Raw genomic sequence first — 461,373 nt, 5'->3', positions numbered from 1 at the left:
GGCCATGATTCTGCAGAAGATGAAGCAGACGGCAGAAGACTTCCTCGGCGAAAAGGTCACCGAAGCCGTTATTACCGTACCGGCATACTTCAACGACGCCCAGCGTCAGGCAACCAAGGACGCGGGAAAAATTGCCGGCCTTGAAGTCAAGCGCATCATCAACGAGCCGACCGCCGCAGCGCTGGCTTACGGCCTCGACAAGAAAAAGGAGAATGAGAAAGTGGCCGTCTTCGACCTTGGCGGCGGTACGTTTGACATCTCGATTCTCGAACTCGGCGATGGCGTGTTCGAGGTGAAATCGACCGATGGTGACACCCACCTCGGCGGTGACGACTTCGACCAGGTGATCATCGACTATCTGGCCGACGAGTTCAAGAAGCAGGAAGGCATTGATCTCCGCAAGGACGCTATCGCTCTCCAGCGCCTGAAAGAGGCTGCCGAAAAGGCCAAGATCGAGCTGTCGTCTCGCACCGATACCGAGATCAACCTTCCGTTCATCACCGCAACCCAGGAAGGCCCGAAACACCTGGTCATCAACCTGACCCGCGCCAAGTTTGAGGCTATGAGCGCAACGCTGTTCGACAAGGTGCTTGAACCTTGCCGCCGCGCACTCAAAAACTCGAAACTCGACATGAAGGAGATCGACGAGGTCGTGCTGGTCGGTGGTTCAAGCCGTATCCCGAAGGTGCAGGCTCTCGTGAAGGAGTTCTTCGGCAAGGAGCCCAACAAGAGCGTGAACCCTGACGAGGTGGTCGCCATCGGCGCAGCTATCCAGGGCGGCGTGCTTCAGGGCGACGTCACCGACGTGCTCCTGCTCGACGTCACCCCGCTGTCGCTCGGTATCGAAACCCTCGGCGGCGTCATGACCAAGCTGATCGAGGCTAACAGCACCATTCCGACCCGCAAGCAGGAGACCTTCTCCACGGCTGCAGACAACCAGACTTCGGTTGAGGTGCACGTGCTGCAGGGTGAGCGCCCGATGGCCAGCGACAATAAAACGCTCGGCAGGTTCCACCTCGGCGATATTCCGCCGGCACCGCGCGGTATCCCGCAGATCGAGGTGACCTTCGACATCGACGCCAACGGCATCCTGAACGTGTCGGCCAAAGACAAAGCCACCGGCAAGGAGCAGAGCATCAAGATCGAGGCCAGCGGCAAGCTCACGGAGGCTGAAATCGAAAAGATGAAAGAGGACGCAAAGGCACACGCCGACGAGGACCAGAAGCGCAAGGAAGAGATCGATCTCAAGAACTCTGCTGACTCGCTCATTTTCAGCACCGAAAAACAGCTCAGCGAGCTTGGCGACAAACTTCCGGCTGACAAAAAAGCCGAGATCGAAAGTGCGCTCGAAAAGCTGAAGGAAGCCCACAAGGCTGGCAGTGCCGATGCCATCAAGCCTGCCATGGACGAGCTGAGCAAGGTCTGGAGCGAAGCAGCCTCGAACCTCTACCAGCAGCCTGGCGCAGAAGCAGGCGCTGCTCCGCAGCCTGAAACCAACGGCCAGCAGGAAAGCAAAGGCGGCGACGGTGCCGTCAACGCCGAATACGAAGTCATCGACGGCGACGACGACAAGAAGTAAGACCTGTTAAGCCAACCACCAAAAAGCCCTGAGTCAATACGAATCGGGGCTTTTTGTGTTTTCTGCGGATTAAAGAAGGCTTCTGACGCTTTTGCACTGCACCGCCTGCGAAACCTGTTCCCACTGCTCTCTCCAACAAATAAAATCACAAGAAAACAGTCATGTGCAAGCTAGAAAAAACCAATCACCAGCAACTCCTGGCTTAACAAAGTGAGAGAAGCGCAAAGCAACGAATCTCTTTTTTATTTGCAGACCTTTTGCTAACTTAACTTTGTTTAAGGTTTGCACAATCACTGTGCCAGTGTCCGCCAATCAAACCGAGCAGAACCATGGAGCCTCAGCTCAGCCGTCCAGAAACCGCATCCAACCAGGTTCGCAAATCAGTATCAGGCCCTTGGTCTGGAAATGCGGCTCACAAAGCAGAAAAGTATTTCATTACCTCGGCCAAACGTGATCGGAATGACAGGCTCCAGATTGAGCTTGTTCCGACATCCGGTCGCAGGAAACTCTCTCCGACCCCGGAGATGATTCGCAGACTCATCGACGGCGAAATCGAGATTTTTGTACTCACCACGCAGCCTGACATCGCCATCGACATGAACAAGCAGGTCATCGATATGGAAAACCGCTATGTGATTGATTTCGACAAGCGCGGAATCAAGTGGACGATGCGGGATATTCCTGTGTTCTACCGTGAGGGTAAGGGATTGTGCGTCGAGCTCGATCGCAGAATTTATACTCTGGATGAGTTTTTCAAGTAACCGGTTTCAGCCCAGCTTGTCTAAATAGATTTCATCGAAAGCCATGCCTCAAAGCGTGGCTTTCTCTGTTTTCGTATAAAAGTGAAATCGCCATCCAAACTTCTGAGTCAGTACGTTTGGATGGCGATTTCTGCACGGCTTGATTACTCAGCACCTATCGTGTGCACTAATTTGCGTCCATCTTCTTTTTGGCGAGCCGGGCTTCCGGAGTTTTGGAATAAAGATTTACCACATCCCTGTAACGAGCCTTGGCATTGGCCTTATCCCCGATCTGCTCGAACGCAAGCCCCTGCTTGTACAGCGCAGCGGGCCGTTTAGCGCTTTTGGTGTATTTGGCGATCACAACCTGGTATTCAAGAATGGCCTTTTCATACCACTGCTCTTCATAATAGCTTTCAGCGAGGTAGAACTGCGCATCGGAAACTTTCGGAGAATTGGGGTTCTTTGACATGAACTCCTTGAAACGCTCACGTGCGCTGTTATAATCCTTTTTCTCCATCAGGAGAAGACCTTCACTGAGCAAATTCTCGCTCATAGAAGCTTCAGATGCGGAAGGTTTGGATACAGGCACTCCGGGCTGAACAGGCGCTTTAACTACAGGTGGTAGTGGAGTATTCGATTGCCCCTCTGGTGAAGCAAGCCCGATATATTTCTCTATCCTTGCAATTCTGTTTTCAAGCTCATTGGTCTTACTGACCTGCAGAGAGTCTTCCATATCAAGCCGCTTCATCGCGCTCTGATAGTTGTACTGCAACTCGTTGATCGAGCCGCGAAGCCGCGCAATGTCCTCTCGATATTGGGTCATTTCCGAGTAAGAGCCCGCCGATTGCTGTTTGATCGTCTGGGACTCCTGCTTCAATTGGGAAACCTGTCCCTGCACATAGCTCAGATCATTCTGTGACGCACATGCCGAGAGGAGCACAAACGGCAAAAACAAAAAAGATCGTTTTTTCATCATAGATCCAACATTGGTTCATCTATAAAAGTAAATACCGGGGCACCGGGCAATGCCCGGTCTCCGGTAAGAAGATTCGATGAGACGGTTATTTCGTAATGAAATGATCCCGTCTATTTTTAGCCCAAGCCTCTTCATTGTGGCCGGGATCAAAAGGCATTTCCTCGCCAAAACTTACCGCTGTAAGACGGCCTGCGCTGACACCGGCAGTAATCAGATACTCTTTAGCAGCAGTGGCACGGCGTTCGCCGAGCGCCAGGTTGTATTCATCGGTACCACGTTCGTCGCAATGTCCCTGGATGGTTGCATTGACCAGAGGATTTTTCTCCATCCATGCGGCATTCTGCTTCAATTGCTCTTGAGCTTCGTCACTCAGGGCTGAACTGTCGAAATCAAAGAAAATATCCCCAATAACTGCACCGGCAACAGCGTTGTCACCCGAAAGATTCTCAACGGTTACACCCGATGTGGCACCGTCAGCCCCAGCTCCATACCCGGCACCTGAAGCGTCTCCAGAGGTCGATACCGCACTTTTCGAAGAACAACCCGCCAGAATAATCATGGCAGCACCGATAAAACCAGGTAATGTGTGTCTCATACTGTTCCTCTCAATTTGTTGAGCGTTTATCAGCAAAAAAACCGGAGAGCCCGCAGACTCTCCGGATAATCAACATCAAATCATTATTTCTCTACGAAATGCACTCTTCTGTTCTGTGACCAGGCCGCCTCGTCATGGCCGATTGCGAACGGTTTTTCCTCTCCATAGCTGATCGTGGAAAGACGATCCCCGCTCACGCCGAGACTCATCAGTGACTCTTTGGCCGACTCCGCCCTGCGCTCACCGAGAGCCATGTTGTATTCCGCGGTTCCGCGCTCGTCGCAATGCCCCTCGCACACGAGGCTCTTGCTCTTGTTCTGAGCCATCCACTCGGCATTGTCCCTCAGCTGTGCCTGGCTTTCAGGAGTGATAATGGAACGATCAAAATCGAAGAAAATATCTCCAAGCATGACGGATTTCACAGGTGCTGGTGCCGGAGCTGGTGCCGAAGCGACAGGCGGAGGAGGAGCGGCTTGCTTGTTATACGGATAGTGACAACAGCAAGCGCCGAGAAACAGCACTGCCGGAACGTACAGGGCTCTGGTGATCGCTTTAACAGGGGTCATATAGTCCTCCACTGATTAAAAGATTGACGAGAAGAAAAACCGGTTAATTCCTGATCGACCATGACGGCTGCTGCTGCTCACCCTTCATATTGAGCAAGGGCCGCTGGTTGGTCCCGTCGACATTCATAACATATAATTTTCTCGAGCCGGCCCGGGTTGATGAAAAAACAATCATGCTTCCATCGGGTGACCATGAGGGGTACTCATTATTCCTTGCGCCGCTGGTCAATTGAAGCAGATTTGAACCATCGACATTGATCATAAATATATTGATTTCACCGTTCTTTTGCAGGGACGAGTACAAGATTTTATCGCCAGATGGCGACCAGGACGGCTGGGTATTGTAGGTGCCGCTGTAGGTAAGCCGCCTGACGCTTCCACTTGAAAGATCCTGAATGAAAATCTGCGGAGGGCCTTCCCGGGTCGAGACAAACGCCATTTTGGAACCATCAGGTGAAAAACTCGGAGAGACCTCGATACTGTGCCCCCTGGTCAATCGGCGAGCGACAGTCCCGTCAGCCCTGATAAGATAAAGGTCTTGTGAACCTTCGTAAGACAGGGTTGTAGCACACTCGTTGGTGCCGGGACGCCAGGCCGGACTGATACAAACGCCCTGCTTTTTAACCGAAACCGTCGAGCCGGTGGAAAGATTTTTGATGTAGAGATCGGGACGGCCGCTTGAAAAATCAGTCCAGGCAAGAAACCTCCCATCTGGCGATACTGAGGGCGTAAGTGAAATCGACTTCGTATTGGTAAGCTGACGGATGTTCGTCCCGTCGAAATCGCACATATAAATCTCTTTCTGGCCGGTGCTATTTGATACAAAAACCATTTTGGTGCCAAAGACCGACCGTTTACCGGTAAGCATCTCGACCAGATCGGCGCAGAAACGCAAACCGATATCGCGAAGCGCCTTGTCCTGGCCACTATATTTCCGATTGAGCAGCAGCTTGCCGGTAACATCCCACACCTGCATCTGCATGGCCGGATCGCCGCTCTGCTTCGTCACGCTGCCGCCGACAAACACATCGGCGCCAATCGACCTGACAGCGCCGAGATTCAAAGCACCATTCTGCGCATTCCGGATATTCAGTGGCGCCGGCATAAGGTTGAACAAACCGGTAAAATCAAGCCCACCCTGGATGGTGCTGTCCAGACTTCTGGCCCATTCGGATTCCTTGCCGCCGTTGGACTTGAGATGGTCGAGAATGATCGAAATTCTGCCACTCCCCTCCTTGCGGATGGCGATATACTCGTTTACCTCCTCCGCCCTGATGGTAAAAGGGACCATAAAAAGGCAAAAAAGGGCAATAAGAGTACGAACTGAAGAAATCCTGGCGGTTTTCATAACAAGCTAACTGGATTGAACATTGTTGAAGCCGAACACACCGCAACCGGCAAAGAAAAAATATACACAAAACAACAATACGCGCTTTTCAGTCTATGCAACAAGATAATCACAATCGTGAATAAGCAAACTGCTTACTGGTTGATACCTTGTGGAGTAAAGACAAACCCTACCCAAAGACCTTTAGTACCGTACTCCTTCGGAAGAGGTGGAAATGGAGCAGATTTTTCAAGCGCACGCCGGACAGAGCTGTTCAGATATTCACTCGTCGATTTCCGATCGTACCGAGTCTGGCTGACCGAACCATCCGGCATGATATAGATGAAAACATAGACCTCCATGCCCGAAGTGCTCCTAACCATCTGGTTTGAAAAAGACCAGTTATCCTGAATAATTCCGGCAATTTCAGCCTTGTAAGGATCAAACGCGCCTCCACCACCGCTGCCATACCTGCCGCCTCCTGCTCCCGAACCGGAGCCGGACGAAGCCGTCCCGCCACCTTCAGAAGCCACCTGCTTCTGGAGCTTTGCCAAAGTGCTGCTGAGATTGGACGGACCGCTGGAAGCTGCGCCCTGCTGCTTGGCTTCACTTTTTTTCAGTTTGTCAAGCGTGGCCTGAAGATTTTTGCGCTCATCGGAAACTTCCGGCTTTTTCGGAGACTGCTCGGGAGGCTTGGCAACCAGAGTCTTTTCAGGAATTTTCTTGACCGTCGCTGGCTTGGCAACCTTGGGTTCCGGTTTGGGTTGCGAAGGCTCAGGAACCTTTTTCACGGCAGGCGGCTCCGCTTCGGACGCTTTTGCTTCCGGAGCTTCTGCGGGTGAAGCCGGGATGCTTTTCGGTCCGCCGGCAGGGCCAGGACGTCCGGGCATTGAAACCAGAGACACGTTAACCACTTTCAGCGGCGGATGCATCCGGACATAGAGAAGCTGGAAAAATACAACGACGGCAATAAGCGCCAGGTGCGCAGCTGCTGCAACGCCAAGCCAGACGTAAAACCGCCGTTCTTCCAGTCTCAGTTCATCCCTTGATTGCATACTTTCTGCGCCGAATCAGCGTTCTTGATGATTCGAGTCCCCGGGCTCTGTCACCATACCGATCTTTTCCACTCCAGCTTCCCTGATCGATGCCATGACTGACATAACAAAACCGTAAGGAAGCGTGCGGTCAGCCTTGAGATAGACCTCATCAGCCTTCATGGATTCCAGAATCTTCGGCAGACGATCGGCCAGCTCCGAAGCATCGAGCTGGTAGTCGTTGATCATCACCTTGCGGGAAGCATTGACGCTCACCACAAGCCCTTTGGGATCGATATCCATACGCTCATGCGTCGTCTGCGGCACATCGACCTTCATGCCGCTGGTCATCATGGGCGCAGTCACCATGAAAATGATAAGCAGCACCAGCATGACGTCAACAAACGGCGTCACGTTGATTTCGCTCATGAGCCTTGTTTTCTGTCCGGTCATCATCGTCAGGGCCCTCCGCTTACTGCTGATTGAGGTACGATTCGACGAAATCGGGCACGAAATCCTCCAGGTCTCTCTCGATCTGACCGATTTCGCTGGTAAGATAGTTGTAGCCGATCACCGCCGGAATAGCCGCGACAAGACCTGTAGCCGTAGCCACCAAGGCTTCGGAAATACCCGGCGCAACCGCCGCCAGTGAAGCGGACTTCATGAGGCCGATATTTTGAAAGGAGCTCATGATGCCCCACACGGTACCGAACAGACCGATAAAGGGTGCCGTATTGCCAACCGTGGCAAGAAACGGCACCAGACGGCTCAGACGTTTGCTTTCGGTATTGACCTCCCGCTTCACAGCTCGCCTGATATGCTCTTTCAACCGAGCATCATCTCCCCGGTTACGCATCGAGCTGTATTCGATGTATCCGGCACGAAACACTCTGGGCAGCGAACCGCTCCGGAAACTCTCACTGGTGGCAAAGAGACGATCGGTATTTTGCAGCTCAAAAAAAGAGTCGAGAAAATCCTGCGACTCCTTCTTCGACTTCCTGACCATGCCAAACTTCCAGGCGATAATTGCCCACGAGAGGATGGAAAACAGCACCAGGATCAACAGGACCATCAGCACCACAGGCCCGGAGCCTGCAATCATTGAAACGATTCCGCCACTGACTTGTTCAGGCATGGTTGACTCTCTCGGCTAAGTTCATGATAAATTTCAGAAAGATGCCAGGTTACGCACGGCCAGATAGGCAACCACGGAACCCGATATGGCACACAATGTATTGACCAGATCGTTGTTAACAAAATGGTATCCTTTTAGCAATTCATTCGTTACACGACTGCCATCGGAAGCGATGCTGTGCGTGCGTTCCGTCACTTTTTTGCGGATAGGATCGTAGTACTGCGCCTGCACCGTCGCCCCGAAAAAGCTGTCCACCAGACTGGCCATCAGACCTGCAACGCCGATCACCAGCAGCGACTGTATAATGCCTACCTGATTGATCCACGAAACGTTCATCAACGCAGCGCTCGAACAGATCAAAAGCGAGCCGACAAACGAAGCCGAGGTGCCTGGAATAGACACACCGCCGGAGGTTCCCACCGGCACCTCCTTGAAGGTGGTAATCAGCCGTGCTTTCGGATTGGGCCACATCGTGCCGATTTCGGTCGCCCAGGTATCGGCCTGAACAGCTGCCAGCGTGCCGAGGTAAGCAAAAAAGATATAGGGATCACCTGACAGCGAGTAGATTGCCATCATGAGCCAGGCAATGCCACCATTTGCGTAAACCTGGCCGGCATCACGCTGTGAGCCTTTCTCGAAAACCAGATCGAACCGCGCCTTGCGTTTCCGGCCGAGCTTGGAGAGAATCGAGGAGAGCAGGTAAAACGTCAGAAGCGGCACCGTCCAGACCAGACCACCGATACCGAAAATGGTTGTGCCAAGCAGAAAGGTAGCCGTTGCACCGCTGTTGTTGAGGAACTTGACCACAACCGAAAACAGCGCCAAGAGAAGGGCGAACACACCACCGAGCAGAAATCCTTCCACCGTAGCAATGTGGCTCACCTCGATCACATACAGCACATAGGCAATCGAAACCGGAATGAACAGGTTATCAAGACCGTAGGAAAAGAGAGCCTCGACTGCCGTCGCGAGCAGGGCAAGCAGCAGCGCAAGGCATAGCAGCATCCATACCGGCTGACCGACAAGACCGCCGGTGAAGAAGGGCTGGAACACCAGTAGCGAAATAGATAAGATAAGCAAGCTGGAAACAAACATGGCAGCCGACCCCTGAAGGGTTTTGCGGTTATTGCCAAACCCGTCGAGATGCGCTCCACCGGAGGCCGTACCTACCAGTGCAGCCAAGGCGTCACTGACACCAAGCACCAGCATCGAAGTTTGGAGAATCCAGACATGCTCATTCCACAGCACAAGTGCTTGCAAAAAAAAGATCATCGGAAAGAGCACCGGGCCATAACTCGGCACCGGCTTGCCGTCCTCATTCATGAGCGGCTCGGCATGCAACGAACTCAACAATCCGGATTTGAGGCTCAAGAGACCAACACCAGCAAGCAAGAGTGAAGCAATCAGGGGATAAAAGTTAGAACTGAAATAGGCGGGAATAAAAAACATAACAACCCCCATGCTCAGATGGGTCACCTTTCTGACCACAAGCGAGTTGACCGAAAACTTCCGGGTCAGCAGTTCACCGAGCAGAAGGAAAGAGCCAACCAACGTCAGCAGCAGAAAAAAAGAGGGCAGATCCTGTCCGGAAGGAGGTTGGATACTCACCATAGTACTGGCTTTCTGAAAAAATAAGGGCATAAGACTAATCCTTTAGAGAACTTCAACGAATGAACAGAGCGATCATCCGTTCCTCTGATTAACTTGTTCCACAAACTTATTGTTTGAGCGCAACAGGATGAATTTTCCGCGATTCCGACCCCATTGCCCAGCACTTTTTACCTTTCCAAGGCGACTGCGAGGAAAGGCACTCTGTCAAGATAATATTTTCAAATTTTTACACCACCCTGATCCAAGTTAAATTATAGTTGTTTTTTATGAATTCCGTCAATATCCGGCTTGATTTAATAGCACGGAAACTGTAAATTATCTCCAATTTTCTTTATAAACTGGCGCGACAACAGAATCACAGCAATGCCGTTTACAAACCCCGCTCATTTCATGACCCGATACACTGCGCATTCGGGTGCATTCCGATCCGAAGCCACGGCTTCCGCTCCCGCACGTCCAATCCTCCTCCTTCTTCTTTCCGGCATTATCCAGATCGTATCGGTACTACTCGTACAGGTACTCATTCATGTAGCCTGACTGCCAGGCCCTTGCCAAGTCCATTGTATTCTTTTTCTCGACAATAGATTCAGACTCCAGGGCTTCAGCGCAAAGAGGCCCGGACGTTCTTGTTTTCAATTGCTTAACCATTGCCATAACTCATGAGATCTGACACCATAAAAAAAGGGTTCGAAAAAGCTCCGCATCGCAGCCTGCTCAAAGCTACCGGCGCTATTTCGACAAGAGACGATTATTCAAAGCCTTTTATCGGCATCTGCAACTCCTTCAACGAGCTGATTCCCGGCCACGCGCATTTGCAGGAGCTGGGCCGCATCGCCAAGGAGGCTGTGCGCGAGGCGGGCGGAGTGCCGTTCGAGTTCAACACCATCGGCGTCTGCGACGGCATTGCGATGGGCCACGTCGGTATGCGCTACTCGCTGGCCAGCCGCGAGTTGATTGCAGACTCGGTTGAGACCGTGGTCGAAGCGCACCGCCTGGACGGACTGGTCTGCATTCCAAACTGCGACAAGATCACCCCCGGCATGATGATGGGCGCGCTCCGCACGAACGTGCCGGTCATCTTCGTTTCCGGCGGTCCGATGAGTGCCGGCCACACGCCCTCCGGCAAAACGGTCGATCTGATCTCGGTGTTCGAGGCGGTCGGCCAGTGCAGCACCGGAGAAATCACGGAGGACGAACTCCAGACCATCGAAGAGTGTGGCTGCCCCGGTTGCGGCTCCTGCTCCGGCATGTTCACCGCCAACTCGATGAACTGCCTCTGCGAGGCGCTCGGCTTCGCCTTGCCCGGCAACGGCACAATCCTTGCCGCCGATCCTCGCCGTAACGAGCTGGTCAAAGCCGCCGCCGGGCGCATCGTCGATCTGGTCAACAAAGATGTGCGCCCGCGCTCCATTCTGTCGCGCCAGTCGATGCTCAACGCCTTCGCGCTCGACCTGGCGATGGGCGGCAGCACCAACACGATTCTGCACACGCTGGCCATCGCAAGCGAAGCCGAACTCGAGTTCGACTTCTCGGAGCTGAACGATCTGTCGGCCAAAACGCCCTACATCTGCAAGGTGAGCCCGGCAACGACTGAGGTGCACATCGAGGATGTGGATCGCGCGGGAGGCATTTCGGCGATTCTGAAAGAGCTGTCGAAGGTCGAGGGCCTGCTCGATCTGTCCGCACCGACCGTCACCGGCAAGACGCTCGGCGAAAACATTGCTGACGCCGAGGTGCTCGACCGCTCGGTCATCCGCTCGGTTGAGGAGCCCTACTCGGCCACCGGCGGCCTCGCAGTGCTCTACGGGAACCTTGCGCCGAACGGTTCGGTTGTCAAGACCGGAGCTGTGAGCCCTTCGATGATGAAGCACACCGGCCCGGCCAAAGTCTACGACTGCCAGGACGACGCCATCGCAGGCATCATGAATGGTGACGTCAAATCGGGCGACGTGGTGGTGATCCGCTACGAAGGCCCGCGCGGCGGCCCCGGCATGCCTGAAATGCTCTCGCCGACAAGCGCCATCATGGGCCGTGGCCTTGGCGACTCGGTCGCGCTGATTACAGATGGACGTTTCTCCGGTGGATCGCGCGGAGCTTGCGTAGGCCACGTATCGCCCGAAGCTGCTGACCGCGGCCCGATCGCGGCGGTACAGACCGGCGACATGATCACCATCGACATTCCGGGGCGCACCATGAGCGTCGCTCTGGATGACGAAACCATCCGGCAGCGCATCGAGGCTCTTCCGGAATTCGAACCGAAAATCAAGAAAGGGTATCTGGCACGGTACGCGCGAATGGTCACATCGGCCAACACTGGCGCCGTCCTGACAACAAACTTTTAAAGCTGCGGGCAAACAGCGGCCGGAAATTGCTTCCGGCTGCATTGCCTGACGATCAACCTGTTCGCACCATGCATACAAATGGAGAGAAACTGAACGGATCCGAAATATTTTTCGAGTCCCTGCGGCGTGAAAACGTCGACTACATCTTTGGCTACCCCGGCGGGGCATTGCTGAAGGTCTACGAAACCCTGCACGATGTCGAGGACATCAAACACATCCTCGTTCGCCACGAGCAGGGCGCGACCCACATGGCCGAGGGCTATGCCCGCGCCACCGGCAGACCCGGCGTCGTGCTGGTCACCTCCGGCCCCGGCGCGACCAATACGGTCACCGGCATCGCCAACGCCTACATGGACTCCTCGCCGATGGTGGTTTTCACTGGCCAGGTGCCAAGCTCGCTGATCGGCAACGATGCATTCCAGGAGGCTGACATCGTCGGCATCACCCGTCCGATCACCAAGCACAACTTTCTGGTCAAGGATGTGAAGGAGCTGGCCTCGACCATCCGCAAGGCCTTTTTCCTGGCCACTCACGGACGTCCCGGCCCTGTGCTGGTCGATATGCCGAAGGATGTGCTTAACGCGATCTGCACCTTCGAGTGGCCGGAGAGCGTTGAAATCCGCGGCTTCAAGCCGACCATCAAGTGCCACACCAACCAGGTGCAGAAGGCAGCCAAAATGATTGCCAAGGCCAAGCGCCCGCTCTTCTACGTCGGCGGCGGCATCATCACAGCTGAAGCATCAGAAGAGCTGCGCAAGCTGGCCATCGAGCAGCAAATTCCGGTCACCATGACCCTGAACGGCCTCGGCGCGTTCCCCGGAGACCATCCGCTCTCGATGGGTATGCTGGGCATGCACGGCACCTACTGGGCTAACCAGGCGGTCAATTCGTGCGACCTGTTGATCGCTGTCGGTGCGCGTTTTGACGACCGCGTCACCGGCAAAATTGACACCTTTGCCACGCAGGCCCACATCATCCACAACGACATCGACCCGACCAACGTCGATAAAAACATCAAGGTCGATCTGCCGGTCGTGGGTGACTCGAAGGATTTCCTCGCCTCGCTGCTTGAAGCGATGCCCAAAGGAAAAGAGGATCGTAGCGAATGGCTCGACCAGATCGAGGGCTGGCGCAAGCAGTGCCCGATGGATTACACCATCGAGCCCGATTCGCTCAAGACCGAGTTCGTCATCGACGAGGTTTCCAAAAAGACCAACGGCCACGCCGTGATCATCACCGACGTCGGCCAGCACCAGATGTGGACGGCGCAGTACTACAAGTTCACTGAACCGCGCTCGATCATCACCAGTGGCGGACTCGGCACGATGGGCTACGGCCTGCCGGCCTGCATCGGCGCAGCATTCGGCGTCACCGACCGCCCGGTGATTCTCTTCACCGGTGACGGCGGCCTGATGATGAACATTCAGGAGCTGGTCACGGCGGTGCACAACAAGCTGCCGGTCAAGCTCTTCCTGATCAACAACAGCTATCTCGGCATGGTGCGCCAGTGGCAGGAGCTGTTCCACCAGGAGAAGTACACCTTCACCGATCTGGAGGAGAGCAACCCCGACTTCGTCAAAGTCGCCGAAGCATTCGGCTGCAAGGCTCTGCGCGCCGATAATCCGGAGTCGGCAAAGAAGGCCATCGATGAAGCGCTCGCCTACAACGATGGGCCGATTCTGGTCGAGTTCAAGGTTATCCGCAAGGATATGGTGTTCCCGATGGTGCCCGCCGGCGCGTCGATCTCCGACATGCTGCTGGCCAGGCTGAATCCAAAAACAATGGTTTAAGCACTTCTATGAAACACATTATTTCCGTTCTGGTCGAGAACAAATTCGGCACCCTGAACCGGGTGGCCGCCATGTTCAGCGCCCGCGGCTTCAACCTTGAAAGCATCTCCATCGGCGAGACCGAAGACACCGAAATCTCGCGTATGACCATCGTCACCCGGGGAGATGACCGGATCGTCAGCCAGGTGCTCAAACAGCTCAACCGGCTGGTCGATACCATCAAGGTGACCGACCTGACCCATCAGCCCCATGTGGAGCGCGAACTGCTCTTGATGAGCCTGAAACTCAACACGAGCTCGCGCACCGAGATTTTCGAGCTGATCAACGTTTTTAAGGGAAAAGTCGTGGATATAAAGCAAAAATCCATTACTATTGAGGTCATTGGTTCGCCGGACAAGATCAACACGGCGATCGACCTTTTCAGGCCGTTCGGCATCCGGGAACTCGCCCGGTCAGGCGCGGTTGCCATACACCGCGGAGAACACTGATTTTTTATATGTCTAACCAGTCAATACGAACATTACGCAAATGTCAATGAACGTCTATTACGAGCAGGATGCCGATCTCGCGGTACTGCAGAACAAGAATATCGCCGTCCTCGGCTTTGGCAGCCAGGGCCACGCCCATGCACTGAACCTGAAGGACAGCGGCATGAACGTCTGCGTCGGTCTGCGCACCGACAGCGCCTCCTGCGACAAAGCTCGCGAGGCCGGTCTGAAGGTTGATACAGTCGCCGAAGCGGTCAAGTGGGCCGATATCGTCATGATTCTCCTGCCGGATCAGACCCAGAAAAGCGTCTATGACAACGAAATCGCACCGAACCTGAAATCGGGCGCAACGCTCGCTTTCGGCCACGGCTTCAATATTCACTACAATCAGATCGTGCCTCCGGCCGATGTGAACGTGATCATGATCGCTCCGAAGAGCCCCGGTCACCTCGTTCGCCGCACCTACACCGAAGGCAACGGCGTGCCGTGCCTCATCGCAGTGCACCAGGATGCTACCGGCGACGCAAAAGCGATTGCGCTTGCATGGGCGCGTGGTATCGGCGGCACCAAAGCCGGCGTCATCGAGACCAACTTCAAGGACGAAACCGAAACCGACCTGTTCGGTGAGCAGGCCGTGCTTTGCGGTGGCTCTGCCGAGCTGATCAAGGCTGGTTTCGAGACCCTGACCGAAGCCGGATACCCTGCCGAACTCGCTTACTTCGAGTGCATGCACGAGCTGAAACTCATCGTTGACCTTTACTACGAAGGCGGCCTTTCCCGCATGAACTACTCGGTCAGCGACACCGCCGAATACGGCGGCATGACCCGCGGCCCGCGCGTCGTCGCATCCGCCGCGAAAGCCGAAATGAAGAAAATCCTCGAAGAGATCCAGGACGGCCGCTTCGCCAAAGAGTTCATCGACGAGTGCAACGGTGGCTACAAGAAACTCAACGAGCTGCGTGACAGCAACCGCAACCATCCGATCGAGAAGGTCGGCGAGAAGCTGCGCGGCATGATGAGCTGGCTCAAAAAGAAGTAAGAGAGGAGAGCCATGTATAAAATTGTATCAATACCCGGCGACGGCATCGGACCCGAAGTGGTGGCTGGCGCTCTTGCCGTTCTCGACGCAGTTGCGAAAAAGCACGGCTTTGAAGTCGAAATCGAGGAGCACCTCTTCGGCGGTGCATCCTACGACGTGCACGGCTCCATGCTGACCGACGAGACGCTCGAAGCGTGCAAGAACTGCGACGCCGTGCTGCTCGGTGCGGTCGGCGGCTACAAATGGGAGAACCTCCCGCACGACAAAAAACCCGAAGCGGCCCTGCTGAAACTCCGCAAAGAGCTCGGCCTGTTCGCAAACCTTCGCCCGGCAAAGGTGTATGACGCTCTCGTGTCGTCATCGACGCTGAAAAGCGAAGTGGTGCAGGGCACCGATTTTATGGTCTTCCGTGAACTGACCGGCGGTATCTACTTCGGCCAGCCGAGAGGCTACGACGAAGCTCGCGGCTGGAACACGATGGTGTACGAACGCCACGAGGTCGAGCGCATCGCACGTCTGGCCTTCGAGTACGCACAGAAGCGCGACAACGCCAAGGTGACCTCGATTGATAAGGCCAACGTGCTCGAAGTTTCGCAGTTCTGGCGCAACATCGTGCACGAAGTGCATCAGGATTTCCCGGAAATCGAGCTGGTGGATATGTACGTTGACAACGCCGCCATGCAGGTGGTGCGCAATCCGAAGCAATTCGAGGTCATCGTGACCGGCAACATCTTCGGCGACATCCTGAGCGACATCTCCGGCATGATCACCGGTAGCCTCGGCATGTTGCCGTCGGCCAGCGTCGGCTCGGAACATGCGCTCTACGAACCGATCCACGGCAGCGCTCCGGACATCGCCGGTCAGAACAAGGCCAACCCGATCGCCACCATCGCATCGGTGGCCATGATGTTCGAGAACAGCTTCAACAGACCGGAAGTGGCGGCTGATATTTACGCAGCCATCGAGGGTGCGCTTGCGGCTGGAATGCGCACGGGCGATATCGCCGCGCCGGGTCAGGCTATCTCTTCGACCACCGAGATGACCGAAGCCATCGTCGCCCGAATTTGACCGTAAAGGCGTCGAAAAAGTAACAGAGCAAGTCCGAACAGCAATGACTGACGGACTGAAAAGCCGGGGCTCTGTAGGCCACCGGCTTTTCAATTTCAATCAGGAAAGGCAATACCGATAACGGAATCTTTCAGATCATGGCACAAACGATAACCCAGAAAATTTTCGCCAAAGCGGCGAACCGCAAGTTCGTCGATCCCGGCCAGAGCGTATGGCTCAATGTCGATGTCCTGTTGACGCACGACGTCTGCGGACCACCGACTTTCGATATTTTCAAGCAGGAGTTCGGCCCGGACGCCAAAGTGTGGGACCCGGAAAAGGTGGTGGTGCTTCCCGATCACTATATCTTTACGGCCAACGAACACGCGCACCGCAACATCGACCTGCTGCGCAAGTTTGCTGCCGAGCAGCATCTGCCAAACTACTATGACGTCGGCACCGACCGCTACCGCGGCGTCTGCCACGTGGCACTGGCCGAAGAGGGCTTCAACCTCCCCGGCACCGTCTTGTTCGGCACCGACTCGCACACCTGCACCTCGGGTGCGTTCGGTATGTTCGGCTCCGGCATCGGCAACACCGACGCAGCTTTCATCCTCGGTACCGGCAAGCTCTGGGAAAAGGTGCCCGATTCGATGAAGTTCACCTTCGAGGGCCAGATGCCCGAGTACCTGACGGCAAAAGACCTGATCCTGCAGATCCTCGGCGACATCGGCACGGACGGCGCAACCTACCGCGCCATGGAGTTCGACGGCGAGGCGGTCTATTCGCTGCCCATCGACGAGCGCATGACGCTTTGCAATATGGCCATCGAGGCTGGCGGCATGAACGGCATCATCGCAGCCGATGCGGTCACTGAAGCGTTCGTGAAGGCGCGCACCAGCAAGCCGTACGAAATCTTCCAGAGCGATCCCGACGCGCAGTACCACAGCATGTACCGTTACAACGTCGAGAAGCTCGAACCGGTCGTCGCCCAGCCGCACAGCCCGGACAATCGCGCTACCGTGCGCAGCGTGGCCGGCACGCCGATCACCAAATCGTACATCGGCTCCTGCACCGGCGGGAAGATCACCGACTTCAGGCTCGCGGCAAAGATTCTCAAGGGCAAAAAAGTCGCCGTAACGACCAACATCGTTCCGGCGACCGTGCTCGTGGCCTCGCAGCTTGAAAACGAGATGTACGACGGCCAAACGCTGCGCCATATTTTCGAGGAGGCTGGCTGCAACATCGCCCTGCCTTCGTGCGCGGCGTGCCTCGGCGGCCCCTCCGACACAGTCGGACGTTCGGTCGATAACGACGTCGTGGTTTCGACCACCAACCGGAACTTCCCTGGTCGCATGGGCAGCAAGATGGCTGGCGTCTATCTGGCCTCCCCGCTGACGGCGGCAGCCTCGGCTGTAACCGGCAAACTTACCGATCCGAGGGACTTCCTCTGATCCAACGAAACTGACAAAGAGAACATCATGGATACCATCATACAGGGTAAAGCCTACGTCCTCGGCAAGAATATCGATACCGACCAGATCATTCCGGCCGAGCATCTGGTCTACAGCCTCTCCGATCCGGAAGAGGTGAAGCTGTACGGCAAATACGCACTCTCCGGCGTCCCGCTTGAGCAGGCAGGCCTGCCGGAAGGCAAGATTCCGTTCGTCGAAGAGGGTCAATTCACGTCGCCCTACTCGTTCATCATCGGCGGCCCGAACTTCGGTTGCGGCTCCTCGAGGGAGCACGCACCGTTCGCGCTGAAAGTCGCCGGGGCAAAAGCGATTATTGCTGAATCCTACGCGAGGATTTTCTACCGCAACTGTGTGGACGGCGGTTTCGTTATTCCCTACGAGACCACCCAGCAGCTCAATAAAACCGTCATGACCGGTGACGAGCTGTCTCTGGATATGGAAAAGAACACGCTGACCAACCTCACGCAGAACATCACCTACGAGCTGAGGCCGCTGGGTGACGTCGTGAACATCGTGCAGGCGGGCGGCATTTTTGAATACGCAAGGAAAAACGACCTCATGGCATCAAGCTCTGAGGCATGAGAACACGATGACAATCGAACTGTACGACACCACCCTGCGTGACGGCACGCAGGGTGAACACATCAATCTTTCGGTTCAGGACAAGCTCCTGATCGCCGAGCGGCTCGACGAGTTCGGCGTGGACTACATCGAGGGCGGCTGGCCAAGCAGCAATCCAAAAGATGAGGAGTTCTTCCTGAAAGCCAGAAAGCTCAACCTGCGCCATGCCCGCATGGCTGCTTTTGGCTCGACGGCACGCGCGCTGGACAACATCGAAGGCGACCCGAACCTGCTCGGACTGATCGGCTCCGAAACGCCGGTCATCACCATTTTCGGTAAAACCTGGAAGGCACACTCCTCCAAGGGGCTCGGACTTTCGGATGACGAAAATGCGGAACTGATCTACCGTTCGGTGCAGTTTCTCGTCGCAGAGGGGCGCGAAGTCTTCTTCGACGCCGAACACTTTTTCGATGGCTGGAAAGACAACGCAGCTTTTGCCGAACGAATGATCAACGCGGCAGTCGAGGCCGGTGCAAGCCGCATCGTGCTCTGCGATACCAATGGCGGCTCGATGCCGCACGAGGTGACGGAGATCGTCAAGCGGGTGCGTGAAATCGTTTCGGTGCCGGTAGGTATTCACGCGCACAACGACAGCGACATGGCCGTAGCCAACTCCATCGAAGCGGTCAGGGCTGGAGCCACGCAGGTGCAGGGCACCATGAACGGCATCGGCGAGCGTTGCGGCAACGCCAATCTGGTGAGCATCATCCCGAACCTCATGCTCAAGCTCGACAGTGAGTTCAGCAATGTGCGGGATCTGAAGCAACTCACCTCGATGTCGAAGTTTGTGTATGAAATCCTGAACCTCCCGCCTGACTCCAAGGCGCCGTTCGTCGGCAAATCAGCCTTTGCGCACAAAGGCGGCATCCACGTCAGCGCGGTGATGAAGGAGAGTTCGCTCTACGAGCATATCGATCCGGCACTGGTCGGCAACCGCCAGCGCGTGCTGGTCTCCGAACTTGCCGGGCAGAGCAACATCCGCTACAAGGCGCAGGAACTCGGCATTCCGCTGCCTGATGACAACTCCCTGTTCAGAAACCTGGTCAATCAAATCAAGAAGCTTGAACACCAGGGCTACCAGTTCGACGGAGCCGAAGCCTCGTTTGAACTGATCCTGCGCCGCGAGCTTGGCCAGTTCAGCCCCTATTTCGAGGTGCTGGAATCGAAGGTACACATCGAAAACGGCCTTGATGTACGGGCCGTCGATCAGGCTGTGCTGAAGGTTGCCGTCGGCGATGAAGTCGAGATGACCGTCTCGGACGGCGATGGCCCGGTCAACGCACTCGACAAGGCGCTGCGCAAAGCGCTTCGAGGTTTCTACCCCGAAATCCGTACGATCAAGCTGATCGACTACAAGGTTCGCGTACTCGAAGAGAAGCAGGGAACAAGCGCCAAGGTGAGGGTACTCATCGAAACCAGCGATGGCCAGACCACCTGGGGCACGGTCGGCGTCTCGACCAACATCATCGAGGCCAGTCTTCAGGCGCTTAAAGACAGCCTGAACTACTACCTCTTCACAAACCATTCGAAGGCAACCACAGCCGTTCCAGCCGAAGAAGCCGTCCGGAACAGCTGATCCGAAGAACTTCCGCTGTCAGCATCCCCCTCGCTGACAGCGAGCCTTCCCATTTGCATTTCTCGCCGATAACGCCTTATCTTGCAAGTAATTTCACACTCCTGACCCCTACAGGACACTCATGCGAATTCACGACATCGACCCGGACAACCGGCCCAGAGAACGTTTTCTCCGCTCCGGCAAGGAAGCCCTGAGCCCGGCAGAGTTGCTGGCACTTATCCTGCGCTCGGGCACACCGAACCTCAATATTATCGATACCTGCAACCAGCTCATTGCAGAGCACAGCCTCGAAGGCCTCGCTGATCTTTCGCTTCATGAACTGCAAAAAATACCGGGCATAGGCCAAGCCAAAGCCATGCAGATCGCAGCCGTCTTTGAACTGCACCGCCGCATCCGTTTTGCAAAAAACATAAACCGGAAAATACAGGGTGCGCAAGATGTGTTTGAGTACATGCAGGGGCGCATTCCCGACGAATCGAAAGAGCACCTGTTCGTCCTGTTCCTCAACACGAAAAACAGGATTCTCAGTCACGAATCCGTTACCGTAGGCACGCTGACCTCCTCGCTCATCCATCCAAGAGAGATCTTCAAAGCAGCGATTCGCCAGAGTGCGCACTCTATCATTTTGGTGCACAACCACCCATCTGGCGATGTGCAGCCAAGCAACGCCGACAAACAGGTCACCTCGATTCTGAAAAAATCAGGCGACCTGCTCCAGATAGCGCTGCTGGACCATGTCATCGTGGGAAACGACGACTGGTTCAGCTTCAGGGATCACTCACTGCTCTGAACAATTACTCTTCTTAATGACAACATGCTGGCAATTCTGAGGAGAGGGAACCTGGCTGTGAACCGGATACCTCAGATGAGAGTCATTTCCTGAAAAGCAGTCTGGGAAACTGTCTGAAACGATCTCGGTTAGACACCAGTTTTAATTCGATTGAACCTCGTTTACAGCGGGGTTCAGCGGAGTGACGGTCATGTCCGGAGATGAAAGTTCACGGACACTCTTAGCCTGAAGACCTTTCTGCGTTTTGTCAAGTTCATACTCGACTTCAGAGTCCTGATTCAAAACTTTAAAACTCTGATCGGAAATGATGGCTGAAAAGTGGACAAAAATATCTTCTCCCCCATCCGGATTCAGGATAAAACCGTACCCTTTTTTGCCATCAAACCACTTAACTTTACTTTTAGCCATGATGACACCTTAAGGTTAATATTAACAGTGAATTTACTCACTAATATAGAATATTTCGTCAATTAGCGCAATACCCGCACAAACTCCCGTCTATTTTACTCCAAAAGTATATAAACCCCTATCATCTGCTCGTAATTATGAAACATATCATTCTCATCACAGGTGCAGGCAAAGGAATCGGCAGAGCGATCGCCCTTGAATTCGCCAAAGCCGCGAAGTATAATCCGGATTTTGAACCAGTGCTGGTACTCTCTTCACGAACCCGAAACGACCTGGATGCTCTTGCGCGTGAATGCCCAGCCGAAGGTGCCGAGACCGACATTATAACAGCAGACCTGTCGAAAATCGATGAGGTGCGTCAATTGGCCGATCATATCATCAATCGTTACGGCACCATCGACTGCCTGGTCAACAATGCGGGAGTCGGGCGCTTCAAACCGCTCGAAGAGTTGACCGAAGAGGATTTCGACGCCACGATGAACACCAACCTGAAAGGAACCTTTTTCCTCACCCAGATGCTTTTCGCATCCATGCAAAAGAGACGCTCCGGCCACATTTTCTTCATCACCTCGGTGGCTGCTGAAAAAGCTTTTGAAACATCGTCCATCTACAGTATGTCCAAATTTGGCCAGAGAGGACTGGTGGAAGCCCTGCGCCTGCATGCAAGAAAGTGCAACGTCAGGATCACCGACGTCATGCCTGGAGCCGTCGTAACCCCGATGTGGGGAGAAGTAAGCGATGAGATGCAAGCGGTGATGATGAGGCCTGAAGACATTGCCACTCCAATCGTGCAAGCCTACTTCCAGCCAGCGAGAACAACCGTCGAGGAGATCGTGCTACGCCCCACCGCTGGAGATCTGTAGAAGAAACAAGTGAACGAGATAGACGCACTGGATAAGCCAGACGGGGCATCCTGCATTAGTCAATTGACCATTGTCAATTATCAATTATTCCTCTTATCTTCAGGTTCTTCAACGCAATCACCACTGAACACACCATCACCATGAGTCTCAAGGAACGAATCGACCGGGAAATGAAAGAGGCGCTCAAAAGCGGCGATAAAACCCGCCTCAATACCATTCGCTCAATCCGCGCCGCGCTGCTGGAAAAAGAGGTCTCGATCAGGGTTGGCGGCAAAGGTGAGCTCAGCGAAGAGCAGGAGCTTGAAGTCGTGATGGGGCTTGCCAAACGGCGGCGTGACGCCATCGAGCAGTTCACGGCGGGCAACCGTCCCGATCTGGCCGAAAACGAAGCTGCTGAACTGGCGGTGCTTGAGGAATACCTTCCGAAACAGCTTTCCGACGAAGAGGTAGAAGCCGCGATTCGCGACATCGTGACCCAGACAGGCGCCGCGTCGATGAAAGATATGGGCAAGGTCATGGGCCTGGCCATGAAAGCGCTCAAGGGCAAAGCCGACGGCGGCAAAGTCCAGAACCTCGTCAAAGCCATCCTCTCAGCCTAACCACCATTTGCCGAAAAACCATGCTCGATATTTCTTATATCCGTCAGAATCCGGAAGAAGTAAAAGAGATGCTGCGACGCCGTCAGCAGAGCGACGACGCGCCAAAGGTTGACCGCCTGCTTGAACGCGATGCAGAGCGCAAGGCGATGGTTCAGCGAACCGACGACCTGAAGGCGCTGCGCAACCGCGTCTCCAAAGAGATCGCCAACATCAAGCGCACCGGTCAGGGATCGGGCGAAGAGCTGATCAGTCAGATGAAGGAGGTTTCTGATCAGATTGCCGATCTTGATCTTGGCCTCTCAACGCTTGAAGGCGAGATTGAGGAGTTGCTGCTCACCCTGCCCAACAAGCTGCACGAAAGCGTCCCTGAAGGACGTTCCGCTGATGAAAATATCCTCTACAAAGGCCCGGTTTCGTTCGAGCACAATCTGGATTTTCCGGTCAAGGATCACTTGGAACTTGGCAAAAGCCTCGGCCTGCTCGACTTCGAACGCGGCGCAAAAATCACCGGCGCGGGCTTTCCGGTCTATACCGGTAAAGGCGCAAGGCTTGAACGTGCGCTCATCAACTTCATGCTCGACACTCACTCCGCGAACCACGGCTACACCGAGGTGTTTCCGCCATTCATGGTGAACAAGGAGTCGCTCAGGGGCACCGGCCAGTGGCCCAAGTTCGCCGACCAGGTCTACCACATGCCCGAGGACGGCCTGTACGCCATCCCGACCGCCGAAGTGCCGGTAACGAACCTGCATCGCGGCGAGATGCTCGAAGACGACAAGCTGCCTATCGCCTATGCCGCCTACTCGGCCTGCTTCCGCCGCGAGGCTGGCAGCTACGGGAAGGACACTCGCGGCTTCCTGCGGGTGCACCAATTCAACAAGGTGGAGATGGTACGCTTCACCCGCCCTGAAAAATCGTACGAAGCACTGGAAGAGATTCTCAGCCATGCCGAAGCAATTCTCTGCGCGCTGAAGATCCCCTACCGTGTCATCACGCTCTGCAGCGGCGACATCAGCGCCAACGCAGCCAAGTGCTACGACATCGAGGTTTGGTCGCCCGCCGAGAACAAATATCTCGAAGCATCGAGCGTTTCGAACTTCGAGGACTACCAAGCACGCCGCTCGAACATTCGCTTCAAACCGGGAGGCAAAGGCAAACCGGAGTTCGTGCACACCCTCAACGGCTCCGGACTGGCGACCTCACGCCTGATGGTCTCACTGCTCGAACACTACCAGACCGCCGACGGCAAAATTATGGTGCCGGAGGTTCTGCGACCGTACACTGGATTCGACGTGATTGAGTAAAAAGTGGACGACGTGGAAAGGATAGACAAGAAAGCGAGGCGCGGGAACACCGCGCCTCTTTCATTATCAACTATCAACTGTCAATTGTCAACTATCAACTGCCTCTTGAATTCACAGGCCATACGGCTTACCGTGTCGGTGTCGATCAGGAAAGCATCGTGGCCGTAGGGCTCGTCGAGGAAAAGCAGACGTGAACCCGGAATCAGACGAGCGAGCTCTTCCTGCTCCTGTTTGGGGTAGAGGATGTCCGAATCGATGGAAAGAATCTCCACCGGCATTGTGAATGCTCCGAGCGCCGCTTCGTAGGACTCTCTGCCACGCCCGAGATCGTGCATATCCATAGCTCTGGTGAGAGTGATGTAGGTGTTGGCGTCGAAACGTCCGACCAGCTTGTCGCCCTGATGGCGCATGTAGCTTTCGGCCTCGAACAGGCCATCTTCGCGCTGCTCACGACCGAATCGCTCCTCATAGTTCTCGAAGCAGCGGTAGGTGCACATTGCCATCATCCGCGCGGCGGCGAGCCCTTTGCGCGGCTGCTGGGCCGGATCGTACCAGCCGCCCTGCCACTCCGCATCGGCGGCAATCGCCTGCCGCTGCGCCTCGCTCTGCGCGATGCACCACGCCGAATGGCGGCCGGAAATGCCCATCGGCATCAGCGCCCCGGCCATCTCCGGATACATCGCGCCCCATTCGAGCACCTGCATCCCGCCAAGCGACGCGCCGATCACGAGCTTGATCTTCTCGATACCAAACGACTGCAACAGCAGGCGCTGCGCGGCGACCATGTCTCGAATGGTGATGCGCGGGAAATCTGGCCCGTACCGCTTGCCGCTCTTCGGATTGAGCGACAGCGGCCCGGTCGAGCCGTAGCAGCTCCCGATCACGTTGCTGCAGATGATGAAATCCTTCGTCTCGTCGAAAGCCTTGCCCTCGCCGAACATGCCGCGCCACCAGCTATCTGCATCGGCGTTGCCGGTCAGGGCGTGGCAGACGAGAATGACGTTGCTTTTCTGTGCGTTCAACGTGCCCCAGGTTCGATAGGCAATCTTCAATTCCGGCAGCTCTCCACCCAGTTCGAGCGGGAAAGGATCGTATGATTTGAAGGAGCTGGTACTGTCGGAAATGATCGGTATATACTCCATCTGGGTCATGCTAAATTCTCGAATGCCTGGCTGAAATCAGCCTTGATGTCATCGATATGCTCGATGCCGACCGACACGCGAACCATGTCCTCAGTCACGCCCGCCGACTTCTGCTCTTCGGCGCTGAGCTGCTGATGCGTCGTCGAAGCGGGATGAATCACCAGCGTCTTGGCGTCGCCAACGTTGGCCAGGTGGCTGGCCAGCTTCACGCTGTCGATGAATTTCACCGCTTTTTCGTAGCCACCCTTCACACCGAAGGTAAGCACGCAACCGAAACCGTGCGTGAGGTATTTTTTGGCCAGCTCGTGGGTCGGATGGCTTTCGAGACCCGGATAGTTCACCCAAGCGACCGCGTCGTGCGACTGGAGCCAGCGGGCCAATGCGAGCGTGTTGTCGAGGTGACGCTCAACGCGGAGCGAGAGGGTTTCGAGGCCCTGCAACAGCATGAAGGAGTTGAACGGGCTGATCGCCGGGCCGAAGTCCCGCAGCCCCTCGACCCGCGCCCGCGCGATGAAGGCCAGATCGCCGACCGCTTCGTAAAACTTCAGACCGTGGTACCCTTCCGAAGGCTCCGTGAAGAGCGGAAACTTGCCATTGCCCCAGTCGAACGTGCCCGCATCGACGATGATACCACCCATCGAGGTACCGTGCCCGCCGATCCATTTCGTAGCCGACTCGACGACGATGGACGCGCCGTGATCGATCGGGCGACAGAGATAACCCGCGCAGCCGAAGGTATTATCGACAATAAGCGGAATCCCGTTCTCGCGCGCGATTGCGGCCACCGCGTCAAAATCGGGCACGTTGAACGCCGGGTTGCCGATCGACTCCATGTACAGCGCCTTGGTGTTCTCGTCGATAGCACGCCTGAACGCCTCCGGATCGTTGACGTCCACGAACTTCACCTCGATACCGAGACGCTTGAACGCCACCTTGAACTGGTTGTAGGTGCCGCCGTACAGAGAGCTTGACGAAACGATGTTGTCACCCGCCTGACAGATGGTGGCGATGGTGATGAACTGCGCCGAGTGGCCGCTCGCCACGCCGAGGGCCGCCTTGCCCCCTTCGAGCGCTGCCATGCGCTTTTCGAGCACATCGGTGGTCGGGTTCATCAGGCGCGTGTAGATGTTGCCCGGCTTGCGAAGCGCGAACAGATCGGCCCCGTGCTCGGCATTCTCGAACACATACGACGTGGTCTGGTAAATCGGCACCGCTCGCGATCCGGTCACCGGATCGGGCTCCTGACCGGCGTGGACCTGCAAAGTCTCGAACCGGTAGCTGTTGTCCTTGGTCATGGCTAAAAATCGATGGTTTGAAGCTCTCGCGCAGCAGGGGTAAGTGAGGGATCGGTTATACCGAGGGGAAGCGATGAAGAGAAGTATGAACTCAACGGGGATGCATACATCATCTTTCCCGGAATTCCTCCGGGATGGATTTGGCACCTCTCATAGGTGATATGAAGGTTGCCAAGGCTTCGCAGGGCCAGTCCCTCCGCCTTTCTGGATGATAGCTCGAAATCTGAAAAAGAACGTTCAAGTTTCAGGAATCTACGACAGGGGATGCTATTTTACAAGCAGTTGCCACCCGCTTTCAGGAAAAACACCGCCCAGCATTCTCCGCCTATGACCGCACGTGAAATCGCCCTCCGCGTCCTCATCGACCTCGACGGAATGAAGAAATCCGAAGAGCTGCTCAACCGGATGCTCGAACGCTCCAGCCTTGAGCGAAACGACCGTGCGCTTGCGCGAGAGCTGGTTGCAGGCACCCTGAAATACCGGCTGCAATGCGACTTCGTGATCGAACGATTTTACCGGCACGATTATGCGAAGGCCGCCGAAGTGCTCAAGCACATCCTGCGGCTTGGCGTGTACCAGCTCCTGCACCTCGACCGCGTGCCCCGCTCGGCAGCGGTGAACGAATCGGTCAAACTCGCCCGCAAATTCAAGGGCGAACATCTGGCAAAGCTGGTCAACGGCCTGTTGCGCAACCTCTCGAAGGCGACAATCGATCTGGAAGGCTGGACGGCCGACTTGCCCGAAGCCAAACGACTGTCGATCCTGTACTCCTACCCGGAGTGGCTGACCAGCCGATGGATCGCCAACTACGGAGCTGAAACCGCTGCAAAGATGCTCGCCTACGGGAACCAGCCGCCCGCAACCGCCTACCGGATCAACCTGCTGAAGTCCGATCCCGAGACGCTGCTCGCCACACCTGAGCTTTCGGATGCGAAGCGGGTTTCAGACGACGAAGGGCTCGGCAGCTTCTTTTTCTCGAAGTCATTCGACCGCATGGAGCCGCTGCTGCGAGATGGCGTCGTCAGCGTACAAAACCCGACGCAGGGACTCGCTTGCCTGCTCGCTGCACCGCAACCGGGCAGCACGGTGGTCGATTTATGCGCCGCGCCGGGCGGCAAATCGACCTTCATGGCCGAACTGATGCAGAATCGCGGGCGCATCATCGCCCTCGACCGCACGCCCGCCAAAGTCGAACGCCTCGCATCGAATGCGCAGGCACTCGGCATCACCATCATCGAGCCGCGAGAGGGCGACGCGCTGACGTTCGAGCTGGAAGGGGCTGTGGATACCGTCCTGCTCGACGCGCCCTGCACCGGCACCGGCGTGCTGGGCCGCCGCGCTGAGCTGCGCTGGCGCACCACGCCCGAAAAGCTCTGGGAGCTGGTCGAGCTGCAAGCCGCGATGCTTGACCACGCAGCTTCGCTGCTCCCGGCCGGCGGCGTGCTCGTCTACGCCACCTGCTCGGTCGAACCCGAGGAGAACGAACAGCAGGCCGAGGCCTTCCTGAAACGCCACCCCGAGTTCGTAGCTGAACAATCGCGACTGACGTTGCCCGGCGCACACGAAGGGTTCGACGGAGGTTTTGCCGTACGTTTCCGGAAAACGGAGAGCTGAAAATGCCCGCACTTCAAGAACCGTGGCGCGGAACGCTCGATACCTTTCTGAACTACCTCACCATCGAGCGCAACTTTTCAGGCAACACCAGAGAGTCTTACCTGAACGACCTCGGACGCTACCTCGCCCATTTGCAGGGGCAACAGGTGAAGCCCGAAGAAGCCACGCCCGACCACATCCGGCAGTTCATCGAAGAATTGCACGACATTGGCCTCGAAGCAAGCTCGGTTGCACGAAACATCTCGGCCATCCGCTCATACCACAAGTTCCTGCTCGCCGAGCGAATCGCGCAAGCCAATCCTGCCGAAAATATCCACCAGCCAAAACTCGCGCGCACCCTGCCCTCGGTGTTGACCGTCGAGGAGATGATGGCACTGCTCGAAGCCCCGCTCAGGCGACACCCGCCCGGCAGCTTCATGCTGCGCGACAAAGCGATGCTCGAACTGCTCTACGCCACCGGCATCCGGGTCAGCGAACTGATCGGTCTGGGCAAATTGAATTTGTATCTGGATGAGGGATTCATCAGGGTCTTCGGCAAAGGCTCCAAAGAGCGGCTTGTGCCTGTGGGAAGAAACGCCACGAAATGGCTCAAGCGCTATCTTGAAGAGCTTCGACCCGGCATGGTCAGCGCAACGTCGAAGGATGTGCTCTTTCTGAACTCACGCGGCGGCAAACTCTCGCGCATGTCCGCGTGGAACATCGTGCGCCAGCACGCCATCATCGCCGGCATCGAAAAGCCGATCAGCCCGCACACCTTCCGCCACTCCTTCGCAACCCACCTGCTCGAAGGCGGGGCTGACCTGCGCGCCGTTCAGGAGATGCTCGGCCACAGCTCCATCATCGCCACCCAGATCTACACCCACATCGACCGCTCGTTCGTCAAGGAAGTACACAGAACATTCCACCCGAGAGGGTAAAATCAGTTGACAATAATGAGCGGCGGTCATGCAGCCTGTTAGGAGTAACTCCCCATCCATCGAAATGATGGGCGTACTGCCCTTAAAGTTTTTTCTTCGCCAACTATCAACTGTCAACTATCAACTGCACCCTACCCTTTCATAATCCCCACCGGCACCAGCTTGGCAACCTTACGGGCGATGCCAGCCGACACGACCGTGCTGACAACATCGTCGATATCCTTGTAGGCCCGCGGCGCTTCTTCAGCGAGGCCCGCCAGTGACCCGGCCTGCACGGAAACGCCCATCGCTTCAAGCTCCCGCCTGAGCTGACCGCCTTGCACCAGATGCTTGGCCTTCTTCCTCGACATCCGCCGCCCGGCGCCGTGGCACGACGAGCCGAAGCTTTCACGCATCGAAGCAGGCGCGCCTTCCAGCACGAAAGACGCCGTTCCCATGCTGCCGGGAATAATCACCGGCTGGCCTGGAAAGGCGCGGGTCGCCCCCTTGCGGTGCACGAGAAGCTGGCGGCTTTGGCCATCGATTTCGTGGGTTTCGACCTTGGCGATGTTGTGCGCCACGTCATAGACCACGCGCAATGGCGAACTGCCGATGACCGCTTTCCACGCCTGACGGATCTCCCATGTGATGAGCTGACGATTCGACCACGCGAAGTTTGCTCCAGCAGACATGGCGCTGAAGTACTCCTGACCCTCGGCGGAGCGGAACGGCACGCAACACAGTTCGCGGTCGGGCACGGTGATACCGTACATTGGCATCGCGCGATTCATGACGCGGATGAAATCGGTGGCAATCTGGTGGCCCAGTCCACGTGAGCCGGTGTGGAGCTGAATGACCACCTGCCCCTCGAAAAGCCCCATGCGCCCAGCAGCATCGCAGTCGTAAATCGTGTCGATCCGGTCGATCTCGACAAAGTGGTTACCCGCCCCCATCGTGCCGAGCTGATCCCGTCCCCGCTGCTTTGCGTGCTCGGAAACCTTCGACGCATCAGCCGCATCGAGCACGCCACCCGACTCGATGTGGCCGAGGTCTTCCGGCTCTCCGTACCCAAACTCAACCATGCGAGGCGCTCCATCGCGAAGCACCTGATCGAGCTGTTTCGATGAAAAGGTGATCTGGTTGCCATGCCCAACGCCGGAAGGAACCTGCCGGTAAATCTCCCTTGCAAGCTCTCCGATGCTGTCGCGGAGCTCCTCGAAGCGTTCACTGGAAGCCAGGAGGCGAACGCCGCAGTTGATGTCGTAACCGATACCGCCCGGCGAAATGACCCCCTCGTCAAGATCGAACGCCGCCACTCCCCCGATCGGAAAGCCATACCCTTCGTGAATGTCCGGCATAGCCAGCGCGTAGCCGACGATGCCCGGCAGGGTCGCCACATTTACAAGCTGTTCGAGAGAGCGGTCGGCAAGAATCTGGTCGAGCATCGCCTCGGAAGCGTAAAAGCGCGCCGGAACCCGCATATCGCTCCGGTACGAACGTGGAATTTCCCACAGCCGCTCTTCAATTTCCCTGATCGACGATCGTTTCATCACCGGCTCCACTGAGGCTTTCTTGACGTGACAACGAGTAAGTAACCTGAACCAACAGCCAAGGGTAAGCGTTCCTGTGAAAAGCCGCCATCCGGCAGGCCGTGCAACCGGAAATGCAACAACACACCATTGCCATGATGAACCTGCCCATAATCCGCGCCATGCTGGCCGCATTCATCGCAATACTGACGCTGATGCCCACCACGCTCAACGCCGCTCAGAAAGGAGGAGCCATGACCTTTGAACTTACCTCACCGGCATTCCGACATGGAGAACCAATCCCGGAACAATACACCTGCGAAGGCCGGAACATCTCACCACCACTCGCCTGGAAAAACCTGCCCAAAGGCACCAAAAGCCTCGTGCTCATTGTAGACGATCCGGACGCACCCGACCCGGCAGCCCCAAAATTCACCTGGGTGCATTGGGTACTCTACAACATTCCTCCGGAGACAACGGAACTTGCGGAAGGAGCTGGAAATCGGCCTGCCGAGGCCGGAATGCTGGAAGGATTCAGCAGTTGGAACCGTGGAGGCTACGGAGGCCCTTGCCCGCCCATCGGCACCCATCGCTACTTTTTCAAACTTTACGCGCTCGACACCGTGCTCGACGACATGCTCTCACCACTCAAAGCCGACATCGAAGCCGCGATGCAAGGCCATATCCTCAGTGAAGCGGTAATGATGGGAACCTACAAGAAGAAAGGTAACTGACAGTGGCCGTTGTGGACTTGGAGGATAAAGGATAATTGGTAATTGTCGATGTGTTTCGAGAAAAACCCTCTCTCACCCCATTATCAACTATCAATTGTCAATTGTCAATTGTCAACTATCCATTCTTCTTCTGATGCCCCTCGAACTCGATACGGAGTGCTGAAAGTGTGAGATTTACATCGAAGAGAAACAGCACGAGTGAGACGATCAGGCAGATCATGCTGATGATGAACACGATCGAAACCAGCAACGGCAGATCGAAATGCAACAGGCTGGTGAGAAAAAGCAGGATGATGAGCGTGGCCGCACCGAGGCAACTTGCCACAGCCAGCATGATGGCGCTCCGCACGTAAAGGGCACGCCTCCAGAGCACATCGATTTCGCGGTCGATGCGGCTTTTGTCCACGCCGAACAGCCGGTCCCCCTGCTCCAACAGTTCTCGCGAGCGGTCGATGATTCTCGCCAGGCGGTTCGACATGGTGAGCAAGAGCAGACCGAGCCCGGAGATCAGAATCACCGGGCCTATGGCGGTTTGCAGAACGGGAACCAGTTCGTGAATGGTCTTGATGGTCATTGGTATTGAATATGTTATTCAGACTCCGCCCGGCTTAGCACGTTCGAGAGCAGATCGAGCCGGTCGCCGGGCTGCGGAATGAGCGCGTCAACGGCAAGTTCGTCGTGCAGAAACCCCTGGAACGACTGCTTGGCTCCATCTTCGCCATGCACGATCATCACCTTCGGCGACCCGGCCCTTGTCTTCAGCCAGCGCAGGAGGTCGGCGCGATCGCCATGCGCCGACAGGCCGCCGACCGTGTGCAGTTGCACCTGCACGCGATACATTCTCCCGTGCAGCGACACCTCCTTGTTTCCAGCCACGATCTCCCTGCCAAGCGTGCCTTCGGCCTGAAAGCCGGTGATGATGAGGTGGCACTCGGAGCGTTCGATATTGCGTTTCAGATGATGCAGGATGCGGCCGCCGTTGCACATGCCACTGCCTGCGATGATGATGGCCCCCTGATGGAGTTCGTTGATCTTCATCGATTCCTCCACCGTGCGGGTCATATGAAGGTTATCGACAGGCGGCATCCTTCGCATCTGACTGCGGAAAAGCCGCGCCTCCGCATCCCACAACTCTTCGTAATGCCAGTAAATGCGGCTCGCCTCGATCGCCATCGGGCTGTCGAGGAACACCTGCCATTTGTCAAGCCCCCACTCTTTGTAATGCTCGCCGAACAGGTAGAGCAACTCCTGGCTGCGGCCGATTGAAAAGGCTGGGATCAAGATGTTGCCGCAGTCGCGACATGCCGTTTCGATGATCTCGCCGAGCTCGGTCACAGTCTTGTCGAAATCGCGGTGCAGCCGGTCGCCGTAGGTGCTTTCGACGATCACCGTATCGGCCTGACCGATAGCTTCCGGATCGTTGAGAATCGGCGAATCGTACTGGCCGAGGTCGCCGCTGAACACCACGGTGCGAGTGTTTTCGCCCTCCGTGATCTCAAGCTTGACGAACGCCGAAGCGAGAATGTGGCCCGCATCATAGAGCGTCACGGCAATGCCCGGCAGAATTTCGCGCCGCTCGCCGTAGCCCACGCCGGTCATGTTTCTGACGCATTGCAGCGCCTCATCGACCGTGTAGAGCGGCTCGGCATGCTGATGGCCGTGCTTTCGCATGAACCGGGCGTCGTGCTCTGAAAGCATCGCCGAATCCCTGAGCAGAACTCTGCACAGATCGATCGTGCCGTGATGGGTGTAGATCGGCCCCTTGAAGCCCCGTTTGACCAGTTGCGGCAGGCGTCCTGAGTGGTCGATATGGCCGTGACTGAGCACCACGGCATCGATGTCGGAAGGCTCAAACGGAAAAGGCTCACGGTTCAGCACCTCAACGTCGTGGCTCCCCTGCACCAGTCCGCAATCGAGCAGCACCGTGTAGCCGCCAGCCCGCAAAATGTGACAGGAACCCGTCACCCTTTTCGTCGCCCCGTAGAATTCAATTTCCATGATCGCCCCCGTGTTTTGATGAACCGGTTTTCCGGCAGACCGGATGAGCCAAGAGCCTTTTTAAAATGTACGAAGCCCCGGTGTGGAAAAGCAAAAAGCCCGACGCGATGTCACCATAACGTCAGGCTTTCAACTCTTGAACCGGGCAAATGGCAAATATCAATCAGTCGCCCATGCGCTTCTTTTTTCTGCCGGAAGAAAAGCCTGTAAAGAATGGTTTACCATCCTTTTTCTGACGTCCTCCCGAAGACTTGCCGAAGCTCTTTTTGCGGTCGCCACCAAAACTGCGGTCGCCGCCGCGATCTTTTCCAAAGCTGCGGTTACCACCGCGATCGCCACCAAATCCACGATCTTGACGGTCGCCATAACCACCCTGATGCTCATCCATTTTCGAGACCCTGAGCTGGCGTCCGCAAACCCTGACTTTCTTGAGCTCCTGGAACACGTCGTTCGGCATTCCCGCTGGAAGCTCGACCGTGCTGTACTGCTCGTTGATGGTGATGCGTCCGACCGCTTCGGGATCGAGACCGATCTCGTTGATGATCGCCCCGGCGATATTTCCCGGCTTGACATCGTGCATCCTGCCCACTTCGATGCGGTAGGTCTCCATCTTTTCGTCGGAGTAGAGCCCGCCCTTGCGCTGCTTTTTCGGCTCGCGCTCGTGGCGGTCGTCGTCACGGAACGAATCGCGGCGTGGCTCCCGGTCGTTGCGCTGCTCACGCTCGTCGCGGCGCTCCCGGCGTTCGCGCTCGGGCTTCGGAGAAAGCAGGAATGGCTCGTCGCCCTGCATCAGCTTGGCCAGTGCAGCGGCAGCTTCGAGCTCGGAAACGTCATGCTCCTGGCAATACTGCCCGATCATGCTGACGTAGAACTCAAGGTCTTCGGCAGCGATGGTATCGGTAATGCGCTGCTTGAACTTGGCGATACGCTTGTCGTTGACCGTCTCGGTCGAGGGCAGTTCCATCTTGTCGATGCGCTTGCGGGTGGCTCGCTCGATGGCGAAGAGCATCCCGCGCTCTCTCGGTGAAACGAACAGGATCGCCTCGCCGCTGCGCCCGGCACGGCCGGTTCTGCCGATGCGGTGCACGTAAGATTCGGTGTCGGTCGGAATGTCGTAGTTGATGACGTGGCTGATGCGATCGACGTCGAGGCCGCGCGCGGCGACGTCGGTGGCAATAACGATGTTCAGCGTGCCATCCTTGAGCTGCTCGATGGTGCGCTCGCGAGCCGACTGCACCATGTCGCCGTTCAGGGCGGCAGCCAGATAGCCACGCGCCTGAAGCTTTTCGGCAAGGTTCACCGTCTCGGTCTTGGTGCGCACGAAGATGATGATGCCGTCGAACGGCTCCACTTCGAGAATGCGCGTCAATGCGTCGAGCTTGTGGTGGCCACCGACCATCCAGTAGCGCTGACGAATCGTCTCGACCGTCGTGGTCTTGGCCTGAATGGTGATTTCAGCCGGAGCCTTCAGATACTTGCGGGCGATGCGCAGAATCGGCTGCGGCATGGTTGCCGAGAAAAGCGCCACCTGGCGGCTTTCCGGGGTCTGGTCGAGAATCCACTCGACATCGTCGATAAAGCCCATACGAAGCATCTCATCGGCCTCGTCGAGCACCAGGCATTTCAAACCGTCGAGGTTCAGCGTGCCCTTGCGCATGTGATCCATCACGCGGCCCGGAGTACCGACCACGACGTGCACGCCGCGCTTGAGCATCCGGATCTGCACACCGTAATCCTGCCCGCCGTAGATCGGCAACACGTGAAAGTCCGGCATGAACTCGGCGTAGGTGTGGAACGCTTCGGCCACCTGAATGGCCAGTTCGCGGGTCGGGGCGAGCACAAGCACCTGCGGATCGCTCAACGAAAGATCGATATTGGAAAGCGTCGGCAACGCAAACGCCGCCGTCTTTCCGGTGCCGGTCTGCGCCTGGCCCAGCACGTCGCGGCCTTCGAGAAGCAACGGAATCGTGTTGGCCTGAATGGGAGTCGGAGTTTCATAACCAACCGCTTCAAGTGCCTGAAGCAGAGGTTCAGCCAGTTGGAGGCTGCGGAAGTTCAAAGATTGCTCTTGCTGTTCTTGCTCGTTCATAGTCTCTTTCCATGTCATTAATGAAAGCACCGCCACGTCGTAAGCAACTTGCTTGCCACGTCGTTACCGTGCCCGTAAAAAGCCCTTTTCGCGGGGCGTACGTGGCCGTAATGCTGGAAAGAAGAGAAATGAAGAGGGGTCTCACATCAGTCCTGTGGCAGGAGGGTTCCCGCCATCGATCCATCGCAATCAGCAGGAAAATGGCTAACTCAGCCGGATTTCCTGGCTCTTTCTTGGCATCATCACCACATCACAAAAACACCTGACCGATCAGGTTTGCACACAAAGCAAAGAAAACGCAAACAGATCGAATCATCGTTAATCGGGCATCATGATACGATTTTATTCTGCCAAAGAAGAATTTCTTTTTTAAAGAGAGCAAACGTCGAACTCAAAACGCCCCACCCGTCAGCGTGAACCGGCACAATTCACGGTACTCGGCGCCGCCGGGTTTGAGGATTGATTCGTAGAGACAGAGCGAATCGAGCGTGCCCGTCCACACCACCTGTTCACGCAGTTTGCGGACGCCCATCGTGCCGTAATCGCGCAAATTGAACCGGGCGATGGTCAGATGCAAAAGGAACGACTTGCGGGACTCTCCCGGCGCTCCTGACGCCGCGAGAAGCCTTCCGGAAAACTCCGGCATCCCGGTGGGCGCTTTTCCGGTAGCCCAGACAAGCCTCGGGCGACGCGAATCGGGGCCAAACGAAACGCGCTCGAACGTGACCTCGAAAGGCGCTTGCCGCGTGGCCTCGTCCTGCAAGGCGCGGCAAACCGCATCGACATCGACGCACGGCCACGGCGGCACCATCGTGAGGTGCAGATTTTCCGGTTTGACCCAGCGCACCTTCAGTTCACGATGCGACTGCCGGAACTCCATCGCCGCTTCAGCCAGGTCACGACTCGTAGGCAACCCCACGAAAACCCTTCTGCCGTCCATCAGATATCCATCAGCACCATTGCCATCCACGAACCATCGGCACGCTCTTCGACCTTCGCGCCATGATAGGTCACCGCCTTGATCTCGTCCCGCGCACCGCTGATGGATTTGCCGACAAAGGAGCCTTCGACAAACGTGGCGCTGATCGACCGGATGACAAGCGCGTCGTACGCTTCGCGATGAATCTGGGAGAGCGTGAGCGCTTCGTTGAGCAGATCGACCAGCACGGCCGTGCGATCGGGCGCATCGATCCTGAACGGGCGCTCGACTTGCTCCGTCCCCCACTCCGGCCCGATCCACTCCGTCATGGCGCGCAACGCCTCGCCGAGCAGCTCGGCAAAGCTCCCGGCGGTCACCTCGAAGCACAGATCGGCGGTATGTTCAAGCTGGCAAAACGGCATGTTCCTGTATTTCGGTATTGATGTTTGCTGCTCTCATCAATGTAAAAAACACCGAACCGGAATTGCAGCATCAGCTTGCCATCCCGCGCCTTGCACTTTTTTTATTACCTTGAGCATAGCATCTATCCATCAAAAAAATCATGGCTTCACTCGCCCTCGCCGCATACCGGTTTCTCTCTCCGCTTCAACCGCATCTGCTCCGGCTGCTGGCGTCGCGCAAGCCGAGGCTAAAGACCTTTGCCGAGGCGCGCGCAAACCTGTTTGAAGAGCTTCAAACGCGACTGAACGTGTTGCCGGAACCCAAATGCCGCCTCTGGGTTCACGCCTCGTCAGTCGGCGAGTTCGAACAGGCCCGCCCGATCATCGCAGAACTCCGGCAGCAGTTGCCGGATCTGGACGTCGTGGTCTCCTTTTTCTCCGACTCGGGTTATGAGACCCGCAAGCACTACCCCGACGCGGCGGCGGTCTTCTACCTGCCGCTCGACACACCGCAGAACGCGCGGAGGCTGGCCGACATGATCGGCGCGGATATTTTCATGCTGATGCGCTACGACTTCTGGCCGAATCACCTCGAAGCCATCAAGAAAAGCGGCGCGAGAATGATCCTTGCCGCTGCCGCGCTCCCGCCGGGTTCTCCCTATCTGAAGCCCGCCCTCAGTGGCTTTTACCGGGAGATTTTTGCGCTGTTTGACTCTATTTACACCATCGATGGCAACGACCGCGAAACCTTCCAGAACCGGTTTGGCTGCCGGACGGTCTTTACTGCGGGCGATCCTCGATTCGATCAGGTCTTCGAGCGACAGAAAAAAAGCGACGAGCGCGCGGCGCGCCTCACCCCTCTGTTCCGCGACAGACCGGTGCTGGTCGGCGGAAGCACCTGGGAGCCGGACGAAGCGATTCTCGTGCCAGCATGGCTTTTGCTTCGCACGAAACTCAGTCTCGTGCTGGTGCCGCACAAGGTTGATCGGGAGAACATCCAGCGGCTGATGCAGTTCCTCCGGCAGCAAAATATCGACGCCGTGACCATTTCGGAGATGGGCGAAACCTTCGACCCGGCAAAGCAGGTGCTCGTCGTCGATCAGGTCGGCTACCTCGCCGAGTTGTACGCCATCGCATCGATCGCTTACGTAGGCGGCGGCTTCGGCGTGAACGTGCACAACACTATCGAACCGGCCGTGCACGGCATTCCGGTGCTCTTCGGGCCGCGCTACGGCAACTCCCCTGAGGCCGCAGGGCTCATTGACGCCGGAGCGGCCAAGGTTGTCTGCGATGAATCCGAACTCCGGCAAGCGCTTACCACATTCGTCGAAGATGCTACGCAACTGAAAAAGACCGGAGAAAAGGCCGCAGGGTATGTCAATGCCCGACTCGGAGCTACCGTTATTATCACCCGCGACATCGCACAGCATTGCCGGACGAAATCGTGATTTCCGTATATTCAGGCAAATGCCCTGAACCTCAATCCAACTTCTTCCGGCGCGATCTTGAAACGACGCCTGCCGGATCAAGTGCAAACTCTGAACGACTATGTTAAGCAGAATCCAAAGCCTTTATCTTCTGATCGCTGCGCTGCTCGCCTTTTTCAGCATGGCCTTTCCGTTCTGGGTCTTTACGACCAATACCGTCGTGCTGTTCGGCGACTTCACCAGCGTGGATGGCGCGGGAATGATCGTCTCCGCCGGAAGCATTGCGGGCGGCATTCTTTCGCCCCTCACCGGCATCGTGGCACTGGTCACCATTTTTCTGTTCAACAAACGAAAGCTCCAGCAGACGCTCATCGTGCTCTGTTTCGTGCTGTTCGTAGCCGACCTGCTTGCCGGGCTTGTAGGTGGGCACTTCCTGAAACAGTACCTCGAAACGCAATCGACGTCGGTCAGCTTCGCGCCCGGCAGCGGCCTGTTTATGCTGCTTCCCGAACCGATCTTCTTCTGGCTCGCCTCGCTCGGCGTAAAGAAGGATGAGAAAATCGCCACCGCGTACAAGAGGCTCTGAAAATGCGCATCGTTTTTTCAATTGGCGACATCCACGGCATCGGCCCTGAAATCATCCTGAAAAGCGTGCTCGCACTGCCTTCGGGAAAGGACACCTGCGTCGTCGCCGGATCGTTCAAAGCGCTTGAATTTTATCGCGACCGGCTCGACCTGCCGGTGGAATTGCGGCAAATCGGCGGGGCAGATGCTATTGCGACCATCGCGCCTGAACCGGGCGTACTGCACGTGCTGAGCGTTGCCGAGCCGGATACCGTCGAGCCCGGTACACTCTCGAAAACCGCCGGGGAGATTGCGATGCGCTCGCTTGAAACCGCCGCCACGCTCTGTCGTGACGGAGTCTGCGACGCGCTGGTCACCGCGCCGCTGCACAAGGAGGCGATTGCGCTCGCCGGTTATCGCAACACCGGCCACACCGATTTCCTCGCTGATTTCTTCGGCGTCTCGTCGCAAATCATGCTCTTCGTCGATCCGGTCTCCGGCCTCAAGGTCGCGCTGGCCACGATCCACGAAGCGCTCGCGAAAGTGCCGGAGCTGGTGCGGTCGATGGATCTGGACGGCTTTTTCACCACGCTCGCCGGATCGATGCAGCGCGACTTCCGGCTCGAATCGCCGAAGATCGCCGTGCTCGGTCTGAACCCGCACGCCTCGGACGGCGGCGTCATGGGCAACGAAGAGACGACCATCATCCAGCCGGCAATCGAGCGGCTGGCGAGGTCGATGCAGATCGAAGGCCCCTTTCCGGCGGACGGATTTTTCGGCGCGAAACGCTACCTTGATTACGACCTCATCGTCGCCATGTACCATGACCAGGGCTTGCTGCCCTTCAAGGTGCTCGCCTTTGACACGGGCATCAACGTCACGCTCGGCCTGCCCATCGTCCGCACTTCGCCTGACCACGGCACCGGCTTCGACAAAGCGGGCAAGGGCACCGCGTCGGAACGCAGTTTTCTCGAAGCCACACGGCTTGCCGCAACCATCGCAAGGAACAGAACGCAAACTACAGAGTAACCCATGATCGCCTTCATCAACACCGACCTCGACCTCGGAAAGAGGCCCATTTTCAGGAACCTGAATCTCACCATCCAGCCCGGCGAGCTGGTCTATATCGTCGGCCGGAGCGGCAGCGGCAAAACCACGCTGCTCAAATCGCTCTATATGGAAGTCAAGCCGTCAAAAGGCGAAGTCATCGTCAACGGCCTAAGCTCAAGAGGAGTCCGGCGGCGCAAGATCGCCATGCTCCGGCGCAAACTCGGCATCGTATTCCAGGACTTCAGGCTGCTCGAAGACCGCAACGTGTACGACAACCTTGCCTTTGTGCTCAAGGTCACCGGCACCAAACACTCGCTTATCAAGGAGAAGGTGCTGACCGCCCTGAAAGAGGTCGGCCTTGAAAACTCCGCAAAAGAGATGGTGGAAAACCTCTCCGGCGGCGAACAGCAGCGGGTAGCCATCGCACGTGCGCTGGTCGGCAACCCGATCGCTATCATTGCCGATGAACCCACCGGGAACCTCGATCCCGAGACCTCGCTCGAAATCCTCGAATACCTGAAGAAGATCAACGACAGCGGCATCAGCGTCATCATCGGCACTCACGATTACGAGCTTGTGCGCCACCACCCTTCGCGCACGCTCATGATCAGCGACATGAACCTCGTCGAATGTACCATCGAACCTGCGCCCACCGGCACCTGCTGGCGCCCCGTCCCCAAAGCGACAGCGAAGGCGTCGTGAGAATGAGATTCCGCTGAACCGGAAATGCAAAAGGCAGGCCCCCCGGCCTGCCCTGCTGTGCTCTCAAAAAAGTTTTCGTCCTCCTTGGATTGAGGCCGGTTCCGCCGCCTACTTGTTCGGGCCTAACTGAATCTTCCAGTCCCCCTTCTCCTTGATCAGGTCGATCGAACCCTGTTCTGTCGAGCCATCTTTATAGGTCACCGTGTACTCCACCTTTGCGAGATCGCCCGTGATGTTCTCCTTGGTGTCAATGGATTTGATGCCGCCTTTCTGTTCGATTTTCCGGGTTTGAGACGACATGACCGTGGAAAGTTTCGAGCCGAAGGTTTGCTGAACCTGGGCAGAAAACAGCTTTGTCGCCTCTTCAATCTTGCCCGCCTCGACATCATGATAGAAATTCTTGACCACCTTTGACGGCCCCGGTTTGAACAAACCGCATGATGCCAGTAACGCCATCATCATAACCAGCACCGTTGCACGAAGAGATGTCAGCTTCATCTCGCCTCCCTGTTTTATTGTTGTTGTAGAGTTTCAAGCCAGCGGCTGTTCAGCAACCTCGAAATCAGGACATATCGCCCCTGATAGAACGGAATGGTCACCCGTTGCAACACGCCGTCGGTAAGGTCGATCCCGGCCATTTTGTATGCCTGCCAGACCAGTTCCGAGCAATAGAGGCGTCGAGCATTGGAGGCATCGAGGTCGTAGTCGTAACATACCTGTTTTTTCCAAAAGGCGAGCGCCTGGCTGGCAGCACGCTGCGCAACTGCGCGATGCTTGCCGGACAAGCGGCATACGGCAAAACCGGAAGCATTGGCGGGCGACAGGAAAAGAGAAAGAGGTTCCATTCGCACGGAATCGTCATCACCACGCCCTTCATCGGGAAGAATATGGATCACATAGGTCTGCCCGTCCTGTTTGCAGATAATCCCGACATGGGAGAACCGGGATGCTTGGTCAACCGAAACGACAAAATCGCTCACCAATCCCACGCCACGGCGAAAAATCATGTCACCGTTTTCAACCGCTTGCTCATCGATGTGCAAGGCAAGGGCGTTCGGCGCTGGCTCCTCTTTCGCCGACCCGTTCATCACCGCCATGACGATCAGGATCATCACCACCGGCACCAACGCCTGCAAGCTTCTCTTGAACCAAGTCATGAAAACGCTCCACTTGGCGTTCTGAAGCGGACGCAATGCCCTGCCGCTCTCATCAGTTTTTCACTCATTACCGGCAATATCCTCATCCCACAAATCGGGGCGTTCGGCTATGAAGGTGTCCATCAGGGCACGGCACCCTTCGTCGTCAAGAAGCGTGACTTCGACGCCATGCTCGCGGAGGAATTCGGCGTTGCCCTTGAAGTTCCTGTCCTCCCCGACAACGACCCGCCCGATGCCGAATTGCACGATTGCACCCGCGCACATCATGCAGGGCGAAAGCGTTGTGTAGAGCGTCACGGTGTCGTACCGGGCGCGGCGGCCCGCTTTCCGAATGCAGTCCATCTCGCCGTGCGCAATCGGGTCGGCGTTCTGCACGCGCTGGTTATGGCCGGCGGCGATGAGCTTGCCATTTTCAACCATCACCGCCCCGACCGGCACGCCGCCCTCTTCATAGCTTTTCCTCGCCTGTTCGAGGGCCAGCGCCATAAACTCCCGATCTCTGTCCATCTTACTTGACCTCTTGGGCCTCTTGGGCCTCTTGGGCGATGAAGAAGTACCAGCCGAGAACCGGAGATTTCCGGAAAATCGAGGTCATGTTCTTGCCGTTGAGTGAATAGTCGAAAACCCCCTGCTCCTTGCCCATCACCTTCTTGAAATCATCGCCGAGGCTTTCGTCATTACCGACTTCGGAAACCGTTTTGAACAGCCGCGCCTGATAGCGGTGCAACGTGACTTTGGTGTTGGCATCGAGCGCATAGAAGTAGGTGTTGTCCGGCAGAGTCATGCGGGATTCGACAAGCTCGGCAAGCTTGACCGCATCGACCGAAACGCCAATCGCCGCGACGAGCTTGCCTTCAGCAGAGAACACCGGCGTAGCAACGATGATCGAGCGCTGGCCGATCGATTTGCTGATTACCAGCTCACCGAGTACCTCCTTGCCGGCCTTGAGTGTCGGGAAATAGGCGCGGTCACTGAGATTCTGATCGGTCAGTCCACCTTTTGCGGTGGAGAAGTAACGACCGTCGGGCATCATGTACCACACCGCAGCATCGGTCGGCAGATCCTGGCTGAAACGTGCAAGCAGCGGCCAAACCATGTCCCACCTGCCCGACATCGCCTCGATGCTCTCGGCAACGACCTTTTCGGTTCGCAGAATGCCTCCCAGATGCTCTTCGAGCAGTCCCATGTAAGCACCAAGAGCAACCTCCGGCTCAAGCTTGACCGGAACCGGCTCGGTTTTCGCCTCGGCGCGAACCGTCAGCAAACACAGCGCCAGCACGGCAGACATCAGGATTGAAATAAATCTGGACATGCGAAACCCCCTTTCTGGTTGTGTGTTGAACACCATGAACATCAAAACATCGAAAAAGCAGAAACCGGCAACTCCGCCACACAAGCCGAGCTGCTGCTCAGTGGTTTCTTCAAAGTTCAGAATATCCGGGGTAAGAATCAAGCTCGTGCTTTTCAAGCCACTCGATAGCAATGGGCCGCAACGCCTCTTTACGAAACGCCGACCACGCCTCTTCGACGCCGTATTCATGCACCGTATGCCTGATGCGCATCGACGCGCCCCGCCCCTGCATGCTCCGCAGCAGACCACGCCGCAGCGGGTCGTCGTCAACCGTCTCGCAAAACTGCTGCATGATCGAATAGTCATCGACTTCGAACTGATCCGGCAACTCGCGGTAATCGCTTGAACGCAGCACCTCTTGCGCCATCGCATTCTCAGGGGAGCCATTCGCCGCCGCGTCCAGGTCGTCAACCGACAGCATCACGACCCGACCTGTCCGAACATTCAAAAAACCCCTGACCTCATCGTCGATTGCATGTATTCCCTCGATGACATCTTTTAGCCGAATGATCGGAGTCATGTTCGTTCCCATTGTAGAATAATTGGTGTCTTTAAGCGATGCTACCAAGCTGACGAATCGAGGGCTTCATCGAGAGGTTTCCGTCTCCACTTCTGCACGAACGGTCTAAAGACAGAGGGCCAGCACGGCAGAAATCAAGATTGAAATAAAATCTGGACATGCCCCCCTTTCTAGTTGTGTGTTGAACACCATGAACATCAAGACTTCAAAAATGCAGGAACCGGCAACTCCGCCACAAAAGCCGAGCTGCGGTTCAGTAGTTTATTCAAAGTTCAGAATATCCGGGGTGAGAATCAAGGGAGTGGAAACAAATAGTACCCTGCAAGCTCAAAACGATTCGGCTCGGCTGCGCAGCTCACCTTACATCAATTTGGATATTTTTATCAAATTGATTACAGTATCTCCAAGAACAAACCCCTGGTTCATGGAGAAAAGAAAACCTCATTATCAACTTGAGAAGGTTCAAGGAATAGTCGCTGACAGAAATTCACGGCCATTTACGATGACGGCGTTGAGAGGTGGTTTGGCATTGGGATTGACGGAGCCCGTTATGCGAGAAGTTGTGCTTGCGCTCCGGAGAGTCGACTTTTACAAGTCGATGACAACTCATCGAGACCATCAGCTTTGGCAGGATGTATATCACGGAATGACACCCGATGGAGTTCCGGTTTATATCAAAATAACCGGCTTTGACGATGACCGCCCGCCGGTGATCCAGTTCAAGGCCAAATGAAATTGAAACAAAGGTGATTATGAATACGAAGAAATGTCCCTCATGCGGTCACAGCGGTATGATCGACAAGGTTTTGGAGGAAACGCTCACGTATGGCGGTAAATCGATGACGCTGCATGATATGCACGGCCAGTTCTGCCCGGAGTGTGGCGAAGGGATTTGGGATGAAGAGAGTTACCGGCGCTACACAGAGGCTCAGGAGGGGCTGGTACGAGCAATCAAAGGCGACCCGGCAGCAGACATCCGGCGAATCCGCAGAAAACTGAAACTGACACAGGCGCAACTCGCCATATCGTTCGGCGTCGGCAAGGTCGCGTTTTCACGTTACGAGCGTGGAGAAACCAAACCTCCCGCACCACTGCTCAAGTTGCTGAAACTCATCGACCGGCATCCGGATTTGCTAGCGGAGATTGAGAAGATGTGATGGGCGGAAAATTCTTTGACGGGGAAATCCAGACAGGTCGGAATGGCATATTGAGCTGAAGCCGAAACGGAGCGGATATCGCTCCCGAATCTCTCTACGAAAAACTCCTGCAGAAAGAACAAAACCAGGAATCTGTCGTTCAGCGATAGATTGTGAGTTTTCTTGGGAACACCATGCTCCAGCTTGGCACATTGAGCCGAAGGCTCAACGGTAGAATTTTCAGCAACGGAACCATCACCCATAGTAATTGGGCGTTATTTATAACGTTGGATATACAATTTTCTCATTCATACCTTTAAAATCATCATCCCAACGAAGCCTTATCATATGCTTACCTTTTGTATCCATACTAACAGCCGCCATAATTTCTACTGACTGGTAAGTATCAAGCCTTTCCAATGGAAACTTCCTAATAATATCAGACTCCATAAAACAATCATTACCTTCCGGAAAGTCTATCAAGACATTTTTCGCTGTAGCCTTACCCTTATTCCATATTTTTAAGCGATAGTTATTACTACCAATTTTAATAATAGTAGCGCCCAGGTCAGCTTTTCTCTCAGCAGCCGAATCAGCATCCTCTTTTTCAAGAAGACGCTGATTAAGCTTCTCCTGACTTTCTAAAAGAGATTTTTGTTTCTTATTAAACATTATACTTTGCCAAGTAGCATAACCAGACAAAAGCAATGCTAATCCAGCAATTACATCGCCAACATCTGCAGAGAACGCCATTATTTAATCCTTATATATTTACTACCACTAAATGCTTTTTTTAAAGACCTACTGAATTCATCAACAATATCCTCAGTAAGTTCTTTCTTTATCTCAGACAAATGCTCATCAATATTCTCGCCATTTTCCCTGATTAGTTCATCCTTTGTAAATATTCTATTACATGAAGCACACATCATCATCTCAATACTTTCCTCCACACCTTCTCGATAAGAAAAATCCGTACAGCCACACGTAGGACATAGCAAGCTGACCTCTCTATTATATTTATCCATGTTCATTTTCATAATATTTATAAGTTAAAACATTTCTCGCATTATACGTTTCACACATATTTCATTAAACATCAGTAGGACTGATGAAATCATGCAATAAACTGATCTCACTCAAACTATTATAACCAATTTAAGCACAACGCAGGGATGCCCTTGTACTCGAAACGTATATCCAACAATCAAATCCCCCCAAAAAAGCGCCGGGCTGGCACCCGGCGCTTTCAGAGTCAATCAATCCAATCTCACGAACAACCAGTCGTCATTCCGCAATCCTCGCACACCTTGCATGTGCCGTTCTGCTTTACTCGTACCGATCCACAATTTTCGCACTGCTCGCCGGTGTAGCCTTGCACTTTGGCCTGGGCGGCCTGGCTTCTCAAAACGCTGTTGTCATCTGCGTGAGCTTTGGCTGTGTGAACAGCAAGTTCCGCCTCTGAGTCTTTGGCTTTGTGCGCCTTGCCGTTTCCATTACCATTGCCATTCGTCGTCACCTCCGGCACCTCATCGACCGCCTTCACGTGCACAAAATCCTTGCGTCCGAGGTAGTCGTAGCCGATGGAGCGGAAAACGTAGTCGAGAATCGAGGTCGAGTTCTTGATGGCGTTGTGTCCCTGCACCGCGCCCGCAGGCTCGAAGCGGGTAAAGGTGAAGCTGTCCACCAGCTCTTCGAGCGGCATTCCGTACTGGAGCGCCTTGGAGGCGAGCACGGCGAAGCAGTTGAGCAAGCCCTTGAACGACGCGCCCTCCTTGTACATGTCGATGAACACCTCGCCCAGCGAGCCATCTTCGTACTCGCCGGTTCTGAGGAACACCTTGTGGCCACCGACGTACGCCTCGCGGATGTACCCCTTGCGGCGCTTCGGCAGCATCCGGCGCTCGGAGCGGTGATAAACCCGCTCGACGATGCGCTCCTGCACCTCCTTCGGGCCTTTGGTCTCGTCCAGCTCCTCCTCGGTGCCGAGCATGACCACCTCGTCGAGGTCGGCAATGGAGGAGATGTTGAGCGGCTGCGAAAGCTTGGAGCCGTCGCGGTAGATGGTGATCGCCTTGACCATCGACTGCCATGCGGCTTCGTACACGTCGCCGATTTCAGCGGTGGTAGCGCTGGCGGGCATGTTGACCGTCTTGGAGATCGCGCCGGAGATGAAGGGCTGCACGGCACTCATCATGTGCACGTGCGCCATGTGGTTGATGTAGCGCTCGCCCTTTCGTCCGCAGGTGCTGGCGCAGTCGAACACCGGCAGGTGCTCCGCTTTCAGGTGCGGCGCGCCCTCGATCATCATGGTGCCGCAGACGTAATCGTTGGCCGCCTCGATGTCCTCATCGCTCGCGCCGAGTTCGCTCAGCATGTCGAAGCCGGGGTCGTTGAGCTGCTCTTCGGTGAAGCCGAGGGAGTGGCAGAACTCGTCGCCGATAATCCATTTGTTGAAGGCGAAACGGATGTCGAAGACGCTTTCGAGCTGCTTCTCGACCGCCTCGATCTTTTCGTCGGTAAAGCCGCGGCTCTTGAGCCACTGCTGGTTGATGCCGGGGCAGCCGCGCAGGGTGCCGTGGCCTTTGCAGTACTTCTCGATCTCCTCGATCTGCGTATCCGAGTAGCCGAGGCGGGCAAGCGCCTTGTGCACCGACTGGTTGACGATCTTGAAGTAGCCGCCGCCCGCAAGCTTCTTGAACTTGACGATGGCGAACTCCGGCTCGATGCCCGTGGTATCGCAATCCATGACGAGGCCAATGGTGCCGGTCGGTGCGATGACGCTTACCTGCGCGTTGCGGAAACCGTACTTCTTACCACGTTTGAGCGCTTCGTCCCACACCTTTCCAGCCGCCGTAAACAGCTCTTTCGGGCAGTATTCGGAGTCGATGCCGCGCGGTTTGACCACCAGCCCTTCGTACTCCTCCTCAGCACTGTTGTGCGCTGCGCGGCGGTGGTTGCGGATGACGCGCAACATTTCGTTGCTGTTCTCGCGGTAGCGGGCGAACGCGCCGTGGTCCTTCGCCAAATCGGCGGAGGTGACGTAAGCCTGGCCGGTCATGAGCGCTGCGATGCCGCCAGCGATGGCCAGCGCGCGTGGCGAGTCGTACGGAATGCCGAGCACCATCAGGATGCGGCCGAGGTTCGCGAAGCCGAGGCCGAGCGTGCGGAACTCGTAGCTCAGGCGGGCGATGTCTTCGGACGGGAAGTGGGCCATCAGCACTGAAATTTCAAGCACCACCGTCCAGAGCGCTGAAGCGTGCTGGAGCTCGGTGATCTTGATCTTGCCCGACTCCTCGTCGAGGAAGTGCGCAAGGTTGAGGCTGGCGAGGTTGCAGGCGGTGTCGTCGAGGAACATGTACTCCGAGCAGGGGTTGCTCGCGTTGATGCGGCCGCTCACCGGGCAGGTGTGCCACTCGTTGATGGTCGAGTCGAACTGCAAGCCGGGGTCGGCGCACTTCCAGGCGCTCATCACGATCTTTTCCCACAGGTCTTTGGCGCGCACGGCACGGGCATCCTTGCCGGTGGTGCGCTCGCGAAGCACCCACATTTCGTCGTTCTGCACTGCCTTCATGAACTCGTTGGTCACGCGGACGCTGTTGTTGGAGTTCTGGCCGCCGACGGTCTGGTAGGCCTCGGACTCGTAATGCGTGTCGTACTCTTCGAAATCGAGGGTCGTGTAACCCTGCTCGACCAGCGCCAGCACGCGCAGAATGTAGCTCATCGGCACGCCACGATGCAGGGCGTTCTTGATGAGCGTGTTGAGCATCTCGTTCTCCTGACGGTCGGTGCCGCCCTTGAGCGCCTCGTCCACGATCGCTTTCAGGAAGCGCGAACAGATTTTGGAACCGGCCACCATCGAGGCCACCTTGTCCTCCTCCTTGGCCTTCCACTCGATGAACTTTTCAACATCCGGATGATCGATGTCGATGATAACCATCTTGGCCGCCCGCCGCGTGGTGCCGCCCGATTTGATAGCGCCTGCCGCCGAATCGAAAATTTTCAGGAAGCTCATCAAACCCGACGAACTGCCGCCGCCGCTGAGCTTTTCGCCCGAGCCGCGAAGGTTGGAGTAGTTGGTGCCCGAGCCACTGCCGAACTTGAAGACGCGAGCCTCGCGCACGGCCAGGTCGAAAATGCCACCCTCGTTGACCAGATCGTCCTTGACCGACTGGATGAAACAGGCGTGCGCCTGCGGGCGGCTGTAGGCATCTTCCGACTCGCGGGTTTCGCCCGTCTCCGGATCGACGTAGAAGTGCCCCTGCGCCGGGCCGTTGATGCCGTAAGCGAACTGGAGGCCGGTGTTGAACCACTGCGGCGAGTTCGGCGCAGCCATCTGCGCCAGCAGCATGTAGACTACCTCGTCGTAAAATGCCTGTGCATCCTCGTCGGAGTCAAAATAGTTGTGCTTCTTGCCCCAATCCTGCCAGCAGCCGACCAGACGATGCGCCACCTGCTTGATGGAGTTCTCACTGCCGGTCACCGGACGGCCATCCTCGCCGATCATGAGGTTTCCCTCGCCATCACGCTGAGGAACGCCGGTTTTCCGGAAATACTTCTGCGCAAGAATGTCGGCGGCAACCTGCGACCACGAAACCGGCACTTCGACATCGTTCATCTCGAAGACCTTCGAACCGTCCGGGTTGCGAAGCACCGAAGTTCTCAGGGTGTAGTCGAAACGATCATAGACATTTTCACCTGGGGAGGTGAACAGGCGGGCGATTTTCATGAAAGGTCTCCAGAATCGATAATGGGTTGATGTTAGGTAAATCCTTCAGATTCCGTGATTTACCCTTATCCGGCACAGGCTCGGGGCGTAGAAGTGCCAGACAACAAGCAGATAGTTTGCAATATAATCACCTTGCCGAACAGAGGAAACAGACCAGGCAATCGAGTGCAAAAAGATCACGGAAAAAAAGGACACGATCATTGACAGGTTCGCCAGGCTCTCTTCCCGAAGCCGATCGGCGCCTTTCATCCCGGCAGGTTTCCTGACTCCGACGGCCGCGTCGCTCGCACAACGCTTGTCAGTGCATCATCCTTCCCAAGCTCTCCCCGTGGCAATCAGAGGTCGGCGCAGTGGACAAGCACAAACCGCAAGAGTCGACCGGGCAGAGCGCCCATATCGCCTTACGGCATACCATCTTACAGTTGCGGGTACAGTGTGCGATTCTCACGCACTTCCCTTTTACCCGGATGAAAAACATCCGGCACCGGAACGTCAAAAGAACTCTTCAATGGTAACGATTTTTTGGAATGCTGGCAACGCCTGGACACGATTTTCCGGCTCCTGGACGCACAGGTTAACGGGGGTAAACCCGTGCAATGCCCAGAGCAAAACGGTTTGCGGGCGACGGGGAAATGGAATTTTTTTTCGGATGAAACAAAGCCGCTTACCGGCACTCCGGATGCTCTATTTCATCTTCCACAGTGACGGATCGACCGTCACCAGCCAGTCGAGCGTGCGGCGAATGCCCTCGTCCTGTGGCACGAGACTTTGCCAGCCAAGCATTTTGCGGGATTTCGACACATCGGCCAGCGCGCGCGAGGCGAGCACATCGACTGCCTGCCGGGTCAGCAGCGGGCGCGTTTCGCTTCCGAATATCCGGTAGGCCGTTTCCATCATCCAGGCAAGATTCCGCACCAGGCCGAACGGCAGATACAACGACGGCGACGGCGAGCCAATCGCCTTGGCGACACGCTGGCACACCTCCTCGAAGGTAATCGGTTCGCCGTCGCAGGCCATGAACGCCTCCCCATCGGCCTCGGGACGAGTGGCGGCAAGCAGGATCAGCTCGACAAGGTTATCGATATAAACCAGACTGATCGGCGAATTCCGAGACCAGTAGAACATCTGCCGTTTGCGTATGCTGTCGGCCAGCAAAGGGAAAAGGGTGCGATCTCCGGGCCCGTAAACCCAGACAGGGTAGAGAATGCTCGCTGAAAGTCCACGCTTCATCGCCGCCCAAACCTCGTTGCTTCCACCGATTTTTGTATCGGGATAGGATTGCCTTCGCGGCATGCAGGGCGTCTCTTCATCGATACGGCCGAGCAGGTGGTGGTCGAAGCACTCGAACGAGCTGATGTGCACCAGCCGCCCAACCCCGTGCCGTAGCGACGACTCGCACACGTTGCGCGTGCCGCCGACGTTGATGTCGATGAAATCCTGCATCGGCCCCCAGTCGGAAGTCAGCGCCGCTGCGTGCAGCACAAGATCACAACCTTGCACGGCAGTATCGACCGCGTCGGCATCGCGCACATCGCCCGTCACCACCTCGACGCCGGAAGTGCGCAACGGCTCGATGCAGGAGTTTCCCTTCCGCACCAGCGCCTTGACGCGATACCCGTCCTTCAGGCAACGCTTTACCAGATGCGAACCGATAAACCCCGACGCGCCTGTGATAAGGACTGTTTTGCTCATAAAGCTATAATCCTGCTTGAAACATTTCCGCTCACGCTATTCCCCTGCGACAGCCATCTCCTGCTCCGCATTGACCCGCTCGGTCCAGGCCAGCACGGCGTGCAACAACGCGGCGCTTTTGATTACCTGACTGTAGGCCTCCTCTTCGGTCATATCCCGCTTCTGACGTCTCATCCTGTTGCCGAGTTTCCGGGACGATTCGGCGACAACAGCGATTTCACGCGCCAGATCCTCTTCGCTGTTGATAACCGGCGGCTTCATTTTGCGCTGGATGTAACCGATGTTATTACGCACACTGCGTTCAATGATACCGTCGTTGATCGTGTGGTGCGCTTTGTTGAACGCGTCGTAGGGAACATTGTGCAGCGGCATGGAGAGGTCAGCGATGTAGTGGGCGGAGTAGGCCAGCGGATAGCGGGCGTATTTGCCGGTTCGGGCCAGCGCGAAGTACTCTCTGACCGAACCGATGATTGCACCATAGAGATGCCCCTCTTTGTCATCCGGTTGGTTGTAACGAGCAGCCTGCGCCATGACCATCTCCGCCGTAACTTTTTTATTGGCCTTGTTGCTAAAGTAGTGGTTCGGAACCTCAATCGCCCGGAACGGCTCTTTCGATTTGGCCACGTCAGCTGCAACGGCATTGTACCAGATATCGAGCCCGGCGGCTTCGGCTATGGTCAGGTGGGTTTTGTCATGCCAGGCAAGGGCTTCGGAATGGAAGGGCTGGCAACAAAGCAATACCGTGACGGCTGCGATGCGAATGGCGAGCGAACGCATGATGACTCCTTCTGAAATGTTGTGCAATGAAAGAAGGTACACAGAGGAATGTGGAGTCGGCAACGATGGAGGAGGGATTCGCGGAAATATTGCCGGGCCGCGCATCTGAGGACCAGCGGCGGCCCGGCGGAAGGTCAGGCGGACATTTCGAGCATCTTCTTGATCGGCTTGAGCGCCGCTTCGCGAAGATTCTCGTCGACCGTGATTTCAGGTGAGCGGTTGACCATGCAGAGGTAGAGCTTTTCGAGCGTGTTCTGCTTCATCTGCGTGCAGACGCTGCGCGGATTGGCCGGATCTTTTGGCGCCGGAATGAAGGTCTTGCCAGGCGAGCGCTTCTCCATTTCGTAGAGGATGCCCGGCTCGGTAGCTACGATAAAGCTCTGCGATGGGCTCTTGACCGTGTAGTCGAGTAACGCGGCCGTCGAGCCGACGAAAGAGGCATGGCGAAGCACCTCGTCGCGGCACTCGGGATGGGCGATCAGCTCGGCGTCCGGATATTTGGCCATCGCCTGGATCATGTAGACCTCGGAGTAGGCGTCGTGCACGTAGCAGTAGCCCTGCCAGAGAATCATGTCGCGATCGAGCTTTTTGCTGAGCCAGGTGCCGAGGTTGCGGTCGGGGCCAAAGATGATCTTCTGCTCCGGCGGAATCTGCTCGACGATGTGCGCGGCGTTCGAGGAGGTGCAGGTGATGTCCGAGAGCGCTTTGATCGCCGCAGTGGAGTTGATATAGGTGATCGCGATGGCGTCGGGATGCTGCTCCCGGAACGCGCGGAACTCCGCTTCGGGGCAACTGTCGGCGAGCGGGCAGCCCGCGTGGTCGTCGGGCATGAGCACCAGCTTGCCGGGATTGAGAATCTTGGCCGTCTCGGCCATGAAATAGACGCCCGCGAACACGATAACATCAGCGGAGTTATCCTCTGCCGCCCGCGCCAGAGCGAGGCTGTCACCGACGATATCCGCCGCCTGCTGAACTTCCGGGACGGTATAGTAGTGGGCCAGAATGACGGCGTTCAACTCTTTCTTGAGCGCCACGATCCGTTCAAGCAGCTCTTCGGTCGAAAGCTTCGAGGCCTCCTCTGGTCTATCGTTTGCTGTGGTCATATCGATTTCATGAAAAGCGATGAATAAAAAAACTCCTCGCCGAACGAAGAGGAGCAAGATCACGCAGAACAGAAACGGTGGTCAATCCGACTGCTGCGTGATTCAGTGGAGATAGTCTTCAAGGTCGTCATCCTCCCGGATAAGCAAGAGAATGGCCGAGTTGGGTACGATCAGGTAGCGTTCGTCCTCGTACTCGATCTCGTAGGCACTGTTCTGCACGAAAATGGCCAGGTCGCCGATCCGCGCCTGAAGCGGGATGTACTGCGGCCCCTCGATGCGCTCTTTCCAGGGCTCATCGGCATCACTGGGCGGGCCGACCGGGTAGCCGGGGCCAGACTTGATGACGTAACCGCTCTGGATTTTTGCCTTCTCCTGAACGCCCGGTGGAAGATAGATGCCGGACTTGGTGCGCTCATCGACCGACTTGGGCTTGACGAGCACGCGGTCGCCGACAACGATGAATTTATCCGTAACGTTCTTGTGGCCTTCAAATACCATGCCTGAAAAAAATAGCTTGTCAGAATTTCCCTGAAACGGTAATCGAACCTGAAAATCGTCATTTCAGTTCAAAAAGCAAAAAAGAGCCCGCGTGAAACCGGTTCACCAACTTGTATGCAAACTCTGATCTCTTGACAAAATTCATCACAGAATAGCCGTCACATCTGTTATATTTATGATTTGTTTTATTAATACATCCTGTTTTGGATCACGGTCACCGCTCATGCCCAGGCCGTTGTGACAACGCAAGACGATCGATATGCGGCACTCGCCTGCCCCGGCAGGCCGCACTACTCAACTGCGCAATGTGTAACCAAGGAAGACAACGGACGTGACCAGTTTTCTCCGTTTTATCGCCAAGCATACCGCCTACTTATACTTTCTGGTCTATTGCAGCCTCTCCATCGCGATCATGCAGCTTGAGCGCAAGGAGACGCTCGATGCGATCCGTGAGCGAGGTCTGGCCATCAACGCAGCCGTGGCGGAACAGATGTCCGGCCTCCGGCACATCTTCTCGCTGAAGCAGGACAACGAACGGCTGTTCCTGCAAAACGCCCGCCTCTTCTCGAAACTGGTGCATCAGGAGCTCGCCCTGCGCGACCTGCAGGAAAAGCTCTCCCTGCTCGAAAACCGGCCTGAAGGAATGAGCCGGTTCACCATCGCGCGCGTGGTTGACCGACAGTTCAGCCTGACCGAGAACATGCTCATCATCGACGCCGGCAGGAACCAGGGGGTAGCCAAAAACATGACCGTCCTGACCCCCGACGGACTGGTCGGGCGAATCATCGAGGTCTCAGATAATTACGCAAAGGTGTTGCCGGTCATCAACCGGAACTTCAAGGTCAGCGTGGTGACCGACAGCACCCGCACCAACGGCCTGCTCTCGTGGAGCAACGGCAACGAACGCATCGCCCACATCGAGCATGTGCCCGTCAGCGGCACCCTGCTGGTGGGCGAAGGGGTAAGCACCTCCGACTACAGCACCTTTGCCTGTCGGGCCGTTCCGGTCGGCCGGATCGAACGAATCTCCAAGGACAAGCTGTTCTACAATGTGGATATTCGTCTGGGCGTCGATTTCTCCTCACTGAACCAGGTGATGGTCTGCCCGGATAAACCGTCGGAGGAGAAACTCAGACTGATGCGATCGCACGACAGCCCTGAAAAACAGGAATGAACGCGACAAGCCGCCCATCCACGCAAACGGTAACCAACAAGAACGCGCCGAATTGAAAAAGATTTTTTTCTATACAGCTTTCATGATCGTGCTGGCCTTCGTGCAGCATTTCCTCGTTTCAAAACTGGTGCTGTGGCACACCGCGCCTGACGTGATGCCGCTGTTCATCGCCTTCACCGCGATGTCGATCGGCCAGCGAACCGGCACTTCGTACGGTTTTGCAGCGGGCATCATCAGCGGCTTTCTGTCGGGCAGCATCGGCATGGAGGCGCTGATCGGCACCATCGAGGGCTTCGTGGCAGGCTTCTTTCACGTGCCTGAAGAGAGCCACGCGACCTCGACCAGAAAACGGCGGAAGTTCTACATGGCCTCGGCAGCTGCGCTCCTCACGGGCAATGCGCTGCGGGCGATCATGAGCGATCCGCTGTCGCTGCCGATCTACATCAGGCTGCCCGAAGCGCTCATCCTCGGCACCCTCATGAGCATGATCATCTGCGTGCTGGCCTACCATCTTGCGTTGAAGAAAATGCTCAGGGACTGAGAATCATGGACAAGATTCAACGCGGACTCAACCTCACAACCATCCTCATCGCATCGGTCTTTGGGCTTCTCTTCGGACGGCTGGCCTGGCTCCAGATCGTCGAACACGACGCCATCGGATCGAGGTCGAGCAGCGTTCGCCGCATCTGGGTGCAGGCTCCGCGGGGCCACTTCATCGACAGAAAGGGGGTCACGGTGCTGGAAAATCGCGCGCTCTACACGCTCAAGATCATCCCTTCGGAACTGCGGGAATCGACCATCCCCTACCTGGCCTACCTGCTCGAAATGCCGGAAGAGGAGTTACGCGAAAAAATTGACGATGCCAGAGCCTACAGCCGTTTTGCCGCCTCGACGGTCTATCGCGACCTGAACGAGTTTGCTGTAGCTCGCATCAGCGAAAACCTCTGGCAACTGCCGGGAGTAATCATTGAAATCGAAGACAAGAGAAAGTACAGCGACCAGTTCAGGGGCACGCACCTGTTCGGCTACCTGCGCAATGTGAACCGCGCGCAGCTCGACACGCTGGCCGAAAAAGGGTACACGCCTAACGACAAAATCGGTTTTTCGGGCATCGAGCGGAGTTACGAAGAGGAGCTCAGGGGTGACAAAGGCGCCCGGTTCGAACTGGTCACCCCGCTCGGCATGCTGGTAGGCAAGTATAACGACGGCAAAAACGACATTCAGCCGGTCAAGGGCAACGACCTCTACCTGACCATCGATGCCGGACTTCAGCAACTTGCCGAGAACCTGCTGCGAGATACCGGCCACTCGGGCGCAGTGGTGGCAATCGATCCCTCCGACGGCGGCATTCTGGCCATGTGCAGCGAGCCGGACTTCGACCTCGACATCCTCAACGGCACCACGCGACGCAAAGAGTGGGCCGACATCGTTCTGTCGCCGGACAAACCGCTGTTCAACCGCGCGATTCAGGCCGCCTATCCCCCCGGCTCAACCTACAAAATGGTGCTCGGCATCGCAGGACTGGAAACAGGCCTGATCAAACCCGAGGATACGATTATCTGTACCGGCACCTGGACTTTCGGAAGGCGTGCGTTCCACTGTCACGGCAGCCATGCGCACGGCAAGGTCAACCTTGAAAAAGCGATCACCGAGTCGTGCAACATCTATTTCTACAACATGATGCTCAAGGTCGGACTCGACACCTGGAACGAATACGGACGGATGTTCGGCTTCGGCCAACGTGAGGGGATCGACCTGCCGGGAGAGCGGCGCGGACTGCTGCCATCGACCGAGTATTACAACAAACGTTACGGCAAAAACCGCTGGACGAGGGGCTACCTGATCAGCCTCTCCATTGGTCAGGGTGAACTCGGGGTAACTCCGTTGCAGCTCGCCAACTATGCAGCCACCCTGGGCAACGAGGGGCACTGGCACGAGCCGCACCTCGTGAAGGGATACCGCGACACCCGCACGGGCATTTTCGTGCCGATCGATCACGAATCGAGAACCTTGCCGATCTCGAAACAGACCTTTGACATCATCAAAAAAGGAATGCAGGGGGTGGTGGAGAGCGATCAGGGTACAGGCACTCTGGCGCGGGTTCCCGGCGTGACCGTGGCCGGCAAAACCGGCACCGCGCAGAACCCGCACGGCAAGGATCACGCCTGGTTCATCTGCTTCGCGCCAGTCGATAACCCGAAAATCGCCATCGCGGTGCTGGTCGAGAACGCCGGTTACGGGGGCAGCATCTCCGCGCCAATCGCCCGCGCCATGATCGACTACTACATCAACGGCCCCAAAAAGCCGGAACAGGAAACCAGTGCCGAGAAGACGACCGAAGTCGCCGCCGATACGACAAAAGCTTCGCCGGTGATGGAGCCGCCGGTGATGGAACCGCCGGTCACAACCGCAACACGTGCCCCGCAGGACAGCACCAACGCAGAAGGACAAACAGAATTGGGAGATTGATGTTACTGAAAAGCGAACCATCGGCCATCGCGGCGTTTCTCGAAGATACCAGCAACCTGAAAAGCGGCTGGACGCCCGGCGTCTGCTTCCCCGAAACGCTGGAGGAGATTGCGGCGCTGCTACGCGAGGCTCACGCCGACGGTCGGCGCTACACCATCGCGGGCAACGGCACCGGTACCACCGGCGCGCGGATTCCGTTCGGCGATTACGTCATCGCCATGCAGAAGCTCGACCGCATCGACGAGGTCGAGGTGTTGGGCGACGACAAGGCGATGCTGCACGTGCAGGGCGGTGCGCTGTTGCAGGATGTTCAGGCGAAAGCAGCAGCGGCAGGCTGGTTCTATCCACCCGACCCAACTGAAAAAACCTGCTTCATCGGCAGCACAATCTCGAACAACTCCACCGGCTCGCGTTCGCTCAAGTATGGCCCGACGCGCAATTACGTGCAGGCGCTGAAAATCGCGCTGCCGCAAGGCGACATTCTTAAGATCGAACGCGGCGAGCACTTTGCCGATACCGAGGACCGCTTCACGATTGACCTCCCAATCGCCGGTCGCGTCACCTTCCGGCTACCGGATTATACGATGCCGAAGACCTCGAAGCACAACGCGGGCTACTGGTCGAAACCGGGTATGGATCTGATCGACCTCTTCATCGGCTCGGAAGGCACGCTCGGCGTCATTCTCGAAGCCACCCTGCTGCTCCGCCCAGCGCCGGAATCGGTCATCGCCTGCCTGGCGTGGTTCCAGAGCGAGGAGGAGCTGCTCGACTTCGTCGGCAAGGCGCGTACTGGAAGCGGCGGCGTGAGTCCGCGGGCGCTCGAACTCTTCGACCGGCGCGCGCAGGAGTTCCTCCGGCAGAGCTATCCAGAGATTGCGCAGGAGACGGCAGGAGCGATCTATTTCGAAGAGGAGACGACTGCCGACGCCGAGGATACGTGCCTCGAAGCGTGGCTCGATCTGATGGAAGCATGCGGCTCGCCGGTTGAAAAGAGCTGGGCGGCACTTGACAGCGAAGGATTACAGAAGCTCCGCGAGTTTCGGCATCAGCTGCCGGTGCTGGTCAACGAATGGCTCAGCCGCCAGTCGGAGAGCAAGGTGAGCACCGACATGGCGCTGCCCGACGAGCGCTTCGCCGAGCTCTTCCGCCTCTACCGCGACGCCTGCGACCGCGAAGGGTTCACCTACATCATCTTCGGCCACATCGGCAACGCCCACCTGCACCTGAACATTCTGCCGCGCAACCACGAGGAGTTCGTTCGAGCCAAAACGCTCTATCGGCAGCTCGTCTCGGACGTGCTCGCGATGGGCGGCACCCTCTCGGCGGAGCACGGAATCGGCAAGCTCAAAAGCGAATATCTGGTGCAGATGTACGGCCGCGAAGGGATCATGGAAATGGTGCGTGTAAAAAAAGCGTTCGACCCTTATCTTACGCTCAACGTCGGCAACATGATTCCGAAAGAGTATTTTGAGTGAGGCGGTGGTGCGTAATTGCGTTCTGTAATTACAAATTCCCTGTAGGGGCAGACCTGCGTGTCTGCCCTGTCGTGAACCACAAGGGTTTGATGAAGAACGACATAAAGCTATTGGCGACAAGAGAACTGTCCCGACAACTTTTGGGGTTTGCAAAATTTACGGAAGGGCAGACACGCAGGTCTGCCCCTACGAATATTCAGGATGACAGAACCCGAAAAAGAACGGCTGATGATCCGTTGTTCGACGCGCCTTTGAAACAACCTGAAACCTGAGAAAGAGAACCGTTGGCAAAAAAGCAAGGCAAGCCGGAGTACGTCACGGCGATCAGCAACCGCAAGGCACGTTTCGAGTACGAAATTCTCGACACGATCGTGGCGGGCATCGAACTGCTCGGCAGCGAGGTCAAATCGGTGCGCCTCGGCAAAGCGAGCCTGAACGAGAGTTACGCGATGATCCATCGCGGCGAAGTGTGGCTTGAAAACATGCAGATCACACCGTATGAACACAACACGCTCGATACGCTCGACCCGAAGCGCAGCCGCCGCCTGCTGCTGCACAAGTCGGAAATCCTTCGCCTGCAATCGAAAATCAGCGAAAAGGGCCTGACCCTCATTCCGCTCAAGGCCTTCTTCAACCCGAAAGGCATCCTGAAAATCGAACTCGGCCTCGCCCGAGGCAAAAAGCTCTACGACAAGCGCGAAACCGTCAAGAATCGCGACGCCGAACGGCAGTTGCAGCAGCTCAAGAAACAGTATTAATCTCTATCCTCCGACAATCAGACAAGCCATGCATTTCCCACCCGTCAAGGAACAGCTCGATAGTATCGTCAACAACACCGTCGAGGTCCTCAGCACCGACGAACTTGAAAAGAAGCTCACCAAAAGCCTCAAGACCGGCAAACCGCTGAAGATCAAACTCGGCGCCGATCCGTCGCGCCCTGACCTGCACCTCGGCCACTCGGTGGTGCTCCGCAAGCTGCGCGAGTTCCAGGATTTGGGACACGAGGCGATTCTCATCATCGGCGACTTCACAGCGATGATCGGCGACCCGTCGGGCAAAAGCAAGACCCGCCCGCAGCTCACCGCTGAGGAGGCGAGGGAGAACGGCAAGAGCTACTTCGAGCAGGCCTCGAAAATCCTTGATCCCGAAAAGACCACCATCTGCTACAACGCAGACTGGCTGGGCAAAATGAGCTTTGCGGATGTCATCCGCCTGTCGAGCCACTACACGGTTGCACGAATGCTGGAGCGCGACGATTTCGAGAAACGCTACAAGGCGCAGGCGCCAATCTCGATCCACGAGTTTCTCTACCCGCTCGCACAGGGCATGGACTCGGTGCACCTGCAAAACGATGTGGAGCTGGGCGGTACCGACCAGAAGTTCAATCTGCTGGTAGGCCGCGACCTGCAGCGCGAGTACGGCATCGACCCGCAGGTGTGCATAACCATGCCGCTGCTCGTCGGCACCGACGGCGTCGAAAAGATGTCCAAATCGCTCGGCAACGCCATCTGCTTCAACGACACGCCGGAAGATATGTACGGCCGGACGCTCTCGATTCCTGACCCCCTGATCGAAACCTACTGGAACCTGCTCCTGCCGCACCATAGCGGCAACGATACGCCAGTTGCCGAACGAGTAGCCGCCGATCCGCGAGAGACCAAGCGCGAACTGGCACGCGAGGTGGTGGCGCAGTACTACTCGACGGATGAAGCCGCCAAAGCACAGGAGCATTTCGACCGAGTAATCGTCAACAAACAGGCCCCCTCCGACCTGCCGACTATCGAGTTCGAGGAGACCTCGATGCCTATCGTCGAGATGCTCATGCAACTCAAGGCGTTCCCGTCTAAAAACGAGGCGCGGCGCATGATTCAGCAGGGCGCAGTGCAGGCTGATGAACAAAAAATCACCGACATTAACGCCGTGATCGAACTCGGTGAAAACCCCGTGATCATCAAAGCCGGCAAGCGGAAATTTTTTAAGGTTAAACGTGCATAAAAAACGTTTTGAATGAGGTAGCTTTTTCCTATAATTGCTCAAACGGACAACATTTTTCAGCAACCTCTATCCGGAGAAACCACCTTGTCATTCGTCCCGACAAAAGTCTTTTTCACCAAGGGTGTCGGAAGGCACAAAGAGTATCTCTCTTCGTTCGAGCTCGCCCTGCGTGACGCCAAGATCGAAAAGTGCAACCTGGTGACGGTTTCCAGTATTTTTCCTCCCAAATGTGAGCGCATCAGCGTCGAAGAAGGTCTGAAACACCTCAAACCGGGACAAATCACCTTTGCGGTCATGGCGCGCAACTCGACCAACGAGAACAACCGCCTCATCTCCGCGTCGGTCGGCGTAGCGCTTCCAGCTGACGAAACGCAGTACGGCTATCTCTCCGAGCACCACCCGTATGGCGAAACTGCCGAGCATTCCGGCGAATACGCTGAGGACCTGGCGGCCACCATGCTGGCCACTACGCTCGGCATTGAGTTCGACCCCAACAAAGACTGGGACGAGCGCGAGGGCATCTACAAAATGAGCGGTAAAATCGTCAACTCATTCAACATCACCGAGTCTGCCGAGGGCGAAACCGGCCTCTGGACGACCGTCATCTCCTGCGCGGTGCTGCTGCCGTAAGGCCTATAATCTGACGAAATATTCGTATCGATACCGGGAATCTGTCGTGTGACTGATTCCCGGTTCTCGTTTCAGGCGGAGCGCAACAAGCATCTGCGCTCCTGCCGGAAGTTGATTCCGGACTGCGTATATTACGTTTTGCCGGCACCGTCCCAGGCTCGCGGCAAGCAGTTGGTAGCGCTACCCGCAACTCATCAATCACGCCATACATGACACAGGAAGTGAAAACCGATGTGCTGGTCATCGGCAGCGGCATCGGAGGGCTCTATTTCGCCATCCACATGGCCGATCACGCCAAGGTGACCATCATCACCAAAAAAGAGAGCTCGACCTCGAATACCAACTGGGCGCAGGGCGGCATCGCCGCGACGATCGACACCAACGACAGCCCGGAACTGCACATCGAAGACACGCTCGACGCGGGCGCGGGCCTGTGCAACGAAGAGATGGTGGGCCTCATGGTGCACGAAGGGCCATCGCATATCCGGCGGCTGATCGAACTCGGCGTGGAGTTCACCACCAACCCCAACCATTCGCTTGACCTCGGCAAGGAGGGCGGCCATTCGCGCAACCGGATCGTGCACGCCAAGGATCTGACTGGCCGTGAGGTCGAAACAGCGCTGCTGGCGCGGGTCAACGCGCATCCGAACATCACGCTGCTCGAACACCACTACGCGCTCGAACTCATCACGGAGCACCACCTCAAAATAAAGACTAACGACATCACCTGCTATGGAGCTTACGTGCTCGACACGCTCAACCACAAGCCAAAGAAAATTCTGTCGAAAGTGACGATGGTCGCGTCGGGCGGGCTCGGCCACGTCTATCTGCATACGACAAATCCGGATATCGCCACCGGCGACGGCATCGCGATGGCCTATCGCGCCGGAGCGGAGATCGCCAACATGGAGTTCATCCAGTTCCACCCGACCTCGCTGTTCCACCCGAAAGCCAAGTCATTCCTGATCTCCGAAGCGGTGCGTGGCTTCGGCGGCATTTTGCGGAATCGGGATGGCAAGGCGTTCATGAAGCGCTACGACAAGCGTGAAAATCTCGCGCCGAGGGACATCGTAGCACGAGCGATCGACTCGGAGATGAAAAAGAGCGGCGACGAGTGCGTCTTTCTCGACGTGACGCATATCGATGCAGACAAGGTGATCGAACACTTCCCGCACATTTACGACACCTGCCTTGAGTTCGGCATTGACATGACAAAGGAGATGATTCCGGTGGTTCCGGCGGCGCACTACTCGTGCGGCGGCATCAGGACGGATAGCCGCGGTCGCAGCACCATCAACAATCTGTATGCCTGCGGTGAAACGAGCTGCACCGGCGTGCATGGCGCGAACCGCCTTGCGAGCAACTCCCTGCTCGAAGCGCTGGTCTTCGCCTGGCGCTCCAGCGAGGACATTCGCCAGCACCTGAACACCATTCATGTCGAGCATGAGTTTCCGGACTGGGACGACTCGGGCACGACCAATCCGGAAGAGTGGATTCTGGTGGCGCACAACAAGCGCGAAACCCAGGCGATCATGAACGACTACGTCGGCATCGTCCGAAGCGATTTACGCCTCGATCGCGCGCGCCGGCGCATCGATTTCCTCAAGGAGGAGACCGAAGCCTACTACAAGAAAACGAGGATCACGCCGCAGATCATCGAGCTGCGCAACATCATCAAGGTGGCAAGCCTCGTCATCGAAAGCGCAATCAAGCGCCGCGAATCACGCGGACTGCACTACACCACCGACTTTCCGCAGAGGGACGACAAGCATTATCTGGTGGATACGGTGCTGCGGTCGTTTTGAGCCCCAATCTTTGAGTCAGGGGACTTGAGATCGACTGAAGATCAAAGTCCCCTCACTTCATTTCCTGCCAGTCGCGGGCATAGCGGAAATCGATGCCCGGCGTGCGGCTGGAGAGTTTGGCAATAACGGGCATCATGCGCTTGTACTGGTTGCGCACCACCATCTGCCGTACCCGGTCGTAAAAGGCAGGGGCAATGCCTTCAGCCAAAATGGCGTCGCGCTCCATGCGCTCTTCAAGCATCATGTACAGAAGCTGGTCAACCTCCTCGTAGCTGAAGCCGAGATCGGCCTCGTCGCTCTGGCCCTCCCAGAGGTCGGCAGAGGGCTGTTTGTCGATCAGCTCCGAGGGGACACCAAGATGCCGGGCCAGGCCCCAGAGCTGGGTTTTGTAAAGGTCGCCGATGGGGTTGACCGCCGAAGCCATGTCGCCGAACATGGTGCCGTAGCCCAGCATCAGCTCGGTTTTGTTGCTCGTGCCGAGCACCAGGCAGCCGTCCCGCGCCGACACGTCGTACAGGCAAAGCATCCGGGAGCGCGCCATGACGTTGCCGCGCCGCAGGCGGCTGGCGTCCGGACGCGTCTCGAAAAAGGCATCGACCACCCCGGTCACAGGCATGGTCTCGGCGCGAATGCCGAGCCGGTCCACCATGAGCTGAGCGTGTTCCAGGCTTTCTCGGCTGCTGGTTTTGTAGGGCATCAGCAGTGCCAGCACGTTATCGGCACCGAGCGACCGCGCAGCCAGCTCGCACACCACCGCCGAATCGATGCCACCGGAAAGGCCGAGCACCACCGACCGGAACCCGAACTTCCTGATTTCGTTGCGAATGAAAGGGATCAGAATCGATTCGACCAGGCCGTAATCGAGATGGAGGTCTTGAGGTTCCATAAAGGGAGCGTCATATAGAGGTCAAAAAACGGATCAGCCCGCCGATGAGCATAAACGAAATAAAGGTCGCCGTGGCCATGAGGACGCCGGACTTTTTCGACAGTGCTTCGATCTTCGCGCTTTCGAGATCGAGCAGCGCGTGCATGCCGAATCGGGCAATCAGCACGGCGTAAAGCAGCGCGGCAGCCATGACCAGCCAGCGCCAAACGCCGAGAATGTAGAACGGTTCGGCAAGCCAGACCGGCGTGAGGGAAAAGCAGAGAACGGTCATTACGTCGACGTGCAACGCATCAGAACGGTCAGGCCCGGCAAGCGATCCAATCGCTCCGGAGAGGAGGTAGAGCACGGAGACATCGATCACAAATCCGGCGATGGCAAGCAGCATGGCCATCCGGGGAACACCGATGAACGGCAGCTTGCAGAGCTGGGCAATCGTAATCAGCGGTGTCGCGTAATCGCGCATCGCATTGACCTCGCCGAGCTGCTCCTTCGCGTCTTTCCAGAAGGCCTCCGGCTGAACCAGCACGGAGATGATCGTCGTAAACAGCCAGTTCAATCCCATAAACTTCTCCCTGTTATCTGAGCCATTTCTGGGGATCCTGCTTTACCTTGCCCTTCCAGATTTCGAAGTGCACCGTCGACCCTCCCTCCGGCATCGCTGCCGAGCTGCCAAGCAACTGGCGCGACTGGATGACTTCACCTGCCGTCACTGAAACCTTGGTAAGGTTCGCGTAAACAGTAAGATACGATTTCGGATGCCGAACGATCACCACATTGCCGAACGTCGGCAGAAAGGCCACCTGCACCACCTTACCGCCGGAAACCGACCTGACCGGCGTACCGGCAGGAACCGAAATATCGATGCCATTGCTCACGGTCACGATGTTCAGCTCCTTGTCGCGACTGGAACCGAATTTGCGCACCACGACGCCATTTTTAACCGGCCACGGCAGTGATGAACCGGCATCGAAGTTGGCCGACACCCTTTTTAACTCTTCCTCGGTAAAATCTACCGGGCCGCGCGCTGGCTGGGTCACCTTTTTTCCAGACTTCTGAGCCGCTGCCCGGCGCCGCTCTTCGGCAAGACGCTGTCGTCGTAGCGCCGCTTCCCGCTCCTTGCGGATCAGCTCCTGCTGAGCCATGATCAGCGCTTCGATCTTCTGCTGCATCTGCCGCTGCTTCTTACGCACCCCGGCGATGCGGTTGGCATAGGTCCGCTTGTCTTTCTTGAGGCTGGTAAGCACCGCCTCTTTCTCTTTTTTCTTCGAAGCATAGCCCTGAAGCTCCACCTGCTGCGACTTCATAGCCTTCTCTTTTTCCTGATAGCTCTGCTGAAGCCGGGCGCGGCTGGCCTCCATCTGCTGCGCGCTCGATTGAAGCTCACCCACCTTCGACCTGACCGCCTGCGACAGAAAACCGACATAACGACTCCGAACCACAACATCGTTGACCGAGTGCGAAGAAAAGATCAGCTCGGCATTCCGGTTTCCGCCACGCTTGTAGGCAGCAATGGCGATGCGCTGAAAATCGCTGGAGACGTGATGGTAATTCTTCCGGTTCTCGGCAAGCTCCTGCTGCAAAGCATCAATCTCCTGGTCAAGACCAGTCAGCAGGTTCTGGTTTTCCTTGATGAGACGTTCATAGACCAGAATCTGCTTGCGAATATTCTTGAGATCGGCCACCGAACGGGCTTCGTTCTTTTTGGTGCTTTTGAGCTTTGACTGATACTCGCCAAGCTGCTTCTTCAGGTCTGACAAGGTGCGCTCAACCTGTTTACGCTCCTTGAGGATCTTGTTCATTTCAGCGCTGGCCGCACGAGCAGAAAGCGGGAACAGGGACAGAGCGCTGACCAGAAAAAGTGTGGTGTATAACAGATTGAATAACACCGCCAGAAAACGGCGGCAGGAAAACATTCGCATAAGTATCCAGATAATTGGCACTCGAAAAAAAACGTCGCCTCAGACGACGGCCGTAGTGATTGAGCATCGAAGTCGATTGAATGGCTTTAAAAATAAAATTTGTTTTTCTGAGGCTGAAATAATTAAATAACCCTTTTTGCACCTTTTCAGGATGTAACCTTCGTACTGAATGAATAAACTCGTCATCCGCGGCGGAAAGAAGTTGAGCGGCACCGTGGCCGCATCCGGCTCAAAAAACTCCGCCCTGCCCGTCATCGCGGCAACTCTGTTGACCCCGGACGGCACCTTCGGCATCAACCGGATTCCCGACCTCAAGGATGTCCGAACCTTCATTCAGCTTCTCGAATACCTCGGGGCAGCGGTTTCGTTTGAAAACAACCGCCTGGAGGTCAGTTCCAGCGATCTGAAAAGTATCGAAGCACCTTACGAGCTGGTCAAAAAGATGCGTGCATCGATCTATGTGCTCGGCCCGCTGCTCGCCCGCTTCGGCCACACCCGCGTTTCTCTGCCCGGCGGCTGCGCCTTCGGCCCGCGTCCGGTCGATCTGCACATCATGGCGATGGAAAAACTCGGCGCCACCGTAACGATTGAGCAAGGCTTCATAGACGCCAAAGTCAACGGCTCACGCCTGCGCGGCGCCGAGATCGACTTCCCCATCTCCTCGGTGGGCGCAACAGGCAACGCCCTGATGGCAGCCGTCACCGCCGAAGGTAAGACTGTGCTGCAAAATGCAGCGCTTGAACCGGAAATCGAATGTCTCTGCCGATTCCTGCAGAAGATGGGAGCCAACATCAGCGGCATTGGCACCACGACCCTCGTCATCGAAGGGGTCGACCAGCTCAAAGCGGTCGAATTCGACAACATCTTCGACCGGATCGAAGCCGGGACTCTCTTGGGCGCAGCGGCGATCACCGGCGGCAGTGTCACAGTCACCGGCACCGTGCCGGAGCATCTCGGCTCGGTGCTCGATGCTTTCCGACAGGCGGGCTGCATAGTGACAGTCAAGGACGACGCCATTACGCTCACCGCGCCCGAAGAGCTGCAACCAGTCGACATTACGGCCCGCCCGTACCCGGAGTTCCCGACCGACATGCAGGCCCAGTGGATGGCCCTCATGACCCAGGCGCATGGCGACAGCACCATCATCGACCGCATCTATCTCGAACGCTTCAACCACCTGCCAGAACTGAACCGCCTGGGAGCCCACATCGAAATCCGGGACAACTGGGCGCTGGTGCACGGCCCGCAGGAGCTGACCGGCACCAAGGTCATGTCCACTGACCTGCGAGCCTCGGCCTGCCTGGTGCTGGCAGGCCTGGTAGCCAAAGAAACCACCGAAGTACTCAGGGTCTATCACCTCGACCGCGGCTACGAATCGATCGAGAAAAAACTCTCGGCACTCGGCGCGGACATCAAAAGAGAACAGTACCAGGAATTTTCCTGAAAAAGGTCAAATAGCATTTGTAATTTTAATCACATGCCTTATATTAACACCACTCTGAAGCACAAAACGGTCTTTCGAGGGCCCTTAGCTCAGTTGGTCAGAGCAAGCGACTCATAATCGCTGGGTCGTAGGTTCAAGTCCTACAGGGCCCACCAACTGAAGTGAGCCAGAGAAAAAAAATATGGCGTGTTCGTCTAGTGGCCCAGGACATCGCCCTCTCAAGGCGAAGATCACGGGTTCGAATCCCGTACACGCTACCAAGTATAAATCCCGGTACAAACCGGGATTTATACACTATGCACCCGTAGCTCAACTGGATAGAGTATCTGACTACGAATCAGACGGTTAGAGGTTCGAATCCTCTCGGGTGTACCATTCAAACAGAATGACTTACGGGTTTCGACTTGTAAGTCTTTTTTGTTTCAGGCCTGTTCTGCTTTTGTCGAAAGACTTTTCCATCTTTCGACGAACAACGCTAGAGGCCTACTTTTTTCATTTTTTAATGAAAAATTCCGATGAATTCCAGAATTTTTCGTTACATTGTGAACCTCCATTGAGGAGTGGCCAAATTGGTAAGGCTCCTGACTCTGGATCAGGCAATTGCAGGTTCGAGTCCTGCCTCCTCAGCACCGCTAAAGCCTTGTAGCAGATAATGTTACAAGGCTTTTTTCTTTTTGTACAACTATCCTTTGGTTTTAAAACCAAAGCTGACCCCAGCATACCATCAAGCCCAGTTGGAAACGTAAACATTCTTGCTTCCATAAAAGCCCGATTCATGCTAAAATGATCATAAGAATAAGAGTCATATGACGCCTTTTCCACTCCCTCCCCCTGGTGATTGAGAAAAAACCTTGTTCCAATGGCGTTTTTTTGCTAATCCGTCATCGTTTCACTATTTGCACACCATTCTGTACATTTAAAGCAGTAGTTACGATCTTGTATATAAAGATGAAAGACGTAAAAAGCTAGAAACTCACGCGTTACAGACAACACCAACCAAACTCAACCAGGTGTAAAATGAAAAAATACGCAGTTGCCATAATAACTGCTGCAGTTCTGTCGGCTCCAGCTATAACAGCTACAGCAGCGCCCTTGTATGTCAGCATTTCAGGTGGTCTGTGCCTTATGGATAACAGTAATGCGGAAATAACGGGAACGTCAACATCAATAAAGGATGCTGTTGAATACAAACGTGGGTATGCTCTTGAAGCTGCGCTTGGTGAAGATAAAGGTATGTACCGCGGTGAACTTGCCGTTGAATACCAATCCAATGACGTCGATCAGATCCTGGGTTCAGATATGGATGCTATTGAGAGCGCAACGGAAGATATCCTCAATCAATGGGGCATAAGCGACAATATTGACGACCTTAAAATCAAAGCTTCAGCGCTTACAGTAATGTATAATCTGTACGCGGATTATAACATGAGTAGCCTGATCACTCCCTATGTAATGGGGGGGGTTGGAGCGGCTTTTATGGGCATGGACGTCTCTTTCAGAGATAATGGGGTCAGGTATGAACAATCGTACGACAAAACCGCATTTGCCTGGCAACTCGGCGCCGGCTTAGGTATCAAGGTGATGAATAATGTAACTATTGACTTGGGTTACCGTTATTTTAGAGCCGGTGACATTGACTTCGGGAGTGATGCAAAGCTCTCATTTGGAGGCAGCAAAATCTTGCTTGGAGTTCGCTACAACCTCTAAAGTCAAGCCATCAATTTCTTTCTTGCATCACCTATCACTATCTGTCGTTGCATCCAGCCAAGCGAGATACTCAGGCAATCCACCGGTAATCGGCAATCGGACAATCTCCGGCACTTCGTAGGGGTGGTAGTCGCGGATGTAGCTTTCGAGGCCCGGGTAACGTTTGCCGGTGGTTTTGATGAAAAGCGACACTTCGTCGTCATTCTGAATCTCGCCCTCCCAGAAAAAGAAGCTTCGAATGTCAGATAACTGGACGCAAGCCGCGAGCCGGTTTTCGAGAATGCCTTGTGCCAGCTTTTCGGCCTCATCACGATCCGGAGCGGTGGTGATGACCATGCAGTAGGCGCTCTCGTTCTGTTCCATGCTCAACTCATTTTTGATTTTCTGTTCCGCGAAATTAACCGGCCTTGACACATGCCTGAAGAAAGACATCCCGACAAGTCGGGATGCCCCTACGGATAATCGACTGGCTGCCTCATTAATCAAGTTATCCATTCATAATTCAATCAGCTCTTTGGTGAAGCGCTGCAACGGCTCCGCGCCGTTAGGGCCGAGGGCGACCATGTCTTCGATACGGACGCCGAAGCGGCCGGGGAGGTAGATGCCGGGTTCGATGGTGAAAACCGCACCTTCGCGAAGCGTACCGGTTGAGGCGGTGCCGACTCGTGGAGCTTCGTGCACTTCGACGCCGACGCCGTGACCGAGACCGTGGCCAAACGCTTCGCCGTATCCTGCTGCGGCGATGAAGTTGCGCACCTCGGCGTCGAGGTCGCGGGCAGCCATGCCCACCTTCGCCGCGTCGATGCCGAGCTGCTGCGCCTGCTGCACGATGCGATAGACCTTTCGCTGCTCGTCCGAGACCTTGCCGAAGGCGACCGTGCGGGTCTGGTCGGAAGCGTAGCCTTCGACGATGCACCCCATGTCGATGACGATGAGCGTACCCGGATCGAAGGTGGCGGGGCTCGGCTTGGCGTGCGGCATCGCGCCGCGCGGGCCTCCGGCTACGATGGGGTCGAACGAGTCCCCTTCCGCGCCGAGCTTGCGGTGGCGATAGGTGATTTCAGCGGCAATGTCGATTTCGGTGACGCCGGGGCCGATCATGCCGATCACCGCTTCGAGCACCGTTTCGCTCAGCGCTACAGCGCGACGCATCCGGTCGAGCTCGGCGATGTGCTTGATTTCGCGGAACTCGTCGAAGAATGACGAGACAGGCGTAAACTCGCGATTGCCGAGTTTCTCCGAAAGCTGGCGCATCTCCTGCCAGGTAACGTGGTCGGCCTGCAACGCCATGCGGCTGCCGAGTTGCCATTTGCCTGAAGCAAGCTCCGTGGCAAGCGCATCCTTCAGAATCACCGTCGCAATGCCGGAGGTCTCATGCTTCACCTGCTCCTGGTAGCGGAAGTCAGTAAACAGCACGGTCTTGCCACCCGCAAGCAGCAATTTGGCATTTGAGCCGCTGAAGCCGGTCAGCCAGCGGATGGTCGGCAGGTCGGTCACAAGGAGGGCGTCGAGCCCTTCGGCGGACATTTTTCGGTAAATTTCGGTACGCAGGCCGCTACGGCATTGATGCAGGGAATCAGGCTCCATGAAATGAAAAAACTTCGGTGAACAGATCACGCTCAAAACCTCCTGAGTTGAGCAAGGCTCATCAGGGTAACGCTATTGGTAAAAGCGCAGATAGTTAGTATAATTGAAATTAATCTTTTTCTTCAGGGCGCCGCAGTAATGCGCTAACGGTTTGTTGGCGACGTCCTTCATTTCGACCCCGTTTTTCGACATGCGTCAACAGGAGCTGATTCAGAAACTGCTGGCAGGCGCCGACCTTTCCGCACAGGAGATGGAAGCCTGCATCGATTCGATTATGGAAAACCGGTTCACCGATGCCGGTACCGGAGCCATTCTTGCGTTGCTGCAGAAAAAGGGAGTCACCCCGACGGAAGCGATCGGGGCATATGAGAACCTCATGACGAGGGTCACGCCGATCACCCTGCCGGCTCATGCGGTCGATACCTGCGGCACCGGCGGCGACCACCGGGGCACCTTCAACATTTCGACTGCCGCGGCCTTCATCGCTGCGGGCGCGGGCGTGCCGATTGCCAAGCACGGCAACCGCTCGATCACCAGCAAGTGCGGCAGCGCGGACGTGCTCGAAGCCCTTGGCTATCGCGTCGATCTGCCCGCTTCGGCCACTGAAGAGCAGTTCCGCGAAACCGGCTTCGCCTTTCTGTTCGCCCCGCTGTACCACCCATCGATGAAAGCAGTCGCCTCCATTCGCCGCGAGCTCGGCATCCGGACGCTCTTCAACCTGCTCGGCCCGCTCATCAATCCGGCAAAAGTCAAACGCCAGTTTATCGGCGTATTCGATCCGTCGGTGATGGAGCTGTACGCCGACGTGCTGATCCACGCAGGTTGCCAGCACGCCATGATCGTACACGGCAAAACCGAGCACGGCGACGGGCTCGACGAAGCGAGCGTCTCCGGCCCGACCACCATCATCGAGCTGTTCGAGGGACGCCTCTGCCACCACACGGTCAATCCGGAAGATTTCGGCTTGAACCGCTGGAGCATCGACGAACTGGCTGGCGGAGATGCCGAAACCAATGCGCAGATCATCAGGCAGATTCTCGACGGTTCGGCCACGCAGGCACAGATCGATGCAGCCCTGTTTGCATCGGCCATCACCTGCTACGTTTCGGGCATGGGTTCCTGCATCGATGAAGGCATGAGCATGTCCAAAGAGAGCCTCGAAAGCCTCGCGGCGATGGAAAACATGAACAGGATCATCGAGGTCAACAATCGGCTGGCAGAGGAATGCAATACGCATGAAGGCTGAGTCGCGCTTCGCTGAAAAGTGACGGGCACTTCTGTTTATCGTCTTGAGCAGACTGATCGACGCCAAGAAAACAGATAAAGAGAAGTGCCCTTATCGTTTACAACAAACATGTATTATATTTGCTCTGTTTCCAGCCGCAGCAACAATCAGTAAATCATGAACGGAAGCGACACGGTCAATCCTGAACTGAACCTGAACATCGATGAAAAGCTTCATCAGTCGGGCGTAAGCCAGTCCAGGCAGAAACTCATCCGTCAGGCCCTCGAGAACGTCAACAAGCCGGGGTTCCACATCGATCCTTCCGCGATCGTGCCGCTCATGAAGCCGGTCACCTGGTTTCCTCCGATGTGGGCGTTTGCCTGCGGCGTGGTCTCCACCGGCGAAAGCGTTTCGGATAACATCTCGATTCTGGTGAGAGGCGTGATTCTTGCCGGCCCGCTGATGTGCGCCATGTCGCAGACCATGAACGACTACTTCGACCGCGAGGTCGATGCCATCAACGAACCCGAACGCCCGATTCCGGCTGGGAAGATTTCCAAGCAGGCAAGCTGGCTCATCACCTTCGGCCTCATCATGACCGGCTTTCTGGTCGCCCTGTCGATCCACCCGTACGTGGTGGCTATAGCCTTCGTGGGCGTTCTGATGTCGCACGCCTACTCAGGGCCACCGATCCGAGCAAAGCGCAACGGCTGGTACGGCAACCTGATCGTGGGTCTGGCCTACGAAGGCGTGGCCTGGCTGACCGGCAGCTTTTCGATCACGCAGGGCATTCCTTCGACAGAGTCCATCGCCCTTGCCATCATTTTCTCTCTCGGCGCGCACGGCATCATGACCCTGAACGACTTCAAGTCCGTGGTAGGCGACAAGATCCGCAAGGTGAAGTCGATCCCGGTGCAGCTCGGCGAAAAGAACGCAGCTATCCTCGCATCAGTGGTGATGGATGTGGCCCAGCTCGCAGCCATCGCGATCCTCGTCGCCAAAGGCTCGACCGTCACCACGGCCATCGCCATTGCGCTGCTGCTCGCCCAGCTTCCGATGCAGAAAATTCTGATCGACAACCCTGCCGAAAAAGCGGTCTGGTACAACGCCTTCGGCACACTGCTTTACGTGCTCTCGATGATGGTCTGTGCTGTAGGGATAAGGCCTTAGTGCCACGCAGGTTTGAAGAATCAGACAGATCGGTCGGATTAGTCTAATCGGAGTGATCTGCCTAATTCTCCCTACACAATAGAGAAAAATCTTTCTATTTTCCCCTACTTTTTCCTATATTCCGTTTCATTTTTTAACGCCAATCGATCCAACCATGTCCAAAGTTTGCGTGCTGACCGGAAAGAAGCCGAAATACGGCAATAACGTTTCTCATGCCAATAACCACACCCGCACCCGTTTCGAGCCGAATCTGCATACCAAGAGAATCTGGATCGAGGAAGAAAAGCGCTGGGTCAAAGTTCGCGTGTCCGCCAAGGCCATGAAAATCATGTCCAAAACCGGCACCGCCGAGCTCGCGAAGCTCCTGAAATAAGCATCGCCCGCGGCGAAAAATCACGAATTGAAAAGGCTCATCCGCAGGTGAGCCTTTTTTTATCTATGGAAAAAACCATCACCATCTACACCGACGGCGCGTGCAGCGGCAATCCCGGCAAGGGTGGCTGGGGTGCGCTACTCATGTACGGCAATACCCGGAAAGAGATTTCGGGCTACGATCCAGCCACGACCAATAACCGCATGGAGATGATGGCGGCGATCAGGGCACTCGAAGCGTTGAAGGAGCCGTGCCGCGTCGAGCTGTACAGTGACTCGGCCTATCTGGTCAACGCGATGAATCAAGGCTGGCTCAAGCGCTGGTTGAAAAACGGCTGGAAAACCGCCTCGAAGAAGCCGGTTGAAAACATCGACCTCTGGCAGGAAATCGTGAAGTTGACTACATTACACCGCGTCACCTTTCACAAGGTCAAGGGGCACAGCGACAATCAGTACAACAACCGCTGCGACGAGCTGGCCCGACTTGCCATCAAGGAACAATCCTAACCGCGCTCTTCTATGAACGGCAACGAGTCCAAGCCGAACCAACCTCTTTTGCAGGCCCCGAAAAAGAAAGGCCCGAAAGTCATCGCAACCTTCTTTGTGCTCGGCCTGATTGTCGTGTCGGTCGGTTATCTCTGGATCAACTGGAAAAAACCGCGCCTGACGCCTGAAAAGCTCAGCCCCGAACTGACCACGCTCATCCAGAACATGCCTGGCACGTCGGACGCCATGTTTTACGTGGGACTCAAAGACATTCGCGACAGCCGGTTCTGGCAGGAGGCCGTGCCGGACTCTCTCAAGGAAACCCCCTTCCTGAGCATGGGCAAACGGGTAGACAGCCTCCTGGCCATCAGCAACATCAACCTCACCCGCGACCTCGACACGTTGCTCATCAGCTTCCAGCGCTCGGGAATCAAAGAGCAGAAATATATCGGCATGGCCAGCGGCGAATTCGCACGCAAATTCCCGGCAACAGCACTCCGGGCGGCGAGCCTTGAAACAACCGAAGTCGCCGGTCGCAACGCCTACGAGCTTGACAGCACGCTCTGGGTTGTGCCAATGGGACCGAACAGGCTGGCCATCGCCAGCAGCAGCGAGATGCTTGAAAAGTTCTTACGCCCGTCAGGCCATTTGCTCGACCGCGATGCGCCCACGGCAGCGCTGATCCAGAAAACGCCCTATAAATCGCACTTCTGGTTTACACTCCCCTCGCCGCAGTGGACAGCAGGCGCGTTGCAGAGCATCACCTCGAAAAACAGCGACGTCAAATCGGTGGGCAACCTGAACAGGTTACAGCAGATTTCGATGTCGGTGAGGTTTGACGACGGGCTTCTGGGACAATCCGAGTGGGTCTACAACGATCGGCAGGGGGCGTTCTTCGCTTCGACATTCCTGTGGGCTACCATCAAACTTTCAACGCTTGGCCCGAGAACCTCGGAAGCGGCCAAAGCTCTGCTCCACCACATGAAAGTGCAGCAGAACCTCGAATCGGTCATCATCACAGCCGACCTTCCGCTGGAGGCCTTCAAAAAAACCTCTCACAAGGAGTGACGACGCTAATGCTTGCCGCTCGATGAATCGTCCGGCATAACCGGTTCGAAACGCAGAAATCCATCCTTCCAGACCACATCAACGCCAGGCCCGGCATGAACACGCCGGCCTGGCTGCGACTCAAGCAGACCGGCAATCCGGCTCAGTACCCGGCTCTCAACAGGCAGTCCCCGCATCTGCAACACGCGCTTGATCAACGCCTTCCGTTCAAACCGCGAAAGCTCCAACAGCGAGCCGACATGCAGCTTGCCACCTGCCGGATCGAGGCCAGGACGCTCTTCGATCAACCGGTCGATATGCCGCTCCATGAACTCTTCGAGCTCGCCAGCATGCTCCGCCACCCGTTGCAGGGACGCCGTAAGCTTGAGGCTGAATCGCTCTTCGATAACCGGAATCACCCGGTTACGGATGTAGTTGCGATCGTGCTCCAGCCCCGCATTGGTGCGATCAGTTCGCCAGGCGATGCTCTTCTCATCGAGGTAGCTCACGATCTCCTGACGGCTGAACGGAATCAGCGGGCGAATAAGTCTGCCCTGCCGCATCCTGATCCCTCGGAGCCCTGAAGCAGCCGTGCCGCGAAACAGATTGAACAGCATGGTTTCGGCATTGTCGCCGCTGTGATGACCTGTGGCGATAAGCTCGTATCCTTTCTCCCGGCACAACTCCTCGAAGAAATCGTAACGCAGCAGGCGGGCTGTCTCCTCGATTGATTTTTTCCACGTCGTAGCAACGGCTTTCGTGTCGAATCGCCGCACGTGAAAATCCAGACCCAGTCCAGCGCACTCATACCGGACGAACGCCTCATCGCCATCGCTCTCTTCGCCGCGCAGACCGAAATTGCAGTGCGCAACGCCAAGCCGCAGGTGCAGCACCGGAGCGGCTGCAACCAGCAGGTGCAGCAGCGCCATCGAATCCGGGCCACCCGAAACGGCTACGAGCACCGCTTCGCCGTCACCGGCAATCCCCTGCCGCCGGATGTTTTCAAGAAATTGTTTTTCTGTGCGATTCATTAAATCGTTCTATCAATGCGAGCTTACAGAATTCGTTTCGCTCGTTCAAGATAGCACCTCCCGCCTCCCGTTTGCAATAACACTCTTCTCGCACCAACGATGGCAGAGGGTTGCAGTTCAGGCATTTTTGTCTATCATTAAACTTTGATCAAAGAACAGCTCTATCGCTCATGCGCATTTCCCCATACGGAGCCGGCAGCGTTACTACCACCGCCATTTTCTGCTCTCTTTTCTTCGTCACAGGCTTTTTTCTTCCTCAACCCGGCGGCGCAGCCCTTTCTCTGGCTGTTCTGTTGTTCCTCTTCTTCACGCTCTTTTTCTATCGGGATCCCGAGCGCGAAATTCCCACGGAACCCGGCGCCGTCATCGCTCCCGCCGATGGAAAAATCGTCCTGAAGCAGTCCATTGATCATCCGGTAACCGGGGATGGCTCCACGCTCGTAAGCATCTTCATGTCCCCCTTCAACGTCCATGTGAACCGAATCCCCATCAGCGGACGAGTGCTCAATCTGAATTATGTGCCGGGGAAATACCTGATGGCTTTCGACCATCGCAGCATGACCGATAACGAGCGCATGGAAATCACGCTTGAGACTGCCGCCGGCACGATCTGGTTCTGCCAGGTCTCGGGATTTGTGGCCCGCAGAATCGTCTGCGACCTGAAGCCAGGTCAGGAGGTAACCACAGGCAACCTTTTCGGCATGATCAAGCTCGGCTCACGAGTCGATATCGTTCTGCCGCCATCGGTTAAGGTCAGTGCATCGGTCGGCATGAAAACGGTCGGTGGCACAACAATCCTTGGTTGGATCTACTGATTTTCATCGAAAAATTTTTGGTTTGAACGGCTTCTTTGTTAAGTTTTGCTTGCGGTAAGCCGCAGACTTACGATTTGTACACTTTCCGGAGAAATACCTATGTTCGGTTTAGGCGGTCAGGAACTCGTTCTCATCCTCCTCATCATCCTTCTGCTGTTCGGTGCCCAGAAATTGCCGGAACTTGCAAAGGGACTCGGCAAAGGCATGAAAGAGTTCAAAAAGGCACAGAGTGAAATTGAAGAAGAGTTCAACAAAGCGGCAGAGGATGAGCCTGCCAGCAAGGAAAAAAAGGAGAAAAAGGCCTGAGCTTTGCCTTGAAAAAATCCATCCTTTGTTGAAACAGCCTGAGGCGTTGCATTTGTAACGCCTCTCTCTTTTCCCTGATCCGGGCCTCAAACTGATTTTTTTGATCTCGATAGAGCACGGGAAGCAATGGCCGAAGCACCCGTGATTGAAACATCCGGGAGCAACAGCTCCTGATCCGGCCACATCGATCAACCATAGCCGACAGCAAGATGAGCCCCTACCATCTTTTTGTCCTTCTTTTTCTGTTGCTCACCGCCTGCGTGACCGACACCGGAGATAAGAGCTTTTCGGAAACCCTTTCCCGGCAAGATGGACGCACAACACCCGTACTGAACGAAATACTGTTCGACCCGCTGCAAAGCTCCACAGACGACCTGCCCGACCAGCCGGACTTCGTTGAAATTTACAACCCCGGCACAACGCCCGTCGACCTGACCGGCTGGAGCATCACCGACCGTCCGAGCGCAACCACCGGTAAGTACTACCGCTACTACTTCGCCCCGGCAGGAGGCAACAACATCCTCGAACCTGGCCAGTACGCAGTCATCGCACCCGAGAAAAACGGCCAGATCACCGGTTCCCGACTGACGACGTTTTACACCTACCTGCCGAACGATTCCCGAATCTTTCTGGTGAAAGATTACAAAACCTTCTCTTTCAACAACGATGGTGATTGCGTCAGTCTGCTTGACCAGAACGGCACAGTCATCGACTCGGCAAACTATACGGCCAACTGGCACAATCCGGCCAACAAATCCACCAAGCGAATCTCCATCGAAAAGTTCAACCCGCTGATGCTCTCCGACACGCCACTGAGCTGGAGCTCCTCGACCGATGCTCAGTTCGGCGGCACGCCCGGAAAAACCAATTCGATCTACGCTCCCCCGACCAGAAGTGAAGATATCTTCAACCTTTCACCCGGCACCTTCTCACCGAACGGCGACGGCAGCGACGACTACCTCTCGATTGCGATCAGCCTCCCGGCAGACTCGTACCAGCTTTCCGTTTCGGTGTATGACATGAGCGGCAAACTGCTGCGCAGGCTGGCGGCGGGCACACCTGCCGGGCCGGTAACACAACTCTGGTGGGACGGATGCGATGACTCCGGCCAGCCCATGCCAGCCGGAAGCTACCGCGTGACGATGAACGCCGCGGGCTATTCGGGTTCCCGGTACAACGACGCGCGCACGGTAGGACTGGCAAGGTAAGCGGGAAATGCGTTTTTCAAACACGGCCGTTTAGCGTTATCTTTGAAGCTGTCAGCTCGCCGAACCCATAACTCCGTCTCATGCTCAAAAGCCTCTACGTCAGGGATTTCGCGCTTATCGACGAACTTTCGGTCAGCTTCGCACCGGGCCTGACCATCATCACCGGCGAGACCGGCGCAGGCAAGTCGATTCTGATGGGGGCTCTGAACATGGTGCTCGGCGAGCGGGCGAGCGCGGAGGTGGTGCGAGCAGGGGCGCGAAAGGCGGTGATCGAGGCGGTCTTCGGCGGCGAGCACTACGAGATGATCGGTGAGATGCTCGACGAGGAGGAGATCGAACGCACGCCGGAGCTGATCCTTCGGCGCGACATCTCAGCGACAGGCCAGTCGCGCTGCTTCATCAACGACACCCCCTGCACGGTTTCGCTGCTCAAGCGCGCCGGGCAGCAGCTCGTCGATCTGCACGGCCAGCACGACCACCAGCTTCTCCTCCACGCCGAAACCCACGCCGGAATGCTCGACGGCTTCGGCCTGCTTCACGCCGAGACCGCGCAGTATCGCGCCACGCTCGACGAGTACCGCACGCTGCGCCGCGAGCTGCAAAGCCTCAACGAACGCGCCGATGCGCTCCGCGAAAAGCGCGACTTCATCGACTACCAGTACAAGGAGCTTGACGTGGCGGCTCTCGTCGAAGGCGAGGAGCAGTCGATTGACGAGGAGATCAACCTGCTCGAAAACGCCGAAACCCTCTTCAGTCTCAGCACCGAGCTTGGCCAGAATCTCTACGAATCGGACAGCTCGGCTTACACGTCACTCTCGTCGGCAGTGCATCTGCTTGAAAAGCTTGCGGGGATTGACAAGAGTTTCGAGCCGTGGCTCGACGAACTGCGCGGCGCGAAGGCCACAGTCGAAGAACTGAACCGCTTCGCCGGAAGCTACGCGGGCGGCATCGAGTTCAACAGCGACCGGCTCGAAGAGCTGCGCCAGCGGCAGATGCTGTTGCAGCGGCTCGCCAAAAAGCACTGCAAGAGCATCGACGAGCTGATCGCCCTGCGCGACCGCCTCGCCGAGGAACTGTCGCTGGAGGAGAACCTGGCGGGCGAGCTTGCGGCCACCGAAGCCGAAATTGCCAACTCGCGCACGGCGCTTTCGGCTTCGGCGGAGACGCTCTCGGAGCATCGCCGCGAAGCCGCCGGACGGCTGGAAGAGGAGATCGTGGCAGGCCTCTCGACGCTCGGCATTCCGCACAGCACCTTCGAAGTACGCTTCACCCGCGAAGCCGCTCCAGACGGCGACATCGAGATCGACGGAACGCGCTACCGGGCATTCGACAACGGCTGCGACCGCGTCGAGTTCATGATTTCAACCAACCTCGGCGAATCTCCGAAGCCGCTCGCGAAGGTGGCCTCCGGCGGCGAAATCTCCCGCGTCATGCTCGCCATGAAAAGCGCTCTGGCCCGCTCGGCAGAACTTCCGATTCTGGTGTTCGACGAAATCGACACCGGCATCAGCGGCAAGGTAGCCCAGTCGGTCGGCTTCAGCCTCAAGCGCCTCTCGCGGATGCACCAGATCATGGCCATCACCCACCTCCCCCAGATCGCCGCAATGGGTGATTTGCACCTCGCCGTTGTCAAACGCATCGAAGCTGACCGCACCCTCACTGGCGTCGCCCCACTCTCGGACGACGAACACGTCCGAGAAGTAGCCCGCCTCTTCAGCGGCGCGGATATCACCGAAACCTCCCTCCAGCTCGCCAAAGAGCTGGTCGAAGCAGGAAGGTCGGCTTATTAATTCAGCCATTAAAATTCTCAAAAAATTGCCCCGGACTTTAGTCCGGGGTATGCAGATAAGACAAAACAAATAAAGGCTTTAGCCTAATTTCTTACAACGACGGCGATTGCGATGTATTGTGGCCGGAGTAATAACCCTGCTCGCGGCATTGGATTTCAGCTTCCTCTCTTGATGTCGGGATTTTATGCTTGAGACACTCTCGTAATCTTCGTACATATAAACCGTAAGCCTCGCCGTTGGGCTTATGCAGTACACCCCACGAAACGGCCTTCCAAATGAGCAGAACAGATTCGATGTTACACGAGCGACGGAATTACTGACAGGCGCTTTGATTCTACGGTTGTTTTTATGCCGATCCGTATAAGAAGCAAAAATAAAACGCAATCCGGCACTTAAGTGGTTAATAATTATGCTATTGTCGGCATTTAGGATGGTTTTTCGATTGCGTCTTATATGGGTTATAATTCAAAAATCCGAGGTTTAGGCGGATCAGTATAAACAATGTTATGCATAAAAACATGAGCAAGCTTTTCATCCTTTTTTTAGCCCTTCTGTGGTCACTACCGGCAGTTGCTGAAGACAAAGTTCTCGCTGGGCTATTTTCGCAGCAAAGATTAAATGGAACGATTGTGATTTCGTCGCTACATAACGGAAATATCTTCATCCACAACGATCTTCGCGCAAATCAAAGATTTTCGACCGCATCAACATTCAAAATTATGAATACACTGATTGCGCTTGAAGAAAAGGCAATTTCTGAAAAAGACGAAGTGCTGAAATGGGACGGACACATATATGACTTTCCTGATTGGAATCATGATCAGACGTTAGAAAGCGCATTCAAAGTTTCATGTGTATGGTGTTTTCAGGAACTTGCGCGCCGAGTCGGCGCAGAAAAATATCGAAGTTATTTACGCAAGACTGCTTACGGGGAATTACGTGAACCTTTCGACGAAACAACATTCTGGCTTGACGGCTCTCTTCAAATTAGCGCAATTGAGCAGGTAAATTTCCTCAAAAAAGTATATCTGCGGACACTCCCATTTAGCACTCACTCTTACGAAACGCTGCGACAAGTCATGCTTGTGGAGCAAACTCCGTCGTATACGATGTGGGCCAAAACAGGCTGGGCAACGAGAGTAAATCCACAAGTGGGCTGGTATGTGGGCTATATCGAAACACCAAAGGATGTTTGGTTCTTTGCCACTAACATTGAGGTTCGAGACAAACAGGATTTGCCTTTACGCCAGCAGTTGACACGAGATGCACTTCAAGCAAAGGGAGTCATCGAATAATGCATAACAACGCCATCAACTCTGAACGGCAATTCTGATTCCTGAAATGTTTTCTTGATTTCGGCGAGCAGTTTTCAGTCGAGCGATGATTTTGCCTTGATGGCAAGCAAAACAGGAAAACGCTCACGCCACCAATCCGAAAAAGCCACCAGCGACAGCAGCGCCATCGTCACCACGATGGAGAGGTTGAAGGCGAAAAACATCCCCCACCGACGCGAAGTGCGTGTTATACCACACAAACACCGGAAAGCACCGGTCGAACCCCCTCAGTTACTCCTCGACCGAGTGCACCATCTGGATACCCACCAGCACCCATGTCGCAACACGGATGCGCTTCTTCACGATTCAGGAGCAGATGCGGAGTTGGCTGGATTGTTCAGATTGGCAGTAAATTCATCAGGATCGTGCCCCCGGCCAACCGCCGTATCAACATACCACCGGTCAAGCTCTTCGCCCTGAAGCGGCTTTGAAGAAAGCTTTTTGTAAATCGATTTCAGATCGGCCATAATTCGCGCTCCTGTTTAAACAAGTCCGGCGGCGGGATTCCTGAATCCGCTCTGTCAAGTAATTTACGGTTTTTTATAAATGGAACTCATTGGCTACATTCATAACAACACAAAGGCTTAACTGACCGCGTTCGCGACTCGTCGCCCACACAACGCCAACAGCCTTAAATCACTTTAGAATCAAGCAGTTTTTATGTCCAATCGCCTTATTTCAGGTTCAACCGTAGCCCTTGTCACCCCGTTCAAAGAGGATGGATCGGTCGATTATGAAGCGCTGCGAAGGCTAGTGCGATTTCATCGCGAGGCCGGAACCGACATCATTCTTCCCTGCGGCACGACCGGCGAGTCGCCTACGCTCACGAATGAAGAGGAGGCCGAGATCATCCGCACGGTGCGCGATGAGGCCGGTGATTCCATGATGGTCGCTGCCGGAGCGGGCACCAACGACACCCGGCACGCGGTCGAGCTGTCGCGCAACGCTGAAAAGGCTGGTGCGCAGGCCATTCTCTCCGTTGCGCCCTACTACAACAAGCCTTCGCAGGAGGGGTACTACCAGCACTTCCGCCACGTGGCCGAGTCGGTTTCGGTTCCGATTATCATCTACAACGTGCCGGGCCGCACGGCCAGCAACGTCAGCGCAGAGACAATTTTACGGCTGGCGCACGACTTCGACAACGTGCTCGCCGTCAAGGAGGCGTCGGCCAACTTCGAACAGATCATGACGCTTATCGACGAGCGCCCGGAGCGTTTTTCGGTAATGACCGGCGAGGACGGTCTGATGCTGCCATTCATGGCGCTCGGTGGTGATGGCGTCATTTCGGTGGCGGCCAACCAGGTGCCAAAGGTGGTCAAGGGCTTGATCGACGCCATGAAGGCGGGCAACCTCGAAGAAGCCCGTGCGATCAACCGCAAATACCGCAAGCTTTTCAGGCTGAACTTCATCGACAGCAACCCCGTGCCGGTCAAGTACGCGCTCTCGCTGATGGGTATGGTCGAGGAGGCCTATCGCCTGCCGCTGGTTCCGATGTCGGACGCAGACAAGGCGACGATGAAAGCAGAATTGGAGCAGCTCGGGCTGATTTAAAAGAGATCAGTCTGATCAGACTGATCTTCAAACAAAAAAAGCCGCCTCTTTGGGCGGCTTTTTTTATGCACTGCGCGAGGCTTTTCAGCCGAGTGAAGCAAGTTCGCTGACGAAGCTGTCGAGTTCTTCCTTCGTGCGTTTTTCGGTGACGGCGATGAGCAGGCCATCTTCGCCCCAAGCGGAGAGATCGACGCCGGCAAAAACCTTTTTGTCGAGCATCTTTTCGATAATCGTCGCCGCCGGAACCGGCGTCTCAACCACAAATTCGCGGAAGAACGGCGCGCTGAACTTCAGCGAAAAGCCGGGTAGTTCCGTGATACGGTCGGCCAGGTAGTGCGCCTTCTGCATCGAGCGGTTGGCTACATCCTGAATTCCCTCCTTGCCGAGCAGCGACAGGTGTACTACCGCCTGCAACGCGCAGAGCGCCTGGTTAGAGCAGATGTTCGAGGTGGCCTTTTCGCGGCGGATGTGCTGCTCGCGGGTCTGGAGCGTCAGGATGAAACCGTCATTGCCATCCTTGTCTTTGGTCATACCGACCAGTCGGCCCGGAATCTTGCGCACGTGCGCCTGTTTGACCGTCAGAATGCCAAGGTACGGCCCGCCAAAGCTCTGGGCGTTGCCGACCGACTGACCCTCGCCGACGGCGATGTCCGCGCCGTAATTGCCCGGCGCTTCGAGCACGCCGAGGGAGACCGGATCGGCGGAGACGATGAAGAGCGCGCCGTGCTTCTTGGCGATCTCGCCAATCGCTTCGACCTCTTCGAGGCAGCCGTAGAAGTTCGGCTGCTGCACGATCACGGCGGCGGTTTCAGAAGAAACCAGCGTTTCAAGCGCCGCGACGCTGCCAATACCGTCTTCGATGCTGTTCTGCACGATGGGTCGGTCTCCGGCGGCTTCGAGGTAGGTTTCGAGCACCTGGCTGGTGTAGGGATGCAGCTTGCCAGCCACCACGATGCCGTTGCGCCCGGTGACGTTCAGGGCGATCAGAGCCGCTTCGGCCAGCGCGCTCGCGCCGTCGTACATCGAAGCGTTGGCCACGTCCATGCCGTACAGGCGGCACATCACGCTCTGGTATTCGTAAATCGCCTGCAACGTGCCCTGCGATACCTCGGCCTGGTACGGCGTGTAAGCCGTGTAGAATTCGCTCCTTGAAGCGATGGTCTTGACAGCGGCAGGAATGAAGTGGTCATAAGCGCCCGCACCGAGGAAACTCACGTGGTCGCAAGTGGCGGCGTTGCTCGACGCCATCTTTTCGAGCAGACTTTTCACCTCCGGCTCGCCCATTGCGGGCAGCAGATCGAGCGCCTTTTTGAGACGAACCTCTTCGGGAATATCAGCGATCAGCGCCTCGAAATTCTCGACGCCGATTTCGCGAAGCATCTCGGCCCGCTCAGCATCGGTATTGACAATGAAAGGCATGGTTGCGTATTGAAATTCTGGATAATCCTTATTCGCCGATCAGGGCGCTGTAATCCGCCGGTGAGAGCAGCGACTCGACCTCGGCAGCGTTGTCGAGCTTCATCTTGACAATCCAGCCCTCGTTGTAGGGATCGGAGTTGACAATCGCCGCATCGTCGAGTGCACCATTGACCTCGACGATCTCACCCGCCACCGGAGCGAAAAGATCGGCCACAGTCTTGACCGCCTCAACAGTGCCAAACGCGCCGTGCGCCGCGACCTTGGTGCCGACCGGCTTGGTTTCGACGAACACGATGTCGCCAAGTTCAGACTGCGCGAAATCGGTGATGCCAACCACGGCGGTCACGCCATCATCGAGAAGCTGGAGCCATTCGTGGTCTTTGGTATAGCGAAGATTATCAGGGATGTTCATGGCAGAACGCAATTTAAGTTGCTATGCAATTGAAGAGTTACAAATGAACTTGAAGGTAACATTTTTTCAGAATCGCGGAAAGATCGGTCGGATTGGACGTATGATCCGACTGGTCTTCAACCTAACCTTTGACGCATCGCTTCGTACAGCATCACCCCGGCAGCCACGCTGACATTGAGCGATTCGACGCAGCCGGCCATCGGAATGCGCACGATCTGGTCGCAGCGTTTGCGGGTTTCGGAGCCGAGCCCTTTGCCCTCTGCCCCCATCACGAGCACTGTGGGACGCTTCCAGTCGATGTCCGTGTGATTATGTTCAGCCTCCATGTCAGCGGCCACGATGCTGAATCCGCGCTCGTGCAACAGGTCAAGCGTCTTGACCAGGCTCTTGACCTTGCAGACCCGCATGTGCGAAAGCGCGCCCGCCGATGCCTTGTGCACCGTGGCGCTGATCGGTGCGCCCTTGCCTTCGATCATGATGACCGAGTCAGCAGCCACAGCCTCGGCAGTGCGGATGATAGCCCCGACGTTATGTGGATCTTCAAGCCCCTGCAAAATCACCAGCAGCGGCGAGCTGTTGCGCGGTGCGGCAAGCACCTCGTCGAGCGTGTAGAATGTCACGCTGGTCAGCAGCGCGCAGACGCCCTGGTTCTTGGCCGTACCGGAAATGAGCGTGAGCTTCTCCATGCGCGCCTTACCACAGGGAATCTTAAGGCGACGAGCCGTGATGACGATCTCCTTGAGCTTGGGATGGCTGGTGTTGAACTGGAGGTAAATTTTCTCGACGCTCTCAGGTTTCGACTGCAACAGCTCGATGACGGCGTTACGGCCATAAACAACCTGTTCGCGAGGTTCGGGAGCCGGGATTTCGGCGTGGTCTGTTCTGTCCAAAAATCAAAAAAGTTTGGTTTGCCGGGCATGCGCCCCGACTGCTCGTTAGATGCAAAAAAAGCGTATCAACAAGCAAATGCTATAAGAGTATTCACGATTGAACTATATTAGTTTTTTTTCCTATCTTCGAAAGCACACTCGAAGCATTTTCTCACCTGCGAACGTAACTTTTCCCGTTCCTTCGTAGTTGTACCCGTCGAGGATCGCACAGTCCCAACAATCATAATCCAGTTCTGATCGTATGACCCGGACATTCAAGACAATGGAGGGTAATGAGGCTCTTGCTCATGTCGCCTACCGTACCAATGAAGTCATCTCGATATACCCGATCACTCCGGCCTCACCGATGGGAGAGTACTCCGATGCATGGGCCGCAGTCGATGTAAAAAACATTTGGGGCACTGTACCGCTCGTCGATGAGATGCAGAGCGAAGCCGGTGCCGCCGCAGCCGTTCACGGCTCACTGCAGACCGGTGCGCTGACGACCACCTTCACCGCTGCTCAGGGTCTTCTGTTGATGATCCCGAACATGTACAAGATCGCCGGTGAGCTTTCGCCCTGTGTGATTCACGTCTCGGCCCGTTCGCTGGCCGCGCAGGCGCTGTCGATCTTCTGCGACCACGGTGACGTGATGTCGGTCAGAGGCACCGGCTTCGCGCTGCTTGCTTCCTGCTCGGTACAGGAGGTAATGGACATGGCGCTGATTTCACAGGCCGCCACGCTTGAATCGCGCGTGCCGTTCATGCACTTCTTCGACGGCTTCCGCACGTCACACGAAATTTCCAAGATCGAGGTGCTCTCGGACGAAGAGATTCGCTCGATGATCAACGATGACCTGGTGATTGCGCACCGGATGCGCCGCATGTCGCCTGACGAGCCGATCATCCGCGGCACCTCGCAGAACCCGGACGTCTACTTCCAGGCTCGCGAAAGCGTCAACAAATATTACAATGCCTGCCCGTCGATCACCCAGAAGGCGATGGATCAGTTCGCCGAGATGACCGGCCGCAGCTACAAGCTCTACCAATATTACGGCCCCGAAGATGCCGACCGCGTCATCATCATGATGGGCTCGGGCGCCGAAACCGCGCTTGAGACCGTCGAGTATCTGAACAACCAGGGCGAAAAGGTCGGCCTGATGAAGGTGCGCCTGTTCAGACCGTTCGATGTGGCGACTTTCATCGCATCGCTGCCGTCGAGCGTCAAGTCGATCTCGGTGCTCGACCGCGTCAAGGAGCCGGGCAGCGCTGGCGAACCGCTCTACCTCGACGTCATCAACGCCTATGCCGAGTCGTTCCAGAATGGCGAGATTGCCGCCATGCCGAAGATTCTCGGTGGTCGCTACGGCCTCTCCTCGAAGGAGTTCACTCCGGCGATGGTCAAAGGCATTTTCGATAACATGAACGCCGACGCTCCGGTCAACCACTTCACCGTCGGCATCGACGACGATGTGACCGAAACCAGCATCAGCTACGACGAGACCTTCTCGATCGAGCCTGATTCGGTCTTCCGCGCGCTTTTCTACGGCCTCGGCTCTGACGGCACGGTCGGCGCCAACAAGAACTCGATCAAGATCATCGGCGAAAACACCGATAACTACGCACAGGGCTTCTTCGTCTACGACTCCAAGAAAGCCGGTTCGATCACCACCTCGCACCTGAGGTTCGGACCGGAGCAGATCCGCTCGACCTACCTCATCACCGAGGCACAGTTCGTCGGCTGCCACCACTGGGTCTTCCTCGAAATGATCGACTTGGCGAAGAACCTCAAGAAAGGCGGAACGCTGCTCATCAACTCGCACTACTCGGCTGACGAAGTGTGGGAAAAACTGCCGCGTCCGGTGCAGCAGCATTTGATTGACAAGCAGGCGAAGCTCTACACCATCGACGCTTACAAGGTCGCGCACGAGAGCGGCATGGGCCAGCGCATCAACACCATCATGCAGGCCTGCTTCTTCGCCATCTCCGGCGTGCTGCCGCGTGAAGAGGCAATTGAAAAGATCAAGGATGCGATCCGCGAGACCTACGGCAAGAAGGGCGACGAAGTCGTTCAGCAGAACATCAAGGCCGTGGACAACACGCTCGCCAACCTGCACGAAGTGAAGATCGGCGCAACGGCTGACAGCCAGAAAGAGATGCGTCCCCCGATCGTAGGCGACGCTCCGGAGTTCGTCTGCAACGTGCTCGCCAAAATCATCGCTGGCGAAGGCGACTCGATTCCGGTCAGTGAATTGCCTGCCGACGGCACCTACCCGGTCGGCACCGCGAAGTTTGAGAAACGCAACCTTGCTCAGGAGATTCCGGTCTGGGAACCGGAGCTCTGCATCGAGTGCGGCAAGTGCTCGATGGTCTGCCCGCACGCAGCCATCCGTATCAAGGTTTACGAACCGGAGCACCTCGAAAACGCACCGGCGACCTTCAAGAGCCTCGAAGCCAAAGCAAAGAACTGGGAGGGTATGCGCTATACGGTTCAGGTTGCGCCGGAGGATTGCACCGGCTGCCAGCTCTGCGTCAACGTCTGCCCCGCAAGAGACAAGCAGGTTGAAGGCCGCAAAGCGCTCAACATGCACGACCAGGCTCCGCTGCGCGAAACCGAATCTGCCTGCTGGAGCTTCTTCATCGATCTCCCGGAATTCGACCGCAACAAGATCAACCAGCGCCTCATCAAGGAGCAGCAGCTTCAGCAGCCACTCTTCGAGTTCTCGGGCGCATGCTCGGGCTGCGGCGAAACCCCGTACGTCAAGCTGATGACCCAGCTCTTCGGCGACCGCCTCGTCATTGGCAACGCCACCGGCTGCTCGTCGATCTACGGCGGCAACCTGCCGACCACGCCTTATGCAGCCAACCCGCAGGGCCTTGGACCAACGTGGTCGAACTCGCTCTTCGAGGACACGGCAGAGTTCGCGCTTGGGTTCCGCATCTCGATCAGCAAGCAGCAGGAGTATGCCTTGGAGCTGGTCAAAAAAATGGCCTCCGAAATCGGCGAAACGCTTGCCACCGGAATCCTCGAAGCCACGCAGAACAGCGAGCCGGAGATTTTCGAGCAGCGTGAGCGCGTGGCCGTGCTGAAGGATAAGCTCCAGCAGATGAAATCCGACGACGCCAAGAACCTGCTTGCCGTGGCTGACATGCTGGTCAAGAAGAGCGTGTGGGCTGTCGGCGGCGACGGCTGGGCCTACGATATCGGTTACGGCGGTCTCGACCACGTCACCGCATCGGGCAAAAACGTCAACATGCTGGTGCTAGACACCGAGGTTTACTCAAACACCGGCGGTCAGGCTTCCAAAGCCACACCGAAAGCCGCGGTCGCCAAGTTCGCCGCTGCGGGCCGCGTCGCCACCAAGAAAGACCTTGGCCTGATCTCGATGAGCTACGGCAATGCCTATGTGGCCAGTGTTGCACTTGGCGCACGTGACGAGCAGACCCTGAAGGCGTTCCTTGAAGCTGAAGCCTTCAACGGCCCTTCGGTGATTATCGCTTACTCGCACTGCATCGCTCACGGCTTTGACCTGTCTATGGGTCTGGAGCACCAGAAAGCGGCGGTCGATTCCGGCCACTGGCTGCTGTACCGCTACAATCCGGACAGACTGAAGGAGGGCTTGAACCCGCTGCAGCTCGACTCCAAGAAGCCGAAGATGCCGGTCGAGCAGTTCCTGAACATGGAGAACCGCTTCAGAATGCTGAAAAAGACCCATCCGGATCTTGCCAAACAGTACTTCGCGGCGATCCAGCAGGAGGTCGATCATCGCTGGGCCCACTACGAACACCTCGCCACCCGTTCGATTGAAGGTGAGGCATAAGCTGAACCGAACACCGGTTCCGAACAAAGAAAAAAGCGGTCAATGACCGCTTTTTTCTTTTCCTGCTTTTCGAGAAGCTGCTTTTGCTTTCTCAAACATCTCCTTCGCTTTCGGCTCATCGCCAAGCTTCCGGTACGCCTCACCAAGATGGAGATAAACTTCGGGCTCCTCAATACCCGTCTCAATCGCCTTTTCAAGCAGAATCCGGGCCCGATCATACTCGCCAAGCTTGTAGTTCACCCAGCCGAGCGTATCGAGATAAACCCCGTTGTCCGGCTCGAGAAGCACGGCATTGGTAGCCAGTAACAGCGCGTCCCGAAGCTTGATTCCCTCTTCGGCAAGCAGGTATGCGAGGTTGTTCATCGCAAGGGAGTTGTGGGCATCGAGTCTCAGCACTGTGGTGTAAGCCTGCCTCGAACGATTTTTCATGCCAAGTCCGTCATAGGCCAACGCAAGGCTGATGTGTGCTCGAATCAACAACGGTAGATCATCATCCGTCATCTTCATGCGGACGGCCTGTTGAAGCACCGTTGCAGCCTTTTTTGGTTCTCCCGCTTGCAGCAAAAGAGAGCCTTCGAGCAGCTTCCAGCGCAAGCCTTCTCCAGGGAGCGCCGCATTGGCTTTCCGGAGAAGAGCATAGGCCTGTGTCTTTTCATTCATCGAAATATGCGCGGAAATCAGAGCCTCCCAGGCCTCGGCATTGGAGGAATTGAGCTCAACCGCCTTGCTGAAACAGAGCTGCCCGGCGCGTTGCCGATCATGGATCATTTCGAACAATCCCTTCAGCACAAACAGTTTGCTCTCCCGAGGACGGACTGCAATGAGCTCGTCAAGAAACTCGCGGGTAGGGGCTTCATACTGCTCCTGCTTTCCGGAACGGACAATGAAAAGACGGGCAAGGTCGTCGATCTTTTCTGAAGAGGCTGCCTTGGAATCGAGAAAAGCGCGAAGCTCACGGCGGAAATCAGCAGAGCGTCCGGCACTGATGTAAAAGTCGAACAACGCACTCCATCCGGGAACATAGCCGGGATCGGTCTGGATAACCTCTTTCAGCGTGGCAACAGCACGCGCCGCCTGGTTATTTTTTGCATACAGCTCCGCAAGTATCAGCCTGAGTTTCAGGTTGCTGCCATCGATTTCCAGCATCTTGTTGCAGGTTTCGATAGCCTCCGGAAAACGCTTAAGCCTGATCTGAAGCTGTAAAATCTGCGACAGCGCATTGTCGTTATACGGATCGAGGCTTACCGCTTTTTCAAACACCCTGATCGCCGGCTCTGGCTGATTGGCCGACATGAGTTCGAGCCCCTGCAGGTAAAGAAGCTCCGGTTTGTCCGGCTGGAGATCGAACGCCTGCCCGTACAGCTCGGCCGAGCGATTGTAATCATGCATATCCTGCGCAAGATCGGCAAGATAGAGATGATAGTGCGGGTTAGACGGCGCCAGCTTCACGGCAGCTTCGCCGTAAACCCTGGCTGAATCGAGAACGGCCAAGTGACGGTAGGATTGGGAGATCGAAAATCGAACGGCCGGTTCATCGGGCAGAACAGCCATGACCTTTCTCAGCCCCTCGATAGCGCCCCAGTAGTCCCCCTTCATGTTGAGCAGCAGAGCCTGCACATAATCCGGCATGACCTTCTGTGACAAGGGTGCACGATCGATCGCCGCCTGTGCAGCATTCATGCCTGCAGGAGCGGAGAGCAGCGACAAGGCAGTCAAGGCCGACATGAAGAGCCGACGACCAGCACGAGGCTTACTGTTGTTCGCTTCAGGCGTCATGAATTGTGGTCGAAGAGCGGCCCATGATCCTGCATGCCAGGGTAGGAAAAGCGCTGCATGGCAAGCCTGGTCGCCACCCGACCGCGCGGAGTTCGGGCAAGATAGCCGACCTGAATAAGGTAGGGCTCATAGACCTCCTCGATGGTATCCTGCTCCTCGCCGACCGAAACGGCCAGCGACGCCACGCCGACCGGGCCGCCGTTGAATTTGCGCACGATCGCTTCGAGAATTTTCTTGTCCATGTCGTCGAGACCACCTTCATCGATTTCAAGCGATTCAAGTGTCCGCCGGGCGACGGCAAGCGAGATCGAAGCTTCATTGGCCACCTGTGCGAAATCGCGCGCGCGCCGCAGAAGGCGGTTGGCGATACGCGGGGTGCCGCGTGAGCGGCGGGCGATCTCCATGGCCGCGTCCTCATCGACACCGATATTCAGGATGCCCGCCGCACGGACGATGATGCTTTGCAGCAACTCCGGACTGTAGTAATCAAGGCGACTGTTGATGCCGAAACGGGCCCGGAGCGGCGAGGTCAAGAGACCGGATCTCGTAGTCGCGCCGACCAGCGTGAAGGGTTCGAGCTTGAGCTGCACTGCGCGGGAAGCCGGACCGCTGTCGAGCAGAATGTCGATCCGGTAATCCTCCATCGCCGAGTAGAGATACTCCTCGACCGCAGGAGCCAAACGGTGGATTTCGTCGATAAAAAGGATGTCTCCCTTTTTGAGACTGGTGAGCAGCCCGGCCAGATTACCCGCCTTGTCGATCAGCGGGCCGGAGGTGATCTTGATGCCCCCACCCATCTCGGCGGCGATGATGTGTGCAAGCGTGGTTTTGCCAAGTCCTGGCGGCCCGGAAAGCAGCACATGGTCGAGCGCATCGCCGCGTTTTCGCGCCGCAGTGATGAACACCTTCAGATTGTCGGTCAGCTTTTTCTGACCGGCAAAATCGCTCATGCTCTGCGGCCTTATCTGCTCCTCGAACCGGACTTCCGTCGCGTCGGGGGCGGTATTCAGGGCTTCAATCCTCACTCAGACTCATCATTTTGGTTCACAGTTTGATCCGCGGATCGACCACGGCATACAGCACGTCGGCCAGCAGATTGCCCAGCACGATCATGGTGCCGGAGACGAAGGTGTTGGCGATAATCAGCGGATAATCACGGGCGAAAATCGCCTCGACCGTAACGCGGCCCATGCCTGGAAAAGCGAAGATCACTTCGATAAAGAGTGCGCCACTGAAGATGAACGGTAGCGAGCTACCCATCAGCGTAACCACAGGAAGAAGGGCGTTGCGCAGGGCGTGTTTGATAATCACCACCCGCTCGCTCAGCCCCTTGGCCCGCGCCGTGCGGATATAGTCCTGCCGGATCACCTCCAGCATGCTGCCCCGCACGTAGCGCGCGATGCCCGCCGCGCCGTTGATGCTGAGCACCGTAACCGGCAAAACAAGATGCCAGATCCGGTCCATGATGAAGCCGAACGCGCCATAACTCTCCGCCCCCACCTCGTTCAAGCCGGAGACCGGAAAAAGCGGCCATTTCAGGGCGAACAGAATAATCATCATCAGGGCGAGCCAGAACTCCGGCATCGAGTAGAAAAAGAGCGCCGTAACCGTCAGGAAGCGATCGGAAAAGCTGTTCTGTTTGACCGCCGAGATGACGCCGATAATGATACCGAACACGAAGTTGGCGATGAGTGTCAACACGGCGATGGTCATCGTGACCGGCAGCGCCTGCGAAATCACCTCGAACACAGGCTGCTGCGCGCGGCTGAAGCTGCGACCGAAGTCCCCCTGCAGCACGTTGCCAAGCCACTTGATGTACTGCACCGGCAGCGGATCGTTCAGCCCGTACTGCTGGCGAATCTGCTCGGCCACGTTGGGGCTGATGCCCGGCTGGATGAAAAACGCCGCGGGATCGCCGGGCGCAAGCCGGATGATAAAAAAGGTCAGGGTCAGCACCCCGAACACGAGCGGCACGGCAATCAACAGCCGTTTCAGGATATACTTCAGCATACCGTTACGGCGCAATCGATGACGACGGCCTCAAAGTCCAGTCGTCGATATTGTAGAAACTGCCTGAGATGTTGAGCTTCTCGCCCTGAATCCGCTTGTTGAAGCCCTGCGTCTCACGCATCCAGTAGAGGAAGGTTATGGGCTGATCCTCGTGCAGAATGCGCTGGTACTCGACCCAGTAGGGGCGGGCGTCCTCGGTGCGCATCTTCTCCTTGGCCAGCTCGCAGAGCTTGTCGATCCTCGGATTGATGTAGCCGGGGAAATTGAAACGGCTCTTCTCAAGATCGGAACCCCAGACATCGAGCGGATCGATTTCAAGACCGATCGACCAGCCAGCCATCCAGGCATCAAGTTTGCGCTCCTGAAGGTTCTGGAAAAAGACGTTCGACTCTTGAATTTCAATTTTGCAGTCGATGCCGATCTCCTTCAGGTTCTGCTGGATGATCGTCGCCGCGTAGTTGCGGCGAGCGTTTCCGGCGTTAGTGTAGAGCACGAAGCTGAACCTGCGACCATCCTTCTGCAGAATGCCGTCGGGCCCCGGAACCCAGCCGGCACCGGCAAGCAGTCTGGAGGCCTGAGTCGGATCGTAGGGCCACGGCTTGATCGAATCGTCGAAGGCCCACTTGAGCGAGGGCGAAATATCGGTTTTGGCCAACACACCATACTCGCCAAGGTAGCCATCAATGATTGACTGGCGATCGATGGCCATGGTCAGAGCACGCCTGACCTTCGGATCACCGAAAAGCGGATGCGGGCGAACTTTGCCGGTCTTGTTGTAATAATCACCATCCATGTTCATCCATCCGACGTAATCATAGACCCGGAGCCCGACCGTTTTGACCTCCACATCGGGATTGGCTTTCTGCACCGCGTCGAAATCCTCGGGTTTGACGCTTTCGACCACATCGACATCCCCCGTCTGAAGCTGGGCGAGCCTGACAGTGTAGTCGGGCACGATGCGCCAGACGATGCGCTTGATATTGCCCGGCTTGGGCAGATTGCACGAAGGACTCGACGAAAGCGCCAGCGACTGCTGCTTGTTCCACTCCGCAAGGCGATACGGCCCCGCACCCACAGGCTGCTGGTTGAGCTTCGACTCGCGGAACTCTTCGGGCTTTACATCTTTCCAGAGATGTTCCGGCACCGGCGTGAGCGAGGTGTGGAACAGGGCAAGATGCTCCGGCACCGGCTTGTAAAAATGAAACACCAGCGTGGTGTCGTTCGGCGTTTCGATGGCTTTGTCGAAATCGACCGTCCCCTTATCCGCGCCGACAAGCTCGGCCAGGAACTGCTGGCGCGGGCTGGCAATGATCGGGTTACCGTACAACTTGTAGGTAAACTTGAAATCGCGCGACGTGATCGGCTGGCCGTCGGCCCATTTCGCGTCATCCCTGAGAATGTAGGTGATCGAGCGGTGGTCGGGCGACATGGACCAGGTTCTGGCCAGCGCAGCTTTCGGCGATTTGTCATCCGGACCGGACGATGGGCGTAACCGCTTTTCAAGAGCAAGGTAATTGAGCAGGCCGGTTTTGGTATCGAACTCGCCCTGCAGCAACCCCGGATAGATCAGGCCGCTAATCTCACTCGAGGTCAACGAAGCACCGATCACCGGATTGAGGTAATCGGCGTCACCGAGCATGCCGATGACCAGCGTGGTATCCCTGGCCGCCGCCGAGAGAGCTGCATTTTTGCCACCTGACTTCGAGCAGGCCGACAACAACGTCACCGCAGCAAGCAGAACGACAGGAAAAAGTGAATGAAACGCCTTATTCAATTTCATCGTCATAATATTCGGGAATGATAAAAGGGCCACTGGCCGAATCGCTACGGTTTTTGTTCATAACATTACTGATTCTCTCGGTCAGTGCCTCGGCAGCCACGTACCCTGCATAGCGTTTCAACAGGAAGTTCAGAGCCACCACTTCGATGATGACCGTGATGTTCTTGCCGGGGAAAATAGGAAGCTGTACCAACGGCACATCGACACCGAGAAGATTGACGCTTTTCTGGTCGAGCCCGAGGCGTTCATACTCAGCCTCCTGACTCCACTCAAGCAGCTCGACCACCACCTGCACCACTTTTTTATCACGAATTGCCCTGATACCGAAATTCTGCCGCACATCGACCACGCCCAACCCGCGAATCTCCATAAAATGGTCGATGATGTTGTTGCGTGTGGCTACCAGCGTATTGGTCTGCCCCCGGCGCTTCACCACAACCACGTCATCGGCCACCAGGCCATGACCTCGTTCGATAAGATCGAGTGCAACCTCGGATTTGCCCAAACCACTTTTTCCTGCCAACAGAACACCCACTCCATACACATCGACCATAGAACCGTGATACTGCTGATATTGGGAGAACTGCTCATCGAGAAAATCGGTGATGGTATAAATGGTTCTGGTCGATGAACATCTGGTGACGTACACCGGAATTCCGGCATCAGCAGCCATGTCGATCAGCTCCGGATCGAGCTTGTTGTTGCTGGTCAGAATAATGCACGGCATTTTGAATTTGACAAATTTTTCAAATGCCGCCCGACGCTCTTCAGAAGAGAGGTGATTCAAATACCGGGTCTCGGTATTGCCCAGAATCTGTACCCTTTTGTAGGTAAAAAGCTTGGTAAATCCAGCAATGGCAAGACCGGGACGATGCAGATCGCGCTCATAGATTCGCCGATTCTGCTCATCGACATCGTTGAGACGGCGAAACCTGATTTCGAATCGCTTCTCAATATGCTCAAAAAAATAGGCGACCGTAATCGATCGCTTTTTCAGTCCCTTCTGGTCGAAATTCATGCCCGGGAAATCATGGTGTTTGCAAAGCCCGATACTGCAACAGGGTCAGCGTGCTGACCCTGTTGCGATTGCCGATTTCAGAAAGTGCTTTGCTTGTCTTTCAGTTTTTTAAGCTGTCGTGAAAGGATATCGATACAGCTGTCAATCGCCTGTTCGTAAGTCGGGGCAGACTCGCGAGCGACAAAATCGTGCTGCGGCACATGCACAGTGATTTCGGCCATTTTATTCTGATCATGCTCGTGCTTCTGATGATCGAGAATCACATGACAATTGAGTGGTCCGGGATAATATTTAGAAAGTGCTGAAACCGCATCACGGGCATATTCTTCTATAGTGCCATGATTGTTCGAGTGCCGAAGGGTGACCTTGACGGTAACCGCATCACTGGTAACGGATTTAGTCATACTTACCTCCATTAAAGAATTATAAACTTGCAAAGAACGAAACCGGCATCAATTCTGCCTTGTCAACAACTTTCGGCGAACGACAGAGATCAAGCCCCTGGATGGGCTTTATCGTAAATCTCCTTCAGCCTGCTGAACGTCACATGCGTGTACAACTCCGTGGTCGTCAGGCTACTGTGACCGAGCATTTCGCTGACGCTTTTCAGATCTGCGCCGCCGTTGAGCATATGTGTGGCAAAACTGTGTCGGAGAATATGGGGATTCTTCTTTTCCGACTCGGAAACCGGGGTGAGATACCTCTTTGTCATTCTCTGGACAAGCATAGGATAGAGCTGTCTTCCTCTTGATGTGACGAAAACCCTGGACGATTCACCTGTCCTCTCTAAAGGTATTCTAAAGAAGTTTCGTCTGACTTCAAAATACTTTCTGAGCGCCTCCACGGCGGGTTCGCCAAGCGGCACGATACGCTGCTTGCGCCCTTTTCCGGTCACTTTGAGAAAGCCGTGCACCAAGTCGACATCGGCCCGTTCAAGCGCGATCAGCTCCGACAAGCGAAGGCCGCATCCGTAGAGCACCTCAAGCACGGCACGATCCCGAAAAGTCTCAAACTGCCGGACTTCAGCCTTTTTTCCATCACCCTGTAAAGCCGCATTATCCTCCTGCGATTCGAAACGCCTGAAAAGCTGGCGGGCCTCCTCTTCGCTTACAAAGCGAGGCACTTTTTTGTCCAGACGTGGCGTAACGACCAGTGAGAGCGGCGACGAACTGATCCTTCCGGTTTCGAGGAGAAAACGGTAGAAGCTTTTGACCGAGGCGAGCTTTCGGGCAATCGAGCGAGGCTGTATCCCCTTGTCGAGCAAGTGACCCATAAAGAGCCTGACATCAGCAACCTCCACCCGTTCAGGTTCAACAGCTTCAAGCCTGTCAAGGCCGGCCTGTTCTTTCAGGAAGGAAAAATACTGGAGAAGATCGCATCGGTAAGCGGTGACCGTTTTGGGTGAAACGTTTCTGGCCGCCTGCAGATGAGAAAGAAAAGGTTCAAGCCACCGGCACCTTGCCACTTCGTGATCTTCCGGCTGCCTTGAACGGTTTATGGTCATGAAAAGGTTACGTTCATGAGAGATCGATGCTGACGAGCATTTCTCTCTCTTTGATGTAATAGAGCCGCTGGTCCCTGACAAGAAAGTTGTTGAACAGCGGCGCCGCTCCGGCCTGGCCCATCGTATCCTCGAAAAGGAGACGATCGCCCGCATTAAGAGCAAGAACCGAGTTCCATGCGTTTTCCGTTCCCCCCCCACTGACCAGCCGATGCATCACCGTTACGGTTGAGCCACCGAGCCTGATGGTTTCAAGATGCCCGAATTCGTCCATGCCTGCTGAAGGCAGCACAACCCCCTGCCGCTCCTCCTCGCCGACGGCTTCGTTGCGCAAAGCATTGAAGCGCTCAGGATCAGTGCCAATGTGCTCGACCTCCCGGCCTGTAAGAGGATCGATCAGGAAGTAATCCCGCTCGGGGAAACCAGCGAAAACGCGGGATTTATAGGCAAGAACGGACTCACCAAGATTGGCCGCAAAAGCTACGTCCGGACGGCCCCAGGCCAGAGTACCTTCGGCAAGATCGACCGCCCAGATACCCTGATGCTCCGGGCTTCCCGGCTGAAAACCATGGCAAAAGAGCAGATTGCTGTGGGTGGTTTCAAGACCGATCATCCATCCGTCACCAACAGGTTCGGCAAAATCGGCACCACCGGTGAGCACGAAATCATCGCACAGCATCCGGCCGGTTTCCGAATCAAGGCAGAACAGCGAAGCACGGCGTTGTTCAGGAAAACGCTTCAAGCCAAAAAGGAGCCCGCTGTCAGCAAACATCAGCTGCCAGATCATAGCGCCGCTACCACCATGCCACGACCATCCCCCTTCCGGAAGGGATTGGCCAGACGATACAATCGAACCATTAGCCATCATGCCTTTACCCGCTCAAGCTTGTAGATGGTCACGGCAACCGTCTGATCGCCCTCGACATCATACATGCGCTTTTCTGAAATCCTGAACCCGTTTTCCTGCACCAGTTCGAGAAACTGGTCGGCAAGTCTTCTTCTCGGATCGGCAATCCAGGCCGAGCCGCCTTCGGCCAGCAGAGCATCGATGGCAGTAACGATGGGCAACAGATTGACACGCTCATACAGCACGTCAGCCGCGATAATCGAGTCAAACTTTTCATCACCCTTGACCAGCCTCCAGTCAAGGCGGCAGGTGTCGAGATCAACCCGGTTGCGCAGTGCGTTGTACGCCACGAACTTTAAAGCCTCAGTGGAGTAATCGGTGGTTAGCACTCGCGCGCCGCTTCTGGCCGCCGCAATGCTGGCGATGCCAACCCCTGCGCCAAGCTCGATAACCGACTTTCCGGCAAGCTCGCCGGTTTCCATAATCTGGCGCGAAAGGGTCACGGCGGCAGGCCAGATTTCAGCCCAATAGGGCATCTGCTCGTCCTTTACAAACTCTTCGGGAGAGATGCGATCGAGCAGGGCGTAGCTGTCGAGAACACTCAGAAAGCTGAAATCGCTCTCTGCAAAACGGTAGGACACTTCTTGCAGGTCATACTCGGCAGCGAGCTGCTGGCGAATGCGAGCCAACTCATCGTCAACAAGTCCACCGGATTGCACCCGATATCTGTCAAATGGCATGAAAGACACGTTAAGATTGTGGTTACCCCTGAAGCTTCATGGAGCCGGAAATAACGGGAAAAACCATACAGCGAATCAGAAGCGCTCTAAATATCGCAACAAATATTTCGGCTGTTTTCTATTTTGGGGCGTGAAAAGACAACCGATAACCATCCACACCAACAAGAACCATGAACAAAGAGATCATCGAAGTTTTCGACAACACCTTCCCCAACAGGGACTACACCATTGAGATCGTCAATCCTGAATTCACCTCGGTCTGCCCCAAAACCGGCCTGCCCGACTTCGGCACCATCACCATCACCTACGTGCCCGACAAAAGCTGCATCGAGCTGAAGTCGCTCAAGTACTACTTCCTTGAGTTCCGCAACGCCGGCATCTTTTACGAAAACATCACCAACACGATTCTCGACCATCTGGTCGAAGCATGCCAGCCAAAAAGCATGACGGTCAAAACCGACTGGAACGCCAGAGGCGGGATCACCGAAACCGTCACGGTCAGCTATACCGCCGAGAAGTAAACCCCCACAATACAGAACGCCCCGGATTTCCGGGGCGCTGCTGTTCTGAATAAGGGTTCGGACGACTGTCCGGCAGAAGAATCAGAATTTCTCCTGAAGCCAGGTGCCGATTTCAATAACCTCGTCGTCAGAAATGTTGGCTCCGGGGAAGCCCTGCATACGTTTGACGATGAGCTTGACCTGACCGGTCTTCTTGTACTTGGTACGGAACAGATCGGCAACCGAACCGAGCGTGTGGCACTTGTTGCACTTTGCATCAGTCAGCTTTTCAGCTGCTGCGAAATCGAAATCAGCCGGGACCGGAGGAAGATCGCTGGTAGCGGCCGGCTTGTTGAGGAAGTCATTAAGCTGCTCAACCGAACGGATGTACTTGCCATCAACAGTGGTGGTACGACCTTTTTCCCAGTAAAACCTGAGGCTGAAGAACATCACCATGACAATGACGAAGATGCTTAGCGGGAAGCTCAGGAACCACTTGTCACTGATAGCTCCGGACATTTTGCCAAGACCCATGATAATCAGAGAGGCACAGAAGATAAGCAGGAACCATCCCATGAACGACCGCAGAGGAGTGAGAATGGCCGAATGATTCGGCGCCGGAGAGTAGCCGGTCAGGAATGATACCAAGAAAAACAATGTCCCCATTAACACAGCCCCGCCGATTGCCAAAGCAATAAGCTTACCGTTTGATTTGTTGTCCATAACAAGTAATGGATTAGGTGTTAGCCGCTTGCATAAATTTATTGAGAAAGATAAACATAATTGTCAAAGGGGGCAAACATTTGCATCTAAAAAGCGTTAATCATTGCAGCTACACAAACCCGGGCAAAAGAGCGAATTTTGCGGCGAATATCGAAGAGCTTAAGTTCCGGGAGTAAATGCCTCCTTTCCTGAACTACTGACATTGAGATTGCCACCATGATCACCACCACGATGAGCGTTGTCGATTTCGACAAAGCCGCAATCGATTTCCAATTCCTGCTCGACTGCTTTATCGAAGTTCTTCAGGAGCTTGGCCAGACAAAACTCGCCACGCACCTTCGCGGCGAACACAGTGGCGCCATCACGGAATGCGAGCATCCCGAACGGGCTGTTCAGGCCTTGTCCGTGGTTTTCCAGCTGCTCAACATGGCCGAGGAGAACTCGGCTGCCCAGTATCGACGTCAACTCGAATCAAACGAAGGGGTTGAATCGCTCAGCGGATTGTGGGGCGAGGCACTCCGACATCTGCAAAAGCTTGGCATCACGGAGGCGGAAATCGCTGCCGAGCTGCCGAACATCGAGGTCGAACCAACGCTGACGGCCCACCCTACCGAGGCCAAACGGCGCACGGTGCTCGAACAGCACCGCGAACTCTATCTGCTGCTTGTCAAACGCGAAAACCGCATGTGGACGCCCGCCGAACGGGAAAAAATCCGCACCGACATCAAGGTGGTGCTCGAACGGCTTTGGCGCACCGGTGAAATCCTGTTCGAAAAACCGGACGTCGGCACCGAACGCCAGAACGTGCTGCACTATCTGCACACAATCTTTCCCGACGTGCTCCCCATGATCGACCAGCGTCTTGAAAAGGCGTGGAGTGTGGCCGGATTTGATCCGAAAATCACGGCCGACCCGCGCAACCTGCCGCGTCTCTCCTTCGGAAGCTGGGTCGGCGGCGACCGCGACGGACACCCGCTGGTAACGGCTGACACCACCCGGGAGACCCTTCAGGAGATGCGCCGTCACGCCATCCGGCTTGTCCGACACCATCTCGAACAGCTCGCATCAAAACTCAGCATCTCGGGGCGCTTCCAGTCACCAACCGGAGCGATGGAGGAGCGGATGGAGATCATGCGCCACAAGCTCGGCGAAGAGGGACAGCGTGCGCTCGACAGGAACCGTCACGAACCGTGGCGGCAGTTCCTCAATCTCATGATCGCCAGCCTTCCAGATGAGAGCTTGCAGGAGCATTTTGATGAACCGGCCCACTACCAGTATAAACGCCACACCGAGCTGCTTTCAGACATCGAACTCTTCATGTCGTCGCTCTCGGCAATCGGTGGGGCAAACATCTCGCTTGGCGATGTCGCCCCGGTGTTTCGTATCGCCCAGACCTTCGGCTTCCATCTCGGCAGGCTCGACATCCGGCAGAACAGCCGCTTCCACGATCTGGCTCTTTCACAACTCATGACCGCCGCCGGACTTGACGGGGCTGGCTTCCCCGAATGGAGCGAGGAAAAGCGAATGGAATTTCTCGAACGCGAACTGCTTTCACCACGCCCCTTCACCCACCCCGACATGCAGGTCGGGCCCGAAGCCGAAACGGTGCTCGCCTGCTACCGGGTGCTGTTCGAACACGCCCGGCAGTACGGCTACGACGGCATCGGCTCGCTGATCGTCAGCATGACGAGAAATGTGTCGGATCTGCTGGTGGTCTATCTCTTCGCCCGCGAAGTCGGCCTGATGGAGCCGCACGGTGATGGCGATGCCTGCCCGATTCCGGTGGTGCCGCTCTTCGAAACTATCGACGATCTGGAACGCAGTCACGACATCCTCGACCGTTTTCTTGCTCATCCGGTTACGCGACGCAGCATCGCTCTGCAACAGGAGCTGCATGGACGCAGCAAACCGGTGCAGCAGGCGATGGTCGGCTACAGCGACAGCAACAAGGATGGCGGCATCATCACCAGCCTCTGGGGCCTCTACCGCGCCGAAGAGCGGTTGATCGAGGCCGGTCGCAAGCACGGTATCGACGTGCTCTTCTTCCACGGCCGGGGCGGCAGCATCAGCCGTGGAGCCGGGCCGACCCACCGCTTCATCCGTGCCCAACCCCACGGCTCGCTCGACGCAGGATTGCGGGTCACCGAGCAGGGCGAAACCATCGCGCAGAAGTATGCCAACCGCATCAGCGCGGCCTACAATCTCGAACTGTTCCTTGCCGGCATCACCGAAGCCCGGCTCGAACACCGCAAGGATGGCTACCGACCTCATCCACTCGAAAAGGCGATGGATCTGCTCGCACGAAGCAGCAACCAGGCCTACCGGCAGCTCATCGAAGCTGACGGACTACTCGACTTCTTCCGCCAGGCCACGCCGATCGACATCATCGAATCGAGCCGCATCGGCTCCCGCCCGGCGCGCCGAACCGGCAAGCAGAGCCTCGACGATCTGCGCGCCATTCCGTGGGTCTTCAGCTGGAACCAGGCGCGATTCGGCATCTCCGGATGGTACGGCGCTGGTACGGCCCTCGAAGAGCTGCGCACCACCGATCCCGACAGTTTTGACATCATGCGCCAAACCGACTTCTCGTGGGCACCGTTCCATTATATCATCAACAATGTTGCCACCAGCGTTCTGTCGGCTGATCCCTGGGTCATGGAGAAGTACGCCTCGCTGGTTGAAGATCGCACGATCCGCGAAAACCTGCTCGGCATGATTCAGGCCGAATACCTGCGAACCATGCGCCTTCTCGAACTGATCTATGGAGGCTCGCTCAAAGAGAAGTATTTCAACGTCTATCGCTTCATCGAAAACCGGAAGGAGGGACTCGGCAAGCTTCACAGCCTCCAGATCGACCTGCTCAAGCGCTGGCGCAACCACAAAGCCACCGGCAATCAGGAACAGGCAGAATCGCTACTCCCCGAACTGCTGCTGACCGTCAACGCCATTTCAGGAGGATTGAGAACAACGGGGTGAAATGAGAACTCAGTGCCAATCCTGCTCAACCGCACTCACAAAAAAAAGCCGCATTTGACATCTCTGTCGAATGCGGCTTTTTTCAAACAGAACAATGGTTAAAAATCGCTCCGTCGAAAGGAATGCTGCTCTTGACAGCAGCTTGTGACTTTCGCTTCAGGAACAGCTGTTTTTCTCAGAGAGCGATCCTTTGACAATTTTAAAGCTTGGCAAATGCTTCATCAAAATCCTTTGCAGCGGCATCGGTAAACACAAAGTTCTTACGAATATAGGCGAGGGTATTTTTCTCCGTCTCGGTTACTCCCTGGCCGTCGGCGGCTGATTTGAAGAGATCAGCAACTTCGTCTTTCGATAACTTCTCTTCACCTTTACCAGTCGTATGTTTTTTGGCAAGGTCAAGCAGTTCTTTTTCGTACTTCTCGCCATCGATGGTTACATAAGCCATAATCGACCTCCTGTTAATTTTATGCGTTATGTAAAAATACGTTATGAATTTAACCAAGTACGTTTGCAAGCATACCTTCCAGGGCATCCCCACCTTGAGATTTGACAAATGAAAGGACGATGGGAACAAATTTAGCGATCATGTCAGCATCCAGATTCAGCTTGCTGAACCCTCCAGCCAAGGAAACAAGATTTCCAAGCTGACCTCCACTGCCGCCAAAAGAAGAAGCAAGTCCCCCTAACACGCTGGACAAACCACCGGAATCAGGAGCAGATGAAATGAGTCTATCGATGCCTGGAATCGCCTCTGTAATCTGACTGAATTCTCCTGCGCCTAATTTCTCCTGAGCCAGTTTGAAGAGCAATCCTGCGCCGCCACTGGCTTGCTGCTCCGAAACATTGAGCTGGCTTGTCAACATGTTCAACAACTCCATACTTGCTCCCGTTTTTTAACGACGCAACACAAAACAGTTCAACAGTGCGTTTTGCATCTGAAATTATAGCCGCAGCCAATAGAGTAATTCTTACTTAGAATCTTAAACAAAGAAATAACAACTTCATAATCATTTACGACTAAGCAGCCCAAGTTAACGTACATTTAAAGCAATAAAGCGCCACCATGAAACGCCGCTCACAAACGGCACCGTCCTGATTGCCTGAAAAAGCATTAAGCATCATCAAAACAGCATGAACACAACAAAATCACGCACTGACGACATGGAATTTGCCGTAGTTTTTCACATATTTGGAAAAACATGCCGGTCATAGCCCCCCTATCTTTGCTTGACCGTTGCAGACAGTGATCCAACCCCTACTCCTCGTCTCTATGCTCACCAAGCTCTGTGCGGCTGCACTCGTTGGCATTGATGCCCTGAAAGTTGAAATCGAAACAAATGTATCAGGAGGATTGCCGGCCTTCACGGTGGTCGGCTTGCCAGACAGCGCAATCAAGGAGAGCCGGGAACGCATCCTGACGGCGATCCGCAATTCTGGCTTCGATCTGCCATCGAAGAAGATCACGGTGAACCTTGCGCCAGCCGATGTCAAAAAGGAGGGGACCTCCTTCGATCTCGGTATCGCGGTCGGCCTGCTGGGTTCACTCGGCGAGATCAAGGGACAGCTTGAAGATACCATCGTGCTCGGTGAGCTGGCGCTGGACGGTTCGGTGCGGCGCATCAACGGCACCCTGCCAATGGCCGTTATGGCCGCGCGGGAGAACATCCGTTGGATGATCGTGCCCAAAATGAACGCAGCAGAAGCAGCCGTAGCCATTTCAGCGGCGGGCGCGAAGACGCAGGTGTTTGGCGTCGAATCGCTGGTCGAGACCGCCGGACTGCTCAACGGCACCATCACCCCTGAACCGGTGAAGGTGGATGTAGCCAACCTGTTCGACTGCGAGCCGGAGTACCCGGTCGATTTCGCCGAAATCAAGGGACAGCAGGCAGCTAAAAAGGCGATTGAAATCTCAGCGGCTGGCGGCCACAATCTGCTGATGATCGGCCCTCCCGGCAGCGGCAAGACGCTTTTGGCCAAGGCGCTGCCAAGCATTCTGCCGCCGCTCGGCTTCGAGGAGTCGCTCGAAACCACCAAAATCTATTCGGTCTCAAACCTGCTCGAACGCAATAGCCCGCTGATGATCAACCGCCCGTTCCGCAGCCCGCACCACACCACGAGCAACGTGGCGCTGATCGGCGGCGGTGCAATGGCCAAGCCGGGCGAGGTGAGCCTGGCCCACAACGGCGTGCTGTTTCTCGACGAGCTACCGGAGTTCACCCGGAACGCGCTCGAAGTGCTGCGCCAGCCGCTCGAAGACCGCGAGGTGACCGTGTCGCGCGCGGCGCTCTCGACGCGCTACCCGGCGGGCTTCATGCTGGTGGCGGCGATGAATCCCAGCCCCGCCGGGCCGTTGAAAGATCGCGACGGGCTGCCGACCGCCACGCCGGAGCAGATCCGGCGCTACCTCTCTAAAATTTCCGGCCCGCTGCTAGACCGCATCGACATCCACATCGACGTGCCCAAGGTCGAGAACATCGAGCTGTTTTCGAACGGATCTGCCGAAAGCTCCAGCGTGATCCGCAAGCGCATCATCGCCGCGCGCGCCATCCAGCAGAAGCGTTTCGCCGACCTGCCTACGCCTCGCATCTTCACCAATGCGCAGATGAACGCCAAACTGATCCGCACCTTCTGCAAGCTTGACAAGCAAAGTGCCGACAAGCTGATGGAGGCGATGAACCGCCTGAACCTCTCGGCCAGAGCGCACGACCGCATCCTGAAAGTAAGCCGAACCATCGCCGACCTGGAGGGATCGGAACAGATCGAAATGAAGCATCTGGTGCAGGGTATCCAGTACCGCAGTCTCGACCGTGAGTTCTGGAGTTTTTGAGGGAGTGGGGAATCAGACAGATCGATCCGATCCGTCCGATCTGTCTGATTGAAAAGCGAAGTCGTTCGCCATTCCGAAGGGCAGCTGCGAGGGCTGCCCCTACTAATTATCAACGATCCATGGTCAATTCATCTCAACCCCAAACGGCTGGATTGCAAGCACTTGAGGCTCTTCAGTGCGGAGCAGGAAGCGAACGGTTGCCGTACCGGGAAGCTGTGAGACAGGAAGCAACCTCGCAAGCGATTGGGTGGCCAGATGATCGGACATGTCCGCAACAGCCTGCACGGCATCTCCATCAAAAAAACGTTCGATCCAGGTTTTGCGGGCAGGCAGATAGAGCATTTCCGGCTTTGTCCCCTTTTTCAGCTTGGCAAGCCGGCTCGCTTCCTGCACGGCATCATTGAGCCCGCCGATCTCGTCAACCAGACCAACCTCGACCGCCCGCTTGCCACTCCAGACGCGGCCACCAGCCACGGCTTCGACCTGCTCGGCAGTCAGATGCCGGCTTTTGGCAACCTTGCCGGTGAAGTCCTCATAAATGTGCCCGGTGGTTTCGACAAATTTCCTGAAAGCGGCATCATCGAAAGGTTTGAAAGGCGTGTAAGCATCGGCAAACCGCCCGCGGGTCAGCACCTCACGGTGGATGCCGGTTTTTTCGAGCAGGCCACTGAAATCCGGCTTGAGGGCGAACACGCCAATGGAGCCGGTCACGGTCAACGGCTGGGCGTAGATTTTGTTGGCGGCAAGAGCGACCATGTACCCTCCCGAAGCCGCGCTGCCCGACATCGAAGCGACCAGCGGCTTTTTCTGTGCGGCCTCCTCAAGCAGTTCGAGCATCGACGATGCGGCCAATGCCTCACCGCCCGGGCTGTCGATCCTGAGCACGATTGCCTTGACCTTTGAATCATCAAGTGCGGCATCAACCGCCCGGCGAACCGAAGCGACATCGATCTCTTCGTCATCCCCCATGCCCGCAATACTGTCGCCGACAATCAGGCCGTTGATGGTAATGACGGCGATGCGATTGCCGGTGCCATGAGGCTCCAGGTCGCCGGTGGAGGAAAGGTAGCTCCCGGCGTTGACCACCAGCTCATCGAAGGGCTTGCCGAAGCGTTTCCGGTACTCCTTTTCAAGCTGCCGGATGGAGAGCACGCGATCGATCAGCTTCCGCTCAAGCGCCTGCTCGGGGGTCAGGACGGCCAGCGAGTCGATCACCTCGCGGAACGCATCCCTGCCGATATGCCGACGCCGGGCGACCTGGTCGAGATAGTTGGCCCACGAATCGTCGAGCAAGGAGTTCAGCTCTTGGAGGCTCTCCGGACTCGGTGAGTTCCTGGTATAGGGCTCAATGGCGCTTTTATACTTTTTCCACTGCGCAGCCTGAAAGCCAATGCCAAGTTTTTTGAGCGGTTCGGCAAAGAAGAAGAGTTCAGCCTTGAAACCGTCAAGCTGCATCCACGAATTTTTCTGCACGATAATCGAATCGCAGGCGACGGCAAGCAGATAGTCCTTGTCCGCCGGCGTGCGCAGCAGTGCGGTCACTTTTTTCCCCGACTTCCGGAGAGCATCGATCGAACTGCTCAGCTCCTGGATTTTCGCCGTGGAGGTGCTGAGCCCGTCGATGTCGAGCAAAACGGACTCGACTCGCTTATCGCTCTGCGCCCGGTCGAGAATGGTCATCAATGCTTCGAGCGAAAGCGGCTCGGCTCTCTGGCCAAATGAAAAAAGCCCCGAATCCGGCGAACGTTCTTCGATCTGCCCCTTCACGGGAACCCTGAGCACGAATCGTTCGGGCAGCTTGTCGCTCCAGGAGCTTGCCAGCCAGACACCGCCAATGAGAAGCACAAAAAGCACGACCACCGTCAGGCATCCTGTGAGCAAACAGCCCCGTTTTTTTTGGTTTTGCGTCAGTCATAATTTCATGGATGAATCACTGATAAAGCAGACAGCTCACCCGGTGCGATGAGTCATCGTTCAATGGCAACAGCTCAGGCTCGCGCCGCCGGCATTCGTCCATCGCCACGGGACAACGCGGATGAAAGCTGCATCCCTCGGGAATCGAAAGCGGGCCGGGCAGGTCACCCTTCAGCACGATGCGTTCGTGCTTCCGGTCGAGCTCGGGCATCGGAATGGCCGAGAGCAGCGCTTGCGTGTACGGGTGCTTCGGATTCGCATACAGCGTTCCGGCATCGGCAATTTCGACGATCCGGCCCAGGTACATCACCGCCACGCGATCGGAAATGTACTCGACCACGGAAAGATCGTGCGCGATGAAAAGGTAGGTCAGCCCCAAATCACGCTGCAAATCCTTGAGGAGATTGATGATCTGCGACTGGATCGACACATCGAGTGCCGAAACCGGCTCGTCGCAGATGATAAACGAAGGGTTGACCGCAAGAGCCCTGGCGATGCCGACGCGCTGCCGCTGGCCACCGGAGAATTCGTGGGGGTAGCGGCTGGCGTATTCGCTATTGAGCCCCACCCGGTCGAGCAACTCGTCGATCTTCTGCGAGGTGGCTTTCGTGCCTTTGGTGATGCCATGTACTTTGAGCACCTCGCCAAGCATCTGCCCCACCGTCAGGCGCGGATTGAGCGAACCGAACGGATCCTGAAAAATCATCTGCATCTCCTTGCGGAGCGGCCTGAACTCTTTGTTGCCGAGTTCGGCGATTTCGCGCCCGCAGAAGACGATCCGGCTCCCTTTCGAGGGCTGTACCAGGCGCACGATTGCCCGGCCGAGGGTGGTTTTGCCGCAGCCCGACTCGCCCACCAGCCCGAGGGTTTCACCCTTCAACACCTCGAACGACACGCCGTTGACCGCTTTGGCCACCTGCTTGCTGCCGGACAATCCGGAGCTTCTGACCGGAAAATGAACTTTCAGTCCGCTAACCGACAGAATCTGTTCACGCTGCATGGGGTTCGGCTCAATCTGTTTGTCATATTTTTTGCTATAATAAGCAGTAATAATAGACAATAAAGTACCAGCTTGCCAAAAATAGCGGCATACGTAACGAGACTCCAACACTCCGGGCAACGACGTTGAACACACGAGACGATCATAAAGGCACCCTCTACGTGGTCGCCACGCCACTCGGGAATCTCGACGACATGACGTACCGGGCGGTCAACACACTCCGCGATGCGGGCGCCATCGCCTGCGAAGACACCCGCCGCACCTCGATTCTGCTCAAACATTTCGGCATCCCACACAAAAAGCTGCTCAGCTACCACAGCTTCAACGAAGAGCGGGCGGTGCAGCAGATGACGGCTCTGCTCGACGAGGGAACCGACGTTGCGCTCGTAACCGACGCGGGCACGCCCGGCATCAGCGATCCCGGCTACACCATGGCGAGCGCTGCGCATGCCGCGGGATTCACCATCGTGCCGATTCCGGGCGCAAGCGCACTGACGGCGGCCCTTTCGGTCTGTCCACTGCCGATCAGCAGCTTCTACTTCGCCGGATTCCTGCCGCACAAGAAGGGCCGCAAAACCCGCCTCGAATTTCTCGCCGCGCTGCAAAGCACGGTGGTGCTCTACGAATCACCGCACCGGATCGGAAGGCTGTTCGAAGAGGTGAACACCTACCTGCCCGGCGCAACGCTTTTCGTCGCCCGCGAAATCACCAAAATTCACGAGGAGTTCGTCACCGGAACGGCAGACGAGCTGATTGAGCACTTCTCCGGCACGAAAGTCCGGGGCGAATTTGTCGTGGTCGTCCATCCCGCAGGCAAATCAAAAAAACAGAAAGAGTACGATGCAAATCATCACTGATCCGGCTGAAATGCAGAAAATCGCCGAAAAGCTTCGGCTCCAGCACCAGTACATCGGCGTCGTCATGACGATGGGCGCGTTGCATGAGGGACACCTGAGCCTGGTGAAGCTCGCAAAGGAGAAAGCCGGAACGGTCATCATGAGCATCTTCGTCAACCCGACGCAGTTCGGCCCCGACGAGGATTTCCACCGCTACCCGCGCCCGTTCGAAAAGGATGTCGCTTTGGCACGCTCGGCAGGCATCGACTACCTCTTCGCGCCTACGACGGAGGCGATGTACCCCGAAGGCTACTCGACCAGCATCGATCCCGGCCCCGTCGCTACACGGTTCGAGGGCGCTTCCCGGCCCGGCCACTTCGGCGGCATGGCCACGGTAGTGGTCAAACTGCTCGGCATCACCCGACCGCACCTGGCCGTCTTCGGCGAGAAGGACGCCCAGCAGCTCGCCATCATCCGGCGCGTGGTGACCGATCTGAACATCGGCACCACGATTCTCGGGGCTCCGATCGCCCGCGAAAGCGACGGCCTGGCCACCAGCTCGCGAAATATCTACCTCAGTTCCGATGAGCGCCAGCAGGCAACGGCGCTTTACCGCGCCATCCTGTACGCCGGAGAGCAGATCGAACAGGGCAGAGCCGACTTGGAAGCGATCGCTGCGGAAGCCGAAGAGCTCGTGCTCTCCGAAAAGGATACCCAGCCCGACTACCTCTGCTTCGTCGATGACGCCACCTTCGAGCGAGCCACGAAAGCCGTTCCGGGCAAAGCCTACCGGCTCATCATGGCTGTGCGCATCGGTTCGACCAGGCTGATCGACAACTGGCGGTTTGACTATCAGTAATGCACAAAAGCGGGAGCAGCATGAAAGCGCTGCCGATACTGGAAGGCAACAAATTTATAGTATATTATTTGACTTTGTAATTTTTTGAATTGGCTTCGACCGCGACCGGCATCAAGAGCCCTGATTTCCCCAGCGAAATGGCATCGTCCCGAAGGTCCACCGAAGAGGTTCATCACTACTAACCACAACAGATTTACATGTTTATCAAAAAAGAGATCGATCTTGGACAGGGTAAGGTAATCACGATCGAAACCGGTAAAATGGCCAAACAGGCCGACGGCTCGGCAGTCGTCAGGCTCAACGACACCATGGTGCTCGCCACGGTGGTTTCAAGCAAAACACCTCCCCCGCCGAGTCAGGACTTCTTCCCGCTTCAGGTCGAGTACCGCGAGAAATATTCCGCAGCCGGCAAGTTCCCCGGCGGCTTCTTCAAACGCGAAGGCCGTCCTTCCGAAAAAGAGATTCTCTCCGCCCGCCTGATCGACCGCGCCCTGCGCCCGCTCTTCCCTGACGGCTACTATCAGGAGACCCAGATCATCATTTCGGTCATTTCGTCCGACACGATCAACGACGCTGACGTGCTGGGCGGCATCGCCGCTTCGGCAGCCATCATGGTGTCGGACATTCCGTTCGCAAACCCGATGTCGGAAGTTCGCGTCGGTCGCATCAACGGCCAGTTCATCGTCAATCCCGACACCGAAGAGCTGCAGCGCAGCGACCTCGACATCTGCATCGGCGGTACCGAGGACACCATCTGCATGCTCGAAGGCGAGATGAAGGAGATTTCCGAAGCCGAGATGCTCGACGCCATCAAATTCGGTCACGAAGCAATCAAAAAACTTTGCGCCTTCCAGAAGGAGCTTGCTGCCGAGGTCGCCAAACCGAAGCGTGCGTTTGCACCCACCGTCGCTCCTGCCGAGCTGGTCGCCTTCATCGAGGCCAACTGCGCAGCCGAGCTGAAAGCGCTGGCCTACACGCCGCTGGCAAAAGAGGAGCGCTCCGACAGGACCAAGGCGATCTACAAGGAGACCATCGCCAAAACGCTCGAACACTTCAGCTCCATCACCGCCGAAGAGATTGCCGCCAATCCCGAAAAGGCACTCTGCCAGAGCGAGCACATGATCGACGAGTGCATCCACGACGTCGAAAAGAAGGTGATGCGCCACATGATTCTCGACGACAGCAAGCGCCTCGACGGCCGTACGCTCGAACAGGTTCGCCCGATCAGCATCGAGCTGGGCCTGATTCCGAGGGCTCACGGTTCGGCGCTCTTCACCCGCGGCGAAACGCAGGCGCTGGTCACGCTCACCCTCGGCACCAAGAAGGACGCCCAGTCGGTCGATACGCTCACCGACGACAAAGACAAGCGCTTTATGCTGCACTACAACTTCCCGCCCTTCTCGGTCGGTGAAACCGGCAGGGTCGGCGGCACCGGACGGCGTGAAATCGGCCACGGCAACCTCGCCGAACGCGCCATCAAGATGGTGATGCCCGCCGAGCAGGAGTTCCCGTACACCGTACGCCTCGTCTCGGACATTCTCGAATCGAACGGATCGTCGTCGATGGCTTCGGTCTGCGGCGGCACGCTGGCCGCGATGGACGGCGGCATTCCGCTCAAGAAGCCGGTCTCCGGCATCGCGATGGGCCTCATCAAGGAGGGCGACCGCTACGCCGTACTCTCCGACATTCTCGGCAACGAGGATCACCTCGGCGACATGGACTTCAAGGTCTCCGGCACCCGTGACGGCATCACCGCCTGCCAGATGGACATCAAAATCGACGGCCTGGATTACCACATCCTCGAAACCGCCCTCGAACAGGCTCGCAAAGGCCGTCTGCACATTCTCGACGTCATGACCGAAGCCATTCCCGAATCGCGCGAAGATATCGGTAAATATGCGCCACGCCTTACCAGCATCCAGATTCCGGTGGACGCCATCGGCATGGTGATCGGCAAGGGCGGCGAAACCATCCGCAGCATCACCGAAGAGACCGGCGCAGAGATCAACATCGACGACGACGGCACGGTGACCATCGCCTGCTCCAGCCCCGAAGGCACCAAAGCGGCGGTCGAAACCATCAAGACGCTCGTCTCGAAACCGGAGGTCGGCACGATCTACATGGGCAAGGTTCGCGACATCCGCGACGAGCTTGGCGCCTTCGTCGAGTTCCTGCCGAAGACCGACGGCCTGGTGCACATCTCCGAAATCGCGCGCGAGCGCATCGCCAAGGTAAGCGACGTGCTCAAACCCGGCGAACGGGTCAAGGTCAAGCTGATCGACATCCGCAAGGATCCGCGCACCGGCAAGACCAAGTTCGCCCTTTCGATCAAGGCGCTGCTCGACACCGACCAGCCAGCCGAAACGAATGGCGAAGCAAAGCCGGCACGAGACTGAACGCAGCGAAACTGAAACAAAGGCAGTGCGGGGAAATAGCCCTGCACTGCCTTTTTTCATTACCGGCTCGGGATTATCTTCCCTGCAACATTTTCGAACAGATCAGAGACTCATGAAATACGACTTTTCAGCACTTGAGAAAAAGTGGCAAGCCCGCTGGGCAGATGAGCAGACCTTTGCCTCCTCCGCCGACCAGGATAAGCCAAAATATTACGTGCTCGACATGTTCCCCTACCCGAGCGGTTCGGGCCTGCACGTCGGCCACCTCGAAGGCTACACGGCCACCGACATCATGGCGCGTTACAAGCGCTGCCAAGGCCACAACGTGCTGCACCCGATGGGTTGGGACGCCTTCGGCCTGCCCGCCGAGCAGTTCGCCATCAAGACCGGAACCCATCCGCGCCTGACCACCGAAAAGAACGTCGCCAGCTTCCGCGAGACCCTCAAGAGCATGGGCTTCTCCTACGACTGGAGCCGCGAAGTCAACACCACCGATCCGAACTACTTCAAGTGGACGCAGTGGATTTTCCTGAAGCTCTACGAGAAAGGGCTGGCCTACATCTCGGAGGTGGACGTCAACTGGTGCGAGGAGCTGAAGGTGGTGCTGGCAAACGAGGAGGTTGACGAGAAGATTGCCGACGGCTATACCGTCGTGCGCCGCCCGCTGCGCCAGTGGGTGCTGAAGATCACCGCCTACGCCGAGCGGCTGCTGGAGGACTTGGATGAAGTGGATTGGCCGGAGAACGTCAAGCAGATGCAGCGCAACTGGATCGGACGCTCCGAGGGCGTCGAGATCGACTTCGAGCTGCGCTGCCACCGCACCAATCTGCGGGTCTATACCACCCGCCCCGACACGCTCTTCGGCGCGACCTACCTCGTCATTTCGCCGGAGCATCCGATGGCCGAAAAGCTCGCCATCGCCCAGCAGCTCGTCGAGGTCAAAAAATATATCGAACAGGCCAAGCTCAAAACCGAGCTGGAACGCACCGGCTTGCAGAAAGAGAAAACCGGCGTCTTCACCGGTTCCTACGCGATCAACCCGGCTAACGGCGAGGCGCTTCCGGTCTGGATTTCGGATTTCGTGCTCACCAGCTACGGCACCGGCGCGATCATGTCCGTCCCGGCGCACGACAGCCGCGACTGGGAGTTCGCGAAAAAATTCGGGCTGCCGATCCGCGAAGTCATCAAAAGCCCGCATGACGTACAGGAAGAGGTGTTCGACGGCAAGGAGAGCGTTTGCGTGAACTCCGCGAACGACGAAATATCCATCGACGGCCTCGACTTCAAAACCGCCTTCGACCGCATGGCAACCTGGCTGGAGTCGAAAGGCAAGGGCAAGCGCAAGGTCAACTACAAGCTGCGCGACTGGGTCTTCAGCCGCCAACGCTACTGGGGCGAGCCGATCCCGATCAAGCATTACGAGGACGGCACGATGCGCCCCGAAACCAACCTGCCTCTCACGCTACCGGAGGTCGAGGCCTACCACCCGACATCGACCGGCGAGTCGCCCTTGGCCAATATCGAGAGCTGGCTCTACGGCGAGGACGAGCACGGCAAGTTCCGCCGCGAAACCAACACCATGCCGCAGTGGGCCGGAAGCTGCTGGTACTACCTGCGCTTCATCGATCCGCAGAACGGCAACGCGCTGGTCGATCCGTCGCGCGAGCAGTACTGGATGAACGTCGATCTCTACATCGGCGGCGCGGAGCACGCGGTGCTGCACCTGCTCTACTCACGCTTCTGGCACAAGGTGCTCTACGACCTCGGCGTGGTCAGCACCAAGGAGCCGTTCCAGCGCCTCTTCAACCAGGGCATGATTCTCGGCGAAGACAACGAAAAGATGTCAAAGTCACGCGGCAACGTCATCCCCGCCGACCACGTGCTGAGCACCTACGGCGCGGACGCCGTGCGGCTCTACGAAATGTTCCTCGGCCCGCTCGAACAGGTCAAGCCCTGGAACACCCACGGCATCGAGGGCATCAGCCGCTTCCTGAACAAGGTGTGGCGACTGGTCTGGGACGAAAACACCGAGACGCAGAAAACCACCGATGACAAACCGTCGGAAGCCGTCCTCAAACGGATGCACAAGGCGATCAAAAAGGTGACCGAAGATACCGAGCAGCTCAAATTCAACACCGCCATTTCGGAGATGATGGTGCTCGTCAATGAGCTGACCAAAACGGGATGTTACAGCCGCGAGACGACTGAAACCCTGCTCGTGCTGCTCTCACCTTTCGCACCACACATCACCGAAGAGCTTTGGCAGACGCTCGGCCACACGGAGTCGATCAGCGGAGCCGTATGGCCGGTCTTCGACGCGAAGCTTGCGACGGACGACGTGCTCACCATCGCCGTGCAGGTCAACGGCAAGCTCCGCGGTACGTTTGAAGCTCCCGCGGGCTACGCGAAGGAGGATATGATCGAGTCGGCCAAAAAGGTCGAGAGCGTCGCAAAGTTCCTCGAAGGGCAGCAGATCATCAAGGAGATCGCCGTGCCCGGCAAGCTGGTGAACTTCGCCGTAAAACCGCAACAATGACAACGACGTGATGAGATGAGGTTCTTGGTATGATCTGTTTTTTTTCTGTAACTTTTTAGTCACGATATACAAGGGGTTCGGCAGGCCCCTTACCAAACTCCGGCCGAACCGTCGGCGCTCTCTCAAGGAGCAGCAGACATTTTTTTCAATACAAAACCGTATTACCAATGGCTACTGAGCAAACGAAAGGCCAGTCCTCTGAATCGATCAGTTCGGTTCTCTCCGAGCGGAGGAAGTTTCCACCGCCGGAAGCGTTCTCTTCCCAGTCGCACATTTCAAGCATGGAGCAGTACGAAAAACTCTATGCCGATGCAGCCGCAGATCCCGACAAGTACTGGGGCGATCTGGCGGAACAGTTCCACTGGTTCAAGAAATGGGACTCGGTGCTTCAATGGAATGCTCCGTATGCCAAATGGTTCAATGGCGGCACGACCAACATCGCCTACAACTGCCTTGACGTACACGTCAACAGCTGGCGCAAGAACAAGGCGGCCATCATGTGGGAAGGCGAAGAGGGCAACGAGCGCATCCTCACCTATGGCGAACTGCACCGCCAGGTCAGCAAATTCGCCAACGTCCTGAAAATCGCCGGTATCAAACCGGGTGACAAAGTTGCCATCTACATGGGCATGGTGCCCGAACTGGTCATCGCCGTGCTCGCCTGTGCTCGTGTCGGTGCAGTGCACAACGTGATCTTCGCCGGCTTCTCGGCACACTCCATCACCGAGCGCGTCAACGACTCCCACGCCAAGCTGGTCATCTGCTCCGACGGCACCCGCCGCCGTGGTGGCACCATCAACCTCAAGAATATCGTCGACGAAGCGATCGTCAACACTCCTTCGGTCAAAAACGTCATCGTCCTCAAAGTGACCGGCGAAGAGATCCACATGCACGACGGCATGGATCACTGGTGGCACGACCTGATGGGCCTGGCCATGGACGAATGCGAACCGGCACAGGTCGATTCCGAGCACCCGCTCTTTTTGCTCTACACCAGCGGCTCAACCGGCAAACCGAAAGGCATCCTGCACACCACCGCCGGCTATATGGTGCACGCTGCCAGCTCGTTCAAATATGTGTTCGACATCAAGGACGAAGACATTTACTTCTGCACCGCCGACATCGGCTGGATCACCGGCCACACCTACATGATCTACGGCCCGCTGCTCAACGGCGCGACCGTCTTCATGTACGAAGGTGCGCCGAACTACCCGCAGTGGGATCGCTTCTGGGACATCATCAACCGCCACAAGATCACGATTCTCTACACCGCTCCAACGGCCATCCGTGCCTTCATCCGCGCCGGTAACGAGTGGGTCACCAAGCACGACCTCAGCTCGCTCAGGCTGCTCGGCACGGTCGGCGAACCGATCAACCCCGAGGCCTGGATGTGGTATCACAAGTATGTCGGTCAGGAGAAGTGCCCCATCGTGGACACCTGGTGGCAGACCGAAACCGGCGGCATCATGGTCTCCCCGATGCCGGGCGCAACCCCGACCAAGCCGGGCACGGCCACCCGCCCGCTGCCGGGCATCATGGTCGATGTCGTGCGCAAGGACGGCACGCCGTGCAACGCCAACGAAGGCGGCTACCTGGTCGTCAAACACCCGTGGCCCTCGATGCTCCGCACCATTTACGGCGATAACGAGCGCTACGAAAAGACCTACTGGTCGGAGTTCCCCGGCATCTACTTCACCGGCGACGGTGCGCGCAAGGACGATGACGGCTACGTCTGGATCATGGGTCGCGTCGATGACGTGGTCAACGTCTCCGGCCACCGCCTCGGCACCAGCGAGGTCGAGAGCGCTCTCGTCTCCCACGAAGCGGTCGCGGAAGCCGCCGTGGTCAGCCGTCCGGACGACATCAAGGGCAACGCGCTGGTCGCATTCGTGACGCTGAAGGATGGCTACGAAGGCGATGCCAAACTGCGCGACTCGCTCGGCAAGCATGTTGCCAAGGAGATCGGCGCCATCGCCAAGCCGGACGAAATCCGCTGGGCCAAAGGTCTGCCGAAAACCCGCAGCGGCAAAATCATGCGCCGCCTGCTTCGCGAGCTCGCCACCTCCAACGAGATCAAAGGCGACGTCACCACCCTCGAAGACCTTGGCGTCATCGAGAACCTCCGCGAACAGGAAGACGAAGGCTGAGCAATCAGCGACATCAAACAAAAAAGCCCCGGCAATCCGGGGCTTTTTTGTTTCCAAAAAGACAATCGTCCTTTACTCTTTATCCTCTTTCGCGTTCTGCTTTTCCGGAACACAGGGGTGGGACGGCTGGTCGCCGTGGCACTGCTTGATGGTTTCGGGCGAGCATTTTTCGGGGGTGCCTTTCAGCATTTCTGGCTTCTGGCAGCAGCAGGATTTTTCTTCACTCATGATTTAACTCCGGTTGGATTGATGATGCTTTCACTCATTTTCATTCGTGACGCCGAGCAACGCTGACGCAATCCCGTTCCATTCGGCAAGCACATCCCGATCCACGCGGTAATGCACCGAATAACCGCGCCGTTCAGGAAGCACGACTTCCGCATCGCGCAAGACCCGGAGATGCTGCGAAACCGCCGCCGGGGTGATGTCAAGCGCCTTGGCCAGAGCATTGACGCACAGCGACCGCTCCTTCAGCAGCTCGACGATCCGAACCCTTGAACCAACGGAAAGCACCTTGAACATCCGGGCTATCTCTTCAGCGTTACTCATCAAATCAATCTAATTAAGTGAACGCGCAAATACTAAAACATTTTCAAACAAGCTCAGGCCTCGCTCATCAAGCGCTCGATCGTGGACAAAATTTCGTCCACATCATCCGGAGTGACACCGGAAAACCAGAGCTTCTGCGGATAAATCATCACATTCGGCCCCTCGCCACAAACCCCCAGGCAGCCCGACGTCGAGACCCGCACTTTCCCTTTCCACCCTTTCGCATCAACAGCTTCTTTCAATTTCGCTTTCAAAAGCTGACTGTCACCATCCGCACAGGATTTCCGCTCGCCCTTGCGGTCGTTGGTGCAGATAAAGACATGAGCGAGGTATGGTGATTCGTTTTGAATGAGCATGATAGTTTTTCTGAATTCTATAGTTTTAATCCTTTTCACCGGAACCGGAACTCCTCTTCAACCAATATCCCGGTTTGCGTTTAGTGTGCGCCAACGCAATAACGTAGATGTAATCCGGCTCGATAGAATAAATAATTGAGTAGGGGAATTTTGGCAGGAGATAGCGTCTGAAGGGCGCTCTCAACAGTCGGTACAGAACAGGGTTCGCGACAACAAGAGAAACGGCCGTTTCAACCGCGCCCCGGAAACGACGCCCCAATCCCCTCTGGCGCTCTTCGTAATACCGGACAGCGTCCAGAAATTCAGCGCGGGCATCCGGATCGAAAATGACTGAAGTCATTCGACGATCCTGTCAGCTTCAGCAAAGACCTCCTGTGCATCGATGCCAGAGCGGCGTCCCGCTTTATATTCCCCATACCGGCGCTGCGCTTCGGTGACCCATGCGGCATCGAACTCCGTAAGAACATCCTCTCCCAGAGAACTCAGCAAACGATCAGCCAAAAAGGCCCGCTCCTGATGAGAAAGGCCAAGCACCTCGCTTTCAATTTTTTTCAATAACTCTGACATTTTTCCCTCCATACGTTGAATCGGCTACTGATTGAGAACGGCAGAGCCGCAAGCAAAAGTTTCTCGCCACTCAATCAAGGCAGCGCTTCAACTTGGCAATCACCATCCTCGCAAGATTTCCGCTCAACTGTAGAACGACTGTGGAGAAGTTGAGTGGCCTGCCGGAACAACTTATTAACAATAAATATTGAAACTCCTCTCCCGCCGCTGATAGTTAGCGCTCAATGTGGTGACGAAGAATGGACATTAATGTTTGATACTTGTCACCAGAAGCTCGAAAGGAAAGAAGTTCCGGACGATTGGAACAAAGGTATCCGTAGAACTTCAATACATCATTCTCTGTGCGTTCATTGTCAGGGCGCTTTAACCATTCCTGGACGATCTGAGGTTCTACTTCGGCACGTTTCATATCCTCTCCCGATTTCTAACATTGATTATAATAATCCACATAAAACGCAGATTTTTGATTTTCACTCCATATAAGAGGCACTCAGCAACATCCGCCCCATGCACCAAGCACTCCGATCACACCGCCACACATCCAGCAAAAATTCCCTACTTTTCAAGGTAATCTTTCCACCGAAAATAAAATCCCCCTAACCATGCGACCAGCACACATCATCCGGATTCTTCCGCTCTGCACCGTCCTGCTTTTCGCAGGATGCGGCGGCAACTCGTCTCAGCAATCTGACTCCAACGGCGGCAATGCGGCAGTTCAGCAGCAGGCCTCGAAAATCATCGAACCCTGCCAGCTCATCACGCAGGAAGAGGCGGCGAAACTGCTCGGCGAAACGGTCAAGCCTGCGGAGAAAAGCGAGCAGAAAGCAGTCGGTATGAAGCTCTGCCTTTACGACCCCGCCAGCGGCGAACCGATACCGTTCCTGCAGGTCTCGCTGACGCAGGACGCCTTCTTCCCACCCGGCGGCGTTGGCACGGCTTCGATCTACAACAGCCTGAAGGATAACTTTAAGGATATGAGAACCGATGTCGAAGGCGTGGGCGACGATGCGTTCATCACAACCGGCGGCATCTACATTATGGCTGATGGCTACTACATCCAGATCGGAGCCGGAAACACCAGCAATGCTGCCATCCGCGCACGGCTCGTCGAGGCAGGAAAAATGGCTGTCGCGAAGCTGAAAACGCTGGAGTAACGTCACAAAAAAAAAGCCCCCCTTAGCAGACGGCATTCAGGGGGGCATATGGTAACGAGATTTCGTGTAATCGGGCAAGCCGCTCTTTCACAACACTATCTCAAGGCTATTCCACATTTCCAACAGTAATGCGGATTCAACGAGCGTCCCAAATACTTGTTGCAAGCCGGGCATCGCCAGTTCCTGAACGAAAAAACAAGCGCACCGATAACCACAACGAAAAAGACAGGCACAACCATTGCAATTGGATACGTCCCAAGCACCATGCCTGTGCTTTCATTTGCCGTAACGTAGGGAATCATCAAAATGATGAGCAGGCCTGACACCACCATTTGCTTTCGGCGTATGCTTGCAAATTGCCTCTTGAACTCCTGCTTTTGCCTTTCAGTGTACTCCATGATGTACCTCCATTGCCCAAGGTTCCTGAGAATCTGATGGGAGTGACAGAAACGCCCCTCCCGTTCGTCCTTTTAGTTCCATTATACAACCCTGACGACTTATAAGCCAACTGGAAAAGGCTTTACGGATTGAGCTGGAGAATAGTAAAGTTCAGAAAAGAGGCAAAGCTCACCCAGGCGAGATAAGGCACAAGCAAAAGCGCAGGCGGTTTCGAGACCTTGGAGAAAGCGAGGATAGTCAGGACGATAAAAATCCAAAGCAACGCAATGACAATCAACCCTGCAAGCGGCGACTGCATTCCGAAAAACGACGCCGACCAACCGAGGTTCAGGATGATCTGAACCGCGAACAGCGCGACACCGATTTTGACCTCTTTTTTCTCCCATCCCGCGCCCAGCACCTTTGCAAGCGCCGTACCCATCATGATGAAAAGAATTGTCCAGACAGGTGGAAAAAGCCAGTCCGGAGGATTCCATTCCGGTTTGTTGAGCGTCGTGTAGTACCAGGAACCCGGCTCCGGAGTGAAGCTGCTGCCTGCAAAACCGACGGCAAGGCAAAGGCCGATGCAAAGCGCGAGGGTGAGTATCTGTTTGTTCATAATGAGTGGTTGTTTGACGAATCTGGAATATCACACTAAGAAGCTCCATTTTCGTTAGTTAATTCCCTGCAGGTTGAGAGCGCGGGGAAATACGCTACCGGTTGATTGCTATTACATGGGCGGTCACAAGAGCCGCCCCTACAATTCGCTGGCAAATGATATATTGGGCCAACCATTTTCATTCATCTAACACCATGCAGCATATGAACCTCGAACTCCAGACGGCCATCAAGGCAGCCAAAGCGGCAGGCGCGATTACCCTTTCGCGATTCGGCGAGCTTTCGCAGCGGGAAATCGTCGCCAAGGAGCACAAGGATTTCGTGACTGAAGTCGACAAGCAGTGTGAGGCGGTGATTTCTGCCACGATCACCGAAGCATTCCCCGACGACGGGCTGCTCTGCGAGGAGGGAACCAGCGGCAAGGGCGCATCCGGGCGAACCTGGATTGTCGATCCGCTGGACGGCACGCTGAACTTCATCCACTCGTTCCCGGTCTTCGGCATCAGCATCGCCATGACCGATGCGAATGGCGAACTGGCGGTGGGCGTGGTCTATCAGCCAGTGCTCGACGAGCTGTTCACCGCCGTCCGGGGCGAGGGCGCATTCCTGAACGGTGACCGCATCGGCATTTCGACGCGCGAGGACAAGCAGGGCTTCCTGTTCGCCACCGGCCTGCCGTTCAGGGATTACGATCACTACATGGACGGCTACATCGCCATGCTGCGGGATGTCATTGCCGATTCGGCAGGCATCCGACGCGCCGGTTCGGCCTCCATCGACCTGGCCTACACCGCCGCTGGACGCTTCGACGGCTTCTTCGAGTACCGGCTCTTTCCGTGGGACTTCTCGGCGGGCGTGCTGCTGGTGCGCGAGGCGGGCGGCATCGTAACCGGCATCGACGGATCTGATGACGTGTTCGCCCATACGAGCATCCTTGCCGGAAGCCTGCTCACCCACTCACTCCTGCTCGAAAAAGCCCGGAAACATTTCGGCACCGGAAGCGCTGGCAGCTCCTCAATTTGAACAGTTTACGCCACTTTCGTATCTTTTAAATTTTCCATCGCAAGCTTTTCGCTATCCATGCTCATCAATCAGCGTACCATCCAGGGCGACGTTTCGCTCACGGGAACCGGGCTCCACACCGGCCGGGAGTGCACCATCACCTTCAAACCCGCACCGGTCAACACCGGCTATATTTTCGTCAGGAACGACATTGATGATTGCCCGGAAATTCCGGCGCTGATCGATCACGTCGTCGATGTGCTCCGTGGCACCACCATCGGCATCGGCGATGTCAAGGTACACACCACCGAGCACGTGCTTGCCGCCCTGTACGGTTTGCAGATCGACAACTGCCGCATCGAACTCAGCGGGCCTGAACCGCCGGTGCTCGACGGCAGCGCCCATCCCTTCGCAGAAGCGATTCTTTCCGCAGGCATCGCCGAGCAGGATGAACCGAAAAACTATCTCGTGATCGACGAGACCATCGAGTTCCACAATCCGGAAAAGAGCGTGGACATCGTGGCCCTGCCGCTTGACGGCTTCCGCATGACGGTAATGGTCGATTACAAAAATCCGGCGCTCGGCTCGCAGCACTCCGGCCTGTTTGATCTCGACAAGGAGTTTCTGCGCGAGTTCTCCCCATGCCGCACCTTCTGCTTCCTCTCGGAGGTAGAAGCGATGGCCAACCAGGGCATCATCAAGGGTGCGGATATTGACAACGCCGTCGTGATCGTTGACAAGCAGCTCGATGAAACCGAGGTGCAGACGCTTGCCGACAAGGTTGGCGTGGACGCTTCGCACCTGGTGCTCGGCCAGAACGGCATCCTGAACAACCGCGAACTGCGCTTCACCAACGAACCGGCCCGCCACAAACTGCTCGACCTGCTCGGCGACTTGGCACTGCTCGGGATGCCGGTCAAGGCGCAGATCCTCGCCGCCCGTCCCGGCCACGCCTCGAACGTCGAATTCGTCAAGCAGCTCAAGAAGTACGCCGACCGCAACAAGCTTGCCCGCCAGTACCAGCACGAGAAAAAAGCTGGCGTCATTTTCGACATCAACGCCATCCAGAACATCCTGCCGCATCGCTACCCGTTCCTTCTGATCGACAAGATCGTCGAGTTCAAGCTCGACGAAAAGATCGTTTCGATCAAGAACGTCACGATGAACGAGCCGTTCTTCCAGGGCCACTTCCCCGGCAACCCGGTGATGCCCGGCGTGCTCATCATCGAGGCGATGGCGCAGACCGGTGGTATCATGATGCTCAACGGCAAGGAGAACATCAAGGAATCGGTGGTCTTCTTCATGGGCATCGACAAGGCGCGGTTCCGCAAACCGGTACTTCCCGGCGACACGCTGGTTATCGAAGCGGTCATGACCAACATGCGCCGCACGGTCTGCCAGTTCGACGCCAAAGCCTACGTACGTGGCGAGCTCGTCTGCGAAGCCTCGCTGATGGCGACGGTCATGGACAAGAAAAACTGAGAATCAGCCTAAAGCAAAACATGAAAAGGCAGCCTCGACAGAAACAACGTCGAGGCGGCCTTTTCCGCTTTTCCGGGAGACATAAACAGTAGAGTCTGACCAAAACTCACGACATCCGTGTCGGAAAACACTGGCTGGCGCTGAAATACGTCATTCGAGTAAAGTTTTCCACATCAATCCACACCCTGCCAACAGCTCTTCCAACAGGTTACCCACAACTTATCAACACTGTTGACAAAACCGAAACTAGCGGGGTAAATCCGGATAAAATATTATTAATAAATAGCTTAAGCAGGAATAACAATAAGCGTACCCATCATCTTGCGCACACTTATCCATATTTATAGCGTTAATCCGTGGATAACCTTTACAGGCAAGGGAATCGGGGGATTTGGCAGGCAGAAAATTTCGGCAGATGGGCTCAGCTTTTGAAGTCGAGCCCCTTCTGAATACGGTAGAAACGGACGCAATACTCGATAAATGAGTACAACAGCGTCGCGGCCGAAAGGTACATGAAGAACTCCTTGAGCGGCCATTTCTGGAAGATGGGAAGCGGCCAGACCATCGTGATAAACATCATCGACACAAATCCGACGGCCCACTTTCCAGGCCAGAGCGAAGTGGTGAGCACGTTGTGCCGGTGACGAATCCAGGCCGCGCCGAAAAAAATCACCAGATCACGAAACACCACGAACGCCACAAACCAGATCGGAAGCTCACCTTTCCAAAGGTAATAGAGGGCGACGCTGGCCAGGCAGAGCTTGTCGGCAAGCGGATCGAGAATCTTGCCCATGTCGGACACTTCGTTGGTCCAGCGGGCCGTCTGGCCATCGAGCCAGTCGGTGAGCAGCGCGATGAACATGATAATCACCGCGGTTGACGTCTGGCCCGCATCCAGATAGTAGATGAACCAGGGAATCAGCAGAATCCTCAGGAAGCTCAAAGAATTGGGAAGATTGAAGATATGTCCCTGCACAATTTTTCCTGTTTGGTTCCGTAACTGGCCCGAAGGCCATCCTGAGCTTCACTGAACGAAATTGGTTGCCGAATCCACACCGCGGGGGGTGAGATGCGACACTGCGCTTTTTACCGATGATACGCTATCACGCCAACAGTTCAGGATGTGCGTCCACGAAGGCTGCCCATCCCTTGCTTCGGCTTTTTCCGCTCCCGGTCATGCCGCAGTGACCAGTCAGGGAAGCACCTCTTGAAAGATCGCAATATGCGATGCCAAGCGCGTCGGTGACATCAAGCGGCTTCGGCGCTTCTTCGAGCCCCAGCAACCGAGGCAACATCGACGCAACCTGCTCTTTGCGCGCGGCGCCGGTGCCGGTCACCGCAAGCTTGATCTCCCTCGGCGCATATTCACGCACGGGCAATCCGAGCTTTATCACCGTGGCGAGCACCGCGCCCCGCACCTGACCGAGAATCAGCGCGCTCCGGACGTTGCGCCCGACAAACGCGGTTTCAAGCGCAACCGCTTCGGGCTTCATGTTTGCGATCACCTCTTCGAGTCCTGAACAGAGCTGGCCGATCCGTTCGTGCAGCGTTCCGGAAGCGGCGGGACGAATAAGCCCGCAACCGAGCACCGAGAGACGCCCCTCCGCTTCGGCGATCACGCCATAGCCGGTCTTGCGACTGCCCGGATCAACGCCCAGCACAATCATTTAGGCACCTCTAAAAAGTGTCGTGAGCGATTCGAGTGCAAGGCGGCTGGAGCGCAGAAACCGGAGCGTACAGATAGTACGTGAGGATTTCGAGCACCACATAACGCAGCAATCGGATCGCGCAACAAGTTTTTAGAGGTGTCCATTTACTCTTCTTCAAGCGCGCTCATGACGCTTTCGCTGATGTCCATGTTGCTGTACACAGCCTGGGCGTCGTCGCTGTTTTCGAGCGCATCGATCAGCTTGAGCGCCTTGCGGGCATCCTCGACATCGAGCTCGACGTAGTTGTCCGGAATCATGTCCATCTTGGCATTCTCGAACGGAATCTCCGCCTCTTCGAGCGCCTTCTTGACCGGCTCCAGATCCTTCACGTCGGTCAGCACCGTGTAGTACTGTTCGTCGTCGCTCTCCAGCTCTTCGAGGCCTGCGTCAAGCAGCAGTTCCATCAGGTCGTCCTCGGAGATAGCCGACTTTGGCACCTCGATGGAACCCTTGCGATTGAACATCCAGCCGACGCTGCCGTTCTCGCCGAGCGATCCGCCGCTGCGACTCATCAGGTGGCGGATGTCGGCCACGGTGCGGTTGCGGTTGTCGGTCGCAGTCTCGATGATGATCGCGATACCGCCGGGGCCGTAGCCTTCGTAGGTAATCTCTTCATAGGTCGCGCCTTCCAGTTCACCGGTACCCTTCTTGATGGCGCGCTGGATGTTGTCCATCGGCATCGAGTTGGCACGTGCCGTATCGATGGCGAGCCTCAGACGCGGGTTGCCCGACGGATCGCCGCCGCCCATTTTGGCTGCGATGGTGATCTCCTTGACGAGCTTGGTGAACAGATTTCCTCTCTTCTGATCGGTGGCGGCCTTTTTGCGCTTGATGGTCGCCCATTTACTGTGTCCTGACATAGATTACGAGCCGATGATTGATAGTATTCCGGAAATGACGCGGTTATGAAAAGATTTGTTTTACTTTAGGAAAAGCAAATCCTGCGGGGTCAAAAATAAAAGCACCTCCAAAAAAGTGACGTAATCCCGGCTTGCAGGAACAAGACGTTTTCAGAGGTGACCATAAATTAAGCACAAGAACAAAGAATGACAAACAGGTTGATCGCTTATCAGGGCGAACCTGGCGCGTACAGTGAAATTGCCGCGCTGCGGTTCGGAGAACCCAAGCCTTGCGAAAGCTTCGACGATGTCTTCACTGCAGTGACCGATGGGGAGGCCGACTACGCGGCCATTCCCATCGAGAACTCGCTCGGCGGCAGCATTCATCAGAACTACGACCTCCTGCTTCGCCGCCCTGTGGTCATTCTTGCTGAAACCTTCGTCAAGGTCGAACACTGCCTGCTCGGCCTGCCCGGCAGCTCGGTGGAACGGGCCACGAAGGCGATGTCGCACCCGCAGGCGCTGGCACAGTGCCACAACTTTTTCGCCACCCACCCGAATGTGAAAGCCGAGGCGACCTATGACACCGCCGGAAGCGCCAAGATGGTAGCCGAACAAGGCGACCCGACGGCACTCGCCATCGCTTCGAAACGGGCCGGGGAACTTTACGGACTGGAGATTTTAAAGGAGAACCTGGCCGACGAGGAGTGGAACATCACCCGCTTCTTCTGCATCGCCCGCGAAGACAACGAGGCAGGACTTTCCGGCCTCTTGAACCAGCCCGACATGGCAAACCCGAAGACTTCGATCGTCTTTTCGCTGCACAACGAACAGGGATCACTTTACAAGGCGCTGGCCACGCTGGCGCACCGGGGCATCGACCTGACCAAGATCGAGTCGCGCCCCTCACGAAAAAAGGCTTTCGAGTACCTCTTCTATGCCGATTTCATTGGCCACCACGACGATCCGCTTATCCAGCGCGCGCTCGATAACCTCCGGGAATTCGCACCGATGCTCAAAGTCCTCGGCAGCTACGGAGTGGTGCCTGCATGATGGGAGACAACCAGATCGATCTTTTCGGTGCTTCCGATCCGGCTCCGGCGACACCTGCACAAAAAAAACCTGAGAGAGAGACCGGTGAAAAGAAAAAGCCAGGCCTTTACCTGCTCGATGGCATGGCAATGGTTTACCGCGCCTTCTACGCCCTGCAGCAGGCTCGGATGCGCACCCGGGATGGCGTTCCGACCGGCGCGGTGTTCGGCTTCGCCTCCAGCCTGTTGCGCATCATCGAGGAGTACCAACCCGAGTACCTCGCCGTGGCGTTCGACAGCCCGGAAAAGACTTTCCGCCACGAAAAATATGAAGCCTACAAAGCCAACCGCCCCGCACCGCCGGACGACCTCATCACACAGCTTGCGGACATTCGCGAGCTGATCAAGGCGTTCGGTATTCCGCTGGTCATCATGCCAGGCTTCGAGGCGGACGACCTGATCGGCACGGCAGCACGAAAGTTCGAGGACGACTGCCAAGTCTTCATCGTCACGCCGGATAAAGATATGTCGCAGCTCGTGCACGACGGCGTGCGCCTGCTCAAGCCCGGCAAAAAGCAGAACGAGTTCGAACTGGTCGGAAGCCGCGAAGTTGCCGAGCAGTTCGGAGCGCCTCCGGAGCAGTTCATCGATCTTTTGACGCTCACGGGCGACACCTCGGACAACATCCCCGGAGCGAAGGGCATCGGCCCCAAAACCGCATCCAGCCTGCTTGAAGAGTACGGCTCGCTCGACAACATCTACGCCCACCTCGACGACCTCAAGCCCCGCGCGCGCAAAAGCCTCGAAGAGTTCCGGGAGATCATGCCGCTGGTTCGGGAGCTGGTGACAATCCGCACCGATCTTGACGTGCCGCTCACGCTCGACGACCTGCACAGCGGCAAACCCGACGCCGATGCGCTGTTCGCACTGCTGCGTCGGCTGGAGCTGAAAGCGATCGCCGCCCGCGTACCCGCCGCGCTCGGCATCGATCCTCCGGCTGCAACGGCAACAGACGGCGAAAGCGATCCCGAAGCGTCAGAGGTCTCTGCCGAGCCAACGCTCATCCCGGCGGGCGAGGGATCGGAGTATCACCTTATCGACACCGAGGAGGCATTCGGCAAGCTGCTCGAAAAGCTCGAACAGGCCGATAGCTTCTCGGTCGATACCGAAACCACAAGCCTCGACACCTTCGAGGCGGAGCTGGCGGGAATCTCCTTTTCACTCGAACCGGGCGAGGCCTTCTTTGTCTATTTCGGCGAGACGGGACTTGATGCAAAAACGACCGTCGCAAAACTGAAGCCGCTGCTTGAAAATCCGGAAATCGGCAAGACCGGCCAGAATCTGAAGTATGACATCCTCGTGCTGAAGAATTATGGCGTGGAGCTTCAGCCGGTCGAGTTCGACACCATGCTCGCCAGCTACGTGCTCGACCCCGAGTCACGGCACAACCTCGATGACATGGCCGCGCTGCATCTCAGCCGCCAGACGGTGAAATATGACGAGCTGGTCGGAACGGGCAAATCGGCCATCGGCATCTTCGAGGTCGAACCGCAGAAGCTGTCGGACTACGCGTGTCAGGACGCCGACATCACCCTCAAGCTGCGCGGCGAGCTGGCCGCAAAGCTCGAAGCAACGCCCGAGCTACTCGAAGTTTGCCGAACGCTCGAATTCCCGCTGGTGCGGGTGCTGGCTGACATGGAGCACCAGGGCGTCTCCATCGACACGGAGCACCTCGCCAAGCTCGCCGTCAAAGTCAATGAGGAGTTGGTCGGGCTGACCGAACGCATCCACGAAGCGGCCGGCGAGACCTTCAACATCGACTCTCCCAAGCAACTCGGCCACATCCTGTTCGATGTGCTGAAGCTGCCTACCAAAAAAGCCACCAAAACCGGCTATTCGACCAACGTGCAGGTGCTCGAAGAGCTGGCGCTGCTGAATCCTATCGCCGCTGAAGTGCTCGAATACCGGAGCCTGCAGAAGCTGAAAGGCACCTACATCGAAGCGTTACCGAAGCTGCTCCATGCCGCAACCGGCAGACTGCACACCTCCTTCAACCAGTCGATCACGGCCACCGGGCGGCTCTCGTCATCGAATCCGAACCTGCAGAACATCCCGATCCGTACCGACCTCGGCAAGGAGATTCGCCGCGCCTTCATCCCGTCGAATCCGGAAAACCTGCTGCTCTCGGCGGACTATTCGCAGATCGAGCTGCGCGTCGCCGCCGAACTGTCGGGGGACCCGATGCTGATCGAAGCGTTCCGCAACCACGAGGATATCCACGCAGCAACCGCACGGGTCATTTTCGACACCGACGAGGTGACATCCGACATGCGCCGCAAGGCCAAGGAGGTCAACTTCGGCGTACTCTACGGCATCCAACCATTCGGCCTGTCGCAACGCCTTGGCATTCCGCAGAAAGAGGCCAAGGAGATCATCGACACCTACATGGCGAAATATCCCGGCATGTTCTCCGCACTCCAGACCACCGTCGAAGAGGCCCGAAAGCTCGGCTACGTCACCACGCTCATGGGCCGCCGCCGTTACGTGCCCGACCTGAACAGCCCCAACGGCAACATCCGCAAGGCAGCCGAGCGCGTCACCATGAACACGCCGATCCAGGGCACGGCCGCGGACATCATCAAATACGCCATGTGCACCATCAGCCGTCGCCTGAAAGAGGAGCGCCTGAACTCAGTCATGCTGTTGCAGGTGCACGATGAATTGCTGTTCGAAACCCCTGCGGATGAACAGTCCAGACTGACAGAGCTGGTCGAAAAGTGCATGGTCGATGCGGCCTCGAAATGCGGGGTACGCAACGTTCCGGTGGAGGTTGAAACCGGCGTCGGAAAAAACTGGCTGGAGGCCCATTAGGCTTTGATGTTTACAAAAATCTTTTTTTATATTTCGTGAGCTTAATCGGAGCCACACTGTTTTACGGCAACCTATCGCGCATCGAATGCCTTCTCTGACAAAGGATCGAAACCTTGCAAAAGGCGACGTGCTCATGCCGTTCAGCAACGTCAGTTTTCAGGGCATCATCATGCCCGCCATATCCCTCCCGGCGCTCACCGGCGGCCGCACAGCGGGAAACTCTTAACCTCATTACAGAACCACAATTACTTACCGACAAGTATGTACTGGAATCTTGATCTTGCCCGATATATCGCCGATGCTCCCTGGCCGGTCACCAAAGATGAGCTGATCGATTACGCCAACAGAACAGGCGCCCCTCAGCAGGTCATCGAAAACATTGAAGGGCTGCCAGACAGCGACGAAATGTACGAAAGCCTCGAAGAGATCTGGCCCGATTACCCCACCGATGAAGATTTCGGATACAGCGACGAAGAACCGCTAAGCTGAGGGAGACCAACAAGCGATGTTTTTTTTTTTAGCCGATTCATCCCCCATTTGCAAGCGTGGCCAGTAGCGCTGCTCTTCCTGCTGCTCGTCATGCCGAGCCCCCTGCAGGCAGAGAACGACGACGCTGCTCGTGAAGAACAGCTCGCCTCGCTTCCTGCCGTCAAAAGCATCAGCATAAAAGGGAACAAGGTTCTCTCGACCGAAGAGATCAGGGAAATCATGTCCACCTCGACCCGTGACTCCTTTCTCGGGACAGGGCTTTTCAGCGGTGCCCCCCGGCCGTTCAAGCCCGAGGATTTCAAAAAGGACATCACCCTCATCAAAAAGCTCTACACCTTCAAAGGCTACTTTTTCGCCGATGTCGATACAACTCTCGTCCGCAACAAACGCGGCGATGTGAAGATCGATATCCGGATCAAGGAGAACCAGCCAACCCGCATCGACTCCATTCGCTATTCAGGTCTTGAATCGGTATCGGAGGAGCTGCAAAAGCGCTATTTCAGACGAAGCCGCCTGAAGCCGCAACGGATATTCTCGGTCGAAACACTCATTGAAGAGCGCGACCGCTCGCTCGACTTTTTCAGGGATTACGGCTACACCTTTTTCAATCCCGACAGCATCCACATCACGGTCGACACCCTCGGTCTGAATGCGGGCATTCACTTCGCGATGAGCCTTCCGGAACGGAACGCCTATGGGCCCACCAAGGTGATCGTCAACGATCCGCTCAAGCAAAAAAAGCCCGCAACCCGAACCTTCGTCAGGGATAACGTTTCGGTTACCGTTTACGGAGATCAGAAGTTTTCTCCCGACATTTTCCCGGCAGCCATCGCCTGGGAACAGGGCAAACTGACCAGCCAGTCCCTCGAACAGCGCACACTGGAGAATTTCGGGACAACGAACCTGTTCTCCTCAATTTCCGTGGAGCGAGACACCTTGCAGGCCGGAACCATCCCCATGACCGTCCGGCTTGAACCGGCCCCGAAACACCTGATCGAACCGAAGCTGCTGGTGGACAATCGTTACGGCGCCCTGTTCATCGGTGGGGCGATCGCTTACGAAAACCGAAACCTGTTCGGAGCAGGCCAGCAATTCCGGATTTCGACAAATTACGGCTCGCAGCTCTCGGCCTCCACCAGCTATCTGTCCAACCTTACGTCCGATCAGTACGACAAGGTCATTCCTTACGAGTTCAGCGTCAAGACGAACCTGGTGATCCCCAAAATCGACCGGCATGGTTCGTACTACTCCGGCACACTGGAATATTCGCAATCGCAGCTTCCGATACTGCTCAAAAGCCGGAGGGAGCTCATCAGGGGAACCTACAGCAGCCAGCCAACAAAAAATTCAAGGCTCAACTTTGACTTCTTCGAGCTTGAAATCGTCAGCAAGGATTCACTTCGCGGCTTCGAGCAACTCTTCAAAACCGACCTGGCCGAACGCATCAACATCGACCCAACCGATGCTGTTGCAGTGAACCGGAGTCTCGACAGTCTGCTTCAGACACGGCTGAACCAGACCTTCAGAGTGCAATACAACTACTCGAACCGCCACGACGCATCGTACCGCAAAAAAGCGACCTGGAACCTTTCGGTGATCGCCGAAGAGTCGGGCGGCCTTCTGTGGCTGATCGACAAGTACATCGACACGAGCAATCACACCGGCTTCACCGACTCTGATCCGCAAATTTTCGGCACCAGCTACAACCAGTACCTCAAGCTCGATACGCAGGTCGCCATCACCAAAGACCTGTCGCCAGACCGGCAGATCGCTGCGCGGCTCGCCCTCGGCTGGATGACTCCTTACGGCAAGGCTGACGACACCCCCGAAGATCACCGGTTCTACGCCGGCGGCTCGAACAGCATGCGGGGCTGGCTGTTTGGTACTCTCGGCCCTGGCAGTTGCCAGAGCGACGCCACCTCGAATTTCGGCGCGGACATCAAGACTGAACTCGGCTTCGAATACCGCATGAAGCTCTTCAAGCTGTTCGGGCAGCCTTCGGGCATCACCCTGTTCACCGACGCAGGCAACATCTGGGACAGGAAGGGCCCGTATGCCCTCACACTCAGGTCGATCGGACGCGACTTCGCCTGGGACTGGGGCGCCGGATTGCGGCTCGGCTCGCCCATCGGCCCCTTCAGATTCGACTTCGCCTGGAAAATCCATGATCCGTCAAATCCGAGGCCTTGGCGAATATCGCATACGCAATTGAGCGATTTCACCTTCAACTTCGGAATCGGAGAAGCTTTTTAACCGAATTTTACTCACGCTTAACCATCTGACTCTATGCCCGGAAAAACCACACTGCTTGCCCCGTCGATTCTCTCCGCAGACTTCACGAACCTGAAAGCCTCGGTCGAGCTTGCTGAAAAGGCCGGTGCCGACTGGATGCACTGCGATGTCATGGATGGCGTCTTCGTGCCGAACATCACGTTCGGCCCATTCATCGTCAAAGCCATCAAACAGTGCACAAGCCTGGTCATCGACACGCACCTGATGATTATCGATCCCGACAAGTATATCGAAGATTTTGCCAAGGCCGGTTCCGACCAGATCACCGTGCACCTCGAAGCGTGCCCGCACCTGCACCGCACCATCCAGTTCATCAAAAGCTTTGGCGTGAAGGCCGGCGTGTCGATCAACCCCGCAACTCCGGTTTCGCTGCTCGAACCGGTGCTTGCCGATCTCGACCTCGTGCTGCTGATGTCGGTCAACCCCGGCTTTGGCGGACAGAAGTTCATCCCGGCCTCAGTCGCCAAAATCGCCAATCTCGACGCGATGCGCATGGAGATGAACCCCGACATGGTGATCGCCGTCGATGGCGGCATTACCGAAGAGAACGCCGCACAGGTGGTTGAAGCTGGTGCCGACTCACTGATCGCAGGCACAGCATTCTTCCGCGCTGCCGACCCGATGGCAGCAGCTCGCAAGCTGAAAGGGCTGGAGTAAGAGAATAAAAGAGTAGGACTTATAGGTCTGATGGGGCCTATAAGTCCTATAGGAAAAAAGAAAGGAGACGCTGGTTTTACAGCCCGGCGCTGTCCACCAAGTCGACCGCTACGCCTACCCCCACGAGAACTGCCGCAGCTCTTCGCTGACGAGCAATCCCTCTCCAATCAGAACGGCATCAAACCCGGCCTCCTGCATCATCTGAATATCGTCACGGTGCTTCATGCCGCTTTCGGCTACTGAAACGATGCCATCAGGCATCCGCTGCCTGAGCCGCACGGAGGTCATCAGGTCGACCGTGAAGGTTTTCAAATCGCGGTTGTTCACGCCAACAATGGTCGAGCCCTGTTCAAGGGCGGTGTCGAGCTCGCGCTCGTCATGCGTTTCGACCAGCGCGTGCAGGCCGAGTTCGGCGAAAAGCTGAAGATAGTCCCGCAACTGCGACGGTTCGAGCGCCGCCACGATCAACAGCGCCGCATCGGCACCCATGAGGCGAGTTTCGTAAATCTGGCTCTCGTCGATGATGAACTCCTTGCGGAGCACAGGAATGGAAAACTTTTGCGTGATCGCCTTCAGGTAGTCGGGCGAGCCCTGGAAATACTGGCGATCAGTGAGAACGGAAAAGGCTGACGCACCAATTTCAGCATAGCGTTCGGCAATGTCGAGCGGGCGGAAATCCTCGACAAGCACCCCGCGCGAGGGCGATGCCTTTTTTACTTCAGCGATGAGATTGATGCCACCGTCAAGGCTTGTGATGGCCGAACGAAAGTCGCGCGTCGCCGGAAGATCGCCGCACGCTTCGTGGTAGCGGCGTTCCGGGTCCTGCTTTTTGAGTTCGGCGACCTCTTCGGCCTTGGTCTCAAGAATCCGGGTGAGGTACGTCATGCCTCGCTTTCAGCTGCCATCTTGCGGAGCTCATCCTCGAACTCGACAATCTGGCGGATGTTGTCAAGGAACCACGGATCGATGCTGGTTGCCTGATGGATCTCCTCGACGGTTGCCCCGGCCTGGAAGGCGTAGCGAAGGTAGAACATCCGGTCGGCCTTCGGGATCTTGATCTTTTCAAGCAGATCCTCCTTGGCGAACTGACGCTGCTGCTGGGTCATGTCGATGACGTTCATCACATCCTTGCCATCGCAGCCAAGACCGGCGCGTCCGATTTCGAGGCCGCGCAGCGACTTCTGCAACGCCTCGCGGAAATTGCGTCCGAAAGCCATCACCTCGCCGACCGACTTCATCTGCACGCCGAGGCGCGAATCGACATTCTTGAACTTCTCGAAGTCCCAGCGCGGCACCTTCACGACGGTGTAGTCGATCGAGGGCTCGAAGCTTGCCGGGGTGGTTTTGGTGATGTCGTTGGTGATCTCGTCGAGCGTGTAGCCCACGGCGAGCTTGGCAGCCACTTTCGCGATGGGGAAACCGGTCGCCTTCGAGGCGAGCGCGGAGCTTCTCGACACGCGCGGGTTCATTTCGATGATGACGATACGGCCATCCTTCGGATTGATCGAGAACTGGATATTGCTGCCGCCGGTCTCGACGCCGATTTCGCGGATGATCTTTATCGAGGCGTCACGCAACTCCTGATACTGACGGTCGGTGAGCGTCTGCGCCGGAGCGACTGTGATGCTGTCGCCGGTATGCACGCCCATCGGATCGACGTTCTCGATGGAGCAGACGATGATGACGTTGTCCGCCAAATCACGGATCACTTCAAGTTCGTACTCCTTCCAGCCGATCAGGCTCTCCTCGACCAGCACTTCGCCAATCGGGCTTTCGGCAAGGCCACGGCGAACCACATCGTAGTAGTCAGCCTTGGTCTCGGCAAACCCGCCACCCGTGCCGCCAAGCGTGAAGGAGGGGCGAATGACGATCGGCAAGCCGATTTCATCGAGCGCCTCCTTGGCCTCCTTCTCGTTGCGAACGAAGAAACCCTTGGCCATTTCGAGGCCGAGCTTGCGCATCGCATCGCCGAAGAATTCGCGGTTCTCGGCCTTGCGAATCGCGCGGAGCTTCGCACCGATCAGCTCGACGCCGTGGCGCTCCAGTACGCCCGACTCGGCCAGCTTGACCGCAGTGTTCAGCGCGGTCTGACCGCCCATGGTCGGAAGCAACGCGTCCGGCTTTTCCTTCTCGATAATCTTGCGGACATACTCCGGCGTGATCGGTTCGATGTAGGTCGCATCGGCCAGCTCGATGTCGGTCATGATGGTGGCCGGGTTGCTGTTGACCAGAATGACCCGGTAGCCGTCCTCCTTGAGAGCCCGGCACGCCTGGGTGCCCGAATAATCGAATTCACAGGCCTGTCCGATAACGATGGGACCGGCTCCAATCACCAATATGGACTTGATGTCCTCGCGTTTTGGCACGTGTTTTCCGCTTTAAGTCTTGAGGTAAATCTATCGTTGCGTAATGTACAAAATTTTCCGGTGTTCTGTGAGGCTTTGGAGGCTCAAAGGCCTCCTGTCGCTCAGGCAATCCTCCCCAGCTTTTCACCTATACGATCGATAAGTCACTATAAGGCATATAAGAGTCTAAAACTCTCACGCCAGCACTTTGATCTGTTCCTGATGAAACCCTCCTGCATCGCGGCGAAGCCATGAAGTGACCTCTCTCGGCACGCCTCCGTGCAGGGAGATAATCAGCATCGAGTGACCGGCGCTGGCAAAATCCACATCGCTTTTCGATGGCACGGCCGTCGAGTTGATGTGTGAATGGTACGAGCCGATGATGTCCAGGCCGAGGCTACGGGCTTCGCGCTCCACTTCGAGATATTCACTGTAGGAGATTTCAAACCCGTTCTCACGCCCGTAAAAAAGCGTGTTGCGGCACGGGGCGATTTCATGCACGATGTTGTCGATGTTGCCCCGGTGATCGACCATTTTTCTTCCGACGAGCAGCCCGCAGCATTCGTAGGGAAGATCCCTGATGGCGTGCTCCTGTATGATTTCAAATTTGCGACGAGGTAATTTCATTACTGACCAATGCGAGAATAAGATAGCTGATACGTCAAAGCGCCTTTGCGCCGATGTCCCGGCGATAGACTGCCCCCTCGAAATTGATAGCTGCTACGCCGCGATAGGCTTGATCGAGCGCCTCTTTAAGTGACGCACCGGAGGCTGTCACCGAGAGCACGCGACCACCCGAAGTTACAAGCACATCACCATCCTGGCGCGTACCGGCATGGAAAACAAGCACTCCATCCATATCGTTCACCGAAGGATCGATCGAGATCGCCTTGCCGGTTTCGTATCCGTCGGGATAGCCCTTCGAGGCCATAACGACCGTGGCGGCGGCTCCGCTCTGCATCTCGAACGGCACGGCTTCAAGCCCGCCCTCGACGCTTGCCAGCAGCGCGTCGAACAGGTCGCTCTTCAGCATCGGCAACACCACCTGTGTTTCGGGATCACCGAGGCGGACGTTGTACTCGACCACCGAGGGCTCGCCGTTGTCGATCATGAGGCCAACGTAGAGGAAACCGGTGTAGGCGTAGCCGTCTGCCTTCATGCCGGCAAGCGTCGGTTTGATGACCTCTTCCTCGACCCGCCGCATCACCTCCGGCGTCACCAGCGGAGCCGGGGCGTAGGCACCCATGCCGCCGGTATTCTTGCCGGTATCACCTTCGCCGATGCGCTTGTGATCCTGTGCAGCTAGGAACAGCTGGTAGTTCTCACCATCGGTCAGCGCGAAAACACTCGCCTCCTGACCGGTCAGGAACGCTTCGATCACCACCTCGTCAGCCGCATCGCCAAAGACACGGGACTCGAAGAAATCGTGGATTGCCTCCAGCGCCTCTTCGCGAGTCATCGCGACGACGACGCCTTTTCCGGCACACAGACCACTGGCCTTGATCACCTGCGGGAACGAGCCACACGCTTCAAGATAGCTTTTCGCGGACGCGTGGTCGCGGAACACTTCATACCCGGCGGTCGGAATGCCATGACGCTTCATAAAGTCTTTGGCGAACACCTTGCTCGTCTCCAGCTGCGCTGCCTCGGCGGTCGGGCCGACGATCTTCAGCCCCGCATCGCGAAAGCGGTTCACGATGCCAACTTCGAGCGGCTGCTCAGGGCCGACCACCGTCAGACCAATCGACTCTTTCGCAACCAGATCGAGCAGTGCGTCGATGTCAGTCGCCTTGATCGCGACGTTGCGAACCTTGCCGCCCATCGTGGCCGTGCCTCCGTTGCCCGGAGCCACCAGCACGGTTGAAACTTTCGAACTGCGCGCAACGGCCCAAGCCAGAGCATGCTCCCTGGCGCCGCTTCCGATAATCAGAACATTCATGTGCAGGTATGGAACAATGGCCTCAAAACCTGTGGTTTGTCGGCGTGGATTGTTAAATTGATGCCGTCCGCCCGGATCGGTTGAACGCTGGATGTATATAATGTATCACGCGTCACAAAAACAATAAAAAAATTCCGCCCGCACCGCTGCTTCCCCCATGCATAGCCTCAAGCACATCCTTCTTGATGGCGGAACACGCCTGCTCCCCCACGTTCTGAAGCTGCTCTTCAGGACGTTGAAGATCGAGGTCGAAAACGCCGGAGAACCGCTGCCGGATGAACCGCGTGGCGTCATCTTCGCCTTCTGGCACGGCAAGATGATTACGGGTTGGCTGCTGGCGAAGCAACTGTTTACGGGACGTCCGGTTTCGGCTGTGGTCAGCCTTTCGGGAGACGGCCAGATCCTCGCCGACGCGCTCGAACGGCTCAAATTCCGCCTGATCCGGGGATCGAGCTCCAGAGGCAAGGAGGAGGTCAAGCGCAACATCGGCGAAGCCCTGCGTCGCCGCGGTGTGGTGGCGGTCACCCCTGACGGCCCACGTGGCCCGCACCACCGCTTCAAGTACGGCACGCTCCGACTCGCCGCACAACACAACGTCCCGCTCTGCTTTGCCGAAATCCGGTACGGTAACGCGCGAAGCCTGAAAAGCTGGGACAGGTTTGAAATCCCCCTCCCCTTCAGCCATGTGCTGGTAAAGCTGCACGTCGTGCAGGTGCCGGACTTCCCTTCCGAAGAGGCATTCCGCGACTGGGCAGACAACTTCTCATCCTCGCTCGCTCATGAGTAGCCGCAGCGCATCATTCCTTCTGCGCCCGGCTGCCGCGCTCTACGGCGTGGTGATGAGCCTGCGCAACCACCTGTATGACCGGGGCGCTTTCAAAAGCTGGCGCTCGCCGATTCCGGTGGTTTCGGTCGGCAACATCACCACCGGCGGTACTGGCAAAACCCCGCTCGTGGACTGGATCGTGAAGTTCTACGAAGCATCCGGCATTCCGACAGCCATCGTATCGAGAGGCTACGGGCGCCAGACGAAGGGCGTGCAACTCGTTTCGGACGGCAAGAGGATTCTGCTCGGCAGCCGCGACGCAGGCGACGAAACCGCGATGCTCGCCTCGCGCAATCCCGGCACGATCGTCGTGGTCGCCGAAGAGCGCGTCGAAGGCGTGCAATTCCTCATGCGCGAATTCGCTGACCGTTTGCCCGGCGTGATCGTGCTCGACGACGCCTTTCAGCACCGCAAAATCGCGCGAGACCTCGACATCGTCGTAGTCAACGCCGGAACGCCGCAGGAACTCGATGCCATGCTCCCCGCCGGCCGACTGCGCGAACCACTGCCGGGCCTTAGCCGCGCCGACCTCATCATCCTCAGCAAAATCACCGACGACGCCAAAGCCGCACCGCTGCTCCAGAAATTGCGAGAAACCGGAAAGCCAGTGCTCCGCTCGAAGATCAAGCCGGGCAAATTGGTGAAGGTTGATGGATCGGAAAACGGGGCGACCGAACCGGCCGTGAAGGCGCTGGCCTTCGCTGGCATCGGTGCGCCGGAAGGATTTCTGCACAGCCTGGAAAAGGCGGGAATAACGGTGAAGGCCACAAAGTTTTTCCGCGATCACGAGCCATACACCGAAGCTGCAATACGCTCGATTATCGAGGAATCGAAGCGACAGGAATTTGTACCCGTCACCACGGAAAAGGACTGGTTTCGCATCGCCGACAACCCGCAACTCACCGAAATGCTCGCGCAGGCGGGCTGCCGCTATCTGACCATCGCCCCGGAGTTCCTCGACGGCACGGAAGAGCTTGAAAAACGGCTGCTCTCGGTGCTAGAAACGAAAGTCGTAAACTGGCCTCTCAGTCCTCCTTAATGATCTTTGAGATCGCTTTGAAGGTCTCCCCTTCGGCGATGCGTTGCAGCTCAAAAATCACCATCTCGGTGCTGGTCGGCATACCTCCGGCCCGTTCGATGCACCGGATGCCAAGCTCGCGGTTCTCTTCACTTCTCGACGACACGGCATCGGTAACCAGGTGGACATTGTAGCCGAATTCAAGCAACTCCCGGCAGGTCTGATAAACGCACACATGAGTCTCGATGCCGACCACGAGAATATCGTTGCGACCGAGCGAACGCAGACGCTTCATAAAATCATCATTGCCGCAGCAACTGAACGAAAGCTTCTCGAATGGCGTTTCCTGACCGATAAGCTCTTTCAACTCACCAACCGTAGGGCCAAGACCTTTCGGATACTGCTCGGTGTAGATCACCGGAACCTCAAGCAGATTGCAAGCTCTCAGAAGCTTGCTCACGTTTTTGACGAGCCGATCAGGCTGAACAACGCTAGTGGCGAGCTTGCCTTGAATGTCGATGACGAGCAGCAGGGTCTCTTTCGGAGTGATCATGGGTGTCGCTGATGAGAGAGTTAACGCTTTTCTTGGAGACAATTTCCTACAATTTTGAAGTTTCTGAAAATAGAGCAATTATGACGATTGTCAAGGGGGTGACGTGGAAAAGAGATCAATGAACGCCGGTGCGCGAGGCGAATTTCTGGTGGCCATCCAGATGGTGCTCGTTGTGCTCTACATCCTCACTCCGAACTGGCCCGATCTACAGGGCAACGAGCTTTTCGGTCAACTGACGTTGTTACGCTGGGGCGCCCTGTTCGTCGGCATGGTCATCGCCGCCGCACTTGGCGTCGGCGGTTCACTCACCCTCCGTGAATACATCACGCCACTCCCCTATCCGGTCGATCACAGCAAGCTGGTCGATACCGGCGTGTACGGCCTCGTGCGCCACCCGCTCTACAGCTCTCAGCTTTTCGCCGCCGCCGGCTGGGCCGTGTTTTCGCTGAGCCTGTCGCACCTCTTCGTCACCATCGTGGCCGCACTCTTCTTCAACTACAAAGCTTCGAAAGAGGAAGTCTGGCTCACCGAACGCCACCCAGAGTATCGGGAGTACGCCGCACGGGTCGGCAAATTCTTTCCGGGGATAGGAAGGGCAAAAGATTAGGGCGCTGTTTCCCCGATTAGTCAGATCCGACTGATCCGTCCGATCTGGCTCAATTACTTTTCACGCACCGCACCGACAGCCCCAACCCTCGCGCGACGTGCACTCGTTGCAGCTTGCCGCCCGCCTTGCTGATTTCGCGGTTCCAGGCGTCGAACTCTCCGGCGGGCGTTGCTGTCCAGAAAAAAGCCGCACTTCCCTTTCCGAAAAAAAAGCCGAGGCAGTTACGGCTTCCGGTAAAATCTGTCTCGAAGCCCCGGCCATCGGTCGCCGCTTCGAGTTCCCGCCATTCGGCATCGGTCGGCACGTGCCACCCTTCGGGTGCGAGGCCACGCGGATCGGCAACGGCGAACCAGTTGTACAATCGAGCGCCATCCGGTTCGTTGCCGTAGTTGCACCACGCGCCCTCCTGCCTTGAAATCGCGTCGTTCCACTCCTCGACGCTCTTCGCATGGCGGATCAAGTCGCCATTACGATATTTGTCGGTTGTGAGGTTTTCAGCCATCCAAACCTGATTGCCAATTATCAGACTTTTGACAGGCTCGTCCCGCTTCGCGCAACCAGCGGACAGCACAAGCACGGTGAGCAAAAAAAGCAAACGTCCGCGCAGCAGTGCTTTGAAAGAATCTTGCATCATCCAATCCCGGTCAGAGGTGTTCAGAGCATCAGGCGGTTTCAAAAGCTCCACCTTTTTCATACCATACCATGAAAAGCCTCTCCTCCCAAACATAAATCCTGACCATCATGAAAAAGATCGGAGTCATTCTCGCGGGATGCGGCGTCTATGACGGCTCGGAAATTCACGAAGCGGTGCTGACGCTTCTGGCGCTCGACCAGGCTGGAGCCGAGGCGATCTGCTTTGCCCCCGACATCGACCAGCACCACGTCATCAACCACCGCACCGGCGAGGAGATGAACGAAACGCGCAACGTGCTGACCGAATCGGCACGCATCTGCCGGGGCGCAATCAGCGATCTGGCCAACCTCGACGCCAGCGCTCTCGACGCCCTCATTATTCCGGGCGGTTACGGCGCAGCAAAGAATCTGTGTAACTACGCCTTCAAGAGCGCGGAGTGCGAGGTCAACGAAGAGGTTGCCACCGCTGTGAAAAGCTTCCACAAAGAGGGCAAGCCGGTCGGATTCCTCTGCATCGCACCAGTCATCGCGGCAAAGCTGCTCGGCTGCGAAGGAATTGAGCTGACCATCGGCAGCGACGCCGCAACGGCAAAGGACATCGAGGCGATGGGCGCAAAGCACGTCGAGGCGAAGGTCGAAGAGGCGATCGTCAGCCCCGGCACAAAGATCGTCAGCACCCCGGCCTACATGCTCGGCCCAAACATCGGTGCGGTAGCAAAAGGCATCGAAGCGCTGGTCAACAAGGTCGTCGAACTGGCCTGAGAAGACCTCACTCCGGCTCGTAGGGCACCCCCACCTCTTTCGGTGGCGTAGCCTTGCCGACGAAACCGGCGAGCACCAGAAGCGTAATCAGGTACGGCAGCGACTGCACAAGCTGGGTGGGCAGCCAGCCGGATGGGAACCACATCGACATCGCTTCAGCGGAGGCGAAAAGCACGCTCGCCAGCGCTGCACCGGCAGGCGACCACTTGCCGATAATCATCGCGGCCAGTGCGATGTAACCACGTCCAGCGGACATGTTATCCGTAAAGCTGTGCTGCTGAAACACGAGGAACGCACCGCCGAGCGCAGCCAACGCACCGGAAATCAGAACACCGGAGTAGCGCAGCTTCCGGACGTCGAGGCCCGCCGTTTCGACCGCTTCAGCACTCTCGCCCGCCGCACGGAGCCGCAGGCCGTAAGGCGTCCGGAACAGCATGAACTGGCCGAGCGCAACCGAGAGCACGGCAATAATCAGCAGCGGATCGAGCAGCGGCATCGAAGCCTCCATCCCGGCAATTCGCGGTGAGTTCATCGCGCTGCCAAAAAGTAAGCCGAGGCTGAATCGGGTCGCCCCCATAACGAGAATGTTGATCGCGATGCCGCTGACAATCTGATCTGCCCGGAGCGTGATGGTCACGAACGCATGCAGCAATGAGACGATCAATCCGAGTGCCAGCGCAACAGCCACCCCCGTCCATGCTGACCCGCTCAGATGCTGGCCAAGCATCGCGCCAAACGCACCCGCGAGGATCAGTCCTTCGAGGGCCAGATTGATGACACCGCCCCGTTCCGAAAAGACCGCCCCCACTGAAGCAAACAGGTAGGGCACTGAAATCCTGAACACCTGCAGAATGAAAACAACTGCTAAACTCTCCATGAAACTGGCGATTTGAACGCTATTCCGGGTTTTTCCGAACGTTTTTTTCTGTTAAATTGACGACTCGGAAAAATACTTTTCCGAACTCTTTTTTACATGAGTTTATTTGTTTTTTCGGGTCAACCAACCAATAGGAACATGCCGAATTCGAACGCTAACGAAGAATCAGCCGCAGCAAAGCAGTACATTTACAGTTTTGCAGGCGGTGCCGCAGAAGGGGATGCCTCAATGAAAAACCTCCTCGGAGGTAAAGGCGCAAACCTGGCTGAAATGGCCAACATCGGTCTGCCTGTCCCTCCCGGCTTCACCCTTTCCACCGAGGTCTGCACTTACTACTACGATCACCAGAAAACCTACCCCGCAAACCTCTTCGAAACTGAAATTCCGGCAGCGCTCAAAAAGGTCGAAGATTACCTTGGCAAAAAGTTCGGCGACCCCGACAACCCGCTCCTCGTCTCCGTCCGCTCCGGCGCTCGCGCCTCGATGCCGGGCATGATGGACACCATCCTCAACCTCGGCCTCAACGACACGACGGTCGAAGGCCTGGCCCGCAAATCGGGCAACGCCCGTTTCGCCTGGGACTGCTACCGCCGCTTCGTCTCCATGTACGGCGATGTGGTGCTCGACCTCAAGCCGGCCGACAAGAAGCAGATCGATCCTTTCGAGGAGATTCTCGAACAGAAAAAGCATGAGCTCGGCATCCACCTCGACACCGAGTTCCAGGTCGATGACCTCAAAGACCTCGTAGCCCGCTACAAAAAAGCGATCCTCGACAAGACCGGCAAGACCTTCCCCGAAGATCCGAAAGAGCAGCTTGAAGGCGCAATCGGCGCCGTGTTCAACAGCTGGAACAACGACCGCGCGATTGTCTATCGCAAGCTGAACCACATCCCCGGCTGGTGGGGCACCGCCTGCAACGTCCAGGCGATGGTGTTCGGCAACATGGGCGAAGACTGCGGTACCGGTGTGGCCTTCACCCGCGACGCCGCCGCTGGCGACAATATCTTCTACGGCGAGTTCCTCATGAACGCACAGGGCGAGGATGTGGTAGCCGGAACACGCACGCCGCTCAAGATTGCGGAGCTCGCCGAGGGCAAACCGGAGATTTACAACCAGCTCGAAGAGATTCGCTCGATCCTCGAACAGCACTATCGCGACATGATGGACATCGAGTTCACCATCGAGAACGACAAGCTCTTCATGTTGCAGTGCCGCGTCGGTAAACGTACCGGTCTGGCCGCAATCAAGATCGCGGTTGACATGTACAACGAAGGGCTGATCGACGAAAAAGAGGTGCTTCGCCGAATCGAACCGGAACAGCTCAACCAGCTTCTCCGCCCGGTCTTCGACCTCAACGAAAAGAAAGCTGCCATCGACGGTGGACGCCTGCTGGCTACCGGCCTCAACGCCGGTCCTGGCGCTGCCACAGGCCGCGTCTACTTCAACGCTGACGACGCGATGGAAGCCAACGCGCGTGGCGAAGAGGTGATTCTGGTCAGAATCGAGACCTCTCCAGAAGACATCAAAGGCATGAACGCCGCCGAGGGCATCCTCACCGAGCGTGGCGGTATGACTTCGCACGCAGCACTCGTCGCCCGTCAGATGGGTAAGGTCTGCGTCGCCGGCTGCGGCACGCTCCGCATCGACTACAAGGCTGGCGAAATGCGTGTCGCCGGCAAGGATATCGTCATCAAGGAGGGTGAGTACATCTCCATCGACGGCACCACGGGCGAGGTAATCGCCGGTGAAGTCAAGACCAAAAACTCCGAAATCCTCGAAGTACTGATCGACAAGACCCTCGACCCTGCAGACGCTCCGACCTTCAAGATTTACGACCAGCTCATGCAGTGGGCCGACAAGTACCGCAAGCTCGGCATCCGCACCAACGCAGACCAGCCTGACCAGGCTGAAATCGCCGTCACCTTCGGCGCGGAAGGCATCGGCCTGTGCCGCACCGAGCACATGTTCTTCGGCGGCGACCGAATCGACGCCATGCGCGAAATGATTCTCGCCGACGACCTGGCTGGCCGCAAGGTGGCGCTCGACAAGCTTCTGCCCTACCAGCGCGACGACTTCTACGGTCTGTTCAAGGCAATGGGCTCCAAACCGGTCACCGTGCGCCTGCTCGATCCGCCGCTCCACGAGTTCCTGCCGCACACCGATGCTGAAATCAAAGATCTGTCAGGCAAAATCGGCAAGAGCGTTGAAGAGATCAAGAGAAACATCGAAAGCCTGCACGAGTTCAATCCGATGCTCGGCCTGCGCGGCTGCCGCCTCGGCATCCTGCACCCGGAAATCATCGTCATGCAGGTTCAGGCAATCATCGAAGCCGCCTGCCGCATCAAGCAGGAAAAGAAGCTCGACATCGTGCCTGAAATCATGGTTCCGCTCGTCAGCACCGTCAAGGAGCTTGAAATCACCAGCGAAGTGATCCACAAAACCGCCCGCAGCGTCATCGCCAAACAGGGCATCGGCGTCAAGTATCTGGTCGGCACCATGATCGAAGTACCACGCGCGGCGATCACCTCAGACCAGATCGCACAGGCTGCCGACTTCTTCAGCTATGGCACCAACGACCTGACCCAGATGGGTCTCGGCATGAGCCGCGACGACTCCGGTCAGTTCCTGCCGATCTACCAGCAGCAGGAAATCTTCGCCCGCAACCCGTTCGAGAGCATCGACATCGACGGCGTTGGCCGTTTGGTCAGCATTTCGGCCAAAGAAGGCCGCTCGGTCAAACCCGACCTCAAGCTCGGCATCTGCGGCGAGCACGGCGGCGATCCGGCCACGGTCGAGTTCTGCCACAAGACCGGTCTGAACTACGTCTCATGCAGCCCGTTCCGCGTGCCGATTGCACGTCTGGCGGCAGCTCGCGCTGCACTGCTCTGATCCACGGCAGACAGCAACATTTCAACGCAAAAAAGGCGGCTCTCAACGGGCCGCCTTTTTTGTTTCATGGATGAACGATCTTCAATTTTCAGAACGATGATCAGGCGTGGTTGCGCTGCAGGAAGACTCGCTTGACAGCCAGCTTGATCGCGTCGTTGATGACGAATTCAAGCAGCGCATAAGCCCAGATCAAAAGCGCGTAGGTCCAGCCGATGGGGGTCACGAAAAGGCCGTACACGGCGAAAATCGTACCGAGAATCTCGGTGCCAAAAGTCGCGCCGAACAGCAGCGGCGATGGCCAGGGACGCTGCCAGAACCAGCCCTCCGCACGAGTGACGTAGAGTGTGCTGTGCCCGGCGATGATGAGCTTGAGGAAGAGCAGCGTCTGGATCATCGGCTCCGAAAATCCGTACTGCTGCAACAGGAAAAAGAGCAGGAACGATGCGATGACGCCGAACAGGCCGAGCGAACTGGCGATGATGAGCAGCTCCTGCATGTTCCAGCGCACCGGCGTTGCATGAATCTTGCTGTTGTCGTAAGCGATGGCGAGGATCGGGATGTCGTTGAGCAGCGCCAGCAGGATAATCATGAGCGGCGTGATCGGGTAGAAGTTGAACACCACGATCGAGAGCGTCATGAAGAGAATAATGCGGATCGTCTCGGCGATGCGAAAGGTGGCGTAGCTCTTCATGCGGGCGAAGGTGAGCCGCGCCTGCTGCATCGCTTCGTTGATGACCGACAGGCCGGGCGCGGTGAGCACGATGTCCGCCGCCGCGCGGGCCGCGTCGGTGGCGTTCGAGACCGCGATGCCGCAATCGGCCTTCTTGAGCGCGGGCGCGTCGTTGACGCCGTCGCCGGTCATCGAGACGATGTACCCGCCCTTCTGCAACGTATCGACGATACGGTACTTGTCCTCCGGCACCACCTCGGCAAAAATATCGACCTCCTCGATCATTTCCACAATGGCCGATTCGTGCGTGTGGATGAACTCGCGCTCCAGCAACCGGGTGTCGTAGAGCTTGCCGACCTGCTCCATCACATCGGCAGCAAACGCCTTGGCCTCACGCAGTTCCACTTCGCCCTTGAGCTTCCGATAGATCGCCGTCGTAAGCACTTCGGCAAGTTCAAGCAGTTCGTTGGCCGACGCGCCCGAAAGCTGTGACGAGCGAATCGTCCTCTGTTCGAAACCGAGAATCCCACCGATTTCGCGGGCGATGGCGAGGTTGTCACCGGTCACCATTTTCACTTTGACACCAAACTTGTACATCTCCTCGATCACCTGCCCGGAGTCCTCGCGCGGCGGATCGTAGAGCGGAATCAAGCCGATCATCCGGAACGCGCCCTCGCCCTCCTTCAGGCCGACGCCAAGCGTGCGATAGCCTTTCGAGGCCAGTTCGTTCACAGAGTCGTTGATCTTGCGGCTGACCGCATCATCCAGTCCGGCCATTTCGATCACCACCTGCGGAGCGCCTTTGACAACATGCAGCCGCCGCCCATCCTTTTCGGCGTCGGCCTCCGTACGTTTGCTGACCGGATCGAAGGGCGTGAAGCTCGTCTGCTTCCACGATTTCCAGTCAACTGACTTTAGCTTCGTGTCGAGATAACTGAAAATCGGCAGCTCGACCGGATCGTTGTTTTCGGGTCGCGAGGCGAGCGCGGCGTAGAGGAACAGCTCCTGTTCGGTGAATCCTTCGAGCACCTCAGGATTGGCCACCTCCATCTGGTTTTTGGTGAGCGTACCGGTCTTGTCGGTGCAGAAAATATCGACCCCGGCCAACTCCTCGATAGCCGTCAGTCGGGAGACGATCGCCTGCCGTTTGGCGAGATTCATCGCGCCGACTGCCATCGTCACCGAGAGCACAGCGGGCAAGGCGACAGGAATCGCCGCCACGCTCAGCACAAGCGCGAAGCGAACGATGTCGATCAGCGGCTCGTGGCGGAAGAGCGAGACCATGACAATCAGCAGCACCAGCACGAGCGTCACCATGATGAGGAAGTTGCCGATCTGGATCACCATCTTCTGGAAGTGGCTGCGCTCCTGCCGCTGCGCCTCAGCAACAAGGGCGACGACGGACGAGAAGCTGGTGTTCATGCCGGTGTTGAGCACCACGGCGAGCATTTCGCCCTGCTTGACGATGGTGTTGGCGAACGCTACAGCGCCGGTTTTGCGCGTCACCGGCAGCGACTCGCCGGTGAGCGCCGCCTGGTCGATGAGCAGATAGTCACCGTCGAGCAACTGCACGTCGGCGGGCACGATGTCGCCGATGCGGATTTTCACGATGTCGCCCGGCACCAGCTCGCGCACCGGAACCCGCACGAACTGGCCATTGCGCCGAACCGTCACCTCCTTGGAAAGCCGCTGCTTCAGCGCCTTCAGCGCGTTAAGCGCCCGGTGCTCCTGCATGAAATCGAGACCCGCGTTGACCAGCAGCATCACGAGAATGATGCTGAAATCCTCCCACTTCTGCACCGCTGCGGAGAGGATCGCCGCCACCTCGATCATCCACGGAATCGGCCCCCAGAATCGCCGGAAAATCCGGTGCCACAGCGCTTCCTCCTTCTCCTCGATCTCGTTGAAGCCGAACCGGCTCCGGCGCTCTGAAACCGCCTTGTCATCTAACCCGAGATTGCGGTCAACCTTCAGCTCTGCAAGCGTCTCTTCGACCGGCTTGTGCTCGTACTCCTTGCTCTTCCTCCCCTGTCCATCCATGCTGTTTCGTATCAAAAGTTAACGGCTAAAATCTCCCGATGCCTTTGCAGAAAAACACGATAAAGATGATCTGCACCACAGCGCAAAAAATGAAAAGCGGATTGGCGCTGAAAAGTTTCGTGCATCAGCCTGTAGAACGAAAAGAAAAAGCGGCGCGGCGCGGCACGAACACGGCTGCAAACCGCCGTTTCGGGAGGAAACAAAAAAAGGGAGATCGAAATCGATCTCCCTAAAACATTGAACGCCTTGCGGAGCTTTTCCGGATCAGGAAAAGCCGGATGACGGAAGCCTCAGTCGGCGTATTTGTTGGAGGTTACTTCGAGCACCTCATAAAGAGGGCAGTAACCGACGATAGCCGTTACAAGAGGGATCAATCCGATGAGCCCGACAAGATTCTGAAATACAACGGCATAGACCAACATGACCACGCCAAGGATTGCACGAACGGTACGATCTTTTTGCCCCATATTTTTCTTCATGGTTGCTCCGTCAAGGTTTATGATCAGGATTGTAGAGTTCGGCAGAGCACACTGAAAAACCTGTTAGCATCTCGTCAAATCAAGGGAAATAACGTTTCAGCATGTCCGCAGGTAACTGCTTTCATTACAGACAGTTCATAAAATATACAAAAAGATCGGTCAACGCCAGCACCCTGCTGTCCCCAGCTTGGTTTATCAGAGAATTACCGGAATATCGGCGCTCATCATAATGCGGAACATCCTGTTTTTCTGAAAAGCCCAAACTTGATTTCACTTCTCTATCACCCAGGATTCGGCTTCAGCCCGATCCAAAAAGGCGCGCATTGAAAAAACGAAGGCCTGATGCCCCGCCTCCTCACAGAAAAGCTGTGCCATGGCGTGATGCGTACCGGTCGAAGTCACAATCGCCGTCTTTGTCCTGGTCGCCTTGCGGGGATAATAGGCTTTGATCATCTCAAAGAGATCGTACAGGCTGATATTCGAGAAATCGCACTCGCACCCTTCGAACATCCAGATGGAGTTCTTGTGAGGATATTCGGGGTGGAGAAAAATTTCTCGCAATGCCTTAAACAGTTGTTCCTGATCTACGGAACCCTGAAAGTTGACACACAAAAAAGAGGAGTGGTTTTCAATAACATGCATGACTTCTTCCTCTTTTTCAGAAAAAAGCGTTTGGTCGATCGATCCACAGCACAGAGCTATTATGAATCATGGAAAGAGACTGATATAATTTGCACACTTGAAAATTGGGGGAACAGGTCGGTAATTCATCATAATAAAAAACTTATAGGCCGTTAACAATATAGTACCGTAAACTAACGGCAATATATATCAACAAAAAAGATGGAATCACGAGAATGGCTTGGCAGGAAATGCCGGACTTATGGCACTATTCAGAGGCGCCTGCCTAGAAACACAGCAGGGGTTCCAGTGGTGTTTTTCGATAACAACCAGCCGGAACCCCTGCAATAAAAGAACTGTACATCATGCAATCAAAAGCCATGAATTTGCAGGGGCATGGTTTTCGATTGCAATTCTCAAACAGATGGTCAGTTCACTGTATCAGGCTTGGGGATTCTCTTCCTTGGGCTTGAAAAACATACAACCGCCTTCAGCGACGACATCCTTGCCGAAGCAGGTACCGACGGACGGATTCGAGGGATTGACGGTAAAGCTCTGGCACTCCTGGCACTGCTTGCCGGGCTCCGCCTTCTGTTTGTACATGATCTCCATGTTCGTACTATAATTTATCGGTTCAAAAATGGTTAATCCGCCTCATGACGGACGGTTGAAATATATGCTTCCAAACGAATTTTCACAGCCATTGTAACCCTCCTGAAACCTTATCATAACCGGAACCGTTTGAAGCGGGAAAGCCGTTTTTCAGGGTTGATGTTTCGGAGAACATTGATAGATTGAAGGATAAACATTTTCAGGGTTTCACGATACAGCGAATGGATTTCAGCCACATCAGCATACGAGGCGCACGGGTTCACAATCTCAGGAACATCTCACTCGACATTCCCCGCAACAAGCTGGTCGTCATTACCGGCATTTCGGGGTCAGGCAAGTCGAGCCTGGCGTTCGATACGATCTATGCCGAGGGGCAGCGGCGTTTCATGGAGACGCTCTCGCCCTACGCACGGCAGTTCATCGGCAACATCGAGCGGCCCGATGTCGATTTCATCGAGGGGCTGTCGCCGGTGATCTCGATCGACCAGAAGAGCACCAGCCGTTCGCCGCGTTCGACGGTGGGCACCGTGACGGAAATCCACGATTTCGTGCGGCTGCTGTACGCGAAGGCCGGACGGCGCTACGACCCGGTGACAGGCCAGATGCTCCAGAAGCAGAGCGAGGAGAGCATCTGCGAGGCGATTCTCGATATGCCGGAGGGGACAAAACTCCAGATTCTCTCACCGCTGGTGACGGGGCGAAAAGGCCACTACCGCGAGCTGTTCGACCGGCTCATCAAGAAAGGATTTCTGCGGGCTCGGATCGACGGCGAGTACGTGGAGCTGACTGCCGGAATGCAGATCGAACGGTACAAAAGCCACAACATCGAGCTGGTGGTCGACCGGCTGGTTGCGGGACCGGGCATCGGCGAGCGGCTCACTCAAGCGGTCAAACTGGCGATTTCGATGTCGGAGCACAAGTCGTCGGTGATCTGCGATACGGACGATGGCGAACGCTACTTCAGCACGCAGTACGCCTACGCGGACGGCACCGTGCCGGTAGATGTGCTCGCACCGAACCAGTTCAGCTTCAATTCGCCCTACGGCGCCTGCCCGGAGTGCAACGGCCTCGGCGAAATCATGCAGCTCTCGGCGGAGCTGATGGCGCCCGACATGACACGCTCGCTCGATGACGGCGCAATCGAGCCGTTCGGCAAGCCTGGCAAACGCAACGTCTGGCAGGTGATCCGCGCCATCGCCAAAGAGTTCGAGTTCAGCCTCTCCACGCCGGTGTCGAAAATTCCATCCGAAGCGTTCGACATCCTGCTCTACGGCTCTGGCAGCCGGACGTTCGACGTCGGCTACAGCTACGCGGGCAAGGAGCATCTCTATCCGCAAACCTTCCAGGGCGCGGTGCCCTACGTCGAGGAGGTGCGGCTGAACGCCAATACTCCGAAGCTGCGGGAGTGGGCCGAAAGCTTCATGATCCGCCAGACCTGCCCGGTGTGCGGCGGCGCGCGCCTGAAGCAGGAGAGCCTGCACGTGAAGGTCGATGGCCTGAACATCGCCGAGGTCGAAGCGCTGCCGCTCCCCGAAGCACTGGAGTTCTTCCGCCTGCTGCCGCCGAAGCTCACCGCCAAGGAGAAGCTCGTCGCCGCACCGGTTTTGCACGAAATCACCAAGCGCATCGACTTTCTGCTCAACGTCGGCCTCGGCTACCTCGCGCTCGACCGTAACTCGCAGACCCTCTCCGGCGGCGAAGCGCAGCGCATCCGACTCGCCTCGCAGCTCGGCTCGCAGCTCTCCGGCGTGCTCTACGTGCTCGACGAACCGAGCATCGGCCTGCACCAGCGCGACAACCACAAGCTCATCGACTCGCTGCACCGCCTGCGCGACCTCGGCAATACGGTGCTGGTGGTCGAGCACGACAAGGACACGATGCTTCAAGCCGACCAGATCATCGACCTCGGCCCCGGCGCGGGCGAGCACGGCGGGCTCGTGGTGGCGCAAGGCACGGCGGCGACGCTCGGCCCGGACTCCGTAACGGCGGGCTACCTCAACGGTACGCTGTCGGTCTCGTTCCCGCCATCGGCACCATCTGAAGAGGACGGCAAAAACGAACAACGTTACCTCAAGCTGAAAAACTGCCGGGGCAACAATCTGAAAAATGTCGATGCTGAATTCCCGCTCGGTTCGCTCATCAGCGTCACCGGCGTGAGCGGCTCCGGCAAATCGACGCTCGTCAACGAAACACTCTACCCGCTGCTGGCGCGCCACTTTTACCGCTCGAAAATCCTCACGCTGCCGTGCGACGGCATCAGCGGCATCGAGCTGATCGACAAGGTAGTCAACGTCGATCAGTCGCCGATTGGCCGCACGCCGCGCTCCAACCCGGCCACCTACACCGGCGCGTTCACCTTCATCCGCGACTTCTTCACCCGCCTGCCCGAAGCGCAGATTCGCGGCTACAAGGCGGGCCGATTCAGCTTCAACGTCAAGGGCGGACGGTGCGAAGTGTGCCAGGGCGCGGGCACCCGCAAGATCGAGATGAACTTCCTGCCGGACGTCTATGTGCAGTGCGAACACTGCAAGGGCGAACGCTACAACCGCGAAACCTTGCAGGTCAAGTACAAGGGCAAGTCCATCGCCGACGTGCTCGAAATGCCCATCGAGGAGGCCGCTGAATTCTTTGCCGACTTCCCCCGCATCCGCCGGATTCTCGATACGATGCAAAGCGTCGGTCTCGGCTACCTCAAGCTCGGCCAGCCTTCGCCACTGCTCTCCGGCGGCGAAGCGCAGCGCATCAAGCTCTCGGCGGAACTGGCCAAAATCCAGACCGGCAAAACGCTTTACATCCTCGACGAACCCACCACCGGCCTGCACTTCCAGGACATCCAGCACCTGCTCGCCGTGCTGCGCAAGCTGGTCGAAAAGGGCAACACGGTGATCGTCATCGAGCACAACCTCGACATCGTGCGCAACAGCGACTGGATCATCGACCTCGGCCCCGAAGGCGGCAACGGCGGCGGCCAGATCGTCGCCACCGGCACACCGGAAGAGATCGCGCGGCGCACCGACACGCACACCGGCCACTACCTCAAGCTCGACGCGGGCGACCTTCTGACGGGTACCGACTAACCGAAGAAAACTCAACACGAGACCACCATGAGCACGACCGATACGCACGCGCACACCTGCCAGATTTGCGGAGAAAAGAGACCCTCGCAGCTCCGGCGGGCCATCGTCGTCAGGCCTGTCGTCTCGAAAATCATCCGGGAAAAAACCGGAAGCTGGGATGAAAACGGCTGGATCTGCCTGAACGACCTGCAACAGTTCCAGCACCTCTACGTCGAATCGCTGCTGGAGGAGGAGAAGGGCGAGCTGACGGAGCTTGAGCGGGATGTGATCGAAGGGCTGCGCAAGCACGAAATTTTGTCGGAAAACCCGGACATCGAGTTCGACAAAAATCTCACTCTCGGCCAACGCATGGCGGACGGCATCGCTGAGTTTGGCGGAAGCTGGAAATTCATCATCATCTTCGGCGTCTTCATCGCCGCATGGATGGCCGTCAACGTCGTGGCAATTCTGGCCAAACCGTTCGACCCCTACCCCTTCATTCTGCTCAACCTCGTGCTTTCGACCCTCGCCGCCATACAGGCTCCGGTCATCATGATGAGTCAGAACCGACAGGAGGAACGCGACCGACAACGCGCCATTTACGACTACAAAGTCAACCTGAAAGCCGAACTCGAAATCCGGCAGCTCCACCAGAAAGTCGACCACCTGCTCTCAAAGCAATGGGAGCGGCTGGTGGAAATCCAGGAGATTCAGATGGAGCTGATCAATGAGCTGCGAAGCCGGAAGTAGGAAGGCACATAGAACAAATGGTTCAGATAGTTTCTTTGTGAGAAATTCAATCACCCAATCGTAGTCCAAATCGAAATCGAGCTTGCAATCGTGATCGAAAAAGCAGTCCCGGAAACCCGTTCTGGTTTTCAAACCATGCAAATTGTGATATAATCCACCTACTCAAGAAGGATTGCTGACAGTATTTCAAAATTGAGTTATCGCGCTTACTGAACAACACCCCCTACTCTCTTCCGCCTTACGACAATCATTTATTCAGTCGACTAGCGTAATGTTTTCCACGCATCGAGAAAAAGGGCCAGATGCTCCGAACCGCTCTCAATCTCCTGAAGCAGAAGAGTTTCTAACGTATGCTCTTCCTGCACGAATTCATCTTCCGTCAGCATTCCGGAAAAATAGGCGGTTCTCAGCCATACAAGGTAGGTCGAGATCGCATCGAACTGATTGTACTCGACAATTTTCCTAATATCGCCTGATCGCCATAAATCGATTACGTCAGCACCATCGGTTCCCATTTTGCCTGGAATTCCAAGTGAAGATGCTAATTCGTGGAGCGATGGCATCGCTTTTCCGTAGCCACCAACCAGATCCTTCAAATCGATGCTAAAATCGCTATATCTGTTAAAGTAATCCACACCTTCCCAAGGCTTGTCAGGGCGATGACAAAAAGTCGGTGCACTTACCCTGTTCGCAAGGGCTCTTTGGTACAGAATAGGCAGATCGGCATTTGACGAATTGAACCCTACGATCTGTGCTCTTTGTTTCCCGACGGCTTCCAAAAACTGTCGGATAATTTCCCCTTCCGCTTGCTCGCTAACATCCAGGCCGGGTAGAGATATGAGCTTAAGAGTTACTTCGTCTCGCACCATTTTTCGAACAAGCGCAGCAATGGAGACGACCCTGCACATCACCGTTTTCAGATATGGGCGAGGGTCATCCGGTGTTGCACCACCCTCTCGCCACATGACGTCAAGGACTTCATCATCAGAGGCTGTATCCGGGATCTTGTAAATACGCCTGCCTGACGCCGGATCCGGAACCCACTCGACATCGAAAACAACTACGTTATCTGTGATGAACTTGTACATTGTGACTCCTCAGTTTAGAACATCGGCCAATCAACCAAAGCATAAGACACGACACCGACTGTATCGATCAAGGCATAGTTTTGTCAGATTGTTGTCCATCAGCTTTCTTGCAAACCGATCTCTTGAATAAACCTTGATGGCGACTGACGACGGTTGTTAACGGATGAGAATATCCAAAGGGCCCTTTCAGCACGGGTCATGGCTACGTAGAAAAGCCACCGGGCGTCTTCCAAACCTAATAATTATCACCCCACACAAAAGGTTACTTACCTACCATTTTTAATACCCTGCATCATACTGATTCCAAAGCATCAAAAACAGAGGAAACAGGCTATCATTTTAAACATTGGCAGGACATAAAGATGAGGAGTGGAAACAAAGTCACATGAGACGTATGGGTCAGACAAGTCCTATGGAACCCATAAGACTTGTTTGACCCATTAGACCAATAAGCACAATTGGGCTAATACGACCCAATCCCGGCGTCACATAAACTCCTCGAAATAATCGAGGTCTTTGTGGAAGGTCTCCTCCAGCGCGGCGAGTGAAACAAACGCCGCGACCATGCAGATTACCCCCACGATAATCGCGCCGCCTTCGAGACCGAACTGGCCGCGAGTGAACTGGAAAAGCATCGTGATCGGCACCACCATGCCGCGCACGAGGTTCGGCACGGTAGTGGCTACCGTTGCTCGCAGATTGGTACCGAACTGTTCGGCGGCCACCGTCACAAAAATGGCCCAGTATCCGCCCGAAAATCCGAGCGCGAACGAAACCCAGTAGAAAGCGGTCGGCGTCGCTCCACGCTGCATGAAATAGACCGCAATGGAGATGATGTTCAGCACAAGGAACACCAGCACCGCCTTTTTGCGGCTCTGCAGTACCTGGCTCAACAGGCCACTCGACAGGTCGCCGAACACCAGGCCGAGGTAGCAGAACATCACAGCGTTACCTGCAGAGATCGTACCCTTGATGCCGAGCGCCGTGGCGAATTCGGGCGAAAAGGTGATGAGCACGCCCACCACGAACCAGATCGGCACGCCGATGAGGATCGAGTTCAGGTAGCGGAAAAAGCGCTCGCGGCTGGTGAAGAGCGCCAGCAGATTGCCTTTGCTGACTGCCGCTTTGGACTCGATCTTCTGGAACATGCCCGACTCGGAAACCTTGAACCGAGCCACCAGCAGCACCAGTCCAAGCGCACCGCCGATAAAGAAAGCTGTACGCCAGTCGTAGTGGGTCGCCACCGCATTGGCCAGAATCGCGCCAGTCACGCCGATCGAGGCCACCAGCATCGTGCCGTAGCCGCGGATTTTCGTGTGCAGAATCTCCGAAACCAGCGTGATACCTGCCCCCAGTTCTCCGGCAAGACCCACTCCCGCGATGAAGCGCAGCACGGCATAGGCCTCCAGCGATCCAGCAAAACCGTTGGCGATATTGGCCAGCGAGTAGATCAGGATCGAACCGAACATGATCTTCAGGCGCCCCTTCACGTCACCCAGCCAACCCCACAGCACACCGCCAACCAGCATTCCGATCATCTGCATGTTGAGCAGATAGACGCCGTAATCGATCAACTCCTGCCCTTGCAAACCGAACGCTTTGAGGCTCGGCACGCGCACGATGCTGAACAGCACGAGGTCATAAATATCCACGAAATAACCGAGAGCGGCCACAATAACCGGAAGACTGAAAACGTCGCGAATGCTCGCGTGAGATGAGTCCTGCATGGGGTAAAATGGATAAACAATTAACAATCAAACGACAAGGATAATACAATTTTTTTCCGGGATATAACCGCGGCCAAAGCCCACCGGATTGTCAACCACAATGGGTTGCAATCGCCGATAACTGGTACTCCGTTGCTGAACTGAACGACCGGCGTTTCTATTAACGCCGTGTATTTTTATGCAGGAAAATGCATAGATTAAAAGTCAGATAACGCTCATGTGCAGAACCCCAAGAAACCTGAGCTGGTAACGTTCAGCTGCTATCAATCGACTCCAATGCCTGAAAACCTGCATGAACCGCTCTTGCCGAACCTGCAACTCGACGAGCTGCTCGCTTCGGCTCCATGCAACGTTCCGAAACCGGTGTTCATTCTGGATCGGGAAGGCAAGCTTCTGTGCCCTGACGGCTTATTCAGAGACAACCTCCCAACCGACCGCCGAAAGTTCTTGCCCGGCGATCACGAGTCGAAAAAGATCATCGACCTTGAGACCCGAAAGGCAATGGCCGAAGAGGTGGTGCGCACCGCTCAACCGAAACGATTCGACAGCGTTCAGGACGGCGTCGCCTACAGTTACACGCTCTATCCGCTCGAATCGTTCGACGGCGGCATCGGCAACCTCCTCCTGACCGTCAGTGAACGCAGCACCCAACAGGCACCTCAATCAGACGAATCGAACAGCCTTGCAGCCGCAACGGAACTGTATGACGCCATACCGGCATCGATCATCATCATCGATGCACGGATGCGACTGGTCGGCTGGAACCGCTTTTCACGCGACACCATAAACGGCTTGAGCGACAACGAGATGCTGGGCATCAATCCCCTCAGACGCGTACATCCCGACGATTTACCTGAAATCAAACGGAAAGTACATAACATCCTCCAGTTCGACACCGAGGAAAGCGGCGAGTACAGGATGTTCCACAAAAACGGTCCCCCTTATAAATGGGCCATGATCCGCGGCAAACGGACCATCATCGACAATGAGCCTTGTATCGTGGCTGTTGTGACCGAAATCACCGAACTGAAAAAAGCAGAACAGCAACAGAAAAAGCTGCAAGAGCAGTTACTCCAGCTCCAGAAAATGGAACTCGTCGGCCAGCTTGCCGGAGGTATCGCGCATGATTTCAACAACGCCCTTGCAGCCATCATCGGCAACACGGAGCTGGTGCTCAAAAAGCTCGACCCAGCCCACCCCACCGTATCGAACATCAGGGATATTCACACGCTCGCGACTCGCTCTGCAGACCTCACCCGCCAGTTGCTCGCCTTCGCGCGCAAGCAGGTAGCGATGCCCCAGGTGTTCAACCTGACCGAGGCGATTTCGGAGAGCCTGCACCTGCACCAACGCCTCCTCGACGACAACATCCAGCTCGAATGGCATCTGTGCGAAGAGCCGATCCAGGTAAAGTTCGACCCAACGCAGCTTGAACAGATTCTCTCCAACCTGCTCATCAACGCACGTGACGCCATCGAGGGAAGTGGACGCATCACGGTCAAATGCGGAGGCGTACGGTTCGATCCGGACGATGGCAAAACCGGCACGCCCGGGCTCTCACCAGGGCACTATGCAAAACTGTCGGTCACCGATAACGGCAGCGGCATCGAAGCTACAGTCTTGCCCCACATCTACGAACCATTCTTCACCACCAAAGAGGTGGGCAAAGGTACCGGACTTGGCCTTTCAACCGTCTATGGCATTGTGAGGCAGAACAATGGCCATATCGAATGCAACTCAGAACCCGGCAAAGGCACGACTTTTGAGATCTGGCTCCCCCGGCATCAGGAACCGCAGGAAACGGACGTACCTGCGGATAAACCGCAGACTGAACTGGAGACTAAAGCGACGATCATGGTGGTCGAGGACGAACCCTACATCCTCAAACTGGTGCAGGATATTCTCGAAAGTAACGACTTTACGGTCTTGACGGCAATTGATGCACACGAGTGTTTAGGCGCAGCCGAAACCCATGAGTACCGGATCGATCTGCTCGTAACCGACGTGGTACTGCCAACGATGAACGGCATCGAGCTGAGCCAGGAGCTCCAGAAGAAAAATCCGGCCTTGAAGTGCCTGTTCATGTCAGCTCATGCACCGGAGAACGTCAACGGTCAGAAAAAACTCAGGGATGGAGTGGATTTTATCCAGAAGCCGTTCGGCATCGACGACTTCCTCCGCGCGATCGACCGTGTGCTGAGCAGTAAAGTTGAAAAGATCTGAGGGGCTTACCAACCTCCCCCGGCCGGGCACTTTCCGGCGTTGACATGCTTCAGCACGCCGGATACATCAGCCTCGACCGCATGTGCGCTATCGAACCGCTGCACGCGGGTCAGCGCGTTGGGCACCGCGATGCAACGCAGCCCGGCAGCCACCGCTGAATCGAGCCCGCGACGCGAATCCTCGACCGCCAGGCAGCGCTCCGGCTCAACGCCGAGCAGCTCCATCGCTTTGAAATACGGTTCCGGATGAGGTTTTGGGTTTTTGACCTCGTCACTGGTCACAATCACCTCGAAATGGTCGAGCAGGCCATGCGCCGCGTGCATCAGCATCACCTTGTCGCGGTCACTGCCAGTCACGACCGCCAGCCGAACCGTGCCGGAGAGTGCTTCGATGGTTTCGCGCACCTTCGGCATCAACGGCACGGGCTGCTGCAAGCGCTCGACAAACGCCGCGTTGCGCCGGTCAAGCAGTGGACGCACCAGCTCTTCAGCAAGGCCAAGTTCACGAGCCAGCTCGCCGCTGTGCCGGGCGTTACCGAGATACTCGATGCCCCAGAACTCCTCATCGATCGTCAATCCGGCATCAGCGAAAAAGCGCCGCGTCATTTCGAAGAACACCGTCTCACTGTCAACCAAAAGCCCGTCATTATCCCAGAGAATCGCTTCGATCATAAAGTCAGCTACGTCTTTGTAATGGTTTTTCCCGTGATCCGAATTGGAATCGGGATCGAACCTCGTCATTATGAATTTCTTGTAGGGGCAGACCTATGTGTCTGCCCCTACAAAGGCTTTAGAACAACATCGTCGTCCAAACCTTTATCACCGCATACAGCCTCGGTACAACCGCCAGAAACGCATCGCGACTTTGCGGATGTCGCGGTCGGCGAAGAGCGCGAGCACCTGGCGGGATGTGAGGCGCGGGTTGTTGCGCATCAGTTCATTGCGATAGAGCAGACGCATGAGCGCGTCCATCGAGAGCGAAAAGGCCGCATCGACCACCTCGTCGAGACTTACGACAGGAAACTTTGTCGGCTCGCTCGACGCTACCTCACGCAGCTTGAGCACCCGACGGTCGCCCGCCTGCTCGACGACGAAGTCGATCCGGTTGCCCGATGCCGCGTGCGCGAGGCACACGCCGGTCGGCTCTTTGAGAGGCAACGGGGGCGGCGTTTTGGTGTAGTCGAGCTTCGGATTGGTGCCGAGCCACAGCTCGAACGCCTCGAAGACGATCTGCGAAGCCTCCTTGCGGTCGAGCGTTTTGTTGACCTTCAGCAGGAACACGAGCTGGAACAAATCCTTCAGGAACGTGAGCAGCACGCCGCGATTGTCGTCGCGCTTGAGCACGGAGCGGTAGTCGCAGAAGGCCACGTTGCAGTAGACCATCATGCGCATGATGTCGCGGTTCTCCATGTGCGCCGTGCGGATCACCGGCACGAAGTTGTTGTACAGATCCCAGTCGAAGGAGGTGATGTTGTTGTCGCGGGCGTACTCGTCGAAAATCCTGGTGCCGGGATAGGGGGTCATCGCCATGAAGAGCGTCTGGCGCAGGCCGAGCGCTCGGGCGAACTTCGGATAGGGCATCGTATCCTCGACGCTCTCCGAATAGTGGCCAACGATGAAGTACCCCTCCGAGCCGACGCCATACTGGTTCAGCAGCTTGATCGCGGTCGTCACCTCGTCGAGCGAGTTCTCCTTGTTCATCAGGGCGAGCGTCTTCGGGTTCGGACTCTCGATGCCGAGACCCACCTTGCTCAGGCCGATTTTGCGCAGCTTCGGCAGAATGCGCTCGGCGCGGATCACATCCTTGGCCCGCGTCTCGGTGACGATCCGGAAGTTGGTCAACCCGCGCTCGATCATCAGATCGCAAATCCGCTCGACGCGCCTGATGTTGGTCAGGAAGTTCGCATCCCAGATTTTCAGCAGCTTCTTCTTTTTGCGGTCGTGCAACTGCGCGATCTCCTCGACCACGTTCTCAGCACTCCGTCCGCGCCAGTGCTTGTGCATCTTGTCGTTCGCGCAGAAGGAGCAAACCCACGGACAGCCGCGCGACGTATAAATCGTGTCGATCGTGTAGTCGCTGCTCTTCTCCCCGAACCGCTTCGGGCGGAGCGAACGGAGCGGAAACCGGATCGAATCCACATCCTTGATAAGCTCGCGGATGCCGGTATGGACGAACGCGCCGTTCTCCTTCCAGCAGAGTCCTTTCACGTCACGCGAGGGGCCTTTTTCGACCAGCTCGCGGAAGGTCGCCTCCCCTTCGCCGACCACCACCAGATCGACGCAGCCGAGATCGAGCACCTTTTCGGGCAGAGCGGTCGGATGGAACCCGCCCATCACCACCGTCACGCCATGCTTTTTCGCAATCCGCGCCAGCTTCTCTGCATTGTTGAACCCGCCAGTCATCGACGAGATGGCGACGAGATCGAAACGCCGCGATTTCAACAACGTCTCGAAGCTCTCGAAAATCCCGTCGTTGTAATAGTTCTCCGGCATCGCCATGCTCTCGACGATGTCCTCGACAGCAGCCGCCAGATAGCAGACGCCGATGCAGTCGCTGATATACCTCGGAAACGGCGTAACAATCGCCTGCGGAGCTTCGACAAAGCAGATGTGTTTGTAGTACGCCATACGGTGGGATTAGTTCCGGATTGGGTTCAGATCAAGGAAATATGGAAGGATAACGATGCGATAAGCTAACCCCGAAGATTAGGCCTACACTCCGCTAGAAGATACGTGATTAATATGAAAAATGGGATGGATACGAGCACACTGCCTCCTCAGCAGCTGGAAATTATGGCCTCACTGTCCGGAAAGGATGCCGATGAAAATGGGAATCGAAATGCTCGATAAGTAATGCAGCAGTAACACCTGATGCTTTTTTCAGGGCTAAACCGTTACCTTACAGGCATTACAAGCTCTATCCGGAACCCGGCAACTCATCCCCTATGAACGCGCTGAACCGTCATTTTCTTCTTGTTGCATTATCGGCTTCCCTCGTCGCTCTGCTGTTTCCGCCTTCGTTCATCTGGGTCAAGCCTTTTATCGCGCCGCTTTTGGCGCTGATCATGTTCGGCATGGGGACAACAATCAGTACAGGTGATTTCAGGGATGTCTGGCGAAAAAGAAACATTGTTCTGCTCGCTGCGGTTGTGCAGTACACCGTCATGCCGGGACTGGCGATGCTCATCGGCAACATGTTGCGGCTCCCTGAAGAGCTGATGATCGGCATGGTTCTTGTCGGCAGTTGTCCGGGCGGAACCGCTTCCAACGTCATCGTCTACATCTCAAAAGGGAATGTACCCCTTTCGGTGACCATGACCATGTTTTCAACGATGCTTGCGCCCGTGCTCACCCCGACGATTATTTACCTGCTGCTTCAGAAATCGATCGATGTCTCATTCAGCGACCTCTTTCTCTCGGTTTTTCAGCTCGTCGCGCTTCCGCTTTTCGGCGGTCTGTTGCTCCGTCACTTTTTTGCGAAACAGACGGCGCAGCTCGAAACTGTTCTGCCATCGATCTCCGTCATCGCGATCACGCTCATCATCGCCTGCGTGATGGCGCTGAACGCCGAACGCGTGCTCGCTTTTCCGGCGACGGTGATTGCGGCTGTCGTGCTGCACAACCTCGGTGGTCTTGCCGCCGGCTATGCGGTTGCAACTCTGGCTCGATGTGAAGTTATCGACAGGCGTACCATTGCCATCGAAATCGGAATGCAGAATTCGGGACTGGGCGTAACGCTGGCCAATCAGTTCTTCCAGCCGCTCTCGGCGCTGCCGGGCGCACTCTTCAGCTTGTGGCACAACCTCTCCGGCATCGCGCTCGCACGCCACTGGAACGAAAAGGCAACGGCTGTAGAAAGCGAGGCGTAACAAAAAAAGCTGCCCCGGCAAACAACACCGGAGCAGCTTCGACATAAGATATGTTCTTGTAATGCGCGATGCAAGATATCAATGCGCTGATAGTTTTGTAATTGAAATTTGCGATTTGATAGAAGTTGTACTTTGGATTTATGACATGAAAAAATAATCGCCTCTTAAAGAATAACGAAAGAGCAAAAACTCCTTTTTTTCGATATATTAATTTTCAAACAGTTCAGTCATAAGGTATAAGCACAATAACCGATATTGAAAAAAATCATAACTGGTTATCCTTTATAAAGAAACCATAAAATCAACGTCAACTAAAGTTTGATGGAAACTGTAGCATGTCCGCAGCATTGGAATACGCTGGGAGCAATTTCCCTTAATCGCCGCCATCAGGAACTCATTAATGCTCCTGATGTCGGAGTCGATGTTCGTTCCATCGACTTCGTCAAACCATTCGGCACCCTTTTAATTGCTGAATCTCTTCGCATTTTCGTACTGAATCGAGCTGAACGAGGCCTTACGACGCACTTGATTGGGGAAAATCAAATTATTAAATCAACAAGTAATGCGTTGTCATACCTCAAGTATTTCGGATTCTTTCATTTTGTAAGGCTTTCCTATGGCAACAAAACGGGAATTGCTCCGGGTTCAAACACCTATATCCCGATCACAGAAATAAAATTCGAAAACTTAATCAAGAAAGCCGAAGACATACAGTTCCAAGACACTATAAAACGCAAGTGTGATAAACTAGCAACAATCATTGTAAATGATGATTACTCTAAACTTCTAGTCGGGTACTGCTTCCGAGAAATCATCCGAAATGTTTATGAGCACTCTCACGCAAACTATTGCGTGATTATGGCACAGAAGTATTCGAACCAAGTCGAAATAGCCATACTTGATACCGGCATCGGAATATATGAATCGTTGCGTTCTGCGGATTGCGTGGTGGAACCACAGCATGCGCTTCGGTATGCTCTGCTTCCTGGTGTTTCTAGAGCATTAAACTTAGAAAGCAAAAATCGCTGGGCTAATAGTGGTTTTGGGCTGTATGTCTTATCAGAACTTGGCAAAAAAATGGGCGCGTTCGAAATCTGCAGCTCAGGCAACATACTGTCTTGTTACCCAAAGCACGAAAACATAAATACTTTAAATTATTCAGGCACGGGAATTAGATTGGTCGTTTCTCTTAAAAACGCCGAATACTTTCCTAACGTGCTTCAATCCATAGTAGAGCAAGGAGAACAAGAGACATTCACAAGAACAGGTATTCGACATTCAGCGTCAATGAGTACACATGGTCTATGGGGGTAGTCACTTGTAAAACGGAGTTAATATCCTGTGTTAGCCCATAACCACAAACGGCGGACCGAGGTCCGCCGTCGTAGTTTTGCTATCCAGTCAATCCTCCTCAGTTCCCTGCCATCATCGCCTCTACATCGGCATCAACCGTGCCAATCGGCTTGAGATCGAACGTCTTCACCAGCGCGGTAGCGATGTTCGGGGTGAGGAACTCGGGAAGTGTTGGGCCGAGCCTGATGCCTTTGACTCCGAGGTAGAGGAGGGCGAGCAGCACCGTGACCGCTTTCTGCTCGTACCAGGCGATGTCGTAGGAGATCGGCAGGTCGTTGATGTCGTCGAGGCCGAACACCTCCTGAAGTTTCATGGCGATCACGGCCAGCGAGTAGCTGTCGTTGCACTGACCGGCGTCAAGTACGCGCGGAATGCCACCGATGTCGCCGAGCGGCAACTTGTTGTAGCGGTACTTGGCGCATCCGGCGGTGAGGATAATCGTGTCCTTTGGCAGCGCTTCGGCTACGTCGGTGTAGTACTTGCGCGTGGCGTGGCGTCCGTCGCAACCGGCCATGACCACGAAGCGCTTGATCGCGCCCGATTTGACCGCATCGACCACCTTGTCGGCCAGCGCCAGCACCTGGGTGTGGGCGAAGCCGCCGACGATCTCGCCGTTTTCAAGCATGGTCGGAGCCTTGCAGGTTTTGGCCAGCTCGACGATTTCCGAAAAATCCTTCTGGCCGCCTTCAGCGCGCGCCGGAATGTGCTTGAGGCCGGGATAACCCGCCATGCCGGTGGTGAACATACGGTTGCGATAGGACTCACGCACCGGCACGATGCAGTTGGTGGTCATAAGAATCGGACCGTTGAAGCTCTCGAACTCCTGATCCTGCGACCACCAAGAGTTTCCGTAGTTGCCGACGAAGTGGTCGTACTTCTTGAATGCCGGGTAGTAGTGCGCTGGCAGCATTTCGCAGTGGGTGTACACGTCCACGCCGGCGCCTTCGGTCTGCTTGAGGAGGTCTTCCATGTCGCGCAGATCGTGGCCGGAGATGAGGATGCCGGGGCGGGTGCCGACGCCGGTCTTGACCGTGGTGATCTCCGGATTGCCGTAGGTTTCGGTGTTCGCCTTGTCGAGCAGTGCCATCGCCTTGACGGCGGTCGCCCCGCACTCCATCACGAGGCCGAGCAGCTCGTCGGCGGAAAGCTCTTTGGTCAGGGCGGACAGGCCCTTGACGTAAAAGGCGTAGATGTCGTCGTCGTTGTAGCCAAGCACGGCGGCGTGGTCGGTGTAAGCGGCAAGGCCCTTAATGCCGTAAAGAAGAAGGCTCTTGAGCGAACGAAGATCGGGGTCTGCGCTCAGGCTGTCGATGCTGGATGCCATCGCCTTGCCGAGGAACTCTTCGCGGGTGCTGCCACTCCAGGTCGCGGCGTCGTGCTCCGGCGTGGTTCCGGTGAGCGTTTTGATTTCATCGCGCATGGCGAGCGCCTTTTGGATCTGCACCTCGATGGATACGTCATCGAAATTGGTATTGGTGACGGTCACGAACAGGCACTCGCTGATGAAGCGCCCGTACTTCCGGTCGAGCGGCTGCGGAAGCGCTTCGGCGCATAAAGCGATGCCCTCGGTCGCGTAAACGAGCACATCCTGAAGCGCCGCGGTCCTCTCATCCTTGCCGCACACGCCACGAACGAAACAACCCGTCCCCTTGATACTCTCCTGACATTGATCGCAATGCATAGTCATGCTATGTTCTCCTTTTGGTTCTGTTGTTTGTTCAACTCCGGTGACAGAATGCGGGCCAACTGCCTGTCAGCTGAGGCTCCGTTCATATCACCAAGCTTCTGTTTTGCAAGCGCCCTCTGCATGAGAGCTGCCTTCATGATGGATTTGCGGGGACGCGCTTCGATGACGGCGCTGAAATCCTCGACCGCCCCTTCGTAGTCGCCGGTTTCGTAACGAATCATCCCACGATTACCCCAGGCCACAATCCGCTCCCGATAGCGCAGACCGAGCTTGATGGCCATCGTCAGGTCGTCCAGCGCACCCGCCAGGTCACCAGCGGCGCTCCTGACTCCGGCGCGGCTGCACCAGGCATCGGCGTTGAGCGGGTCGGCTTCGATCAGGCGGCTGATCTCCTCCTCAGAGCCACGCCATGCACCGAGCGCATCCTTCAGCATGAAACAATCTCCTCCTCGGCCAGCACCTTGCCGGTCACGCTGACGACAATACGTTTGACCGGCACCGTGCGGCTTGCCTTTTCAAGCGCCTGCATCACCAACGCCGTCAGGCCACTGCAGCAGGGCACCTCCATAATGGCCACGGTGATGCTTTTCACTTCGGCCATATCGATCATGGCGACGAGCTTTTCGAGATAGCGATCCATGCCGCTGTCGAGCTTCGGGCAGGCGACGGCAAGCGCGCTGCCGTCGAGCAGACGGCTGTGAAAGTCGCCCATCGCGAAGGCCACGCAGTCGGCGGCGAGCAACACATCGGCGTCGCGGAAGTACGGTGCGATCGGGCTGACCAGATGCAGCTGCACCGGCCATTGGCGCAACGCACTCGGAGAGGGTTCGGACGAAGCCGCAACTACCGATGGCGCGGCGTGACCGTTGCTCCGGAAATCCATCGTGCGGCTGCCGGGACATCCGCCGCCGTGATGCGCGTGACCGTTGGCAGCCTGCGCTTCAAGCGGATTGGCAATGCACTGCTCGCGGAGATAGTCGAGCGCCGTTTGCAAATAGCCCATCTCGCCGTGCTCCTGAAGATGACGCAGATGCGCTGCAATCACGTTCGGCCCGGCCTTTACGATGCTCTCGGCCATCACGCGCCGCTCGTCGTACGGCTCGGCTTCGCGGGTCTCGACCTGCATCGCGCCGGTCGGGCAGTGCCCGATGCACGCGCCGAGGCCGTCGCAGAAGAGGTCGCTCACCAGCCGCGCCTTGCCGTCGATCACCTGAAGCGCCCCCTCTGGACACGCCGGAATGCACTCGGCGCAGCCGGTGCATTTTCGTTCATCTATCGTTATGATCTGCCGTTTCATCGTGTTTCCTGTTTTTTTTTATTCAGGAGGGTTTCAACCCTCCGGACATTCAGCTCTCTTACATTCTTATTGCCCCGGCTTTCAAGCCGGGGAACCTGTAACTCAGCCCTTCATCGCTTCCACCGCCTTCAGATCATCGATCAGCTTGCCGATGGTCACCTTTGAAAACTCGTTATTCACCATCTTTTCGATGCGCATGATTTCGTGGCGCAATACGCAGTTGGCGCGGTTCGAGCAGAGCTGCTTGCGGAACATGCACTCCGAAAGCTGCACCTTGCCCTGAAAGATTTCGATCACATCGGCCACGCCGATTTCGCCGGGCTCTTTTGCGAGCTTCACGCCGCCGCCAGCGCCCTCTTTCGACTCCACCAGCCCGTTGCGGATCAGCTCCTGCAGAATGCGGCGAAGGAACTGGTAGGGTATCGCCTGCTCGTCTGAAATCGCCCGCGCCGAAACCCAGCCATCGGATTTCATGCCAAGGGAGATGAGCGCCCGGACGGCGTAGTCTGTTTCTTTGTTGAGTACTTTCATAATCGTTGAATTTCTGATACTAATTTAGTATCAGTTTATCGAAAAACAAACAGAATCGCAAAAATTCCCGGTGGATTTTGTTTTCGCAAAAAATTCCGCTGTCTGACGAAAAGGCCCGACAGCTTCGATTTCCAAGCGGGGCAGTGTATATTTCATGGCATGTTCCGCACCCCTTCGGTTCCTTTTTTTGTCACACGGCCACCTGCGCAGGCCACAACCCGGAAAGCCATGCTTCAACTGGAAACCGCCGGATACAAGACGCTCAACGATCTTCGCTCACGCGGCGAGTTCCCTCCGGAATGGACGAACATCGATGAACTCGAGCAGCTCACCGACCGGTTCATGGAGCGGTTTCGTGCTGAACGGTTCGAGGTGTCGAAAGAGCTTGGTCCGGGGTTTGTCATCTCCGAACTGATCGACCAGACGGTCAGAACCAACGAACGCGAGAACATGGATGACGAAACCAAACCCGGCGAAGAACGGCTCGAATCGGTCAGGGCGCTCGACCGGATGAACCGGATGACATTCTCTTACGAGCATCAGTGCGATCTGCTCATGCCTTTGACTGAAAAGCTGGGACGCTCGGGCAAAACGGTGGGCATCCTCGAACTGGCCGCCGGATCGGGTGGACTGGCCTTTGCTCTGGCAGAAAGAGCACAAAAGGCGGGCATCGAAGTCAGGATCACCGCTTCGGACATCGTACCCGAAATGATCAGCGAAGGCAACCGGCTGGCAAGAGAAAAAAACCTGCCATTAAGCTTCAGACGCCTGAATGCGTTTGACTTCGAAGGGATCGAACCCGGCTCGGCTGATCTGGTGGTCATTTCGCAAAGCCTGCACCACTTCACACCCGGCCAGCTCGCGCTCATGATCGCCCAGGCGAAGCGGCACGGCGCATCGGCGTTCATCGGCCTCGATGGGTTCCGCAGTCTGCTGCTCATTGGCGGCGTACCGCTGGTGGCGAGCCTTCAGGGCATCGGAGATTTTACGCTTGACGGCCTGACCTCGGCCAGAAAATTTTATTCCGGAATCGAACTTGATATCATCGCCGCCATCGCCACAGGCAATGAGACGCATCGGGTAACCTGCTCCTGGCCGATGACCATCCTGCATGTCCCGCTAAACGATGCTGGCACATGATTGGTAAAGCGGGAGAAAGATTTTACTTTTAGTCAATTCAGTCATCGTCCATCAATCGGAGAACACGCCCATGAACATCGCCAAAGCACTGACGGTGGTTGTTGTCGTCCTCATCCTGATTCAGTTAATCCCGCGCCCCAGCCACGAGAACCCTCCGGTAACCGGCACTCCCCAATGGGATAGCCCGCGGACGGAAGAGCTGTTCAAACGCTCCTGCGCGAACTGCCACTCCAACGAAACCATCTGGCCGTGGTACAGCAACATCGCCCCGCTTTCGTGGATCATCAATCTTGACGTCAAGGTCGGACGCTCGAAGTTCAACGTCTCCGAGTGGGGACGCCCAGGCAAGAACGATGGCGATGAAGCCGCCGGCGAATTGAGGGAAGGAAAAATGCCGCCGTGGTTTTACATGCCGGCGCATCCCGAAGCGAAGCTGACCGACGCCGAAAAGGATGAGCTGGTCAAGGGACTGGCCGCAACCTTCGGCGACGAAGATGCGGAACACGAGGAAAAACCCTGATCGCGCAATCGGGTAAGGGGGCTGTCTCAAACATTTGTCATTCTGAACGAAGCAACGCGAAGTGAAGAATTCAGTTTTTCCGAAGCCTGACAGCCCCTGGCCAAAGCTCCGGAGCTATCCGCTGCACCTGTTTCTGTTCCTCGTCACGCTGTTCACCACCACCTGGGCAGGGGCGGAGTGGGCTGGCAAAACGATGGTCATCACGACCGGCTCTGAATTGATGCTTTTTCTGAAAGCGGGCCTGCCCTACTCGCTTTCGCTGCTCGGATTCCTGACCGTGCACGAGTTCGGCCACTTTTTCACGGCCATGCGCCATCGCCTGCGAGCGACCCTGCCCTACTACATTCCCATTCCGCCGTTCCCGAATTTTCTGAATATCGGTACGATGGGTGCGGTGATTCGCATCAAGGAGCCGATCAGCAGCACGCGCATTCTGTTCGACACCGGCTCGGCAGGGCCGCTGGCCGGATTCACGGTCGCCCTCGGATTGCTGGTGTATGGATTCCTGATGCTGCCTCCAGCGCCGTACATCACGCCGGTCGCCACCCTGCCATCACCGCATGGCACGCTCGTTTTTGGCAAGAATCTGCTCTTCGTCCTGCTCGAATCGTTTTTTTCTTCGAAAGCCGTGCCACCGATGACCGAGCTGTACCGCTATCCGTTTCTTTTCACCGGCTGGCTCGCCTGCTTCGTGACCGCGCTGAACCTGCTGCCTGTGGGCCAGCTTGACGGCGGGCACGTAATCTATGCGATGTTCGGCGACGCAGGGCACCGCAAAATCGCCAACGGGTTCCTGATCGCCATCATCATCCTCGGCCTCCCCTCATTCGCCGTGGAGCTGGCGGGCATCTTCCTGCCCTCGCTGACCTTGCCGATTCCGGAGTCTGTGCTCCGGCACTCCTGGCCGGGCTGGATTGTGTGGGCGTTCATCCTGAAACAGTTTATCGGCACACGCCACCCGGCAGTCTCGGTTCGCCAGCGCCTCTCGATGGGGCGTACCATCGCCGGATGGCTCTGCATCGCCCTGTTCGTCCTGACCTTCACCCCGATGCCGTTCGACATTCTCTGATCCGCCATGACCAACTCCATCGACAGCAACCGCTACCGGCTCGATTGCGCCGGAAAGATTCTCGACCTTTCGACCCCCGCCATCATGGGCGTGGTCAACCTGACGCCTGATTCGTTTTTCGACGGCGGCGTGTACGGTTCGACCGGCAATGAGGCGCAGCTCGAACGCGCGCTGGAGTCGGCGATGGCGATGGTGCACGCCGGAGCGGAGATCATCGACGTGGGAGGCGAATCGACCCGCCCCGGAGCCGACCCGGTCAGCACGGAGGAGGAGATAAGGCGAACCGTACCGTTTATCGAACTGCTGCGCAAGCGCAGCGGCGTGCTGATTTCGATTGACACCTACAAAGCCGAGGTGGCCAACAAAGCACTCCTCGCCGGAGCCAACATTGTCAACGACATCTCCGGCTTCAGCTTCGATCCGGCGATGCCGGAGGTATGCGCACGGCACCAGAGCGGCGTGGTATTGATGCACACCCCAGCACGGCCCGACAGCCTGCGCTGGAGCCAGGAGACCGGCGCAAAAGACGAAGAGGTGATGAGCCGCGTAACCAGCTTCCTGCGCCGCTCGGTCGAGCTGGCAACAAGCTACGGCATCGAGTCGATCGTGCTCGATCCAGGGTTGGGATTCGGCAAGAGCGTCGAGGAGAACTACCGGCTGCTCGCGCGGCTCGACGAGCTGCACGAACTCGGGTGGCCGGTGCTTGCCGGGCTTTCGCGCAAGTCGTTTCTCGGCCAGGCGATCAGGCGCCCCGGCGAGGACGCGCCACCGCCGTCGGAACGGCTCTTCGCCACCATCAGCGCCAACACCATCGCGCTCATGAACGGCGCGGACATCCTGCGCGTGCACGACGTCAAGGCCGCCGTCGAAGCCCGCGCCATCGTGCTCGCAACCCGCCGCGCTTCAGAGTGATCGGCGTAAACGCTCCGTTGTCCGGTTCGTCGATTTTTTGTTAACTTTCGTCCGACAGCGACGTTCGCTCGGACGCCGTCGCTCTTTCGGAGACCGTTAATACCCCGTTCATGTACCTGTCGAAAATCGAACTTTTCGGTTTCAAAAGCTTCGCCCACAGGGTCAGGATACACTTCGACAAGGGTCTCACCGCCATTGTCGGGCCGAACGGGTGCGGCAAAACGAACGTTGTCGATGCCATCCGCTGGGTGCTCGGCGAGCAGAAATCGATGCTGCTCCGCTCACCAAAAATGGAGAGCATCATCTTCAACGGCACCAAACGGCTCAAACCTCTCAGCTTCACCGAGGTCTCCCTCACCATCGAGAACACGCGCAACGTCCTGCCGACCGAGTACACCGAGGTCACCATCACGCGGCGCCTCTATCGCAACGGCGACAGCGACTACCTGCTCAACATGGTGCCCTGCCGCCTCAAGGACATCCTCGACCTCTTCGCCGACACCGGCATGGGCAGCGACGCCTATTCGGTTATCGAGCTGAAGATGATCGAGGAGATCATCAGCAACAAGAGCGAGGAACGCCTGAAGCTGTTTGAAGAAGCCGCCGGCATCACCCGCTACAAGCAGCGCCGCAAGCAGACCTTCCGCCAGCTCGAAAGTGCCTCGCGCGACCTGGCCCGCGTGGATGACGTGCTGGCCGAGGTGGAAAAGAAGGTGCGCTCACTCAAACTTCAGGTACGCAAAGCCGAGCGGTACAAAGAGATCAAAGAGGAGCTGCGAACGCTCGACCTGACCCTGTCGGCGCTCTCGATGGACGAGCACCTGCAAAAGCTCAAGCCGCTGCTCGACTCCATCGCCGCCGAGGAACGCCAGTGCCACGAACTTGCAGCCACCATCGCCAAACTCGACAGCTCACAACAGGAGTCCGAACTGCGACAGCTCGATCTCGAACGAAAACTCGCCGAAGAGCAGAAGGAGCTGAACGCCACCAACCAGCTCGTGCACACCCTCGAAAAGCAGTTGCTGCAGGAGCAGGAGAAGCAGAAAAGCCTGCGCCAGACCATCGACAGGCTGAACTATTCGATAGCCGATAAAGGCCGCCGAAGGCTCGAACAGGAGGCGTTGTCAAAGGAGTTGTCCAAACGGAAAACGCCGCTGGAGGAGGCGTGCGCAAGCGCTCTCGAAGCGTTCGAGAAGCTCAAGCAGCAGGAAGCGGCACTGAACTCGGCGCTCGACGAAGGCCGGAAGCGACTGCACGATGAACGCCGTTCAACCGCCGAGCAGCAACAGGCGATCAACAAGCTGAACCTCACCCGCCAGTCGCTCCGCACGCGCAAAGAGCACCTCGAAGGCTCGCTCGCCCGGCTCGAACAGCGCAAGCGCGAGCTGGAGCAGTCGCTCGAACGCTTCGAACCCGACAGGCTCCGCACCTCCGGACAGCTCGAAGAGAAGCTGCGAACGCTCGAAAACCTCAAAGAGGAGGAGGAGCGCCTGCTCCAGCGCAGGGCAAGCATGTCGGAAGAGGTTGAAAAACAGAAAGAGGAGCTGCTGACCCGCAAGAGCGAGCACAACCACCTGAACAACCAGATCAGGCTGTGCGACTCGATTCTCGAAAAGTTCGAAGGCCTGCCCGAAGGGGTGGCATTCCTCGAAAAGCAGCGTGACGGCAAACCGGGACTCGGCTGCCTGTCGGATCTGATTTCGGTCGAAGAGCGCCATAAAAAAGCACTCAACGCAGCCTTTGGCGAAAGCCTCGGCTACTACCTCTGCCACACGCTCGACGAGGCAAAAAAGGCCATCTCGAACCTCACCAGAGCCGACAAGGGCAAGGTGCACTTCCTCGTGCTCGACATGATCGCCAACGGCAACGGTATCGACTACGCCGAAATCGAAGGTGCACAACGGGCGGTCGATCTGGTGCAGGGGCCGGACGAGCTCGCCCGAGCGTTACAGCTGCTCCTGCAGCATCGCTACGTGGTGGACAATCTCGATACCGCCGAACGCCTTGCCGAACACCACCCCGAAGCGCTCTTCATCACTGCCAGCGGCGAAAAGTTCACGCGGCGCGGCGTACTCTTCGGCGGCAGTCCCAAGGGCAGCGACAGCCTGCGGCTCGGCAAAAAGGCCGAACGCGACCAGTTGCAGCAGAACATGAACGAGGTGGTTGCCAACATTGCCGAAGCCGAAAAAACGCTGACGGAACTCCGGAACGAGCTGAACGCCATCGATCCGCAAAAAATCAGACGAGAGGCCTCAGCGGTCAACCAGGAGATCGCCGCGTTCGAAAAAGCGCTTGCCCGGTTCGAAGCCGAAGAGCGCTCGGGAGCCGACCAGATCGAACGTACAGGCAAAGAGATGGAGGCTATCAAAGCGTCGATCCGGACAGCGGAAAGCGAGCTGGAGAACCTGCTACCGGAAATCCGCCAGCTCGAAGAAAAGCTTGAGCACGGCCAGCAGGAGGTGAACACCATGCAGGAGGCACTCTCCGCAGAGGAGGAGCGCAGTCGGAAGCTGCACGCCGAGCTTCAGGCGCAGCAGGGCCGCTTCCGCGACGCGCAGCTCGATCTCGAAAAACACAGCTTCAAAGCTGAAGCCTGCCAACAGGCAATCGTCACGCTCAGCGACGAAATCAGCGGCATGCAGCATCAGATCGGACGTGCTGAAAAAGAGATCGAGGTGCTCGGCCAGGCCATCACCCAGACCGCCGCCGAACATGAAAAAACGCTGATTGTCTCGGCAAAACAGCAACAGGCGCTCAACGAACTGGAGTCCTCATACCGCGACCTCCAGACCAAAAACCATGACGCGCTGTCCAACCTCCGGGATCTGCGGCGCAAGCACGACCTTTCTCAGCAAATGCTCTCCGAGTTCAGCAACAGTAAAGTCAAACTCGAGCAGGGCATCAACCATCTGCAAACCACAGTCATGGAGCGCTACGGCGTCGAGCTCGACCCGATCCCGGCGCACCTGCCCGAAGGGTTCGATCTCGAAAAATCGAAGGAGCGACTCGCCTACCTGCAAAAACAGAAAGAGCAGTTCGGTGGTGTGAACGAACTGGCGCTGGAGGAGTACGATGCCGAAAAGGAGCGCCTCGACTTCCTGACTGCTCAGAAAGAGGATCTGGTCAGCGCCGAAAAGCAGCTCAGGGAGACCATCGAGGAGATCAACCGTACGGCGCTCGAAAAATTCCGGGAAACCTTCGACCAGGTGCGGAAGAACTTCATCCGGATTTTCCACGACCTGTTCGACCCTGAAGACGAGGTTGATCTGTTGATCCACACGGCGGAGGACGATCCGCTCGAAGCGCACATCCAGATCGTCGCCAAGCCGCGCGGCAAGAAGCCACTGGCCATCGAGCAGCTCAGCGGCGGCGAAAAAGCGCTGACCGCGCTGTCGCTGCTGTTTGCGATCTACCTGGTCAAGCCGAGCCCCTTCTGCATCCTCGACGAGGTCGATGCGCCGCTCGACGACGCCAACGTCGGGCGTTTCATCAAGCTTCTGAAAAAATTTGAGAATAACACTCAATTTATTATCGTTACGCACAACAAAAAGAGCATGGCCTCGTGCCAGGCACTTTACGGCGTCACGATGGAAGAGGAAGGAGTTTCAAAACTCATTCCGGTCAAGATCGAAAACGCACGCTCTGAGGAAACAGCATCCTGATTATGTCCCGCACACTTGTTCTGTTCGACATCGATGGAACCCTTCTGAAAGTCGGAAGCATGAACCGACGCGTGCTGGCCGACGCGCTCATCGAGGTGTACGGCACCGAAGGCAGCACCGGCAGTCACGACTTCTCCGGCAAGATGGACGGGGCAATCATCTACGAAGTGCTCTCCAACGTCGGACTCGAACGTGCCGAAATTGCAGACAAGTTCGATAAAGCCAAGGAAGCCTACATCGCCCTTTTCCGCGAACGCGCACGGCGTGAAGACATCACCCTGCTCGAAGGGGTACGCGAACTGCTCGACACCCTTTCAGTTCGAAGCGATATCCTGCTCGGCCTGTTGACCGGCAACTTCGAAGGCTCGGGACGCCACAAGCTCAAACTCCCGGAGATCGACCACTACTTTCCGTTCGGCGCCTTCGCAGACGACGCGCTCGACCGCAACGAACTTCCCCATATCGCGCTCGAACGGGCCCGGCGCATGACCGGAGCAAACTATTCCTCCTCGCAAATCGTTATTATCGGCGACACCGAACACGACATCCGTTGCGCGCGCGAACTCGATGCCCGCTCGATCGCCGTAGCGACCGGCAATTTTACGATGGAGGAGCTGGCCCGGCACAAACCCGGAACGCTGTTCAGAAATTTTGCCGAGACCGATGAAGTTCTCGCCAGCATCCTTACACCAAAACACTCTTAATTCCGCATCATGAAGACCTACCGACGGCAGCTCAGAGAAAAAATCATTCAGGCGCTTTACACGCTTGAACTCCGGGATGTCGATACCGACTCGGCGACCAACTGGCTGCTGACCAAGGAGATGGCAGACGACCCGAACGCGATGAAGTTCTTCAACCACCTGATGAAAAGCATCATCGACCATCGCGAAGAGATCGACCGACATATAGCCAAGCACACCTTCAACTGGGACATGAACCGCATTGCGATCATCGACAAAAACATCCTGCGCATGGCCCTTGCCGAAATCCTCTACTGCGAAGACATTCCGCCGAAGGTTTCGATCAACGAAGCGATTGAAATTGCCAAGAAGTTCAACAGCACCGAAAAGAGCAGCAAGTTTGTCAATGGCATTCTCGACGCCATTTTCAACGACCTGAAAGCCGAGGGACGCATCCAGAAGTGCGGACGCGGCCTGATCGACCACACCGAGTCGAAGATGCAGAAGTCGGAAAGCAACCGCTAACGCGCGCCAAAAGCCATGAGCATGACCGTCCCCGAAAAGATCGCCTTCATCGACAAGGCGCTCACGGCCGTCTGGCCGAACCCGAAAAGCGAGCTGGACTACGAAACTCCGTTCCAGCTTCTGGTGGCCACCATCATGGCCGCGCAGGCGACCGACAAAAAGGTCAACCAGCTCACGGTCGAACTGTTCAAAGCCGCACCCGACGCCGAAGCGATGAGCCGCATGGATGTGGATGACATCAAAACCATCATCCGTCCGATCAACTACTACAACAACAAGGCGAAAAATATTCTCGCTATGAGCCAGCGGCTTGTCGATGAGTTCGGCGGCGATGTTCCGGCTTCACGCGAAGCGCTGGAAAGCCTGCCGGGGGTTGGAAGGAAGACGGCCAACGTGGTGCTGAGCAATGCATTCGGCGTGCCGACCATGCCGGTCGATACGCACGTGCACCGCGTCTCGAACCGCATCGGCCTCTGCAAAACCTCGAAGCCGGAACAGACCGAAGAGGCGCTACTCAAAATCATTCCCGAATCGAGAATGATCGACTTCCACCACTACCTCGTCCTGCACGGACGCTACACCTGCAAGGCAAAGAAGCCGGAGTGCAGCAAGTGCCCAATCATCGAAGCTTGCGACTGGCCTGAAAAAGTGCTTTCGTAGTCACAAAACATCAAGGGCGACCAACTGGTCGCCCTTGCCGTCAAGAGCAACAAGCGCTCTTTTCCATTCTTTTGTTCGCTTCTTTCTCTTACGGCAACTCGATCTTTTTATCCACGGCATAAAGCCACTCGCACTCAGGGCGATTCCGGGTACCAGCCCAGAGTTCGATCGTAATCCCCTGATTGGCTGTGGCCATCGAGGTGAAAATTTCGATCTGGTAGTACAACTCGTCAAGCAGGTCAGCCCAAGCCTCGTCGAGCGGATGCTCTTTCTCGGCATACTCCTCACCAGCTTCGATTGCCGGAGTTCCAGCCTTGAACCAGTCTGAGAGACAGAGATAGCTGTCGGGCATGAGGCAGCCGCCCCGGAAGGTCCCGCGGGGATGCTTCACGCCGGGGATCTCGACCCAGAACTCAAGACGCGCATCCGGAGTAAGCTGACCATCGCCGGAAAGCTTTTCCAAAAGCTGGGTGACCGTATCTTTGATGAGTCGCTTGCTCTCGTCGGAAAGTTCGAGCATTTTGAAATTCGGCGTGTGGTCTCTCATGGCTGGAGGAGGTTAGCGGTTGCTAAAACGATTTCTGGTATCAATATACGGCGCTGCTGGTTGCGCTTCAACCTCTGAGAAGCGATCATTCGGAAATATCGACCTCGGCACGGCGCATCCCCCGCAGAGAATTGCAGATCAACACGATCTCGGCACGGCGAAGATCGTCGAGGGTAAGCGATCGTTCTTTGATCCAGGGACGAGTGCGCAAGAGGTAACGCCGGAACACGCCGTTGAGCAGCCCGGATGATTCGGGTGGTGTAAACCAGCTACCGTCGATCCGAAGCAGCACATTGCTGATGGCCCCTTCGGTCAACTCTCCACGCTCGTTCAGGAACAGCACCTCGCCAAATCCTTTGCCCATCGCCTGCATCAGCGCCTGATCGTAGCGATTACGGGCCGTCGTCTTGTAATGAAGCAGCGAATCGGCGGAATCGACCCGTTCGCTGGCGATGCACACCCGGACAGAGTTGCCGGACAAGTCGAGCGTAAATGGCTCCGATTCCACCAGCACGTCGCCGTTGTGGCCAAGCGTCAATCTGACGCGGTGACGACCGCCAAGCGCCCGAAGCTCCTCCGCCTTTGCATCCAGCTCATCAAGCACGGCACTCTGGTCAACCTTGATCCCAAGCGCTTGTGCCGATGCAAAAAGCCGGTCGAGATGGTCGTCGAGCAGCAGATAGTCGAATCCATTCCACTGGATAGTCTCGAAAATGCCAGGGGATGATGGAACAAGTCCGGAGAGAATCTCGGTCTTGAGCATACACTCCCGGAACTCCTGCTGCGGCTCCGAGTCCCAGACGATACCGCTGCCAGTGCCATACACGCCGCGCCGTCCCTGTAGCTCGATAGTTCGGATCGCCACGTTGAAGGCCGTTCGCCCGCCCGGCAGCATGAAACCGACCGCGCCGGTATAGACGCCTCGCGGGCTGCGTTCCAGCTCGCGGATCAGCTTCATCGCCCGCACTTTCGGCGCACCGGTCACCGAACCGCAGGGGAACAGCGCCCGGAACAGGTCGTGCAGGCGGGTCTCGTCGCGAAGCTCGCCACGAATGGTCGAAACCATCTGGTGCAGGGTCGGATAGGTCTGCGTCTCGAACAGGTCGGATGCCTGTACCGACCCGGTCTCGCAGATGCGCCCAAGATCGTTGCGCAGAAGATCGACAATCATCAGGTTCTCCGCCCGGTTCTTTTCGCACTTCGCCAACCCTTCACGAGCGGCACGATCCTCCTCAGCGCTTGTCATTCTCGGCGCGGTACCCTTCATCGGCATGGTTTCGATCAAGCGCCCCTCACGAACAAAAAACAGCTCGGGCGAAAAGGAGAGCACCAGCCGGTCGCCGGTGTTGAGCATGGCCGACCACGGCGAGGGTTGGCGGCGCTTCATGGCAACGTAGAGCGCCTCCGGAGAGCCGTCAAACGTGAAACCGCAACGCCCGGTAAAGTTGACCTGATAGACGTTGCCCGCTGCAATTTCATCTTTGAGCCGGTCGATGCGCTGGCAATACTCAGCTTCGTCAAACTCGAAGCCGAACCCGGAAACCGCGCACTTGCGCACGGCCGCCTGCTCGTCCGCTGCATCGATCTGCTCACGGCCGATCCGCTTCGGAGCACGATAGACACCGAACCATCCGAGCAGCGTCCGCCCCTCGTCAGGCCAGGCGCACCTGTCAAGCGCCGAATCAAGCAGATAGCCCGCTTCGTAACCGAGCCATCCGGCCAGCGCATACCCTTTTTCAAGCCGCGACTCAAGGCTTTCAAACCAGGCCCGGATGTCATCACCGGAATGGAGCGTCAGGATTTCGACCGGATCGGTAAAAAGGAGGGATTCGCCGTAGCGCGCGTCCGGACAGGTGGATTCAAACCAGAGCGAACCCGGTCTGGAAAGCTCATCGTACAGCGCCATCACTGCAGCGAAGCCTCGATCACGATCGGCTTGCCAAGCACCTCTTCGAGCCACTCCTTGTGGCCGCTCACCGCCCACAGCTCGATGTCGGGTTCATAGCGAGCCAGCGCGTTGATGACGATGCGCTTCGGCTCGTCACGCATGGTAATCGATTGCACGTTCTGCCGGTGCCCGCGTTCGAGCCCGTTGGCCACGCGCAAAATCCCCGACAGCACATCGACTGCGCGGCGATGCGAAGGCTTGAGCTGGCTGTAGAGCGGATGCTTTTCCGTCGGCGGCTGCTTGCGGTGGTAGCGAGCGACGTTGCCGATAATATCGATCTCCGTCGGCGCAAAGCCACGGAGATCGCTGTTCATGATGATATACTGGGAGTGCTTGTGGTGCGCTGAGATCGAGATAAATACGCCGATATTGTGCAGCAGCGCGGCGTATTCGAGCAGCTCGCGGTAGTGCGGCTTGAGGCCGTGCAACGGTTTGAGCTGGTCGAACAGCATCAGCGACAGCCGCGCCACCTGCCGCGAATGCGGCTCGTGCCAGTTGCAGCGATGGGCCAGTTCGATAACGCTCTGACGGCGAATATCGAGCGGGCAACTCCCCTTTCGCCCACGCATGGAGGCGATGTAGTGCACCACCATCCCCTCGCGCAACGCCGAATCGGAAATAACCACCTCCCTGAGGTTGAACTCCCGAAAAATGACGTTGATCAGAATCAGGCCGGGCACAATCAGATCGACCCGCTTCTCGTCCAGACCGGTCAGCTTGCGACGCGCAGCGCGGTCCATCGAGATCACCGATTTATAGAAATTCTCGAACTCCTGCCGGGTAAAGCCGGTCTGGTTCAGCGCATCCCCGCCCTCGGCATCCTTGCCCGCGCGAATCATGCGGGCGATGTTCTCGGCAGTGCCGGAAGAGGCAATCGCGCGGGTCACGCCAAGCTCGCGCGCTTTTTCAGCCGAATCGAAGATCTCGGAAGCAAAAAACTGCTCCAAAAGCTTCCGTTCGTGCTCCGAGACCGGATCGGTGGTCAGGAACCGCTCCATCATCCTCGCCACGCCGATCTTGCGGCTTTCAAGCAGATGCGCTTTGCCTTTGTCGGCAATGATGAACTCCACCGAACCGCCGCCGATGTCGAACAGCAGATCGGGCTTGTCGCGCAAGGTTACGGCATTGCGCACGCCGTAATAGATGAACTGCGCCTCCTCCTTGCCGGAGATGATCTTGACCTCAAGCCCGGTCTCACGCCGAACCATATCGATGAACTCCTGCCGGTTGTCAGCCTCGCGAATGGCACTGGTGGCGAAAGCGATGATGTTCCGAACGGGCACTTCGTGCTGCGTCGCCAGCACCAGGAAGTTCCGAAGCGCGGCCACACCGGCCTCCATCGCCCCCTTATCGAGCTTCTTGGTCGAAATGCTGCCCCGGCCGATACAGATCATATCCTTGACCCGGTCGATCTCGACGATTCCTTTGGCCTCGCTCTCCTCGACAATAACCATGTGAAAGGAGTTGGTGCCGAGGTCGATGGCGGCTACCCTTAGTTTCTCTGTTGACATGCTGTTGAGAATGGTAACGAGATACTGTCGAACGTCTCTGAAAACCTGTTGCGTGCTCCGATTGCTGCGTTGGCTAGTGCTCGAAATCCTCGCGCACTTCAAGTACGCTCCGGGTTCTGCGCTCCATCCGCCTTGCACTCAAAGCGCTCACGACACTTTTCAGAGATGCCCTGTCGGGGGTTAAAATAAGCGATTTAACCGAAAAACGCATCCCCGGCCAAGGGCAACGACCAATCTTTCATCATCCGGGATTTTCAGTGTATATTCAGCCTGCGTATGCTTTGTGCCCGACTGTGAATGACAAACCATCCTGAACCACTCTGGCGAGATGAATCGATCGTTTAAAAACGCAAAGGTCGAAACAAAGCCTGACAAATTGCATTTCAGGCACGAATTCGCTCGCAAGGCCATTCACCTTTCCTCGCTTCTGATTCCGCTGATTTACTGGCACATCGGTAAAAAACAGGCTCTCCTGATTCTCGCTCCCGTCACAGCGGGATTTCTTCTCGTCGATGTGCTCAAGAATGTCGTCCCGTCGATTTCGACCTGGTATCATGCAACTTTCGACAGCATGCTTCGCGACCATGAGCTGAACAAAGAGCGGCTGCATCTGAACGGAGCGACCTGGATCACGCTGGCCGCGTTCCTGCTGATCCTCTTTTTCCCGAAAACGATTGCCGTGGGTGCATTTGCGATGGTCTCGGTCTCCGATACCGTAGCCGCACTGGTAGGCAAAAAGTTCGGACGACACCATTTCGGGCAGAAAAGCCTTGAAGGAAGTCTGGCTTTTTTTGTGAGCGCCATCCCCATCGTCACCATCATTCCCGGAATGCTGTTTCCGGTTGGCCTTGTCATGGCGGTTGCCGGAACCGTCACCGAAGCGCTGGTGCTGAAAATCGGCGAGTTCAGGATTGACGACAATCTCAGCGTGCCGATGGCCGGAGCAATCACTGCAATGCTTTGCTACACCTGGTTTTTCCCCGAAGCGATGAACGCACTCGTTCACTGACCGCCTCCTTCGACCGATGCAGACTCTCGTGACCGACAAGCCCGAAGAGGCCGCAAGCCACCTCAACCGGGGCGAGACGGTCGCCTTTCCGACCGAAACCGTCTATGGCCTCGGAGCCGATGCGTTCAATCCAGACGCGGTGGCCGGAATTTTCAGGGCTAAGGGACGGCCATCGGACAATCCGCTCATCGTGCACGTCGCCTCGCCCGACCGAGTTGGCGAAGTGGCGAGAGAGATCAACGAAGCTGCACAGCGCCTCATCGAGCGCTACTTCCCAGGGCCGCTGACCATCGTGCTGAAAAAACGCGACTCGGTGCCCGACATCGTCTCCGCCGGATTGCCGACCGTCGGCGTGCGCTGCCCGGCGCACTCACAAGCCGCGGAGTTTCTGCGGCACTGCAAGCACCCGGTCGCCGCGCCATCGGCCAACGTTTCAGGCCGTCCAAGCCCGACGGACTGGAAAACTGTCTATCACGACCTCGGCGGCAAAATCGCCTGCCTCTTGCGCGGCGAGCCAAGCACCATCGGCCTCGAATCGACCATTGTCGACTGCTCCGTCAAGCCACCGCTCCTGCTCCGCAGCGGAGCCATCAGCCTCGAAGCACTACAAGAGATTGTGCCGGATATAAAAGTCGCGACAACCTGCCGGGAGGGAGAAGCCCCGAAAAGCCCTGGCCAGAAATACCGCCACTACAGCCCCGAAGCCGAAATCATCCTCGTCGAAACCGCGCCATCAAGCCTGCCGACTGAACAAAAAGCTGCCTGGATCGGCCTCTCAACTCCGCCAGCCGGAGCCACAAAATCCCTCCAATGCCACGACCTGGACGAATACGCCCGTGTGCTGTTCGGCTTTTTCAGAACCTGCGATGCGGAAGGGATAAGAACGATTTATTGCGAGCTACCGCCAGAGGAGGGCATTGGACGAGCGATACGTGATAGATTGGTCAAGGCGGCGGGATAGAGGGGTGAGGGAAAGATATAGTAATAAATCTCTATTTTTGTCGTACAGCTATTTTTCAAGTTTTGTGTACCTATATACGATATTTATCTTCAACCTCAACAAGCTGAAATTCCCCTATTAGACCCTTATCAACTTCTTCCCGTTTTCTTTGTTCCTCGTTATGCGCTGCCAATGATAAATATATCAATGCATTTCGCACCAACTTTAAAAGATTTAATGTTTGACTAATCAATTCGCGATCACTAATTGGATATTCCCAATCATGCCCCTTATGAACTCGCAATTGCTTCGCATCAACTAGATAATGATCATAAACCTTTAAGTATTTATGTGCTATATGGTTGCGAATTTCTGAGATATGCCACGCTTCAGGTTGAAGAGGACTATTTTTCTCTTTCTCACCAATAAACTCTTTACTTACCCAATACAATCCTCTCAATGCCCAGTTTTTTGAAGATTTAAATGGCATTGCCAAACCTAAATCAGCCCGTCCCTCACTAAACCAACATGTCTTATAATTTATCCGTCTAACATTTAAACCCAATTCCCAGTAAGAGTTAACCAAGTAAGCTATTTTATCAAAAATTGCATGTGCGCCAAGAAATGCCATTTTAAGTTTTTCAACCCAAAGCCGATATACTCGATAATCAAGCATATCATACAGTTTCACTTTTTTATCAGAAAAGTGCAAACGCTTTTTTGAATCATCAATTGCATCAAACAAAACGAAACGAGCGCTGACATACTCCTGCTTCAGTTGATTATATATACCATAAAATTCAGGAGGTGTTCCATGAGGAAAATCTGTCAATTTGACCATCACGGAGGGAAATGTTAGAATGTCATTAGCAGCGACATCTTCCTTCCATAAATCATTTAGAGGGTTAAGAAAAAGCCTATTATTCAAACACCACGTACGATAAAACTTTTCTTGCTTTGATCTGCCGCGCGATTCTACTTGAGGCTTAAAATGGAATCTTTCCCAATCATAAATTTCTAATAGGTGGTTCATCCAGCATCTCATCCCCTCAACCGCGTGCTCCTCTAAGCCAATCTCAAGAGAACGCTTTATTTGATGGTAACTCTCATTAAAGAAAAGACTTCGATGGCCAGAATCATAAAGGCAGGCCCCATACCTGTACAATGCCAAACCTCGATTTCCTATAGACATCGAATAATTTGGCAATACTCCCAACACCTCATCCCACAAAGCAATTGCCTCAGCGAATCTACCTATATGGTTCAATGCATTCGCAAGATTTGTCAATATCCTGAAACGCAAATCAGTGCCATCTTGCTCAAAAGGAATATCAGATATAGAATTCTTTGCAATTCGAAGAAAATATATTTCTTTTTCCATTTCAAGATCATCCCAATCCCATAACTTATCCGTACCTTTTATATTTCGGATAGCAGCAAAACAATTAGCTTTATAATAATTAATTTGAGCAATACCCAAGGCATTCAGCTCACATTCTAAGACTTCATCAAGTACCTCTATAGATTTCTGAATTGCAGCCTTATTTCCGGAGTCAATTGCCTGGTCTATTAATCGAGCAAGATCATTAAGGGATACATTGTGCATAAAACCGCTTTTTTATCAAAAATTCACCCAGCCAGCCCGAACGCTCCGTGTACTCCCGTAATTACCATCTGAGACCCGATGACAGCGAGAATCAAACCCATCATTCGCGTAATAACGCCTAACGCGCTGGCTCCGATGTAGGTGACAAACTTCTCTCCCGAGACAAACAGCACATAGGTAATGAGGCAAAGTACGCCGAACACCACAATCGTCACGGCCATGTCCATGAAGTTCTCGCCGGTCGAAAAGTTCATCGCCGTGGCGATCGTGCCCGGCCCGGCGAGGATTGGCATCGCCAGCGGGGAGACCGTGACGCTGAGCGCGGCTTCGAGGGATTTTTTCTTATCCTTGTCGCTCGGATGCTGCACGCTGGACTGATCGCCCTGCAGCATGTGAAAGCCGATCAGAAACACCAGCAATCCGCCCGTAATCTGAAATGCCGGCAGCGTAATGCCGAAAAGATCGAAGATGATCTTCCCGGCCACCGAAAAAACCGACACGATCAGAAACGCCAGCAACAGCGCGCGTGACGCCACCATTGCCGTCGTCTTTTCATCGTCACCCTCCGTGAGGCTCAGAAATATCGGCACGTTGGCAATGGGGTTCATAATGGCGAAAAACCCCATAAACACGGTCAGGGCGTGAACCCATAGTTCTTGCATTCTCTATCTATCTCCATCTCAATTATCGTGAAGGACAACACTCTAAAAAACAAAAAAGCAGCGTGACGAAAAAACGCTGCTTTTTGCTCTCTGGATGCCCATAATCTTCCTCAGAACCGCAGCAGCGCGCCCAACTCAAACGAGCTTGGCGATGAGGTGTCGCGCAGGTCGTTGCCGCTGCTGTATGTGTCACGATCACTGTACCAGGTGGTTTCGTATTTGGCGGTAAGCCTGAAATTCTTCAACGGCTTGTAGTCGAGCAGAATAAACCACGCTTTTCCCTGACCGTAGTAGGTGCTGAGTGTGTAGACCAGCGGCAGGTCGTCCTCGTAGGCGTAAAGGGCGGCATCGTAACTGTCGGTATCGAAAAAAGCGAGGCGGGTTTTGAGGGTGAATGGGCCGCGTTTCCAGTTGATCTGCTGGTAAAAAAGCCGCCCTTGTTCGGTTTCAAGGCCACTGACGAACGAGCTCTCGACGCTTTTGAATGCAACTCGCGACTTCAGGATAAGGCTCGATGAGCAGCGGGCTTTCAGGCTGAGCTGCACCCTGTTGGTGGTTTTGGGCACCGGCATCACATACTCACGATAGGTGTCGGGGCCGGTCTGGGTTTTCGTCTCCTCTTTCTCCTGATGCTGATAGAGCCCCTCCAGAGTTATCGAGCGGCTCGGCTTCCAGGTGGCATACAACCGGGCTTCGTGGCCTGACGAGGGCAGGGCGTAGCGATCCGGATCGAGCTCGGGAAACCGGAAGAGATCGTACGACGCGGCAAGATTCAGGTTATCGAGCACATCGGCACTAAGTCCGGTGTAGAAACCCTCCTCGTTCGAAGCATCGTCGCCACGCTCGGCGAAAGCTCCGGCGAACGGCGAGACGTAATCGACAGCATACTCCCGCATCGAAACCACGCCAGTAACGCCTTTGGCCAGCTCGGCCTGCGCACCGGCAAGCCAGGAGACTGCGCCGGGAGTATCGGAGAAAGCGGCCTCACCGAAAAGCTGGACGTTCTGATAGACCGCGCTGGCATCGACCGATGCGAGCTGTCCGCCGCGATCGCCATCGAGCCGGTCGAACGGAAGTCCGTAACGATAATCGGCCCAGGTCGCGCCGACAACGGCGTCGAGGTCATCGCTGCGATACCGGTAGCGAAGGTTGAGGCCGCTGACCCGCTCGGTGAGATTGTCTTTTTTTTCGATTTCGGAAGCAGTTCGGTGATAGCCGCTCGTCGAAATGCTCGTCACCACACCATCGTCGATACTGGCATCCACTTTATTGGATGAGGTAAACGCAGTCATTTCAAAATCCCCGGGCGAAAGCGTCACGGCAGCGCCCTGCAGGAAGCCGTATTCAGCGGCCGAAGCGTAGGGGCGAAGCGGCCGGGAAGAGAGCTGCACGCCATCGATGGCATCGGTGCCTTTGCTGAAATATCGCCCCTGACCGAACAACAGCCCCTGGCCAAAACTGAGTCGGTAATTACCGATGACCGCCTGGTCGAGAATACCGATGCGCCGGGCATAGGCGCTGAACGAGATGAAATCGTCAAAATCCGCTTCACCGACATCGCTGTCCTGAAGCACGGTGAAACCATACTGTAGAGTACTTGCCTGAAGCCGATTGTAGAGGTGTCGGTTCTCCCCGGCGTACTTGCCGTTTTCGATACCGGCGCGCGGCGGACTCTCCCGGTAGACCCGGCTGATGAGGCTGCCGCGAATGCGTTGGGAAACCTTTTTTTCCTCTTGCTTTGTTGGCAGTTCGAATGAGAAAAAGCCGGACAGACGCTCCGCGCTCTTCTTGCCGATGATCTTTTCGAGTTCAGCTGCCGAGGTGATCGGGCCACGCTGTCGGCGCCAGTCGATGATCTTCGCCGCATCAGCAGGAGTCAGCAGGGGCAGTCCGAGCAGCTGCTCTTCGGTGGCAAGGTTGACCGAAATACGCTGCCCGCGCAGATCTTCGAGCACACCGAACAGCTCCTCGGCATTGCTCTCAGGTTCGGAACGATCGAGCAGCTCCTGAATGGATTCATCCGCCAGAGCTGAAAACGGTAAGAAAATAAACACGCAAAGCGCTGCCGCCGAAGCCAGTCGGCGGGAAAAAGGGTATGGCTGGAACATCATCGTTAGGGGCCGATGGTTTGGCAGAACAAGTGGGCTTACACTCCGATCGTCGTGTTGATCTCAACGATTAACTTGCGAAGCAGCCCAAAATTTCACCGCCAATATACTCAATCCTTGCCACATAACCGATAGAGGTGCTCGACCTCCTTGCGGCTCAGGTAGCGCCATTCGCCACGCCGGAGTTCTCCGGGGGTCAGTCCGGCATAGGCCACGCGGTCGAGCCGCTTGACCTCGAAACCGAGTGTGCTGAACATGCGGCGCACCTGATGATTTTTGCCTTCGTGGATGCTCACCAGCACGCTCATGCCGTCATCAAGAATTTTGGCACGGCACGGGCTCACCTTTTCGCCCGTATCCTTGAGCCTCATGCCGCTGGTCAGCTTGGAGAGCATCGAGCCCGGAAACTTCGCATCCAGTTCGGCGAGATACTCTTTCTGCACCAGCGACGAAGGGTGCATCAAGCGATGCGCCAGCGTGCCGTCGTTGGTGAGAATAAGCAGGCCGGTGCTCTTGCGGTCGAGCCGTCCGACCGGAAAAACCCGTTCAGGCACATCGACAAAGTCGAGAATTTGCTGGCGATCACGCTCGTCGTGGCTCGTAGTGATGACGTTGCGCGGCTTGTTGAAAAGAATGTAAACCTTCTTGTGCTCAGGCTGCGCCATGTGCCGCCCATCGACGATCACCTCATCGTGCTTCGGATCGATCTGCAAGCCCGGCTGGTCGGCAACGTGGCCGTTGACCATGACCCGCCCTTCGAGCACGAGCTGGTCGGCGGCGCGGCGCGACGCAATGCCACACATGGCGAGATATTTGTTGATTCTGACCTTCTCATCCTGAGCGGATCGCTTCATTCGGGTGCCTCCATTTGGGCGGGTTCATCGTTATCGGCTGGCGATTGCTCACCGCCAGCAGCCAGATACTCCTGCTCTTCGTGCTCTTGCAGTATCTCTTTTATTTCTCGTAACTTGGGAAGATCTTTCAAACTCGGCAGGTGGAACAGATCGAGAAACCCGGCCGTCGTGCCGTACTGCAGCGGCCTGCCGGGAGAGTCCGCCCGCCCGCGCACTTCAACGAGGCCGCGCGAAAGCAGCCGGTCGATAGCGTAATCGGGGCTGACACCGCGAATCTGCTGAATATCCCCTTTCGTCACCGGCTGATGCCAGGCAATCACGGAAAGCACTTCCAGCATTGAGCGTGAAAGACGGCGCTGAATCACCGGCGCGAGCAATTGCCGCACGAGATCGCCGTGGTCCGGATCAGTCAGAAAGCGATAGCCGCCGGCAAGAAAATGAATGCGAAAGGTGCGGCCGGTCGCCTCGTACTCCTGATTGAGCGCCTCAACGGCCGATTGAAGATCGGGATAGCTGAACTCTCCGCCGATAATCTGGCAGATAGCCTGCGGCGTGACGGGTTCTTCAGAAGCGAAGATAAGCGCTTCGACAGACTGGAGAAGTTGTCGGTCCTGTTCCTGCACGATGACTGATGATGGTTGCAAGCGCGAGGATTCGTCCGGGCTCAGCGGCAGCACTCTTTCTTTCGGGCCGTGGAGAATTCGCCGTCGATGCCCAAATCCTGCTCGTAAGCGTACCAGAGCTCCTGGCACGGGAAGTTGCACTCGTAGAGAGCTTTGCCGATAATGACCGAATCGACGCCAAACCGTTCGAGCGACCTGAGTTTGTGGAGGTCATCAGAAGTGCTCACGCCGCCCGATGCGGTGATCTTCATGCCCGCCTTTTCGGCAAAACGCTTGGTGGTTTCGTATCCGACGCCCTGCAACATGCCATCGCGGGTGATGTCGGTATAGATAATCCTCTCGACGCCAAGTTTCTTCATTTCAAGAGCCAGCTCGTAATCCTGCATGTTGCTGCTCTCGGTCCACCCCTTGATTTTTGGCACGCCGTGCTCGGCATCGATGCCGACGACGATCTGCGAGGGACGATACTTTTTGAGGAGATCGGCCACAAGGCTTGGATTGGTAACCGCCGCTGAGCCAATGACCACACGGCTGACGCCGATGCTGAGATACTTTTCGACCGCTTCGACCGAGCGAATGCCGCCGCCGACCTGGATCGGAATATCGAGCAGTTCCACAATCTCGCGAATCTTCTCGAAGTTGACCATCTCACCGGTCAGAGCCGCATCGAGATCGACCACATGGAGCATCTTGGCGTTCTGTTTCCGCCAGATAATCGCCATGTCAGCAGGATTGTCGAGATAAATCTTTTTCTGAGCAAAATCACCCCTGGTCAGTCTGACGCACTTGCCTTCCTTAATATCGATAGCGGGTATGATCAACATAGCGTAAACCCCTCAACAGCTTAAAACTCTGCAAAATTCTTCAACACCAGCAAGCCCGCTTCGGAGCTCTTTTCCGGGTGGAACTGAACTGCGAAAATACCATTTTTTTCAATGGCCGAACAAAACTTTTTTCCGGCGTACTCGGTCGTGGCAGCGATACTTGCCGGATCGACGGGGCTGCAATAGTAGGAGTGGACGAAGTAGAACCACGACTCGTCCGGAATACCGCGGAACAGCACCGACTCTTTGCGGCACAGATTGATCGTGTTCCAGCCGATCTGCGGAATTTTGTCACCGCCACGCGGAAAATGAAGCACCTTTCCGGGTACGAGATCGAGCCCCTGATTCGTGCCCATCTCTTCGCTTTCGGTCAGAAAGAGCTGCATGCCGAGGCAGATGCCGAGCACGCTCCGCCCCTTGTCGATGTGCTCCCCGATCGCATCGCCGAAACCATGCTGGTTGAACGCCTCCATCGCAGGGCCATAAGCGCCAACGCCTGGAATGAGCACCTTTTCGTAACGGCTCATCTCCGAAGCCTTGTCGCTGACAACCGCATCGATACTGAGAAACTCGAACGCCTTGTGCACCGACCTGAGATTTCCGGCGCCGTAATCGGCAATAAATATCATGAACAGAAAATTAAGCGTGACTGATGACCACCGGATGGAGAAAAAAGCACCCACAGGTCGAAAAAGCGTGAACACGGCTTTCAATTAAGAAGTTCTTGCCGTATTATACAACCTTCCGTTGGTTTTCGATTTGTTCCAAACTTCCCTGAAAACCATTCCAATCCACATATCACGAGAAATCGAAAGAACAATGTACAGGATTGTTTCCGCTATTTTTTTAGCTGAAAATATCAAAAAATTCGAGATCGAGGCCCCGATGATCGCAAAAAAGCGAAAAGCGGGCCAGTTCGTCATCGTCAGGATCAATCCGAACGGTGAGCGCGTTCCGCTGACCATCGCCGATTCCGATCCTGAAAAAGGCACCATCACCATCATCGCCCAGGGCGCTGGCAAATCGACTCGCGAGCTGAACCGCAAGGAGGCTGGTGACTCGATCGCCGACGTGGTCGGCCCGCTCGGCACCCCTTCGCATATCGAGAATTTCGGTACCGCAGTCAGCATCGGCGGCGGCGTCGGTACGGCCATCGCCTACCCGACGGCCAAGGCGCTCAAGGAGGCGGGCAACTATGTGATCACCATCAACGGTGCGCGCTCGAAAGACCTGGTGATTCTCGAAGACGAGATGAAGGCGGTCAGCGACGAGGCCTACATCACCACCGATGACGGCTCGTACGGCTTCAACGGCTTCGTCACCCAGAAGCTTCAGGAGCTGATCGACTCCGGCAAGAAGATCGACTTCGTGCTCGCCATCGGCCCGATTCCGATGATGAAAGCTGTGGCCGATGTCACCCGCCCGCACGGCATCAAAACCGTGGTCAGCCTCAACCCCATCATGATCGACGGCACCGGCATGTGCGGTGGCTGCCGCGTCACGATCGGCAACGAAATCAAGTTCGCCTGCATCGACGGCCCGGAATTCGACGCCCATCAGGTCGATTTCAAAAACCTGGCCGATCGGAACAGAATCTACCAGCACGAAGAGAAAGAGGCCGGCGAAGCTTTCGAACACGCCTGCAAGCTGCACGGACAGGGCTGAGAACACTCTTTTTCATACAATTCCGCCAACCCGACGGAGCCGGTCGAACGGCCTCCGTCGGGCTGAGCTGTTACGAAATCAAGTTTTAAAGCTAAACCCGCAATCGTAATCATGGACGCTCGTACTATCACGGCCAAGGAACGCATGGCCATCCCCCGCCAGAAGATGCCCGCACAGGATCCAGAGGTGCGCGTCGGCAACTTCAAGGAGGTCAACCTCGGACTGACTCCGGAACAGGCACAGCAGGAAGCGCTGCGCTGCATCCAGTGCAAGGACCCGGTCTGCATCGCAGGCTGCCCGGTCAATATCAAGATCGACCAGTTCATCAAGCTCATCGCCGAAGGCGACTTCATGGGCGCGGTCAGGAAGATCAAGGAGGACAACGTGCTGCCGTCGATCTGCGGCCGCGTCTGCCCGCAGGAAGACCAGTGCGAGAAGGTGTGCGTGATCGGCAAGAAGCACGAGCCGGTAGCCATCGGCAACCTCGAACGCTTCGTCGGCGACTACGAACGCACCAGCGGCCAGAAGATCGATCCGAAAATCGCCCCCTCGACCGGCAAGAAAGTCGCCGTCGTCGGCAGCGGCCCGGCCAGCCTGAGCTGCGCCAACGACCTGGCCCAGTACGGCCACAAGGTGGTGATTTTCGAAGCGCTGCACGAGCTTGGCGGCGTGCTGATGTACGGCATTCCGGAGTTCCGTCTGCCGAAAGAGATCGTGCGCGAGGAGCTTGACGGCCTGCGCCGCATGGGCATCGAGTTCCGCACTGACGTTGTCGTCGGACGCACCATCACCATCGACGAACTGATGGAAGAGGAAGGTTTCGACGCGGTTTTCATCGGCGTCGGCGCCGGTCTGCCGTGGTTCATGGGCATCCCCGGCGAGAACCTCGTCGGCGTGCTTTCGGCCAACGAGTTCCTCACGAGGGTTAACCTCATGAAGGCCTACGACTTCCCGAACAACGACACTCCGGTGTTCGACTGCAAGGGCAAGAGCGTGGCGGTCTTCGGTGGCGGCAACACCGCAATGGACGCCGTCCGCACGGCCAAACGGCTCGGCGCGGAGCATGCCTACATCGTCTATCGCCGCTCCGAAAAAGAGATGCCGGCCCGCGAAGAGGAGATTCACAACGCCAAGGAGGAGGGCATCGAGTTCCTGCTGCTGACCACCCCGCTCGAATTCGTCGGTAACGACCAGGCGTGGCTCACCGGCGCGAAGTGCCAGAAAATGGAGCTTGGCGCGCCTGACGATTCGGGACGCCGCCGCCCGGTGCCGGTCGAAGGCTCGGAGTACATCCTGCCCATCGACATGGCGATCATCTCCATCGGCAACGGCTCCAACCCGCTCATCCACCAGACCACACCCGACATCGAGGTCAGCAAGCGCGAGACCATCGTGGTTGACGTCAACACCATGCAGACCTCCAAAGAGGGCGTCTATGCCGGTGGTGACATCGTCACGGGCGGCGCAACGGTGATTCTCGCCATGGGCGCTGGCCGCACGGCTGCCGCTGCCATCCACGAAAAGCTCGGCGGCACGGCAAAGAACTACGACGAGTGGTAAGCGCGTGAGCGACCTGTACCGCTTCGGCATTTCGCTCGACAGGGAACTGATCGAGGCTTTCGACCGGCACATCAAAGGCCAAGGCTATCAGAGCCGGTCGGAAGCCCTCAGGGACCTCATTCGCAACGAGCTGCTCCGCAAAACCACCGCCGAAGGCGGGTTGGTAGCCGGAGCCATCGTCATGACTTACGACCACCACAAACGCGAGCTGGTCAACCGCCTCATCGACATCCAGCACGACTTCCACGACCTCATCATCTCGACCCAGCACGTACACCTCGACCACGAGAACTGCCTCGAAGTGATCGCCGTCAAGGGCAACGCCCCGGACATCGAAAAGCTTTCGAGCGCCCTCAAGGTGCTGGTCGGTGTCAAGCATCTCGACCTCTCCCTCTCATCCGCTGATTGACCGTCGCGAAGCTGCAATATTTTTCGACAGCAACCGATTCAACCCCGTTACGTATTGTCTGGCGATAGCACTATTCTTATTTTCATGCTATCATCAATCAAGAACAGCCGCTCCATGAAGAAAAAAATCCAGCTTCTCACCTCGGCGCTCATGCTCTGTTCAACGCAGACTTTTGCTGCCATGCCGCTCCAGACCGACGACACCGGAACCCAGGGCAAAGGGCACAGCCAGATTGAAATCGGATTTGAATCCGCCCGAGACAAGGAAACCGAGGGAGGAACCTCATACAAGTTGACCGGCGGAGCCATTGGGACCACCTTCACCTACGGCCTGACCAGCAACATCGACCTGGTCGCCGGTCTTCCCTGGGAGTGGTACACCGAAAAAGAGAATGGCGTCAAAGTGGCCGATGAAAGCGGCTATGGCGATCTGGCTCTGCAAATCAAATGGCGCTTTTACGAGATGCCGGACACCGGCTTCAGCCTCGCGCTCAAACCCGGACTCACCCTGCCGACCGGCGATGACGATAAAGGCCTCGGCACCGGCAAGGTTTCGGGTGACGTAACGCTCATCGCCACGCGCGAAGCCAAACTGGCCACCTTTCACTTCAACCTTGGCTACAGGCACAACGAATACAAGCTCGACGAACTCAGCGAAACGTCGAGAAAAAATATCTGGTACGCATCGATGGCTGGTGAACTGAACGTGACCGACAAGCTCAGAGCTGTAGGCGATATCGGCATCGAGACCAATTCGGACAAGGATGCTGATACCGATCCGGCCTACATTATCGGCGGCCTGATCTACGCGGTCAGCGACTATACCGACCTCGATATCGGCATCCGGAGCGGCCTGAACGACGCTGAAACCGATACGACGCTGCTCGCCGGCGCAACGATACGCTTCTGAACCAAACCACGGGAGAACGAACCATGCACATGTCAGACGCATTGCTCTCACCGGTTGTCGGCGGCACGTTCTGGGCGGTCAGCGCCGGAATGATCGGCTGGTCGGCCCGAAAAACCGCCGCCGATTCGGACGGTTCGAAAACCGTGCTGATGGGCGTACTCGGCGCGTTCGTGTTCGCCGCACAAATGATCAACTTCACCATTCCGGGCACGGGATCGAGCGGGCATATCGGCGGCGGACTGCTGCTCGCCGTGCTGCTCGGGCCGTGGCGGGCTTTCATCACGCTTGCCTCGGTGCTGGTAATCCAGGCGCTCTTTTTCGCGGACGGCGGACTGCTCGCGCTGGGCTGCAACATCTTCAACATGGCCTTCATCCCGGCCTTCATCGCCTGGCCATTCATCTATCGGCCCATCGCGGGGAGTGGAGATTCTCCGGTGCGCCTCGCCACGGCAAGCATCGCCGCCGCCACACTCGGGCTGCTTGCCGGAGCCTTCTCGGTGGTACTCCAAACCACCATGTCCGGCATCTCCGACCTGCCGTTCAACACCTTCATGCTTTTCATGCTACCGATCCACGCCGCCATCGGCATCACCGAAGGCGTGCTGACCTGGGGCGTGCTCGCCTTCATCCGTTCGACCGAACCGGGGCTTCTGCAGACAACCTCCGAAATTCGCGCACCGAAAACCGGCTTCGTGACTGCAAGCCTCTTCGTGGCCGCGCTCGCCATCGGCGGTACGCTCTCCTGGTTCGCATCGTCAAACCCGGATGGACTGGAGTGGTCGATTGCAAAAGTGACCGGCAAAGAGGAGCTGGCCTCGCCTGATGAACATGCTCACGAGCTGCTGGCCGGACTTCAGGAACAGGCGGCCATCCTGCCGGACTACGACTTCAGGCATACGGACAATCAAACCACATCGCCGAACTCACCCGTCAACGTCGGCACTTCGTTCTCCGGCATCGCCGGAAGCCTGATGGTGCTGCTGCTTTCCGGCGCTGCAGGTCTGTTGTTCCGCAACCGCCGCAACAACTCAGCGGCGGCAACGCAATCGTGACGGATCGCTTCACCATCGGCAGTCTGCACGATTCAGCTTCATCGTACAGACTGCCTGTCGGAGACGGCTCAGCGATTATCATTCTCGCCATATTCATCATTGTCGTCGTCTCCATCCCGAAATTCGATCTTGCCGGAGTGCTCGCCTTCGCAGCCATTCCGCTGCTGCTCTTCACCGCCGCACCCGTCCAGCTTGTGCCGATACTCAAACGGCTCGTCATCGTCTCGCCCTTCATCGCGTTCATGGCCGCAGGGAATCTCTTTCTTGACCGCACAACCGCGTTGACCATTGCCGGATTCAGCATCACCGGAGGTATGATTTCGGCGACGGTCATCGTGCTGAAAACCCTGCTCACCCTCTCCACCCTGCTCTGGCTCATGGCCGTCATGCCGTTCCACCGGTTCGGCACGGCCTTGCGCGGCCTCGGCGTGCCGGAGGTGTTCGTCACACAACTGCTGCTCGTGTACCGCTACAGCTTTCTGCTTGCCGAGGAGGCCGGAATGATGCAGAAAGCGCGCGACCTGCGAAGCTTCGATGGCCACGGCAAAGGCGCGCTCGTCACCGCGAAACTTATCGGTTCGCTGCTCATCCGGACGACCGCACGCGCCGAACGGATTTACATGGCCATGAACGCGCGAGGTTTCCGCACGGCGCTTGCCGAACAACGCCCAGCCCTCGCCCTCAAAGCAAACGACCTTGCCGCCGTCGCCATTGCCGGAACGCTTTTCGGCCTGATCCGGTATCTTTTCTGAATCACTAACCGGAGAGTATCAGCTTGATCGCCATCGAACAACTCGCCTATACCTATCCCGACGGCACACGCGCGCTTGACGGCATCGACCTTCAGCTCGGCAAGGGCGAGTCGCTCGGCATTGCAGGATCGAACGGCGCGGGCAAATCGACCCTTGTCAACCATCTCAACGGCTGGTTCCTGCCGCAGGAGGGATCTATTCGGATTGGAGAGGTGAAGGCGGACAAAAAAACAGTTGAGCAAATCCGAAAAAAGGTGGGGCTGGTGTTCCAGAAACCGGACGACCAGCTTTTCATGGCGAGGCTCTATGACGACGTGCTCTTCGGCCCTATAAACCTCGGCATGAATGAGGACGAAAGCCGCGCCAAAGCCAAACAGTTGCTCCGGATGTTTGGACTCTGGGAGCTGCGCGACAAGCCACCTGCACACCTGTCGCAAGGCCAGAAACGGTTTGCCGCCATCACGGCGGTACTCGTCATGCAGCCGGAGCTGCTCGTGATGGACGAGCCGACCTCCGACCTCGACCCGCGCAACCGCCGCAAACTCATCGAGCTGGTGAACGAGTTGCCGATGACAAGGGTGACCGTCTCGCACGACCTCGATTTCATCTGGGACACATGCGATCGGGTCTGCATTCTGAACAAAGGAAAAATCGTCGCCGACGGCCCGACAAAAGAAATTCTCGCAGATCGTGACCTGCTCGAAGCCAACGGCCTCGAACTTCCGCTGAGATTACAGGCGTAAGAACTCCCAACCAGCCAATCAGACACCACCGAGAAGCAGCGTCCAGATCGCAAGCGTCACGAACGAGACCAGCAACCCGAGCGACACCATGAGGTTGGCAAGGGGCGGATCGAGCCGGTGCTCGGCAGCGATAATGCCGCCGGTTATCATGGTTGGCATGGCCGCTTCGAAAATGGTGATCCGCGCAGGCAGGCCGTGCATTCCCGCAACCATCACATAAACCAGAAACATCACCGCAGGCACCACAGCAAGCTTGAAAGCAAGCCCCAGCGCGAGCGTGTTTCGGCTTTTGCCGATGTGCCCCGGATTGAACTGAAAGCCGACCGAGAAAAGCGCCATCGGGGCAAGCATGTCACTCAGGCGTCTGATAAGATTCAGAAACCAGTCGGGATAGGCCACATCGTTGAGCAGCACGGCCGCAATCAGAGCGATGAACGAGGGGAACAACAGCACCCGCTTGACGATGCTTCTCGCGTCCGCACTTCCATGCGAATAGACCCCGGCTACGGTGACGCCGAGAATCGAGACCACCATGAAGCTGCCGAGCTGGTCGATGATGATGCCGTGCGCGATCCCCTGCTTCCCGTAAAACGCCTCGATCATAGGAAAACCGAAAAACGAGGTATTGCCCAGCCCGCCGCAGAGAATCAGTGACCCGACTGTCGCGCGCGGAAGCTTGAGCAGCCGACCAACAACGACAAAGAAGAGCGCTGAAAGCCCGAAAGTCAACCACGGCATCGAAGCGGGCAGGAACATCGCCGGGCTGAAATCGAGGCCGTGAAGATAAAACAGCACCATGGCCGGCAATGAAACGTAAATAATGAACGCATTCATCGCCAAAGGGGTCTGCTCCGGCATACGACTGAAACGGCGCATGAGCAGACCCGCCGTAAAAGAGACCGCAATAAGAATGAGATTGTCCATGCAATAAAAAGCCGTTTTGCCCAAAATCGAAAGGACGGTTCGCAAACCGCCCCTTCGATAGCTGAACATCAAAAATCCTGGAAAATCAGCGCTACTTCTTCTTTCCTCTAAGCCCAGTAAGATGCACGTCCTTTTCTACCCTTCTGGTTCGGCTGGTGCAGATGCGCTCTCTGGCTCGCTCTTTTTACGAGTCGTGCGGCGACGTGTTGTTCGTTTTGGCTTTTTCTCGGGCTCTGGCGTTTCTGCCGAACTCTGAGCCGCCTCGGGCTCCGCAGGCTCGGGCGCCGTAACACTGACTTCTTCAGCAGCCTTTGGAGCCTCGTTCTCTTTTTCAGCCGTGGTCGTTTTCGTCTTTCTGGCAGAAGTTGACCGAGGCTTGGTCGTTCGTGACCTCGTCGCCCTTTTCGGCTTGGCTTCGGTTGAGGATGACGTTGCGGAAGCTTCCGGTTCGGCAGGCGTTGCGACCACCGGCTCCGGATCGACAGCCTTCGGGGAAAGAGGCTCCGATTTTTCCGCAACTGGCGCAGTTGCTTCCGCCTCGGCTGGCTTTGCAGAAATCGTTTCCGGCTCGGATGAATGATCAGAATCCGGCTTAACCTCCACAGTTGCTGGCCGGGAATACGCCGGTCTCGACGAGCCATGCGAAGGCGATGATGCTTCAGCTTCAGCAGGCTTGGCGACCTCCGATCCCGATGCAGCCGGACTCGAAGCCTCCACGTCGGACGATGCCGCGCCCTCGACAGGCGCACCCTCGAATTTGCGCGCCTTACGCTTGTCGCGGATGTAGAGTTCGGAGTTGTTGTTGCGGAACTCGATCTCGAACAGATCGATGGAGCGGATCAAATCGGAGAGGCGCTTGAATCCGTAGTTGCGCGGATCGAACGACGCCTGGTTCGAGATGTGCTTGCCGATCTTTGCCAGATTCGACCAGCCGTCCTCCTCCTGAGCGCTGTCAACGGCGTTTCTGACCAGCGTCAGGAGCTTGCTGTCCTGCTTCAGCTCCTGGCTGCTCTTGCGGCGACCACTGTCGTTCTTCGTCTTTTCCTGGCCGCCACAGAACGATTCAACATACAGGAACGTGGAGCAGGCATTGACGAACGGCGCAGGCGCCGACTTCTGCCCGAAACCGTAGACGTTCAAACCCTCGGAGAGAATACGCATCACCAGCGGCGTGAAATCGCTGTCGCTCGAAACAATGCAGAACGCATCGAGCTTTTTGCTGTAGAGCAGATCCATCGCATCGATGGTCATCGCCATGTCGGTGGCGTTCTTCCCCTTGGTGTAATCGAACTGCTGGATTGGCCGGATAGCGTAATCGTGCAGTTTGTCTTCCCACCCCTTCAGCGAATGGCTCTTCCAGTTGCCGTACGCTCGCCGGATGTTGACCACGCCGTACTTGGCCATTTCGGAGAGAATGAAATCGATTTTGTCGCTTGGAGAGTTATCGGCATCGATCAGCATCGCGATCGTTTCCCTGCTGTGCTCCATAAGAAATCCTTGTAGTTGGTCTCTGCGCCTTTCGTGAAAGCGGCAGGATGATATTCAGAATTCGGCAGCGGGCTTTCAGGCGGGAAGCGGTGACGGGCACGCCACTCGTTGCTCGGAGAAATTTTCCGCATTAATCAATATAAATCATGAATGCAGGATTCATACAGCCGGGGGTATCGAATATCACGAAAAAGCAAGGATTTGCCGAGTAGCAGCCACCACCCGGCCGGCGAGAAAGGAGATGAAGCGGGGCGAATCGTTCAGGCAGGGAATCGTTTCGACCTGAGCATCCGGATCAAAGGCCGAACACTGCTGCTCCCGACCGGTAGTTTCGTTGCCGTCAGAAAAGTACCCGGCGGCGAAAAGCGACACATGCCTTAGCCCCTTGCCATCAAGCGCCCGGCAGGCATCCCCGAAGGGCGGCGTGCTCCACCGTCCACCAACATCGTGGTTCAGATACGCGGTCGTCACCGTGCCCCACGGATTCCGGGGATCGGCTTCAATCAGCTCCATCAACCGTCGAGCGAACGAGGCGGTCTCCGTCTGTCCGGTATGGAATGACGGCGGCTGACCATTGCGATCTTCAACCAGCGTTCCGTGGAAAAGCAGCATCAGTGCATTGCGCTCTTTCTGACTGACAGGCGGAAGACTGCCGTGTCCGAACAGATAGTCGAGATAGGCATGATGCAACGCCTCATCGCTCCAAAGCCTGCCGATCACCCTTGTGCGCGCAAGCTCGGAGGGCGAGGCTGTCTCGGCGAGATAAGCGCAAAGCAAACCGCAGATCAGGGCGTTATCGACTGGAGCCATCGGCATCACAATCCGTCCATCGTACAGACGGGTCTTGCCGACAAGCGCTTCGACAGAGGGCTCGGATGCCGAAAACGCCGCCATGACCTCGAACGAAATGCCCGGGCACGACGCCGGAAAGCGCTGGTCGAGCAGCTTCTGAAGCGCGGAGGCCTGCCGCCGGGTCAACAAATTCTGCGGCGATCCGCCACGACTGGCAGCTTTTTTGCGAAGAGAGGAACTGAACGAAATAAAGTGCTGCAACGGCGCGGGAACGGCAATAAGCTCGGAAGCCCGCTGGAGGGTGTGGAGACTCACCCGGTAATTCTCAAGGAAACCCGAAGTTTCAGCTTCGCCATGCGCGGCAAGAATCACAGCTATCCGTTTTGCAGGCATCGCGGCTCTCCTATTCAGTTCAGGAGCTCTTTTTGCGATCCTCCACGATGCGCGTCTCCATGCCATCGCGGTAGTTCTCCTGGGGCGAAGTGACCACCTGATCACCCTCGGCGAGACCGTCAAGAATCTCGATGAAGGTCAGATCGCTGTCACCGGTGCGAACCGCCTGCTTCTTCAACTTTCCGCTAACGATCTTCCAGACATACGCTTTCCGATCCTGCTCGAACACAGAGCTTTTCCTGGCCAGAAGTGTCCCCTTTTTGACGTTATAGATGATGTTGGCCGTAGCGGTCATGCCGCCCTGAATCGCCTCAACCGGTTTGTTCAGGCGAAGATAAACCCGCGAGGTCTTGGTCACCCGATCGGTTTGCGGAACGATGCGCACGACGGTGGCATCGAAGCGCTTGTCGGGCATCGAGTCGAAGGCGATCACGGCGTTCAGGCCGGTGCGCAGGCGAGGCACGTCAAGCTCATCGACTTCGACAACCACGAGGTAGCTGGAAGTATCGGCCACTTCGGCCACTTCGGTATTGGCCTGGACATAGTCACCCGCCTTGACCTTCTGGAGAGTCAGCATCCCGTCGAACGGCGCAACGACGGAGAGCTTCGTCAGGTCATCCTCGCGGCTGCGGAGCTGCAACTGTCGCTGCCGGAGCGATTCGAGCGACTGAGCGCTGTTGCGTTCCGCCTCGTCAAGCTGCTGGCGAGAAATCGCTCCCGCCTTGAAAAGCATCCGGTTGCGCTGCAGTTTGAGGATGTCGTCCCTGGCCGCGGCCTGCTCCTCGGCCACCGCCGCGCGCGCCTCCTCGACGGCAAGACGGGGCTGCGGGCTGTCGAACACGATGATCTCCTCGCCCTTTTTGACGCGTTCTCCTTCAAGCGCCCCGACAGTGCGCACTGTTCCCGAAAACTCGGCACTGAGCGCAGCAATGTTCTCCGCCTCGACATAGCCAGTAGCATAAACCGCCTCGACCAACTCCGATCTCGTGATCTTTGCGGCCTCGACTTCAACCGTGTTACCGCGGGTCAGCAGATAAGCGGAGACAGCCACAAACACAATCACAAAGGCTATCGAAAACTTCGGAAGCATTTTCTGCAGATTCTGCATGTCGTCAGGGGTCAGGAATTTATCGGTTACACATTATGCCGGCTACCAGCGGCACAACTTGAAAGGCTTTTCACTGTCACTTACTTTTTTTCGACCGTCATCTTGGTTTTTCAAGATTTTTGTCAATCTTTAATGTCTGCCTGCTATAGCCTGCTTACACAACCTGTCAAGCGCGCAAAACATTGCGGGCGTTACGGAAAAAATTCTAATCTACTGCTTCAATGAGCGAGAATCAAGATACGCAGAAGAGCTTTCTCGAAACGGTGAAATTCGATGACCGCGGCCTGGTGCCTGCCATCGTGCAGGATCACGAAACCGGCAAGGTGCTGATGATGGCCTGGATGAACCTCGAAAGCCTCAAAATGACCCTCGAAAAGAAAAAGGCCTGCTACTGGAGCCGCAGCCGCAACAAGCTCTGGCTCAAGGGTGAATCGTCCGGCAACATGCAGGATGTGCACGATATTATGATCGACTGCGACGGCGACACGCTGCTGCTCAAGGTTTCGCAGAAAGGTGGCGCCTGCCACGTAGGCTACCACTCCTGCTTCTACAGAAAGACCACGGATGGCGAACAGATGGAAATCTGCGACACGCTGATGTTCGATCCCGAAGAGGTTTACGGCAAGAAAAGCTGACACCGATGAGCAGTTCCAAAGAGACCGCAAAGTCCCTCATACAGACCAAGTCACGCTCCTCGATCCGAAACATGTTCGACGAGGTTGCGCCGACCTACGACTTCCTCAACCACCTCTTGAGCCTTGGCATCGATAACTACTGGAGAGTGGTTGCCGCTAAAAAGGCGCGCAAGCAGGTGGAAGGCGAACGCGAGCCGAAAATTCTCGACGTCGCCACCGGCACGGGCGACCTGGCCGCATCGATGGCAAAGATCCCCGGTGCGAAAGTGACCGGCTATGACCTCTCGCCCGAGATGCTCGCCATCGCGCGCAAGAAGTACCCGAACATCGAGTTCCATGAAGGCTTCGCTGAAAAGATGCCCTTCGCCGACCAGAGCTTCCACGTCGTCAGCGCCGGCTTCGGCGTCCGCAACTTCGAAGACCTCGCGCAGGGCATGAAAGAGTTCCACCGCGTCCTCAAGCCCGGCGGCTGCGCCTACATCATCGAGCCGATGATTCCGCGTAACCCGGTGATGAAAAAGCTCTACCTGATCTACTTCAAGAACGTCCTGCCGAAAATTGCAGGCATGTTCAGCAAATCGACCTTCGCCTACGACTACCTCCCCAACTCGGTCGAGCAGTTCCCCCAGGCCGAAGCCTTCACGAAAATTCTGAAGCAGGCTGGCTTCAAAAAGGCCGAATTCTTCCCGATGACGTTTGAAACTTCAATTCTGTACGTGGCGACGAAGTAGGGGAAATAGGACTTTTGGGATGAGTAGAACTGATAGGACAGTGAAACTTTTACCTGCGCTGACGGTATTCGAGGCGGGCTTTGGTCATTCGCTCGCGGATGCCGCCCGCTTCGAGGAATTGTTGTTCGAGTGTTTCGAGCTGACGTTTGAGTAGAAAACTTGCCTGGTGGATCAGGCAAATGGCGATGTTGGCCACCACTTCGGCGGGACGGGTTTCAACAAACTCGCGAAACGATTCGTAACTCACGCCGCTCTCGCGTGAGAGCTTTCTGACGAACAGCGCCTCTCGTGAATTTTTCCCCCAAACCGGTAGATTGCGAGTTCGCAGGAAATCGAAATAATCCTCCAGCAACTCTTCGAGGCTCGCTCTGGCTACATTGACCAGCTTGATCTCCATCTCTTTCGAGGTTCCGGAAGCCATGCAACCCTCGACAATATTCTGCTTGCCAGAGCGTGCAGCCTGAACCATCTGGTCAACCGTGCGGTCGCGGCGCGAAAGAAACCTCTGGCAGAACCGAACCGTCAAGTCGTAAATAATCGCGCTTTTCCGGTAGGAGTGCAGCTTCTTGTAGTTGCCATGCGGCAAAATAATCCGCGCCGAACCGGCCATACGTTGTCAATCTGGAAATTGTGGGGTATTGCTCGCAATATACAAAACCCGCCACAACCTCGCCATCCTCCCCCCTGTCCCAAAAGTCCCACTCGTCCCAAAAGTCTCAACCGACCTACTCCTCCCCTTTCACCCGATACTTCGAAAAATTGCGGCAGACATTCTCTGTCTTTGGCCGCTCTTTGTGAATTTTGATGATCAAATCGACCACCTCCGACGGCTCCATGACGTGGAAAATGGTGTACATGTCGTGGCGCTCGAAGAGGTGGCGGGGCATGACTTCGGTTTCGAGCCAGAGAAGCAGGCTGGTCCAGATTTCGCCGAAGAGGATGATCGGCGTTTCGCAGAGGTGCTGCACCTGCACGAGCTGCCAGGAGTAGAAGAGTTCGAGCAAGGTGCCGATACCGCCGGGCGCGACGACCACGGCGTCGGACATGGACATGAAAGTATCGAGCCGACCGCTGAACCGGTCGAACTCCTCCTTGATGTCGAGATACGGATTCGGGCACTGCTCGTGTGGCAGCTTGATGTTCAGCCCGATCGACTTGCCGCCATTCGACACGCTCTTTGACCCGGCATTCGCCGCCTGCATCAACCCCGGCCCGCCGCCGGTCACAATGTCGAACCCCTCGGCAGCCAGCCCCTTGGCGATTTCAAAAACATCCCGGTAAGCCTCGTCCCCCTCACTGATCCGGGCCGACCCGAAAATGGTTACACGATAATTCGGTTCCATGAATTATGATTTTGGACTTATGTATTCAAAAAAGTGCTCCGGGCTAACATTTATTTTTAGTGGTTTCATAGAATCATTGTCAAGATATTTCAAAGGAAAAATCACAATCCGCCATTCATCTTGAAATATAAATGGTTCGACTGGTTCTTTTCGAAGAACATCTGTATCCAATGATTTAACACCTACCTCTGGATTTCCTCCAAGACCAATGGCTACATTTCTCCTATCATATGACATTGAAAGAGCCGTATATTGATACGCAACTTGACCATAGCGATAGCCATGAACATCTATTTGTCTTGATGCTTGATATAAGATTTCTGCGCTCAATCTCCTTATACATTTAACCCCAAATGTATAGCCACCAAACTCATGGCGACAATCATCTGATATAGCAGCACCATGCAAAGACATGATGTAGTGAGGAATAATTTCACAGCCAATAATCCCCGGCCCCTGAATGCGAATTGTGTTACCCTCTCTTACCTTAAAGTGTAGCGGTATTGAAGATTTTGATCCATTAATGCCTTCAGATCGATCTGTACGAGTTTGGTCTTCAATTTTTCGGTAATAATGACTTGACCTTAACCATATCGACCCGTCTTTAATGGTACTTTGATATACATCTTTATCGACAGTTCTAAATAGTATTGGTCTATCAATATCTGTTTGTATACGCATAGTAGAATTCATGATTATTTTAATTCTACATGGATAAAAAACTCACATCAAAGATCCCAAATATTCTGTAGGGGCAGACCTGCGTGTCTGCCCTTCTTTGTGCTGACACCGACATTCACATTTCACCGAGGGCGAACACACAGGTTCGCCCCTACAAATAATCCGTCGTTCGATTTCAATATCGACAAATCACAGGAAAACCTCACAGCATCCGCTCGAACTCATCTTCGTCTATCACCCTCACCCCCAACTTCATCGCTTTTTCGAGCTTGCTTCCGGCCTCTTTGCCTGCAACGACAAGCGTTGTCTTTTTACTCACCGAGCTGACGATTTTGCCGCCGCGTTCGCGTACCATCTCTTCGGCTTGCTGGCGGACGTGGCGTTCCAGTCCGCCGGTGAAGATGACGGACTGGCCTTCAAAGTTGGTGTTGACGAGCGCTTTTTCCTCTCCGGCCTGCATCGGCAGTCCGGCGGCGGCGAGCTTTTCGAGCATCGCTGCCACCCAGGGTTTGGCGAAGAAGTCGCGGATGCTCGCGGCGATGACCGGGCCGATGTCGGGCACGGCGGCGAGTTCCTCCTCGCCCATCTCGCGGAGGCGGTCGATGGAGGGGCAGGCGTGGGCCAGTTCGCGGGCCGTGGCTGCGCCGACGTGGCGAATGCCAAGGGCGAAGAGCAGGCGGGCGTAGCTCTGCTTTTTGCTCTTTTCGAGCGCGTCGAGCACGTTTTGCGCCGATTTGGCGGCCATGCGGTCGAGGCTCGCGAGCTGCTCCTGCGTGAGGCTGTAGAGGTCGCCCGCGTCGCTCACGAAGCCGCGCTCGACGAGCTGCGAAACGAGCGATTCGCCGAGGTTCTGGATGTCGAGGGCGTTGCGCGAGGCGAAGTGCAGAATGCGGCCTCGCTTCTGCGCGGGGCACCCCTCCTCGTTGGGGCAGTACCAGCTTACCTCGCCTTCGTGCCGCTCCAGCTTCGTGCCGCAAACCGGGCACTCCGACGGCGCTTCGATTTCGGCGGTTTCCGCCGGGCGTTCGTCGAGCACGACGCTGACCACTTTCGGAATTACTTCGCCCGACTTTTCGATCATGACGTGGTCGCCGATGCGCACGCCGAGCCGTTCGATTTCGTCGAAGTTGTGCAGCGTCGAGCGCGACACGGTCGATCCGGCGAGTTTGGTCGGCTTGAGTTCGGCCACCGGCGTGATGGTGCCGAGCCGCCCGACCTGGAACACCACGCCTTGCAGCACGGTCTTGGCCTGCTGCGCCGGGTACTTGTAGGCAATCGCCCAGCGCGGGCTTTTGGCGGTCGCGCCGAGCCGATCCCACAAGCCAACCTCGTTGAGTTTGAGCACCACGCCGTCGGTTTCGTACGGCAGCGTCCAGCGCTTCTCCGACCACTCACCGATGAAGTTGGCAATCTCGTCCATCCCCTTGCAGAGCCGGGCCGCCGCGCCAGTCATGAAGCCCATGCATTTAAGCTGCTCCAACCGCCTCAAGTGCGTCGGAGCTTCGCCGTCGTGCCCCTTGAGGTAGTAGGCGACGAACGACATCCTGCGCCGGGCGACCTCCGCCGAGTCCTGCAACTTGAGCGTTCCGGCGGTAGCGTTGCGCGGGTTGGCGAAGCGCTCCTCCTCCGGGCGCTCCTCGTTGAGCCGCTCGAAATCATCCTTGCGCATGTACACCTCGCCGCGCACCTCGACTTCGCCGTTGACGGCTGCATCGAACAGCGATCCACCGGCAGATTGAAGCCGGAGCGGAATCGACGGAATCGTCTTGAGATTGGCCGTGATCTCGTCGCCCTGCCGACCGTCGCCGCGCGTGGAGCCGCGAACGAGCAGGCCGTCGCGGTAAAACAGGCTGATCGCCACGCCATCATACTTCAGCTCGGCGACGTATTCGGGCGTGCCGCCACCCTCGGCTGCCACCAGCTTTTCGACGCGGGTGCAGAAGTCCGACACCTCGCCGATAGAGTAGGTGTTCGAGAGGCTAAGCATCGGCTCGCGGTGGATGACCGTCGGAAACTCTTTGGTGATGCCACCACCGACGCGCTGCGACGGGCTGTCGGGCGTGACGAGTTCCGGGAACTCCGTTTCGAGCGCGATCAGCCTTTCGAGCAGCTTGTCGAACTCGAAGTCAGAAATCTCCGGTTTCGCTTCGAGATAGTAGAGGCGATTGTGGCGCTCGATCTCTGCGCGAAGCTTGCCGATTTCCTGCTGTGCTTTCGCTTTATCCATAAAAAAATTCTGCAACTAAAGGTATCAATGATTCGTTGAGCGAAAGCTCTTGTTGATGTCCGATCCCGACTTGACAAAAGGAAAATGATGGAGACTGGTCATCGCGAAGCCCAACTTGTCGGACAGTGGCGATCCATTCATTTTGTCATCGCACTGATTTCGTATGGATTGCCACATCGCTACGCTCCTTTCCATGAACAAGTAATTTATTGCATGCAGCTTTTTTCGTGTTCAAGGCAACCCGATACTTTAAGGTCACTGTATTTGGTCATTCCCGCGCAAGCGGGAATCCATGCATTCGATCCAGCTTTACCCGTCATTCCCGCCTTCGCGGGAATGACGGGTAAAGCTGCGACCATGTTCATTGTCCGTGTGCGGCATCGTGCTGGATACGAAAGGCTCGCAATGACGGGGGACTGACTCACCACCGGGACGTGCGCAAGACCCGCCTCTACAATCGGGAATGACCATTTCCAAACGAACTGCCCTATTTCGCCGACTGGTTCATCGCCCATCCGGCAAGGTTTTTCACGAAGCCGACCGATCCGCCGACGCCGAGCTTGTCCCACGTTGCCTTGAGGATTTTCGGATAGCGCCACGCCACTTTCAGCATCACTGTCACCAGCTCGTCTACCTTCATCTCGTCACGGAACATCGCCTGGCGGTAGTGCTGCGGAAGCTCGTCGAGCACGATCATCACCTCGTTCATCATCTCGTTGACGAAGTTCGGGTCGTCGGTGTCGGGGTTGTCACACATGTACTTCATGAGGTTGGCCATCGTGGCCACATTCGGCTCGTAGGCACTGATGGCGAGCAGCTCCGACTGGCCGAGCCGCTCTTCGCGCATCGCCTTGTCGAGCCCGGAGGTCATGCGCCCGAGGTTACGCACCAGCGAGCCGAAGCCGCAGAAGGTAAGCGACGAGGAGAGCGTAGCCGCATCGCCGAGCAGCACGATGCGCTCGTCCGACACCACCCGCGTACACCCCGCGCCATCATGCGACCACGCCGGTATAATGCCGAACACGGGACGGTGGATGGTGAAGTTCGGCCCCGGCTTTTTGTACTCCGGCAGCTTGCGGAAGTAGGCCTCAAAGAGCGCGAGCAGCGACTTGTCGTTGCGGGAATCAACTTTGTCGTAAAAAAAGAGGTAGGTGATGTACTCGTCGTCTTTGGCCGGGAATCCCTCCCAGATGAGCTGGCGTCCGCGCCCATTCGAGCGTTCGGCCGGTTCGGTGCTGGCGAGGATTTCACCGACTTCGAAATCGACCCCTTCGAACCCGCTGGCGATGGTGCCGACCGTCGGGCAGACGTGGGTCTGCGGGCGTCCGTGGTTGAGCTGCATCGCCACCGGCGAGAGGATGCCCATCGCATCGACCAGCACCTTCGTCCGGAAGTAGATCGTCTTGCCGGATGCGTCCTCAGCCTGCACGACGAGGTGGCTCGGGAAGCGGTAGCAGCAGACGAAGGTGGTGCGGCCCAGCACCTGCGAGCCGGGGCGCTCCAGCAGCTTGTCGCGCGCCATGCCGAGCAGCTTGTCGGCATCGACCGCGCAGTCGAGCACCTCGTCCATGTAAAGCCGCTTCTGTCGTGGAGGCGGAACGTGGAACTCGACCCAACCGGTTTTGTAGCGCCGCACGATGGTCGAGTCCAGCTCCTCCACCGTGAACACCCCGGTATCGGCGAGGCGCAGCAGCTCACCGCGCGAGATGTTCCAGTCGCGCGTGGTGCGCCCCGGCGCGGCGCGATCGATCACCAGCACCTTGCGGTCGTACTGCTTCGACATCACCGCTGCGTGCAAGAGGCCCAGCGTGCCGCCTGCGTAGAGAATGTCGAACTCCCCCTCGATGTTCACCCCGGCGGGCAGCCGAGTGCCCTCCTTGATCACCTCCGGCACCGGCAGGTCGAGACTTTCCCAGTAGCGGTCGAGGGCCAGAATCGCGCGAAGCTGCTGTTCACCGTTCGGCAGAGCGCTCAGATTTTTATAGACAAGCGGATGAGTGTTCCTGATCTGTTCGAGCATGGGTGTGCGGAGTATTGGTGGTTTCAGGATGCGGTATCAGGGACAGATTCACGCCGAAGCCGAGCGCCGGGAACCGTTGGTGTCGCTTTCGATTTTGCCGTCAACAAGGTGAATGCGGCGGCCCGCGCGGTTGGCGAAATCCTCGTCGTGCGTGACAACAATGACGGTCTGGTTCAGCTCACGGTTCAGGCGGTCGAACAGCTCATAGACGTTGTTGGCCGAGCGCGAATCGAGGTTGCCGGTCGGCTCGTCGCCGAGCAACACCTTCGGCTCATTTGCCAGCGCCCGAGCGATAGCGACACGCTGCTGCTGGCCGCCGGAGAGCTGGCTGGGCTTGTTGGTGTATTTGTTTTCGAGACCCACCATGTCGAGCAGGTGTTTGGCCCGGTCTCGAATCTCCTTCTTGCTGAACCTGCGCTGAATCAGCATCGGCATCATCACGTTTTCAAGCGAATTGAACTCTGGAAGCAGGAAGTGGAACTGGTAGATGAAACCGATCTTTTCGTTGCGGATGACGGTCATCTCGGCCTCGCTGATAGCGGTGATCTCCTGCCCGTCGAGCCACACCTCGCCAAAGGTCGGCTTGTCGAGCCCGCCCATGATGTAGAGCAGCGTGGATTTGCCCGAACCGGACGGCCCGGTAATGGCCACGAACTCACCCTTGAAGATGTCGAGCGAAAGATTGGGAATGATCGTCTGGCGAACATCCTTCGAGAGTTCGAGTTCCCTGCGGATACCTTTGAGTCTGAGAATAGGTTCGGCCATCGAGCTTTGATTGGTTCATCGTTTACTGGTGCCCGGACGTAGCTCTCCGGCCTTCAAGTATAAGAAAAAACTCCCATTGAAGGACACCCCGACCGTTTAGCCCCGACGAAGATTTTCGTCAAAAAATTGCCGGAAGCGTGCAGCGATTTCGTCCCGCACCCGCCGGAATACTGCCAGCACCTCCTGCTCGGAACCGGTCGCCTCCGCCGGATCGTCGAAACCGAGATGCAACCGCTGCCCCACCTTGCCGGTAAAGATCGGGCACGACTCTTTGGCGTTGTCGCACACCGTGATAACGTAATCGAACGGACGATCGAGAAAAGCGTTCAGACTTTTCGGGCGATGCGATGACAGGTCGATCCCCACCTCTTTCATGACCTGTACGGCAAGCGGATGCACCATTTCTGAAGGACGAGTGCCCGCCGAATGTACTTCAAGAGAAGGATCATACGCTTTCAAAAACCCCTCGGCCATCTGGCTGCGGCACGAGTTGCCGGTGCAGAGAATCAGGATGGATTGATTGGACATGGGATGAATAGTTATGGGATTGTTTCAAACAGAAGGAACAAAAAGCCGTCGTCAGATTTTATCGAAATCGCAGAACCCAATCTTACATTCAGGAGGGTTTTAACCCTCTTGACATTCTATATATTTTGCGTTTCTGTTGCCCCGGCTTTTAAGCCGGGATAATAGAACTAAAAAATCAAGGGCTTCAGCCCAACCTCTTCATAGGGATCGTTCAGCAGAGCCATGCAGTCCCCTTTCCTGTAGGGGCAGGCCTGTGTGTCTGCCCTTTGCCGGACATGCCGAGCTGGGGAAGGGCGAACACACAGGTTCGCCCCTACAAATCCACGCGAACCGACGAAATCGCTCGATTCCTATTCTGACAGGAGAAGATGGGCAATTCCGTCGACTATCAACTGGCAGTTATCAACTTTATAACACCAGATTGAACACATACCCAACCGCAAGGATTCCCGCTGCAACGACGCTGGCGAACACTGCGATGAGCGTCGGGCGGAGCACTTTGCGAAGGATGAGCATTTCGGGCGCCGAGAGCGCGATGACGCTCATCATGAAGGCCATCACGGTGCCAAGCGCAGCGCCTTTGCCAATCAGCGCTTCGACCACCGGCACGATGCCCGCCGCATTGGAGTACATCGGCACACCGAGCAGCACCGCAGCAGGAACGCTCCACCACTCGCTCTTGCCCATCAGCGAAGCCATGAAATCCTGCGGCACGTAGCCGTGAATGCCCGCCCCGAGCGCCACGCCAGCCACGATGTAAAGCCACACGCGCCCAACGATTTCACGCACGTGGCGCAGCCCCTCCTCGAAGCGCTTCGGCCAGGTGAGCTCGCCCTGCTCGAACGAATCGCCAACCGCGCTGTTCTGGAGCTTGCGGACCCACTCTTCGAGATGGCGCTCCATGCCGAGCCGCCCGATCACCATACCGGCGGTGATCGCCACGAGCAGCCCCATCGCCATGTAAAGCAAGGCGATCCGCCAGCCGAACAGGCCGAACAGCAAGCCGAGGGCAATCTCGTTGACCATCGGCGCGGAGATGAGGAAGGAGAAGGTAACGCCGAGCGGCACGCCCGCCTGCAAAAAACCGATGAAGAGTGGCACCGCAGAGCAGGAACAGAAAGGCGTCACGATACCAAGCAAAGCGGCCATCGCGTTGCCGACGCCGAGTCGACGGCCCGAAAGCAGCGCCCTCGTGCGTTCCGGCGAGATGAACGTGTGCACCACCCCCATCGCAAAAACGACGGCAAGCAGCAGCATCAAAACCTTCGGCACTTCATAGAGGAAAAAGTGCAGCGCCTCACCGAACGCCGTGCTGCGGCTCAACCCGAAAGCGCCGACCACAAGATCGGCACCTGTTTCGAGATTGAGATAAAGCGGAACCCAAAGCACCACAGCCGCAACCACCCCGGCAAGCCATGCCGGGGTCGAAGTGCGCAGGGCTCCGGAGCTATGCTTATCAGCGTTGCTCATCGGATCAGGAGCAGCAGCTTCCACCATGTCCACCGCAGCAGCCCGAAGACTTCGGAGCAGCGGCAAGCATCACGCGAAGCTCATCGCTGGACGGCACTTTGCCGCTGCACACCACCACGCCATCGACCACGAGGCCGGGAGTGGACATCACGCCGTACGACACGATCTCCTGAATGTCCTCAACCTTCTGCACATCGGCGTCGATGCCCTCGGACGCAATCACCGCTTTGACGGCATCGGCGAGCTGGTTGCATTTGGCGCAACCGGTACCAAGAATTTTAACCTGTTTCATAGTACTTTTCCTTCTGGTTTATGTTTATCGCAAATAAACGATTTATAAAAAAGACAAGAAAGTCAGCTGCAGCAACCACCGTCACCCTCAAAATCGAAAAACGCCCCGAACAGCTCTTTTGCCTGTTCCCACCGCTCCCGGTTGATACAGTACTTCACCTTCGGCGGACTGATTTCACCCTGAATCAATTCAGCCTCCTTGAGCGCCTTCAGGTGCTGGGAGATGGTGGACTGCGCCATCGGAATCAGCCCGGTCAGTTCGCCGGTAAAGCAGCAAGCATGGCCTGCCAGCAGCTTCAGAATTCTGATCCGCACCGGATGAGCCAGCGCCTTGGCAATTGCAGCCAAAGCCTCCTCCTCTTGGGTGTAGCTCAATGGCATCGATGTTCTCTGCATGGACTTTATTGTTAGTTCATCGCAAATATACGATGAACCTTCCCAACGACAAAATATTTTTTGGCAACAAACTATGCTCAATAACACCTAAGTCAGCCAAAAATACCCCTCATTTTGCCAAAGTCAGGAAGAAATCGTTATTTCCTGTAAGACATATCGAAATCAACAATTACCGACAATATCGTATATTTTCAGAGCAACAAACTGACAATAATCTGGATTTATTTAGGATTAAAACTATATTTACCTAAAAATATTAGGAAAAACAGAGCAATACTCTTTCATGTACTACCCGATCCCCGACAGCGAAATCGACCAATTCATTGAAGAAGACGTCCCCTATGGCGACCTCACCACTACCCTGCTCGGCTTCGGCCTGACGCCGGGCGAGATCACCTTCACGACCCGCGAGCGCACGGTGGTCTGCTGCACTGAAGAGGCTGGTAAGGTGCTCGCGAAATGCGGAGCAACCGTGCTCGACTCCATACCTTCGGGAACACTGGTCGAACCCGGCACGATGATCCTGACAGCCGAAGGCCCGGCAGCCGCTCTGCACGCCGCCTGGAAAGTGGCGCTGAACCTGCTCGAATACGCTTCCGGCATCGCGACTCGTACCGGCACCATCGTCGAGCGGGCACGCGCGGCCAATCCGGGCGTCAACGTCGTCACGACCCGCAAGTCCTTCCCCGGCACCAAGAAAATCGCCATCAAGGCAATCCTCGCTGGCGGCGCGTTTCCGCACAGGCTCGGGCTGTCGGAGTCGATTTTGGTCTTCACCCAGCACACAGCCTTTATTGGTGGCCTCGACGGATTCCTTGCGATGATCCCTGAGCTGCAACAAAAGACACCCGAGCAGAAAATCCTCGTCGAAGCGGACAGCGCCGAAGAGGCGCTCCGGATCGCCAAAGCCGGGGCCGATGTGGTACAGGTGGACAAGATGCCGGTTGACGAGTTGACCGCACTGGTGCAGGAGATCCGCACAACATGCCCCGGCGTGGCGGTGTCCGCTGCGGGAGGAATTAACCCGGAGAACGCTGCTGCCTACGCCGCAACCGGCATCGACATCATCGTCATGTCGTCGGTCTATTTCGGCAAACCGTCGGATATCAAGGCAGTCATCGGCCCCAAATAATTATCACCAGACACCATGAAGCAGCTCCTCCACACGATCACGACCGCACTCTTGGCGATCATGCTGACCGCAACCAGCGCGCTGGCCGGGCAAGTCAACCTTTCCGCGGCTGCAAGCATGAAAGATGCACTCAACGAGATCACCGCTGCTTATGAGGCCACACATCCCGACACGACCTTCCGCAAAAACTATGCGGCTTCGGGAGCACTGGCGGGGCAGATCGAGCAGGGTGCTCCTGCCGATCTGTTCATTTCGGCCAACGTGAAGTGGATGGAGTATCTGAAAAAACAGCGACTGGTTGAGCTGTCGAGCGTGCGCACCTTCGCCTTCAATGAGCTGGTCTTTGCCGGAACGACCGCAAAGAAAGTCACCGGCATGAACGACCTGCCGAAGCTCGGCAAGATCGGCATCGGCAGCCCGAAAAGCGTGCCCGCCGGAGAGTACGCGATGCAGGCCATCGTAAAATCGGGCCTCCAGCAGAAGCTCGCGGGCAAGCTCATCATGGCCAAGGATGTGCGCGAAAGCCTGATGTACGCTGAACTCGGTGAGGTTGATGGCTCATTCGTCTATCGCACCGACGCGCTACTTGCGCAACAAGCGAAAATTCTGTTCGTCGTGCCCGGCAAGCTCTATCCGCAGATCAGCTACCCGATGGCGTTAACGGTAACCGGCGCAAAGAAAACTAATGCAAAAAGCTTTTACGCCTGGCTGAAGGGCAATGAGGCTCAAACGATTTTGAAAAAGTACGGCTTCTCAGTGAAGTAAGCAGCAACGAGTGCAACGATGAACCTCACTCCGGACGACCTTACAGCCATCGCGCTGTCGATGAAAATCGCCGTCACCGCAACGGTGATTTCGCTGCCGTTCGGCTTCGCGACGGCGTGGCTGATGGTCTTCAAGCCGTTCCGGGGCAAGGTGCTGCTCGAAGTGCTGGTGAACCTGCCGCTCACCCTGCCGCCGGTGGTGATCGGCTACTTCCTCTTGCTCATGCTCGGGCGCAACGGCTGGATTGGCCAGGCGCTCTCGTCAGTCGGCATCGAGCTGGTCTTCACCTGGAAAGCCGCCGTCATCGCCTCGGCTACCGTAGGTTTTCCGCTGCTGGTGCGCTCCATCCGGCTCGGCATGGAGTCGATCGACCGCCAGCTCCTCGAAGCCTCCCGAAGCCTCGGCGCGCCATGGTACGACACGCTCGCAACGGTCATCCTGCCGCTCTCGCTGCGCGGCATGGTGGCCGGATCGTCGCTCATGTTCGCCCGCAGCCTCGGCGAATTCGGCGCGACCATCATCGTCGCGGGCAACATCCCCGGCCTCACCCAAACGATTCCGCTCGCCATCTACGACTACGCCAGCTCACCGGCAGGCACCTCGATGGCCCTGTCGCTCTGCCTGGTCTCGGTTGCGCTGTCGGTATCGGTACTTTTCGTGCATGAGGTGCTCGGCAAAAAGCTCGAACACGGGGGGCAGGCGTGAAGCTCAAAATCGACATAGAGAAGCGGCAGGGCGACTTTTCGCTCAAGGTCAAGACCGAACTTTCCGGCGAACGGGTGGGCATTTTCGGCGCATCGGGCAGCGGCAAATCGACGCTGATTCACCTGATTTCCGGATTAACGAAGCCCGACAACGGGCGGATTGAACTTGACGGCGACTGCCTGTTCGACAGCACAAAAGGGATCGACCTGTCGCCCGAAAAGCGGCGCATCGCCATCGTCTTCCAGCAGGCGACGCTTTTTCCACACCTCAGCGTAAAATCAAATCTGCTCTACGGTTACAAGCGCTGCAAGCCATCAGAACGGCGTATCGACCTCGAAGCAGTCATGAAAGCGCTCAATCTGGAGCACCTCGTCGAACGCGGGGTCAACAAGCTCTCCGGCGGCGAAAAGCAGCGCGTGGCGCTCGGGCGGGCGGTGCTGGCCAATCCGCGCCTGCTCGTCATGGACGAACCGCTCTCGGCGCTCGACGACTCGCTGCGCTACCAGATCATCCCCTACCTGCGCAGCGTCAGCGAAGAGTTCGGCATTCCGTGCCTCTTCATCTCGCACTCGCTCACCGAAATGCGCCTGATGACCGAGCAGGTGATGGTCATCAAACAGGGCCAGCTCGACCAGATCACGACGCCGAACAAACTCGCACGCGCCAACATGGCGCTCAGCCCCCACGGCTACCTCAACCTCCTGCGCCTCAGCAATCCGTCCGTGCGCGAAGGACTCCACCATTACCCCTGGGGCGATCAGGAACTGATTATTTCGGATGGACGGAAGGATGGCGCATCGCTTTTCGAACTGTCATCGCGCGACATCATCCTCTTCAAAAATCACCCCGAAGCCATCAGCGCCCGCAACCTGCTCGAATGCAACGTCATGGAACTCTTCGACGCCGACGGACGCAAGGGCGTCGTGCTCGAATCGGACGGCAAAACCCTCGTCGCCGAAATAGTCCGCGCCGCCGCCGAAGAGCTGGGCATCAATCCCGGCACGACGGTTTTTGCGGCGATTAAAGCGTCCGCTTTCAGAAAGTTGGGGTGAACAAAAAATCGTCCGCTGATTTTTAAAAAATACGCCTCAGCAGGAAAATTCAAATTCGACACTCACCCGCACGACTTATCGTTGCAATCAGCCTCCGACGATTCACCCTCCGGCTTCAAAACACAGCAGTTCGGGCCCTGGATCCATCGGCAGGTCGGATGGGCAAGCCAGGTTCCCACAACGGGAGCGGTCAGGTAAAGCCAGATCGACGACAGGTTACCGGACAGCAGCGCCGGGGCGAGCGAACGGGCAGGGTTCATCGACGCTCCGGTGAGCGGGCCGCCGACCAGCGCTTCGAGCGCAATAGTGCCGCCAACAGCTACACCCGCCATGATGCCCTTCTCCATGTGGCCCGTTGAGACGTTCAGAATGACGAACATCAGCACAAACGAAAGCAGCACCTCGACGATGAATGCGCGAGCAAGATCAATTCCCGGCAACGTAGACCCCAGCGTGGCGCTCTCCGGAAAAAGCAGGCGCAGTGCGGCGGCTGCGGCAAGAGCCCCGATAAGCTGGCTACCGATGTACCCCGGAATGCTTCGCTTGTCCAGACGGCCTGCGAACACGAAGCCGAGCGTCACCGCAGGGTTCAGATGCGCGCCAGAAACGTTCCCGACCGAATAGATCATGGCCATCACCACCAGCCCGAAAACGGTGGAAACCCCCAGGTGCCCGAGCGCTCCCCCGAAACTTTCGTTGACCACAATGGCTCCGCATCCGGCAAACACCAGCGCGAAGGTTCCGATTGCTTCGGCGATAAACAGATTTTTTTTCATAGTTCGATACAACTGAACACCAGTTAGATTGATTCGTAGTGCTCGCGGGTTAACGAAAAAATTACTTTCAAAAAAAATAGCAACCCACATGCTCTTTGAAATGTAATAAATCCGGCAAGCCTCGGTACCAAGGCAACAAAATTGCAACGTTTTGACAACCCACCGCGCGCAAAATCAAAAAGAAACTTGCCGGCTATGGAACAGGATTTTTTTCTCGAAACGGCAACCTTCAGAACATCTCATCAATGATGTTTCCACAGACATTCGTTATATTTGTAAGAACATAACGAATCAGGATTGCCGGCAAAGCCGCATCCGATGTACCAACAACAAAAATCACCCCTGCACAACCATGAACATCAGCGCACGTAACATCTTCAAGGGCACCATCACCTCCATCGCCAAAGGCGCGGTCAATGCCGAAGTGACCATCTCCCTTACCAGCGGTGCCCCGATTGTTTCGACCGTCACCATCGGTGCTGTCGAGCGGCTCGGCCTCAAGAAGGGTATGGAAGCCAGCGCAATTATCAAGGCCAGCACGATCATTCTCGGCACCGACCTGCACGATGCGAAGGTGAGCGCCCGGAACATCCTCTGCGGCACCATCACCCGCCTGATCGACGGGCCGGTGAGCTGCGAAGTCGATCTTGAAATCGGCGGCGGCGAGACGCTTTCGGCAGTCATCACGCACGGCAGCGCGAAGAATCTCGGCCTTGCCGAAGGCGGACACGCCTGCGCCATCTTCAAAGCATCCAGCGTGATTATCGGCGTGGAGTAAGCAAATCGTCTCACCGAGTAAGAACTTCTTCCAAAGGACTTACAGGTCGCATAAGCCTGTAAGTCCTATTTTTTTTACCTTGAAAAAAGCCTTCTCAACCAACTCCGACTGCCATGCCAAATTCAGGAAAAAAAGTCTGTTTCATGACCGGCGCCTCCGGCAAGCTCGGCGCGGAGATCGCTCTGGCTGTTGCCGGACAAGGGTATTCGATTTTTTTCACCTGGGGCCATTCAGAAGAGAAGGCTAAAGAAACACTGGAAAAAGTCAGGTGGGTAAGCCCGGAATCACAGATGGTGCAGTGCGACGTGTCGAAAGTGGATGAAATCGAACAGGCTTTTACTGCCTTCAGCGACCACTTCGACCGCCTCGACCTGCTCATCACCAGCGCGTCGAACTTCTACCGCACCAACCTCCTCGAAGTAAGCGAGCAGGACTGGGACAGCCTGATCGACACCAACCTCAAAGGCACCTTCTTCACGATGCAGGCGGCTGCCCGGATCATGACGAAGCAGCCGTTCGTCTCGCGCATCATCACCATGACCGATATTTCAGCCGGCATGGTGTGGAGGAATTATGCGCCCTACACGGTCTCGAAATCTGGCATCCAGCATCTGACGAGAATCTTCGCACGAGAGACCGCGCCGAACATTCTGGTGAACTCCATCGCGCCGGGCACCATTTCCGCCTACCCCATCCGGGCGGATGAGCCGGAAGCCAACCTGCTCGACAAAATCCCCTTGCAGCGCTTCGGCGACCCGATGGACATCGTCGGTGCGATCCGTTTCCTGATGGAGAGCGAATACATCACCGGTCAGATCATCAACGTTGACGGCGGCCGGTTGCTCTATTGATGAATAGTGAGCGGTGATGAATAAATCCCGCAGGCCCACCACGGAGGTTGCGTGAACCGCTATACGGGAACGGGCCAGCCGTTGCATCTGTTATTTTTTCTATATTTAGGCAAGAACAGACTCGTTCAACCAGACCCCATAACCTCCCATGGAACAGCAGATACCGGTCAACCCGATGCCGCAGGAGCAGCCTGAAAAAAGCCCATCCGCTTTCGATGAACTTCCCGAACCGATCAGGGAGGTCGGGCAGATGGCCTCCGAAGCGCTCAACGAGTTCAAGCAGAGCGAAACGTACGAGCAGATTCTTGATGCAAAGGAGAAGGCGCACAATTACATTACCGAAAATCCGGTAAAATCCTTTTTCTATGCCCTCGGCGCAGGAACCGTTCTGGGCTTTATTCTGAAGAGGAACAAATAGTGAACCGCCATCGCATGGAACCACAGCAGAAAAATCGAGACCAGAAGCAAACACAGAGCCGCAAGGGCGTGCCGGGGCTGATCGAGGATACGATTACCTCGACCGTCGATGATATGAAGGCCATTGTCGATGCCAAACTGGAGCTGTTCCGCATCGAGATGACTGAAAAAGTGGCGCTGGCCAGTGCCGTGCTGATACTCGCAGTGGTCTTGCTGATCGGAGCGGCCTATATGCTCACTTCGTCTGCTCTGCTGATTGGTGAACTGCTCAGCCATCCCTGGCTCGGCTATTTCATCGTCAGCCTGGTATTCCTCGGCTGTTTCGCGTTCTTCACCAAAGTCAAACCCGAGGCGCTGAAAAACTTCATCCATAAAATCCTTCTCTCCGCCCATGACTAAGGCTAATGACCCACTGAAAAGCATCCAGTCGAGAATCGACGAACTTGAACAGACCATCAGCGAAAGAGGGGAACAGATCAAATCGAGAACTCATCAGTTGAAGAAGGATCTGCAGGATGAGCTTTCGCCTGTCGAGCTTGTCAAAAGACATCCCGTGGAGTCTGCGGGAATCTCTTTCGTCACCGGCATTCTCGCTGGTCGTGCCGTCAGGGGACTCATCAGCCCGAGGAAGCCAAAAGCAGCCAAAAAGAAAGTAACGACCGGCGAGCCCGCAACAAAAAAAGCGACCATCCCACCCGAACTGTCGCCACTTAAAGTAGCCCTGGGTTCTATCGGCATCGAACTGCTGAACACCGGTAAGGATCTGGCGATAACCTGGGTCAAGAGCCGCGTTGAATCCAAAACCAGGAAGCCGGCCTGAACCCTGCGGAAGAAACTGCGGCCTGAGCATACCAACAAATCAATCCCACGCAAAAAGGGCGGCCACACAGGTCCGCCCTCATTTTTTTCTAAGCATTTGTCAGTTCGCCATCTCTTACCAGTTTGAAATCATACGGTTGAACAGTTCATCGACAGCCATGTCGATAGCGCTGTCGATGGCGCCTTGCTGCGCTGAATAACTGCCGGCCTGATAATCGGCAAAACCGACAAAGGTTTGCGAAAATAGCTGCTCGTGCTTGACCATGTCTTCGAACTCAGCCTTGAGCACAATGGTGACACGGTTCGTGACTGCGCGCTCGGTCGAGCTGCCCAACTGGCTCGGTTCGTCGGCGTAGGAAAGGATGACACCCTTGAGCACAGCGTTGGCTCTGGACAAATCAGGTTCGATGGAGAGGTCGCTCTGCGCCTCGACTTTGTTGACCAGCCGCCGCGTGCATCGCTCACGGAACTCGGCGATGCCGGCCTGCGAGGCATCATCGAAAAGCGGCACGGCAACGGTGTGCAGATGCTCCGGAATCGAGGCCCCCGAAAAGCTGTAACAACCTTGCAGAATAACGGTCAGCAGGCCGAAAAGAAGCAACAGGGTTCCGGTTCGCTTGTGCATGGCGTTCATTGGTCAATAAATTGTTCGATCGATGCTACCGGTCAGTTTACGAAACGGATAGCTCAACAGCATCATCTTCTTGCGTTTTCCATCGAGCGCGGACAGGTACTGCCCGGTCTTGCCGTCACTCCATGAGGAGGCCATCTTCACGGCGTAACGAGCGGCAAGATCGGGGCTCTGCGCGAAAATGTCGAGAATCACGTTGAAGGTCTTCAGCTGTTTTTGCAGCTCTGGAGTCGCCTCTTCCGGATGGTTGATCTCGGTTCTGACCAGACCCGGATGTAGCAGCATAATGGAGAGCGGCGTCTTTTTGTACTCCTCGGCCATAGCAAAGGTGAAGCGGGCGATGGCAGATTTGGTCGATCCGTAGGCGGAAATAAAAGGAGTATTCGAGCCCTTGTCGGTACCCGATCCGGCCGTGTTGATGATCTTGCCCGCCCTGCCGGAGGACAGAAAATAGCGGGCAGCTGCGCGGCTGCCGTGGTAGGTTCCCTTGAGGTTGATGTCGATCACGCGGCTCCACGCTTCCGGATCGCTATCGCAGACGCTGGTGAAAGGGTCGGAAATCCCGGCGTTGTTCACAAAGCAGTCGATGGCGCCGAACCGTTTGACTGAAGCCTGCACCAGCTCCTCGACCGCCTCGTATGAGGAAACGTCGCAGACGTGGCCCCAGGCCGAACCATCGGGAAACTCTCGGAGGGAGGCATCGACATTTGCCTGGCGGCTGGAAGTGATGACCACTTTGGCCCCCTCTTTGACGAACGCATGGGCAATCGCCCGGCCGATTCCCTTGGTAGAACCGGTGATGATGGCGACCCTGTTTTCGAGCTGTTTCATCTCAACGTGGTGATTTCCAGGTCAGCTTCCGGGAGCGCCGAAGCCGATCAGTCCTGCTTTTTGGCGGCCTGATCGATCATCGCCTGAAGTTCCGGATGGCTTTCGCCGTAGGTTTCGAGCGGAATGCCCTGCTCGATCGCCTCCCAGGCCTGCCGAATGCTTTGTGCACCGGCTTTGGGGCCCATCGGATGACCGAAGATGCCGCGTCCCGGCACGAAACCGAAGTCAACGCTACCGACCTTTTCGTACACGGTCTGAAGCGTCAGGGCTGAATCGCTGCCACCCGGCACGGGCAAGCTCGGTTTGATATGGCCCATCGGCTTGGTGCACTCCTCGACGTTTTCGAGCACCTCCTCCTCGGGGGTCATCATGCGCCCACCAAAGCCGGGCATGATGATAGCGTCCAGACCGGCAAGGCGTTGCAGCTTGGTCATCACTTTGGAGTGGATGCCGAATTTCTCCATGCGGCTGAAGGCGGCAATGAACGGGAAGTGGCCAATCAGCGGTACTTGCGTGTAGTCGCTGAGCATCCTGACGGCGCTCAGACCGACCGGCAGGGCGTTGATCAGCAGCGCATTCGCGCCATTGCGCACGGCGATATCGTGCTTGTCGATCAGGCTGTCAACTTCGTCGGTGATGTTGGCCAGATAAACTTTGGGATCACCGGTCTCGGCCTCGGCTTTGCGCCGCGCCTTGCCGAGAAACGCCGAACGTTCGTCGATGGACGACCAGGTCACGTCGGCCAGCATCTCGTCATCCTTGGCAATGTCGAGACCGCCGAGCCAGCTCTGGTAGGCGATTTCAGCAAACTCTTCCGGACTCAGGCCGATGTTCGGCTTGACGACGCCGAAAAAGATCGGGCGGTTATGCGCGTTGAGCACGTCGCGCAGCCCCTCGATGCCGAACTTCGGGCCGGCGAATTCGGCCAGGTAGCTGTCGGGAAACTGAATGTCCATCAGCTTCACCACCGGCACGCCCGGCGTGAAGAAGGTTCCTTCGCCGCATACCGCAGTCAAGAGGTTGGGCAGCTTGGGACCGAAATTGCAGTGCGGATGAGCGATCGTCACCCGGCAGGCGTGAATCTTGCCGGACTCTGAATGCTTGACCGGGTAGCTTAGCTGCTCAAGCTCGCCGAGCACGTCGAGGCCAATCACCCTGGCGGCATGCACAGGACGGAAATCCTCATCGACATCGACCCGTTTCCACTGAGCGGTTGACTGCTCGCTGCAGAAATGGGCAAGCGCCGTCTCGATCTCGCCTACGGTTTCGAGATAGTAGTCGAGAACAAGGTATTGCTCCATGTCGAGCGATTCCCTTGAAGCAAAAAAACCTTTGACGTCTTCAGCATTCATAATTCGATTCGATCAGCCGCTGCAGTTATAAAAACGCGGGAGGCAGTGTTCGCGCTGCCTCCCGTTTGACGGTGAAGGCGGTCAGTGCCGCCCGACAGTTACTTTCCGGCGACGAGCGAGTTGAAGTACTCGTAAGCCTCGTTAGGGTTGTAGCCTTCGTGCACGATCTTGTTGACAGCCAGCATCATCTCCTCGGGGTTGTCGCTCTGGAAGATGTTACGGCCCATATCGACGCCAGCAGCACCCTCCTGGATCGCGTTGTACGACATGGTCAGCGCGTCGAGCTCGGGGAGCTTCTTGCCGCCAGCCATAACGATCGGCACCGGGCAGGAGGCCACGACGGTCTCGAAATCTTCCGGCACGTAGTAGGTTTTGACGAGCTGTGCGCCGAGTTCAGCGCAGATGCGCGTGGCCAGGCGGAAGTATTTGGCGTCGCGCACCATGTCCTTGCCGACAGCGGTCACGGCCATGGTAGGAATGCCATAGCGGAGGCCCATGTCAACCAGCTTGGTCATGTTGTGAATCGAACGGGTCTCGTACTCGCCGCCGATGAAGACCTGAAGCGTGATGCAGGCAACGTTCATACGGATGGCGTCCTCGATGTCAACGGCCAGCTCCTCGTCGGACAGCTCCTTGAGAATGCTCGGCCCGCCGCTGCACCGCATCACGACCGCTTTGGTGAGGCTCGGCGGAACGGTGGTACGAAGGATACCACGGGTCAGCATGATAGCATCGGCGTGCTTCATGAGCGGCACGATGTTCACGTCAGGGCGTTCCAGACCGGTGGTCGGACCCTGGAAGTAACCGTGGTCGATGGCGAACATGACCGTCTTGCCCGTATCGGGGCGGAAAATCCTCGAAAGGCGATTCTTCATGCCCCAGTCGAGCGAGTGGGCGCCTTTCAGAAAAAAGCCATGGGTATCGACCGGAATATCGGTGTAATACTCTTTGGCCTGTTTGTCCTTATCGTACTCCGCCATCGTCGTGACCTCCTGATTCGGTTATTGAATGAATAGTAAAACTGTGATGCTCACCTGAGCGCGGCAGCGATGTTGCCACCATCGACCGTGGTGATCGAGCCGGTCGTCTTGGCTTCGAGCGCCAGATGCACGAACGCATCGGCCACATCTTCAGCCGTCACCTCAAGGCCGAGCAGGTTGCCGGCCATATAATCTTTTTCGCTCAGTCCGCGTGCTGCCGAACGAGCCTTGATCATCTCCGGCGTAAGCAGGCCGCTGCGGATCCTGTCCGCATTGACGCCGTTGGCACGAATGCCGTCACGTCCGTGATCGAGTGCGTACTGGCGGACGAGAAAGAGCGTAGCCGCCTTGGGCAGACCGTACGGGCCGAAATCGGCACCGGGATTGACCGCCTGCTTCGAAACGTTGAAGAGCAGCGAACCGCCGATCTTCTGAGCACGCATGATTTTAACCGCGTTCTGCGCGACCGTCTGGTGCGAGAAGAAGTTGATCTCAAAGCTCTTGCGGAGCAGCTCGTCGGAAACATCGCCAATCCGACCTTGCAAAGCGACACCGACGTTGGAAACGATGATGTCAATACCGCCGTAGGTGCGGCAGATCGTATCGAACGCACTGCGTACGACTGAGGCGTCGGTCACATCGCAGGGTATCGCCAGCGTACCAGCGCCGAGCTCTTCGGCAGCTTTGTTGAGCGCCGTCGGATCGAGATCCATGATCACCAGCTCCGCGCCTTTCTGCTTGAAAGCCTTTGCCGTAGCGAGGCCGATAGCCCCAGCGCCGCCGGTGACCATCACCACCTTGCCGGCGAACTCGCCACCATTTCGGTTCTTGCGCACCTTGGCCTGCTCCATGTCCCAGTACTCGATTTCGAATGCGTCGCGCTCCGAGATCGACTCGAAACAGCCGATCGATTCGGCATCGAGCATCGCCAGCGCCGAATGCTCGGCGATGTCCGCCGTGAGCTTCGCGTCGACTGCAGACAGGCCCAGGCCGAACAGCCCCAGCCCCGGCACAAGAACCACGCGCGGCATCGGATCGATCATGGAGACCTCCATTCCTGTCGCCTGCTGCTGGCGCTCGTAGTAAGCACGATACTCCTCAACGTAGCGCTCGACGCGCTCCCTCAACGCCTTGCCGAATCCCTCCAGATCAGCGGCATCCGGCGCAGGTGCTACGAGCGGATGGTTCTTGGTTCGGATGATGAAATCAGGCGTCATCGCGCCTTTGCGGGCAAACGTTTCGAGATCGGCGATTTTGAGATAGTCGAGCAACGCGGGCGAGTTGCGGAATTCGAGCACGAAGCTCTGGTAATCCTTTTCTCCGGGCGTCTTCTCGAAGGAGCATGCGCCTCGCACAATCGGAGCAACCTGCTCGACTGTAGCGATGGAGGCGGGCATCGGAACCGAAGCGAACACCTTGCGCTCGGCTGAAGAAATGCGTTCTTCGATGCGGTTCACCCCGTCAATCATGCGGTCGTAAGCCTCTTTGGCCGAATCACCGAAGGTCACCAGACCGTGCTTGTGCAGCACCATGCCTTCGATTGAAGGGTTCTCTTCGTAAGCCTCGAAAGCTGACTTGGCAAGCCCGAGGCCAGGCTGGATGTACGGAACCATGCCGTAGCCATCGCCGAGCGCCTCGCGGCACATGCGGTCGCCTTCGGTCTGGTTGCTCAGCGTGAGCAGGGCCAGCGAGTGGGTATGGAGAATGTAGCGGTGCGGCAGAAAGGCATGGAGCAGCGTCTCGATCGACGGGCTCAGCGACCGGCTCACCATGTGGTCGGTCAGGGTAAAGAGGTTGAGATAGAGGAAATTCTTGAACTCCCTGGTCGAAAAGCGCTTGATATCATCCTCGCTGTGGCGCTGGCCGGACGCGTACATCTGTTGCAGCTTGCGAAGCGGATCGAGACGAACCGGAGTGAAGTCCCCGGCATCGACCGAAGCAAGGTTCACGCCGCTTGCCTTGATGAAAATCACGTTGACCTTGTTGCCGATAAAGTCGGTCAGCACGCTCTTGACGGAAGTGTTGCCGCCACCGTGCATGACCAAGCGGTCGTCCTTGCCCAGTAACCTCGAAGCATACACAAGATCGACCAGTTCCTCGGGTGTATCGGCAGCGTTGATACGGCCTGCCGCTATCTTTTCAAGATCGGACTCGTTCCAGAGATTCAGCATACTGATTGAATATTCCTTTGAGCACGGTTAACAAGGCAATTGCACGATTCAGGACTGCATATTCTGCATCTTCCGGGAATGACGCTTCTGAATGAGAAATCCCATGAGATAGATCAGGATGAAACCCGGAATGATCAGGGATAGAAAGATCGTATGATCGTAGGGCGTTTTGAGCTGTCCGGACGACCAGATCATCCAGACAAGTCCGAACCAGAGCGGTCCGACAACCACAAACATCGCATTCCAGAGCGTCTTGAAACTGTAATTCATCTTCTGTGATACACTGTACCGAAAGCTGGCAAACAGAGAGGCTCGATCAGAAGCTCTCCTGTTTCTGCAGCTTTCGTTCGTTGTTTTTTTCGAGAATGATCCTCACCAGATACTGTAAGGCGTTGAGCACGTAGGTCAGGTAGGCTATATACGCCTCCTTGACCAGCACCTCTTCAGAAAAACCCACCCATGCCATCACGAAGTAAAGCAAGTGGAAAAAGGCCGCCACCGTACTGCCCACATCTTCCCAGAGAAACTCCTTTGAATAGACCCACTTATCGAAAATCTCCTTTTCGAAAAACATGCCGGTGATGAACAGGATGGCAAAAAAGAGCGTCTTGAAAAGAATGGCTACGCTGATCCAGTAAAAATCGATGCTGGCCAGATTAAAATAGTAGAGGGTATTGAGCGTTACGCCACCAAGGAAAATGAAAAACTGAAGCGGAGCCAGAATAATCTGAATGTCGGTCCAGACCGATGCGTTACGTTTGGCGAGCTGTTCAGGCGTATAGCGAGGCATAGATTCTTTATAGCTTGCAACTGAATTTGACGATAGATCAGCCTGCACCGGCTGTACGAAGGAGGGAATATAGCAAAATCCCGCTCCGCTGAAAAACACGGAAAAACTGAAATTACAGAGTCGGAACAAACCTGTTTTTACGTCACTTCGCCCAACAACGAGAAAGGAATATTTTGCTAAATTCGGCAGGTTTCGTAGGTTTCACCAGACAGGTTGTACGTCCGCCTTCTATCGCCAGTCGAAACGGAGCTACCCTGCTGTTTAGAGAGATGGTTTTTTCCGAAAATCCGGTTTTTATCTCCTGATGCAATTTCCCGACCCAGAAGCCACCCGGCCGCTGAAAATCCTGCTCGTTTCCCCGCAGGGCAAAATGGATGACGACAGCAACCAGAAACCTCTGTTCCACATGGCGCTCGGCGTCTTGGCCAGCCTGACGCCCCCGCAGCACAAGCTCGAAATGGTGGACGAGCACTTCCACGACGAAATCAACTACGATGGCGACTACGATATGGTCGGCATCACATCAAGGACTCTCGAAGCGACCCGCGCTTACGAGATCGCTGACGAGTTCCGGCGCCACGGCAAGACCGTTATTCTGGGGGGACTGCACATTTCGTTCAATCCGGAAGAGGCCGCAAAGCACGCGGATTGTATTGTGGTCGGAGAGGCCGATAATCTGTGGACGACGTTGCTCGACGATGTGGCAAACAACAGGCTCAAGGAGCGCTACGATGCCGACGATTTTCCACCGGTCAAATCGATCACGCCGATCAATTACGCCCGTATCGCCGAGGCTTCAAAACGCACCAAGGTCGACGGAACCAAGTCTATCCCGATCTACGTAACCAGGGGTTGCCCGTTCAACTGCTCGTTCTGCGTGACGCCGAACTTCACTGGCAAGAAGTATCGGGCGCAAAATCCGGAATCGCTGAAACAGCAGGTCGAAGAAGCCAAGAAGTACTTCTTCAAAGCCAACGGCAAGAACTCCAAGCCGTGGTTCATGCTGACCGACGAAAACCTCGGCATCAACAAGAAGAAGCTCTGGGAAGCGCTCGACCTCTTGAAAGAGTGTGACATCACCTTCAGCGTCTTCCTCAGCATCAACTTCCTCGAAGACCCGGTAACGGTCAAGAAACTGGTGGATGCAGGCTGCAACTTCGTCTTGGCCGGCCTCGAATCGATCAAGCAGAGCACCCTTGAGCACTACAACAAGGGGCACGTCAACTCAGCGGAGAAGTACACGAAAATCATCGAGGATTGCCGCCAGGCAGGTTTGAACATCCAGGGCAACTTCCTGTTCAACCCGGCCATCGACACTTTCGAAGACATCGACGAGCTGGTGCAATTCGTGGAGAAAAACCGCATCTTCATGCCCATCTTCCAGATCATCACGCCCTATCCGGGTACGCAGATGTACCATGAGTACAAGGACAGCGGGCTCATCACCGATGAGGACTGGGAGAAATACAACGCGCTGCACCTGGTCATCAAGTCGGATCGCTACGATCCGCTGCTTTTCCAGTACAAGGTGCTCTCAAGCTACGTGAAGGTTTACTCCTGGCGGCACATCCTGGCCAGAACCTGGGTCAATCCGCGCAAGATGATCAACCTCGTCACCAGCATCGCGTTCAAAACCCACCTTACCGCGCAGCTCAAGGCGTTCGAGCGAGAACACAACATGAATCCCGCCATGCTGACCGGAGTGAAACCCCGGGAAGCAAATGGCTGACGAGCGCGACAGGAAAAACGCACTCGAACACGCCATGCGGCTTCTGGCCGCAAGGGATCATGGCAGAGCCGAACTCGAAGGAAAACTCAAAAAGAAGGGATTCGACTCAAATGCAATCGCTTCGGCAATGGAGCGGCTCGATCAGCTCAGCCTCCTCAACGACCGCACTTTTGCTGGAAGCTGCATGGCAAGCATGGCGCGCCGCCGTCCCGAAGGAAAGTTCAAAACCCGTGCACGGCTGAAGCAGAAGGGCTTGAGCGACGAAATTATCGAAGAAACCATTGCAGGATACGACCAGACTGAACTGTGCCGCAACGCCGCCGAACGCAAACTCCGCACCCTCTCCGGCCCACCCGATACCATCAGAAAAAAGCTCTTTACCTTCCTCCGAAACCGCGGCTTCGATTGGAGCACGATCAAGGAAACAGTCAATGAATTGATAGTTGACAATGGATAATTGATAATTACAGAAGGAATAAGCGGCCAGCTTAAACTTTTTCCTTTCAGATCAGACCGACCCACCTGCTCCCCCCAATGCAAAAAGGCGACCCTGATTTATCTGGATCGCCTTTTTCAATTATCAACTGTCAATTATCCAGTATCAACTGCTACTCCTCCCCGATATGCACGAGCGTACCGATCGGCTCGCCTTTGAGCAAGCGGGTGAAATTGCCTTTCGTGTTCATGTTCATCACCACAATTGGAAGGGTGTTTTCGCGGCAAAGCGTGATGGCGGTCATATCCATTACCCTGAGATTTTTCCTGATCACGTCGAAATAGGAGATTCTCGGGAAGAACTCCGCATCGGGATTTTTCTCCGGATCTGAATCATACACACCTTCGACCCTGGTGCCCTTGATGATGACGTCGGCTTCGATTTCGATAGCTCGCAGAGAGGCCGCCGTATCGGTGGTAAAATAGGGGTTACCCGTGCCTGCCCCAAAAATGACAACTCGTCCTTTTTCGAGATGCCTTACCGCACGGCGTCTTATGAACGGCTCGGCGATCTGCTCCATCTTGATAGCTGTCAGCAGGCGAGTGTAAATTCCCTGCCGTTCGAGAGCGTCCTGAAGGGCAAGCGAGTTGATGACGGTAGCAAGCATCCCCATATAATCGGCCTGAACACGGTCCATCGAAGCGGCTGCTTTCGACAAACCCCTGAAGATATTGCCACCACCGATGACCAGTGCGATTTCAGCACCGAGGTCGCTGGCCTCCTTTATCTCTTCGGCAAACTTTACAAGTACACCGGCATCAATTCCGTATCCACTCTCTCCTGCAAGCGACTCGCCGCTGATCTTGAACAGGATTCTCCTGTACTTTAGCATACCTGCATCTCCTTCTACTGGTTGGCTAAGCGACAAACTTAACTGCTCTTAATAAGTAATAAGCAAAAAAAAAAGCCTCGTATCAACGAGGCTTTTTTCAGCTTCAGGCTCCTAACTGATACCTGACAAAGGCTTTGATTTTGACTTGCGCCTGGTTCTTCTTCATAAAGTCGTCAAGCACGCCGGAAACGCGGGCGTTCTGATCCTTGATGAAGGTCTGCTCGGTCAGCACCACCTCCTGGTAGTACTTGTTGATACGGCCCATGACGATTTTATCAACGAACTCCTCTTTCTTGCCTTCGGCAAGAGCCTGCTGACGGTAAATCTCTTTCTCCTTCTCAACGAGTTCTGCCGGCACAGCATCACGACCGACTTCGATCGGGGAAGCGGCAGCAACCTGCATGGCGAGGTCTTTGGCGAGCGCCTTGGTCTCTTCCGGCTTGTCGGTTTCGACAGCGATCAGAGCACCGAGCTGCGAGCCGGGGTGAATATAGCTTTCAAGCACGCCATCTTCGGCCTTGAGCATCGCAAGACGCTTGAGTTCGAGCTTCTCGCCGACCTTACCGGTCATCGACTTGAGGGCGTCTTCGACCTTCTCGTTGCCGTAGGCTTCACCGAGATTGATGGCAAGCAGATCCTCTCTGGACTCACAGTTGTTGGCGAGTGCCAGTTCGGCAAGCTCATTGGCAAAACCGGTAAACACTTCACCGCGAGCCACGAAGTCGGTTTCGCAGTTGAGTTCGAGAATGACGCCGGTTTTCTGGTCGTCGCTCATCAGAATGCAGACGGCGCCTTCGGAAGCTTCGCGATCAGCACGCTTTGCAGCCATAGCTGCGCCTTTCTTGCGAAGGTATTCGACGGCTTTCTGCATATCTCCCCCGGTCTCTTCGAGGGCTTTCTTGCACTCCATCATGCCGACGCCGGTGGTGTCCCTGAGTTCCTTGACGTCCTTGGCAGAAATCTGGCTCATAGTAGTCTGTAGAAATTATATCGTGAATGTTGCGAAAGGCGCGACCGGAACAGCGGGGGTTCCGGCCGCGTCAAGCGTTAAGATCAGTCGTTGGAAGCTTCTTCTGCGTCCTCTTCGACCTGCTCGTCCATTTCGGCAATCGCTTCCTGCTCTTCCTGAAGCGAACGGGCTTCGATGATGGTATCGGCAACAGCCTTGACCATCAGCTCGATGGAGCGGATAGCGTCGTCGTTGGCCGGGATGATGTAATCGACCTCGTCAGGATCGCAGTTGGTATCGACCATTGCGAAGATCGGAATCCCGAGCGAGCGAGCTTCCTTGATAGCGATGTGCTCTTTCTTGATATCGACCACGAACAGCGCGGCGGGAAGACGATTCATGTTGGCGATACCACCGAGAATGCGTACAAGCTTGTCCTTTTCGCGGAGCAGCATGAGGCGCTCTTTCTTGGTGATCATGTCGAAGGTGCCGTCGGTCTCCATGCGATCGATAGCGTTCATGCGACGGATGCTCTGGCGAATGGTCGAGAAGTTGGTCAGCATACCGCCGAGCCAGCGCTCGCAGACGTACGGCATACCGGCGCGCTCTGCCTGTTCGGCGATGATAACCTTGGCCTGTTTCTTGGTGCCGACCAGCATGATTTCGCGGCCGGTCGAAGCGATAGCCTCGATAGCCTTGAGCGCCTCGTCGGCCATGACGAGGGTCTTTTTGAGGTCGATGATGTGAACGCCGTTCTTCTCCATGAAGATATACGGCTTCATTTTCGGGCTCCAACGGCGGGCGAGGTGACCGAAGTGCACGCCTGCGCGAAGCATCTGCTCGAGCTGGAATTTTGACATGATTGTCTCCTTTGTTTAGTTGATCCTCTACCCTGCCGCCAGCGGCATCTGCTCGGCCAGTTGCCTGACCTCACAGCGCCTCCGGGGGATCCTGAGCATGCTCGGGACACTTCCCCGGGGCTTCATCCGGCAAGCCGGAATGACAGAGTATGTGAGTTGTGTAGTGCTAAGAAAAAATCAGCGTTTCGAGAACTGGAAGGATTTGCGGGCCTTTTTCTTGCCATATTTCTTCCTCTCGACCATGCGGGGGTCGCGGGTGAGCAGTCGTTCCGTCCTGAGCGTCGGGCGAATCGACTCGTCGAACTCGACCAGTGCCCTGGCAATAGCCAGGCAGACCGCTCCGGACTGACCGGTCAGACCGCCGCCTTTCACGTTGACCTTGATATCGAACTCATCCTGCTTTTCGGCGGTAACCAGCGGCTTGAGCGCCTGGCTGCGCTTGAACTCATCCTTGAAATACTCTTCGACCGGCAGCTTGTTGACCACGATCTTGCCTTTGCCCGGCGACATAAATACTCTTGCTACCGAAGTCTTGCGACGGCCTACGGTATCGATAACCTCTTTCATCAGTATTCGTTATTGTTATTGATTGACTTTCATTTCCACCGGCATCTGTGCGGCATGCGGATGCTCCGGCCCGGCGTACACTTTCAGCTTTTTGAAAAGCTGACGGCCAAGGTTATTGTGCGGAAGCATACCCCACACGGCGTGCTCGATCACCTTTTCAGGCTTTTTCTGGAGCAGATCTTTGGCCTGCTCGAACTTGGCGCCGCCGGGATAATGAGAGTGCGAGAAGTAGGTCTTGTCGTCGTGTTTTTTACCGCTCAGCGCAATTTTGCCGGCATTGGTCACGACCACGAAATCGCCGGTATCGACGTGAGGGGTGAACTGCGGCTTGTGCTTGCCTCTCAGAACGGTCGCAACCTGGGCGGCCAGTCTTCCGAGCACCTGGTTCTCCGCATCGATGACATACCATGCCCTTTCCACCTCGCCCGGTTTGGCTGAGTATGTTTTAAAACTTAACGTCTTGCTCATGCTTCTCAATGATTATCTGGTCTATTCCGAAAAATAAGGTCGAACAATGTAATTTATTTCGATTAATTCTACAAACTATTACCTTGTTCTCCTTGGAGAATATTCAGGGCGCTGCTCCACCATTTTTTGATCGCGCTCTATAATTAAATAGCGGACGTCCAGTAAACGCTCCCGCGCTGTTCAAACATGAAACCATTGATCGCTCTGGTTGGCCGACCCAACGTCGGTAAATCGACCCTGTTCAACCGCATTCTCAGGCAGAAAAGCGCCATCGTCGATCCCACGCCGGGGGTAACCAGAGACCGGCACATCAACCCCGGAGAGTGGCAGGGCAAGCAGTTCCTGCTCATGGACACCGGCGGTTACGCGCCTGAAAACGACTCGCTCAGCGTAGCCATGCTCGATCAGACCATGCGCGCCATCGCAGATGCCGATGCGATCATCTTCATGGTTGATGCACGTTCAGGGCTGACCTATCTGGATCTCGACATCGCTAAAATCCTGAAACAGACCTTCAGCGACAAAAAGATTTTCTTTGCCATCAACAAGGTTGACAACCCGCAGCTTGCGCTCGAAGCCGCGGCAATGGTCAGAAGCGGTTTCACCGAACCGTACCTCATTTCGGCCCGTGACGGCGGCGGCGTGGCTGATATGCTTGACGACATTCTGGAAACCCTGCCCTGCCCGGAAAGCGAAGATGAGGAGCTCGACGACGACTCGATCAAGCTCGCCGTGCTCGGCCGCCCGAACGTCGGCAAATCGAGCTTGGTCAACGCACTGCTCGGCACCGACCGGCAGATCGTCTCGGACGTACCCGGAACCACGCGCGATGCCATCGACTCCGTGCTGAAACGCAACGGCAAGGAGTACATCCTCATCGACACGGCCGGACTCCGCAAGCGCACCAAAATCGATCCCGGTATTGAATATTACAGTTCACTCCGCACAGAGCGCGCCATCGAACGCTGCCAGGTCGCCCTCGTGCTGCTCGACGCCCAGCTGGGACTCGAAAGCCAGGATATGAAGATCATCCACATGGCGATCGAGCGCAAAAAGGGTGTACTGATTCTGGTCAACAAGTGGGACCTCGTCGAGAAAGATTCCAAAACCAGCAAGAAGTTCACCGACAATCTGATGATGCAGCTCGGCAACATCGGTTACATTCCGATCATCTTCACCTCGGCATTGACCAAAAAGAACTGCTACCGCGCCATCGACACGGCAGCACAGATCGCCATCAACCGCCGGCAGAAAATCAGCACCAGCAATCTGAATCGCTTCCTTCAGGAGGCGCTCGCCATGCGGCACCCGGCGAGCAAATCGGGCAAGGAGCTGAAGATCAAATACATGACGCAGATCGAAGCTGGCCATCCGGTGTTCGCGTTTTTCTGCAACGACCCGCAGCTGCTTGAAAACAACTTCAAGCGCTTCCTCGAAAAGCGCCTGCGCGAGAGCTTCGATTTCGAAGGCCTGCCGATCACCATGCGCTTTTTACGAAAGTAACGCGCGGGAACGGCGGAAGGTGCGAGTCAGTTCTTGTAACGGCTTTAACAATAAGATCGATCAGCTCTGGCCGATCCGTCGAATCTGATAACTTTTAAATCAATACTATGTCTTCAATACAGAAATCACAGATCGAAGCCGCGCTCGGCACGGTTATGGAACCCGATCTTGGCAGAGACCTCATGACGCTCGGCATGGTTGAGGATATCGCAGTCGATGAGGCTGGCAACGTCTCGTTCACCGTGGTGCTTACCACACCGGCCTGCCCGATGAAGGAGTCGATCAAACAGTCCTGCATCAACGCCATCAAGCAGGCTGTACCTGAAGTCGGCGCGATCAACGTGAACATGACCTCGAAGGTGACCTCCTCGTGCAGCCACGGTGGTGGACACGGTAGTCACGGAGCGCATGGTGGCAATGGCGCGCACGGCGGCCATGGTGGGCATGGTGCGCCGCAGAAGATCGATCTGCCGAACGTCAAGAACATCATCGCCGTTGCTTCCGGCAAGGGCGGTGTCGGCAAGTCCACCGTCTCGGTGAACCTCGCCGTCAGCCTCGCCGCTTCGGGCGCGAAGGTCGGCCTGATCGACGCCGATCTGTACGGCCCGAGCATTCCGACCCTGTTCGGCTTGCAGAACGTCAAGCCCGAGGTCAAGAACAACAAGATCATGCCAATCGAAAAGTTCGGCGTCAAGCTGATGTCCATCGGCTTCCTCGTCGATCCGGAGACCGCACTGATCTGGCGAGGCCCGATGGCCTCCAGCGCCATCCGCCAGCTCATCAGCGATGTGGACTGGCAGGAGCTCGACTATCTGATCTTCGACCTGCCTCCGGGCACTGGCGACATCCAGCTCACGCTTGTGCAGGCCCTGCCGCTCAGCGGCGCAGTTGTCGTCACCACCCCGCAGGACGTGGCGCTTGCCGATGTCGCCAAAGCGGTCACCATGTTCCGGAAAGTGGACGTGTCGATCCTCGGTGTCGTGGAAAACATGAGCTGGTACGAGCTGCCCGACGGCTCGAAAGATTACATCTTCGGCAAAGGCGGCGGTGAAAAGTTCGCCAAGATCAACGCCCTGCCGTTCCTCGGATCGATCCCGATCAGCAGCAAGGTTCGCGAGGGCGGCGACATCGGTACGCCATCGATCATCGCCAATCCGGACGCACCGACCTCCGTGGCGGCAAGCAAGGTCGCCGGCGAAATCGCCCGGCAGGTATCGATTCACAACGCGGCCTGCGCGACCGAGTGAAACAACGAAACGAAGGATAGCCCTTGAACTTTTCAGGGTTATCCTTCCGTTGCATATATTCAGGATTAGTTCAGGAAGGCACAGCCAACCCGTCTATTTTTAACGCACCCTAACAAGTTCAAGTATCATGAAGGATTATCTGCCAAACAGCGACCCATTGTACGACAGAGTCATCAGCGCCCTTGAAACCGTCCGTCCCTACCTGCAGGTTGATGGTGGAGACTGCCAGCTCATCGGCATCACCAAGGATATGGTGGTCGATGTGAAGCTCCTCGGCGCATGCGGTTCCTGCCCAATGAGCACCCTCACCCTCCGCGCCGGCGTGGAACAGGCCATCAAAAAAGCCATCCCCGAAATCGCCCGCGTCGAGCAGGTCTGAGACGCTGAAAAACACAAAATGCAAAACGGCTGCCCGGAAGTTACCGAGGCAGCCGTTTGTGTTTTGTAGCTGTAACTTGACCCTGCGCTTCAGTCGAGATTCCTGAGTAACAGCTCCAGAGAATCATCATTTTTGACGAGTACCTCGCGAGGCTTACTGCCGTCCGCAGGGCTGACAATGCCGTTTTGTTCGAGCTGGTCCATCACTCGTCCGGCACGGCTGAAACCGAGCCTGAGGCGGCGCTGCAGAAGCGAGACGCTGGCCTGCTGGTGCGCAACGACGAGACGGGCAGCCTCTTCAAACATACTGTCGCGCTTTTCCCGATCCTGTCCGTTGCCGGACGACGAACCACCGTTGCCTGCCGGAGGCTCGGGCAGCACACACTCCTCTTTCAGCGCGGGCTGCTCGCCGATAAAGGAGGTGATCGCTTCGACCTCCTGCGTGGAGACGAAGGGGCACTGGATGCGAATCGGCTTGGGCAGGTTGGCGGGCTGGAAAAGCATGTCGCCATTGCCGAGCAACTGCTCGCGCCCGACACGTCGAGAATGGTGCGAGAATCGACCTTGCTGGCCACCTGAAAGGCGATGCGCGACGGGAAGTTAGCCTTGATGATACCGGTGATGATGTCCACCGACGGGCGCTGCGTAGCCACGATCAGATGAATACCCACCGCGCGCGCAAGCTGGGCAAGCCGGATGATCGGCTCTTCGACCTCGCGGCCAGCGGTGATCATCAGGTCGGCAAGCTCGTCAATCACCACCACAAGGTAGCAGAGTGGCTCGTCGGTCATCTTTTTGTTGTAGTCCCCGATATTACGCACACCATTCTGTTCGAGCATGGCATAGCGGTGCTCCATTTCACGCACCACCGACTTGAGCGCCATCACCGCTTTCTGCGGATCGGTGACGATCTGTTCGTCAAAGCCGGGGAATTTTGCGAGAAAGTGGTTCTTCAGGTGCTGATACTGGAACAGCTCGACGCGCTTCGGATCGATCAGCACAAACTTCACCTCGTCGGGGCGCTTCGAGTAGAGCAGGCTGGTAAGAATGACGTTGATCGCCACCGACTTGCCCGCACCGGTCGCGCCGGCGATGAGAAGGTGCGGCATGGTGGTGAGGTCATCGACGACAACTTCGTTGGAGATGCTTTTGCCGAGCACGATCGGCAGCTTCATGGTGCTGTTCTTGAACTTCTCGACCGACAGCACCGGGCGCATCAGCACCGGACGCGGCTTGTTGACCGGAATCTCCACGCCGACCGCGTTCTTGCCGGGAATGGGCGCGATGATCCTGATGCCGCGTGCGGCCATCGCCATCGCCAGATCGTTTTCGAGCGACTTGATGCGGCTGATCTTCACCTCCGGAGCCAGCTCCAGCTCGAAGAGCGCCACTCGCGGGCCGACGGTCGTGGCAATCCGCACGACATCGATCTTATAAATTTTAAGCTTTTCAAGCAGCCGATCCTTGGTCTCAGCCAGGTGCCGTTCATCGAAGCTCTCATCATCGTCCTCGGCGCTGCAACAGGTCGATCGACGGAAAACGGTACTTGACATGGTCATGCGTCCTGACCTTGAGCTTCCGTTCGTCCAGATCGGCTTCGCGCTCCTGCACACCCTTGCTGATGGTCATCTCCGGACCGTTTCCCGACTCCTGAGCAAGAGAAGGTTCGAACACTGGTTCGAGTTCCTCGGGAACAACTGGCTGCTCGGGTTCAGAGAACGTCATGGGAGCTGCTTCCGACTGCAACGGCGTAGTCACAAACTCCGGCTCGACAGGTTTTTCAACCGGAGCTGGTTGAGCCGGAGCATTTTCGATTCTCGACGCTTCGGCCTTGTCAGACTTTTTCCGTCTTTTCTCAAGCGATGCGGCCAACTGCTCAGCCTTTTTCCTGGCTTTGGCCTCCTCTTTTTCGCGACGCTTCTTCGCCTGCCCATCCCGGAAGCCACGCACGGCAGACGAGACTTTTGAAACGAAGGAATGCGCCCCGGCAACCGTCTCCGTAATAAATTTCCGGCCCATGTAAAAAGTGAGCGCCGAACCGAGCACCACCGTCAGCGTCCAGGCTCCGGCATATCCGATGACCGTGGAAAGGAACGAAGCCATCATCCTGCCGGTTGCGCCAGACATGACATCGGCAAACGAGGCCGTGGAGAGCCCAAACATGGCCGAAAGGTCAAGCGCAATCAGCAGGCTGTAGAGGAGAAAAAGCAGCGCCGGCTTGAGCGGTGCCCGTCTGAGAAGACGCCACCCCAAAAGGAAAAACCCGAAAAGCGGCAGCACCGACGGGTAGCCAAGCAGCAGACGCACAAAAAAGCGCGACACTCTGGCACCGAACAGTCCGAAAGGGTTCTGGATGGTCTCGGCAATCGCCTGGGCGCCTTTGGAAAACAGCTCGTACCATGGCAGGTTCGCAATGTACGGTTCGTCAGCGGTATGAAAACCGAACACTGCGGCAATGCAGAACAACGCCACAAGCATCAGGACGATACCCCCGATTTCCAGGCCGAAGCCACTCCTGCGCACAGACTTCGGCGTCGTTTTGTTTTTCGATCTGGGCATCGTCAATTTGCCGGATCAGGGACGGTCGGCATGCACGAACGGAAGACGCCTGACCGTACCGGGTTGAAAGGTGCCGCGAATCTCAACGAAGATCGGCGTGCCGGTTTTCGCATAGTCGCGCAGAAGGCTGGCCGTACCGATAGGCTCCTGAAGCGTCGGCGAAACCGTGCCGCTGCACACCTCGCCGATCTCCTGCTTGTCGGAGTTGTAGACCTTGAAATGCTGGCGCGGAATGGCACGGCCGTCGAGGCTGAAACCGACCACGCTCTTGCGCGGATCAAGCTCGACCTGCTGGCAGGCCTGCTTGCCGATGAAGTTGGGCTTGTCCATCTTGACCACCCATTTCAAACGCGCTTCGAGCGGGTTCACCGTCTGGTCGATCTCGTGGCCATAGAGCGAATAACCCATTTCAAGGCGAAGGGTGTCGCGCGCGCCGAGGCCGATGGGCTGAATGCCGTCATTTTTTCCGGCGGCCATAAGAGCCGTCCACAACGCCTCAGCCTCTTCGTTCGGCAGGCAGATCTCCACGCCAGCCTCGCCGGTGTAGCCGGTGCGGGCTACCATGGCCTCCGCGCCACCGAAAGGCACGGTCGCGAAATGGAACGAAGCCAGCTTGTCGAGCCCGGCCTCCGGAAATACACGCCCGAGTACCTCGAACGCTTTCGGGCCCTGCAGAGCGATCAGCGACAGCTCGCTGGTGCGGTTTTCGAGCGTCACGCCCTCGAAGCCGCCGACATGGTCGCTGAGCCAGGCGAAATCCTTTTCGCAGTTGCTCGCGTTGACGATCAGGAAAAAGGTGTCGGCGCTGACGCGGTAGATGATGAGGTCATCGACGATGCCGCCGTCCGGATAAAGCATCAGCGTGTACTGCGCCTGCCCGTCCACGATCTTGCCGAGATCGTTGGTGGTGACGTACTGGAGAAACTCCAGCGCACGCTCGCCCCTGACGTAGAAATTCCCCATGTGCGAAACATCGAACAGTCCGGCAGCTTCACGCACCGCCTTGTGTTCGGCGATGATTCCGGAATACTGCACCGGCATCAGAAAGCCGCCGAAATCGATCATTTTCGCACCGGCACCTTCATGCCAGGCAGAGAGCGCTGTCTTTTTCATTAATCTCCTTTACCTGATTGGATGAATATGTTGGAATGCCTTCTAAAAAAACATTTAGCCGTAAAGTTCAAAGCACTTTTTCGCAAGCCCCGTAACAGGTTAGCCTCTGCCATTCAGCCGAGGATAACGGCGTCATTCAGCTCGTTGGTATCGTCCGGTTTCCGGGGGAAATGGCGGCTCAAAAGCTTGCCGCACTGTTCGACAGCTGAAGCGATGGCCTCGCCCTGCCGCTGATAGCGAATCCCTTTCGTGATGGTCTCGACCACCCCCTGCCAGGCCTGCTTGCCAACAACGGCGTCGATGCCGGTATCGGCCAGCACCCGGACGCTGTGCTCGTACAGCGAGATGTAGATGAGGATGCCTGTGCGGTCACGGGTTTCATGCACCTTGCGATGGTAAAAAGAGTGGATGGCCGCCTCTTCGACCTCTTCGGCAATCTCTTCGCGGCTAACGAACGGACGCTTCAGCACAGGGAAACGCTTGACAGCCTCGTTCGAAACCATGAAAAAGAGGGCGAACAGCATGAGAAAAAACCACATGTTCTCGCTGCCATACCCCATTTTGTGCCCGATTGTCATGGCGCCACCGATGGCGAGCACGAGGGAAATAGCGCCGCTCGCGGCCATAATCGCCGAAGGGTAGTTGCTGCTCTCGCCGACCGCCATCACGACGATTTCGCCCGACGTGGAAGCTTCCGCCTCCCTGACCTTCTCTTCGATCTGGCGGCGCTCTTCGTCGGTCAGAAACTTCTGAATCTTCTCTTTCATGACATAATCCCGAAATAGTCCGTTACTGCCTACCAGTCGCCCGAGGCTCCGCCACCGCCGAAACCGCCGCCGCCTCCACCGAAACCACCAGAGCCGCCGAAGCCACCACCGGAGGTAAAGATTCCGCCACCCGGCCCCGGATAACCACCGGAGACATACGGCCCGCCACGATGGCGGCCGCCGAACTGGCGAAGATAGAAGTAGAGAATAACCAGAATAATGAAGACGACCGGAATCGATGGCTTGTCGCCCCTGCCTTTCGCCTGTGCGGAAGGATCAGCTTGGTACTCGCCCTTGACGGCGGCCACAAGCGCATCGGCTGCGCCGATAAAGCCCGCGTCGAACTGGCCTTTGGCAAACGCCGGTTGGATAACGCCGCGAATAATGCGGCCTGATTCGAGATCGGTCAGCGTACCCTCAAGTCCATAGCCCACCTCAATGCGCACCTTGCGGTCACCTTTCGAAACGATAAGCAGTACGCCGTTATCCCGACCCTTTTCGCCGATCTTCCAGGCATCGGCGACGCGAATTGAAAAATCCTCGATCGGCTCTCCTTGGAGCGATGGCACCGTCAGAATGGCAATCTGCGTCCCGTCCTCGGCCTCAAGAGCGGCAAGTTTCCGTTCGATCTCCGCACGCGCTGAAGGCGACATCATCGAGGCGTAATCGTTCACCCGCTGCGTCAACGCCGGGACAGGCGGGAAATCGGCCAGAAGCGGCACGGCTGAAAGCAAGGCTGCCAGCACAAGAAGCGGTGCCAGCAGCCATCGAAAAGCGGAGCGATTATGTCTGACCGGCAAGCTCAGAATTTCACCTCCGGCACCGCCCTGGCGGCCTCGTCAGCCTTGAAATACTCCTTGGGCTTCAGCTTGAGCGCCACGCTGTTGGTGAGAGAATTGGGAAACTTGCGGATCGAGAAGTTGAACACCTGAACCGCCTGGTTATAGCGCTGACGCGCCACGCTGATGCGGTTTTCGGTGCCTTCGAGCTGTACCTGCAAATCCCTGAAATTCTGGGTAGCCTTCAGTTCGGGATAACGCTCGACGGTCACCAGCAATCGCGATAGTGCCGAAGAGAGCTGGCCCTGCGCCGCCTGGAACTTCGACATGGCCGCCTGGTCGCTCAGCATCTCGGGCGTAAGCTGTACAGAGGTCGCTTTGGCGCGGGCTTCGACCACCGCCTGAAGCGTCTCCTTCTCGAAATTGGCCGCACCCTTCACCGTGGCCACGAGGTTCGGCACCAGATCGGCGCGCCGCTGGAGCTGCGATTCAAGATCGCCCCATGCGCGGTTCACCGCCTCTTCATTCTGCTGCATGACATTGTAGCCACACCCGCTGAGCATGACAAGGGCCACCAGAAAAGGCAAAACTCTGGAAACAGAGCGAAAATATGATCGGATCATAGCTGTTCGTTTCGTGATTGATAGTTCAGGCATTGTTCATGAAAATATAATAATCGATGCCCCGCCGCAAAATCGAAGCAGCGAATTTTTCAGGTAATATCATTGTATATCTACTCCAATTACAATAACTTGGAAGCACTGCCAGAAAACGGCACACAATACCCCTGAACCCCTACCCCTGATCGCCATGAAGAAATATGCTCTTCACGCCGTCCTGTTGTCCCTGTTTTTCGCATCCCCTCTTTACGCTGCGTTCGACTATCTGCCGGTCGATGCACGGGGAACTGCCCTATCGGGAGCTACAACAGCCCTGTCTGACAACACCTGGGGCATCTTCTCCAATCCGGCAGCGACAGGCCATCGATCCAGCGCAGCTGTGAACTACACCATTCCTTACGGAGATTCCGATCTCGGCGACATTGCCGGAGCGGTGAACATTTCCCGGCTCTCTTTCGATGCCAAAGGCACCATCTCGGTCGGCATTAACCGTTATTCTGCTGACGATTATCATGAGACCACCTGCATCGTCGGATACGGACGGGAGATTCTACCATCGGTTCGGCTTGGCGTCTCGATTTCCCGGATGACTCAGAAGTTCGATGGCTTCGGGGACGATTCAGCGACGGGAGTCAACGCAGGCATCCAAGCGGAGCTCACTCCCATCGTGAGCCTCGGCATCAGCTCGATGAACCTTAACTCCCCGACTATCGGCGGATCCAACACCCACCTGCCAAGAACCACGCTCACCGGCCTGGCTTTTCATTTTCCGACCGGAAGCTTCCTGACCGTCAACGCCCTGACCGACCCCGACCGCTCGAGCCGCCTGCTCGCAGCCGGAGATTTCGTGGTCGCACCGATGACGCACGTCATGATCGGGGTGGGGACAAACCCGTCGCTCATCTCCGGAGGTTTCAGCTTCGGCACCAACGCCATCAAAGCGACGATTGCTGTAAGCCGGAATCTTGACCTCGGCACGACCAGCTCGTTCGGGCTGGAGGCGGGCTGGTAAAATCAGATCATTGCTGAACCGACAGGGGAAAGTTGAACATAAAAAAACAAGTTCACGCTTCAGCTTCCATCTCCTGTGAGTATTTGCCATATCGGGCAAGACCGTTCAGGCGGCTACGTTTGAAGAGCGCTTGCTGTGCAGCGGCCACATTTCTCTCCTGTCCTTGCCAGGCAGCAAGCACGGGGGTCTGCAATGCGCGTCCGTACGAGAAGCTGACCTCCCACGGATGCGAACCCATCGCGTTCATGGCATTCAGGTTGGCGGTGGCCTCCTCGGCGCTCTGACCGCCGGAAAGAAACACGATGCCCGGCACGGCAGCCGGAACGTAACGGTTCAAGCAGCGGATCGTAGCTTCGGCAACCTCTTCCGGGCTATTCTGGCGAGCGCATTTTTTGCCGGCGATCACCATATTCGGCTTCAGCAACATCCCCTCGAACAGTACGCGATGCGCGTCAAGTTCGGAAAACACAGCCTCAAGCACCCTTGAAGTCACCTCCTCGCACCGCTCGATGCCGTGGGCGCCGTCCATGAGCACCTCGGGCTCGACGATCGGCACAAGGTCCTGCTCCTGGCAAAGCGCGGCGTAACGAGCCAGCGCATGGGCATTCGCACGGATGCCGGACGGCGACGGAATATCGTGTTCATCGATCTGGATCACTGCCCGCCACTTCGCAAATCCTGCGCCAAGTTCCCGATACTCGATCAGCCGGTCACGCAGGCCATCCAGCCCCTCGGTGACCTTTTCGCCGGGATACTGTGCCAGCGCTTTTGCCCCTTTGTCAACCTTGATTCCGGGCACAATCCCCCGTTCGGAAAGCACTCTCGCGAAAGGAACACCGTCAATTGTGGATTGGCGAATCGTTTCATCGAAAAGGATTACACCACCAATGTAGCTCTCGATGCCATCGGTGGTAAAAAGAAGTTCACGATACCGACGCCGGGTGGGCTCAGTGGACTCGACATTGATCGAATCAAGCCGCTTTTTGATGGTCGGGGTACTCTCATCAGCCGCCAGAACACCTTTTCCGTTCGACACAATAGCTGATGCTACTGCACGAAGTTTCTCGCTGTCCATACACTCCTCCTCTCGTTTTGCATTCCTTACATCCTGAAATTCCCCCATTCGTTTCACCAACAATGAACGATACGCCTTGATTCCCGAAAAGCTCCGTTATTCAGGAGTAACCGGCCAACAGGATGATGCCGACTGTGCGGGTTGCCCATGACATAACGCAAAAGGGCGGACACACTGGCCCGCCCCTACAAATCACGCCTGATGGATAATTAATTATCAATTATCCATTGTCAACTATCCCCTACGCCGACATACGCTCCACCGTAAACACGCCCTGCACCTTTTTCAGCTTGTCCATCAGCGTCGTGAGCTTGTCGGTGTTCTTGACGAAGATCATGAGGTTGCACACAAAAATGCCGTCTTTTGCGTGCAGTGTGATAGTGCGGATATTGGTGTCGAATTTGGAGATGACACCGGTAATCTGGTTGGTCATGCCAACCTTGTCTTCACCGACGATGCGGATACCCGCCAGGAATTCAGTGTTGAGCTTGCGGTTCCAGGCGACCGAAACGATCCGCTCACTTTTAACGGAGTTTTCGTTGGTGACGTTGAAGCAGTTCTTGCGGTGGATCTTGACCGCGCCTTCGGTGGTCACAAAGCCGATGATGTCGTCGCCGGGCACCGGATTGCAGCACTTCGCATAAGAGTAGGCGATGTTGTTCATTCCGGCAATGGTCACCTCATCCTTGTGAGAGGTGGGGCGTTCCTGCACTTCACGGGCGATCTCGGCGAACTCCTTGTGCGGAGCCTTGCCCTGAACGTCGCCTTCATGTTCGGCGCCCTTGCCGTGCGGACGGGTGATGCTCTCCATCACCTCTTCGCTGCTGATCTGCTGGTTGGCCAAGGCACTGAACAGGTCGGCAGGGGTTTTGATGCCATGCTTGCGGATGGCGCGGATAGCATCGTTTTCGGTAAACAGCCGCTTGGTACCAGTGAGCATCTTGTCAAAGATGTTGCGCCCCTTCTCGATCTCCTTGCGCCGCTCTTCGTTGATGGCCGCGCGAATCTTGAGCTTGGCACGATGGGTCACCACAATCTTGAGCCAGTCCGGCTTGGGCTTCTGGTTCTTGGAGGTAATCACCTCGACCCGGTCACCGGACCGCAACTCGGCGTTCAGACGCACAATCTTGCCGTTAACCTTTGCGCCGATGCAGCCGTTGCCGATTTCGGTGTGAATCGCATAGGCGAAGTCGATCGGCGTTGCCCCGGCGGGCAGAATCTTCATGTCGCCCTTCGGGGTGAAAACGTAAATCTCGTCGTGGTAGAGGTTGAGCTTGAACCCCTCCATGAAGGCGGAGGCCGTGTCGGCATCCTTGATCAGCTCGCGCGCCCACTTGAGGAACGAATCGACGGCGGCGTCATCCTTGGAAATCTTCTCCTTGTAGCGCCAGTGAGCCGCGACACCAAGCTCGGCAAATTCGTGCATCCGGCGCGTGCGGATCTGCAACTCGATGACGTGGCCTTTGGGGCCGATAATCGCCGAGTGCAGCGACTGATAGCCGTTGTGCTTCGGAATGGAGATGTAATCCTTGAAGTGCTGCGGAATTGGCGGATACTTCTGCGTGATGTAGCCGTACACCGCAAAACAGTCAGACAGCTTGTCCGTATCGATGATGACGCGAATGCCATACAGATCGTGGATATCATCGAACTGCTTGTTCTTCAGGCGCATCTTGTTGTAGATCGAAAAAAGATGCTTGGCGCGGCCCTGCACTTCCACGTTGAACCCCTGTTTTTCGAGGTCATCCTTGATCGGCGCGATCATCTTGTTCAGATAGGCCATGCGCTCGTTGCGGCTCAGGCGCACCTTCTTGAGCAGGTAATCGTACATCTTGGGGTCGATGTACTTGAAGGCGAGATTCTCCAGATCGACCTTCATTTTACCGAGACCGAACCGGTGGGCGAGCGGCGCGTAGATGTCGCGCGTTTCGAGCGCCATGCGCAAGCGGCGATGCTCCGGCAGGGAGTCGAGCGTGCGCATGTTGTGCAGTCGGTCGCAGAACTTGATGAGGATGACGCGGATATCCTTGACCATCGAGAGCAGCATCTTGCGGAACCCTTCGGCCTCGGTGGTCTCACGATTGACCATGATGCCGGAGATCTTGGTGAGCCCCTCGACGATGTCGGCTACTTCAGTGCCCAGCTCGGCAGCGATGTCTTCGTAGGTATAGCCGCTGTCCTCGATGACATCGTGCAGCAGCGCCGCCGCAACGGAAACGCCATCAAGCGGAAGCTCGGTCACCAGCAGCTTGGCAACCTCCACCGGATGGTAGAAGAACGGCTCGCCGGAAGCGCGTTTCTCCCCCTCATGAGCGCGATAGCACATGAAAAATGCACGCTGGATAAGCGACTCGTCGTAGTTCTTGAGATTCGCCCGGCAGAGCCGAAGAATTTCGTGCAGTTTCTGGTAATGTTCCTGTTCTATCTGGGCCAGCATGGAGGTTCACCTTTCCGGTAAATATTGTTAACGGCTACATTTTAGTGCTATCAATCTATATAGGAAATATGCCGTACAGTGTCAATGCCATTTCAGCCTGGCATCCGTTCGATTCGCTCTTCGAGCATGAGAATTTCGTCACGCAGGTAAGCCGCTTTTTCGTAATCGGTTTCCTTGGCAGCCTTCTGCATTTCGGTGTTCATCTCGGCCACCATCTTCACCACCTCGTTGCGGCTCAGGGTATCGAGCAGGCCCTGAAGTTCGAGTTCGGGGCGTTTCTGCAACCCGAGGCGCTTGCGGCGGTAGCGCTCCTCGGCGTCGGCCACGCTGGTAGTGTTGAGCACCTGATCGACCGATTTGATGATGGAGCGCGGCTCGATGCCATGTTTTTCGTTGTAGGCCTGCTGGATGCGGCGACGGCGCTCGGTTTCGTCGATCACCTCACGCATCGAGGCGGTGATCTTGTCGGCGTAGAAGAGCACCAGCCCCTCGACGTTGCGAGCCGCGCGACCGGCGATCTGCATGAGCGATTTGTTGTTGCGCAGGAACCCCTCCTTGTCGGCGTCGAGAATCGCCACCAGCGCTACCTCCGGCAGGTCGAGTCCTTCGCGCAGGAGGTTGACTCCGACCAGCACGTCGATGTCGCCCGCACGGAGTTCGCGCAGAATCTGCATCCGTTCGAGGCTCTTGATCTCGGAGTGGAGGTACTGCGACCGCAGCCCGAGCTTGCGGAAGTAAGCGTGCAGATCCTCGGACATGCGCTTGGTAAGCGTCAGCACCAGCGACTTCTGGCCTTTCGCTATGCGCTCCCTGACCCGCGCCAGGAGGTGGTCGATCTGCCCGGCGACCGGATGCACCTCGATCTGCGGATCGAGCAGACCCGTCGGGCGGATGAGCTGCTCGACAACCACCCCCTCGGAGCGCATCAGTTCATGCTCTGCGGGCGTGGCTGAGACGCAGAGCACCTGCGGCACCTTCTCCTCGAACTCCTCGAAGCGCAGTGGACGGTTGTCGAGCGCCGACGGCAGGCGGAATCCGTGCTCGACGAGCACCGTCTTGCGCGACCGGTCGCCGCCGTACATGCCGCGAATCTGCGGCAGGGTGACGTGCGATTCGTCCACGACAACGAGGTAATCCTCCGGGAAATAGTCGAGCAGGCACCACGGCCGCTCGCCCGGTTTGCGACCGGCGATGTGGCGAGCGTAGTTCTCAATGCCGGAGCAGTAGCCCAATTCTTTCATCATTTCGAGATCGTAGCGCGTACGCTCTTCGAGCCGCTGTGCTTCGACCAGCTTGTCCTCGCCGCGCAGAACGTTCAACCGTCCGGCCAGCTCGTCCTCGATGGCCAGCATCGCCGTCTCCAGCTTTTCGGTGTCGGCCACGAACTGGCGCGCCGGGTAGATGAAAGCGTACTCGTCGCGACTGATGATTTCGCCGGTTTTGGGATCGAAGGTCTGGATGGAGTAGATCTCGCTGCCGAAGAACTCGATGCGCAGTGCCAGCTCCTCGTGGCCCGGCACCAGATCGATCACGTCACCACGCACCCGGAACCGCCCGGGCGAAAGATCGACGTCGTCCCGGAAGTAGTGCAGCGACACGAGCATCTGCAGGAACTCGTCGCGATCCATCTCCATGCCCTGCCGCAACTCGATGATTTGGGCCAACCAATCCTCCGGCGAGCCGAGGCCGTAAATGCAGCTCACCGAGCTGACTACGATCACGTCGTTCCGACCGCTGAGCAACGCGCTGGTCGCCCGCAGCCGCAAGCGCTCAATCTCGTCGTTGATCTTCAGGTCCTTGGCAATGTACTTGTCCATCGACGGGATGTACGCCTCGGGCTGGTAGAAGTCGTAGTAGCTGATAAAGTACTCGACCGCGTTGTGCGGGAAGAACTGCTTCAGTTCGCCGTAGAGCTGCGCGGCGAGGGTCTTGTTGTGACTCAGCACCAACGTGGGGCGATTGATCTGGGCGATGACGTTCGAGACCGTGAAGGTCTTGCCCGAACCGGTTACGCCTAGCAGCGTCTGCCAGCGGTCGCCCCGCAGCACCCCCTCGGTCAGCGCCTTGATGGCCGAGGGCTGATCCCCCGTCGGCCCGTACGGACTTTCAAGTTTGAACTCTCCTCCCCGATGCACAACATTCCGCATAGATAACTCTTCGATGATAACGATGACAAATACCTCACAAAGAACTAATAACGCCTGCTTATAGTTCTTCAAGCCTCAGACACGATGTGTCATGACCAGCACGACTGACGGTTTTTTCCCGTCACTTTGCCGGATTTTTCGTAATCTACGGCTTTGTTTGAACCGGAACGAGCGACGGACTGATCTTTACTGAATACGATGAGAACCTATGTTCAACAGCTCTTTTCTGAAATCCACGGGCAAGATGCTCGCCATCGGCGCGGCGTTGCTCCATCTCATTTCCTGTACCTCCATGACGACTGAACACACAACGACCCAGAGCAAGCAGTATCCATACACCACCGTGCCCGGCGATTCTCTGCACACGCGGATTTACACCCTGAAGAACGGCCTCACGGTGTACATGAGCCCCTACCACGACGAGCCGAGAATCTACACCTCCATCGCCGTGCGCGCGGGCAGCAAGAACGACCCCGCCGAAACCACCGGACTGGCGCACTACCTCGAACACATGCTCTTCAAGGGCACAGACTCCATCGGCTCGCTCGACTACGCAAAGGAGCACACGGAGCTTGAAAAGATCATCGAGCTGTACGAAAAGTACCGCGCCACCAGCGATCCGGAGCGCCGTGCGGCGATCTACCGCGACATCGACAGCCTCTCGAACGTGGCCGCGCAGTACACCGTACCGAACGAGTACGACAAGTTGCTCAACTCCATCGGCGCGAAGGGTACCAACGCCTACACCTGGGTGGAGCAAACCGTCTACATCAACGACATTCCGTCCAACGAGCTCGACCGCTGGCTCACCATCGAGGCCGAGCGCTTCCGCAATCCGGTGATGCGCCTGTTCCACACGGAGCTGGAAACGGTGTACGAAGAGAAGAACATGACGATGGACAGCGACAGCCGCAAGCTCTGGGAGGAGCTGTTCGAGGGGCTGTTCACGAAGCACACCTACGGCACGCAGACCACCATCGGCCTGGCGGAGCACCTGAAAAAGCCGTCGATCAAGAACGTCATCAACTACTACCGCTCGTGGTATGTGCCGAACAACATGGCGATCTGCATCGCGGGTGACTTCGATCCTGACGAAACGATCCGCATGATCGACCAGAAGTTCTCGAAGCTCGAACCGAAAGCGGTTCCCGAGTTCGTGCCGCCGGTCGAACCAGCCATCGCTGCGCCGGTCATCAAGACCGTCACCGGCCCGGAGGCCGAAGAGCTGGTGCTTGGCTTCAGGTTTGGCGGAGCCGATTCGGACGACGCCGACATGCTGACGCTGATCGACAAAATCCTCTACAACCAGACCGCAGGCCTGATCGACCTGAACCTCAACCAGCAACAAAAGGTGCTGGAAGGCGGCTCGATGCTGGTGCTGATGAAGGACTACTCGACGCACATTCTCAGCGCCAAGCCCCGCGACGGCCAGAGCCTCGACGAGGTCAGGGAGCTGCTGCTCGAACAGCTCGACCTTGTCAAAAAGGGCGAATTCCCCGACTGGCTGCTCCAGGCCGTCATCAACGACCTGAAGCTTGAAGATCTGAAAGCGCTCGAATCGAACCGTGGCCGCTCGGAAGCGTTCGTCGATGCCTTCGTCTGGGGCATGGATTGGCAGCGATACGTCAACCGTTTCGCGCGTCTCGAATCGATCACCAAAGAACAGCTCGTCGAGTTCGCGAAAAAGCACTACGGCTCGAACTACGTGGCGGTGTACAAAAAGCATGGCGAGCGCAAAAGTGAAGGCAAAATCCAGAAACCCCCGATCACGCCGATCAAGGTAAACCGCGACCGCTCGTCGGCCTTCGCCGAACAGTTGCTGTCGAAAAAAAGCAAGGAGCTGAAACCCGATTTCCTCGATTTCAAAAAGGACATCGGCTACTACGACCTGACGCCGGAAATCAGGCTGCACACCGTGCCGAACCGGGAAAACGAGATGTACAACCTCTACTTCCTGTTCGACACCGGCTCGAACCAGAACCGGAAAATCGACACGGCGCTCGACTACCTCTCCTACCTCGGCACCTCGCGGCTCACGCCCGCCGAGTTCAGTCAGGAGCTGTACCGCCTCGGCGCGGAGTTCACCGTGCTGACCGCCGACGACCGCGTCTATCTGAAGCTCTCGGGACTGAGGGAGAACTTCCCGCAGGCGATTGCGCTGCTCGACGAGCTGCTTGCCGACGCCCAGCCGGATGCTCCCGCGCTGGAGAAGCTCAAGGAGGGCATTCGCAAGGAGCGGGCGGACGACAAGCTCGCGAAGCGCAAAATCCTCTTCGAGGCGATGGTGAGCTACGGCAAGTACGGGCCAAAATCGCCCTTCACCAACGTATTGAGCGAAGAAGAGCTCGAACGCCTCACGCCCGAAGAGCTGATCGCCGAAATCAAGCGTTTCATGAGCTACCGCCACCGGGTACTCTACTACGGCCCGGACTCGCCGGAAATTCTCATGAAAGAGCTGCGCACCATGAGCCACTTCGGCCAACAGTTCCAGCCAGTGCCCGAATCCGAACCCTTCACGGAGCTGGAGACTGCGAAAAACCGCGTTTACGTGGTCGATTACGATATGAACCAGGCCGAAATCATCATGCTCTCGCGCGGCGAAACCTATGATGCCTCAATGGTGCCGCTCATCACGCTCTTCAACGAATACTACGGCGGCGGCATGTCTTCAGTAGTGTTCCAGGAGATGCGCGAAGCCAAGGCGCTCGCCTACTCGGTCTTTTCGGTCTATCGCCAACCGAAGGAGAAGAACAAGCACAGCTACATCTTCAGCTACATCGGCACGCAGGCTGACAAGCTGCCCGAGGCGCTCGAAGGCTTCGGCGAGCTGATGCAGAAGCTCCCTGAATCGCCGGAGCTGTTCGCCTCGGCCAAGGCGGGCATCGACCAGAAAATCCGCACGGAGCACATCACCAAAGCCGACATCCTCTTCTCGCTCGAAGAGATGCGCAAGCTCGGGCTCAATTACGACATCCGGAAAGATGTGTTCCGCGAGGTGCCCGGCATGACGTTCGAGGATATCGAGAAGTTCCATGAAACCCGCCTCAGGAACAAGCCGCACACCATGCTCGTGCTCGGCAAAAAAAACAACCTCGACCTTGAAACGCTCGGCAAGTACGGCGAGGTCAGCTTCCTGACGCTCGAGGAGATTTTCGGCTACTGAGCGGGGAACCTGCCGGATGAGTGCGCAACAGGACAAACAAAACACGGACAGCCACGGGAAAACAAACCTGCGGCTGCCCGGCCTCGGCAAGCTGTCGATCATCGACCGCTACATCATCCGGCAATTTCTGACCATCTTTTTCTTCTCGCTGGCCAGCTTTGCCGCGCTCTTCATCATCATCAACCTTATCGAAAACCTCGACAGGTTCATGAGCCGGCAGATTCCGGTCGGCCAGATCATCATTTACTATCTGAGCGGCCTGCCGGACACCTTTCTCTTGACCAGTCCGCTGAGCGTGCTGCTCGCCTCGCTCTTCGTCACCGGCAAGCTCTCGATGCAGAGCGAACTTCCGGCACTCAAGGCGGCGGGCATGAGCCTGTCGCGCCTGATGAAGCCGTTTCTGCTCGCCACCTTTTTCATCACCGCGTTCAATCTGGTGAACTCCTGCTTCATCACCCCAGCGATGTACGACCTGTCCAAAGGGTACGAAAAGCGCTATCTGAAAAGTCAGAAAGAACAGCAGGAAGAGGCTGTGCACATCAGGGAGTCGAAAAACCGCATCCTGACTGTTGGTCAGATCAACCGGGATCGGCAGAGCGCCGTTTCGGTTTCGCTTGAAACCTTCGACGGCAGTCGGTTGGCTTCGCGCCTTGACGCCGACTCGCTTCGGATCAGCTCGAACGGCAGGCATTGGGTGTTCTACAACACGAAACAGCGAACGTTCGTCAATGGCCGTGAAACGCTCGTCGCCAATCCGGGCGCGGACACCCTCAAGTTGGCACTGGCGAAAAACACCTTCACGATGATCGACGCCGACCCGGACGAGATGAACCTCGTGCAGCATCTCGCTTTCATCGCCCAAAAGAAACGCTCAGGCCTTCCGGGCCTCGAACGCGCCGAAGTCGAGCTGCAAACCAAGATCGCTCTGCCGCTGGCCAGCATGCTCATCGTGCTGATCGGCGTGCCGCTCTCCACGCGCAAAAAGCGTAGCGGGCTGGCGCTCGAAGCGGCCACCAGCCTGCTCATCGGGCTCTTCTATCTCGGCATGCTCAAAACCATCGGCAGCCTCGGTTACGACGGTCTGATAAACCCCGTGCTTGCCGCCTGGCTGCCCAACCTGCTCATTCTTCTGGCCGGTGCGCTTCTGTACCGGTCGGCAAACAACTGACGCCATGCACCAGCCACCCGTCATCGCGCTCATGACCGATTTCGGCCTCGAAGACGCCTTCGTCGGCGTGATGAAAGGGGTTATCGCCACCATCTGCCGCAACGCGCAAGTGATCGATCTGACTCACTCGATCAGCGCCCAGAACGTCCGGCAAGCAGCCTTTCACCTCGACCGCTCCATCGATTACTTCCCGGACGGCACGATCTTTATCTGCGTCGTCGATCCCGGCGTCGGCACCACCCGCCGAGCTATCGGCATCGAAGCGGGGCCATACCGATTCATCGCACCGGACAACGGCCTGCTCACCCCGATCTTCGAGCGCTGGCCGGATGCCAAATGCCACGAGCTGACGAACGCGAACTACCAGTTCGCCAACCCGAGCGCCACCTTCCACGGCCGCGATCTCTTCACCCCAGCCGCCGCCCACCTCGCCGCCGGAGTCCCGCTGGAGGATTTCGGCCCGGCGATTGACGTCGCGGAATGCGCAAGGATCGAGCTCTGGCAAAACAAACCGTTCGATGATGGAAAAGGATGGACAGGGGAAATCATCGCTACCGACCACTTCGGCAACCTCATCACCTCCTTTGAAGCCGAGATGCTTGCGGATAGGGGGAACTGGATGGTTACGGTTGCAAACGCTGAGCCGCTGCCAATCCTCCGAACCTACGGCGAAGTCGAGCAGGGCAAACCACTCGCCTACATCGGCAGCAGCGGAATGATCGAGATTGCGATACGGAACGGCAATACAAAAGCGGAGCTGGGAATTGGCGAGGGGGGCTGGTGGAGATCAGACGGGGTTGATGTGTAGGGGCAGTTTGGGAAAAAGCGCCCACCATGCGTCCCTCCAATTCCCTCAACTATCCATTGTCAACTGTCAACTATCAATTCTTCCCTTCACTCCATAAAACACCAAAGCCGGCGAAACTACCACCGGCTTTGATGAATTTGTCTGTCTCGAACTGGAAATCAGCTTCCGATGTACTCCTTGAGCACCTCTTTGTAGGCGGACTGACGCAGGCGACGGATCGCTTTTTCCTTGATCTGGCGGACGCGCTCGCGGGTGAGTTTGAACTTTTCACCGATCTCTTCGAGGGTCAGCGGGTTTTCCATGCCGATGCCGAAGTAGGAGCGGATGACGTCGGCCTCTCTCGGGGCAAGCACAGAAAGCGAGCGCTCGACTTCGAGGGTGAGCGAATCGCGATTCAGCGTGTGGTCGGGCATGTGGCCGTCGTTCTGCAACACGTCGAGCAGGCGGTTGTCGTCACCCTGCGCGAATGGCGCATCGACCGAAACATGGCGTCCGGCGATCTTGAGGGTATCGGCCACATCCTGCGAGTCCATGTCGAGCAAATTGGCAAGCTCCTTGGTGTTCGGATCACGCTCGTACTCCTGCTCAAGCTGGCTGTAGGCCTTGCTGATCTTGTTCAGCGTGCCCACACGGTTGAGCGGCAGACGCACAATCCTCGACTGCTCAGCAAGTGCCTGCAGAATCGACTGCCGAATCCACCACACAGCGTAAGAGATAAACTTGAAGCCGCGGGTTTCGTCGAAGCGCTTGGCCGCCTTGATCAGCCCGAGGTTCCCCTCGTTGATCAGGTCGCCGAGGGTCAGGCCCTGGTTCTGGTATTGCTTGGCCACCGAAACAACGAACCGGAGGTTACCCTTGATCAGCTTGTCGAGCGCACGCTTGGCGCGTTTGTACTCGACGGTATCAACCGGCATGTCATAGCCTTCCTTGATGGCCATCGTAAGCTTCACCTCGTCTTCGGCCGTCAAAAGATCGTACTTGCCGATCTCCTGGAGGTAACGGTCGAGGGAGAGGCTCTCCCTGTTGGTAATCTGTTTACTGATCTTCAATTGCCTCATGGAATAAGTTCCTCGTTCGAACTTCGCGACACTGTCAGGTGCACTGAACGCTACGGCCTGTCAGTCGGATTACAGCCATCGACCGCAGCAGCGGCTCTCCGGACAAACGAGTTCAAACTCGGAATATCTGAAAAAAATCGGACTTTTTTTGACTCAAGCCTGAAAAAACGCTGTTTTACTGACTCAGCACTTCAAGGTTCTCCTGAAGCTTACGAACCAGCGTACGCGACTCTTCAAGCTTTTCCCTCTCTTTTTCAACGACCTCGGCTGGAGCGTTGGATACAAATTTCTCGTTTGAAAGTTTTTTCTCCAACGATCCGATGTAGGCTGTCACCTTCGAGATCTCTTTCTGCAAGCGGGATTTTTCTTTGTCGAACGATATTAACCCTTCCAGACGAATAAAAAGTTCATTGCCATCCACCACTGATGCGGCTGAATGGGCCGGTCGCTCGACCGTTTCGCCAAGTTCCACATCGCACTTCGTCAGAGCCGGGAAAATACTGCGGCCGGCTTCAAACGCCGCAAGCGCTTCGGGCGATGCGACTCGGACGACCGCCTGCGCGCGCAAGTCATGCGGCACGTTAAAGGCCGAGCGGAGGCTGCGGATTTCCGAAACCATGTTACGCACGAGGTCAAACGCGGCGGCATCTTCTGCCGTCCACGACGCATCGGGTTTCGGCATGGTTTCCCTGGCGATGGTCTGCTCCGTGCCGCGCGGCGCGATGGCGTGCCAGATTTCATCGGTGATGAATGGCATGACCGGATGCAGCGCCTTGAGCACTCCTTCGAGCACTGAAACCGCCAGGCAGACCGCGTGGCGTCCACGCTCTTCGGAGGTTTCACCCGCCAGCTCGCTTTTGAGCGCCTCGACGTACCAGTCGCAGTAGTCGCCCCAGAAGAACTCGTGCACGATCTTCACCATGTCGTTCACCTTGAAGTTCGCCATCGCCTGGTGGTAGCGTTCGAGCATGGCGTTGTAGCGCGACATCAGCCAGAGCCCGGCGGAGGACATCAGCTCGCGCTGAGGCGTGAAGTTCGTGAAGGCATCGACGAACTCTTCGCTGGTGGCGAAAAGCTTTTCGCGCTGCATGAAGACGAAGCGCGAGGCGTTCCAGATTTTGGTGGCGAAATTGCGGCCGAGCTCGCACTTCTCCTCGCCAAAGAGCACATCCTGGCCGAGAGGGGCGATATAGACAATCGTGAAGCGCAGGGCGTCGGTGCCGTAGGTGTCGATCACCTTGAGCGGGTCGGGCGAGTTGCCAAGCGACTTGGAGAGCTTGCGCCCCTTCATGTCGCGGATGATGCTGGTGAAGTAGACGTCGCGGAACGGCACGTCGCCCTTGAAGTGCAGCCCGGCCATAATCATGCGGGCCACCCAGAAAAAGATGATGTCCGGGCCGGTCACCAGCGTGTCGGTTGGGTAGAAGGCGCGGAGGTCGTCGTTGTCGCTGTGCAGGCCCGTCCAGCCGAGCGTGGTCAACGGCCAGAGCCAGGACGAGAACCAGGTGTCGAGCACATCCTCCTCCTGCACGAGCTTGTCGGTGCCTGCGAGGTGACACGCCTCGTCGTAGGAGGCGGCGACCCAGACGTTGCCCTTATCGTCGTACCAGGCCGGAATGCGGTGGCCCCACCAGAGCTGGCGGGAGATGCACCAGTCCTGAATATTCTCCATCCAGTGGCGGTAGGTGTTGATCCAGTGCTCCGGATGGAAGCGGATTTCGCCGTCGTTGACCGCCTTCAGCGCCGGTTCGGCGAGCGGCTGCATCTTGACGAACCACTGCTCGGAGAGGTACGGTTCGACAACCACGTCGGCGCGTTCGGAGTAGCCCACGTTGTGCTCGTACTCCTCCGATTTGACCAGATGGCCCAGCTCTTCGAGATCGGCAACGATCTTGTCGCGGGCCTCGAAGCGATCCATCCCCGCATAGCCGCACTCATCGGTCATGCGGGCATCCTTGCCGATCACCGAGAAGACCGGCAGATTGTGACGCTTGGCCACCTCGTAGTCGTTCGGATCGTGCGCCGGGGTGATCTTCAGCGCGCCGGTTCCGAACTCGATATCGACGTAGTCATCGGCAATGATCGGCACGTGGCGTCCGGCAATCGGCACAACCACCAGCTCGCCGATGAGATCGGCATAGCGCTCATCGTTCGGATTGACCGCGATGGCCACGTCGGCCAAGATCGTCTCGGGACGCACCGTGGCGATGGTGATCGAGCGCGACGGATCCTTGGCGAGCGGGTAGCTCACATAGACCAGCTTGTCGCGCCGCGACTTCATGATGACCTCTTCGTCCGACAACGCCGTCTGCGACACCGGGCACCAGTTGATGATGCGGCGGCCACGGTAGATCAGCCCTTCGCGGTAGAGCGCCACGAAAGTATTGATGACCGCTTCGGAGGCGCGCTCATCCATCGTGAAGAGGTTGCGCCGCCAGTCGCACGAAATGCCGAGCTTGCGGAGCTGGCGCAGAATCAGGCCGCCGTACTCCTCGCGCCACTCCCACACCTTGTCGAGAAAATCGCGCCGACCGAGATCGTGGCGCGTGACGCCCTCCTTGCGCAGCTTCTTCTCCACCACGGTCTGCGTCGCGATGCCAGCGTGGTCGGTGCCGGGCAGCCACAGCGCCTCCTTGCCGCCCATGCGGGCGTAGCGGATGAAGATGTCCTGAAGCGTGTGGTTCAGCACGTGGCCCAGCGTCAGGCTGCCGGTCACGTTCGGCGGCGGCATCAGCACCGTGTAGGGCGTCGCCCCCTCCTGCACCCGCGAGTGTTCGGCGTGGAAAGTGCCGAGCGCCTCCCAGTGCGCGCTTCTCCAACGCTCTTCTACTTCGTGGTGGTTATAGGTTTTGTCAAGATTCTGCGCAGCGGAATGGTCACTCATGAGTATCGTGCAAAGCGAATTTAAAGGTGACGGGCGCCACCCCTCTTCGATAAAGGATGACGCCCGAAATGTTGATCAGAAAACCGTTCAGCCGGCGTTTTCCGGAGCCGGACGTTTTTCGAAAATCTGGTCGATCAGTCCGTACTCCTTGGCCTCGGTGGCGTTCATCCAGCGGTCGCGCTCGGAATCCTCGCGAATGGTCTTGACATTCTGGCCGGTGTGCTTGGCGAGCAGATCTTCGAGCAGGTGGCGGATCTTCTCGATCTCGCGGGCCTGAATGAGAATGTCGGTCTCCTGACCCTGCGCGCCGCCCGAAGGCTGGTGAATCATGATGCGCGAGTGCGGAAGCGAAGCGCGCTTGCCTGCCGTTCCACTGGCAAGCAGGAATGCGCCCATACTGGCCGCCATGCCGACGCAAACCGTCGAGATGTCGGGACGGATGTACTGCATCGTGTCGTAGATGCCGAGACCTGCCGATACGCTTCCGCCGGGCGAGTTGACGTAGATGTAGATGTCGCGCTCCGGGTCTTCCGATTCGAGGAAGATGAGCTGCGCCATGATCAGCCCCGCAACGTGCTCGTCAATGGGAGAACCGAGGAAGATGATGCGCTCACGCAGAAGGCGGGAAAAGATGTCGAACGCACGCTCGCCGCGTCCCGAGGTCTCGATAACCATCGGCACGAGCTGGTTGTTGATGCTGTTTTCAATCGCTCCGGAGTAGAGCTTCTTGGCGTGATGATTGAAACCGAAATTGATGTTAGCCATATGCTTCAAACTTTTTTTGCGGAAACCGGCGATAAGGCCCCCGTGTGTTACAGCTTCGCAGAAATCCTTGCCAGATCGTAACGAAGCCCTGCAAAAGATCACCTAAAATACAGAGACGAAACAAGAATTCCTGAAATCCGGTTCCGCTTTCCTTAAATTAATAAAACAGCACCTCCGTCGCCTCTCCGACTTTTGGTATATTGAACGCTTCATACCACCACTCAAGACCGCCAAATAGCCATGCAGGTACGCCTCATTTCCGTCACCAATCCGCTCATCGAAATCGACGACCGCCAGCTTACCCCCGAAGGCCTTATGGCCTACTGCGCGAGGGTTTCGAGCCCGCATCAGGAGACGCCGGACTACGAGAAGCTGCTCTCCTACTGCATTGACAAGAAGCACTGGAGCGTGTTCGAGATGGTTGACATGACCGTCGAAATCACCACCTCCCGTGCCATCTCCCCGCAGATTCTCCGGCACCGGAGCTTCTGCTTCCAGGAGTTCTCGCAGCGCTATGCCAAAGCGCAGACGACCGAAAAGTACCAGCCGAGGCGGCAGGATACGAAGAACCGGCAGAACTCGCTGGACGATCTCGACGAAGCAACCGTGGCATGGTTCGACGAAGCGCAGGAGAAGATTGCGAAGCTCGCATTCGACAGCTACGAAGAGGCGCTGGAGAAGGGCATTGCCAAGGAGAGCGCCCGCGTGCTGCTGCCGCTCGGCACGCAGACCCGGCTCTACATGAAAGGTTCCGTGCGAAGCTGGATTCACTACCTCGACGTCCGCACCGACCCGACCACCCAGAAAGAGCACCGCGACATCGCCGAAGCCATCAAATCGATTTTCATGGAACAGTTCCCGGTCATCAGCAAGGCAATGGGCTGGAAAACAGTTGAGAGTTGATAATGGATAGTTGACAATAGCAAGGACATCCCGACAAGTCGGGATGCCCTGAACATACCCGAGTATCATACATTTTCACTGTCCACTCAGTCCATTTCCCTCCTCAGCCCACAAAAAAAAGGGCGGTTCACAAACCGCCCTTGAAGAACACTATCCGATACCACTCCGTTTACCCCCGCAGGTGCTTGAACAGCTTGATGAGCTGCAAGCGCAAGTCCTTGCGGTGAACGATCATATCGACGAAACCGTGCTCCTTGAGAAACTCGGCGCGCTGGAAGCCTTCGGGCAGGTCGCGCTTGATGGTATCGCGGATAACTCGCGGGCCGGCAAAGCCGATGAGCGCTTTCGGCTCGCTGATGTTCAGATCGCCAAGCATGGCATACGAAGCGCTGATGCCGCCCATCGTCGGATCGGTCATGAGCGAGATGAATGGAATGTTCCGTTCACCGAGTCGCGTCAGACGGGCTGAGGTCTTGGCCATCTGCATGAGGCTGAACGCGCCCTCCATCATGCGTGCGCCGCCGGATTGAGAAATCAATATGAGCGGTGCGTTCAATTCGACGCTCTTGTCAGCCGCCCGCGAAATCTTTTCACCTACCACCGAGCCCATCGAGCCGCCGATGAAACCGAAATCCATCGCGGAAATAACCGCAGCGGAACCACCCATCGAACCGGTAGCGTTCCGGCACGCTTCGCTCTTTCCCGATTTCTGCATCGTGTCGCGCACGCGATCGGGATACTTTTTCGTATCGACAAAGGTAAGCGGATCGGCAGCTCTGAGCTGGCCGTCGAATTCATCCCACGCCCCATCGTCGAACAGGAACGAGAAGTAGAGATCAGGACTGATTCGGAAGTGATGACCACACTCCGGGCAGGTGTAGAGGTGATCTTCGAGCTGTTTTTTGTGCAACGCAGCGCCGCATTCGTCGCATTTGGACCACAACCCTTCAGGGGTGTCGCGCTTGTCCGTTGTCTTGATGGAGGGTATCCCCCGTTTGAACCAGACCATTTTTATTATTACCACTAAAGAGTTTACTTTGGAATTCAAGATATAAACTCGCCACGACATCTCAAAAACAGGCTGCTGCCGGAGTCTCCTGTGAACTGCAATCATCAACAGCACAAGCGCTTGAGCAGACGCCCGATTTTCATTGGGCTGGCCCTGCTGCTGTCGATCGTGCTCGAGCTCATCCCGGCCGGACGCGCCAGCGCCGAGCCTGTGACCGTCTGGCCCGACACGCTTGCCACGCCCTGCCAGCGTTACGAAATATTACCAGCCATGCGCCCCCTGCGCAAAACCGTCGGACTCGCGCTCTCGGGTGGAGGAGCCAACGGCATTGCCCAGATCGGCGTGCTCAAAGCATTGGAAGAGGCGCAGGTGCCCATCGACCGCATCGCCGGCACCAGCATGGGTGCGCTGGTCGGTGGACTGTACAGTTCAGGCTACTCAGCCGCAGAGCTCGATTCGCTCGCCCACGCCCTGCCCTGGGAAAAACTGACGTCGCTCAATAGCGAAACGCCCAGAACCAACAGCTATCTGGAACAGAAAGCGATCCGTGACCGGGCCTCCATCGCCATCCGTTTTGAAAAATTCAAGCTCGTCGTGCCCAAATCGCTGAGCGCGGCCCAAACCTTCACCCGAACCATCGACCTGCTGGTGCTCAACGCACCGTACCACACCGGCAGCTCATTTTCCGATCTGCCGGTTTCGTTCAGAGCGGTCACGACTGATCTGCTCTCCGGCCGCCGGGTCACGCTCACCTCAGGGCCACTCTCGGAAGCGATGCGGGCCAGCAGCACGGTGCCGATCCTTAACCAGCCCATCGAGCGGGGCGGCCGGAGACTTGCCGACGGCGGTCTGGTGGCCAACCTGCCCATTGATGAGCTTGAAAACGCCGGGGCAGACTACAAGGTCGCCGTGGACACGCACGGCAGGATGTACACTGACAGCAGCGAACTCGACGTTCCCTGGAAGGCCGCCGACCAGGCCATGACCATTCTGACCCAGGTGCAGTACCCCCAGCAGCTCGAACAGGCCGACCTGGTCATCGCGCCCGACCTCGAAAACCACAAGGCGACCGATTTCTCAGACATCCCGGAACTGATCGACGCCGGCTACGCCAAAGGCCGCCTGCTCGCCCCCGTCATCAAACGGAGCATCCAGGTCGAGCCGAAGCACGACATCGCACTCTCCGGCTATCGCAAAACCATCGAAGGCATCCCGGCGACGGCAGCCTATCTCGAACAGGCCAGAACGGCCAACGCCATCGTACGCAGCGGAACCCACGCGAAAAAAATCCTGCAAGAACTTCTGGAAACCGGTCTGTTCAGCCGTGCCTGGACCAGAATCGATAAAAAAGCCGGAACCGCCGCTTTCGTACTTGAACCACTCCCCCGGCTTGAGCGGGTCGAACTCACCGGCGGCCCTTCGAATGCTGTTTCACAAAAAAAGATCGACCAGGCCTTCGAGCCAATCCTCGACCGGCTCTACACCAACGCCGTGGCGACCAGCGCACTTGAAAAGCTGATCCGCCTCTACCGGCAGCAAGGCTACAGCCTCGTCCAGATCGAGAACTGCTCGGTGAACGGCACAACTCTTGCCGTACAACTCTCATCCGGTAAAATCGAACAGGTTGAGGTCGAGCAGGACAAACATATCACCAAGCCGTTGCCCATCAAGCGCGAGATTGCAATCGATACCGACAGAGCCTTCCGCTACGCCGATGCTGAAAAGACGATCGACAATCTCTATGGTACCGGGGTCTTCAACAGGGTCTCCCTCGGCACCGAAACCCCGCAATCGCAAGGCTCGCCCTTCAGCAACACCCTCATGGTGCGGCTGGATGAAAAACCGGCCAATGTGCTTCGTATCGGCGTTCGTTACGACGAAACCTCCAACGCGCAGCTCCTGCTCGATTTCAGGAACGAAAATGTGCACGGGACAGGCAACTCCCTTGGCGCCTGGACCAAAATCGGACAGAAAAACAACCGCCTGAACCTCGAATACAACCAGCCGCGGATCGGCCATACGCCGCTGACCATGTTCACCAGGCTCTTTTTCGACCAGCGGGACATCGACACGCGCCAGCTGGCCTTTACCGAACAGCAGGGCTTGCAGGCAACCGGAGAGCCCCGTCAGCTTGGCATCCAGCGCTATGGCCTGACCGCCGCATTCGGCACGAGAGTCAGCAAAAACGGGCGCCTGACGGCCAACGTCACGCTCCAGAATGCGCAGTCGTATCTCAGGGACAATCTTTCGCAGTCTTATGAAACCGGCAATCTCAACCTGCTCTCGTTCGGCGGCCAGTTCACCTTCGACAATCGCGACAGTTCGTTCCTGCCTTCCGAGGGACGATATACCAACATCCGCTACTGCTCCACACCGGCCTATCTGAACAATCCCGAAGCGTTCTGGCAACTCGATGCTCAGCATGAAGAGAACCTCTCGATCGGCTCAGCAACCACGCTCCAGCTCTCGGCCCTGGCCGGCATCAGCAGCAAAAGCATTCCGCTGACCGAAAAGTTTTTCCTTGGCGGAACCGGCAACGCATACAGCTACCGGTTCATCGGATTGAAGGACAGCGACCTGATCGGTGAGAACATCGCCGTTCTCAGCGCCATGCTGCGCTACAAGTCGCCGGTGCAGCTGATCTTCCCGACCTCGTTCATCCTGGTCTACAACATCGGCAATGTGTGGGAGCAGCGCGCCGACATGTCGCTCGATGAACTGGTGCAAGGTGCAGGTGCGGGACTGGTGTGGGAAACGCCCCTCGGACCGGCGCAGTTTACGGTAGCCAGACCCTTCGCGTTTGAAAACGATGAAATCAACGACTCGGCGCGTATCGACTTTTCAGAAACGCTTTTCTACTTCAGCCTCGGACACGATTTTTGAACCTGATAGCCACGAAATCTTTTGACAGCACGAAACAAACCGAAAAAACCGCATATCCTGGTCTGCAACGATGACGGCATCGAAGGCCCCGGCCTGCACGCCCTTGCCGCTTCAATGAAAAAGCTCGGCTCCGTGACGATTGTTGCGCCAGCCGATCCGCACAGCGGCATGAGCCACGCCATGACGCTCGGCGAACCGCTACGCATCCGGGAGTACCGGAAAAACAACCGCTTTTACGGGCACACCGTCTCGGGCACGCCAGTGGACTGCATCAAGGTGGCCCTGAGCCACATTCTCGACGAGAAGCCCGACCTGATCGTCTCGGGCATCAATTATGGCAGCAATACGGCCATGAACACCCTCTACTCCGGTACGGTTGCTGCGGCGATCGAAGGGGTGATTCAGGGCGTGCCGTCGCTCGCCTTTTCGCTGACCACCTACGAGAACGCAGACTTCACCTACGCGGCAAAATTCGCCCGGCAACTTGCCCGCGAGACGCTCAAGCGCGGCCTGCCGACCGACACCATCCTGTCGGCTAACATTCCGAACGTCCCTGAAGATGAGATTAAAGGCATCCTCATTACCCGGCAGGGAAAATCGCGGTGGGAAGAGTCGGCCATCGAACGACACGACGTCTATGGCAACCCGTACTACTGGCTCGGCGGCACCCTTTTGCTGCACGACGAAGAGCTGACGCAGGACGAATATGCCGTGCGGCACAACTATGTGGCCGTCACGCCACTGAACTGCGACTGGACCGATCATCGCTTCCGGAGCGAACTCGAAACCTGGGGACTTAACAAGTAAGCACGTGAACACCTTCCTCATCGACTACCAGCGGATTCAGACTCCCAAAAAGGGCTTTTCCCGCCTGTTCTGTGACTACACCTCCGACACGGAAGCCCGGGCGAAGCTCGTTTCTAACTGCTTTCATCTCGATTACCGCAAGGATGCGGACTACTACCGCCACCTCGGGCTCCTGGCTTCGCGCGACTTCAAACGGAATGCCTTGGTCGAGCTGCTGTTGAAACAGAACAGCCGGTTCGGCGGTTCGGAACGGCAGCGGCAGGAGATCGAAAAGCTCCGCTCATCCCGCTGCATGGCCATCGTCACCGGCCAGCAGACCGGCCTGTTCACCGGCCCGATGTACACGATTTACAAGGCGCTGAGCGCCGTGGTGATCGCCCGGAAGCAGAAGGAGCTGTTCCCCGAATACGATTTCGTACCGGTATTCTGGATCGAAAGCGAAGACCACGATTTCGACGAGGCCTCGGCCACCGCACTCTTTGCCGGTGCCGGACTGGAAACCATACAAGCCGAAGGTGGCCACCGCCAGCAGGATCAGATGGCAGGTCCCACGCCGCTCGGCTCCGGCATCACTGAAACAGTGCGGGAGTTCCTCGACCTCCTGCCCGACTCCGATTTCAAGCCGGAGATCGCCGAGCTTCTGCACTCCGCCTACACCCCGGAGAGCACTTTCGAAATCGCGTTTGCAACAACGATGAACCGGCTTTTCAGCAACCATCCGCTGATTCTGCTCTCCACGCAGGACGCCGAGTTCAAGCGACTGGCCGCGCCGATGCTCTGCAAGGAGATCGAAAGCGCGCCTGCCTCGTCGTACGACGTCGTGGCACAAAGCTCAACGCTCGAATCGATGGGCTACCCGGCACAGACCAAGCCGCGCGCAGTCAATCTCTTCTACCTCAACCAGCTCGGCCAGCGGCTGAAAATCGAGCAGCCATCGCCCGAAAACTTCATGATTCTGCCCGACCGCCAACGCTACACGCGCCACCAGTTGCTCGAATTCTGCCAGGATCATCCGGAGCGGTTCAGCCCGAACGTCATCCTGCGCCCGATCGTGCAGGACGCAGTGCTGCCCACCTTCGCCTACATCGGCGGCCCCGGCGAGGTCAGTTATCTGTCGCAGTTCCGCAAGGTGTACGAACGGTTCGGGCTGGTGATGCCCTTCGTGATTCCGCGCGGCAGCTTCACACTGGTGGAGCCGAAAATCACCCGCACGATGGACAAGGTGCTCAAAGTCACCGGCAAGCCGAGCTTTTCGCGGCGACAGGTGTACGAAGCGTTGTTCGGGAATTTGCAGGAACTGCGCAAATCGATGGTTTCAGGTGCGGAGAACCAGAATCTCGACGCCCTGTTCGAGCAGGTCGAATCAGAGGTCACCCGGTCGCTTTCGACGCTTGAACCGGCACTGGTCAAAATGGATCCGACCCTGCAGCAGGCTCTGGCGGGCTCCTCGGGACAGATCGCCAAAATCATCGGCAACATCCGGGAAAAGACCTACCGCGCAGGCCGCAGAAAACACGATGAACTGTTGCAGCAGCTCGACAAGGCCGAGCTGAACCTCTTCCCCGAAGGCGTACCGCAGGAGCGGCTCATTAACATCTTCTACTATCTGAACAAGTACGGCCCGTCGCTCATCGACGATCTCGAACGGGTCTTGCAGGGATATTCAACGGAGTCACACCTGATCGTGGAGCTGTAAAAGCAAAATGGACAAGGTGCTGTTAACAGGCACTCTTGTCCACCCTTGTCCGCATCGTGCACTTATTCCAATTCCAGATCATTCATGTATCAATTAAAATGCCGTTTCCTCGTCATTCCCGCGAAAGCGGGAATCCAGAATCCGGAATACGTACATGGGTTCCCGCTTTCGCGGGAATGACGGACAGAAACACTTTCTCCCGCTCTCACCCCGAGTAGGTGTGCACGCTGTTCTGCGCTGAGGGCAGGTAGTTGACGCCGAACCAGCAGACCAGCAGCACGATGAAGGCCAGGCCAAGATACCACTGGAGCTTCCGCGAATCGGTCTTCATGGAAACCAGATGCAGGTAGCCGAGGTAGGCCAGCCACGAGATGAAAGCCCAGGTCTCTTTCGGATCCCACGTCCAGTAGTGCCCCCACGCCTCCTTGGCCCAGAGCGCGCCAAAAATCAGCCCGAAGGTCAACAGCACGAATCCCAGCAACGCGAGGTAGTGCGACATCGACTCCGACTTGTCGGAACGCTTGTTCCGGAAGTTGAGAATCACATTGTGCCACCCGGAGACCGCCGAGGCCGCCAGCAGCGCGTAAGCGACAAGATAAACCACCACGTGCGGCACAAACCACACGCTCTGCAACGCAGGCATGAGCGCCTTCTGGAAAACGTCGGGGTGCATGTAGTTGATCCCGAGGAACAGTGCGGCCAGAGCCATGCAGTAGTACTTGAGCCAGCGGATGCCGTAGCGGTACTCCACCAGAAATCCGATCACCGGAATAAAGGTGGCGTACCAGAGCCGCGTCTCGCCAAGCGTGCGCAGCGGCGGACGTTCGAGGGCGATCCAGTAGGACGCCAGGAACCAGGTCAGCACAACCGTGCCGGAAATCATGAGCAGCCAGGAGGCGACGCTGAAAGCTTTTGAGCGCTTCGCCGGAAACTGCAAGAAGCTGCCAGTCGTCCAGCAAACTACTGCTGCAAAGGCCATCGTTGGAAAGTCGACCAGGGTCATGCCGCCTCCATCTTTTTAATGCCCTTCCAGAAAAAGAGCACGTTCCCTGCCATGATCATGAAAAAGCCGACATAGACCGCCGGAAGCCACGGGTCACGAATCGCCTCGACCAGGCTGAGAGTTGACCACCGCCCGGCCTTTTCGTCGTAACTGGCCTGATAGAGCTTCCACCCTTTGAAATCGACCGGCTTGTTCACTTCGAGCGTAGCTGACTTGCTCTCACCTTTGTCGGCATTCAGCGTGACAATCGACCTGAACGCCTTCGGCTGGCCTTCGAGCATCACGACAAAGTACTCGCCAATCGAGACGAATTGTGGCCTGACGTTCGGCCCTCCGGAACTGATCCAGCGCTCCGCAACCTTGCCACCGGACTCGATGCGTATTTTGGCGAATGGCACGCCCATGTCGCTGTTGACTGCCACCGGTACCCCGTCCGGGCGGTGCAGCGCCTGAGGCAGGTAGTCGAGCACGGTAACCGAACCGATGCCCGGCCACTCGGCCTTCACCCCTTTGCGAACTTCCGGCAGCAGCTTCGAGCTGGTTTCGACGAGCCGATCCTGCTTCGGATCGTACAACGCGAACTGGTGAACGTACTGGTCGATCTGAAAATCCTTGAGATAGATCGAAAACGGAAGCTCGACCATCCGGTCATGCTTGCGGTCGTAAGCCTTGTTGCTGGAGCGCCCCTCGTAGATCGGCACCACCAGCCGCTGAAGCTGCGTGGCACCCGCAAGGCCACAGGCCAGCGCCAGCCAGAAGCCGCCGTGGAACAGGATGAACTGAAGGTTGGCCGCTTTGAACGGCACGATTTTCCAGACGAGGGAGAGACCGAGGTTGAACAGGAACAGCAGAGTCACCAGCGCAAAAGGCCAGCTTGAAAACATGCCGTTGAGCCGCAACGAAGCCGCAAACGAATCGGGAGGCATGGCGTCCTGCGGAACCACACCGCCCACAAGGGAGAGCAGGGCGAGACCGATAATCAGGCTCAGCCCCATGGGAATGCCACCGAGCCAGGCCATCAATGGACGGCTCCTGAACAGCAGCCCGACGGCGGCAATCAGCACGCCGAAAAGGAGCAGGAAGATGAGGTTGAACGGCCAGCCGGGAAATTCGATGCCTCTGCCCGAAGTAAACAACTCGATAACAAATCCCGCAAGAATGGCCGTGAGGGTAAAAACAGCCGACTCCTTGAACCCGGCCGCTGGTTCAGAACCGGCAGAGCCGGTTATCTCTTTTTCCATCATACACTTAAAGCACTATATCGCCACAATTCGTACCAATTTCCGTATCATCTTTTTTCAAAATCTGACAACACCGGCACACGATACCATACAGGTCGGTGCCCGATGCGCCTTCACGAATCCTGTCCACAGCTTTCTTGATTTCCTGCTTGTAATCGCGTGACTTGACGGTCTGACCGCCGCGCTTTTTGTGCAGATACTGGGAAACTGCCGCCGGCGTCACTCCGAGCACTTTTGCCGCGCTTGACTGGGTCATACCGGTTTTAACCAGCTCTTTGGCCAGATCCGCCCTGATCTGCGGCAGATAGTACCAAACAGCTTTTTCACAAGGAAAAATCATCGATCATGCATTCAGTTGAACAAGGTCGCTCTTCGCTTCTGGCAGAAACTCCACTTGGCAGGCGCCTCGAATTAAAGGGCTCTTTTGCATTAAATTATGATAAATTTATTAACAAAGTTAACATTTCTGTGTTCATATGCCTATGAAACACCCGAAAACACGCCTCAGAAACGGTGCCGCATGGGTTGTTCTTGCCCTCATCCTTTGCCAGTTCGTGCCGCTCGACCGCTTCAATCAAAAGCCTGCGCCGGTCACTGCTATTCCGGACAATGTGCGCGGCGTGCTTGAAGCCCACTGCTTTCAGTGCCATTCCGAACAGACCGACTGGCCCAAAACCGCATACTTCGCTCCACTCTCCTGGTATGTCACAGGCAAAGTCAAAGAGGCCCGCAAGGCGCTGAACTTCTCGAACTACGACGCACTGTCTGACACCGCACGCCAGCAGCTTCGCAATGAGGTTGCCGGATTCATCGGCTCAACCGACCTCAGCAGTCATGGCCGGATTCCGGGATTTCCGAAGATCATGATGACCGAACCTGAACGGAAGACGCTCATCGAGTGGAGCCGAAATAACAATCGTTAACGGACTAAAACAATAAACAATTCATCGCAGAGTTAAAAGCGCGAACAAAGAAAAATGGGCAACCGCAAGGAATTGCCGGAAATGATCATGAAGATCAAACCATCCTTGTAGGGGCAGCCCTTGCGGCTGCCCTTCCCTCGTCTCGACACCAAACATTTGTAAACGGGCAATCGCAAGAGATCACCCCAACAGCAGTGGAAATGCTGCCTGATGCGATATTTCGGAAATGCTGAACTCAGAAGTTGACCGAGTACCCTTCGGGATAGAAGCTGTGAATGATCTCAATCACCTTGTCGGGATCGTCTTCAAGGAAGATGAAATCGAGGTCTTTTTCGCTGATAAACCCTTTCTCCTCAAGCATCCGCGTTTTGAACCAGCGGTACAGGTCGCCCCAATAGTCGCTGCCCATCATAATCACCGGAAATTTCTGGCTCTTGCCGGTCTGGATGAGCGTGATCGCTTCGGAAAATTCGTCGAGCGTGCCAAAGCCACCGGGCAGCACGATGAAAGCCTGGGAGTATTTGAGGAACATGACTTTGCGCACGAAGAAGTACTCGAAGGTCACCAGCTTGTCGTAATCGACGTAGGGGTTGGGGTGCTGCTGGTTCGGCAGCTTGATGTTGAAACCGATTGATGCCCCGCCATGCTGCTGCGCCCCTTTGTTGGCCCCCTCCATTGCGCCCGGCCCACCGCCGGTAATGACGCCGAAACCCGACTCGACGAGCATCCGACCCATTGTTTCGGCAAGCTGATATTCGGCGTCGCCCTCTTTGACCCTGGTCGAACCGAACACCGTAACGGCTGGCCCCGTATTCGACATCATTTCAAAGCCGTTGACGAATTCGGCCATGATCTTGAACACGCGCCAGCCATCGGCCATGAACTCGCTTCCGGCAAGCAGCGGCGCTTGCGGCACGGGGGTTTCAGCAGCCCTGACAGCCCACTCCGGTTTGCGTTTCTTTGGCTCTCCCATGACAAATCAGATGTCCAAGAAATTTTTGATGAGATCGTGGCCGACAGAGGTCATGATCGATTCGGGATGGAACTGCACGCCATGCAACCCGAGTTCGCTGGACTGAAGGCCCATGATGACCTCGTCCTCGGTCCAAGCGGTGATTTCAAGCTCGGCAGGCAGGCTTTCGCGCTCCACAACGAGCGAGTGGTAGCGGGTAGCGATAAAGGGATTGGGAAGGCCGCGGAACACGCCTTTGTTGTTGTGATAGACCTCCGAGGTCTTGCCGTGCATGATCTGTCCAGCGCGAACCACCTTGCCGCCAAGCGCTTCGCCGATGGCCTGATGGCCGAGGCAGACGCCGAAGAGCGGAATCTTGCCTTTCACGGCGTTGATGAGCGGAATGGAAATTCCCGCATCGGCAGGCGTGCCGGGACCAGGCGAAATAACAATCTTCTCCGGCTTGAGCGCCAGCGCCTGTTCGACGGTGAGTTCATCGTTCCGGTACACCACCACCTCAGCACCAAGTTCGCCGATGTACTGAACAAGGTTGTACGTAAACGAGTCGTAATTATCTATAACAAGAATCATGAGAGCACGTAAAACACTATTGAATAAAGACTTAAAAAATTCTTACGGATGACGCCCGCCTCGGAGCCTCATGAGAGCCGCTGGCGGACTTCAAGGCGCAATATAGTTCCGTTTGGGCTCGAAACTCAAATGTGTTGTTTGGGTTGTGGCTCAGGAAATGAAGCAGGAGTAAGTAGGCTGGCTAGAAAAAAAGGAGTAATTGCGGAAAAAGGATGAATTTTAGAATGGAACTGTACTAACTGATGTCGAAGGATTAGCGTAGCCAGTATAAACTGTAACCTGTGAGGTCGCCGATTTTTAATGCGAGCTGTATACTTTGATATAAGGTACGACTATCCCGTCCATCAAGTATGACATACTATTATGTGTTGTTAATTTATAGCGATCTCTCGAACTCTGTCTGATAAAAATGTTTCTATAAACTCCGAATTCAGATCAGTATAGTTTTGGAGTATATCTATAAAGTCTTGATCTACCAATGGAATTATCAATCCTCTTCCATCTCTATAAGTATCGCGACAACGTTCAATAAACAATTGAAAATTATCAATTTGTCGACAAACAATAAACCCAACTTGTCCTCGATTAATTGAAAACCTACCACCAATTTGATCTAACTCTGGATTAGCTATCTCGCGGCTATAATTTTTACATTCAACAAAAACATAAGGGCAAGGAATCCTCATATTCTCAGACAACCTCCTAAAAATACCTTGCTTTGCAGAATTATCAAATGAAATATCAATTCTTTTTCTCCCCTCATGAATTTCTCGTTCTTTTATTGGATTAATCAAATGAGGATAAAACATAATCTCTAAAATACCAATAATAATGTTATGATAATCACTTGCCGTCTCAGAGCCAGCAGGCATTTGTCTTAATCTTTCGATTAAGCCTCTTGTTACATCGCCAATACTTATATCAGATATTTCGATATTTTTTACAGAATCAACATCGGTCTCTTCTTTGAACTGCTCTAAAACCTCAGGATGCTCCTGAGTAAATCTTCTCAAAAAATCTTTAGATTGAGGGTTAGTCTCTTTAAGACTTTTCTTAGTAACATACCTATCACCATTACTTCTTCGCTGAACCAATACCGAATTTAACCGTAAATTCTCATTTTGAAGAAAATTAAGAACAAACTGATTATAGTATTTATCTGGAGTATAATCTTTACTAAAAGAGACTATTCCTTTTGGAACCAACAACAGCTTCTTATCGCCATAAACTAACATCTGCGAATGACTTGAAACCCATTCACCCTCATATCTATCCCAGTAAAACCCAGAATTTATACCATCCAACAAAGGAATATTATTCAATCTACATTGATTTTGGGTATACTCAATAAGATGCTTAGTTATTATATTTGTTGTCATATCTGACAACTTATCTTTTCCAAAATTATCAACAAACAAAATATTGTCCTCAATATCTCTAATAAGCCCTGTTTGAATTGCTCGGCTACGAAGCAAGCTTTCATAAATCTTATCCGTATCTTGATTCCCCACACCTCTACCTCTTGGATCACCAACCGACATACCTAAACATGTAACATTCGGCTCATGAAGATGGTCGAATAAAGCTTTTGCGCCATCCTCATCATTGACTCTAATTAAGTCAATAACTTGTTGAAAGAAGCTTCTAAGTGTTAAGGTCGCCTCGTGAGACCAATTATCTTTTTTTATACTTAGAAAAAATGGGTCAAGAAACAGAGGCAAATCTTCGCTTGGATCTATATCAACAAAATCCAATTCTGCTTGCGATTTCCCTAAGTTGTATATTTGACTTAGCTTCATAGTATTGAATTTTATTAACAAATATTTAAGACTAACGAAATATATTCGTAAAACGAACAGCAAACAAGCCAACTTCGCTTTATTACCCTGTCAATTGTCTTTTTGCTGCAAAGCGCTCCGGCACACACGGGCGCATGGCGTGCGCCCTTACAAATCCAGGCCTCTAAACTCTCACCTGCGAGCATGAAAACCTACCGCCCACTCTGCTGCGCTGCGGTACAAAACATCGCCTCGTAGGCGGCGCTCATCTCAACCTTGCGGCGAGCCATGACTTTTCTTGCAGTCTCGACGGCTTTGCCGATTTCATAGGCTTCGGAGTCGGATTTGCCGTCGCCCCAGCAGAATGAGGATATGTGCTTGGCGGGCATTCCGTCGCCGAAGACGTTCGACGAGGTGCCAACGACCGTGCCGGTGTTGAAGCGGGTGCCGATGGAGCATTTGGCATGTTCGGCCATCAGCAGGCCGAGAAATTGCTGACCAGTTTTGACCGGGCCGCGTCCGGTATCGATGGAGACTGCGCTGTAGTTGTTCTTGAGGTCGGAGGTGTCGGTGCCCGCGCCGAGGTTGCACCAGCTTGAGATGTAGGAGTGGCCGAGGAAGCCGTCGTGCTGCTTGTTGGAGAAGGGCTCCATGATCGAATCCTCGATCTCGCCGCCCGCCTTCGCCCCGCTGCCGATGCAGACGTTGCTGTAAATCCGCGCGCCACTCTTGACCCGCGCGCCCGGCGCGATATACACGTTCTGCATCAAGAGCGCCATCGGCTCCACCAACGCACCCGCGCCGATGTAAATGAACCCGTCGCTGGCGTCGAGCACCGCGCCAGCCTTGACCTCCGCCCCCTTTTCGACAGTGATCGCAGACGGATTGACCAGAATCGCCGAAGGGTGCACCTCGCCTTCGATGCGCCCGAGATCGAGCGACTCGCCATCAAGCTGCATCATCTCCGGGTGCATCGCCACGGGCTCCCAGAGGTTTTCGATCAACCGGAACCCGGAAACTTCGACGCAGGAGAACGCACCGGCCAGCACCATGCCATTGATGGTATCCGGAAACACCGTTCCCGCAAAAGGAAGCGGCTCCGCCGTGGTGCGGCAGAACAGGAGGTTGCCGTTCTGGATAACGGCCTCGCCCGGCTCGATCCGACCCGAGTTGATGAACTGCATCACCGCCGCATCGCAGATGAGCCGCCCGTTGACAAGCAGCACGTCATCCTCAGTCACGCGATTGACCACCGCGCCGGGATTGGCCTCGCTGAACCACGCAGCGCAACGGCGGCGAAGATGCCAGCTCAGGTTGTGCGATGCGGAAAGGTTCGCGACAAAGCGCTGGCGGAGAGAATGGCAACCGGTGACCAGATCATAAACCGGTTTCAGGTCAACAAGCGGTGAAAACCGCAACACGGCCTGATCTTCAAAGACGATGATTTGCATGAGGGGGGCAACTGGTTATGAGTCATAAAGCAATTCAACCGCGCGCGGTACGGCGTGGATACCGATCCTGCCACCGACCCGACCCATCACCTCGCCATCGATGTGCATGTGCTCCTCATCCGGCATAAAAATCTCGATGGAGGACGCCTTGCGGTAGATGACTTCGGCATCGTGAATCTGGGTGCCTTTGAGGTACTTCAGCACATAGCCTGGCACGCGCCATTTGGGAACGGCTTTCAGAATGCACACGTCGAGCAGTCCGTCATAAAGATCGGCCTCCGGCGAAATCCGGAACTTGCCGCCCTCGACCTTGCCGTTGGAAACCGAAAAGGCGAATACCGGCTCGTCGAGCGTGATCATGCCGTCAGCGGTATCAATCGTAATATGCATTTTTACAGGGCGATAACCCAAGAGCACACTCACCAGCGCCCAGGCGTATGAGAGCTCTCCGCGCAGCCATTTGGCCGATTTGACCGCGCTGGCGATCCGGCCCGTAAAGCCGATGCCAATGGAGTTGACGAACAGGCGCTGGCTCTCTTCGCTGAACGCCACCCGCCCGAGATCGACCTTCCGGCTGGAAGCTGCGGAAAAGGCGCGAATGCGCTCTTCGGCACTTTTTTTCGACGGCTGGAAACTCTTCAGAAAATCGTTGGCCGAACCAACAGGAAGGATGCCGATGCTGACCGGCTGACTAACCACGGCGTTCACCACCTCGTTCAGCGTGCCGTCGCCGCCACACGCGATCAGCGTCGCGCCGTCACTCGCAGCAGTGCGGGCGAGCTCCGTGGCGTGACCCGCAAAGCGCGTCTCTGCAAGCGTACAGTGATCGAACTGCGCAAGCGAACGCCTGACCATTTCCGCCTTCGCAGCCGCGCGTCCCTTGTCGGCGGCGGGATTAAAAATAAAGGTGACGTTACCGCTCATGGCCTCCATCATCCGGAAAACCGTATTCGACAAGCATGGCTTCAAGAATGCCTGTGGCGCTCTCCATGAGACGCCGAAGCGTCCGGTCGAACCCCGCCTCGTCGCCATAGTAGGGGTCTTCGATCTCCTCGCCCGCATCCGAACCGGCGAACTCGGTCATCATGTGCACCGAAACCGGACGGCCTTCCAGCGCATCGTACAGGTCGCGATGGTTCTCGAAATCCATCGCAAAAATCCGGTCGAAGCGCGCCAGATCGAGATCGTGAATACAGCGCGCCCGGATCGATGAAATATCGATCCCGTGCCGACCGGCAGCGCGAATGGCCCGCTCGTCGGGACACGAGCCGGACTGGTAACAAACCGTGCCCGCCGACTCGACCTCGAAAAACGAACCCGCGCCCATCGATTCGGCCAGATGCCCGAAAACGCCCTCTGCCATCGGTGAGCGGCAGATGTTCTCGTAACAGACAAAAAGAAACCTTAACGGCATAGCTTTTCACAATGATAAACGCGCCTTTCCCTCTGCATCAATGGCGCAACTCGCTGAGGTAAAACAAAAAGAATCATAGCGAATACTTTCTTTTATAGTAACAATATCGGATATTTACAGTAGAGCAGAATATATAAGACGCAAGAATCTCCCCTCTCCGGAATATCTACAAAGGCTACGACTATGACACATTGCCCTGTCTCAGGACTGCCGATAACCGAAAAAGAGCACTGGAGTTTCGAACATCGGCAGGGAAATTATATCAGAAAATATAGCCTGATCGGAACCGATATTCTTCACGTCCAGGAAATCGCCGATCACTCGATCACTCCTGAGCAGCTCTATGCGGAAGACTTCAACTCTCTGATCACCGAGGAGAACCTCACCGGCAATCCGCTCTACCTGCTGATGGATTGCTCACCCATCGCCAGCATCAGCCGCTCCTACAAAAAAGAGTTCGCCAATCTGCTGCTCGATCAGGACTCGCCGTTCAGACTGATCGTCCTTTACAATACCACCCCTTCCGCCCGGCTTCATTTCGAGATGCTTCAGGCTCTTGAGGCTGCTGCCCGGCCGGTCATTCTTGCCAAAACCTATAACGACGCCGTAACCTCGATTCTGGAGTTCAAATCGGGAGCCGTTACCGGCTCAAGCTCTGAGCCCAAACCGGAAAGCCTTGAAGAGCCCGCGCTCAAAAGAGAGTTCCTTGCTGAAACAGCCGAAATGCTGCTGCACAAACAGTTCGATCGGCCGCTGTTTCTCCCGCCCGAAGGGCATCCGGCTCACCCCTATTTCCTGATGCTCGAACTCATACGGCAAGACCTGAAAGCGCTGACAAAGGAGCACCAGCAAACTGTCGAACGCATCGAACAGGAGTTCCGAACGCTGCTGGCCAGCAAGAATTCGCTGCTCGATTCCCAGGTAAAGCTGAATAAAAAGAATGAACAGCGCTTCAAGGAGCAAGAGGCCGCCTGGCTGTCGAGAATTGCCGCGCAGGAGCTTGAAACCACAAGAATTTCCACGGCAAACGCCGAAAAAAACGTTGCCTTGCGTTCCCTTTGCGACCTACTTGAAAACCTTGAGGTCGACCCGTCGGTCAGAGAGCAGCTTTCAGGCTACTGCATCCCCCTGTTTGAAAACAGCAGCAAGGCCAACCTGCTCAACACGGAATTGACGGAAACCGACTCCGCATTCATCTCCAAACTCCAGAAAAGGCACCCCGACCTCAATCAGCGCGAACTCCGAATCAGCCTGCTTATCAAGCTGGACTATCACTCGCGCGACATTGCCAGAACTCTCGGCCTGTCAACCAGAGGCATCGAAAGCATCCGCTACCGGCTGCATAAGAAAGTAGGACTCGACAAGCATCGATCGCTCAAAACCTACTTCACCGATTTAGCCACCGGACAGATCTGAAATCGTCAGGAACCGGAACCGATCGTTACGTCATACCGCACATCGCTTGCCGTTGCAAAATACGCTTGGCAAGCATACATCTCTCAATTTCTCGCCAAAAAGCATTCACGAAAATGCAGCAATTTTGGCTATTCACTGAGCATCTCCAGATATTTTTTGCGTACTAATGAAAATTCATACGTAGAAATTGGGAAGAATACGCTGCAAAATGGTATTATACAGATAACACCTGTATCAAAACAGTAGCCTATTACTTCATGAACAGGTGCCACGTATAACGCAAAAAGAACGAAGCACCTATGAAAACTTGCCCTGTTTCCCATCTGCCGGTTACCTCCAAGCCCAACTGGAAGGTGACCCCGGCCGGCACCGATTATGTCAAGCATCTTGACCTCATCGGTGACAACATCATCCATGCCTACATCGAGTCGGACCAGCCCAAGCCACTGACCGAGATGAGTAACGAGCTGGTCCAGACCGTTTTCGAGGAGAGTGGACTTTCAGCTAAAACGTCCCTCTATCTCCTCTACGACATGCACAACATCAGCAACATCTCCTATCAGTACAAGGAAGGAATTAACGATGTCATCTATCACCTGGGACTGAATTTCGGCGTGGTCGTTTTCTACAACGTCGATCCTTCGTGCCAGATTATCCTTGAGACTTTCGCGGCCCTGTCCCCGAACACCATGACCGTCCTGATCAAGGATGACTATAAAGATGCCATGACCACCATCATGGAGTACCGGTCGGGCAAAACTCCGGAAAATCAGGAAGATCAGGAGCTCGACGAAGAGACGTTCATGAAAAATGAATTTCTCTCGACGGTCGCGAGAATTTCATGGCTCAACATGTTCAACCAGAAGGTCTATCTTCCTCCAAACGACAGCCCTTTTTATCCCTATTTCAAGGCGATCGATCACATGCAGGAGGATTTGAAAGCCCGGGACTCGGAGCATGAACAGGAGATGGTGCTGCTCAAGTCGAACAGCGAACAAAAGCTGACCCAGAAAATCATTCAGCTCAACGCACAGGTGGAGCTGGGCAAAAAGGATATCGAGCGGTTCGAAAAGGAAAAAGCCGCGCTGAAATCCAGAATCGCCGCACAGGACATGGAGCTGACCCGGATTTCGACCGCCATCGGCGAAAAAGCTTCCGCCCTGCACACCATTTGCGACCAGATCAAGGGACTCGACATCGACGCGCAGGTCAAGCAGGGAATCCTCGACCAGTGCCATCAGATGATCGAGACGGAGCTGACCGAAAAGAGGCTGAAAATGGAACTGACGGTCGGCGACTCCGAATTCCTCTCCAAGCTCCAGAAGAGGCACCCGAACCTCAACCAGCGCGAGCTGCGGGTGAGCCTGATGGTCAAACTCAACTACGACACGCGAGAGATCGCCCGTTCGATCGGCATCTCGACCAGAGGCATGGAGAGCATCCGTTACCGGATGCACCGCAAGCTCGGCCTCGACAAGCACAAGTCGATCAAGACCTATCTTGCCGAACTGGCTTCGGAAACCATCTAACGCTTTCGTCCTCCTGGCTTTTCAACCTCGGGCGGCTCCGTGTCGCCCCGGTTGGAGGGCGTCTTCACCGTATTTTATTCCCCTGACCGGCCAACCGATAACAAACCGCTACCTCCATAGGGGCGCATGGCGTCCCGACGAGTCGGGATGTACCATCGCTTCCGATGCTTCCGCAAAAGGGCAACCGCAGAATTGCCGCTACACGACCACGTCAAACCTCAACACCCCCGTCGTCACCGCATAGCGTAGCAGTAGAGGCAGCCGTGCGCACACGTTCCGTACGCGCCGATGTCTTTGCTGACGATGCAGCCGCAGGCCTTGCGCTGCCCCCGATGCTTCAGCGCGGAACTGACCGGTCCATCCCCCGGAAAGAGGGTGCCGCCACCAAGAAAATGCATCAGTTCAGCGTCGTCGCTGAAACAGCTCGCCAGCAGACGACCGTCAATACACCGGCTGTTTGCAATCCCCGCCAGTTCGCTATCCTCTGCGCAGGCGGAGAGTTCGAGTCCCCAATTCTTGTTAAGCTCAACCAGCCGGGCGGCAAACGCATCCATCTCTTCAAGCGTGAACTCACGAGCACCGCAACCAGAACGCCCAAGACGGCGATGCACCGACCGATAACATTCGATGTCGGCGAAGCTGATGACCAGCCGACGGGTGAAGCCGCGTAGCATTTCGAACAACCGGGCGATGCGGCCGAGCAAAATCTCAGGCGTCACGCTCGCCGTCAAAATAAGCGGATCGAAGCGCCAGACGACGCGTTCCGAGCCGATGCGCCTGGCGAGCTTCCGGAAGGTTTCGACTCGCTCGCTCAGCGGCGGAACACCCGGTTCGAAACCATCGGCTTCATAGTCGTTCAGGGTGAACTGGAAGTAGTAGTTGATGCCCAGCGCCTCGATTTCGGAGAGATGCGGCAGGAGCGGAGCGGGGTTTTTGCTCCAGAAAACTACGGCTCTCGTTTTACGGAACGAGACGTACTGCCGCTGCCGCGCGTTGAAGGGATTCTGCCACTGCACGTAACCCGCACGAAGCCGTTCCATGAACCAGTCGGCGTGGAAGGCCGGGATGTCGGTGGCACGGCTGGCCGAGACGATCACGGGCGCAATCGCCTCGACCTCTTCGCCAGTCTCGATGCGAATCAGCTGCTTTTCCCACCCACGGAACGCGCGGCTCAGGGCAGGTAGAGCGTCTTGATGTTGACGAACTCGCGGATGCCGTGGTGCGACAGCTCGCGCCCGTAGCCCGACTGTTTGACGCCGCCAAACGGCAGACGCGGGTCGGACTTGACCATCGAGTTGATGAAACAGCTTCCCGCTTCGAGCTGCCGGGCGATGGCGAGCGCTCGGTCAGCATCCTGCGAAAAGACCGCCGAGCCGAGTCCGAACTCGCTGTCGTTGGCAACGGCGACCGCCTCTTCGTCATCGGCTACCTCGATGATCGTGGCCACCGGGCCGAAGATCTCCTCCGAGTAGGCGGGCATCCCCGCTTTGACGCCGGAGAGCACAGTCGGCGGATAGTAGCAGCCCGGCGCATTCGGCACGTGGCCACCGCACAGCAGCTCGGCTCCGGCCTCAACGCTCCGCTGCACCTGTGAGTGGACGAGGTCGCGCAAATCCTCGCGGGCGATGGGGCCGACCTCCGTGCTCTTGGCGAACGGATCACCCATCACCGCCGTCTGCATTCGTTGCACAATCTTTTTGGTGAACTCGCCGATGATCTCCTTGCGCACGATGAAGCGCTTGGCGGCAATACAGCTCTGGCCCGCGTTGAGGAGGCGTCCGGCGACGCACGCATCGACCGCCTGCGCGAGATCGGCATCTTCGAGCACGATGTAGGGATCGCTGCCGCCCAGCTCCAGCACGCTGCGCTTCAGCGCCTTGCCCGCCTTGGTCGCCACGGCCTGGCCCGCGCCGGTACTCCCGGTCACCGAAACCGCCTTGATGACCGGATGGTCGATCATGAAACCGGTCAGCCGGTCAACCTCGTCGAGATCGATATGCACCGCGCGGTAGAGGTGCTCCGGAAAGCCCGCATCGCGGAACAGCTTTTCGATGGCGATGGCGCAACCGGTCACGTTTGGCGCGTGCTTCACCACGATGCCATTGCCCGCCATGAGAATCGGCGCGGCGAAGCGCAGCACCTGCCAGTACGGGAAATTCCACGGCATCACGCCGAGAATGACACCAAGCGGCTCAAAAGCGACGATGCCTTTCGCGCCGTCGATCTCACTCTGTTCCGGCTGGAGAAACTCCTCGGCATGATCGGCGAAATAGTCGCACACCCAAGCGCACTTGTTCACCTCGGCCACCGCCTGCGAGAACGGCTTGCCCATTTCAAGCGTGATGATCCGCCCGTGCTCCTCTGCCTCTTCGCGAAGCAATTCCGCAAGCCGTTTCATGCAAGCGCGGCGCTCATCGAAGCTGCTGTTGCGCCACTGACGCGCGTCGTTATCGGTCTGGCGAAGTACGGTATCGATCTGCCCGGCAATCATCACCGGATATTCGGCGAGCCTCTCGCCGGTTGCTGGATTAATGGTAACGATCATAGCTAAGCGTTCTTTATGGGTTCCGAATAGATATGCAATAAAAGGAGACGGCAACTCACTCATCGAGCGAGTCGAGCAGCGCCAGGTAGCTCTCGTAGCGTTCGGCATCGATGCGGCCCGATTCGACTGCCGCGATCACGGCACACCCCGGCTCGACCGTGTGGCTGCATGACGAGAAAGCGCACTCCGGCATGAAGCGCAGGAACTCGGTATAGTAAAACCGCAGGTTCTCGCGGGTGATGCCGGCAAGGTTGAACTCGCGGATGCCCGGCGTGTCGATCACATAACCGCCTCCCGGAAGCTGGAACATCGCCGAGCTGGTGGTGGTGTGCACACCCTTGCCGGTCTTGCCGCTCGTTTCGGCGGTTCGCAGCTCCTCTCGCCCGACGAGCAGGTTGATGAGCGTCGATTTGCCCACGCCGGAGTGGCCGCTGAAAGCCGACAAACGGTCGCGCAACAGCTCGCGAAGCTCCTCGATGCCCCGGCCATCCTCCGCGCTGACAAGGCAGATATTGCAGTCGAGATTTCGATAGACTTCGAGATCCTCCTCGACCATCCCCTCCTCGTCGAGATCGATCTTGTTGACCACGATCAGCAGCGGCAGGTGCTCCGATTCGGCAAACACGAGGTAGCGATCAACCAGGCGGCTGTTGAACGGCGGATCATCGAACGAAGTGATCAGGACGATCTGGTCGATATTGGCCGCGATGACCTGCTCCTTCTCCTTGCTTCGGTTGCGCCGCACCTCCCGCCGCCGCTCCAGCACGCTACGCCGCTCTTCGACGCGGACGATCACGCCTTCCGCCATTTCGGTCTCGGATGCTTTCGGCCTGAACTCGACCCGATCGCCGACCGCCACGAGGTTCGACCCCTCGTTTTCGCTGACGGTGCTGGGCACGGTTCTGCACCTGACCTTCGGGCCATCGCCGGTTTCAACGATATACGTAGCACCGGTGACCCGCGTCACCACGCCGGAAAGGGTTTCATTCATGCAACAAAGCGGTACGAATTATCCCCGACTACGCAGAACTGTCGAACTTCGGCAGGATGCGACGAGGCAGGAGCGCAAAGCTTGAAATATAAACAATTCACCGCCGATTCCGGAAGCATTGTAGCCAGCGTGTACCGACATGATTCCGATGCAAAACGCAACAGGGCGACCCCAAGGGATCGCCCCTACGTCAATGAAAATGCTGTTGACAATTGAAAATTGAACAATCCTTGTAGGGGCAGGCCTCGCGCCTGCCCAGGTGCACCACCACATGTTCGATGTTTCCGTAAATGGGCAACCGCGAGGGTTGCCCCTACATCAATTGAATTTCGGTTGACAATTCAATAATCCCCGTAGGGGCAGGCCTTGCGCCTGCCCTGGTGCGCCACCGCGTTTCTGATGAAAACGTAACAGGGCGACCGCAAGGGATCGCCCCTACTAAAACGCAATTACCGCCGACGAAGTCGCCGATTTCAATGACCGAGAAGAATCCCTCTCCACCTCACCCCACGTCGGCGAGCGAGATGCGCTTCCGGAAGTGGGTGTGGTAGTAGTCGCGGAGCCGAGCGTGTTCGGGATGCGAAAGCGTTTCATCCTTTTCGACCAACTCGAACGCCGCCGCACGCGCGGAGCGCATGATCTCGCCGTCGGTCATCAGGTCGGCGATTCTGAGACTGCTCGCCGTGCCCGACTGCTCGCGGCCGAGCATGTTGCCTGCGCCGCGAAGCTGGAGGTCGATCTCTGAGAGCCGGAATCCGTCGTTGGTCGCAGCCATCGCCTGCAACCGCTCCTTGGCGTCGCCAGCCATTTTGGCATAGACGAGGTAGCACGAGGAGCGATGCGTGCCGCGCCCCACGCGCCCGCGAAGCTGATGGAGCTGCGAAATGCCGAACCGCTCAGCGTGCTCGATCACCATCACCGTGGCGTTGGGCACATCGACGCCGACCTCGATCACGGTCGTGCCGACAAGGATGTCGAGTTCGCCGCTGCGGAATGCCGCCATCACCGCCTCCTTCTCCTCAGCCGGGAGCTTGCCGTGGATCAGCCCCAAACGCAACTCCGGAAACACTTCGCCCCGGAGCTGCTCGTAGCTCTCGGTAGCCGCCTTCAGATCCATCTTCTCCGACTCTTCGACCAGCGGATAGACGATGTACGCCTGCCGCCCCTCGGCAATTTGCTTCCGCAAGAGACGATAAAGCTCCGGTTTTTGATCTTCGCGGCAGAGTCGCGTCTGGATCGGCTGGCGTCCGGCGGGCATTTCAGCGATGATCGACACGTCGAGGTCGCCGTAGATGCCCATCGTCAGCGTGCGCGGAATCGGTGTGGCGGTCATGAGCAGCACGTGCGGATTCTCGGCCTTGTCCTGCAACGCCTTGCGCTGCATCACGCCGAAGCGGTGCTGCTCGTCGATGATCGCCAGCCCGAGCCGCCGGAACCGCACCCCGGCCTCGATGATGGCGTGCGTGCCGACCGCGATGTCGATTTCGCCGCTTTCGAGCCGGGCAAGCTGCTCCTCGCGCAGCTTTTTCTTCTGGCGACCGGTCAGCAGCGCAACCGTCACGCCGAGCGGTTCGAGCACCTGCTTCAGGCCGATGTAGTGCTGGAAGGCGAGGATTTCGGTCGGCGCCATAAAGGCCGCCTGCAAACCGTTGTCCACGGCGAGCGTCATCGCGAACTGCGCCACGAGCGTCTTGCCCGAACCGACGTCGCCCTGCACCAGGCGGTTCATCTGGTGGCCGCTGCGCAGGTCGTGGTAAATCTCCTTGACGGCGCGTTTCTGGTCGCCGGTCATCTCGAACGGCAACCGTTCGTGCAGCCCGGCAGTCTTGTCGCCCGAGCGCTCGAATCGCGCCGAGGTGAGGCTCCGGCGCTCCTCGGTGCGGCGCAGGGCGAAAAAGAGCTGTGCGAAAAAAAGCTCGCTCCACTTCATGCGGTAGCGCGCCCGTTCGAGCAGCTCGGCGGAATCGGGAAAATGGAGTTGCCGGTACGCCTCGCCGATGGGCATCAGCCCGTACGCCTCCATGATTTCAGGAGTGAGATATTCTGTGATGCGCGGCGGCTGGTCGCGGAACGCCCGATGTACGATCGCACGGAGCGTCCCCGAATTGACGCCGCCTTGCTTCATGGCGTCGCTTGTCGGGTAGAGCGGAATGATGCCGCCGGTTTTGTACAGCTCGCCGTCCGCCGACCCCTCCGCGCGGCCATCTTCTCCGCTGCCGCCGAGCCGGTCGTAGTCGGGGTGCTGCATCCCCGGCGTGCGCCCGAAAAAACTCACGCGGCCATGCACGGCAAGCATGTCGCCGCTGTGGATGCTTTTTGAAAAGTAGTGCACCGACCGGAACCAGGTCAGCTCCAGCACGCCCGAACCGTCACTAACGGTCGCCTTGAAGCGCCCCCGTCCGCGCCCCCCGCCTTCGAGCCGCGTGCCGGTCACCGTGCCCACCACCGTCACCGACTCGCCGTCGCGAAGCTGGGCAATACGCCGGATGACGGTGCGGTCGAGGTAGCGGCGCGGAAAATAGTCGTACAGGTCGGCAACCGACCGGATACCCGCCTCCGCCAGAACTGCCGCGCGCTTCGGCCCGACCCCCTTGATGCTCTGCAACGATGAAATTGGGACTGACGATGAGGGCATGAGGAATTACCGTATCGGCTTGGTTATTAGCGGAAAAATCCCTTTATTTCGGGTCAATTGTTTATTGTCACCAAGGCAACGAAATCCTAAAGGATCATGAAACCAGAGATTCATCCAAAGTATACGAAAGTTACGGTCAACTGCGCCAACTGCGGCACCAGCTTCGAAACTCGCTCCACCCGCAACAACATCAAGGTTGACATTTGCAGCAGCTGCCACCCGTTCTACACCGGCAAGCAGGTGCTCGTCGATACCGCTGGCCGCGTCGAGCGCTTCAAGAAACGCTTCGCGAAAGCCGCTCCCAAAGCCGCTGCGAACTAAGCGACTGCCCGAATAAATTTCATCCGATACCGCCATGACTGTCAGGGACGTTATCCAGAAAATCGAGCCTCGCATGAAGAAAACCATCGAGGCGTTCCAGCATGAAATCGCTTCGATCAGAACCGGCAAGGCCACCACGGCGCTGCTCGACCGCGTGAAGGTCGAGGCCTATGGCTCGCAGATGCCGCTCAAGCAGGTCGGCAACGTCGGCGTGCTCGACGTGCACACCCTCTCGGTTCAGGTCTGGGACAAGTCAATGGTCGGTGCGGTCGAACGCGCAATTCGCGACGCCAATCTCGGACTCAATCCCTCAGCCGACGGCCAGACGGTGCGCATCAGCATTCCGCCGCTCACCGAAGAGCGCCGCAAGGAGTATGTGAAGCTCACCAAGAAGTTCGGCGAAGACTCCAAAGTATCGCTGCGCAACCATCGCCGCGACCTGATCCACGAGCTTGACAAGCTCGAAAAGGAGAAGGCGATCAGCGAGGACGACAAGAACCACGGCAAAAAAGAGGCCGACGATCTTGTGCACAAGTATGAGAAGAAGATCACCGAAATGATCGCCCAGAAAGAAAAGGAGATCATGGAGGTCTGACAAAAGAGGTCAGAACAGATTCAGCAAAAGCCGGGAATTTCCCGGCTTTTTGCGTTTGTGAAGGTAGGATAAAAAGGAGATGCTAAAGGCAAAATTCCATAATCATTTGTTTGGCATAGGTTTACTAATTGCTTACTTTTACATCATGCGTTGGCTGAAATTCAAGGCATTATTACCTTGCCCCCTCAACGAATGCCTCACTCAATCACCTTCATACTGCTCGCGCCACTCGAACGCCGGATTGAAAAACAGCAACGATGGGGCTCACACAGTAGTTGCCGTTACGAACGCTGGCTTATCGCGATTTTTGATGAGGTGATCGGTCAGATACACAGGCGGTTGCGTCCGCAAAAGCAATACAGCGATTCGACTGCCAAAATAAACATTTTTTTTGCTGCGTTTATTCGTCTTGGATATAGAAAAATGGCGCAAAAGAGTATTGTAGATCAGGGGTTAGGTGTAGAATTAATAAGACATACATGATAAAGACTGAAATAAATAAACTAAGATCCTTTCGACAAAACACTGATTCTGTTCCCGAGTCTGTCAAACCATTTATTCGCTGGGCTGGTGGCAAGCAAAATCTTGTTTCAAAACTTTCCGAAAACTTACCAAAAGAAAAGTTTTGTTCATATTTTGAGCCATTTGTCGGAGCCGGCTCATTGTTTTTTCACAACAATTTTATTAATTCAAAACTTTCAGACATAAACCCACACCTTATCAATAGCTATATTTCTATCAGAGAATCAGCCGAAGAAGTTTCTGATAGATTGGCATTCTATAAGGAAAGAGTTAGTGAAGAATATTACTACAAATTGCGCGATGTTTTCAATAAAAGAAAAAATCACTTTACTATTGACCAAGCAGCAATTTTCATCTTTTTAGTTCATACATCTTTTAATGGGATTTACAGGGTAAATAAAAAAGGCGAATACAATGTTCCATTTGGCAAGGCAAAACCAGCCATCCCTGACAGCTCTCATTTGCTTAAAATCCAAAGCAAGCTCAAGGGTGCAATAATAACAAACGGGATGTATGAAGATATCCTGACAAATGTGAAGCGAAATGATTTTGTGTATTTTGATCCGCCATATCCACCTTTAAATGAGACGTCATTTTTTCAGCACTATTCAATTGATAAATTTCCGAATAAACAACAAATCGAGCTCTCTGAATATGCCCGAGAATTAAGCAACCTTGGCTCATTCGTAATGATTTCTAATGCTGAAACGCCCATGATAATAAAGTTATACAAAGACTGGAACATAAAAAGAGTAAGCGCATATCGTTACGTAAATTGCAAAGCTGAAAGAAAAGCTGTTAATGAGCTAATTATAACTAATTATTAAAATATGGAAAATCAAACAAGAATACATTTTGAAAAAACCCTCAAGGGCTTTTCATACAATGTTATAGGAGTGATTTTACCATTTATCCTATCCTTGATTCCAATATTTGTTTTGGGTAAATATAATGCTATTTGGACGTTCCTTGACCAAGGCCAGTTCCTGCTTTTTGGCGCAGGCCTATACACAACCTCCATTTTCCTTTTTGGCGAAAATCAAGCATCTATCAGGCATGATATAGATAAGATTTTAAACAATATATCTGTTTGGTTTCTGATTATATGCTCATCATTTTATGCAATTATTTATTGCCTAGATCTGATTAAGCATGACGCGCTCTCTATTAACACTAGCTTTATCAGATGGACATCTGTTTTGTTATTTTTTGTCTCGATTATTTCGGTTTACAGAAGCCTATTCATTGATTTCTTAAAAACTTACCCCGACGTTGACATAAAAGAAGAAAGTAAGAAAGGTGTCGACAATATCTTAAAAGAGCTTTAAGCTTATAAGCCATGCAAAAAATAAGTTTCAAATGTTTGAAATGCAAACAGCCAATAGGCGAATTCTATATCGGCATACTGAACCACGAAGATTTAATAAAAATTACCTATGCGGACATTAGACGCTTAGATAGAGAAGGATCAGAACAAAGAGAAGTTGAGATTTATACAGGCATTCAAAGAGAGCTATCAAAAAATCGCGTTAAGGAGATTGGAAAATATGTAAATATGGTAGACGCAACATTTCCAACTGGCGTCATTATCCATATTGATGAAAAAAACATACTTGAATATAATGCAGAGAAAGAGATGATGACCATACCTTTCTCGGACAATATTGCCAAGGTGTTAGATGGGCAACATAGAATAGCAGGCCTAGAAGAATACGCCAAGAGTGATGATTCTTTTCAAATCAGTGTCACAATTTTTGTAGGAATGGAGTTAGAAGATCAAGCCATAGTTTTTGCAACAATTAATAAGACACAAACCAAAGTAAACAAGTCGCTAGTGGCTGACCTATTTGAGTTCGCAACGCATAGAAGCCCGCATAAAACTGCTCATAATATTGTTAGAGCCTTAAACCAAAAAGAAGGCAGCCCATTCAAAGACAAAATAAAAATCCTGGGCACGGCGGACGACAAAGAAAAAGAAACTATTACACAAGCGACCTTTTCTGAATCTTTAATGAAATTATATTCTAAAGATTTAATGTCAGATAGAGATACATACAAAAGAGGTAATAAGCCGAATAAATTTGATGGAAATGAATTATTACAAAGGCCATTACGCAATATTTTTGTAAATGAAGATGACATCTTAATTGCAAAAATAATTTGGGAATATTTTAAAGCCATTGAAACAAAATGGCCTGTCGCATGGAAACAGGTCAAACCAGAAATGATACTTAACAAGTCTACTGGTTTTATTGCACTAATGAATCTATTTAGAGATTTATATGTTAAAATTGGACGAGTTGGCGAACTTGTTCTTGCGGAAGAATATCTCAAGTATTTAAACAAAGTCACATTAGAAAGTCAAGACTTTAACCGAGCGAATTTCATTCCAGGATCTGGTGGCCAGTCAAGCTTATACAAAAAACTTAAAGAACAAATTGGAATATAGATAGACACTAATGAATAATGTGACTAAGAAACGTTATACTAACTAAAAAATTCAGGGCGGACACACAGGTCCGCCCTTACAATTATCAACTGTCAACTGTCAACTATCCATTATGCTTCATGCAACGTGAACCGCACCGGGATGGTCATCCAGACCCTCACCCTTCTGCCGTTCTGCACTCCAGCCGTGTACTTTATCTCTATCGCGATTCGCACCGCCACTATGCCCTCTTCGAGATATTTCCAGCATCACCCAGACAACTCCGCCCAGTTCTCCACCCGTAATCCTTCAACCCTGCTGAACTCCCTGACGTTGTTCGTTACCAGCACTGCGCCGAGCGCTCTGGCGTGGGCGGCGATCATGGTGTCGAGGGAGCCGATCGGAGTGCCGCGCTTTTCGAGGTCGCTTCTGATCTCTCCGTAATGCCAGATCACGGAAGCATCGAACGGCAGGATTTCGAGTGGAGCAAAGAACAAAGCCAGCGCTTGCCGGTTCTTCTCTGAACCGCTTTTGACGACGCCAAAAGTCAGCTCCGAAGCCGTAACGCTCGATATGGCAATATCTCCCAACCTCTCGCGGCGAAAGCGTTCGAGAACGTGAGGCGGTTTCTGGTTGATAATGTAGATGCAGATGTTGGTGTCGAGCAGATAGATCATCCCTTGATCTCCTCGCGGCTTTGCGTCTCCGGCTGCTCACGCACAAGCTGAAAGCCGGGTTCAAACTCGTTCAAAGCCGCTTCGAGCATATCCCAAGGCTTGTCACAGGGCAGAAGAATGACACCGTTGCCAAAATGCCGGACAATCACCTCTTTGCCCTCGAACCGATACTCTTTCGGCAACCGAACCGCCTGACTGCGACCCGAGGTAAATATTTTCGCTGTGTCCATGTGCTTCCCTCCTGATGATATATATCAATGATAACCACCGAAGAGAACAAATCAAAATGCGCAGAAGTTCACGAAACTGTCTGCCTCCTCACTCCGTCGGCATGAAATACTCCTTCATCCTTCCGTAAATCTCCCGCTTTTCGATCAGCCCGGCAATCAACCCCAGCACCGATGCTGCGCCGGAGGCGAAGAAGATCGGGCGGGCGGAGATGTTGTTGGTGTAGTAGATCGCCGGGATGCCGTGCTCCTTGGCGAAGCTGTCGAGCGAGGTGGTGCCGATGACCAGGTCGGGCTTGTGCTCCAGCACGGCCTCCATGTCCTCTTCGAGGTATTTCCGGTAGCGCACCTCCGTGCCGAGCATCGTCAGCAGGCGGTGATCCTCCTCACCGAGCGGGGTGCGGGCGATGGAAGTGGAGGCATATGGCACGTCGAGACCCGCTTCGAGCAACAGGCGCACCAGCGGCAGCTCGTTGCCCTCGTAGCCAGCGACAATCACCGAGCCTTGCAGCCGTTCGGCGAACCCGGCCATCACACCCTTGGCCTTTTGCCGCTCCTCCTCGGCCACGGTTTTGACGATCTCCGGATCGAGGTCGAGCGCCTCGCCGATCTGCTCGATCCACTGGCCGGTGGCGTTCGCGCCGATGGGGTTACCACCCACGATCTTCACGCCCGCCGACTCGAAGAGCGCAGCCGTCCGCTCGTAGAACGGATGCAGCACCGCGCACGCCGACGCGCGCCCCGCCTGCACGTAGTCGTCGAGGTCAGCGCCGGGCAGCGTGATGACCGACTCGACGCCGATTTTCTGCAGAACACCGCCGATCATCATCGCATCGACCGGGAAGATTTCGCCAAGCACCACGAGCGTCTTGCCCTTTTTCGGCTGGTCGAACGCGCCGAACCGCTTCACCAGCGATGACACAGCCACATCTTTAGCCTCCGGGTGCGTCCTGATCTGGAACGCCGGAAGCCGCACCAGCAGCACTTCGGCGTTACCGACTTTCTTCGGCAACAGCTCCTCGGCAATGCCCGCCGTCTCCGCGACGCAGGTACTCACCACCGGAATGAAGCGCACCGCCGGGTCTTCGGCAATCTGTTCGATGGTACGGCGCACGTCATCGATCATCGTACCTCCGGAAATCTGCACATTCATCAGCTCCGGCGACACAATCGAGCGCCGCGCCGCGTAAAAGTGCGACACGAAGGTCAGTCCGTACAGGCAACCCTGATCGGCGGCCATGCAGACCTGCGCGCCGTCGATGCGCATCAGCACGCGCAACCCGCCAAACGCGGGGCACATCGATTGCGGATGCAGTTTGTTACAACTCTTGTTCTCCATATAACACGAAATTTTTGTATGCCTGCTGAATATAGCTGTGCTTCGGCAGCCCTTTCGGCATCGACTTCATGCTGTCGAGCGCCGCGCTCCGGGTTGCAAAATCGCCAAGCGCGAGCCGGTAGTAGCGCCTGCCATCCGAAGTGACCTCCCAGAACCAGGTGCGATGACCCAGCGCCGCAAGACGCTGCCGCTCCTGCATCGCCCCGCTTTTGGACGAGAAGGTCGCGGCAATTACCGTATATCGGCCCTTGCGAAGCAGAAGCGAATCGGATTCCGGAGGTTCCACCTGAACCGGAGCTTCGACTTTCTCTTCGACGACCGGAACGACCGTTGACGAAACCGAAGCGGAAACGACCTCGGGGCTACCGGATGGAACGTTGCGGGACAGGAACCAGCCGCCGACAAGCAGCAAAAGCACGGCAAGCGTCAACGCAACCGGTTTCAAAAGCGCCGAACCCTCATGAGCTTTGCTCTCGGGAGCGCCATCGCTCCGATCCGGAATAACGATGGTTTTCAGCCCCTCGTACGCACTGTTCAGCAGCGCTTCGAGCGACGAGTCGGGCTGGAGCTGGAATTTGCCCGATACTGTAGTGAACGAACCAAACCCCCGCAGCTCGAATCCGCCCGCGTTGGCGAGCAGCTTCCCGAACGTGGTGGCAAGCGCCTGGGCGAAGCGCCGAGCCTCGGACGACTCCATGTCGAGCCGCGCCGACGCGATGGATGCCGTGTCGCCACTCCCTTTCGCGCGCGGCGTAAACTCCACCCGGTTCCTCGGGGGCAAATAGCGCGTGCCATCTGTTCCCGACTCGCGCACCGGCTGTTCATGAACAACCGAAAATGACCCCAATCCGTCGACGGACAAGCGGCTCCGGTCGAGCAGCTCGGCCGTCATGCCGCCAGCAAAGCGGTCGAGCAGGCGCTGCGCTTCATCCGGCTGGATGTCGAGAAGCCTGGCAAGAATGTCAGGTGCGGTTTGGTCGGCCATTCTGTTATCCGATGTAGAGTGAAAAGTCCAGAGAATATAACACATCCCCGCCAAAAGACGGGCTTCTGACGGACGCGGGAATCAGGGTGAAAAACCGTAAGTTGCCGAAAAACCGTGACCGTATGACCGAAACCGCACAGAGCGTCGGCGAACTGACCCGCACCATCAAAAGCGAGCTGGAGAGCCTGTTCCCGTTCGTCAGGGTGAAGGGCGAGCTGTCGAACTGCAAGCTGCACAGCTCTGGGCATGTCTATCTGACGCTGAAGGATAGCGAGGCGCAGTTGCCCGCCGTGATGTGGAAGAGCGTGCGCACCCGCTTTCCGATGGAGCTGCGCGACGGCCTTGAAGTGATCGCGGAAGGGCGGCTGGAGGTCTATCCGCCCGCCGGACGATATCAGCTCATCTGCACGGCGCTGTTCGAAACCGGCGAGGGAGCGCAACGGCTGGCGCTCGAACGGCTGATCGCCAAACTGGCCCAGGCCGGCTACTTCGATCCGGAACGCAAGAAGCCGATCCCGCGCATTCCCCGGCGCATCGGCATGATTACCTCCTCCACCGGCGCGGTGATCCGCGACATGAGTGACGTCTTCGCCCGGCGCTTTCCGGCGGCGGAGCTGCTACTCTACCCGGTGCAGGTGCAGGGCGAACGCGCCGTCGAATCGATCGTGCGTGCGCTCCGCTACTTCAACGACCCGCCGATTCCCGAACACCGCCCCGACGTGCTCATCGTGGCGCGAGGCGGTGGCTCTGCCGAAGACCTTCAGGCCTTCAACGACGAAGCCGTGGCCGAAGCGATCTACCAGTCGAAGATTCCGGTCATCAGCGCCGTCGGCCACGAAACCGACCTCTCGGTCGCCGACATGGTGGCCGACCTCCGCGCAGGCACGCCGTCAATCGCCGCCGAACGCGCTGTGCCCGACCGCGACGAACTGCTCCGCCACATCGACGGACTCATGCAGCGGCAATCGATCTTGATGGAGGGCAAGATTTCGGGAGCGCAACTCCAGCTCGACTCCATCACCAGCAGCTACGCCTTCAACCGCCCGGCGCAGATGCTCGGCCAGGTTGAAGAGCGGTTGGCGTTGACGGAAAAAGAGATGAAGCGAGCCATGGCTGAAAAGGTGCGTGACCGCGAACAGCAACTCCGAGCCGCCACAGACCGCCTTGAAATGCTCGACATCCAGCGAGTCCTCAAACGCGGCTTCGCGCTGGTATCGCAGGATGATCGTTACGTGACCTCAGCAAAAGCGCTCGAAGAAGGGGCGAAGATCGGCATCACATTCCACGACGGGCGGCGAGAGGCGAAGGTTACGAACCAAACCTTTCCCTGAACAACCTCCTTACCTCTTCCAGCTCCTCCTCGGTATTGACGCCCGGCGTATCCGTTGTCGTTTCGATGCAGCGGATGCGGTAGCCGTTTTCGAGCAGGCGAAGCTGTTCGAGGGATTCGGTGCGTTCGAGCATCGAGGGGGGAAGTGCGACGAACGCTTTGAGCACGTCGGCACGGAAAGCGTAGAGGCCGATGTGACGATAATAGCGGGTGTCGGGCAGGGTTTCGCGGCGATAGGGTATCGGGCAGCGGGAGAAGTAGAGCGCATTGCCTTTGGCGTCGAGCACAGCCTTGACGACGTGTGGGTCGTCGATGATGTGCCGCTCATCCGGCTTCAGCGGGAAGACCAGCGTGGTGCAGTCTGGCATCGGACCATCTTCAAAGAAAGGCGCGATGGCGAGGTCGATGGTCGCCGGGTCGATGAGCGGCTCGTCGCCCTGGAGATTGACGAAGACGTCGCCACCGACCTGCTCGGCGGCCTCGGCGATGCGGTCGGTGCCACAGGTGAGGTCGGGCGAGGTCATCACCACCTCGGCCCCGGCGTCACGCAGCACCGCGAAAATGCGCTCGCTGTCGGTCGCCACCACCACACGGTTGGCAAGGCGCGACTTCATCGCCTGCTGCCAGGTGCGCACGATCAGCGGAGCGCCTTCCAGATCGGCCAGCATTTTTTCTTTCAGGCGGTTGGATGAGAGACGCGCGGGGATGACGATGACGACGTTCATGGGCGGATAGTAGCGTTATCAGAACTCGATTTCAATGATGTAGGGACGATCCCTTGCGGTCGCCCGTTTTTGGGAGCATCGAAAAATGACAGCACACAACAGGCGCACGCCATGCCCCTTACTTTTTCGGTGATTCGAGAATAATGGTGACCGGCCCGTCGTTGATGAGCGAGACCTGCATGTCCGCACCGAAGCTTCCGGTTTCAACCGGCAGACCGGACTCGCGGCGGAGCAGTTCGACGAAGCGGTCGAAAAGCGGCTGGGCGACTTCGGAGGGCGCGGATTCGGTGAAGCCGGGACGGTTGCCGCGGCTAGCGTCAGCGTAGAGCGTAAATTGCGAGACGACGAGGAGTTCGCCGCCGATCTCTTTGACCGAGCGGTTCATTCTGCCTTCATCGTCCTCGAAAATGCGCAGGTTGGGGAGCTTGCGGCTCATCCAGGCGAGATCGGCTTCCGTATCCTCGCGCGAGATTCCGGCCAGCACGAGCAGCCCCGCGCCGATAGAGCTGAAACGTTCACCGCCGATGGTAACGCTCGCCTCGCGCACCCGCTGCACAACACACCTCATGCGCCCGCCTCCGATTCATCGCCGAGCACGGGAGCGAGCGCTTTGCGAAGCTCGGAGGGCGTCATGCCCTCCACCTTCAGCACCTTGCTGCGCGAGGTCTGGCCGTTCATGACCGACACGTTTGAGCGTGGCACGCCGAGCGTTTTGGCCAGCAACTGGCAACACTCCTTGTTGGCGGCATTGTCCACCGGAGCGGACTTCAGGCAGATTTTGACCTGATCTCCGTACCGGCCGGCAATGCCTGTTTTCGAAGAACGGGGCTGCACCCTCACCGAGAGGCAGGCATCATCGCCCTTCTGGCTGATGAAAGGCATCGGCTCAGCCGATCACCTTCGGCACCTTGAAAAAGCGATCCTGGCGGTCGGGAGCATTTTTCAGCGCCTCCTCGTTGGAGAGCGGCGTATGCTCCACATCGGCACGAAGCACGTTGATCTGGTCGTGAATCGTGTTGAGCGGCTCGACCCCCTCGGTATCGACCTCGTTGAGCTTGTCGACATAGTGCAAAATCATGTTCAGCTCATCGGTCATCCGTTCCTGCTCGGCATCGGTGAATTTCAGGCGGGCAAGTTCCGCGATATAGGCAACATCTTTTGTAGTGACAGACATAGTGTAAATCCATTTAATGAAAACAAATACCTTACGTTTGGCAGATCAAAATCAGAGCCTGCAGATGCCAAACTTCTCTTCGTCATCGCCCCTGCTCGGACGCTCGTCAAGCGGCACGTAATCGCGGGAGGGTGCGCCGAGGAAAATCTGGCGCGGACGGGCAATTCTCTGCTCCGGATCCTTGACATGCTCGATCCACTGCGCGAGCCAGCCCGGCGTGCGCCCGATAGCGAAGAGCACCGGGAACATGTCGGTTGGAAAGCCCATCGCCTGGTAGATCAGGCCGGAGTAGAAATCGACGTTCGGATAGAGTTTGCGCCCGACGAAATAGTCGTCCTCCAGCGCGATCCGTTCCAGCTCGATGGCGATGTCGAGCAGCGGGTTCCGTCCGGTCTCCTCGAACACCTCGAAGGCGATCTTCTTGATGATTCGCGCCCGCGGGTCGTAATTTTTATAGACGCGATGGCCGAATCCCATGAGCCGCCCCTCGCCGCTCTTGACCGATTTGATGAAGGCGGGGATATTATCGACCGAGCCAATCCCTTCGAGCATGCGAATGACCGCCTCGTTGGCCCCGCCATGCAGCGGGCCATAGAGCGCTGCACAACCTGCCGCGATAGCTGAGTAGGGATCGACCATCGAGCTGCTGACCGAGCGCACGGCGTTGGTCGAGCAGTTCTGCTCGTGGTCGGCGTGCAGGATGAAGAGCACGTCGAGTGCTTTTTCAAGCACTGGATTCGGTTCGTACTTCTGCTCCGTCATCCGGAACATCATCGACAGAAAATTGCCCGCGTAGCTCAGATCGTTGTCCGGCAGCACGTAAGGAAAACCGAGGCTGTGCCGGAAGCTCATGGCCGCAAGGGTCGGGATCTTGCCGATCAGCCGCCGCACCTGAAGCTTACGGGACTCCTCCTCACTAACCTGTTTGGCGTCGGGATAGAAGGTCGAGAGCGCCCCCACTGTACCTACGAGAATGCCCATCGGATGCGCGTCGTAGCGGAACCCATCCATGAACTTGGTCAGGTTGGCATGGGTCATGGTGTGGTGACGGATGTTGTAAGTCCAGACCGCAAGGCGCTCCTTGTCAGGCAGTTCACCCTTAATGAGCAGGTAAGCGGTTTCGAGGAACGAGCTCTTCTCGGCAAGCTGCTCGATCGGATAGCCCCGGTAGCGGAGAATGCCCTTTTCGCCATCGATGAAGGTGATCTGGCTTTTGCAGGAGCAGGTGTTCAGGAACGCCGGATCATAACCGAGAAGCCCGAAATCGTCCTCCGACGCCTTGATCTGTCGAAGATCCATGGTTCGGACGGTGCCGTTCTCGATGGGAAGCTCATACGATTTGCCGGTACGATTGTCGGTAATCGTCAGTGAATTGCGGTGATTGGGATCGGCCATGTTTGTTGCACTGATAAACGTTAACAAAGACATAACGCCCCTTTTACGAGGGGTTGCCGTCACATTGAGCACTAATTTACGAAACTCCCGGCATTAGGACACCTCTTTGCAAGCCGCTCGAAAAAAACCTCCCGAACCGACCGGCATCCCTCTCTTCTGCATACGTGCTTGTTAAAAATGAAAAAATTATTTGGAAACAAAAGAGGGCTTCACTACATTTGTCAACCCAATCAGGAACGGAGCTGTAGCTCAGTTTGGTTAGAGCGCCTGCCTGTCACGCAGGAGGTCGCGGGTTCGAGTCCCGTCAGCTCCGCACCGTACCGATACGAAAGCCTCCCATGTGGAGGCTTTTTTGATTTCCACCGCTCAATCAGTGACCGTGAAGCCCTCCCCCTCGATCGCCCGTTTCATGGCCTCATCATCGGTTTTCGAAGGGTCGTATTCGACCTCGACCACCCCGCGCTGATGGGAAGCCTGCGCTTTCTGAACCCCTTCGAGCGCTTCAAGGGCCTCGGAGACCAGCATTTCACAACTTGAACAGCGCATCCCGCTCACATGTATTTCCTTTTTCATGACCTTGTTGTTTTATTATTAATCGGGTTGAACGTCACCATAACCTGCTCTGCCCGCCATCGGCTGCAAAGCAACGGCTCAGGTGAAGGTTAGCAGAAAAATAAACCAGTCGCTATATTGAAGTTTATGATACAGATTTTGCAACCATACCGCCGGATTGCCCGTCCGTTGCTTATCCTCTGCTGCCTTTCCGGACTTCTGGGCTGCCAGAACAAGGAGGCGCGCATTCAGGAGCTGCAACAGGTGGTCTGGAAAAATCCCGAAAATGCACGAGCCTATCTGAACCTCGGCAGAGAATACGCTCGCCAGCAGCGGTTCGATGAAGCTATCGAGTCATACCAACGAGCCATCAAAATCGAACCGGGTCTCGACGAAGCCTATTCGGGGCTCGGCGCAGCCTATTTCAATAAAGAAGAGTATGCCGCGGCCCTTCCATGGATGCAGAAACGGGTCGGCATCGCGCCCGACGACTCGCTCCGTCATTTCGATCTCGGCAACGTCTATTACCAGCTCAAACGCTACGACGAAGCCCTCGACTCTTATCAGAAAGCCATCGACAACAGCTATTCGTTCCAGGAGGCTTACTACACGATGGGGATGTGTTACCTTCAACAGGGCAAAATTGACGAAGCCAGAAAAATCCTTACATGGCTTCAGGACAAAAACAATTATCTTGCCGCATCCCTGGAACGGCACCTGCAGAACGATGTGCCTGAAAAGGCCGGAAAATGAACTCTGAACCACCATGCCGGCGGACGATAGTACCCTAATGTTGCAAAAGGCACTTCAACTCCTCGAAGAATCGGTGAAAGCCGCCATTGCGCAGCCCCAACCGCCGCATAACGACAACGGCAGGCCCGTGCTGGAAAGCTTCACCACCAGCATTGACGGCTCGGTCGACGGCCCGGCCTGGCTTGCGGAAAGGCAGCAGTTTCCAAAGCTTTTCTGGATGAACCGCGAGAAAAGCGAGTGGATCGCAGGCATCGGAGAAGCCGACCGCATCGAAATCACCGAAACCGGCCCGAACGAACGAAGTTTCACCCTGCTTGAAGAAGCCCTGAAGCTGAAAAATCCGCACGCCCGATATGTAGGCGGATTCTGCTTCAACAACCGCCAGCAACAGGATCACATCTGGCACGGCTTCAGCTCGGCGCTGTTCATTCTGCCACTCATCAGCCTGGAGCACCGTGACGGCAAAACCTCGATGACCTGCTCGGTCTGGCTCAAGCCTGAGGACGACCGCAAGCAGGCCCTCGAACAGCTCTTGCAGACCCTGGCTTCGCTCAGGAGCGAACAGGCTGTAAAGACGCCCGCGATTCCTGGAAGAACCCGAACCGCCTACAGCCCCGACCGGGCACAGTGGATCGAGCGTTGCGAAACGATTCTAAGGAAATTCGACGAAGGCGGACTCGACAAGGTGATCCTCGCCCGGCAGACCGAGTTGAGTTTTTCCGGCAAGGTTCCGGCCATCCGCTTCCTGCTCGACTACCCATATCCTGAGAACGCCGCCTATCGCTTCTATTTCGAACCGATCGAGGGTCACGCCTTCGTGAGCTTCACGCCCGAACGGCTCTACCGCCGCGATGGCGACCTGCTCCAGACCGAAGCACTTGCTGGCACGGTCACCAAGGAGAAGGTGAAAGCCGACGACCACACCGCCTCGAAACTGCTGCTCGCCTCAGAAAAGGATGTCCGGGAGCACCGCTTCGTGAAGGACACCATCTACCGCGAACTGCAACCGGTGTGCAGCGAGATCGACATGCAGGAGGAGGTCGGTGTGCTCCAGCTCAACCGCCTGGCCCACCTCTACGCGCGGTGCCGCGCCCGGCTGCGCCCAGAGTTCCGCAACGACAGCACGGTACTCCGCCAGCTCCACCCGACTCCGGCCGTCGGTGGAGTGCCGCGCGAAGAGGCGATGGAGCTGATCCTGTCGGTCGAACCGTTCTGCCGTGGCTGGTACGCCGCACCGGTGGGCTGGCTCAGCCGCGACGCCGCCGAGTTCGCCGTCGGCATCCGTTCGGCACTGATTTTCGAAGACAAGGTCTATCTCTATTCGGGAGCCGGACTCGTGCGAGGCTCCGATCCCGAGTCGGAGTGGGAGGAGGTCGATCAGAAGATCGGCGATATTCTGGCCATAACCCGGCAGGGACGATGAACCACAAACAGATCACAACCCTCTGGTGCAGGGTGATCGTTGAAGAGTTGATCCGGCAGGGCGCCGGATTTTTCTGTATCTCCCCCGGCTCCCGATCGACGCCGCTGACCCTGGCCGTGGCAGCCAATCCGAACGCGCGATTCAGGATGTTCCCCGACGAGCGCTCAGCGGGCTTTTACGCGCTCGGTTACGCCAGGGCGGCCGGCAAACCTGCCGTACTCGTCTGCACCTCCGGCACCGCCGTGGCAAACTACTTCCCGGCTGTCGTCGAAGCATCGGCAGACGCACAACCGATGCTCGTGCTCTCGGCTGACCGCCCCTTCGAGCTGCTCGATGCCGGAGCAAACCAGACCATCCGCCAGCAGGATATCTTCGGCAGCTACACTCGCTGGAACCTCGAACTTCCCGAACCCGGCACTGGCACACCGCTCGCCTCGCTGCTTTCAACGGTCGGGCAAGCGGTCAAGCGCAGCCTTGGATCTCCGGCGGGGCCGGTGCACCTGAACCTGCCATTCCGCGAACCGCTCGAACCGGAATCACACGATCTGGCTCACCCCTGGGTTGAGCCGCTTCGCAACTGGCTGGCCTCCGAGCAACCCTGGTGCCGCTTTGAACAGCCCCGAACCGCGCCGGACGCCAATGCGTTGACAGCGCTCCAACAAATCCTTGCCAATGCCGAGCGTCCGCTTTTTGTCGCTGGCAGCATGGATAAAGCTGATGATGCCGAGGCCGTAGCTTCGCTGGCCGACTCGCTCGGCATTCTGCTCTTTGCCGATCTCACCTCCGGCTTGCGGCTTACGAACAAGTGCACACCATGGCAATTGGCGTTCCAAAATGAAACTTTCGCGACCAGCTTCAAACCCGACGTGGTGATCCATTTCGGCGGAGCACTGATCGGCAAACAGCCAGCAATGACGCTGCGGAAGGAACCGCCATTTCATTACGTCGTGGTCAGGAACCATCCCGGCCGTTTCAACCCCGACCACAACGTCACCCTGAGCATTGAAGCGTCGCCCGCTGCCGTCGTCTCGGCGCTTTCCGAATGCCGCAAGCCTGCGGAGATGGGCGGATTTGCTGCTCTCTTTTCGGAAGTTGCTCACACGATTGACACAGCGGCGTGCGCGCCTGATGAGCCGGTCAACGAAATCTCCGCGCCACGCATCGTTTCGTCGCTTACTGACGGCAAACACGCCCTTTTCGTAGCCAACAGCATGCCCGCGCGCGACATGGATCTGTACGCCGCGCCTGTCTCGGAAAAGCCCCTGCGCGTGGAGCTGAACCGGGGTGTCAGTGGCATCGACGGTATCATTTCGACAGCGGCGGGATTCTCTGCCGGGCTTGACAAACCGACCACGCTGCTCATCGGCGACATCTCGTTCCTGCACGACCTGAACGCGCTCTCGCTGCTCGACAATCCCACAAACCCGCTGATCGTCATCGTGCTGAACAACAACGGAGGCGGCATCTTCTCATTCCTGCCCATTGCGTCGCAAACCGACCGGCTCGACGAGTGCTTCGCCACCCCGCAGAATTTCAGCATCGAATCCGCAGCCCGCACCTTCGACCTCGACTACGCCAGCCCTGCAAGCAACCGCGAGTTCACAGAACTCTACGCTGACGCGCTCAAACGCAACAAAAGCCTCGTCATCGAAATCAGAAGCAACCGTCAGGCAAACCTGCTCCTCCACCGCACCCTCAAAGCGAAACTCGACCCGATTTTCGAGAAAGCCGGCATCTTCGGTAATTGATAAAAACCGGCGGACTATCGAGAGGCCGCACCGTCACAACAACGCACTGCAAAGAAACACCTTATCTCCCTTTCATCGTGCAGCAACGGCGTTAAAAGCGCACGGACTACCTCGAAACAATTGTTAAAAATCAGCGCTTGCGAGCTTGCAAATTCCGATCAACTTTTTTATATAGCGATATAGTTATATATCACTAATAGAGAAAAGGGGCCATTCACACGGCATGCTCTTCAGAGTACCTCAAATCTCCAGTGACCATCAACTCTTTCTCGACAACCCTCAAAACAAGGGAAATCCTCATGAAAAAAATCGTCTCCCTGGTCGTCACCCTCCTGCTGGTTTCGACAAGCCTGCTGCACGCCGCATCCTTCGATGCAAGCCAACTCCCGGAAAAGAAACGCACCATTTCCGGCAAGTACCTGTCCGCCAAAGGTGCTTATGAAATGGTAACCAAAGCTCCTGCAAAGGTGCTCTTCGTCGATATCAGGACGCCAGAAGAGAACGAATATGTGGGAATTGCCGACCAGGTCAATCTGAACATTCCTTACATGCTGAACGATTTCTCGACCTGGGACAGCAAGAAAAACCGTTACCAGATGAGCCCCAACTCAGCTTTCACCATGAAGATCGCTGATGCGCTCGCTGCCCGTGGCCTGAAAAAAACCGATCCAATCATCCTGATTTGCCGTTCCGGTGACCGCAGCGCTGCTGCTGCCGACCTCCTCACCAAAGCGGGTTACACCAACGTCTATTCGGTGTATGAAGGCTTTGAAGGAGACAAGAGCAAGGAAGGTTTCCGCACGGTCAATGGCTGGAAGAACGCCGGTTTGCCTTGGGGCTACAAGCTCGATCAGGCACGCGCCTACCTTGTTTTTTAAGCTTCTCTCCTGTTCTGGCGGCCTCAGCACACACGATGTCGCCAGAACCATTTTGCTCGCCGCACTGACGCCTCAAGGATGCCAATCAAGCCCAAAGCGCGCCCGCAGCAATTCCTCAATCTCATTCTCGCCAACACGCCTCTCCTCCACCTGGCCTTCTTCGGAGACCGCCCGGAAACGCTCGCCGCTGAGCACCGTTTTGCCCGATGCGTGCTGCAACACCACGATCGGCGCCTGCACGAAAATCGAGTCGGGATGGGTCGCGTTGAGCCAGTTGGCCGGCTCGAAATCCACAAGCTCTTGCGGACAGAGGTTGAACTCGTAAAGCGCTTTCCACTCGCCATCACTCATCGACTGCAACCGGTAGTCGCGCTCCGAAACCATCGTGAGCCTGAAGGTGTCGCACTCCTGGACGATCTGCCGGTCGAGCCATTCGAGGTTGATCGGCTCGCGGATGCCGTAACTGCCAAAACCGAGGTCGCAGAGCCACTCCGCGCCGTCGATGGAGGCGATGATCGCCATGTGGGTTTTGGGGCGGCGGACGGCGTAGGTCATGGGCCGCGCCGCCACGAAGCGGTACGGAATGCCGAGAGCCTCCAGCGCCATTGCGAAGATAGCGTTCACTTCGTAGCAGTACCCGCCGCGCCGCCGTTTGACGATCTTGTCGCAAATCTCTTCAGGCACAAGCGACGGCACCTGCCCGGCCTGCACATCGAGATTTTCGAACGGCACCGAAAAGAGCTGGCAGCGCATCAAACGCTTCAGCGTCTCGAAATCCCCAACCGGATTGCCGTTGAAGCCAATGCGTGACAGATAGGACGAAAGATCGAAATTGGCTGCGTTCATGGAAAGGAAACGATCACGTGGTTGCTCTTAAAGATTATTCTTCATGGCCGCCCGATCCTCTTCCAGCAGTGCCGTCAACGCGCTGTGCAGTTCGTCGATGGCTTTCTGCGGATGCGTCCACCAGTCGAGCGACCAGAGCCTGAGCAGACGCCAGCCCAGCCCTTCGAGCACCGACTGGCGAATCTTGTCGCGCTCGGCGGCGAAGGTGGCGCTGCGGTACATCGAGCCGTCGCATTCCACGCCGGCGAGGTAGCGGTTTGGATCGTCGGGATGGACGATTCCGAGATCGATGCGGTAGGCCGAGACGCCGACTTGCGAATGCACCACCCAGCCCTTGTCGCCGAGGGCGCGAGCTACGGCGGTTTCGAGCGCCGAGCTGCTTTGAGAGGGCGAATTCCGTAGCGGTGCACCAAGCACCGACGGGCCGCGCTCGGCGTATTCGAGGAAGTGCTTCAGGTCAGCCACCGCCCGAGACTGGGTGCGCGACAGGTCGATCATCTCCGGCGCAAGCGTCGAAAAAACCATCATCTCCGAACGGGCGCGCGTCATCGCCACGTTCAGGCGACGCTCGCCTCCCAGCCGGTTCAGCGGGCCGAAGTTCATCGTGACGTAGCCGTTCCGGTCGGGGCCGTAGGTGACGCTGAAGAGGATCACGTCCCGCTCGTCACCCTGGACGGTTTCGAGGTTTTTGACGAACACCGGTTCGAGCGTCTGTTCGGATGAAAAGGCCCACTCGATGGCGGAATTCTTCGAGCGTTCGGCGTCGAGCAAGTTCTCGATCAGTGTCTGCTGTTCGGAATTGAAGGTCACCACGCCGATGGACTGCTGGCGCACCGCCTCGCTTTCGTGGGTGATCCGGCGCAGAATCTCGGCGACGATTGCCCGTGCTTCACCCTCGTTCTGCCGCTCCTTGCCCCGCGCATAGATGCCTTCCGGACGCACCAGCGTGACCGCACAGTCGGGATGGATCGGCGCGGGGAAAGTGACCAGCTCGTTGCCGTAGTAGCGGCTGTTGGAGAAAGCGATGAGGCTCTCGCGGCGTGACCGGTAGTGCAGGTTGAGCAGGCGCTCCGGAATGCTCGCTCCCATCATCTCGTCGAGAATGCTCTCCAGATCGCCCTCGCCATCAAGCTCGCCGTCGGGGTCGTCGTCCGAGCGGGCGAAGAAGTTGGTCGGCGGCATCTGCTTCGGGTCGCCCGCCACGATCACCTGCTTCCCACGAGCGAGCGTGCCCACGGCGTCCCAGACGGTGATCTGCGACGCTTCATCGAAAATCACGAGGTCGAACAGCTCTTCGTCGGCGGGCAAATACTGCGCGACCGACAGAGGCGACATCATCAGGCAGGGGGCGAGCGCGGTGACCACTTCGGGAATCTCTTCGAGCAGTTGGCGCACCGGTTTGTGGCGACTTTTCTTCTGAAGTTCCCGACGAAGGATTCCCCACGCGGAGGCGCGCGTCACCTCGTCGGCATCGGGCAGGCCGCCGGAGAGCTTGGCGGCGATGTAGTCGGCGGTGAGCTGGCGGAACCGGCTGTCGAGCTGACGGAATTCGTCGATTGCCGCCGCGTGCTCGGGCGTCGAGAAGCTGCGCAGCACCTCGTCCTCGCCGATCACCGCCGCCGAATACCACGCGCAGTAGGCAGCCTCAAAGGTCTGCTCGATCTCTTCGACCGGCGCTGAACCCGCCTCCAACGCCTCGACGAGCGGCGTCAGCTCCAGCTCGACGGCCCCGGCGCGGGCGCGACGCCACGCGCACCAGTCGCGCAGCTCCGCATGACGCGCCGCGATCGCTTCGACAGCTTCGCGAACGGCGGCGAGCGCCTCGGCGTTGCCCGCGAAAGAGCCGCGGACGGACTGCCCGGCCAGCGCCTCGAACGCTGCGCACGCCGCCTGGAACTCGCAGTGCACTTCCGCAAAAGCCGCGACGGCACGTCCGACCACCGCATCGGGAGCGAGCAGATCGTTGCCCTCGTGCAACAGGCCGCGCACCTTGCCGCGAAGCTCTACGAGCGATGCCGGATCGTCGGCCAGTCGAGTGACCGCTGACCTGACGCGCTCGCCAAGCTGTTGCAGCGCCTCGACTTCGCCGGGGCTGGTCTCGTAGCCTGCCCACGAGCGGAAGCCTGACAACTGCCGCTCCAGCCGGTCAATCGCCTCCCCCTCCTCGCGCATCCGTTGCAGTGCCCCCGCATCGCGCTCCGGGTCGGGTTCGCCCTTCGCGCCGCCCGCTTTCATCTCCTTGACGAGGGTCCGTTTGGCGAAAAACTTTTTCGGTCCCCACGCGGCCTCGGCCTCCTGCCAGCGCCGGGCGATGTCGCCGCCATCCAGCGTGCGCCACGCAAGCGCTTCGTACGAACAGCTCAGCCCGGCCTGCGCTTCGGCGTAAGCCTTGAGGCGGCGCACCGCCTCTTCGAGCGCTTCGATCCGCTCCGCTCCGTCAGCTTCGAGCGCAAAGCCGACCTGCGTTCGGTACGATTCCGACAGCAGCGCCGCAAACCCGGCCAGCGCGTCGAGACGTTCGAGCGTCCGGTCGGGCAACGCAATGCCGACCGCATCGAGCAACGCGCCAGTCGCCGCTTCGAGCGCGGCAGATGCGGCGGCAAGTCGGCGGGAAGCTTCCACGACCCGATGTTCCCACTGCGGACTCCACTCACCGGAAGCGATGAGCTGAAGCGGCGTTCCCGTGACTTCGCCGATTGCCGCCGCCTGGATGCGCAAGCGCGTGGCGGCCTCGCGCATCGCCTGCAACTGCGCTTCGTCGTGCCGGTCGGTGGAGGGCCATGCAAACTGCACGCGCGACGTCAGCGCCTCGTCGCGCACTTTCACGCCCATCGCCTCGTGCGCCGTCAGACCGTTACGACGCTTCTGGTGGAGCCGGTCAACCACGAGGTTCAGCCGGTCGCGCAGTTGGCCGAGCCGTCCGGCTTCACGCGTCCACTCCGCCTCGTCGGCAAGCTGGCGCTGCTCCCACGCCCTGCCGAGTTGCGCCAGCACGTCCGCCTTCCGCGCCTTGCTGGAGTGCAGTTGCAGGCAAAATCGTCCCAACCCGACACTTTCGAGACGGCGATGGACGACATCGAGCGCAGCGGTCTTTTCGGAGACGAACAGCACCCGCCGCCCCTTGCCGAGCGCGTGGGCAATCAGGTTGGCGATGGTCTGGCTTTTGCCCGTACCTGGCGGGCCGATGATGATGAAATTCTTCCCGCGATCCGCACTGGCAATAGCCGCCATTTGAGATGAATCGGCGGGCAGTGGCGTCAACAGGTCGGAAGGCGCGAACTCGCGGTCGAGCTGGTCGGCATCGGCAAACGCGATGTCACTCGGGAAGGGATCGCGCGGCGTGTCGATCAGGTGGCGCACAACCGCGCTCTGGCGCAGCGCCTCGGCGCGATCCACCATATCCTTCCACATCAGATATTTGGCGAAGGAGAAGTGGCCCAGCACCACCTCCTCGATCACCTCGAAGCCGGGCGCATCTTTCACCTCGCGGCGCACCTTGTCCCAGATGCCCTGCACATCGACCCCTTTTTCGTCCTTCGGCAACACGCCGTCGAGGCCCCGGATGTCGATCCCGAAATCCTTGCGCAGCAGTTCGAGCAGCGTCGTGTTGAAACGGCTCTCGTCGTCGTGCGCGATGATTCTGACGCCGCTCCGCACCGACTTGCGCTCCAGCGAAACCGGCACGAGAATCAGCGGTGCGCGGAACCGGCGGCTCTCCTTGACCTCCTGCTTCCACAAGAGAAAACCGAACGCGAGATAGAGCGTGTTCGCGCCCCCCTCCTCCAGCGAGCTTTTGGCCTTCCGGTAAAGATCGACCGACCGGCGCACCAGCTCCTCCGGCGGCAGATCGGCCAGCACCTGGTTCTGTTCGAGCGCGTTGCGGGCGTACTCCTCGGCGATCACCTCCCCCGTGCGCTGGCGGTGCAGCGCCTCGTCCTGCTGCTGCGAGCCGGTACGCGGCACGGGCTGGATCGAAATTTTCGCGCCTCCCGCCAGCTTGTCTTCGAGCAAAACCGGATCGGGACAGAGCAGCGCAAGGCTGCTTTTCGCGGGGCGATGGTTCAGGAGTGCGTTGCGCAACGAGAGATCGAGCAGCTTGCGCTGCCAGTGCTCCAGCCGACCGGCGGGCGTTTCGGGCGGGGCCGCTTCGGCGGTCAGCTCGTCGAAATCGGGAAGCGCCGGAGCCGCCTCGAAGGCGATCTCCGCGCTGCCGTCGTCGTCGGTCGATGGCGGAGAAGGCAGGGCGCTCGTCAGGGCGAGCGGCATGATGCGGTGGGCGCGAGCACGGCGCAGATCGACGGCAAGCTGGAAGGTGTCTTCCCTGTCGGACTCGATGAGGTCGGCAGCCGCCGCCACGGCTTTGGAGAATGGCGGAGGCGGCGACGAAGTCACGAAGGTGGTTTCGAAGAGCAGCAACTCCTTCAACTGCATGCGCTTGCGCAGCGGCTCGGCCTCGTCGATGACGATCGTCGAAAGCTCCTCGGGTTGCAGCCAGACGCCCGCCAGCGCATGGCCCGCCGGCAGCACGGCGACGGGATTGAGGCCCGCCTGCTCCAGCGCCGAAACGAAGAGCATCGTCAGGTCGAGGCAGGTCGCCACGCGGCTGTCGGCGATCTGGCCAGGCAGGCGAATCTTCTGGCCGTTGCGCTCGAAGCTCGACGGCGGCACCGCGTAGCTGATGCCGAGATTGCAGACCGCTGTGTAAAGCGCCGAGGCGATCTCCCACACCCGCTCGCGGCTGCCCGCCGCGTAACCGTCGATGCCGTCGGGCCGCCCCGCCCTGCGCAACACCAGACTCGCCTCGCGCAGGAGGCGGTCGATGAAGGGATCGTTCGGCAGCGAAAAGGCCGCCAACAACTCCGGCATAAACCCCGCTCCACCCCACTCGTTGAACGCGAGCAATTCGACCGGGTGGCTCTCTTCGGCCAGTGCCACGCCCTCCTTTTCGACAGCAACCGTCACCGTGCCGCGCACCGATTCGGTCAGGCCGAGCAGAAACGCGCCATCGAGTTCGACATCCCGATCCGGAATCGACACCGAACCCGCTGGATCGATCCGTTCCACCCGCCACGACTTCGGCTTCAGAAATGGAGGATTCGCCGACAGCGTCACTGAAACATCTTCTAACGGCGTTTCCGGCGACCGGTTTTCAACCCGCAACTCCCGCAGAAACGCGAACGCGCTCTGATGGCACGCGAAATTCAGCTTCGCCGCCATCGCGCACTGGATAACCACCGACCTGTTCGGTTCACTCATCGCCCAATCACCCTTTCATTGGAATGCTTACGGAACAAACCCTTGTCTGCAAAAAGCAATATAGGAGAGTTTTTCAATGCCTGAATAGCAGAAACACTCGTCCGCAGGTGAACCTGAACAGAGACGCCCGTCAGCTTCGGGATGCGGCATCAAAAGCGCCGAGCCGTGAAGAGATCGTTGTGTGGCGATTTCAGGGATTCAGGACAGCTCCGGCCACGAAGCCTCAGGCTTTTGCCGCCAGATCCAGGCGATGTAGTCGGTCATGGGGGGATCGATACCGAGCTCTCGAAGCCGGGCACTGACCTGCCCACGATGCGAAGAGCTGTGCAATGGAACCTGCACGAGCGTATCGGCAAGCGTGTGTTCAGCAACGTCAAACCCGAGCTTTTTGGTTGCGGTTTTCGACCACGGCAGCTCAATCACGCTTTGCAGACCAGTTGAGGTCTGGGATGCCAGGAACTGCATCGCACCATCATGCACCTCACGGGCAAATGCGGCGAGGGCACGAACGTCAAGTTCATCGGCCACCCGCGGATCGATTGGTCGGCCAGTCCACACATCCAGAAAAACCCTCTGGGTTGCGTGCAGATGCCGCAGCTTTGCAAGGAGATACTCATCCCCCTCCGCTTCCGGCTTTTGCATAACGGTGGTCAAGACAAGGGCATCCGCCCAGGCCATGTGCCGATACATATCGGTCAACAGCGTGAGTGCACTCATAGCAATTCCGATTTTAGTGGGAAAAATGCTTTCCGCAAGTTAGCGATGCTCACTCACTCACACAACCGAAGCTACCGAAGAGTCTCCGGAAAACACCTGATTCCAGCTCGTTCAGCTTTGCAGAAGATGCAATCAGAAGGGTGCGCCGAGCAGAGTTCGAGGTAGTTGCCGCTCACCATCGAGGCGATGATCCGGTCGCGCGACTGCCGGTTGACGAGCTGCGCCGCCTCCGCCGTCGTCACGATTTCGGCCTTGCCTGCCCCCGCCATCGCTTCGGCAAGCTCGTCGAGAAACACGGTTTGCGTTTCCGGCGACTCCGGATGCAACGCCCGGCAAACCCGCTCGCCGACAGCAAGGGTACGCGACTGCTGAATCATCTCGACGGCCTGTTCCTTCGCGATCCAGACTGGCTTGAAAGCCACAATCTTTTCCCGAATATGCCCGAACACCGGATCGTCAGCCGAAAATGAATTTCTGTTATCAAGCGCCGATTCTGCCTTCCGGATACCCTCGACAATTTTACCGGTTCGATAATCGTCAATCGTGCCCATGTCTCGCTAAACCATTAATTTCAAGACAAATCCGATACTACGTTTTTTCAATATAACCCCACCTTTTTGTCTTTGTCCTATATTGCTCTGAAAGCCGAAGCCTCGAAACAATCGCCTCAGCAATGCCAAACATCCCCCTGCACCTCACCACCGTCGGCAACCCGTCACTTCCAAAAATCGTGTTCCTGCACGGATTCCTCGGTTCGGGAAGCGACTGGCTTTCCTTTGCCCGGAAACTTGAGGATCGCTTTTGCAGCATCCTTGTCGATCTGCCGGGGCATGGCGAAACGGGAATTCCGGCGGATGGCGATCCGGAGCTTTTTTTCATGCAAACGGTCGAAGCGCTGGCGGGTGAGATTCGGCAGTTGAGCGCTGGGCCATGCGTGCTGGTTGGCTATTCGATGGGCGGGCGGATCGGGCTGGCGCTGACATTGCGTTATCCGGAGCTGTTCTCGAAGGCGGTGATCGTGTCGTCGTCGCCGGGCTTGCGCACGGAGGAGGAGCATGCGGCGCGGCGGAAGAGCGACGAGGGAATCGCCCGCAAGATCGAGCGGAATTTTGAGGGGTTCATCCAGTTCTGGTACGACCAGCCGCTCTTCGCGACGCTGAAAAGCCACGATCTCTTCCACGAAGTCGAGGCACAGCGCAAGCAGGGTTCGCCGGAAAATCTCGCCTGCGCGTTGCGCCTGCTCGGCACGGGCAACCAGCCATCGTTCTGGGACGAACTGCCGGGCAACCTCTTGCCGATGCTCTTCTGCGTCGGCGAGAAAGATGCGAAGTACGTGGAGATCGGCAAGCAGATGGTTGAGCTGTGCCCGCAATCGAGCCTCGAACTCTTCGAACATTGCGGCCACACGTTGCACATCGAAGAGCCGGAGCGCTTCCTCGCGAGCGTGAGCGGTTTATCGAAAAGCAAAACTGAAATATCGCTCACAAAAGAATTCGTCCCATAAGGTACTATTCGCCCTATAAGTCCCATTCCCGCATCACCTCGCACTAATCAACCGGGATTGCTTATATTTGAACTCTTTTTTCACCCCATCGGGGCGATACAGATTTTTATCAACGACCACAGACACTTTCGATATGAGCACAGTCAACTGGATTGCAGCCGGGGAGTACTCCGACATCCTCTACCACAAGGCTGAGGGCATCGCCAAAATCACCATCAACCGCCCGGAGCGGCGCAATGCGTTCCGCCCGCAGACGGTGGATCAGATGATCGAGGCGCTTCAGGATGCACGTAACGACAGCCAGATTGGCGTCATCATCCTGACAGGACAGGGCGACCTAGCGTTTTGCTCGGGCGGCGACCAGAAGATTCGCGGCAATGCCGGGTACGCCGACGAGAAGGGCGTCAACAAGCTGAACGTGCTCGATTTCCAGCGCGATATCCGCACCTGCCCGAAACCGCTGATCGCGATGGTGGCAGGCTACGCCATCGGCGGCGGCCACGTGCTGCACATGCTCTGCGATTTGACGATTGCTGCCGAGAACGCCCGCTTCGGCCAGACCGGCCCGCGCGTCGGTTCGTTCGACGGCGGCTGGGGCGCGAGCTACATGGCGCGTCTTGTTGGTCAGAAAAAGGCCCGCGAAATCTGGTACCTCTGCCGCCAGTACAACGCGCAGGAGGCGCTCGATATGGGCTTGGTCAACACGGTCGTGCCGCTCGAAAGACTCGAAGAGGAGACCGTGCAATGGTGCCGTGAAATCCTCGCCAACTCGCCGCTCGCCATCCGCTGCCTGAAGGCCGCGCTGAACGCCGACTGCGACGGCCAGGCCGGTTTGCAGGAGCTTGCGGGCAACGCCACCCTGCTCTACTACATGAGCGAAGAGGGGCAGGAAGGCCGCAACGCCTTCGTCGAAAAGCGCAAACCCGATTTCGGCAAGTTCCCGAAACACCCGTGAAGCTGCTTCATGCCGACATCTGCCGGTATGAACTCCCGTTTATTGCACCGGTCACGGTCAGGGGCGTGCTCCTCCGAAAACGCGAGGGGCTGCTCCTGCGCCTGACAAGCGAGGGGGCGACCGCATATGGCGAAATCGCCCCCCTCACCGGCCTGCACGCCGAATCGCTCGACGAGGCATTGCAAGTGCTCACCGCATTCATTCCCGAACTTTCACGACTCACTCGGAACACTTCCGCCGAACGGCTGCGGCTAATCGGCGAGACGAAGCTGCCGCCGTCGGTGGCAACAGGCATCGAAATGGCGCTCGTCAACCTCGAAGCTCTCGAAACCGGCTCGATTCCAGTTTTTCCTGACGCCTTCTCTCCAGCATCGAAAATTCCCGTCAACGCGCTGCTGGCCGGAGATACGGCGACGGTGCTCGACCGTGCGGCGAAGCGCTACACCGAGGGATTCCGCGCGTTCAAGCTGAAGGTGCGCAAAGGGCAGCTTGATGAAGCAATCGCCAGCATTCGGGCGTTTCATGACATGTTCGGCAACAACGCCGAACTGCGGCTCGACGCCAACCAGTCGCTCGATTTCGACGAGGCGGTCGGGTTCGGCAAAGCGTTGCCGCACGGCAGCATCTCGTACATCGAGGAGCCGCTGACTGATGCGGCGCTGATCCCGGAGTTCCACGCCGCAACCAGCCTGCCGTCAGCGCTCGACGAGTCGCTCTGGCAGCGTCCGGAGCTACTGGACGAGATCGGCCCCGAACCGCTCGGCGCACTGGTGCTCAAGCCAAACTGCATCGGCGGCATCGCAAAATCGCTCGACATCGCGGCCAAAGCGCATCGGATGGGCTTGCAGGCGGTCTTCAGCTCGGCCTTCGAGAGTAGCGTCAGCCTCGGTATGTACGCGCTCCTGGCCGCCGTCTCCTCGCCAAACCCGGCGGCGTCCGGCCTTGACACGGCGAGCTTTCTGGCTGATGATCTTACCGACACGCCCTTCGCCGCACCGGACGGTTTCGCCGATCCCGCCGCCGCATGGCGTGACAGCCTGCGCGTGAAACCGGAGATGATCGAAATCGTCGAGTCATGGACATTGTAGCCCACGCCGCACAGAAGTTCGGCGACCAGCCCGCCATCATCACCGCCGACCGGCGCTGGAGCTTCGGCGAGCTTGATGGCGACACCGCTCGCATCGCCGCCGCATTCGAGGCGTGCGGCGCCCGGCGCGGCGACATCGTCGCGCTCGTCGCGCCGAACAGCGCGGCAATCCTACTCGCGCTGATGGCGCTCATGCGCATGGGCGCAGTCGCCGCGCCGGTGAACCACCGATTCCCGGCAAGCCACATCGAAGGCGTCATCGCGCGGCTGAAGCCGACGATGACGCTCGACGCGGCGAAGCTCGAAACGTTCATCACTGACGCACTCAACCGGACGGAAGCGAGTTTCACTTCCGCAACGGAGATGTCGAGGCCTGTCTCAATCATCCATACCTCCGCCAGCTCCGGCAAGCCGAAAGCCGCCATGCACAGCCTCTCGAACCACTGGCACAGCGCGATGGGTTCCGCGCAGAACCTGCCCTTTGGGCCGGGCGACTGCTGGCTGCTTTCGCTGCCACTCTACCACGTCGGCGGATACTCTATGCTTTTCAAATGTCTCATCGGTGGAGGCGCGCTCGCCATGCCGTCGCCGGATGCGTCGCTTGCGGACTCGCTCACGCCCTTCCCCGTCACGCATCTCTCGCTGGTGCCGACGCAGCTCTATCGGATGCTTCGTACCGACGGTGGCCAGGAACGGCTGCGCAGCCTCAAAGCCTTGCTGCTCGGCGGCAGCGCGGTCAGCGCACCACTCCTGCGCGAAGCCATACGCGAGCAAGTGCCGCTCTACCTCACCTACGGTTCAACCGAAATGAGCACGCAGGTCACCACATCGCCTGCCCCCGTCACCGAAGCACAGGCCGACAGCGGCGTCGTGCTGCCATATCGGAAAGTTGCGATTTCACCTGACGGCGAAATCCTCGTCAAAGGCGAGTGCCTCTTCATGGGCTATCTCGAAGAAAACGGGATACGGACAGCAAGAGATTCGGAGGGCTGGTTCCACACGGGCGACATGGGTGAGCTGTCGGAGGACGCGCGGCTAAACGTGCTCGGTAGGAAGGACAGCATGTTTATTTCAGGCGGAGAGAACATCCACCCCGAAGAGATAGAAAAAGCGCTCACCTCAATCGAAGGCATCGAGGAGGCAGTGGTGGTTCCCGCGCCGGACGCGGAGTACGGCATGAGGCCGGTGGCTTGGATCAAAGCCCGGAGCGACGCGCTCGACGATGCTGCGATCATCGCAAGCCTGAGAGACAAACTCGGCAGGCTCAAGACGCCGGTTGCGCTGCATCGAATCCAGACATGGCAGACACTCCCCGGTTCAGCCAAGATCGACCGCGGCTGGTACAGAAATCACGTGTAGGAGCAGCCCGATTTGTCGGAATGCCCTCCGACGATGAGCAATCTCTCTGTCTTTGAAATCCTTGCCGTCTTTGCAGTCCTTTTTCTTTCAACGACACCCTGAAATACAACAAAAAAGGCAGCCGCGAGGGCTGCCCCCCTACAGGCAATTTGTTACCCGTTACTTGCTAACAGCGCTCTTCTTTGCCTTCCGCTTGAGCACAAACACCGTCAGGCGACCGCCGAGGCCGGAGAATGGAGCATAAAAAATGCCCGTGAAAAGCATGCTGATAATCAGATCTGCCAAGCTGATCTCTTTCGGTGCGCTGACCAGCGCAAGCATCTGACGGATGGTCTCGGCATCACCGGAATCTATGCTGCTCGCCCAGTCGGCCAGCAGCTTGAGGCTTTCGAGACCCGGCACATAGCCAAACCATCTCTCCAGCAGAAATCCGGCAAGCACCGATAACGCACCGCCGAAAAACCCGCTGACAGCGCCAAGCACGAACGACTCGGGATAGCTGAGCCGCACCTGATGACGCATGATGTAGAACCAGGCGGCAACCGCTCCCGACATGATAATGCCGGCAAAAAGGAAGGCATTGATAAGCGTCAGGTAGGGCACCGTGGTCGTCAGCAACAGCAACGCCGCGCCAAGCGCGATCGCCGTGTTTTTCGATGGACGGGCCGGAATAACGTCTATACCCATCCTTCAGGCCGAAAAGAGATCGTTCAGGAAATCGTCCATCGTGTAGAAGCCCGGCTTTGCGGCGTGCTGCTGGGCGAGCCATTCGGCGGCGCGAACGGCGCCCGAAGCGAAGCCGGTGCGGTTCTTGGCCGTGTGGGTCAGCTCGATGGTGTCCGACTCGGAATCGATAATAGCCGAGTGCACGCCGAACACCGTGCCGAGACGGATCGACGAGACCTGCAATTCGTCGCTCTGCAACTTCTTGCCGTCCTCAAGCTCACGAACGATGGTGCGCTTCCGCGGATTGTTATTCAGAACCTCCTGCGCTGCCTTGATCGCTGTGCCGCTCGGGAAATCCGCCTTGCCGGTATGGTGCTGTTCGGAGAGCGCGATGTCGAACTGCTCGAACGGAGCGATCAGGCGAGCCGCCTCACGCAATGTCCGGAAGAAGACGTTCACGCCAAGCGAAAAGTTGGCCGAGTAGAGCATCGAGCTTCCGGCGGCATTCACCTCTTCGGCGATCTGCGGCATCAACTCGTCCCAGCCGGTGGTGCCAACCACAACCGGCACGCCGGAGGCAATCATCGCCTTGTAGTTCGCCAGGAACGCATCCCTGACGGTGAAATCGATAATCGCATCCGATCCCTCGAACACTTCCGGCGTAACGGCGTCGCTCACATCGAGCACCTTGTGGATAACATTGGCGTCCGATGCGTTGACGATACCGGCGATCTGCTGGCCCATACGGCCATTGCCGACCAGGGTAACCTTCATAATCTCATACTACTTGGAATTTCAGGAAATGACTCCTCCGGAACGCTCACTGACCGAGCAGGTCGAGAATCCTGTCGAGATCCTCGCCGGAGAAGTATTTGATCTGGATTTCGCCCTGCCCACCTTTGCGCTCAATGAGCCGTACCTTGGTGGCAAGCCGCTCACGGAGCTGGCCTTCGATCTGGTCGAGCTGGATGGCACGGGGTTCCGCTTTCGGAACGGCGGGCTTGGTTGTATCCTTAAAAATGTTGTTGACCAGCGCTTCGGTCTGGCGAACCGAAAGCTGACGGGCGACGATCTGCCGCCACACTTTGAGTTGCAGGTGCTCGCTCGGCAGATTGATAAGCGCACGGGCGTGGCCCGACGAAATCTCCCGCGTGCGGATGCTCTCCTGAATCTGACGCGGCAACTTGAGCAGACGAAGGAAGTTACTGACCGTCGAGCGATTCTTGCCAACCTTCTGGGCCACCTCGTCCTGGGTAAGGTCGCACTTGGTTACCAGGCTTTTCAGGGCAAGGGCGACTTCGATAGCGTTGAGGTCTTCGCGCTGGATGTTCTCGATCAGCGCCAGTTCGAGCTTGCTGGCATCCTCGTGCGCTTCGATGACGTAGGCGGGAATGAACTTGAAGCCGGCGGAGGTCACGGCGCGCAGACGGCGCTCGCCGCTGATGAGCTGGTACTGGTCGCCATCGCGACAGACGGTCACCGGCTGGATGACGCCGTTTTCGATAATCGAGTTGCGTAGCTCTTCAAGCGCTGCTTCGTCGAACTCCTTACGCGGCTGGAATGGATTGACCTTGATCTTGTCAACCGGAAGGCTGCCGATAGCGCCCTCCTGAATGGCTTCCCGCTCTTCAGCTTTTTCGGCTGCTGCAAATCCCTCTTCGGAGATCAGCGCTTTCAGGCCTTTTCCCAGTGCTTTTTTGGACATACGCTCACGTGGCCGGCCACCTACTGCTGCCGAACTTTGAATTTCTTGATATTGCCGTCGCGCTCGAAAATCTCCTGCGCAAGGTCGAGGTAATCTTTCGATCCGATGCTCTGGGCATCGTACAGAAGCGCCGGCTTGCCATGACTCGGAGCCTCGGACAGACGAACATTCCTGCGAATGCAGGTTTTATAGACTTTGTCCTTGAAGAACTTCTTGACCTCTTCGGCCACCTGCGTGGCAAGCCTGAGCCTGGCATCGAACATGGTGACCAGCACCCCTTCGATTTCAAGGCGCGGATTCAGATGCTTGCGGACGATGCTGATCGTATTGAGCAGCTTGCCAAGACCCTCAAGCGCGTAATACTCGGCCTGCACCGGAATAAGCACCGAATCGGCCGCGGTCAGCGAGTTGAGGGTGATAAGACCAAGCGACGGCGGACAGTCGATGATGATGTAATCGTACTGATCCTTCACCTGCTTCAGGGCCTTCTGCATGACATACTCACGCTCACGCATGTTGACCAGCTCAACCTCCATGCCGACGAGGTTCATATTCGAAGGCAGCACGTCGAGATACTCAAGGCTCGAAGACTTGATGGCATCCCTGATCTGGCCGCCGTTGACCATCACATGATAAAAGGTATTCTCGATCTCGTCGCCAGGTTCGAGCCCGAAGCCCGAAGTGGCATTTGCCTGGGGATCGATGTCGACCAGGAGCGTTTTGAATTCTGATATCGCAATGGAAGCCGCAATATTGACCGCGGTGGTTGTTTTACCTACCCCGCCTTTCTGATTTGCAATAGCAATAACTCTTCCCATGTAACCGTAGCCAGCGAAATGAAAAATGAAATATTCAAGCGGTTGATCTTCTTCAGCGACACGTTGTATAGTATAATACTTGCATAAACTTTTGCAAACAGGAATATCGACCCATGAAACGGCTTGGAGCCGAATTTTACCAGGCCCCCACACTCGAACTTGCCGAGCGGCTGCTGGGCAAGATTTTCGTGCGTTGCGAAGACACCGGCATGGTGACCAAAGCGCGAATCGTGGAGACCGAAGCCTACCTCGGCGAGGGCGACGAAGCCTGCCACGCATGGCGCGGAATGACCAACCGGAACCGCGCGATGTTCGGCCCGCCCGGACATTTGTACATCTACTTCACCTACGGCTGTCACTACATGATCAACATCGTCTCGGAGCAGGAAGGAACTGCGGGCGCGGTGCTGCTCCGGGCCATGGAGCCGCTCGAAGGGATCGACCGGATGCAGGAACGGCGCGGAACGGCTGACGAGCGTGCGCTGATGAGCGGCCCCGGCAAGCTGGCACAGGCGCTCGGCATCGGACCGGAGCTGTACGGCAGCTCGCTGCTCGGCGAAAGCTGCTGGCTGGAAGACGCTCCGGAAATCCCGGAAGAGCTGATCGGCACGTCGCCGAGAATCGGAATCACACGCAGCACGGAGCTGCCGTGGCGAAAATTCGTAACCGCTTCGCCGCACGTATCGACAACCCGTTTGGGTGCTCCGAAAAAAAAGCGTCAGAAGCGGTTGGAAAGACGATAATTTTTCCTTTTTTAGGGTCATACGGTAAATGAGGGCACATCCACAAGTCAACCTCGAGCCAGCTATGATCGGCACTCCCATACTTCCCGAAATCCGCGAGCTGATCGAACAGAGGAACTTCAGCGCACTGCAACGCCTCTTCAACGACTGGCTGCCGGTTGACCTCGCCGAACTGATCTCCGACCTCCCCGAAAACGAGCAGGCCATCCTCTTCAGGCTGCTGCCCAAAGACGTGGCAACCGAGACCTTCGAATACCTCGAAGTCGATGCCCAGCAGAACCTGCTCAACGCCCTGACCCAGAAGGATGTCACACACATCCTGAACAGCATGTCGCCGGACGACCGTACCGCCATGCTCGAAGAGCTGCCGGGCCCGGTCGCCCAGGAGCTGATCAAGCTGCTGACCTTCAAGGAGTTCAAGATTGCCAAAACGCTGCTGGCCTACGCCGAAGACAGCGTCGGCAGGCTTATGTCGCCGGACGTACTCAGCGTCAAAACCGACTGGGAGATCGGCAAGGTGCTCGAATACATCCGTACGCACGGCCACGAGAGCGAAACCCTGAACGTCATCTACGCGGTTGACGACCACGGCAAGCTCGTCGGCGAAATGATGGCCCGCGATCTGCTGCTCTCGCCGCTCGACAAAAAAGTCGGAGAAATCATCTCCGAAGACAAGATCATCACCCTTACGGCCACCCAGGATCAGCAGGACGCCCTCGAAGCCTTCAAGCGCTACGACCGTGTCGCACTGCCGGTAGTGGACTCCAACGGCTACCTGATCGGCATCGTCACGGTTGACGACATGCTCGACGTCGCCGAAGAAGAGGAAACCGAAGACATCCAGAAATTCGGTGGTATCGAAGCCCTCGAAGAGCCATACATCGACCTGCCGCTGCTCGAACTGGTACGCAAGCGTGCAGTCTGGCTCGTAGTGCTGTTCCTCGGTGAAATGCTCACCGCTTCGGCCATGACCTACTTCGAAGGAGAGCTGGCCAAAGCAATCGTGCTGGCAACCTTCATTCCGCTCATCATCTCAAGCGGCGGTAACTCGGGCTCGCAGGCCGCCACACTTATCATCCGCTCACTGTCACTCGGTGAAATCACCCTGCAGGACTGGTGGAAAGTGATGAAACGGGAGATCTTGTCCGGCCTGATGCTTGGCAGCCTGCTCGGCGTCATCGGCGTGTTCAGAGTGATCTTCTGGGCCATGATTCTCGACCAGTACACGAGCGTCTGGCTGCTGATCGCCCTCACGGTGGGCTTTTCGCTGCTCGGCATCGTTCTCTGGGGAACGCTTGCCGGCTCCATGCTCCCCATGCTGCTCCAGCGCCTCGGCATCGACCCGGCCACATCCTCGGCCCCCTTCGTCGCCACACTGGTTGACGTCACCGGTATCGTCATCTACTTCAGCTTCGCCTCGGTGCTGCTCAAGGGCGTGCTGCTGTGAGAACTGTCCACTTGCATGGGTGATTTTATGGCGATGCCAGAGAGACTGTTCTGGTGAAAAAACGACTTCCGACGGCCAAGCAACCAGACCAGACAAGCGCATAATCCAAGAAAAGCTGTAAGCCCCTCTAACCAACCGAAACCAGCCCATGCACGCGAAGCAACACGTCATCATTGGCCTTTCGGGCGGCGTCGATTCGGCGGCGGCGGCTTGCCTGCTCATCAAGCAAGGCTATCGCGTGACCGGGCTGAACATCCGTGTGCTCGATACGCCGGAGGATACTTCCACGCTGGCTCCGTCGGCAATGCGGATCAGCGACTCAGAGGAGTTCGACTTTCCTGTGTTCACGCTGAACCTGAGCGCAAAGTTCGCCCGCGACGTCGTCGGTTATTTTCATGACGACTATCTCGCCGGACGGACACCGAATCCGTGCATGGTGTGCAACAAGGCGATCAAGTGGTTCGGGCTTTTCGAGGCGATGCGGCTGCTCGGAGCCGATCTGGTGGCGACCGGCCACTACGCCCGCACGGAACGGCGTGACGGCGTGACGCGCCTTCTCAAAGGGATCGATCCGGAGAAGGATCAGAGCTATTTTCTCTGGATGCTGACTCAGGCGGAGCTTGCCAAAACCCTTTTCCCGCTCGGCGGTTACACGAAAGCTGAAGTGCGGGAGCTGGCCCGGTCGTTCGAAGTGCACGCGGCGGAAAAGAAGGAGAGCCAGGAGATTTGCTTCGTACCGCACGACGACTATTGCGCCTATCTTACCAGGGCAATTCCTGGGCTTGAGGAGCGTGTCGCGGGGGGCGAGATTGTCGATCAGTCGGGTAAGGTGATCGGGCACCATCGCGGCTACCCGTTCTACACCATCGGCCAGCGCCGGGGCCTCGGCGTGTCGACCGGAGAACCGGTTTATGTGACGAAGATCGACGCAGAACACAACCGAATCCGCGTCGGCAGCAAGGCCGACCTCGAATGCCGCAGCCTCATCGCCACGGCGATGAACTGGAGCGGCATCGCAACGCCGGACGCGCCGTTCGAGACAGAAGCGCGAATCCGTTACCGCGACCGGCAAAGCGCCTGCATGGTCGAGCCGCTCGGCGATGACCGGGCGCGGGTACGTTTCCACGAGCCGAAGCAGGGCGTTGCCTGCGGGCAGGCGGTTGTGTTTTACGATGGCGACGAGGTGCTCGGCGGGGGAATCATCGCGGAGGTGAATCCTGCGGACAGCGCGACGCCGGAGTAAAAAGAGATTGCTGTTTCTTCCCAGGGCGACCGCAAGGGCCGCCCCTACAAATCATTCATCGAATTGTCAACACCAACCCATCCCCCATGTTCACACGCAATAACGACGCTTTTACCTGGCTCGATTACAACCGCCGTCCTGACGAAGAAAGCCCGCTGCTCGTGATGCTGCACGGCTACGGAAGCAACGAGCGCGACCTCATCATGCTAGCTCCGTCACTCGACCCGCGGCTGCGCATCGTGAGCGTACGCGCGCCGCAGCTGCTTGCCCCTGAGATGTTCGGCTGGTTTCCGATCGACTTCACGCCCACCGGCATCACGGCCGACCACGAGGCGGCCATCAACGTTGCTGACCAGTTCACGGCGTTCCTGAAAAAGATGATCGCGACGCTTCAACCGGCGGGCAACAAGGCGTTCCTCATGGGCTTCAGCCAGGGTGCGGTGATGAGTTACATGACTGCGTTCCGCAACCCGGAGCTGCTGCACGGCGTCGCCGCCCTGAGCGGCCAGCTTCCCGATTCTCGTCCCGACGCCGAGGCTATGCCTGAAGGCCTCGCCAACATTCCATTCCTCGTGCAGCACGGCGAGTTCGATGACGTGCTGCCCATCGCCAAAGGGCGCGAGTCCGAGGCGTGGCTGAAGGACAAGGTCTCCGATCTCACCTACCGCGAATATCCGATGGCGCACCAGACCGACCACGCCTCGATCGAACTGCTCCGCTCGTGGCTTTCGGAGCGCATCGACCGGGCGCTTTCCTGACGCGCCCCGCCTTCCGGCGGATGGGGAATTGAGCGCTTTTTTGCTTACCTTTAGGGTCAATTTTTCCAACCAATTTCCGCCGCTGCATGAACGACAATTTGTACGGCCTGATCGAGCAACGGATTCTTGTGCTCGACGGGGCCATGGGCACCATGATCCAGAGGCATGGCCTCGACGAACAGGACTACCGGGGCGAGCGTTTCGCTTCGCACAGCCATCCGCTGAAGGGCAACAACGACCTGCTCGTCATCACCCAGCCCGACATCATCCGTTCGATCCACTGCGACTTCCTCGATGCGGGCGCGGACATCGTCGAAACCTGCACCTTCAACGCCAACCCGATCTCGCAGTCAGACTACCAGTTGCAACACCTGACCAAGGAGCTGAACGTGGCGGCGGCAAAAGTGGCCCGTTCGGCGGCGGACGAGTTCACCGCGAAGACGCCTGACAAGCCGCGCTTCGTGGCCGGCTCCATCGGGCCAACCAACAAGACCCTCTCGCTCTCGCCGGACGTGAACAACCCCGGCTTCCGCGCCGTCACCTTCCAGGAGGTGGTCGATAACTACACCGCCCAGCTCGAAGGATTGCACGAAGGCGGCGTCGATCTGCTGCTCGTCGAGACGGTGTTCGACACGCTGAACTGCAAGGCGGCGCTCTACGCCATCGAACAGTATGCGGCCAAAACCGGCTGGCAGGTACCCGTAATGGTCTCCGGTACGGTGGTTGACGCCAGCGGCCGCACGCTCTCCGGCCAGACCACCGAGGCGTTCTGGATTTCGATTTCGCACATGCCGAGCCTGCTCTCGGTCGGTCTGAACTGCGCACTCGGCTCGAAGCAGATGCGCCCCTTCATCGAGGCACTCTCCAACATCGCGGGCAGCTACGTCAGCGTCTATCCGAACGCGGGACTGCCGAACGAGTTCGGCGAGTACGACGACTCCCCGGAGTACATGGCCGCGCAGATCGCGGGCTTCGCCGAATCGGGCTTTGTGAACATCGTGGGCGGCTGCTGCGGCACCACGCCGACGCACATCCGCGCCATTGCCGAAGCGGTCAAGACTCTCACGCCGAGGAAGCGCCCCGCGAACGAGCACGTACTGAAGCTCTCCGGCCTCGAACCGCTCGTGGTTGACGAAACCACCGGCTTCATCAACGTCGGCGAGCGCACCAACGTCACCGGTTCGCGCAAGTTCGCCCGCCTCATCAAGGAAGCGAACTACGACGAAGCGCTCTCCATCGCCCGCCAGCAGGTCGAGAACGGCGCGCAGGTGATCGACGTGAACCTCGACGAGGGAATGCTCGACTCCGAAAAGGTGATCGTCGAGTTCCTGAACCTCATCGCCTCCGAGCCGGAGATCGCCAAGGTTCCGGTGATGATCGACTCGTCGAAGTGGGCGGTCATCGAAAACGGCCTGCGCTGCACCCAGGGCAAGAGCATCGTCAACTCGATCAGCCTCAAGGAGGGCGAGGAGCCTTTCAAGGAGCACGCCCGCAAGATCATGCAGTACGGCGCGGCCACGGTCGTCATGGCCTTCGACGAGCAGGGCCAGGCCGACAGCCTGCACCGCCGCATCGAGATTTGCAGCCGCGCCTACAAGATTCTGACCGAAGAGGTAGGCTTCCCGCCAGAAGATATCATCTTCGACCCGAACGTGCTGACCGTGGCCACCGGCATCGACGAGCACAACAACTACGCGCTCGACTTCATCGAGAGCGTGCGCTGGATCAAGCAGAACCTGCCCCACGCGAAGGTCTCTGGCGGCATCAGCAACGTCTCGTTCTCCTTCCGCGGCAACGAGCCGGTGCGCGAGGCGATGCACACCGCGTTCCTCTACCACGCCATCCACGCCGGTCTCGACATGGGCATCGTCAACGCCGCCCAGCTCGGCATTTATGAAGACATCGACCCGGAGCTGCTCGTTTACGTCGAGGATGTGCTGCTGAACCGCCGCGACGACGCCACCGAACGGCTCGTGGCGTTCGCGGAGACGATCCGCGACGGCGGCGAAAAGGCCGAGGCCAAAACCGCCGAGTGGCGCAACGCCCCGGTCGAGGAGCGGCTGAAACACGCACTGGTCAAGGGCATCGTTGACTACATCGACGAGGACACCGAGGAGGCCCGCCAGCTCTACCCGAGTCCGCTGGAGGTGATCGAGGGGCCGCTCATGAACGGCATGAACCACATCGGCGACCTCTTCGCCGAGGGCAAGATGTTCCTGCCGCAGGTGGTCAAGAGCGCCCGCGTCATGAAGCGCTCGGTGGCCGTGCTGGTGCCCTACATCGAGGAGGAAAAAGCAAAAAGCTGCGACACCAGCGCCAAAGCCAAGGTGCTGCTCGCCACGGTCAAGGGCGACGTGCACGACATCGGCAAGAACATCGTCTCGGTTGTGCTCGCATGCAACAACTTCGACGTGGTTGACATCGGCGTCATGATGCCGTGCGACAAGATTCTCGACGCGGTCGTTAAGGAGAAGCCGGACGTGCTCGGCCTCTCCGGGCTCATCACCCCGTCGCTCGAAGAGATGGCGCACGTGGCCAAAGAGATGGAGCGGCTCGGCATGAACATTCCGCTCATCATCGGCGGCGCGACCACCTCGAAGGTGCACACGGCGGTCAAGCTCGCGCCGAACTACTCCGGCGCGGTAGTGCATGTGCTCGACGCCTCGCGCAGCGTGCCGGTGGTCAGCAACCTCTGCAACCCTGCCCAGCGCGAAGGCTACATCGCGGCGCTCAATTCAGAGCAGGAGGCGATGCGTAAGAGCCACGCCGAGCGCACAGCAGCCAAAAAGTACATCTCGCTCGACGCAGCCCGCGACAACCGCCTCGCAATCGACTGGGAGGCCGAAACCATCGACAAGCCCGCGCAGACCGGCGTCACGGTTTTGGAGGATGTCACCGTCGGAGCGCTCCGTTCGTACATCGACTGGACGCCCTTCTTCCGGAGCTGGGAGCTGCACGGTGTCTATCCGCAGATTCTGGAGGATGAAAAGGTGGGTGAAGAGGCAACGAAGCTCTTCAACGACGCCACCGCCCTGCTCGACCGGATCGACAGCGAAAAGCTGCTCGGCATCAAGGGCGTGGCGGGCATCTTCCCGGCGAACAGCATCGGCGACGACATCTTCGTCTATTCGGACGACGAGCGCTCGATGATCCGCACCGTGCTGCACACCCTGCGCCAGCAAAGCGAAAAGCACGGCGAAGCCAACCTCGCGCTGGCGGACTTCGTGGCCCCGCGCGAAAGCGGCGTCAACGACTGGATCGGCTGCTTCACCGTCACCGCCGGACTCGGCATCCAGAGCCTGTTGCAGGAGTTCGCAGCAGAGAACGACGACTACCACCGCATCATGACGCAAGCGCTCGCCGACCGGCTGGCCGAAGCGTTCGCCGAGATGCTGCACGAAAAGGTGCGTCGCGAACTCTGGGGCTACGCCCCCGGCGAAATCCTCGGCAGCGAAGAACTCATTGCCGAGCAGTACCGAGGCATCCGCCCCGCCCCCGGCTACCCCGCCTGCCCGGATCACACCGAAAAGGCAACCATCTTCGACCTGCTGAACGCCGAAGCGGCAACCGGCGTCACGCTGACGGAAACCTTCGCCATGAACCCCGCAGCATCAGTCTGCGGCCTCTACTTCGCCAACCCGGCATCGAAATACTTCGTGCTTGGCAAGATTGGAAAGGATCAGGTAGAAGACTACGCCAACCGCAAAGGGTTGGAGGTAAGTGAGGCTGAGAAGTGGCTCGCGCCCGCGCTGAACTACGATCCTGCGTAAGGGATTGCCGCTATAAAACGAAAACACCGCCCGCTACGATTTACCGTAAGCGGGCGGTGTTGTTTTAGGGCAATATGAACCAAATGAATTCACCTGCACATTCTGTCAGCTAACAGTTGAGGAGGGTAGAACCCATCTAGGTTTGCAGGTTATGTGTACAGTAAATTTCTCCACGCAATGACGCTTGACGAATAGAATGTTCAAGAAGTTCCTGAAACTTGTACATACCGTATATGACATTCGCCAAGTGATTGCCATCAAGTAGCAAAACCTTCAAGTCTTTACCCTTTGGAAGAGTTGCTATCGCACCATCTGAATATCCATTCATTGCCAAGAACAATCCCCGAGCCTGTAGTTTTCCTTCAACTTTGTAATAAAAATGACCGATCTCTTTCGGCTCGGTCTTCCCAGCGACCCACTTCAACTCAACCAAATAGTAGTGTCCGTCATACTTGATTGCGCCATCGAGTTGTTCACCTTGAATCTTGAACGGCTCCTCAACAGGAATACCGCTGATTCTCATAAGTTCAGTGAACAATGCTTCGAGGACGTAACCCTTTTTTTGGGGCGGCAGGTCTAGTGCCTCGGTAAACTTTTCTCGAAGCTCATCAAGCTTTGAATCATAGGTTTCGCGGGAGGCCTTCTCCGCACTTGCACGAATGCTGTCGCGATACTCTCGATCCTTTTCCTGCTGCTGAATAAGTTCACGTAGTTTCAAAGCACTACGTTCTGCGATTTCCACCCGATGCTTTTCACTTTGCGGGGCAAAGCTTTTGTGCCCAACCAGAATGCGAACAAAATTTCTCGAAACCTCTAAACGTCGGTTGTAGTCACCATTTCTTAAACGCTCGTAGAGAGCATCCATTTGACGGCGCTTAGTTAGCTCTCGACCATCATCGGTTTTCAAGCGTAATATTTCATCGCGAACAGATATATCGACTCCTGAACGCAACCAAGCCTTATGCAGATCGCCTTTGTACCAGTATAGGTTAGCGATTCCATCCTTGATAAGGACTTCCACTTCTTCAGTAAAAACGTCAAACATGGCTCATTGATAGATTATGCGAACGTCACATAATTTACCATTTCATCATAAAACACAGCGACTTCTGCCGTAAAACTGATCCTTCACCCATCATCAATCTGGCGCAAAATTTTGAGGCACACTCACTTTCGCACCTTTCTATATCGCCCCCAAAACGCCCAAATCCCCACAGCTCCAGTGCCGTAGATAATAGACAGCACAACGATAGCAACCATGCCATCATTCGATCTGTTTCCCGCAAGCGAGTAGATCGCCACCATTGGCCACTGCAACAGATTGCCGACAAATACCAAAGCACTGCGAAAAGGCGCGGCTGACCATCCGACACCCTGCGTATCGAAAACAACAGGCAACGCCAGAATGTTTGCAACAAGCATAAGCACAAACGTCACCAGCGTTGTTACAGAAAATATTGCAAATGGCCGCATTATTCCGCTATGGCTAAAATTAACGACGTTACTTCCAAAGACAACGGCAAGAGTTTTTCTGAGAGCTCCCCTTACCCTTCGAAAGCCGCTTGCAGGTTCGAGATATAACGCTCAATCTTCTGAACAAACGCCAGCTCGATCAGCGGAGAGAGGAGAAATTGCAGAAATCCGGGGAGATCGACTTCGAGCGTGCCTTTGGTATGGAGCTGAACTTTCGTACCGGTTCCGGCAGGTTCGATACGCCAGCTGCCTTCGACTCTGGCGTTGCCCTCACCATCGACGGGCGTCCAGTCAACGCTCAGTGTCGCGGGGTCGCTACGGTAGGTACAGGCGTAGATGGTTTGCTGAAGAGTGTGGTCGCCAAGGGCGATTCTTTCCATGATCCAGCGATACGAGTTGTCGCCGAGCGGTTCGAGCTTTTCGACATCAGGGAAATAGCTTGCCGAGCGGGGGACGTCGGCAAGCAGTTCGAAGACTTTATCGGGCTGGGCAGACGTCTCGAACGATTTCGAGACGTCGAGAGTGACCGTGAAGGACATGGGCCACCCTTATGGCTTAGTCACCACAGAAGACATTACGGGACGAAGAGCCTCTTCGACGATCACACGCTCTCTGGTGCTGTCGAGCGCCTTTTGCAGGTCGGGATCGCGGTCATAGACGTCATACCGGAAATCAATGTTGTCACCATCCGGGAATGCGGTCTGATACATGAAATAGACCGGAATTCTCTCCGGAAGATTGATGGTGCGGGTCTTGCCGGTATCGATCATCGCCTCGATCCTGTTCATGTCCCACTTGACCGGGTCGTTAAAAAGAAGCACGCCAAGTTCGTTCGGGTTTTGCACCCTGACGCAGCCGTGACTGAACGCGCGGTAGCTACGCTCAAACAGAGGCTTGGTGGGAGTGTCGTGCATGTAGACCGTAAAACGGTTCGGCATATTGAACTTGATCCTGCCGAGAGCGCCATCGTCGCCAGAAGCCTGAACCAGTCGATAAGGAAATCCGCGTCCCTGATAGGCAGCCCAATTCACGCTCGAAGGATCAACCGGCTTACCCTGGTTGTTCACAACAGTCAACTGGTGCCTGCTCAGGTAGTCGAGATTCTTTTTGATGGCGGGCAAAGCCTCTTTGGCCAGAATGCCGGAAGGAATAACCCAGCGCGGATTGAAAATCACCGACTGAATCTCAGCCTTGAAAACGGGAGTTTGCAGGTTCGGCTTGCCGACAATGACCCGCGATTTCCAGCGGACAGAGTCGTCACGCACAAACTCGACTGAAAATGATGGAATATTGACCATCACATAGGTCGAGCCCAATGAACTTGAATACCAGCGATAGCGTTCGAGATTGATCCGGATCTGGTCGATCCACTCCTCTACCGGCACAGCCATCGCTCCGGCGGTTTCGGTGCCGATAATGCCATCCACTTCAAGCCCGTGCCTTTCCTGAAAAGCTTTCACCGCATCGAAGAGCTCGGCAGTATAGACGAAGGCTTGACGGGCAGCCGTGGAGTCAGCAGAATTCGCTGGTGCGCTTATCGTCAGCCCATCTTCGATAAGATCACCCGTCACGACAAGGCGCTTGCGAATGAGCGGCATACGCTCATCGATCTGGCCGACATCTCCGATTCTCGGCCCGGCAGGCACCGGCTTCCATCCACCGGCGGCTGCAACCTTGCGATACTTCGCAAGGCCTTTGCGCAACAGCCTGTACTCCGGCGTGGATGGCCGAAGGGAGGCGATCATCTCGGGAAATTTTGCGTCCATCACGGCTGACTTCAGCATGTCGTCGCTGTTCTTGGCCGGCCCGGAGAGCGGCAGATTCCAGTTCGAATCCAGCGACTTGGGCACCACCTTGCCCGCGCGCATATGCGAAAGCAGCGTGAAAAGGCCATCGGTCATCAAAAGATCGGCGCGAACCTGCAGGGCCGGGGAGGTCGGAGGATTGTCATACGCCGCCCTGATCTCTTCGAGATGATAGTCCGAAGGATCGAGGCCGTCGTCAGCACTCTGCCGGATCACCTCGATAAGGCGAGCTATGGCCTTGCGATTGGTCCAGGCAATGCGATACTCCAAAGAATCGTAAAAGCGCTGCATCTGCCCGACAATCACAGACCTTGCAGGAGAGATGGAGCCGGCTGAACGCTGGAGGCGATCCAGCGACTCTTTCAGTTGCTCTCCGACGATCGTCAGTCGGGGAGCAGCAGCCTCGTTATCATTTTCGGCAGCATGGAGCGCGGCGGGAGTTGCCACATGCAGAAACGAAAAAACTACAAGCCAGAACCGCACAATCGAACGCATAGGCAAAGGGTAGGGGTTATGCAGGGTTATCGCTCTGAGCGATTCTCGAAGCCATCTCAGGATTGAGCACGGCCGAGCGGGAAGCGTAATCCCTGCCGTCATGATAAATAAAAAGGCAGGAACCATCTTTGATCTTGTCAATTACCTCGAAACGCTCCTCCATCGGCACGGCAGGGCATCCAAGGCTGCGGCCCAAACGGCCATTACACCTGATGAACTGCTCGGAAACATAGTCTGCACCGTGCAGCACAATGTTCCGCTGTTCGGCATTATCGTTAATACCGCGGTCAATCCCTTTCAGCACAAGGGAGTAACCATGTTTGCCATCGTAAGTATTTGAGGTGAGGTAGAAGCCAAGACTGCTCTGGTAAGAGCCGGGTCGGTTGGAAAAGTTCGTTGCGTAGACACCGCCACTGTTTCGGCCATGGGCCACAAGGGACGACTGCAGAATTTTTCCCTGACTGACATCAATAATGAAGAGGCGCTTGGTATCGGAAGGTTTGCTGAAATCGATGACCGTGAGAACGTCTTTTCGGCGGAGCTGTCCCTCGGAATAGAGGTTCCAGTACCCTTGCAAGGCAAGTCGGAGAGCCTGTGGATTAATATCGTTGTTTCGTTCGATGGCTCGCATCATCGAGGAGATCCACCTGTTTTGAGACGTATTGTCCATCGTAGTGGAACGGCCGGTCACGGGGAGTACCATGAACAGCATCAGTAAAGCCACGATTCCTTTTTTCATACGCAAGCTCCTTGTGAATCATGGATGCCGAAACAGTTGCCGGCATCATCGTAGTAATAATTCGTTACGGTAATCAAAAAAACAGACAGAGAGAACAGGGCAAATGGGGAATCCCCTGCACACAAACCGCGCCGGGACGCACAGCTGTATTTCAACAAATTAGATCAAGGTAATGCTTTTTTTCATAAAGCCAAAAGCAGGGAAACGGTCACAGCCGAGATGACTGGGCCTGAAAAAGCAGCTCGGCATTGGCGATCCGGAAATTCAATCTGATGCGGTGATGCGATGGCCACCAGTTGAACAACGCGATGCTCAGCGACTCCCAGAGCGACACCCAGGCGGCAATGGTCACGCCCTCGATCAACACGTTCTGATAAAACGGGCGCACGCTGTCACCATGAAGCCGGAAAGAGAGAAACAGCAACGCAAAGCCGACAAAAAGCAACATCAGCGAACGCTTCAGAATACGTTTCACCGAAGCGACCTCAAGCTCGCGCTGATACATGAAAAACTTGTACAGGCTGGTGCGGATGCGCGCCTGAAGCTCGGCGGAAAGAGGCCGGTCGAGCGTTATGCGGATGACGAAATCGGCCGCCCCGATTTCACGAACGCAATCGACAAGGTAAGAGGCCAGCTCCTCATCGAGATCTTTGCGGTGATACGGCGCCTGCTTATCGAAATCTTCGTAAAGCTCCTCGACCTTCGAGGCGGAAACATCGATGATGACCCGGTTATCATCCGTGCGGTCATACCGCTCGAGAATCTTCTCTTTCATGGCATCACGCCTGTTTGCGCCTTACCGCCGTCTTATTTCCCCTTTACCGAAAGAAACTGCCAGCGCGAGCTGACCGATACGGTAACTTCCTGCTCGCCCGGTTGCAGTTCGGTGGATTCTTCCGCCTGCGGGCTTGCGGCCATCATCGTGCGCATGACCGGAATAACCGGACGCTGCGCGGTATAGGCAAGGTCAAGCACAGTACCGATCCGGCCACCGGCCGCTTTGGCCATCACCTCGGCATCGTGCCGGGCGTTCCGGACTGCTTCCGCGAGCGCCTCGGTGCGGAACTGATCGTAGCGGGATGAAGAGTACCGCAGTCCCTGAATGGTGCTCGCACCTGCACCGGCAACCGCATCGATCGCGCCGCCAAGCTTGCGCAGATCGCGCACGGTCACCCGAACGGTATGCTGAGCCGTATAGCCCTTCAGGCTTCTGCTTCCGGTCGTCCGGTTGTATTCCCACTGGGGATTCACCGAATAGGCTATCGACGAAGCATCCGGAGCGGGAATACCGGCGCTGCGCAACGACTGCTGCAGCGACTTCCAGAGTTCGGCAACCCTGGCCGCGGCTTTTGATGCGTCCTTCTCTGTTGCGGAAACCGAAGTGGTGAATTCAGCCGTGTCGGGCTCATAGCGAACGGTGCTCGATGCCGTCACCGAAATGGCGGGAACTTCGGCATGCAACGACGCGGGCCATACGCCAAAGCAAAGCAGCATCAGAAAAGCGATAGCGCTCTTCATCGAATCGGAACGTAACATCATGATCAGCCTCCTTGTTAAGTCGGTGATAACGAGATCAAACATCTGAAAAAAGCGTTCTTTGAAAGATAACCGGGGCGCCTGAAAAGCTCAAGCAAATCAGCGTCCATCCGCCTCCGAAACCGTGGCGGAGTGCTCATCGAGGCAGAAGCGCTGCGTACTGAATTTGCTCAGGAAGGCAACCACACTGCCGTCGGGACGCTCAACCATCACCGAGCCGTCCTGCCAGGGGCCGTTCTCCGCTGCCCACCGGCTGCCGGGCGGATCGCCCTGATTCTGGTGAATGTTGTGCACCCCCTTGCCCCTGCGAAAAGGCTCGCCAAACACGAAAATTCTCCGTCCCCGCCTCAGCAGCGGTTCGAGGTCACGATAGGCGTCGTGCCCCGTGCCATACTTCCAGCACATCCGGCTCGCACTCTCTTCGCAGCCGGCGCGGACGCACTCCGCCGACGGGCCAAGCCACTCACTCCGGTAGTAATCGAGCGCTCCGGAGTGTTCCTCCATCTCAAGATCGTGCCACCCGTCCGGGCGATCGGTCAGCGCCGCTGCCCGTAAATGCGGAAGGTCGACCGTCTTCCACTGAATGCCGTCACGGCGGTGCTTGCTGTCCAGATCGACCACGCAGCGATAGACGCTGGCCCGTGCGCGAACAAGAAGCGAACAGTGGTAGTAGTGCGTTTCATCCTGCCGGTTGTCGCAGCCATACCGTAACAGCGTTCCAGCAAGAACACCATAGCCATCGAAGAGCGGCATAAGCACAGGGGTTAAGTTTGAAACGCCATTGTTTAAACTTAGGATTCTGCCAACCAACCGCAAAAAACAGCCCCTGCAATTCTTCTGTGTTTTGACCTTGACCCCGGAGAATGATTACTTTGAATCATACTTCCTCAACTGCCGAAACCAACCACTCATGACCAACACCCCCTCCATCGAACAACAAGCGATCTCCACGATCCGACTTCTTGCAGTCGATATGGTCGAAAAGGCCAAATCCGGCCACCCCGGACTGCCGCTCGGCGCAGCTCCGATGGCCTACACGCTTTTCACCAAAATCATGCGCTTCAACCCGTCCAACCCGGAGTGGCCGAACCGCGACCGCTTTGTGCTGTCGGCGGGCCACGGATCGGCGCTGCTTTACTCGCTGCTGCACCTCTGCGGCTACGGCCTCGGCATGGACGAGCTGAAGCAGTTCCGCCAGCTCGGCAGCCGCACGCCAGGCCATCCGGAGTACGGCGAAACACCGGGCGTCGAGATGACCACCGGCCCGCTCGGCCAGGGCATCGCCACCGCCGTCGGCATGGCCGCCGCCGAGCGCTTCCTTGCCGCGAAGCTCAACACGCCGGAGCGTGCGCTCATCGACCATTTCACCTACGTGCTCTGCGGCGACGGCGACCTGATGGAGGGCGTCAGCTCAGAGGCCTCGTCGCTGGCGGGCCACCTCAAGCTCGGCAAGCTCATCTGCCTGTACGACAGCAACCACATCAGCATCGAAGGCTCGACGAAGCTGGCCTTCACCGAAAATGTCGCCCAGCGCTACGAGGCCTACGGCTGGCACGTCATTTCGCACATCGACGGCAACGACACCGCGGCCATCGAACAGGCCGTGCGCGACGCGCAGGAGATCGACGACCGCCCATCGCTCATCATCGTCACCACCACCATCGGCTATGGCAGCCCGCACAAGCAGGGCACAGCCTCGGCACACGGCGAGCCGCTCGGCCCGGACGAGGCGAAGCTGGTCAAACGCGCCTTCGGCTTTCCGGAGGATGAATCCTTCGGCGTGCCGGAAGAGGTACGCGATCACTTCCGGACAATTGCAGAGCGCGGCATCGGGCTCGAGGCGGAGTGGAAAAAGCTCTGGAAAGCGTTCGAGCGGGAGGAACCCGACCTCGCCGCAGCGTTGACCGACCTGCTCGCAGGCCGCTTCCCCGCGTCGTGGCTGCCCGACATGCCGGAGTTCACGGCGGGCGAAAAGCTGGCCACGCGGCAGGCATCGAAAAAAGTGCTCGGCGCAATCGCGGAGAAAATCCCGCTGCTGGCGGGAGGCTCGGCTGACCTCGCCCCGTCGAACGGCACGCTCCTCGGCACCGCGTTCGAGGCGAGGAGCTACGACGGCTCGACCTTCCACTTCGGCGTGCGCGAACACGCGATGGGCGCAATGGTCAACGGCTTGGCGCTCTCAAACATGATGGTTCCCTACGGCGCAACCTTCCTCGTCTTCGCCGACTACATGAAACCCGCGTTGCGCCTCGCGGCCCTGATGCAGTCGCCCTCGCTCTTCATCTTCACGCACGACAGCATCGGCCTCGGCGAGGACGGCCCGACCCACCAGCCCATCGAGCAGCTCGCCATGCTCCGCGCCATGCCGGGGATGGACGTCTATCGCCCGGCGGACGCGAACGAAACGAAGGCAGCATGGTTGCTCGCGCTCGAACGTCGCAAACCCGCCGCCCTCGTGCTCACCCGGCAGGGCTTACCGGTGATCGACGACACTGACGGACGCATCCGCGCCGGAGTGCCGAAAGGCGCTTACGTACTCGCCGACTGGGCTGATGGAGCCGAGGAGCAGCCGGGCAACTGCGCCATCATCGTGGCAACAGGTTCCGAAGTGCATCCGGCGCTCGAAGCCAAAGCGCGGATCGAAAAAGAGGGCTATGCCGTCCGGGTGGTCTCGATGCCCTCGAAAGAGCTGTTCGCCGAACAGAGCGCGGCGTACCGCAACAGCGTGCTGCCCGCGAACGTCACGAAGCGCGTTGTCGTGGAAGCCGCAACCACCTTCGGCTGGCACGACGTGGCCGGAAGCGACGGCATCGTCATCGGCCTCGACCGCTTTGGCGCATCAGGCCCCGGCCCGCAGGTGATGGAGCACTTCGGCTTCACGGCGTCGAACATCGCCGCGCAAACCCTCGAACTGCTCAAAACCGGAGAGGCATGACGCACTGGATTTCCGCGCCGCACGACGAGCTGCTCGAAAAAGCTGTAGCCGCCATCACCGATCTGGCCTACCGCGCGGTCGCCGAGCGCGGGCGCTTCACGCTCGTGCTCTCCGGCGGCCACACCCCCGCCGCGCTCTATCTCAAGCTCGCGCGCGGCATCAAGGAGGAGCGCTACCTCGAACTCGGCTATACCCTGCCGGACGAGGCGCGGCGCCCGGTTCGCAACCCCGAATCGATCATCCTCCCCTGGCCGCAAACCCTGCTCTTTCAGGGCGACGAGCGCTACCTGCCCCCCAGCCACCCCGACAGCAACTACGGCATGGCCCGCAAAACGCTCATCCGCTACATCTGCATCAAGCCTGCGGACATCCACAGGATGCCGACCGAATCGGGCGACCCCGAAGCCGACGCCCGCCGCTACGAAGCGCTGATCCGTGGCCTGTTCCACAAACGCGGAAGTGACGAAGCCCCGCCCAGCTTCGACCTCATCCTCCTCGGCCTCGGCGACGACGGCCACACCGCCTCGCTGATGCCTGATGATAAAGCAGCGCTCAATGAAAAAGAGCGCTGGGTCATCGCCGTAGAAGCCCCCAACGGCAAACCACCCGGCACAAGGCTGACACTGACGTTACCAGTCATCAACGAAGCCAAGAACGTGCTCTTCCTCGTCCCGCCATCGCGCAAAGACTTCGCCCGCTCGATCAGCAACGGAGAAAGGCCGGAACTGCCGTCGGGGATGGTGAGGCCGAGAAGCGGGGATGTGTGGTGGTTTGTGGAGGAGTCTCAGAAGCAAAATCAAGAAATGTTATAGTGTTAGTTCTTTTTAGACTTCTGTTCCCATATTCAGGCGGGATTCATCCCGCCGGACATTCAAATCTCTGACATTCATGTTGCCCCGGACTTCAGTCCGGGGAAGAGCCCCCCATATGGGCTTCAGCCCAATTTCTTATATTTGAACATAATTGGAAGACTTCAACCCCTGCAATCTCTTCCCGGAATGCCATTTATCAAAATCTGGATTCATTGTGTCTGGGCGACAAAAAACCGCTCGGCAATGATGGATCATAGCGTTCGCACAAACCTCTTCAGCCACATCGCGAACTATGCCGGGAATCAGGGCATTTTTATCGATCGGATTAACGGAGGCAATGACCATGTCCATCTCCTGATCTCTCTTGGTTCCAATCAGAATATTGCCAGAGTCATTCAGACTCTCAAGGGAGAATCGTCTTGCTGGATGAACAAAAGTGGTATGCTGCCTTTCCGGTTCGGTTGGCAGGATGACTATTTCGCCGTTTCCGTTAGTGAATCACAGCTCGACACGGTTCGTGCCTATATCGATGGTCAGATCGAACATCACAGAGTGAAAACCTTTGCCGACGAGTATCAGGAGTTCATTGAGAAGTTTGGATTTGCCGACAGGCTCTGATGTTTGCGAGGCAGGAAAAAATTGGGCTGAAGCCCAGTATTTTTTTTGTCATGTAGTCCCCGGCTTAAAAGCCGGGGCAATTAAACTGGCAATGTAAGAGTCGAATATCCGTCGGGTTAAAACTCTCCTGAGTATAAGAAGCCGGGGCAACTGAACGGCAATGTAAGAGTCGAATGTCCGTCGGGTTGAAACCCTCCTGAGTGAAAGAAACCGGGACAATTGAACATGGCAATGTAAGATTGAGTGTCCATGACAGAATTTTCAACCCTCCTCAAAATTCATCTCACCCATACAAATGCGACGCATCAGGCCCCCAGGAGTGGGGTGGATAGCGCTCGGGCGTGATGCCGTCGAGCGAGTCGCGCAGGCTGTCGATGATTTGCCAGGAGGTTTCGACGCTGTCTTTGCGGATGAAGTTCATCTGGTTGCCTTCGATAGCGTCGAGCAACAATCGGTGATACGGGGTCAACTGCTCGCCGGGGAAGGTTTCGCGGTAATCGAATTTCATGAAAACCGGGTCGGTGACCATCTGCTCGCCGGGGCGCTTGGTGCCGAAGCGAATGGCGACGGTTTCGTCGGGCTGGATGCCGAGCACCACCTGGTTCGGCGTGCTGCACGCTGCTGCGGAGGCACCGTAGTAGTTCTGCGGCGGGCATTTGAAGGTAATGATGATTTCGGTCACGTGCTTGGCGAGATTCTTCCCGGCCTTCATGTAGAACGGCACGCCCGACCAGCGCCAGTTGTCGATGTGGAATTTGACAGCGGCAAAGGTCTCGACCCGTGAATCGGGCGCAACGCCCTTTTCGCTGTGATACCCTTCGTACTGACCCACCACCGCCGTATCGCTAATCGTATCGGGAGAAAAATGGCGAATCGAACGCAGGATTTTGGACTTTTCGTCGCGGATGCCATCAGCGCTGAGATCGACCGGCGGCTCCATCGCGATAGCCGCCAGAAGCTGCAAGCCGTGGTTCTGGATGATGTCGCGCAGCAATCCCGCCTCCTCGTAGTAGCCGCCGCGATCCCGGATGCCGAAATCCTCGGCGATGGTGATCTGCACCTGCGCGATGTACTGCCGGTTCCAGAGCGGCTCGAAGATACCGTTGGAGAAACGGAACACCATGATGTTCTGCACCGGCTCCTTGCCGAGGTAGTGGTCGATGCGATAGACCTGGCTTTCGTCGAACGCCTCGTCGATGACTCGGTTCAGTTCGTGGGCGCTTTCGAGGTCGTGGCCGTAGGGCTTTTCGGCAACGAGCTTGCGCCAGCCGGGCACGTTCGGCTCGCGTCCGCCGAGTCCGGCTTCCGCAAGGTTGCGCACCACCGGCGGGGCGAGGCTCGGGGGAATCGAGAGGTAAAAGAGCAGGTTGCTCGAGGTCTCGTCCTCCATGATTTTTTCGCGCAACTCCTGATACGCTTCCGGTTTGCGCAGATCGACGTTCACGTAGAAAAAAAGGTCGCAGAACGCTTTCAGCTGCTCATCGTCCCCGGCAGCTTCGGGCGAGTGTTCGAGCAGGCGGTCGCGCACGAAATCGCGGAACACTCCGTGGGTCAGGTCGCGCCGCCCGACGCCGATCACCCGGAAATGCTCCGGCATGTGGCCCCAGCGGTCGAGCTGGAAGATCGAGGGAAAGAGCTTGCGCGACGCAAGATCGCCGTCCGCGCCGAAGATGACGATCGTCAAGTTGCCCGGTTTGCCGTTCATGCCTTCCCCTCCCCATCGCCGGGTTTCTCATAGGCGTGCCCGCCGAACTCGTGGCGCAACGCGGCGACCACCTTGTCCGAAAAATTCTCCTCGCTCTGCGACCGGAAGCGCCGGAACAAAGAGCCGGAGATGATCGGCACCGCCACGCCGAGATCGATAGCCGCCTCGACCGTCCAGCGCCCTTCGCCCGAATCGGCAACCTTGCTGCCGAGCCAGCCGAGATCGTTGTCCTGCGCGAATGCCTTGCCCGCCAAGTCCATGAGCCAGCCGCGAATCACCGAGCCGTTCGACCAGACCCGCGCAACGTTCTGGTTGTCAAGGTCGAAGCCGCTGGCGCGAAGCAGATCGAACCCCTCACCGATCGCCTGCATCATGCCGTATTCGATGCCGTTATGCACCATTTTGACGAAGTGGCCCGCGCCCGACGCGCCCATGTAGCCGTAGCCGTTCTCGACGCAAAGGTCGCGCAGCATCGGCTCGACGACGTCGTACGCCTCACGCTCGCCGCCGGCCATCATGCACGCACCGTGGCGAGCGCCGTCCAGCCCGCCGCTGGTACCGATGTCGAGCATCCGGACGCCTTGCTGACGGAGCTTTTCCGCACGGGCGACCGAATCGGTATACCGAGAGTTCCCGCCGTCGATGACGATGTCGCCCTTGTCGAGGAACGGCAGCAACCCGTCGAGCACCGCATCGACCGCCTTGCCCGCCGGAACCATCATCCAGACCACGCGAGGTTTCGGCAAATCACCGACAACGTGCTGCAATGAACTTGCCGCCGTCGCCCCTTTTTCAGCAATCGCCGCGACCGCTTCCGCAGAAAGATCGAACGCCGTCACCTCGTGGCCCAGCTCCAGCAAGTGCTCGACCATGTTGAATCCCATTTTCCCGAGACCGATAAATCCTATCTTCATATGAAATCTCCTTTTTGGCAGTGTTTACGCCTGTGTTGCGTTATTGGTTCCGACGTTCGATAAACGCTCTGAAACGATTTCGTGACAATCGCCGGAACAGGTGTACTGATTTTCTGACCTTCTGTCAATGTAGTTATTTCTTCCAATGAGCAAGTTTGAGAAGACAGTACCCTAAAATATTTGCAACTGACAGGCCGATTACCCAGATTGTGTAAACTGTGTTAAGGATGTCACTGTACGTTAGCAACGATTGATCGATGGGCAGAGAGATAGAAAAAACCGAGTTCAGCGAGGCTGATTTTCAGCAGTTTCGCCAGAACCTGAGAAAGGAAACCAAACTGTTGATGGACTGGTTCACCTCCTCCGGGTTCGAAACCGAAGGTGTCCTGTGCGGCCTTGAGGTTGAAGCGTGGCTTATTGATGAAGCATTCGCGCCGGTGCCGAAAAACGAGGAGTTCCTCCAACGGGTCAACAACCCGCTGGTGGTGGCCGAGCTGTCGAAGTACAATTTCGAGATCAACGTCGCGCCGCATCCCCTGAATCGCAACCTCGCATCGTTCCTCTGCCAACAGCTCCGGACGCTTTGGGACACCTGTTCGACCCATGCCCGCGACATGGGCTGCCAGACCCTCATGACCGGCATTCTGCCCACCTTGCAGGACCGGATGCTGACCTTGGAGAACATCTCGCAGCTGCAACGGTTCCACGCGCTGAACCGCGAGATTCTGAAATCCCGGTCTCGCCATCCGCTCAAGATTCACATTGAAGGGGCAAACGACAAGCTCGACGTGTTGCATCACGACGTCATGGCCGAAGCTGCCACAACGTCGTTGCAGATCCACTTCCAGGTGCCGCTCAGCAAGGCGGCGGCCTTTTACAACGTGGCCCACGTGCTCTCTGCGCCGATGGCCGCCCTGACGGCCAACTCCCCGTTCCTTTTCGGCAAGGAGCTGTGGCATGAAACCCGCATTCCACTGTTCGAGCAGGCGGTCAATACTCCGTCGTTCGTGGACAGGGAGGGACGTCCGGTTTCGCGCGTCACTTTCGGCCACGACTACGTGCGCAACTCGCTGCTGGAGGTCTTTCTCGAAAACCTCGACGGCTACCCGGCACTGCTGCCGGTCAACTTTGACGCAGACCCGCAGATGCTGGAGCACTTGCGGCTGCACAACGGCACCATCTGGCGCTGGAACCGTCCGCTGATCGGGTTCGGGCCAGACGGCAAACCGCACCTGCGCATCGAGCACCGCGTACCTCCGGCCGGGCCGTCGATTCCCGACATGGTGGCCAACATCCTCTTTTTCTACGGGTCGATGCTCAACCTGCAACCCGAAGTTCCGCAGGCGGCGATCAGCTTCGAACAGGCTCGCGCGAATTTTTATGCAGCAGCCCGCTTCGGACTCGACGCCGAAATCACCTGGACGAACGGCAAGCGCCTGCCCGTCAGGGATGTGCTGCTTCAGCACCTGATTCCCGGAGCGGTTCTGTCGCTGGCGGCAATGGGCCTCGACAGCAGCGAGCTGCGCCATTACCTGATCGATATTCTTGCCAAGCGGGTGGCGAGCGGCCGGAACGGCGCGGCCTGGCAAAAAGCCTTCATCGCAAACTATGGCCCCGATTTCAGGGCGATGACCCAGGTCTGCCTCGAAAACCAGAGCCAAAACATTCCCGTCCACCAATGGAAATTGTGAACGAGCACTACGCCCCTCCCGAACTCCACCTTTTCGACCGACTGCCCGATGGCTTTGCCGATGTGCCGCTTGAGCGGCTCGGCTCGGTTCTGCCCGGTCCGTCGCTCATCCGGATTGCGGGCGAGGAGGGGCCCCCGCTCTTCGTCTCGGTGCTCCTGCACGGCAACGAAACCACCGGATTCTATGCCATGCAGCGCATCATCTCGGCATACGGAGCACCGGAGAAGCCACTCCCCCGACCCGTGCTGCTCTTCGTCGGCAACGTGGCCGCGGCGGAAAAAGGGTTGCGGAAGCTCGACGGACAGGCGGACTACAACCGCATCTGGCAGGGGAATCACCACCCCGAACACCGGCTGGCAGAAAAAGTGATGGAGGAGGTTCGGAAAGCCGAACCGCTGGCGGGCATCGACCTGCACAACAACACCGGTAAAAACCCGCACTACGGCTGCGTCAACCGGCTCGATTGCGCCTCGCTGAGCCTGGCACGACGGTTCAGCAAAATCATCGTCTACTTCACCGAACCGCACGAGGTGCTCTCACTCGCCTTTTCGCAAATCTGCCCGACCGTCACGCTCGAATGCGGGGTTTCGGGTGACGAGGCCGGTACGAACCACGTCGAGAACTACCTGCGCCACTGCCTCGAACTGCCGGAAGAGACGCTCTTCACGCCCCCCCCGAACCACCTGAACGAGATTTATCACACCACGGCGCGCATCATCGTGCCCGAAGGTCTTGACGTCGGATTTGGCGAGTGCACGGATGGGCTGGATATCTGTTTCCGGAAAGATCTGGAGTTGCTCAATTTCGAGCCGGTGCCTGCAGGAACGGAGCTTGGCAAATTCAACGGAGAGGCGACAGCGCTCCGGGTCATCGACAACCGGAACCGCGACGTCACCGAACGCTACCTCTCGTTCACGGATGGACGCATTCTGACCAGGGTGCCGGTCATCCCGTCGATGTTCACGCTCGACACAAAAATCATCATGGACGACTGCCTGGGCTACGTGATGGAAACGTATCGGGGGAAAAATGAAATTTCGAGCGGATCGGAAGGATAGAACAGATCGAACGGATCGAGAAACGCTTTGTGTTGTAGGGGCTGCCCTTGCGGAAGAAAACTGGATGTAGATTTTCCCTCCTGAAAATTCACCCCAAAGCCTTTGCCGCGATCATCCCGCGATAGCGGTCGATCAGCGCGCCGTTGACCGCGGCCCAGGATTTATCTTCGGCGAAGGCGATGCCGCGCGCTTTCATCGCTTCGTAGGTGTCGCGATCGTCGATCAGCTTGCGGCAGGCGGCAAAGAATTCGTCGATGTCACCCGCTTTGGCGACGATCCCGCCGTCGGAGCGTTTGACCAGCTCCATGCAGCCGCCGATGTCCGAGACCACGGCAGGCAGACCTGAAGCAAGCGCTTCGAGCACCACGTTGCAGAAGGCTTCGGTGGTCGATGGGAACAGGAACACGTCGCCGCTTGCGTAAGCTTCGGGCAGCGCCGTGCCGGTCAGGTAGCCGGTAAAGACCGCCTCAGGCATCCGCGCGCGCATCTGCTCCTCCTCCGGGCCGGAGCCAATCATCACGAATCGCACCTTGTCGCCCAGCTCCTCATCAGCGAAGCGCTGGTAGAGGCTCATCACCACCTCGATGTCCTTGTAGAGCACGAATCGCCCGGCGTAGACAATCACCGTGCGCCCCTCGGCATTCCATTGGCGACGCATCGCTTCGGAGCGGCGCGACGGGTCAAACAGCTCCTTGTCGATGCCGCGCGACCACAGCTCCACCCGCTCGATCCCCTTGCCCGTCAACCGCTGCCGCACGATCTCGTTGGGCGCGAGCGTCACGTCGCAAGCGTTATAGAATTTCCGGAGAAACTTCCAGACCGCCGGTTCGGCAAAACCGAGGCGATAGTAGGAGAGGTAGGAGGGAAAATCGGTGTGGTAGGCCGAACCGACTGGAATGCCCCTGTTCCGGGCGTACTGCAGGAACTTGCGACCCACGATGTCGGGCGTCGAAATGTGGATGATATCGGGCGCGAAGGCATCGAGCTGCCGTTCGACGACGGCATTGAAAAAGCCGAGCTTGTAGTCAGGATAGAGCGGAATCGGCACGGAAGGCACCTTGTTGACCGGAACCATCCCATCCTCGCCCGGCGTAAAATCGGGCGTCCAGACAACGACCGTATGCCCGCTTTTGACCATCGAGGCCACAAGCTGGTAAATCGAGCGGACAGCTCCGTCCTTGTCTTTGACATAGGTTCCGGCGTACAGGGCGACCTTCATATCGGCAGAGGCAAAAAACTGATAATCGTTGCGGCATCCCGTTTCCGGGAATCGGGAAAGCTCTGTCAAAGGTAATACTTCCCGTCCAAAAAGCCGCATTGCCGGTTGCGTCCTACCGCCTGTGCGGTGCGGCGCTGAGCGGCTGCAAGGTTACAACCCGACGGAGATAGGGGCGATAACGGGAGCGGCCAAGCGCTTGTAATCTTCCCAGCCCATCCTGAGCAGTTCGGTGTGAGCCCCGGCGTTGAAGGCGATATCGACATCCTCGTCGAGCGCTTCGTCGGCGTAAACCTCCATGGCGTAGAGATTGCCGAACGGCGGCATCGCCCCGATCTCGCACTCCGGAAAGAGATCGCTGAACTCCTCCTCTTCGGCAAGCTTGACGTCGCGCGTGCCGCACAGCATCCGCAGTTTGTCGAAATCGAGCTGGCGCGAAGCAGGCAGCAAAGCCATCGCCATACGTCCGTCGATGTTGACCATCACGGTCTTAACCATCTCTTTGCCCGACACGTGGGCCGACTCGGCAATCTCCTGCGCGGTGTAAGCCGGTGAATGGCTGAAGACGAAATACTTGATGTGGTGACTGTCGAGAAACTCCCGCAACTTTCTGATGGGCATCGTCTCCTCCTTTGATTCAGTGTTTGGCTTTCGTTTATATCGAATCCGCTCGATTGGCGGCAACGGCTCGAATCCGGTAAAGAGAGGCCGGACAGGGTAACAACTCAACAATCAGACGAAATTGCAGGCCAGGAACCGCAGGCTGGGCGGTCAGGCTTCAAACAAGAGGAATTCTTTCATTGTACGAAAAAGCACAGGCCGCAGCAAGAGCCTCAGCTCCGGAAGCAGAACCGCATCACGCCTTCGCCATCCACGTTTCGAGCAGCGGCAGCGCTTCGCGGTACCCGGCTTCGAAAATCTCCGGCACGGCAGAAATATCGACAAGGCTGAAATCGGAAAGATTGGGACGAATCACCAGATCGGCTGCCTCCATCTGAATCTCGGACATGGTGCGCATGGCGCTGTAAAAAGCGTTCATGAGCAGCATTGCCAGATGCTCAGGCTTACGATAGGAGTGGCGACCAAGCAGGTCGATGCAGACAATGCGGCTCGCCCCCATCTCCTTGAGTGGAGAAACGGGCACGTTCTCGGTAAGCAGGCCATCGACAAGCAGCATCTGCTTCTGCTTGACCGGGTTGAAGATTCCGGGAATGGAGGAGCTAGCCATCACCGCCGTGGCCACGCTCCCCTTGCGCATCACCACCTTCTCGCCAGTACAGATGTCGGTGGCGACAATGGCCAGCGGAATCGGCGCATCCTCGATGCGTTTCCGCCCGAGCTTCTTCAGTACGAGCCTCCCGAACTTCCGGTTCGACAGCAAACCGTAGCTGGAGAGAGCAAGCCCCGAAAGATCGAACCAGTCCAGATCCACCGCAATCTGTTCGATCTCCTCCCAGCTCTTGCCGAAAGCGTGCAGGGCCGCCACGAACGAGCCGATGCTGGTGCCCGCAACGCAGTCTGCGCGAAAGCCGGTTTCGTGCATCGCCTTGAGCACACCGATGTGCGCCGCGCCAAGCACCGCGCCGCCGCCAAATGCCAGTCCCGTGAGATTCGATTCGCTGTTTGCCTTGTCCATGATGCTATGAAAAAAAAGTGACGATTCGTTTAAGCAGCCCGAACCGGCAGGCAGTGTAAGGGGGATAGCGCAGATCGGGATCGGGAAAACCGCTCCGGCACAGCACGCTCCGTTCCGAAGTGAAAGTATCAAAACCCGCCTTGCCATGATAGCGCCCCATGCCGCTCATGCCGCGCCCGCCGAAGGGGAGGCCGGGGATCGAGGCCTGAAAAAGCAGGTCGTTGCAGCACACCGTCCCACTCCGAATCCGCCGCATCAGCTCCCGTCGTTCACTGCGGTCGCGGGAAAAGAGATAGAGCGCGAGCGGATCGGGCATCGACGCGACCAGTCCGGCGACCTCATCGAACGAGGAGAAGGCGCGCACCGGCAACACCGGCCCGAACACCTCCTCGCTCATGAGATCGGAATCTGCAGGAACATTCCGCACGATCGTCGGCTCGATGCAGCACGACGACAGCTCTGCTCCCCCGCCGGTGACAAGCGAGCCCTCATGTTGCAAAGCCTTGACTCTGTGGAAATTCCGCTCATCGACAATCCGCCCGTAATGGGGACTCAACTTGGGATCGGGGCCGTAAAAGGTCGCCAACGCCTCCTTCATCAGCGCCAGTAAACGCTCCTCGACGGCGTGATGGACGAGCAGATAATCGGGCGAAACACAGGTCTGACCCGCGTTGAGAAACTTCGCCCAGACGATCCGCCGGGCGGCCACGCGAAGATCGGCCTGCTCGGTTACGATGACAGGGCACTTACCGCCGAGTTCAAGCGTGACCGGCGTAAGGTGACGAGCCGCAGCTTGCATCACGGCCTGACCCGTCCGGCGACTGCCTGTAAAGAAAATATGGTCGAAGCGGTGTTCCAGCAGCCGGGCCGAAAGCTCTCCGTCCCCCTCGACAATTCTGATCGCCTGCGGATCGACATAGCGACCCAACTCCGAAGCCAGCAGTGCCGAGGTGGCCGGAGCCAGCTCGGAGGGCTTCAGCAGCGCGCAGTTGCCGCCCGCCAGCGCTCCGATGAGCGGCGCGAGGCAGAGCTGCAACGGGTAGTTCCACGCGCCGATGATGAGCGCCACCCCCACCGGCTCGCGCTCCACGAACGCACGTGCGAACTGGTAGTGCAGCGGTACGCCGACCCTTTTCGGACGCATCCAGCGGCGAAGATTACGCAGTGCATACCGAATTTCCGTGCACAAATACCCGGTCTCAGTCAGCCAGGTTTCAGCCACCGGTTTGCCAAGATCGGCGTGCACCGCCTCGGCAATCGCCGCCTCGCGCTCGTGAAGAAACGCGTCCAGCCCGCGAAGCTGCTCACGCCGCCACTCGAACGAACGGGTCGCGCCGCTATCGAAATAGCGTTGCAGTCCGGCATGGGTGGTTGCGTCGTAGAAGTCGGGCATGGGTTCGGTTCGATTGATGAGAAACGCGACCTGTCTTTCCGTAGGGGCAGACCTGCGTGTCTGCCCTTTTTACGATGTGCAGGATTGGTCGTCCACTGAAGAAAGGCGAACACACAGGTTCGCCCCTACAATAATGCCGTTGATCTTTCGCTCTTCACTCTCTCGACAAAAAGAAACAGAGAGGCTCTCAATAAATGTAGAAATATTCGCCACAAATGATTCCCGATTTTGCCACTCAGCCTCTTCCAACGTACTTTCATCTTCAGAACCACAACCATTTATCCCAACCGAACCCCATGGAATGGATCACCAGCCCCGAAGCGTGGATCGCGCTGTTGACGCTGACGACGCTTGAAATCGTCCTCGGCATCGATAACATCATTTTTCTGACGATCATCGTCAGCCGAATGCCCGCCGAACAGCAGAAATCGGGGCGAGTGCTCGGACTCGGGCTGGCCATGCTCAGCAGAATCGCGCTGCTGCTGTCGATCACCTGGGTCATGAGCCTGACCAATGAACTGTTTACCGCTTTCGGCCACGCCGTCACGGGCCGAGACCTCATCCTCCTCGGCGGCGGCCTGTTCCTGCTCGCAAAAAGCACCCACGAGATCCACCAGAGCCTCGAAGGCACTGAAGAGGTCATCAAGGAGCGCTCCGCTTCGAACTTCGTCATGACGCTCATCCAGATCGCCCTTATCGACATCGTCTTCTCGCTCGACTCGGTCATTACCGCTGTCGGCCTTGCCAAAGATATTCCGGTCATGATTCTGGCCATCATGATAGCCGTGGGCATCATGATGGTGGCCGCGCAAACCATCGGCGAGTTCGTCGAACGCCACCCGACCATCAAGATGCTGGCGCTGAGCTTTTTGATTCTGGTCGGCGCGACGCTGGTGGCCGAAGGCGCCGGATTCGAGTTCCCGCGCGGCTACGTCTATTTCGCAATGGCCTTCTCTGTTTCGGTGGAGATGCTCAACCTGCGGCTGCGCAAACGTGAGGCCGAACCGGTGCATCTGCGCAAGGCCATCGAAGAGGAAGAGGCTGCCTGAGAACAACTGAAGGGAACCATTTCTGAACCGTCGAAAGTTGTGTAAAAAAGGGAGATAAAGCGGCCCCGGCAGCATCTCCCTTAGGGCGTCATTCCGATTCCGGCGGAATGACGCTTCAAGGCAATTGCCTCTTGCCGACCGGAAAAAGGAGCATACAGCATGCCCGTTCCTGAAAAACTCCGCCCCGAGCAACTCTTCAACCGTTGCGATCCCGACGCATTTGAATTCAACACCACGGCTGACCTCGACGGCACAGCCGAAATTGCCGGCCAAGAGAGAGCCCTTGAAGCCATCCGGCTCGGCATGGGCATCCGGCGTGACGGCTTCAACCTCTTCGCCCTCGGTCCGGCCGGCACCGGCAAGCAATCGACCGTCCTGCAATTCCTGAACAACCTCGCCCCCGGAGAAGCCCGGCCCGACGACTGGTGCTACGTCTACAACTTCGACAAACCGCGTAACCCGAAAGCGCTCCGCCTGCCGCCCGGCCGCGCCTGCAAACTGAGCGACGACATGGCTCATCTGGTCGAAACGCTCTTCAGCGTCATGCCGTCCGCATTCAGCAGCGAAGAGTACCAGACAAGGGAAAAGGAGATTGAAGAGTCGATCCACGAGCAACAGGCCAGCGCCATCGAAGCGCTCGAACAGGACGCCAAGGAGCACAGCATCTCCCTCATCCGCACGCCCGGCGGCTTCGCATTCGCGCCGCTCAAGAAAGGCGAAGTAATCAAACCGGACGATTACATGCGCCTCAAAGAGGCTGAGCGCGCCAAAATCGAAGAGCAGATCGACCGCCTGCGGGACGTGCTGCAATCCATCATGGCTCAGTTCCCCAAATGGCAGCGCGAAACCGCTGAAAAGATCAAGGAGCTGAACCGCGAAGTTTCGGCATTCGCCCTGAAACCGCTCATGGATGAAATCAGGGCCAAATACAAAGATCTCGATGAGGTGCTGAAGTATCTCGACGATGTCCAGAACGACATAATCGAAAATTTCATCCAGTTTCTTGAGAAGGAGTCCTCCGAACAGGGGGCGATGACGATGCTGGCCTCGCTCAGAACCGCCGGGCAAAGACAAACCATGATCCGTTACCGGGTCAACGTGATGATCGACAACAGCGAACTGAACGGCGCTCCGGTCATCCTCGAAGACAAACCCGCAAGCCAGAACCTCATCGGCGACATCGAACATTCCGCCCAGATGGGCACGCTGGTTACCGACTTCACGTTGATCAAACCGGGCGCGCTGCACCGGGCCAACGGCGGCTACCTCATCCTCGACGCACGTCGCCTGCTGCTCGAACCCTTCGCCTGGGAAGCGCTCAAAAAAGCGATCCGCACACGCCAGATCCGCATCGAATCGCTCGCACAGCTCTACAGCCTGGTCAGCACCATTTCGCTCGAACCGGAGCCCATTCCACTCGAAATCAAGGTGATTCTGCTCGGCGAGCGGAGTCTCTACTACCTTTTGAGCAGCTACGATCCCGACTTCAATGAGCTGTTCAAGATCGCCGCCGATTTCGAGAACGACATGCCGCGCAACGACGAAACCCAGCTGGCCTACGCACGTCTTATAGGCTCGATGGCCGAGCTCGACAAGCTCCTACCCTTCGACCGCACGGCCGTTGCCCGCATCATCGAACACGGGTCCCGCATGGCAGGCGACGCCACACGGCTGACCTCGAACCTTCAGAACATCCGCGATCTGGCGCACGAGGCAGACCACCACGCCGCGCAAAACGGCCGCAAAGAGGTGGTCGCCGAAGATGTGGAGGCGATGCTCGAAGCGCAGCGATACCGCGCCTCACGGATCCAGGAGCGCCTGCGGGATAACATGATGCAGGGCACGATTCTGATCGACACCGATTCGGAAAAAACGGGACAGATCAACGGCCTGTCGGTCTATTCGCTGGGCGACCAGAGCTTCGGCAGTCCAAGCCGCATCACGGCGCGGGTGAGGCTCGGCAAGGGAGTGGTGATTGACATCGAACGCGAGGTCGAGATGGGCGGCCCCATCCACTCGAAAGGCGTGATGATTCTGTCCGGATTCCTCGGTTCGCGCTACGCCGCCGAGCAGCCGCTCTCGCTGTCCGCCACGCTGGTGTTCGAGCAGTCCTATGGTGGCGTCGAGGGCGACAGCGCATCATCGGCGGAACTCTACGCCCTGCTCTCGGCGATTTCGGGAATTCCGATCCGGCAGTGGCTCGCCGTCACCGGCTCGGTCAACCAGCACGGCGAGGTGCAGGCCATCGGCGGAGTAAATGAAAAAATCGAAGGATTTTTCGATCTTTGCAACGAGCGGGGCCTTGACGGACGCCACGGCGTGCTGATCCCCGCGTCGAACGTCAAACACCTGATGCTCAGGCAGGACATCGTCAAGGCGGTCGAATCAGGACTGTTCTCGATCTGGCCCGTCTCGCACATCGACGAAGGCATCGAACTCCTGACCGGCATTCCGGCTGGAGAGATGGATGAAACCGGCGCGTGGCCTGAAGGCACCGTCAACGCCAAAGTGTATGAGCGGCTCAAAACGATGGCCGAAAAGCAGAAGTCGTTCGGCAAAAAACAGGGCGATGAACCGGACAAATAAAGGAGAGACCTCAACGATGACACACCGCATCATCCATTCAATCGCCGTAGCCATCGACTGCTCGCCGCACAGCAAGGCCTCGCTCGAAGCCGCCGCCGAAATGGCCTCCCGGCTGAAAGCCGAACTGATCGGCATCTTCGTCGAAGACATCAACCTGCTGCACATGGCCGGTCTGCCCTTCGCCGAAGAGATTCGCCTCTACACAGCGACCACCGAAAAGCTCGATACCGCACAGCTCGAACGGCTGCTCCGGCATCAGGCGCAACAGGCCCGTGAGATGCTGGAGCATATCGCCCAGCCCCGAACACTGCGTCATACCTTCAGGGTACTGCGCGGCCTGGTGCCGGAGCAGGTCATGCAAGCCGCCCTCGAAGCGGACATGCTGGTGCTCGGCCGCAGCGGACGTTCCCCGTCATGCCGCAAGGGACTTGGATCGACGGCCCGTTCCGCACTTGACAAAGGCTCGGTGAACGTGATGCTGATGCGCCCCGGCGTTACCGCCGCCGAAGGGCCGCTGCTGGTGCTCTACGATGGCTCGGATGCTTCGAAACGCGCCCTCGCCACCGCGCTTGAAATCGCCGGGCCGACAAGCACGCTGAACCTGCTCATTACCGATCCAGCCCCGGAAGCCATGGAACGTTGCAAGCAGGAAACGGATGCTGTCGTTCGCGAAAAAGGCCTTGAAACCGAATACTATCATCTACCTTTCACCGACAGCCGCCAGCTCGTCAGCTTCATCCGCATGATCGATTCCGGACTGCTCATCATCGGCAAAGGTATGAATCTACCGGAAGAGACCGTCCGGGAACTGATCGACACCATCGACTACCCGGTGCTGGTGGTGAGGTGAGGTGAATGAAGAAAATTATGAATATAATCTACCTGCTCAACCAGGATGCGATCCGCTCAGTTGCCAGATACGCTCCCCAGGCGGAGGTTTCAAGCAGGGCGCGGTCGTCGAGACCTGCTCGCCTGCATGACGCTATCTCACCGCTGTCAACCGCCCACGATGCCATAGCGGCAAGCAGCGCGAGGCGGGCTTGGGGCTTCAGCTTTTCCGGCAAAGTCCGCACAGCATCTTCGAGCCATCCCTTGTCGATACCCGGTGGCTCGCCCTGCCATGCAACCACATGACGCTTCACCAGCGACTGCACTCCCGAATCGACTGAATCAGCGATGGCACGAACGGCATCGGCAAAGCGCAGCAAACCCCCTGCCACCGCCGGGTCATCCCCAGCCCAGCCAAACTCCTCCGGCAGCTTCATCGCCGGACTCCCGGTCAGAAACACCCCCGGTTTGGCGTCGATCCTGACGATGCGTCCCGACGTCACGCTACTGAACAGCCTGAATGCCTGATCGCCGATCACCGGTACCTTGCCGACGACTGGCATCATCGTATCATCGAGAAAGATATTGACCATCCGGTTGATGTAGTGGAACAGCACTGCCGTAGCCATGAACGCCGGTGCCTGAGGTTTCGTGAAGGGCGGAGGAACGGACGCGAGCGCGGCTTTTCGTCCGGTCGCCGAAGCCCACGCTGCAAGATTCGAGAGATCGTCGTTCGCGCGCTCACCGGACGAAACAGCGTCGAGCGCCGGACGGTCATTCGCGTCCTGAAGCATCGAGGAGTGCGCCTGCACGCAGTATGGGCAGCGGTTGGATTGCGACACCGCAACCGCGATCAGCTCCTTCAACGCACGATCCGGCCCGGCAACCAGCGACTCACGGCACGCGCTCCAAACCCCCGCCATGAGCTGCGAATTCAGATGGTGCAACGTGACCGGAGGCACCGTCATGAACTCTTCATCGAGCTGTCGATACACCTCTGCCGCCAGCCCGGAAGCACGCTCGATGTCAGGAGCCGGAAGCCATCGGATCGACAACGGCGTCAGATGCCTGAAAATAAACTGTTCGACAGATCGCAGCACGGTGAAAAGAGTTATCAATTGAACCTTGGGAACACCGAGCTCCAGCTCGGCAAAAAGACAACAAGGACTTCAAAGACGACAATGGCAACCGCAAGGGATTGCCCCTACAACCCACCCACTCTTCAATTCATAATTCAACATTCATAATTCGCGCGAAGCGCAATTCTTGCCATCAGAATCCCCGCAGACACCGAAGCGTTGAGAGATTCGACGGCGGGGTGGGTTCCAGCGTGAGGAATGAGGAGACGGCTGTCGGCGAGGGCGAGCACTTTTTCGCTTATGCCGTTGGCTTCGTTACCGATGACGAGCGCGCGGCGGTCGGGCCACTCGCCGAAGGAGCGGTAATCCTGCCCGTCGAGCGCAGCGGCGGCTACCGTGAAGCCTGCGGCTTGCAGGCGTTTCAGCTCGGCGGCGAGGTCGGGGACGTCGATGATGCGAAGCGCGAAAATGCTTCCGGCGGTCGATCTGACCGTTTTGGCGTTCCAGGGATCAGCCGTACCTGGCCCGCAGATAACCGCTTCCGCGCCGAACCAGGCCGCTGTGCGGATAATCGTGCCGACGTTGCCCGGATCCTGCACGTCGTCGAGCGCCACGACGAATGAGCGTTCGGCGGGACGGAATTCGCCCATCTCCGGCTTGCGAAACGCCGCGCACACGCCCTGCGGCGAAGCGGTCTGGGCGAGGCGTTTGAACGCATCCGCATCGCCGAGCCACACCTTTCCAGCAAAACGCTTCAGGCCATCGAGCTGACCGGCGGCCGCTTCGTCGAGCACGAGCGCGTGCAGCATCGACAGGTCGGGCAGGCTGTCGAGCAGCTCGCTCACCGTGCGCAGCCCCTCGGCCAGAAAAAGCCCTTCGCTGTCGCGATACTTCTTGCGCGACAACTTGGCCAGCCGTCCCAGCATCGTCTTGCTCAGCGGTGGATACGTTTCTCGCCTCATCGCTTGCCTGCCGACCGTTTGAAGCGCTCAATGACCGCTTTCGGATCGTGGGAAAACTCGGTCGGCGGCGTACCCGGCTGCGACGAAAGATCGCCCGCATCGAGACCTACCGAAAAGCTCTCGCTGTCGTTGGCCTCATCATCGACGCGGGTATCGGGATTGTTCATGCAGCGTTTGATGTAATCGTCGAACGAACCCTTGTCAATGGAAAGCGACAGCGGAGAAGCTTCGTCAAGCATCGCGCCACCGGATGCTGACACCAGCTCAGTCACCACGGCAAGCGCGCGCGTGCGGCTCACCCCCGCCATACCGACCTTGCGGGCCATCGAATAGAAATCAAGATCGTCCATCGCCTCGATCCTTGTGCGCAGGTTCCCGAGTCCGCCCATCATGTCGGCATGAGCCGTAATGGCTGACTTCAGTTCATCGTCATCGAGAGGCCGGTCGCCTGACGCTCCGGATGATGGCGAAGCTGATGGTTGCGACGTGGCCGGTTTTGAAGCTGAGAATTTGCGCTTGCCGCGCCCGATGAACTCTTCGTCGATCTCGTAGTCGTCGAGCAGATCGCCCACCAGCCCGTCGCGCTTGGCCCGCGCCCGCCGCTCCGAGACGCTCTCGACCACCTCCCGCCTGCCTTCCGACAGCGTACGCACTCCGAACAACAGCCCGACCAACCCGGCATAGAACGAAAGCAGCAGCACCATCCATCCGGTATCGAAACCGCCAAGCGTGGCGACCAGAAGTTCGGCCGCGATAAAGGCGAGGGATAAGCCGGCGAGAACTCCGGCAACAAGACGTTGGTTCATATCTTCAAATCAGATGGTATATTTTGGACTTTAAAGTAACGAATAATTCGCTTTTCATCCTTGCTGCCCATGCCCGTCACCAAACCAGAACTGATCTCGCCGGCCGGCGACTGGACTTCGATGCGTGCAGCTCTCGACGCGGGAGCCAACGCTGTCTATTTCGGAGCGGAGGGGTTCAACATGCGGGCGGCGAGCAAGGGCTTTGCACCGGGCGACTTCGGAGGTATCGCGCGACTCTGCCGGAGCCACGGCGCAAAGGCTTACCTCGCGCTGAACTCGGTGATCTACGACGCCGAACTCGGCGAGGTTGACCGCACAGTTGCCACCGCCAAAGCCGCCGGACTCGACGCCGTAATCTGCTGGGACTTGGCGGTCGTCGAGGCGTGCCGCCGCCATGCGATGCCGATCCACCTCTCGACGCAGGCCTCGGTGAGCAACATCAGTGCGCTCCGCTTTTACGCCTCACTCGGCGCGAGGATGATCGTGCTGGCCCGCGAACTGACGCTGGAGCAGACAGCGGCCATCACAAAATGCATCGCCGCCGAAAAGCTGCCGGTGACGGTCGAAAGCTTCGTGCACGGCGCGATGTGCGTGGCGGTCTCCGGGCGCTGCTTTTTGTCGCAGGAGCTGTTCGGGCGCTCGGCCAACCGCGGCGAGTGCGTACAACCGTGCCGACGCTCGTACCGCATCGCGGACGTCGAGGAGGGCTTCGAGCTGGAACTCGGCTCCGACTACGTGATGAGTCCGAAAGACCTCTGCACGCTGCCGTTCCTCGACAAGCTCTTCGACGCAGGCATCGGCGCATTCAAAATCGAAGGCCGCAACCGCAGCCCCGAATACGTCGCCACCACCACCGCCGCTTACCGCAAGGCCATCGACTTCATCGCCGAACACCGGGATGACGAGAATTTCGACGAGGCGTACCGAACGCTGACCGACGGACTTCAGGACGATCTGGCGCGGGTTTACAACCGCGGCTTCTCCGAAGGCTTCTTCTTCGGCAAACCGGCGGATGCGTGGACAAAACACTCCGGATCGGTGGCGACCGAAACCAAGAGTTATGTCGGTGTCGTGCGCAAATACTTCCCTAAAGCAGGCGTGGCGGAAATCCTCGTCCACGCGCCCAGCGTTGATTCCGGCGTGACGCTCTCGATTCAGGGCTCGGCGACCGGCCTCGTCACCGTGCCGGACGCCGAGCTGCATCTCGACGGCGACCCCGCAAACCGGATCGGGCAGGGCCAGGTTTTCACCGTCAGATGCAACCGCGTTCGGAAAAACGATAAAGTCTATGTTTTATTGAAAAAGTAACAACTTAGCGCTTTCCCGTCTCCCTCTCTTTCAATACCTTGATATATGATGGCGCCTGCCATACAGGCAGCGTCAACAACGGATACCTCGCCCCAACCGGAGACAGCGAATGATCTATAAAGTCATCTCCAAACCCGAATTCCGCGCCTTTGTCGATGCCCTCGTCAGGGCGAACACCTCTTACGGGCCGCGCCAGGTCGATACCGACCACAATGGCGAACCGATCTACCAGTTCATGCCGGTCGCCTCGGCAGACGAAATCGCTTTCGACTACACCGTCACGACCTCGTCCGCCAAGCACCTGCTCATGCCGTTCCGCGAGGAGCTGTCGAAGTTCAGCTTCAAGGATAAAAACTGGGATCAGGAGGTGGAGTACGACGCGCCGCCGATCGTGCTTTTCGGCCTGCGTCCGTGTGACATCAACGCCATCAACATCCTCGACGAGGTGATGCTGAAAGGGCCGTACCCTTCGCCGTACTATCTGGCGCGCCGCAAGAACACCTTCATCATCGGCATGGATCATCTGCCGCTGCCGGACTGCTTCTGCCGCTCGATGAACAAGCACACGACCGATCACGGTTTCAACGTGTTCGCCTCGGACATCGGCGAGAACTATTTCCTGTCGATCAACTCTTCGAAAGCCTTCAATTTCCTCAAGGAGTTCGAGACTTCCGACCCGACCTACGAGGACGACTGCAAACTGATCGAACGGCGCAAGCTCATCAAGCAGAGCTTCAAGACCAACGTCGAGGTGACCGGCCTGCCGATGTTCCTCGACCTTGAATTCGACTCGCCGATCTGGGAGAAGTGGGGCGACAAGTGCCTGAACTGTGGCACCTGCGCGATGGTCTGCCCGACCTGCTACTGCTACAATATGGAGGAGCACCTCGCCACCGACCTGGAAAGCTCCAGCCGGGAGAAACGGCTTTATTCCTGCAACCTGATCGACTTCGCCGAAGTAACCGGCGGCCACAATTTCCGCCCGAAAAACGGCGACCGGCTGAAGTACCGTTACTATCACCATTACCGCGGCTTTGCAGTGAACGACAACCAGCAGATCTGCGTCGGATGCAACCGCTGCGGACGCGCCTGCCTGGCGGGCATCAACCCGAAGGACGTCATCAACGACCTCAGACTTGAAAAAGAATCATGCGTGACCTGCGTTTTACCATCTCCGGAGAAGAGCTGAACCGAGAACCGTTCGCCCGCACGAGCCCTGACTTCGGCAAGAAGTCGGAACTCATGGTGACCGACCACGGCTACAAATGCCGCATAACCAACATCGTGCCGCTTTCGGAGCACGAAAAGCTCTTTCAGCTCCGCATCGTCGATCCCCATGAACGGGCACTGTTCACCTTCCGCCCCGGCCAGTTCCTGATGCTCGATGTGCCGGGCTACGGCGAAGCGCCGATCTCGATTTCGAGCGCCACGAGCAACCGCGAGTTCATAGAGCTATGTATCCGCAAGGCGGGCCACGTCACCTCGGCGCTGTTCGAGGCAAAGCAAGGCGCGTTTATCGCCGTTCGCGGGCCGTTCGGCACCTCGTTCCCGATGGAGGCAATGCAGGACTCGGACGTGCTGCTCATCGCGGGTGGCCTCGGCATCGCCCCCTTGCGCGCACCACTCTTCTGGATCAACGACCACCGCGACCACTACCGCAACGTGAGCTTTCTGTATGGCGCGAAAGAGCCGTCGCAGATGCTCTTCACCTACCAGTTCGAGGAGTGGAAAACCGTCAGCCACATCGACCTGCACACCATCGTCGAAAAGCCAAGCGACGAGTGGACGGGACGCACGGGGATGATTACCTCGCTGTTCGACGACATCACCATCGATCCGAAAAACACCTGGGCGATTGTCTGCGGCCCGCCGGTGATGTTCAAGTTCGTCTGCACGCACCTCGACAAGCTCGGCATTCCGATGAACCGGATGTTCGTATCGCTGGAGCGCCGGATGCACTGCGGCATGGGCAAGTGCTGCCGCTGCATGGTCGGCTCGACCTTCACCTGCCTCGACGGCCCGGTGTTCGACTACTGGAGCGTCATGAACCTCAAGGAAGCGATTTAACGATTGACCATGAACCACCTCGGATTCGACATAGAGAAGCTGAAAATCGGCTCTTTCGACTTCACCTGCTGCGAAGGGTGCCAGCTCCAGCTCGCCAACAAGGAATCGACCCTGCCGGAGTTCCTTGCCCTGCTCGACATCAGGAACTTCCGCGAAATTTCCTCGGAGCGGCTGGACGATTACGACATCGCTCTCGTCGAGGGAAGCATCACGCGCCAGGACGAAGTCGAGCGGCTGAAGGCGATCCGCGCCCAGGCAAAAGTGCTCGTCGCTTACGGAACCTGCGCCTGCTTCGGCGGCATGAACGCGCAGAAGAACAAGTTCGACAAGGAAGAGTGCATCCGCACGGTCTATGGCGACAAAGAGATCGACACGATGCAGGAGTCGCACAAGATCAGCGACTTCGTCAAGGTCGATTACTCGATTCCCGGCTGCCCGGTGAACAAGGAGGAGGTCGAGCGCATCGTGGTGAGCATCGCCACCCGCTCGCCCATCTCGCTGCCGAAGTACCCGGTATGCGTCGAGTGCAAGCAGCGGCTCAACACCTGCCTGTTCGATTTGGGTGAAGTGTGCCTCGGGCCGATCTCACGCGCGGGGTGCGACGCGGTCTGCCCCTCCGGCAAAACGGTCTGCCTCGGCTGCCGCGGTCCGGCGGACGACATCAACTACGACTCGTTCGTGCAGCTCGTCAGGGAGCATGGACTGAGCGAGGACGAAATGAAGGAAAAGCTCGCATTTTACAACGGTTTCGCGGAGTATCTGAATCATGAAGGTTGACTTCAACATAGACATCCACCACCTGCCGAGGGTCGAAGGCCACGGCGATATTCGCATTTCAGTCAGGGACGGCAAGCTCGTTGACGCCAAATGGGCGGTGGTCGAAACGCCGCGCTTTTTTGAAGTGATGGTGAAGGGACTCTCCGCCGAGCGGGTGCCGTTCCTCACTTCGCGCATCTGCGGCATCTGCTCGATCAGCCACTCGCTGGCCAGCATCCGCTCGCTGGAGCGCGCCATGCAGATCACACCGCCCGAAACAGCCAGGATCATCCGCCTGCTCGCCATGCACGGCGAGACCTTGCAAAGCCACGCGCTACACCTCTTCTTCCTCGCCGCGCCGGACTTTGCGGGCACGCCGAGCGCCGTGCCGCTCTTGCAGTCGCACCCGGAGGTGGTCGAGGCGGGGCTGATGCTCAAGGAGCTGGGCAACGAACTGAGCATCGCCACCACGGGCCGCGCCACGCACCCGGTCAGCCTCGTGCTCGGCGGCGTCAGCAAAGCCCCGTCGAAGCAGCGCCTCGCCGAAATCAAGCAGATGATCGTTGACCGCAAGCCGATGCTCGATAAAGCGACGGAATTTTTCAAGACACTGACGATCCCCGACTTCGTGCGCGAAACCGAGTTCATCTCGCTCTTCGACGGCGAAAGCTACCCCTACATCGGCGGCGATCTGGTCACGACCGACGGCGTCCGCCGCGACGAGAACGACTATCTGGCGATGACCAACGAGTACACGGTCGAGTTCGCCACCACCAAGTTTACGAAGGTGAGCCGCGAATCCTCCGCTGCCGGAGCGCTCGCGCGATTCAACAACAACTACGACCTGCTCCATCCGCAAGCGAAGGCGGCGGCGGAAGCGTTCGGCCTCAAGCCGGTCTGCCACAACCCCTTCATGAACAACGTCGCCCAGCTCGTCGAATGCCACCACCTCGTCGCCGACGCCGAAGAGATCATCGACTGCCTGCTCGACGACGATCTGCGCGACATCAAGGCTGACTACAAGCCCCGCGCCGGAGCCGCCACCGGAGCTGTCGAAGCCCCGCGAGGCGTGCTCTACCACTACATGGAAACCGACGAGAACGGCAAGGTGGTCAAAGGCGACTGCATCATCCCCACGACGCAGAACAACGCCAACATCCACTACGACCTCCACGCCCTCGCCGAACAGGCGCTGGCGCAAGGCAAAGGCGAAAAAGAGGTTGAAAAGCTCTGCGAAATGCTGGTGCGCTCCTACGACCCCTGCATTTCCTGCTCGGTGCATTAAAAAGATCGATCAGATCCGACCGATCCGACTGCGCTCTTAAACTCGCACCACCTCTTTGCAGTCGGGGTATCCTGTGCAACCCCAGAACTGTTTGCCAGCGTTTTTGCCAGTTTTAGCCGTTCGCAACGCCATCGGCCTGCCGCACTTCGGGCACGAGGGAATCGCCCCGGCAGGCGTCGGCTGTCGGCGAGGCTCGCTCTTATGGGGCTCCTGCTCTGACAGATCAATTAAATTCACCCGATGTGTCCGTTCTTTCTGGAACCGCCTCGGCGTTTAGCGCAGGTAATCCTCGTAGTCAAGCAATAGCTCTTCGAAGCTGGCGCGTGCAACATTGACCAAGCGCAGCTCAATCTACGAAAAAGTCACTGCCGCACGACTGACCTCTATTTCTGTCATAGTCCCAAAACAAAGCGGCCCCGGTAAAACGGGGCCGCTTTGTTGCGTCACGCTTGTGACTGCATTACCGAGATGACGTCTTTACTGTTGAGAAACCTTGTTTTCAAGATCAGCAAGCCTGCGCATCAACGCCTGGATCTGCGAGTTCTGAGTATTGACAACGTTACGCAACGCCACAACCTCCGAAGTTGATGCGGTTGGAGCTTTGGGTTTGGAGCTACCGATCGCTATCGAAACGCCTGCGCGTCCCATCGCTTCGCCACCTGACATTGCTCCGCCCAGATTAAAGAGCACGCGTTCACTCGCATAGGCGTTCAGACCAAGCGCAACGGCATACTCACCATTGTACACACCACCTGCAATGCCGATCTGCATCGGGTTCTCGCCGTTGAACGACATTGGCTGCACACCGCTCAACGCTGCCGACATGGCGCCCACACGGTCGAGGCGGGTATCGAGCCGGGTCACGCTGTCGTCGAGCGCGCCGATGGCAGAACCGACGTTGTTGTAGCTATTCCCCTGAACAACATAGGTCGGCGCGGTGACGATACCGGTGGTCGTGTCATAGGTGGAGCCACCACCGAAGTTGGTGGCCGTGCTGGTGCCGGTTGCGTAAAGCTGGCTGCCGTTAACCGCGTCGGTCGAGGTGTCACTCAACTCGCCCGGAGCAACGTTGATGATTTTGTTGTTACCGTTGTCCAGCCCTGCGCTCGACAGGATAACATTATCTTCAGGCCCACCGGTAATGGTAACGCCATTAGCGCCGTAGGTGCCGGTGTTTGTGCCGTCATCGACAAGCATACCGCCTGCAGTCACCGTAGCGGTGGTTGCGTCTCCAGCTCCATCATGGATGGTCAGCGAGCCGGCAACTGTTGTATCATTACCAAGGTCAGCCTGTGCGCTGTTGGAGACGGCAAAGGTCTGGCCGTTCGTGGAGTCGGTGTATGAGACCCCGTTGTCGTCAAGCACCTGGGTTGTCGATGCCGTACCTCCTGCAATAGTTGTACTGGTCGCATCAGCAGTAATGCCGTTTAGGTGACCGCCTGCGTTGATGACGCCAAGCGAAGCGCTTCCGTCAACAACATTCAGAGAAGCACTACCATCTGTTGACGTTGATGACAGATCGCCGGTGTTAGTGATGCCGTTTGTGGTCGTTGCGCCATCGACATTCAGATCGTTGTCTACCTGCGCGCTATCCAGCGTCGCTAATCCGCTGGTCTGCAACGTCGCCGTCGAGATGTCGCCCGTGTTGGTGATGTCGCCCGTGTTGTCAAGGCCATTCGTCGACGTCTGACCCGTTACGCCAAGTGCGCCACCAACCGTCGCATCGCCAGAAGTCTGCAACGTCGCCGTCGAGATATCGCCGGTGTTGGTAATGTCGCCCGTGTTGTCCAGACCGTTCGTCGACGTCTGGCCCGTCACGCCAAGCGCCCCGCCGACCGTCGCATCACCAGAAGTCTGCAACGTCGCCGTCGAGATATCGCCAGTATTGGTGATGTCGCCCGTGTTGTCAAGGCCATTCGTCGACGTCTGACCCGTTACGCCAAGTGCGCCACCAACCGTCGCATCGCCAGAAGTCTGCAACGTCGCCGTCGAGATATCGCCAGTATTGGTGATGTCGCCCGTGTTGTCCAGACCGTTCGTCGACGTCTGACCCGTTACGCCAAGTGCGCCACCAACCGTCGCATCGCCCGAAGTCTGCAACGTCGCTGTCGAGATATCGCCCGTGTTGGTGATGTCACCCGTGTTGTCCAGACCGTTCGTCGACGTCTGGCCCGTTACGCCAAGCGCCCCGCCGACCGTCGCATCGCCCGAAGTCTGCAACGTCGCTGTCGAGATATCGCCCGTGTTGGTAATGTCGCCCGTGTTGTCCAGACCGTTCGTCGACGTCTGACCCGTTACGCCAAGTGCGCCACCAACCGTCGCATCGCCCGAAGTCTGCAACGTCGCTGTCGAGATATCGCCCGTGTTGGTGATGTCACCCGTGTTGTCCAGACCGTTCGTCGACGTCTGGCCCGTTACGCCAAGCGCCCCGCCGACCGTCGCATCGCCCGAAGTCTGCAACGTCGCTGTCGAGATATCGCCCGTGTTGGTAATGTCGCCCGTGTTGTCCAGACCGTTCGTCGACGTCTGACCTGTCACTCCCAAGGTGCCGCCAATCGATGCATTGCCGGTTGTATCTAGAACTCCGGTATTAACTGTATTAGCAGTTACGACACCGCCGCTCATGCTCGCCCCGGCTCCGTCAGTAATAGTTACTCCGGTCACCGTATCGCCAATGATACTTGCGCCTGCGCCAGTATCTAGATTACCAGTCACGTTACCAGTCAGATTGCCCGTAACATCGCCGGTCACGTTACCAGTCAGATTGCCAGAAATAGACGCAAACGATCCCGTAGTACCGGTTATCGTAGTGCCGGCCAGATTCGTAAACGTTCCTGTCGTACCGGTTATCGTCGTACCGGTTATCGTAGTGCCAGTTATCGTCGTACCGGTCAGATTCGTAAATGTTCCCGTAGCGCCAGTCACCGTACCGCTAGCCGAAACATTACCCGTGGTAAGCGTACCTGTTGTATCATCAACAGATGTAGTTGTTGATGTTCTTTCACCCAAAACGGTATCCGTGTATACTACCCCGCCCGCAGCATGTGTGTCCTTGGGAGATGTCAGAAGACCTGTAATGGAGAGAAGACCGCAAACGATGGCCAGATCGAGGGTTTTTTTGTAAGAACGACGACGACCAACCGAATTTCGGCGAAAGCGTACTTTCCTGCTCTCATTCATAAGCAAAAAACTCCTTTTTTGTTTGTTGTTGAAATCAAATGATCGACAATGATCTTTTTACGAAACAGTCAGACATGAATCCGGCCAATGCAGAACAATGACGCCACGGGCAGCAAGAATGGAGTGCGCGGTGAGAAGTTCGTCGTTTTTTGTGAGAGGGGCTTTCGGACACAGACTGGTGTGCTTCGTAGCCGCAGAGGCTGCGCGCACGAAGCTTTCAGGAAGTTGTTAATTCTGGACATAAAACAGACTTTTTTGTTAGAAGAGAACTACATGAATGCTCCCGGCATACCACAAAGCATCAGAACCGCACTTGATAGTTAGCGCATCTTTCCGCTCACCAGCATCACCGTTCTCTAACCTGTCACACCACCACCAACCCGAATCAGGGCTGCAACTTTCAAAAAAAAGAGGCTTTTGACTGTTTTCGGCAGAGAACAGAAAAAAGTCTGTCATTCCTAGGGGTTTACGGGTATTTTTTACCTTAAAATCACTTAATATAATACACGCAGCTTATAAAAGCATTAAAAACTAATACATATGGCTTATAAAAACAATTTACCATGAAGCATAAAGAGAAAATTAATCCCATGCGTTTCCGCCAAAGCGTTAACAAAAGCATAACGTCACAACAGCATCACGCAGTATGCTCCAAAAAATAAAGTCGAGAATCGGCATCGGCTGGTAAGGCAACAAGAAGTTCCCCGACGACCACAAACGGAGCATCTCCGCCGAACAGTTCAAATACATCTGCCTGCGGAAGGAGATGAGAGAATAAAATAAAGAGACTGTTGACAACTCGCCCGTTCGCTTCTTCTGCGAAGAGCTGCAAGACTTCACCGACACGGCAGCTCTGTGCATCATCGTGAATCTGGTAGTAATGAACTGCACCTCGGCAGCACACCTCTCGGCGACACTCGGTATGCCGACTTGGGTCATGCTGCAGCTCAACCCCAACTTTTGCTGGTGGCGCTTCCGGTGGTGCTGCTTGGCGCAGATTTCTCCGAAACCCTTTTTTTGTGGAGAATGAGGACAAACGGACGGAAAGCTACCTGCCCGCCTACCTCCACCGCTGCCCCTTCATCACCACCGCGCAAAACGGCGAGCAGGAGCCGATGGTCTACTTCGACAAAGCTTATGGCGGTTTCAACACCAAAGACGGAGCTGGCCTGTTCGAGGATAGCGCACCAAGCGAGACGCTGCAGAAGCAGAAGGTGATGCTCACCTTTGGCGATGACTCGCCCAAAAACCTCACCGACCTGGGCAGCCGTCGATGAAGCGAAGCTCATGGCACTGAATGATATGGAGGCGCTAAAGCGACCTTGTCAAAAATCGTTTTGAACCGGCAATGGAATGACCGGTGGCTTGCGAAATGGTTGACGACCGGATCGGAGTGGTACTCGACCACAAGGTTGAGGCAAAACTGCGGCCAGCGATCAGTCAGGGTACGAACCGGCTCAGCATCTCCCCGGTCAGCTCGCGCAACTCCTGCCGAGCGACAGGCTCTTGGGCAACGGATGAGCAGATTGCGGGACGGGCATTCTCGAAATACTCTCCGTTGTAGTCGTTCCGCGCGATCTCCATCACCGTCTCGAAAACATCGTCGCCTCCGACCGACACGTCGTCACCGGCGAGCGCCCATCCAGCGTGCAGCAGCTTGGTAGCGATCACGCCGGGATCGAGCGAATTGGAACGTATGGCATCGTCGCCGCTGGCCAAGTCAATGGTTAACATGATGTTGAAGAGCTTGCTCCGCGCGTAGGCCTCGTAGCCCGAATAGCTCCGCTCGCCCTGCATGTTGACGGGATCGAACACAGCGCTGTGATGATCCATTGAACTCACATTCAGCACCGATCCGCCGTTGGCAATCAGCACCGGTCTGACGACGCTGGTCAGCAGCACCGGCGCGAGGTAGTTGACGCAGAAGGTCGTCTCGAACCCTTCCTGCACAAACGTCCGCGTCGGCATGTACACCGCCGCATTGTTGATGAGCAGATCGAGACCGGGATAGCGCTCGACCAGCTCCCGCCCCATCGAACAGACCGCATCGAGATCGGTAAAATCCGCCTCGACGAAGCCAACAGCCTCTACGCCCGTGGACTGGACAATTGCCGCGCAAGCATCGCTGATTCGGGATTCATCCCGCCCATGCACAATCACCCGATGCCCATCAGCAGCGAACCGCTTCGCCGCCGCGAGGCCTATGCCGTCAGTGCTTCCGGTTATGCAGAGGGTCAGCTTTTTCACTTCCTCAGCTTCCATAGAAAACGAACCGTCCCAACAAGCAGCACCCCGGCAAGCAGAAATGGCCAAAGCGAAATAACGCCGAGCAGGAAAAAGAGGAAGTTGTTCCACCCTTCGCTGAACGCCAGGCCGATGCGGGATGTGAACTCCTGCACTTCGGGCTTGAGCTGGTAGAAGGTGATGTTGAGGGTGCTGAGGCCGATGCGGTTCTGCAGGTATTTCAAGCGGCCTTCGAGCGACTCGATCTCAGCCCGCACCTGGCCGATGTACTTTTCGGTTTCAAGCACATCCTGCACCGATTTGGCTTTTTCGAGAAGAGCGATATAACGCTCCTCGGTCTCTTTTTTGAGTCTGAGGCGCTGCGATACGTCGATAAACTCCTCGGTCACGTCGGTGGCGGTAATCGACTTGCTGTCAAATTTGACAACGCCTTTTTCGAGGTCGGCGACAAAAGCATCGAACCGGTCAGCAGGAATCCTGACTATCATGCGCTGCTCGATGCGGTCTGAACCCTTACTCTGCTCGTCAAGAGAGAGGTACGCCTTGTGTTTCTGGACAAGGCTCTCGATCCATGTTTTGGTCTTTTTCAGATCGTTGGTCTCGAACACGGCCTGCCCGTCGCGGATGATCTGCTGGCTGATCTTCTGGACAAGATTTTGCTCTGTAGCTGGGCCACCGCCATCCTGCCCGGCAACCTCGGGAGCTGGCTGCGGCATGAATGATTCAGCAACAATCCTCGAACTGGACGCTGGAAAGTCCGCGTTTTCGGCTTCATACCGCTTGCTCTGCCCACTGCAAGCCATCATAGCGAGCAGGAGGAACAGGCTGAGGAAATATCTGGCAGGGGTTTTCATGAGGTTCTCAGATTTAATGCTAAGAGTTACACAAGCCCACATCAACGTCCTGTCAACCCACTCACAACCCAGTCGTTCGCCGTACTGTTGAGGGTGCTGCCGCAGAAGGCGCATTTGAGGTCGAGCGTGTCCTTGACTGGCGCGCCGCAGGCTGGGCAGGTGTGCTGGTAGATCGAGCCTTTTCCGGCTCCGGCGGTAGCATCCCTCGTGAGCGTCATGATCTCCTCGCGCTCCACGATCTCCGGATCGATGAGCCGAACGCTGTTGCCGGTGAGCGACGCCCGCTGGATCGAGGCGGTCAGCGCGAAGGTAAGAATGTTTTTCCCGTCTCGCTGTTCGGCCTTGATGAGCGTCACACGATTCAGGAAAATGCGGTTGAAAATCTCCCGGTTCTGTTCGTACTTCGGCGCAAGCTGCCGGAACAGGTCGTCTGCAACGAACCGCCGCATGATCGCGGGATTATGCATGGCCTTGGCGGTCATCATCTGCATCCAGGCGTTTGAGGCCTTGTCTTCGACGAGCTGCACGGAAAAATCGCCATAGACCGTCACCATTTCAGCCACTTTCGCGTCGAGGCCGGGCATCTTCTCTGCACGATCACCGTCTCTCCGGTAATCGTCCTGCTGGGTGATTTCGGCGAGCACCCAGTCGAATTCGCCGGAGTTGATCGTTGCGTTGCAGTAGTTGCACTTGCAGACTTCGCCCATATCCTTCGGCAGCGGCGCGCCGCAGTTGGGGCACTGTTCGGTCTCATACATATCCTTGCCTGCCGCGCCGCGCTTGCGAATGAACGACCAGTATTCGACAAATTCGTTCGTCCCCTCTTCGTCAAGGTCATGGTTCAGGGCGCAGATGAACCGGTCGGTCATGCTCGCCTTGATGCCGGCATGGACAATGTCATACCGGCCATCCTGCTCGATCCGATCAACCCAAGCCATCGAGATGTTGATGTTGCTGAGCGGATTGCCCTGCTGAAGCAGGCGCATCATTTTGAACTGGGTGTTGAATCGCTGATAGACGCCGTCGGAAATAAATCGGCGCATCATGTCCGTGCTCTGCGCCGACCAGGCCCGCTGCACTTCGAGAAAGGCTTTGCGGACTTTGGCGAGAAAGGCGGATTGATCGAAGCCAGGAGGTGCTCCGGGAAAGAGTGGCGTGTTGTCGATCCGCGCGTCGGGCGTTGCTTCAGGCACCGGCTCGCCGAATGCGTTCTCGTTCGATTTTTTGCGAAATTTCGCGACGACGCTGAAGAAGGCGAAGAGGATAAAGAGAATAAAAAAGACGGTGAAAACCACTGAAAAGTCGAACTGGCCGGGCGCCCCATAACCACGAGAACCATTGAAAGCGTAATCGATACCATTTCCACCGCCGCCAGAAAACCCACCTCCATCACCGATTCCGCCCCCGCCACCTCCACCACCAGCACGGGCAAGAAGCTCGGCGGAGAAGCATGGCAGGCCAAGCACGGCAATGGTGGCGGAAACAAGGAATCGCGAGAAAAAGCCTGTTCGCATGGCAACGGTTACCCGGTTACAGTTGCGAAAGAATCTGCTGCTTTTTCGCATCGTACTCTTCCTGGCTGATCAGCTGATTGTCGAGCATCTGCTTCAGCTGGGAAAGCTTGGCCACCGGATCTTCCGTAGCCGGCTGTGGGGTGTTCATGCCGCTCATCATACCCGCCATCGCCTGCCCCAGTCCGACGCCCGCTCCAAGTCCGACGCCCGCACCGGCAGCGCCGCCCTCATTCTGTGCAGCATCGCGGAGCGCGGCGAGCTGCTGGAGCTTGGCGAAATCGACGCCCACCGCCTGCGCAGCCTGCGCTTCGGCCTGCATGTCCGCGACGCGCCCCACGCGGCGCTTCGTGTCATCGTCGAAGTCGGTGTTCTCGACGCGAAAATCGGTCAGCCCGAAGCCAAGCGTCGCGAAAATCGGCGCGACCTTCTCTTTGACGCCGTCAGCAATCTCGTTCCGGTTGGCGTCGATTTCGTTGTAGCCAAATTTGGCCTCGGCGAGAAAATCGGTCAGCGGCTGCACCAGCCTTGCCACGATCGCCGTCCGGAGTTCATCGATGGTCAGCTCATCGCGCTGGCCCATGATGTTGACGAAGAAACTTCCGGCATCGGTAATCCGGAACGAGAAGTTGCCATACCCTCTCATCCCGACGGGAAATTTGTACTGCGGGTCGAGGTACTTGATCGGCCCCGGCGTTCCCCACCCCTGGTTCAGGATTTCGGCTGTCCGGAAAAAATAGATGCCGACCTTGTGCTCACTCTGGAACGCCTGCATGAACTTGGTAATGGTCGTCCAGAACGGAATGTTCGCCGTTTTCAGGTCGGTCATGCCGGGTTCGGTGATGGCCGCCTGCGGCTTGCCCTCATAGACGAAAATCACGCCCTGACCGGGGCCGACGATCAGCTTCGATGCGTTTTTTATCTCATCACCGTTATCCGTCCAGCGCTCAAAAAGCACACCCGGAGCCGGGTTTTTCCACTCGATGACCGAACGGAGCTGCCCCGTGACTGAGTTCCATAACGCCATAGCATCTCTCCCGTTTACAATTGCTTCAAGAAATTCATAAAGACTTATGAATGAGACGTCAATCTGCCAAGCTTCTTGTTTTCACGCAAAACCGCGGTCTCTGAAAATCATCCCCCAATCACAACTCATCCCCCCGGCCTTTTTCAAGATGATTCTCCGTTCGCCAAGGCTGGGCCGCAAGAATAAAGGCGACCAGAAAGGTGATGACGATCCAGCTCCAGCCGATGCCGATGAGGCTGGCCCAGGTGTAGCCACCATATGCCGTGGTAAGTTCACGGATGAGCTGGTTCAGGAGGATGACTGAAAGCGAGAGCGGCAGAAAGAGCTTGATGATCCAGTTCCACCAAGGGCCGAGCTGAATTTTGGAGACCTTGTTGAGGTGTTTGCGAATCTGGTCGAGGTTGAAGAACCAGCCGACGACGATGCATTCGAGGATTCCGGCGAGCACCAGGCCGTAGTTGTTGATGAAGTGATCGACAATATCGAGCCAGAAAAGGCCACCGTTGGTCGTAAAGATCACGCCGCCGGTAAAGCCAAGAAAGCAGAGCAGCGTCGCAAGCATCTTCCGGTTGATGGAGAACTTGTCCTCGAGGCCGGAAGCGAAGGCCTCGACAATCGAGATGGCCGACGAGACGCCGGCAACCGTGAGGCTCAGGAAGAACAGCATGCCGAACATCGGGCCGAAATCACCGATCATCGAGATCGCTTTCGGATAGACGATGAAAGCCAGACCGATGCTCTCTTTGACCACCTCATCGACCGGAACGTTCTGGGTCGTGGCCATAAAGCCGAGGATGGAGAAGACACCAAAGCCGGAGATAAGCGAAAAGCCGCTGTTCACCAGCGCGGTAATCAGGGCGCTTCCGGTCATGTTGGACTTTTCGGGCATGTAACTGGCGTAGGTGATCATGATGCCGAAGCCGAGGCTCAGCGTGAAAAAGATCTGGCCGTAGGCGCTCACCCACACCTTGGGATCCATCAGCTTCGAGAAATCGGGCTTGAGATAGGCGACGATGCCAGTCATAGAGCCTTCGAGGTTGAGCGACCAGAACACCAGCACCAGCGTCAGAACGAACAAGAGCGGCATAAAAATCATGTTCGCCAGTTCGACCCCCTTGCTCACGCCGCGCATGATGATGACCCAGGTCAATGCCCACACCGCCAGCAAGCCAAAAAGAATCGGGGTTCGTATTGTGCTGATCTCGGTCGGGCCGCTGCTGACTTGCAGGAATTGCTTGAAAAAGAAGGCCTCGGAATCTGCTCCCCAGGCAAGCTTGACCGAGTAAAAGAGAAAGTCGATGCACCAGGCGATCACCACGGAGTAGTAGAGCACGATGCCGAACATGGTAAACAAGAGCGGCCACCAGCCAAGCCACTCCCACTGCTTGCCAATCTTCCGGAACGCCAGCGGAGCACTGCCGATACGCTCATGACCGACGCCGAATTCGAGGATCAGCAACGGAATACCGGCAGTGAACAACGCGACAAGGTAGGGAATAAGAAACGCGCCGCCTCCATTTTCATAACAGAGATAGGGAAAGCGCCAGATGTTGCCGAGACCAATTGCAGAACCGATGGCGGCGAGAACGAATCCCACCCTGGAACCCCACTCACTTCTTTTCATAGATGAATGAAACGCTATTTGTTCAGAGAAGAACGGATACCGAAAAAAGCAAGTCTGCAATTCGACTGCGACGTGGAAAGGAGTGAAGCTGGGTGACAATCAATGCAGCATTGCAGCCAATCCCCTCACCATTTATTGCAGCGGATTACCGGACTCAACATGCTTTGTCGAAAAAGAGTAAAACTGAAAAAAGACCGTTCCGTCTCGAACGGCTGTCGGACGGAACGGTGCTTACGAAAGCTATCAGAGAATCTCGACCAGTTCCAGTTCGAAATTCAGATCCATGCCGGCCATCGGGTGGTTGGCATCAAGGGTGACGGTTTTTTCACTGAGATCGACGATCATCACGATCGCTTCACCGCCATCGGCGAGGCTGAGCTGCAGCTGCTGGCCTACTTCAAGCTGAATGTTTTCGGGGATGCGCTCACGGGGGATTTCAGCCACAAGCTCTTCGGCTCTCGGGCCATAGGCTTCAGCAGCCGGAATATTCACATTTTTCTTCTGGCCCGGCTCCATATCGACCAGTGCGCGGTCGAAGCCCTGAATCACCATGCCGGTGCCGACCGTGACCTCCAGCGGATCGCGCTCCACCGAGCTATCGAAAACGGTGCCATCATCGTAGGTTCCGGTATAGTGAACCCTTACCTTGTCACCCTGTTTTACCTGTGCCATAACTTGTTCTCCTTGAATCATTTAAAATCGGGACATCCGCACAAAGACCATCAACTCGATAAGACCCGAAAGCCCACGACTGCCCACGTAAAAAAATTTTACGTCGCAAGATAACACTTTTTACCGGAGGCTCCTGAAACGATGAAGGGGATGAGGGAAATGGGAGAACTACTCCTGCACGGCAACGGCGACTGGCGCTCCGCCTTCGACCTCCATGCGCACCTTGGGCAGGCCGGCGGGGTAGTTGATGCGGATGAAATCGATAAGGCGCTCGCGCACCAGGCAGCGAAGCTCCCAAAGGTCGGAAGAGTTGGCCGCGCTCATGAGGGCGCGAAGCTCGACGGTCTTGTCGGTGGCTTTGGTAACATGCAGCCGGACAACCCGCTTGTCCCAGAGCGGCGTGGAAGCAACGATGCTCTCAAGCTCCTGGCGGATCGACTCCACCGGAATGGCGTAATCGACATAGAGGTAGACCGTACCGAGCAGTTCGGTGGAGGTTCGCGTCCAGTTCTGGAAGGGCTTGTCGAGGAACCAGGTGATGGGCACAATCATACGGCGCTGATCCCAGATCAGCACGACGACGTAGGTCAGCGTAATCTCTTCGATGCGCCCCCACTCCCCTTCGACAATCACGACGTCGTCGATGCTGATGGGCTGGGAGATGGCGATCTGGATTCCGGCAATGAGGGTGCCGAGGCTCTTCTGAGCAGCAAAACCGAGGATCACACCCGCAATACCCGCCGAGGCGAGAATGCTTAGGCCGACCTGACGAACCGTGTCGAAGGTCATCAAAACGCCCGAGACGGCAAGCACAATGATGAGCGCGTTGAGGATCTTGCGCGCCAGGCTCACATTGGTCGCAACCTTTTTGGCCGCGATTTCGCTCTGCCCGCTCCGCGACTGATAATGGGACAGGATGAACTGTTCGAGCACGGCAAGCATCCGCATGATGAACCAGGCCGCCGTAACTATCGACAGGATCAGGAAAAGATGCTTCAGCAGGCGAAGCGAAACGTCGGGCAACGAAACGTAGTCGAGAAAAAGAGCCGAACCGGCAAGCACGACAATCAGCCGGAACGGCCAGACAAGCCGCTCGAAAGGCAGCGAACCAACAAGCCCCTGCTTGCGGAAAAACGCGACGCTTCTCTTGAAAAGGCTGTTGGCCCCGAGATACAAAACCACAGCAAGAAAAACGAACAAAATCGGGCCAAGCCATATCCCGAGCTGGGACTGAAGCAGACCGATAATCGAATCGAGCGTGTTCATGCCAGGGTTAACGGTTCATGCGGTTGAACTCGTCGTGAGAACGGCTCACGCAGTCCTCGATGGCCATGCCGCCGTAGTAGTTGCCGGTCATGTAGAGGCCACGCATGCCAGCGAGCATCTGGTCGGTTTTGTCGGCCCAATCCTTGTGGTTGATGCGCAGCGAAGGCACCACGTTCATGCGGGTGGTGGTGTGCTCGATCTTTTCCATGCCAACCCCAAGCACTTCGTTGATGCGCTTGAACTTGTCCTTTTCGCTCAGCCCCGGGCGGAAGTGGAACGCGAAACCGCGGAAGTTGTCGTCCGGCACGGTGTCGCGCGAAACCATCGAAAAGAAGGTATCGTTCGGAGAGATGATCGCGGCCACCGGCTTGAGCGAAACGTTGTTCTTCCGGATCACCACGCCCACTGAATCGACATCGGCGAACTTGAGCCTTGTAAAGTGGTCGGCAATCGCCGGATTGATATCCTGCAGCAGCCGCGCTGCCGGAGCCGAAGGCACTGCGATAACGAGCGAGTCGGCGGAAACCTCCTGGCCATCGGCGGTCTTGACGACGTACTTGCCGTCGGAATTGGCGAGGCTTTGCGCCGCGGAGCCGGTGCGCACATCGATGCCCTTGCGTTCGGCGATGGTGAGCGCCACACTCTGCAAGCCGTTCTTGAACGTGTAGTTCTTGAGCACATCCTTGCGCTTCTCGCGGCTCTTGAACATCATGTCAGCGGGGAAATCGTCGGTCGGCTGCGACGGCACCGCATTGAAGAAGTGGCTGATCGTGTTGCGGTAGTTGTTCTCGCCCACGATCTGCGAATAGTAGGAGCGCACCGTCTTGCCCTCTTTCTTGAGGCTGAAAATCTTCGGCGCGTGAGTAAGCAGCTCGAACAGGTTGAGGCCGGACATGATCGACGACACCTTGCCGTTTTTGAGCAGCGTGAACGGCACTTTTTCGCGCGGAATGATGGTATCCATGATGCCACACTCCTCGACGATGCCGAGCAGGTTCTGGTAGGAGCTGTAGCAGGTGTGCGCGCCCATTTCCAGCCAGAAGCGGTCGTTGTCGCTTGCGTACTGGTGCGAGGCGAACGAGCCGCCGACCTTGTTATCCTTTTCGATCAACGTGGTTTTCATACCGGCCTGCGAACAGTAAAACGCCATGCTGAGTCCGCTGATGCCGCCGCCGATGATCACAACCTCTTTTGCCATGAGAACTGAAATGAAGGTTCGAATGAAGAGAGCCTGAGCCGTGACGAGTTCGTTATCCTCACGGCTCACTGCCGAATTTGATGAATGGTAATGTAGCGAAAGATCGCCTCAAAACGTAACGGCCTTTACCTCCCCTCGTAGCCGCCCTCACGGTAATGGGCAACGTAGCGCACGTAGTTTTCGGGCGACTCTGCAATGTTCTTCCGCTCATCATCGGTAATCGGGCGGATCACCTTGGCCGGAACTCCGGCGACAAGCATTCCGGTCGGCACGCGGAAGCCCTGCTTGACGAGCGATCCGGCGGCCACGATCGACCAGGGTTCGACCACGCAATGATCCAGCAGCGTGGCGCTCATGCCGATCAGCACGTTGTCCTCGACCGTGCAGGCGTGCAGCGTAGCGGCATGGCCGATGGTCACGTTGCTGCCGATCTTCAGCGGGCCGGTATCGTGCGTCACGTGCAAGGTCGAGTTGTCCTGCACGCTGGTCTTTTCACCGATGGTGATCGGGCAGACGTCACCGCGGATGACCGTGTTGAACCAGACGCTCGAATGCTCGCCGATCTTGACGTCACCGATAACCCGGCAACCGTCGGCAAGGAACACCGACTCGTGAATCTCCGGGTTCAAGCCCCGATATGACATGACTTTTCTCATGAAAAACGCTCAGTTAAGTGTGTGAAAACGAGAGAAACGTTTCGGAGCTTACCGCTTTTCCCGCCGACTTGAAAATGGACGCGTGTAAAATGATCGACAAACTGTGCAGCGCATCAGCGGGCGGATGAAACCATCACATCACCAGTCGCTGCTTTCAAGGCCGAAAATCTCCCGATAGGCCACCGCAAGGCTCAGATAGGCCACCGGAATCGTCGCCAGTAATCCGACCAGGAGAGCAAGCACTCCAAGCATACTGAGCAATCCGACCACCATCAGAAATCCAAAGATGGCGAACCACTGTTTGACCACAACTTTACGGCTCATCTCCATCGCCTGCCAGAACCCCATGCGACGGTCGACGATCAATGGCTGGGCAAAGATATAAACGGTGAGAATAAATGTCAGCACAACCAGATACAGCACCCCCAGCAAGCCTCCAAAGACAATCCCCATATCTGACGGACTTCCCAACTCGAACACACTCTCCACAACCAGTATCAGAGGAATCGCCAGAAGGAGACCCGCAAGAAACCCGATAATGCCGATGACCACCGAAAGAAGCACCAACGGTTTCCAATAGCGGTAACCATGAAAAAAATCGTTGAAGCTGAGCTCCTGGCCAGACAGCATTTTGAATCCTGCGATCATCATACCGACAGACAACGGCACCAGCAATAATGAAACCACAATCGAGAGCACAATCCCCACACCAGCTATCAGGTAGAGGTTTGGAGAGTAGCCGTACAGACTGGTCAACACCTCCGGATCAGACAAGGTTCCGATAATCTGGCTGATCATACTGGCGACAAACAGCACCAGCGTAAAGCCGATAAATTTACCCGGCTCCTGCTTGAACAAGTCCCAGGCCTGCCGGATAAACCCACCAATATCAACGTTGTACTCACCCTGTAACTGCCGGTCAAGAGTTGATTCAGCGGTATGAGCACGATCATTAAACGACTCCATTGCCTCCCCCACTTTTTGTTTTCGATGCTGCCTTTCTCACATACACAACAAACGGTACGTCAAATATATCAAGCCACAGAGCAACATCAAACCAATGCCGACAAGCGAGGCCCATGAACCCTCATCGCAAGGAGCGCGGCGGTTCGACGTCAATAACGTCGTGACGATTGTTATATTGATTTTCAAATCAGATCGGCTCTCCACCCGAAACCGGCAGAGCCAATCGAAATGCTGACTCGCTCATGAACGAACAAACGCAAAAAGGCCCGAACGAAAAGTACTGTTCCGAATGCGGCGCCATCATCCGCGCCAACGCTGAAATCTGCCCGAAGTGCGGAGTACGGCAAAGCCCACCGCCGTTCAACATCAATCTTGGCCCGGTAACTCCGAGCGGCAGGAACCGTTTTGCTGCGGCGCTCTTCGCCATTCTGCTCGGCTCGCTCGGCATTCACAAATTCTATCTCGGGCTGACCGGATGGGGCATCATCTACCTGCTTTTCTGCTGGACGGGCATTCCTGCCATTGTGGGCGTCATCGAAGGAATCCTGCTGCTGGTGATGAGCGACGAGGCGTTCGCCGAACGGTACGGGTAGCAAAACACAATTTCTGACGAGAACGCTATGGGTTCGATACTGAGCTGCAAGGATCTGAAGAAGATCTACAACAAGCGGGAGGTGGTTAAAAGCTCGTCCATCGAGGTCAAACAGGGCGAAATTGTCGGCCTGCTGGGCCCGAACGGCGCGGGCAAGACGACCACGTTTTACATGATTGTCGGCCTGGTGAAGCCTGACGCGGGCGAGGTGCGGCTCGACCAGGAGGAGATCACCCACCTGCCGATGTACAAGCGCGCCCGCAAAGGAATCGGCTACCTGCCGCAGGAGGCGTCGGTATTCCGCAAGCTCACCGTCGAACAGAATATTCTCGGCGTGCTCGAATTCACCACGCTCTCCAAAGCCGAGCGGCAGGAAAAAACCGAGCAGATGCTCGAAGACCTGAACATCGCCCACATCCGCAACAGCATGGGCTACGCGCTATCGGGAGGCGAACGCCGCCGCACGGAGATCGCCCGAGCCCTGGCGCTCGACCCGAAGTTCATCCTGCTCGACGAACCGTTCGCGGGCGTCGACCCAATCGCCGTCGAGGACATCCAGCAGATCGTCGAAGGGCTGGTCAAGCGCAACATCGGCGTGCTCATCACCGACCACAACGTCCACGAAACGCTCTCGATCACCGACCATGCCTACCTGCTCTTCGACGGCAGCATCTTCATGCAGGGCACCCCGGAAGAGATCGCCGACAACGCCGAAGCCCGCAAGATGTACCTCGGTGAAAAGTTCACGCTGGATCGGTATTGAGGGGAGGAGTTGCTTTCGTTTGATAGGGGCGGACCTGTGGGTCCGCCCTTCTTTGTTTTGCTCGGAAAAAGGACGAAAAAGACAGCAGAGACACAAAGGACGGTGGAAGTGGACATTCGATGCCGATACCGCGACACATGACCGAGCCAGACCGACAGGCAGGGACGGACGATCCCGATTTCACCAAAAATCCCACAGCTTCCCTTTTGCCCGCAACGCGCAACTGCTTAACTTGCCTCACAATACCGAGTAATTCCAAATATGCATCACCATCGGGCTTGTGGTATTTCAGTCCGTCATTCCCGCGAAAGCGGGAATCTATGTGCTTATTCCAGATTCTCGATTCCCGCTTTCGCGGGAATGACGAGGAAACGACATGTTATTGATGCCTGAATGATCTGGAATCAGAATAACTATCCCCTGCATTATGATCGCCGAGCCGTTCCTGTTCCGCTCCGAGGGCGGGTTTATCCGCATCCCAATCTGGGGGCACATTCCGCTGAGCGCGCCGCTCAAGAAGATTCTCGCCCATCCCTCTTTTTTGCGGCTCAAGGGCATCCGGCAGCTTTCGTTCGCGCAGCAGGTCTATCCCGGCGCGAACCATACGCGCTTCGAGCACTCCATCGGCGTCTATCATCTGATGAAGATGATTTTGCAGCGGATGGTGAGCAACCCGCTGGCGCTTGAATTGCAGGATGAGCGGTTGCAGTTCGACGACGAGACCTGTCGTACGCTACTGGCGACCTGCCTGTTGCACGACATCGGCCACTACCCGCACGCGCACGTGCTGGAGGAAATCACCCCGGCGGGAGCCAAAGGCGCGGTGTTCGCGCACCACGAATCGCTGACCGGCCAGTTCCTGAACGAGGAGCACCACGGTGCGCCCTCCATCGCGGCCATCCTGCACGACGACTGGCAGGTCGATCCCGGCGTCGTGACGGAAATCATCGCGGGCAAAACGGCGCACCGGCTCGGCAAGCTGGTGAGCGGTACGCTCGATCCCGACAAGATGGACTACCTGATGCGCGACGCGCACCACTGCAACATTCCGTACGGCAGCATCGACATCGAGCGGCTCATCGAATCGTTCGTGCCCGACCCAGAGCGGCAGCGGCTGGCCATCACCGAAAAGGGAATTGCGCCGCTCGAAAGCCTGCTCTTCGCCAAGTACATGATGATGCGCAACGTCTACTGGCACCACACCAGCCGCATTTTTTCGGCCATGCTGAGGCGGCTGTTGCAGGACATCGCGGACGAAAACGCATTGCCGACAAGCGAGTTGCGCGAGCTGTTCTACTTCAACTCCGACGACCGGGTGCTCTACGAGCTTGAACGGGCGATTCGCGGGCTGGGACTGCCGTCAGTCGAGCTGCTCGACGCGATCCAGGAGCGCCGCGTCTTCAAACGCGCCATCACCATCCGCCCCTACACCGACCCTGAGATGGAAGCCGATCCCGTGTGGTTTGCCTACAGCACCGACCATCGTCGCCGCAAACAGAAAGAGCTGGAGATCTGCGAACTGGTCGGCAGAAAAATCGGGCGGAAACTCGCAGGCCACGAGGTGCTCATCGACGCGCCCGCGCTGAAAGATGTGTTCGATTACGACGACTTCCGCGAACTGCGGGTCTGGCCGACCAAAAGCGAGCACCGGCACATGGTTCAGCCTTCGGACTCGAACGGCTACGTCCGGTTCGACGACTTCCGCGAATCGGTGTTCCGCTCGGACTTCATCCTCTCGTTCGAGCACTATACCAAGAAGTTCAGGGTGTTGTGCCGACACGACCTGGTCGAAACAATCGCGGGCCTCGAAGAGGAGGTGCTGGAAATCCTGAGGGCTTAATTTTTGTTATATTAGAAATCAAGCTTTTCAACTCAACTCCACGATCATGGAAAATCAGGACAAATACTACAAGGGGCTGTTTTTCGGTGCCGCTCTCGGCGCGGCTGTTGGCACCATCATGGGGCTGCTTTTCGCTCCGCGCAAGGGCGAGGATACGCAGATGATTATCAGCGGCAAGGTCAAACGAGCCATCGACCGGGCGACCGAAATGTATGAAGAGTCTGAGCACGATACGGCCTACAGCAACGAGGCGAAACACCGTTCGCAGGAGATCATCGACAGCGCGCGCGACGAAGCCCGCAAGATTCTCGACGAAGCCAACGACATCATTCGCGACATCCGGGGCCAGTCGAAAGCGCAGGAGAACTGAGCCATGCTGACCTTCACAGGCTCAACCGGCGGTGATGCCGGTAACGTCTTGCTGCTGCACGCATTCCCGGTTTCAGCAGACATGTGGGAGCACCAGCTCGCTCCGCTGGCCGAATCGGGCTACCGGGTGATTGCGCCGTACGTCTATGGATTTGACACCTCACCGTCAAGACCCGGCTGGAGCATGGACGATTATGCGCACGATCTGGCGAGGCTGATCCGGGCGCTTGGCTGGAGCAGCGCTACCGTCGTCGGCCTCTCGATGGGCGGCTACCAGGCGATGGCGTTTTACCGCCTCTACCCCGAACTGACCGATTCGCTGGTGTTCTGCGACACACGCGCCAACGCCGATGCACCCGAAGCGCTGGCCGCGCGGCAGGAGTTCCGGACGGTGGTGATGGAAAAAGGAGCCGAAGAGGCCGCCGCGCGGATGGTGCCAAACTTCTTCGCGCCGGAGACCTACGAATCGAACGAGCCGCTGGTGGAAAAAACGCGGCAGGGTATCATTCGCCAGACCCCGGAAGCGATCAGCGAAGCGATGCGAGCCATCGCCGAGCGCGAGGACTCGACCGAGCTGCTGAACGAAATCACCTGCCCGACGTTGATCGTCTGCGGCATGGACGACAAGGTCACTCCGCCCGAAACCGCCGCCGAAATGCACGCCCTCATCCCCGGCTCAAAGCTCGAACTGATCCCGGACGCGGGACACTTGTCGAACCTCGAACAACCCGCGATGTTTAACGGCATATTGCTGGAGCATTTGCGGAGTTTGTAAAAACGAGAAACCCCCAACCGGTGCGAACTAGTTAGGGGTTTGCTTTTTACATATCCTATACCGCAATCCATCTCACGCCACGAAACAATTTTTTTATAACGGTTGGTGTATGATGCGTTGGGCATTTCGAAGCACTTCACTTGCAACCCCCCATAATGTTTATTTAATGTACTTACATTCATATTAACCACTCATTACCCAATGATTTATACACTTTGTCACCCGCTGGGCTTTAGTTATTTCAATCCTTTTTCTCGTATTTTGCCAAAACTTTTTTTTAGTTTTGGCATTGTAAGCTCTTTTATAATTTTTGACTTAGTAAGGGCTTGTGCGAATTACAAATGTGCCTACAATAGCGAGAGACTTATTTTTCTATTATCCTCTTCAGTTCTTGTGCATATTGTATTAACTGTGTGTTTACTTTCATTAAATCATCAATTAAGTCCTTATATTGAGGATATTCTTTTTGGAATTCTTGAGGAGTTTTATCCATGGCTTTTTCTTTCTTGGCAGAACTCCAGGTTCGAAATCTGGCTTGCCACATTGTAAGATGGGGACGTAAACCTTCATTTAGCGTTTGAGTTGCTATCCGAACAATCTCTTTTGTGCTTTTATTTTTACGAATTAACTCTGCTGGAACTTCGCTAATAAATTCTCTAACTTTTTGAAAAAGTGCATACCATGAATCATATATTTCTTCAATTATATCATTTTCTTTGTCTATTGGTATTGCCGCTTTTCTTGTAATTAATTCTGTCCAAATTTTATGGGCTATTTGTAAATCTGTTTTATTAGGTCTGAATTCTGCAGAACCAACATTGCCCAGCTTAATGTCAAGTTTTACTAGGCTATACCTGTATGTTTTTTTTATTACTAGAAAATAAACTAGCAATATAACAATCACAAAAACAACAAGCCATATTGAAATATGCACAATAAGATTGAAATTTTCGTCAAAGTAAAGTTTAAATAAATCCATATCGTTTTTACTTTTCATATTTAGTCCAACTAATTGGTAAACCTTGCAAGCCTTTTTGAAAATTGGATTGTAACCATTCAACAAATTGTGTTGCTAATTCATCAGGTTTCACAAATTTAACGCCTTGCGTAGTATGACATACATCACTTAAATAATCAGGTATTTGAGGTGCATTTTGACCAAAATAATAGAACAAGTCTGAAATCAAGGCATTCTCACCCCCAATATCTTTTCTTATATGCTCTGCATTATAAATTCCGTCTTTATTCCTATGTGCACAATCAAGTTGTGCCCAGTTATCTGATTCATCAAGGAAATAGATATTATCACCAAATACAGTCATCAAAGTTCCATTCATATTTGGTTTTTTGTACTCAAATCTTGGGTCTAGAAAATATTTATTTAATTTAATAATTTCAGTTATCTTCATTGCATAGATAAGTTTTGAAACGCACTTAATGCCTGAAGATTTTTCAAGTGATTTTGAACCTGTTCCAATAATCCAATCACCAATCTTAAGATTTTTGCTTTTCCTGATATTGGGTTTACAAACAGCAATTGTACAATATGGTCCAAATGGATTTGGTGCCAACCCAAAATCGTGGTCAATCATATATGAATAAATCTTCATTTGTCAACATCTTATTATTGGTCTGTCAAATGCGTCTGTAATGACCTTTCCATCTGGATTTTCGATTGGATAATTTTTTCCAGATATAATTTCACCAATTTTATCGATTGAATTCCACCCAATAAGATTTGATGCCACTTTTTCTAAACCCTTTGGTAACAGAGCTGTTTCTTTACTACCATGCGTATAAACACCAATAATTCGTTTGCCTTTCTCTACAGCTTTTTGAATTTCGTAATCAACCCATGCTCTTGTATGTGTTTTTGGGCCGACCAAGCAAATAAATGTACTTGACCAGTTAATCCTCATACGAAGGAGACGTTCAATTACCGGTTTTGACGGCGTTCTACCATCTTTATGTTTAGTGCTGTCAACAGAAAAATTCCGAATATTATAACCTTGACCTTTTAGTCTTGCTTTTAAAGATTGTACATGTTTATCATCTTTCCCATAATGGCTAATAAAGATATTATGTGACTTATCCATAGATTTTGTCTTTTATAGTTTCATCATCTAAAATGTGTAAGCCTATTATTGCATAACCAATAATATCTTTTAAAGTATCTTCTAAACTTTCAAAGTTTGGCTCTTTTTTGTCACAGCCAATTAGACTTTTGTAACGTTTTACTTTATCCCAAAGATGAACCATATTCCCATTCAGTCCTAAGTCAAAACTTGCACCACCGTAATCCGCATTTTTCTTTAATAAAATAGCTATTACATCATCTGTGATTTTTTTAATACTTTCTTCATTCATAAGGCATATATTTTAAAAATAATTGATTTAATATTGGATTTGAAAAAGTTACTTTTTTATATGTATTGAAAACATAAAATGCTTTATACCAATCATTAAAAAAGTCGTCTTTAAAATCAATTAAATCTGCATATTTGCCTGACCTTAGCTTCTCTTCTTCACTTTTAAGCAGATTTATTTTCTCATCAAACTCTGATAAATTGTGAAATGATTTTGAGTATTCAAATTTAGATTCTTCAACAGTTTTTGTACGAGAAATCGACTGAACTAAATCTTCAAATTCTTCATAATAATGGAAATTATTTGCTATATGATAGTATTCCCCAATTTCTAAATCTAGTATTTGTGAGAAGTATTCAAGCATAAAAGTGAAGTTGAAAATATTAACTGCACTTGCTCCCCATACAAAGTCATTTGACCTCATATAAACAGTTAAATTAAGCTTGTTTGCTTTTGGCTGTTTCTGAAAATGTAATAGTCTGGTACAAGGAAAATCCTTTGTGATTTTTAAGTTACCCTTTTTGTCAAAACAATCTTTGGGCGGGTCTCCGATATTAATAATTGCTTGTCTTGTAAACTTATCCTTCTCAAAACTTTTACAAATGAAACCAAATTGGTCGACTTCTGATTTATTTAGTTTTGCAATATCTATATCATAAGTATTCCTGATTTTATAATCATCATTTATTCCATTGTATTTTCTTAATCTTGGACCGTAACCACCTCGTAAAAATTCACCATCATCGGAGAAGTTTTTCATGTTTTTCAAATAATGACCTATAAATTCTAAATCATTTTTCCCAGTTGCTAACCACAATGATTCAGCAAAGGGTAAAATAGGATTCCATCTTCTTTCAGGTACGGTAACCAGTCTTGCCGTTGGATTAGTGATTTTAAACATGAAAGGTTTCGGTAATTCAATGCAAAGCTTACCTCTTGTTTTTCTTTTGACTCCCTCTTTTATAAGCAGAGTCGAAGCACCAACTAAAAAAGAGTTGATTCCTGTGTACTCGGCTGTATACATGGTATCAAAATGTTTGAGTTAATATTCCATTTGGGAGGGAAGAAGAGTTCTAGAGGTTTTGGACTTTCTTTATATTTTTGCTTAATGCGTTTATTATCAACTTGAAGTTCCGGGATTTTGGCACGCAAGTATTTATCAGTCTCACAAAAACAATTTTGTAAATCTATTAATGTTGGTATCCTTCCAAAAAGAGGTCTAAAATCAGTATACCCAAACTTATTTTGGTATTTCTCAAAATTGTTTTGTGTGTATTTTATCGCATCTTCAAAGTTGTATTTCTTAGATAAAGGTTCAAAACATTTCTTTATTCCTCGAATTGCGCCAATACCTGCCTTGACAAAAGAATTTTCACTAAAGTCAATAACTGAGGAATAGTTCATGTCAATTGTATATTGATAGGCTAGAAAATCACCAATGAAAGAACAGTTTCTCAGAAGTTCATAAACTCCTGATAATGACTTGGAGTTGATGATTTTTTTTAAAATAGATTTTCCAATTAATTCATTCTTGACCATCTCTAACCATTTCTCATGCTTGTAATTTAGGTGATTATATAAAGAATGAGTTCCTGTCATCATATAAGCATTATTGAATATCGGTTGAATTTGTTTTAATTCTAATAATGCTTGATTAATCCGATTTAAATCAAAGTTTTTAACGGTAATAACTCCAACTCTATTCTCTAAATATTCCCATGTGTCAGGTTTGTTGAAAATCTTAAAAACAATTATCCTTAGCAATACATCTTCATCTGAAAACGAATTTTCGTTATATATGACATTCCGAATTAAGTATTGACTCACTCTGTCCATAGCACGATAAACGTTCGTAAACTTATGAACACTAAGTATTTCATCATTAGTCCATGGTTGAGTGTTATTATACTTGTTCCAGAAAATATTCATTCTTTCCTGGATAAAGTAAAAGTAGTATTGGTATATTTCTTCTTTAGGTTTTATCATTCGCAATCAATTTGAGGGATAGAAGAAATTGCACTCTTTTGCAAATTTTGAATTCAGCGTCAGCTTGTGCAATTTGCAAATGTGTGCAATGTTCGTTGGTTTTATATTTTTCATTCTGGCAAACATTTTATTCTATTCGTTTTGTTTTTCAGCCTTGCAGGTAACTTGCTTATCTGCGCTACTCTATTGCGCCTTACATCCTGCATTGGACGAATAAGCGCTACAAAATAGCGTTTTATTGCCCTGCGAGGTCTTGTTACCGTTATTACAAATCATCGAATGGGCTTTTAATCTGCTGTAAACTTTTTTTGGCTCCAATCCCCCCATCAAAATCCAAAACATCCCAACGCCAGCGGCTCCGGCGAGCGCACAACCGTTGTGACTGTTCGCCCCGGCTTTCGAGGGTCGTGATACGTGAGATAGAGATTGCGTGAGGCATTTGCTGTGGGGAAAGGTGATACTACCTTGTACTTCAGCCAACACATTTTATCAATGTAAAAAACCCGTACCAACACGCCAACAAATACGGGATATTTGCCGCAGGATTTCCCTCTTGACCTCCCCCTAGAAACGCAAAAAACCCCAACCGGTTTGCACCAGTTGGGGTTTCACCTTGTCACTCCAGCGACATTCACTCATAAAAGTCACCGAAACAAGAAATTGGGCTAAAGCCCTGAATTATTTTGCCTTATTCATCAACCCCGGACTAAAGTTCCGGGGCAACTGAAGAAAATGTAAGCATTGAATGTCCGTCATCCCGAAAGCTTTCGGGACTCCTGAATACTAAAACCTACTGCTTCAACGACTCGATCAGTGCGAAGAAGTTCGGGAACGAGACGCCCGCCACTTCGCGATCCGAGAGGCGCAGCGATGCGCCTGCGGCTTCGGCGGCGATGGCGAAGCTCATGGCGATGCGGTGGTCGTCGAAACACTCGATGACAGCTTCTTCGCGGTTGACCGTCGGACGTCCCTTCACCACGAAACCGTCGGGGTACTGCTCACACGCAAAGCCGAGGCGCTCCAGATTGCTCACCACCGCCTCGATGCGGTCGCTCTCCTTGGTGCGCAGCTCGGTGGCGTTGTGCAGCTCGAACTCCCCTGTGGCGAAGGCCGAGAGCACGGCGAGCATCGGCAGTTCGTCGATCACGCCCGCCACCACCGCGTGGTCGCTGATGCGCAGCGGCGCGAGGCTAGAGCAGCTCCGTACGACGATGTCGCCCACCGGTTCGCCGCCCTCCGAGCGCACGTTCTCGATGCCGAGGCCCGCGCCCGCCTCCTGAAGCACGTCGATGTAGGCCACGCGCGTCGGGTTGAGGCAGACGTCGCGCAGCACGATTTCCGAGCGCTCGCCGAGCAGGCCGAGGGCGATCATGAAGCACGCTGCCGATGGATCGGCGGGCACCTTGAACGGTTTGGCCGCAATCGGCTTGCGCCCGTCGATGATGATTTCGCGCACGCCGTCGGGGCGGTCGATGGTTTCGAGGCCCAGCATCAGCTCGGTGTGGTCGCGGGAGCGGATCGGCTCGATGATCTTCGACTGGCCATCGGCGTGCAGCGCGGCCAGCGCCACGAGCGACTTGACCTGCGCCGACGGAACCGGAAGCAGGTACTCGATGGTTTTCAAATCCTTCGTGCCATTGATGACCACCGGCGCGGTTCCGGCGTCGGAGAGCGAAATGTCCGCGCCCATCATCCGCAGCGGATCGGCCACGCGCTTCATCGGGCGCTTCATCAACGAGGCGTCGCCGACCAGCTCGCTCCGGAAGGGCTGCGCGGCGAGGATGCCCGCCATCATGCGCATCGTGCTGCCGGAGTTGTTGCACATCAGCGGCTCCGACGGCTCGCGGAAGCTCCAGAGCCCGTTCGATTCGATGACGACATGCCGGACGATCCGACCGTCACCAGCGGGAACTTCATCCTGCCGGACAGAGATTCCGAGATCCCGCAGCACCGACAGGGTCGATTGGTTGTCGAATCCGCCCGAAAAGTTGGTGATTTCGGTCGTTCCTTCGGCAAGCGAACCGATGATGGCTGCGCGATGCGATATCGATTTATCCGGCGGAAGGCTCGAAACTTCGCCCTGAAAGACGCTCATGGATGCGTGATTTTGGTTGAAAAAAGGCTGTCTTAAAAAACAATGTACAACAGTAAAACAAGGTCTCGATTTTATCCGTCATTCCCGCGCAAGCGGGAATCCAGAAACCGGATTGAATGCATGGATTCCCGCTTGCGCGGGAATGACCAAATACAGGTATCTGGTTTTTGCTTTTGAGACAGAATCTGTCCTGAAAATGAATACGACATTCTTTTTGCCACTCACAGAAAAGGATTTCTCCTTAAACAAAAAAAGCAGCCCCCGAAGGAGCTGCTTATCAGTACTAATTGCCTGCGGGATCAGGAGTTACGCTCTTCATTTGCACGCTGTGCACGGCGTTTGCATCTGGAACGCTTCAGGCGGTTGTCGATCGAAGGCTTCACGAAGTACGCTTTCTTACGAAACTCCTTCAGAACACCCGCTCTCTCGTATTTCTTTTTGAAACGCTTAAGCAGCTTGTCAATCGATTCATTCTCGTTCATCTGAACACTAACCAATGAAATTCACCCCCTTACCTGTGATGTGACGCCTTAGCGTCTTAACTTGTTTTTGATAATATCCGTCAGCGATTCGGAGCTTTTCTTGCCCTGTTTGAGCTGCACGTTCTCCAGAAGCTGCTTCCGACCGCTTTTGCAAAATTCCACGATGATAACATGCGCACCGCTTCCGGTGGCCTGTTTTTCACGAACAACCCCCACTTCGTCGAGGGATTTGTGATACACTGCATCCCCCTGGGCATAGATGCCTTAAGGGGTGTACACCTGACAATCTTCCGGCTTGAGCTCGCTGGGGTTCAATTCCCTGTCGATCTGAATCTGCCACTCTTTGAGAAGATGCACCTGATTGCATGCCGAACAACGGATCCAGTACTGGTTCTCGGCCGCCGACGCATTCTGCTCAGTTGCTGATTTCTTCTCCTTCGACTTTTTTTCGGGCGTTCCAAAAAGAGGATCCTCCTCTTTCGGCTTGTCGCTGGGCTTCCACTCACCGACAAAGGTCTGCTCGGTAATGCAACCGCAACCATCACAGTAACCAGGCTTGATCTTGCCTTCGAGTATGTGCTGCCTTTTTCTGGACTCTACCTTCATAAAACGTCGCTATGGTTTGAGTGCATGGTCATGCCCTCGAACATGCGCTTGCATGAAATTCAACAGGAACCGGCCTGAACGGATTCCGATAACAATTTCAGAGTTTAACTGCTGCTGTCGGCTGAATGCCGAACACATAAGAAAACAAAACCGCGTTGCTTCCGGAGTGCAGGAACCGCCAATCGGCAGTACCGGAAACCTGTACGTTCAGGAGTGCTTAGATAAGTAAATCAGTCCAAAAAAACAACCACATTATTCTGCAGTCGTTCACTTGTGCGTCAGCGCATCGATAAGATCAGATTTGGTAATCAGTTGCAGCCTTCCGTCACTAAGGCTGATAAGCACACCGGCCGCATTGGTCTGAAGTTTTCCGGACAGTTCGCTGATGGTGGCGTCCGGCTGGCAGACCGGGAAAGGCTTCTCCATAAAGGCCACCACCTTGGCGTTCATGGCCGAATCGTTCTCGATCAGGATGGAGAGAATCTTGTTTTCGCTGATGCTGCCGATGGGTGCGCCGAAAGAGACGATAGGCATCTGCGAAACGTCGTTCTGCTTCATCATTTCGAACACGTCCGCGAGTGTCTGCTCGGGCTGGGCGAAGATCAGATCCTTGCGCGCCTTGCGCAGGAGGATGTCGTCGGCAGTGATCTGGTCGAGCGCGGTCTTGGCCTTGCGGTAGAAACCCTGACGGCGCATCCACTCGTCGTTGTACATGCGCGACAGGTCGTAGCCGCCGAAATCGGTCATCATCACCACCACCAGCGAATCGCTGCCGAGGCTTTCGCCCTCGCGGAGCGCAGCGCACATTGCCGCGCCGGAAGCGCCCCCGGCAAACACACCCTCGGAGCGCAGCAGCTCACGGCCGCAGTTGAAGGCGTCGGCGTCGCTGACCTGCACAATCCGGTCGATCACCTCGGGTTCCCAGAACGAGGTAGGCTGAACGGCGCCAATATCCTCAAGCTGAAACGAGGTCACGCCCCCCTGGCTCCGGCCTTCGTGCAGGTCGTGATAGATCGAGCCGACCGGCTCCACGCCGATAATCTGCACGTCGGGATTGACCGATTTGAAGTAGCGACCAATGCCGGAAATCATGGCACCGGAAGCCATCGGCACGAACACGTGGGTCACCTTTTCGTCGCTTTGGCTGAAAATTTCCGGGCCGGTGCCGCTCTGGTGCACCTGACGGCTGACCGGATTTTCGTACATGTTGGCGAACCAGGCGTTCGGCATCGTCCGGACAAGGTTTTCAGCCACGGCTACGCACCCGTGCAGGTTGCCGCCCGTAGCTTCGGACGGGGTGAGCACCAGTTCAGCGCCAAGCGCACGGAGCACATCCTGCTTCTCCCGGCAGATGCTGTCCGGCGCGGCGAGCAGCACTTTGTAGCCCTTGCTCACGGCCACCATAGCCAGCGCGATGCCGCTCGTGCCGAAGGTCCAGTCCACCAGCGTCATGCCGGGATGGATGAGGCCCTCTTCTTCAGCCTCCTTGACGATGGCGGTCGACACCCGGCAATAGTGCGACATGCAGGGATTCATGTATTCAAGCTTCGCCATGAAGCGCGCTTTTTTCTGGCGGGTAAGCTGTTTCATGGGAACCAGCGGAGTGTTGCCCGAAATGTCGAAAATATCGTTGGTCATGGCGAAGATTGATGTGAGTCGGTGTTGTTCTGATTTTTAATATACATAAACAACGGTGCCGCTAAAAAGTGTCAAGGACCTGATCGATACGGTTTTGACAATCAGGCGTAAAAAACGTTTTTTACAGCATATCCAGATCAAATAAACCGCATCCGCATCACCGCCTTGAGCGCCGATTCCCGACAAAATTCCAGCACCGCTGACCCGGCTGCCCCCAACCTTTCCGAAGCACTCATCTCGCTCGGAAATCTCCGGCACAACCTGGCCTGCATCCAAGCCATCAGCGGCTCGCGTTGCCGCATCATGGGCATCGTCAAGGCTGACGCCTACGGGCACGGTGCAGCTCAAGTCACCGCGACGCTCGAAGAAGAGGGAATCAGGGAGTTCGGTGTGGCCAATATCCACGAAGCGATCGAGCTGAAGCAAAGCCACCGGATGCAGCCGGAGTCGCGCATTCTGGCGTTCGCCTCGCCGCTTGCCGGGCACATCGAGCACTACCTTGAGCACGATGTCGAGATGACCGTCTGCGACCACGAAACCGTTCGGACCGCTGAAGCCAAAGCTGCTGCGAGCGGCCGACGGCTGCGAGTACAGGCGAAAATCGATACCGGCATGGGCCGACTCGGCGTTACGCCCGAAGAAGCGCACAGCCTGCTGGAGCTGATCGACCGCTGCCCGAACCTCGACCTCGTCGGCATCTACACCCACTTCGCCGAAGGCCACAAGGCCGGTGGTTTCACCGCCCGCCAGCTCGAACAGTTCCTCGATGTAACCGGTGGATACGAACAGCGCACGGGCAGAACCGTGCTCAAACACGCGGCCAACAGTGGCGCCATCGTCTCCACGCCCAGCGCGCGGCTCGACATGGTGCGACCCGGCATTTTGCTCTACGGCTGCCACCCGATGGACGCCGAACCGACGAACGTACCGGTGAAACCGGTGATGCAGTTCCAGTGCAAGGTGATGTTCGTCAAGAAGGTGACGGCAGGAACGTCGATCAGCTACAGCCGCACCTGGAGCGCGCCCACAAGCACGAACATCGCCACGCTCTCGGCCGGTTACGCCGACGGCGTGCACCGCACGCTTTCAAACAAGGCGACGGTCTCCATCGGCGGCAACCGTTACCACCAGGTCGGCACAGTCACGATGGATCAGACGATGGTCGATCTCGGCCAAAACCGCTCGGTCAAGGTCGGCGATACCGCCGTGCTGTTCGGCTGGGACGGCCCATCAGCCGGAGAGCAGGCCATCGCTGCCGGAACCATCAGCTACGAGCTGCTCTGCGCGGTCTCAAAACGGGTCAAGCGCGTGTTCGTCTGACCATCTCCACAACGCAACAGAAATTCACCCCTATGAATTTTCTGAACAATCTTGCCGTCAAACTCGGCATCACCAAATCGGAAATGACTGCCGTTACGCTCCTCAGTTTCTTCCTGCTGCTCGGAGGCACGATGAAATACAGCGGCGCGATGCAGGATACCGACAAGGCAATCAAGCAAGCCGAAGCCGCCAGCTTTTCGGAAGCCGATGTCGATAGCCTTCTCGCCCTGGCTTTGCAGGAAAAAAGGTCGGGCGGAATAAGCGATGCTCGATTGGTAGCTGAAAACCTGCCCATCACAACTGAAAATGAAAGGCCAGAACAGACTGACGCAATAGCATCGACAAAACCTGCGTCCAAGAAAAAGCTGACCGGCACAATCGCCTTCAACACGGCTTCCAGCGCACAGCTTCAACGAATTTCCGGCATCGGCCCGGTCATGGCCAAGCGGCTCGTCGAGTTCCGTCAGCGAAAAGGGGGAAAAGTCGAACATTTTAACGATTTTCTGGAAGTGAAGGGGATCGGGAAAAAGAAACTCGAACGCCTCAAACAGCATCTTACCCTCGACTGATGAGCAGAAGCCAGATCGCCTGTGCCTTCGACACCGGCAGCACCACCATAGCCCGAGTCAAATCAACCAGTGCCGGCTCATACACCATGACCATGTGCCGCACCATCGACGGCGGCCTGGATGAGCTTGGCGGCCCGAAAGGCATGAGGCTCGCCAAAAAGCTGGTTTCGTTGCTCAGGGAGTGGCGCGACGAGCCGGTGGCGCTCTCTTTCTCACCCGCGGAAATCCGCACCCTTCCGGCATGGTTTCCCGAACAGATCGCTTCCGGCAGCTGCGACGAGCTGTGCAGAATCGAAGCGGGTTACTTTCTCAACAATCTCGAATCGTGGCGCTGGCACGACATGAAGCTTGAGCCCGCCGCGGGACAAGACGATAAGCTGACGCGCCGGATGCTGTTGTTCTACCCGTCCGCTCCAGCCCGCTTTATCGAGCAAGAGCTGGAACGACATTTCGAGGTGAGCACGTGCGGCGTGCATATCGAGCCGCTTGCCCGATTGTCGGCAGGAACCGGCAAGACCCAGACGGTGCTGGAACTGGAAAAACGCTATGCCGCACTTTCCCGGTCGGTTGACGGAAAGATCGACTACTTCAGGTACTGGCCGGTCAAAGATGAAAGTGAGCGGAACTACTTCGCCATAACGGAGCTGACCGGCTCACCGATCGGAGAGCGGACTGTTTTGGTTACAGGCTCCGAAGTCAACCCCAAAACGATTGAACGCATCAGCCGGGAGACCTCTCACTCACTTGAGCCACTGGAGCTATCCAGATGGGTCTCTTCAGAAAAAAGAGCCAACAAAAGCAAATCACCAACCGCCACTATCCGCGCCGTCAGCACAGCCATCATGGCACTGAACGACGGGATTGGGTGAGGATTGCCCCCTGCGCCCTTCCAATTTCTTCCTGTAGGGGCGAACCTGCGTGTTCGCCCTAATGTGACAGGCATTCCCTGAACGACTGTTCGGCGAGATACTTATGAATACAAGTAAATCGCACCTCTTTCCTCGCTCGAACTCTTCGGCGATGAGCACATACCTCGACGGCCATTCTGGCGCTGAACATTTCCGTAATTTGACAGCCCCGCCCAACGACCTTGCCGTCCTTTTCGTCCTTTCCCGCCAAATAAAAAAGGGCAGACACACAGGTCTGCCCCTACAAATCGTAAATACCATTCCCGTTCCTGAATCAGCCGACCGGGATCATTTCAATCATCCTCACAGATTCCCCACCAGCAACTCGGCGATCTGCACGGCGTTGGTGGCCGCGCCTTTGCGGAGGTTGTCGGCCACAACCCAGAGGTTGAGCGTGCGCGGATGCCAGTAGTCTGGGCGCAGGCGGCCAACGAACACCTCGTCGCGCTCGTAGGAGGTCATCGGCATCGGATAGATTCGAGCGGAAGGGTCGTCCTGCATGACGATGCCCGGTGAGCCGGCCAGCAGCGCGCGCACCATCTTGATGTCGTAGTCGCGCTTCAGCTCGACGTTCACCGACTCGCCGTGGCCTCCGTAGACCGGAATGCGCACAGTGGTCGGAGAGACCTGAATCTCCTGATCGTCGAAGATCTTGCGGGTCTCGTTGACCATCTTCATCTCCTCCTTGGTGTAGCCGTTCTCCGTGAAAGCGTCGATCTGCGGCACGGCGTTGAAGGCGATCTGGTGGAAGTGGGTAAAGGTTTCCGGATCTTCGGGGATGTTGCCCGCCAGCTCGCTTTCGAGCGCGTCGCGTCCCGCTTTGCCCTTACCGGTCACCGACTGGTAGGTCGAAACCACAATGCGACTGATGCCGTAGGCGTCGTAGAGCGGCTTGAGCGCCACCACCATCTGGATGGTCGAGCAGTTGGGATTGGCGATGATCGGGGCCGCCTTGCCTTCGCGGTCGAAGATCGATTCGGCATTGACCTCCGGGACGACGAGTGGCACCCCCTCCTCCATGCGGAAGGCCGAGGAGTTGTCGATCACGATCGCGCCCGCCTGCGCGGCCACAGGAGCCCACTCCAGACTGGCCGAGCCACCGGCGGAGAAGAGGGCGATGTCGACACCTTCGAAAATTTCCGGCGACGGCACTTCGGTGACGAACTCGCGCCCCTTGAAGGTCACCACTTCGCCGCGGCTTCGGGGAGATGCCAGCGGCACCAGCTCGCTGACGGGAAAATCGCGCTCTTCGAGCACCTTGATCATGGTTCTGCCGACAAGTCCTGTTGCGCCGAGAACGGCTACTCGATAGCCTGCATCACTGCTCATAAAATCAGATAAATGATAGGTTTAGTAATTCAGAATCAGTTTGGGCGAGTGGTCGTTCAAAAATTCACCACCCTCTTTGAGAAGCCCCTCGCGGTCGAGCGCTTCGCACGCTGCCTCGAACTCCCGGAGCAGTTCGACGATCACCGCCGGGTCGGGTTCGCGCACCAACAGGTTACGAACTTTCGACACGCCAGGCAACCCCTTGAGGTAGGTCGAGTAGTGGCGGCGCATCTCCAGCACGCCATGCTTTTCGCCCTTGTACTCCAGCGACAGGCGCAGGTGCTCCCTCGCGGCGTCGATCCGGTCGCGATACGACGGAAGCGGCAGGCGCTCGCCCGTCTTGACGAGGCTTTTAGCCTGCGCGAAAATGAACGGGTTGCCGATCGAGCCGCGTCCGATCATGATGCCGTCCGCGCCGGTTTCAGCGAACATCGCCACGGCGTCATCGGCGCTCCAGACGTCGCCGTTGGCGATCACCGGAATCGAGCAGGCTCGCTTGGCTTCGGCGATGCGCCCCCAGTCTGCGCGGCCTTTGTACATATCGCTGCGCGTGCGACCGTGCACCGCGACCGCCTGGATGCCCGCGTCTTCGAGCCGCCGCACGGTGTCGGTGATGTTGATCGAGTCGTGATCCCAGCCGATGCGCGTCTTGGCAGTCACCGGCAGCGAGACGGCGCCAACCACCGCCGCGGCGATGGCGGAGAGCTTCTCCGGCTCTTTCAGCAGCGCCGCGCCCGCGCCTCGTCCGGCCACCTTTTTGACCGGACAGCCGAAGTTGATGTCGAGGCAGTCCGGCTCGAAGCTCTCGGCAATCGAGGCCGCCTCGACCATCGATTCGACCGTGTTGCCGAAAATCTGCACCGCCACGGGTCGCTCGTGCGCATCCATTCTGAGCTTGCGTATCGACTTCTCCGCGCCGCGCCGGATCGCCTCCGCGCTGACAAATTCGGTATAGACGATGTCCGCCCCGTGCCGCTTGCAGAGTTGCCGGAAGGCACGGTCGGTCACATCCTCCATGGGCGCGAGGATGATGGGGCGGTCGATGTCGATCGGTCCGATACGCATGGTGTTCTGCCCGGCTTATTCGGTTGGCGTTCCGGTCAGCGTGTCGCGAACCTGCTGGCGGATGGTGTTGCGCACGGTCTCGTCCTCCTTCAACAGGCGCTTGACGTTCTCGCGCCCCTGACCGAGCTTTTCGCTGCCATAGCTGAACCACGCGCCCGCTTTCTTGATGATGCCGAACTCGACGGCCAGATCGATCAGCTCGCCCAGCACCGAGATACCCTCGCCATAGAGAATGTCGAACTCGGCGATTTTGAACGGCGGTGCAACCTTGTTTTTCACCACCTTGACCTTGGTGCGGTTGCCGACAACCTCTTCGCCATCCTTGATCTGCGCGATCCGGCGGATGTCGAGACGCACCGAAGAGTAAAACTTCAGCGCCTTGCCGCCGGTGGTGGTTTCGGGGCTACCGTACATCACGCCGATCTTGTCACGAAGCTGGTTGATGAAGATGCAGACGCTGCTCGATTTGGAGATCGCGCCGGTGAGCTTGCGCAGCGCCTGGCTCATGAGCCGCGCCTGGAGGCCGACCACGCTGTCACCCATCTCGCCTTCGAGTTCGGCCTGCGGCACCAGCGCAGCCACCGAGTCAACGACGACGATGTCCACCGCGCCGCTGCGCACGAGCGTTTCAACGATGGAGAGCGCCTGCTCGCCCGACTCGGGCTGGCTGACCAAGAGCGAATTGATATCGACGCCGAGCTTGCGGGCGTAGGTGGGATCGAAGGCGTGCTCCGCATCGACCAGCGCAGCAATACCGCCCTCTTTCTGCGCTTCGGCGATGGCGTGCAGGGCGAGCGTGGTCTTGCCGGAGGACTCCGGGCCGTAGATTTCGGTCACGCGGCCACGAGGAAATCCGCCCACGCCGAGCGCGTAGTCGAGCGCCATCGAGCCGGTCGAAATCGCCTTGACGTGCATCACGGCTGAATCATCGCCGAGGCGCATGATCGAACCTTTGCCGAACTGCTTTTCGAGCGTTTCGATTGCCAGGTTGAGTTGCTTGAGCCTTGCCGGATCGACCACCGGCGGCTGTGCTGTCTGCTTTGAGTTCTCTTTATCCATGAAAATAGTAGGGGTATGTGAATTGAAAATTTGCTATTCGGATTACAACGCCACGGCGCTCCTGAGGGTTTCGTCAAACGGCCGGTAGCTGATGCCAAGCTCCTGAATCGAGCGCAGGTTGCTGAACCGAGCGGAACGCGAAGCCTGCCGAATGCTCTCGATGCTGACGAACGAAGGGCGTCCGGTCAGCATCGAAAAGAGCTCGCCGCCAGCTCCGGCTGCAGCTCCGGCCAAGTTGCCGACGACCATCGGCTTGCCGGTGCGGCTGCCAGGCAGAGCGGCGATGCGGCTGAACAGCTCCCGGAAGGAGAGATTTTCACCGACAATGATGTAGCGCTCGCCCGATTTCCCCTTCGTCCACGCTGCGATATGGGCGTCTGCCGCATCCCTGACGTCAACAAAGCCAGTCGATCCTTCAGGACAGAACGGCACGCGCCCCTCGTAGATCAGGCGCAAGGTTTCGTTCGATGAACTGACGGGCATACCCGGCTCCGGGTTCCGGCCGATCACCACGCCGGGATTGACCATCACCACGTCGAGCCCTTCAGCCAGGCCGCGCCGGCATTCGAGTTCGGCCAGGTGCTTGGACTCCATATAAACGTTGTGGCGCTGCCATTCGGTAAACGTGGAGTGCTCGGTGGATTCAACAACGACGCCATCCACGGTCTCGGAACCGACAGCGGCAATCGAGCTGGTCATCACCATGCGCTTCACGCCGTGTTCAAGGCACGAATCGACCACATGGCGAGTGCCAAGCACGTTGGTATCATGCAACCGGTTGCGGAAGTTGCTGGTAAAAGCGATCATTCCAGCGCAGTGAAACACCACCTCCATCCCCTTGACCGCTTCTCCAATGGCGATTGGATCGTGCACATCCGCGCGAACGATCTCGACCGGAAAGCCCTTGAGGAACGAAGCGTCCGAACCCGCTCTGACCGCAACTCGGCAACGCACGCCTTCACCGAACCTGCCGATAAGATCAAGCAGAAGCCGTGAACCTATGTAACCCGTTGCACCGGTAATGAGTATCGGAATTGCTGACATGAACGATGGAGCAGTGGCGCCCTTCTGAAAACTCCGGCATCTGTGAAGCGATGCGGCCCAGCGCCGATTTGTTTTTAATAATAAGAAGAATAAAACGAATAAACCGTACATTGCACTCAAATCCATCCGCAATCGTGAGAAAAAGTCTTTCACCGGCAACTCCTGGCTCTGACCGGCACGCTGAACAGCGCCTTTCCTCAGGTGACATCCGAAGCGCAACCCTGCCCAACGGCCTGCGCATTGTCAGCAACCTGGTGCCCTACGTGCACAGCGTCACGCTGGGAATCTGGATCAACGCCGGCTCGCGCGAAGATCCCGAAGGGCTCGAAGGAATTGCCCATTTCATCGAACACGCCATCTTCAAAGGCACCCGCAAGCGGGACTATATCGACATCGCCCGCTGCATCGAGGAGGCAGGCGGCTACATCGACGCCTGGACCACCAAGGAGCAGACCTGCCTCTGCGTCCGATGCCTCCGCGAGCACCTGCCGCTGGCTTTCGACCTGCTGGCCGACATGGTGCGCGATCCGGTCTTTCCGAAGGAGGAGATCGAAAAGGAGCGCGAGGTGGTGCTCGAAGAGATCGCCAGCGTCAACGACACGCCCGAAGAGCTGATTTTCGAGGAGTTCGACCTGCGCTCGTTCCCCGGCCATCCGCTGGGCACGCCGATTCTCGGCACCGAAAAGAGCATCGAGCGTTTCTCGCGCAAGAAGCTCCGCGCCTTCATGCACCGCCACTACGTACCGTCGAAGATGCTCGTGACGGCAGTCGGCAACATCGGCCATGACGAAGTTGCGCAGCTCGCCGAATCGCATTTCGGCAGCATGGAAGAGCCTCCGGCGACTAAAGAATCGATGCGAAAGCAGTTCGATATTTCGGAGTACAAACCCTTCTCGGTGACCACAAAAAAGCGCATCTACCAGTCACAGCTCCTGCTCGGAACCATCATCCCGCGAGACGATAGCCGCTTCTGGAGCCTGATGGTGCTCAACGCCATGCTCGGCAGCGGCATGAGCTGCCTGCTCAATCTCGAACTGCGCGAAAAGCGCGGGCTGGTCTATCAGGCATACTCGTCGCTCTCCTTCCTCGACGAACTCACTACGTTCAACATCTACGCAGGAACCGACAAAGGCAAAGCGCCCAAAACGCTGGAAACCATCACGGAGCTGCTCAACAGCAAAGCGCTGCAAGAACCAGACCCGGACGACATCAGAGCGGCCAAATCGAAAATGCTTGGTTCACTCATCATGGGGATGGAAAAGATGACACGCCGCATGTCGCGCATCGCGCAGGATGTGTTCTACTACGGCCGTTACCAGTCGCCCGCTGAAAAAGCTGCCCTGATCGAAGCGGTATCCGAAGCCGACGTCGCCGAAGCTGCCGCCCTGCTCAGCCGCCCCGAGCAGCTCTCGACACTGATCTATAAAGCGAGCCGATAAGCCTGCATCAAACAGCCCGCCACTACGAGTCTGCCAACAGAAGCATCCAAAGGAGACTGTTTCAAAAGGATCGAAAAAATCGTATAATTAAAGCTTAAAATTTTTCAGGGAATCCTCACGGGCCGCACAGAACAAAACGGCAACCGGGATGCCCGCAACTTAACCGGTCACGAAGAGCCTTGCAAAAGAATATCACGAATGTCAGCGACACCGAGCAGCAACTTGAAATCATTCTGACTGCCGAAGAGTACCAGCCCGAATACGACCAGCAGCTTGAAGAGGCGCGCAGGTCTATCAAGATCAAAGGCTTCCGTCAGGGGCACGTTCCTGTCGGCATGCTCAAGAAGATGATCGGCCCTTCCCTTGAGGCCGAGGTTGCTGAAAAAATGGCATCCAAGCACTTTTCCGCCATCGCTGATGAGGAGAAAATCAATCCGGCCAGCCGCGCGCAGATCGACAGCTTCAACTTTGGCGACGGCGAGCTGACCATCAAAATTTCCTACGAAATCCATCCTGAGTTCGAGCTTAAGGATCTTTCCGCCTACAGCTTCACCCAGGCTGAATACAGCGTTACCGACGAAGATGTCGAGCGCGAAATCAAGCTGATTCTCAAAGGCCACGGCACGATGGTGACCATCGAGGAAGCTGCCGGCGAAGGCGACACGCTCATTGGCGACGTCACCAAACTCGATGCCGATGGCAACGCCGTCGAAAACGGCAAAAACGAGAACCACCACTTCAACCTCGAATACCTGCCGGCTGACAACCCGTTCCGCATGGCGCTCGAAGGCCGCAAAGCCGGTGACTCGGTCGAGGTGAACGTCGAGCCAAAAGAAGAGGGTGGCGAAGCTATCCGCTACCGCGTTGATGTCAAGGAGGTCAAACGCCTCGAACTGCCGGAACTCGATGACGAGCTGGTCAAGGAGATCACCCAGCAGCGCTTCGAAAACGTCACTGACTTCAAGGCTGACGTCAAGCTGCAGCTCCAGGCCCACTTCACCGACAAATCGGAACAGGATCTGCTCGAAGCCATGTCGGCCAAGCTGATCGAAGAGCATCCGGTACCGACTCCGAAAGCGATGGTCGCTTCGTTCCAGAACATGCTGCTCGAAAACGCCAAGCGCCAGATGGGCGGCCAGTTCCCCAAGAGCCTGAACGAAGCCGAGTTCCTCGAAACGCTGAAGCCGAATGCTGAAAAGCATGCCCGCTGGCTTCTGGTCAGCCAGAAGATCGCCAAGGAGAACGAGCTGAACGTCACCGACGAGGACATCAAAGCCTACGCTGAAAAAGAGGCCGAGAAAGAGCCTTCACTGACCGTCGAACAGCTGGTGAGCACCTACATGTCCACCGAGTTCAAGGACTACATCATCGATACGATCCTGAAAGAGAAAATCTACGACGTGATCAAATCGAAGGTGACCATCACCAAAGAGGCCACGCCGATTCCGGAGCATCAGGGCTAATCGGACTCGACCCGATACGCGGTTCGTCCGCAGCTATTGCAAAAAGGGCTCATCGACAACGATGAGCCCTTTTTTTATGTCTCTGTAACCCGGATTCAGAGCGGCTGCACGAGCGCCATCGCCACGGCGGAGTGGCGGTCGTGGGAGATGGAGATGCTGACCCGGTAGGAAAGGTGCGGGGCATGAAGCGTCACCTCGGGCTTGCCCGCTTCGTTGTTCAGCACTTCGATGGAATGCCAGCCAAGCTTATGACCGATGCCGGAGCCGAGCGCTTTGGAAATCGCCTCCTTGGCGGCAAAGCGTCCTGCAAGGCTTACTGCGGGATCGGGCTTGGCAAGGCACTGCTCGATTTCGGCAGCGGTCAGCACCTTGTTCATGAAAGCCTTGCCGGAGCGTTCGTACACGGCCCGGATGCGGGCGATTTCAACGATGTCAACCCCGATTTCCATGCAGAATCGTCAGGTACGTTCGATTTTCATGGAGAGGTCGAGCGCCTTGACGCTGTGCGTCAGCTCGCCGATGGAGATGTAATCGACGCCGGTCAGCGCGATCTCCGCGACGTTGTGCAGATTAATGTTGCCTGAGGCTTCGAGCCGGATGTCGCCATAGCCATTGGCTTTCACCCAGCGCACGGCTTCCGCCAGATCATCGACCATGAAGTTGTCGAGCAGAATGATATCCGGTCGGCAGGTGCAGGCCCTCACCAGCTCGGAAATGCTCCGCACCTCGGTCTCGATCTTGACGTTCACCCCGTGCTCCTTGCAGTATGCTTTGGCCCGGTTGATCGCCTCATCGACGCTGCCGGCGGCATCGATATGGTTGTCCTTGATCAGAATCATGTCGAACAGCCCGAACCGGTGGTTGGTGCCACCACCGATGCGCACGGCGTCCTTGTCGTAGTAGCGCAGACCCGGCGCAGTTTTGCGGGTGTCGAGAATCGCCGCGTTGGTGTGGCTGACCCGCTCGACATACATGTTCGTGCGCGTCGCGATGCCGGACATGCGCTGCATGAAATTCAGCGCCGTGCGCTCACCAAACAGAATGGAAGCGATACGCCCTCTCACTTCGAGAATATGCTCACCCGGATAGACCCGCTTCCCGTCCTGGACATGCGCCGTGAACTCAAGCTCAGGATCGGTCGACTGGAACACCTGCTTGACAACCTCGATACCGGCGATGATGCCCTCGGCTTTGGCTTCGATGCGGCCGATCCCGGTCTGGCTCTCGTCGACGGTCGCCTGGGTGGTGATATCGCCCTGGTAACGGTCTTCATCGAGCGCAAGCTGCATAGCCTTTAAGCGGCAGGTCTCGAAAAATTCCCTGAAAGCATGATTGGTTCTTTTGTCTGCCATGACTGCTCTGTCAGTGAGGGGTTAGCGAAAAAAAGACGCCTGTTTGGCGACCGGGATTGAGTCGATAAAGAAGGTAACAGTTTTTTTGGTATTCAGCACCGATCCGCGGCGTTTCTCCAAGCCGCATCACCCATCGTTGCAAGGCTGCCGTGAATAGGTTACATTCCTGCAACATTCCAATCAATAGCGATTCAGACCATGCCGCTTCATCACCGCTCCAGCATCCGGCTTGTCAATGCCGTTTTCTACGCCCGGCACGGCGTTCACAAGGAGGAACGGCGCCTCGGCGGACGCTATGAAGTGGATGTCGAACTCTGTTTCGACAGCGTACCGGCCGCTGAAACCGACGATCTCGGCAAGACGGTCAATTACCAGCGCGCCTATTCGATTATCGAGCAGGTGATGGTGGCAGAAGAGCCGGCGGCACTGATCGAAACCCTGGCATACCGGACGGCCATAAGGCTGATCGAAGAGTTGACCGTGCTGGAGAGCGTGACCGTGAAGGTGCGGAAGCGGTCGGTGCCACTTGGCGGCCTGTGCGATTACGCTGAAGCCGAGCATCGCATTGAAAAGAGGTAAACGATGGCACAGGTGACCGCGTACATCGGCATCGGCTCCAATGTCGGAGACCGGCTCGCTTACCTGCAGGGAGCCGTCGACCGGCTTGCAGGGCTGGAGCTGACGAGCGTGACCGGCGTATCGCGGGTGTACATGACCGAGCCATTCGGTGATCCCGACCAGGAGCGCTATTTCAATGCCGTGGTAGCCATCGAAACGGGGCTCGACCCCGCCGGGCTGCGCACTGCGTGCAAAGCGATCGAACGCGACCTCGGACGGCCCGAAGAGTATCAGCGCTGGAGCCCGAGAACCATCGACCTCGACATCCTGCTGTACGGCGATCGATGCATCGAAACCGATCTGCTCTCTATTCCCCATGCCGAGATGCACCACCGGAAATTCGTCATCGTGCCGCTGCTTGACATAGCAAATCCCCAGCATCCCCGCCTGCATTGCCCCATCGCCGACCTGCTCAGAACCTGCGGAGACAATTCAGTCCCGGTCAGGCTTGCGGATCAGCTCTCTTTCAAAAGCTGATCTGCGAACAAGCTTCCCGGCTTTTTCTTCCACTCGTACCGCCAACGCATCCTTCGGAAACAAAAAAAGCGGGCCACCGTAAAGCGACCCGCCATAAAAGCTCAAGCGTTCCGTAAGAATCAGTTCGAGAACGTGATATTCAGCATTCCCTGCTCGAAATCGGCGCCTTCGGTTTTGCGACCAACCAGCACGTTAGGCAGCACGATGCTCTTGCGGAAGTTGTTGATATCGACCAGCAACTCGTCGCCTTTGATGTTGACCGCAAGCTTTTCAACCTCGACGTTAGGCAGGTAGAGGCTGAGTACGTACTTGCCGTCGATCTTCTCAAGCGTCTGGGTACGATCGTTGGTGTAGAGTACATCAATCGGATTACGACCATCGAACAGCTCCTGGCTCAGATCATACAACCTGTCGGGATTGATGACCTCTTTGGGAGACTGCTTGGCCTTGAAAATCGGGACAGGATAGAAGCAGTTGTCGATCACCCTGAGGTACTTGGCCTGCTGGTCGATGAGGCTCTGCAGGTACGGGTCGCTTGAATTCTGAGGGAGCACCTTGTTGACCACGGCAGCATCGAGTTTGTAACCGAACAGGTTGAGGTAGGTCTGGACGCGCAGAGCCTCCTTGATAACCATGTTCTCCGGATTGAGCACCACCCTGAAGGTCGTAATGCTCTTGTCCTGCAACATACCGTGCAGCTCCTTCATGTGATCGTTGACCTCGGGCATGAGCTTGAAGATGTTCTTCTTCGGCATGAACTTGGTGAGCAGCGGAGCGGCAAAACCGATCGCTTTCGAGTGCCAGCCGCCGATCTTTTCGGAGTACCAGCCGTAGGACTCCGGCATACCGAGCAGGCGCATCGTCTCGCCGGTTGGAGCGGCATCAACCACGACAGCATCGTACTTGCCGGACTTGGCCGCTTTCCAGATGTAGCGAAGGCTGATCATCTCCTCCATGCCAGGCACGATGGCAAGCTCTTCGGCGACGATTTCGTTCGCGCCGTCATGCATGAGAATCGAGGAGAAGTAGGAGTACAGTTCGGTCCAGTTTTCCCTGATTTCTGCAAGAACGTTCACCTCCATGGCAAAAAGGTTTTTCTCGACCTCAAGAGGGGTCGAGCTCAACTCAACGCCGAACGCATCAGCAAGACTGTGGGCCACATCGGTACTCATGATCAGCACGCGCTTGCCGCTGCGAGCGATCGCTGTCGCTGTGGAAGCGGAAACGGTGGTCTTGCCCACGCCGCCTTTGCCCAGGTAAAGAATGATTCTCATGGTGTTGAAAAACTATGGTGAAAACTTGACTTAAACTGAATGTCTTTCTCCCGTCGGCTTTTGGCCGTCAGACTTTTCTCCCCCGCCGTTTGCTCCGGCCAGCCTTGCCAGAAGGACGACGTTGCTGTTCGGTGGGTTTCACGCTTGCTATTTTTTTCTCCGGCTCGTCAGATTCTATGGTCATGTACTCGTTCGTGCCGGACGAACGCTTTTCTGCTTTCGGTTCCTCGCCAAGAGCGACAAAAAGCGCCTCTTCGGAAATAGTAATCTCTTCAGATTCGGACGATGTTTCAGAAACTGATGCAATTGCCGGCTCAGCTTCATTCGCAACAACATCACTGGCCGATGCCTCAGATGCAGCCTCCTCCTCCGGTTCGGACTCTGATGCGACTTCGGGTTTGAGCTCAGTTGCCGATTCCTCCGATGCAACAACCTGCACCTTCTTTGTCTCGGGCGCTTCCGGTTCAGGCTCGGCCTCAACATTCGGCTCATCGGATGCTACAACCTGAAGCTTTTTCCTCACCGGGATTTCCGGTTCGGGTTCGGGAACTGATGCCTCAGCCAACTCTGGCTCGATGCCAGATTCAGCCTCCAGCTCCAATGCAGCTTCAATTGCAGCCATCTCAATCACCGGGATATCCTCTTCCGGCTCTGGCTCCGATGCAGAAACGACGTCCGATTCGGACTCTTCGGCTGCGACGATCTGGATCTTTTTCCTTACCGGCTTTTCCGGCTCAAGCTCGGGCGCCGTTTCGGCTTTCGGCTCATCGGATTTTGAGAGTGTATTGATCGCGCCTCGCGTTGTTTCATCGTAGCTCATCAGCTTTTGTGCAACATCAGCGCGTGCGCCGCTCCCCTCTTCGGCTTTGATGGCGACCTTTTTCCGTCGCACTCCTGAACCGCTATCAACCGGCTGACTGGCCACCGGAGATTCAGGCTTGACCGGCTCAGGCTCGGACACCGGCGCTTCCCGCTCCGACTCGTCGTAACTCATCAGCTTGCGAGCGATCTCGTTGTCATCCTCCATCTTGATGGAGAGCTTCTTTCGGCGACCGCCACCATCGGCTCTGGTATCGTCAATGGCAGGCTTGCGCTCCTCACGTGAAGTAATCGGCTCATCGCTCCCGGCAAAAAGATCGGCAACAGAACTCTCTTCGTCATCCTTGACGCTGATCTTCTTACGCCTGATCGTCGACGAGTTATCGTCAGGTTCCTCCTCGAACGGGCTTTTGCGCGGTCTGGAAGCTGAACGGTCATCACCGGCTGCGGGGCCGTCAGACGCGGGCTGCGAGCTTTTTTTGCCGCCACCGCTGCCGAAACCGGTCATTTTGATGATTTTGCCAAGAGAACCGATCATGCCATCGTTCACCACAGCCGTTTTGATGGCATTCATAACGAAACGCTCGGCCATCGGGTTGCCGGCGATATTGGCCAGCAGCTCGTTGAGGGCGGTCAGCACCGTAGCCACATCACCGGGCACATGCTGAAGATCTTTCATCACCTGGTCACGCAACTTGAACGGCGCGTCACCAACCATATTTTTGATCTGATCGGCAATCCGCTTCAACGAGGCTGGATCGGTAGGCAGCATCGACTCGAGCCCGCCGCGCGGAGCAAACGGTGGGGCACCGATACCCGGCATGCCCATTCCGCCAGCCTGCGGGCGTTCGCCATACGGTGATCCCTGAGAGGGAGCCTGTTGCGCACCGGGCTGTCCGCCCATGGCACGGTACTGTTCGAGCAGATCCTGGCCATAACCAATGCCGGCATCAGGGACAGGCATCTGCGGCGCCTCAGGCGACTCCAGAGGCAGTGAGATGTTCCTTGGCGGGCAGACGGCCCGAGCAGCCTGAAGAATCCTGCCGGCTGCATCCGGAGGGATCTCCTGACGGTAATTGACTCCGAGATAGTCCTCTATGGTTGATTCGACGGCGGTTTGAAGCTTGATGACCATTTCTGCTTCACGAATTTCGACCATGTCGAAAATCACGAACACCGGCTCTTTGCCCTCGCGCCGTATTTTGAGGTTCATGGTCGCGAACGCGCTATCCTTGTTTCGGCTGTTCACCGATACAGCGCCGAGCGTGAAGCGATCGAGATAATCTTTCGAAGCCCCTCTCGCCCAGAGGTAGAGCGCCTTGTCAGAAAAGATCAGATAATCCTGATAGACAATATTGCCTACCCGCTCCTGATGAGATTCGTAAAAAACGCCGTCAAAAAATGCGATGGGAGTTTCACCTTCGCCAATCAGGCGTTTCTGGAAAAACTCAGCAACATCACCCAGTTCAGTCTGTCCCGAGATATAAAGAGAAAAATTAGCCATTTACCGCTTCCGGTCACGTTACCGTTGAAATCCGTTCATCATCGATAGTCGAACCAACAAAATATGAAAACAAAAATAAATTACGTAACGCTGAACCGTGATTAAGCGACCGAAGAAATCTGGGAGCATGAAATGAAGAGGTGGCAACGGGCAAAAGGCAGGCAATCGATGCGGGAACGGCATAAAACTAAAAAAGCAGTGACGGTGCAAAACCTGTCACTGCTTTTAGAATCTTGCTGAACGGTTTGCTTATTTGGCAAACTTCGATTCAACTTCTTTGGTCGGAACAGCATAGCCGGAAACCTCAGGTGAAGAACCACGAAGGCTACCACCACCCATGGAACCATAGGCATTGCGGTTGATCCTCATGGTGCCTTTGCCCAGAGAATCAAAAAGCATGCCGACGGTCTCCCAGTGACCCTCGACCATAACTTCGAAAATGCGGCCTGCGGCGGCTAAGATGTCAGTAAAGACGCCTCCTCCACTCATAACTCCTCCTTTTGGAATTTAATTGACAGAAAAAACAACATTCAAAAATGAGACTTAAGACAAAAATAAGCGAATAAACGAAAAAACACAAATTAAAAGATTTTAAGCGCCCTCCTGCCTTCCGTCCCGGCCGGGCAGGGCCGACGAAAAAACCTTACTTCTTTCCGGTGGTTTTCTGGAACGAACCGGCGATGTTCTTGACCGCATCGGAAGCCGAAGAGCCCGCGTCACCAACTGCCTTGGCAGCGTTGCCGGTAACGTTTTCGACGTTCCTTACCGCGTCATTGTAGAGATCACCTGCCGAGCGGGATACGTCTTTGACGGTGATCGCGACACGATCGATAGTCTCGCCTACTACGCCGCCCGAACCACCGAGCATGTTGCCGATACCCGAGGCATCGACCAGCGAACCGACCGTCCCTGCAACCGTCTCAACAACGCTGCCCGCGACCTCAAGACCGCCAACGATGGCGCTCTGACCGGTCAGAAGCACGCTTTCGGCAAGAAAGGTGAGCCTGTCGGTGAAATCGAGGTCTTTAAAATCCTTGCGAAGTTTCTGATACGATTCTGACATTATGTCCTCCTTTAATCCGACCGCCTTGGCAGCCCGGAGTTACTGTTATGTGTAAAACGACTTTGAACGAAACTAATAAAAAAATCGCCCTTGCTCAAACAGGAATCCGTGCCACATTAAGCTTTGTTAAACTCTCTGGTACGGTGATGCTGGCCCTGCTTTTCGAGATCGAAGGGAATGTGCAGCCACTTGTCACGGAAGACGGCATCGCCGGGTTCCAGACCGGTAAGGCTGACCGGAAGCGTAATGATCTTGCGCTGGTTGCCAATCTGGACAAACAGCTCGTCACCGGTAACCCACACATCGATATCGACCGGGTTGGCAAACATGAGCTTGAGCTGAACTTCATAGATATCGCCCTTGCGAACAAACTTGATCGGCGGCTCGTCATACATCATATCGGATGGATCGGTGTCACCATAAATATCATGGGCAAACACTTCGAGCGATTTGACGCCGACGATCTCCTGATCATACATCTTCAGCTTTTTGACCGGAAGCGGCGAAAAGCCCTCTTCGATCTCGCCAAGATATTTTTGCTGGATGCCTTTCCACTTTTCGAGGTAACCGCTGTTCTCCTGTGCGTCGAGCAGCTTGTTGACCAGCACCATATCGACCTTGAAGCCATAGAGGTTCAGGTAGGTCAGGGCGCGCATGGTCTCCTTGATCGACATTTTCTCGGCGTTCATAACCAGCCTGACGGTCGACTTGACGTTGTCGGTCAGAATATCCCGAATGTCTTCGAGTTCGTCGAACACCTGATCGACAGATTCGATAGCGTCTTCCGGCGGAATGTAGTAGGCAATTTTGTCCGACATTTTGGACAGCGGCTTGCTGAGCGGACGAACAATATATTTATTGACGTTTTTCACCGCCTTCATGCCCCATGAAAGGGTATCGGGAAGCGAGAGCAGGCGAAGGGTTTCGCCGGTCGGAGCCGTATCGAGCACGAGCGCATCGTACAGGCCGGTGGATTTGTAGCGTTTGATTCTGAGCAGGGAGAAGAGCTCTTCCATGCCGGGAAGAATCGTCATTTCGTCAGCCATGACGCCAGAGACGCCCTGAGCCATGAAAACGCGAGTGTAGTACTTCTGTACCGAATGCCAGTTCTCCTTGAGGTCAACGTAAGGGTTTACCTCGATGGCGTGAAGGTTTTCCTTGATCTTGGTCGGCTCAGCGCCAAGTTGAAGGTTGAAAGAGTCTGAAAGGCTGTGGGCAGGGTCGGTCGAAAGCACCAGCGTGCGATGTCCCATCTCGGAAAGACGGACTGCCGTGGCGGCCGAGACGCTTGTCTTTCCCACACCACCTTTACCAGTAAAAGTTAATATACGCATGAACCAGGCATTGGAAGTTTATTATACAGCCAAGATCGTTAAGATATACTTATCCAATCATTCTGCAAAGCACCATTCACAAACAATCCGCGCCCGGAACCAAAGAGATCGTTGCAGGCCACATCAGCGGGAACGAACGCATTTGCAAAATCGATGCTGGGGCTCTTAATTACGTGCAGATATTGATAACGGCGTTTTCCTGAATCATCGCGGGGGCCCGACCGCCGCGACCAAGAATGCTTGCAGCCATGCTTCAGTCCAGCACCATCCGCGACCTCAAATCGCACGTTACCGGCATTCGTCCGGCAGGCCAGGATGTCTCGATCATCTCCATGCCCTGCCCGGAAATCGCCGCGACCGCCCGGCCGGGAAACTTCGTGAACATCAAGGTCAGCTCGTCGGATCAGCCGTTGCTCCGTCGGCCGTTCTGCATCCACAACGTTGAGGGTGAAACGATCGAGGTGATGGTGAAAAACGTCGGACGCGGCACGGCGATGCTCTGCGAAGCCTCCTGCGGCGACAACCTGCTGGTGCTCGGCCCGCTCGGCAACGCCTTCGGCACCGACCCCGGCGAGTTCGATACTGCGCTGCTCGTTTCGGGCGGCATTGGCACCGCGCCGATGCGCTTCCTCGAAACAACGCTCGCCGCCCAGGGGACTCCATTCGCCAATCTGGTCGGCGGCCGGAGCCGCACCGACCTTTTGACTGCCGGGCTCTCGAACGTCAGCACCGCGACCGACGACGGCTCGGAGGGATTCCACGGCAACGTCGTGCAGTTGCTCGATCGTCACCTTGCCACAGAAACGGATGGCCAGCGTATCAAGGTCTTCGCCTGCGGCCCCAACCCGATGCTCAAGGCACTGGCCAATTTCTGCAAGGAGCGCGGCCTTGCCTGTGAACTGTCGTTGGAGTCGATCATGGGCTGCGGCATCGGCATCTGCTATGGCTGCATGGTCGAGCTCAAGAACGCCGATGGCGAGAAAGAGAGCATCCTGCTCTGCCGCGAAGGACCGGTCATCGACGGCACGCGCTTTACGGCCTGACTTGAAGAATACGGAATAATCATGTAGCTTGACGCTCAAAGCAACCGAACTCTGCGTCCTCAATAGCGCAGAGGCGCACGTCAAGAGAACCGAAAATCACGCACACCATTATGGCACGAGGCTTGAACAAAGTAATGCTGATTGGCCACCTCGGCAGCGACCCGGAACGCCGCGAAACCGCATCCGGCCAGACCGTCGTCAACTTTAACCTTGCCACCAGCGAAGGCTACAAAGACAGCACCGGCAACTTCCAGGAGCGCACCGAATGGCACCGGATCGTAGCCTGGGGCAAACTGGCCGACATTTGCAGCCAGTACCTCAAAAAAGGCCGTCAGGTCTATATCGAAGGCCGCCTGCAGACCCGCTCGTGGGACGACGCCAAAACCGGCGAAAAGAAATACACCACCGAAATCGTGTGCAGCGACATGCAGATGCTCGGCGGACGTGATTCCGGCGGTGGCATGGGCGGCGATTCCTATTCGCAGGAACGGCCATCCTACTCCCGCCAGCCGAAACAGGAATCGTCATCCGGCGATTACGGCAACCGCCCCGCGTCGAGCGGAGCACAGGAGTTCGAAAAGGACGACCTGCCCTTCTAATCAACGACCGACCTCTGTATTGAACCCGCATGGCTGACCTGAAAAAACAGATCGCATCAGGCAAGATCGAGCCGGTCTATTTCTTTCAGGGACCGGAAAGCTGGCTCAAGGAGGAGATCGAAACGCAACTGAAAGCCTCGCTTTTTCCCTCGGAGAGCGAGGCCGCGCTCAACACCATCATGCTCTACGGCCCGGACGTCACGCTGGGCCAGATCATTTCGGCAGCCTCGGAGTACCCGATGTTCACCGAAAAAAAGCTGGTCGTCGTCCGGCAGTTCGACAAACTCAAAAAGGTGACCGGCAAAACCGAAAGCCTGCATCAGGAGGAGTCGCTGGTGCGCTACCTGGCAAACCCGGCCTCCTTCGCCGTGCTGGTGCTCGATGCTGAGCAGGTCGACAAAAAAGAGCTTGAGAAATTCCCGTACAAACAGCTCAAGTCGTTCCGACATGACTTCCCGGCGGTCAAACACCCCGATGTCTTCGCCGCCGAACGGGCCCGCGAGGCGGGCTGGGAGTTCGATCCAGACGCCCTCAAAACCTTTGCCGGTTACATCGAACCCTCGTCTCGCCTGATCTGCCAAGAGATCGAAAAGCTCACCCTCTACGTCACCGACAAACGCACCGAACGCCGTATCACCCTCGACGATGTCTGCCAGTGCGTCGGCATTTCAAAAAAATACAATGTCTTCGAGCTGGAAAAAGCACTGGTCGGCAAGAACCTCCGGCTTTGCAGCGGCATCGCCCTGATGATTATGGAGCAGGAGGGACAGAAAGAGGGGCTTATGAACATCGTGCGCTACTTCACCACCTTTTTCCTGCGCATCTGGAAGCTCCAGACCCCCGGCCTGCAGCAGCTTTCGCTCAAAGACACGGCGGCAATGCTCGGCATGTACGGCCGACAGGAGTTCTTTGCGAAAAACTATATCGACTACGCACGGCGCTTCAACCTCGCCGAAACCGAGCGAGCCCTCCACGCCCTGCGCAATGCCGATGCCGCCCTCAAGGGCATCGTGCAGTCACCGGACGACAAATTCACCCTGCTGAAAATGATGCAGGAAATTCTGGGATGAGGGGGAAGTTCGGCAGCGGACTTGGTGGACAAAATGCGCGGGAGTACAATCCCGCATTCAGGAGGGCTTTAGCCCGACGGACATTCAACCTCCTCTATTTTCTTCAATTGCTCCGGCTTTCAAGCCGGGGTGAACCATGCCAGCTCTCACCCTTCATAGCCACCCTTTTCGCTGATACCACTGTAGCGTTTCAGCCACGCCCTCGGCCAACGACGTGGGCGCAACAAACCCCAACTCCTTTTCGGCTTTTTCGGAACTGCAAACCCAGTAATCCTGCACCAGCTCGGCGGCTTTGTCGCGGTTAATCAGTGCCGGACGACCACTCAACTTCGCGAAGGCTTCAAGCACCGAGCCGAGGCCGAACACCAGCGGCTTGGGCAGATTGATGCGCACGAGTTTCCCGAAACCGAGCACCGGCCGTGCGGCCTCGATCACTTCACTCCAGGCGTATCCACGCGGCGAGGTGATGAAATAGGTGCTGCCAGCGCCGGCCTCTGAACGGAGCGCACGCAACATTCCCTCAACCAGATCATCGACATGAATCATGCTGAAACGCTGTCGCACTCCGGAACCCGCCGAGAGCAGATACCCCTTCTTCATCATGGCAAATACTTCCAGAATGTCGCGATCTCCCGGCCCGTAAACCGCCGGAGGACGAACGATGGTAAGCGGCACCGCTCCGGCGTGGCGCAGAGCAGCTTCTTCGCCGAGCAGCTTGCTTCGTCCATACGCGCTGACAGGAGCAGGACTATCAGACTCCCTGACGCCGGGCGATGGCGACTGGGCAGGCCCCGCAGCAGCAAGCGAGGAGACAAGCAGAAAACGCCTGAGCCCCGGATTGTGCCGTTGCACCGCACCGAGCAGGTTTTCCACCGGCATCACGTTGCCCGAGATAAAGCCCGCTTCATCAGCCGCCTTGGTCAGCCCGGCCAGATGGATGATCGAATCGACGCCCGACACCGCCCTGCCGAGTGCTTCGGCATCATCGTAAGCGGCTCGAACCGTCTCGACGCCGTTCCGGCCAGAGGCGGCTGAAAAGGATGCGCTTTCGGGCCGAAGCAGCACCCGGACACGGCACCCTTCGCCGACAAGCCTGTCAACCATCCTCGATCCGATAAACCCGGTCGAGCCTGTAACCAGAATCATTTCATCCATACTTTCCAAAGGCTGTTTACAATCGTTACCAGCTCCCCGCCCCAATGCGGCCAGCAAACGGACGGGTTCTTTAGCCAAAGAAAAAACATAGGGCGCTTTACCGGAAAAATGAAAATTTTAATACATTTCTGTTTCATAGCAGAATCCGCACTCCCCGAACGGCCTGGCCGAATACGACTTTGCGGAAACCAGCTTTCATCAATTTCAAGCGCTCGGCGACAACGTGGGCGTAAAACCGCAACCTGTGGAAAAAGCTAAAGATATATTCAAGAAGTGCGTTGATTTCACCCTCGCCGACGAAATCAAGGCCCAGGGCCTGTACCCATTCTTCCGCCCCATCGACGATACCGATGGCCCGGTTGTTTCTTTTGATGGCCGCAAGCTCGTCATGGCTGGCTCGAACAACTACCTCGGCCTCACTTCCGACCCAAGCGTCAAGCAGGCCTCGATCGACGCCATCAAACGCTACGGCACCAGTTGCTCCGGTTCCCGGTACATGACCGGCACGGTCAATCTCCATGTCGAACTCGAAGAGCAGCTCGCCGACTTTTTTGAAAAAGAGCGATGCCTCTTGTTCAGCACCGGCTACCAGACCGGCCAGGGCATCATTCCGACCATCGTGCAGCGCGGCGAGTACATCGTGTCGGATCGTGATAACCACGCCAGCCTCGTGGCCGCATCGGTCATGGCTCAGGGCGGCGGAGCCAACCTCGTGCGCTACAAGCACAACGACATGGCCGACCTTGAGCGCGTGCTCAAAACCATTCCGGACTCGGCCGGAAGGATGATCATCTCCGATGGCGTCTTCTCGGTTTCAGGCGAAATTGTCGATCTGCCCGGCCTGGTGGCACTGGCCAAGAAATACAATGCCCGGGTCGTGATCGACGACGCTCACGCCGTGGGTGTCATCGGCAAGGGCGGACGCGGAACTCCGTCTGAATTCGGTCTGGTTGACGAGGTTGACCTGATTATGGGCACCTTCTCCAAAACCTTCGGCTCGCTCGGCGGCTACGTGGTTGGCGACGAGACGGTGATCAACTACATCAAACACCACGCCGCTTCGCTGATCTTCAGCGCTTCGCCGACCCCGGCAAGCGTGGCAGCCGTTCTGGCTACACTCAAGATCATCAGGGAACAGCCCGAGCTGACCAAACGCCTGATCGCCAACACCGACTATGTGCGCCAAGGCCTGCTCAAAGCGGGCTTTACGCTCATGCCATCGCGGACGGCTATCGTGACCGTACTGATCGCTGACCAGATGAAAACGCTCTATTTCTGGAGACGACTCTTCGATGCGGGTGTCTACGTCAACGCCTTTATCCGTCCGGGAGTCATGCCCGGCCACGAAGCGCTCAGAACCAGCTTCATGGCAACCCATGAGAAAGAGCATCTCGACAAGGTCATCACCGAATTCTCGACCATCGGACGCGAACTCGGCATTATATGAAAGCATCGAAAAAGCTCAGTTTCAACACAAAGCCTCGCTATCATCGCGGGGCTTTTTTATGGTAGAACGCCCCCCGCAACAGCAACAATCCTTTGGAGTTTGCAGCATTTCACCATAAATTTACACATGCAATGTATGACCACCTCCGATCGATATATGCGTCCCTATGCGTGCTGATGACCATGAGTCTGTGCCGATGAGCAGCATCCGAAATTAATGCAACAGCGCACCGCCTCTGTTGACAGGATTTTTCATGGGCGTCTCAACACGTTTGTCGTGAATCGCCCATTAGCTCGATAACGCTCATACAACACCAATAACCAACTCCCACAACCATGAAAAAAGAGAAGGTAAAGGGTTCAGGCATGAAACGGCTTGCCATGTCGGTCACGCTTTTCGCCTCGTCAGTAGCTCCGCTGACCACCTATGCGGCAGACGGCGTCCTGAGAGGCCGGGTCACTGACAAAGCGGACGGCGAAGGCGTCATCGGCGCAGCGGTATCGATCGCTGGCACCAACATCGCGACTGCCACGGACATCGACGGCAATTTCGTGCTGCGGAACGTTCCGGCCTCGAAACAGCAGAAAGTGACCGTCACCAGCATCGGCTACGCCCCGATCTCCCAGACCATCACCCTCTCCGACGGCCAGACCGCTACCCTGAACTTCTCGCTCGGACAAACCACCATCATGGCCTCCGAAGTGGTTGTGGGCGCCGCACTCTACAAGCAGGACCGTCTTGACGTCCCGGTGACGGCAAACGTGGTGACCAAAGAGAAAATCGAGGAAGAACCCAATCCGACACTTGATGCCGTTGTTCAGGACGTCCCTGGTGTCGTGGTCAGCCGCGCAGGCGGAACCTCGTCGTCAAACCTGCAGATTCGCGGCTCGAACGCCTACAGCGGCGGCGGCATTGGCACGAGGGTCACGGCCTTCTATGATGGCTTCCCGATCAACAACCCAGAAAGCGGCGAAATCGTCTGGCAGTCGGTCAACATGAACGCCGCCGACAAGGTCGAAGTGCTCAAGGGTGCTGCAGCCACTCTTTACGGCTCCGGTGCGATGGGTGGGGTGGTGAACGTTACAGGCCACCTTCCGAGCAAAAAAGAGGTCAGGGCCGGAACCAGCATTGGCTTTTACGACAAAACACCATCGGGCGACGAAAGCGTCTACCGCGATGGCTTTACCCCTGTGTTCTGGAACACCTATTTCGGCTTCGGCGACAAGTGCGGCGACTGGACCTACGACATTCTCTATTCGCACAGCGATGACCACGGTTACCGCCAGAACGCCTGGAACTACATGAACGACCTCAAGTTCAAGGCAAGGTATAACATCGATTCAAGGCAGTACATCCAGCTCAGCACATTCTACAACTCGACGGTCGGCGGCTATGCCTACCAGTGGGCCTTTAACACCAATGTCGATGGTTTTCCACCACCACCGACTATTACATTCACGCCGATTACTAACCGCTCGTACGATGTTTACAGATCATTCACAAGCACAAATCCAATGTATGTTCCTGGCGTGTACAGTCCAGAGTACGACGTTTACTCTGATGACCTGATCGCCAGAAAAAACGGCCTTATAGGGCTGAACTATGTCAACTTGCTGAGCGATGATCTCTCGCTCGATACAAAGTTGTACTACACCTATAATGCCACGCGCATTGAATACAATCGAACTGATTTTCCCCAGATTTATCCGACAGGCAATCCGGTAGATCCATCATTTCCGTACCCAAGAGTTCCCGGCCAGTTCAATGAAACCGACGACTATCGTTATGGCGCAGGCGTCAAGCTCGACTGGCGCGCCAGCGATGCGCACCGCCTGCTGTTCGGCATTGACGGCAACATTGTCGACACCCGAACGACTCAGGTAGCGGTTGAATATCCGGAAACAAACAAGTTCAACGACATTCAGGAAAAGAATTTCGCAGCCTTCCTGCAGGACGAGTGGAAGCTTGCCGACAGGCTGACCGCCCTGATGTCTCTGCGCTATGACTGGAGCGGCATCAACAAGGATGTGGTTGAAGAAACCCCGGGAGTCTGGGTACCGCTCAACAACCAAAGCGTCGATGCCCTGAGCCCGAGAGTCGCCCTCAACTACAGAGTGGCCGACGACATGGCACTGCGTGCCTCATGGGGCCGCAGCTTCCGTGCACCGACACTGTACGAGCGCTTCGTTCGCGAAGGCGGCATCTTCATCGGCATCCCGAATCCGGATCTGGACAAGGAGACCATGACATCCTGGGAGGCCGGCATCTACAAGCAGTTCAGTGACAAGGTCTCGATCGATGTGGCCGGATTCATCAATAACTATGATGACCTGATTCAGTCGATCATCTACCCCGGCCAAACCTTCATGTACCGCAACATTACCAAAGCGCGGATCTGGGGTATTGAGACCAGCCTGAACTTCAGACCAAACGCCGACTGGAACCTGAGTGCCGGCTATACCTACATGAACGCCAAGAACCGTTCGTATGTGGCCGGTCAGGATGTGACCCTCGACCAGAACCCTGATCCGGAATGGCTGCCCTACCGACCCGAGCATACGGCCTCGGCAAGCGTGACATGGAAAGCCACCGACAAGCTGACCCTGAACGTCAATGGTCGTTATGTCGGCAAGTACAAGGCTGTAAGCCTGTACACCAACCCCGAGGGCGAAAACTATCCCGGCGATTTCGTGGTGTTCAATGCTGCAATCAAGTACAAGTTCAGCGACAATGTTACCGGCACCCTGGCCTGCAACAACATCAACAACACGCAGTATGAAGAGGCCGAATGGTTCCGCGCACCGAACCGCAGCTTCATTGCCGGCATCGATCTGACGTACTGAGCGAAACTTTCTGCAAAACACGCCAGTTCTTTAGCGCAAACCCCTCCAGACGGAGGGGTTTGTTTTTTTACTGCTGTTAATCAAAGCAGGATTTATTACATTGCGTAGTCCTGAAAAAACCTCAGAGCGCCACGGAGCATGGAGCTATCCTCGGTTAAACGCCCGTGACGCCTCACAAACCAAGCACATTACAGTTATCTATGGGCGACAAAATCCGAATTGCCGCGGTTGTCGGAATGGAACAGTGCAACCAGCGCGTCTGGAGAGAAGTGAAAGATTTGATCGGCCAGAACGCCGAGCTGACCCAATGGACAGACCAGGATCTTGAACACCAAAACCCGGAGGCAGGCCAGGCCATCCGCGAAGCAGACTGCATTTTCACCACCCTGATTCAGTTCAAGAATCAGGCTGACTGGCTCCAGGAACAGATCGATCAATCGAAGGTCAGGACGATTTTCGCTTACGAGTCGATGCCCGAAGTGATGCACATGACCAGAGTCGGAAACTACGTCGTTTCCGAAGACGGCAGCGGCATGCCGGACATCGTCAAAAAAGTCGCCAAAATGCTTGTCAAAGGCCGTGACGAGGACGCCCTCTACGGCTATATGAAGCTTCTGAAGATCATGCGCACCATGCTGCCGCTGATCCCGAAGAAGGCCAAGGACTTCAAAAACTGGATGCAGGTGTATACCTACTGGATGCATCCGACCGCCGAAAACCTGGCATCGATGTTCAATTACATCATGTCCGAATACTTCGACGTTTCGGTCAAAGCTGACAAGGTGCAGGAGGTTCCGACGATGGGATTCTACCATCCCGACGCGCCGGACTACATGAAGGACCTGAACCACTACGAAAAGTGGTTACATAAAAAGAACAAAGCCTCCAAAGAGCAGAACAATATCGCCATGCTCTTCTTCCGCAAACACCTCTTGCAGGAGAAGGAGTATATCGACAACACCATCCGCGCCATCGAAGCCAAGGGGCTCAATCCCCTGCCGGTGTTCGTGATGGGCGTCGAGGGCCACGTCGCGGCGCGCGAGTGGTTCACCCACACCAAAATCGACATGCTCATCAACATGATGGGCTTCGGCTTCGTCGGCGGTCCCGCCGGCGCGACCACGCCGGGTGCTTCGGCTGCCGCGCGCGAGGAGATTCTCGGCAAGCTCAACGCGCCGTACGTTGTCTCCCAGCCGCTCTTTATTCAGGACATCAACTCGTGGAAAACGCAGGGCGTCGTGCCGTTGCAGTCGGCCATGACCTACGCCCTTCCGGAGATGGACGGCGCGGTCTGCCCCGTCGTACTCGGCGCAATCAAGGATGGCCGCCTGCACACCGTGCCAGACCGCCTCGACCGCCTCTCCACGCTGGCCAAGAAATTCTCCGAACTGCGCCACACCGCAAACCACGACAAGAAGGTCGCCTTTGTGGTCTACGACTATCCGCCCGGTATGGGCCGCAAAGCAAGCGCCGCGCTGCTCGACGTACCGAAGAGCATCTACAAAATGTTGCAGCGCCTGCAGAGCGAGGGCTACAACGTCGGCGAGATGCCTGAATCTCCGGAAGCGCTGCTCGCCATGCTCGACAAAGCGACCGATTACGAAATCCAGGCTCACGAGCCAGACTGCTTCGCCATCGACCGCGCGACCTTCAACTCCATCACCACCGACCGCGAGCGTGAGCGCATCGAGGCTCGCTGGAGCGGCTTCCCCGGCGAAATCGCCCCGGTCGGAGTGGACAAGATGTTCCTCGGAGGCCTCACGCTCGGCAACGTCTTCATTGGCGTCCAGCCGCGCCTCGGCATTCAGGGCGACCCGATGCGCCTGCTCTTCGACAAGGAGAACACGCCGCACCACCAGTACATCGCCTTCTACCGCTGGATCAGCCGCGAGTTCGGCGCGCACGCCCTTGTGCACGTCGGCATGCACGGAACGGTCGAGTGGATGCCCGGCCTTCAGCTTGGCGTCACCGGCGACTGCTGGCCGGACGCACTGCTTGGCGAAGTCCCGCACTTCTACATCTATCCGGTCAACAACCCGAGCGAGGCCAACATCGCCAAGCGCCGCGGTTACGCGACCATGATTTCGCACAACATTCCACCGCTCTCCCGCGCCGGTCTGTACAAGGAGCTACCGACCTTCAAGGACATGCTCAACGACTACCGCGAGCGCGGACTTGAAAAAATCGTCGATGTCGAAACCGAGATGGCCATCATCGAAAAGGCTGAAAACCTCAACCTGACCGACGACTGCCCGAGGCTTGAAGGCGAACCGTTCAGCGACTACATCAGCCGCCTGTACATCTACCTGCTCGAACTCGAAACCAAGCTCATCTCCAACGCGCTGCACGTGTTCGGTGAAACGCCGGAACTCGCGACGCAGGTCACCACGATCTCCGAGTACCTGAAAGTTCGCGGCAACGAGCGTTCACTGCCTTCGGTTATCATGCAGGCGATCGGTGATAGCGAAACCTGGGGCGACTATGCCGCACTGGCCACCAAAGCCCGCAAAGGCGACCCGAAAGCGCTCAAGGTCAGAGAGAAGGTTGACGACATCACTCGCGACTTCATCGAACAGACCATCTTCGGCAACGCGAATGCCGGTAACGTCTTCAGTGTGCTGACCGGTGGCGCGAAGGCCAACGAAGAGATGGCCGCCGCGATCAATACCGCCCTGCAGGAAGGCGCCGCGCTCAAGCAGGGCCTCCAGGACAATAGCCACGAGATGGAGAGCTTTGTGCGCGCCCTGAACGGCGAGTACCTCCCGTCCGGCCCCGGCGGCGACCTGGTACGCGACGGCGCGTCCGTCTTGCCGACAGGCCGCAACATCCACGCCATCGACCCGTGGAGAATTCCGTCGGAGCTGGCCTTCAAGCGCGGCAAGCAAATCGCCGATACCATCATCCAGAAGCATCGCGACGAGAATAACGGCGAGTATCCCGAAACCATCGCCCAGGTGCTCTGGGGTCTCGATACCATCAAGAGCAAGGGTGAAGCCGTGGCGGTCATCATTGCGCTCATGGGCGCCGAACCGGCCTACGACGCGCAGAACAAGATCAGCCACTACCGTTTGATTCCGCTCGAAAAGCTGGGCCGTCCGAGAATCGACGTACTGATCCAGATCAGCTCGATCTTCCGCGACACCTTCGGCGTGCTGGTCGATCACCTCGACAAGCTGGTCAAAGATGCAGCCAAGGCAATTGAACCCGCCGAGATGAACCACATCAAGAAGCATGTCGATGAGGCCATCGCGCAGGGCAAGGACTTCGAGAGCGCCACATCTCGCCTCTTCACCCAGGCCCCCGGCACCTACGGATCGCAGATCGACGAGCTGGTTGAAGACTCGGCATGGGAGTCCGAAGAGGATCTCGACAACATGTTCGTCAAGCGCACCGGTTTCGCTTACGGCGGCAACCGCTACGGCGACGAGCAGTCCGACATTCTGAAAAACCTGCTCGGCACCGTGGATCGCGTCGTGCAGCAGGTTGACTCGGCGGAGTACGGCATTTCCGACATCGACCGCTACTTCTCCTCGTCGGGCGCATTGCAGCTCTCGGCCCGCCGCCGCAATCCGAAAGGCGACAGCGTCAAGCTGAACTATGTCGAAACCTACACGGCCGACATCAAGGTTGATGACGCTGAAAAAGCGCTCAAAGTGGAGTTCCGCACGAAGCTGCTCAACCCGAAATGGTTTGAGGGCATGCTGGCTCAGGGTCACAGCGGCGCGACCGAAATCAGCAACCGCTTCACCTACATGCTCGGCTGGGATGCCGTCACCAAGGGCGTGGACGACTGGGTGTACAAGGAAGCTGCCGAAACCTACGCCTTCGATCCGGCCATGCGCGACAAGCTCATGAAGCTCAATCCGAAAGCCTTCAAGAATATTGTTGGCAGGATGCTCGAAGCGAGCGGCCGCGGCATGTGGTCAGCCGATCCCGACACCATCGAGAAGCTTCAGGAGATCTACTCCGACCTTGAAGATCGCCTCGAAGGCATCGAAGTCTGATTGCAAAAGCATGGATAAAAAAGAGGGGCCTGGAAACAGCGCCCCTCTTTTTTTTAGCTTTCGGCCACCTCTCGCTTCACTTTTACGCCAAAACCCGCCATGCGCCCAAAAGCTCCCGCCTGTCAGCCCTGTGCTGGCTTGTGTTTTCATCGTATCGTTTGATATATTAGCATATAAAATTATTCGACGGACTCATGGATCGCCTATAAAATCAAGCCCTGAATTTTATTTGATAGCAACCGAAGGGGGAATGGCTGACCGGTGATTCAACCACATATTTCATCAGCTTAAAGGCTACCTATAGTAATCAGCGACGCCTTACCGTCACTCTATGCATATCCGCAAGCAGACCATTGGCAGGAAAATGCTCCGCATCTTCGAGATTGCGCTGTTTTTTGCGATCTCGGTACTCGGCTACGGGTTCATGCTCAAGGTCTCAGCTTCAAACACAAAATCGAAAAGCCGCGACCGCGATTCGATTGCACTCCAGAGCACAGCCGAACTGAACGGCCGGCACCGCGAACTGAAGGTACTCCCCCGCACACTGCTCTTCCCCGGCCAAACAGCCACAACCCTTTTGAGCGAAAAGAGCGCATCAAGCTCTGCATCTGCGGCGATCCAATCCTCACAACGCCTCACCAGACTTCACCTTTCCGGCAGTCGTCAAGCGAGCGCCTTCGGTGATAACCGTCACCTGCCCCATCCCTGGAACCTTCTCGAACAGAACCCTGTCCTGCTGAATTAGCCCCGGAACACAGCGGAGCAACTGCTCCTCACTGAACGGCAACAACTCGTGATGCCGTTCTCATCAGACGGAACGACATCACAGCAATGAAGCACCGGTCGGAATCCGTCAATTCCGGACTGACGAGCCATGCGTCCGGAAGCAACTTTTTCGGGAGAGCGCTTATCAATGCAGGGTAACAGGATTTGACCTATGCGATTTCTGTTCATCACCATGGAGCCAACGAACAACAGCGTGCTCAAGTCGGCTGCTGCCGAGCTGAGTCGTGAGTTCGACCTCGACCTGAAGGTTTCCATATTCAACCTCGGCCTGAATCACAGCCGGGACACCTGGGAAAAGCTGGAACGAGAGATTCCCGATGCCGACTTCATCTTCGGCTCGATGCTCTTCAGCGAGGAGATTGTGCGCCCGCTCGAAGAGCTGCTCGACACGGCAACCTGCCCGGTCTGCATGATTACAAGCAATCCGGCGCTCATCAACCAGACACGCGTCGGCAAATTCTCGCTCCAGAAACCGGTTGAGGATGACAAACCACAAGGCATCTTCAAGCAGCTCGCCTCGAAGCTCCGCCCCTCCCATGGTGGCAACGGCGAGAGCCAGCGGCAGCTCTCGCTGGTGCGCAACGTGGGCAAGCTGATGAAGCACCTGCCCGGCAAGGCCAAAGATATTCACACTTTCATCTCGGCGCACCAGTTCTGGCTGAACGGCTCGAAGGAGAACATGAAGCGCTTCCTCTGCCTGCTGGTGGATCGCTACGTGCCGGGCTATCGCGGCGTGCTGCCGCAGAACGACCCGATCTTCTACCCCGACACCGCACTCTACCACCCCGACGCGAAAAAGCCCTTCGCGACCACCTCGGAGTTTCGGGAGTGGCAACGCACAAACCGGCCCGGCAAGGACGCAGGACGGGTGACGATCCTTGTCATGCGCGCCACGCTGCTCTCCGAAAACATGCTGCACGTCATCAACCTGCTGCGCGAACTTGAATCGCGCGACGTGCAGTGTTGCATCGCCTACAGCGGCGGGCTCGACTTTCGGCCCGCGCTTGAAGGCTTTTTCGATCCCGGCAGCAGCGAGTCGATGCCCATCGATCTGATCGTCAACGCTACCGGCTTCTCGCTCGTTGGCGGCCCGGCGGAGACCAAGTCAGCGGAGGCGGTCGGTATTCTGAAAAAGATCGGCGTTCCGTGTTTCAACCTCATTCCGCTGGCCTTCCAGCCGATCAGCCACTGGCGGGAGAACAACCTCGGCCTGACGCCGTTGCAGACCGCGCTGAGCGTGGCCGTGCCGGAGCTCGACGGAGCTATCGAGCCACACGTCTTCGCCGGACTTGAAGAGGGCAGCGACCGCACCCTGCCGCTCGAAACCGAAACCCGCGCTCTGGCCGACCGGATCACGCGGATGGTGCGACTGCGCAAAAAATCGAACGCGGACAAAAAGCTCGCCATCGTGCTCTTCAACTTCCCGCCGAACCTCGGCAACGCAGGCACGGCGGCGTTTCTCGATGTGTTCGAGAGCTTGCTGCGATTGATGAAAAAGCTGAAGGATGACGGATACGCAATCGAGCTGCCGGAGTCGGTCGATGCGCTGCGCGACAAGCTGCTCGAAGGCAACCGGCTGGTGTTCGGCACCGACGGCAACGTAGCGGCGCACTACCCGGTCGAGCAGTACCGGAAGGAGTTCCCGGCTTACGAGCGGATCGAACCGTTCTGGGGCGACGCGCCCGGCGAGCTGCTCAACGACGGCAGCCGTTTCCACATTCTCGGCGCGATGTTCGGCAACCTGTTCGTCGGCCAGCAGCCATCGTTCGGCTACGAGCGCGACCCGATGCGCCTGCTCATGGCCAAAGACGCCGCGCCAAATCATGCCTTCGCGGCGTTCTACTCGTGGCTTGACCGCGAGTTCGGCGCGGACGCATTGCTGCACTTCGGGACGCACGGCGCGCTGGAGTTCATGCCGGGCAAGCAGGTCGGCCTCTCACAGCAATGCTGGCCGAAGCGGCTCATCGGCGCACTGCCCCACTTCTACTGCTACTGCGTCAACAATCCGAGCGAAGCAGCGATAGCCAAGCGGCGCGGCTTCGCGACACTGGTGAGCTACATGGCCCCGCCACTCGAACACGCCGGACTCTACAAGGGAATGCGCCAACTCCGCGAACTGGTCAGCGCATGGCGCAGCCGTCCTTCGGCAGAGGCGCTGGATGAGATTCGAGAGCTGGCCACAACGCTCGACCTCGACCGGGCGGACGACGCGACGGGCGACGAGGAGTACGTCACCTGGCTCAACAACGAGCTGTACCTGATCGAGGAGCGCATGATTCCACTCGGCCTGCACGTACTCGGCCAAGCCCCGTCAGCCGAAAGCCTCGCGGACAACCTCGCGCTGCTGGTCAGCCACGCACGGCCAGAACTCGACAACCGCTCGCTGCCAGAACTCATCTGCCAGGGCCTGCACCTTGACTACGACGCGCTCGCCGAGCGGCATGAAGAGGCGATGGAGCTGCGCGAATCGTGGCAAAAAGTAACAGCGATCTGCCACGAAGCAGTCAAACGATTCATCGGTAAACTGCCCGCATCGATGCCAAACGGCGTCAGCATCACCACCATGCTTGACGGGACGCTTGCCGTCCGGATGGACGAGGCGAGCGCCTACCTGCACAAATCGGCGGGGCTGAAGCCGCGTCAGCTCGACAAACTCTGGCACTTCCTGAACGGCCTGCTCGCCGCCATGCTCGAAAACCGCGAAATCGAAGCGGTCACGCGAGCGCTCGACGGAGCCTACATCCCGCCCTCGCCGGGCAACGATCTGGTGCGCAATCCGGCCATCGTGCCGACCGGACGCAACATCCACAGCCTCGACCCGTACAGCATCCCGACGCCCTTCGCGACGAAGGCTGGCGAACGTTCAGCCGAGGAGCTGCTGGAGCAATACCGCCGCGAATCGGGCGAGCTGCCGGAGTCGATCGCACTGATCCTGTGGGGCACTGACAACCTGAAGAGTGACGGCGAAGGTGTGGCACAGGCGCTTGCATTGCTCGGCGCGAGAACGAAAACCGACGAGCTCGGCAAGATCGGCGACGTCGAGCTGATCCCGCTCGAAAAGCTCGGACGCCCGCGCATCGACATCGTCGTCACGGTCAGCGGCATCTTCCGCGACCTGCTCTCGCACCAGGTGCGCCTGCTCGACAAAGCGGTGCGGCTGGCGGCGGCGGCCAGCGAGCCGGAGGCGATGAACTTTGTCCGCAAGCACGTCCGCCAACAGGCCGCCGAACTCGGCATCACGGAGGACGAAGCAGCTGGCAGAATCTACTCAAACGCCCCCGGCAGCTACGGTTCGAACGTCAATCACCTGATCGAAAGCAGCACCTGGGAGGAGGAACAGCAACTCGCCGACGCCTTCGTCAACCGCAAGAGCTTCGCCTTCTCGCCGGAGGGCGACTGGCAGGAAAGTCCGGAAATCCTCCGATCCGCGCTGAAAAATGTTACATTGACCTTTCAAAATATCGACAGCTTTGAGATCGGATTGTCTGATATTGACCACTATTATGAGTATCTTGGCGGCGTCTCGAAATCGGTCGAGGTGCTCGGCGGCGCAAAGCCAAAGGTGATGGTCGGCGACACCGGCGGATTCGGCAAGGGCCAGAAAATCCGCTCACTGGAGAAGATGGTGGCTCTCGAAGCACGCACCAAACTCCTGAACCCAAAGTGGTACGAGGCCATGATCGAACATGGCTATGAAGGAGTTCGAGAGATCGAGGCGCATCTGACCAACACCTACGGGTGGAGCGCAACGGCCTCAGCGGTCAAAAACTGGACCTACCAGCAGTTCACGGAGACCTTCCTGCAGGACCGCGAAATGCTGGAGCGCATATCGGCGCTCAACCCCAACGCCACTATGTCGATGACCCGGCGGCTGCTCGAAGCCAATTCGCGCGGCTTCTGGGAGGCCGACGAAGGCACCATCGAACAATTGCAGGAACTGTACGAAGAGCTTGAAACCAGAATCGAAGGCGCCCACAGCCCGGAGGTTTGACCGGGAGCAGGCGACAACCAACATCAACCACGATAAAGCACCATGAGCAGCCCATCATTTAACGTCGAGGAACACAAAAAGATGCTTCAGTCCTATTTCAATGGCCAGGGCTTCCAGCGCTGGGCATCGATCTATGGCGACGACAAGCTCTCCACCGTCCGCTCCACCGTGAGGCAAGGCCATGCGGTCATGATGGACAAGGCGTTTGAATGGCTCCAGAGCACCGGCTTGCCCAAGGGCTCGAAAATTCTCGACGCCGGATGCGGCACCGGCCTGTTCACCATCCGCCTCGCAAAAAACGGCTACCGCGTCAAGGCGGCTGACATCGCCGAGCAGATGGTCAACAAAACGCGCGAAGACGCTCAGAAAGAGGGCGTGGCCGACAACGTTGAGTTCGAGGTCAGCTCCATCGAGTCGGTTTCGGGTACGTTCGACACCGTAGTCTGCTTCGACGTACTGATCCACTACCCGGCAGAGGGATTCGCCCACGCATTCAAGAACCTGGCGAGCCTCACCAAAGGCCCGATGATCTTTACCTACGCCCCGTTCAACAACATCCTCGCCTTCCAGCACTGGATCGGCGGCTTCTTCCCGAAAAAAGAGCGCCGCACTACCATCCAGATGATCAAGGACGACGAGATGCAGCGGGTGCTGTCTGAACTCGGCCTTAAGATCGTTAACCGTCAGAAGATCAGCTTCGGCTTCTACCATACCATGCTGATGCAGGTCGATCGCAAATGAGCCGAAGAGAGACCTCAAAAGCCTCTCCAGCGGCAGAGATGCCGAATTCAGGCTCAGGAATTTTATGGAATAAGTTGTAAATTATAAGTTCAAGAAATTTTTTACCGCGTGCGAACGGTTGCATAACAAGTGTGTAACTACATGTCGATAAAACCGAACTTGCACTCAAAAACCTATCCGGAGGGTGGAAACAGATGAAGATTCTGATGATTCAGCCGAATTATCACTCAGGCGGTGCCGAGATTGCTGGCAACTGGACACCAAGCTGGGTTGCCTACATCGGCGGTGCTTTGAAGCAGGCTGGCTTCAATCAGGTAAAGTTTGTGGATGCAATGGCTGACGACCTGCCGGACGAGACCATTGAAGAGATCATCCGCAAAAACCAGCCGGATGTGGTCATGACCACCAACATCACCCCGTCGATCTTCAAGGCGCAGGACATCATGAAGATCGCCAAGAAGGTCAACAAGAATATCCGCACCATCATGGGCGGCATTCACTCGACCTTCATGTACCCGCAGGTGCTCACCGAAGCCCCGGAGACCGATTACGTCGTTCGCGGCGAAGGCGAAGAGGTGACCGTCAATCTCATGAAGGCGATCGCGGCTGGCAACGACAAGGAGACCCGCTCGGAGATTACCGGCATCGCCTATATCGATGAGAAAGGCGAAGTCTTCGCGACGGCTGCCCACCCGGTCATCGAAGACCTCGACACCCTGTCACCGGACTGGAGCCTCTACGACTGGGACAAATACATCTACACTCCGCTCAACTGCCGTCTGGCCGTACCGAACTTCGCCCGAGGCTGCCCCTTCACCTGTACCTTCTGCTCGCAGTGGCAGTTCTGGCGCCGGTACCGCGCCCGCAGCCCGAAGAATTTCGTGGACGAAATCGAGATTCTGGTCAAAAAGTACAACGTGGGCTTCTTCATCCTCGCCGACGAAGAGCCGACCATCAACAAGCAGAAGTTCGTTTCGCTCTGCCAGGAGCTGATCGACCGCAAGTTGGACGTCACCTGGGGCATCAACACCCGCGTGACCGACATCATGCGTGACGAAGACCTCCTGCCGTTCTACCGCAAGGCCGGCTTGGTGCACGTTTCGCTCGGCACCGAGGCTGCCAGCCAGATGAACCTGAACCGTTTCCGCAAGGAGACCACCATCGACGAGAACAAGTACGCCATCAAGCTGCTCCAGAAGAACGGCATCGTGGCGGAAGCTCAGTTCGTGATGGGTCTCGAGCACGAAACTCCGGAGACTATCGAAGAGACCTACCAGCTCTGCAAGGACTGGGATCCGGATATGGCCAACTGGACGATCTACACCCCGTGGCCCTTCTCCGACCTCTTCAAGGAGCTTGGCGACCGCGTCGAAGTGCGTGACTACTCACGCTACAACTTCGTTTCGCCGATCATCAAACCCGATAACATGGAGCGCGAGGATGTGCTCAAGGGCGTGTTGAAATCGTACGGACGCTTCTACGCTCGCAAAACCTTCTTCAGCTACCCGTGGATCAAGGATCCTTATGTGCGCAAGTACATGCTCGGCTGTCTGAAGGCGTTCGCGCAGACCACGCTCACCAAGCGTTTCTACGACATCGACCGCGTCAAGACCAAGAACCGCAAGATCGAGATCGACCTCGGCTTCGACCAGTCCAGGATTCTGACGCAGGCAGAGGTCAAGAACCTCAAGGAGCTGAGACCCGAAATGGTCGCCGACATGAGCTTCGGCCTCAAGGAAGCCGGCTACCAGCGCGAGCACGACGAGCACAACTGGGACGAGTTCGACGAATCGACGATCAAGGATCGCACCTCCGACACCGTCCGCAACTGCTGATCGTCAGCAACGACATCAATAAAAAAACCCTCCGAACCCCGGAGGGTTTTTTATTCCTCTGATTCTACCCCTCTCGATCATACCGGAAAAAACTGATGAGTGAAAAAGATTTCATAGTTTATGAGGCTACATGACTTTGAAGACCTCTATCACCAAATACTACCTGATCATGGAAAAGCGACGGTTGGGAACTACGGACATGGAGATCACGCCGGTCGGGTTCGGCTGCTGGGCTATCGGCGGTGCAAACTGGGCTTATGGCTGGGGATCGCAGAGCGACCGTGATGCTGTTGAGGCTATCGAGAAGGCTGTGGAGCTTGGTATCAACTGGATCGACACGGCGGCGGTGTACGGGCTCGGCCATGCCGAGGAGCTGGTCGGCAAAGCGTTGCGGGGCCTCGACGAGAAACCCTTCGTCTTCACCAAGTGCGGGCTTGTGTGGGACGACAGCCGTGCCATCAGCAACAACCTCAAGGCCGGCTCCATCCGCCGGGAGTGCGAGGCAAGCCTGAAACGGCTCGGAACCGACTGTATCGACCTGTACCAGATTCACTGGCCGAATCCGGACGACGAGATCGAGGAGGGGTGGCACGAGATGGCGCGGCTTCAGGAGGAAGGGCTTGTGCGGTACATCGGCGTCTCGAATTTCAGTGTTGCGCAAATGGAGCGAGCCGCGTCAATCGTGCCAATCGCGTCGCTGCAACCGCCCTATTCGATGCTGCGCCGGGCAATTGAAACGGAGATTCTGCCTTACTGCGAGCAGCATGACATCGGCGTCATCGTCTATTCGCCCATGCTTTCGGGAATGCTGACCGGCGCGATGACGCGCGAGCGGGCGCTGAACCTTCCGGCGGACGACTGGCGGCGCAACAACAAGGAGTTCCAGGAGCCGCGCCTCTCCGCCAATCTCGAACTGGTCGAGCTTCTGAGCCGCATCGGCAAGCAGCACGACGCCTCACCGGGCGAGGTCGCCATCGCCTGGACGCTTCGCCATCCGGCGGTTACGGCGGCAATTGTCGGTGGACGCACCGCGGCGCAGGTCGAAGGGACGACAGGGGCCGCCGACCTCGCTCTTTCGGAACGAGAGATCGCGGAAATCGAAGCCTATCTCGCCTCCATGCCAGCATAAGTTCGCGAACGAATCAGCCACGTCAACCTCACGGGAGAAGCTATGAGCGGCATCTACGAAAGCAAACTGCGAGCGCTGCTCGAATCGGCGGGCATCGCTATCGGGGGGACAAATCCTTGGGACATCACCGTCCACAATCCCCGCTTCTACAAGCGCGTCGTCACCGAGTCGCACCTCGGTATCGGCGAATCCTACATGGACGGCTGGTGGGACTGCCCGGCGCTCGACCAGTTCTTCTATCGCGTGCTTCGCTCACGGCTCGACACGAAAGTTTCGCAGGCGACACGCGTCCTCGGCAACATGCTCGGCTTCCTCGTCAACCTGCAAAAGCCCTCGCGCGCGTTCACCGTCGGCGAAGTGCACTACAACGTGGGCAACGACCTGTACGAGGCGATGCTCGACAAGCGGATGCTTTACAGTTGCGGCTACTGGAAAGACGCCCGAGACCTCGACGAAGCGCAGGAGAACAAGCTGCGGCTCATCTTCAACAAACTCGATCTCACGCCCGGGATGCGGGTGCTCGACATCGGCTGCGGCTGGGGCGGCGCGGCGCGTTTCGCGGCGGAGCACTACGGCGTGAGCGTCACCGGCGTCACGGTTTCGAGCGAGCAGAAGAAAAAGGCCGACGAACTGCGAAACGACCTCCCGGTAGAGGTGCGTCTTGTCGATTATCGCCAGCTCGATGGCAGCTTCGACCGCATCTACTCCATCGGAATGTTCGAGCATGTCGGCGTAAAAAACTACCGGCGCTTTTTCGAGATCACCCACAACTGCCTCAAAAGCGACGGTCTGTTCTTGCTGCACACCATCGGCAGCAAACGCTCCTCGACCCACACCGACAAATGGACGCACAAGTACATCTTTCCCAACTCGATGCTCCCGTCGGCCAGGCAGATCACCACAGCCGCCGAGGGCCAGCAGCTCATCGAGGACTGGCACGCCTTCGGCAACGACTACGACCACACCCTCATGGCCTGGCACCGGAACTTTGAAGAGCACTGGCCGCAGCTCCGCCACGCTTACGACGAACGGTTCTACCGCATGTGGCGCTACTACCTGCTCAGCGCGGCTGGATCGTTCCGCGCCCGAAACGTCCAGCTCTGGCAGATTCTTTTTTCAAACAACGGGATTACGGGAGATCATTACGTGCCGAGGGAACACAAGGCCGTCCTGTTGAAAAACTGACGGACACAATCAGCCTCCCCCGCGCCACGAGACCATAAAAAAAGCCCCATGTCTAGAAACATGAGGCTGGGAAAGTTCTGTTTTCTGAAGAAGAATCAGCTGACGGGAACCGCCTTGCTCTTTTTCGCTTCCGGCTCCTTTTTCGGAACAACGACCTTTAACACACCGTTGTCGTAGTTAGCGGTGATGTTGTCACTATCCACGTTGTCACCAATGGTGAAGCTTCTTGAGAGGCTACCCCACGAGCGTTCGACACGGTGGTAGTTTTTCTTTTTCTCCTCCTCTTCCTGAGTGCGCTCCGCACTGATGCTGATGACATCGTCCTCAATGCTTACCCTTACATCCTCTTTCTTTACACCGGGAATGTCGGCTGAGAGATAGATAGCCTTCTCATCTTCACTGATATCCACCTTGAAGGTCGGAGCCATCATCGATCCCATTGAGCTGATGAACGGTGTCAACCTTTCGTTGAACACATCTTCGAACATCTTCAGGGGGTCTTTGCCATAAAGTTTGAGTGTCATAGTTCTGCTCCTTTTATCAATTCATACAACTATCAGATACAAATTACATCGAACTATAAGAACACTTTTCAGACCGTTAAAATTCCATTTGAACGGTTGACTGCTCAATACTGCTGCTTGCTGGGAATCACTCCCCGTAAGCCTCCCCGGGGATTTTCAGTATCTCAGCCCGGCGGGGAATAAGGTGGATATGACAGTGAGCTATGGTCTGACCAGCGGCATGGCCGTCGTTGATACCGATGTTGAAACCGCATACTGATGAATCTTTGGAAATGATGGCCCTCCTTGCTCTGCGAAGCAGGTCGTCACAGGCATTGAGTTCGTCGCGAGTAAGATCGAAATAGCTCTCGACGTGACGTTTGGGAATCACCAGCAGATGGCCGTAAGTGACGGGGAAACGGTCGTCAATGGCAAAGCCGAACTCATTTTCGAGCACGATGGCGTCCTGAGAAATTTTGCAAAACGGGCATGGTTCCACAGGATCGCAATTGAAAGAAAGGCTCATGAGACACTCTACATTTCGCGGTGTTCACGGGGAAAAAAGGCAGACCCGACAGTTCGGGTCTGCCCTTACGATACGTTTCGGCTCGACGCTCCTTACAACCGAGTGCCTATTCCGAGCAGATCGGCGATATTGGCTTTGGAGTCGATGACCGGTCTGATACCGGCGGTGGCGCAAGTCATGATGGTGGTAACACCGGGGCCATGCCCCGCTTCTCGGCAGTCGCTGTGCACCACGACACCGATGGTGACGGCACCTTTGCGGTAAGCCCGACCGTAACGATTGTCCTGGTCAAGCAGCGCAACGAAATCACCGAAGCGGATGCGGTCAATACCGAACTCACGCACGGCTTCAGGGTCGCTGGTCACGATATCGTAGTCGCCTTTCGCGACGTGCGCCGAGCCGATGCCGGAACCCATGCAGTAGGCCGGAACGAGCGTCGTCACCGGCACTTCGAGCACACCGTCATCGGCGACGGTGATCTTCATTTTCGCCAGCAGCGACGGATCGAGATTAAAGAGCGAAATCTGCGGGAAATCACTCAGCTTGAGTCCCTGACCACGCGATTTCACCATAATGGTATCGCCGTAGGCCATCTTTTCCTTCACTTCACGCGGAAAATCAACGATGATGTGCTCCGAGCCGCCGTGATGGCCAAGCACCACACCAGTCTCGCCTTTGGCTTCGCCGGAGACGATCGTGGCCGTGTTGCCCACGCAGCTCAGCATCTGCACGGTAACATTCGGGTGTTCGTAGGGTTTGTGGGTGTCGGCGGTGCAGCTCACGCCCGGCTCGATGTGGTCGCCCTCCCAGCCGAACGCCGGGTCGCCGACCTGAAGGTTGAGGGTGATACCGCCGATGGAAGGAAGAATAAAGGGCGTGCCCTGGTGATCGACCTCCCAGGTGCCACGAGTGCGGGGCTGACCGGGCTGGCACTGGAGCAGAATTTCGACAAGACGGCTTTCGTTGGTTGCAAGCATAAGAAGCTATTACGAAAAAAGTTGAAAAAGAGGTGCGTCGGAAAAGTACTTTCCGTTCATAGCTCATAATAAATTTAGCTGAACCTTGGTGACGTCGGCAAAAAATCCCACAAAAAAAGAACTTTTTGCCTAAACAAGTACGAGCTTGGCGTATTTACGTGGTATCGCATTTTCCGTTACGAGCTTTTTTTTTAACATTAACATTTAAGCTTTTATGCATAAAGAGATCCTGTCTTCTATTCTGAAATCGCCCTGCTTATATGCCAGACATCAATTTTGACCCTTTACTCAGAAATTTTCGGCGCCTGATGACGCTGGTTCGGGATCGTTTCCACAGGTTCGACTCGACAGCTGTAGCGCGTTTCGTCGCCTTCTTCGCTGGCGGCTTTCTCCTTTTCTCTGCCGGTTATCTTCTCTCGGCATCAGCATCAAAATCCCCAACTTCACCCACCAACCCACTGGTTTCATCTGTACAGGGTCTCTATAAATCTATGGGCTTGGTCAGCGACGACGAACTTGGCCTCGATGACGAGTCTGATCAGGTAACCATCGACGAAGGCGAAAACGGCCTTTCCGAAACAATTGAAAAGAAAACCGTCCAGCGAGGCGACTCCATTTACAATATCCTCAGCGCAGCCGGACTGACCCCTGCAGAAATTCACGAGCTGACCTCACAGCTCAAAGGTGACAAGACAATCCGCGGTTTCCGAGCTGGAAAGAGCTATGAACTTGAAACTGGCAAGGATGGCTCATTCACCCGTTTCACATGGAAGGCAGACCCGACCACGATCATTCACCTGACCAAAAACCAGGAAACTGGAAAGCTTGGAGTCAACAAGGAAATCATCGAGCTCGAAACCCGCATTGCAACCATCGAAGGCACCCTGCACACCTCGCTTGCAAAAGAGTTGAGCAGCAAAAACCGCTCTGGCCTCTCAGCTCAACTCAATCGGATTCTCTCGTCGAAGATCAATTTCAGAAGGGATATTCGCGACGGAACAACCTATAAAATCCTCTATCAGGAGCAGTGGCTCGACGGTCAATTTTCGGGAACCGGCGATATTCTGGCTGTCGAAATCAACACGAGAGGCCGGAAAATCAATGCTTACCAGTTCGAGGATGCCAAAGGCAACAGTGCCTATTACGATGAGAAAGGCCGCGCACTGGCGCAAGCCTCAAAAAGTCTGTACATCACCCCGTGCCGTTACAACCGTATTTCAAGCGGTTTCGGCTATAGAACCCACCCGATCACCCATCGGCGCCAGTTTCACGGCGGTGTCGATCTGGCCGCTCCGACTGGCACACCGGTCAAGGCAGTTGCCGACGGCCGAGTCATTTTCCGCGGACGCAAAGGCAACGCAGGCAATCTGGTCACTATCGCGCATGGCGGTGGAACTCATACCATGTACATGCATCTGAGCCGGTTCGCATCCTCATGCCGTTATGGAAAGTACGTCAAGCAAGGCGACATCATCGGCTATGTCGGCTCCACCGGCAGATCAACCGGACCGCATCTGGATTTCCGGATTATCAAAAACGGCCGTCTGAAAAATCCGATGGTCGCATTGAGGCAGAAAGCTCCGACCCGTTCGCTCTCCAAGAAGGAGCTCCAAGGGTTTATGGCTAAAGTCCAGATGTACCAGAACCAGCTTGAAGGCAAAGGTGTTATGGTGGCTGGCGTATCTAAACAAGGAGAGAACGACGTTCTCTGAGCAAGCACGATACGGCCTCGAAAGCAAGAAACCCCGGTATTCTCAAAGCGTAATGCTTAACGGAATACCGGGGTTTTTCCATCTCCCTGCCACCACCTTTTCATGGGCGTCACTCGTCACGAATCACCTTTCTCGACGCTTTGAGTTCACCTCTCCTTGACTTCTCTTCAAGACGCTTTTTCGTAGCACTTCTGGTTGGGCTGGTAGCCTTGCGCGCCTTTGGCTCGACCAGTACCTTTTTCAACAACTCCTGAAAACGGTCAAGCGCATCCTGACGATTTTTCTCCTGCGAACGAAACCGTTGCGCCCTGATAACGATTATGCCCTCTTTGGAAATTCGTCGATCCCGAAGCTGCATGAGCCGCTCTTTGATGTGATCGGGAAGCGATGAGGCACCAATGTCGAACCGGAGATGAACGGCGGTTTCAACCTTGTTGACGTTCTGACCGCCAGCCCCCTGCGATCGCATGGTTCTGATTTCGATCTCACGCTCATCAACGACGACGCCTCGGGCGATCCGGATCATCGTTGCCCCCTTGCGCTTGATGAGGAAATACCGAAGGCGGCAAGACTTGGAGAGGCAAGCGTGCCATCCCAACTCCGGAACAGAATACTTTCGATGCCCACCGAGGTAGAGAAATCGATATTGAGCTTCCGATCATCGATCAACAGAAATTCAGCGGGATCACGACCGCTCATATCGAGCACGTATCGAAACGCATCGGGAGAACGTTTGAGATAGCCATGCTCGTAAGAAAGCAGGTATCGATCCATGCTTCGTAACAGCGGAAACCGGTCGAGCAGAAAGGCGAAATGGAGCGGATCGGTATCACTCATGATCCAGAGCTCATGATGTCGCCGCAGATGCGCCACCGCCTCTTCACTACCGGGCACAGGGGTGAAGATATCCTGCCAGGCAAGCCGGAGCTGGTGAAGCGGCAGGTCGAGCGTCAGCGGATCATCGACAATCATGTCGAGAAAATCGAACGATGCAATCCGTCCACAATCGTGACGCTCTTTCAGTTCGCCCTGACAGTAGCGCGCCATGAGCTGCGCGACTCCGGACACCGGGTCACGACAGACCGTCTGGCAGAACGGCATGAAATCCACATTGACCAGCACATTGCCAATGTCGAGAAGAATGATGCCCATAACGAAGATTTCATGGATGAATGCCGGGAACAATAAAGCAGACAGTAAAAAGCTGTGCTGGCCAAATCGTGAACGAACCGCTCAGGAGAAGTATAAGGAAACCTGCCTGAAGCGACAACGGAACGAGAGGTGAGCGTTCGCCGCTTCAGCAATTCTGAACGGCCACAAACAGTTCTGCCGGGCTGAAACCCGGCAGAAGAAAAGAGTATCGCGCGATCGGATCATGATCGCAGGCAAATGCAGGCTTACCTGATGCCCCAGAGCTTGATCTTGCGGTCGTCACTGCCGCTGGCGATCATGCGGCCGTCTGGCGAAATATCCACCGACTGCACTTCGAGCGTGTGGCCACGGTAGCAGTGCAGCTCTTTGCCTGCCTTGACGTCCCACAACCTGACCGACTCGTCGTTGGCCGCGCTAGCCGCCTCGGAGCCATCAGGGCTGAAGCAGACGCTGCGCACACCATCTTCATGACCTTCGAGCGTGTGGATGATCTTGCCGCTGGCGGCATCCAGAATCTTGACCTTGGCGTCACGACCGCAGAAAGCGATCAACGAGTCATCAGGGCTGAAGCAGACCGAGTGGGAAAGAGTATCCTGGGTCTGGAAGCTGGCGACATTCTTGCCGCTCTCGACGTCCCAGATACGAACCACAGGTTCCTCACCGCAGGAGACCAGCTTCTTGCCATCATGGCTCCAAGCGACGCATTCGATGTACGATTTATGACCGAGCAGCTTTGCGGTCTCCTTGCCGCTCTCCGTGTCCCAGAGACGAATGGTCGTGTCGCGTGAGCAGGTAGCGAGGGTTTTGCTGTCGGGGCTGAACGCAACCATGCGAACGGCGGTATCGTGGCCTTTGCAGACATACTTGCACTCGCCAGTCGAAGCATCCCAGATCCGGGCGGTGCTATCGGTGCTGCCGCTGGCGAGCAACTTACCGTCACGGCTGTAATCGATACACTCAACCCAGGTTTCATGCCCTTTCATGGTATGGATCGACGTACCCGCCTCAACATCCCAGAGCATCACCAGTTCATCGAAACCGCCGCTCACCAGCTTTTTGCCATCAGGACTGAATTTGACGCCGAGCACGCGGTCGAGATGCCCCTCCATGGTCTTGATGAGATTGACATCCTCCCTGACCGTCGGACGTTTGAGCTCTTCTTCCTTTTTGCCGAAAATTTTAGACAGGAACCCCATGAGCGTATGATCGTTTTTGAGATTGCCGCGCCCCAGCCCGAAGCTCAGAAACGCAGAAAAAATTGTTTGATAATATAAGAAAAATTTATCCGGTTACGCCACCATCCGCACGCCCCGAAACTGGATAGCGACGCGCTTTCCATTGAGGCCCGGGCCCGAAAACAGTGAGTCGAAACGAGTTAAGCGCAATCAGGATCAGCATCACCTGTGAAAATGCGTGTAACATCGCCGACCACAACGGCTGCCGAAACCTGACGGCGATGAACACCCTCACCAGCACGGCAATGGCGATCTGTGCCAATGGCAGCCAGAAAAGGCTCAAAGAGCGGTCACCATGCAGCACTGCCGTCAGCAGAAAGCCATACGGAGCGAGGTAGAGCAGCGTGACCAGCCAAATCAGGACGAACAGTCCGGCGGCGTTGTTGCCGAGCCCGGCGAAAAGGTTCTTGGAAAAACCGCTCCAGACCTCTGCAAATCCGTGATACATGCGGCACCAGACCGCATCGGTGCCATTGAAAGCCGCAACCTTGCCTCCGGCGCGCTTGACCGCCTTGCAAAGCCCGACGTCCTCCACCAGATTGCTGCACACAGAGCGATGTCCACCGATCCGCTCGTAGGCCTCTCGACGAAACAGCATGAACTGGCCGATAGCGTAGCAGAACGCCGGCGAAGGGCTCCGGCTAACCAGCGCAATCGGCAAATAGCTGAAAAGGATGTGATAGACCAGCGGCACGATGAGTTTTTCCCAGAAGCTGCGAACCTCCTGCGCGGGCGTGAGCGAAAGCATGTCCGCACCGCTCCTCTGCATAGCCTCGACTGCCCGAGCGACAGCATCGGGCTGGTGGCGCGTGTCAGCATCGGTAAAAAGCAGCAGTTCGCCCGAAGCGTAACCGGCAAGCTGCTGACAGGCCCACGCCTTGCCGTGCCAGCCCGCAGGCAACTCAGTGCCCTCGACAATGCGCAATTTCGATCCACCCGCCCCACCGGCGAGCTCGCGCAAAGCTGGAAGTGTGGCGTCGGTGGACTGGTCATCGAGCACGATCACCTCGAAATCCGGATAGCGCTGAGCGAGCAGCGACGAAACGCATGCTGTGATGTTCATCTCCTCGTTCCGCGCAGGCACCAGCAGCGACACCTTCGGCCGATACGTTTCACTCCCCGTGGTAGATGGCAAAGAGCCAAGATCGATAAAATTCTTCAGCACGATGCCGAAAAACACCAGCAGGCTGCCGAGAATAAAGAGCTGATAAAAAATCATGGCAAAGAAAAGGCCGCCCCAGGCGGCCTTAACAGTTACGTAAATGGTCAGGTGACTTAAAGGCGTGAACAGGCTTAAACGTTCTTTAGTGTTGTACTTCTCCTTGCCCCTGAAACCCCAGAATCGAAATCAATCGATCAGTTTGTTGATGTCGTACTCGAAAATACCCTCGGCGCCAGCACGCTTGAGATCGGGAATCAGGTGGCGCACGACTTTCTCGTCAACGATCACTTCGATCGCAACCCATGCGTTGTCAGCCAGATCGGAAATAGTCGGCTGACGCAGAGCCGGAATGCTCTCGATAAGCTTGTTGAGCCCGGCTTTCGGTGCGTTCATCTTGAGGCCGACCTTGCCCTGGGCGTTGATCGCACCCTGAAGCAGCATGGCCATATTTTCGATCTTCTCGCGCTTCCACGGGTTTTCCCACGAAGCCTTGTTGGCGATGAGCTTGGTGTTGGATTCGAGAATCGTCTCGACGATACGAAGCTTGTTGGCGCGCAGCGAAGAGCCGGTCTCGGTCACCTCGACAATCGCGTCGGCCAGCTCCGGCGGCTTAACCTCAGTCGCGCCCCAGCTGAACTCGACCGATGCGTTCACGCCATTCCTGGCCAGATATTTTTTGGTGATGTTCACCACTTCAGTGGCGATGTGCTTGCCTTCGAGATCCCTGACTGACTGGATCGGTGAGCTTTCAGGCACGGCAAGTACCCAGCGTACCGGGCGCATGGAAGCTTTGGAATAGACCAGATCGGCCACTTCGACCACATCGGCATCGGTTTCGATGATCCAGTCCTTGCCAGTCAAGCCGGCATCAAATGCACCCTGCGAAACGTAGCGGGCCATCTCCTGGGCACGGATCAGAATCGCTTCCAGCTCATCGTCGTCGATGGACGGAAAGTACGAACGGCTCTGGACGGAAAAATGAAACCCGGCGTTGGCGAAAAGTTCGAGAGTTGAGTCCTGGAGACTGCCTTTGGGCAGGCCCAGCTTAAGAACGTTGTTGCTGTTGCTCATGATACGTGAAAAATGATTGATTGACTTAGAGCTTGATGAGCCGGAACTCTCCCTGCTCATAAACGCCGTACTGATAGCGCCCCTCGATCCAGGAGCCAAGATTGACATAAGTGCTATCCGACTCGTGGACGCTCTGGATACGCTCCGCATGGTTATGACCGCACACAAAATAATCAAAATCGCGCTCCATAGCCAACGAAGTGGCAAAATCGATCAATCGTGTCGATTCGACGCGCATGTCGCTCTTTTTATGCTTGCGGCTGAGACGGGAAAACCACCGCATCAGGGCGGTCGAAAGATCGGAATGGAAGCCGGTCAGCAAGCCGAGATTGAAACGGTTCCGGACAAAGCGCGCGAACAGCTTGTAGCCGGTATCACCCTCGCCCAGCCCGTCGCCATGCGCCATAAGAAAAGTACGACCGTCGTGCTGCACCTCGTGGATGCCGTACAGCGTGCGCACGCCCAGCTCATCGTCAAAAAAGCTCCCGAGGTAGAAGTCATGATTCCCGGCAAGCCAGGTCACCGGCACTCCGCTGCGCACCAGCCCGGAAAGCATGCAGAAAAAACGGGTGAACCCTTTGGGAATGACATGGCGGAACTCCATCCAGTAGTCGAGAATGTCGCCAAGCAGGAAAAGCGAGCCACCGTTATCGGCGATGATGGAGAAAAGCGTTTCGAGTCGTTCGAGCTTCTCCGCCTCGGCATGCGACTCTTGCAGGCCGAGATGAAGATCGCTGACGAAATAAAGTCCGGACATTAATCGAAAAGGCGGTTCAGGAGAAAAGCGCCAGGGAGAGCGCAATCACCGTTACAGGGATGAGGATGTTGTCCACCTCTTTCGGGCTTGCCCCCTCCACAACCGTTGCGGCAAGCGCGATCAGAGCGATCTTGCCGGGGTTGTACGCTTCCGGCACGATGAGCTGGATGAAGAACAGGCCAGCAAGAAAAGCCCCGGCAAAAAACGCAATGCTACCCTCGACAGTCTTGTTGCTTAAAATGCGATACTGCATTTTACCGAGCTTCGTGCCCACGATGGGCGCAAGTCCATCGCCCCAGCCGAGCATCGCCATTGCAAGTACCCCGGCAGTCTGCTTGTAGAACAGCGTGCCGCAGATCATGGCCACGACCACGAAATAGAGCGTCCCCTTGAGCAGCTCGCGCTTGTCGCCAGTGCGGGTCATGGTTTTGACCGCCTGGTCGTCATCGGCAGCGAACAGCCCCTTCTGCACCAGCAGCACCGTCCAGATGGCAAAAACAGATATGTTCAGATACTGCGACCAGCCGCCGTCCTGAAACAACGGCAGAAACACGATAACCGAACCGGCGCAGATATGGGTGATCTTGCGACTGATGTCGCGCGACAGGCCGTGATTGGTGACCAGCCAGTCCATCAGCGGCGGCACGCTGAACACATAGACGAGCGTGAGCAACGCGGCAAGCGCGTTATGCCAGACCACCGGCAGGGAGAAAAACGTTGTTGCTATGATTGCCATGGCGATTCCGGATTATGGAATTAACTGAAGAGATGGTTTGGGAGTCAGCATCTGCTCCGTCATATCGTCATCGTTTATGCGTCCGGGTTGCATCGTAGCCAGGCAGAAAAAAACCACGAAAGAGGTGCCGCCTGCATCACTCAAAAACAGTTACATGTACTTCATTCCCACCAGCGCGGCGGCAAACATCTGGTTGGTCAGGAACAGAATATTGTTGACCACCTGGAACCGCAGGAACGCATTGTGCTCCTGCACCTCGCTCTTGCCGATGGCGTTGCCGAAGCCGTCGTCGACCGCATGCTGTACCAAAGTGATGCCCGATTTGGGGTCGCGGTAGATCGGAATCTGGACGATAATGTTCAGCACAAGGCCAACAACAACACAGTACACCAGAATCGGGAATTGCGTTATTTGCGGATTGCTTCTTGCCCAATCCCAGGCAAGCCACGCAAACACGGCAAAGACCAAGTCGATGATGATGAAGGCCACAAGGAAAGTATTCTTCGCACCAATCATGACCGTCAGGGACTTCATTCCCCCCTTGGCGTCACCCTCCTGCGATTTGAAGTCGTTCATGACGATGAGTGCGATGGCCATAAAAAAGTTAAGTCCCGCCAGCCACAGCACCTCGGGGCGGATGTCGCTAAAAAGCGCATTTGCCGACAGATAAGTGATGAACCCATAGGAGAATCCGACCGCAGGGCCGGAGAAGAAGATGTTTTTCTTGAGCTTGAAAGGCGGCGCAGAATAGAGATAGCCAATCACCAGACCGGCCAGAAGCGAACCCACGAAAATCATTCCGCGTTCGCCGCCGATACTTGTGCCAATCCAGCTGCTCAACGCAACCGCGATAACAAGCACGATGCTCCAGTTCCAGATCGCCTCTTTTTCCGAAAGCCTTCCGGATGGAATCGGACGGGTCGGCTCGTTGACGCGGTCGAGCTCGAGGTCGTAGTAGTCGTTCACCGACTGGCTGAAGCCTGTGCCCAGCGGACCGTAGAGGAGAAAGAGCGCAGCAAGCAGGAGGTAGTCATGTACGGTCGGCTGCATGGATCCCGAAGCCATAACTCCCCCGGCAAGGCAGGGAAACACGCTGATCCAGGTGACCGGATCGAGAAGTTCGAGATGAGCTTTTACTTTATCGACAAATCCTCGGCTTTCGACTGACATGATTGGTGATCTATGGAAAACGGCTGCCTGCCGGTTAAAAATAACTGCATGAACCGGTTCTCGCCGTTCTCTGAGACATGGCGGGAGGTATCCGGAATTGTAAGGTGAATTTACGAATCCCTTTTATAATAAAAACATCATATCGGGAACAATTATGGATGCAGCCCGATACGATGCAGCCTCAAGGTCATCAACCGATGCTGGAAACTACCCTGTTTTGACGATTTTAGGGATTGGAAGGTTGGACAAGAGCCTCACCGGAGAGCGTGGCCGATGTAGCCGCAGTAATTCTGACTGGCACCAGATCACCCGGCATGAAATGCTCCCGGCTGAACACCACGGCCCGGTTTTCGCTGGTGCGCCCCATGAGTTGCGATGCGGAGCGCTTGCTTTCGGCTTCGGCAAGCACCTCGACCACCTTGCCGATCTCCCGCTGGTAAAGCTCACGAGACATCGCGGTCTGCAAATCAATGATCTCCTGAAGCCGCGCCTTCTTGACCGCTTCAGGCACATCGTCGGGGAGATTCCGCGCCGCCCAGGTGCCCGGACGCACCGAGTAGTAGAACATGAACGCCGTATCGTAGCCGACCGCCTCCATCAGCGAAAGAGTCTCGCGGTGATCCACCTCTGTCTCGGTGCAGAATCCGGCGATCAGGTCGGTGGTGATGGCCACGCCAGGCACAAGCTCTCGGATCATGGCGATTTTGTCGAGATACTCCTCGCGGGTGTGACCGCGCTTCATCAGATCGAGCATCCGCGACGAGCCGGACTGCACGGGAAGATGGATGTGCTTGCAGAGGTTCGGCCGCTCGCCGATCACCCGCACGAGCGATTCGGAGATGTCCTTGGGGTGCGAGGTGGTGAAGCGGATGCGCATCGACGGCGCAGCGTGGCTCACCCCTTCGAGCAGCCCGGCAAAGTCGAGCGACTTGTCGGCATCGCACCACGAGTTGACGTTCTGGCCGAGCAGCGTCACTTCGCGGTAGCCCGCTTGTTCCAGAGCAGCAACCTCGGCGATGACCCGGTCGAACGCTACGCTGCGCTCGCGCCCGCGCGTCACCGGCACCACACAGAAGGCGCAGTGATTGTTGCAGCCGCGCATGACCGGCAGAAAGGTGCTGACGCGGTTGGCGCGAATCGGATCGATGCCCGCGTAGGTCTCCTGCTGGTCGTAGTCGATGAACGCTCGGCGCTGCTCCCCCTCACGCACGCTGCGGACGATGCCGCACAGGTCGCGGTAGTTGTCGGGGCCGACAATGAAATCCACGAACGGAAAGTCACCGAAAAGCTGCTCGCGCTCGTACTGCGGCACGCAGCCGAGAAGGCCGACGACGAGACCCTTCCGCCGCCGCTTCATCCCCTTGAGATGGCTGAGCACGTTCCCTGCGCGATCCACCGCGTTGGCCCGCACGGCGCAGGTGTTGAGCAGCACCATGTCCGCCGTGCCTTCATCCTCAGCCGGCGCAAAACCGCCCTCGACGAGAATCGCCGTGACGATCTCCGTGTCAGCCATGTTCATCTGGCAACCGAAAGTGTGGATGAAAAAGGTTGGTGACATGTTCTTCACTCGTTGATCAAAGGGTAGATGACTATAACGGGAAGAGGCGCGCCTCGTGAATTGCCCGGAAAACCGGGTGCATCACGAAGCACGCTCTCCGTCAAAGGAACTGAAAATCGATGCTGATTCCGACAGAATCAGTCAGGCTCCGAAGTGCAGGTGGATGAATTTCTGCATTTCGGCTTCGGCCTCATCCTTGCACTGCCCGCACACGGTGCCGAGCTTGGTGTGCTCCTGAAGCTCGTAGTAGCTGCGAGCGCCTTCGAGCACCGCCTCTTCGATGTCGTGGTCGGTGATGCTCATGCACTGGCAGATGGTCTTGGCCTGCTCCTTTTTAACGCGATCCTCCATGCCATTGCGCGTATAGTAGTCGTTGATCGCCGCACGCAACGCCTTGTCGCCAAGCACCGAGCAGTGGATCTTGTTCTCCGGCAGACCACCGAGCTCCTTGGTCACATCCTTCGGCGACACGGCGAACGCCTCTTCGAGGGTCATGCCCTTGACCATTTCGGACAGCACGGAGGTGCTGGCGATGGCGCTGGCACAGCCGTAGGTTTTCCACTGGCAGTCGTTGATCTTTTCGGTCTCCTTGTCCACCTTGATGACCACCATCATCTGGTCACCACACTGGAGGTTGCCCTCCATGCCGACACCGTCGAACTCACTGGTGTCGTTACCCTGAAGAATATTTTTCGGACTTTCGAAATGCTCCTTGAGCTTTTCCGTATATGCCCATTCACCTGATTGCAGCATGAGCGCCTCCTTTATTAGATATAAGCTGTTGACATGTTTCTGATTCGTTCGATGACGCCCGGCAGGACGTCAAGCATGTATTCGACCTCTTCGACGGTGGTCGAACGGCCCATGCTGATGCGGATGGAGCCGTGCGCCCGCTCGGCATCGACGCCCGTGGCAAGCAGCACGTGCGACGGATCGAGCGAGCCGGACGCGCAGGCCGACCCGGTCGAGACCGCGATACCGGCAAGGTCGAGATAAAGTAATATGGACTCGCCCTCCGCGCCGGGGAACGACACGTTGAGCGTGTTTGGCATCGAGTCGGTCGGATGGCCGTTGAACTGTGCGTCTTCGATGCGCTCCGAAATGCCCTTGCGCAGCATCTCGCGGAACCCGAGCAGCCGTTCGGCTTCGGCCTCCATCTCGGCCTTGCGCATATCCACGGCCATCGCCAGGCCCATGATGCCGAGCGTGTTTTCGGTACCTGCGCGGCGCCCCTTCTCCTGATGTCCGCCCCGGATGAAGGGGCAGTACGGGGTTTTCTTGCGCACGTACAGCGCGCCAATGCCCTTCGGCCCGTAAATCTTGTGCGCGGAAATGGTCAGGAAATCGACGCCGAGCTCGTTCACATCGACCGGAATTTTGCCGAACGCCTGTACGGCGTCGGTGTGCATAAGCGCTCCGTACTGGTGAGCGAGTTTGGTAATTGCCGGAATATCCTGCAGCGTGCCGATCTCGTTGTTGGCCATCATCACCGAAACGAGACCAACGCCACCCGATTTCAGGAACTCTTCGAGCTGCCCGAGATCGATCTTGCCGTAAGCGTCAACGTCAAGATAACTCACATCGACACCGCGATGTGCCAGGCACCCGGAGGTTTCCAGAACACAGGGATGCTCGATGCGGCTGGTCACGATCTTCGGCTTCATGCCCGGAAAGCACTGGCTTGTGCCACACGCGAACAGCGAAAGGACAGTGTTGTTGCCCTCCGAGCCGCTGCCGGTAAACACAATCTCCTCGGCCTCAGCGCCCATGAACGCCGCCACGCGGTGACGAGCATCCTCGACGTTGGCCCGCGCCTCACGCCCGAAAGCGTGCATGCTCGACGGGTTGCCGAACATCTCCATCGCAGCCACCATCTCTTTTTTTACTTCAGGATGCAGTGGCGTGGTGGCATTATGATCAAAATATACAGGTCTTGATGGCTTCATTGCTTTCTGAATTTCGGTGAAACTTGTATCGAGCAGGACAAATATAAGGTTATTACCGGCACCAGTGAAAAATTATTGCCTTTGCCGAACTCAAAGCGATAGGGCTTTTGACAAACAACCGGTCTCGTTGAAAAACCATCCCGAAAAAGCTTGTCCCTCATCTCAAAATATATAGGACAAAAGTAGTCTTATTTTATCCAAGAAGCAAATGCATAAAGCAAAAACAGGGATTTTCATACTTCCTGTACGGCGGGAGGGAAGAGTCTCGCAACCATGGCGCCGGAAAAATCAGCGCAGCAGCAGTACGGCCAGAGCCACCAGCGCCAGAGCTAGCGCCGTTCCGGCAACGATCAGCACGGTGACGCGCTTTGAGCCGGACGCATTCAGCGACTTGCCGACACCGGCAGACTGTTCGGCTGGTGCGGGTTTCGTAGAAAACCGGGAATCCGGAATACCGAGCTCTTTCCGACACGCCTCCAGTTGCTCTTCGCTGGCAACGCCAAGCTCTCCGGCATATTTGCGGAGGTGGGAATACACGTAGAGCGGAGGAAGAAACGAAAAATCCCCTGCCTCAAGCTTTTCAATATGAGCACTGCGAACATTGACAAGCCGCTCTATGTCATCGACCGACAGATCCCTCTGAAGTCGAGCCTGTCGGAGTGACCTGGCAAGCTGCTCAAGCGCACTTTGAGTCGGATTCTCGTCCGGCATTGGCGGAGGAGGGAGTTATAATGACAAAAACTTCAGCAGTGAATTTCTTAATTTAAAAAAAAACAATGCTTTGGCACAAGAATAAGAGTCGGTATACCTCAAAAAAGTCCGTCAATTACAGCAACGAAAGAGCAAAAAACACTACGGTTACCACCAGCCTTTTGCGCTGTAAGACCATCTATTTGTGGAGGGGTGAAGCACTTTAACAACAGCGTAACAAGAATTCGAACACCTGTCAGGGCAAAACGTTTTGGACGTCAGCCCCTCCATAACCAAGGGGAAAAAGTGCCGATAACCCACGCTTCGGCAAGCTTAATCAACACCGTACGCGCCGATCCAGAACCATACCTGGCCGTTCTCGGTATTGTCACCATCAGCAAACAGCTTCAAAAAACCAGCGGCGGATCGATTGGCGGCTGGCGCTTTTTCAAGAGCTGTTTTCAGGCGCTCTATTTCACGATCTGAAAGCGGTTTCCAGAAAAGAATCACCTGATCACCCGGATGGAAAAGCTTGTGGATTTGAGCGTTTTCTATCCTGTTTGCATTAAAAAACTCGATCCCTGCCACAGCATCCTGCTTACCATCAGCAGGCTTGGCGCTGACCGCTTCGTTCGGTGAAATCAGGTAGGTGACTTGACGACCGCGGCCGAGCAACTCATCGCGGCCAAGCAGATGGAACGGCTGCGGCTGCTCACTGACGAAAATCAGATGGCGGTAGGAGGCAAGCCTGGTGCTCATGGTTTTCAACAGCGAATCGGTCAACCAGATGCGCCCCTGATCGGACAGAAGCCTGGAGTCCTTGCTGATTCCGATGGTTCGAACGCGTCGTTGCAATGCGCCAAACTGCGCTTTCAGTTCGTCAGCCGTTACCGGCGATGTCTCGATCTGCATTTCCCGGTTGCTGACCATGATTGCCGTCGTGCTCGAATCCCCGGCAAAAAACCTGACCAGCGCCTCGTCGGGCTGAAGCCTTTGGCGCAGGGTGTTCAGGGTGAGCGGCTCCGATTGCAGATTCGAAGCCACATGGCTGTCAATCTTCGAGACTTCGGCAAGCAGCTCGATCAGCCGCCCCTGCTTTTCGGTGATCGACTTGTCAATAAGGGCTGCATAACGGAACCCTTCTCCCTGCTCGTTCATGTCGATTTTTCGCTGGAGCAGCCCCGAAATATCAGTCGTCACGCTGATAATTTCGTTCTGCAAAGCCTCATGCCCGGCCGGCAGGCGGAATTCGGAAATCGCGGCCTGCATGCGGGAGCGGGTTTCAAGAGCATCATCCTGACCGCTGACATCGAACAGTTCGACAAAGCGGCCGCTGGCAATCAGGAGATCATCGAGCTGGCGTGTGGCCTCCCTGACCATCTTCAGATAGCCGGTCGCAGTGGCCGGAATGCCGTAATACTGGCTGGTGGTCAGCGCACTGCGCAGCGCCGTGATGCGCTCGGCCGGGGTTAGCTCTTCGCAGGTGCCAAGCTTGCACAGGGCTGCGGCTTTGGCATACTGCATGTTTTTCGATCCGAAATAGGCGATGACATTGCGGTAGGTGTCGGGCTTGCGCACGATGACCGCATTGGATTCGTATTGGAGAATCGGCACAAGCCTCGACAATCCTTTCTCCTGAGCGATCGCCAGCGCACGGAACAGCAGATAGCTGGCATTCCGCTGCTGCGATTCAAGCTGCAGAAGGCTCTTGGCGGCAATGCGCAACGAGCGGATTTTCACCATGGGGGTTGCATTCATTCTCATCACCTTCGCCGATACGGCAGCAATTTGAGCTGCATAATGCTCCGGGTTGTCCGGCGCGGTGGCGGGAGCAACAAGGGCGCAATCGAGCAGTCCGGAGAGGGCGGCCATTCTGACAGACGGATCGCCGGACGCCGACAATTTCTGATACCATTGCGATGCCTCATCGATCTTACCGGCCTTGAACCGGTACACCGCGGTTTGGTAACGCTGCCACTGGTCGGCACTGCCGAGAGATTCCATGATCGATGCCGCCTTGCCGTAACGGCCAAGTTCAGCATACATCTGCGCCGTGTCCAGCCCAGCGGCCGTGCGCAGGGAGTCGCTAAGCTTTCCTGCCGCAGCATGGGCTTCAATACTCTGCCAGGTAGTGAACGCCGCCTGGTAACGACCGGTCAGGAACTCGATGCGCCCTTTCCGGCACAACGCTTCGAGCGCCTCCGCACTGAAGCCCTTCAGCGTATCAGCAGCCAGCCCGCGGTTATAGTAATCAAGCGCTTCCGAATAGTTTTTCCGGCCTTCAAGGCGTTGAGCCTCCTCGTACAGGGCTGAAGGTTTGGGTTCGGACTCCTGCTGATCACAGGCTGCGAGAGAAAGAGTAAAGAACGCAAACAGCAAAGTGAGACGAAAAGAGAAGTGACGCTGTTTCATGGCTGGGCCTGCCGGTAATGGTTTGAGCTGCCTCCCTCTGCGCGTCTCGATTGCAACGCAAAGGCAAGAAAGTTGTATAAGAAGAAAACACGGAAAAACACTCGTTGTCATGGTGATGTTACACATAATATACCCTCCGGTCAAGCCGGCAGTCATAAAGATCATGGCGCGTGTTTATCTGCACAAAAACCGGCCACGACCGGGACAGGCTGACCGGTTTTGCGCAAAGGACATCGCCCTGAAAAAAGAAGCCTGAACGTTCAGGCATGCAGACTGGTTATAGTGTTGAAAGTTCTGCTCTTACGACATGACAACTCCCCGATACGATGTTGTTCGACATTGACGGGAAGAATCATTTCACCGTTAACCAATGAATGCCTACAGCGCCGAAGCGATCGTTATTCTGCTTCTGATCCTTTTCAACGGAGCCCTTTCGTTGTCGGAGTTCGCCATCATTTCATCCAGTCCGGCGCGACTTCGCGAGCTTCTTGCGGCTGGCTATCCGACAGCACAGCGCGTGCTCCAGCTGCTCGACAACGCCAGCGAGCTGCTCTCCTCCATGAAAGCCGCCATCACCCTCATCAGCATCACGACGGGCGTACTCGGCGGCCTGTTTTTTTCCGAAGCCTTCGCTACACTCCTGGCCAAGACGACCCTTCCCGCAGCTTACCACCTGCCGATCGCACTCACCGTGGTGACTCTGTCGCTGAGCTACCTAAGCCTGGTGTTCGGCTCGCTGCTTCCGAAAAAGATCGCCCTTCGCCATCCCGAAACCATCGCCCTCAAGGTTACCGGCGCAATGGATCTGCTCTTGACCCTCAGCGCCCCGGCGGTGTTTCTGGCCAGAGCTTCGACACGACTGCTCCTCAGAATACTCGGCATCGACACGGCCGAAAAACCGTCCGTCAGCGACGAGGACGTAATGCTCATGATCCGCAAGGGTACAAAGAAAGGGGTGTTCGAATCGGTTGAGTACGACATGATCGAGCGCATTTTCCGGATGAGCGACAAGCGGGCCAGCGCCATCATGACGCCCCGCACCGAAATCGAATGGCTCGATCTGGAGCTGCCCGAAGCCGAGCTGATCAACCGCATCAAGGCCAGCGGGCGCTCGCGCTTTCCGGTCGCCGAAGGCAGCCTTGACGAGCTGCTCGGCGTGGTTCGCTCGCTCGATCTGGTCAACTTCCGCCTCTCCGGCAACGGCAGCATCAAAACCGCAATCCGCAACTCGATGAAGGTGCCGCTTTTCGTACCCGAATCGGTACCGGCTTTCCAGGTGCTTGAAATCTTCAAAAAGAACCGCGCGCACATGGCCATCATCATCGACGAACACGGTTCGGTGCAGGGAGCGATCACACTGACCGACGTGCTGGAAAGCATCGTCGGCGACGTTCCGGCAGACGACCCGGCCATCATCGACCGGCGGATCGTGCAGAGAAGCCAGCGCACCTGGATCGTTGACGGCATGTTGCCGGTCGATGAGTTCATTTCAGCGTTCAGGCTCGATGCCGACAATTTTTTCGACCAGAACGAGCCGAATTACGACACCATGAGCGGCTTCATGATGACCCGGCTCGGAGAGGTGCCATCGGTTTCCGACACAATCGAATGGAAAGGCATCACGTTCAGGGTCATCAAAATGAACGGAAAGCGCGTGGGGCGCATTCTTGTAAAAATGAATGAGAAAAACGCCGCAAACATAACGGAAAAAGAGAGAACATCATGATTGAAAAAGGCAAGCAAGCTCCGGAGTTTTCGCTGCCGGACGCTCAAGGAAAGATGGTTTCCCTGTCGGAATTTAAGGGCAAAAAGGTGCTGCTGATTTTCTACCCTGGGGACGACACTCCGGTCTGCACCGCTCAGCTGTGCGACTACCGCAACAATGTGACGCAGTTCACCCAGCGGGGCATCGAGGTCATCGGCATCAGCGGCGACAGCCCGGAGTCGCACAGGCAGTTCGCCGAAAAGCACGAGCTTCCATTCCTGCTGCTGAGCGACGAGGCCCATTCGGCTGCAAAGGCCTACGACGCGCTCGGGTTCCTCGGCATGTCGCAACGAGCCTATGTGCTGATCGACGAACAGGGCACGGTACTACTGGCCTACAGCGACTTTCTGCCGATCACCTACCAGCCCATGAAAGATCTGCTCGCCCGCATCGACGAGTCTTGAGGTACGGGGCGGCAGAACGCGCGTTGCCTGAATCCGAATCTTTTTTGTATCTTCGCGAGCAGCCTTTTCAGAGCACTTTGACAACGTGCCATGCTCCCGCTGTTGCGGGGCGACAGGTTTTTCAAACGCCTTTCAGCAATACAAAATACAGACCTCCACAATGGAACGTACCCTTACCATCCTTAAGCCTGACTGCGTGCGCAAGCAGCTCATCGGCGCCGTGACCGACAAAATCGAACGCGCCGGTTTCCGCATCGTGGCGATGAAGAAAACCCGCCTCACCAAAGAGACTGCCGGCGCATTTTATGCCGTGCACAAAGAGCGCCCGTTCTACGGCGAGCTGGTCGAGTTCATGTCCTCCGGCCCGTGCGTGCCGATGATTCTCGAAAAAGAGAATGCCGTCGCAGACTTCCGCACGCTGATCGGCGCGACCGATCCGGCTGAAGCCGCAGAGGGCACCGTCCGCAAGCTCTACGCCGACAGCAAGGGCGAAAACATCGTCCACGGCTCGGACTCTGCCGAGAACGCAGCCATCGAGGGTGCGTTCTTCTTCGCCGCCGAAGAGGTCGTGAGAGTTGACTGATTGAACTTCCGCAGCAACCGGACTTCATAAAAAAAAGCCGACCTGGACAGAACCGGATCGGCTTTTTTTATTGCTTTTCAGATATGTCCGTCAACGATCTTAAGGCGTCGAACCATCGCCTCCAGCCGCCTGACCGGCTGAATGCCCTTCCACAAGCGGCTCGCTGAAGGTCTCTCCGTAAATATCCCACACCGTCACGAAGAGGGCCGCCACGACCGGCCCGATGATGAAGCCGGGCAGGCCGAACATGCCGATACCGCCGAGTGTGCCGAAAAAGATGAACAGCTCGTGCATGCTGGTATCGCGGCCAACCAGAATCGGACGCATCACATTGTCGATCTGCCCGACCACAATGCTGCAGAACAGGAGCAAGCCGATCGCCTCCACGTAGTTGCCCGAAAACGCCTGGATGATCACCGCCGGCACCCAGATCAGCGGCGAACCGATGAGCGGCAGAATCGAGAGCATCGCCATGATAGCGCCCCAGAACACAGCATTTTCGATACCTGCAACATGGAACGCCAAGCCGGCAAGACTGCCCTGCACCACGGCAATGATCAGCGAACCTTTCAGCGAAGCCCTAGTCACCGAAACGAAACGGTCGAGCAAACGCTTCTGATCATTCTCGGCCAGAGGGAGATAGTTCTGGATTTTTGCCATGAGCGTGTGACCGTCTCTGAGCAGAAAGAACATCGTGTACCAGAAGATGATGAAGAGCGCTATATCATAAAGTGCCGACCAGGTAAACGCTGAAAAGCTGCTGATAACCGTCGTACCGAGATTACCGAGAACTTCAGCGATTCGCCCGAGAATCAGGTCGCTATATTTTTCAATGTCATGGTAAAAGGGCAGGCCCGAAATAAGACTCGGCAAAGCTTCGGGATCCTGAAGCTGATCGCGCACCAGCGGGATGACCGTCTTGCTCAAAGAAATCGCCTGTCCCACCACGATGGAAAAAACAGCTACCAGCGGCATAAACACGATCAGGAAAAAAATGGTGAGCGTCAGGATGGCGCTAAGACTTCGGCGTTCGCCCGACAGCGAAAGGAAGCGGCTGAACAGAGGATAAGCCAGGCCGGCGAAGATACCTGCCAGTAGAATGGTCACCAGAAAGTGACGGATCATGGCAAGAAAAAGCGCAGAAATCAACAATGCCGCCACAAGGACGACGATTTTGTTGAATTGCGGTGTATTCACCCGTGACATAGCGTTGCAACTGGTTCAGAAGTCATCTCCGGTCATCTGGAATCGTCTTCAATGTACACAGCCGCCGCCATTGTGCAAAAAGAGAGGAACGCCTCAGAGCTGCCGGGCGCCGGGCAGGCCAAGAAGTGCAGCCCGAACCAGCGCCACCGCGAACACCCCGGCGGTTTCGGCCCTGAGCACCGAGGCGCCGAAGGAGACTGGCCTGACGCCGGACTGCGCGGCAGCGGCAATTTCCGCTTCGCTGAAGCCTCCTTCCGGACCGATGAAAAACAGCACGCACTGCCCGGCCGGTTCGAAAGGCCCGAATGCCTCTTCCGACTCGTGGGCGATCAGCCGGAGGTCGTAGCCTTCAAGCTGAAGCGCCTCCTGAAACGAGCACGGCGTGCTCAGCTCGGGCAGGTAATACCGGCGGCTCTGACGGGCGGCCGAATGCACGATGTTGCGCCACCGCTCGGCTTTACGGTCAATTTTTTTGAGATCGGGGGTTGAAACCGTTCGCTGTGTGATGATGGGAATGATGCGGTCGATGCCCAGCTCGGTCGCTTTTTCAAGAAAGAAATCGAAGCGCTGGGGGGCTTTCAGAAGCGACATGGCCACCGACACGCGCGTCTCCGGCGGCGGCACGCGGCGCGGGTTACGGATCGAGCCTTGCAGCTCGCTCTTGCCGATTGACTCGACCACCAGCTCTGCTGAAAGCCCCGCGCCGTCGGTCACAGGCACCGTGTCGCCTTCGCGGCAGCGCAGCACGCGCGCGAGGTGGTGAAACTCCTCTCCACCGATCGAGGCACGCCCGCGGTCGAGATCGAGCTGATGCGGAAGTACGTAAAACAGATCCATGAAGCGCTACTCTTTTTCTTCTGTAACGGCCACGACCGCAAACGCCACTTCGTCCACACCAGCCTCCTTGAGCGCCGAGGCTGCGGCCACCATAGTAGCTCCGGTCGTCAGCACATCGTCGACCAGCACGACCCTGCCGCTGATCCGGTGGGAATTGCGAGTAACCGGTCGGAACACACCTGCCATGTTTTTTCTGCGTTCGGTAATGCCCAGGCCGGTCTGCGATCCGGTGTAAGCGCTCCGCTCGATGGAATCTTCCACGACCGGCAGATCGAGCACCTCGGCCATGCCGGAGGCAATCGCTTCGGACTGGTTATAGCTTCGTTCGATCCGCTTGAGTGGATGCAGCGGCACCGGCACGATCGCCTCCACCTCACCCGCCCCTCCGGCGGATTGGACAAGCTCGCCGAGCCACCTGCCGAACAGACGCCCGAGTGGAAACAAGCCCTCGTACTTCATGGCGTGCAGCGCATCGTGCAGGGCGCCGTTGCTCCTGTAAGGATAGAGGCTCCAGGCGGCGGATGGAATGGCGCCGAGGCCGAAATGGGAATTGACGCTCCTGATCACGGCCTGCCCGCCTGCCAGAGGATTGGGAAAAGGGGCGAAATCAGTGAGGCATGCTGAACAAAGCTGCTGCTCCGGCGCGGTGAGCGTTTTACGACACACCACGCAAACCTGTGGAAAGAGCAGATGCGTGAGCCCCTCAAGCGGACGCGCAAGTGTTCCAAGCGATTGCGCGAGTGAACCAAGCGGACGCGAGAGAGCACCAAACGAATGCGCTAGCCTCTCAATCATCGCTCCTGAGCGGCTTGCCGGAAGCGAAGCAGAGCGCGGCAGCGCCATACATCCCGGCTTTGTTGCCAAGCCTGGCCGGAACGATCTCCAGTCCGTCGTGCATCGATGGCAAAGTGGAGCGGTGCAGCTGCATCAGGGCTGGCTCGAAAATCAGCTCCCCAGCCGCCGAAATGCCGCCACCAATCACGAACTTCCGGATGTCCATCAGCGCCGTGACATTGGCCAGACCGACGCCGAGAATGGTACCGATCCGCTGCCAGACACGCAGCGCAAACTGGTCACCCTCTTTGGCCGCCTCTTCGAGATGCCGTGGAGACAGGCCGGCGACATCACGGTCACACAGCTCCAGAAGACGCGGAGAAAGACCGGACGACGCGCCCTCCCGGCATGCCAGCTCGACGATCCGCTCCTTGCCGATCAGGCTTTCGATCGTGCCCCTCACGCCCGCATGGACGCTCGACCCCTCGAAATCGATCGTCATGAATCCGATCTCCCCCGCCGTGCCAGTCGGGCCGCGATAGAGCTTCCGGTCGAGAATGATGCCACCGCCCACGCCGGTGCCGAGCGTCACCAGCATGAAGTCGCGGAACGCGCTGCCGCCGCCGTAGACCGCCTCGCCATACGCGGCAGCATTGGCGTCGTTTTCCACGAGGATAGGCGCGCTGATGCCATGTGCCTGTTCGAGACGGAGCTGAAGCTGGTCGCGCAAGGGATAGCATCCCCAGCCGGGAAGATTGGGAGGATAGGAGAGCGTGCCCTTCACGGCATCGACCGCACCCGGCGCTCCAACGCCGATGCCCGCGAAGTCGCCGGTATCGAGCGATTCGGCAGCCTGCTGGTAGAGATCGCTGGCAAGAAGCGCCAGCTGACGGATCACGCCATCGGGACCCGCGGCGCTATCGGTCGGCTGGGCATCCTCGAAAAGTATGCCCCCGGCCTCGTCGATGACGGCCGTCTTGATGTTCGTCCCGCCAAGATCGATGCCGATAGCCCATGAAGGCATACTCGTAAACGGTTATGAATTGAAGGGCTTGAGGAACTTCCTGCCATGCGCGCCCGACGCGAAGAAGCCGAGAATTTCCTTCACTTCGGGCGTCTGCTCGAAATCGCGCCGCACGGCTTCGAGCGCGTTGCTGAGCAACAGACCGGACTGGAAGATCACGCGATAGACATCCCGGATGGTGCTGATCTGCTCGGAGGTGAAGCCGCGCCGCTTCAGGCCAATTACGTTGAGCCCCTCGTAGCGGAACGAGTTGTGACCGCCGGCCATCACGAACGGCGGCACATCGAGCGCACCACGGGAGATGCCACCGACCATCGCGTAACGACCAATTCTGACGAACTGGTGGATGCCGGCCAGACCGCCGACCACCACGTAATCGCCCACCTCGCAGTGGCCGCCGAACTGCACCGAGTTGGCAATCACTACATGGTTGCCGATCACGCAGTCGTGACCCGCATGGACGTAAGCCATGAGCAGGTTGTCCGAGCCCACCACGGTCTTGCCGCTGGCCTTCGTGCCGCGGTTCAGGGTCACGCACTCGCGGATGACCGTGCGGTCGCCGACGTACAGCTCTGTTTTCTCGCCTGCATATTTCAGATCCTGAGGCGCGGTGGAAAGCACCGCTCCGGAATGGATGCGACACTCGCTGCCAATGCGCGCGCCGTCGGCGATATAGACGTGGGGCGCGATGACCGTACGGTCGCCGATGACCACGTCGTCGTCGATGACGGTGTAGGGGCCGATCTGTACATCCTCGCCAATCGTGGCTCCGGAACCGATGACCGCTGTCGGGTGAATACTACTCATGAAAAGTCCAGCTATTGCTTTAGGGAATCCAGCCGCTCCCGCAGTGCAGGAAGGGCCTGCTTCAGATGATTCAGGACGGCATCCGCCTTGCCGCTCTCTCCCGCTTTCCGATATACCTGTGAGAGCAGAAGGTACAGCTCCGGCTCCTCCCGGACATCACTCCGGGAAGCCAAAACTTCAAGGTAATTAATATAAGGATATGCTTTCTGCTTTGCACCTTCGGAAATGCGAAGCGATGCAACCGTAGCGGCAAAGCTCGGCGAAACCGGATAACGTTCCAGCGGGAACAGCTTTTCGTACCGGTCGAGCACCTCGTACGCGAGTGCCCTGCGCTGCCGGGTTTGCAGGACACCGGACTTATCAGGCACACGCACCGAATCGCCAGGCGCAGCGCTCAAGTCGAGGGCAAGCCGCCCGAACAGCGGCGGGTAGTTGCCCAAGAGGTTCCGCGACGTCTCGTCGATGTTCACGGAAAGATTCCCGATGTTGCGGTACCGGTAGGTATTGAACAGGTTGCCATACAGCGTACCAGGATCGGAAAAATCTTGCGCCGAGTCGCTCCTGAGCGGCACGACCCGGTAAACCAGACCGTCGAGACGGAGGTTCCGCTCCAGACCGATCATCTCGGTCGGATCGACCGTCAGGGCAAAATAGATCGGGCGCTTGCCATAATTGTCGCTTACGATCATATAGACGGCAATATCCTGCGGGCGCAGATAGGTTGTGCCCTGATAGCTGAGTCCCGGCCTGATCCTCCAGCGCAACGAATCGGAAGGCGTTGCAGGCAGGCTCACTCCGGAGCGGCGGGCATCACTGAACAACTTGCGCTGTTCGGAACCGGCGGGAACGGCCACATCGACCGAATCGACCGGTACGTAGGTAATCGCTTTCAGATCGGCGTCACTAATCTTCAGCTCCACCGGCTTGGCGCCTCTCGGGCTGTCGTGTTTCAGCTGCAACAGATACCAGCCGGTGTTAGCCAGACTCAGGTTTACCACGCGCACATCGGTTCTGACGCCCTCGACCTCCTGCATGTACCAGAGCGGAAAGGTATCGTTGTCGCCGTTGGTGAAAAGAATCGCATCCTTCTCGCAGCTCTGGAGGATGTTCCAGGCCCAGTCCCAGGCGACGTAATTGCCTGAGCGGTCGTGCGTACGGTAGTTGGCCATCACCATCCGGCCATCGATCAGATACAGCGCGGCGAACACCAGCAGGGCAGCACTCAACGTCCGGTTGCGCACCTCGGCGCTCTTCAACGCTTTTGAAGCGGACGCCCAGAGGCTTTCGATGCCGATGCCGATCCAGAGCGCGAAGGCGAAAAAACTGCCGACGTAACTGTAGTCACGCTCGCGCGGCTGCGGCTCCGGCTGGTTGAGGTAGACCACGAGGATCAGGCCGGTCATGGCAAACAGCACGCCGACGACAAGCGCCATCTTCCAGTTCCGCCTGAAATGCGACACCGCGCCATACAGACCGGCCAGCAGCGGCACGCCCCACAACTGCCCCCAGTCGATCACCGCCCCCTCGATGGGAGCCGAGCGTCCGATGAACTGCCAGCCGAAGTAGCGCAGGTACATGAGGTCGAGCTGGTAGCGGAAAAAATAGTCCCAGTCGCCCGAGTAGAAGCGGTAGAAATACTGATGCACCGGCTCGGGTGACCAGCGCCTCGGCCACAGGGGCCAGCTTCCATACTGTTCACGGTTGACGTAAGAGAAAAAGGCCTGGAGCGTCGAGGGATCGTTCTCGTTGATCGGCGGTCCGGCGTGCGCGCGCACGAAAATCAGCAGGTAGGAGGTGTAGCCGAGAATGAGGAGCAAAACTGACATCAGCACAAGGTTCGGCAGCACCAGCCGCTTCTGCTGGCTGAACCAGACGCCGTACACCAGCAACGTGATCAGCAAACCCAGACCCCACCACGAGGTGTGCACCAGCAGCACCGGCAGCTCCTTGATGATGCCGCGATAGATGAGGAAAAAGAGACCGAGGCTGAAAAGCCCCATCAGGCTGAACGACTTCAGCGTGACGGGATATTTTTTGAAATAGTAGAGCAGCACGAGCGAAAACAGCGCGAGCAGACAGAGCAGGTGCACGCCGATGGAGAGGCCGATCATGTACATCACCGCCAGCAACCACCGCTCGCTGCCGGGCGCGGGATCTTCGTCGTACCAACAGAGCATCATCCAGAAAATAGTTGCCGTCAGGAATGACGACGCGGCCCACAGACTCGTCTCGACCGCGTTGAACCAGAAGCTGTCCGAAAAAGCCAGCGCCAGCGCGCCGACCGCCGCTCCGCCGTATGCCGCGATTTTATCCGGAAGGTCCCACTCGGCGGGCTTTGAGTTCCGGGCGATGGTGATAAGCCTGACGATGATCAGGTAGGTCAGCATGATGGTGGCCGAACTGAGCAGCGTGCTGAAAAAGTTGATGCGCGCACCGATGTCGCCGAACGTCGGCAGCAGCGAAAAGAGGTGACCGAACAGCAGATAGAGCGGCGCACCGGGCGGGTGCGGAACGCCGAGCGTGCGGGAGGTCGCGATCACCTCGCCGCAGTCCCAGAAGGAAAGGGTCGGCGCCATCGTCGCGAGATAAACCGCTTCGGCAACGACAAAGATGAGGACGGCGATGAGCCTGTTCAGCTTGTTATGAGACATGTTTGGTGCTTGAAAACGCTTTGCTTCGGTTTCGGATGCCGGATGATGCCGTCACTCCGACAGCAGCTCACCGGCCACGAGATCGGCAAACAGGAACCCATCATCGGTCAGAGTAACCTGTCCGCCCTCGACCGCGATCCACCCTTCGGCCTGCAACCGGGCAAGGCGGTCATCCAGACGCTGAAGCCCTAATGTATGACCTTTTCGCAAAAACTCCACGGTCAGCCCCTTGCGGATTCTCAGGGAAAGAAACACCTCCTCGTCAAACCGCTGCCCGGCGGTAAGCACCTCCCTGAAGTCGGTGGCGTTGGCCGGATCGGTGAGATAGCGATGCAGATTCGATGCGTTGGAAAAGCGCACCTCGCCCTCCGCCGTTTGGAGAAAGCTGTGCGCCGAGGGCCCAAAACCGAGGTACGGCTCGCGCTTCCAGCTTGAAAGGTTGTAACGCGAATGGTGCCCTTCGAGCGCGTAGTTGGAAACTTCGTAGTGCCGGTACCCCGCGCCGCACAGCATCATCATGGCCTGCCGGTACATCGAAGCCTGTTGCCCCTCGCCGGGCAGCTCCCGGAGTCCCTTGCTGACATCACGCCAAAGCCGGGTCTTCTCTTCGAGAGTGAGCATGTAAACCGAAACGTGCTGCGGACGAAACCGGAGCGCCGCACGGAGATCGCCCTCCCACTCCCTGGCGCTCTCCCCCTCCGCCCCGCAGATCAGGTCGATGCTCACCGACGGGAAGCGCTCCAACGCCTCCGACACCGTGCGCTCGGCATCCGCTGCCGTGTGCGCCCTGCCGAGCGCACGGAGCTTGCGATCAGTAAACGACTGCACGCCGATACTCAGGCGGTTGACGCCCGCCGCTCGCAGCGCATCGAGCGTCGCCGTGTCAAGGTCTTCGGGATTGGCTTCAAGCGTGATCTCGGTATCAGCCGACAGGCCGGCCAGCCCGGCAACCTGCTCCAGCCATCCGGAAATGAACGAAACCGGCACCAGCGACGGCGTACCGCCACCAAAGTGGATCGCGTCGATCGTCCGCCCCTCAAGCAACGAAGCCTTTGATGCGGTCTCGACGGCAAGCGCCTCGAAAAAGCGCTCGACAAAACCGGGGCGGGTAATCAGAAAAAAATCGCAGTAAGGGCAACGCTCACGGCAGAAGGGGATGTGAACGTAGAGGCTGAACATGGGGGAAACTTTGATTCGCCTGCGCAATCAGCGAGACGGCTCGCCGAGAATATACCCGGTTACGGCCTGGTAGAGGTCATCGGCTACGTGGTCGGGAAACATCTGGCGCTCCTCGCAGAGGTGCTCTTCGTTGTGGCCGGTTCTGAGCAAAATGGTTTTCAGGCCTGCGCGCTGGCCGCACTCCACATCGATCAGCTTGTCACCGATGAAAAATGAGGACTCCCGATCAACCTCGAGCCCCTCCTCGCGGAAATCGGCCACGGCCTGCTCAACCATACGGGGCGAAGGTTTGCGGAAGTCGGCGAAACGATCGTACTCGGGATGGGGATGGTTGGGATGGGCCGGGCAGTAATAGCAGCGGTCATACGAAGTTTCACGCTCCGCCAGCAGTTCGCTGAGGTAGTCGTGAACATCTTCAACGTCCTGTGGGGTAACGATGCCGCGAGCGATGCCCGCCTGATTGGTGACGATCACAATCCGGAACCCGGCCTGCCGCGCAAGGGCAATCGCCTCGTCGGCACGGTCGATCAGCACAAACTCCTCGCGGTTGGAAACGTAGCTGCCGATATCGCGATTGATGGTTCCGTCCCTGTCCAGAAACAGGACTTTGACTGACTGCATCGCCTGCTCCTCAGCCGAGAATTTCGCGGTAGAGCTCGGCGTACTGCTCCGCCGAAGCGCTCCATGAAAAGTCGCGCTCCATGCCTTCGCGCATCAGCTCCGCCCAGCGCTCCTTGTCGTCAAACATCGAAAGCGCCTCACCGAGTTTTGCCGTCAGCGCCTCGGCCGTGTAGTCGGTAAACACGAAACCGGTGCCCTTGTCGCCGGAGACCTCCTCGATGGTCTCCACGATGCCGCCGCCAGCATAGGCAATCGGCACGGTACCGTAATTCATGGCGAACATCTGCTTCATACCGCACGACTCTATACGCGACGGCATAATCAGCATATCGAGTCCGGCAATCATCTGGTGGTAAAACGCATCGGTAAAGTCCGTATTCACGGCCAGCTTCTCCGGATGCTCTTCGACAAGATCGCGCAACTCCTGCTCGAATTCCTTGTTGCCCGAACCGGAAACGATCAGCTGAAGATCAAGCTCAAGCAGCTTCGACAGACTCTCTTTCAGAAGCCCCATGCCCTGAACGTCATCGAAGGTCGTAATCACGCCGACCACAGGGGTCTCTTCGGAAAAAGGCAGTCCGACCTCTTCGAGCAGCACCTTCTTGTCCTCGAGCTTCAGTTCCGGCTGAGCGGCGCTGTAACGCTTTTTGATGAGCTTGTCACTGGAGGGGTTCCACTGGCGGGTATCCATACCGTTGAGAATGCCGTGGAAACGATCCTTGCAAGCCTTCAAGGCCTTGTCCATGCCGAAAGAGCTCTCCGGATCACTGGCGATCTGCTTGGCATAGGAAGGTGAAGTCGTGGTGACCAGATCGGCGTACTTGATACCTGTGGCGAGCAGATTGATGTCGTCGCCCTCTCTTTCAAGCCCGTCGAACACCTCGGGGTCGAGATGCTTCTGAAACATCTTCGGCTGGAAAACGCCTTGGCGATAGACGTTGTGCACGGACTGAACGATCTTCACTTTTTTGAAGAAGTCGTGCTTTGCGTAGCGGGTGCGGGCAAGCAGCGGCACCAGGCCTGCATGCCAGTCGTTACAGTGGATGATGTCCGGCTGCCAGCCAAGGCGAACGAGCGTTTCCATCACACCAACGCTGAAAAAGATCAGCTTCTCGGCACTGCCTTTGTGGTCACCGCCAAGCTGGAGATCGGAAAAAAGTCCGCTCCGCTTGAAATGCTTCTCGTTGTAAAGAAAGTAGGTCTGTATCTTGCTTGACGGAAGGGCGGTAACCTTCACATGCAGCATCTCGGTCTTCTCCTTGAGAGGCACCTCGATATCGGAAAGCCGGAGCACATCATGCAGACGGAATTTCCGGTCATTGATAATGCCGTACTTCGGCATCATAATGCGAGCCTCAAACCCTTCCTCTTCAAGAGCCTGTGGAAATGACGCCATAAAATCAGCCAACGAGCTGACTCTTACAAAAGGAGAGACTTCGCCAGAGACATAAAGAACTTTGTAATTTCGTCTGGCCATCTATCTCAAACTCTATCTAAAAATTTTTCCTAAACGCTTTCATAGAATATCTTCAGTTTTTAATTTAAGAATTTTCATGCTGAGAAACAATTTAGCAGCTTTCAACTCTGAAGGGAGCCTCCGTGAAAGAATTTCCCGGCCTGAAAGTCCTCTTTGTCCTTTTGTTCCCTCTGCTCTTCGGTGCCTGCGCCGTTGACAGACCCCCAACAGGAGGCCCACCGGACAACACCTCGCTCAGCGTCACCGCATCGATCCCCGAGACCGGCACGGTCAATACGTCGCCACAAACGATCCAGCTCGATTTCAGCCATTACGTAAGTCGGGAAGCATTGGCCAAATCGATCTACTTTTCTCCGTCAGTCGACGATTTCGAGGTCAGCGTGCACGGCCGCGAGGCGCGCATCCGAATTTACAGCCCGCTCAAGCAGAACCGCACCTACACGCTCACCCTGCGCAACGACCTGAAAAGCATCTACGGCGATCATCGGCTCGACAAGAGCTGGGCACTCTCTTTTTCGACCGGCCCGGTTATCGACAACGGTTCGATTGAGGGGCAAGTGTGGACTCCACGCATGTCACCAGCGGCCAATGTGACGGTCATGGCTTTTTCGCCTGCAAACGGCACCAGCCTGCCCGGTAAACAATCGCCGGAATATCTCACCCAGACCGGCCCATCAGGAGCGTTTCGCTTCGAACACCTCGCGCCCGCCAATTACCGCATCGTTGCCATCACCGACAGCAATGGCAATCTGCGCTACGATCCGGAAAGCGAGTCCTTCGCGGTTGCCGCAGCAAGGGCTGTTGCGCCGGATGCGCCAGCAACCATTCGGCCTATCAACCTTCGCCTTTCCGACGGCAGTCAGGTCGGCCCGACATTGCGTTCGTGCCAAACCATCAACAATCGGGAAATCGAAGTCACCTTCAATCGGCCGGTGCCGTCGGAAAGCATTGATTCGTGGTTCAGCATTGAAAACACCACCAGCGGCAAACCGCTCCCCATCCTCGGCTACTTCTCGTTATCGAGAAGCAGTGATGCCTCAAACTGGCGGTTGCTGACCGGCAAGATGAACAAAGAGAGCTGGTACCGCCTGCGCTTTTCAGATGGACAAGCGTCGTCAACGCTGACCTTTTACGGCAATGACCAGCAGGAGCGCTACCCCGCCCTGTCGCTTGCCATCATCCCGGCTGACGGAGCGGAGAGTGTCATTACAGAAACCATCCGCCCCGGATCGGCTCCCGCAGCAGAACTGCGCTTCAACCTGCCGGTTGTTGAATCATCACTGACGCCCGGCGTGGTCAATCTCGGACTGGTCGAACCGACCGGGACTCGCTCCGTGGCCTGCACCATCACACGAATCGACAGCCGCACGTATGCTGTCCGGCCATCCGGCGGCTTCCTGCGCGGACGAAGCTATACACTACGGGTCGATGTGGGAAAGATTAATGGCATCATCGGAGGTATGGCGACCGGCGCACAAGCTGTCACATCAAACTTCGACATCGCCGGAGAAGAGTCGTACGGTGAGATAAACGGCACGGGCAAAGCAATGGCACCACTGATCGTGATCGAGGCGCAAATGCAGGACTCGAAGTTCATGAAGCGCCTTGAAGTCAAGCCGTCAACGACAACCGGCGAGTTCAGCTTCGGCTTTAAAGGACTTCCCCCCGGCCGCTACGTCCTGAGTGCGTTCAGCCCGTCAGCTTCCTCCACCAGTTGGAGTGCAGGATCGGTCGAGCCGTTCGCACCTGCCGATGCATTCACCGCCAGAACCGTCGAGGTCAGGGCTGGCTGGAGCACTGATGATGTCAGGCTCGACCTCCCGTTATCCGGCAGGAACAACGCCGACCTGGCAAACAAACATGAAAACAACTAACGCATAAAGAATCATCCGCATGAGCACCCCATCCAGAATAGGACCGAACTCCATCATACAAACCGTCGGTGCGCTAGAAACCGCCTATGGAAAAGACGAAACAGAAAACCTGCTGAAGAAAATGGGGCAGGGTTACCTGATCGGCAACCTGCCTTCGGAAATGGTCGAGGAGTCGAAATTCCATTCGCTGGTCACTGCCCTGCAGAAAGAGATCGGTGAAGAGGCTACGGCAGGCATCCTGCAAGAGTCGGGCGAACGTACGGCAAAGTACCTGCTCAGGGTTCGCATTCCCGGACCGTTCCAGACCATCGTCAAACTGCTGCCTGCCGGTCTGGCGTTTAAGGTGTTCCTGTTCGCCATCAGCAAAAATGCGTGGACGTTTGCCGGAAGCGGCGAATTCAGCTACGGCTCGAAACCTTCGCCGAACGTCATGGTCAAGGTCACCTTCCCATCGCACCCGGTTGTGGGCAACTTCTATCTCGGCACCTTCAACGCTCTGCTCAAGGAGCTGGTCAATCCGCAAACGACCATCAAAGCCGACATCCGCAAAGAGAGCGGCGCCATTGTCTGCAACTACCGCTGCAATATCTGAGCGCCCCAAAACAGAACCGGCCGGGGGTGCACCCTCCGGCCGGCAACTGTCTCAATATTCTGCAACTCCTCTCAGCTCCCGTACATGCGCCGAAGCTCCGGCTCGAAGAAGAAATTCTCATCGCCGAACGCAGGCGTCAGGTCGTCGATCCATGAAGCCGAATCATCGTAGGACGCGAGGAAGGTCTTGTTCGTCCACTCCGGGTTGCGTCCCTGCGTGAACTTCAGCACAAAGAGCTTCTCGTCGTTGATCTCGGTCACATCCTCGACAATCACCTTGCCTGGCGAGCAGGACATCGACGGCCCGCGAACCGTGCGGCCAAGCCCGGACATCTGGCGATAGGCGCCGTTATAGATATCGAGCGCTTCGGCCAGCGGCACCTCGAAATAGTGTTTCGGGCCGGTGTCGCGTTCGAGGAACATGTAGTAGGGAATGACGCCGAGCTGCACCTGCTTCTGCCACATCTCCTCCCAGACTTCAGAATCGTCGTTGACGTGACGCACCACCGGCGACTGGCTGCGGATCACCGCTCCGGTCGAGCGAATGCGCCTGACCGCATCGACCGCTTCGGGATTGTCGATCTCGCGAGGATGGCTCATATGGGCCATAATGGCCAGGTGCTTGCCCGACGTGACCACCTCTTCAAAAAACCTGATCAGCTGGTCAGCATCGCTGTCAGTTGTGAAACGACCAGGCCACCAGCTCAGCGACTTGGTACCGATCCGGATGGTTCTCAGGGTCGGAACGTCGAGCAGCGGACGCATGTATTTCTCGATCAGTTCGGTGCTCATCACCATCGGGTCGCCACCCGTAAAAATCACATCCTTCACCTCCGGATGAGACCTGAGATAGTCGATCAGCTTATCGACACTCTCGTTGGCGAATTTGAGGCTCTCCAGACCTGAAAACTGCGGCCATCGAAAGCAGTAGGTGCAGTAGGCGTGGCAGACCTGCGCTTCGAGCGGGAAAAACAGCACGCTCTCACGGTATTTGTGCTGCATGCCGTGCAGTGGCTCACCATCGAGCCGGGGGGTGTTCAACTCCATCTGTCCGGCCGGGTTCGGATTCTGCCGGAGCTGAATCTTTCTGGCCTCCTGCCTGATGAGCTGCGAGTCGGCATCGGAAAGCACAAGATCAGAGATCGTGCGAAAATCCTCTCCCGAAAGCATCCCTGCCTGGGGAAAGCTCAAGCGGAACATGGGATCGTCGGGAATATTCGACCAGTCGATCAGATTTTCGGCTACATGGCTGTTCACCCTGAACGGATAGACCTCGGCAACAACCTTGATGGCATGAAGCTGCTCGGGAGGAATCGTGTCGTATTGCGGTAGCTGCTGAATATTTTCCGCCGTATATGATTGGAAGGTAAGCATGGCGTACTCCTTGCACCTTTGCAGCGGGAATCTGGCCGAATGCGCCAGCATGTCGACACGAAAAATGGGCAGCTCTAAAGTATGGCGATAAATCCAGAAACGTTGAGTTCTGGCAAGAAAGGTACCGTCTGCAAGGCTTATGCGAAACGGCTGATAATCGGGGACAGCGGAGCGCAGACTCCGGTGCGTGCCACAGAAAAATAAGAGATGCCCGTCTGTGATGCCCGCCCGTGAATAAAAAATCTCGTCTTGTTATTTAGCAATACATTCCGATAAAACCAAATCAAGCGCGACCCGCGAGCAAAATGCAGCTCAACTGGAAGCGCTCTTCGGAGCGCGAGGCTCCCAAAGCGGAATGTCTGTGCTCCTGATGTGAAGATCGGTTTGCGGAAAAGGAATTTCGATCCCGCTCTTGCGAAACGCAGCAAAGATCCGGTAGTTCAGCTCACTGCGCAGAAACCTCGGTGTCTGGATGCGCGTCTGGGTCCACACCAGCAGCTCAAAATCGAGTGAACTGTTGCCAAAACCGGTAAAAAGCACGGCAGGCGCTGGTTTGGCGAGAATATCGGGATGATTGTCTGCGACGCTGAGCAGCACCGTTTTTACCTGTTCGGGATTGGAGCCATAGGAGACCCCGACCGGAACCGACACGCGAAGATTGCGGTCGTTGTGGCTCCAGTTGATTACCTGCTTTGAGACAAACTCCGAATTGGGAATGATGATGTTGATATTGTCGTTGGTCAGCACGGTTGTGGAACGAATGGCGATCCGAACCACGTCGCCATTGATGTCGCCGACCTGAATCCGGTCACCAACCTTGACCGGGCGTTC

The 461,373-nt window shown here is 56.7% G+C and carries 422 protein-coding genes, 5 tRNA genes, 3 pseudogenes and 2 riboswitches (2 of these 432 running past the window's edge); of the genes and pseudogenes, 186 read left to right on the top strand and 244 right to left on the bottom strand.

Annotated features, from left to right (window positions below; genetic code table 11):
- Positions 1 to 1,579, top strand: partial view of a molecular chaperone DnaK gene (dnaK, locus tag CPAR_RS03295; protein ID WP_012501898.1) — the 3' portion only. 338 nt of this gene lie to the left of the window's left edge; the window shows 1,579 of its 1,917 coding nt (coding positions 339-1,917); its start codon lies beyond the left edge, outside the window; the stop codon is at positions 1,577 to 1,579.
- Between the two features lie 329 nt (positions 1,580 to 1,908).
- On the top strand, positions 1,909 to 2,340 hold the full coding sequence (gene pscD / locus CPAR_RS03290) for a photosystem P840 reaction center protein PscD (protein ID WP_012501897.1): 432 nt from the start codon (positions 1,909 to 1,911) through the stop codon (positions 2,338 to 2,340).
- Between the two features lie 166 nt (positions 2,341 to 2,506).
- Here the strand turns inward: pscD and ybgF are convergent, their stop codons facing one another.
- From ybgF to CPAR_RS03250, 8 genes are all read right to left on the bottom strand, one after another.
- On the bottom strand, positions 2,507 to 3,298 hold the full coding sequence (ybgF, locus tag CPAR_RS03285) for a tol-pal system protein YbgF (protein ID WP_012501896.1): 792 nt from the start codon (positions 3,296 to 3,298) through the stop codon (positions 2,507 to 2,509).
- An 85-nt stretch (positions 3,299 to 3,383) separates the two neighbouring features.
- On the bottom strand, positions 3,384 to 3,893 hold the full coding sequence (pal, locus tag CPAR_RS03280) for a peptidoglycan-associated lipoprotein Pal (protein WP_012501895.1): 510 nt from the start codon (positions 3,891 to 3,893) through the stop codon (positions 3,384 to 3,386).
- 83 nt (positions 3,894 to 3,976) lie between these two features.
- Complete coding sequence (gene pal / locus CPAR_RS03275) at positions 3,977 to 4,459, bottom strand: peptidoglycan-associated lipoprotein Pal (RefSeq protein WP_041466117.1); 483 nt, start codon at positions 4,457 to 4,459, stop codon at positions 3,977 to 3,979.
- Positions 4,460 to 4,502: 43 nt separating this feature from the next.
- A complete protein-coding gene (gene tolB, locus CPAR_RS03270; protein ID WP_012501893.1) occupies positions 4,503 to 5,807 on the bottom strand; it encodes a Tol-Pal system beta propeller repeat protein TolB in 1,305 nt (434 codons plus the stop codon).
- A gap of 134 nt (positions 5,808 to 5,941) precedes the next feature.
- Positions 5,942 to 6,841: a TonB C-terminal domain-containing protein gene (locus CPAR_RS03265; RefSeq protein ID WP_012501892.1), complete on the bottom strand. Its 900-nt coding sequence runs from the start codon at positions 6,839 to 6,841 to the stop codon at positions 5,942 to 5,944.
- A 15-nt stretch (positions 6,842 to 6,856) separates the two neighbouring features.
- Entirely contained in the window at positions 6,857 to 7,276 is a 420-nt protein-coding gene (gene tolR, locus CPAR_RS03260) for a protein TolR (protein ID WP_012501891.1), read from the bottom strand.
- A 16-nt stretch (positions 7,277 to 7,292) separates the two neighbouring features.
- Positions 7,293 to 7,955, bottom strand: a complete 663-nt coding sequence (gene tolQ, locus CPAR_RS03255; protein WP_012501890.1) for a protein TolQ — start codon at positions 7,953 to 7,955, stop codon at positions 7,293 to 7,295.
- A gap of 33 nt (positions 7,956 to 7,988) precedes the next feature.
- On the bottom strand, positions 7,989 to 9,566 hold the full coding sequence (locus CPAR_RS03250) for a DUF92 domain-containing protein (RefSeq protein ID WP_041466116.1): 1,578 nt from the start codon (positions 9,564 to 9,566) through the stop codon (positions 7,989 to 7,991).
- A 659-nt stretch (positions 9,567 to 10,225) separates the two neighbouring features.
- Here CPAR_RS03250 and ilvD point away from each other — a divergent pair.
- The 9 genes from ilvD (at position 10,226) to radC (ending at position 20,734) form a co-directional block, all read left to right on the top strand.
- Complete coding sequence (gene ilvD / locus CPAR_RS03245) at positions 10,226 to 11,908, top strand: dihydroxy-acid dehydratase (protein WP_012501888.1); 1,683 nt, start codon at positions 10,226 to 10,228, stop codon at positions 11,906 to 11,908.
- Positions 11,909 to 11,976: 68 nt separating this feature from the next.
- Complete coding sequence (gene ilvB, locus CPAR_RS03240) at positions 11,977 to 13,698, top strand: biosynthetic-type acetolactate synthase large subunit (RefSeq protein WP_012501887.1); 1,722 nt, start codon at positions 11,977 to 11,979, stop codon at positions 13,696 to 13,698.
- 8 nt (positions 13,699 to 13,706) lie between these two features.
- Positions 13,707 to 14,186, top strand: a complete 480-nt coding sequence (gene ilvN, locus CPAR_RS03235; protein WP_012501886.1) for an acetolactate synthase small subunit — start codon at positions 13,707 to 13,709, stop codon at positions 14,184 to 14,186.
- 46 nt (positions 14,187 to 14,232) lie between these two features.
- Positions 14,233 to 15,225 (top strand): ketol-acid reductoisomerase, encoded by a 993-nt coding sequence (ilvC, locus tag CPAR_RS03230; RefSeq protein ID WP_041466115.1) that lies wholly within the window; start codon positions 14,233 to 14,235, stop codon positions 15,223 to 15,225.
- A 12-nt stretch (positions 15,226 to 15,237) separates the two neighbouring features.
- The gene (leuB, locus tag CPAR_RS03225; protein ID WP_012501884.1) at positions 15,238 to 16,293 is read left to right on the top strand and encodes a 3-isopropylmalate dehydrogenase; all 1,056 of its coding nucleotides are present in this window, start codon (positions 15,238 to 15,240) and stop codon (positions 16,291 to 16,293) included.
- 137 nt (positions 16,294 to 16,430) lie between these two features.
- On the top strand, positions 16,431 to 17,726 hold the full coding sequence (locus CPAR_RS03220; protein WP_012501883.1) for a 3-isopropylmalate dehydratase large subunit: 1,296 nt from the start codon (positions 16,431 to 16,433) through the stop codon (positions 17,724 to 17,726).
- Between the two features lie 27 nt (positions 17,727 to 17,753).
- Positions 17,754 to 18,329 (top strand): LeuD/DmdB family oxidoreductase small subunit, encoded by a 576-nt coding sequence (locus CPAR_RS03215; protein WP_012501882.1) that lies wholly within the window; start codon positions 17,754 to 17,756, stop codon positions 18,327 to 18,329.
- A gap of 7 nt (positions 18,330 to 18,336) precedes the next feature.
- The gene (gene cimA, locus CPAR_RS03210; protein ID WP_012501881.1) at positions 18,337 to 19,944 is read left to right on the top strand and encodes a citramalate synthase; all 1,608 of its coding nucleotides are present in this window, start codon (positions 18,337 to 18,339) and stop codon (positions 19,942 to 19,944) included.
- Positions 19,945 to 20,065: 121 nt separating this feature from the next.
- Positions 20,066 to 20,734 (top strand): RadC family protein, encoded by a 669-nt coding sequence (radC, locus tag CPAR_RS03205; RefSeq protein ID WP_012501880.1) that lies wholly within the window; start codon positions 20,066 to 20,068, stop codon positions 20,732 to 20,734.
- Between the two features lie 141 nt (positions 20,735 to 20,875).
- Here the strand turns inward: radC and CPAR_RS03200 are convergent, their stop codons facing one another.
- Positions 20,876 to 21,142, bottom strand: a complete 267-nt coding sequence (locus CPAR_RS03200; protein WP_012501879.1) for a cold-shock protein — start codon at positions 21,140 to 21,142, stop codon at positions 20,876 to 20,878.
- Positions 21,143 to 21,279: 137 nt separating this feature from the next.
- On the opposite strand from CPAR_RS03200, the gene CPAR_RS03195 reads away from it, so the two are divergent.
- The 3 genes from CPAR_RS03195 (at position 21,280) to serS (ending at position 23,908) form a co-directional block, all read left to right on the top strand.
- The gene (locus CPAR_RS03195; RefSeq protein ID WP_012501878.1) at positions 21,280 to 22,005 is read left to right on the top strand and encodes an SDR family oxidoreductase; all 726 of its coding nucleotides are present in this window, start codon (positions 21,280 to 21,282) and stop codon (positions 22,003 to 22,005) included.
- Positions 22,006 to 22,145: 140 nt separating this feature from the next.
- Positions 22,146 to 22,604: a GatB/YqeY domain-containing protein gene (locus tag CPAR_RS03190; RefSeq protein ID WP_012501877.1), complete on the top strand. Its 459-nt coding sequence runs from the start codon at positions 22,146 to 22,148 to the stop codon at positions 22,602 to 22,604.
- 20 nt (positions 22,605 to 22,624) lie between these two features.
- Entirely contained in the window at positions 22,625 to 23,908 is a 1,284-nt protein-coding gene (gene serS / locus CPAR_RS03185; RefSeq protein WP_012501876.1) for a serine--tRNA ligase, read from the top strand.
- A gap of 80 nt (positions 23,909 to 23,988) precedes the next feature.
- Here serS and metX read toward each other — a convergent pair whose 3' ends face one another.
- Together metX and CPAR_RS03175 are read right to left on the bottom strand one after the other, a co-directional pair.
- Complete coding sequence (gene metX / locus CPAR_RS03180; RefSeq protein ID WP_012501875.1) at positions 23,989 to 25,059, bottom strand: homoserine O-acetyltransferase MetX; 1,071 nt, start codon at positions 25,057 to 25,059, stop codon at positions 23,989 to 23,991.
- Positions 25,056 to 26,345 carry an O-acetylhomoserine aminocarboxypropyltransferase/cysteine synthase family protein gene (locus tag CPAR_RS03175; protein WP_012501874.1) on the bottom strand — a complete coding sequence of 430 codons (1,290 nt, stop codon included), beginning with the start codon at positions 26,343 to 26,345 and terminating at the stop codon, positions 25,056 to 25,058. Before CPAR_RS03175 ends, metX begins: the two co-directional genes overlap by 4 nt.
- Positions 26,346 to 26,451: 106 nt before the next feature.
- A riboswitch (SAM riboswitch) is annotated at positions 26,452 to 26,560 on the bottom strand.
- 112 nt (positions 26,561 to 26,672) lie between these two features.
- Between CPAR_RS03175 and rsmB the strand changes: the two genes are divergently transcribed.
- Positions 26,673 to 27,959, top strand: coding sequence for a 16S rRNA (cytosine(967)-C(5))-methyltransferase RsmB (gene rsmB / locus CPAR_RS03170; protein ID WP_012501873.1), 1,287 nt, complete (start codon positions 26,673 to 26,675; stop codon positions 27,957 to 27,959).
- A 2-nt stretch (positions 27,960 to 27,961) separates the two neighbouring features.
- Entirely contained in the window at positions 27,962 to 28,876 is a 915-nt protein-coding gene (xerD, locus tag CPAR_RS03165) for a site-specific tyrosine recombinase XerD (protein ID WP_012501872.1), read from the top strand.
- A 131-nt stretch (positions 28,877 to 29,007) separates the two neighbouring features.
- Here xerD and CPAR_RS03160 read toward each other — a convergent pair whose 3' ends face one another.
- Positions 29,008 to 30,405, bottom strand: a complete 1,398-nt coding sequence (locus tag CPAR_RS03160; protein WP_012501871.1) for an RtcB family protein — start codon at positions 30,403 to 30,405, stop codon at positions 29,008 to 29,010.
- A gap of 233 nt (positions 30,406 to 30,638) precedes the next feature.
- Here CPAR_RS03160 and CPAR_RS03155 point away from each other — a divergent pair, with 233 nt between their 5' ends.
- The gene (locus CPAR_RS03155) at positions 30,639 to 31,118 is read left to right on the top strand and encodes a YbhB/YbcL family Raf kinase inhibitor-like protein (protein ID WP_041466252.1); all 480 of its coding nucleotides are present in this window, start codon (positions 30,639 to 30,641) and stop codon (positions 31,116 to 31,118) included.
- A gap of 115 nt (positions 31,119 to 31,233) precedes the next feature.
- On the opposite strand, the gene CPAR_RS03150 is transcribed toward CPAR_RS03155, so the two are convergent.
- From CPAR_RS03150 to CPAR_RS03130, 5 genes are all read right to left on the bottom strand, one after another.
- Positions 31,234 to 31,692, bottom strand: a complete 459-nt coding sequence (locus CPAR_RS03150) for a DUF2721 domain-containing protein (RefSeq protein WP_012501869.1) — start codon at positions 31,690 to 31,692, stop codon at positions 31,234 to 31,236.
- Positions 31,693 to 31,706: 14 nt separating this feature from the next.
- On the bottom strand, positions 31,707 to 33,116 hold the full coding sequence (locus tag CPAR_RS03145) for an MBL fold metallo-hydrolase RNA specificity domain-containing protein (RefSeq protein ID WP_012501868.1): 1,410 nt from the start codon (positions 33,114 to 33,116) through the stop codon (positions 31,707 to 31,709).
- A gap of 163 nt (positions 33,117 to 33,279) precedes the next feature.
- Positions 33,280 to 35,205 carry a DEAD/DEAH box helicase gene (locus tag CPAR_RS03140; protein WP_041466114.1) on the bottom strand — a complete coding sequence of 642 codons (1,926 nt, stop codon included), beginning with the start codon at positions 35,203 to 35,205 and terminating at the stop codon, positions 33,280 to 33,282.
- Positions 35,206 to 35,596: 391 nt separating this feature from the next.
- A complete protein-coding gene (gene thpR / locus CPAR_RS03135; protein ID WP_012501866.1) occupies positions 35,597 to 36,145 on the bottom strand; it encodes an RNA 2',3'-cyclic phosphodiesterase in 549 nt (182 codons plus the stop codon).
- A complete protein-coding gene (locus CPAR_RS03130) occupies positions 36,145 to 36,546 on the bottom strand; it encodes an archease (RefSeq protein ID WP_012501865.1) in 402 nt (133 codons plus the stop codon). The genes thpR and CPAR_RS03130 overlap by 1 nt, the downstream gene beginning before the upstream one ends.
- A 140-nt stretch (positions 36,547 to 36,686) precedes the next feature.
- Here CPAR_RS03130 and CPAR_RS03125 point away from each other — a divergent pair, with 140 nt between their 5' ends.
- The 4 genes from CPAR_RS03125 to CPAR_RS03110 all read left to right on the top strand — a co-directional run bounded on the left by CPAR_RS03125 (position 36,687) and on the right by CPAR_RS03110 (position 40,268).
- A complete protein-coding gene (locus tag CPAR_RS03125) occupies positions 36,687 to 37,973 on the top strand; it encodes a 3-deoxy-D-manno-octulosonic acid transferase (RefSeq protein ID WP_012501864.1) in 1,287 nt (428 codons plus the stop codon).
- A gap of 100 nt (positions 37,974 to 38,073) precedes the next feature.
- Entirely contained in the window at positions 38,074 to 38,538 is a 465-nt protein-coding gene (locus CPAR_RS03120; RefSeq protein WP_012501863.1) for a DUF4293 domain-containing protein, read from the top strand.
- 2 nt (positions 38,539 to 38,540) lie between these two features.
- Complete coding sequence (pdxA, locus tag CPAR_RS03115; RefSeq protein WP_012501862.1) at positions 38,541 to 39,545, top strand: 4-hydroxythreonine-4-phosphate dehydrogenase PdxA; 1,005 nt, start codon at positions 38,541 to 38,543, stop codon at positions 39,543 to 39,545.
- Positions 39,546 to 39,548: 3 nt separating this feature from the next.
- Complete coding sequence (locus tag CPAR_RS03110) at positions 39,549 to 40,268, top strand: cell division ATP-binding protein FtsE (RefSeq protein WP_012501861.1); 720 nt, start codon at positions 39,549 to 39,551, stop codon at positions 40,266 to 40,268.
- A gap of 108 nt (positions 40,269 to 40,376) precedes the next feature.
- Here CPAR_RS03110 and CPAR_RS03105 read toward each other — a convergent pair whose 3' ends face one another.
- From CPAR_RS03105 to CPAR_RS03085, 5 genes are all read right to left on the bottom strand, one after another.
- Positions 40,377 to 40,766: a DUF4878 domain-containing protein gene (locus tag CPAR_RS03105; protein WP_012501860.1), complete on the bottom strand. Its 390-nt coding sequence runs from the start codon at positions 40,764 to 40,766 to the stop codon at positions 40,377 to 40,379.
- A 14-nt stretch (positions 40,767 to 40,780) separates the two neighbouring features.
- Positions 40,781 to 41,425 (bottom strand): YiiX/YebB-like N1pC/P60 family cysteine hydrolase, encoded by a 645-nt coding sequence (locus CPAR_RS03100; RefSeq protein ID WP_012501859.1) that lies wholly within the window; start codon positions 41,423 to 41,425, stop codon positions 40,781 to 40,783.
- A gap of 60 nt (positions 41,426 to 41,485) precedes the next feature.
- On the bottom strand, positions 41,486 to 41,932 hold the full coding sequence (locus CPAR_RS03095; protein WP_012501858.1) for a nucleoside deaminase: 447 nt from the start codon (positions 41,930 to 41,932) through the stop codon (positions 41,486 to 41,488).
- A gap of 1 nt (position 41,933) precedes the next feature.
- Positions 41,934 to 42,737 carry a cache domain-containing protein gene (locus CPAR_RS10950; protein ID WP_198002630.1) on the bottom strand — a complete coding sequence of 268 codons (804 nt, stop codon included), beginning with the start codon at positions 42,735 to 42,737 and terminating at the stop codon, positions 41,934 to 41,936.
- A 109-nt stretch (positions 42,738 to 42,846) separates the two neighbouring features.
- Entirely contained in the window at positions 42,847 to 43,296 is a 450-nt protein-coding gene (locus CPAR_RS03085) for a UPF0158 family protein (protein WP_232203932.1), read from the bottom strand.
- A 190-nt stretch (positions 43,297 to 43,486) separates the two neighbouring features.
- On the opposite strand from CPAR_RS03085, the gene CPAR_RS11235 reads away from it, so the two are divergent.
- Positions 43,487 to 44,029 carry a type II toxin-antitoxin system MqsR family toxin gene (locus CPAR_RS11235; RefSeq protein WP_232203931.1) on the top strand — a complete coding sequence of 181 codons (543 nt, stop codon included), beginning with the start codon at positions 43,487 to 43,489 and terminating at the stop codon, positions 44,027 to 44,029.
- Between the two features lie 19 nt (positions 44,030 to 44,048).
- Positions 44,049 to 44,453, top strand: a complete 405-nt coding sequence (locus CPAR_RS03075) for a type II TA system antitoxin MqsA family protein (RefSeq protein ID WP_012501854.1) — start codon at positions 44,049 to 44,051, stop codon at positions 44,451 to 44,453.
- A 258-nt stretch (positions 44,454 to 44,711) separates the two neighbouring features.
- On the opposite strand, the gene CPAR_RS03070 is transcribed toward CPAR_RS03075, so the two are convergent.
- From CPAR_RS03070 to CPAR_RS03035, 7 genes are all read right to left on the bottom strand, one after another.
- Positions 44,712 to 45,185 carry a hypothetical protein gene (locus tag CPAR_RS03070; protein WP_012501853.1) on the bottom strand — a complete coding sequence of 158 codons (474 nt, stop codon included), beginning with the start codon at positions 45,183 to 45,185 and terminating at the stop codon, positions 44,712 to 44,714.
- Positions 45,185 to 45,466, bottom strand: a complete 282-nt coding sequence (locus CPAR_RS03065; protein WP_012501852.1) for an ECs_2282 family putative zinc-binding protein — start codon at positions 45,464 to 45,466, stop codon at positions 45,185 to 45,187. The genes CPAR_RS03070 and CPAR_RS03065 overlap by 1 nt, the downstream gene beginning before the upstream one ends.
- Before the next feature lie 236 nt (positions 45,467 to 45,702).
- Positions 45,703 to 49,161: a vitamin B12-dependent ribonucleotide reductase gene (locus CPAR_RS03060; RefSeq protein WP_012501851.1), complete on the bottom strand. Its 3,459-nt coding sequence runs from the start codon at positions 49,159 to 49,161 to the stop codon at positions 45,703 to 45,705.
- A 235-nt stretch (positions 49,162 to 49,396) separates the two neighbouring features.
- Positions 49,397 to 49,665, bottom strand: a riboswitch (cobalamin riboswitch).
- 180 nt (positions 49,666 to 49,845) lie between these two features.
- A complete protein-coding gene (locus CPAR_RS03050) occupies positions 49,846 to 50,853 on the bottom strand; it encodes an NAD-dependent epimerase/dehydratase family protein (RefSeq protein WP_012501849.1) in 1,008 nt (335 codons plus the stop codon).
- A gap of 36 nt (positions 50,854 to 50,889) precedes the next feature.
- Positions 50,890 to 51,630, bottom strand: a complete 741-nt coding sequence (locus tag CPAR_RS03045; protein ID WP_012501848.1) for a phospholipase C/P1 nuclease family protein — start codon at positions 51,628 to 51,630, stop codon at positions 50,890 to 50,892.
- A 134-nt stretch (positions 51,631 to 51,764) separates the two neighbouring features.
- Positions 51,765 to 52,733, bottom strand: a complete 969-nt coding sequence (gene nadA / locus CPAR_RS03040) for a quinolinate synthase NadA (RefSeq protein ID WP_012501847.1) — start codon at positions 52,731 to 52,733, stop codon at positions 51,765 to 51,767.
- Between the two features lie 102 nt (positions 52,734 to 52,835).
- A complete protein-coding gene (locus CPAR_RS03035; RefSeq protein ID WP_012501846.1) occupies positions 52,836 to 53,231 on the bottom strand; it encodes a co-chaperone GroES in 396 nt (131 codons plus the stop codon).
- 331 nt (positions 53,232 to 53,562) lie between these two features.
- Here CPAR_RS03035 and mreC point away from each other — a divergent pair, with 331 nt between their 5' ends.
- From mreC to nadB, 8 genes are all read left to right on the top strand, one after another.
- Positions 53,563 to 54,405 carry a rod shape-determining protein MreC gene (gene mreC / locus CPAR_RS03030; protein WP_012501845.1) on the top strand — a complete coding sequence of 281 codons (843 nt, stop codon included), beginning with the start codon at positions 53,563 to 53,565 and terminating at the stop codon, positions 54,403 to 54,405.
- 52 nt (positions 54,406 to 54,457) lie between these two features.
- Positions 54,458 to 54,946 (top strand): rod shape-determining protein MreD, encoded by a 489-nt coding sequence (locus CPAR_RS03025; protein ID WP_012501844.1) that lies wholly within the window; start codon positions 54,458 to 54,460, stop codon positions 54,944 to 54,946.
- Positions 54,947 to 54,951: 5 nt separating this feature from the next.
- Positions 54,952 to 56,874, top strand: a complete 1,923-nt coding sequence (mrdA, locus tag CPAR_RS03020; RefSeq protein WP_012501843.1) for a penicillin-binding protein 2 — start codon at positions 54,952 to 54,954, stop codon at positions 56,872 to 56,874.
- Complete coding sequence (locus tag CPAR_RS03015) at positions 56,874 to 58,349, top strand: FAD-binding oxidoreductase (protein WP_012501842.1); 1,476 nt, start codon at positions 56,874 to 56,876, stop codon at positions 58,347 to 58,349. The genes mrdA and CPAR_RS03015 overlap by 1 nt, the downstream gene beginning before the upstream one ends.
- Positions 58,350 to 58,633: 284 nt before the next feature.
- Positions 58,634 to 59,107, top strand: a complete 474-nt coding sequence (gene smpB, locus CPAR_RS03005) for an SsrA-binding protein (RefSeq protein WP_012501841.1) — start codon at positions 58,634 to 58,636, stop codon at positions 59,105 to 59,107.
- Positions 59,108 to 59,135: 28 nt separating this feature from the next.
- Positions 59,136 to 60,344 (top strand): tyrosine--tRNA ligase, encoded by a 1,209-nt coding sequence (gene tyrS, locus CPAR_RS03000; RefSeq protein ID WP_012501840.1) that lies wholly within the window; start codon positions 59,136 to 59,138, stop codon positions 60,342 to 60,344.
- 84 nt (positions 60,345 to 60,428) lie between these two features.
- The gene (locus CPAR_RS02995) at positions 60,429 to 60,974 is read left to right on the top strand and encodes a pyruvoyl-dependent arginine decarboxylase (protein ID WP_012501839.1); all 546 of its coding nucleotides are present in this window, start codon (positions 60,429 to 60,431) and stop codon (positions 60,972 to 60,974) included.
- Positions 60,975 to 61,183: 209 nt separating this feature from the next.
- Complete coding sequence (nadB, locus tag CPAR_RS02990; protein ID WP_012501838.1) at positions 61,184 to 62,779, top strand: L-aspartate oxidase; 1,596 nt, start codon at positions 61,184 to 61,186, stop codon at positions 62,777 to 62,779.
- A gap of 52 nt (positions 62,780 to 62,831) precedes the next feature.
- On the opposite strand, the gene CPAR_RS02985 is transcribed toward nadB, so the two are convergent.
- From CPAR_RS02985 to CPAR_RS02975, 3 genes are read right to left on the bottom strand one after another with little or no spacing between them, the layout of a single operon-like run.
- Positions 62,832 to 63,665, bottom strand: coding sequence for an NAD+ synthase (locus tag CPAR_RS02985; RefSeq protein WP_012501837.1), 834 nt, complete (start codon positions 63,663 to 63,665; stop codon positions 62,832 to 62,834).
- A gap of 10 nt (positions 63,666 to 63,675) precedes the next feature.
- Positions 63,676 to 64,227 (bottom strand): hypothetical protein, encoded by a 552-nt coding sequence (locus tag CPAR_RS02980; protein ID WP_012501836.1) that lies wholly within the window; start codon positions 64,225 to 64,227, stop codon positions 63,676 to 63,678.
- Between the two features lie 13 nt (positions 64,228 to 64,240).
- Entirely contained in the window at positions 64,241 to 65,584 is a 1,344-nt protein-coding gene (locus CPAR_RS02975) for a murein hydrolase activator EnvC family protein (protein ID WP_156773360.1), read from the bottom strand.
- Positions 65,585 to 65,753: 169 nt separating this feature from the next.
- Between CPAR_RS02975 and murA the strand changes: the two genes are divergently transcribed.
- From murA to CPAR_RS02945, 6 genes are all read left to right on the top strand, one after another.
- Positions 65,754 to 67,028, top strand: coding sequence for a UDP-N-acetylglucosamine 1-carboxyvinyltransferase (gene murA, locus CPAR_RS02970; RefSeq protein WP_012501834.1), 1,275 nt, complete (start codon positions 65,754 to 65,756; stop codon positions 67,026 to 67,028).
- A gap of 78 nt (positions 67,029 to 67,106) precedes the next feature.
- A tRNA-Ile gene (locus CPAR_RS02965) sits at positions 67,107 to 67,183 on the top strand.
- A 28-nt stretch (positions 67,184 to 67,211) separates the two neighbouring features.
- A tRNA-Glu gene (locus tag CPAR_RS02960) sits at positions 67,212 to 67,288 on the top strand.
- A gap of 38 nt (positions 67,289 to 67,326) precedes the next feature.
- Positions 67,327 to 67,403, top strand: a tRNA-Arg gene (locus CPAR_RS02955).
- A gap of 179 nt (positions 67,404 to 67,582) precedes the next feature.
- A tRNA-Gln gene (locus CPAR_RS02950) sits at positions 67,583 to 67,655 on the top strand.
- Between the two features lie 390 nt (positions 67,656 to 68,045).
- A complete protein-coding gene (locus CPAR_RS02945; protein WP_012501833.1) occupies positions 68,046 to 68,735 on the top strand; it encodes an outer membrane protein in 690 nt (229 codons plus the stop codon).
- A gap of 27 nt (positions 68,736 to 68,762) precedes the next feature.
- On the opposite strand, the gene cutA is transcribed toward CPAR_RS02945, so the two are convergent.
- Both cutA and CPAR_RS02935 read right to left on the bottom strand, forming a co-directional pair.
- Positions 68,763 to 69,098, bottom strand: coding sequence for a divalent-cation tolerance protein CutA (gene cutA, locus CPAR_RS02940; protein ID WP_012501832.1), 336 nt, complete (start codon positions 69,096 to 69,098; stop codon positions 68,763 to 68,765).
- 132 nt (positions 69,099 to 69,230) lie between these two features.
- Complete coding sequence (locus CPAR_RS02935; protein WP_012501831.1) at positions 69,231 to 70,322, bottom strand: M24 family metallopeptidase; 1,092 nt, start codon at positions 70,320 to 70,322, stop codon at positions 69,231 to 69,233.
- A gap of 190 nt (positions 70,323 to 70,512) precedes the next feature.
- On the opposite strand from CPAR_RS02935, the gene trpD reads away from it, so the two are divergent.
- From trpD to CPAR_RS02910, 5 genes are all read left to right on the top strand, one after another.
- Positions 70,513 to 71,568, top strand: a complete 1,056-nt coding sequence (gene trpD / locus CPAR_RS02930) for an anthranilate phosphoribosyltransferase (RefSeq protein WP_012501830.1) — start codon at positions 70,513 to 70,515, stop codon at positions 71,566 to 71,568.
- A 156-nt stretch (positions 71,569 to 71,724) separates the two neighbouring features.
- The gene (gene chlG, locus CPAR_RS02925; protein ID WP_012501829.1) at positions 71,725 to 72,717 is read left to right on the top strand and encodes a chlorophyll synthase ChlG; all 993 of its coding nucleotides are present in this window, start codon (positions 71,725 to 71,727) and stop codon (positions 72,715 to 72,717) included.
- A gap of 154 nt (positions 72,718 to 72,871) precedes the next feature.
- Positions 72,872 to 73,090 carry a 50S ribosomal protein L28 gene (gene rpmB, locus CPAR_RS02920; RefSeq protein ID WP_012501828.1) on the top strand — a complete coding sequence of 73 codons (219 nt, stop codon included), beginning with the start codon at positions 72,872 to 72,874 and terminating at the stop codon, positions 73,088 to 73,090.
- 65 nt (positions 73,091 to 73,155) lie between these two features.
- A complete protein-coding gene (rnhA, locus tag CPAR_RS02915; protein ID WP_012501827.1) occupies positions 73,156 to 73,596 on the top strand; it encodes a ribonuclease HI in 441 nt (146 codons plus the stop codon).
- A 12-nt stretch (positions 73,597 to 73,608) separates the two neighbouring features.
- On the top strand, positions 73,609 to 74,643 hold the full coding sequence (locus CPAR_RS02910; protein ID WP_012501826.1) for a hypothetical protein: 1,035 nt from the start codon (positions 73,609 to 73,611) through the stop codon (positions 74,641 to 74,643).
- Between the two features lie 5 nt (positions 74,644 to 74,648).
- Here the strand turns inward: CPAR_RS02910 and tilS are convergent, their stop codons facing one another.
- Positions 74,649 to 75,653, bottom strand: a complete 1,005-nt coding sequence (tilS, locus tag CPAR_RS02905) for a tRNA lysidine(34) synthetase TilS (protein ID WP_012501825.1) — start codon at positions 75,651 to 75,653, stop codon at positions 74,649 to 74,651.
- 170 nt (positions 75,654 to 75,823) lie between these two features.
- Between tilS and CPAR_RS02900 the strand changes: the two genes are divergently transcribed.
- The 5 genes from CPAR_RS02900 (at position 75,824) to blaOXA (ending at position 81,067) form a co-directional block, all read left to right on the top strand.
- Complete coding sequence (locus tag CPAR_RS02900; RefSeq protein ID WP_012501824.1) at positions 75,824 to 76,468, top strand: phosphatidylserine decarboxylase; 645 nt, start codon at positions 75,824 to 75,826, stop codon at positions 76,466 to 76,468.
- A 99-nt stretch (positions 76,469 to 76,567) separates the two neighbouring features.
- Positions 76,568 to 76,774 (top strand): Sec-independent protein translocase subunit TatA/TatB, encoded by a 207-nt coding sequence (locus tag CPAR_RS02895; protein WP_012501823.1) that lies wholly within the window; start codon positions 76,568 to 76,570, stop codon positions 76,772 to 76,774.
- 209 nt (positions 76,775 to 76,983) lie between these two features.
- Positions 76,984 to 77,982 (top strand): lamin tail domain-containing protein, encoded by a 999-nt coding sequence (locus CPAR_RS02890; RefSeq protein ID WP_012501822.1) that lies wholly within the window; start codon positions 76,984 to 76,986, stop codon positions 77,980 to 77,982.
- A gap of 80 nt (positions 77,983 to 78,062) precedes the next feature.
- Positions 78,063 to 79,772 (top strand): DNA repair protein RecN, encoded by a 1,710-nt coding sequence (gene recN / locus CPAR_RS02885; protein ID WP_012501821.1) that lies wholly within the window; start codon positions 78,063 to 78,065, stop codon positions 79,770 to 79,772.
- 518 nt (positions 79,773 to 80,290) lie between these two features.
- Entirely contained in the window at positions 80,291 to 81,067 is a 777-nt protein-coding gene (gene blaOXA, locus CPAR_RS02880) for an OXA-198 family carbapenem-hydrolyzing class D beta-lactamase (protein ID WP_041466248.1), read from the top strand.
- A 74-nt stretch (positions 81,068 to 81,141) separates the two neighbouring features.
- Here the strand turns inward: blaOXA and CPAR_RS11330 are convergent, their stop codons facing one another.
- Positions 81,142 to 81,270: a hypothetical protein gene (locus CPAR_RS11330; RefSeq protein ID WP_269478992.1), complete on the bottom strand. Its 129-nt coding sequence runs from the start codon at positions 81,268 to 81,270 to the stop codon at positions 81,142 to 81,144.
- A gap of 135 nt (positions 81,271 to 81,405) precedes the next feature.
- Entirely contained in the window at positions 81,406 to 81,573 is a 168-nt protein-coding gene (locus CPAR_RS10940; RefSeq protein ID WP_156773359.1) for a hypothetical protein, read from the bottom strand.
- A 193-nt stretch (positions 81,574 to 81,766) separates the two neighbouring features.
- Here CPAR_RS10940 and dapA point away from each other — a divergent pair, with 193 nt between their 5' ends.
- A complete protein-coding gene (dapA, locus tag CPAR_RS02875) occupies positions 81,767 to 82,657 on the top strand; it encodes a 4-hydroxy-tetrahydrodipicolinate synthase (RefSeq protein WP_012501819.1) in 891 nt (296 codons plus the stop codon).
- An 84-nt stretch (positions 82,658 to 82,741) separates the two neighbouring features.
- Here dapA and gcvPA read toward each other — a convergent pair whose 3' ends face one another.
- From gcvPA to rlmB, 3 genes are all read right to left on the bottom strand, one after another.
- Positions 82,742 to 84,076, bottom strand: a complete 1,335-nt coding sequence (gene gcvPA, locus CPAR_RS02870; RefSeq protein WP_012501818.1) for an aminomethyl-transferring glycine dehydrogenase subunit GcvPA — start codon at positions 84,074 to 84,076, stop codon at positions 82,742 to 82,744.
- A gap of 28 nt (positions 84,077 to 84,104) precedes the next feature.
- Positions 84,105 to 84,488, bottom strand: coding sequence for a glycine cleavage system protein GcvH (gcvH, locus tag CPAR_RS02865; RefSeq protein WP_012501817.1), 384 nt, complete (start codon positions 84,486 to 84,488; stop codon positions 84,105 to 84,107).
- Positions 84,489 to 84,604: 116 nt separating this feature from the next.
- Positions 84,605 to 85,378: a 23S rRNA (guanosine(2251)-2'-O)-methyltransferase RlmB gene (gene rlmB, locus CPAR_RS02860; RefSeq protein ID WP_012501816.1), complete on the bottom strand. Its 774-nt coding sequence runs from the start codon at positions 85,376 to 85,378 to the stop codon at positions 84,605 to 84,607.
- 241 nt (positions 85,379 to 85,619) lie between these two features.
- On the opposite strand from rlmB, the gene nifJ reads away from it, so the two are divergent.
- A complete protein-coding gene (gene nifJ, locus CPAR_RS02855) occupies positions 85,620 to 89,177 on the top strand; it encodes a pyruvate:ferredoxin (flavodoxin) oxidoreductase (RefSeq protein ID WP_041466109.1) in 3,558 nt (1,185 codons plus the stop codon).
- 39 nt (positions 89,178 to 89,216) lie between these two features.
- Here nifJ and CPAR_RS02850 read toward each other — a convergent pair whose 3' ends face one another.
- The 9 genes from CPAR_RS02850 to CPAR_RS02810 all read right to left on the bottom strand — a co-directional run bounded on the left by CPAR_RS02850 (position 89,217) and on the right by CPAR_RS02810 (position 98,849).
- Positions 89,217 to 90,953, bottom strand: coding sequence for a tetratricopeptide repeat protein (locus CPAR_RS02850; protein ID WP_156773358.1), 1,737 nt, complete (start codon positions 90,951 to 90,953; stop codon positions 89,217 to 89,219).
- Positions 90,950 to 91,978, bottom strand: a complete 1,029-nt coding sequence (gene ruvB / locus CPAR_RS02845; RefSeq protein WP_012501813.1) for a Holliday junction branch migration DNA helicase RuvB — start codon at positions 91,976 to 91,978, stop codon at positions 90,950 to 90,952. The genes CPAR_RS02850 and ruvB overlap by 4 nt, the downstream gene beginning before the upstream one ends.
- A gap of 19 nt (positions 91,979 to 91,997) precedes the next feature.
- The gene (locus tag CPAR_RS02840) at positions 91,998 to 92,963 is read right to left on the bottom strand and encodes an ABC transporter permease (RefSeq protein ID WP_012501812.1); all 966 of its coding nucleotides are present in this window, start codon (positions 92,961 to 92,963) and stop codon (positions 91,998 to 92,000) included.
- 4 nt (positions 92,964 to 92,967) lie between these two features.
- Positions 92,968 to 94,743: a peptide-binding protein gene (locus CPAR_RS02835; protein ID WP_012501811.1), complete on the bottom strand. Its 1,776-nt coding sequence runs from the start codon at positions 94,741 to 94,743 to the stop codon at positions 92,968 to 92,970.
- A complete protein-coding gene (hprK, locus tag CPAR_RS02830) occupies positions 94,730 to 95,761 on the bottom strand; it encodes an HPr(Ser) kinase/phosphatase (RefSeq protein WP_012501810.1) in 1,032 nt (343 codons plus the stop codon). Before hprK ends, CPAR_RS02835 begins: the two co-directional genes overlap by 14 nt.
- A gap of 77 nt (positions 95,762 to 95,838) precedes the next feature.
- Positions 95,839 to 96,165 carry an HPF/RaiA family ribosome-associated protein gene (locus tag CPAR_RS02825; protein WP_012501809.1) on the bottom strand — a complete coding sequence of 109 codons (327 nt, stop codon included), beginning with the start codon at positions 96,163 to 96,165 and terminating at the stop codon, positions 95,839 to 95,841.
- An 89-nt stretch (positions 96,166 to 96,254) separates the two neighbouring features.
- Positions 96,255 to 97,265 carry a tyrosine-type recombinase/integrase gene (locus tag CPAR_RS02820; RefSeq protein WP_012501808.1) on the bottom strand — a complete coding sequence of 337 codons (1,011 nt, stop codon included), beginning with the start codon at positions 97,263 to 97,265 and terminating at the stop codon, positions 96,255 to 96,257.
- Positions 97,266 to 97,278: 13 nt separating this feature from the next.
- The gene (locus tag CPAR_RS02815; protein WP_156773357.1) at positions 97,279 to 98,130 is read right to left on the bottom strand and encodes a DUF4905 domain-containing protein; all 852 of its coding nucleotides are present in this window, start codon (positions 98,128 to 98,130) and stop codon (positions 97,279 to 97,281) included.
- A complete protein-coding gene (locus tag CPAR_RS02810) occupies positions 98,127 to 98,849 on the bottom strand; it encodes a class I SAM-dependent methyltransferase (protein WP_012501806.1) in 723 nt (240 codons plus the stop codon). The genes CPAR_RS02815 and CPAR_RS02810 overlap by 4 nt, the downstream gene beginning before the upstream one ends.
- Before the next feature lie 170 nt (positions 98,850 to 99,019).
- Here CPAR_RS02810 and queF point away from each other — a divergent pair, with 170 nt between their 5' ends.
- The gene (gene queF, locus CPAR_RS02805; RefSeq protein ID WP_012501805.1) at positions 99,020 to 99,370 is read left to right on the top strand and encodes a preQ(1) synthase; all 351 of its coding nucleotides are present in this window, start codon (positions 99,020 to 99,022) and stop codon (positions 99,368 to 99,370) included.
- Positions 99,371 to 99,451: 81 nt separating this feature from the next.
- Here the strand turns inward: queF and CPAR_RS02800 are convergent, their stop codons facing one another.
- Positions 99,452 to 100,072, bottom strand: coding sequence for a photosystem P840 reaction-center cytochrome c-551 (locus CPAR_RS02800; protein ID WP_012501804.1), 621 nt, complete (start codon positions 100,070 to 100,072; stop codon positions 99,452 to 99,454).
- A 216-nt stretch (positions 100,073 to 100,288) separates the two neighbouring features.
- On the opposite strand from CPAR_RS02800, the gene CPAR_RS02795 reads away from it, so the two are divergent.
- Entirely contained in the window at positions 100,289 to 103,048 is a 2,760-nt protein-coding gene (locus tag CPAR_RS02795; protein WP_012501803.1) for a phosphoenolpyruvate carboxylase, read from the top strand.
- A 199-nt stretch (positions 103,049 to 103,247) separates the two neighbouring features.
- On the opposite strand, the gene CPAR_RS02790 is transcribed toward CPAR_RS02795, so the two are convergent.
- Positions 103,248 to 103,493 carry a hypothetical protein gene (locus CPAR_RS02790; protein WP_012501802.1) on the bottom strand — a complete coding sequence of 82 codons (246 nt, stop codon included), beginning with the start codon at positions 103,491 to 103,493 and terminating at the stop codon, positions 103,248 to 103,250.
- A gap of 49 nt (positions 103,494 to 103,542) precedes the next feature.
- On the bottom strand, positions 103,543 to 103,926 hold the full coding sequence (locus tag CPAR_RS02785) for a DUF2780 domain-containing protein (RefSeq protein WP_012501801.1): 384 nt from the start codon (positions 103,924 to 103,926) through the stop codon (positions 103,543 to 103,545).
- A 392-nt stretch (positions 103,927 to 104,318) separates the two neighbouring features.
- Here CPAR_RS02785 and CPAR_RS02780 point away from each other — a divergent pair, with 392 nt between their 5' ends.
- Entirely contained in the window at positions 104,319 to 105,875 is a 1,557-nt protein-coding gene (locus tag CPAR_RS02780) for a YifB family Mg chelatase-like AAA ATPase (RefSeq protein WP_012501800.1), read from the top strand.
- A gap of 123 nt (positions 105,876 to 105,998) precedes the next feature.
- On the opposite strand, the gene sppA is transcribed toward CPAR_RS02780, so the two are convergent.
- On the bottom strand, positions 105,999 to 107,756 hold the full coding sequence (gene sppA, locus CPAR_RS02775) for a signal peptide peptidase SppA (protein ID WP_041466108.1): 1,758 nt from the start codon (positions 107,754 to 107,756) through the stop codon (positions 105,999 to 106,001).
- A 49-nt stretch (positions 107,757 to 107,805) separates the two neighbouring features.
- Positions 107,806 to 108,789 (bottom strand): ABC transporter ATP-binding protein, encoded by a 984-nt coding sequence (locus CPAR_RS02770; protein WP_012501798.1) that lies wholly within the window; start codon positions 108,787 to 108,789, stop codon positions 107,806 to 107,808.
- Between the two features lie 125 nt (positions 108,790 to 108,914).
- On the opposite strand from CPAR_RS02770, the gene rsmI reads away from it, so the two are divergent.
- The 5 genes from rsmI (at position 108,915) to acs (ending at position 117,563) form a co-directional block, all read left to right on the top strand.
- Positions 108,915 to 109,646, top strand: a complete 732-nt coding sequence (gene rsmI, locus CPAR_RS02765) for a 16S rRNA (cytidine(1402)-2'-O)-methyltransferase (protein ID WP_012501797.1) — start codon at positions 108,915 to 108,917, stop codon at positions 109,644 to 109,646.
- Entirely contained in the window at positions 109,630 to 110,484 is an 855-nt protein-coding gene (gene panC, locus CPAR_RS02760; protein ID WP_012501796.1) for a pantoate--beta-alanine ligase, read from the top strand. The genes rsmI and panC overlap by 17 nt, the downstream gene beginning before the upstream one ends.
- Positions 110,485 to 110,681: 197 nt before the next feature.
- Positions 110,682 to 112,880, top strand: a complete 2,199-nt coding sequence (locus CPAR_RS02755; RefSeq protein WP_012501795.1) for a polyribonucleotide nucleotidyltransferase — start codon at positions 110,682 to 110,684, stop codon at positions 112,878 to 112,880.
- 112 nt (positions 112,881 to 112,992) lie between these two features.
- The gene (gene leuS, locus CPAR_RS02750) at positions 112,993 to 115,416 is read left to right on the top strand and encodes a leucine--tRNA ligase (RefSeq protein WP_012501794.1); all 2,424 of its coding nucleotides are present in this window, start codon (positions 112,993 to 112,995) and stop codon (positions 115,414 to 115,416) included.
- A 167-nt stretch (positions 115,417 to 115,583) separates the two neighbouring features.
- Entirely contained in the window at positions 115,584 to 117,563 is a 1,980-nt protein-coding gene (acs, locus tag CPAR_RS02745) for an acetate--CoA ligase (RefSeq protein WP_012501793.1), read from the top strand.
- Positions 117,564 to 117,635: 72 nt separating this feature from the next.
- Here the strand turns inward: acs and CPAR_RS10930 are convergent, their stop codons facing one another.
- From CPAR_RS10930 to CPAR_RS10925, 6 genes are all read right to left on the bottom strand, one after another.
- Positions 117,636 to 117,791 carry a hypothetical protein gene (locus CPAR_RS10930; protein WP_012501792.1) on the bottom strand — a complete coding sequence of 52 codons (156 nt, stop codon included), beginning with the start codon at positions 117,789 to 117,791 and terminating at the stop codon, positions 117,636 to 117,638.
- A gap of 30 nt (positions 117,792 to 117,821) precedes the next feature.
- On the bottom strand, positions 117,822 to 118,112 hold the full coding sequence (locus CPAR_RS02740) for an ArsR/SmtB family transcription factor (RefSeq protein ID WP_012501791.1): 291 nt from the start codon (positions 118,110 to 118,112) through the stop codon (positions 117,822 to 117,824).
- A 53-nt stretch (positions 118,113 to 118,165) separates the two neighbouring features.
- A complete protein-coding gene (locus CPAR_RS02735; protein WP_012501790.1) occupies positions 118,166 to 118,468 on the bottom strand; it encodes a (2Fe-2S) ferredoxin domain-containing protein in 303 nt (100 codons plus the stop codon).
- Positions 118,469 to 118,493: 25 nt separating this feature from the next.
- Complete coding sequence (locus tag CPAR_RS02730; protein ID WP_012501789.1) at positions 118,494 to 118,808, bottom strand: type II toxin-antitoxin system RelE/ParE family toxin; 315 nt, start codon at positions 118,806 to 118,808, stop codon at positions 118,494 to 118,496.
- A complete protein-coding gene (locus CPAR_RS02725; protein ID WP_232203930.1) occupies positions 118,805 to 119,047 on the bottom strand; it encodes an addiction module protein in 243 nt (80 codons plus the stop codon). The genes CPAR_RS02730 and CPAR_RS02725 overlap by 4 nt, the downstream gene beginning before the upstream one ends.
- Before the next feature lie 202 nt (positions 119,048 to 119,249).
- A complete protein-coding gene (locus CPAR_RS10925; RefSeq protein WP_156773355.1) occupies positions 119,250 to 119,444 on the bottom strand; it encodes a hypothetical protein in 195 nt (64 codons plus the stop codon).
- A 193-nt stretch (positions 119,445 to 119,637) separates the two neighbouring features.
- Here CPAR_RS10925 and CPAR_RS02720 point away from each other — a divergent pair, with 193 nt between their 5' ends.
- The gene (locus CPAR_RS02720) at positions 119,638 to 120,189 is read left to right on the top strand and encodes a hypothetical protein (RefSeq protein WP_012501787.1); all 552 of its coding nucleotides are present in this window, start codon (positions 119,638 to 119,640) and stop codon (positions 120,187 to 120,189) included.
- A gap of 95 nt (positions 120,190 to 120,284) precedes the next feature.
- Here CPAR_RS02720 and CPAR_RS02715 read toward each other — a convergent pair whose 3' ends face one another.
- A complete protein-coding gene (locus CPAR_RS02715) occupies positions 120,285 to 120,587 on the bottom strand; it encodes a hypothetical protein (protein WP_012501786.1) in 303 nt (100 codons plus the stop codon).
- 122 nt (positions 120,588 to 120,709) lie between these two features.
- Entirely contained in the window at positions 120,710 to 121,186 is a 477-nt protein-coding gene (locus CPAR_RS02710; protein WP_012501785.1) for a TspO/MBR family protein, read from the bottom strand.
- Positions 121,187 to 121,389: 203 nt separating this feature from the next.
- On the opposite strand from CPAR_RS02710, the gene CPAR_RS02705 reads away from it, so the two are divergent.
- A complete protein-coding gene (locus CPAR_RS02705; RefSeq protein ID WP_083762351.1) occupies positions 121,390 to 122,208 on the top strand; it encodes an inositol monophosphatase family protein in 819 nt (272 codons plus the stop codon).
- Between the two features lie 57 nt (positions 122,209 to 122,265).
- Complete coding sequence (locus tag CPAR_RS02700) at positions 122,266 to 123,669, top strand: bifunctional UDP-3-O-[3-hydroxymyristoyl] N-acetylglucosamine deacetylase/3-hydroxyacyl-ACP dehydratase (RefSeq protein WP_012501783.1); 1,404 nt, start codon at positions 122,266 to 122,268, stop codon at positions 123,667 to 123,669.
- Between the two features lie 421 nt (positions 123,670 to 124,090).
- Here the strand turns inward: CPAR_RS02700 and CPAR_RS02695 are convergent, their stop codons facing one another.
- The 3 genes from CPAR_RS02695 to CPAR_RS02685 all read right to left on the bottom strand — a co-directional run bounded on the left by CPAR_RS02695 (position 124,091) and on the right by CPAR_RS02685 (position 126,238).
- Positions 124,091 to 124,645 (bottom strand): CDP-alcohol phosphatidyltransferase family protein, encoded by a 555-nt coding sequence (locus CPAR_RS02695; protein WP_012501782.1) that lies wholly within the window; start codon positions 124,643 to 124,645, stop codon positions 124,091 to 124,093.
- A 127-nt stretch (positions 124,646 to 124,772) separates the two neighbouring features.
- On the bottom strand, positions 124,773 to 125,336 hold the full coding sequence (gene ruvC / locus CPAR_RS02690) for a crossover junction endodeoxyribonuclease RuvC (protein ID WP_012501781.1): 564 nt from the start codon (positions 125,334 to 125,336) through the stop codon (positions 124,773 to 124,775).
- A gap of 146 nt (positions 125,337 to 125,482) precedes the next feature.
- The gene (locus tag CPAR_RS02685; protein WP_012501780.1) at positions 125,483 to 126,238 is read right to left on the bottom strand and encodes a YebC/PmpR family DNA-binding transcriptional regulator; all 756 of its coding nucleotides are present in this window, start codon (positions 126,236 to 126,238) and stop codon (positions 125,483 to 125,485) included.
- A 186-nt stretch (positions 126,239 to 126,424) separates the two neighbouring features.
- Between CPAR_RS02685 and pheA the strand changes: the two genes are divergently transcribed.
- The 6 genes from pheA (at position 126,425) to rpe (ending at position 133,557) form a co-directional block, all read left to right on the top strand.
- Positions 126,425 to 127,270 (top strand): prephenate dehydratase, encoded by an 846-nt coding sequence (gene pheA / locus CPAR_RS02680; RefSeq protein ID WP_012501779.1) that lies wholly within the window; start codon positions 126,425 to 126,427, stop codon positions 127,268 to 127,270.
- The gene (gene polA, locus CPAR_RS02675; protein WP_012501778.1) at positions 127,267 to 130,119 is read left to right on the top strand and encodes a DNA polymerase I; all 2,853 of its coding nucleotides are present in this window, start codon (positions 127,267 to 127,269) and stop codon (positions 130,117 to 130,119) included. The genes pheA and polA overlap by 4 nt, the downstream gene beginning before the upstream one ends.
- 85 nt (positions 130,120 to 130,204) lie before the next feature.
- Positions 130,205 to 130,345, top strand: a complete 141-nt coding sequence (locus CPAR_RS10920) for a hypothetical protein (RefSeq protein ID WP_012501777.1) — start codon at positions 130,205 to 130,207, stop codon at positions 130,343 to 130,345.
- A gap of 35 nt (positions 130,346 to 130,380) precedes the next feature.
- Positions 130,381 to 130,608, top strand: coding sequence for a DUF2795 domain-containing protein (locus CPAR_RS02670; protein WP_012501776.1), 228 nt, complete (start codon positions 130,381 to 130,383; stop codon positions 130,606 to 130,608).
- A gap of 48 nt (positions 130,609 to 130,656) precedes the next feature.
- The gene (locus CPAR_RS02665) at positions 130,657 to 132,861 is read left to right on the top strand and encodes a BamA/TamA family outer membrane protein (protein WP_232203929.1); all 2,205 of its coding nucleotides are present in this window, start codon (positions 130,657 to 130,659) and stop codon (positions 132,859 to 132,861) included.
- A 33-nt stretch (positions 132,862 to 132,894) separates the two neighbouring features.
- Positions 132,895 to 133,557, top strand: a complete 663-nt coding sequence (gene rpe / locus CPAR_RS02660; protein WP_012501774.1) for a ribulose-phosphate 3-epimerase — start codon at positions 132,895 to 132,897, stop codon at positions 133,555 to 133,557.
- Between the two features lie 114 nt (positions 133,558 to 133,671).
- On the opposite strand, the gene trpC is transcribed toward rpe, so the two are convergent.
- The 4 genes from trpC to purD all read right to left on the bottom strand — a co-directional run bounded on the left by trpC (position 133,672) and on the right by purD (position 137,841).
- Positions 133,672 to 134,442, bottom strand: coding sequence for an indole-3-glycerol phosphate synthase TrpC (trpC, locus tag CPAR_RS02655; protein ID WP_012501773.1), 771 nt, complete (start codon positions 134,440 to 134,442; stop codon positions 133,672 to 133,674).
- The gene (gene carB, locus CPAR_RS02650) at positions 134,439 to 135,923 is read right to left on the bottom strand and encodes a carbamoyl-phosphate synthase large subunit (protein ID WP_012501772.1); all 1,485 of its coding nucleotides are present in this window, start codon (positions 135,921 to 135,923) and stop codon (positions 134,439 to 134,441) included. Before carB ends, trpC begins: the two co-directional genes overlap by 4 nt.
- 174 nt (positions 135,924 to 136,097) lie before the next feature.
- Positions 136,098 to 136,529, bottom strand: coding sequence for a Mov34/MPN/PAD-1 family protein (locus CPAR_RS02645; RefSeq protein ID WP_012501771.1), 432 nt, complete (start codon positions 136,527 to 136,529; stop codon positions 136,098 to 136,100).
- Between the two features lie 34 nt (positions 136,530 to 136,563).
- Complete coding sequence (purD, locus tag CPAR_RS02640; protein ID WP_012501770.1) at positions 136,564 to 137,841, bottom strand: phosphoribosylamine--glycine ligase; 1,278 nt, start codon at positions 137,839 to 137,841, stop codon at positions 136,564 to 136,566.
- A gap of 157 nt (positions 137,842 to 137,998) precedes the next feature.
- Between purD and CPAR_RS02635 the strand changes: the two genes are divergently transcribed.
- Together CPAR_RS02635 and lpxK are read left to right on the top strand one after the other, a co-directional pair.
- On the top strand, positions 137,999 to 138,628 hold the full coding sequence (locus CPAR_RS02635) for a DUF374 domain-containing protein (RefSeq protein ID WP_012501769.1): 630 nt from the start codon (positions 137,999 to 138,001) through the stop codon (positions 138,626 to 138,628).
- The gene (lpxK, locus tag CPAR_RS02630; protein WP_012501768.1) at positions 138,621 to 139,706 is read left to right on the top strand and encodes a tetraacyldisaccharide 4'-kinase; all 1,086 of its coding nucleotides are present in this window, start codon (positions 138,621 to 138,623) and stop codon (positions 139,704 to 139,706) included. The genes CPAR_RS02635 and lpxK overlap by 8 nt, the downstream gene beginning before the upstream one ends.
- On the opposite strand, the gene CPAR_RS02625 is transcribed toward lpxK, so the two are convergent.
- A complete protein-coding gene (locus tag CPAR_RS02625; RefSeq protein ID WP_012501767.1) occupies positions 139,693 to 140,238 on the bottom strand; it encodes a hydrolase in 546 nt (181 codons plus the stop codon). The genes lpxK and CPAR_RS02625 overlap by 14 nt on opposite strands.
- Positions 140,239 to 140,356: 118 nt before the next feature.
- Between CPAR_RS02625 and CPAR_RS02620 the strand changes: the two genes are divergently transcribed.
- Entirely contained in the window at positions 140,357 to 140,845 is a 489-nt protein-coding gene (locus CPAR_RS02620; protein ID WP_012501766.1) for a methyltransferase family protein, read from the top strand.
- Between the two features lie 49 nt (positions 140,846 to 140,894).
- On the opposite strand, the gene CPAR_RS02615 is transcribed toward CPAR_RS02620, so the two are convergent.
- Complete coding sequence (locus CPAR_RS02615; protein WP_232203927.1) at positions 140,895 to 141,347, bottom strand: fibrobacter succinogenes major paralogous domain-containing protein; 453 nt, start codon at positions 141,345 to 141,347, stop codon at positions 140,895 to 140,897.
- A 239-nt stretch (positions 141,348 to 141,586) separates the two neighbouring features.
- Here CPAR_RS02615 and elbB point away from each other — a divergent pair, with 239 nt between their 5' ends.
- Positions 141,587 to 142,240, top strand: a complete 654-nt coding sequence (gene elbB, locus CPAR_RS02610; protein ID WP_012501764.1) for an isoprenoid biosynthesis glyoxalase ElbB — start codon at positions 141,587 to 141,589, stop codon at positions 142,238 to 142,240.
- Positions 142,241 to 142,247: 7 nt separating this feature from the next.
- Here the strand turns inward: elbB and CPAR_RS02605 are convergent, their stop codons facing one another.
- The gene (locus CPAR_RS02605; protein ID WP_012501763.1) at positions 142,248 to 143,117 is read right to left on the bottom strand and encodes an ABC transporter permease; all 870 of its coding nucleotides are present in this window, start codon (positions 143,115 to 143,117) and stop codon (positions 142,248 to 142,250) included.
- A gap of 138 nt (positions 143,118 to 143,255) precedes the next feature.
- Here CPAR_RS02605 and ppdK point away from each other — a divergent pair, with 138 nt between their 5' ends.
- Positions 143,256 to 146,006 carry a pyruvate, phosphate dikinase gene (gene ppdK / locus CPAR_RS02600; RefSeq protein ID WP_012501762.1) on the top strand — a complete coding sequence of 917 codons (2,751 nt, stop codon included), beginning with the start codon at positions 143,256 to 143,258 and terminating at the stop codon, positions 146,004 to 146,006.
- Positions 146,007 to 146,106: 100 nt separating this feature from the next.
- Here ppdK and CPAR_RS02595 read toward each other — a convergent pair whose 3' ends face one another.
- Positions 146,107 to 148,716 (bottom strand): plasma-membrane proton-efflux P-type ATPase, encoded by a 2,610-nt coding sequence (locus tag CPAR_RS02595; RefSeq protein WP_012501761.1) that lies wholly within the window; start codon positions 148,714 to 148,716, stop codon positions 146,107 to 146,109.
- A gap of 38 nt (positions 148,717 to 148,754) precedes the next feature.
- Here CPAR_RS02595 and CPAR_RS02590 point away from each other — a divergent pair, with 38 nt between their 5' ends.
- Positions 148,755 to 148,949 (top strand): hypothetical protein, encoded by a 195-nt coding sequence (locus tag CPAR_RS02590; RefSeq protein WP_041466106.1) that lies wholly within the window; start codon positions 148,755 to 148,757, stop codon positions 148,947 to 148,949.
- A gap of 57 nt (positions 148,950 to 149,006) precedes the next feature.
- Here the strand turns inward: CPAR_RS02590 and CPAR_RS02585 are convergent, their stop codons facing one another.
- From CPAR_RS02585 to CPAR_RS11130, 3 genes are all read right to left on the bottom strand, one after another.
- Positions 149,007 to 149,195: a YgaP family membrane protein gene (locus CPAR_RS02585; protein ID WP_012501760.1), complete on the bottom strand. Its 189-nt coding sequence runs from the start codon at positions 149,193 to 149,195 to the stop codon at positions 149,007 to 149,009.
- 270 nt (positions 149,196 to 149,465) lie between these two features.
- Positions 149,466 to 149,837 carry a hypothetical protein gene (locus CPAR_RS02580; protein ID WP_012501759.1) on the bottom strand — a complete coding sequence of 124 codons (372 nt, stop codon included), beginning with the start codon at positions 149,835 to 149,837 and terminating at the stop codon, positions 149,466 to 149,468.
- 420 nt (positions 149,838 to 150,257) lie between these two features.
- A complete protein-coding gene (locus tag CPAR_RS11130) occupies positions 150,258 to 150,428 on the bottom strand; it encodes a hypothetical protein (protein ID WP_012501758.1) in 171 nt (56 codons plus the stop codon).
- Positions 150,429 to 150,649: 221 nt separating this feature from the next.
- Between CPAR_RS11130 and uvrA the strand changes: the two genes are divergently transcribed.
- Together uvrA and CPAR_RS02570 are read left to right on the top strand one after the other, a co-directional pair.
- Positions 150,650 to 153,505 carry an excinuclease ABC subunit UvrA gene (gene uvrA / locus CPAR_RS02575; protein ID WP_012501757.1) on the top strand — a complete coding sequence of 952 codons (2,856 nt, stop codon included), beginning with the start codon at positions 150,650 to 150,652 and terminating at the stop codon, positions 153,503 to 153,505.
- Between the two features lie 27 nt (positions 153,506 to 153,532).
- A complete protein-coding gene (locus tag CPAR_RS02570; protein WP_012501756.1) occupies positions 153,533 to 154,234 on the top strand; it encodes a DUF1003 domain-containing protein in 702 nt (233 codons plus the stop codon).
- Positions 154,235 to 154,497: 263 nt separating this feature from the next.
- Here the strand turns inward: CPAR_RS02570 and CPAR_RS02565 are convergent, their stop codons facing one another.
- Positions 154,498 to 155,322 (bottom strand): 3'-5' exonuclease, encoded by an 825-nt coding sequence (locus CPAR_RS02565; protein WP_012501755.1) that lies wholly within the window; start codon positions 155,320 to 155,322, stop codon positions 154,498 to 154,500.
- A 485-nt stretch (positions 155,323 to 155,807) separates the two neighbouring features.
- A complete protein-coding gene (locus tag CPAR_RS02560) occupies positions 155,808 to 157,049 on the bottom strand; it encodes an MFS transporter (RefSeq protein ID WP_012501754.1) in 1,242 nt (413 codons plus the stop codon).
- Between the two features lie 276 nt (positions 157,050 to 157,325).
- Between CPAR_RS02560 and CPAR_RS10590 the strand changes: the two genes are divergently transcribed.
- Positions 157,326 to 159,272, top strand: coding sequence for an ATP-binding protein (locus CPAR_RS10590; RefSeq protein WP_012501753.1), 1,947 nt, complete (start codon positions 157,326 to 157,328; stop codon positions 159,270 to 159,272).
- Between the two features lie 5 nt (positions 159,273 to 159,277).
- Here the strand turns inward: CPAR_RS10590 and CPAR_RS02550 are convergent, their stop codons facing one another.
- On the bottom strand, positions 159,278 to 159,943 hold the full coding sequence (locus CPAR_RS02550) for an HAD family hydrolase (protein ID WP_012501752.1): 666 nt from the start codon (positions 159,941 to 159,943) through the stop codon (positions 159,278 to 159,280).
- Between the two features lie 147 nt (positions 159,944 to 160,090).
- Complete coding sequence (locus CPAR_RS02545; RefSeq protein ID WP_012501751.1) at positions 160,091 to 161,899, bottom strand: B12-binding domain-containing radical SAM protein; 1,809 nt, start codon at positions 161,897 to 161,899, stop codon at positions 160,091 to 160,093.
- Positions 161,900 to 162,216: 317 nt separating this feature from the next.
- On the opposite strand from CPAR_RS02545, the gene CPAR_RS02540 reads away from it, so the two are divergent.
- Positions 162,217 to 163,140: a bile acid:sodium symporter family protein gene (locus tag CPAR_RS02540; protein WP_012501750.1), complete on the top strand. Its 924-nt coding sequence runs from the start codon at positions 162,217 to 162,219 to the stop codon at positions 163,138 to 163,140.
- A gap of 321 nt (positions 163,141 to 163,461) precedes the next feature.
- Positions 163,462 to 164,454 carry an ATP-binding region, ATPase-like protein gene (locus CPAR_RS02535; RefSeq protein ID WP_012501749.1) on the top strand — a complete coding sequence of 331 codons (993 nt, stop codon included), beginning with the start codon at positions 163,462 to 163,464 and terminating at the stop codon, positions 164,452 to 164,454.
- Between the two features lie 97 nt (positions 164,455 to 164,551).
- On the opposite strand, the gene hcp is transcribed toward CPAR_RS02535, so the two are convergent.
- From hcp to CPAR_RS02515, 4 genes are all read right to left on the bottom strand, one after another.
- Positions 164,552 to 166,180 carry a hydroxylamine reductase gene (gene hcp / locus CPAR_RS02530; protein WP_012501748.1) on the bottom strand — a complete coding sequence of 543 codons (1,629 nt, stop codon included), beginning with the start codon at positions 166,178 to 166,180 and terminating at the stop codon, positions 164,552 to 164,554.
- Entirely contained in the window at positions 166,177 to 166,614 is a 438-nt protein-coding gene (locus CPAR_RS02525) for a tetratricopeptide repeat protein (RefSeq protein ID WP_012501747.1), read from the bottom strand. The genes hcp and CPAR_RS02525 overlap by 4 nt, the downstream gene beginning before the upstream one ends.
- Positions 166,608 to 167,477 carry an ATP-binding protein gene (locus tag CPAR_RS02520; protein WP_012501746.1) on the bottom strand — a complete coding sequence of 290 codons (870 nt, stop codon included), beginning with the start codon at positions 167,475 to 167,477 and terminating at the stop codon, positions 166,608 to 166,610. Before CPAR_RS02520 ends, CPAR_RS02525 begins: the two co-directional genes overlap by 7 nt.
- A 102-nt stretch (positions 167,478 to 167,579) precedes the next feature.
- The gene (locus CPAR_RS02515) at positions 167,580 to 168,008 is read right to left on the bottom strand and encodes an Rrf2 family transcriptional regulator (RefSeq protein WP_012501745.1); all 429 of its coding nucleotides are present in this window, start codon (positions 168,006 to 168,008) and stop codon (positions 167,580 to 167,582) included.
- Between the two features lie 228 nt (positions 168,009 to 168,236).
- Here CPAR_RS02515 and CPAR_RS02510 point away from each other — a divergent pair, with 228 nt between their 5' ends.
- The 8 genes from CPAR_RS02510 to nth all read left to right on the top strand — a co-directional run bounded on the left by CPAR_RS02510 (position 168,237) and on the right by nth (position 177,179).
- Positions 168,237 to 169,148 carry a class I SAM-dependent methyltransferase gene (locus CPAR_RS02510; protein WP_012501744.1) on the top strand — a complete coding sequence of 304 codons (912 nt, stop codon included), beginning with the start codon at positions 168,237 to 168,239 and terminating at the stop codon, positions 169,146 to 169,148.
- A 70-nt stretch (positions 169,149 to 169,218) separates the two neighbouring features.
- Positions 169,219 to 169,668 (top strand): heme-binding domain-containing protein, encoded by a 450-nt coding sequence (locus CPAR_RS02505; RefSeq protein ID WP_012501743.1) that lies wholly within the window; start codon positions 169,219 to 169,221, stop codon positions 169,666 to 169,668.
- 61 nt (positions 169,669 to 169,729) lie between these two features.
- On the top strand, positions 169,730 to 170,737 hold the full coding sequence (locus CPAR_RS02500) for a site-2 protease family protein (protein WP_012501742.1): 1,008 nt from the start codon (positions 169,730 to 169,732) through the stop codon (positions 170,735 to 170,737).
- A 6-nt stretch (positions 170,738 to 170,743) separates the two neighbouring features.
- A complete protein-coding gene (gene folP / locus CPAR_RS02495; protein ID WP_012501741.1) occupies positions 170,744 to 171,649 on the top strand; it encodes a dihydropteroate synthase in 906 nt (301 codons plus the stop codon).
- A 110-nt stretch (positions 171,650 to 171,759) separates the two neighbouring features.
- On the top strand, positions 171,760 to 175,311 hold the full coding sequence (gene smc, locus CPAR_RS02490; protein WP_012501740.1) for a chromosome segregation protein SMC: 3,552 nt from the start codon (positions 171,760 to 171,762) through the stop codon (positions 175,309 to 175,311).
- 2 nt (positions 175,312 to 175,313) lie between these two features.
- On the top strand, positions 175,314 to 176,015 hold the full coding sequence (locus CPAR_RS02485; RefSeq protein WP_012501739.1) for an HAD family hydrolase: 702 nt from the start codon (positions 175,314 to 175,316) through the stop codon (positions 176,013 to 176,015).
- A gap of 9 nt (positions 176,016 to 176,024) precedes the next feature.
- Entirely contained in the window at positions 176,025 to 176,519 is a 495-nt protein-coding gene (gene nusB / locus CPAR_RS02480) for a transcription antitermination factor NusB (RefSeq protein ID WP_012501738.1), read from the top strand.
- 15 nt (positions 176,520 to 176,534) lie between these two features.
- The gene (nth, locus tag CPAR_RS02475; protein ID WP_012501737.1) at positions 176,535 to 177,179 is read left to right on the top strand and encodes an endonuclease III; all 645 of its coding nucleotides are present in this window, start codon (positions 176,535 to 176,537) and stop codon (positions 177,177 to 177,179) included.
- Positions 177,180 to 177,267: 88 nt separating this feature from the next.
- Here nth and CPAR_RS02470 read toward each other — a convergent pair whose 3' ends face one another.
- The 3 genes from CPAR_RS02470 to CPAR_RS02460 all read right to left on the bottom strand — a co-directional run bounded on the left by CPAR_RS02470 (position 177,268) and on the right by CPAR_RS02460 (position 181,185).
- Positions 177,268 to 177,726, bottom strand: coding sequence for a hypothetical protein (locus tag CPAR_RS02470; protein ID WP_012501736.1), 459 nt, complete (start codon positions 177,724 to 177,726; stop codon positions 177,268 to 177,270).
- Between the two features lie 85 nt (positions 177,727 to 177,811).
- Positions 177,812 to 179,632, bottom strand: coding sequence for an aminodeoxychorismate synthase component I (gene pabB / locus CPAR_RS02465; RefSeq protein ID WP_012501735.1), 1,821 nt, complete (start codon positions 179,630 to 179,632; stop codon positions 177,812 to 177,814).
- On the bottom strand, positions 179,632 to 181,185 hold the full coding sequence (locus tag CPAR_RS02460) for a Ppx/GppA phosphatase family protein (protein WP_012501734.1): 1,554 nt from the start codon (positions 181,183 to 181,185) through the stop codon (positions 179,632 to 179,634). The genes pabB and CPAR_RS02460 overlap by 1 nt, the downstream gene beginning before the upstream one ends.
- A gap of 328 nt (positions 181,186 to 181,513) precedes the next feature.
- Between CPAR_RS02460 and CPAR_RS02455 the strand changes: the two genes are divergently transcribed.
- Positions 181,514 to 182,194 carry a diacylglycerol/polyprenol kinase family protein gene (locus CPAR_RS02455; RefSeq protein WP_012501733.1) on the top strand — a complete coding sequence of 227 codons (681 nt, stop codon included), beginning with the start codon at positions 181,514 to 181,516 and terminating at the stop codon, positions 182,192 to 182,194.
- Between the two features lie 16 nt (positions 182,195 to 182,210).
- Positions 182,211 to 183,155 (top strand): L-threonylcarbamoyladenylate synthase, encoded by a 945-nt coding sequence (locus CPAR_RS02450; protein ID WP_012501732.1) that lies wholly within the window; start codon positions 182,211 to 182,213, stop codon positions 183,153 to 183,155.
- Between the two features lie 70 nt (positions 183,156 to 183,225).
- On the opposite strand, the gene CPAR_RS02445 is transcribed toward CPAR_RS02450, so the two are convergent.
- From CPAR_RS02445 to hisH, 7 genes are all read right to left on the bottom strand, one after another.
- A complete protein-coding gene (locus tag CPAR_RS02445; RefSeq protein ID WP_012501731.1) occupies positions 183,226 to 184,740 on the bottom strand; it encodes an LA2681 family HEPN domain-containing protein in 1,515 nt (504 codons plus the stop codon).
- 23 nt (positions 184,741 to 184,763) lie between these two features.
- Positions 184,764 to 185,402 carry a MarC family protein gene (locus tag CPAR_RS02440; RefSeq protein WP_012501730.1) on the bottom strand — a complete coding sequence of 213 codons (639 nt, stop codon included), beginning with the start codon at positions 185,400 to 185,402 and terminating at the stop codon, positions 184,764 to 184,766.
- A gap of 110 nt (positions 185,403 to 185,512) precedes the next feature.
- On the bottom strand, positions 185,513 to 187,513 hold the full coding sequence (locus CPAR_RS02435) for a ComEA family DNA-binding protein (protein ID WP_012501729.1): 2,001 nt from the start codon (positions 187,511 to 187,513) through the stop codon (positions 185,513 to 185,515).
- Between the two features lie 107 nt (positions 187,514 to 187,620).
- On the bottom strand, positions 187,621 to 188,364 hold the full coding sequence (locus CPAR_RS02430) for a pseudouridine synthase (RefSeq protein WP_012501728.1): 744 nt from the start codon (positions 188,362 to 188,364) through the stop codon (positions 187,621 to 187,623).
- A complete protein-coding gene (gene scpB, locus CPAR_RS02425) occupies positions 188,361 to 188,987 on the bottom strand; it encodes an SMC-Scp complex subunit ScpB (protein ID WP_012501727.1) in 627 nt (208 codons plus the stop codon). Before scpB ends, CPAR_RS02430 begins: the two co-directional genes overlap by 4 nt.
- Before the next feature lie 41 nt (positions 188,988 to 189,028).
- A complete protein-coding gene (hisA, locus tag CPAR_RS02420; protein WP_012501726.1) occupies positions 189,029 to 189,811 on the bottom strand; it encodes a 1-(5-phosphoribosyl)-5-[(5-phosphoribosylamino)methylideneamino]imidazole-4-carboxamide isomerase in 783 nt (260 codons plus the stop codon).
- 20 nt (positions 189,812 to 189,831) lie between these two features.
- Positions 189,832 to 190,440, bottom strand: a complete 609-nt coding sequence (gene hisH / locus CPAR_RS02415; protein ID WP_012501725.1) for an imidazole glycerol phosphate synthase subunit HisH — start codon at positions 190,438 to 190,440, stop codon at positions 189,832 to 189,834.
- 190 nt (positions 190,441 to 190,630) lie between these two features.
- Here hisH and CPAR_RS02410 point away from each other — a divergent pair, with 190 nt between their 5' ends.
- The 7 genes from CPAR_RS02410 to CPAR_RS02380 all read left to right on the top strand — a co-directional run bounded on the left by CPAR_RS02410 (position 190,631) and on the right by CPAR_RS02380 (position 196,901).
- Positions 190,631 to 191,476, top strand: a complete 846-nt coding sequence (locus CPAR_RS02410) for a sulfide/dihydroorotate dehydrogenase-like FAD/NAD-binding protein (protein WP_012501724.1) — start codon at positions 190,631 to 190,633, stop codon at positions 191,474 to 191,476.
- A gap of 111 nt (positions 191,477 to 191,587) precedes the next feature.
- On the top strand, positions 191,588 to 193,036 hold the full coding sequence (gltA, locus tag CPAR_RS02405; protein ID WP_012501723.1) for an NADPH-dependent glutamate synthase: 1,449 nt from the start codon (positions 191,588 to 191,590) through the stop codon (positions 193,034 to 193,036).
- 4 nt (positions 193,037 to 193,040) lie between these two features.
- The gene (gene nikR, locus CPAR_RS02400) at positions 193,041 to 193,445 is read left to right on the top strand and encodes a nickel-responsive transcriptional regulator NikR (protein ID WP_012501722.1); all 405 of its coding nucleotides are present in this window, start codon (positions 193,041 to 193,043) and stop codon (positions 193,443 to 193,445) included.
- 114 nt (positions 193,446 to 193,559) lie between these two features.
- Positions 193,560 to 194,354, top strand: a complete 795-nt coding sequence (locus tag CPAR_RS02395) for a transporter (protein WP_041466105.1) — start codon at positions 193,560 to 193,562, stop codon at positions 194,352 to 194,354.
- 23 nt (positions 194,355 to 194,377) lie between these two features.
- Positions 194,378 to 195,406: an energy-coupling factor ABC transporter permease gene (locus CPAR_RS02390; RefSeq protein ID WP_012501720.1), complete on the top strand. Its 1,029-nt coding sequence runs from the start codon at positions 194,378 to 194,380 to the stop codon at positions 195,404 to 195,406.
- Positions 195,403 to 196,158: an energy-coupling factor transporter transmembrane component T family protein gene (locus tag CPAR_RS02385; protein ID WP_012501719.1), complete on the top strand. Its 756-nt coding sequence runs from the start codon at positions 195,403 to 195,405 to the stop codon at positions 196,156 to 196,158. Before CPAR_RS02390 ends, CPAR_RS02385 begins: the two co-directional genes overlap by 4 nt.
- A gap of 23 nt (positions 196,159 to 196,181) precedes the next feature.
- A complete protein-coding gene (locus CPAR_RS02380; RefSeq protein WP_012501718.1) occupies positions 196,182 to 196,901 on the top strand; it encodes an energy-coupling factor ABC transporter ATP-binding protein in 720 nt (239 codons plus the stop codon).
- 18 nt (positions 196,902 to 196,919) lie between these two features.
- Here the strand turns inward: CPAR_RS02380 and CPAR_RS02375 are convergent, their stop codons facing one another.
- The 4 genes and pseudogenes from CPAR_RS02375 to CPAR_RS02360 form a co-directional block, all read right to left on the bottom strand.
- A complete protein-coding gene (locus CPAR_RS02375; RefSeq protein ID WP_041466104.1) occupies positions 196,920 to 197,825 on the bottom strand; it encodes an AEC family transporter in 906 nt (301 codons plus the stop codon).
- Positions 197,826 to 198,590: 765 nt separating this feature from the next.
- Positions 198,591 to 199,313: pseudogene (locus CPAR_RS11405) on the bottom strand (NYN domain-containing protein); the annotation flags it as partial.
- 183 nt (positions 199,314 to 199,496) lie between these two features.
- Positions 199,497 to 200,498 carry a ferrochelatase gene (locus CPAR_RS02365; RefSeq protein ID WP_012501715.1) on the bottom strand — a complete coding sequence of 334 codons (1,002 nt, stop codon included), beginning with the start codon at positions 200,496 to 200,498 and terminating at the stop codon, positions 199,497 to 199,499.
- Between the two features lie 19 nt (positions 200,499 to 200,517).
- Positions 200,518 to 201,606 carry an efflux RND transporter periplasmic adaptor subunit gene (locus CPAR_RS02360; RefSeq protein WP_012501714.1) on the bottom strand — a complete coding sequence of 363 codons (1,089 nt, stop codon included), beginning with the start codon at positions 201,604 to 201,606 and terminating at the stop codon, positions 200,518 to 200,520.
- Between the two features lie 221 nt (positions 201,607 to 201,827).
- On the opposite strand from CPAR_RS02360, the gene hisI reads away from it, so the two are divergent.
- Both hisI and ubiE read left to right on the top strand, forming a co-directional pair.
- On the top strand, positions 201,828 to 202,241 hold the full coding sequence (hisI, locus tag CPAR_RS02355; RefSeq protein ID WP_012501713.1) for a phosphoribosyl-AMP cyclohydrolase: 414 nt from the start codon (positions 201,828 to 201,830) through the stop codon (positions 202,239 to 202,241).
- Between the two features lie 5 nt (positions 202,242 to 202,246).
- Entirely contained in the window at positions 202,247 to 202,972 is a 726-nt protein-coding gene (gene ubiE, locus CPAR_RS02350) for a bifunctional demethylmenaquinone methyltransferase/2-methoxy-6-polyprenyl-1,4-benzoquinol methylase UbiE (RefSeq protein WP_012501712.1), read from the top strand.
- A 49-nt stretch (positions 202,973 to 203,021) separates the two neighbouring features.
- Here ubiE and CPAR_RS02345 read toward each other — a convergent pair whose 3' ends face one another.
- The 10 genes from CPAR_RS02345 to CPAR_RS02300 all read right to left on the bottom strand — a co-directional run bounded on the left by CPAR_RS02345 (position 203,022) and on the right by CPAR_RS02300 (position 212,693).
- Entirely contained in the window at positions 203,022 to 203,582 is a 561-nt protein-coding gene (locus tag CPAR_RS02345) for a four helix bundle suffix domain-containing protein (protein ID WP_012501711.1), read from the bottom strand.
- 115 nt (positions 203,583 to 203,697) lie between these two features.
- Positions 203,698 to 204,315 (bottom strand): LOG family protein, encoded by a 618-nt coding sequence (locus tag CPAR_RS02340; protein ID WP_012501710.1) that lies wholly within the window; start codon positions 204,313 to 204,315, stop codon positions 203,698 to 203,700.
- Positions 204,316 to 204,318: 3 nt separating this feature from the next.
- Positions 204,319 to 204,996, bottom strand: coding sequence for a hypothetical protein (locus CPAR_RS10740; RefSeq protein ID WP_156773350.1), 678 nt, complete (start codon positions 204,994 to 204,996; stop codon positions 204,319 to 204,321).
- 202 nt (positions 204,997 to 205,198) lie between these two features.
- Positions 205,199 to 207,223: an NAD-dependent DNA ligase LigA gene (ligA, locus tag CPAR_RS02335; RefSeq protein WP_012501708.1), complete on the bottom strand. Its 2,025-nt coding sequence runs from the start codon at positions 207,221 to 207,223 to the stop codon at positions 205,199 to 205,201.
- A gap of 487 nt (positions 207,224 to 207,710) precedes the next feature.
- Positions 207,711 to 209,243: a hypothetical protein gene (locus CPAR_RS02325; RefSeq protein WP_012501707.1), complete on the bottom strand. Its 1,533-nt coding sequence runs from the start codon at positions 209,241 to 209,243 to the stop codon at positions 207,711 to 207,713.
- 48 nt (positions 209,244 to 209,291) lie between these two features.
- Entirely contained in the window at positions 209,292 to 210,008 is a 717-nt protein-coding gene (locus CPAR_RS02320; RefSeq protein ID WP_012501706.1) for an ABC transporter ATP-binding protein, read from the bottom strand.
- 96 nt (positions 210,009 to 210,104) lie between these two features.
- The gene (locus CPAR_RS02315) at positions 210,105 to 210,536 is read right to left on the bottom strand and encodes an arsenate reductase ArsC (protein WP_012501705.1); all 432 of its coding nucleotides are present in this window, start codon (positions 210,534 to 210,536) and stop codon (positions 210,105 to 210,107) included.
- A 408-nt stretch (positions 210,537 to 210,944) separates the two neighbouring features.
- Positions 210,945 to 212,006, bottom strand: coding sequence for a permease (locus CPAR_RS02310; RefSeq protein WP_012501704.1), 1,062 nt, complete (start codon positions 212,004 to 212,006; stop codon positions 210,945 to 210,947).
- 4 nt (positions 212,007 to 212,010) lie between these two features.
- Entirely contained in the window at positions 212,011 to 212,298 is a 288-nt protein-coding gene (locus CPAR_RS02305; RefSeq protein ID WP_012501703.1) for a thioredoxin family protein, read from the bottom strand.
- Between the two features lie 62 nt (positions 212,299 to 212,360).
- Entirely contained in the window at positions 212,361 to 212,693 is a 333-nt protein-coding gene (locus tag CPAR_RS02300; protein WP_041466102.1) for an ArsR/SmtB family transcription factor, read from the bottom strand.
- 283 nt (positions 212,694 to 212,976) lie between these two features.
- Here CPAR_RS02300 and modD point away from each other — a divergent pair, with 283 nt between their 5' ends.
- From modD to modC, 4 genes are read left to right on the top strand one after another with little or no spacing between them, the layout of a single operon-like run.
- Positions 212,977 to 213,825, top strand: a complete 849-nt coding sequence (gene modD / locus CPAR_RS02295; RefSeq protein WP_012501701.1) for a ModD protein — start codon at positions 212,977 to 212,979, stop codon at positions 213,823 to 213,825.
- 15 nt (positions 213,826 to 213,840) lie between these two features.
- Positions 213,841 to 214,590, top strand: a complete 750-nt coding sequence (gene modA, locus CPAR_RS02290) for a molybdate ABC transporter substrate-binding protein (protein ID WP_012501700.1) — start codon at positions 213,841 to 213,843, stop codon at positions 214,588 to 214,590.
- An 18-nt stretch (positions 214,591 to 214,608) separates the two neighbouring features.
- Positions 214,609 to 215,295: a molybdate ABC transporter permease subunit gene (gene modB, locus CPAR_RS02285; protein ID WP_012501699.1), complete on the top strand. Its 687-nt coding sequence runs from the start codon at positions 214,609 to 214,611 to the stop codon at positions 215,293 to 215,295.
- Entirely contained in the window at positions 215,292 to 216,347 is a 1,056-nt protein-coding gene (gene modC, locus CPAR_RS02280; protein WP_012501698.1) for a molybdenum ABC transporter ATP-binding protein, read from the top strand. The genes modB and modC overlap by 4 nt, the downstream gene beginning before the upstream one ends.
- A 62-nt stretch (positions 216,348 to 216,409) precedes the next feature.
- On the opposite strand, the gene CPAR_RS02275 is transcribed toward modC, so the two are convergent.
- Positions 216,410 to 217,123: an MIP/aquaporin family protein gene (locus CPAR_RS02275; protein WP_012501697.1), complete on the bottom strand. Its 714-nt coding sequence runs from the start codon at positions 217,121 to 217,123 to the stop codon at positions 216,410 to 216,412.
- Positions 217,124 to 217,475: 352 nt separating this feature from the next.
- On the opposite strand from CPAR_RS02275, the gene CPAR_RS02270 reads away from it, so the two are divergent.
- From CPAR_RS02270 to CPAR_RS02250, 5 genes are all read left to right on the top strand, one after another.
- Positions 217,476 to 217,901, top strand: a complete 426-nt coding sequence (locus CPAR_RS02270) for a TOBE domain-containing protein (protein WP_012501696.1) — start codon at positions 217,476 to 217,478, stop codon at positions 217,899 to 217,901.
- Positions 217,902 to 218,014: 113 nt separating this feature from the next.
- Positions 218,015 to 218,752 (top strand): SDR family NAD(P)-dependent oxidoreductase, encoded by a 738-nt coding sequence (locus CPAR_RS02265; RefSeq protein ID WP_012501695.1) that lies wholly within the window; start codon positions 218,015 to 218,017, stop codon positions 218,750 to 218,752.
- 148 nt (positions 218,753 to 218,900) lie between these two features.
- Positions 218,901 to 219,170, top strand: a complete 270-nt coding sequence (locus CPAR_RS02260; protein WP_012501694.1) for a hypothetical protein — start codon at positions 218,901 to 218,903, stop codon at positions 219,168 to 219,170.
- 14 nt (positions 219,171 to 219,184) lie between these two features.
- A complete protein-coding gene (locus CPAR_RS02255; RefSeq protein WP_012501693.1) occupies positions 219,185 to 219,568 on the top strand; it encodes a phage holin family protein in 384 nt (127 codons plus the stop codon).
- On the top strand, positions 219,561 to 219,989 hold the full coding sequence (locus tag CPAR_RS02250) for a hypothetical protein (RefSeq protein ID WP_012501692.1): 429 nt from the start codon (positions 219,561 to 219,563) through the stop codon (positions 219,987 to 219,989). The genes CPAR_RS02255 and CPAR_RS02250 overlap by 8 nt, the downstream gene beginning before the upstream one ends.
- Before the next feature lie 114 nt (positions 219,990 to 220,103).
- Here the strand turns inward: CPAR_RS02250 and lptE are convergent, their stop codons facing one another.
- The 7 genes from lptE to bchF form a co-directional block, all read right to left on the bottom strand.
- Complete coding sequence (gene lptE, locus CPAR_RS02245) at positions 220,104 to 220,622, bottom strand: LPS assembly lipoprotein LptE (protein WP_012501691.1); 519 nt, start codon at positions 220,620 to 220,622, stop codon at positions 220,104 to 220,106.
- A 3-nt stretch (positions 220,623 to 220,625) separates the two neighbouring features.
- On the bottom strand, positions 220,626 to 221,450 hold the full coding sequence (locus CPAR_RS02240; RefSeq protein WP_012501690.1) for an SDR family NAD(P)-dependent oxidoreductase: 825 nt from the start codon (positions 221,448 to 221,450) through the stop codon (positions 220,626 to 220,628).
- Positions 221,451 to 221,497: 47 nt separating this feature from the next.
- Positions 221,498 to 222,802, bottom strand: coding sequence for a RuBisCO large subunit C-terminal-like domain-containing protein (locus CPAR_RS02235; RefSeq protein WP_012501689.1), 1,305 nt, complete (start codon positions 222,800 to 222,802; stop codon positions 221,498 to 221,500).
- A 98-nt stretch (positions 222,803 to 222,900) separates the two neighbouring features.
- Positions 222,901 to 223,782, bottom strand: a complete 882-nt coding sequence (lsrF, locus tag CPAR_RS02230) for a 3-hydroxy-5-phosphonooxypentane-2,4-dione thiolase (protein ID WP_012501688.1) — start codon at positions 223,780 to 223,782, stop codon at positions 222,901 to 222,903.
- Between the two features lie 50 nt (positions 223,783 to 223,832).
- Entirely contained in the window at positions 223,833 to 225,953 is a 2,121-nt protein-coding gene (locus CPAR_RS02225) for a bifunctional aldolase/short-chain dehydrogenase (RefSeq protein ID WP_012501687.1), read from the bottom strand.
- Between the two features lie 48 nt (positions 225,954 to 226,001).
- The gene (locus CPAR_RS02220) at positions 226,002 to 226,223 is read right to left on the bottom strand and encodes a hypothetical protein (protein ID WP_012501686.1); all 222 of its coding nucleotides are present in this window, start codon (positions 226,221 to 226,223) and stop codon (positions 226,002 to 226,004) included.
- A 46-nt stretch (positions 226,224 to 226,269) separates the two neighbouring features.
- The gene (gene bchF / locus CPAR_RS02215) at positions 226,270 to 226,743 is read right to left on the bottom strand and encodes a 2-vinyl bacteriochlorophyllide hydratase (protein ID WP_012501685.1); all 474 of its coding nucleotides are present in this window, start codon (positions 226,741 to 226,743) and stop codon (positions 226,270 to 226,272) included.
- Positions 226,744 to 227,047: 304 nt separating this feature from the next.
- Between bchF and CPAR_RS02210 the strand changes: the two genes are divergently transcribed.
- Both CPAR_RS02210 and recX read left to right on the top strand, forming a co-directional pair.
- A complete protein-coding gene (locus CPAR_RS02210) occupies positions 227,048 to 228,472 on the top strand; it encodes a B12-binding domain-containing radical SAM protein (RefSeq protein WP_012501684.1) in 1,425 nt (474 codons plus the stop codon).
- Positions 228,465 to 228,929, top strand: coding sequence for a recombination regulator RecX (gene recX, locus CPAR_RS02205; protein ID WP_012501683.1), 465 nt, complete (start codon positions 228,465 to 228,467; stop codon positions 228,927 to 228,929). The genes CPAR_RS02210 and recX overlap by 8 nt, the downstream gene beginning before the upstream one ends.
- Positions 228,930 to 229,080: 151 nt before the next feature.
- Here the strand turns inward: recX and pyrH are convergent, their stop codons facing one another.
- The 5 genes from pyrH to rplM all read right to left on the bottom strand — a co-directional run bounded on the left by pyrH (position 229,081) and on the right by rplM (position 232,644).
- Positions 229,081 to 229,800, bottom strand: a complete 720-nt coding sequence (gene pyrH / locus CPAR_RS02200) for a UMP kinase (protein WP_012501682.1) — start codon at positions 229,798 to 229,800, stop codon at positions 229,081 to 229,083.
- Positions 229,801 to 229,903: 103 nt separating this feature from the next.
- A complete protein-coding gene (gene tsf / locus CPAR_RS02195; RefSeq protein ID WP_012501681.1) occupies positions 229,904 to 230,770 on the bottom strand; it encodes a translation elongation factor Ts in 867 nt (288 codons plus the stop codon).
- Positions 230,771 to 230,853: 83 nt separating this feature from the next.
- On the bottom strand, positions 230,854 to 231,609 hold the full coding sequence (gene rpsB / locus CPAR_RS02190) for a 30S ribosomal protein S2 (protein WP_012501680.1): 756 nt from the start codon (positions 231,607 to 231,609) through the stop codon (positions 230,854 to 230,856).
- A 177-nt stretch (positions 231,610 to 231,786) separates the two neighbouring features.
- Positions 231,787 to 232,176, bottom strand: coding sequence for a 30S ribosomal protein S9 (gene rpsI / locus CPAR_RS02185; RefSeq protein WP_012501679.1), 390 nt, complete (start codon positions 232,174 to 232,176; stop codon positions 231,787 to 231,789).
- Between the two features lie 15 nt (positions 232,177 to 232,191).
- Positions 232,192 to 232,644, bottom strand: a complete 453-nt coding sequence (gene rplM, locus CPAR_RS02180) for a 50S ribosomal protein L13 (protein WP_012501678.1) — start codon at positions 232,642 to 232,644, stop codon at positions 232,192 to 232,194.
- 186 nt (positions 232,645 to 232,830) lie between these two features.
- Here rplM and der point away from each other — a divergent pair, with 186 nt between their 5' ends.
- The 3 genes from der (at position 232,831) to CPAR_RS02165 (ending at position 235,773) form a co-directional block, all read left to right on the top strand.
- Positions 232,831 to 234,147 (top strand): ribosome biogenesis GTPase Der, encoded by a 1,317-nt coding sequence (der, locus tag CPAR_RS02175; protein ID WP_012501677.1) that lies wholly within the window; start codon positions 232,831 to 232,833, stop codon positions 234,145 to 234,147.
- A 107-nt stretch (positions 234,148 to 234,254) separates the two neighbouring features.
- On the top strand, positions 234,255 to 235,394 hold the full coding sequence (locus tag CPAR_RS02170; RefSeq protein ID WP_012501676.1) for an Mrp/NBP35 family ATP-binding protein: 1,140 nt from the start codon (positions 234,255 to 234,257) through the stop codon (positions 235,392 to 235,394).
- A 127-nt stretch (positions 235,395 to 235,521) separates the two neighbouring features.
- Positions 235,522 to 235,773, top strand: coding sequence for a NifU family protein (locus tag CPAR_RS02165; RefSeq protein ID WP_012501675.1), 252 nt, complete (start codon positions 235,522 to 235,524; stop codon positions 235,771 to 235,773).
- An 89-nt stretch (positions 235,774 to 235,862) separates the two neighbouring features.
- Here CPAR_RS02165 and CPAR_RS02160 read toward each other — a convergent pair.
- From CPAR_RS02160 to CPAR_RS02140, 5 genes and pseudogenes are all read right to left on the bottom strand, one after another.
- Positions 235,863 to 238,331: pseudogene (locus CPAR_RS02160) on the bottom strand (DNA translocase FtsK 4TM domain-containing protein).
- Positions 238,332 to 238,346: 15 nt separating this feature from the next.
- Complete coding sequence (gene gcvT, locus CPAR_RS02155; RefSeq protein WP_012501674.1) at positions 238,347 to 239,444, bottom strand: glycine cleavage system aminomethyltransferase GcvT; 1,098 nt, start codon at positions 239,442 to 239,444, stop codon at positions 238,347 to 238,349.
- A gap of 113 nt (positions 239,445 to 239,557) precedes the next feature.
- Positions 239,558 to 240,211 carry a TPM domain-containing protein gene (locus CPAR_RS02150; protein WP_012501673.1) on the bottom strand — a complete coding sequence of 218 codons (654 nt, stop codon included), beginning with the start codon at positions 240,209 to 240,211 and terminating at the stop codon, positions 239,558 to 239,560.
- A gap of 29 nt (positions 240,212 to 240,240) precedes the next feature.
- Complete coding sequence (locus CPAR_RS02145; protein WP_232203926.1) at positions 240,241 to 240,945, bottom strand: TPM domain-containing protein; 705 nt, start codon at positions 240,943 to 240,945, stop codon at positions 240,241 to 240,243.
- A 68-nt stretch (positions 240,946 to 241,013) separates the two neighbouring features.
- Complete coding sequence (locus CPAR_RS02140) at positions 241,014 to 241,613, bottom strand: LemA family protein (protein WP_012501671.1); 600 nt, start codon at positions 241,611 to 241,613, stop codon at positions 241,014 to 241,016.
- A gap of 187 nt (positions 241,614 to 241,800) precedes the next feature.
- On the opposite strand from CPAR_RS02140, the gene CPAR_RS02135 reads away from it, so the two are divergent.
- The gene (locus CPAR_RS02135; protein WP_012501670.1) at positions 241,801 to 242,622 is read left to right on the top strand and encodes a PorV/PorQ family protein; all 822 of its coding nucleotides are present in this window, start codon (positions 241,801 to 241,803) and stop codon (positions 242,620 to 242,622) included.
- A 52-nt stretch (positions 242,623 to 242,674) separates the two neighbouring features.
- Here the strand turns inward: CPAR_RS02135 and CPAR_RS02130 are convergent, their stop codons facing one another.
- From CPAR_RS02130 to uvrB, 3 genes are all read right to left on the bottom strand, one after another.
- A complete protein-coding gene (locus tag CPAR_RS02130; RefSeq protein ID WP_012501669.1) occupies positions 242,675 to 243,697 on the bottom strand; it encodes a class I fructose-bisphosphate aldolase in 1,023 nt (340 codons plus the stop codon).
- Between the two features lie 241 nt (positions 243,698 to 243,938).
- On the bottom strand, positions 243,939 to 246,134 hold the full coding sequence (locus tag CPAR_RS02125) for a RelA/SpoT family protein (protein ID WP_012501668.1): 2,196 nt from the start codon (positions 246,132 to 246,134) through the stop codon (positions 243,939 to 243,941).
- Between the two features lie 92 nt (positions 246,135 to 246,226).
- Complete coding sequence (uvrB, locus tag CPAR_RS02120) at positions 246,227 to 248,281, bottom strand: excinuclease ABC subunit UvrB (RefSeq protein WP_012501667.1); 2,055 nt, start codon at positions 248,279 to 248,281, stop codon at positions 246,227 to 246,229.
- Positions 248,282 to 248,489: 208 nt separating this feature from the next.
- Between uvrB and CPAR_RS02115 the strand changes: the two genes are divergently transcribed.
- Genes CPAR_RS02115 through CPAR_RS02105 form a run of 3 tightly spaced genes read left to right on the top strand, consistent with a single transcriptional unit; the run spans position 248,490 to position 253,420 of the window.
- A complete protein-coding gene (locus CPAR_RS02115) occupies positions 248,490 to 251,444 on the top strand; it encodes a M16 family metallopeptidase (RefSeq protein WP_012501666.1) in 2,955 nt (984 codons plus the stop codon).
- Positions 251,445 to 251,460: 16 nt separating this feature from the next.
- A complete protein-coding gene (locus tag CPAR_RS02110; RefSeq protein WP_012501665.1) occupies positions 251,461 to 252,612 on the top strand; it encodes an LptF/LptG family permease in 1,152 nt (383 codons plus the stop codon).
- 4 nt (positions 252,613 to 252,616) lie between these two features.
- Positions 252,617 to 253,420, top strand: a complete 804-nt coding sequence (locus CPAR_RS02105; RefSeq protein WP_012501664.1) for an SAM hydrolase/SAM-dependent halogenase family protein — start codon at positions 252,617 to 252,619, stop codon at positions 253,418 to 253,420.
- Positions 253,421 to 253,578: 158 nt separating this feature from the next.
- On the opposite strand, the gene CPAR_RS02100 is transcribed toward CPAR_RS02105, so the two are convergent.
- The 3 genes from CPAR_RS02100 to clpP form a co-directional block, all read right to left on the bottom strand.
- Entirely contained in the window at positions 253,579 to 254,478 is a 900-nt protein-coding gene (locus CPAR_RS02100; protein WP_012501663.1) for a sigma-70 family RNA polymerase sigma factor, read from the bottom strand.
- Positions 254,479 to 254,653: 175 nt separating this feature from the next.
- Complete coding sequence (locus CPAR_RS02095; RefSeq protein ID WP_012501662.1) at positions 254,654 to 257,362, bottom strand: valine--tRNA ligase; 2,709 nt, start codon at positions 257,360 to 257,362, stop codon at positions 254,654 to 254,656.
- Positions 257,363 to 257,449: 87 nt separating this feature from the next.
- Positions 257,450 to 258,127, bottom strand: a complete 678-nt coding sequence (gene clpP, locus CPAR_RS02090) for an ATP-dependent Clp endopeptidase proteolytic subunit ClpP (protein ID WP_012501661.1) — start codon at positions 258,125 to 258,127, stop codon at positions 257,450 to 257,452.
- A 240-nt stretch (positions 258,128 to 258,367) separates the two neighbouring features.
- Here clpP and thyX point away from each other — a divergent pair, with 240 nt between their 5' ends.
- Entirely contained in the window at positions 258,368 to 259,030 is a 663-nt protein-coding gene (thyX, locus tag CPAR_RS02085; RefSeq protein WP_012501660.1) for an FAD-dependent thymidylate synthase, read from the top strand.
- A gap of 169 nt (positions 259,031 to 259,199) precedes the next feature.
- On the opposite strand, the gene accD is transcribed toward thyX, so the two are convergent.
- A complete protein-coding gene (accD, locus tag CPAR_RS02080) occupies positions 259,200 to 260,039 on the bottom strand; it encodes an acetyl-CoA carboxylase, carboxyltransferase subunit beta (RefSeq protein WP_012501659.1) in 840 nt (279 codons plus the stop codon).
- 270 nt (positions 260,040 to 260,309) lie between these two features.
- Between accD and CPAR_RS02075 the strand changes: the two genes are divergently transcribed.
- The 3 genes from CPAR_RS02075 to bshC are packed head-to-tail and all read left to right on the top strand — an operon-like array spanning position 260,310 to position 265,425.
- Positions 260,310 to 262,922: a BamA/TamA family outer membrane protein gene (locus CPAR_RS02075; protein ID WP_041466239.1), complete on the top strand. Its 2,613-nt coding sequence runs from the start codon at positions 260,310 to 260,312 to the stop codon at positions 262,920 to 262,922.
- Between the two features lie 21 nt (positions 262,923 to 262,943).
- Complete coding sequence (gene surE / locus CPAR_RS02070) at positions 262,944 to 263,729, top strand: 5'/3'-nucleotidase SurE (RefSeq protein WP_012501657.1); 786 nt, start codon at positions 262,944 to 262,946, stop codon at positions 263,727 to 263,729.
- 4 nt (positions 263,730 to 263,733) lie between these two features.
- A complete protein-coding gene (bshC, locus tag CPAR_RS02065) occupies positions 263,734 to 265,425 on the top strand; it encodes a bacillithiol biosynthesis cysteine-adding enzyme BshC (protein ID WP_012501656.1) in 1,692 nt (563 codons plus the stop codon).
- 205 nt (positions 265,426 to 265,630) lie between these two features.
- Here bshC and CPAR_RS02060 read toward each other — a convergent pair whose 3' ends face one another.
- From CPAR_RS02060 to CPAR_RS02050, 3 genes are read right to left on the bottom strand one after another with little or no spacing between them, the layout of a single operon-like run.
- A complete protein-coding gene (locus tag CPAR_RS02060) occupies positions 265,631 to 266,428 on the bottom strand; it encodes a cytochrome c biogenesis protein (RefSeq protein WP_012501655.1) in 798 nt (265 codons plus the stop codon).
- Complete coding sequence (locus tag CPAR_RS02055; protein ID WP_012501654.1) at positions 266,425 to 267,672, bottom strand: cytochrome c biogenesis protein ResB; 1,248 nt, start codon at positions 267,670 to 267,672, stop codon at positions 266,425 to 266,427. Before CPAR_RS02055 ends, CPAR_RS02060 begins: the two co-directional genes overlap by 4 nt.
- Before the next feature lie 4 nt (positions 267,673 to 267,676).
- On the bottom strand, positions 267,677 to 268,009 hold the full coding sequence (locus CPAR_RS02050) for a transcriptional regulator (protein WP_012501653.1): 333 nt from the start codon (positions 268,007 to 268,009) through the stop codon (positions 267,677 to 267,679).
- A gap of 142 nt (positions 268,010 to 268,151) precedes the next feature.
- Here CPAR_RS02050 and CPAR_RS02045 point away from each other — a divergent pair, with 142 nt between their 5' ends.
- Positions 268,152 to 268,592, top strand: a complete 441-nt coding sequence (locus CPAR_RS02045; protein ID WP_156773346.1) for a heme-binding domain-containing protein — start codon at positions 268,152 to 268,154, stop codon at positions 268,590 to 268,592.
- A 235-nt stretch (positions 268,593 to 268,827) separates the two neighbouring features.
- Here CPAR_RS02045 and CPAR_RS02040 read toward each other — a convergent pair whose 3' ends face one another.
- From CPAR_RS02040 to CPAR_RS02015, 6 genes are all read right to left on the bottom strand, one after another.
- Positions 268,828 to 269,565: an LOG family protein gene (locus CPAR_RS02040; RefSeq protein ID WP_012501651.1), complete on the bottom strand. Its 738-nt coding sequence runs from the start codon at positions 269,563 to 269,565 to the stop codon at positions 268,828 to 268,830.
- A gap of 6 nt (positions 269,566 to 269,571) precedes the next feature.
- Positions 269,572 to 270,135: an aminodeoxychorismate/anthranilate synthase component II gene (locus tag CPAR_RS02035; protein WP_012501650.1), complete on the bottom strand. Its 564-nt coding sequence runs from the start codon at positions 270,133 to 270,135 to the stop codon at positions 269,572 to 269,574.
- Between the two features lie 371 nt (positions 270,136 to 270,506).
- Entirely contained in the window at positions 270,507 to 271,934 is a 1,428-nt protein-coding gene (locus CPAR_RS02030; protein ID WP_012501649.1) for a hypothetical protein, read from the bottom strand.
- Positions 271,935 to 272,125: 191 nt separating this feature from the next.
- Positions 272,126 to 273,364, bottom strand: coding sequence for a GlmU family protein (locus tag CPAR_RS02025; RefSeq protein ID WP_012501648.1), 1,239 nt, complete (start codon positions 273,362 to 273,364; stop codon positions 272,126 to 272,128).
- Positions 273,365 to 273,379: 15 nt separating this feature from the next.
- Positions 273,380 to 274,288, bottom strand: a complete 909-nt coding sequence (locus CPAR_RS02020) for a diacylglycerol/lipid kinase family protein (protein ID WP_012501647.1) — start codon at positions 274,286 to 274,288, stop codon at positions 273,380 to 273,382.
- On the bottom strand, positions 274,278 to 274,778 hold the full coding sequence (locus CPAR_RS02015) for a low molecular weight protein-tyrosine-phosphatase (protein ID WP_012501646.1): 501 nt from the start codon (positions 274,776 to 274,778) through the stop codon (positions 274,278 to 274,280). Before CPAR_RS02015 ends, CPAR_RS02020 begins: the two co-directional genes overlap by 11 nt.
- A gap of 183 nt (positions 274,779 to 274,961) precedes the next feature.
- Between CPAR_RS02015 and CPAR_RS02010 the strand changes: the two genes are divergently transcribed.
- Positions 274,962 to 276,194 carry a helix-turn-helix transcriptional regulator gene (locus CPAR_RS02010; RefSeq protein WP_012501645.1) on the top strand — a complete coding sequence of 411 codons (1,233 nt, stop codon included), beginning with the start codon at positions 274,962 to 274,964 and terminating at the stop codon, positions 276,192 to 276,194.
- A gap of 299 nt (positions 276,195 to 276,493) precedes the next feature.
- Positions 276,494 to 277,723, top strand: a complete 1,230-nt coding sequence (locus CPAR_RS02005) for a helix-turn-helix transcriptional regulator (protein WP_012501644.1) — start codon at positions 276,494 to 276,496, stop codon at positions 277,721 to 277,723.
- A 233-nt stretch (positions 277,724 to 277,956) separates the two neighbouring features.
- On the opposite strand, the gene CPAR_RS02000 is transcribed toward CPAR_RS02005, so the two are convergent.
- The 4 genes from CPAR_RS02000 to recG form a co-directional block, all read right to left on the bottom strand.
- Complete coding sequence (locus CPAR_RS02000; RefSeq protein ID WP_012501643.1) at positions 277,957 to 278,820, bottom strand: DUF1848 domain-containing protein; 864 nt, start codon at positions 278,818 to 278,820, stop codon at positions 277,957 to 277,959.
- A gap of 74 nt (positions 278,821 to 278,894) precedes the next feature.
- Positions 278,895 to 280,268, bottom strand: coding sequence for an NAD-dependent succinate-semialdehyde dehydrogenase (locus tag CPAR_RS01995; RefSeq protein WP_012501642.1), 1,374 nt, complete (start codon positions 280,266 to 280,268; stop codon positions 278,895 to 278,897).
- Between the two features lie 55 nt (positions 280,269 to 280,323).
- On the bottom strand, positions 280,324 to 281,259 hold the full coding sequence (gene rsgA, locus CPAR_RS01990) for a ribosome small subunit-dependent GTPase A (RefSeq protein WP_012501641.1): 936 nt from the start codon (positions 281,257 to 281,259) through the stop codon (positions 280,324 to 280,326).
- Between the two features lie 502 nt (positions 281,260 to 281,761).
- Entirely contained in the window at positions 281,762 to 283,894 is a 2,133-nt protein-coding gene (gene recG / locus CPAR_RS01985) for an ATP-dependent DNA helicase RecG (RefSeq protein WP_012501640.1), read from the bottom strand.
- A 96-nt stretch (positions 283,895 to 283,990) separates the two neighbouring features.
- Between recG and rpmE the strand changes: the two genes are divergently transcribed.
- The 6 genes from rpmE (at position 283,991) to CPAR_RS01955 (ending at position 287,781) form a co-directional block, all read left to right on the top strand.
- Positions 283,991 to 284,215 (top strand): 50S ribosomal protein L31, encoded by a 225-nt coding sequence (gene rpmE, locus CPAR_RS01980; protein ID WP_012501639.1) that lies wholly within the window; start codon positions 283,991 to 283,993, stop codon positions 284,213 to 284,215.
- Positions 284,216 to 284,249: 34 nt separating this feature from the next.
- Positions 284,250 to 284,810 carry a ribosome recycling factor gene (gene frr / locus CPAR_RS01975; protein WP_012501638.1) on the top strand — a complete coding sequence of 187 codons (561 nt, stop codon included), beginning with the start codon at positions 284,250 to 284,252 and terminating at the stop codon, positions 284,808 to 284,810.
- Between the two features lie 150 nt (positions 284,811 to 284,960).
- Positions 284,961 to 285,293 (top strand): hypothetical protein, encoded by a 333-nt coding sequence (locus CPAR_RS01970; RefSeq protein WP_156773343.1) that lies wholly within the window; start codon positions 284,961 to 284,963, stop codon positions 285,291 to 285,293.
- Positions 285,290 to 286,159 (top strand): DNA adenine methylase, encoded by an 870-nt coding sequence (locus CPAR_RS01965; RefSeq protein WP_012501637.1) that lies wholly within the window; start codon positions 285,290 to 285,292, stop codon positions 286,157 to 286,159. Before CPAR_RS01970 ends, CPAR_RS01965 begins: the two co-directional genes overlap by 4 nt.
- Before the next feature lie 3 nt (positions 286,160 to 286,162).
- Positions 286,163 to 286,660, top strand: a complete 498-nt coding sequence (locus tag CPAR_RS01960; protein ID WP_012501636.1) for a hypothetical protein — start codon at positions 286,163 to 286,165, stop codon at positions 286,658 to 286,660.
- 11 nt (positions 286,661 to 286,671) lie between these two features.
- Positions 286,672 to 287,781 (top strand): DGQHR domain-containing protein, encoded by a 1,110-nt coding sequence (locus tag CPAR_RS01955; protein WP_012501635.1) that lies wholly within the window; start codon positions 286,672 to 286,674, stop codon positions 287,779 to 287,781.
- A gap of 248 nt (positions 287,782 to 288,029) precedes the next feature.
- Here the strand turns inward: CPAR_RS01955 and vapC are convergent, their stop codons facing one another.
- From vapC to CPAR_RS01935, 4 genes are all read right to left on the bottom strand, one after another.
- The gene (gene vapC, locus CPAR_RS01950; RefSeq protein WP_012501634.1) at positions 288,030 to 288,437 is read right to left on the bottom strand and encodes a type II toxin-antitoxin system tRNA(fMet)-specific endonuclease VapC; all 408 of its coding nucleotides are present in this window, start codon (positions 288,435 to 288,437) and stop codon (positions 288,030 to 288,032) included.
- Positions 288,434 to 288,667: an antitoxin gene (locus tag CPAR_RS01945; RefSeq protein ID WP_012501633.1), complete on the bottom strand. Its 234-nt coding sequence runs from the start codon at positions 288,665 to 288,667 to the stop codon at positions 288,434 to 288,436. Before CPAR_RS01945 ends, vapC begins: the two co-directional genes overlap by 4 nt.
- A gap of 88 nt (positions 288,668 to 288,755) precedes the next feature.
- Complete coding sequence (bchY, locus tag CPAR_RS01940; RefSeq protein WP_012501632.1) at positions 288,756 to 290,003, bottom strand: chlorophyllide a reductase subunit Y; 1,248 nt, start codon at positions 290,001 to 290,003, stop codon at positions 288,756 to 288,758.
- Entirely contained in the window at positions 289,984 to 290,988 is a 1,005-nt protein-coding gene (locus CPAR_RS01935; protein WP_012501631.1) for an SPOR domain-containing protein, read from the bottom strand. The genes bchY and CPAR_RS01935 overlap by 20 nt, the downstream gene beginning before the upstream one ends.
- A gap of 122 nt (positions 290,989 to 291,110) precedes the next feature.
- On the opposite strand from CPAR_RS01935, the gene xseA reads away from it, so the two are divergent.
- On the top strand, positions 291,111 to 292,319 hold the full coding sequence (xseA, locus tag CPAR_RS01930; protein ID WP_012501630.1) for an exodeoxyribonuclease VII large subunit: 1,209 nt from the start codon (positions 291,111 to 291,113) through the stop codon (positions 292,317 to 292,319).
- On the opposite strand, the gene kdsB is transcribed toward xseA, so the two are convergent.
- The 5 genes from kdsB to CPAR_RS01905 all read right to left on the bottom strand — a co-directional run bounded on the left by kdsB (position 292,297) and on the right by CPAR_RS01905 (position 295,612).
- Positions 292,297 to 293,043, bottom strand: a complete 747-nt coding sequence (kdsB, locus tag CPAR_RS01925) for a 3-deoxy-manno-octulosonate cytidylyltransferase (RefSeq protein ID WP_012501629.1) — start codon at positions 293,041 to 293,043, stop codon at positions 292,297 to 292,299. The two genes, xseA and kdsB, sit on opposite strands and share 23 nt — an antisense overlap.
- A gap of 118 nt (positions 293,044 to 293,161) precedes the next feature.
- On the bottom strand, positions 293,162 to 293,611 hold the full coding sequence (gene dtd / locus CPAR_RS01920; RefSeq protein WP_012501628.1) for a D-aminoacyl-tRNA deacylase: 450 nt from the start codon (positions 293,609 to 293,611) through the stop codon (positions 293,162 to 293,164).
- The gene (locus tag CPAR_RS01915) at positions 293,608 to 293,925 is read right to left on the bottom strand and encodes a DUF167 domain-containing protein (RefSeq protein ID WP_012501627.1); all 318 of its coding nucleotides are present in this window, start codon (positions 293,923 to 293,925) and stop codon (positions 293,608 to 293,610) included. Before CPAR_RS01915 ends, dtd begins: the two co-directional genes overlap by 4 nt.
- A gap of 4 nt (positions 293,926 to 293,929) precedes the next feature.
- A complete protein-coding gene (gatC, locus tag CPAR_RS01910) occupies positions 293,930 to 294,217 on the bottom strand; it encodes an Asp-tRNA(Asn)/Glu-tRNA(Gln) amidotransferase subunit GatC (protein ID WP_012501626.1) in 288 nt (95 codons plus the stop codon).
- A gap of 51 nt (positions 294,218 to 294,268) precedes the next feature.
- Positions 294,269 to 295,612 (bottom strand): citrate synthase, encoded by a 1,344-nt coding sequence (locus CPAR_RS01905; RefSeq protein ID WP_012501625.1) that lies wholly within the window; start codon positions 295,610 to 295,612, stop codon positions 294,269 to 294,271.
- Positions 295,613 to 295,850: 238 nt separating this feature from the next.
- Between CPAR_RS01905 and CPAR_RS01900 the strand changes: the two genes are divergently transcribed.
- A tRNA-Asp gene (locus tag CPAR_RS01900) sits at positions 295,851 to 295,925 on the top strand.
- 53 nt (positions 295,926 to 295,978) lie between these two features.
- Here CPAR_RS01900 and CPAR_RS01895 read toward each other — a convergent pair.
- Entirely contained in the window at positions 295,979 to 296,185 is a 207-nt protein-coding gene (locus tag CPAR_RS01895) for a heavy-metal-associated domain-containing protein (RefSeq protein WP_041466099.1), read from the bottom strand.
- Positions 296,186 to 296,311: 126 nt separating this feature from the next.
- Between CPAR_RS01895 and CPAR_RS01890 the strand changes: the two genes are divergently transcribed.
- The 4 genes from CPAR_RS01890 to CPAR_RS01875 all read left to right on the top strand — a co-directional run bounded on the left by CPAR_RS01890 (position 296,312) and on the right by CPAR_RS01875 (position 300,966).
- Positions 296,312 to 296,917 (top strand): tetratricopeptide repeat protein, encoded by a 606-nt coding sequence (locus tag CPAR_RS01890; RefSeq protein WP_012501623.1) that lies wholly within the window; start codon positions 296,312 to 296,314, stop codon positions 296,915 to 296,917.
- A gap of 37 nt (positions 296,918 to 296,954) precedes the next feature.
- Positions 296,955 to 298,340, top strand: a complete 1,386-nt coding sequence (locus CPAR_RS01885; protein ID WP_232203923.1) for an isochorismate synthase — start codon at positions 296,955 to 296,957, stop codon at positions 298,338 to 298,340.
- Positions 298,337 to 300,088: a 2-succinyl-5-enolpyruvyl-6-hydroxy-3-cyclohexene-1-carboxylic-acid synthase gene (gene menD, locus CPAR_RS01880; protein WP_012501621.1), complete on the top strand. Its 1,752-nt coding sequence runs from the start codon at positions 298,337 to 298,339 to the stop codon at positions 300,086 to 300,088. The genes CPAR_RS01885 and menD overlap by 4 nt, the downstream gene beginning before the upstream one ends.
- A gap of 299 nt (positions 300,089 to 300,387) precedes the next feature.
- Positions 300,388 to 300,966 carry a rhodanese-like domain-containing protein gene (locus tag CPAR_RS01875; protein ID WP_012501620.1) on the top strand — a complete coding sequence of 193 codons (579 nt, stop codon included), beginning with the start codon at positions 300,388 to 300,390 and terminating at the stop codon, positions 300,964 to 300,966.
- A 72-nt stretch (positions 300,967 to 301,038) separates the two neighbouring features.
- On the opposite strand, the gene CPAR_RS01870 is transcribed toward CPAR_RS01875, so the two are convergent.
- The 4 genes from CPAR_RS01870 to CPAR_RS11125 all read right to left on the bottom strand — a co-directional run bounded on the left by CPAR_RS01870 (position 301,039) and on the right by CPAR_RS11125 (position 308,336).
- Positions 301,039 to 301,812, bottom strand: coding sequence for an arylamine N-acetyltransferase family protein (locus CPAR_RS01870; RefSeq protein WP_012501619.1), 774 nt, complete (start codon positions 301,810 to 301,812; stop codon positions 301,039 to 301,041).
- A gap of 27 nt (positions 301,813 to 301,839) precedes the next feature.
- On the bottom strand, positions 301,840 to 307,068 hold the full coding sequence (locus CPAR_RS01865; RefSeq protein WP_012501618.1) for a DUF4011 domain-containing protein: 5,229 nt from the start codon (positions 307,066 to 307,068) through the stop codon (positions 301,840 to 301,842).
- A gap of 198 nt (positions 307,069 to 307,266) precedes the next feature.
- Entirely contained in the window at positions 307,267 to 307,785 is a 519-nt protein-coding gene (locus CPAR_RS01860; protein ID WP_012501617.1) for a DinB family protein, read from the bottom strand.
- 71 nt (positions 307,786 to 307,856) lie between these two features.
- Positions 307,857 to 308,336: a hypothetical protein gene (locus tag CPAR_RS11125; RefSeq protein WP_012501616.1), complete on the bottom strand. Its 480-nt coding sequence runs from the start codon at positions 308,334 to 308,336 to the stop codon at positions 307,857 to 307,859.
- 122 nt (positions 308,337 to 308,458) lie between these two features.
- Between CPAR_RS11125 and menH the strand changes: the two genes are divergently transcribed.
- The 4 genes from menH to menE all read left to right on the top strand — a co-directional run bounded on the left by menH (position 308,459) and on the right by menE (position 312,690).
- On the top strand, positions 308,459 to 309,289 hold the full coding sequence (menH, locus tag CPAR_RS01850; RefSeq protein WP_012501615.1) for a 2-succinyl-6-hydroxy-2,4-cyclohexadiene-1-carboxylate synthase: 831 nt from the start codon (positions 308,459 to 308,461) through the stop codon (positions 309,287 to 309,289).
- A gap of 133 nt (positions 309,290 to 309,422) precedes the next feature.
- Positions 309,423 to 310,244, top strand: coding sequence for a 1,4-dihydroxy-2-naphthoyl-CoA synthase (gene menB / locus CPAR_RS01845; RefSeq protein ID WP_012501614.1), 822 nt, complete (start codon positions 309,423 to 309,425; stop codon positions 310,242 to 310,244).
- Positions 310,241 to 311,332: an o-succinylbenzoate synthase gene (menC, locus tag CPAR_RS01840; RefSeq protein WP_012501613.1), complete on the top strand. Its 1,092-nt coding sequence runs from the start codon at positions 310,241 to 310,243 to the stop codon at positions 311,330 to 311,332. Before menB ends, menC begins: the two co-directional genes overlap by 4 nt.
- A complete protein-coding gene (gene menE, locus CPAR_RS01835; RefSeq protein WP_012501612.1) occupies positions 311,320 to 312,690 on the top strand; it encodes an o-succinylbenzoate--CoA ligase in 1,371 nt (456 codons plus the stop codon). The genes menC and menE overlap by 13 nt, the downstream gene beginning before the upstream one ends.
- Before the next feature lie 159 nt (positions 312,691 to 312,849).
- Here menE and CPAR_RS01830 read toward each other — a convergent pair whose 3' ends face one another.
- The 4 genes from CPAR_RS01830 to CPAR_RS01815 are packed head-to-tail and all read right to left on the bottom strand — an operon-like array spanning position 312,850 to position 315,879.
- Positions 312,850 to 313,377, bottom strand: coding sequence for a hypothetical protein (locus tag CPAR_RS01830; RefSeq protein WP_012501611.1), 528 nt, complete (start codon positions 313,375 to 313,377; stop codon positions 312,850 to 312,852).
- Between the two features lie 3 nt (positions 313,378 to 313,380).
- Positions 313,381 to 314,130, bottom strand: coding sequence for a 4-hydroxy-tetrahydrodipicolinate reductase (gene dapB, locus CPAR_RS01825; RefSeq protein ID WP_012501610.1), 750 nt, complete (start codon positions 314,128 to 314,130; stop codon positions 313,381 to 313,383).
- Positions 314,131 to 314,176: 46 nt separating this feature from the next.
- A complete protein-coding gene (locus CPAR_RS01820) occupies positions 314,177 to 315,061 on the bottom strand; it encodes a ParB/RepB/Spo0J family partition protein (RefSeq protein ID WP_012501609.1) in 885 nt (294 codons plus the stop codon).
- A gap of 20 nt (positions 315,062 to 315,081) precedes the next feature.
- Positions 315,082 to 315,879, bottom strand: a complete 798-nt coding sequence (locus CPAR_RS01815) for a ParA family protein (RefSeq protein ID WP_012501608.1) — start codon at positions 315,877 to 315,879, stop codon at positions 315,082 to 315,084.
- A 113-nt stretch (positions 315,880 to 315,992) separates the two neighbouring features.
- Between CPAR_RS01815 and CPAR_RS01810 the strand changes: the two genes are divergently transcribed.
- From CPAR_RS01810 to metH, 5 genes are all read left to right on the top strand, one after another.
- A complete protein-coding gene (locus tag CPAR_RS01810; RefSeq protein ID WP_012501607.1) occupies positions 315,993 to 316,622 on the top strand; it encodes a DNA-3-methyladenine glycosylase in 630 nt (209 codons plus the stop codon).
- 64 nt (positions 316,623 to 316,686) lie between these two features.
- Positions 316,687 to 318,069 (top strand): magnesium transporter, encoded by a 1,383-nt coding sequence (gene mgtE / locus CPAR_RS01805; RefSeq protein WP_012501606.1) that lies wholly within the window; start codon positions 316,687 to 316,689, stop codon positions 318,067 to 318,069.
- Positions 318,070 to 318,217: 148 nt separating this feature from the next.
- Entirely contained in the window at positions 318,218 to 319,312 is a 1,095-nt protein-coding gene (mnmA, locus tag CPAR_RS01800; protein ID WP_012501605.1) for a tRNA 2-thiouridine(34) synthase MnmA, read from the top strand.
- A gap of 86 nt (positions 319,313 to 319,398) precedes the next feature.
- The gene (locus tag CPAR_RS01795) at positions 319,399 to 320,070 is read left to right on the top strand and encodes an alpha/beta hydrolase (RefSeq protein WP_012501604.1); all 672 of its coding nucleotides are present in this window, start codon (positions 319,399 to 319,401) and stop codon (positions 320,068 to 320,070) included.
- Positions 320,071 to 320,156: 86 nt separating this feature from the next.
- A complete protein-coding gene (gene metH / locus CPAR_RS01790; RefSeq protein ID WP_012501603.1) occupies positions 320,157 to 323,840 on the top strand; it encodes a methionine synthase in 3,684 nt (1,227 codons plus the stop codon).
- A 136-nt stretch (positions 323,841 to 323,976) separates the two neighbouring features.
- Here metH and CPAR_RS01785 read toward each other — a convergent pair whose 3' ends face one another.
- From CPAR_RS01785 to CPAR_RS01750, 8 genes are all read right to left on the bottom strand, one after another.
- On the bottom strand, positions 323,977 to 324,885 hold the full coding sequence (locus CPAR_RS01785; protein ID WP_012501602.1) for a restriction endonuclease: 909 nt from the start codon (positions 324,883 to 324,885) through the stop codon (positions 323,977 to 323,979).
- Positions 324,886 to 325,007: 122 nt separating this feature from the next.
- A complete protein-coding gene (locus CPAR_RS01780; RefSeq protein ID WP_156773340.1) occupies positions 325,008 to 325,313 on the bottom strand; it encodes a hypothetical protein in 306 nt (101 codons plus the stop codon).
- Positions 325,314 to 325,384: 71 nt separating this feature from the next.
- Complete coding sequence (locus CPAR_RS01775; RefSeq protein ID WP_012501601.1) at positions 325,385 to 325,852, bottom strand: SRPBCC family protein; 468 nt, start codon at positions 325,850 to 325,852, stop codon at positions 325,385 to 325,387.
- 9 nt (positions 325,853 to 325,861) lie between these two features.
- Positions 325,862 to 327,613 (bottom strand): L,D-transpeptidase family protein, encoded by a 1,752-nt coding sequence (locus CPAR_RS01770; protein ID WP_012501600.1) that lies wholly within the window; start codon positions 327,611 to 327,613, stop codon positions 325,862 to 325,864.
- 16 nt (positions 327,614 to 327,629) lie between these two features.
- Complete coding sequence (locus CPAR_RS01765; protein WP_012501599.1) at positions 327,630 to 328,352, bottom strand: murein L,D-transpeptidase catalytic domain family protein; 723 nt, start codon at positions 328,350 to 328,352, stop codon at positions 327,630 to 327,632.
- A gap of 208 nt (positions 328,353 to 328,560) precedes the next feature.
- Positions 328,561 to 329,127, bottom strand: a complete 567-nt coding sequence (locus CPAR_RS01760; protein ID WP_012501598.1) for a hypothetical protein — start codon at positions 329,125 to 329,127, stop codon at positions 328,561 to 328,563.
- 32 nt (positions 329,128 to 329,159) lie between these two features.
- On the bottom strand, positions 329,160 to 329,891 hold the full coding sequence (locus tag CPAR_RS01755) for an SIMPL domain-containing protein (RefSeq protein ID WP_012501597.1): 732 nt from the start codon (positions 329,889 to 329,891) through the stop codon (positions 329,160 to 329,162).
- Between the two features lie 96 nt (positions 329,892 to 329,987).
- A complete protein-coding gene (locus tag CPAR_RS01750) occupies positions 329,988 to 330,641 on the bottom strand; it encodes a DUF2278 family protein (protein WP_012501596.1) in 654 nt (217 codons plus the stop codon).
- A gap of 157 nt (positions 330,642 to 330,798) precedes the next feature.
- Here CPAR_RS01750 and tkt point away from each other — a divergent pair, with 157 nt between their 5' ends.
- Together tkt and pgl are read left to right on the top strand one after the other, a co-directional pair.
- The gene (tkt, locus tag CPAR_RS01745; RefSeq protein WP_012501595.1) at positions 330,799 to 332,823 is read left to right on the top strand and encodes a transketolase; all 2,025 of its coding nucleotides are present in this window, start codon (positions 330,799 to 330,801) and stop codon (positions 332,821 to 332,823) included.
- The gene (gene pgl / locus CPAR_RS01740; protein WP_012501594.1) at positions 332,820 to 333,635 is read left to right on the top strand and encodes a 6-phosphogluconolactonase; all 816 of its coding nucleotides are present in this window, start codon (positions 332,820 to 332,822) and stop codon (positions 333,633 to 333,635) included. The genes tkt and pgl overlap by 4 nt, the downstream gene beginning before the upstream one ends.
- A gap of 135 nt (positions 333,636 to 333,770) precedes the next feature.
- Here pgl and CPAR_RS11225 read toward each other — a convergent pair whose 3' ends face one another.
- Entirely contained in the window at positions 333,771 to 333,986 is a 216-nt protein-coding gene (locus tag CPAR_RS11225; protein WP_232203967.1) for a hypothetical protein, read from the bottom strand.
- Here CPAR_RS11225 and CPAR_RS01735 point away from each other — a divergent pair.
- Entirely contained in the window at positions 333,879 to 334,253 is a 375-nt protein-coding gene (locus CPAR_RS01735; RefSeq protein WP_456297545.1) for a transposase, read from the top strand. The genes CPAR_RS11225 and CPAR_RS01735 overlap by 108 nt on opposite strands.
- Before the next feature lie 283 nt (positions 334,254 to 334,536).
- Here CPAR_RS01735 and zwf read toward each other — a convergent pair whose 3' ends face one another.
- Together zwf and gnd are read right to left on the bottom strand one after the other, a co-directional pair.
- Positions 334,537 to 335,958, bottom strand: a complete 1,422-nt coding sequence (gene zwf / locus CPAR_RS01730) for a glucose-6-phosphate dehydrogenase (RefSeq protein WP_012501592.1) — start codon at positions 335,956 to 335,958, stop codon at positions 334,537 to 334,539.
- Positions 335,955 to 336,872, bottom strand: coding sequence for a phosphogluconate dehydrogenase (NAD(+)-dependent, decarboxylating) (gene gnd / locus CPAR_RS01725; RefSeq protein ID WP_012501591.1), 918 nt, complete (start codon positions 336,870 to 336,872; stop codon positions 335,955 to 335,957). The genes zwf and gnd overlap by 4 nt, the downstream gene beginning before the upstream one ends.
- 257 nt (positions 336,873 to 337,129) lie before the next feature.
- Between gnd and CPAR_RS01720 the strand changes: the two genes are divergently transcribed.
- On the top strand, positions 337,130 to 338,563 hold the full coding sequence (locus CPAR_RS01720) for a glutamate-cysteine ligase family protein (protein ID WP_012501590.1): 1,434 nt from the start codon (positions 337,130 to 337,132) through the stop codon (positions 338,561 to 338,563).
- The gene (locus CPAR_RS01715; RefSeq protein WP_049755818.1) at positions 338,551 to 339,621 is read left to right on the top strand and encodes a M14 family metallopeptidase; all 1,071 of its coding nucleotides are present in this window, start codon (positions 338,551 to 338,553) and stop codon (positions 339,619 to 339,621) included. The genes CPAR_RS01720 and CPAR_RS01715 overlap by 13 nt, the downstream gene beginning before the upstream one ends.
- Before the next feature lie 88 nt (positions 339,622 to 339,709).
- On the opposite strand, the gene CPAR_RS01710 is transcribed toward CPAR_RS01715, so the two are convergent.
- The 4 genes from CPAR_RS01710 to CPAR_RS01695 all read right to left on the bottom strand — a co-directional run bounded on the left by CPAR_RS01710 (position 339,710) and on the right by CPAR_RS01695 (position 343,866).
- A complete protein-coding gene (locus CPAR_RS01710; RefSeq protein WP_012501588.1) occupies positions 339,710 to 340,840 on the bottom strand; it encodes a glycosyltransferase family 4 protein in 1,131 nt (376 codons plus the stop codon).
- Positions 340,841 to 340,990: 150 nt separating this feature from the next.
- Complete coding sequence (locus CPAR_RS01705) at positions 340,991 to 341,458, bottom strand: aminoacyl-tRNA deacylase (RefSeq protein WP_012501587.1); 468 nt, start codon at positions 341,456 to 341,458, stop codon at positions 340,991 to 340,993.
- Positions 341,459 to 341,693: 235 nt separating this feature from the next.
- Positions 341,694 to 342,473: a patatin-like phospholipase family protein gene (locus CPAR_RS01700; protein WP_012501586.1), complete on the bottom strand. Its 780-nt coding sequence runs from the start codon at positions 342,471 to 342,473 to the stop codon at positions 341,694 to 341,696.
- A gap of 4 nt (positions 342,474 to 342,477) precedes the next feature.
- Positions 342,478 to 343,866 carry an aldehyde dehydrogenase family protein gene (locus CPAR_RS01695; RefSeq protein WP_012501585.1) on the bottom strand — a complete coding sequence of 463 codons (1,389 nt, stop codon included), beginning with the start codon at positions 343,864 to 343,866 and terminating at the stop codon, positions 342,478 to 342,480.
- Positions 343,867 to 344,162: 296 nt separating this feature from the next.
- Between CPAR_RS01695 and CPAR_RS01690 the strand changes: the two genes are divergently transcribed.
- The 3 genes from CPAR_RS01690 to CPAR_RS01680 all read left to right on the top strand — a co-directional run bounded on the left by CPAR_RS01690 (position 344,163) and on the right by CPAR_RS01680 (position 348,351).
- Positions 344,163 to 344,915: a TerC family protein gene (locus CPAR_RS01690; protein WP_012501584.1), complete on the top strand. Its 753-nt coding sequence runs from the start codon at positions 344,163 to 344,165 to the stop codon at positions 344,913 to 344,915.
- Positions 344,916 to 345,074: 159 nt separating this feature from the next.
- The gene (locus tag CPAR_RS01685; protein ID WP_012501583.1) at positions 345,075 to 347,501 is read left to right on the top strand and encodes a Lon protease family protein; all 2,427 of its coding nucleotides are present in this window, start codon (positions 345,075 to 345,077) and stop codon (positions 347,499 to 347,501) included.
- Between the two features lie 16 nt (positions 347,502 to 347,517).
- Positions 347,518 to 348,351 carry a universal stress protein gene (locus CPAR_RS01680; RefSeq protein WP_012501582.1) on the top strand — a complete coding sequence of 278 codons (834 nt, stop codon included), beginning with the start codon at positions 347,518 to 347,520 and terminating at the stop codon, positions 348,349 to 348,351.
- A 28-nt stretch (positions 348,352 to 348,379) separates the two neighbouring features.
- Here CPAR_RS01680 and CPAR_RS01675 read toward each other — a convergent pair whose 3' ends face one another.
- The 3 genes from CPAR_RS01675 to CPAR_RS01665 all read right to left on the bottom strand — a co-directional run bounded on the left by CPAR_RS01675 (position 348,380) and on the right by CPAR_RS01665 (position 351,176).
- Positions 348,380 to 349,429: a carboxymuconolactone decarboxylase family protein gene (locus tag CPAR_RS01675; protein ID WP_049755817.1), complete on the bottom strand. Its 1,050-nt coding sequence runs from the start codon at positions 349,427 to 349,429 to the stop codon at positions 348,380 to 348,382.
- Between the two features lie 134 nt (positions 349,430 to 349,563).
- Positions 349,564 to 350,370, bottom strand: a complete 807-nt coding sequence (locus CPAR_RS01670; protein WP_041466097.1) for a TrmH family RNA methyltransferase — start codon at positions 350,368 to 350,370, stop codon at positions 349,564 to 349,566.
- Complete coding sequence (locus CPAR_RS01665; RefSeq protein WP_012501579.1) at positions 350,367 to 351,176, bottom strand: hypothetical protein; 810 nt, start codon at positions 351,174 to 351,176, stop codon at positions 350,367 to 350,369. Before CPAR_RS01665 ends, CPAR_RS01670 begins: the two co-directional genes overlap by 4 nt.
- 69 nt (positions 351,177 to 351,245) lie before the next feature.
- Between CPAR_RS01665 and CPAR_RS01660 the strand changes: the two genes are divergently transcribed.
- From CPAR_RS01660 to CPAR_RS01640, 5 genes are all read left to right on the top strand, one after another.
- Entirely contained in the window at positions 351,246 to 352,484 is a 1,239-nt protein-coding gene (locus CPAR_RS01660; RefSeq protein WP_012501578.1) for a peptidase U32 family protein, read from the top strand.
- 109 nt (positions 352,485 to 352,593) lie between these two features.
- On the top strand, positions 352,594 to 353,673 hold the full coding sequence (locus CPAR_RS01655) for a 4Fe-4S dicluster domain-containing protein (protein WP_012501577.1): 1,080 nt from the start codon (positions 352,594 to 352,596) through the stop codon (positions 353,671 to 353,673).
- Between the two features lie 53 nt (positions 353,674 to 353,726).
- A complete protein-coding gene (locus tag CPAR_RS01650; protein ID WP_041466231.1) occupies positions 353,727 to 354,551 on the top strand; it encodes an FAD/NAD(P)-binding protein in 825 nt (274 codons plus the stop codon).
- Positions 354,552 to 354,560: 9 nt separating this feature from the next.
- Positions 354,561 to 355,328 carry an NADH-quinone oxidoreductase subunit B family protein gene (locus tag CPAR_RS01645; RefSeq protein ID WP_012501575.1) on the top strand — a complete coding sequence of 256 codons (768 nt, stop codon included), beginning with the start codon at positions 354,561 to 354,563 and terminating at the stop codon, positions 355,326 to 355,328.
- Positions 355,318 to 356,592, top strand: coding sequence for a Ni/Fe hydrogenase subunit alpha (locus CPAR_RS01640; RefSeq protein ID WP_012501574.1), 1,275 nt, complete (start codon positions 355,318 to 355,320; stop codon positions 356,590 to 356,592). Before CPAR_RS01645 ends, CPAR_RS01640 begins: the two co-directional genes overlap by 11 nt.
- 36 nt (positions 356,593 to 356,628) lie before the next feature.
- Here the strand turns inward: CPAR_RS01640 and CPAR_RS11220 are convergent, their stop codons facing one another.
- From CPAR_RS11220 to CPAR_RS01620, 3 genes are all read right to left on the bottom strand, one after another.
- On the bottom strand, positions 356,629 to 356,829 hold the full coding sequence (locus CPAR_RS11220; RefSeq protein ID WP_232203922.1) for a topoisomerase DNA-binding C4 zinc finger domain-containing protein: 201 nt from the start codon (positions 356,827 to 356,829) through the stop codon (positions 356,629 to 356,631).
- A gap of 240 nt (positions 356,830 to 357,069) precedes the next feature.
- Positions 357,070 to 359,517 carry a beta strand repeat-containing protein gene (locus CPAR_RS01635; RefSeq protein WP_198002628.1) on the bottom strand — a complete coding sequence of 816 codons (2,448 nt, stop codon included), beginning with the start codon at positions 359,515 to 359,517 and terminating at the stop codon, positions 357,070 to 357,072.
- 892 nt (positions 359,518 to 360,409) lie between these two features.
- Positions 360,410 to 360,808: a hypothetical protein gene (locus CPAR_RS01620; RefSeq protein WP_156773339.1), complete on the bottom strand. Its 399-nt coding sequence runs from the start codon at positions 360,806 to 360,808 to the stop codon at positions 360,410 to 360,412.
- On the opposite strand from CPAR_RS01620, the gene CPAR_RS01615 reads away from it, so the two are divergent.
- A complete protein-coding gene (locus CPAR_RS01615; RefSeq protein ID WP_012501571.1) occupies positions 360,792 to 361,049 on the top strand; it encodes a SapC family protein in 258 nt (85 codons plus the stop codon). The two genes, CPAR_RS01620 and CPAR_RS01615, sit on opposite strands and share 17 nt — an antisense overlap.
- Positions 361,050 to 361,212: 163 nt before the next feature.
- Here the strand turns inward: CPAR_RS01615 and CPAR_RS01610 are convergent, their stop codons facing one another.
- The 10 genes from CPAR_RS01610 to CPAR_RS01565 form a co-directional block, all read right to left on the bottom strand.
- Positions 361,213 to 362,034: an SDR family NAD(P)-dependent oxidoreductase gene (locus CPAR_RS01610; RefSeq protein WP_156773338.1), complete on the bottom strand. Its 822-nt coding sequence runs from the start codon at positions 362,032 to 362,034 to the stop codon at positions 361,213 to 361,215.
- Positions 362,016 to 362,870, bottom strand: coding sequence for a DUF4349 domain-containing protein (locus CPAR_RS01605; protein WP_041466093.1), 855 nt, complete (start codon positions 362,868 to 362,870; stop codon positions 362,016 to 362,018). Before CPAR_RS01605 ends, CPAR_RS01610 begins: the two co-directional genes overlap by 19 nt.
- A gap of 41 nt (positions 362,871 to 362,911) precedes the next feature.
- Positions 362,912 to 364,384 (bottom strand): zinc-ribbon domain-containing transport protein, encoded by a 1,473-nt coding sequence (locus CPAR_RS01600; RefSeq protein WP_012501568.1) that lies wholly within the window; start codon positions 364,382 to 364,384, stop codon positions 362,912 to 362,914.
- A 16-nt stretch (positions 364,385 to 364,400) separates the two neighbouring features.
- Positions 364,401 to 365,408, bottom strand: coding sequence for an SPFH domain-containing protein (locus CPAR_RS01595; protein ID WP_012501567.1), 1,008 nt, complete (start codon positions 365,406 to 365,408; stop codon positions 364,401 to 364,403).
- A 118-nt stretch (positions 365,409 to 365,526) separates the two neighbouring features.
- Complete coding sequence (locus tag CPAR_RS01590) at positions 365,527 to 367,032, bottom strand: sodium-dependent transporter (RefSeq protein ID WP_012501566.1); 1,506 nt, start codon at positions 367,030 to 367,032, stop codon at positions 365,527 to 365,529.
- A 243-nt stretch (positions 367,033 to 367,275) separates the two neighbouring features.
- A complete protein-coding gene (locus CPAR_RS01585) occupies positions 367,276 to 367,704 on the bottom strand; it encodes an FKBP-type peptidyl-prolyl cis-trans isomerase (RefSeq protein ID WP_012501565.1) in 429 nt (142 codons plus the stop codon).
- 168 nt (positions 367,705 to 367,872) lie between these two features.
- Positions 367,873 to 368,970, bottom strand: coding sequence for a mechanosensitive ion channel family protein (locus CPAR_RS01580; RefSeq protein ID WP_012501564.1), 1,098 nt, complete (start codon positions 368,968 to 368,970; stop codon positions 367,873 to 367,875).
- 7 nt (positions 368,971 to 368,977) lie between these two features.
- The gene (locus CPAR_RS01575; protein WP_012501563.1) at positions 368,978 to 370,168 is read right to left on the bottom strand and encodes a protoporphyrinogen/coproporphyrinogen oxidase; all 1,191 of its coding nucleotides are present in this window, start codon (positions 370,166 to 370,168) and stop codon (positions 368,978 to 368,980) included.
- Between the two features lie 125 nt (positions 370,169 to 370,293).
- Positions 370,294 to 370,824, bottom strand: a complete 531-nt coding sequence (locus CPAR_RS01570; protein ID WP_012501562.1) for a gamma carbonic anhydrase family protein — start codon at positions 370,822 to 370,824, stop codon at positions 370,294 to 370,296.
- 138 nt (positions 370,825 to 370,962) lie between these two features.
- Complete coding sequence (locus CPAR_RS01565; protein WP_012501561.1) at positions 370,963 to 371,790, bottom strand: hypothetical protein; 828 nt, start codon at positions 371,788 to 371,790, stop codon at positions 370,963 to 370,965.
- Between the two features lie 242 nt (positions 371,791 to 372,032).
- Between CPAR_RS01565 and CPAR_RS01560 the strand changes: the two genes are divergently transcribed.
- From CPAR_RS01560 to CPAR_RS01540, 5 genes are all read left to right on the top strand, one after another.
- Positions 372,033 to 372,383, top strand: a complete 351-nt coding sequence (locus CPAR_RS01560; protein ID WP_012501560.1) for an NINE protein — start codon at positions 372,033 to 372,035, stop codon at positions 372,381 to 372,383.
- A gap of 27 nt (positions 372,384 to 372,410) precedes the next feature.
- Positions 372,411 to 373,145, top strand: a complete 735-nt coding sequence (gene lptB, locus CPAR_RS01555) for an LPS export ABC transporter ATP-binding protein (protein WP_012501559.1) — start codon at positions 372,411 to 372,413, stop codon at positions 373,143 to 373,145.
- Between the two features lie 427 nt (positions 373,146 to 373,572).
- Positions 373,573 to 374,985, top strand: coding sequence for an HD domain-containing protein (locus CPAR_RS01550; RefSeq protein WP_012501558.1), 1,413 nt, complete (start codon positions 373,573 to 373,575; stop codon positions 374,983 to 374,985).
- A 46-nt stretch (positions 374,986 to 375,031) separates the two neighbouring features.
- The gene (locus CPAR_RS01545; protein WP_012501557.1) at positions 375,032 to 375,355 is read left to right on the top strand and encodes a YtxH domain-containing protein; all 324 of its coding nucleotides are present in this window, start codon (positions 375,032 to 375,034) and stop codon (positions 375,353 to 375,355) included.
- A 3-nt stretch (positions 375,356 to 375,358) separates the two neighbouring features.
- Positions 375,359 to 376,129 (top strand): alpha/beta fold hydrolase, encoded by a 771-nt coding sequence (locus CPAR_RS01540; protein ID WP_012501556.1) that lies wholly within the window; start codon positions 375,359 to 375,361, stop codon positions 376,127 to 376,129.
- Positions 376,130 to 376,493: 364 nt separating this feature from the next.
- Here CPAR_RS01540 and CPAR_RS01535 read toward each other — a convergent pair whose 3' ends face one another.
- The 10 genes and pseudogenes from CPAR_RS01535 to CPAR_RS01495 form a co-directional block, all read right to left on the bottom strand.
- Positions 376,494 to 377,126, bottom strand: coding sequence for a hypothetical protein (locus CPAR_RS01535; protein WP_012501555.1), 633 nt, complete (start codon positions 377,124 to 377,126; stop codon positions 376,494 to 376,496).
- Positions 377,116 to 377,739, bottom strand: a complete 624-nt coding sequence (locus CPAR_RS01530; RefSeq protein WP_012501554.1) for an Nmad2 family putative nucleotide modification protein — start codon at positions 377,737 to 377,739, stop codon at positions 377,116 to 377,118. Before CPAR_RS01530 ends, CPAR_RS01535 begins: the two co-directional genes overlap by 11 nt.
- Before the next feature lie 3 nt (positions 377,740 to 377,742).
- Positions 377,743 to 378,225: a TIR domain-containing protein gene (locus CPAR_RS10730; protein ID WP_012501553.1), complete on the bottom strand. Its 483-nt coding sequence runs from the start codon at positions 378,223 to 378,225 to the stop codon at positions 377,743 to 377,745.
- Positions 378,218 to 378,496: a nucleotide modification associated domain-containing protein gene (locus CPAR_RS01525; protein ID WP_012501552.1), complete on the bottom strand. Its 279-nt coding sequence runs from the start codon at positions 378,494 to 378,496 to the stop codon at positions 378,218 to 378,220. The genes CPAR_RS10730 and CPAR_RS01525 overlap by 8 nt, the downstream gene beginning before the upstream one ends.
- Positions 378,489 to 379,520: a thymidylate synthase gene (locus CPAR_RS01520; protein ID WP_012501551.1), complete on the bottom strand. Its 1,032-nt coding sequence runs from the start codon at positions 379,518 to 379,520 to the stop codon at positions 378,489 to 378,491. The genes CPAR_RS01525 and CPAR_RS01520 overlap by 8 nt, the downstream gene beginning before the upstream one ends.
- A complete protein-coding gene (locus CPAR_RS01515; RefSeq protein ID WP_012501550.1) occupies positions 379,481 to 380,482 on the bottom strand; it encodes a nucleotide kinase domain-containing protein in 1,002 nt (333 codons plus the stop codon). Before CPAR_RS01515 ends, CPAR_RS01520 begins: the two co-directional genes overlap by 40 nt.
- A gap of 790 nt (positions 380,483 to 381,272) precedes the next feature.
- Positions 381,273 to 382,577, bottom strand: a complete 1,305-nt coding sequence (aroA, locus tag CPAR_RS01510) for a 3-phosphoshikimate 1-carboxyvinyltransferase (protein WP_012501549.1) — start codon at positions 382,575 to 382,577, stop codon at positions 381,273 to 381,275.
- Positions 382,578 to 382,876: 299 nt separating this feature from the next.
- Positions 382,877 to 383,074 (bottom strand): 30S ribosomal protein S21, encoded by a 198-nt coding sequence (gene rpsU, locus CPAR_RS01505; protein ID WP_012501548.1) that lies wholly within the window; start codon positions 383,072 to 383,074, stop codon positions 382,877 to 382,879.
- A gap of 33 nt (positions 383,075 to 383,107) precedes the next feature.
- A pseudogene (locus tag CPAR_RS01500) lies at positions 383,108 to 383,665 on the bottom strand (hypothetical protein).
- Positions 383,666 to 383,932: 267 nt separating this feature from the next.
- The gene (locus CPAR_RS01495) at positions 383,933 to 385,303 is read right to left on the bottom strand and encodes a cystathionine beta-synthase (RefSeq protein ID WP_012501547.1); all 1,371 of its coding nucleotides are present in this window, start codon (positions 385,301 to 385,303) and stop codon (positions 383,933 to 383,935) included.
- A gap of 165 nt (positions 385,304 to 385,468) precedes the next feature.
- Between CPAR_RS01495 and alr the strand changes: the two genes are divergently transcribed.
- The 3 genes from alr to CPAR_RS01480 are packed head-to-tail and all read left to right on the top strand — an operon-like array spanning position 385,469 to position 388,061.
- On the top strand, positions 385,469 to 386,623 hold the full coding sequence (alr, locus tag CPAR_RS01490; RefSeq protein ID WP_012501546.1) for an alanine racemase: 1,155 nt from the start codon (positions 385,469 to 385,471) through the stop codon (positions 386,621 to 386,623).
- 32 nt (positions 386,624 to 386,655) lie between these two features.
- On the top strand, positions 386,656 to 387,192 hold the full coding sequence (locus CPAR_RS01485) for a ComEA family DNA-binding protein (RefSeq protein ID WP_012501545.1): 537 nt from the start codon (positions 386,656 to 386,658) through the stop codon (positions 387,190 to 387,192).
- Complete coding sequence (locus CPAR_RS01480) at positions 387,192 to 388,061, top strand: hypothetical protein (RefSeq protein WP_012501544.1); 870 nt, start codon at positions 387,192 to 387,194, stop codon at positions 388,059 to 388,061. The genes CPAR_RS01485 and CPAR_RS01480 overlap by 1 nt, the downstream gene beginning before the upstream one ends.
- A gap of 342 nt (positions 388,062 to 388,403) precedes the next feature.
- Here CPAR_RS01480 and CPAR_RS01475 read toward each other — a convergent pair whose 3' ends face one another.
- The 4 genes from CPAR_RS01475 to CPAR_RS01460 are packed head-to-tail and all read right to left on the bottom strand — an operon-like array spanning position 388,404 to position 392,597.
- Positions 388,404 to 389,429, bottom strand: coding sequence for an aspartate-semialdehyde dehydrogenase (locus tag CPAR_RS01475; RefSeq protein WP_012501543.1), 1,026 nt, complete (start codon positions 389,427 to 389,429; stop codon positions 388,404 to 388,406).
- Positions 389,430 to 389,450: 21 nt separating this feature from the next.
- Positions 389,451 to 390,494 (bottom strand): tRNA dihydrouridine synthase DusB, encoded by a 1,044-nt coding sequence (dusB, locus tag CPAR_RS01470; RefSeq protein ID WP_012501542.1) that lies wholly within the window; start codon positions 390,492 to 390,494, stop codon positions 389,451 to 389,453.
- Between the two features lie 15 nt (positions 390,495 to 390,509).
- The gene (recA, locus tag CPAR_RS01465) at positions 390,510 to 391,553 is read right to left on the bottom strand and encodes a recombinase RecA (RefSeq protein ID WP_012501541.1); all 1,044 of its coding nucleotides are present in this window, start codon (positions 391,551 to 391,553) and stop codon (positions 390,510 to 390,512) included.
- 42 nt (positions 391,554 to 391,595) lie between these two features.
- Entirely contained in the window at positions 391,596 to 392,597 is a 1,002-nt protein-coding gene (locus CPAR_RS01460; protein WP_012501540.1) for an SDR family oxidoreductase, read from the bottom strand.
- Between the two features lie 110 nt (positions 392,598 to 392,707).
- On the opposite strand from CPAR_RS01460, the gene CPAR_RS01455 reads away from it, so the two are divergent.
- Together CPAR_RS01455 and tig are read left to right on the top strand one after the other, a co-directional pair.
- Positions 392,708 to 394,036, top strand: coding sequence for a M16 family metallopeptidase (locus tag CPAR_RS01455; RefSeq protein ID WP_012501539.1), 1,329 nt, complete (start codon positions 392,708 to 392,710; stop codon positions 394,034 to 394,036).
- 179 nt (positions 394,037 to 394,215) lie between these two features.
- Positions 394,216 to 395,499, top strand: a complete 1,284-nt coding sequence (tig, locus tag CPAR_RS01450; RefSeq protein ID WP_012501538.1) for a trigger factor — start codon at positions 394,216 to 394,218, stop codon at positions 395,497 to 395,499.
- 95 nt (positions 395,500 to 395,594) lie between these two features.
- Here tig and acpS read toward each other — a convergent pair whose 3' ends face one another.
- On the bottom strand, positions 395,595 to 395,948 hold the full coding sequence (acpS, locus tag CPAR_RS01445) for a holo-ACP synthase (RefSeq protein ID WP_012501537.1): 354 nt from the start codon (positions 395,946 to 395,948) through the stop codon (positions 395,595 to 395,597).
- 9 nt (positions 395,949 to 395,957) lie between these two features.
- Positions 395,958 to 396,851, bottom strand: a complete 894-nt coding sequence (gene nadC, locus CPAR_RS01440; RefSeq protein ID WP_012501536.1) for a carboxylating nicotinate-nucleotide diphosphorylase — start codon at positions 396,849 to 396,851, stop codon at positions 395,958 to 395,960.
- A 198-nt stretch (positions 396,852 to 397,049) separates the two neighbouring features.
- Between nadC and folB the strand changes: the two genes are divergently transcribed.
- Positions 397,050 to 397,430, top strand: a complete 381-nt coding sequence (gene folB, locus CPAR_RS01435; RefSeq protein ID WP_012501535.1) for a dihydroneopterin aldolase — start codon at positions 397,050 to 397,052, stop codon at positions 397,428 to 397,430.
- A 3-nt stretch (positions 397,431 to 397,433) separates the two neighbouring features.
- Positions 397,434 to 397,946: a 2-amino-4-hydroxy-6-hydroxymethyldihydropteridine diphosphokinase gene (gene folK / locus CPAR_RS01430; RefSeq protein WP_012501534.1), complete on the top strand. Its 513-nt coding sequence runs from the start codon at positions 397,434 to 397,436 to the stop codon at positions 397,944 to 397,946.
- Positions 397,947 to 398,065: 119 nt separating this feature from the next.
- On the opposite strand, the gene CPAR_RS01425 is transcribed toward folK, so the two are convergent.
- The 5 genes from CPAR_RS01425 to CPAR_RS01405 all read right to left on the bottom strand — a co-directional run bounded on the left by CPAR_RS01425 (position 398,066) and on the right by CPAR_RS01405 (position 403,940).
- The gene (locus tag CPAR_RS01425; protein ID WP_012501533.1) at positions 398,066 to 399,220 is read right to left on the bottom strand and encodes an ArsA family ATPase; all 1,155 of its coding nucleotides are present in this window, start codon (positions 399,218 to 399,220) and stop codon (positions 398,066 to 398,068) included.
- A gap of 67 nt (positions 399,221 to 399,287) precedes the next feature.
- A complete protein-coding gene (locus CPAR_RS01420) occupies positions 399,288 to 401,543 on the bottom strand; it encodes a prolipoprotein diacylglyceryl transferase (RefSeq protein WP_012501532.1) in 2,256 nt (751 codons plus the stop codon).
- A 249-nt stretch (positions 401,544 to 401,792) separates the two neighbouring features.
- Positions 401,793 to 402,032, bottom strand: a complete 240-nt coding sequence (locus CPAR_RS01415) for a bacteriochlorophyll c-binding family protein (RefSeq protein WP_010933599.1) — start codon at positions 402,030 to 402,032, stop codon at positions 401,793 to 401,795.
- A gap of 154 nt (positions 402,033 to 402,186) precedes the next feature.
- Positions 402,187 to 402,606 (bottom strand): chlorosome protein C, encoded by a 420-nt coding sequence (locus CPAR_RS01410; protein WP_012501531.1) that lies wholly within the window; start codon positions 402,604 to 402,606, stop codon positions 402,187 to 402,189.
- A 116-nt stretch (positions 402,607 to 402,722) separates the two neighbouring features.
- Positions 402,723 to 403,940: a TRC40/GET3/ArsA family transport-energizing ATPase gene (locus CPAR_RS01405; protein ID WP_012501530.1), complete on the bottom strand. Its 1,218-nt coding sequence runs from the start codon at positions 403,938 to 403,940 to the stop codon at positions 402,723 to 402,725.
- A gap of 248 nt (positions 403,941 to 404,188) precedes the next feature.
- Between CPAR_RS01405 and CPAR_RS01400 the strand changes: the two genes are divergently transcribed.
- The 3 genes from CPAR_RS01400 to holA all read left to right on the top strand — a co-directional run bounded on the left by CPAR_RS01400 (position 404,189) and on the right by holA (position 406,652).
- The gene (locus CPAR_RS01400; protein ID WP_041466228.1) at positions 404,189 to 404,983 is read left to right on the top strand and encodes a dihydroorotate dehydrogenase electron transfer subunit; all 795 of its coding nucleotides are present in this window, start codon (positions 404,189 to 404,191) and stop codon (positions 404,981 to 404,983) included.
- A 110-nt stretch (positions 404,984 to 405,093) separates the two neighbouring features.
- Entirely contained in the window at positions 405,094 to 405,582 is a 489-nt protein-coding gene (locus CPAR_RS01395; protein ID WP_041466091.1) for a single-stranded DNA-binding protein, read from the top strand.
- 29 nt (positions 405,583 to 405,611) lie between these two features.
- Positions 405,612 to 406,652 (top strand): DNA polymerase III subunit delta, encoded by a 1,041-nt coding sequence (gene holA, locus CPAR_RS01390; protein WP_012501527.1) that lies wholly within the window; start codon positions 405,612 to 405,614, stop codon positions 406,650 to 406,652.
- Positions 406,653 to 406,805: 153 nt separating this feature from the next.
- Here holA and CPAR_RS01385 read toward each other — a convergent pair whose 3' ends face one another.
- Positions 406,806 to 407,807, bottom strand: a complete 1,002-nt coding sequence (locus CPAR_RS01385; RefSeq protein WP_012501526.1) for an NAD-dependent epimerase/dehydratase family protein — start codon at positions 407,805 to 407,807, stop codon at positions 406,806 to 406,808.
- Positions 407,808 to 408,051: 244 nt separating this feature from the next.
- On the opposite strand from CPAR_RS01385, the gene CPAR_RS01380 reads away from it, so the two are divergent.
- The 9 genes from CPAR_RS01380 (at position 408,052) to cfa (ending at position 425,768) form a co-directional block, all read left to right on the top strand.
- Positions 408,052 to 409,254, top strand: a complete 1,203-nt coding sequence (locus CPAR_RS01380; RefSeq protein ID WP_012501525.1) for an aminotransferase class I/II-fold pyridoxal phosphate-dependent enzyme — start codon at positions 408,052 to 408,054, stop codon at positions 409,252 to 409,254.
- A gap of 335 nt (positions 409,255 to 409,589) precedes the next feature.
- Complete coding sequence (locus tag CPAR_RS01375; RefSeq protein ID WP_012501524.1) at positions 409,590 to 412,097, top strand: TonB-dependent receptor; 2,508 nt, start codon at positions 409,590 to 409,592, stop codon at positions 412,095 to 412,097.
- 200 nt (positions 412,098 to 412,297) lie between these two features.
- Positions 412,298 to 416,101 carry a magnesium chelatase subunit H gene (gene bchH / locus CPAR_RS01370; protein WP_012501523.1) on the top strand — a complete coding sequence of 1,268 codons (3,804 nt, stop codon included), beginning with the start codon at positions 412,298 to 412,300 and terminating at the stop codon, positions 416,099 to 416,101.
- Between the two features lie 331 nt (positions 416,102 to 416,432).
- Positions 416,433 to 416,846 (top strand): hypothetical protein, encoded by a 414-nt coding sequence (locus CPAR_RS01365; protein WP_012501522.1) that lies wholly within the window; start codon positions 416,433 to 416,435, stop codon positions 416,844 to 416,846.
- Between the two features lie 192 nt (positions 416,847 to 417,038).
- Complete coding sequence (locus CPAR_RS01360; RefSeq protein WP_012501521.1) at positions 417,039 to 420,878, top strand: magnesium chelatase subunit H; 3,840 nt, start codon at positions 417,039 to 417,041, stop codon at positions 420,876 to 420,878.
- A gap of 42 nt (positions 420,879 to 420,920) precedes the next feature.
- Positions 420,921 to 421,619: a magnesium protoporphyrin IX methyltransferase gene (gene bchM / locus CPAR_RS01355; RefSeq protein ID WP_012501520.1), complete on the top strand. Its 699-nt coding sequence runs from the start codon at positions 420,921 to 420,923 to the stop codon at positions 421,617 to 421,619.
- Between the two features lie 194 nt (positions 421,620 to 421,813).
- Positions 421,814 to 423,454, top strand: coding sequence for a magnesium-protoporphyrin IX monomethyl ester anaerobic oxidative cyclase (gene bchE, locus CPAR_RS01350; protein WP_012501519.1), 1,641 nt, complete (start codon positions 421,814 to 421,816; stop codon positions 423,452 to 423,454).
- Between the two features lie 169 nt (positions 423,455 to 423,623).
- Entirely contained in the window at positions 423,624 to 424,583 is a 960-nt protein-coding gene (locus CPAR_RS01345; protein ID WP_041466227.1) for an aldo/keto reductase, read from the top strand.
- 42 nt (positions 424,584 to 424,625) lie between these two features.
- Positions 424,626 to 425,768: a cyclopropane fatty acyl phospholipid synthase gene (gene cfa, locus CPAR_RS01340; protein ID WP_012501517.1), complete on the top strand. Its 1,143-nt coding sequence runs from the start codon at positions 424,626 to 424,628 to the stop codon at positions 425,766 to 425,768.
- Positions 425,769 to 425,863: 95 nt separating this feature from the next.
- Here cfa and CPAR_RS01335 read toward each other — a convergent pair whose 3' ends face one another.
- From CPAR_RS01335 to CPAR_RS01325, 3 genes are all read right to left on the bottom strand, one after another.
- Complete coding sequence (locus tag CPAR_RS01335) at positions 425,864 to 426,292, bottom strand: Hsp20/alpha crystallin family protein (RefSeq protein ID WP_012501516.1); 429 nt, start codon at positions 426,290 to 426,292, stop codon at positions 425,864 to 425,866.
- Positions 426,293 to 426,419: 127 nt separating this feature from the next.
- On the bottom strand, positions 426,420 to 426,797 hold the full coding sequence (locus CPAR_RS01330) for an HIT family protein (RefSeq protein ID WP_012501515.1): 378 nt from the start codon (positions 426,795 to 426,797) through the stop codon (positions 426,420 to 426,422).
- A 92-nt stretch (positions 426,798 to 426,889) separates the two neighbouring features.
- Positions 426,890 to 427,774, bottom strand: coding sequence for a DUF4438 domain-containing protein (locus CPAR_RS01325; RefSeq protein WP_012501514.1), 885 nt, complete (start codon positions 427,772 to 427,774; stop codon positions 426,890 to 426,892).
- 491 nt (positions 427,775 to 428,265) lie between these two features.
- On the opposite strand from CPAR_RS01325, the gene CPAR_RS01320 reads away from it, so the two are divergent.
- Positions 428,266 to 429,486 (top strand): M23 family metallopeptidase, encoded by a 1,221-nt coding sequence (locus tag CPAR_RS01320; RefSeq protein ID WP_198002627.1) that lies wholly within the window; start codon positions 428,266 to 428,268, stop codon positions 429,484 to 429,486.
- Between the two features lie 109 nt (positions 429,487 to 429,595).
- Here the strand turns inward: CPAR_RS01320 and arfB are convergent, their stop codons facing one another.
- The 13 genes from arfB to CPAR_RS01255 all read right to left on the bottom strand — a co-directional run bounded on the left by arfB (position 429,596) and on the right by CPAR_RS01255 (position 443,375).
- The gene (gene arfB / locus CPAR_RS01315) at positions 429,596 to 430,012 is read right to left on the bottom strand and encodes an alternative ribosome rescue aminoacyl-tRNA hydrolase ArfB (protein WP_012501512.1); all 417 of its coding nucleotides are present in this window, start codon (positions 430,010 to 430,012) and stop codon (positions 429,596 to 429,598) included.
- Positions 430,009 to 430,638: an HAD family hydrolase gene (locus tag CPAR_RS01310; protein ID WP_012501511.1), complete on the bottom strand. Its 630-nt coding sequence runs from the start codon at positions 430,636 to 430,638 to the stop codon at positions 430,009 to 430,011. Before CPAR_RS01310 ends, arfB begins: the two co-directional genes overlap by 4 nt.
- Positions 430,639 to 430,883: 245 nt before the next feature.
- On the bottom strand, positions 430,884 to 431,834 hold the full coding sequence (locus CPAR_RS01305) for a WD40 repeat domain-containing protein (protein WP_012501510.1): 951 nt from the start codon (positions 431,832 to 431,834) through the stop codon (positions 430,884 to 430,886).
- 85 nt (positions 431,835 to 431,919) lie between these two features.
- Positions 431,920 to 433,092: a glycosyltransferase gene (locus CPAR_RS01300; RefSeq protein WP_012501509.1), complete on the bottom strand. Its 1,173-nt coding sequence runs from the start codon at positions 433,090 to 433,092 to the stop codon at positions 431,920 to 431,922.
- A 129-nt stretch (positions 433,093 to 433,221) separates the two neighbouring features.
- Positions 433,222 to 434,106, bottom strand: a complete 885-nt coding sequence (gene hisG / locus CPAR_RS01295) for an ATP phosphoribosyltransferase (protein WP_012501508.1) — start codon at positions 434,104 to 434,106, stop codon at positions 433,222 to 433,224.
- Positions 434,107 to 434,131: 25 nt separating this feature from the next.
- Positions 434,132 to 434,863 carry a UDP-2,3-diacylglucosamine diphosphatase gene (locus CPAR_RS01290; RefSeq protein WP_012501507.1) on the bottom strand — a complete coding sequence of 244 codons (732 nt, stop codon included), beginning with the start codon at positions 434,861 to 434,863 and terminating at the stop codon, positions 434,132 to 434,134.
- Positions 434,864 to 434,879: 16 nt separating this feature from the next.
- Positions 434,880 to 435,599 carry a diacylglycerol/polyprenol kinase family protein gene (locus tag CPAR_RS01285; protein WP_012501506.1) on the bottom strand — a complete coding sequence of 240 codons (720 nt, stop codon included), beginning with the start codon at positions 435,597 to 435,599 and terminating at the stop codon, positions 434,880 to 434,882.
- Positions 435,600 to 435,749: 150 nt separating this feature from the next.
- Entirely contained in the window at positions 435,750 to 436,769 is a 1,020-nt protein-coding gene (locus CPAR_RS01280; RefSeq protein WP_012501505.1) for a UbiA family prenyltransferase, read from the bottom strand.
- Positions 436,770 to 436,995: 226 nt separating this feature from the next.
- Positions 436,996 to 438,327 carry a tRNA (N6-isopentenyl adenosine(37)-C2)-methylthiotransferase MiaB gene (miaB, locus tag CPAR_RS01275; RefSeq protein WP_012501504.1) on the bottom strand — a complete coding sequence of 444 codons (1,332 nt, stop codon included), beginning with the start codon at positions 438,325 to 438,327 and terminating at the stop codon, positions 436,996 to 436,998.
- Positions 438,328 to 438,468: 141 nt separating this feature from the next.
- A complete protein-coding gene (locus tag CPAR_RS01270; protein ID WP_012501503.1) occupies positions 438,469 to 439,080 on the bottom strand; it encodes an iron-sulfur cluster assembly scaffold protein in 612 nt (203 codons plus the stop codon).
- Between the two features lie 14 nt (positions 439,081 to 439,094).
- Complete coding sequence (locus tag CPAR_RS01265; protein WP_012501502.1) at positions 439,095 to 440,273, bottom strand: cysteine desulfurase family protein; 1,179 nt, start codon at positions 440,271 to 440,273, stop codon at positions 439,095 to 439,097.
- A gap of 288 nt (positions 440,274 to 440,561) precedes the next feature.
- The gene (locus tag CPAR_RS01260) at positions 440,562 to 440,984 is read right to left on the bottom strand and encodes a helix-turn-helix domain-containing protein (protein WP_012501501.1); all 423 of its coding nucleotides are present in this window, start codon (positions 440,982 to 440,984) and stop codon (positions 440,562 to 440,564) included.
- A gap of 312 nt (positions 440,985 to 441,296) precedes the next feature.
- The gene (locus tag CPAR_RS01255) at positions 441,297 to 443,375 is read right to left on the bottom strand and encodes a tetratricopeptide repeat protein (RefSeq protein WP_012501500.1); all 2,079 of its coding nucleotides are present in this window, start codon (positions 443,373 to 443,375) and stop codon (positions 441,297 to 441,299) included.
- Positions 443,376 to 443,745: 370 nt separating this feature from the next.
- Between CPAR_RS01255 and CPAR_RS01250 the strand changes: the two genes are divergently transcribed.
- The 3 genes from CPAR_RS01250 to CPAR_RS01240 all read left to right on the top strand — a co-directional run bounded on the left by CPAR_RS01250 (position 443,746) and on the right by CPAR_RS01240 (position 446,127).
- Entirely contained in the window at positions 443,746 to 445,101 is a 1,356-nt protein-coding gene (locus CPAR_RS01250; protein WP_012501499.1) for a hemolysin family protein, read from the top strand.
- Positions 445,098 to 445,544: a peroxiredoxin gene (locus CPAR_RS01245; RefSeq protein WP_012501498.1), complete on the top strand. Its 447-nt coding sequence runs from the start codon at positions 445,098 to 445,100 to the stop codon at positions 445,542 to 445,544. Before CPAR_RS01250 ends, CPAR_RS01245 begins: the two co-directional genes overlap by 4 nt.
- Before the next feature lie 160 nt (positions 445,545 to 445,704).
- A complete protein-coding gene (locus CPAR_RS01240; RefSeq protein ID WP_012501497.1) occupies positions 445,705 to 446,127 on the top strand; it encodes a nucleoside-diphosphate kinase in 423 nt (140 codons plus the stop codon).
- A gap of 99 nt (positions 446,128 to 446,226) precedes the next feature.
- Here CPAR_RS01240 and CPAR_RS01235 read toward each other — a convergent pair whose 3' ends face one another.
- The 9 genes from CPAR_RS01235 to CPAR_RS01195 all read right to left on the bottom strand — a co-directional run bounded on the left by CPAR_RS01235 (position 446,227) and on the right by CPAR_RS01195 (position 456,703).
- On the bottom strand, positions 446,227 to 447,333 hold the full coding sequence (locus tag CPAR_RS01235; protein ID WP_012501496.1) for an AI-2E family transporter: 1,107 nt from the start codon (positions 447,331 to 447,333) through the stop codon (positions 446,227 to 446,229).
- A 93-nt stretch (positions 447,334 to 447,426) separates the two neighbouring features.
- A complete protein-coding gene (locus CPAR_RS01230; RefSeq protein WP_012501495.1) occupies positions 447,427 to 448,170 on the bottom strand; it encodes a 16S rRNA (uracil(1498)-N(3))-methyltransferase in 744 nt (247 codons plus the stop codon).
- A gap of 6 nt (positions 448,171 to 448,176) precedes the next feature.
- Complete coding sequence (locus tag CPAR_RS01225) at positions 448,177 to 448,965, bottom strand: ComF family protein (protein ID WP_012501494.1); 789 nt, start codon at positions 448,963 to 448,965, stop codon at positions 448,177 to 448,179.
- A complete protein-coding gene (locus CPAR_RS01220; protein WP_012501493.1) occupies positions 448,958 to 449,968 on the bottom strand; it encodes an ROK family protein in 1,011 nt (336 codons plus the stop codon). Before CPAR_RS01220 ends, CPAR_RS01225 begins: the two co-directional genes overlap by 8 nt.
- Before the next feature lie 12 nt (positions 449,969 to 449,980).
- Positions 449,981 to 450,775, bottom strand: coding sequence for an acyl-ACP--UDP-N-acetylglucosamine O-acyltransferase (gene lpxA, locus CPAR_RS01215; RefSeq protein WP_012501492.1), 795 nt, complete (start codon positions 450,773 to 450,775; stop codon positions 449,981 to 449,983).
- 11 nt (positions 450,776 to 450,786) lie between these two features.
- A complete protein-coding gene (locus CPAR_RS01210; protein ID WP_012501491.1) occupies positions 450,787 to 453,426 on the bottom strand; it encodes a glycosyltransferase family 117 protein in 2,640 nt (879 codons plus the stop codon).
- A 51-nt stretch (positions 453,427 to 453,477) separates the two neighbouring features.
- Positions 453,478 to 454,605: a radical SAM family heme chaperone HemW gene (gene hemW / locus CPAR_RS01205; RefSeq protein ID WP_012501490.1), complete on the bottom strand. Its 1,128-nt coding sequence runs from the start codon at positions 454,603 to 454,605 to the stop codon at positions 453,478 to 453,480.
- Positions 454,606 to 454,632: 27 nt separating this feature from the next.
- Positions 454,633 to 455,226 (bottom strand): D-glycero-alpha-D-manno-heptose-1,7-bisphosphate 7-phosphatase, encoded by a 594-nt coding sequence (locus CPAR_RS01200; protein WP_012501489.1) that lies wholly within the window; start codon positions 455,224 to 455,226, stop codon positions 454,633 to 454,635.
- A 10-nt stretch (positions 455,227 to 455,236) separates the two neighbouring features.
- Complete coding sequence (locus CPAR_RS01195; protein WP_012501488.1) at positions 455,237 to 456,703, bottom strand: starch synthase; 1,467 nt, start codon at positions 456,701 to 456,703, stop codon at positions 455,237 to 455,239.
- Between the two features lie 122 nt (positions 456,704 to 456,825).
- Here CPAR_RS01195 and CPAR_RS01190 point away from each other — a divergent pair, with 122 nt between their 5' ends.
- Together CPAR_RS01190 and bchJ are read left to right on the top strand one after the other, a co-directional pair.
- Entirely contained in the window at positions 456,826 to 458,577 is a 1,752-nt protein-coding gene (locus CPAR_RS01190) for an Ig-like domain-containing protein (RefSeq protein ID WP_012501487.1), read from the top strand.
- 19 nt (positions 458,578 to 458,596) lie between these two features.
- A complete protein-coding gene (gene bchJ, locus CPAR_RS01185) occupies positions 458,597 to 459,169 on the top strand; it encodes a bacteriochlorophyll 4-vinyl reductase (protein WP_012501486.1) in 573 nt (190 codons plus the stop codon).
- A gap of 71 nt (positions 459,170 to 459,240) precedes the next feature.
- Here bchJ and CPAR_RS01180 read toward each other — a convergent pair whose 3' ends face one another.
- Together CPAR_RS01180 and CPAR_RS01175 are read right to left on the bottom strand one after the other, a co-directional pair.
- Positions 459,241 to 460,542: a KamA family radical SAM protein gene (locus CPAR_RS01180; protein WP_012501485.1), complete on the bottom strand. Its 1,302-nt coding sequence runs from the start codon at positions 460,540 to 460,542 to the stop codon at positions 459,241 to 459,243.
- A gap of 312 nt (positions 460,543 to 460,854) precedes the next feature.
- Positions 460,855 to 461,373, bottom strand: partial view of a mechanosensitive ion channel family protein gene (locus CPAR_RS01175; RefSeq protein WP_012501484.1) — the 3' portion only. It continues 387 nt past the right edge of the window; only the last 519 of its 906 coding nucleotides appear in the window; its start codon lies off the right edge, out of view; its stop codon occupies positions 460,855 to 460,857.

This window comes from Chlorobaculum parvum NCIB 8327 (genome assembly GCF_000020505.1).
GTDB classification, from domain to species: Bacteria; Bacteroidota; Chlorobiia; order Chlorobiales; family Chlorobiaceae; genus Chlorobaculum; species Chlorobaculum parvum_A.
The sequence above is the reverse complement of the archived record's forward strand: the minus strand, read 5'-3'. Positions and strand labels throughout refer to the sequence as shown.

Coding starts and splice junctions, on each gene's coding strand:
- pscD (WP_012501897.1), top strand. CDS start 1,909: ATGGAGCCTCAGCTCAGCCGTCCAGAAACCGCATCCAACCAGGTTCGC.
- ybgF (WP_012501896.1), bottom strand. CDS start 3,298: ATGATGAAAAAACGATCTTTTTTGTTTTTGCCGTTTGTGCTCCTCTCG.
- pal (WP_012501895.1), bottom strand. CDS start 3,893: ATGAGACACACATTACCTGGTTTTATCGGTGCTGCCATGATTATTCTG.
- pal (WP_041466117.1), bottom strand. CDS start 4,459: ATGACCCCTGTTAAAGCGATCACCAGAGCCCTGTACGTTCCGGCAGTG.
- tolB (WP_012501893.1), bottom strand. CDS start 5,807: ATGAAAACCGCCAGGATTTCTTCAGTTCGTACTCTTATTGCCCTTTTT.
- CPAR_RS03265 (WP_012501892.1), bottom strand. CDS start 6,841: ATGCAATCAAGGGATGAACTGAGACTGGAAGAACGGCGGTTTTACGTC.
- tolR (WP_012501891.1), bottom strand. CDS start 7,276: ATGATGACCGGACAGAAAACAAGGCTCATGAGCGAAATCAACGTGACG.
- tolQ (WP_012501890.1), bottom strand. CDS start 7,955: ATGCCTGAACAAGTCAGTGGCGGAATCGTTTCAATGATTGCAGGCTCC.
- CPAR_RS03250 (WP_041466116.1), bottom strand. CDS start 9,566: ATGGTGAGTATCCAACCTCCTTCCGGACAGGATCTGCCCTCTTTTTTT.
- ilvD (WP_012501888.1), top strand. CDS start 10,226: ATGAGATCTGACACCATAAAAAAAGGGTTCGAAAAAGCTCCGCATCGC.
- ilvB (WP_012501887.1), top strand. CDS start 11,977: ATGCATACAAATGGAGAGAAACTGAACGGATCCGAAATATTTTTCGAG.
- ilvN (WP_012501886.1), top strand. CDS start 13,707: ATGAAACACATTATTTCCGTTCTGGTCGAGAACAAATTCGGCACCCTG.
- ilvC (WP_041466115.1), top strand. CDS start 14,233: ATGAACGTCTATTACGAGCAGGATGCCGATCTCGCGGTACTGCAGAAC.
- leuB (WP_012501884.1), top strand. CDS start 15,238: ATGTATAAAATTGTATCAATACCCGGCGACGGCATCGGACCCGAAGTG.
- CPAR_RS03220 (WP_012501883.1), top strand. CDS start 16,431: ATGGCACAAACGATAACCCAGAAAATTTTCGCCAAAGCGGCGAACCGC.
- CPAR_RS03215 (WP_012501882.1), top strand. CDS start 17,754: ATGGATACCATCATACAGGGTAAAGCCTACGTCCTCGGCAAGAATATC.
- cimA (WP_012501881.1), top strand. CDS start 18,337: ATGACAATCGAACTGTACGACACCACCCTGCGTGACGGCACGCAGGGT.
- radC (WP_012501880.1), top strand. CDS start 20,066: ATGCGAATTCACGACATCGACCCGGACAACCGGCCCAGAGAACGTTTT.
- CPAR_RS03200 (WP_012501879.1), bottom strand. CDS start 21,142: ATGGCTAAAAGTAAAGTTAAGTGGTTTGATGGCAAAAAAGGGTACGGT.
- CPAR_RS03195 (WP_012501878.1), top strand. CDS start 21,280: ATGAAACATATCATTCTCATCACAGGTGCAGGCAAAGGAATCGGCAGA.
- CPAR_RS03190 (WP_012501877.1), top strand. CDS start 22,146: ATGAGTCTCAAGGAACGAATCGACCGGGAAATGAAAGAGGCGCTCAAA.
- serS (WP_012501876.1), top strand. CDS start 22,625: ATGCTCGATATTTCTTATATCCGTCAGAATCCGGAAGAAGTAAAAGAG.
- metX (WP_012501875.1), bottom strand. CDS start 25,059: ATGACCCAGATGGAGTATATACCGATCATTTCCGACAGTACCAGCTCC.
- CPAR_RS03175 (WP_012501874.1), bottom strand. CDS start 26,345: ATGACCAAGGACAACAGCTACCGGTTCGAGACTTTGCAGGTCCACGCC.
- rsmB (WP_012501873.1), top strand. CDS start 26,673: ATGACCGCACGTGAAATCGCCCTCCGCGTCCTCATCGACCTCGACGGA.
- xerD (WP_012501872.1), top strand. CDS start 27,962: ATGCCCGCACTTCAAGAACCGTGGCGCGGAACGCTCGATACCTTTCTG.
- CPAR_RS03160 (WP_012501871.1), bottom strand. CDS start 30,405: ATGAAACGATCGTCGATCAGGGAAATTGAAGAGCGGCTGTGGGAAATT.
- CPAR_RS03155 (WP_041466252.1), top strand. CDS start 30,639: ATGACCTTTGAACTTACCTCACCGGCATTCCGACATGGAGAACCAATC.
- CPAR_RS03150 (WP_012501869.1), bottom strand. CDS start 31,692: ATGACCATCAAGACCATTCACGAACTGGTTCCCGTTCTGCAAACCGCC.
- CPAR_RS03145 (WP_012501868.1), bottom strand. CDS start 33,116: ATGGAAATTGAATTCTACGGGGCGACGAAAAGGGTGACGGGTTCCTGT.
- CPAR_RS03140 (WP_041466114.1), bottom strand. CDS start 35,205: ATGAACGAGCAAGAACAGCAAGAGCAATCTTTGAACTTCCGCAGCCTC.
- thpR (WP_012501866.1), bottom strand. CDS start 36,145: ATGGACGGCAGAAGGGTTTTCGTGGGGTTGCCTACGAGTCGTGACCTG.
- CPAR_RS03130 (WP_012501865.1), bottom strand. CDS start 36,546: ATGCCGTTTTGCCAGCTTGAACATACCGCCGATCTGTGCTTCGAGGTG.
- CPAR_RS03125 (WP_012501864.1), top strand. CDS start 36,687: ATGGCTTCACTCGCCCTCGCCGCATACCGGTTTCTCTCTCCGCTTCAA.
- CPAR_RS03120 (WP_012501863.1), top strand. CDS start 38,074: ATGTTAAGCAGAATCCAAAGCCTTTATCTTCTGATCGCTGCGCTGCTC.
- pdxA (WP_012501862.1), top strand. CDS start 38,541: ATGCGCATCGTTTTTTCAATTGGCGACATCCACGGCATCGGCCCTGAA.
- CPAR_RS03110 (WP_012501861.1), top strand. CDS start 39,549: ATGATCGCCTTCATCAACACCGACCTCGACCTCGGAAAGAGGCCCATT.
- CPAR_RS03105 (WP_012501860.1), bottom strand. CDS start 40,766: ATGAAGCTGACATCTCTTCGTGCAACGGTGCTGGTTATGATGATGGCG.
- CPAR_RS03100 (WP_012501859.1), bottom strand. CDS start 41,425: ATGACTTGGTTCAAGAGAAGCTTGCAGGCGTTGGTGCCGGTGGTGATG.
- CPAR_RS03095 (WP_012501858.1), bottom strand. CDS start 41,932: ATGGACAGAGATCGGGAGTTTATGGCGCTGGCCCTCGAACAGGCGAGG.
- CPAR_RS10950 (WP_198002630.1), bottom strand. CDS start 42,737: ATGTCCAGATTTATTTCAATCCTGATGTCTGCCGTGCTGGCGCTGTGT.
- CPAR_RS03085 (WP_232203932.1), bottom strand. CDS start 43,296: ATGACTCCGATCATTCGGCTAAAAGATGTCATCGAGGGAATACATGCA.
- CPAR_RS11235 (WP_232203931.1), top strand. CDS start 43,487: ATGAACATCAAGACTTCAAAAATGCAGGAACCGGCAACTCCGCCACAA.
- CPAR_RS03075 (WP_012501854.1), top strand. CDS start 44,049: ATGAATACGAAGAAATGTCCCTCATGCGGTCACAGCGGTATGATCGAC.
- CPAR_RS03070 (WP_012501853.1), bottom strand. CDS start 45,185: ATGGCGTTCTCTGCAGATGTTGGCGATGTAATTGCTGGATTAGCATTG.
- CPAR_RS03065 (WP_012501852.1), bottom strand. CDS start 45,466: ATGAACATGGATAAATATAATAGAGAGGTCAGCTTGCTATGTCCTACG.
- CPAR_RS03060 (WP_012501851.1), bottom strand. CDS start 49,161: ATGAAAATCGCCCGCCTGTTCACCTCCCCAGGTGAAAATGTCTATGAT.
- CPAR_RS03050 (WP_012501849.1), bottom strand. CDS start 50,853: ATGAGCAAAACAGTCCTTATCACAGGCGCGTCGGGGTTTATCGGTTCG.
- CPAR_RS03045 (WP_012501848.1), bottom strand. CDS start 51,630: ATGCGTTCGCTCGCCATTCGCATCGCAGCCGTCACGGTATTGCTTTGT.
- nadA (WP_012501847.1), bottom strand. CDS start 52,733: ATGACCACAGCAAACGATAGACCAGAGGAGGCCTCGAAGCTTTCGACC.
- CPAR_RS03035 (WP_012501846.1), bottom strand. CDS start 53,231: ATGGTATTTGAAGGCCACAAGAACGTTACGGATAAATTCATCGTTGTC.
- mrdA (WP_012501843.1), top strand. CDS start 54,952: ATGGACAAGATTCAACGCGGACTCAACCTCACAACCATCCTCATCGCA.
- CPAR_RS03015 (WP_012501842.1), top strand. CDS start 56,874: ATGTTACTGAAAAGCGAACCATCGGCCATCGCGGCGTTTCTCGAAGAT.
- tyrS (WP_012501840.1), top strand. CDS start 59,136: ATGCATTTCCCACCCGTCAAGGAACAGCTCGATAGTATCGTCAACAAC.
- nadB (WP_012501838.1), top strand. CDS start 61,184: ATGACACAGGAAGTGAAAACCGATGTGCTGGTCATCGGCAGCGGCATC.
- CPAR_RS02985 (WP_012501837.1), bottom strand. CDS start 63,665: ATGGAACCTCAAGACCTCCATCTCGATTACGGCCTGGTCGAATCGATT.
- CPAR_RS02980 (WP_012501836.1), bottom strand. CDS start 64,227: ATGGGATTGAACTGGCTGTTTACGACGATCATCTCCGTGCTGGTTCAG.
- CPAR_RS02975 (WP_156773360.1), bottom strand. CDS start 65,584: ATGCGAATGTTTTCCTGCCGCCGTTTTCTGGCGGTGTTATTCAATCTG.
- murA (WP_012501834.1), top strand. CDS start 65,754: ATGAATAAACTCGTCATCCGCGGCGGAAAGAAGTTGAGCGGCACCGTG.
- CPAR_RS02945 (WP_012501833.1), top strand. CDS start 68,046: ATGAAAAAATACGCAGTTGCCATAATAACTGCTGCAGTTCTGTCGGCT.
- cutA (WP_012501832.1), bottom strand. CDS start 69,098: ATGGAACAGAACGAGAGCGCCTACTGCATGGTCATCACCACCGCTCCG.
- CPAR_RS02935 (WP_012501831.1), bottom strand. CDS start 70,322: ATGGAGCCTGATTCCCTGCATCAATGCCGTAGCGGCCTGCGTACCGAA.
- trpD (WP_012501830.1), top strand. CDS start 70,513: ATGCGTCAACAGGAGCTGATTCAGAAACTGCTGGCAGGCGCCGACCTT.
- chlG (WP_012501829.1), top strand. CDS start 71,725: ATGAACGGAAGCGACACGGTCAATCCTGAACTGAACCTGAACATCGAT.
- rpmB (WP_012501828.1), top strand. CDS start 72,872: ATGTCCAAAGTTTGCGTGCTGACCGGAAAGAAGCCGAAATACGGCAAT.
- rnhA (WP_012501827.1), top strand. CDS start 73,156: ATGGAAAAAACCATCACCATCTACACCGACGGCGCGTGCAGCGGCAAT.
- CPAR_RS02910 (WP_012501826.1), top strand. CDS start 73,609: ATGAACGGCAACGAGTCCAAGCCGAACCAACCTCTTTTGCAGGCCCCG.
- tilS (WP_012501825.1), bottom strand. CDS start 75,653: ATGAATCGCACAGAAAAACAATTTCTTGAAAACATCCGGCGGCAGGGG.
- CPAR_RS02900 (WP_012501824.1), top strand. CDS start 75,824: ATGCGCATTTCCCCATACGGAGCCGGCAGCGTTACTACCACCGCCATT.
- CPAR_RS02895 (WP_012501823.1), top strand. CDS start 76,568: ATGTTCGGTTTAGGCGGTCAGGAACTCGTTCTCATCCTCCTCATCATC.
- CPAR_RS02890 (WP_012501822.1), top strand. CDS start 76,984: ATGAGCCCCTACCATCTTTTTGTCCTTCTTTTTCTGTTGCTCACCGCC.
- recN (WP_012501821.1), top strand. CDS start 78,063: ATGCTCAAAAGCCTCTACGTCAGGGATTTCGCGCTTATCGACGAACTT.
- blaOXA (WP_041466248.1), top strand. CDS start 80,291: ATGAGCAAGCTTTTCATCCTTTTTTTAGCCCTTCTGTGGTCACTACCG.
- CPAR_RS11330 (WP_269478992.1), bottom strand. CDS start 81,270: ATGTTTTTCGCCTTCAACCTCTCCATCGTGGTGACGATGGCGCTGCTG.
- CPAR_RS10940 (WP_156773359.1), bottom strand. CDS start 81,573: ATGGCCGATCTGAAATCGATTTACAAAAAGCTTTCTTCAAAGCCGCTT.
- dapA (WP_012501819.1), top strand. CDS start 81,767: ATGTCCAATCGCCTTATTTCAGGTTCAACCGTAGCCCTTGTCACCCCG.
- gcvPA (WP_012501818.1), bottom strand. CDS start 84,076: ATGCCTTTCATTGTCAATACCGATGCTGAGCGGGCCGAGATGCTTCGC.
- gcvH (WP_012501817.1), bottom strand. CDS start 84,488: ATGAACATCCCTGATAATCTTCGCTATACCAAAGACCACGAATGGCTC.
- nifJ (WP_041466109.1), top strand. CDS start 85,620: ATGACCCGGACATTCAAGACAATGGAGGGTAATGAGGCTCTTGCTCAT.
- CPAR_RS02850 (WP_156773358.1), bottom strand. CDS start 90,953: ATGACGCCTGAAGCGAACAACAGTAAGCCTCGTGCTGGTCGTCGGCTC.
- CPAR_RS02840 (WP_012501812.1), bottom strand. CDS start 92,963: ATGCTGAAGTATATCCTGAAACGGCTGTTGATTGCCGTGCCGCTCGTG.
- CPAR_RS02835 (WP_012501811.1), bottom strand. CDS start 94,743: ATGAAATTGAATAAGGCGTTTCATTCACTTTTTCCTGTCGTTCTGCTT.
- hprK (WP_012501810.1), bottom strand. CDS start 95,761: ATGAATTTCGACCAGAAGGGACTGAAAAAGCGATCGATTACGGTCGCC.
- CPAR_RS02825 (WP_012501809.1), bottom strand. CDS start 96,165: ATGACTAAATCCGTTACCAGTGATGCGGTTACCGTCAAGGTCACCCTT.
- CPAR_RS02820 (WP_012501808.1), bottom strand. CDS start 97,265: ATGACCATAAACCGTTCAAGGCAGCCGGAAGATCACGAAGTGGCAAGG.
- CPAR_RS02815 (WP_156773357.1), bottom strand. CDS start 98,130: ATGATGGCTAATGGTTCGATTGTATCGTCTGGCCAATCCCTTCCGGAA.
- CPAR_RS02810 (WP_012501806.1), bottom strand. CDS start 98,849: ATGCCATTTGACAGATATCGGGTGCAATCCGGTGGACTTGTTGACGAT.
- queF (WP_012501805.1), top strand. CDS start 99,020: ATGAACAAAGAGATCATCGAAGTTTTCGACAACACCTTCCCCAACAGG.
- CPAR_RS02800 (WP_012501804.1), bottom strand. CDS start 100,072: ATGGACAACAAATCAAACGGTAAGCTTATTGCTTTGGCAATCGGCGGG.
- CPAR_RS02795 (WP_012501803.1), top strand. CDS start 100,289: ATGATCACCACCACGATGAGCGTTGTCGATTTCGACAAAGCCGCAATC.
- CPAR_RS02790 (WP_012501802.1), bottom strand. CDS start 103,493: ATGGCTTATGTAACCATCGATGGCGAGAAGTACGAAAAAGAACTGCTT.
- CPAR_RS02785 (WP_012501801.1), bottom strand. CDS start 103,926: ATGGAGTTGTTGAACATGTTGACAAGCCAGCTCAATGTTTCGGAGCAG.
- CPAR_RS02780 (WP_012501800.1), top strand. CDS start 104,319: ATGCTCACCAAGCTCTGTGCGGCTGCACTCGTTGGCATTGATGCCCTG.
- CPAR_RS02770 (WP_012501798.1), bottom strand. CDS start 108,789: ATGCAGCGTGAACAGATTCTGTCGGTTAGCGGACTGAAAGTTCATTTT.
- panC (WP_012501796.1), top strand. CDS start 109,630: ATGCAAATCATCACTGATCCGGCTGAAATGCAGAAAATCGCCGAAAAG.
- CPAR_RS02755 (WP_012501795.1), top strand. CDS start 110,682: ATGTTTATCAAAAAAGAGATCGATCTTGGACAGGGTAAGGTAATCACG.
- leuS (WP_012501794.1), top strand. CDS start 112,993: ATGAAATACGACTTTTCAGCACTTGAGAAAAAGTGGCAAGCCCGCTGG.
- acs (WP_012501793.1), top strand. CDS start 115,584: ATGGCTACTGAGCAAACGAAAGGCCAGTCCTCTGAATCGATCAGTTCG.
- CPAR_RS10930 (WP_012501792.1), bottom strand. CDS start 117,791: ATGAGTGAAGAAAAATCCTGCTGCTGCCAGAAGCCAGAAATGCTGAAA.
- CPAR_RS02740 (WP_012501791.1), bottom strand. CDS start 118,112: ATGAGTAACGCTGAAGAGATAGCCCGGATGTTCAAGGTGCTTTCCGTT.
- CPAR_RS02735 (WP_012501790.1), bottom strand. CDS start 118,468: ATGCTCATTCAAAACGAATCACCATACCTCGCTCATGTCTTTATCTGC.
- CPAR_RS02730 (WP_012501789.1), bottom strand. CDS start 118,808: ATGACTTCAGTCATTTTCGATCCGGATGCCCGCGCTGAATTTCTGGAC.
- CPAR_RS02725 (WP_232203930.1), bottom strand. CDS start 119,047: ATGGAGGGAAAAATGTCAGAGTTATTGAAAAAAATTGAAAGCGAGGTG.
- CPAR_RS10925 (WP_156773355.1), bottom strand. CDS start 119,444: ATGAAACGTGCCGAAGTAGAACCTCAGATCGTCCAGGAATGGTTAAAG.
- CPAR_RS02720 (WP_012501787.1), top strand. CDS start 119,638: ATGCGACCAGCACACATCATCCGGATTCTTCCGCTCTGCACCGTCCTG.
- CPAR_RS02715 (WP_012501786.1), bottom strand. CDS start 120,587: ATGGAGTACACTGAAAGGCAAAAGCAGGAGTTCAAGAGGCAATTTGCA.
- CPAR_RS02710 (WP_012501785.1), bottom strand. CDS start 121,186: ATGAACAAACAGATACTCACCCTCGCGCTTTGCATCGGCCTTTGCCTT.
- CPAR_RS02705 (WP_083762351.1), top strand. CDS start 121,390: ATGAACCTCGAACTCCAGACGGCCATCAAGGCAGCCAAAGCGGCAGGC.
- CPAR_RS02700 (WP_012501783.1), top strand. CDS start 122,266: ATGCTCATCAATCAGCGTACCATCCAGGGCGACGTTTCGCTCACGGGA.
- ruvC (WP_012501781.1), bottom strand. CDS start 125,336: ATGATTGTGCTGGGCGTTGATCCGGGCAGTCGCAAGACCGGCTATGGC.
- CPAR_RS02685 (WP_012501780.1), bottom strand. CDS start 126,238: ATGTCAGGACACAGTAAATGGGCGACCATCAAGCGCAAAAAGGCCGCC.
- pheA (WP_012501779.1), top strand. CDS start 126,425: ATGACAAACAGGTTGATCGCTTATCAGGGCGAACCTGGCGCGTACAGT.
- polA (WP_012501778.1), top strand. CDS start 127,267: ATGATGGGAGACAACCAGATCGATCTTTTCGGTGCTTCCGATCCGGCT.
- CPAR_RS10920 (WP_012501777.1), top strand. CDS start 130,205: ATGCCTTCTCTGACAAAGGATCGAAACCTTGCAAAAGGCGACGTGCTC.
- CPAR_RS02670 (WP_012501776.1), top strand. CDS start 130,381: ATGTACTGGAATCTTGATCTTGCCCGATATATCGCCGATGCTCCCTGG.
- rpe (WP_012501774.1), top strand. CDS start 132,895: ATGCCCGGAAAAACCACACTGCTTGCCCCGTCGATTCTCTCCGCAGAC.
- trpC (WP_012501773.1), bottom strand. CDS start 134,442: ATGACGTACCTCACCCGGATTCTTGAGACCAAGGCCGAAGAGGTCGCC.
- CPAR_RS02645 (WP_012501771.1), bottom strand. CDS start 136,529: ATGAAATTACCTCGTCGCAAATTTGAAATCATACAGGAGCACGCCATC.
- purD (WP_012501770.1), bottom strand. CDS start 137,841: ATGAATGTTCTGATTATCGGAAGCGGCGCCAGGGAGCATGCTCTGGCT.
- CPAR_RS02635 (WP_012501769.1), top strand. CDS start 137,999: ATGCATAGCCTCAAGCACATCCTTCTTGATGGCGGAACACGCCTGCTC.
- lpxK (WP_012501768.1), top strand. CDS start 138,621: ATGAGTAGCCGCAGCGCATCATTCCTTCTGCGCCCGGCTGCCGCGCTC.
- CPAR_RS02625 (WP_012501767.1), bottom strand. CDS start 140,238: ATGATCACTCCGAAAGAGACCCTGCTGCTCGTCATCGACATTCAAGGC.
- CPAR_RS02620 (WP_012501766.1), top strand. CDS start 140,357: ATGAACGCCGGTGCGCGAGGCGAATTTCTGGTGGCCATCCAGATGGTG.
- CPAR_RS02615 (WP_232203927.1), bottom strand. CDS start 141,347: ATGGCTGAAAACCTCACAACCGACAAATATCGTAATGGCGACTTGATC.
- elbB (WP_012501764.1), top strand. CDS start 141,587: ATGAAAAAGATCGGAGTCATTCTCGCGGGATGCGGCGTCTATGACGGC.
- CPAR_RS02605 (WP_012501763.1), bottom strand. CDS start 143,117: ATGGAGAGTTTAGCAGTTGTTTTCATTCTGCAGGTGTTCAGGATTTCA.
- ppdK (WP_012501762.1), top strand. CDS start 143,256: ATGCCGAATTCGAACGCTAACGAAGAATCAGCCGCAGCAAAGCAGTAC.
- CPAR_RS02595 (WP_012501761.1), bottom strand. CDS start 148,716: ATGGATGGACAGGGGAGGAAGAGCAAGGAGTACGAGCACAAGCCGGTC.
- CPAR_RS02590 (WP_041466106.1), top strand. CDS start 148,755: ATGCCTTTGCAGAAAAACACGATAAAGATGATCTGCACCACAGCGCAA.
- CPAR_RS02585 (WP_012501760.1), bottom strand. CDS start 149,195: ATGAAGAAAAATATGGGGCAAAAAGATCGTACCGTTCGTGCAATCCTT.
- CPAR_RS02580 (WP_012501759.1), bottom strand. CDS start 149,837: ATGCATGTTATTGAAAACCACTCCTCTTTTTTGTGTGTCAACTTTCAG.
- CPAR_RS11130 (WP_012501758.1), bottom strand. CDS start 150,428: ATGGAGATCATGTACAAACAGAAGGCGGAGCCCGGCAAGCAGTGCCAG.
- uvrA (WP_012501757.1), top strand. CDS start 150,650: ATGGATTTCAGCCACATCAGCATACGAGGCGCACGGGTTCACAATCTC.
- CPAR_RS02570 (WP_012501756.1), top strand. CDS start 153,533: ATGAGCACGACCGATACGCACGCGCACACCTGCCAGATTTGCGGAGAA.
- CPAR_RS02565 (WP_012501755.1), bottom strand. CDS start 155,322: ATGTACAAGTTCATCACAGATAACGTAGTTGTTTTCGATGTCGAGTGG.
- CPAR_RS02560 (WP_012501754.1), bottom strand. CDS start 157,049: ATGCAGGACTCATCTCACGCGAGCATTCGCGACGTTTTCAGTCTTCCG.
- CPAR_RS10590 (WP_012501753.1), top strand. CDS start 157,326: ATGCCTGAAAACCTGCATGAACCGCTCTTGCCGAACCTGCAACTCGAC.
- CPAR_RS02550 (WP_012501752.1), bottom strand. CDS start 159,943: ATGATCGAAGCGATTCTCTGGGATAATGACGGGCTTTTGGTTGACAGT.
- CPAR_RS02545 (WP_012501751.1), bottom strand. CDS start 161,899: ATGGCGTACTACAAACACATCTGCTTTGTCGAAGCTCCGCAGGCGATT.
- CPAR_RS02540 (WP_012501750.1), top strand. CDS start 162,217: ATGAACGCGCTGAACCGTCATTTTCTTCTTGTTGCATTATCGGCTTCC.
- CPAR_RS02535 (WP_012501749.1), top strand. CDS start 163,462: ATGGAAACTGTAGCATGTCCGCAGCATTGGAATACGCTGGGAGCAATT.
- hcp (WP_012501748.1), bottom strand. CDS start 166,180: ATGACTATGCATTGCGATCAATGTCAGGAGAGTATCAAGGGGACGGGT.
- CPAR_RS02525 (WP_012501747.1), bottom strand. CDS start 166,614: ATGCTGAAGGATGCGCTCGGTGCATGGCGTGGCTCTGAGGAGGAGATC.
- CPAR_RS02520 (WP_012501746.1), bottom strand. CDS start 167,477: ATGAAACGGCAGATCATAACGATAGATGAACGAAAATGCACCGGCTGC.
- CPAR_RS02515 (WP_012501745.1), bottom strand. CDS start 168,008: ATGAAAGTACTCAACAAAGAAACAGACTACGCCGTCCGGGCGCTCATC.
- CPAR_RS02510 (WP_012501744.1), top strand. CDS start 168,237: ATGCTTCAACTGGAAACCGCCGGATACAAGACGCTCAACGATCTTCGC.
- CPAR_RS02505 (WP_012501743.1), top strand. CDS start 169,219: ATGAACATCGCCAAAGCACTGACGGTGGTTGTTGTCGTCCTCATCCTG.
- folP (WP_012501741.1), top strand. CDS start 170,744: ATGACCAACTCCATCGACAGCAACCGCTACCGGCTCGATTGCGCCGGA.
- smc (WP_012501740.1), top strand. CDS start 171,760: ATGTACCTGTCGAAAATCGAACTTTTCGGTTTCAAAAGCTTCGCCCAC.
- CPAR_RS02485 (WP_012501739.1), top strand. CDS start 175,314: ATGTCCCGCACACTTGTTCTGTTCGACATCGATGGAACCCTTCTGAAA.
- nusB (WP_012501738.1), top strand. CDS start 176,025: ATGAAGACCTACCGACGGCAGCTCAGAGAAAAAATCATTCAGGCGCTT.
- nth (WP_012501737.1), top strand. CDS start 176,535: ATGAGCATGACCGTCCCCGAAAAGATCGCCTTCATCGACAAGGCGCTC.
- CPAR_RS02470 (WP_012501736.1), bottom strand. CDS start 177,726: ATGAGAGACCACACGCCGAATTTCAAAATGCTCGAACTTTCCGACGAG.
- pabB (WP_012501735.1), bottom strand. CDS start 179,632: ATGGCGCTGTACGATGAGCTTTCCAGACCGGGTTCGCTCTGGTTTGAA.
- CPAR_RS02460 (WP_012501734.1), bottom strand. CDS start 181,185: ATGTCAACAGAGAAACTAAGGGTAGCCGCCATCGACCTCGGCACCAAC.
- CPAR_RS02455 (WP_012501733.1), top strand. CDS start 181,514: ATGAATCGATCGTTTAAAAACGCAAAGGTCGAAACAAAGCCTGACAAA.
- CPAR_RS02450 (WP_012501732.1), top strand. CDS start 182,211: ATGCAGACTCTCGTGACCGACAAGCCCGAAGAGGCCGCAAGCCACCTC.
- CPAR_RS02445 (WP_012501731.1), bottom strand. CDS start 184,740: ATGCACAATGTATCCCTTAATGATCTTGCTCGATTAATAGACCAGGCA.
- CPAR_RS02440 (WP_012501730.1), bottom strand. CDS start 185,402: ATGCAAGAACTATGGGTTCACGCCCTGACCGTGTTTATGGGGTTTTTC.
- CPAR_RS02435 (WP_012501729.1), bottom strand. CDS start 187,513: ATGATGTTCCAGCCATACCCTTTTTCCCGCCGACTGGCTTCGGCGGCA.
- CPAR_RS02430 (WP_012501728.1), bottom strand. CDS start 188,364: ATGAAGCGATCCGCTCAGGATGAGAAGGTCAGAATCAACAAATATCTC.
- hisA (WP_012501726.1), bottom strand. CDS start 189,811: ATGTTGATCATACCCGCTATCGATATTAAGGAAGGCAAGTGCGTCAGA.
- hisH (WP_012501725.1), bottom strand. CDS start 190,440: ATGATATTTATTGCCGATTACGGCGCCGGAAATCTCAGGTCGGTGCAC.
- CPAR_RS02410 (WP_012501724.1), top strand. CDS start 190,631: ATGTACAGGATTGTTTCCGCTATTTTTTTAGCTGAAAATATCAAAAAA.
- gltA (WP_012501723.1), top strand. CDS start 191,588: ATGGACGCTCGTACTATCACGGCCAAGGAACGCATGGCCATCCCCCGC.
- CPAR_RS02395 (WP_041466105.1), top strand. CDS start 193,560: ATGAAGAAAAAAATCCAGCTTCTCACCTCGGCGCTCATGCTCTGTTCA.
- CPAR_RS02390 (WP_012501720.1), top strand. CDS start 194,378: ATGCACATGTCAGACGCATTGCTCTCACCGGTTGTCGGCGGCACGTTC.
- CPAR_RS02375 (WP_041466104.1), bottom strand. CDS start 197,825: ATGGACAATCTCATTCTTATTGCGGTCTCTTTTACGGCGGGTCTGCTC.
- CPAR_RS02365 (WP_012501715.1), bottom strand. CDS start 200,498: ATGCCTGCAAAACGGATAGCTGTGATTCTTGCCGCGCATGGCGAAGCT.
- CPAR_RS02360 (WP_012501714.1), bottom strand. CDS start 201,606: ATGCAGAATCTGCAGAAAATGCTTCCGAAGTTTTCGATAGCCTTTGTG.
- hisI (WP_012501713.1), top strand. CDS start 201,828: ATGAGCGAGAATCAAGATACGCAGAAGAGCTTTCTCGAAACGGTGAAA.
- ubiE (WP_012501712.1), top strand. CDS start 202,247: ATGAGCAGTTCCAAAGAGACCGCAAAGTCCCTCATACAGACCAAGTCA.
- CPAR_RS02345 (WP_012501711.1), bottom strand. CDS start 203,582: ATGGCCGGTTCGGCGCGGATTATTTTGCCGCATGGCAACTACAAGAAG.
- CPAR_RS02340 (WP_012501710.1), bottom strand. CDS start 204,315: ATGGAACCGAATTATCGTGTAACCATTTTCGGGTCGGCCCGGATCAGT.
- CPAR_RS10740 (WP_156773350.1), bottom strand. CDS start 204,996: ATGCGTATACAAACAGATATTGATAGACCAATACTATTTAGAACTGTC.
- ligA (WP_012501708.1), bottom strand. CDS start 207,223: ATGGATAAAGCGAAAGCACAGCAGGAAATCGGCAAGCTTCGCGCAGAG.
- CPAR_RS02325 (WP_012501707.1), bottom strand. CDS start 209,243: ATGCTCGAACAGATCAGGAACACTCATCCGCTTGTCTATAAAAATCTG.
- CPAR_RS02320 (WP_012501706.1), bottom strand. CDS start 210,008: ATGGCCGAACCTATTCTCAGACTCAAAGGTATCCGCAGGGAACTCGAA.
- CPAR_RS02315 (WP_012501705.1), bottom strand. CDS start 210,536: ATGTCCAATCAATCCATCCTGATTCTCTGCACCGGCAACTCGTGCCGC.
- CPAR_RS02310 (WP_012501704.1), bottom strand. CDS start 212,006: ATGAGCAACGCTGATAAGCATAGCTCCGGAGCCCTGCGCACTTCGACC.
- CPAR_RS02305 (WP_012501703.1), bottom strand. CDS start 212,298: ATGAAACAGGTTAAAATTCTTGGTACCGGTTGCGCCAAATGCAACCAG.
- CPAR_RS02300 (WP_041466102.1), bottom strand. CDS start 212,693: ATGCAGAGAACATCGATGCCATTGAGCTACACCCAAGAGGAGGAGGCT.
- modD (WP_012501701.1), top strand. CDS start 212,977: ATGTACTACCCGATCCCCGACAGCGAAATCGACCAATTCATTGAAGAA.
- modA (WP_012501700.1), top strand. CDS start 213,841: ATGAAGCAGCTCCTCCACACGATCACGACCGCACTCTTGGCGATCATG.
- modB (WP_012501699.1), top strand. CDS start 214,609: ATGAACCTCACTCCGGACGACCTTACAGCCATCGCGCTGTCGATGAAA.
- CPAR_RS02275 (WP_012501697.1), bottom strand. CDS start 217,123: ATGAAAAAAAATCTGTTTATCGCCGAAGCAATCGGAACCTTCGCGCTG.
- CPAR_RS02270 (WP_012501696.1), top strand. CDS start 217,476: ATGAACATCAGCGCACGTAACATCTTCAAGGGCACCATCACCTCCATC.
- CPAR_RS02265 (WP_012501695.1), top strand. CDS start 218,015: ATGCCAAATTCAGGAAAAAAAGTCTGTTTCATGACCGGCGCCTCCGGC.
- CPAR_RS02260 (WP_012501694.1), top strand. CDS start 218,901: ATGGAACAGCAGATACCGGTCAACCCGATGCCGCAGGAGCAGCCTGAA.
- CPAR_RS02255 (WP_012501693.1), top strand. CDS start 219,185: ATGGAACCACAGCAGAAAAATCGAGACCAGAAGCAAACACAGAGCCGC.
- CPAR_RS02250 (WP_012501692.1), top strand. CDS start 219,561: ATGACTAAGGCTAATGACCCACTGAAAAGCATCCAGTCGAGAATCGAC.
- lptE (WP_012501691.1), bottom strand. CDS start 220,622: ATGAACGCCATGCACAAGCGAACCGGAACCCTGTTGCTTCTTTTCGGC.
- CPAR_RS02240 (WP_012501690.1), bottom strand. CDS start 221,450: ATGAAACAGCTCGAAAACAGGGTCGCCATCATCACCGGTTCTACCAAG.
- CPAR_RS02235 (WP_012501689.1), bottom strand. CDS start 222,802: ATGAATGCTGAAGACGTCAAAGGTTTTTTTGCTTCAAGGGAATCGCTC.
- lsrF (WP_012501688.1), bottom strand. CDS start 223,782: ATGGCGGAGTACGATAAGGACAAACAGGCCAAAGAGTATTACACCGAT.
- CPAR_RS02225 (WP_012501687.1), bottom strand. CDS start 225,953: ATGCTGAATCTCTGGAACGAGTCCGATCTTGAAAAGATAGCGGCAGGC.
- CPAR_RS02220 (WP_012501686.1), bottom strand. CDS start 226,223: ATGAATTACAGTTTCAAGACGCTCTGGAATGCGATGTTTGTGGTTGTC.
- bchF (WP_012501685.1), bottom strand. CDS start 226,743: ATGCCTCGCTATACGCCTGAACAGCTCGCCAAACGTAACGCATCGGTC.
- CPAR_RS02210 (WP_012501684.1), top strand. CDS start 227,048: ATGCAATTTCCCGACCCAGAAGCCACCCGGCCGCTGAAAATCCTGCTC.
- recX (WP_012501683.1), top strand. CDS start 228,465: ATGGCTGACGAGCGCGACAGGAAAAACGCACTCGAACACGCCATGCGG.
- pyrH (WP_012501682.1), bottom strand. CDS start 229,800: ATGCTAAAGTACAGGAGAATCCTGTTCAAGATCAGCGGCGAGTCGCTT.
- tsf (WP_012501681.1), bottom strand. CDS start 230,770: ATGAGCCAGATTTCTGCCAAGGACGTCAAGGAACTCAGGGACACCACC.
- rpsB (WP_012501680.1), bottom strand. CDS start 231,609: ATGTCAAAATTCCAGCTCGAGCAGATGCTTCGCGCAGGCGTGCACTTC.
- rpsI (WP_012501679.1), bottom strand. CDS start 232,176: ATGAAAGAGGTTATCGATACCGTAGGCCGTCGCAAGACTTCGGTAGCA.
- rplM (WP_012501678.1), bottom strand. CDS start 232,644: ATGAGCAAGACGTTAAGTTTTAAAACATACTCAGCCAAACCGGGCGAG.
- der (WP_012501677.1), top strand. CDS start 232,831: ATGAAACCATTGATCGCTCTGGTTGGCCGACCCAACGTCGGTAAATCG.
- CPAR_RS02170 (WP_012501676.1), top strand. CDS start 234,255: ATGTCTTCAATACAGAAATCACAGATCGAAGCCGCGCTCGGCACGGTT.
- CPAR_RS02165 (WP_012501675.1), top strand. CDS start 235,522: ATGAAGGATTATCTGCCAAACAGCGACCCATTGTACGACAGAGTCATC.
- gcvT (WP_012501674.1), bottom strand. CDS start 239,444: ATGAAAAAGACAGCGCTCTCTGCCTGGCATGAAGGTGCCGGTGCGAAA.
- CPAR_RS02150 (WP_012501673.1), bottom strand. CDS start 240,211: ATGAAAGAGAAGATTCAGAAGTTTCTGACCGACGAAGAGCGCCGCCAG.
- CPAR_RS02140 (WP_012501671.1), bottom strand. CDS start 241,613: ATGATCCGATCATATTTTCGCTCTGTTTCCAGAGTTTTGCCTTTTCTG.
- CPAR_RS02135 (WP_012501670.1), top strand. CDS start 241,801: ATGAAGAAATATGCTCTTCACGCCGTCCTGTTGTCCCTGTTTTTCGCA.
- CPAR_RS02130 (WP_012501669.1), bottom strand. CDS start 243,697: ATGGACAGCGAGAAACTTCGTGCAGTAGCATCAGCTATTGTGTCGAAC.
- CPAR_RS02125 (WP_012501668.1), bottom strand. CDS start 246,134: ATGCTGGCCCAGATAGAACAGGAACATTACCAGAAACTGCACGAAATT.
- uvrB (WP_012501667.1), bottom strand. CDS start 248,281: ATGCGGAATGTTGTGCATCGGGGAGGAGAGTTCAAACTTGAAAGTCCG.
- CPAR_RS02115 (WP_012501666.1), top strand. CDS start 248,490: ATGTTCAACAGCTCTTTTCTGAAATCCACGGGCAAGATGCTCGCCATC.
- CPAR_RS02110 (WP_012501665.1), top strand. CDS start 251,461: ATGAGTGCGCAACAGGACAAACAAAACACGGACAGCCACGGGAAAACA.
- CPAR_RS02105 (WP_012501664.1), top strand. CDS start 252,617: ATGCACCAGCCACCCGTCATCGCGCTCATGACCGATTTCGGCCTCGAA.
- CPAR_RS02100 (WP_012501663.1), bottom strand. CDS start 254,478: ATGAGGCAATTGAAGATCAGTAAACAGATTACCAACAGGGAGAGCCTC.
- CPAR_RS02095 (WP_012501662.1), bottom strand. CDS start 257,362: ATGAGTGACCATTCCGCTGCGCAGAATCTTGACAAAACCTATAACCAC.
- clpP (WP_012501661.1), bottom strand. CDS start 258,127: ATGGCTAACATCAATTTCGGTTTCAATCATCACGCCAAGAAGCTCTAC.
- thyX (WP_012501660.1), top strand. CDS start 258,368: ATGCAGGTACGCCTCATTTCCGTCACCAATCCGCTCATCGAAATCGAC.
- accD (WP_012501659.1), bottom strand. CDS start 260,039: ATGGTCTGGTTCAAACGGGGGATACCCTCCATCAAGACAACGGACAAG.
- CPAR_RS02075 (WP_041466239.1), top strand. CDS start 260,310: ATGCGCCCCCTGCGCAAAACCGTCGGACTCGCGCTCTCGGGTGGAGGA.
- CPAR_RS02060 (WP_012501655.1), bottom strand. CDS start 266,428: ATGACCCTGGTCGACTTTCCAACGATGGCCTTTGCAGCAGTAGTTTGC.
- CPAR_RS02055 (WP_012501654.1), bottom strand. CDS start 267,672: ATGATGGAAAAAGAGATAACCGGCTCTGCCGGTTCTGAACCAGCGGCC.
- CPAR_RS02050 (WP_012501653.1), bottom strand. CDS start 268,009: ATGATTTTTCCTTGTGAAAAAGCTGTTTGGTACTATCTGCCGCAGATC.
- CPAR_RS02045 (WP_156773346.1), top strand. CDS start 268,152: ATGAAACACCCGAAAACACGCCTCAGAAACGGTGCCGCATGGGTTGTT.
- CPAR_RS02040 (WP_012501651.1), bottom strand. CDS start 269,565: ATGGGAGAGCCAAAGAAACGCAAACCGGAGTGGGCTGTCAGGGCTGCT.
- CPAR_RS02035 (WP_012501650.1), bottom strand. CDS start 270,135: ATGATTCTTGTTATAGATAATTACGACTCGTTTACGTACAACCTTGTT.
- CPAR_RS02030 (WP_012501649.1), bottom strand. CDS start 271,934: ATGAAGCTAAGTCAAATATACAACTTAGGGAAATCGCAAGCAGAATTG.
- CPAR_RS02025 (WP_012501648.1), bottom strand. CDS start 273,364: ATGCAAATCATCGTCTTTGAAGATCAGGCCGTGTTGCGGTTTTCACCG.
- CPAR_RS02020 (WP_012501647.1), bottom strand. CDS start 274,288: ATGAGCGGTAACGTCACCTTTATTTTTAATCCCGCCGCCGACAAGGGA.
- CPAR_RS02015 (WP_012501646.1), bottom strand. CDS start 274,778: ATGCCGTTAAGGTTTCTTTTTGTCTGTTACGAGAACATCTGCCGCTCA.
- CPAR_RS02010 (WP_012501645.1), top strand. CDS start 274,962: ATGACACATTGCCCTGTCTCAGGACTGCCGATAACCGAAAAAGAGCAC.
- CPAR_RS02005 (WP_012501644.1), top strand. CDS start 276,494: ATGAAAACTTGCCCTGTTTCCCATCTGCCGGTTACCTCCAAGCCCAAC.
- CPAR_RS01995 (WP_012501642.1), bottom strand. CDS start 280,268: ATGATCGTTACCATTAATCCAGCAACCGGCGAGAGGCTCGCCGAATAT.
- rsgA (WP_012501641.1), bottom strand. CDS start 281,259: ATGAATGAAACCCTTTCCGGCGTGGTGACGCGGGTCACCGGTGCTACG.
- recG (WP_012501640.1), bottom strand. CDS start 283,894: ATGCCCTCATCGTCAGTCCCAATTTCATCGTTGCAGAGCATCAAGGGG.
- rpmE (WP_012501639.1), top strand. CDS start 283,991: ATGAAACCAGAGATTCATCCAAAGTATACGAAAGTTACGGTCAACTGC.
- frr (WP_012501638.1), top strand. CDS start 284,250: ATGACTGTCAGGGACGTTATCCAGAAAATCGAGCCTCGCATGAAGAAA.
- CPAR_RS01965 (WP_012501637.1), top strand. CDS start 285,290: ATGATAAAGACTGAAATAAATAAACTAAGATCCTTTCGACAAAACACT.
- CPAR_RS01960 (WP_012501636.1), top strand. CDS start 286,163: ATGGAAAATCAAACAAGAATACATTTTGAAAAAACCCTCAAGGGCTTT.
- CPAR_RS01955 (WP_012501635.1), top strand. CDS start 286,672: ATGCAAAAAATAAGTTTCAAATGTTTGAAATGCAAACAGCCAATAGGC.
- vapC (WP_012501634.1), bottom strand. CDS start 288,437: ATGATCTATCTGCTCGACACCAACATCTGCATCTACATTATCAACCAG.
- CPAR_RS01945 (WP_012501633.1), bottom strand. CDS start 288,667: ATGGACACAGCGAAAATATTTACCTCGGGTCGCAGTCAGGCGGTTCGG.
- bchY (WP_012501632.1), bottom strand. CDS start 290,003: ATGGAGAACAAGAGTTGTAACAAACTGCATCCGCAATCGATGTGCCCC.
- CPAR_RS01935 (WP_012501631.1), bottom strand. CDS start 290,988: ATGGCCGACCAAACCGCACCTGACATTCTTGCCAGGCTTCTCGACATC.
- xseA (WP_012501630.1), top strand. CDS start 291,111: ATGACCGAAACCGCACAGAGCGTCGGCGAACTGACCCGCACCATCAAA.
- kdsB (WP_012501629.1), bottom strand. CDS start 293,043: ATGAACGTCGTCATCGTCATCCCCGCGCGTCTCTCATCCAACCGCCTG.
- dtd (WP_012501628.1), bottom strand. CDS start 293,611: ATGAGGTGTGTTGTGCAGCGGGTGCGCGAGGCGAGCGTTACCATCGGC.
- CPAR_RS01915 (WP_012501627.1), bottom strand. CDS start 293,925: ATGCCTTTCATCAGCCAGAAGGGCGATGATGCCTGCCTCTCGGTGAGG.
- gatC (WP_012501626.1), bottom strand. CDS start 294,217: ATGTCTGTCACTACAAAAGATGTTGCCTATATCGCGGAACTTGCCCGC.
- CPAR_RS01905 (WP_012501625.1), bottom strand. CDS start 295,612: ATGGCCGATCCCAATCACCGCAATTCACTGACGATTACCGACAATCGT.
- CPAR_RS01895 (WP_041466099.1), bottom strand. CDS start 296,185: ATGAAAAAGGAAATACATGTGAGCGGGATGCGCTGTTCAAGTTGTGAA.
- CPAR_RS01890 (WP_012501623.1), top strand. CDS start 296,312: ATGATACAGATTTTGCAACCATACCGCCGGATTGCCCGTCCGTTGCTT.
- CPAR_RS01885 (WP_232203923.1), top strand. CDS start 296,955: ATGTTGCAAAAGGCACTTCAACTCCTCGAAGAATCGGTGAAAGCCGCC.
- menD (WP_012501621.1), top strand. CDS start 298,337: ATGAACCACAAACAGATCACAACCCTCTGGTGCAGGGTGATCGTTGAA.
- CPAR_RS01875 (WP_012501620.1), top strand. CDS start 300,388: ATGAAAAAAATCGTCTCCCTGGTCGTCACCCTCCTGCTGGTTTCGACA.
- CPAR_RS01870 (WP_012501619.1), bottom strand. CDS start 301,812: ATGAACGCAGCCAATTTCGATCTTTCGTCCTATCTGTCACGCATTGGC.
- CPAR_RS01865 (WP_012501618.1), bottom strand. CDS start 307,068: ATGAGTGAACCGAACAGGTCGGTGGTTATCCAGTGCGCGATGGCGGCG.
- CPAR_RS01860 (WP_012501617.1), bottom strand. CDS start 307,785: ATGAGTGCACTCACGCTGTTGACCGATATGTATCGGCACATGGCCTGG.
- CPAR_RS11125 (WP_012501616.1), bottom strand. CDS start 308,336: ATGGGCACGATTGACGATTATCGAACCGGTAAAATTGTCGAGGGTATC.
- menH (WP_012501615.1), top strand. CDS start 308,459: ATGCCAAACATCCCCCTGCACCTCACCACCGTCGGCAACCCGTCACTT.
- menB (WP_012501614.1), top strand. CDS start 309,423: ATGAGCACAGTCAACTGGATTGCAGCCGGGGAGTACTCCGACATCCTC.
- menE (WP_012501612.1), top strand. CDS start 311,320: ATGGACATTGTAGCCCACGCCGCACAGAAGTTCGGCGACCAGCCCGCC.
- CPAR_RS01830 (WP_012501611.1), bottom strand. CDS start 313,377: ATGGGTATAGACGTTATTCCGGCCCGTCCATCGAAAAACACGGCGATC.
- dapB (WP_012501610.1), bottom strand. CDS start 314,130: ATGAAGGTTACCCTGGTCGGCAATGGCCGTATGGGCCAGCAGATCGCC.
- CPAR_RS01820 (WP_012501609.1), bottom strand. CDS start 315,061: ATGTCCAAAAAAGCACTGGGAAAAGGCCTGAAAGCGCTGATCTCCGAA.
- CPAR_RS01815 (WP_012501608.1), bottom strand. CDS start 315,879: ATGGGAAGAGTTATTGCTATTGCAAATCAGAAAGGCGGGGTAGGTAAA.
- CPAR_RS01810 (WP_012501607.1), top strand. CDS start 315,993: ATGAAACGGCTTGGAGCCGAATTTTACCAGGCCCCCACACTCGAACTT.
- mgtE (WP_012501606.1), top strand. CDS start 316,687: ATGATCGGCACTCCCATACTTCCCGAAATCCGCGAGCTGATCGAACAG.
- mnmA (WP_012501605.1), top strand. CDS start 318,218: ATGCACGCGAAGCAACACGTCATCATTGGCCTTTCGGGCGGCGTCGAT.
- CPAR_RS01795 (WP_012501604.1), top strand. CDS start 319,399: ATGTTCACACGCAATAACGACGCTTTTACCTGGCTCGATTACAACCGC.
- metH (WP_012501603.1), top strand. CDS start 320,157: ATGAACGACAATTTGTACGGCCTGATCGAGCAACGGATTCTTGTGCTC.
- CPAR_RS01785 (WP_012501602.1), bottom strand. CDS start 324,885: ATGTTTGACGTTTTTACTGAAGAAGTGGAAGTCCTTATCAAGGATGGA.
- CPAR_RS01780 (WP_156773340.1), bottom strand. CDS start 325,313: ATGCGGCCATTTGCAATATTTTCTGTAACAACGCTGGTGACGTTTGTG.
- CPAR_RS01775 (WP_012501601.1), bottom strand. CDS start 325,852: ATGTCCTTCACGGTCACTCTCGACGTCTCGAAATCGTTCGAGACGTCT.
- CPAR_RS01770 (WP_012501600.1), bottom strand. CDS start 327,613: ATGCGTTCGATTGTGCGGTTCTGGCTTGTAGTTTTTTCGTTTCTGCAT.
- CPAR_RS01765 (WP_012501599.1), bottom strand. CDS start 328,352: ATGAAAAAAGGAATCGTGGCTTTACTGATGCTGTTCATGGTACTCCCC.
- CPAR_RS01760 (WP_012501598.1), bottom strand. CDS start 329,127: ATGAAAGAGAAGATTCTCGAGCGGTATGACCGCACGGATGATAACCGG.
- CPAR_RS01755 (WP_012501597.1), bottom strand. CDS start 329,891: ATGATGTTACGTTCCGATTCGATGAAGAGCGCTATCGCTTTTCTGATG.
- CPAR_RS01750 (WP_012501596.1), bottom strand. CDS start 330,641: ATGCCGCTCTTCGATGGCTATGGTGTTCTTGCTGGAACGCTGTTACGG.
- tkt (WP_012501595.1), top strand. CDS start 330,799: ATGACCAACACCCCCTCCATCGAACAACAAGCGATCTCCACGATCCGA.
- pgl (WP_012501594.1), top strand. CDS start 332,820: ATGACGCACTGGATTTCCGCGCCGCACGACGAGCTGCTCGAAAAAGCT.
- CPAR_RS01735 (WP_456297545.1), top strand. CDS start 333,879: ATGATGGATCATAGCGTTCGCACAAACCTCTTCAGCCACATCGCGAAC.
- CPAR_RS11225 (WP_232203967.1), bottom strand. CDS start 333,986: ATGGACATGGTCATTGCCTCCGTTAATCCGATCGATAAAAATGCCCTG.
- zwf (WP_012501592.1), bottom strand. CDS start 335,958: ATGAACGGCAAACCGGGCAACTTGACGATCGTCATCTTCGGCGCGGAC.
- gnd (WP_012501591.1), bottom strand. CDS start 336,872: ATGAAGATAGGATTTATCGGTCTCGGGAAAATGGGATTCAACATGGTC.
- CPAR_RS01720 (WP_012501590.1), top strand. CDS start 337,130: ATGGGCAGAGAGATAGAAAAAACCGAGTTCAGCGAGGCTGATTTTCAG.
- CPAR_RS01715 (WP_049755818.1), top strand. CDS start 338,551: ATGGAAATTGTGAACGAGCACTACGCCCCTCCCGAACTCCACCTTTTC.
- CPAR_RS01710 (WP_012501588.1), bottom strand. CDS start 340,840: ATGAAGGTCGCCCTGTACGCCGGAACCTATGTCAAAGACAAGGACGGA.
- CPAR_RS01705 (WP_012501587.1), bottom strand. CDS start 341,458: ATGCCCATCAGAAAGTTGCGGGAGTTTCTCGACAGTCACCACATCAAG.
- CPAR_RS01700 (WP_012501586.1), bottom strand. CDS start 342,473: ATGGACAAGGCAAACAGCGAATCGAATCTCACGGGACTGGCATTTGGC.
- CPAR_RS01695 (WP_012501585.1), bottom strand. CDS start 343,866: ATGCCCGACTTCTACGACGCAACCACCCATGCCGGACTGCAACGCTAT.
- CPAR_RS01690 (WP_012501584.1), top strand. CDS start 344,163: ATGGAATGGATCACCAGCCCCGAAGCGTGGATCGCGCTGTTGACGCTG.
- CPAR_RS01685 (WP_012501583.1), top strand. CDS start 345,075: ATGCCCGTTCCTGAAAAACTCCGCCCCGAGCAACTCTTCAACCGTTGC.
- CPAR_RS01680 (WP_012501582.1), top strand. CDS start 347,518: ATGACACACCGCATCATCCATTCAATCGCCGTAGCCATCGACTGCTCG.
- CPAR_RS01670 (WP_041466097.1), bottom strand. CDS start 350,370: ATGAGGCGAGAAACGTATCCACCGCTGAGCAAGACGATGCTGGGACGG.
- CPAR_RS01665 (WP_012501579.1), bottom strand. CDS start 351,176: ATGAACCAACGTCTTGTTGCCGGAGTTCTCGCCGGCTTATCCCTCGCC.
- CPAR_RS01660 (WP_012501578.1), top strand. CDS start 351,246: ATGCCCGTCACCAAACCAGAACTGATCTCGCCGGCCGGCGACTGGACT.
- CPAR_RS01655 (WP_012501577.1), top strand. CDS start 352,594: ATGATCTATAAAGTCATCTCCAAACCCGAATTCCGCGCCTTTGTCGAT.
- CPAR_RS01650 (WP_041466231.1), top strand. CDS start 353,727: ATGGTGACCGACCACGGCTACAAATGCCGCATAACCAACATCGTGCCG.
- CPAR_RS01645 (WP_012501575.1), top strand. CDS start 354,561: ATGAACCACCTCGGATTCGACATAGAGAAGCTGAAAATCGGCTCTTTC.
- CPAR_RS01640 (WP_012501574.1), top strand. CDS start 355,318: ATGAAGGTTGACTTCAACATAGACATCCACCACCTGCCGAGGGTCGAA.
- CPAR_RS01610 (WP_156773338.1), bottom strand. CDS start 362,034: ATGGAAGCTGAGGAAGTGAAAAAGCTGACCCTCTGCATAACCGGAAGC.
- CPAR_RS01605 (WP_041466093.1), bottom strand. CDS start 362,870: ATGAAAACCCCTGCCAGATATTTCCTCAGCCTGTTCCTCCTGCTCGCT.
- CPAR_RS01600 (WP_012501568.1), bottom strand. CDS start 364,384: ATGCGAACAGGCTTTTTCTCGCGATTCCTTGTTTCCGCCACCATTGCC.
- CPAR_RS01595 (WP_012501567.1), bottom strand. CDS start 365,408: ATGGCGTTATGGAACTCAGTCACGGGGCAGCTCCGTTCGGTCATCGAG.
- CPAR_RS01590 (WP_012501566.1), bottom strand. CDS start 367,032: ATGAAAAGAAGTGAGTGGGGTTCCAGGGTGGGATTCGTTCTCGCCGCC.
- CPAR_RS01585 (WP_012501565.1), bottom strand. CDS start 367,704: ATGGCACAGGTAAAACAGGGTGACAAGGTAAGGGTTCACTATACCGGA.
- CPAR_RS01580 (WP_012501564.1), bottom strand. CDS start 368,970: ATGAACACGCTCGATTCGATTATCGGTCTGCTTCAGTCCCAGCTCGGG.
- CPAR_RS01575 (WP_012501563.1), bottom strand. CDS start 370,168: ATGGCAAAAGAGGTTGTGATCATCGGCGGCGGCATCAGCGGACTCAGC.
- CPAR_RS01570 (WP_012501562.1), bottom strand. CDS start 370,824: ATGAGAAAAGTCATGTCATATCGGGGCTTGAACCCGGAGATTCACGAG.
- CPAR_RS01565 (WP_012501561.1), bottom strand. CDS start 371,790: ATGGAGTCGTTTAATGATCGTGCTCATACCGCTGAATCAACTCTTGAC.
- CPAR_RS01560 (WP_012501560.1), top strand. CDS start 372,033: ATGAACGAACAAACGCAAAAAGGCCCGAACGAAAAGTACTGTTCCGAA.
- lptB (WP_012501559.1), top strand. CDS start 372,411: ATGGGTTCGATACTGAGCTGCAAGGATCTGAAGAAGATCTACAACAAG.
- CPAR_RS01550 (WP_012501558.1), top strand. CDS start 373,573: ATGATCGCCGAGCCGTTCCTGTTCCGCTCCGAGGGCGGGTTTATCCGC.
- CPAR_RS01545 (WP_012501557.1), top strand. CDS start 375,032: ATGGAAAATCAGGACAAATACTACAAGGGGCTGTTTTTCGGTGCCGCT.
- CPAR_RS01540 (WP_012501556.1), top strand. CDS start 375,359: ATGCTGACCTTCACAGGCTCAACCGGCGGTGATGCCGGTAACGTCTTG.
- CPAR_RS01535 (WP_012501555.1), bottom strand. CDS start 377,126: ATGAAAAGTAAAAACGATATGGATTTATTTAAACTTTACTTTGACGAA.
- CPAR_RS01530 (WP_012501554.1), bottom strand. CDS start 377,739: ATGAAGATTTATTCATATATGATTGACCACGATTTTGGGTTGGCACCA.
- CPAR_RS10730 (WP_012501553.1), bottom strand. CDS start 378,225: ATGGATAAGTCACATAATATCTTTATTAGCCATTATGGGAAAGATGAT.
- CPAR_RS01525 (WP_012501552.1), bottom strand. CDS start 378,496: ATGAATGAAGAAAGTATTAAAAAAATCACAGATGATGTAATAGCTATT.
- CPAR_RS01520 (WP_012501551.1), bottom strand. CDS start 379,520: ATGTATACAGCCGAGTACACAGGAATCAACTCTTTTTTAGTTGGTGCT.
- CPAR_RS01515 (WP_012501550.1), bottom strand. CDS start 380,482: ATGATAAAACCTAAAGAAGAAATATACCAATACTACTTTTACTTTATC.
- aroA (WP_012501549.1), bottom strand. CDS start 382,577: ATGAGCGTCTTTCAGGGCGAAGTTTCGAGCCTTCCGCCGGATAAATCG.
- CPAR_RS01495 (WP_012501547.1), bottom strand. CDS start 385,303: ATGACCAACGATATTTTCGACATTTCGGGCAACACTCCGCTGGTTCCC.
- CPAR_RS01485 (WP_012501545.1), top strand. CDS start 386,656: ATGAATTTTCTGAACAATCTTGCCGTCAAACTCGGCATCACCAAATCG.
- CPAR_RS01480 (WP_012501544.1), top strand. CDS start 387,192: ATGAGCAGAAGCCAGATCGCCTGTGCCTTCGACACCGGCAGCACCACC.
- CPAR_RS01475 (WP_012501543.1), bottom strand. CDS start 389,429: ATGAGCAGTGATGCAGGCTATCGAGTAGCCGTTCTCGGCGCAACAGGA.
- dusB (WP_012501542.1), bottom strand. CDS start 390,494: ATGCGTATCGGACCGATCGACATCGACCGCCCCATCATCCTCGCGCCC.
- recA (WP_012501541.1), bottom strand. CDS start 391,553: ATGGATAAAGAGAACTCAAAGCAGACAGCACAGCCGCCGGTGGTCGAT.
- CPAR_RS01460 (WP_012501540.1), bottom strand. CDS start 392,597: ATGTCAGCAATTCCGATACTCATTACCGGTGCAACGGGTTACATAGGT.
- acpS (WP_012501537.1), bottom strand. CDS start 395,948: ATGGAAATCGGGGTTGACATCGTTGAAATCGCCCGCATCCGGGCCGTG.
- nadC (WP_012501536.1), bottom strand. CDS start 396,851: ATGGCAGACAAAAGAACCAATCATGCTTTCAGGGAATTTTTCGAGACC.
- folB (WP_012501535.1), top strand. CDS start 397,050: ATGCCGCTTCATCACCGCTCCAGCATCCGGCTTGTCAATGCCGTTTTC.
- folK (WP_012501534.1), top strand. CDS start 397,434: ATGGCACAGGTGACCGCGTACATCGGCATCGGCTCCAATGTCGGAGAC.
- CPAR_RS01425 (WP_012501533.1), bottom strand. CDS start 399,220: ATGAGAATCATTCTTTACCTGGGCAAAGGCGGCGTGGGCAAGACCACC.
- CPAR_RS01420 (WP_012501532.1), bottom strand. CDS start 401,543: ATGGCTAATTTTTCTCTTTATATCTCGGGACAGACTGAACTGGGTGAT.
- CPAR_RS01415 (WP_010933599.1), bottom strand. CDS start 402,032: ATGAGTGGAGGAGGCGTCTTTACTGACATCTTAGCCGCCGCAGGCCGC.
- CPAR_RS01410 (WP_012501531.1), bottom strand. CDS start 402,606: ATGTCAGAATCGTATCAGAAACTTCGCAAGGATTTTAAAGACCTCGAT.
- CPAR_RS01405 (WP_012501530.1), bottom strand. CDS start 403,940: ATGCGTATATTAACTTTTACTGGTAAAGGTGGTGTGGGAAAGACAAGC.
- CPAR_RS01400 (WP_041466228.1), top strand. CDS start 404,189: ATGCTTCAGTCCAGCACCATCCGCGACCTCAAATCGCACGTTACCGGC.
- CPAR_RS01395 (WP_041466091.1), top strand. CDS start 405,094: ATGGCACGAGGCTTGAACAAAGTAATGCTGATTGGCCACCTCGGCAGC.
- holA (WP_012501527.1), top strand. CDS start 405,612: ATGGCTGACCTGAAAAAACAGATCGCATCAGGCAAGATCGAGCCGGTC.
- CPAR_RS01385 (WP_012501526.1), bottom strand. CDS start 407,807: ATGGATGAAATGATTCTGGTTACAGGCTCGACCGGGTTTATCGGATCG.
- CPAR_RS01375 (WP_012501524.1), top strand. CDS start 409,590: ATGAAAAAAGAGAAGGTAAAGGGTTCAGGCATGAAACGGCTTGCCATG.
- bchH (WP_012501523.1), top strand. CDS start 412,298: ATGGGCGACAAAATCCGAATTGCCGCGGTTGTCGGAATGGAACAGTGC.
- CPAR_RS01365 (WP_012501522.1), top strand. CDS start 416,433: ATGCATATCCGCAAGCAGACCATTGGCAGGAAAATGCTCCGCATCTTC.
- CPAR_RS01360 (WP_012501521.1), top strand. CDS start 417,039: ATGCGATTTCTGTTCATCACCATGGAGCCAACGAACAACAGCGTGCTC.
- bchM (WP_012501520.1), top strand. CDS start 420,921: ATGAGCAGCCCATCATTTAACGTCGAGGAACACAAAAAGATGCTTCAG.
- bchE (WP_012501519.1), top strand. CDS start 421,814: ATGAAGATTCTGATGATTCAGCCGAATTATCACTCAGGCGGTGCCGAG.
- CPAR_RS01345 (WP_041466227.1), top strand. CDS start 423,624: ATGGAAAAGCGACGGTTGGGAACTACGGACATGGAGATCACGCCGGTC.
- cfa (WP_012501517.1), top strand. CDS start 424,626: ATGAGCGGCATCTACGAAAGCAAACTGCGAGCGCTGCTCGAATCGGCG.
- CPAR_RS01335 (WP_012501516.1), bottom strand. CDS start 426,292: ATGACACTCAAACTTTATGGCAAAGACCCCCTGAAGATGTTCGAAGAT.
- CPAR_RS01330 (WP_012501515.1), bottom strand. CDS start 426,797: ATGAGCCTTTCTTTCAATTGCGATCCTGTGGAACCATGCCCGTTTTGC.
- CPAR_RS01325 (WP_012501514.1), bottom strand. CDS start 427,774: ATGCTTGCAACCAACGAAAGCCGTCTTGTCGAAATTCTGCTCCAGTGC.
- CPAR_RS01320 (WP_198002627.1), top strand. CDS start 428,266: ATGGGCTTGGTCAGCGACGACGAACTTGGCCTCGATGACGAGTCTGAT.
- arfB (WP_012501512.1), bottom strand. CDS start 430,012: ATGATCCGGATCGCCCGAGGCGTCGTCGTTGATGAGCGTGAGATCGAA.
- CPAR_RS01310 (WP_012501511.1), bottom strand. CDS start 430,638: ATGGGCATCATTCTTCTCGACATTGGCAATGTGCTGGTCAATGTGGAT.
- CPAR_RS01305 (WP_012501510.1), bottom strand. CDS start 431,834: ATGGGGTTCCTGTCTAAAATTTTCGGCAAAAAGGAAGAAGAGCTCAAA.
- CPAR_RS01300 (WP_012501509.1), bottom strand. CDS start 433,092: ATGATTTTTTATCAGCTCTTTATTCTCGGCAGCCTGCTGGTGTTTTTC.
- hisG (WP_012501508.1), bottom strand. CDS start 434,106: ATGAGCAACAGCAACAACGTTCTTAAGCTGGGCCTGCCCAAAGGCAGT.
- CPAR_RS01290 (WP_012501507.1), bottom strand. CDS start 434,863: ATGTCCGGACTTTATTTCGTCAGCGATCTTCATCTCGGCCTGCAAGAG.
- CPAR_RS01285 (WP_012501506.1), bottom strand. CDS start 435,599: ATGGCAATCATAGCAACAACGTTTTTCTCCCTGCCGGTGGTCTGGCAT.
- CPAR_RS01280 (WP_012501505.1), bottom strand. CDS start 436,769: ATGTCAGTCGAAAGCCGAGGATTTGTCGATAAAGTAAAAGCTCATCTC.
- miaB (WP_012501504.1), bottom strand. CDS start 438,327: ATGTCACCAACCTTTTTCATCCACACTTTCGGTTGCCAGATGAACATG.
- CPAR_RS01270 (WP_012501503.1), bottom strand. CDS start 439,080: ATGCTGCAATCAGGTGAATGGGCATATACGGAAAAGCTCAAGGAGCAT.
- CPAR_RS01265 (WP_012501502.1), bottom strand. CDS start 440,273: ATGAAGCCATCAAGACCTGTATATTTTGATCATAATGCCACCACGCCA.
- CPAR_RS01260 (WP_012501501.1), bottom strand. CDS start 440,984: ATGCCGGACGAGAATCCGACTCAAAGTGCGCTTGAGCAGCTTGCCAGG.
- CPAR_RS01255 (WP_012501500.1), bottom strand. CDS start 443,375: ATGAAACAGCGTCACTTCTCTTTTCGTCTCACTTTGCTGTTTGCGTTC.
- CPAR_RS01250 (WP_012501499.1), top strand. CDS start 443,746: ATGAATGCCTACAGCGCCGAAGCGATCGTTATTCTGCTTCTGATCCTT.
- CPAR_RS01245 (WP_012501498.1), top strand. CDS start 445,098: ATGATTGAAAAAGGCAAGCAAGCTCCGGAGTTTTCGCTGCCGGACGCT.
- CPAR_RS01240 (WP_012501497.1), top strand. CDS start 445,705: ATGGAACGTACCCTTACCATCCTTAAGCCTGACTGCGTGCGCAAGCAG.
- CPAR_RS01235 (WP_012501496.1), bottom strand. CDS start 447,333: ATGTCACGGGTGAATACACCGCAATTCAACAAAATCGTCGTCCTTGTG.
- CPAR_RS01230 (WP_012501495.1), bottom strand. CDS start 448,170: ATGGATCTGTTTTACGTACTTCCGCATCAGCTCGATCTCGACCGCGGG.
- CPAR_RS01225 (WP_012501494.1), bottom strand. CDS start 448,965: ATGATTGAGAGGCTAGCGCATTCGTTTGGTGCTCTCTCGCGTCCGCTT.
- CPAR_RS01220 (WP_012501493.1), bottom strand. CDS start 449,968: ATGCCTTCATGGGCTATCGGCATCGATCTTGGCGGGACGAACATCAAG.
- lpxA (WP_012501492.1), bottom strand. CDS start 450,775: ATGAGTAGTATTCACCCGACAGCGGTCATCGGTTCCGGAGCCACGATT.
- CPAR_RS01210 (WP_012501491.1), bottom strand. CDS start 453,426: ATGTCTCATAACAAGCTGAACAGGCTCATCGCCGTCCTCATCTTTGTC.
- hemW (WP_012501490.1), bottom strand. CDS start 454,605: ATGTTCAGCCTCTACGTTCACATCCCCTTCTGCCGTGAGCGTTGCCCT.
- CPAR_RS01200 (WP_012501489.1), bottom strand. CDS start 455,226: ATGCAGTCAGTCAAAGTCCTGTTTCTGGACAGGGACGGAACCATCAAT.
- CPAR_RS01195 (WP_012501488.1), bottom strand. CDS start 456,703: ATGGCCAGACGAAATTACAAAGTTCTTTATGTCTCTGGCGAAGTCTCT.
- bchJ (WP_012501486.1), top strand. CDS start 458,597: ATGAGCACCCCATCCAGAATAGGACCGAACTCCATCATACAAACCGTC.
- CPAR_RS01180 (WP_012501485.1), bottom strand. CDS start 460,542: ATGCTTACCTTCCAATCATATACGGCGGAAAATATTCAGCAGCTACCG.